At 71.3% G+C, this 455174-nt stretch carries 433 protein-coding genes, 3 tRNA genes, 5 pseudogenes and 1 riboswitch (2 of these 442 only partly in view); of the genes and pseudogenes, 277 read left to right on the top strand and 164 right to left on the bottom strand.

Going from position 1 to position 455174, the window contains the following annotated elements; genetic code table 11:
• Positions 1-3343: the 3' portion of an RHS repeat-associated core domain-containing protein gene (locus tag ACQP2F_RS44745; protein WP_433298897.1), read on the top strand. Its footprint begins 3101 nt before the window's first position; only the last 3343 of its 6444 coding nucleotides appear in the window; its start codon lies beyond the left edge, outside the window; the stop codon is at positions 3341-3343.
• Positions 3344-3823 (top strand): hypothetical protein, encoded by a 480-nt coding sequence (locus tag ACQP2F_RS44740; protein ID WP_433298895.1) that lies wholly within the window; start codon positions 3344-3346, stop codon positions 3821-3823.
• Here ACQP2F_RS44740 and ACQP2F_RS44735 read toward each other — a convergent pair.
• Positions 3820-4776, bottom strand: a complete 957-nt coding sequence (locus tag ACQP2F_RS44735; RefSeq protein WP_433298893.1) for an ArsA-related P-loop ATPase — start codon at positions 4774-4776, stop codon at positions 3820-3822. The genes ACQP2F_RS44740 and ACQP2F_RS44735 overlap by 4 nt on opposite strands.
• Before the next feature lie 23 nt (positions 4777-4799).
• On the bottom strand, positions 4800-5717 hold the full coding sequence (locus ACQP2F_RS44730) for an Rv0361 family membrane protein (protein WP_433298891.1): 918 nt from the start codon (positions 5715-5717) through the stop codon (positions 4800-4802).
• A 157-nt stretch (positions 5718-5874) separates the two neighbouring features.
• On the opposite strand from ACQP2F_RS44730, the gene ACQP2F_RS44725 reads away from it, so the two are divergent.
• From ACQP2F_RS44725 to ACQP2F_RS44705, 5 genes are all read left to right on the top strand, one after another.
• A complete protein-coding gene (locus ACQP2F_RS44725) occupies positions 5875-6030 on the top strand; it encodes a DUF4177 domain-containing protein (protein ID WP_157437327.1) in 156 nt (51 codons plus the stop codon).
• On the top strand, positions 6027-6512 hold the full coding sequence (locus ACQP2F_RS44720) for a RidA family protein (protein WP_433298889.1): 486 nt from the start codon (positions 6027-6029) through the stop codon (positions 6510-6512). The genes ACQP2F_RS44725 and ACQP2F_RS44720 overlap by 4 nt, the downstream gene beginning before the upstream one ends.
• 111 nt (positions 6513-6623) lie before the next feature.
• Complete coding sequence (locus ACQP2F_RS44715; RefSeq protein ID WP_433298887.1) at positions 6624-7421, top strand: MBL fold metallo-hydrolase; 798 nt, start codon at positions 6624-6626, stop codon at positions 7419-7421.
• Positions 7418-11071, top strand: a complete 3654-nt coding sequence (locus tag ACQP2F_RS44710) for an adenylate/guanylate cyclase domain-containing protein (protein WP_433298885.1) — start codon at positions 7418-7420, stop codon at positions 11069-11071. The genes ACQP2F_RS44715 and ACQP2F_RS44710 overlap by 4 nt, the downstream gene beginning before the upstream one ends.
• Before the next feature lie 31 nt (positions 11072-11102).
• Positions 11103-12053 (top strand): serine/threonine-protein kinase, encoded by a 951-nt coding sequence (locus tag ACQP2F_RS44705; protein WP_433298883.1) that lies wholly within the window; start codon positions 11103-11105, stop codon positions 12051-12053.
• Here the strand turns inward: ACQP2F_RS44705 and ACQP2F_RS44700 are convergent.
• The 3 genes from ACQP2F_RS44700 to ACQP2F_RS44690 form a co-directional block, all read right to left on the bottom strand.
• Complete coding sequence (locus ACQP2F_RS44700; protein ID WP_433298881.1) at positions 12030-14036, bottom strand: biotin carboxylase N-terminal domain-containing protein; 2007 nt, start codon at positions 14034-14036, stop codon at positions 12030-12032. The genes ACQP2F_RS44705 and ACQP2F_RS44700 overlap by 24 nt on opposite strands.
• Positions 14033-15388: a carboxyl transferase domain-containing protein gene (locus tag ACQP2F_RS44695; RefSeq protein WP_433298879.1), complete on the bottom strand. Its 1356-nt coding sequence runs from the start codon at positions 15386-15388 to the stop codon at positions 14033-14035. Before ACQP2F_RS44695 ends, ACQP2F_RS44700 begins: the two co-directional genes overlap by 4 nt.
• A gap of 194 nt (positions 15389-15582) precedes the next feature.
• Positions 15583-16260 (bottom strand): Crp/Fnr family transcriptional regulator, encoded by a 678-nt coding sequence (locus tag ACQP2F_RS44690; protein ID WP_020515203.1) that lies wholly within the window; start codon positions 16258-16260, stop codon positions 15583-15585.
• A 206-nt stretch (positions 16261-16466) separates the two neighbouring features.
• On the opposite strand from ACQP2F_RS44690, the gene ACQP2F_RS44685 reads away from it, so the two are divergent.
• From ACQP2F_RS44685 to ACQP2F_RS44665, 5 genes are read left to right on the top strand one after another with little or no spacing between them, the layout of a single operon-like run.
• Complete coding sequence (locus tag ACQP2F_RS44685) at positions 16467-17666, top strand: CapA family protein (RefSeq protein ID WP_433298876.1); 1200 nt, start codon at positions 16467-16469, stop codon at positions 17664-17666.
• 41 nt (positions 17667-17707) lie between these two features.
• Entirely contained in the window at positions 17708-18505 is a 798-nt protein-coding gene (nth, locus tag ACQP2F_RS44680) for an endonuclease III (protein ID WP_433307897.1), read from the top strand.
• Positions 18502-19056: a TlpA family protein disulfide reductase gene (locus ACQP2F_RS44675; protein ID WP_433298874.1), complete on the top strand. Its 555-nt coding sequence runs from the start codon at positions 18502-18504 to the stop codon at positions 19054-19056. The genes nth and ACQP2F_RS44675 overlap by 4 nt, the downstream gene beginning before the upstream one ends.
• Complete coding sequence (locus ACQP2F_RS44670; RefSeq protein ID WP_433298872.1) at positions 19053-19769, top strand: NUDIX hydrolase; 717 nt, start codon at positions 19053-19055, stop codon at positions 19767-19769. Before ACQP2F_RS44675 ends, ACQP2F_RS44670 begins: the two co-directional genes overlap by 4 nt.
• A 34-nt stretch (positions 19770-19803) precedes the next feature.
• Entirely contained in the window at positions 19804-20982 is a 1179-nt protein-coding gene (locus ACQP2F_RS44665; protein ID WP_433298870.1) for a MarP family serine protease, read from the top strand.
• 775 nt (positions 20983-21757) lie between these two features.
• On the opposite strand, the gene mycP is transcribed toward ACQP2F_RS44665, so the two are convergent.
• Both mycP and eccCa read right to left on the bottom strand, forming a co-directional pair.
• Positions 21758-22996: a type VII secretion-associated serine protease mycosin gene (mycP, locus tag ACQP2F_RS44660; RefSeq protein ID WP_433298868.1), complete on the bottom strand. Its 1239-nt coding sequence runs from the start codon at positions 22994-22996 to the stop codon at positions 21758-21760.
• Between the two features lie 156 nt (positions 22997-23152).
• Positions 23153-27127, bottom strand: coding sequence for a type VII secretion protein EccCa (gene eccCa, locus ACQP2F_RS44655; RefSeq protein ID WP_433298866.1), 3975 nt, complete (start codon positions 27125-27127; stop codon positions 23153-23155).
• Between the two features lie 214 nt (positions 27128-27341).
• On the opposite strand from eccCa, the gene eccD reads away from it, so the two are divergent.
• The gene (gene eccD / locus ACQP2F_RS44650; protein WP_433298864.1) at positions 27342-28775 is read left to right on the top strand and encodes a type VII secretion integral membrane protein EccD; all 1434 of its coding nucleotides are present in this window, start codon (positions 27342-27344) and stop codon (positions 28773-28775) included.
• A gap of 183 nt (positions 28776-28958) precedes the next feature.
• Here eccD and ACQP2F_RS44645 read toward each other — a convergent pair whose 3' ends face one another.
• On the bottom strand, positions 28959-29459 hold the full coding sequence (locus ACQP2F_RS44645) for an inorganic diphosphatase (protein ID WP_433298862.1): 501 nt from the start codon (positions 29457-29459) through the stop codon (positions 28959-28961).
• Positions 29460-29771: 312 nt separating this feature from the next.
• On the opposite strand from ACQP2F_RS44645, the gene dacB reads away from it, so the two are divergent.
• The 7 genes from dacB (at position 29772) to ACQP2F_RS44610 (ending at position 37727) form a co-directional block, all read left to right on the top strand.
• Entirely contained in the window at positions 29772-31559 is a 1788-nt protein-coding gene (gene dacB / locus ACQP2F_RS44640; RefSeq protein ID WP_433298860.1) for a D-alanyl-D-alanine carboxypeptidase/D-alanyl-D-alanine endopeptidase, read from the top strand.
• Positions 31560-31611: 52 nt separating this feature from the next.
• The gene (locus ACQP2F_RS44635) at positions 31612-32673 is read left to right on the top strand and encodes a zinc-dependent metalloprotease (protein WP_433298858.1); all 1062 of its coding nucleotides are present in this window, start codon (positions 31612-31614) and stop codon (positions 32671-32673) included.
• Entirely contained in the window at positions 32674-33636 is a 963-nt protein-coding gene (tilS, locus tag ACQP2F_RS44630; protein ID WP_433298856.1) for a tRNA lysidine(34) synthetase TilS, read from the top strand.
• Positions 33637-33775: 139 nt separating this feature from the next.
• Positions 33776-34351: a hypoxanthine phosphoribosyltransferase gene (gene hpt, locus ACQP2F_RS44625; protein WP_433298854.1), complete on the top strand. Its 576-nt coding sequence runs from the start codon at positions 33776-33778 to the stop codon at positions 34349-34351.
• Positions 34352-34599: 248 nt separating this feature from the next.
• Complete coding sequence (gene ftsH, locus ACQP2F_RS44620) at positions 34600-36615, top strand: ATP-dependent zinc metalloprotease FtsH (RefSeq protein WP_433298852.1); 2016 nt, start codon at positions 34600-34602, stop codon at positions 36613-36615.
• Positions 36612-37259: a GTP cyclohydrolase I FolE gene (gene folE / locus ACQP2F_RS44615; RefSeq protein ID WP_433307895.1), complete on the top strand. Its 648-nt coding sequence runs from the start codon at positions 36612-36614 to the stop codon at positions 37257-37259. Before ftsH ends, folE begins: the two co-directional genes overlap by 4 nt.
• A 63-nt stretch (positions 37260-37322) precedes the next feature.
• On the top strand, positions 37323-37727 hold the full coding sequence (locus ACQP2F_RS44610) for a RidA family protein (RefSeq protein WP_433298850.1): 405 nt from the start codon (positions 37323-37325) through the stop codon (positions 37725-37727).
• A 1-nt stretch (position 37728) separates the two neighbouring features.
• Here the strand turns inward: ACQP2F_RS44610 and ACQP2F_RS44605 are convergent, their stop codons facing one another.
• From ACQP2F_RS44605 to ACQP2F_RS44595, 3 genes are read right to left on the bottom strand one after another with little or no spacing between them, the layout of a single operon-like run.
• Entirely contained in the window at positions 37729-37989 is a 261-nt protein-coding gene (locus ACQP2F_RS44605; RefSeq protein ID WP_433298848.1) for a hypothetical protein, read from the bottom strand.
• Positions 37990-38008: 19 nt separating this feature from the next.
• Complete coding sequence (locus ACQP2F_RS44600) at positions 38009-38692, bottom strand: hypothetical protein (protein WP_433298846.1); 684 nt, start codon at positions 38690-38692, stop codon at positions 38009-38011.
• Positions 38689-41280, bottom strand: coding sequence for an FtsK/SpoIIIE domain-containing protein (locus tag ACQP2F_RS44595; protein WP_433298844.1), 2592 nt, complete (start codon positions 41278-41280; stop codon positions 38689-38691). The genes ACQP2F_RS44600 and ACQP2F_RS44595 overlap by 4 nt, the downstream gene beginning before the upstream one ends.
• Positions 41281-41428: 148 nt before the next feature.
• Between ACQP2F_RS44595 and ACQP2F_RS44590 the strand changes: the two genes are divergently transcribed.
• Positions 41429-41965, top strand: coding sequence for a hypothetical protein (locus tag ACQP2F_RS44590; RefSeq protein WP_433298842.1), 537 nt, complete (start codon positions 41429-41431; stop codon positions 41963-41965).
• A 3-nt stretch (positions 41966-41968) separates the two neighbouring features.
• Here ACQP2F_RS44590 and ACQP2F_RS44585 read toward each other — a convergent pair whose 3' ends face one another.
• The 7 genes from ACQP2F_RS44585 to ACQP2F_RS44555 form a co-directional block, all read right to left on the bottom strand.
• Positions 41969-42574 carry a hypothetical protein gene (locus tag ACQP2F_RS44585; RefSeq protein ID WP_433298840.1) on the bottom strand — a complete coding sequence of 202 codons (606 nt, stop codon included), beginning with the start codon at positions 42572-42574 and terminating at the stop codon, positions 41969-41971.
• On the bottom strand, positions 42571-43686 hold the full coding sequence (locus ACQP2F_RS44580; protein WP_433298838.1) for a M23 family metallopeptidase: 1116 nt from the start codon (positions 43684-43686) through the stop codon (positions 42571-42573). Before ACQP2F_RS44580 ends, ACQP2F_RS44585 begins: the two co-directional genes overlap by 4 nt.
• Complete coding sequence (locus ACQP2F_RS44575; RefSeq protein WP_433298836.1) at positions 43683-44231, bottom strand: hypothetical protein; 549 nt, start codon at positions 44229-44231, stop codon at positions 43683-43685. The genes ACQP2F_RS44580 and ACQP2F_RS44575 overlap by 4 nt, the downstream gene beginning before the upstream one ends.
• A 5-nt stretch (positions 44232-44236) precedes the next feature.
• The gene (locus ACQP2F_RS44570) at positions 44237-46219 is read right to left on the bottom strand and encodes an MFS transporter (RefSeq protein WP_433298834.1); all 1983 of its coding nucleotides are present in this window, start codon (positions 46217-46219) and stop codon (positions 44237-44239) included.
• A gap of 1 nt (position 46220) precedes the next feature.
• Complete coding sequence (locus ACQP2F_RS44565) at positions 46221-50018, bottom strand: ATP-binding protein (protein ID WP_433298832.1); 3798 nt, start codon at positions 50016-50018, stop codon at positions 46221-46223.
• Positions 50019-50121: 103 nt separating this feature from the next.
• Positions 50122-50484: a hypothetical protein gene (locus ACQP2F_RS44560; protein ID WP_433298830.1), complete on the bottom strand. Its 363-nt coding sequence runs from the start codon at positions 50482-50484 to the stop codon at positions 50122-50124.
• Between the two features lies 1 nt (position 50485).
• Positions 50486-50779, bottom strand: a complete 294-nt coding sequence (locus ACQP2F_RS44555) for a hypothetical protein (RefSeq protein ID WP_433298828.1) — start codon at positions 50777-50779, stop codon at positions 50486-50488.
• Positions 50780-51141: 362 nt separating this feature from the next.
• Here ACQP2F_RS44555 and folP point away from each other — a divergent pair, with 362 nt between their 5' ends.
• The 7 genes from folP to ACQP2F_RS44520 all read left to right on the top strand — a co-directional run bounded on the left by folP (position 51142) and on the right by ACQP2F_RS44520 (position 55676).
• Positions 51142-51960: a dihydropteroate synthase gene (gene folP, locus ACQP2F_RS44550; protein ID WP_433307893.1), complete on the top strand. Its 819-nt coding sequence runs from the start codon at positions 51142-51144 to the stop codon at positions 51958-51960.
• A gap of 12 nt (positions 51961-51972) precedes the next feature.
• Positions 51973-52380, top strand: coding sequence for a dihydroneopterin aldolase (gene folB / locus ACQP2F_RS44545; protein WP_433298826.1), 408 nt, complete (start codon positions 51973-51975; stop codon positions 52378-52380).
• Entirely contained in the window at positions 52377-52904 is a 528-nt protein-coding gene (folK, locus tag ACQP2F_RS44540; RefSeq protein WP_433298824.1) for a 2-amino-4-hydroxy-6-hydroxymethyldihydropteridine diphosphokinase, read from the top strand. Before folB ends, folK begins: the two co-directional genes overlap by 4 nt.
• A gap of 35 nt (positions 52905-52939) precedes the next feature.
• Positions 52940-53419 carry a DUF3180 domain-containing protein gene (locus tag ACQP2F_RS44535; protein ID WP_433307891.1) on the top strand — a complete coding sequence of 160 codons (480 nt, stop codon included), beginning with the start codon at positions 52940-52942 and terminating at the stop codon, positions 53417-53419.
• A gap of 141 nt (positions 53420-53560) precedes the next feature.
• Positions 53561-54787: an ABC transporter permease gene (locus ACQP2F_RS44530; RefSeq protein ID WP_433298822.1), complete on the top strand. Its 1227-nt coding sequence runs from the start codon at positions 53561-53563 to the stop codon at positions 54785-54787.
• Positions 54788-54815: 28 nt separating this feature from the next.
• Complete coding sequence (locus ACQP2F_RS44525) at positions 54816-55121, top strand: hypothetical protein (RefSeq protein WP_433298820.1); 306 nt, start codon at positions 54816-54818, stop codon at positions 55119-55121.
• A 63-nt stretch (positions 55122-55184) separates the two neighbouring features.
• A complete protein-coding gene (locus tag ACQP2F_RS44520) occupies positions 55185-55676 on the top strand; it encodes a hypothetical protein (RefSeq protein WP_433298818.1) in 492 nt (163 codons plus the stop codon).
• A 58-nt stretch (positions 55677-55734) separates the two neighbouring features.
• On the opposite strand, the gene ACQP2F_RS44515 is transcribed toward ACQP2F_RS44520, so the two are convergent.
• Positions 55735-56748 (bottom strand): ABC transporter ATP-binding protein, encoded by a 1014-nt coding sequence (locus ACQP2F_RS44515; protein ID WP_433298816.1) that lies wholly within the window; start codon positions 56746-56748, stop codon positions 55735-55737.
• A gap of 2 nt (positions 56749-56750) precedes the next feature.
• Between ACQP2F_RS44515 and ACQP2F_RS44510 the strand changes: the two genes are divergently transcribed.
• The 4 genes from ACQP2F_RS44510 (at position 56751) to ACQP2F_RS44495 (ending at position 60727) form a co-directional block, all read left to right on the top strand.
• Positions 56751-57470 (top strand): ABC transporter permease, encoded by a 720-nt coding sequence (locus ACQP2F_RS44510; RefSeq protein ID WP_433298814.1) that lies wholly within the window; start codon positions 56751-56753, stop codon positions 57468-57470.
• Positions 57467-58180, top strand: coding sequence for an ABC transporter permease (locus ACQP2F_RS44505; RefSeq protein ID WP_433298812.1), 714 nt, complete (start codon positions 57467-57469; stop codon positions 58178-58180). The genes ACQP2F_RS44510 and ACQP2F_RS44505 overlap by 4 nt, the downstream gene beginning before the upstream one ends.
• Positions 58181-58319: 139 nt before the next feature.
• Positions 58320-59312 carry a glycine betaine ABC transporter substrate-binding protein gene (locus ACQP2F_RS44500; RefSeq protein WP_433298809.1) on the top strand — a complete coding sequence of 331 codons (993 nt, stop codon included), beginning with the start codon at positions 58320-58322 and terminating at the stop codon, positions 59310-59312.
• 101 nt (positions 59313-59413) lie between these two features.
• Positions 59414-60727: a hypothetical protein gene (locus tag ACQP2F_RS44495; protein ID WP_433298807.1), complete on the top strand. Its 1314-nt coding sequence runs from the start codon at positions 59414-59416 to the stop codon at positions 60725-60727.
• Between the two features lie 6 nt (positions 60728-60733).
• On the opposite strand, the gene ACQP2F_RS44490 is transcribed toward ACQP2F_RS44495, so the two are convergent.
• Entirely contained in the window at positions 60734-61858 is a 1125-nt protein-coding gene (locus tag ACQP2F_RS44490; protein WP_433307889.1) for an NADH-quinone oxidoreductase subunit D, read from the bottom strand.
• Between the two features lie 17 nt (positions 61859-61875).
• On the bottom strand, positions 61876-62832 hold the full coding sequence (locus ACQP2F_RS44485; protein ID WP_433307887.1) for an SAM-dependent methyltransferase: 957 nt from the start codon (positions 62830-62832) through the stop codon (positions 61876-61878).
• A gap of 140 nt (positions 62833-62972) precedes the next feature.
• Here ACQP2F_RS44485 and ACQP2F_RS44480 point away from each other — a divergent pair, with 140 nt between their 5' ends.
• From ACQP2F_RS44480 to ACQP2F_RS44430, 11 genes are all read left to right on the top strand, one after another.
• Positions 62973-63860, top strand: a complete 888-nt coding sequence (locus tag ACQP2F_RS44480) for a Rossmann-like and DUF2520 domain-containing protein (RefSeq protein ID WP_433298805.1) — start codon at positions 62973-62975, stop codon at positions 63858-63860.
• Between the two features lie 136 nt (positions 63861-63996).
• Complete coding sequence (gene panC / locus ACQP2F_RS44475) at positions 63997-64818, top strand: pantoate--beta-alanine ligase (RefSeq protein ID WP_433298803.1); 822 nt, start codon at positions 63997-63999, stop codon at positions 64816-64818.
• Positions 64818-65243, top strand: a complete 426-nt coding sequence (panD, locus tag ACQP2F_RS44470; RefSeq protein ID WP_433298801.1) for an aspartate 1-decarboxylase — start codon at positions 64818-64820, stop codon at positions 65241-65243. The genes panC and panD overlap by 1 nt, the downstream gene beginning before the upstream one ends.
• A gap of 75 nt (positions 65244-65318) precedes the next feature.
• The gene (locus ACQP2F_RS44465; protein WP_433298799.1) at positions 65319-66236 is read left to right on the top strand and encodes a septum formation family protein; all 918 of its coding nucleotides are present in this window, start codon (positions 65319-65321) and stop codon (positions 66234-66236) included.
• A gap of 63 nt (positions 66237-66299) precedes the next feature.
• Positions 66300-67946, top strand: coding sequence for an L-aspartate oxidase (locus tag ACQP2F_RS44460; RefSeq protein ID WP_433298797.1), 1647 nt, complete (start codon positions 66300-66302; stop codon positions 67944-67946).
• Positions 67943-68794 carry a carboxylating nicotinate-nucleotide diphosphorylase gene (gene nadC, locus ACQP2F_RS44455; RefSeq protein ID WP_433298795.1) on the top strand — a complete coding sequence of 284 codons (852 nt, stop codon included), beginning with the start codon at positions 67943-67945 and terminating at the stop codon, positions 68792-68794. The genes ACQP2F_RS44460 and nadC overlap by 4 nt, the downstream gene beginning before the upstream one ends.
• Positions 68795-69553, top strand: a complete 759-nt coding sequence (locus tag ACQP2F_RS44450; protein WP_433298793.1) for a type III pantothenate kinase — start codon at positions 68795-68797, stop codon at positions 69551-69553.
• A 54-nt stretch (positions 69554-69607) separates the two neighbouring features.
• Complete coding sequence (gene lysS / locus ACQP2F_RS44445; RefSeq protein WP_433298791.1) at positions 69608-71116, top strand: lysine--tRNA ligase; 1509 nt, start codon at positions 69608-69610, stop codon at positions 71114-71116.
• 89 nt (positions 71117-71205) lie between these two features.
• A complete protein-coding gene (locus ACQP2F_RS44440) occupies positions 71206-71562 on the top strand; it encodes a histone-like nucleoid-structuring protein Lsr2 (RefSeq protein WP_433298789.1) in 357 nt (118 codons plus the stop codon).
• Between the two features lie 416 nt (positions 71563-71978).
• Positions 71979-74501: an ATP-dependent Clp protease ATP-binding subunit gene (locus ACQP2F_RS44435; protein ID WP_433307885.1), complete on the top strand. Its 2523-nt coding sequence runs from the start codon at positions 71979-71981 to the stop codon at positions 74499-74501.
• Positions 74502-74635: 134 nt separating this feature from the next.
• Complete coding sequence (locus ACQP2F_RS44430) at positions 74636-75259, top strand: class I SAM-dependent methyltransferase (RefSeq protein WP_433307884.1); 624 nt, start codon at positions 74636-74638, stop codon at positions 75257-75259.
• A gap of 95 nt (positions 75260-75354) precedes the next feature.
• Here the strand turns inward: ACQP2F_RS44430 and ACQP2F_RS44425 are convergent, their stop codons facing one another.
• Positions 75355-76269 (bottom strand): A/G-specific adenine glycosylase, encoded by a 915-nt coding sequence (locus ACQP2F_RS44425; RefSeq protein WP_433298787.1) that lies wholly within the window; start codon positions 76267-76269, stop codon positions 75355-75357.
• Between the two features lie 21 nt (positions 76270-76290).
• Here ACQP2F_RS44425 and ACQP2F_RS44420 point away from each other — a divergent pair, with 21 nt between their 5' ends.
• The 4 genes from ACQP2F_RS44420 (at position 76291) to ACQP2F_RS44405 (ending at position 78714) form a co-directional block, all read left to right on the top strand.
• Positions 76291-76794, top strand: a complete 504-nt coding sequence (locus ACQP2F_RS44420; protein WP_433298785.1) for a glycine cleavage system protein R — start codon at positions 76291-76293, stop codon at positions 76792-76794.
• A complete protein-coding gene (gene def, locus ACQP2F_RS44415) occupies positions 76791-77318 on the top strand; it encodes a peptide deformylase (RefSeq protein ID WP_433298783.1) in 528 nt (175 codons plus the stop codon). Before ACQP2F_RS44420 ends, def begins: the two co-directional genes overlap by 4 nt.
• A gap of 82 nt (positions 77319-77400) precedes the next feature.
• Positions 77401-78183, top strand: coding sequence for an adhesin (locus ACQP2F_RS44410; RefSeq protein WP_433298781.1), 783 nt, complete (start codon positions 77401-77403; stop codon positions 78181-78183).
• A gap of 15 nt (positions 78184-78198) precedes the next feature.
• Positions 78199-78714, top strand: coding sequence for a 2'-5' RNA ligase family protein (locus ACQP2F_RS44405; RefSeq protein WP_433298779.1), 516 nt, complete (start codon positions 78199-78201; stop codon positions 78712-78714).
• Here the strand turns inward: ACQP2F_RS44405 and disA are convergent.
• The 4 genes from disA to ACQP2F_RS44385 form a co-directional block, all read right to left on the bottom strand.
• Positions 78711-79901, bottom strand: a complete 1191-nt coding sequence (gene disA, locus ACQP2F_RS44400) for a DNA integrity scanning diadenylate cyclase DisA (protein WP_433298777.1) — start codon at positions 79899-79901, stop codon at positions 78711-78713. The two genes, ACQP2F_RS44405 and disA, sit on opposite strands and share 4 nt — an antisense overlap.
• A gap of 83 nt (positions 79902-79984) precedes the next feature.
• Positions 79985-81403 carry a DNA repair protein RadA gene (radA, locus tag ACQP2F_RS44395; protein ID WP_433298775.1) on the bottom strand — a complete coding sequence of 473 codons (1419 nt, stop codon included), beginning with the start codon at positions 81401-81403 and terminating at the stop codon, positions 79985-79987.
• A 30-nt stretch (positions 81404-81433) separates the two neighbouring features.
• On the bottom strand, positions 81434-82042 hold the full coding sequence (locus ACQP2F_RS44390; RefSeq protein ID WP_433298773.1) for a hypothetical protein: 609 nt from the start codon (positions 82040-82042) through the stop codon (positions 81434-81436).
• A 130-nt stretch (positions 82043-82172) separates the two neighbouring features.
• Positions 82173-83000 (bottom strand): UbiA family prenyltransferase, encoded by an 828-nt coding sequence (locus ACQP2F_RS44385; RefSeq protein WP_433298771.1) that lies wholly within the window; start codon positions 82998-83000, stop codon positions 82173-82175.
• Positions 83001-83046: 46 nt separating this feature from the next.
• On the opposite strand from ACQP2F_RS44385, the gene ACQP2F_RS44380 reads away from it, so the two are divergent.
• Genes ACQP2F_RS44380 through ACQP2F_RS44365 form a run of 4 tightly spaced genes read left to right on the top strand, consistent with a single transcriptional unit; the run spans position 83047 to position 86424 of the window.
• Complete coding sequence (locus ACQP2F_RS44380; RefSeq protein WP_433298769.1) at positions 83047-83760, top strand: methyltransferase domain-containing protein; 714 nt, start codon at positions 83047-83049, stop codon at positions 83758-83760.
• A complete protein-coding gene (locus ACQP2F_RS44375) occupies positions 83757-84911 on the top strand; it encodes an acyl-CoA dehydrogenase family protein (protein ID WP_433298767.1) in 1155 nt (384 codons plus the stop codon). The genes ACQP2F_RS44380 and ACQP2F_RS44375 overlap by 4 nt, the downstream gene beginning before the upstream one ends.
• The gene (locus ACQP2F_RS44370; RefSeq protein WP_433298765.1) at positions 84905-85966 is read left to right on the top strand and encodes a type III polyketide synthase; all 1062 of its coding nucleotides are present in this window, start codon (positions 84905-84907) and stop codon (positions 85964-85966) included. Before ACQP2F_RS44375 ends, ACQP2F_RS44370 begins: the two co-directional genes overlap by 7 nt.
• Entirely contained in the window at positions 85966-86424 is a 459-nt protein-coding gene (locus ACQP2F_RS44365) for a DUF6023 family protein (RefSeq protein ID WP_433307882.1), read from the top strand. Before ACQP2F_RS44370 ends, ACQP2F_RS44365 begins: the two co-directional genes overlap by 1 nt.
• Positions 86425-86432: 8 nt before the next feature.
• On the opposite strand, the gene ACQP2F_RS44360 is transcribed toward ACQP2F_RS44365, so the two are convergent.
• Complete coding sequence (locus ACQP2F_RS44360; RefSeq protein ID WP_433298763.1) at positions 86433-87203, bottom strand: hypothetical protein; 771 nt, start codon at positions 87201-87203, stop codon at positions 86433-86435.
• Positions 87204-87539: 336 nt separating this feature from the next.
• Between ACQP2F_RS44360 and ACQP2F_RS44355 the strand changes: the two genes are divergently transcribed.
• Genes ACQP2F_RS44355 through ACQP2F_RS44335 form a run of 5 tightly spaced genes read left to right on the top strand, consistent with a single transcriptional unit; the run spans position 87540 to position 90820 of the window.
• A complete protein-coding gene (locus tag ACQP2F_RS44355; protein WP_030443670.1) occupies positions 87540-88025 on the top strand; it encodes a CarD family transcriptional regulator in 486 nt (161 codons plus the stop codon).
• A gap of 36 nt (positions 88026-88061) precedes the next feature.
• Complete coding sequence (ispD, locus tag ACQP2F_RS44350; RefSeq protein ID WP_433298760.1) at positions 88062-88754, top strand: 2-C-methyl-D-erythritol 4-phosphate cytidylyltransferase; 693 nt, start codon at positions 88062-88064, stop codon at positions 88752-88754.
• A gap of 5 nt (positions 88755-88759) precedes the next feature.
• The gene (gene ispF, locus ACQP2F_RS44345; protein ID WP_433298758.1) at positions 88760-89239 is read left to right on the top strand and encodes a 2-C-methyl-D-erythritol 2,4-cyclodiphosphate synthase; all 480 of its coding nucleotides are present in this window, start codon (positions 88760-88762) and stop codon (positions 89237-89239) included.
• Positions 89236-89622, top strand: coding sequence for a PPOX class F420-dependent oxidoreductase (locus ACQP2F_RS44340; RefSeq protein WP_433298756.1), 387 nt, complete (start codon positions 89236-89238; stop codon positions 89620-89622). Before ispF ends, ACQP2F_RS44340 begins: the two co-directional genes overlap by 4 nt.
• 34 nt (positions 89623-89656) lie before the next feature.
• Positions 89657-90820 carry a hypothetical protein gene (locus ACQP2F_RS44335; protein WP_433298754.1) on the top strand — a complete coding sequence of 388 codons (1164 nt, stop codon included), beginning with the start codon at positions 89657-89659 and terminating at the stop codon, positions 90818-90820.
• A gap of 616 nt (positions 90821-91436) precedes the next feature.
• Here the strand turns inward: ACQP2F_RS44335 and ACQP2F_RS44330 are convergent.
• The 6 genes from ACQP2F_RS44330 to ACQP2F_RS44305 all read right to left on the bottom strand — a co-directional run bounded on the left by ACQP2F_RS44330 (position 91437) and on the right by ACQP2F_RS44305 (position 98074).
• Positions 91437-92474 (bottom strand): N-acetylglucosamine kinase, encoded by a 1038-nt coding sequence (locus ACQP2F_RS44330; RefSeq protein ID WP_433298752.1) that lies wholly within the window; start codon positions 92472-92474, stop codon positions 91437-91439.
• Positions 92471-93727, bottom strand: a complete 1257-nt coding sequence (locus tag ACQP2F_RS44325) for a 6-phospho-beta-glucosidase (protein ID WP_433298750.1) — start codon at positions 93725-93727, stop codon at positions 92471-92473. Before ACQP2F_RS44325 ends, ACQP2F_RS44330 begins: the two co-directional genes overlap by 4 nt.
• The gene (locus tag ACQP2F_RS44320; RefSeq protein ID WP_433298748.1) at positions 93724-94608 is read right to left on the bottom strand and encodes a carbohydrate ABC transporter permease; all 885 of its coding nucleotides are present in this window, start codon (positions 94606-94608) and stop codon (positions 93724-93726) included. Before ACQP2F_RS44320 ends, ACQP2F_RS44325 begins: the two co-directional genes overlap by 4 nt.
• A complete protein-coding gene (locus tag ACQP2F_RS44315; RefSeq protein WP_433298746.1) occupies positions 94605-95531 on the bottom strand; it encodes a carbohydrate ABC transporter permease in 927 nt (308 codons plus the stop codon). Before ACQP2F_RS44315 ends, ACQP2F_RS44320 begins: the two co-directional genes overlap by 4 nt.
• Positions 95532-95537: 6 nt before the next feature.
• Positions 95538-96809 carry an ABC transporter substrate-binding protein gene (locus ACQP2F_RS44310; protein WP_433298744.1) on the bottom strand — a complete coding sequence of 424 codons (1272 nt, stop codon included), beginning with the start codon at positions 96807-96809 and terminating at the stop codon, positions 95538-95540.
• Positions 96810-96892: 83 nt separating this feature from the next.
• Positions 96893-98074 carry an ROK family transcriptional regulator gene (locus ACQP2F_RS44305; protein WP_433298742.1) on the bottom strand — a complete coding sequence of 394 codons (1182 nt, stop codon included), beginning with the start codon at positions 98072-98074 and terminating at the stop codon, positions 96893-96895.
• A gap of 193 nt (positions 98075-98267) precedes the next feature.
• Between ACQP2F_RS44305 and ACQP2F_RS44300 the strand changes: the two genes are divergently transcribed.
• Positions 98268-99479, top strand: coding sequence for a chitosanase (locus tag ACQP2F_RS44300; RefSeq protein WP_433298740.1), 1212 nt, complete (start codon positions 98268-98270; stop codon positions 99477-99479).
• A 47-nt stretch (positions 99480-99526) separates the two neighbouring features.
• On the top strand, positions 99527-100366 hold the full coding sequence (locus ACQP2F_RS44295; RefSeq protein WP_433298738.1) for a hypothetical protein: 840 nt from the start codon (positions 99527-99529) through the stop codon (positions 100364-100366).
• On the opposite strand, the gene ACQP2F_RS44290 is transcribed toward ACQP2F_RS44295, so the two are convergent.
• Entirely contained in the window at positions 100363-101526 is a 1164-nt protein-coding gene (locus ACQP2F_RS44290; RefSeq protein ID WP_433298736.1) for a homogentisate 1,2-dioxygenase, read from the bottom strand. The genes ACQP2F_RS44295 and ACQP2F_RS44290 overlap by 4 nt on opposite strands.
• A gap of 77 nt (positions 101527-101603) precedes the next feature.
• Here ACQP2F_RS44290 and ACQP2F_RS44285 point away from each other — a divergent pair, with 77 nt between their 5' ends.
• From ACQP2F_RS44285 to ACQP2F_RS44265, 5 genes are read left to right on the top strand one after another with little or no spacing between them, the layout of a single operon-like run.
• Complete coding sequence (locus ACQP2F_RS44285; protein WP_433298734.1) at positions 101604-102449, top strand: hypothetical protein; 846 nt, start codon at positions 101604-101606, stop codon at positions 102447-102449.
• A complete protein-coding gene (locus ACQP2F_RS44280; RefSeq protein ID WP_433298732.1) occupies positions 102446-103543 on the top strand; it encodes a fumarylacetoacetate hydrolase family protein in 1098 nt (365 codons plus the stop codon). The genes ACQP2F_RS44285 and ACQP2F_RS44280 overlap by 4 nt, the downstream gene beginning before the upstream one ends.
• Before the next feature lie 45 nt (positions 103544-103588).
• Positions 103589-104047 (top strand): SRPBCC family protein, encoded by a 459-nt coding sequence (locus ACQP2F_RS44275; RefSeq protein ID WP_433298730.1) that lies wholly within the window; start codon positions 103589-103591, stop codon positions 104045-104047.
• Positions 104048-104061: 14 nt separating this feature from the next.
• The gene (locus ACQP2F_RS44270; RefSeq protein WP_433298728.1) at positions 104062-105324 is read left to right on the top strand and encodes a PQQ-binding-like beta-propeller repeat protein; all 1263 of its coding nucleotides are present in this window, start codon (positions 104062-104064) and stop codon (positions 105322-105324) included.
• A gap of 13 nt (positions 105325-105337) precedes the next feature.
• On the top strand, positions 105338-106138 hold the full coding sequence (locus ACQP2F_RS44265; RefSeq protein ID WP_433298726.1) for an SMP-30/gluconolactonase/LRE family protein: 801 nt from the start codon (positions 105338-105340) through the stop codon (positions 106136-106138).
• A 136-nt stretch (positions 106139-106274) separates the two neighbouring features.
• Here the strand turns inward: ACQP2F_RS44265 and ACQP2F_RS44260 are convergent, their stop codons facing one another.
• Positions 106275-107489 carry an ROK family protein gene (locus tag ACQP2F_RS44260; RefSeq protein WP_433298724.1) on the bottom strand — a complete coding sequence of 405 codons (1215 nt, stop codon included), beginning with the start codon at positions 107487-107489 and terminating at the stop codon, positions 106275-106277.
• Positions 107490-107535: 46 nt separating this feature from the next.
• On the opposite strand from ACQP2F_RS44260, the gene ACQP2F_RS44255 reads away from it, so the two are divergent.
• Positions 107536-108744: an MFS transporter gene (locus tag ACQP2F_RS44255; RefSeq protein WP_433298722.1), complete on the top strand. Its 1209-nt coding sequence runs from the start codon at positions 107536-107538 to the stop codon at positions 108742-108744.
• 5 nt (positions 108745-108749) lie between these two features.
• Here ACQP2F_RS44255 and hisC read toward each other — a convergent pair whose 3' ends face one another.
• From hisC to hppD, 3 genes are read right to left on the bottom strand one after another with little or no spacing between them, the layout of a single operon-like run.
• A complete protein-coding gene (hisC, locus tag ACQP2F_RS44250; RefSeq protein ID WP_433298720.1) occupies positions 108750-109835 on the bottom strand; it encodes a histidinol-phosphate transaminase in 1086 nt (361 codons plus the stop codon).
• Entirely contained in the window at positions 109832-110794 is a 963-nt protein-coding gene (locus tag ACQP2F_RS44245) for an RDD family protein (protein ID WP_433298718.1), read from the bottom strand. Before ACQP2F_RS44245 ends, hisC begins: the two co-directional genes overlap by 4 nt.
• 42 nt (positions 110795-110836) lie before the next feature.
• Positions 110837-111991, bottom strand: a complete 1155-nt coding sequence (gene hppD, locus ACQP2F_RS44240) for a 4-hydroxyphenylpyruvate dioxygenase (protein WP_433298716.1) — start codon at positions 111989-111991, stop codon at positions 110837-110839.
• Between the two features lie 88 nt (positions 111992-112079).
• Here hppD and ACQP2F_RS44235 point away from each other — a divergent pair, with 88 nt between their 5' ends.
• The 5 genes from ACQP2F_RS44235 to ACQP2F_RS44215 all read left to right on the top strand — a co-directional run bounded on the left by ACQP2F_RS44235 (position 112080) and on the right by ACQP2F_RS44215 (position 118128).
• The gene (locus tag ACQP2F_RS44235; protein WP_433298714.1) at positions 112080-112616 is read left to right on the top strand and encodes an Lrp/AsnC family transcriptional regulator; all 537 of its coding nucleotides are present in this window, start codon (positions 112080-112082) and stop codon (positions 112614-112616) included.
• Between the two features lie 567 nt (positions 112617-113183).
• Positions 113184-114485: a PQQ-binding-like beta-propeller repeat protein gene (locus ACQP2F_RS44230; protein WP_433298712.1), complete on the top strand. Its 1302-nt coding sequence runs from the start codon at positions 113184-113186 to the stop codon at positions 114483-114485.
• A gap of 118 nt (positions 114486-114603) precedes the next feature.
• On the top strand, positions 114604-116271 hold the full coding sequence (locus tag ACQP2F_RS44225) for a fumarate hydratase (protein ID WP_433298710.1): 1668 nt from the start codon (positions 114604-114606) through the stop codon (positions 116269-116271).
• Positions 116154-116795 (top strand): GNAT family N-acetyltransferase, encoded by a 642-nt coding sequence (locus ACQP2F_RS44220; protein WP_433307880.1) that lies wholly within the window; start codon positions 116154-116156, stop codon positions 116793-116795. The genes ACQP2F_RS44225 and ACQP2F_RS44220 overlap by 118 nt, the downstream gene beginning before the upstream one ends.
• A gap of 157 nt (positions 116796-116952) precedes the next feature.
• Positions 116953-118128, top strand: coding sequence for a Fic family protein (locus ACQP2F_RS44215; protein ID WP_433298708.1), 1176 nt, complete (start codon positions 116953-116955; stop codon positions 118126-118128).
• Between the two features lie 46 nt (positions 118129-118174).
• Here ACQP2F_RS44215 and ACQP2F_RS44210 read toward each other — a convergent pair whose 3' ends face one another.
• On the bottom strand, positions 118175-118693 hold the full coding sequence (locus tag ACQP2F_RS44210; protein WP_433298706.1) for a hypothetical protein: 519 nt from the start codon (positions 118691-118693) through the stop codon (positions 118175-118177).
• A gap of 419 nt (positions 118694-119112) precedes the next feature.
• Here ACQP2F_RS44210 and ACQP2F_RS44205 point away from each other — a divergent pair, with 419 nt between their 5' ends.
• The 5 genes from ACQP2F_RS44205 (at position 119113) to rlmB (ending at position 126575) form a co-directional block, all read left to right on the top strand.
• A complete protein-coding gene (locus ACQP2F_RS44205) occupies positions 119113-122109 on the top strand; it encodes a BTAD domain-containing putative transcriptional regulator (protein ID WP_433298704.1) in 2997 nt (998 codons plus the stop codon).
• Between the two features lie 38 nt (positions 122110-122147).
• A complete protein-coding gene (locus tag ACQP2F_RS44200) occupies positions 122148-123503 on the top strand; it encodes a class II fumarate hydratase (RefSeq protein WP_433307878.1) in 1356 nt (451 codons plus the stop codon).
• Positions 123504-123634: 131 nt separating this feature from the next.
• On the top strand, positions 123635-123844 hold the full coding sequence (locus ACQP2F_RS44195; protein WP_433298702.1) for a hypothetical protein: 210 nt from the start codon (positions 123635-123637) through the stop codon (positions 123842-123844).
• A 206-nt stretch (positions 123845-124050) separates the two neighbouring features.
• Positions 124051-125463, top strand: coding sequence for a cysteine--tRNA ligase (cysS, locus tag ACQP2F_RS44190; RefSeq protein ID WP_433298700.1), 1413 nt, complete (start codon positions 124051-124053; stop codon positions 125461-125463).
• Positions 125463-126575 (top strand): 23S rRNA (guanosine(2251)-2'-O)-methyltransferase RlmB, encoded by a 1113-nt coding sequence (rlmB, locus tag ACQP2F_RS44185; RefSeq protein WP_433298698.1) that lies wholly within the window; start codon positions 125463-125465, stop codon positions 126573-126575. The genes cysS and rlmB overlap by 1 nt, the downstream gene beginning before the upstream one ends.
• A gap of 170 nt (positions 126576-126745) precedes the next feature.
• On the opposite strand, the gene ACQP2F_RS44180 is transcribed toward rlmB, so the two are convergent.
• Positions 126746-126819 (bottom strand) — tRNA-Thr (locus tag ACQP2F_RS44180).
• Between the two features lie 136 nt (positions 126820-126955).
• Between ACQP2F_RS44180 and ACQP2F_RS44175 the strand changes: the two genes are divergently transcribed.
• Entirely contained in the window at positions 126956-128041 is a 1086-nt protein-coding gene (locus ACQP2F_RS44175) for an ABC transporter ATP-binding protein (protein ID WP_433298696.1), read from the top strand.
• A gap of 46 nt (positions 128042-128087) precedes the next feature.
• On the opposite strand, the gene ACQP2F_RS44170 is transcribed toward ACQP2F_RS44175, so the two are convergent.
• Complete coding sequence (locus ACQP2F_RS44170; protein ID WP_433298694.1) at positions 128088-131027, bottom strand: Hsp70 family protein; 2940 nt, start codon at positions 131025-131027, stop codon at positions 128088-128090.
• 225 nt (positions 131028-131252) lie between these two features.
• Between ACQP2F_RS44170 and ACQP2F_RS44165 the strand changes: the two genes are divergently transcribed.
• Positions 131253-131684, top strand: coding sequence for a GNAT family N-acetyltransferase (locus ACQP2F_RS44165; protein WP_433298692.1), 432 nt, complete (start codon positions 131253-131255; stop codon positions 131682-131684).
• Positions 131677-132864, top strand: a complete 1188-nt coding sequence (locus ACQP2F_RS44160) for a low temperature requirement protein A (protein ID WP_433298690.1) — start codon at positions 131677-131679, stop codon at positions 132862-132864. The genes ACQP2F_RS44165 and ACQP2F_RS44160 overlap by 8 nt, the downstream gene beginning before the upstream one ends.
• A 161-nt stretch (positions 132865-133025) precedes the next feature.
• Here the strand turns inward: ACQP2F_RS44160 and ACQP2F_RS44155 are convergent, their stop codons facing one another.
• Positions 133026-134135: a hypothetical protein gene (locus ACQP2F_RS44155; protein WP_433298688.1), complete on the bottom strand. Its 1110-nt coding sequence runs from the start codon at positions 134133-134135 to the stop codon at positions 133026-133028.
• 99 nt (positions 134136-134234) lie between these two features.
• Between ACQP2F_RS44155 and ACQP2F_RS44150 the strand changes: the two genes are divergently transcribed.
• Positions 134235-136028, top strand: coding sequence for a potassium channel family protein (locus tag ACQP2F_RS44150; protein WP_433298686.1), 1794 nt, complete (start codon positions 134235-134237; stop codon positions 136026-136028).
• A gap of 60 nt (positions 136029-136088) precedes the next feature.
• Here the strand turns inward: ACQP2F_RS44150 and ACQP2F_RS44145 are convergent, their stop codons facing one another.
• The gene (locus ACQP2F_RS44145) at positions 136089-137309 is read right to left on the bottom strand and encodes a DUF4032 domain-containing protein (protein WP_433298684.1); all 1221 of its coding nucleotides are present in this window, start codon (positions 137307-137309) and stop codon (positions 136089-136091) included.
• Positions 137310-137423: 114 nt separating this feature from the next.
• Between ACQP2F_RS44145 and ACQP2F_RS44140 the strand changes: the two genes are divergently transcribed.
• Together ACQP2F_RS44140 and ACQP2F_RS44135 are read left to right on the top strand one after the other, a co-directional pair.
• The gene (locus ACQP2F_RS44140) at positions 137424-138821 is read left to right on the top strand and encodes a trypsin-like serine peptidase (RefSeq protein WP_433298682.1); all 1398 of its coding nucleotides are present in this window, start codon (positions 137424-137426) and stop codon (positions 138819-138821) included.
• Positions 138822-138831: 10 nt separating this feature from the next.
• Entirely contained in the window at positions 138832-139521 is a 690-nt protein-coding gene (locus ACQP2F_RS44135; protein WP_433298680.1) for a phosphatase PAP2 family protein, read from the top strand.
• On the opposite strand, the gene nagA is transcribed toward ACQP2F_RS44135, so the two are convergent.
• From nagA to ACQP2F_RS44120, 3 genes are read right to left on the bottom strand one after another with little or no spacing between them, the layout of a single operon-like run.
• Positions 139487-140578, bottom strand: coding sequence for an N-acetylglucosamine-6-phosphate deacetylase (nagA, locus tag ACQP2F_RS44130; protein ID WP_433298678.1), 1092 nt, complete (start codon positions 140576-140578; stop codon positions 139487-139489). The genes ACQP2F_RS44135 and nagA overlap by 35 nt on opposite strands.
• Positions 140575-141453, bottom strand: coding sequence for an ROK family protein (locus tag ACQP2F_RS44125; protein WP_433307876.1), 879 nt, complete (start codon positions 141451-141453; stop codon positions 140575-140577). The genes nagA and ACQP2F_RS44125 overlap by 4 nt, the downstream gene beginning before the upstream one ends.
• A gap of 44 nt (positions 141454-141497) precedes the next feature.
• Positions 141498-142421 carry an SIS domain-containing protein gene (locus ACQP2F_RS44120; protein WP_433298676.1) on the bottom strand — a complete coding sequence of 308 codons (924 nt, stop codon included), beginning with the start codon at positions 142419-142421 and terminating at the stop codon, positions 141498-141500.
• 194 nt (positions 142422-142615) lie between these two features.
• Between ACQP2F_RS44120 and ACQP2F_RS44115 the strand changes: the two genes are divergently transcribed.
• From ACQP2F_RS44115 to ACQP2F_RS44100, 4 genes are all read left to right on the top strand, one after another.
• Positions 142616-143401 (top strand): DeoR/GlpR family DNA-binding transcription regulator, encoded by a 786-nt coding sequence (locus ACQP2F_RS44115; RefSeq protein WP_433298674.1) that lies wholly within the window; start codon positions 142616-142618, stop codon positions 143399-143401.
• Positions 143402-143454: 53 nt separating this feature from the next.
• A complete protein-coding gene (locus ACQP2F_RS44110) occupies positions 143455-144441 on the top strand; it encodes an ATP-binding cassette domain-containing protein (RefSeq protein ID WP_433298672.1) in 987 nt (328 codons plus the stop codon).
• Positions 144438-145445 carry an ABC transporter permease subunit gene (locus ACQP2F_RS44105; RefSeq protein WP_433298670.1) on the top strand — a complete coding sequence of 336 codons (1008 nt, stop codon included), beginning with the start codon at positions 144438-144440 and terminating at the stop codon, positions 145443-145445. Before ACQP2F_RS44110 ends, ACQP2F_RS44105 begins: the two co-directional genes overlap by 4 nt.
• 84 nt (positions 145446-145529) lie before the next feature.
• Positions 145530-145865: a DUF3263 domain-containing protein gene (locus tag ACQP2F_RS44100; protein WP_433298668.1), complete on the top strand. Its 336-nt coding sequence runs from the start codon at positions 145530-145532 to the stop codon at positions 145863-145865.
• A gap of 2 nt (positions 145866-145867) precedes the next feature.
• On the opposite strand, the gene ACQP2F_RS44095 is transcribed toward ACQP2F_RS44100, so the two are convergent.
• Positions 145868-148078 (bottom strand): AAA family ATPase, encoded by a 2211-nt coding sequence (locus tag ACQP2F_RS44095; RefSeq protein ID WP_433298666.1) that lies wholly within the window; start codon positions 148076-148078, stop codon positions 145868-145870.
• Positions 148079-148154: 76 nt separating this feature from the next.
• Between ACQP2F_RS44095 and ACQP2F_RS44090 the strand changes: the two genes are divergently transcribed.
• The 6 genes and pseudogenes from ACQP2F_RS44090 to ACQP2F_RS44065 all read left to right on the top strand — a co-directional run bounded on the left by ACQP2F_RS44090 (position 148155) and on the right by ACQP2F_RS44065 (position 156077).
• Positions 148155-150956 (top strand): alpha/beta fold hydrolase, encoded by a 2802-nt coding sequence (locus ACQP2F_RS44090; protein WP_433298664.1) that lies wholly within the window; start codon positions 148155-148157, stop codon positions 150954-150956.
• On the top strand, positions 150953-151819 hold the full coding sequence (locus ACQP2F_RS44085; protein WP_433298662.1) for an ABC transporter permease: 867 nt from the start codon (positions 150953-150955) through the stop codon (positions 151817-151819). Before ACQP2F_RS44090 ends, ACQP2F_RS44085 begins: the two co-directional genes overlap by 4 nt.
• Positions 151820-151862: 43 nt before the next feature.
• Positions 151863-152537: pseudogene (locus tag ACQP2F_RS44080) on the top strand (ABC transporter ATP-binding protein); the annotation flags it as partial.
• A 53-nt stretch (positions 152538-152590) separates the two neighbouring features.
• Complete coding sequence (locus tag ACQP2F_RS44075) at positions 152591-153358, top strand: ABC transporter permease (protein ID WP_433298660.1); 768 nt, start codon at positions 152591-152593, stop codon at positions 153356-153358.
• Between the two features lie 83 nt (positions 153359-153441).
• A riboswitch (SAM riboswitch) is annotated at positions 153442-153565 on the top strand.
• Between the two features lie 10 nt (positions 153566-153575).
• On the top strand, positions 153576-154856 hold the full coding sequence (gene thrC / locus ACQP2F_RS44070) for a threonine synthase (protein WP_433298658.1): 1281 nt from the start codon (positions 153576-153578) through the stop codon (positions 154854-154856).
• A 243-nt stretch (positions 154857-155099) separates the two neighbouring features.
• On the top strand, positions 155100-156077 hold the full coding sequence (locus ACQP2F_RS44065; RefSeq protein WP_433298656.1) for an N-acetyltransferase family protein: 978 nt from the start codon (positions 155100-155102) through the stop codon (positions 156075-156077).
• On the opposite strand, the gene ACQP2F_RS44060 is transcribed toward ACQP2F_RS44065, so the two are convergent.
• The gene (locus tag ACQP2F_RS44060) at positions 156016-156504 is read right to left on the bottom strand and encodes a hypothetical protein (protein ID WP_433298654.1); all 489 of its coding nucleotides are present in this window, start codon (positions 156502-156504) and stop codon (positions 156016-156018) included. The two genes, ACQP2F_RS44065 and ACQP2F_RS44060, sit on opposite strands and share 62 nt — an antisense overlap.
• A gap of 30 nt (positions 156505-156534) precedes the next feature.
• On the bottom strand, positions 156535-156996 hold the full coding sequence (locus ACQP2F_RS44055) for a GNAT family N-acetyltransferase (RefSeq protein WP_433307874.1): 462 nt from the start codon (positions 156994-156996) through the stop codon (positions 156535-156537).
• Positions 156997-157140: 144 nt separating this feature from the next.
• On the opposite strand from ACQP2F_RS44055, the gene ACQP2F_RS44050 reads away from it, so the two are divergent.
• Positions 157141-158070, top strand: a complete 930-nt coding sequence (locus tag ACQP2F_RS44050; protein ID WP_433298652.1) for a hypothetical protein — start codon at positions 157141-157143, stop codon at positions 158068-158070.
• 266 nt (positions 158071-158336) lie between these two features.
• Complete coding sequence (gene groL, locus ACQP2F_RS44045) at positions 158337-159959, top strand: chaperonin GroEL (protein WP_433298650.1); 1623 nt, start codon at positions 158337-158339, stop codon at positions 159957-159959.
• 73 nt (positions 159960-160032) lie between these two features.
• Here groL and ACQP2F_RS44040 read toward each other — a convergent pair whose 3' ends face one another.
• Complete coding sequence (locus ACQP2F_RS44040; protein WP_433298648.1) at positions 160033-160968, bottom strand: GNAT family N-acetyltransferase; 936 nt, start codon at positions 160966-160968, stop codon at positions 160033-160035.
• 64 nt (positions 160969-161032) lie between these two features.
• Between ACQP2F_RS44040 and ACQP2F_RS44035 the strand changes: the two genes are divergently transcribed.
• Positions 161033-162832, top strand: coding sequence for a glycerol-3-phosphate dehydrogenase/oxidase (locus ACQP2F_RS44035; RefSeq protein WP_433298646.1), 1800 nt, complete (start codon positions 161033-161035; stop codon positions 162830-162832).
• The gene (locus ACQP2F_RS44030; RefSeq protein ID WP_433298644.1) at positions 162829-163089 is read left to right on the top strand and encodes a DUF4031 domain-containing protein; all 261 of its coding nucleotides are present in this window, start codon (positions 162829-162831) and stop codon (positions 163087-163089) included. The genes ACQP2F_RS44035 and ACQP2F_RS44030 overlap by 4 nt, the downstream gene beginning before the upstream one ends.
• Here ACQP2F_RS44030 and ACQP2F_RS44025 read toward each other — a convergent pair.
• Complete coding sequence (locus tag ACQP2F_RS44025; RefSeq protein ID WP_433298642.1) at positions 163063-163701, bottom strand: HD domain-containing protein; 639 nt, start codon at positions 163699-163701, stop codon at positions 163063-163065. The genes ACQP2F_RS44030 and ACQP2F_RS44025 overlap by 27 nt on opposite strands.
• A 42-nt stretch (positions 163702-163743) precedes the next feature.
• On the opposite strand from ACQP2F_RS44025, the gene ACQP2F_RS44020 reads away from it, so the two are divergent.
• Together ACQP2F_RS44020 and ACQP2F_RS44015 are read left to right on the top strand one after the other, a co-directional pair.
• Positions 163744-164877, top strand: coding sequence for an FUSC family protein (locus ACQP2F_RS44020; protein ID WP_433298640.1), 1134 nt, complete (start codon positions 163744-163746; stop codon positions 164875-164877).
• A 25-nt stretch (positions 164878-164902) separates the two neighbouring features.
• The gene (locus ACQP2F_RS44015) at positions 164903-166333 is read left to right on the top strand and encodes a PrsW family intramembrane metalloprotease (protein ID WP_433298638.1); all 1431 of its coding nucleotides are present in this window, start codon (positions 164903-164905) and stop codon (positions 166331-166333) included.
• Here the strand turns inward: ACQP2F_RS44015 and ACQP2F_RS44010 are convergent.
• Entirely contained in the window at positions 166324-166620 is a 297-nt protein-coding gene (locus ACQP2F_RS44010) for a GroES family chaperonin (protein ID WP_433307872.1), read from the bottom strand. The two genes, ACQP2F_RS44015 and ACQP2F_RS44010, sit on opposite strands and share 10 nt — an antisense overlap.
• A gap of 159 nt (positions 166621-166779) precedes the next feature.
• Between ACQP2F_RS44010 and ACQP2F_RS44005 the strand changes: the two genes are divergently transcribed.
• Entirely contained in the window at positions 166780-168036 is a 1257-nt protein-coding gene (locus tag ACQP2F_RS44005) for an AI-2E family transporter (RefSeq protein WP_433307871.1), read from the top strand.
• Positions 168037-168096: 60 nt separating this feature from the next.
• Here the strand turns inward: ACQP2F_RS44005 and ACQP2F_RS44000 are convergent, their stop codons facing one another.
• From ACQP2F_RS44000 to ACQP2F_RS43980, 5 genes are all read right to left on the bottom strand, one after another.
• The gene (locus ACQP2F_RS44000; RefSeq protein ID WP_433298636.1) at positions 168097-168429 is read right to left on the bottom strand and encodes a DUF1416 domain-containing protein; all 333 of its coding nucleotides are present in this window, start codon (positions 168427-168429) and stop codon (positions 168097-168099) included.
• Between the two features lie 5 nt (positions 168430-168434).
• Entirely contained in the window at positions 168435-169283 is an 849-nt protein-coding gene (locus tag ACQP2F_RS43995; RefSeq protein WP_433298634.1) for a sulfurtransferase, read from the bottom strand.
• A 160-nt stretch (positions 169284-169443) separates the two neighbouring features.
• Complete coding sequence (locus ACQP2F_RS43990) at positions 169444-169521, bottom strand: Ms5788A family Cys-rich leader peptide (protein WP_322112171.1); 78 nt, start codon at positions 169519-169521, stop codon at positions 169444-169446.
• A gap of 70 nt (positions 169522-169591) precedes the next feature.
• Positions 169592-170386 (bottom strand): LmeA family phospholipid-binding protein, encoded by a 795-nt coding sequence (locus tag ACQP2F_RS43985; protein ID WP_433298632.1) that lies wholly within the window; start codon positions 170384-170386, stop codon positions 169592-169594.
• 80 nt (positions 170387-170466) lie between these two features.
• Positions 170467-171459, bottom strand: a complete 993-nt coding sequence (locus tag ACQP2F_RS43980; RefSeq protein WP_433307869.1) for a hypothetical protein — start codon at positions 171457-171459, stop codon at positions 170467-170469.
• Between the two features lie 274 nt (positions 171460-171733).
• Between ACQP2F_RS43980 and ACQP2F_RS43975 the strand changes: the two genes are divergently transcribed.
• Positions 171734-172456, top strand: a complete 723-nt coding sequence (locus ACQP2F_RS43975; protein ID WP_433298630.1) for a winged helix-turn-helix transcriptional regulator — start codon at positions 171734-171736, stop codon at positions 172454-172456.
• 10 nt (positions 172457-172466) lie between these two features.
• Positions 172467-173333: a mycothiol synthase gene (mshD, locus tag ACQP2F_RS43970; protein ID WP_433298628.1), complete on the top strand. Its 867-nt coding sequence runs from the start codon at positions 172467-172469 to the stop codon at positions 173331-173333.
• On the opposite strand, the gene ACQP2F_RS43965 is transcribed toward mshD, so the two are convergent.
• From ACQP2F_RS43965 to ACQP2F_RS43955, 3 genes are read right to left on the bottom strand one after another with little or no spacing between them, the layout of a single operon-like run.
• The gene (locus tag ACQP2F_RS43965; protein WP_433298626.1) at positions 173314-173727 is read right to left on the bottom strand and encodes a hypothetical protein; all 414 of its coding nucleotides are present in this window, start codon (positions 173725-173727) and stop codon (positions 173314-173316) included. The genes mshD and ACQP2F_RS43965 overlap by 20 nt on opposite strands.
• A 28-nt stretch (positions 173728-173755) precedes the next feature.
• Positions 173756-174184 carry a MarR family winged helix-turn-helix transcriptional regulator gene (locus ACQP2F_RS43960; protein ID WP_433298624.1) on the bottom strand — a complete coding sequence of 143 codons (429 nt, stop codon included), beginning with the start codon at positions 174182-174184 and terminating at the stop codon, positions 173756-173758.
• 48 nt (positions 174185-174232) lie between these two features.
• Positions 174233-174676 (bottom strand): universal stress protein, encoded by a 444-nt coding sequence (locus ACQP2F_RS43955; RefSeq protein WP_433298622.1) that lies wholly within the window; start codon positions 174674-174676, stop codon positions 174233-174235.
• A gap of 286 nt (positions 174677-174962) precedes the next feature.
• Here ACQP2F_RS43955 and pstS point away from each other — a divergent pair, with 286 nt between their 5' ends.
• The 4 genes from pstS to pstB are packed head-to-tail and all read left to right on the top strand — an operon-like array spanning position 174963 to position 179080.
• Positions 174963-176057: a phosphate ABC transporter substrate-binding protein PstS gene (gene pstS / locus ACQP2F_RS43950; protein WP_433298620.1), complete on the top strand. Its 1095-nt coding sequence runs from the start codon at positions 174963-174965 to the stop codon at positions 176055-176057.
• 56 nt (positions 176058-176113) lie between these two features.
• Positions 176114-177184, top strand: a complete 1071-nt coding sequence (gene pstC, locus ACQP2F_RS43945) for a phosphate ABC transporter permease subunit PstC (RefSeq protein WP_433298618.1) — start codon at positions 176114-176116, stop codon at positions 177182-177184.
• Positions 177185-177186: 2 nt separating this feature from the next.
• Positions 177187-178281, top strand: coding sequence for a phosphate ABC transporter permease PstA (gene pstA, locus ACQP2F_RS43940; RefSeq protein ID WP_433298616.1), 1095 nt, complete (start codon positions 177187-177189; stop codon positions 178279-178281).
• A gap of 22 nt (positions 178282-178303) precedes the next feature.
• The gene (gene pstB / locus ACQP2F_RS43935) at positions 178304-179080 is read left to right on the top strand and encodes a phosphate ABC transporter ATP-binding protein PstB (RefSeq protein WP_433298614.1); all 777 of its coding nucleotides are present in this window, start codon (positions 178304-178306) and stop codon (positions 179078-179080) included.
• Between the two features lie 26 nt (positions 179081-179106).
• On the opposite strand, the gene ACQP2F_RS43930 is transcribed toward pstB, so the two are convergent.
• A complete protein-coding gene (locus tag ACQP2F_RS43930) occupies positions 179107-179871 on the bottom strand; it encodes an NUDIX hydrolase (protein WP_433307867.1) in 765 nt (254 codons plus the stop codon).
• Positions 179872-179969: 98 nt separating this feature from the next.
• Here ACQP2F_RS43930 and ACQP2F_RS43925 point away from each other — a divergent pair, with 98 nt between their 5' ends.
• Genes ACQP2F_RS43925 through ACQP2F_RS43915 form a run of 3 tightly spaced genes read left to right on the top strand, consistent with a single transcriptional unit; the run spans position 179970 to position 183660 of the window.
• Positions 179970-180947 (top strand): Gfo/Idh/MocA family protein, encoded by a 978-nt coding sequence (locus ACQP2F_RS43925; RefSeq protein ID WP_433298612.1) that lies wholly within the window; start codon positions 179970-179972, stop codon positions 180945-180947.
• A gap of 13 nt (positions 180948-180960) precedes the next feature.
• Positions 180961-182007, top strand: coding sequence for a LacI family DNA-binding transcriptional regulator (locus ACQP2F_RS43920; RefSeq protein WP_433298610.1), 1047 nt, complete (start codon positions 180961-180963; stop codon positions 182005-182007).
• Positions 182008-182037: 30 nt separating this feature from the next.
• Complete coding sequence (locus ACQP2F_RS43915) at positions 182038-183660, top strand: glycoside hydrolase family 13 protein (RefSeq protein WP_433298608.1); 1623 nt, start codon at positions 182038-182040, stop codon at positions 183658-183660.
• Positions 183661-183694: 34 nt separating this feature from the next.
• Here ACQP2F_RS43915 and ACQP2F_RS43910 read toward each other — a convergent pair whose 3' ends face one another.
• The 3 genes from ACQP2F_RS43910 to ACQP2F_RS43900 form a co-directional block, all read right to left on the bottom strand.
• Positions 183695-184696 (bottom strand): anion permease, encoded by a 1002-nt coding sequence (locus ACQP2F_RS43910; protein WP_433298606.1) that lies wholly within the window; start codon positions 184694-184696, stop codon positions 183695-183697.
• 3 nt (positions 184697-184699) lie between these two features.
• The gene (locus ACQP2F_RS43905) at positions 184700-185326 is read right to left on the bottom strand and encodes a DUF47 domain-containing protein (RefSeq protein ID WP_433298604.1); all 627 of its coding nucleotides are present in this window, start codon (positions 185324-185326) and stop codon (positions 184700-184702) included.
• A gap of 106 nt (positions 185327-185432) precedes the next feature.
• Positions 185433-186392: a hypothetical protein gene (locus ACQP2F_RS43900; protein ID WP_433298602.1), complete on the bottom strand. Its 960-nt coding sequence runs from the start codon at positions 186390-186392 to the stop codon at positions 185433-185435.
• A 91-nt stretch (positions 186393-186483) separates the two neighbouring features.
• On the opposite strand from ACQP2F_RS43900, the gene sigJ reads away from it, so the two are divergent.
• Positions 186484-187353: an RNA polymerase sigma factor SigJ gene (gene sigJ / locus ACQP2F_RS43895; protein WP_433298600.1), complete on the top strand. Its 870-nt coding sequence runs from the start codon at positions 186484-186486 to the stop codon at positions 187351-187353.
• Here the strand turns inward: sigJ and ACQP2F_RS43890 are convergent.
• Complete coding sequence (locus tag ACQP2F_RS43890; RefSeq protein ID WP_433298598.1) at positions 187336-187839, bottom strand: DUF402 domain-containing protein; 504 nt, start codon at positions 187837-187839, stop codon at positions 187336-187338. The two genes, sigJ and ACQP2F_RS43890, sit on opposite strands and share 18 nt — an antisense overlap.
• Before the next feature lie 154 nt (positions 187840-187993).
• Between ACQP2F_RS43890 and ACQP2F_RS43885 the strand changes: the two genes are divergently transcribed.
• Positions 187994-189952, top strand: a complete 1959-nt coding sequence (locus tag ACQP2F_RS43885) for an ATP-dependent DNA helicase (RefSeq protein WP_433307865.1) — start codon at positions 187994-187996, stop codon at positions 189950-189952.
• 2 nt (positions 189953-189954) lie between these two features.
• Entirely contained in the window at positions 189955-190386 is a 432-nt protein-coding gene (locus ACQP2F_RS43880; RefSeq protein WP_433298596.1) for an NUDIX hydrolase, read from the top strand.
• Between the two features lie 340 nt (positions 190387-190726).
• Here the strand turns inward: ACQP2F_RS43880 and ACQP2F_RS43875 are convergent, their stop codons facing one another.
• On the bottom strand, positions 190727-190897 hold the full coding sequence (locus ACQP2F_RS43875) for a hypothetical protein (protein ID WP_433298594.1): 171 nt from the start codon (positions 190895-190897) through the stop codon (positions 190727-190729).
• 131 nt (positions 190898-191028) lie between these two features.
• On the opposite strand from ACQP2F_RS43875, the gene ACQP2F_RS43870 reads away from it, so the two are divergent.
• Positions 191029-192018, top strand: a complete 990-nt coding sequence (locus ACQP2F_RS43870) for a hypothetical protein (RefSeq protein WP_433298592.1) — start codon at positions 191029-191031, stop codon at positions 192016-192018.
• Here ACQP2F_RS43870 and ACQP2F_RS43865 read toward each other — a convergent pair.
• On the bottom strand, positions 192015-192389 hold the full coding sequence (locus tag ACQP2F_RS43865; protein ID WP_433298590.1) for a DsrE family protein: 375 nt from the start codon (positions 192387-192389) through the stop codon (positions 192015-192017). The two genes, ACQP2F_RS43870 and ACQP2F_RS43865, sit on opposite strands and share 4 nt — an antisense overlap.
• A 14-nt stretch (positions 192390-192403) precedes the next feature.
• Here ACQP2F_RS43865 and mtfM point away from each other — a divergent pair, with 14 nt between their 5' ends.
• On the top strand, positions 192404-192508 hold the full coding sequence (mtfM, locus tag ACQP2F_RS43860; protein ID WP_433298588.1) for a small membrane protein MtfM: 105 nt from the start codon (positions 192404-192406) through the stop codon (positions 192506-192508).
• Positions 192505-193113 (top strand): FABP family protein, encoded by a 609-nt coding sequence (locus ACQP2F_RS43855; RefSeq protein WP_433298586.1) that lies wholly within the window; start codon positions 192505-192507, stop codon positions 193111-193113. The genes mtfM and ACQP2F_RS43855 overlap by 4 nt, the downstream gene beginning before the upstream one ends.
• Positions 193114-193182: 69 nt before the next feature.
• Here the strand turns inward: ACQP2F_RS43855 and ACQP2F_RS43850 are convergent, their stop codons facing one another.
• Complete coding sequence (locus ACQP2F_RS43850; RefSeq protein WP_433298584.1) at positions 193183-193920, bottom strand: aminotransferase class IV; 738 nt, start codon at positions 193918-193920, stop codon at positions 193183-193185.
• Between the two features lie 62 nt (positions 193921-193982).
• On the opposite strand from ACQP2F_RS43850, the gene ACQP2F_RS43845 reads away from it, so the two are divergent.
• The 8 genes and pseudogenes from ACQP2F_RS43845 (at position 193983) to ACQP2F_RS43810 (ending at position 199349) form a co-directional block, all read left to right on the top strand.
• Positions 193983-194378, top strand: coding sequence for a Fur family transcriptional regulator (locus ACQP2F_RS43845; protein WP_433307863.1), 396 nt, complete (start codon positions 193983-193985; stop codon positions 194376-194378).
• Positions 194379-195419 carry a YgfZ/GcvT domain-containing protein gene (locus ACQP2F_RS43840; protein WP_433298582.1) on the top strand — a complete coding sequence of 347 codons (1041 nt, stop codon included), beginning with the start codon at positions 194379-194381 and terminating at the stop codon, positions 195417-195419.
• 15 nt (positions 195420-195434) lie between these two features.
• Positions 195435-196268 carry a 3-keto-5-aminohexanoate cleavage protein gene (locus ACQP2F_RS43835; protein WP_433298580.1) on the top strand — a complete coding sequence of 278 codons (834 nt, stop codon included), beginning with the start codon at positions 195435-195437 and terminating at the stop codon, positions 196266-196268.
• Positions 196265-197173 (top strand): asparaginase, encoded by a 909-nt coding sequence (locus ACQP2F_RS43830; protein ID WP_433298578.1) that lies wholly within the window; start codon positions 196265-196267, stop codon positions 197171-197173. Before ACQP2F_RS43835 ends, ACQP2F_RS43830 begins: the two co-directional genes overlap by 4 nt.
• A gap of 69 nt (positions 197174-197242) precedes the next feature.
• A pseudogene (locus tag ACQP2F_RS43825) lies at positions 197243-197587 on the top strand (helix-turn-helix domain-containing protein); the annotation flags it as partial.
• 44 nt (positions 197588-197631) lie between these two features.
• The gene (locus ACQP2F_RS43820) at positions 197632-198084 is read left to right on the top strand and encodes a hypothetical protein (RefSeq protein ID WP_433298576.1); all 453 of its coding nucleotides are present in this window, start codon (positions 197632-197634) and stop codon (positions 198082-198084) included.
• 69 nt (positions 198085-198153) lie between these two features.
• On the top strand, positions 198154-198468 hold the full coding sequence (locus tag ACQP2F_RS43815) for a DUF2516 family protein (RefSeq protein WP_433298574.1): 315 nt from the start codon (positions 198154-198156) through the stop codon (positions 198466-198468).
• Complete coding sequence (locus tag ACQP2F_RS43810) at positions 198465-199349, top strand: alpha/beta fold hydrolase (protein WP_433298572.1); 885 nt, start codon at positions 198465-198467, stop codon at positions 199347-199349. Before ACQP2F_RS43815 ends, ACQP2F_RS43810 begins: the two co-directional genes overlap by 4 nt.
• On the opposite strand, the gene ACQP2F_RS43805 is transcribed toward ACQP2F_RS43810, so the two are convergent.
• The gene (locus tag ACQP2F_RS43805) at positions 199339-200319 is read right to left on the bottom strand and encodes a PKD domain-containing protein (protein WP_433298570.1); all 981 of its coding nucleotides are present in this window, start codon (positions 200317-200319) and stop codon (positions 199339-199341) included. The two genes, ACQP2F_RS43810 and ACQP2F_RS43805, sit on opposite strands and share 11 nt — an antisense overlap.
• 111 nt (positions 200320-200430) lie before the next feature.
• Between ACQP2F_RS43805 and ACQP2F_RS43800 the strand changes: the two genes are divergently transcribed.
• Genes ACQP2F_RS43800 through ACQP2F_RS43790 form a run of 3 tightly spaced genes read left to right on the top strand, consistent with a single transcriptional unit; the run spans position 200431 to position 202342 of the window.
• Complete coding sequence (locus ACQP2F_RS43800; RefSeq protein ID WP_433298568.1) at positions 200431-200889, top strand: hypothetical protein; 459 nt, start codon at positions 200431-200433, stop codon at positions 200887-200889.
• 11 nt (positions 200890-200900) lie between these two features.
• A complete protein-coding gene (locus ACQP2F_RS43795; protein ID WP_433298566.1) occupies positions 200901-201683 on the top strand; it encodes an EI24 domain-containing protein in 783 nt (260 codons plus the stop codon).
• A complete protein-coding gene (locus ACQP2F_RS43790; protein WP_433298564.1) occupies positions 201680-202342 on the top strand; it encodes a DUF402 domain-containing protein in 663 nt (220 codons plus the stop codon). Before ACQP2F_RS43795 ends, ACQP2F_RS43790 begins: the two co-directional genes overlap by 4 nt.
• A 378-nt stretch (positions 202343-202720) precedes the next feature.
• On the opposite strand, the gene ACQP2F_RS43785 is transcribed toward ACQP2F_RS43790, so the two are convergent.
• The 3 genes from ACQP2F_RS43785 to ACQP2F_RS43775 all read right to left on the bottom strand — a co-directional run bounded on the left by ACQP2F_RS43785 (position 202721) and on the right by ACQP2F_RS43775 (position 206017).
• Entirely contained in the window at positions 202721-203731 is a 1011-nt protein-coding gene (locus ACQP2F_RS43785) for a LacI family DNA-binding transcriptional regulator (RefSeq protein ID WP_433298562.1), read from the bottom strand.
• Between the two features lie 4 nt (positions 203732-203735).
• On the bottom strand, positions 203736-205160 hold the full coding sequence (locus ACQP2F_RS43780) for a GH1 family beta-glucosidase (RefSeq protein WP_433298560.1): 1425 nt from the start codon (positions 205158-205160) through the stop codon (positions 203736-203738).
• A 92-nt stretch (positions 205161-205252) separates the two neighbouring features.
• Positions 205253-206017 carry a maleylpyruvate isomerase family mycothiol-dependent enzyme gene (locus tag ACQP2F_RS43775; protein ID WP_433298558.1) on the bottom strand — a complete coding sequence of 255 codons (765 nt, stop codon included), beginning with the start codon at positions 206015-206017 and terminating at the stop codon, positions 205253-205255.
• A 57-nt stretch (positions 206018-206074) separates the two neighbouring features.
• On the opposite strand from ACQP2F_RS43775, the gene ACQP2F_RS43770 reads away from it, so the two are divergent.
• On the top strand, positions 206075-207142 hold the full coding sequence (locus tag ACQP2F_RS43770; protein WP_433298556.1) for a UDP-N-acetylmuramate dehydrogenase: 1068 nt from the start codon (positions 206075-206077) through the stop codon (positions 207140-207142).
• 485 nt (positions 207143-207627) lie between these two features.
• Here the strand turns inward: ACQP2F_RS43770 and ACQP2F_RS43765 are convergent, their stop codons facing one another.
• Complete coding sequence (locus tag ACQP2F_RS43765) at positions 207628-208932, bottom strand: carbohydrate-binding protein (protein WP_433298554.1); 1305 nt, start codon at positions 208930-208932, stop codon at positions 207628-207630.
• Positions 208933-208994: 62 nt separating this feature from the next.
• Positions 208995-209495, bottom strand: coding sequence for a CAP domain-containing protein (locus ACQP2F_RS43760; protein ID WP_433298552.1), 501 nt, complete (start codon positions 209493-209495; stop codon positions 208995-208997).
• Positions 209496-209867: 372 nt separating this feature from the next.
• Between ACQP2F_RS43760 and ACQP2F_RS43755 the strand changes: the two genes are divergently transcribed.
• From ACQP2F_RS43755 to ACQP2F_RS43635, 25 genes are all read left to right on the top strand, one after another.
• The gene (locus tag ACQP2F_RS43755; protein ID WP_020513053.1) at positions 209868-210566 is read left to right on the top strand and encodes a response regulator transcription factor; all 699 of its coding nucleotides are present in this window, start codon (positions 209868-209870) and stop codon (positions 210564-210566) included.
• Between the two features lie 71 nt (positions 210567-210637).
• Positions 210638-212992, top strand: coding sequence for a chemotaxis protein CheW (locus ACQP2F_RS43750; protein ID WP_433298549.1), 2355 nt, complete (start codon positions 210638-210640; stop codon positions 212990-212992).
• On the top strand, positions 212992-213429 hold the full coding sequence (locus tag ACQP2F_RS43745; RefSeq protein WP_433298547.1) for a chemotaxis protein CheW: 438 nt from the start codon (positions 212992-212994) through the stop codon (positions 213427-213429). Before ACQP2F_RS43750 ends, ACQP2F_RS43745 begins: the two co-directional genes overlap by 1 nt.
• A complete protein-coding gene (locus ACQP2F_RS43740) occupies positions 213429-214301 on the top strand; it encodes a hypothetical protein (protein ID WP_433298545.1) in 873 nt (290 codons plus the stop codon). Before ACQP2F_RS43745 ends, ACQP2F_RS43740 begins: the two co-directional genes overlap by 1 nt.
• Before the next feature lie 13 nt (positions 214302-214314).
• The gene (locus tag ACQP2F_RS43735) at positions 214315-215517 is read left to right on the top strand and encodes a protein-glutamate methylesterase/protein-glutamine glutaminase (protein WP_433298543.1); all 1203 of its coding nucleotides are present in this window, start codon (positions 214315-214317) and stop codon (positions 215515-215517) included.
• Positions 215514-216359: a CheR family methyltransferase gene (locus ACQP2F_RS43730; RefSeq protein ID WP_433298541.1), complete on the top strand. Its 846-nt coding sequence runs from the start codon at positions 215514-215516 to the stop codon at positions 216357-216359. The genes ACQP2F_RS43735 and ACQP2F_RS43730 overlap by 4 nt, the downstream gene beginning before the upstream one ends.
• A gap of 5 nt (positions 216360-216364) precedes the next feature.
• Complete coding sequence (locus ACQP2F_RS43725) at positions 216365-216748, top strand: response regulator (protein WP_433298539.1); 384 nt, start codon at positions 216365-216367, stop codon at positions 216746-216748.
• The gene (locus ACQP2F_RS43720) at positions 216748-217236 is read left to right on the top strand and encodes a chemotaxis protein CheX (RefSeq protein ID WP_433298537.1); all 489 of its coding nucleotides are present in this window, start codon (positions 216748-216750) and stop codon (positions 217234-217236) included. Before ACQP2F_RS43725 ends, ACQP2F_RS43720 begins: the two co-directional genes overlap by 1 nt.
• 29 nt (positions 217237-217265) lie before the next feature.
• Positions 217266-217595, top strand: coding sequence for a response regulator (locus tag ACQP2F_RS43715; RefSeq protein WP_433298535.1), 330 nt, complete (start codon positions 217266-217268; stop codon positions 217593-217595).
• 7 nt (positions 217596-217602) lie between these two features.
• Complete coding sequence (locus tag ACQP2F_RS43710; protein ID WP_433298533.1) at positions 217603-218091, top strand: hypothetical protein; 489 nt, start codon at positions 217603-217605, stop codon at positions 218089-218091.
• A 130-nt stretch (positions 218092-218221) separates the two neighbouring features.
• Positions 218222-218725 carry a flagellar hook assembly protein FlgD gene (locus ACQP2F_RS43705; RefSeq protein WP_433298531.1) on the top strand — a complete coding sequence of 168 codons (504 nt, stop codon included), beginning with the start codon at positions 218222-218224 and terminating at the stop codon, positions 218723-218725.
• A gap of 29 nt (positions 218726-218754) precedes the next feature.
• Complete coding sequence (locus ACQP2F_RS43700; protein ID WP_433298529.1) at positions 218755-220017, top strand: flagellar hook protein FlgE; 1263 nt, start codon at positions 218755-218757, stop codon at positions 220015-220017.
• A gap of 208 nt (positions 220018-220225) precedes the next feature.
• Positions 220226-220510: a flagellar FlbD family protein gene (locus ACQP2F_RS43695; protein ID WP_433298527.1), complete on the top strand. Its 285-nt coding sequence runs from the start codon at positions 220226-220228 to the stop codon at positions 220508-220510.
• The gene (locus ACQP2F_RS43690; RefSeq protein WP_433298525.1) at positions 220510-221301 is read left to right on the top strand and encodes a motility protein A; all 792 of its coding nucleotides are present in this window, start codon (positions 220510-220512) and stop codon (positions 221299-221301) included. Before ACQP2F_RS43695 ends, ACQP2F_RS43690 begins: the two co-directional genes overlap by 1 nt.
• Positions 221302-221304: 3 nt before the next feature.
• Entirely contained in the window at positions 221305-222333 is a 1029-nt protein-coding gene (locus ACQP2F_RS43685; RefSeq protein ID WP_433298523.1) for a flagellar motor protein MotB, read from the top strand.
• 16 nt (positions 222334-222349) lie between these two features.
• The gene (locus ACQP2F_RS43680; protein WP_433298521.1) at positions 222350-222799 is read left to right on the top strand and encodes a flagellar basal body-associated FliL family protein; all 450 of its coding nucleotides are present in this window, start codon (positions 222350-222352) and stop codon (positions 222797-222799) included.
• Between the two features lie 121 nt (positions 222800-222920).
• The gene (locus tag ACQP2F_RS43675; protein ID WP_433298519.1) at positions 222921-223868 is read left to right on the top strand and encodes a flagellar motor switch protein FliM; all 948 of its coding nucleotides are present in this window, start codon (positions 222921-222923) and stop codon (positions 223866-223868) included.
• On the top strand, positions 223865-224617 hold the full coding sequence (gene fliN / locus ACQP2F_RS43670; RefSeq protein ID WP_433298517.1) for a flagellar motor switch protein FliN: 753 nt from the start codon (positions 223865-223867) through the stop codon (positions 224615-224617). Before ACQP2F_RS43675 ends, fliN begins: the two co-directional genes overlap by 4 nt.
• 5 nt (positions 224618-224622) lie before the next feature.
• Entirely contained in the window at positions 224623-225030 is a 408-nt protein-coding gene (locus ACQP2F_RS43665) for a FliO/MopB family protein (protein WP_433298515.1), read from the top strand.
• A gap of 3 nt (positions 225031-225033) precedes the next feature.
• Positions 225034-225870: a flagellar type III secretion system pore protein FliP gene (gene fliP / locus ACQP2F_RS43660; protein WP_433298513.1), complete on the top strand. Its 837-nt coding sequence runs from the start codon at positions 225034-225036 to the stop codon at positions 225868-225870.
• Positions 225867-226631, top strand: coding sequence for a flagellar biosynthetic protein FliR (locus tag ACQP2F_RS43655; RefSeq protein ID WP_433298511.1), 765 nt, complete (start codon positions 225867-225869; stop codon positions 226629-226631). Before fliP ends, ACQP2F_RS43655 begins: the two co-directional genes overlap by 4 nt.
• 13 nt (positions 226632-226644) lie before the next feature.
• A complete protein-coding gene (locus ACQP2F_RS43650) occupies positions 226645-227736 on the top strand; it encodes an EscU/YscU/HrcU family type III secretion system export apparatus switch protein (protein ID WP_433298509.1) in 1092 nt (363 codons plus the stop codon).
• A gap of 92 nt (positions 227737-227828) precedes the next feature.
• Positions 227829-229871, top strand: a complete 2043-nt coding sequence (flhA, locus tag ACQP2F_RS43645) for a flagellar biosynthesis protein FlhA (protein ID WP_433298507.1) — start codon at positions 227829-227831, stop codon at positions 229869-229871.
• Positions 229861-231438, top strand: a complete 1578-nt coding sequence (locus ACQP2F_RS43640) for a hypothetical protein (RefSeq protein WP_433298505.1) — start codon at positions 229861-229863, stop codon at positions 231436-231438. Before flhA ends, ACQP2F_RS43640 begins: the two co-directional genes overlap by 11 nt.
• Complete coding sequence (locus ACQP2F_RS43635) at positions 231435-231680, top strand: hypothetical protein (RefSeq protein WP_433298503.1); 246 nt, start codon at positions 231435-231437, stop codon at positions 231678-231680. Before ACQP2F_RS43640 ends, ACQP2F_RS43635 begins: the two co-directional genes overlap by 4 nt.
• Before the next feature lie 49 nt (positions 231681-231729).
• Here ACQP2F_RS43635 and ACQP2F_RS43630 read toward each other — a convergent pair whose 3' ends face one another.
• The 14 genes from ACQP2F_RS43630 to ACQP2F_RS43565 all read right to left on the bottom strand — a co-directional run bounded on the left by ACQP2F_RS43630 (position 231730) and on the right by ACQP2F_RS43565 (position 245240).
• The gene (locus tag ACQP2F_RS43630; RefSeq protein WP_433298501.1) at positions 231730-234084 is read right to left on the bottom strand and encodes a flagellar hook-length control protein FliK; all 2355 of its coding nucleotides are present in this window, start codon (positions 234082-234084) and stop codon (positions 231730-231732) included.
• 36 nt (positions 234085-234120) lie between these two features.
• Positions 234121-235131 carry a transglycosylase SLT domain-containing protein gene (locus ACQP2F_RS43625; protein WP_433298499.1) on the bottom strand — a complete coding sequence of 337 codons (1011 nt, stop codon included), beginning with the start codon at positions 235129-235131 and terminating at the stop codon, positions 234121-234123.
• On the bottom strand, positions 235128-235580 hold the full coding sequence (locus ACQP2F_RS43620) for a flagellar export protein FliJ (RefSeq protein ID WP_433298497.1): 453 nt from the start codon (positions 235578-235580) through the stop codon (positions 235128-235130). Before ACQP2F_RS43620 ends, ACQP2F_RS43625 begins: the two co-directional genes overlap by 4 nt.
• A gap of 102 nt (positions 235581-235682) precedes the next feature.
• Complete coding sequence (locus tag ACQP2F_RS43615) at positions 235683-236990, bottom strand: FliI/YscN family ATPase (RefSeq protein WP_433298495.1); 1308 nt, start codon at positions 236988-236990, stop codon at positions 235683-235685.
• Positions 236987-237661 (bottom strand): FliH/SctL family protein, encoded by a 675-nt coding sequence (locus ACQP2F_RS43610; RefSeq protein WP_433298493.1) that lies wholly within the window; start codon positions 237659-237661, stop codon positions 236987-236989. Before ACQP2F_RS43610 ends, ACQP2F_RS43615 begins: the two co-directional genes overlap by 4 nt.
• Positions 237645-238670 carry a flagellar motor switch protein FliG gene (gene fliG / locus ACQP2F_RS43605; protein WP_433298491.1) on the bottom strand — a complete coding sequence of 342 codons (1026 nt, stop codon included), beginning with the start codon at positions 238668-238670 and terminating at the stop codon, positions 237645-237647. The genes ACQP2F_RS43610 and fliG overlap by 17 nt, the downstream gene beginning before the upstream one ends.
• 91 nt (positions 238671-238761) lie before the next feature.
• On the bottom strand, positions 238762-240378 hold the full coding sequence (fliF, locus tag ACQP2F_RS43600) for a flagellar basal-body MS-ring/collar protein FliF (RefSeq protein WP_433298489.1): 1617 nt from the start codon (positions 240376-240378) through the stop codon (positions 238762-238764).
• Position 240379: 1 nt separating this feature from the next.
• A complete protein-coding gene (gene fliE / locus ACQP2F_RS43595) occupies positions 240380-240733 on the bottom strand; it encodes a flagellar hook-basal body complex protein FliE (RefSeq protein ID WP_433298487.1) in 354 nt (117 codons plus the stop codon).
• A gap of 11 nt (positions 240734-240744) precedes the next feature.
• Positions 240745-241137 carry a flagellar basal body rod protein FlgC gene (locus tag ACQP2F_RS43590; protein ID WP_433298485.1) on the bottom strand — a complete coding sequence of 131 codons (393 nt, stop codon included), beginning with the start codon at positions 241135-241137 and terminating at the stop codon, positions 240745-240747.
• A gap of 3 nt (positions 241138-241140) precedes the next feature.
• Positions 241141-241488, bottom strand: coding sequence for a flagellar basal body rod protein FlgB (locus ACQP2F_RS43585; protein ID WP_433298483.1), 348 nt, complete (start codon positions 241486-241488; stop codon positions 241141-241143).
• A gap of 170 nt (positions 241489-241658) precedes the next feature.
• Positions 241659-241979 (bottom strand): hypothetical protein, encoded by a 321-nt coding sequence (locus tag ACQP2F_RS43580; RefSeq protein ID WP_433298481.1) that lies wholly within the window; start codon positions 241977-241979, stop codon positions 241659-241661.
• A gap of 5 nt (positions 241980-241984) precedes the next feature.
• Positions 241985-242365, bottom strand: coding sequence for a flagellar export chaperone FliS (gene fliS / locus ACQP2F_RS43575; protein WP_433298479.1), 381 nt, complete (start codon positions 242363-242365; stop codon positions 241985-241987).
• 54 nt (positions 242366-242419) lie between these two features.
• Positions 242420-243835: a flagellar filament capping protein FliD gene (gene fliD, locus ACQP2F_RS43570; protein WP_433298477.1), complete on the bottom strand. Its 1416-nt coding sequence runs from the start codon at positions 243833-243835 to the stop codon at positions 242420-242422.
• Between the two features lie 118 nt (positions 243836-243953).
• Entirely contained in the window at positions 243954-245240 is a 1287-nt protein-coding gene (locus tag ACQP2F_RS43565; RefSeq protein WP_433298475.1) for a flagellin, read from the bottom strand.
• A gap of 252 nt (positions 245241-245492) precedes the next feature.
• Between ACQP2F_RS43565 and ACQP2F_RS43560 the strand changes: the two genes are divergently transcribed.
• The 8 genes from ACQP2F_RS43560 (at position 245493) to ACQP2F_RS43525 (ending at position 252532) form a co-directional block, all read left to right on the top strand.
• The gene (locus ACQP2F_RS43560; RefSeq protein WP_433298473.1) at positions 245493-245978 is read left to right on the top strand and encodes a flagellar protein FlgN; all 486 of its coding nucleotides are present in this window, start codon (positions 245493-245495) and stop codon (positions 245976-245978) included.
• Positions 245978-247381 (top strand): flagellar hook-associated protein FlgK, encoded by a 1404-nt coding sequence (gene flgK / locus ACQP2F_RS43555; RefSeq protein ID WP_433298471.1) that lies wholly within the window; start codon positions 245978-245980, stop codon positions 247379-247381. The genes ACQP2F_RS43560 and flgK overlap by 1 nt, the downstream gene beginning before the upstream one ends.
• Positions 247382-247396: 15 nt before the next feature.
• Positions 247397-248308: a flagellar hook-associated protein FlgL gene (flgL, locus tag ACQP2F_RS43550; protein WP_433298469.1), complete on the top strand. Its 912-nt coding sequence runs from the start codon at positions 247397-247399 to the stop codon at positions 248306-248308.
• Positions 248309-248349: 41 nt separating this feature from the next.
• Positions 248350-248748 (top strand): flagellar assembly protein FliW, encoded by a 399-nt coding sequence (fliW, locus tag ACQP2F_RS43545; protein ID WP_433298467.1) that lies wholly within the window; start codon positions 248350-248352, stop codon positions 248746-248748.
• 82 nt (positions 248749-248830) lie between these two features.
• A complete protein-coding gene (gene csrA, locus ACQP2F_RS43540) occupies positions 248831-249067 on the top strand; it encodes a carbon storage regulator CsrA (protein WP_433298464.1) in 237 nt (78 codons plus the stop codon).
• 108 nt (positions 249068-249175) lie between these two features.
• Positions 249176-250735: a methyl-accepting chemotaxis protein gene (locus ACQP2F_RS43535; protein ID WP_433298462.1), complete on the top strand. Its 1560-nt coding sequence runs from the start codon at positions 249176-249178 to the stop codon at positions 250733-250735.
• Positions 250736-250865: 130 nt separating this feature from the next.
• Positions 250866-251594, top strand: a complete 729-nt coding sequence (locus tag ACQP2F_RS43530) for a hydrolase (RefSeq protein ID WP_433298460.1) — start codon at positions 250866-250868, stop codon at positions 251592-251594.
• Between the two features lie 74 nt (positions 251595-251668).
• Positions 251669-252532 (top strand): SRPBCC family protein, encoded by an 864-nt coding sequence (locus tag ACQP2F_RS43525; protein WP_433298458.1) that lies wholly within the window; start codon positions 251669-251671, stop codon positions 252530-252532.
• A gap of 3 nt (positions 252533-252535) precedes the next feature.
• Here ACQP2F_RS43525 and ACQP2F_RS43520 read toward each other — a convergent pair whose 3' ends face one another.
• Together ACQP2F_RS43520 and ACQP2F_RS43515 are read right to left on the bottom strand one after the other, a co-directional pair.
• Complete coding sequence (locus ACQP2F_RS43520; protein ID WP_433298456.1) at positions 252536-254311, bottom strand: ATP-binding protein; 1776 nt, start codon at positions 254309-254311, stop codon at positions 252536-252538.
• A 57-nt stretch (positions 254312-254368) separates the two neighbouring features.
• The gene (locus ACQP2F_RS43515; protein WP_433298454.1) at positions 254369-254581 is read right to left on the bottom strand and encodes a DUF7455 domain-containing protein; all 213 of its coding nucleotides are present in this window, start codon (positions 254579-254581) and stop codon (positions 254369-254371) included.
• Between the two features lie 248 nt (positions 254582-254829).
• Here ACQP2F_RS43515 and ACQP2F_RS43510 point away from each other — a divergent pair, with 248 nt between their 5' ends.
• From ACQP2F_RS43510 to ACQP2F_RS43500, 3 genes are all read left to right on the top strand, one after another.
• A complete protein-coding gene (locus ACQP2F_RS43510; RefSeq protein ID WP_433298452.1) occupies positions 254830-256062 on the top strand; it encodes a S8 family peptidase in 1233 nt (410 codons plus the stop codon).
• A 91-nt stretch (positions 256063-256153) separates the two neighbouring features.
• Entirely contained in the window at positions 256154-256558 is a 405-nt protein-coding gene (locus ACQP2F_RS43505; protein WP_433298450.1) for a response regulator, read from the top strand.
• Between the two features lie 172 nt (positions 256559-256730).
• Positions 256731-258347, top strand: a complete 1617-nt coding sequence (locus tag ACQP2F_RS43500) for a CBM96 family carbohydrate-binding protein (RefSeq protein ID WP_433298448.1) — start codon at positions 256731-256733, stop codon at positions 258345-258347.
• A 10-nt stretch (positions 258348-258357) separates the two neighbouring features.
• Here the strand turns inward: ACQP2F_RS43500 and ACQP2F_RS43495 are convergent, their stop codons facing one another.
• Together ACQP2F_RS43495 and ACQP2F_RS43490 are read right to left on the bottom strand one after the other, a co-directional pair.
• Positions 258358-259182 carry a class I SAM-dependent methyltransferase gene (locus ACQP2F_RS43495; RefSeq protein ID WP_433298446.1) on the bottom strand — a complete coding sequence of 275 codons (825 nt, stop codon included), beginning with the start codon at positions 259180-259182 and terminating at the stop codon, positions 258358-258360.
• On the bottom strand, positions 259179-259937 hold the full coding sequence (locus ACQP2F_RS43490) for an SDR family oxidoreductase (RefSeq protein WP_433298444.1): 759 nt from the start codon (positions 259935-259937) through the stop codon (positions 259179-259181). Before ACQP2F_RS43490 ends, ACQP2F_RS43495 begins: the two co-directional genes overlap by 4 nt.
• Positions 259938-260072: 135 nt before the next feature.
• On the opposite strand from ACQP2F_RS43490, the gene mshA reads away from it, so the two are divergent.
• Positions 260073-261341, top strand: coding sequence for a D-inositol-3-phosphate glycosyltransferase (mshA, locus tag ACQP2F_RS43485; RefSeq protein WP_433298442.1), 1269 nt, complete (start codon positions 260073-260075; stop codon positions 261339-261341).
• Positions 261335-261829 carry a YbjN domain-containing protein gene (locus ACQP2F_RS43480; RefSeq protein ID WP_433298440.1) on the top strand — a complete coding sequence of 165 codons (495 nt, stop codon included), beginning with the start codon at positions 261335-261337 and terminating at the stop codon, positions 261827-261829. The genes mshA and ACQP2F_RS43480 overlap by 7 nt, the downstream gene beginning before the upstream one ends.
• Before the next feature lie 963 nt (positions 261830-262792).
• Here the strand turns inward: ACQP2F_RS43480 and ACQP2F_RS43475 are convergent.
• Complete coding sequence (locus ACQP2F_RS43475; protein ID WP_433298438.1) at positions 262793-264028, bottom strand: MFS transporter; 1236 nt, start codon at positions 264026-264028, stop codon at positions 262793-262795.
• Between the two features lie 28 nt (positions 264029-264056).
• A complete protein-coding gene (locus ACQP2F_RS43470) occupies positions 264057-265322 on the bottom strand; it encodes an MDR family MFS transporter (RefSeq protein ID WP_433298436.1) in 1266 nt (421 codons plus the stop codon).
• A gap of 134 nt (positions 265323-265456) precedes the next feature.
• Here ACQP2F_RS43470 and ACQP2F_RS43465 point away from each other — a divergent pair, with 134 nt between their 5' ends.
• Complete coding sequence (locus ACQP2F_RS43465) at positions 265457-266203, top strand: phosphoglyceromutase (RefSeq protein WP_433298434.1); 747 nt, start codon at positions 265457-265459, stop codon at positions 266201-266203.
• Positions 266204-266275: 72 nt separating this feature from the next.
• Here ACQP2F_RS43465 and phoU read toward each other — a convergent pair whose 3' ends face one another.
• Positions 266276-266929 carry a phosphate signaling complex protein PhoU gene (gene phoU / locus ACQP2F_RS43460; RefSeq protein WP_433298432.1) on the bottom strand — a complete coding sequence of 218 codons (654 nt, stop codon included), beginning with the start codon at positions 266927-266929 and terminating at the stop codon, positions 266276-266278.
• A 262-nt stretch (positions 266930-267191) separates the two neighbouring features.
• Here phoU and ACQP2F_RS43455 point away from each other — a divergent pair, with 262 nt between their 5' ends.
• Both ACQP2F_RS43455 and ACQP2F_RS43450 read left to right on the top strand, forming a co-directional pair.
• The gene (locus ACQP2F_RS43455; protein ID WP_433307861.1) at positions 267192-268427 is read left to right on the top strand and encodes a sensor histidine kinase; all 1236 of its coding nucleotides are present in this window, start codon (positions 267192-267194) and stop codon (positions 268425-268427) included.
• Positions 268428-268459: 32 nt separating this feature from the next.
• The gene (locus tag ACQP2F_RS43450; protein ID WP_433298430.1) at positions 268460-269143 is read left to right on the top strand and encodes a response regulator; all 684 of its coding nucleotides are present in this window, start codon (positions 268460-268462) and stop codon (positions 269141-269143) included.
• A 10-nt stretch (positions 269144-269153) separates the two neighbouring features.
• On the opposite strand, the gene ACQP2F_RS43445 is transcribed toward ACQP2F_RS43450, so the two are convergent.
• A complete protein-coding gene (locus tag ACQP2F_RS43445; protein WP_433298428.1) occupies positions 269154-269576 on the bottom strand; it encodes a hypothetical protein in 423 nt (140 codons plus the stop codon).
• A gap of 8 nt (positions 269577-269584) precedes the next feature.
• On the bottom strand, positions 269585-270421 hold the full coding sequence (locus ACQP2F_RS43440; RefSeq protein ID WP_433298426.1) for a hypothetical protein: 837 nt from the start codon (positions 270419-270421) through the stop codon (positions 269585-269587).
• A 111-nt stretch (positions 270422-270532) separates the two neighbouring features.
• Here ACQP2F_RS43440 and ACQP2F_RS43435 point away from each other — a divergent pair, with 111 nt between their 5' ends.
• Complete coding sequence (locus ACQP2F_RS43435) at positions 270533-271354, top strand: sugar phosphate isomerase/epimerase family protein (RefSeq protein WP_433298424.1); 822 nt, start codon at positions 270533-270535, stop codon at positions 271352-271354.
• Here ACQP2F_RS43435 and ACQP2F_RS43430 read toward each other — a convergent pair.
• Entirely contained in the window at positions 271341-271877 is a 537-nt protein-coding gene (locus ACQP2F_RS43430; protein ID WP_433298420.1) for a CGNR zinc finger domain-containing protein, read from the bottom strand. The two genes, ACQP2F_RS43435 and ACQP2F_RS43430, sit on opposite strands and share 14 nt — an antisense overlap.
• A gap of 78 nt (positions 271878-271955) precedes the next feature.
• Between ACQP2F_RS43430 and ACQP2F_RS43425 the strand changes: the two genes are divergently transcribed.
• The 5 genes and pseudogenes from ACQP2F_RS43425 (at position 271956) to ACQP2F_RS43405 (ending at position 275881) form a co-directional block, all read left to right on the top strand.
• Positions 271956-272876: a proline dehydrogenase family protein gene (locus tag ACQP2F_RS43425; RefSeq protein ID WP_433298418.1), complete on the top strand. Its 921-nt coding sequence runs from the start codon at positions 271956-271958 to the stop codon at positions 272874-272876.
• Positions 272877-273060: 184 nt separating this feature from the next.
• Positions 273061-273273 (top strand): helix-turn-helix domain-containing protein, encoded by a 213-nt coding sequence (locus ACQP2F_RS43420; protein ID WP_020512985.1) that lies wholly within the window; start codon positions 273061-273063, stop codon positions 273271-273273.
• A 191-nt stretch (positions 273274-273464) separates the two neighbouring features.
• A complete protein-coding gene (locus ACQP2F_RS43415; protein WP_007465623.1) occupies positions 273465-273566 on the top strand; it encodes a 30S ribosomal protein bS22 in 102 nt (33 codons plus the stop codon).
• Between the two features lie 102 nt (positions 273567-273668).
• A pseudogene (locus ACQP2F_RS43410) lies at positions 273669-274718 on the top strand (NAD-dependent epimerase/dehydratase family protein); the annotation flags it as partial.
• A 125-nt stretch (positions 274719-274843) separates the two neighbouring features.
• A complete protein-coding gene (locus ACQP2F_RS43405) occupies positions 274844-275881 on the top strand; it encodes a lysophospholipid acyltransferase family protein (protein WP_433298415.1) in 1038 nt (345 codons plus the stop codon).
• 402 nt (positions 275882-276283) lie between these two features.
• Here ACQP2F_RS43405 and ACQP2F_RS43400 read toward each other — a convergent pair.
• Together ACQP2F_RS43400 and ACQP2F_RS43395 are read right to left on the bottom strand one after the other, a co-directional pair.
• Positions 276284-277171: pseudogene (locus ACQP2F_RS43400) on the bottom strand (DUF5667 domain-containing protein); the annotation flags it as partial.
• Between the two features lie 181 nt (positions 277172-277352).
• A complete protein-coding gene (locus tag ACQP2F_RS43395) occupies positions 277353-278231 on the bottom strand; it encodes an ECF subfamily RNA polymerase sigma factor, BldN family (protein ID WP_433307859.1) in 879 nt (292 codons plus the stop codon).
• 457 nt (positions 278232-278688) lie between these two features.
• On the opposite strand from ACQP2F_RS43395, the gene ACQP2F_RS43390 reads away from it, so the two are divergent.
• From ACQP2F_RS43390 to hemB, 8 genes are all read left to right on the top strand, one after another.
• Positions 278689-280179 carry an AMP-binding protein gene (locus tag ACQP2F_RS43390; protein WP_433298413.1) on the top strand — a complete coding sequence of 497 codons (1491 nt, stop codon included), beginning with the start codon at positions 278689-278691 and terminating at the stop codon, positions 280177-280179.
• The gene (locus ACQP2F_RS43385; RefSeq protein ID WP_433298411.1) at positions 280176-280433 is read left to right on the top strand and encodes a glutaredoxin family protein; all 258 of its coding nucleotides are present in this window, start codon (positions 280176-280178) and stop codon (positions 280431-280433) included. Before ACQP2F_RS43390 ends, ACQP2F_RS43385 begins: the two co-directional genes overlap by 4 nt.
• Positions 280434-280443: 10 nt before the next feature.
• Positions 280444-281085, top strand: a complete 642-nt coding sequence (locus ACQP2F_RS43380; RefSeq protein WP_433298409.1) for an HAD family hydrolase — start codon at positions 280444-280446, stop codon at positions 281083-281085.
• Between the two features lie 216 nt (positions 281086-281301).
• On the top strand, positions 281302-282048 hold the full coding sequence (locus tag ACQP2F_RS43375; RefSeq protein ID WP_433298407.1) for a redox-sensing transcriptional repressor Rex: 747 nt from the start codon (positions 281302-281304) through the stop codon (positions 282046-282048).
• Positions 282045-283334: a glutamyl-tRNA reductase gene (locus ACQP2F_RS43370; protein WP_433298405.1), complete on the top strand. Its 1290-nt coding sequence runs from the start codon at positions 282045-282047 to the stop codon at positions 283332-283334. The genes ACQP2F_RS43375 and ACQP2F_RS43370 overlap by 4 nt, the downstream gene beginning before the upstream one ends.
• Positions 283331-284257 (top strand): hydroxymethylbilane synthase, encoded by a 927-nt coding sequence (gene hemC, locus ACQP2F_RS43365; protein ID WP_433298403.1) that lies wholly within the window; start codon positions 283331-283333, stop codon positions 284255-284257. The genes ACQP2F_RS43370 and hemC overlap by 4 nt, the downstream gene beginning before the upstream one ends.
• On the top strand, positions 284254-285840 hold the full coding sequence (locus tag ACQP2F_RS43360) for a uroporphyrinogen-III synthase (RefSeq protein ID WP_433298401.1): 1587 nt from the start codon (positions 284254-284256) through the stop codon (positions 285838-285840). Before hemC ends, ACQP2F_RS43360 begins: the two co-directional genes overlap by 4 nt.
• Before the next feature lie 15 nt (positions 285841-285855).
• A complete protein-coding gene (gene hemB, locus ACQP2F_RS43355) occupies positions 285856-286842 on the top strand; it encodes a porphobilinogen synthase (RefSeq protein WP_433298399.1) in 987 nt (328 codons plus the stop codon).
• A 93-nt stretch (positions 286843-286935) separates the two neighbouring features.
• Here hemB and ACQP2F_RS43350 read toward each other — a convergent pair whose 3' ends face one another.
• Complete coding sequence (locus tag ACQP2F_RS43350; RefSeq protein WP_433298397.1) at positions 286936-287139, bottom strand: hypothetical protein; 204 nt, start codon at positions 287137-287139, stop codon at positions 286936-286938.
• Between the two features lie 310 nt (positions 287140-287449).
• Between ACQP2F_RS43350 and ACQP2F_RS43345 the strand changes: the two genes are divergently transcribed.
• Positions 287450-288871: a PfkB family carbohydrate kinase gene (locus ACQP2F_RS43345; protein WP_433298395.1), complete on the top strand. Its 1422-nt coding sequence runs from the start codon at positions 287450-287452 to the stop codon at positions 288869-288871.
• Positions 288872-288880: 9 nt separating this feature from the next.
• On the opposite strand, the gene ACQP2F_RS43340 is transcribed toward ACQP2F_RS43345, so the two are convergent.
• Together ACQP2F_RS43340 and ACQP2F_RS43335 are read right to left on the bottom strand one after the other, a co-directional pair.
• Complete coding sequence (locus tag ACQP2F_RS43340) at positions 288881-289900, bottom strand: GNAT family N-acetyltransferase (protein ID WP_433298393.1); 1020 nt, start codon at positions 289898-289900, stop codon at positions 288881-288883.
• Positions 289901-289970: 70 nt separating this feature from the next.
• Positions 289971-291180: pseudogene (locus tag ACQP2F_RS43335) on the bottom strand (lytic transglycosylase domain-containing protein); the annotation flags it as partial.
• A 528-nt stretch (positions 291181-291708) separates the two neighbouring features.
• Here ACQP2F_RS43335 and ACQP2F_RS43330 point away from each other — a divergent pair.
• Positions 291709-291930, top strand: a complete 222-nt coding sequence (locus ACQP2F_RS43330) for an FmdB family zinc ribbon protein (protein WP_433298391.1) — start codon at positions 291709-291711, stop codon at positions 291928-291930.
• A 979-nt stretch (positions 291931-292909) separates the two neighbouring features.
• On the top strand, positions 292910-295633 hold the full coding sequence (locus ACQP2F_RS43325; protein ID WP_433298389.1) for an adenylate/guanylate cyclase domain-containing protein: 2724 nt from the start codon (positions 292910-292912) through the stop codon (positions 295631-295633).
• Here the strand turns inward: ACQP2F_RS43325 and ACQP2F_RS43320 are convergent.
• Positions 295602-296099, bottom strand: coding sequence for a phospholipase (locus ACQP2F_RS43320; RefSeq protein ID WP_433298387.1), 498 nt, complete (start codon positions 296097-296099; stop codon positions 295602-295604). The two genes, ACQP2F_RS43325 and ACQP2F_RS43320, sit on opposite strands and share 32 nt — an antisense overlap.
• Positions 296100-296262: 163 nt before the next feature.
• Between ACQP2F_RS43320 and ACQP2F_RS43315 the strand changes: the two genes are divergently transcribed.
• Positions 296263-297276 carry a potassium channel family protein gene (locus ACQP2F_RS43315; RefSeq protein ID WP_433298385.1) on the top strand — a complete coding sequence of 338 codons (1014 nt, stop codon included), beginning with the start codon at positions 296263-296265 and terminating at the stop codon, positions 297274-297276.
• A 5-nt stretch (positions 297277-297281) separates the two neighbouring features.
• On the opposite strand, the gene ACQP2F_RS43310 is transcribed toward ACQP2F_RS43315, so the two are convergent.
• The 3 genes from ACQP2F_RS43310 to ACQP2F_RS43300 all read right to left on the bottom strand — a co-directional run bounded on the left by ACQP2F_RS43310 (position 297282) and on the right by ACQP2F_RS43300 (position 300976).
• Complete coding sequence (locus ACQP2F_RS43310; protein ID WP_433298383.1) at positions 297282-298085, bottom strand: SAM-dependent methyltransferase; 804 nt, start codon at positions 298083-298085, stop codon at positions 297282-297284.
• A gap of 82 nt (positions 298086-298167) precedes the next feature.
• Entirely contained in the window at positions 298168-299205 is a 1038-nt protein-coding gene (locus ACQP2F_RS43305) for a 2-oxoacid:ferredoxin oxidoreductase subunit beta (protein ID WP_433298381.1), read from the bottom strand.
• Positions 299198-300976 carry a 2-oxoacid:acceptor oxidoreductase subunit alpha gene (locus ACQP2F_RS43300; protein ID WP_433307857.1) on the bottom strand — a complete coding sequence of 593 codons (1779 nt, stop codon included), beginning with the start codon at positions 300974-300976 and terminating at the stop codon, positions 299198-299200. The genes ACQP2F_RS43305 and ACQP2F_RS43300 overlap by 8 nt, the downstream gene beginning before the upstream one ends.
• 280 nt (positions 300977-301256) lie before the next feature.
• On the opposite strand from ACQP2F_RS43300, the gene ndhC reads away from it, so the two are divergent.
• From ndhC to ACQP2F_RS43275, 5 genes are all read left to right on the top strand, one after another.
• Positions 301257-301634 (top strand): NADH-quinone oxidoreductase subunit A, encoded by a 378-nt coding sequence (gene ndhC, locus ACQP2F_RS43295; RefSeq protein WP_433298379.1) that lies wholly within the window; start codon positions 301257-301259, stop codon positions 301632-301634.
• 69 nt (positions 301635-301703) lie between these two features.
• Positions 301704-302216, top strand: a complete 513-nt coding sequence (locus ACQP2F_RS43290; RefSeq protein ID WP_433298377.1) for a DivIVA domain-containing protein — start codon at positions 301704-301706, stop codon at positions 302214-302216.
• On the top strand, positions 302213-302707 hold the full coding sequence (locus tag ACQP2F_RS43285; RefSeq protein WP_433298375.1) for an SRPBCC family protein: 495 nt from the start codon (positions 302213-302215) through the stop codon (positions 302705-302707). The genes ACQP2F_RS43290 and ACQP2F_RS43285 overlap by 4 nt, the downstream gene beginning before the upstream one ends.
• Positions 302708-302747: 40 nt before the next feature.
• On the top strand, positions 302748-303350 hold the full coding sequence (locus ACQP2F_RS43280) for a DNA-3-methyladenine glycosylase I (RefSeq protein ID WP_433298373.1): 603 nt from the start codon (positions 302748-302750) through the stop codon (positions 303348-303350).
• A 13-nt stretch (positions 303351-303363) separates the two neighbouring features.
• On the top strand, positions 303364-303891 hold the full coding sequence (locus ACQP2F_RS43275) for a hypothetical protein (protein WP_433298371.1): 528 nt from the start codon (positions 303364-303366) through the stop codon (positions 303889-303891).
• A 116-nt stretch (positions 303892-304007) separates the two neighbouring features.
• Here the strand turns inward: ACQP2F_RS43275 and ACQP2F_RS43270 are convergent, their stop codons facing one another.
• The 3 genes from ACQP2F_RS43270 to ACQP2F_RS43260 form a co-directional block, all read right to left on the bottom strand.
• On the bottom strand, positions 304008-304802 hold the full coding sequence (locus ACQP2F_RS43270) for a serine protease (RefSeq protein WP_433298369.1): 795 nt from the start codon (positions 304800-304802) through the stop codon (positions 304008-304010).
• A gap of 101 nt (positions 304803-304903) precedes the next feature.
• Positions 304904-305692 (bottom strand): enoyl-CoA hydratase-related protein, encoded by a 789-nt coding sequence (locus tag ACQP2F_RS43265; protein WP_433298367.1) that lies wholly within the window; start codon positions 305690-305692, stop codon positions 304904-304906.
• Positions 305689-306501, bottom strand: a complete 813-nt coding sequence (locus tag ACQP2F_RS43260) for a PaaX family transcriptional regulator (RefSeq protein ID WP_433298365.1) — start codon at positions 306499-306501, stop codon at positions 305689-305691. The genes ACQP2F_RS43265 and ACQP2F_RS43260 overlap by 4 nt, the downstream gene beginning before the upstream one ends.
• A gap of 258 nt (positions 306502-306759) precedes the next feature.
• Here ACQP2F_RS43260 and ACQP2F_RS43255 point away from each other — a divergent pair, with 258 nt between their 5' ends.
• Positions 306760-306927, top strand: a complete 168-nt coding sequence (locus ACQP2F_RS43255; RefSeq protein WP_014447667.1) for a DUF3117 domain-containing protein — start codon at positions 306760-306762, stop codon at positions 306925-306927.
• Between the two features lie 77 nt (positions 306928-307004).
• The gene (locus tag ACQP2F_RS43250) at positions 307005-308414 is read left to right on the top strand and encodes a leucyl aminopeptidase family protein (protein ID WP_433298363.1); all 1410 of its coding nucleotides are present in this window, start codon (positions 307005-307007) and stop codon (positions 308412-308414) included.
• Here ACQP2F_RS43250 and ACQP2F_RS43245 read toward each other — a convergent pair.
• Positions 308404-309012, bottom strand: coding sequence for an O-methyltransferase (locus tag ACQP2F_RS43245; protein ID WP_433298361.1), 609 nt, complete (start codon positions 309010-309012; stop codon positions 308404-308406). The genes ACQP2F_RS43250 and ACQP2F_RS43245 overlap by 11 nt on opposite strands.
• A gap of 260 nt (positions 309013-309272) precedes the next feature.
• On the opposite strand from ACQP2F_RS43245, the gene ACQP2F_RS43240 reads away from it, so the two are divergent.
• Together ACQP2F_RS43240 and ACQP2F_RS43235 are read left to right on the top strand one after the other, a co-directional pair.
• Positions 309273-310550 (top strand): S1C family serine protease, encoded by a 1278-nt coding sequence (locus ACQP2F_RS43240; protein WP_433298359.1) that lies wholly within the window; start codon positions 309273-309275, stop codon positions 310548-310550.
• A 50-nt stretch (positions 310551-310600) separates the two neighbouring features.
• The gene (locus ACQP2F_RS43235; RefSeq protein WP_433298357.1) at positions 310601-311020 is read left to right on the top strand and encodes a preprotein translocase subunit TatB; all 420 of its coding nucleotides are present in this window, start codon (positions 310601-310603) and stop codon (positions 311018-311020) included.
• Between the two features lie 4 nt (positions 311021-311024).
• Here the strand turns inward: ACQP2F_RS43235 and ACQP2F_RS43230 are convergent, their stop codons facing one another.
• From ACQP2F_RS43230 to ACQP2F_RS43220, 3 genes are read right to left on the bottom strand one after another with little or no spacing between them, the layout of a single operon-like run.
• The gene (locus tag ACQP2F_RS43230) at positions 311025-312173 is read right to left on the bottom strand and encodes an Mrp/NBP35 family ATP-binding protein (protein WP_433298355.1); all 1149 of its coding nucleotides are present in this window, start codon (positions 312171-312173) and stop codon (positions 311025-311027) included.
• 21 nt (positions 312174-312194) lie between these two features.
• On the bottom strand, positions 312195-312722 hold the full coding sequence (locus ACQP2F_RS43225; RefSeq protein ID WP_433298353.1) for a DUF1003 domain-containing protein: 528 nt from the start codon (positions 312720-312722) through the stop codon (positions 312195-312197).
• Positions 312719-314008, bottom strand: coding sequence for a magnesium transporter MgtE N-terminal domain-containing protein (locus ACQP2F_RS43220; RefSeq protein WP_433307855.1), 1290 nt, complete (start codon positions 314006-314008; stop codon positions 312719-312721). The genes ACQP2F_RS43225 and ACQP2F_RS43220 overlap by 4 nt, the downstream gene beginning before the upstream one ends.
• A 33-nt stretch (positions 314009-314041) precedes the next feature.
• On the opposite strand from ACQP2F_RS43220, the gene ACQP2F_RS43215 reads away from it, so the two are divergent.
• Positions 314042-314902: a PhzF family phenazine biosynthesis protein gene (locus ACQP2F_RS43215; protein WP_433298351.1), complete on the top strand. Its 861-nt coding sequence runs from the start codon at positions 314042-314044 to the stop codon at positions 314900-314902.
• A gap of 16 nt (positions 314903-314918) precedes the next feature.
• On the opposite strand, the gene ACQP2F_RS43210 is transcribed toward ACQP2F_RS43215, so the two are convergent.
• Complete coding sequence (locus ACQP2F_RS43210) at positions 314919-315413, bottom strand: hypothetical protein (protein WP_433298349.1); 495 nt, start codon at positions 315411-315413, stop codon at positions 314919-314921.
• A gap of 56 nt (positions 315414-315469) precedes the next feature.
• Positions 315470-316186: an HAD family hydrolase gene (locus tag ACQP2F_RS43205; RefSeq protein WP_433298347.1), complete on the bottom strand. Its 717-nt coding sequence runs from the start codon at positions 316184-316186 to the stop codon at positions 315470-315472.
• A 135-nt stretch (positions 316187-316321) separates the two neighbouring features.
• On the opposite strand from ACQP2F_RS43205, the gene ACQP2F_RS43200 reads away from it, so the two are divergent.
• Both ACQP2F_RS43200 and ACQP2F_RS43195 read left to right on the top strand, forming a co-directional pair.
• Positions 316322-317245 (top strand): DMT family transporter, encoded by a 924-nt coding sequence (locus ACQP2F_RS43200; protein ID WP_433298345.1) that lies wholly within the window; start codon positions 316322-316324, stop codon positions 317243-317245.
• 130 nt (positions 317246-317375) lie between these two features.
• Complete coding sequence (locus ACQP2F_RS43195) at positions 317376-318032, top strand: hypothetical protein (protein WP_433298343.1); 657 nt, start codon at positions 317376-317378, stop codon at positions 318030-318032.
• 2 nt (positions 318033-318034) lie between these two features.
• On the opposite strand, the gene ACQP2F_RS43190 is transcribed toward ACQP2F_RS43195, so the two are convergent.
• Positions 318035-318397 carry a DUF4190 domain-containing protein gene (locus ACQP2F_RS43190; RefSeq protein ID WP_433298341.1) on the bottom strand — a complete coding sequence of 121 codons (363 nt, stop codon included), beginning with the start codon at positions 318395-318397 and terminating at the stop codon, positions 318035-318037.
• Between the two features lie 107 nt (positions 318398-318504).
• On the opposite strand from ACQP2F_RS43190, the gene ACQP2F_RS43185 reads away from it, so the two are divergent.
• A complete protein-coding gene (locus tag ACQP2F_RS43185) occupies positions 318505-319416 on the top strand; it encodes an SDR family NAD(P)-dependent oxidoreductase (RefSeq protein ID WP_433298339.1) in 912 nt (303 codons plus the stop codon).
• A 40-nt stretch (positions 319417-319456) separates the two neighbouring features.
• Here ACQP2F_RS43185 and ACQP2F_RS43180 read toward each other — a convergent pair whose 3' ends face one another.
• From ACQP2F_RS43180 to trxA, 5 genes are all read right to left on the bottom strand, one after another.
• Positions 319457-320020, bottom strand: a complete 564-nt coding sequence (locus ACQP2F_RS43180) for a DUF4190 domain-containing protein (protein WP_433298337.1) — start codon at positions 320018-320020, stop codon at positions 319457-319459.
• Between the two features lie 107 nt (positions 320021-320127).
• A complete protein-coding gene (locus ACQP2F_RS43175) occupies positions 320128-320535 on the bottom strand; it encodes a CoA-binding protein (RefSeq protein ID WP_433298335.1) in 408 nt (135 codons plus the stop codon).
• Positions 320536-320562: 27 nt separating this feature from the next.
• Positions 320563-322332, bottom strand: coding sequence for an intein-containing Rv2578c family radical SAM protein (locus ACQP2F_RS43170; RefSeq protein ID WP_433307853.1), 1770 nt, complete (start codon positions 322330-322332; stop codon positions 320563-320565).
• Positions 322333-322377: 45 nt separating this feature from the next.
• Positions 322378-322527 carry a hypothetical protein gene (locus tag ACQP2F_RS43165; RefSeq protein WP_433298333.1) on the bottom strand — a complete coding sequence of 50 codons (150 nt, stop codon included), beginning with the start codon at positions 322525-322527 and terminating at the stop codon, positions 322378-322380.
• A 94-nt stretch (positions 322528-322621) separates the two neighbouring features.
• Entirely contained in the window at positions 322622-322984 is a 363-nt protein-coding gene (gene trxA / locus ACQP2F_RS43160; protein WP_433298331.1) for a thioredoxin, read from the bottom strand.
• 449 nt (positions 322985-323433) lie between these two features.
• On the opposite strand from trxA, the gene ACQP2F_RS43155 reads away from it, so the two are divergent.
• The 7 genes from ACQP2F_RS43155 to ACQP2F_RS43125 all read left to right on the top strand — a co-directional run bounded on the left by ACQP2F_RS43155 (position 323434) and on the right by ACQP2F_RS43125 (position 328441).
• Positions 323434-324066 carry a TrmH family RNA methyltransferase gene (locus ACQP2F_RS43155; RefSeq protein ID WP_433298329.1) on the top strand — a complete coding sequence of 211 codons (633 nt, stop codon included), beginning with the start codon at positions 323434-323436 and terminating at the stop codon, positions 324064-324066.
• 126 nt (positions 324067-324192) lie between these two features.
• Positions 324193-324810: a DUF6758 family protein gene (locus ACQP2F_RS43150; protein WP_433298327.1), complete on the top strand. Its 618-nt coding sequence runs from the start codon at positions 324193-324195 to the stop codon at positions 324808-324810.
• Between the two features lie 128 nt (positions 324811-324938).
• Positions 324939-325097, top strand: a complete 159-nt coding sequence (locus tag ACQP2F_RS43145; protein ID WP_203725175.1) for a hypothetical protein — start codon at positions 324939-324941, stop codon at positions 325095-325097.
• 9 nt (positions 325098-325106) lie between these two features.
• Positions 325107-325952: a PH domain-containing protein gene (locus ACQP2F_RS43140; protein ID WP_433298324.1), complete on the top strand. Its 846-nt coding sequence runs from the start codon at positions 325107-325109 to the stop codon at positions 325950-325952.
• A gap of 70 nt (positions 325953-326022) precedes the next feature.
• Entirely contained in the window at positions 326023-326877 is an 855-nt protein-coding gene (locus ACQP2F_RS43135; protein ID WP_433298322.1) for a PHP domain-containing protein, read from the top strand.
• 52 nt (positions 326878-326929) lie between these two features.
• On the top strand, positions 326930-327541 hold the full coding sequence (locus tag ACQP2F_RS43130; RefSeq protein ID WP_433298320.1) for a MarC family protein: 612 nt from the start codon (positions 326930-326932) through the stop codon (positions 327539-327541).
• A gap of 87 nt (positions 327542-327628) precedes the next feature.
• Positions 327629-328441 (top strand): RecB family exonuclease, encoded by an 813-nt coding sequence (locus ACQP2F_RS43125; RefSeq protein ID WP_433307851.1) that lies wholly within the window; start codon positions 327629-327631, stop codon positions 328439-328441.
• Positions 328442-328589: 148 nt separating this feature from the next.
• Here the strand turns inward: ACQP2F_RS43125 and ACQP2F_RS43120 are convergent, their stop codons facing one another.
• Together ACQP2F_RS43120 and ACQP2F_RS43115 are read right to left on the bottom strand one after the other, a co-directional pair.
• Positions 328590-329450 carry an oxygenase MpaB family protein gene (locus ACQP2F_RS43120; protein WP_433298318.1) on the bottom strand — a complete coding sequence of 287 codons (861 nt, stop codon included), beginning with the start codon at positions 329448-329450 and terminating at the stop codon, positions 328590-328592.
• Positions 329451-329517: 67 nt separating this feature from the next.
• A complete protein-coding gene (locus tag ACQP2F_RS43115; protein ID WP_433298316.1) occupies positions 329518-329943 on the bottom strand; it encodes a Fur family transcriptional regulator in 426 nt (141 codons plus the stop codon).
• Positions 329944-330137: 194 nt separating this feature from the next.
• On the opposite strand from ACQP2F_RS43115, the gene ACQP2F_RS43110 reads away from it, so the two are divergent.
• Positions 330138-330608: a DUF2231 domain-containing protein gene (locus tag ACQP2F_RS43110; RefSeq protein ID WP_433298314.1), complete on the top strand. Its 471-nt coding sequence runs from the start codon at positions 330138-330140 to the stop codon at positions 330606-330608.
• 112 nt (positions 330609-330720) lie between these two features.
• Here ACQP2F_RS43110 and ACQP2F_RS43105 read toward each other — a convergent pair whose 3' ends face one another.
• Positions 330721-331047, bottom strand: coding sequence for a translation initiation factor 2 (locus ACQP2F_RS43105; RefSeq protein WP_433298312.1), 327 nt, complete (start codon positions 331045-331047; stop codon positions 330721-330723).
• A gap of 64 nt (positions 331048-331111) precedes the next feature.
• Between ACQP2F_RS43105 and ACQP2F_RS43100 the strand changes: the two genes are divergently transcribed.
• The gene (locus tag ACQP2F_RS43100) at positions 331112-331291 is read left to right on the top strand and encodes a hypothetical protein (RefSeq protein ID WP_433298310.1); all 180 of its coding nucleotides are present in this window, start codon (positions 331112-331114) and stop codon (positions 331289-331291) included.
• A gap of 204 nt (positions 331292-331495) precedes the next feature.
• Here ACQP2F_RS43100 and ACQP2F_RS43095 read toward each other — a convergent pair whose 3' ends face one another.
• From ACQP2F_RS43095 to ACQP2F_RS43085, 3 genes are all read right to left on the bottom strand, one after another.
• Positions 331496-331969, bottom strand: coding sequence for a hypothetical protein (locus ACQP2F_RS43095; protein WP_433298308.1), 474 nt, complete (start codon positions 331967-331969; stop codon positions 331496-331498).
• A gap of 633 nt (positions 331970-332602) precedes the next feature.
• Positions 332603-332974: an FmdB family zinc ribbon protein gene (locus ACQP2F_RS43090; RefSeq protein WP_433298306.1), complete on the bottom strand. Its 372-nt coding sequence runs from the start codon at positions 332972-332974 to the stop codon at positions 332603-332605.
• A 68-nt stretch (positions 332975-333042) separates the two neighbouring features.
• On the bottom strand, positions 333043-333666 hold the full coding sequence (locus ACQP2F_RS43085) for a 5-formyltetrahydrofolate cyclo-ligase (RefSeq protein WP_433298304.1): 624 nt from the start codon (positions 333664-333666) through the stop codon (positions 333043-333045).
• Positions 333667-333747: 81 nt separating this feature from the next.
• On the opposite strand from ACQP2F_RS43085, the gene ACQP2F_RS43080 reads away from it, so the two are divergent.
• The 6 genes from ACQP2F_RS43080 to ACQP2F_RS43055 all read left to right on the top strand — a co-directional run bounded on the left by ACQP2F_RS43080 (position 333748) and on the right by ACQP2F_RS43055 (position 339654).
• Positions 333748-335679, top strand: a complete 1932-nt coding sequence (locus ACQP2F_RS43080; protein ID WP_433298302.1) for a diguanylate cyclase — start codon at positions 333748-333750, stop codon at positions 335677-335679.
• Between the two features lie 48 nt (positions 335680-335727).
• Positions 335728-336642, top strand: a complete 915-nt coding sequence (locus ACQP2F_RS43075; protein WP_433298300.1) for a UTP--glucose-1-phosphate uridylyltransferase — start codon at positions 335728-335730, stop codon at positions 336640-336642.
• Positions 336639-337949, top strand: a complete 1311-nt coding sequence (locus ACQP2F_RS43070; protein WP_433298298.1) for a molybdopterin molybdotransferase MoeA — start codon at positions 336639-336641, stop codon at positions 337947-337949. The genes ACQP2F_RS43075 and ACQP2F_RS43070 overlap by 4 nt, the downstream gene beginning before the upstream one ends.
• Positions 337946-338578: a GNAT family N-acetyltransferase gene (locus tag ACQP2F_RS43065; protein ID WP_433298296.1), complete on the top strand. Its 633-nt coding sequence runs from the start codon at positions 337946-337948 to the stop codon at positions 338576-338578. The genes ACQP2F_RS43070 and ACQP2F_RS43065 overlap by 4 nt, the downstream gene beginning before the upstream one ends.
• Positions 338579-338723: 145 nt before the next feature.
• A complete protein-coding gene (sepX, locus tag ACQP2F_RS43060) occupies positions 338724-339500 on the top strand; it encodes a divisome protein SepX/GlpR (protein ID WP_433298294.1) in 777 nt (258 codons plus the stop codon).
• An 80-nt stretch (positions 339501-339580) separates the two neighbouring features.
• A tRNA-Ala gene (locus ACQP2F_RS43055) sits at positions 339581-339654 on the top strand.
• 352 nt (positions 339655-340006) lie between these two features.
• Here the strand turns inward: ACQP2F_RS43055 and ACQP2F_RS43050 are convergent.
• Positions 340007-340879 carry a hypothetical protein gene (locus ACQP2F_RS43050; RefSeq protein ID WP_433298292.1) on the bottom strand — a complete coding sequence of 291 codons (873 nt, stop codon included), beginning with the start codon at positions 340877-340879 and terminating at the stop codon, positions 340007-340009.
• 133 nt (positions 340880-341012) lie between these two features.
• Here ACQP2F_RS43050 and ACQP2F_RS43045 point away from each other — a divergent pair, with 133 nt between their 5' ends.
• Positions 341013-341930 carry an aldo/keto reductase gene (locus ACQP2F_RS43045; protein ID WP_433298290.1) on the top strand — a complete coding sequence of 306 codons (918 nt, stop codon included), beginning with the start codon at positions 341013-341015 and terminating at the stop codon, positions 341928-341930.
• Between the two features lie 38 nt (positions 341931-341968).
• A complete protein-coding gene (locus ACQP2F_RS43040; RefSeq protein ID WP_433298288.1) occupies positions 341969-342754 on the top strand; it encodes an SDR family NAD(P)-dependent oxidoreductase in 786 nt (261 codons plus the stop codon).
• Positions 342755-342770: 16 nt separating this feature from the next.
• Here the strand turns inward: ACQP2F_RS43040 and ACQP2F_RS43035 are convergent, their stop codons facing one another.
• Together ACQP2F_RS43035 and ACQP2F_RS43030 are read right to left on the bottom strand one after the other, a co-directional pair.
• Positions 342771-343514, bottom strand: coding sequence for a hypothetical protein (locus tag ACQP2F_RS43035; protein ID WP_433298286.1), 744 nt, complete (start codon positions 343512-343514; stop codon positions 342771-342773).
• 383 nt (positions 343515-343897) lie between these two features.
• Positions 343898-344227 (bottom strand): winged helix-turn-helix transcriptional regulator, encoded by a 330-nt coding sequence (locus tag ACQP2F_RS43030; RefSeq protein ID WP_433298284.1) that lies wholly within the window; start codon positions 344225-344227, stop codon positions 343898-343900.
• A gap of 67 nt (positions 344228-344294) precedes the next feature.
• Between ACQP2F_RS43030 and ACQP2F_RS43025 the strand changes: the two genes are divergently transcribed.
• A complete protein-coding gene (locus ACQP2F_RS43025) occupies positions 344295-344843 on the top strand; it encodes a carboxymuconolactone decarboxylase family protein (RefSeq protein ID WP_433298282.1) in 549 nt (182 codons plus the stop codon).
• A gap of 71 nt (positions 344844-344914) precedes the next feature.
• Positions 344915-346162, top strand: coding sequence for a GAF domain-containing sensor histidine kinase (locus ACQP2F_RS43020; RefSeq protein ID WP_433298280.1), 1248 nt, complete (start codon positions 344915-344917; stop codon positions 346160-346162).
• 125 nt (positions 346163-346287) lie between these two features.
• On the opposite strand, the gene ACQP2F_RS43015 is transcribed toward ACQP2F_RS43020, so the two are convergent.
• The 3 genes from ACQP2F_RS43015 to ACQP2F_RS43005 form a co-directional block, all read right to left on the bottom strand.
• Entirely contained in the window at positions 346288-348729 is a 2442-nt protein-coding gene (locus ACQP2F_RS43015) for a bifunctional polysaccharide deacetylase/glycosyltransferase family 2 protein (RefSeq protein ID WP_433298278.1), read from the bottom strand.
• Positions 348726-349877, bottom strand: a complete 1152-nt coding sequence (locus ACQP2F_RS43010; protein ID WP_433298276.1) for a hypothetical protein — start codon at positions 349875-349877, stop codon at positions 348726-348728. Before ACQP2F_RS43010 ends, ACQP2F_RS43015 begins: the two co-directional genes overlap by 4 nt.
• Before the next feature lie 1132 nt (positions 349878-351009).
• Positions 351010-352587: a dolichyl-phosphate-mannose--protein mannosyltransferase gene (locus ACQP2F_RS43005; RefSeq protein ID WP_433298274.1), complete on the bottom strand. Its 1578-nt coding sequence runs from the start codon at positions 352585-352587 to the stop codon at positions 351010-351012.
• Positions 352588-352662: 75 nt separating this feature from the next.
• Here ACQP2F_RS43005 and rsmI point away from each other — a divergent pair, with 75 nt between their 5' ends.
• Complete coding sequence (gene rsmI / locus ACQP2F_RS43000) at positions 352663-353520, top strand: 16S rRNA (cytidine(1402)-2'-O)-methyltransferase (protein WP_433298272.1); 858 nt, start codon at positions 352663-352665, stop codon at positions 353518-353520.
• A 16-nt stretch (positions 353521-353536) separates the two neighbouring features.
• On the opposite strand, the gene ACQP2F_RS42995 is transcribed toward rsmI, so the two are convergent.
• Positions 353537-354913: a hypothetical protein gene (locus ACQP2F_RS42995; protein WP_433298270.1), complete on the bottom strand. Its 1377-nt coding sequence runs from the start codon at positions 354911-354913 to the stop codon at positions 353537-353539.
• Between the two features lie 131 nt (positions 354914-355044).
• Here ACQP2F_RS42995 and metG point away from each other — a divergent pair, with 131 nt between their 5' ends.
• Positions 355045-356841 (top strand): methionine--tRNA ligase, encoded by a 1797-nt coding sequence (gene metG / locus ACQP2F_RS42990; RefSeq protein WP_433298268.1) that lies wholly within the window; start codon positions 355045-355047, stop codon positions 356839-356841.
• 6 nt (positions 356842-356847) lie between these two features.
• Here metG and ACQP2F_RS42985 read toward each other — a convergent pair whose 3' ends face one another.
• Positions 356848-357885, bottom strand: coding sequence for a hypothetical protein (locus ACQP2F_RS42985; protein ID WP_433298266.1), 1038 nt, complete (start codon positions 357883-357885; stop codon positions 356848-356850).
• A gap of 69 nt (positions 357886-357954) precedes the next feature.
• Here ACQP2F_RS42985 and ACQP2F_RS42980 point away from each other — a divergent pair, with 69 nt between their 5' ends.
• Entirely contained in the window at positions 357955-358854 is a 900-nt protein-coding gene (locus ACQP2F_RS42980) for a TatD family hydrolase (protein WP_433298264.1), read from the top strand.
• Here the strand turns inward: ACQP2F_RS42980 and ACQP2F_RS42975 are convergent.
• Positions 358851-359276, bottom strand: coding sequence for a hypothetical protein (locus ACQP2F_RS42975; RefSeq protein ID WP_433298262.1), 426 nt, complete (start codon positions 359274-359276; stop codon positions 358851-358853). The genes ACQP2F_RS42980 and ACQP2F_RS42975 overlap by 4 nt on opposite strands.
• A 60-nt stretch (positions 359277-359336) precedes the next feature.
• On the opposite strand from ACQP2F_RS42975, the gene rsmA reads away from it, so the two are divergent.
• From rsmA to ACQP2F_RS42945, 6 genes are all read left to right on the top strand, one after another.
• On the top strand, positions 359337-360227 hold the full coding sequence (rsmA, locus tag ACQP2F_RS42970; protein ID WP_433298260.1) for a 16S rRNA (adenine(1518)-N(6)/adenine(1519)-N(6))-dimethyltransferase RsmA: 891 nt from the start codon (positions 359337-359339) through the stop codon (positions 360225-360227).
• Complete coding sequence (locus ACQP2F_RS42965) at positions 360224-360799, top strand: Uma2 family endonuclease (protein WP_433298258.1); 576 nt, start codon at positions 360224-360226, stop codon at positions 360797-360799. Before rsmA ends, ACQP2F_RS42965 begins: the two co-directional genes overlap by 4 nt.
• Complete coding sequence (locus tag ACQP2F_RS42960) at positions 360796-361743, top strand: 4-(cytidine 5'-diphospho)-2-C-methyl-D-erythritol kinase (protein WP_433298256.1); 948 nt, start codon at positions 360796-360798, stop codon at positions 361741-361743. The genes ACQP2F_RS42965 and ACQP2F_RS42960 overlap by 4 nt, the downstream gene beginning before the upstream one ends.
• Before the next feature lie 101 nt (positions 361744-361844).
• Positions 361845-363641 carry an ABC-F family ATP-binding cassette domain-containing protein gene (locus ACQP2F_RS42955; RefSeq protein ID WP_433298254.1) on the top strand — a complete coding sequence of 599 codons (1797 nt, stop codon included), beginning with the start codon at positions 361845-361847 and terminating at the stop codon, positions 363639-363641.
• 82 nt (positions 363642-363723) lie between these two features.
• Positions 363724-364185 (top strand): DUF4383 domain-containing protein, encoded by a 462-nt coding sequence (locus tag ACQP2F_RS42950; protein ID WP_433298252.1) that lies wholly within the window; start codon positions 363724-363726, stop codon positions 364183-364185.
• Positions 364185-364613 (top strand): DUF4383 domain-containing protein, encoded by a 429-nt coding sequence (locus tag ACQP2F_RS42945; RefSeq protein WP_433298250.1) that lies wholly within the window; start codon positions 364185-364187, stop codon positions 364611-364613. Before ACQP2F_RS42950 ends, ACQP2F_RS42945 begins: the two co-directional genes overlap by 1 nt.
• On the opposite strand, the gene ACQP2F_RS42940 is transcribed toward ACQP2F_RS42945, so the two are convergent.
• Entirely contained in the window at positions 364606-365208 is a 603-nt protein-coding gene (locus ACQP2F_RS42940; RefSeq protein ID WP_433307849.1) for a TetR family transcriptional regulator, read from the bottom strand. The genes ACQP2F_RS42945 and ACQP2F_RS42940 overlap by 8 nt on opposite strands.
• Positions 365209-365336: 128 nt before the next feature.
• Positions 365337-366299, bottom strand: a complete 963-nt coding sequence (locus ACQP2F_RS42935; RefSeq protein ID WP_433298248.1) for an acyl-CoA desaturase — start codon at positions 366297-366299, stop codon at positions 365337-365339.
• 206 nt (positions 366300-366505) lie between these two features.
• On the opposite strand from ACQP2F_RS42935, the gene ACQP2F_RS42930 reads away from it, so the two are divergent.
• From ACQP2F_RS42930 to ACQP2F_RS42885, 10 genes are all read left to right on the top strand, one after another.
• Positions 366506-366985, top strand: coding sequence for a helix-turn-helix domain-containing protein (locus ACQP2F_RS42930; RefSeq protein ID WP_433298246.1), 480 nt, complete (start codon positions 366506-366508; stop codon positions 366983-366985).
• A gap of 140 nt (positions 366986-367125) precedes the next feature.
• Positions 367126-367196, top strand: a tRNA-Gln gene (locus ACQP2F_RS42925).
• A 67-nt stretch (positions 367197-367263) separates the two neighbouring features.
• On the top strand, positions 367264-368715 hold the full coding sequence (glmU, locus tag ACQP2F_RS42920; protein WP_433298244.1) for a bifunctional UDP-N-acetylglucosamine diphosphorylase/glucosamine-1-phosphate N-acetyltransferase GlmU: 1452 nt from the start codon (positions 367264-367266) through the stop codon (positions 368713-368715).
• Between the two features lie 221 nt (positions 368716-368936).
• Positions 368937-369917: a ribose-phosphate diphosphokinase gene (locus ACQP2F_RS42915; RefSeq protein WP_433298242.1), complete on the top strand. Its 981-nt coding sequence runs from the start codon at positions 368937-368939 to the stop codon at positions 369915-369917.
• A 312-nt stretch (positions 369918-370229) separates the two neighbouring features.
• Positions 370230-370865, top strand: coding sequence for a 50S ribosomal protein L25/general stress protein Ctc (locus ACQP2F_RS42910; RefSeq protein ID WP_433298240.1), 636 nt, complete (start codon positions 370230-370232; stop codon positions 370863-370865).
• A 78-nt stretch (positions 370866-370943) separates the two neighbouring features.
• Positions 370944-371528, top strand: a complete 585-nt coding sequence (gene pth / locus ACQP2F_RS42905; RefSeq protein ID WP_433298238.1) for an aminoacyl-tRNA hydrolase — start codon at positions 370944-370946, stop codon at positions 371526-371528.
• A 140-nt stretch (positions 371529-371668) separates the two neighbouring features.
• Positions 371669-373684, top strand: coding sequence for an exopolysaccharide biosynthesis polyprenyl glycosylphosphotransferase (locus tag ACQP2F_RS42900; RefSeq protein WP_433298236.1), 2016 nt, complete (start codon positions 371669-371671; stop codon positions 373682-373684).
• Between the two features lie 16 nt (positions 373685-373700).
• Positions 373701-374585, top strand: coding sequence for a 3'(2'),5'-bisphosphate nucleotidase CysQ (locus tag ACQP2F_RS42895; RefSeq protein ID WP_433298234.1), 885 nt, complete (start codon positions 373701-373703; stop codon positions 374583-374585).
• A 66-nt stretch (positions 374586-374651) separates the two neighbouring features.
• Positions 374652-375563, top strand: a complete 912-nt coding sequence (cysD, locus tag ACQP2F_RS42890; RefSeq protein WP_433298232.1) for a sulfate adenylyltransferase subunit CysD — start codon at positions 374652-374654, stop codon at positions 375561-375563.
• Entirely contained in the window at positions 375563-376861 is a 1299-nt protein-coding gene (locus tag ACQP2F_RS42885; protein ID WP_433298230.1) for a sulfate adenylyltransferase subunit 1, read from the top strand. The genes cysD and ACQP2F_RS42885 overlap by 1 nt, the downstream gene beginning before the upstream one ends.
• Here ACQP2F_RS42885 and ACQP2F_RS42880 read toward each other — a convergent pair.
• Positions 376845-377645 carry an ATP-binding protein gene (locus ACQP2F_RS42880; protein ID WP_433298228.1) on the bottom strand — a complete coding sequence of 267 codons (801 nt, stop codon included), beginning with the start codon at positions 377643-377645 and terminating at the stop codon, positions 376845-376847. The two genes, ACQP2F_RS42885 and ACQP2F_RS42880, sit on opposite strands and share 17 nt — an antisense overlap.
• 94 nt (positions 377646-377739) lie before the next feature.
• Here ACQP2F_RS42880 and ACQP2F_RS42875 point away from each other — a divergent pair, with 94 nt between their 5' ends.
• Positions 377740-378768 carry a LacI family DNA-binding transcriptional regulator gene (locus ACQP2F_RS42875; RefSeq protein WP_433298226.1) on the top strand — a complete coding sequence of 343 codons (1029 nt, stop codon included), beginning with the start codon at positions 377740-377742 and terminating at the stop codon, positions 378766-378768.
• Here ACQP2F_RS42875 and ACQP2F_RS42870 read toward each other — a convergent pair.
• The 3 genes from ACQP2F_RS42870 to galE are packed head-to-tail and all read right to left on the bottom strand — an operon-like array spanning position 378765 to position 381106.
• Positions 378765-378974 (bottom strand): hypothetical protein, encoded by a 210-nt coding sequence (locus ACQP2F_RS42870; RefSeq protein ID WP_433298224.1) that lies wholly within the window; start codon positions 378972-378974, stop codon positions 378765-378767. The genes ACQP2F_RS42875 and ACQP2F_RS42870 overlap by 4 nt on opposite strands.
• Positions 378975-379004: 30 nt before the next feature.
• Positions 379005-380135, bottom strand: coding sequence for a galactokinase (galK, locus tag ACQP2F_RS42865; protein ID WP_433298222.1), 1131 nt, complete (start codon positions 380133-380135; stop codon positions 379005-379007).
• Positions 380132-381106, bottom strand: a complete 975-nt coding sequence (gene galE / locus ACQP2F_RS42860; protein ID WP_433298220.1) for a UDP-glucose 4-epimerase GalE — start codon at positions 381104-381106, stop codon at positions 380132-380134. The genes galK and galE overlap by 4 nt, the downstream gene beginning before the upstream one ends.
• Positions 381107-381275: 169 nt before the next feature.
• Between galE and trpS the strand changes: the two genes are divergently transcribed.
• The 4 genes from trpS to ACQP2F_RS42840 are packed head-to-tail and all read left to right on the top strand — an operon-like array spanning position 381276 to position 384184.
• Positions 381276-382298, top strand: coding sequence for a tryptophan--tRNA ligase (gene trpS / locus ACQP2F_RS42855; RefSeq protein WP_433298218.1), 1023 nt, complete (start codon positions 381276-381278; stop codon positions 382296-382298).
• Positions 382295-382828 (top strand): 2'-5' RNA ligase family protein, encoded by a 534-nt coding sequence (locus ACQP2F_RS42850; RefSeq protein WP_433307847.1) that lies wholly within the window; start codon positions 382295-382297, stop codon positions 382826-382828. The genes trpS and ACQP2F_RS42850 overlap by 4 nt, the downstream gene beginning before the upstream one ends.
• Positions 382829-382863: 35 nt before the next feature.
• Complete coding sequence (locus ACQP2F_RS42845) at positions 382864-383775, top strand: YihY/virulence factor BrkB family protein (RefSeq protein WP_433298216.1); 912 nt, start codon at positions 382864-382866, stop codon at positions 383773-383775.
• A 7-nt stretch (positions 383776-383782) separates the two neighbouring features.
• Positions 383783-384184 carry a hypothetical protein gene (locus ACQP2F_RS42840; RefSeq protein WP_433298214.1) on the top strand — a complete coding sequence of 134 codons (402 nt, stop codon included), beginning with the start codon at positions 383783-383785 and terminating at the stop codon, positions 384182-384184.
• Positions 384185-384193: 9 nt separating this feature from the next.
• Here the strand turns inward: ACQP2F_RS42840 and ACQP2F_RS42835 are convergent, their stop codons facing one another.
• Positions 384194-384781, bottom strand: a complete 588-nt coding sequence (locus ACQP2F_RS42835; RefSeq protein ID WP_433298212.1) for a TetR/AcrR family transcriptional regulator — start codon at positions 384779-384781, stop codon at positions 384194-384196.
• Between the two features lie 101 nt (positions 384782-384882).
• On the opposite strand from ACQP2F_RS42835, the gene ACQP2F_RS42830 reads away from it, so the two are divergent.
• The 9 genes from ACQP2F_RS42830 (at position 384883) to ACQP2F_RS42790 (ending at position 394305) form a co-directional block, all read left to right on the top strand.
• Positions 384883-385857 carry a hypothetical protein gene (locus tag ACQP2F_RS42830; RefSeq protein ID WP_433298210.1) on the top strand — a complete coding sequence of 325 codons (975 nt, stop codon included), beginning with the start codon at positions 384883-384885 and terminating at the stop codon, positions 385855-385857.
• Positions 385858-385869: 12 nt separating this feature from the next.
• Positions 385870-386142 carry an SCO4848 family membrane protein gene (locus tag ACQP2F_RS42825; RefSeq protein ID WP_433298208.1) on the top strand — a complete coding sequence of 91 codons (273 nt, stop codon included), beginning with the start codon at positions 385870-385872 and terminating at the stop codon, positions 386140-386142.
• Positions 386143-386339: 197 nt separating this feature from the next.
• Positions 386340-387437, top strand: coding sequence for a BMP family lipoprotein (locus ACQP2F_RS42820; RefSeq protein WP_433298206.1), 1098 nt, complete (start codon positions 386340-386342; stop codon positions 387435-387437).
• A gap of 108 nt (positions 387438-387545) precedes the next feature.
• Entirely contained in the window at positions 387546-389063 is a 1518-nt protein-coding gene (locus ACQP2F_RS42815; RefSeq protein ID WP_433298204.1) for an ABC transporter ATP-binding protein, read from the top strand.
• Positions 389060-390325: an ABC transporter permease gene (locus tag ACQP2F_RS42810; RefSeq protein ID WP_433298202.1), complete on the top strand. Its 1266-nt coding sequence runs from the start codon at positions 389060-389062 to the stop codon at positions 390323-390325. The genes ACQP2F_RS42815 and ACQP2F_RS42810 overlap by 4 nt, the downstream gene beginning before the upstream one ends.
• 5 nt (positions 390326-390330) lie before the next feature.
• Positions 390331-391599 (top strand): ABC transporter permease, encoded by a 1269-nt coding sequence (locus ACQP2F_RS42805; RefSeq protein ID WP_433298200.1) that lies wholly within the window; start codon positions 390331-390333, stop codon positions 391597-391599.
• 28 nt (positions 391600-391627) lie between these two features.
• On the top strand, positions 391628-392344 hold the full coding sequence (locus ACQP2F_RS42800) for a cytidine deaminase (protein WP_433298198.1): 717 nt from the start codon (positions 391628-391630) through the stop codon (positions 392342-392344).
• Positions 392341-393618 (top strand): thymidine phosphorylase, encoded by a 1278-nt coding sequence (locus ACQP2F_RS42795; RefSeq protein WP_433298196.1) that lies wholly within the window; start codon positions 392341-392343, stop codon positions 393616-393618. Before ACQP2F_RS42800 ends, ACQP2F_RS42795 begins: the two co-directional genes overlap by 4 nt.
• Positions 393619-393624: 6 nt before the next feature.
• Entirely contained in the window at positions 393625-394305 is a 681-nt protein-coding gene (locus ACQP2F_RS42790) for a DUF4272 domain-containing protein (RefSeq protein WP_433298194.1), read from the top strand.
• On the opposite strand, the gene ACQP2F_RS42785 is transcribed toward ACQP2F_RS42790, so the two are convergent.
• Positions 394302-395096, bottom strand: coding sequence for a putative RNA methyltransferase (locus tag ACQP2F_RS42785; protein ID WP_433298192.1), 795 nt, complete (start codon positions 395094-395096; stop codon positions 394302-394304). The two genes, ACQP2F_RS42790 and ACQP2F_RS42785, sit on opposite strands and share 4 nt — an antisense overlap.
• A gap of 26 nt (positions 395097-395122) precedes the next feature.
• Here ACQP2F_RS42785 and ACQP2F_RS42780 point away from each other — a divergent pair, with 26 nt between their 5' ends.
• The 5 genes from ACQP2F_RS42780 to ACQP2F_RS42760 all read left to right on the top strand — a co-directional run bounded on the left by ACQP2F_RS42780 (position 395123) and on the right by ACQP2F_RS42760 (position 401746).
• Positions 395123-396208 (top strand): adenosine deaminase, encoded by a 1086-nt coding sequence (locus ACQP2F_RS42780; protein WP_433298190.1) that lies wholly within the window; start codon positions 395123-395125, stop codon positions 396206-396208.
• 434 nt (positions 396209-396642) lie between these two features.
• Positions 396643-400263 (top strand): sensor histidine kinase, encoded by a 3621-nt coding sequence (locus ACQP2F_RS42775; protein ID WP_433298188.1) that lies wholly within the window; start codon positions 396643-396645, stop codon positions 400261-400263.
• A complete protein-coding gene (locus tag ACQP2F_RS42770) occupies positions 400260-400664 on the top strand; it encodes a roadblock/LC7 domain-containing protein (protein ID WP_014447580.1) in 405 nt (134 codons plus the stop codon). Before ACQP2F_RS42775 ends, ACQP2F_RS42770 begins: the two co-directional genes overlap by 4 nt.
• A gap of 109 nt (positions 400665-400773) precedes the next feature.
• Positions 400774-401154 (top strand): DUF742 domain-containing protein, encoded by a 381-nt coding sequence (locus tag ACQP2F_RS42765; RefSeq protein WP_122982576.1) that lies wholly within the window; start codon positions 400774-400776, stop codon positions 401152-401154.
• Between the two features lies 1 nt (position 401155).
• On the top strand, positions 401156-401746 hold the full coding sequence (locus ACQP2F_RS42760) for a GTP-binding protein (protein WP_433298185.1): 591 nt from the start codon (positions 401156-401158) through the stop codon (positions 401744-401746).
• 50 nt (positions 401747-401796) lie between these two features.
• Here the strand turns inward: ACQP2F_RS42760 and ACQP2F_RS42755 are convergent, their stop codons facing one another.
• The gene (locus ACQP2F_RS42755; RefSeq protein WP_433298183.1) at positions 401797-402486 is read right to left on the bottom strand and encodes an HAD family hydrolase; all 690 of its coding nucleotides are present in this window, start codon (positions 402484-402486) and stop codon (positions 401797-401799) included.
• Between the two features lie 58 nt (positions 402487-402544).
• Between ACQP2F_RS42755 and ACQP2F_RS42750 the strand changes: the two genes are divergently transcribed.
• From ACQP2F_RS42750 to ACQP2F_RS42705, 10 genes are all read left to right on the top strand, one after another.
• Complete coding sequence (locus tag ACQP2F_RS42750; protein ID WP_433298181.1) at positions 402545-403210, top strand: hypothetical protein; 666 nt, start codon at positions 402545-402547, stop codon at positions 403208-403210.
• Positions 403207-403488: a hypothetical protein gene (locus tag ACQP2F_RS42745; protein WP_433298179.1), complete on the top strand. Its 282-nt coding sequence runs from the start codon at positions 403207-403209 to the stop codon at positions 403486-403488. The genes ACQP2F_RS42750 and ACQP2F_RS42745 overlap by 4 nt, the downstream gene beginning before the upstream one ends.
• 26 nt (positions 403489-403514) lie before the next feature.
• The gene (locus ACQP2F_RS42740) at positions 403515-404168 is read left to right on the top strand and encodes a 4a-hydroxytetrahydrobiopterin dehydratase (RefSeq protein WP_433298177.1); all 654 of its coding nucleotides are present in this window, start codon (positions 403515-403517) and stop codon (positions 404166-404168) included.
• A gap of 70 nt (positions 404169-404238) precedes the next feature.
• Complete coding sequence (locus tag ACQP2F_RS42735) at positions 404239-411231, top strand: RHS repeat-associated core domain-containing protein (protein ID WP_433298175.1); 6993 nt, start codon at positions 404239-404241, stop codon at positions 411229-411231.
• On the top strand, positions 411228-411809 hold the full coding sequence (locus tag ACQP2F_RS42730) for a tetratricopeptide repeat protein (protein ID WP_433298173.1): 582 nt from the start codon (positions 411228-411230) through the stop codon (positions 411807-411809). The genes ACQP2F_RS42735 and ACQP2F_RS42730 overlap by 4 nt, the downstream gene beginning before the upstream one ends.
• Before the next feature lie 330 nt (positions 411810-412139).
• Entirely contained in the window at positions 412140-412544 is a 405-nt protein-coding gene (locus ACQP2F_RS42725; RefSeq protein ID WP_433298171.1) for a hypothetical protein, read from the top strand.
• A 67-nt stretch (positions 412545-412611) separates the two neighbouring features.
• A complete protein-coding gene (locus ACQP2F_RS42720) occupies positions 412612-413553 on the top strand; it encodes a hypothetical protein (RefSeq protein WP_433298169.1) in 942 nt (313 codons plus the stop codon).
• Positions 413550-414773: a peptidoglycan-binding protein gene (locus tag ACQP2F_RS42715; RefSeq protein ID WP_433298167.1), complete on the top strand. Its 1224-nt coding sequence runs from the start codon at positions 413550-413552 to the stop codon at positions 414771-414773. Before ACQP2F_RS42720 ends, ACQP2F_RS42715 begins: the two co-directional genes overlap by 4 nt.
• 4 nt (positions 414774-414777) lie before the next feature.
• On the top strand, positions 414778-415440 hold the full coding sequence (locus ACQP2F_RS42710) for an ABC transporter ATP-binding protein (protein WP_433298165.1): 663 nt from the start codon (positions 414778-414780) through the stop codon (positions 415438-415440).
• The gene (locus tag ACQP2F_RS42705; RefSeq protein WP_433298163.1) at positions 415437-416657 is read left to right on the top strand and encodes an ABC transporter permease; all 1221 of its coding nucleotides are present in this window, start codon (positions 415437-415439) and stop codon (positions 416655-416657) included. The genes ACQP2F_RS42710 and ACQP2F_RS42705 overlap by 4 nt, the downstream gene beginning before the upstream one ends.
• A 111-nt stretch (positions 416658-416768) precedes the next feature.
• Here the strand turns inward: ACQP2F_RS42705 and ACQP2F_RS42700 are convergent, their stop codons facing one another.
• From ACQP2F_RS42700 to deoC, 5 genes are all read right to left on the bottom strand, one after another.
• A complete protein-coding gene (locus ACQP2F_RS42700; RefSeq protein ID WP_433298161.1) occupies positions 416769-419240 on the bottom strand; it encodes a transposase in 2472 nt (823 codons plus the stop codon).
• Positions 419241-419315: 75 nt separating this feature from the next.
• The gene (locus ACQP2F_RS42695; protein ID WP_433298159.1) at positions 419316-420188 is read right to left on the bottom strand and encodes a DNA primase; all 873 of its coding nucleotides are present in this window, start codon (positions 420186-420188) and stop codon (positions 419316-419318) included.
• 100 nt (positions 420189-420288) lie between these two features.
• On the bottom strand, positions 420289-421131 hold the full coding sequence (locus ACQP2F_RS42690) for an aldehyde dehydrogenase family protein (RefSeq protein WP_433298157.1): 843 nt from the start codon (positions 421129-421131) through the stop codon (positions 420289-420291).
• Positions 421124-422542, bottom strand: coding sequence for an aldehyde dehydrogenase family protein (locus ACQP2F_RS42685; RefSeq protein ID WP_433298155.1), 1419 nt, complete (start codon positions 422540-422542; stop codon positions 421124-421126). Before ACQP2F_RS42685 ends, ACQP2F_RS42690 begins: the two co-directional genes overlap by 8 nt.
• Before the next feature lie 4 nt (positions 422543-422546).
• Positions 422547-423473, bottom strand: a complete 927-nt coding sequence (gene deoC / locus ACQP2F_RS42680) for a deoxyribose-phosphate aldolase (RefSeq protein WP_433298153.1) — start codon at positions 423471-423473, stop codon at positions 422547-422549.
• A gap of 60 nt (positions 423474-423533) precedes the next feature.
• Here deoC and upp point away from each other — a divergent pair, with 60 nt between their 5' ends.
• Positions 423534-424166 carry a uracil phosphoribosyltransferase gene (gene upp / locus ACQP2F_RS42675; RefSeq protein ID WP_433298151.1) on the top strand — a complete coding sequence of 211 codons (633 nt, stop codon included), beginning with the start codon at positions 423534-423536 and terminating at the stop codon, positions 424164-424166.
• Between the two features lie 12 nt (positions 424167-424178).
• Here upp and ACQP2F_RS42670 read toward each other — a convergent pair whose 3' ends face one another.
• Positions 424179-424667 (bottom strand): NUDIX hydrolase, encoded by a 489-nt coding sequence (locus ACQP2F_RS42670; protein ID WP_433298149.1) that lies wholly within the window; start codon positions 424665-424667, stop codon positions 424179-424181.
• Positions 424668-424796: 129 nt separating this feature from the next.
• Here ACQP2F_RS42670 and ACQP2F_RS42665 point away from each other — a divergent pair, with 129 nt between their 5' ends.
• Positions 424797-426398 carry a stealth family protein gene (locus ACQP2F_RS42665; protein ID WP_433298147.1) on the top strand — a complete coding sequence of 534 codons (1602 nt, stop codon included), beginning with the start codon at positions 424797-424799 and terminating at the stop codon, positions 426396-426398.
• On the opposite strand, the gene ACQP2F_RS42660 is transcribed toward ACQP2F_RS42665, so the two are convergent.
• Positions 426386-429226, bottom strand: a complete 2841-nt coding sequence (locus ACQP2F_RS42660; RefSeq protein ID WP_433298145.1) for a stealth conserved region 3 domain-containing protein — start codon at positions 429224-429226, stop codon at positions 426386-426388. The two genes, ACQP2F_RS42665 and ACQP2F_RS42660, sit on opposite strands and share 13 nt — an antisense overlap.
• A 10-nt stretch (positions 429227-429236) precedes the next feature.
• Positions 429237-430241: a hypothetical protein gene (locus ACQP2F_RS42655; protein ID WP_433298143.1), complete on the bottom strand. Its 1005-nt coding sequence runs from the start codon at positions 430239-430241 to the stop codon at positions 429237-429239.
• 210 nt (positions 430242-430451) lie between these two features.
• Between ACQP2F_RS42655 and ACQP2F_RS42650 the strand changes: the two genes are divergently transcribed.
• Positions 430452-431135, top strand: coding sequence for a GOLPH3/VPS74 family protein (locus ACQP2F_RS42650; RefSeq protein WP_433298141.1), 684 nt, complete (start codon positions 430452-430454; stop codon positions 431133-431135).
• Between the two features lie 6 nt (positions 431136-431141).
• Here ACQP2F_RS42650 and ACQP2F_RS42645 read toward each other — a convergent pair whose 3' ends face one another.
• Positions 431142-432779 carry a phospho-sugar mutase gene (locus tag ACQP2F_RS42645; RefSeq protein ID WP_433298139.1) on the bottom strand — a complete coding sequence of 546 codons (1638 nt, stop codon included), beginning with the start codon at positions 432777-432779 and terminating at the stop codon, positions 431142-431144.
• Positions 432780-432806: 27 nt separating this feature from the next.
• Positions 432807-434705, bottom strand: coding sequence for a protein kinase domain-containing protein (locus ACQP2F_RS42640; RefSeq protein ID WP_433298137.1), 1899 nt, complete (start codon positions 434703-434705; stop codon positions 432807-432809).
• A gap of 204 nt (positions 434706-434909) precedes the next feature.
• Here ACQP2F_RS42640 and ACQP2F_RS42635 point away from each other — a divergent pair, with 204 nt between their 5' ends.
• On the top strand, positions 434910-436475 hold the full coding sequence (locus tag ACQP2F_RS42635) for an acyl-CoA mutase large subunit family protein (protein ID WP_433298135.1): 1566 nt from the start codon (positions 434910-434912) through the stop codon (positions 436473-436475).
• Positions 436476-436692: 217 nt separating this feature from the next.
• Positions 436693-437937, top strand: a complete 1245-nt coding sequence (locus tag ACQP2F_RS42630; RefSeq protein WP_433298133.1) for an amidohydrolase — start codon at positions 436693-436695, stop codon at positions 437935-437937.
• A gap of 367 nt (positions 437938-438304) precedes the next feature.
• Here ACQP2F_RS42630 and ACQP2F_RS42625 read toward each other — a convergent pair whose 3' ends face one another.
• Entirely contained in the window at positions 438305-439603 is a 1299-nt protein-coding gene (locus ACQP2F_RS42625) for a DUF4349 domain-containing protein (RefSeq protein WP_433298131.1), read from the bottom strand.
• Positions 439604-439711: 108 nt separating this feature from the next.
• Between ACQP2F_RS42625 and ACQP2F_RS42620 the strand changes: the two genes are divergently transcribed.
• The 4 genes from ACQP2F_RS42620 (at position 439712) to ACQP2F_RS42605 (ending at position 443619) form a co-directional block, all read left to right on the top strand.
• A complete protein-coding gene (locus tag ACQP2F_RS42620; RefSeq protein ID WP_433298129.1) occupies positions 439712-440341 on the top strand; it encodes an MBL fold metallo-hydrolase in 630 nt (209 codons plus the stop codon).
• A gap of 1 nt (position 440342) precedes the next feature.
• Positions 440343-441272 carry a hypothetical protein gene (locus ACQP2F_RS42615; RefSeq protein WP_433298127.1) on the top strand — a complete coding sequence of 310 codons (930 nt, stop codon included), beginning with the start codon at positions 440343-440345 and terminating at the stop codon, positions 441270-441272.
• A 67-nt stretch (positions 441273-441339) separates the two neighbouring features.
• On the top strand, positions 441340-442077 hold the full coding sequence (locus ACQP2F_RS42610) for an SCO6745 family protein (RefSeq protein ID WP_433298125.1): 738 nt from the start codon (positions 441340-441342) through the stop codon (positions 442075-442077).
• 561 nt (positions 442078-442638) lie between these two features.
• Positions 442639-443619 (top strand): N-acetyltransferase family protein, encoded by a 981-nt coding sequence (locus ACQP2F_RS42605; protein WP_433298123.1) that lies wholly within the window; start codon positions 442639-442641, stop codon positions 443617-443619.
• Positions 443620-443624: 5 nt separating this feature from the next.
• On the opposite strand, the gene ACQP2F_RS42600 is transcribed toward ACQP2F_RS42605, so the two are convergent.
• Positions 443625-444086: a gamma-glutamylcyclotransferase gene (locus ACQP2F_RS42600; RefSeq protein ID WP_433298121.1), complete on the bottom strand. Its 462-nt coding sequence runs from the start codon at positions 444084-444086 to the stop codon at positions 443625-443627.
• A 98-nt stretch (positions 444087-444184) separates the two neighbouring features.
• Here ACQP2F_RS42600 and ACQP2F_RS42595 point away from each other — a divergent pair, with 98 nt between their 5' ends.
• Positions 444185-445585 carry an NAD(P)H-quinone dehydrogenase gene (locus ACQP2F_RS42595; protein WP_433298119.1) on the top strand — a complete coding sequence of 467 codons (1401 nt, stop codon included), beginning with the start codon at positions 444185-444187 and terminating at the stop codon, positions 445583-445585.
• Here ACQP2F_RS42595 and ACQP2F_RS42590 read toward each other — a convergent pair.
• Positions 445515-446372 carry a DedA family protein gene (locus ACQP2F_RS42590; RefSeq protein WP_433298117.1) on the bottom strand — a complete coding sequence of 286 codons (858 nt, stop codon included), beginning with the start codon at positions 446370-446372 and terminating at the stop codon, positions 445515-445517. The two genes, ACQP2F_RS42595 and ACQP2F_RS42590, sit on opposite strands and share 71 nt — an antisense overlap.
• A gap of 368 nt (positions 446373-446740) precedes the next feature.
• Between ACQP2F_RS42590 and ACQP2F_RS42585 the strand changes: the two genes are divergently transcribed.
• The gene (locus ACQP2F_RS42585) at positions 446741-447484 is read left to right on the top strand and encodes a TetR/AcrR family transcriptional regulator (RefSeq protein WP_433298115.1); all 744 of its coding nucleotides are present in this window, start codon (positions 446741-446743) and stop codon (positions 447482-447484) included.
• 4 nt (positions 447485-447488) lie between these two features.
• On the opposite strand, the gene ACQP2F_RS42580 is transcribed toward ACQP2F_RS42585, so the two are convergent.
• Complete coding sequence (locus ACQP2F_RS42580) at positions 447489-449237, bottom strand: acetyl/propionyl/methylcrotonyl-CoA carboxylase subunit alpha (protein ID WP_433298113.1); 1749 nt, start codon at positions 449235-449237, stop codon at positions 447489-447491.
• A 44-nt stretch (positions 449238-449281) separates the two neighbouring features.
• On the opposite strand from ACQP2F_RS42580, the gene ACQP2F_RS42575 reads away from it, so the two are divergent.
• From ACQP2F_RS42575 to ACQP2F_RS42565, 3 genes are read left to right on the top strand one after another with little or no spacing between them, the layout of a single operon-like run.
• Positions 449282-449839, top strand: coding sequence for a PadR family transcriptional regulator (locus tag ACQP2F_RS42575; RefSeq protein ID WP_433298111.1), 558 nt, complete (start codon positions 449282-449284; stop codon positions 449837-449839).
• Positions 449840-449867: 28 nt separating this feature from the next.
• Entirely contained in the window at positions 449868-450812 is a 945-nt protein-coding gene (locus ACQP2F_RS42570; RefSeq protein WP_433298109.1) for an ATP-binding cassette domain-containing protein, read from the top strand.
• 3 nt (positions 450813-450815) lie between these two features.
• Positions 450816-451571, top strand: a complete 756-nt coding sequence (locus ACQP2F_RS42565; protein WP_433298107.1) for an ABC transporter permease — start codon at positions 450816-450818, stop codon at positions 451569-451571.
• A gap of 17 nt (positions 451572-451588) precedes the next feature.
• Here ACQP2F_RS42565 and ACQP2F_RS42560 read toward each other — a convergent pair whose 3' ends face one another.
• The 4 genes from ACQP2F_RS42560 to ACQP2F_RS42545 form a co-directional block, all read right to left on the bottom strand.
• Entirely contained in the window at positions 451589-452203 is a 615-nt protein-coding gene (locus tag ACQP2F_RS42560) for a Maf family protein (protein WP_433298105.1), read from the bottom strand.
• Between the two features lie 71 nt (positions 452204-452274).
• Positions 452275-453426 carry a S8 family serine peptidase gene (locus ACQP2F_RS42555; protein ID WP_433298103.1) on the bottom strand — a complete coding sequence of 384 codons (1152 nt, stop codon included), beginning with the start codon at positions 453424-453426 and terminating at the stop codon, positions 452275-452277.
• 17 nt (positions 453427-453443) lie between these two features.
• A complete protein-coding gene (locus tag ACQP2F_RS42550) occupies positions 453444-454877 on the bottom strand; it encodes a hypothetical protein (RefSeq protein WP_433298101.1) in 1434 nt (477 codons plus the stop codon).
• Positions 454877-455174: the 3' portion of a hypothetical protein gene (locus ACQP2F_RS42545; protein ID WP_433298099.1), read on the bottom strand. The gene runs 131 nt beyond the window's last position; 298 of the gene's 429 nt are visible here — the last part of the coding sequence; the start codon falls outside the window, past its right edge — the gene reads right to left on this strand; it ends in the stop codon at positions 454877-454879. The genes ACQP2F_RS42550 and ACQP2F_RS42545 overlap by 1 nt, the downstream gene beginning before the upstream one ends.

Here is a 455174-nt window from a genome sequence, read left to right as displayed (position 1 = left end):
GGTCCGGCAGGAGGACGGTTCCTCGGTGCCGTTCACCAACACCTCCGGCACGTACGCGCCGGCCGCGCCCCGCTTCGACGCCACGCTGGTGAAGAGCGGCTCGGTCTACACGTACACCCGCCGTAACCAGGAGATCTTCACCTTCGACGCGGCCACCGGCCGGCTCACCGCCGAGACCGACGTGGCCGGCAGCAAGGCGGTGCCGGCGTACAAGACGTCGCTGACCTACGACACGGCCGGGCACCTGACCACGGTCACCGACCCGGCCGCGCGCTCGTACACGCTGACCTGGACCGGCTCGCACATCACCGCCGTCGCCGACCAGACCGGGCGCAAGGTCACCTACTCCTACAACGCGGCCGGCGACCTGACCGACGTCACCTATCCCGACGGCGGCCACGAGCAGTACGCGTACCAGTCCGGCACGCACGTGATGACCTCGATGCGGACCCCGGCCAACGCCGCCGGCCCGGCCTCGGCGGTCACCTCGATGACCTACGACAGCGCCGAGCGGGTCACCGCCCAGACCGACCCGACCGGCCGGACCACGAGCTTCACCTACGCCCCGAACGGCGGGCTGACCACCGGTCAGGTCCTGGTCACCGATCCGTCCGGGCACAAGGACCTGCAGACGTACGAGAACGGGCTGTTGATCTCGGAGACCAAGGGCTACGGCACCGCGGACGCCGGGACGGCCAGTTACACCTACGACCCGGCGACGCTCGGCGTGACCACGCAGACCGACGCCGACGGCAACATGCAGACCTACACGTACGACGACCGCGGCAACGTGACCTCGGCGTCCGACGCGCAGGGCTTCACCACCAACTACATGTACGACGACGCCAACAACCTGATCGAGAAGGTCGACGCGAACGGCGTCGCCACGGTCAACGGCTACGACCAGAACAACCAGCTCACCTCGACGACCGTCACCGAGGCCAACAACGTGGTCGAGTCGGTGACCGGCAACTTCGGGCCCGAGCCGGTGCGCACCGCGAACTTCTACTACGACGACGCCGCGCACCCGGCCGACCGCACCCGCAGTGTCGACTCCCGGGGCAAGACGACCAAGACCACCTATGACGCGTACGGCGACGTGAAGACGGTGACCGACCCGCTCGGCAACGTCACCACGTACGGCTACGACACCGGACGGTCCTGGCTCACCTCGCTCACCGATGCCAACACCAAGACCACCAGCTACCAGTACGACCTCCGGGGCCGCCGCACGAAGGTGACCGACGCGTTGAACAAGTCGGTCACCACCACCTACGACGCCGACGGGAACACGACCGGCACCACCGACGCCAACGGCAACGCCACCACGATCGAGGTGGACGCGGCCGGACGCGTCGTCAAGTCCACCCGGGCCGGCGGCATCAGCACCACGACGCACTACAACCCGGACGGCAGCATCGCCGACACGGTCGACGGCCTCGGCGCGAAGACCACGTACGGCTACGACGGGCAGGGCCGCGGGGTCAGCCGCAAGGACGCCGACAACAAGACCAACACCGTCAAGCTGGACCCGGCCGGGCGGACCGTCTCGCGGGTCGACCCGGCCGGCCGGACCACCACGATCGGCACCGACGTGCTGGGCCGGACCACCTCGGTGACCTACTCGGACGGCAAGACGCCGAAGGTCACCTACGCCTACGACCCGACCGGCCGCATGATCAGCCGTACCGACGGCACCGGCACCTCGACCTGGAAGTACGACGTCTTCGGCGACCTGGTCGCGCAGACCCAGGGTTCCGGCGCCACCGTGACGTACGGCTACGACAACGGCGGCAACCAGACGTCGATCCTCTACCCGGGCCAGACCAAGGCGGTGGCCCGGACGTTCGACGACGACGGGCGGCTCGCGACCGTCACCGACCCGGCCGGCAACAAGACCAGCTTCGGCTACACCAAGACCGGCCTGGTGCAGACCACGGCGTACCCGAACGGCGTGACCGTTACCAACGGCTACGACGACCGGGGCAGCCTCACCTCGACCGCGGCCGGCACGCTGGTCCAGCTCGCCTGGGGACGCGACAACATCGGCCAGGTCTCGTCGCGGAAGGTCGGCACGGCGGCGGCCGAGGCGGCCACCTACAACCCGCGCGAGGAGGTGTCCGCGCTCGGCAGCACCGCCTTCGCCTACGACGCGGCCGACAACCCGACCACGGTGGGCACGGCGACCCAGGCGTTCGACCCGGCCGGGCGGCTCTGCTGGTCGCAGCCGAGCGGCGCGGTCACCAACCCCACGTGCGGCACGGTTCCGTCCGGCGCCACCGCGTACACGTTCGACGACCTCGGCAACCGGCTCACCGCCGGGACGACCAAGACGTTCGCGTACGACCAGGCGTCCCGGCTGACGTCGTACACCGGCCCGGGTGGAAGCGGCACCTACAAGTACGACGGTGACGGCCTGCGCACGAGCAAGACGGTCGGCGGAGTCACCACCACGTTCGTCTGGGACGGCAACGCGACGCCGAACCTGCTCAGCGACGGCTCGACCATCTACCTGTACGGGCCGGACGGCACGCCGATCGAGCAGGTCGGCGCGGCCGGGACGGCGTTCTACGTGCACGACCAGGTCGGCTCGACGATGGCGCTGCTGACCTCGACCGGCACGGTGGGCGCGACGTTCGCGTACACCGCGTACGGGACGGCGACGCGCAGCGGAACGCTGGACACTCCGTTGCGCTACACCGGCCAGTACACCGACGCCGAGTCCGGCCTGGTCTACCTGCGGGCCCGCTACTACGACCCGGCGACGACCGAGTTCCTCACGGTCGACCCGCTGGTGGACACCACCCGCCAGCCGTACCTGTACTCCGGCGACAACCCGCTGAACTACACCGACCCGACCGGCCGGTCGTTCTGGGGCACGCTCGGCACCGGCCTCATGATCGTCGGCGCCGCGGTCGCGGTCGGCGGATGCATCGTCCTGGAACCGTGCGGCGCGGCGGCCCTGGTCGTCGGCGGCGGCGTGGTCATCACCGACGCGGTCGCGCTCGGCGGCATCGCGCTGCTCGGCGCCGCCGGCGGCTGGGCCATCGGCAACAGCGCCATGCACTCGTCGGCCGCGTCCGGCGGCTGGGACCCGTCCTGGGAGGATATGGACTGGGACTCCGGCGACGAGGACGACGACGGGTACCGCACGTCGCACAGCCGGGAGGCTCAGCAGCAGCAGGCGGACGCCGCCTGGGCCGAGATCAAGCGGCGGGCCCGCATGGTCGGCAAGGATCTGACCGAGGCCGACAAGCGCAGGTGGCACGACGCCATCACCAAGAAGGGTGGCGACTACAACGACATCCTCAAAGAGGGTCTCAAGCTGTTCTGTGAGGACTAATTGAGTACCAGGTACGGCGCCGGTGATCTGGACTCCGCCGTCCGCGCTCTCGAGGGAGCGCGGCTGGCGGAGCTCCGCCGGACGCTCAACATCGTCGTGCTCGGTTCGATGCGCGGCGAGGAGGACGTACGCCTGCACGTCGTGTGCCCGTTCCGGGTCCGGGCCGGCGACCGGATCCTCGTCGCCTCGGCCGACATGCGTTATCCCCTCGACCGCAAGGACGAGGACTCGTTCGACAAGTACCGGACGCGGTACGACCGGTCCGCTCGGATGCTCACTTCCCGGTTCGCCGAGCACGAGTTCCGGATCGTCCGGGCCGAGCTGGGGCGCGGCGGGGCGATCACCCTCGAGTCCGACCTCGACCTCACGATCGAGGTGTTTCCCGATGTCGCGGGGCCGATCGAGTGCTGGCGGCTGTTCACCACGAGCTCGGACGAGCACTACGTCTACAACCCCCGGCCGACCGAGGACGAGGACTAGTCCTTGGTCAGCAGCGCGGCCAGCTCGTCGAGGCCGGCCCGGTCCACGCCACCGGGCAGCAGCGGCAGCTCGACGACCGGCCGGCCCGCCTCGGCGAGCTCGCCGCGCAGCGACTCCTCCAGCTCCCGCCGGGTCAGGTAGGCCTTCGCCTCGGCGGCCAGACCGTTCACCGTGCCCGCGTCGGCCGGCAGCCCGGCCTCGGTGAGACCGCGCTTGAGCTCGGCCTTGGTCACCTTGCCCCCGGTCAGCAGGGCCGGGCGGGCGCCGTTCACGATGATCCGGCCGGGCGCGATGTTCAGGGCCTCGAGCTCGGCGATCGCGTCCAGCGTCTCCTGGACGGGCATCTCCTCGAGCAACGTGACCACGTGCACCGCGGTGATCGGCGAGCGCAGCAGCGAAGCGACCCCCTCGCTCTGCGTCTTGATCGGGCCGACCTTGGTGAGCCGCGCGGTCTCGGCGGTCACGTTCAGGAAGCGGCCGATCCGGCCGGTCGGCGGAGCGTCGAGCACCACGGCGTCGTACGCCCGCCGGCCGTCGTGCGACCGGGTGGTGGCCTCCTTGACCTTGCCGGTGAGAAGTACGTCACGCAGACCGGGCGCGATCGTCGTGGCGAAGTCGATGGCGCCCACCTTGCGCAGCGCCCGGCCGGCCGCACCCAGGTGGTAGAACATGTCGAGGTACTCCAGGAGCGCCTCCTCCGGGTCGACCGCGAGCGCGCGCACCTCGCCGCCGCCGGCCACGGAAGCGATCGGCAGCTCCTTGTACGGCAGCGGCTCGACCTCGAAGAGCTGCGCTATCCCTTGCCGGCCCTCGACCTCGACCAGCAGCGTGCGCCGGCCGTCGGCGGCCAGGCCCAGCGCGAGCGCGGCGGCCACCGTGGTCTTCCCGGTGCCGCCCTTGCCGGTCACGACGTGCAGCCGCGCCGGCCATCTGCTGTTGACGTGCTCGCCCATGACTCCAACGGTACGGCGGGCGATCAGCCGGCCACCTCGCAGACCAGCCAGCCGGTCTTGCGGATCACGGTGAACTCGAGGTCCTGCTTCGCCGTCTTCTCGTCCCCGGTGGAGAGCGTGACCTGCACGGAGACCTCGGCCCGGTCCTTCTCGGCGCTGGACACGGCCGGCTCGTCCCAGCGGTAGACCGGGTCCTGGTAGCCGGCCGAGTACGTCTTGATCTCATTGACCCGGTCGGTGAGCTTTGTCTTGTCACGCGCCTCGCGGCAGACCAGGTCGTCGGCGGCGGTCGCGTCCTGCTGGGTGTAGACGGCGGTGAGGAACCGGTTGACCGCGGTCGCCGGGTCGGGCGAGCCCGGGTTGTCGGCGTCGCGGAGCAGGAAATAGGCCGAGACGGCGCCGCCCGCGCACAGCATGAGGGTGGCGGCCAGGGCGAGCGAGACCCAGAGGGCGCCGCGCTTCTTCGCCGGGGCGGCGCTCGGCGGCACCTGCCACGGCTGCTGCGGGCCGCTCCAGATCGGCTCGGGCTGGATCTCGGCCGGCGGCGAGTGCTGCCAGGCCAGGTGCTCGGGCGGTTGGGTCTGCCACTCGCCGGGCGCCTCGTGCTGGGCATACCACGGCCCGGCCGGCGGTACGGCCGGGATGACCTGGGTGTGCTCGACCGGGAAGGGCGGGGCCGACTGGGACGCCGGGAAGGGCGGGGCGGACTGGGACGCCGGGAACGGCGGGGCGGACGCCGGGACCGCGGGCATGGTCGCGGTGGGCCGCTCGTCGGCGAAGGCGCCGGGCGGCGGGAACTCCATGGCCGCCCGGTCCGGCGGAGCGTCGATGAAGTCGGCGGCGTCGTGGGCCGGGGCCGGCCACGCGTGCGGCGGCTCGGGCGCCGGGATCGGGTCACCGGGCGGGATCGGCTGCGGCGGCTCGGGATCGGGCGACGGCACCGGCGCAGGCTCCGGATGACCCGGCCGGCCCCCCTGCGGGTGCGACATTTCGCCCTCCATGATCTATACAGCGAGCCCTGGGCTCAGCCTAGCCATTCGCGGCCGGGCGCGGGTCCTAAGCTGACGCGGTACCCGACGATTAGGGAGTATCCAGGCGATGCAGAAGTGGGAGTACGTGACCGTGCCCCTGCTGGTCCACGCGACCAAGCAGATCCTCGACAACTGGGGCGAGGACGGCTGGGAGCTGGTCCAGGTCGTGCCCGGTCCGAACCCGGAGCAGTTGATCGCATACATGAAGCGGCCGAAGTCGTGACCACGCCGATCGCCGGTGACGGCGGGGTCGACGCCTACGCCCGGCTGGCCGAGCTCGGCATCACGCTGCCCCAGGTGGTGCCCCCGCTGGCCGCCTATCTTCCGGCCGTGCAGACTGGCAATCACGTGTACGTCTCGGGACAGCTCCCGCTGGTCGAGGGCAAGCTGGCGGCGACCGGCAAGGTCGGCGCCGACGTCGACCCGGAGCAGGCGGCCGAACTGGCCCGCACCTGCGCCGTGAACGTGCTGGCCGCGGTCGAGGCGCTGGTCGGCCTGGGCCGGGTCGTCAAGATCGTCAAGCTGACCGGCTTCGTGGCGTCGGCCCCGGGCTTCACCGGCCAGCCCGCGGTCGTGAACGGCGCCTCCAACCTCTTCGGCGACGTCTTCGGTGAGCAGGGCCGGCACGCCCGCAGCGCGGTCGGCGTGGCCGAGCTGCCGCTGGACGCGCCGGTCGAGGTGGAAGCAATCGTCGAGGTCGCCTGAGCGGCACGAGCGGAAATGCCGGAAGGGGTCGCTCTCCGTGACCTGAGCGGCTGCTGAGATCGCACATCCGGTCCTCGGCTCAACCCCCATGCGCGACGTACGATTTCGCGCATGGGGGGTGCGGTGCTCGACGGCCGGTTGGGCTGGGTGACGCTGCTGCGTGCGCCCAACCCCGGCCCGATGACGCTCGACGGCACCAACACCTGGGTGCTGCGGGCGCCGGGCGAAAAGCTCGGCTTCGTGATCGACCCGGGCCCGCTCGACGACGGACACCTCCGCGCGATCGCCGACGCGGGACCGTTCCGTGCCATTCTGATTACCCACGGTCACCACGACCACGTCGAGGGCGCGGCCCGGCTGTCCCGCCTGCTCGGCGGCACCCCGGTGCTGGCCGCCGACCCCGAGCACGGCGCGCCGTTCGACCGCGAGATCACGAGCGACGGCCTCACCATCCGCGTTCTGGACACTCCCGGGCACACCACCGATTCGGTGTGTTTTCTCGCCGAAGACGTGAATGCCTCCGCGATGTTCACCGGCGACACGATCCTCGGCCGCGGCAGCACGGTCGTCGCCGCGCCGGACGGCGACCTCGGGGCGTACCTGGAGAGTCTGGAGCTTCTGCGGGCGCACGCCGGCGTGCCGATGCTTCCCGGGCACGGCCCGGCACAGCCCGACGTGGCCGCGATGGCGCAGTTCTATCTCGACCACCGGCGCGAGCGCCTGGCCCAGGTCGAGGCCGCGCTCAACGAGGGCGCCGACACGCCGGAAAAGGTCGTTGACCTGGTATATCCCGATATTGATCAAGCCGTACGGTTCGCCGCGATCTTCTCGGCCAAGGCGCAGCTGGATTATCTCCGTCACAAAAATCGGGAACAAGGAACAAGGGCCGACGGGTTGGATCGGCTGTGACCTGTCCGGTGTGTGGAACCGTCGCCATCCCCGGCGCCCGCTTCTGCCACAACTGCGGCGCCGCCCTCCCGGCCGCGGCCACGCTGCCCGCTGCCGAGCGGCGCATCGTGACCGTGCTCTTCGGCGACCTCTCCGACTTCACCTCGTGGTCGGAGGACCTCGACCCCGAGCGCGTCGGCGCCGTGACCGACCGGGTGCTGGCCGCTCTGGCCGGCGCCGTGAAGACGTTCGGCGGGCACGTCGACAAGCTGACCGGCGACGGGATCATGGCGGTCTTCGGCGCCCCGGTGGCCCATGAGGACGACGCCGAGCGTGCCGTGCGGGCCGCCTTGAGCATGCAGCGCGCGGTCCGCCGCGTGCTGGACGACGAGCGGGGCGGCGGCGCCCCGCTCGGTCTGCGCATCGGGGTGAACACCGGCGAGGTGGTGGCCGGCATCCAGGCCGGCATCGAGTACACGGTCATCGGCGACACGGTGAACACGGCGGCCCGGTTCGCCGACGCGGCCGCGGTCGGCGCGGTCTATGCGGGCTCCCGTACGAGCGCCGGCACCCGGCACGTCGCATCCTGGCGGCAGCTGCGCCCGCTGCGGCTCAAGGGCAAGCGCGAGCCGGTCCCCGCGTTCGAGCTGCTCGGCCTGCACGACGCCCCCGGCACCCGCTCCGGTCTCGGCGACGAGGCGCCGTTCGTCGGCCGCGAGACCGAGCTCGGCCGGGTCTCGGGCCGGCTGGCCGAGGCGATCGACTCCGGGACGTCCCGGGTCATGGTGATGACGGCCGAGGCCGGCATCGGCAAGTCCCGCTTCGCCGGCGAGGTGAAGCGGCTGGCGGCCGGCTACGACGTCGGGGCCGGCGGCCGGTACGCGGCGCACACCGGCGCCAGGGTGCTGCGGGTGCGCTGCCGGGCGTTCGGCGAGCGTCGCCGCTACGCGCCCCTGGCCGACCTGGTCCGCAAGTCGGTCGGCCTGCCGAAGGACGTCGTGTCGACGGTCGGGCGGACGGTCGTCGAGGAACGGTTACGCAAGCTCGCTCATCGATTGGGCCGCGACGGCGAGGACGTCAAGATAGACATCGACCGGTTGCTGGCGCTGCTCGGTTACGGCGAGGCGCCGGCCAACCCGGTCGGCCCGGCCGCGCCCGCCGACTGGCAGCCGACGACCACCCGGCAGGACGCCGAGGCGGTCTCGACAGCCGTGGCCGAGCTGCTCTCGGCGCTCGCGGCCGAGGCGCCGCTGGTGGTGATCGTCGACGACCTGCATGATGCGACCGCTTCGACCGTGGACGCTCTCGGCCGTACGCTCTCGTTGCTCGATGGCCCGGTCGTGGTTCTCCTGCTCGGCCGGCCCGAGCTGGTCCGCACGGCCGGTGCGCTGACCCGGCTGGCCGACGCGGAGGTGCACACGCTGCCCCCGCTGCGCGGCGCCGACGCGGCCCGGCTGCTCACCTCCTACCTCAACGGCGGCAAGCTGCCCCAGCCGGACACCGACCGGCTGCTGGCCACCGCCCAGGGCAACCCGTTCTACCTGGCCGAGATGGTCACGCTGCTGATGGAACGCGGCGCGCTGACCCCGGCGATCGGCGCCAACGCGGCCGGCAAGTGGCAGCTCGCGGCCGGGTCGCTGGGCAGCCAGCTGCTCTCCCGCGACCTCGCGGCGGTGCTCGCCGCGCGCATCGACGCGCTGCCGGCCGAGCCCCGCGCGGTCCTGCGCGACGCGGCGGTCGTCGGCGACACGGTGCCGACCGGCGTGATCGAGGCGCTGCGCGAGCGGCGGGCGACCAGCGACGCGCGGCCGGGCGCGGTGGCGGCGGTCGAGCTCGAGCGCTCGATCGACGAGCTGTTGCAGCGGCGCATGCTGCACCGGGTGCGCGGCGGCTACGCGTTCACCACGCCGCTGATGCGCGAGGCCGCCTATTCCGGCATCGGCAAGGCCGACCTCGCCGACCGGCACGCCTACCTGGCCACCTGGGCCGCCCCCGAGACGATCGACCGCCTCGGCTACGACGGCGCGTCGCGGCTCAGCCTCACCGAGAACGAGCGGGACGCGTTCGTGGCCACCCACGCCGAGTGCGCGGTGGAACTGGCCGACCAGGTGCGGCTGCGCCCGGAGGCGTCGGTTCGCGACGTGACGCCGCTCGGCGTGGCCGCGCTCGGCCGGATGGCCCGCCGGGCGCTGGCCAACATCGAGCCGGCCGCCTCCATCGAGTACGCGGAACGGGCCGCGTCGCTGTCCCACGACGCGCTGCCGTTGCCCGACCAGCTCGTGCACGCCCGCGCGCTGCTGCGCCTGGGCCGGGCCGAGGAGGCGCTCGTGTACGGCGAGAAGATCTCCAAGGGCTCGGCCGACGAGCCGGTGTGCCGGGCCGAGGCGCTGCTGGTGGTGGGCCGGGCGCACGAGGCGCTGGGCGACACCGGCCGGGCGGTCGCGGCCTGGCAGGAGGCGCTCGACGTGGCGACCGAGGCCGAGCTGCTGCCGGAGCGGGCGAACGCGATGCGCCGGCTCGGCATGGCCGACTTCCTGGCCGGCCGGCTGAGCCAGGCGAGCAGCCGGTTCGCGGCGGCCTACCAGGTCACGCTGGCGGCCGGTGACCGGCACGGGCAGGCCTGGGCGCTGCAGAACCTGGCCTGGGTGACCACCACACGGGGCGACTTCGCCGGCACCGACGCCGTGCTCGGCCGGGCGGCGCGGCTGTTCGCCGAGCTCGGCGACCCGGTGGGCCGGTCCTGGCTGCGTGGCACCACGGCGTTCGCCCGTCTGCTGGCCGGGCGCCTGCAGGAGTCGCGCCGGCTGGCCCGGATCTTCCTGCCGTTCGGCGACCGGGTGGGCGAGGCCTGGGCGGTGGGCACGCTGCGCGCGGTCGAGGCGTACGCGGCGAGCGAGCTGGGCGAGCTGGGCGAGGCCGACGGCGAGGCACGCCGGGCGTTCCGCGACTTCAACGCGGTCGGCGACGACTGGGGGCGGGGGCTGGCACTGGTCGTACGAGGTGCGATCGCCCGCGGCCTGGGCGAGTTCGACCACGCGTTCGACCTGCTCACCGACGCCCTGGGCTTCGCCGACCGCACCGGGCACCCGCTGCTGCTGGGCATGGCCGGCACCATGCGCGGCTTCGTCGACCTGCACCGGGGCGACCTGGCCCGGGCCGAGGCCGACGCCCGCCGGGTGATGATCGCGGTCGAGCCGCACAATCCGCTCGCGCCGGCCCAGGTCGGTCCACGGGTGCTGCTGGCCGAGGCGCGGCTGCGGGCGGGCGACGCGACCACGGCGATCGGGTTGCTGGCGCCGATCGCCAGCGACACCGGCTCACCCTCGCTGCTGTTCTCCCGGCGGCACGCCCTGGCGTCGTACGCGTCCGCGCTGCTCGCCGACGGCCGGATCGACTCGGCGATGACCTGGATCGAGCGGGCCCGGGCCGCGACCAGCGAGGATGTGCGCAGCGGGGTGCTGGCCGCGATGACGTACGCCCGGGTGCTGGCCGCCGCCGACCGCTGCGAGGAGTCGCGGCAGGCGGCCGAGGAAGCGGTCCGGCTCGCGTATTCGACCGAGCAGGCCAGTGAGCGGGTCGCGGCCGAGGAGCTGCGCGCCGCCCTCGCCGCCGAGCCGGTCGAGGCGTCCCCGCCGGAAACTGTCGCGTACGCGTCCGACGTGCCGGGATGACGTTCCCCCCACCTGGCGTAAGTTCTCATCCATGACGGAGACCCCGCCGGGATCGCTGCCCGTGCCCTACGTGCCGGGCATGTCCGGTTTGTCGGTCATGGCCCGCGGGGGATATGCCACCGTCTATCGCGCCATGCAGGACTCGGTCGGGCGCGAGGTGGCCATCAAGGTCGAGAACCGGCGCCTCGAGAGCAACCGTGACCAGGCCCGATTCCTGCGGGAGGCCCGGGCCGCCGGCCGCATGTCGTCGCACCCGCACGTCGTCGATCTCTTCGATGTCGGCGTCACGGTCGACCAGCACCCGTACCTGATCATGGAGCTCTGCGACGGCTCCTATCTGGACCGCATGCGGGTCAAGCCGCTGGACGCGGTCGAGACCCGCGACCTGGGCATCAAGATCGCCGACGCGCTGGTGCACTCGCACGCGAACGGCGTGCTGCACCGCGACGTGAAGCCGGCCAACATCCTCTACTCGCAGTTCAACTCGGCCGTGCTCGCCGACTTCGGCTTGGCCGTGCTGGGCGAGATGCGCGACTCGTCGGTGACCCTCGAGGTGCTGACGCCGGCCTACGCGCCGCCCGAGATGTTCCGGCACGACAACCCGTCCGGCGCGGTCGACGTCTACGCGCTCTGCGCCACGCTGTACGCGGTGATGCGCGGCCGGCCGCCGCGCTGGGACGGCGACCGCAACCCGAGCCTGATCACCCTGATGGACCTGTTCCACCAGCCCATCCCCGACCTGCCCGGGGTGCCACGCGAGCTGACCCAGCTGCTGCGTTACGGCATGGCCAACGACCCGGCCTCCCGGCCGACCGCGGCCCAGCTGCTCGACCTGCTGACCAAGCTCGACCTGCGGCCGGGCGGCCCGCCGGTGCCGCCGCCGCGCTGGGCCGGCAGCGACGACACGCCGACCGTGCGGGCCCAGCTCAAGCGGCCGAAGAAGAAGTGGCTGTTCGGGCTACTCGGGATCCAGGACCGCTAGCAGCTCGCCGGTGTCGACCTCGGCGCCCGGATGCACCGGCAGCGAGGCCACCACGCCCGCGCTCGGCGCGTGCACCGGGTGCTCGAGCTTCATCGCCTCCAGCGTGAGCAGCAGCTCGCCGGCCCGCACCCGCTGACCGGGCACGACCAGCACCCGCCGGACCGCGCCCGGCAGCGGGGCGATCAGCGAGCCCTCGGCCGCCTCGGGCGCGGGGAGCGGGAAGCGGGAGAGCTCACGCAGCGCGACCGAGCCCTCGGGGCTGTCCACATAGGAGACCTCGCCGACCCGGTGCACGTTGAAGGTCAGCCGGATGCCGTTGACGTCGAGCACGACCCGTTCGTCGCCGGCGGTCACCACCACGGTCTGCGGGTGGTCGTCGAGCACCGGCGCCTGCCCGAGCCCGGCCAGGTCGAGCTCCTCGGGGTCGACCGCGCGCACCCACCAGCCGGCCAGCTCGCCGTGCCGGTCCATCCGGTAGCCGACCTCGACCGGGCCGGCCGGACCGTCGTAGACGGCGGTCTGCGATCCGGAGGGGACGTTGCGCCAGCCCGAGGGCAGGGAGGCGAGCACGGTGGCGGCCGAGCGGCGTGCGGCGGCGCCGGCCAGGGCGGCGGCCAGACACGAGATGCGTACGGCGTCGACCGCCGACAGGAGCGGGGCGAAGACCTCGGGACGTCGGTCGAGGAACCCGGTGTCCAGGTCGCCGGTGCGGAACGAGTGATGGCGCAGGACGCGTACCAGCAGATCGCGGTTGGTCGCGACGCCGTGCAGCTGGGTGCGGGTCAGCGCCGAGGCCAGCATCCGCGCCGCCTCCTGCCGGGTCGGCGCCCAGGCGATCAGCTTGGCCAGCGTCGGGTCCGGGTGCACGCCGATCACCGAGCCGTCCTCGACCCCGGCGTCCAGGCGCAGGCCGGGCTGGGGCAGCGGGCGGAACCGCCCGGCGACGTCCGGCACGGCGAACCGGTGCAGCGTGCCGCTGGCGGGCAACCAGGCGTACGCCGGATCCTCCGCGCAGATGCGCACCTCGATCGCGTGCCCGCGGATCGGCGGCGGTCCCGGCATCGGCAGCATGCCGCCCTCGGCCACCAGCAGCTGGAGTCGCACCAGGTCGTAGCCGGAGACGCACTCGGTGACCGCGTGCTCGGCCTGCAGGGTCGGAGTCAGCTCGAGGAACCAGAAGTCGCCCTCGGGATCGAGCAGGAACTCGACCGCGCCGGCGCCGACGTAGCCGATCGCGCGGACCGCCACGATCGCCGCCCGGCACAGTTCCTCGCGCAGCCCGGGATCGACCGCCGGGGACGGGGTCTCCTCGATGATCTGCTGGTAGCGGCGCTGCACCGAGCACTCGCGCTCGCCGAACGGGACGACCGCGCCGTGCTCGTCGGCCAGGATCGGGATCTCGATGTGGCGCACGTCCTCGACGTACGGCTCGCAGAAGACCTCGCAGCCCGCCTCGCGCCGGGTCGACGCGATCGCCTCGGCCAGCGTCGACGCGTCCCGCACCACCCGCATGCCGGCGCCGCCCGAGCCCGCGTCCGGCTTGATCAGCACCGGGTAGCCGGGCACCTTGGCCGGCTCGGTGAAGCTCGGCAGCACCGGCACCCGCGCCTCGGCCACCAGCTCCTTGGTCTCCCGCTTGCTGCGCAGGGTGCCGAGCGTCTTGGCCGGCGCGCCGACCCAGATCATCCCGGCGTCGGCGACCGCGGCCGCGAAGTCGGGATCCTCGGCCAGCAGCCCGTTGCCGGGGTGGATCGCGTTCGCGCCGGTGCGCTGGGCGGCCGTAATTATCAGATCGCCGCGTAGATAGGCAGCGGCCGCGGTTCCGCCGTCGAGGCGTACGGCATAGTCGGCCTCCGCGACGTGCGGCGCGTCGGAATCGGCGTCGGAGTAGACGGCGACCGTCTCGATGCCGACCAGGCGGCAGGTGGAGAACACCCGGCGGGCGATCTCCCCACGGTCTGCCACCAGAAGACGTCGGATCACAGGTCTACCTTTCCGGGTCGGAACACGCCGACGTGCCCGGCGCCCTCGACGACCGCGCTGTGCGCGGCGGAAAGGCAGAGTCCGAGGACGGTACGGGTGTCGCGGGGGTCGATGACACCGTCGTCGTCACCGCCGGCCGGCTCGTCGGCCGGCCAGCTGAACACGAAGCGGGGGTCGCCGGCGCGGCCCGTGCCCACGGCCAGATGCGGCACCGTGGACATGGTCAGCGCCTCGATCTCGGTCGGGCCGAATCGCGCGGCCAGGAACAGCAGCGTGGTGTCGGTCGCGTTGGCGAGCTGGATGAGATGGACGGCCTTCTGGGTCTCGGCCGCGGTGTGCGGCGCGCCGGTGCCGGCCAGGACGGCGACCGGGTAGCCGTGCAGCTCGCCCCAGCCGGCCACCAGGGCCGGGCCGTGGCCGGGCTTGAACTCGTCGAAGTCGCTGCCGTCCAGGATCCGGGCGAGGATCTCGCGCGGGTCGTCGGCCGCTGCCTTCACGCCGCCCGAGATCGCCAGCAGGTCGTCCGCCTCGTACTTGGGCGGGCTCGGCGGGAAGGTGCGGGGGAGCGGGCCGCGCTTGCGCCAGTTGAGCCGGCGGATGCACTGCCGGGCCAGCCGCAGGCCGTCCCGCTCGTCCTCGGCCAGCTGGTCGGCGGGCCCGGTGACCCCGGCCGGCACGGTCGGCGCGCTGCGGACCTTCGGGCCCTTGGCGCTGCCGTTGACCGGCTGCGGGTGGATGGTGAGCATCTTGGCGTGCCCGCGCACCATGATCGTGTAGTCCGAGAGCTGGGGCAGGTAGGCGTCGTCGCCGCGGGTCGGGCCGAAGACGACGCAGACCGTGGGCACCCGCTCGATGGCGAGGCGGCCGAGATCGCGGGCCAGGCCGCCGGCCGGTGGCGGTCCGCCGGTGCCGGCCTCGCCGGCCGACTCGACCAGGTTGACCAGCGGCAGGCGGTTGGCCGAGGCGATCCGGGCGGCCCGGCGGATCTTCTCCAGCGGGTACGGGTCGAGCGGGTTGCGCTCGACGGTCGGGTCGGTCGCGACGATCACGCACTCGACGCCCTCGACCACGCCGATGCCGGTGACCACGCCCGAGCCGATCGGGAACTCGGTGCCGCCGGCGGTGACCGGCGACAGCTCGAGGAACGGGCTGTCCTGGTCGAGCAGCATCTCGACGCGTTCGCGGGGCAGCAGCTTGCCGCGGGCGTGGTGCCGGGTGACCGCCTTCTCGCCGCCGCCGGCCCGCGCCTCGTCCAGCGCCGCCTCGAGCCGGGCCAGGCGTTCCAGGACGACGCCGCGGGCTTCCAGGTAGGCGGGGGTGCGCGGGTCGATCGCCGTGTCGAGCACGGTCATGACGGGACCCCGTTGCGCTGTACGCCCCCCACCATGTTCAAAGCCGCGCCCTCTCCGTATCGCCGGTGCCTCTCGACCACCTCCGTAACGAGCGGCCAAGCGGGTGCGACACGGATCTGAAAGCGGCGGCTTTGTCGCCTTTTCAGGCGTATTTGAGCGGTTTGAGGGATTCGCGCCTATCGGCGCTCAGCCGCTCAGACGCGGGCGCGTCGGGCGAGCCGCTCGGGGTCCAGGATGATCACGCTCTTGCCGTCCAGCCGCAGCCAGGCGCGGGAGGCGAAATCGGCGAGCGCCTTGTTCACTGTCTCGCGCGAGGCGCCGACGAGCTGGGCCAGCTCCTCCTGGGTGAGGTCGTGCGTGACACGCAACACACCGCCGTCGCGGGTGCCGAACCGGCCGGCCATCTGCAGCAGGTTCTTCGCCACCCGGCCGGGCACGTCGGTGAAGATCAGGTCGGCGAGCGCGTCGTTCGTGCGGCGGAGCCGGCGCGCGAGCACCCGGAGCAACTGCTCGGCGATCTCGGGGCGGTTGTTGAGCCACGGGCGGAGCGAGGTCTTCTTGAGCCGGGCGAGCCGCGCGTCGGTCACCGCGGTCGCGGTCGCCGTGCGCGGGCCGGGGTCGAAGAGGGACAGCTCGCCGACCATGTCGGACGGACCCATGATCGAGACCAGGTTCTGCCGGCCGTCGGCGGCGCGGCGACCCAGCTTGATCTTGCCGGACAGCACGATGTACAGGCTGTCACCGGCCTCGCCCTCGTTGAACAGGACGTCGCCCTTGCGGACCTCGACCGTGTCCATCTCCTTGGCGAGCGCCTCGGCGGCCTCCGGGTCAACGCCCTGGAAGATCCCGCTCCGCGCCAGCACCTCGTCCATCTGCGCACCTCCGAACACGCGCAACGCCTGCGCTCGATCAGTCTAGGCGCACGCGGGCGGGAATCGGGCAGGCACCCCTTGATCTAGATACCGCAGGGTAACCAATCCGACCGTCACGGGCTGTGTTTTTCGTCGTCCGGGGGAGGGCGACAACAAGCCATTCGACGGGTCCTCCGCGTCGCTACCCGAAGGTATCGTCGCCGTCGATGAATTCCCACCCCCCGCAGCAAAGCCCCGGCCTTTTCGGGCGTCCTGTCCTGACCATCACGATTGTCCTGGCGGTTCTGGCCGGCGTGGGCGCCGGCGGCGTCGCCTTCGCCAACCGCGGGTCCGGATCGTCGGCGACGTGGCAGGAGCCGGATGCCGCCCCGGCGACGAAGCCCGTCGAGACCAAGCCCGCCGAGACGAAGCCCGTCGAGACGGAGTCGGCCGAGGTTCCGGCGATCACCCTGTCGGCCACCGGCGACATCATGATGAGCAACGCGCCGAACCGCATGCCGCCGGACGACGGCGAGGGCTTCTTCGACTCGGTGGCCGCCGACCTGAAGTCCGATCTCGTCATGGGCAACCTCGAGCAGCCGCTGACCGAGGACACCGGCGCGTCCAAGTGCGGCACGCCGCCGTCGGCGAACTGCTTCGCCTTCCGGTCGCCGCCGTCCTATGCGGCGCATCTGAAGGACGGTGGGTTCCAGCTGATGAACCTGGCCAACAACCACACCCGGGACTTCGGCGCGGCGGGTGCCAAGAACACGCGGGCGGCGCTGGACGACGCCGGCCTCCAGTACACCGGCAACGAGGACGAGATCACCGTCGTCGAGGTCAAGGGGATCAAGGTCGCGGTGGTGGGCTTCTCCGGTTACTCCGGCGCCAACAACCTGAACGACCTCGACCACTCGCGCGCGGTCGTCCAGGAGGCGGCGGAGCAGGCCGACCTGGTCGTGGTGCAGGTGCACATGGGTGCCGAGGGCGCGACCATGCAGCACGTGAAGCCGGGCAGCGAGATCTTCCACGGCGAGAACCGGGGCGACCCGATCAAGTTCAGCCACACCGTGATCGACGCCGGGGCCGATCTGGTCGTCGGGCACAGCCCACATGTCCTGCGGGGCATGGAGTTCTATCGGGGCAAGCTCATCGCGTACAGCCTCGGGAACTTCGCCGGAGGCGGGAAGACCCTCTCCAGTCTGGGGGTGCTCAAATACGGCGGCATCCTGCGGGTGCGGCTCACCAAGGAGGGCACGTACGCGGGCGGGAAGTTCCTCTCCACCTACATGAGCCCGGCCGGGCTCCCGACGCGTGACGCCGATCAGGAGAAGGGCCGCGCCCTCGTGTCCCAGCTCAGCCGGGCCGATTTCGGAGCGACCGCGGCCACGATCGGGGCAGACGGATCGATCCGGGAGCCGGCGTAACCGAACCTGTCGTACCCACGACGTACTCTTTACCGGTGACTCTGGTGGTCCGGTCGGTCAAGCGATTCGCGGGCGAGACGCCGATCGGACGCAAGCGACGTGCCCGCAAGATGGCCAAGGTCCTCGCCGAGACGCATCCGGACGCGCACTGCGAGCTCGACTTCACCACCCCGCTCGAGCTCGCGGTGGCCACCGTGCTGTCCGCGCAGACCACCGACGTGCGGGTCAACCAGGTGACCCCGACGCTCTTCAAGCGGTACGTGACGGCGGCCGACTACGCCGGCGCCGATCGCGCCGAGCTCGAGGAGCTGCTGCGCCCGACCGGCTTCTTCCGGGCCAAGACCGACTCGCTGATCAAGCTCGGCCAGGCCCTGGTCGACAAGCACGACGGCGTGCTGCCGGCGAAGCTGGACCAGCTGGTCGCGCTGCCCGGCATCGGGCGCAAGACGGCCAACGTCATCCTCGGCAACGCGTTCGACGTCCCCGGCATCACCGTCGACACCCACTTCCGCCGGCTGACCAACCGCTTCGGCTGGGTGCACGAGGACGACCCGGTCAAGATCGAGTTTCAGGTCGCCGAGCTGATCGAGAAGCGCGACTGGACGATGCTGTCGCACCGGGTGATCTTCCATGGCCGCCGGGTCTGCCACGCCCGCAAGCCCGCCTGCGGCGCCTGCACGCTGGCCACCATGTGCCCGTCCTACGGCACCGGCCCGACCGACGCGGCCGCCGCGGCCAAGCTGCTCAAGGGCCCGCGCGCCCGCGAGCTGGCGATCGCCGCCGGCGTCGACCCCGACCTGGTGCCGGCCGCCGCGATCACCGCCCCGGAGGCGCCGTGAGGTCGTCGGGCCCGGTGGCCGCCTCCTTGCTCGCTGTTTTGTTCGCCGCCCTGTCCGGGTGCACCGCCTCTGCCTCCGAGACGCCGTCGCCTTTTGCCGGCTGCTCCGGCCTCACCGCGCCGTCGCCGACCGCGACCGGGCTGCCCGACGTGACGCTGCCCTGCTTCACGGGCGACGACAAGGTCTCGCTGCGGTCGCTGCGCGGGCCGGCGGTGGTCAACATCTGGGCGTCCTGGTGCGGCCCGTGCCGGCAGGAGCTGCCCGTAGTGCAGCAACTGGCCGACAAAGCGGGCGACCAGCTCACCGTCGTCGGCGTCGACACCGGGGACCGGCGTTCGGCGGGCGCGTCCTTCGCCGCCGACCGCGGGGTCACCCTGCCGACGCTCTTCGACCAGGACAACAAGCTGATCAACGCGCTGGCCCGCACCAACCTCCCGGTCACCGTCTTCGTGGACGCGACGGGTAAGGCGTACGTCAACATCCTGCCGTTGGACGCGGTCAAGCTGACCCAGCTGGTCAAGGAGCACACCGGCGTGGTGGTGACGCTGTGAGCGAAGGGCGGGTGCTGGCGCGCCCCGACGATCTGCCGTCCTGGTTCGAGCCTCTGCTGTCGCGGGTGGCCACGTGCCGTACGGAGGATTTCACCCCGTTGCGCCCGCCCGCCGGAGGTGGCCGGCCCAGCGCCGTGCTGGTGTTGCTCGGCTCCGCGTCCGCTTCCTCCCCCGAGCCTGACCTTTTGATCCTCCAACGCGCGGCGACCATGCGGAATCACGCCGGGCAGCCCGCCTTTCCGGGCGGCGGCACCGACCCGGAGGACGCCGACGCGGTGGCGACCGCGCTGCGCGAGGCGAAGGAGGAGGTGGGCCTCGACCCGTCCAGTGTCGAGGTGCTCGGCCTGCTGCCCGACCTCTACATACCGGTCAGCTCTTTCGTCGTCACCCCGGTGCTGGCCTGGTGGCGGCACCCGCACCCGGTCAGCCCCCGCCAGCCGGCCGAGGTCGCGCACGTGGCCCGTCTGCCGATCGGTGAACTTGTCGACCCGCAGAACCGTATCCGGGTGCGGCATCCCCGTGGTTGGATCGGGCCGGCTTTTCAGGTGCGCGGTCTGCTGGTCTGGGGGTTCACGGCGGGGGTGATCTCGGAGTTGCTCGACATGGCCGGCTGGTCGCGTCCCTGGGAGCCGGGACGCATCGTGGAGCTGCCGGACGCCTCGGCCCCGGTGCCGGCGACACGCGGCGGTGCGCCGGACGAGGTTCTGCCATGATCCCGGGCTGGCCCGCCGCCTCTACTCTGAGTGAGTGTTCGTGGTCGATGCCATCCTGATCCTGCTCATGCTGGTCTTCGCGATCAGCGGCTACCGCCAGGGCTTCGTCATCGGCGCGCTCTCGTTCGGCGGGTTCTTCAGTGGCGTACTGATCGGCCTGCAGGTCGGCCCGCTGATCGCCGACCGGTTCACCGACCCGACCGCCCGCCTCGTCGTCTCGCTCGCCTCGATCTTCGCGCTCGCCGTGCTCGGGCAGACCCTGGCCGGCTGGCTCGGCACCCACCTGCGCCGCCAGATCTCCAGCAAGCCGCTCCAGCGCGCCGACGACGCCGGCGGCGCCCTCATCTCGCTGGTCGCCGTGCTGCTGGTGGCCTGGCTGATCGCGGTGCCGCTGGGCTCGACCCCGTTCCCCGGCCTCAACAGCGAGGTCCGCAACAGCGCGATCCTGCGCGGCATCAACGGCGTGATGCCCGACCAGGCGCAGGCGCTTTCCTCGGCCCTGCGCGACACGCTGGACACCAACGGCTTCCCCGACGTGTTCGGCGGCCTGACCCCGACCCGGGTCAAGGATGTGGCGGCGCCCGACCCCGCCCTCCGGGGCTCGCAGATCGTGCAGAAGAGCAAGCAGTCGGTGATCAAGGTGCTCGGCACCGCCCCGAGCTGCTCGCGGCGCATCGAGGGTTCCGGCTTCGTCTACTCCAGCGAGCGGGTGATGACGAACGCGCACGTGGTGGCGGGCACCCGCGACGTGTCGGTCGAGGTGAACGGCGACCGCCTGGGCGGCAAGGTCGTCGTCTACGACCCGGAGCGCGATCTGGCGGTGGTCTACGTGCCCGGCCTGCGCGCCCCCGTGATGCCGTTCATCGCCAAGCCGGCCGCGACCGGCGCGAGCGCGATCGTGCTCGGTTACCCGCAGGACGGCCCGTACGACGCGCAGTCGGCCCGGGTCCGCGACGTAGGCAACATCACCGGCCCCGACATCTACGACTCGGGCGACGTGACCCGCGAGATCTACACCATCAAGTCGCTCGTCCGAAGCGGCAACTCGGGCGGCCCCTTGATCACCCCAACCGGCCAGGTGATGGGCGTGATCTTCGCCGCCGCCGCCGACGACAAGTACACGGGCTTCGCCCTGACCGCCGCCGAGGCCGCGCCCGTGGCAAAGGCCGGGGTCGAACGCACGCGCGGCGTCTCCACCGACGATTGCGCTTGAGGTTTCCGCTGGAGGCCGGCGAGGCCTGCGAACTCGTCCTGCGTTCCTGAGCCTTTTGAATCTCGTGGGCAGCACCGGGTAGCGGCAGCGCGCCCGCTGCTCGTTTGCCGCACAGGCTCGTTCGCCGTGCTCGCCGTGTCGCCGTGCTCGCTTGTCTGCCGTGCTCGCTTGTCTGCCGTGTTGCCGCGCCCGCTCGTCAGTCGCGTTGCCGCGTCGGTTCGTTCGACCTGGATCGCGTGAGCGGACCGACTGAGCTCGCGCCGGGAGATGTGGCCGGCCGTCGTCACGCTGGCCGTCGCCGCATCGCATCGTTGCCGGCGAAGCCGGTTGGCAAGCGCGACCCGCAGCCGTCGCGCGGGGGTTCGGCAGCCGCCGTGCGGGCGTTCGGCAGCCTTGCGGGCATTCGACTGCCACCGTGCGGGCGTTCGACTGCAACCGTGCGGGCGTTCGGCAGCCGCCGTGCGGGCGTCGGCGCGCCCTTGCCGGAACGTTGATAAATGGCCGTTCGTTACGAGCGGAAAGTCATCAAGATCGAGGGCTCTAGCGCGGCTCGCATGCGGACGTTGATGACTTCTCGCTCACTCCACGCCGGGAGTCGTCAAGATTCGAAGCGACCGCTCACCTCGGGCCCGGCGACGCCTGTGGACGGCCCGCCGAAATTGTCGTAGCCCAGCCGTAAAGTAGCCCCACCCAGTGAACGGGGTGGGGTAGGACAACGGACAACAGAACGACGGACAACGGCAACTCACCGAGCGACCTCACCGCCGCAAAAGTCTCAAGTCGTGTACGCGAACCGCCGCACCGTAAGCAGCGCCGCCATCCCCGAGATCACCAGCAGCACCGCCCCCGCCCACCAGCCCCGCCGCGCCGGCGGGCCGGCCGCCCGCACCGGCGACGCCGCCTGGCCGGACTCGGCGCGAGGCGACTGGGCGGTCGGGTCGAACGGCGCCGACTGAGCCTGGCCCGGAACCGGCGCCGACCCGAAGCCGGCCACCCCCGGCGACGGCGACGTGTCCAGCGGGTTGTCGAAGACCGCGGGCACCGAAGCGGTCAACGCCCCGGTCGGATCCACCATCCCGAACCCGAACGTGGCGTCGCGCCCGGCCGGACCTCGGTCGTACGCCGTCCGAATGATCCGGTTTATCACCTCGCCCGCCGGCATGGTCGGCCAGCGTGACCGGATCAGCGCCGCCGTGGCCGAGACCATCGGCGCCGCGAAGCTCGTGCCCTGCACCTTCCAGTACCCGCCGCCGGCCTGGGCGCCGACCAGTTGCGTGGCCGGGGCCGTCACGACCGTCTCCCGGCCGGTGATCGAGCCCGGCCAGAGGGCGTTGCCCTCCTTGTCCATACCGGCCACCGCGATCACGCCGGGCTCGCGAGCCGGGTACCACACCTCGGTGTCGGACGAGGCGCTCGTGTTGCCGGTGCAGGCGACCACGACCACGTCCTTGGCGAACGCGTAGTCCAGCGCCGCCGCCAGCGCCGCGCTGCTGCCGTTGCCGCCCAGCGACAGGTTGATCACGCGGGCGCCGTGGTCGACCGCCCAGCGGACGCCCTTGGCCACGATGATGGCGTCGTTGTAGCGGTTCTCCTCGTCGAGCACGCGGACCGGCAGGATCTTGGCTTTCGGGGCGATGCCGATCACGCCGGCCGTGTCGTCGCCGCGGCCGGCGATGATGGCCGAGACCGTGGTGCCGTGGCCGACCAGGTCGGTGTCGCCGTTGCCCTTGGTGTCGACCAGGTCGAGGCCGGGCAGCACCTGGCCCTGCAGGTCGGGGTGGGTGGCGTCGACGCCGGAGTCGATGACCGCGACCGTGATCCCGGCGCCGTTCGCGTACGTCCAGGCGCCGGCCACGTTCAGCGTCTTGAGATACCACTGGTCGTCGCGGAAGGCGTCACCGATCAGCGGGCTGGGCACGTCGGCCGGTGGCGCGGCGATCGCGGGGGCGGCCGGTGCGGCGAGGGCGAAGACCCCGGCGAGAGCGGCCGACGCCAGCCGGCGACCGCTCAGCAACGGTCACCGCCGGAGGGCAGCGCCCGGGCGGGGCGAGACTCCACACTCACGCGCATCGCTGATCCGATCTCGGAGGGTCGATGCAGATTACTCCGAAACCGGCCCTCGTTGCTCGGCTTGGTCAATGGATATCGCACCGGTTGTCTGATAAAGCTGTCACGCATAGGGCGGCAGGTGGGCGAGCTGCACGAGCCGTACGCCCTCACGGCGGGTGAGCAGTCGGCCACGCCCGGGCGGCATGAGCGTCGGCTTCAGCGGGCCGATCAGCGCCCCCTCGTCGGACGGGCCGGACATCACCATGCCCGGCGCCGACAGCTCGCGCAGCCGCTGGATCACCGGCTCGTAGAGCGCCCGGCTCGCGCCGCCGGCCCGCCGGGTGAGCACCAGGTGCAGGCCGACGTCGCGGGCCTGCGGCAGGTACTCGAGCAGCGGCGTCAGCGGGTTGGTCGGGCCGGCCACCACCAGGTCGTAGTCGTCGACCAGCACGAACAGCTCGGGACCGGTCCACCACGACCGCTCGCGCAGCTGCTGGGCGGTGACGTCGGGGCCGGGCAGGCGCCGTTCCATGTAGCCGGCGACCGACTGCATCAGCTCGAACGTCTTCTGGGCCTGGATGCCGTAGCCGATGCGGTGCTCGGACTCGGGCAGGTCCATCAGGCTGCGCCGGTAGTCGACCAGGATGATCCGGGCCTCCTCGGGGGAGAACCGCCGGACCACCGAGGTCGCCAGCGCCCGCAGGAACGAGCTCTTGCCGCACTCGGAGTCGCCGAACAGCAGGAAGTGCGGGTCGGACGCGAAGTCGATCTCGACCTGCTGGAGGTCGGACTCCGAGATGCCGATCGGCAGGCGCAGGCCGGTGCCGCGGTCGAGGTCCATCTCCGCGTACGGCACCGAGGACGGCAGCATGCGCACCCGCGGGGCGAGCGGGCCGTGCCAGTTGGTCGCGACGGCCTTCACCAGGGCGTTCGTGTCGGCCATGGTGCTGAGCTCCGGCCGTACGGTCAGCAGGTGAAGGAATTTGTTCTTGTCGGTCGGGTGCTCGACGATGCCGCGGCCCGGCTTCTCCGGCACGCTCATCGCCGCCCGCCGGTTGATCACCGAGTCGCTCGGGTCGCCGAGGCGCAGCTCGAGCCGGGAGCCGAACAGGTCGCGGATGGCCGGGCGGAAGTCCATCCAGCGTGACGTCGCCGCCACCACGTGGATGCCGTAGGAGAGGCCCCGGGTGGCGATGTCGGTGATGACCGGTTCCAGCTCCTCGTACTCCTTGCGGAGCGTGGCCCACCCGTCGACCACCAGGAACACGTCGCCGAAGGGATCGGTGTCGGCGCCGTTGTTGCCCAGGGCGTTGGCCCGGCGCCGGCGGTACGACGCCATCGAGTCGATGCCCATCTGGGCGAAGCGCGTCTCGCGCTCGGTGAGCAAGGTCGAGATCTCGCCGACCGTACGCCGGACGCCCACCGTGTCGAGCCGGCCCGACACTCCGCCCACATGCGGCAGGTCCCGCACCGTGGTGAGCGAGCCGCCACCGAAGTCGAGGCAGTAGACCTGGACCTCGGCGGGGGTGTGGGTGAGCGCGAGCCCGCAGATCATCGAGCGCAGCGCCGTCGACTTGCCGGAGAGGGTCGAGCCGACCACGGCCACGTGACCGGCGGCGCCACCCAGGTGCAGCCAGAGCACGTCGCGCAGCTGCTCGCGCGGCTTGTCGACCATCGCGATCGGCACCTGCAGGGCGCCGTGCAGCTCGGGGTTGGCGAAGGCCAGGCCGCGGGTCGGGTCGGTGGTCACCGGGCCGAGCAGCTCGTCGAGCGCCGGCGACTGGTTGAGCGGCGGCAGCCAGACCTGGTGCGCGGGCGGGCCCTGGCCGTTGAGCCGGTCGACCATCACGTCGAGCACGCTCTCGCCGGCCGGGGTCTCCTCGAACTTGGGCTCGACCGGCTTCACCGGCTTGGGAGCCGGAACGTAGCGCGTCGAGTACTCGAGGACCTGCGGGACGGCGGCGGCGCCACCGCCGGTGTTGCGGGCGCCGGCCTTGCGCATCGGGCCCGAGACGTAGGCGGCCTTGAAGCGGGTCAGCGGCTCGGTGCCGAACTTCATGTAGCCGTGCCCGGGCGCGCGTGGCAGCTCGTACGCGTCGGGAACGCCCAGCACCGCCCGCGACTCCAGCGCCGAGAAGGTCCGCAGGCCGATCCGGTACGAGAGGTGGGTGTCGAGGCCGCGCAGCCGGCCCTCCTCGAGCCGCTGGCTGGCCAGCAGCAGATGCACGCCGAGCGACCGGCCCAGCCGTCCGATCTGGACGAACAGGTCGATGAAGTCGGGCTTGGCGCTGAGCAGCTCGGAGAACTCGTCGCAGATGACCAGCAGCGAGGGCAGCGGGGGCAGCGCGGCGCCACCGGCCCGGGCCTTCTCGTAGTCGCGGAGGCTGGCGTAGTTGCCGGCCTTGCGCAGCAGCTCCTGGCGCCGGATCATCTCGCCGTCGATGGCGTCCACCATGCGGTCGACCAGCACCAGCTCGTCGGCCAGGTTGGTGATGACGGCGGCGGTGTGCGGCAGCCGGTCGAGCGAGGAGAAGGTCGCGCCGCCCTTGAAGTCGATCAGGACGAAGTTCAGCGACTCCGACGAATGGGTCGCGGCCAGGGCCATGACCAGGGTCCGCAGCAGCTCCGACTTGCCGGAGCCGGTGGCGCCGATCAGCAGGCCGTGCGGGCCCATGCCGTCCTGCGCCGACTCCTTGAGGTCGAGCTCGACCGGGCTGCCGTCGGCGCCGAGCCCGATCGGCACCCGCAGCTTGTCCCGGTTCGGCCGGGGCGCCCAGCTCTGCGCCACGCTGAACGTCTCGGGGTCGCCCAGGCCGAGCAGCTCGGCCAGGCCCATCTCGGTGGCGAGCGGGGTGTCCGACGACTTCGACATCGCGGCCAGGCGCAACGGCGACAACCGGCGGGCCACGGCTTCGGCCTGCTCGACGGTCAACCGGTCCGGCGTACCGACCTCGGCCTCGTGGTCCATCGCGTACGTGTTCAGCACGCGCCGCTCGCGGCCGTGCGCCACCTCGAGCACCAGCAGCGACCGGTCGAGCAGGCGCGGCGGCTGCTCGTCGAGGTCGAGCACCGTGACCCCGTCGATGCCGTCGTCGAGCTGAGTGGCGCCCTTGAGGTTGATGCCGTCCAGCACGATCACGACGTGCGGCGAGTGGCCGGAGATGCCGGCCGGGTTGAACCGGGGCCGGTTGCCGATCACGTCCTCGAGCAGCTTCTCCAGGTCGGGCCCGGTGCTGGCGACCAGACGCACGTGGCCGAGCGCGTCGGTGCGCGACGGGTGCAGGTTGTGCGGGAGCCACTTGACCCACTCCCACTCGGCCCGCCGGTCCGGGCCCGCGCAGATCGCGACGATCATGTCGTCCGGCGCGTGGAACGTGGCGAGCTGGCAGATCACGGCCCGGGCCAGCGCGCGGGCGTCCTGCTCGCCGGCCTGACCGGCGCCGCGCAGGAAGACCCGCGCGAAGCCGCGCATCGAGACGGCGACGGGCAGGTCGGGGACCACCGAGTACGCGTCGAGGAAGCGCCGCAGCGCACCGGCGGTCATCGGCTCGAGCTCGTCGAGCGGCCGGGTCACCGGCGGGATCAGGGGCGTGGCCAAAGTCTGCGGGCCGACCGCGAGCCGCACCACGCCGAAGTCGGGGTCGGCCGGCCGGCGCTCCCACACCCGGTGGCTGGACGCGGTCGACCACAGCTGGACCGGGTCGGGGTGGCGGTAGAGCAGGCCGACGCGCTGCCGGGTGGCGGTCTCCCGGACCCGGCGCCGCAGGCCGGACAGATGCCGCAGGTACTCCCGGCGGGCGGCCATCATCTCCGCCTTCTTCGGCGAGCCGCTGGCGCCCAGGCTGGTGGTGAGCATGGCAATCGAGGAGACCCCGAAGAGACCACCGATGACGTACGCGAAGGGTCCGCGGTTGCCCTGCCCCATCATCATCGCCATGGCCACCGAGCCGCCCAGCATCGGCAGCGCCATCATCGCCTGTTGCCAGCGACCGCCGGCGGCCTGCGGGATCTCCGGAGGCGGCTCGACGGCGATCTCCCCAGTCGGTATCTCCGGCGCCGGGCGGCGGGCCGACCGCTTGATCACCACCGTGCTCATGCCTGGAATATCCCCTTCGTCCACAAGGGTGTGTGGTCACCCCCCGCTGCCGCGCGCCGTCCGCCGGACATCGCGACGGGCCCATGGTAGGTAAAGTGCGCTCAGTCCCGCAGCCTCGTCACCATCGATGGAGAAAAGAAGTCATGAGCCACAGAAATATGCGATTCGCCCGGCTCATGGGCTGCGGTGCCACTATGTCCGAGCGGGTGGTCGCGTGAGCGTCGGTCTGGCCCGGGTCACCATCAGCGCGCCGCACCGTCGCGTCGACGTGGCGCTTCCCGAGCATGTGCCGCTGGCCGAGCTGCTGCCCGAGGTGCTGCGGCACGCCGGCGAGGGCCTCGCCGACGACGGCGAGAAACACGGTGGGTGGGTGCTGCGGCGCACCGACGGGGTCGCGCTCGCGACTTCTCAAGGGCTTTTCCCCCAGGGCGTACGCGACGGTGAGGTCCTCCACCTCGTGCCGGCCCACAACGAATGGCCGGAGCTCGAGTACGACGACGTGGTCGAGGCCATCGCCGAGGGCGCGCGCCGCCGGGGCAGTGCCTGGACGCCCAGCTCGACCCGCACGGCGACGCTGGCCGCGGCCGGGGTGCTGCTGGCGCTCGGCCTGATCGCGATCCTGCTGGCCGGCCCGTCCTGGAACGGCGCGGCCGTCGCCGGGCTCGTCGTCGCGGTCGTGCTGGCGCTGGCCGGCGTCACCGCGTCCCGGGCCTACGGCGACGCGCGTGCGGGTGCGGCGCTCGGGGCGTACGCGATGCCCTATGCCTTCGCCGGAGGCGCCGTCCTGGTCGCCTCGAACGACAAGGTCGGCGTGCTCGCCCCGCTGCCCTGGCTCGGCGACTCGGAGCTGCTCTCCGGCTCGGTCGCCCTGCTGCTGGTGGCGGTGCTCGGTGGGGTCGGCGTCGCGGCCAACCGGCGGCTGTTCACGGCGGGCGTGGTGGTCGGGCTGCTCGGCGCCCTGTCCTCGCTGGTCAGCATGGTCACGACGGCGGCCGGCGCGGCGGCGGTGCTGATCTCGCTGCTGGTCTGCGGCATCGGCGCGCTGCCCCTGCTGGCGATCCGGTTCGGCAAGATGCCGACGCCACCGGTCACGCTGCCCACGGGCATCGACGCATCGGCCGGCTTCACCGCGGCCGGCCCCGCCAACCCGCTGGACGCGGCCCGCGAGCGCCCCGACCGCGCGACCGTCTTCGCCGCCGTCACCCGCACCGAGGAGCTGCTGGCCGGCATGCTGCTCGGCCACGTGGTGCTCGCGGCCGGCGCGTTCCTGGTGCTGGCCGCCTCCGGCAGCCTGTCGTCCCGCATCCTGCTGGCCGTCTCGTCGGCCGCCCTGCTGCTGCGCTCGCGCTTGTTCGTGACCCTGCGCCAGCGCGTGCCGCTCGTCGTCGGCGGCCTGGTCGGCACGTTCTGCCTGGGCGCCGACCTGGTCTGGCGCGGCGACTCGGTGCAGCTGCTGGCGGTGACGGCCGTAGGCCTGCTGCTGGCCATCGTGACCGTCATCTCGGGCGCCACGTATTCGCGCAAGCCCCCGTCGCCGTACCTGGGCCGCGCCGCCGACCTCTTCGACACCTTGGTCGTGGTCTCGGTCATCCCGGTCGCGTGCGCGGTGGTGGGCCTCTACAACGCCGTAGGCAGCATCAGCCTCTGATCCCCGAGCCACGCCGACCACCGATCATCGGCTCGGCCACCGACCACGACATCGCCGCGACCCCCGCAAGCGAAACAGCCCGCCGGCGGCGATCATGGCCGGGCGGCGGGCTGGAAGGCGGGGTGAAAGCGGACTGAAAGATCGGGCCCGGCAGACTGAGCCCGGAAACAAAGCCGGCAGGGGTCAGTGGTGCTCTTCGCCGTCGTCGGTCTCGGCCCGCTTGAACGAGGCGCGGATCTCCTCCTCGGCCTCGACCCGGCCGACCCAGGTCGCGCCCTCGACGGACTTGCCGGGCTCGAGGTCCTTGTAGACCGTGAAGAAGTGCTGGATCTCCATGCGGTCGAACTCGCCGAGGTGGTGGATGTCGCGCAGGTGCTCCTGGCGCGGGTCCTCGTAGGGAACGCAGAGGACCTTGTCGTCTCGGCCCTTCTCGTCGCTCATCCGGAACATCCCGATCGCGCGGGCGCGGATCAGGCAGCCCGGGAACGTCGGCTCCTGCACCAGGACCAGCGCGTCCAGCGGGTCGCCGTCCTGACCGAGGGTGCCCTCGATGAAGCCGTAGTCCGCGGGGTACTGCGTCGCGGTGAAGAGGGTCCGGTCGAGACGGATGCGGCCCGTCTTGTGGTCGACCTCGTACTTGTTTCGCTGGCCCTTGGGGATCTCAACCAGAACGTCGAAATCCATCATTTGCTCCCTTGACTCGCCCACCGAAAAGTGCCGTCACGAGGGCGGGGAACCGAGGCTGAAATTCAGTGCCCACAGGATCCGCGCGCAACAGTGTGCCGGATGTCGCTAGTCTCCCCTAAGTCTGGCGCGGCGGGCGAGGAGGGGCGTGTGGGGAGGCAAGATTCACACAACGGGCCCGTCTATGGCGGCGCGCCCGAGCCGCATCAGGCCTCCGGTTACGGTAACGCATTCACGGCGGCGGCCGGCGTGCCTTCGCGGGAAGAGCCGGAACAACGGCACGGCGGCGTCGGACGGGCGGAAGATCGACCAATGCATTCCCAGTACGGCCGAAGCCCGCACCCCGGCGACGACGAGCGCTCCGGCCAGGGCTGGCACCCCGGCGGGTCCCCGTGGTCGACGGCGCCGGGCAGTCCGCCACCGGTGGCGCCTACCACCGGTGGGACGTACGGGCGGGCGTCGGTTCCGCTGAACACGGTCGGGCCCGACGGTGCGCAGAAGGAGAAGGAGCCGTGGGTCGCCGGCCCCAGCTCGCCGGCGGTGGGCGGCGAGGTTCCGGCCGGTGCCGTGACGCCTCCCCGGATGCCGGCGGTGCGGCCGGTCGCGTCCGGCCACGAGCAGCCCGGCGTCCCGGCCGCGGGTCAGCGGCGGGCCTCGGTCGCGAGCCGGAAGCCGGTCATCGCCTCGGTCGCGGCGGTGCTGGTTCTGGTGCTCGGCGTCGGGGTGGCGGCGCTCGTACGGCCCGGGCCGATCAAGAACCTGCTGGCCGGCGGGAGCACGCCGTCGCCGGCCAGGGCGACCCTGGCGCCCGATCCCGAGCCGACGCCGGTGCTGGTGGCGGCCTCGGGCGGGACGCAGCCCGACCCGGCCCGGATCAAGGTCGCGCTCGACCCGCTGGTGAGCTCGGCGGCGCTGGGCACGACCGTGCACGCGGCGGTGCTCGACGTGGCATCCGGGCAGGTGCTCTACGCCCGCGATGCCGACGTCCCGACCACGCCCGCCTCGACCACGAAGCTGCTCACCGCCGCGACCGTGCTCGCCTCGCGCGGGCCGGGCTACCGGATCGGCACCACGGCGGTGGCCGGCCGCGAGCCGGGCGAGGTCGTGCTGGTCGGCGGGGGCGACCCGACGCTGTCGGTGGACGGTAACCAGCTCTTCCCGGGCGCGGCCCGGCTCGACCGGCTCGCCGGCCAGGTGAAGAAGGCGCTCGGAGCGACCCCGGTGACCAGCGTCGCGATCGACACGTCGCTGTTCAGCGGGCCGGAGACGGGCACCGGCTGGGCGTCCGACGACATCTCGCCGCTCGGGCAGGTGGCCCGGATCCAGCCGCTGATGACCAACGGCGGGCGGATCAAGCCGATCCACAACGAGCACGGCGGCGACCCGCGCTTCGCCGACCCCGCCCTCTCGGCCGGCAAGGCGTTCGCGAAGCTGCTCGGGGCGCCGGCCGCATCGGTGAAGCGGGACAAGGCGCCCGAGGCCCCCGCCGCCTCCGCGCCGGCCTCGGCCGCGGCCGCTCCCATCGCGCCGGGCACGCGCCTCGGCCTGGTGCAGTCGGCGCCGCTGGTGCAGATCACCGACTGGATGCTGGAGCAGAGCGACAACACCCTCGCCGAGGTGATGGCGCGGCAGGTGGCGCTGGCCAACGGCAAGCCGGCCACCTTCGACGGCGCGACCGACGCGATCATCGCGAAGCTGCGGCAGATGGGACTGCCCGGGGACGAGGCCGACCTCTACGACGGCAGCGGCCTCTCCCGGCACAACGGGATCAGCCCGACGCTGCTCACCCAGGTGCTGGCGCTGGCCGCGAGCGGGAAGCTGCCGGAGATCACCGGGATGCTCGGCGGCCTGCCGGTGGCCGGCTGGTCGGGAACGCTGGCCGACCGGTTCGTCTCGCCCCGGCCCAACCAGGTCGGCCAGGGCGTGGTGCGGGCCAAGACCGGGACGCTGAGCGGGGTCAACACGATGGCCGGCCAGCTGGTGACCAAGGACGGCCGGCTGCTGGTCTTCGCGATCATGGCGAGCGGGTCGGCGAACGCGTTCACCGCCAAGGCGGCCCTCGACAAGGTGCCGGCCCGGCTGGTGACCTGCGGCTGCTGAGTCAGGGTTTCACCTGAGTTCAGGGCTGGAATTCCGCGGGTACGGTGGGGTCATGGCGCAGTTCGTTGACTGGGATCTGGCCGCTGCGACCGCCGGGGCCCTCTCCAAATCGGGCCCCGCGGTCTCCTACGAGGACGCGATGCAGGTGGTGTCCGAGCTGCGGGCGCTCACCGATGAGGCCGCCGGCCACGTCGCGGAGTACACGGGCCTGACCCCGCAGGTCGAGGTGCCGCCGGTGCGCGTGGTCGACCGCAAGGACTGGGCCGCCGTCAACATCGAGGGCCTCAAGCAGGTGATCATCCCCCTGGTCACCCGGCTCTCCGGCGAGCGGCAGCCGGGCGGCTTCGCCGACGCGATCGGGTCGCGGGTCACCGGCGTGCAGGCCGGCACGGTCCTGGCCTACCTTTCCGGCCGCGTGCTCGGGCAGTACGAGGTGTTCTCCGGCAACCCGGGCCAGCTGCTGCTGAACGCCCCGAACATCGTCGAGGTGGAGCGCAAGCTCGGCGCCGACCCGCGCGACTTCCGGCTGTGGGTCTGCCTGCACGAGGTGACCCACCGGTCGCAGTTCACGGCCGTGCCCTGGATGCGCGGCTACTTCCTGGGCGAGGTCCAGGCGTTCACCGACGCGTCGCAGAGCGGCGAGCACATCCTCGAGCGCCTGCGCCGGGGCGTCGCCACCATGTCCGACGCGCTGCGCGACCCGGAGAGCCGGGCCTCGGTGATCGACATCGTGCAGACGCCGGCGCAGAAGGCGGTCCTCGACCGGCTGACGGCGTTGATGACGCTGCTCGAGGGCCACGCCGAGTTCGTGATGGACGGCGTCGGTCCCGAGGTCATCCCGAGCGTCGAGTCGATCCGCTCCAAGTTCAACCGGCGGCGCGAGACCGGCAACCCGCTGGAGAAGGCGGTACGCCGCCTGCTCGGCATCGAGGTCAAGATGCGGCAGTACGCCGAGGGCCGCAAGTTCGTGCACGGTGTGGTCGAGCGGGTCGGCATGGAGGGCTTCAACAAGGTCTTCGACTCGCCGCTGACCTTGCCCCGGCTCGAGGAGCTCGGCGACCCGGACGCGTGGGTGTCCCGGGTGCACGGGCCGCAGGCCTCGATCGAGGGGTAGGTGGCACGCATCCCGGCGGCGGTCGCGGCGGTGCGACAGGCGGTCCGCCGGTCGTTGCCGCCGGAGGGCCTCGTGCTCGTCGCCTGCTCGGGCGGCGCCGACTCGCTGGCCCTGGCCGCCGCCGCCCGCTTCGTGACCCGCGAGAGTGGCCTCACGGTCGGGCTCGTGACGGTCGATCACGGCTTGCAGGAGGGCTCCGACCTCCGTGCCCGAAATGTCGGGCAGTGGGCGACAAATGCGGGCTTTGACCCGGTCGAGGTGGCGACCGTTGATGTGACGGGGCTGCCGGGCGGCCCCGAGGCGGCGGCGCGGACGGCCCGATATGCGGCGCTGCGAAGCGTGGCCGAGAAGACCGGCGCGGTGGCCGTGCTGCTCGGACACACCCGGGACGACCAAGCCGAGACCGTGCTGCTGGCACTCGCCCGCGGCGCCGGGCCGCGCGGGATCGCCGGGATGCCGGCCCGCAAGGGTCTCTTCCGGCGGCCGCTGCTCGACGTGGCGCGGGCCGACACCCGCAAGGCGTGCGCGGCCCTCGGGCTGGTGCCGTGGGACGACCCGCACAACGTCGATCCGGCCTTCGCCCGCTCGCGGGTGCGCGGCGGGGCGCTTCCGGCGCTGGTCGCGGCGCTCGGACCGGCGGTGGTGGGCAACCTCGCCCGATCGGCGGCCCAGATCGCGGCGGACAACGCGGCGCTGGACGAGATCGCCACGGCGGCGCTGCTCACGGCGTACGGGGAACGCGGGTTGAAGGTTTTGGCTCTCGAGCCGGAGAAGGACGCCGTGCGGACCCGGGTGCTGCACGCCTGGGCCAAGGAGCTGGGGGCCCCGGGCTCGGCGCTCTCGCACCGGCACGTGCGGGCGCTCGACGCGTTGATCACCGATTGGCATGGTCAGGGGCCGGTGTACCTACCCGGGGGGATTCGGGTGGCCCGCGTGCACGGCGAACTCGTTCGAGTGCCCTGACGCCCTGTGAGAACCGTCACTCACCGTGCCTGATTCGTCGGGCTTGTGCGGCGGAACGGGCAAATTTCCCGCGGTTTCCCGGCGACGGACCACGGCCCCGTGCGACGGACCGCAACCTTCATGCGGCAGTCTTACCGTCATGGCTGACGGCTCCTGGTACGACGCCGACATCGATCACGTGATCATCTCCGAGGAGCAGATCCGGGAAAAGACCGCCGAGCTGGCGAAGCAGGTCTCCGCCGACCACGCCGACGCCGAGGGTGGCGTGCTGCTGGTCTGCGTGCTGAAGGGCGCGGTCATGTTCATGGCCGACTTCGCCCGGGCGCTCGGCCACTACGGCCCGTCCATCGAGATGGAGTTCATGGCGATCTCGTCCTACGGACAGGGCACCACCTCCTCGGGCGTGGTGCGCATCCTCAAGGACCTGGACCGCGACATCACCGGCCGGCACGTGGTGATCGTCGAGGACATCGTCGACTCCGGGCTCACGCTCTCCTGGCTGATGAAGTACCTCCAGTCGCGGTCGCCCGCGAGCGTCGAGGTGGTCGCCCTGTTCCGCAAGCCGGACGCGGTGAAGGTGGAGGTGCCGGTCAAGTACGCCGGCTTCGACATCCCCAACGAGTTCGTGGTCGGCTACGGTCTGGACTTCGCCGAGCGTTACCGGGAGCTTCCGTACGTGGGAGTGCTGAAGCCGGACGTCTACGCCCGTAGCTGAACACTTTCTCAGCCAGCTCTCAGAAACCGTCTTTATGGGTGGATTTGCCACGAAAGACGGATGAACGGACGGGGACCGTTTGCTGTCCGGCCACCGGGCTCACGGGTTCGCGAACGGCACCCACGGTGTACCGTCGAGTGACCGATGGCGCAGTGTCACTAACGCCGTCGGGGCCGCCGGTGGCGGCGACGTTGAAGTGACCAGGACGCCGATCAGGAGGGTCCGGGCGCTCGCCGCCCGACAACAGCATGGAGCGTACGCGTTTCTTCCGCCGCCCGGTGGTCTGGATCATTCTGGTGATCATCGGCGTTATCGCGCTGAGCTCGTTCTTCACCAGTGGTCCGAGCTACCAGCGCGTCGATACCTCGGTTGCGCTGGAGCGCCTCAATCAGCCGGGCATCAAGAAGGTCGTCATCAAGGACAAGGAGCAGACGCTCCAGATGGACTTGGCGACGGCCGAGAAGATCGACGGCAAGACGACTGACAAGATCGAGACTCAGTATCCGTACGAGTCGACCAACTCGATCGTGCAGGACGTCCAGGAGGCGAAGACCGCCGGCCGGATCACCGGGACGATCGACACCAAGGTCTCCGGGGACAACATCCTCTTCAGCCTGCTGATCAACCTGCTGCCGATCGCGATCCTCGTGGTCCTGCTGCTGCTGTTCATGTCGCAGATGCAGGGCGGCGGGTCGCGGGTGCTCAACTTCGGCAAGTCCAAGGCGAAGATGATCACCAAGGACACGCCGAAGACCACGTTCGCGGACGTGGCCGGCGCCGACGAGGCGGTCCAGGAGCTGCACGAGATCAAGGACTTCCTGCAGAACCCGGCGAAGTACCAGGCGCTCGGCGCCAAGATCCCGAAGGGCGTGCTGCTGTTCGGCCCGCCCGGAACCGGTAAGACCCTGCTCGCCCGCGCGGTCGCGGGTGAGGCCGGCGTCCCGTTCTACTCGATCTCCGGCTCCGACTTCGTCGAGATGTTCGTGGGTGTCGGCGCCAGCCGCGTCCGCGACCTGTTCGAGCAGGCCAAGTCGAACGCGCCGGCGATCGTCTTCGTCGACGAGATCGACGCCGTCGGCCGCCACCGCGGCGCCGGCATGGGCGGCGGTCACGACGAGCGCGAGCAGACCCTCAACCAGCTGCTGGTCGAGATGGACGGCTTCGACACCAAGGGCGGCGTCATCCTGATCGCGGCCACCAACCGGCCCGACATCCTCGACCCCGCGCTGCTGCGCCCGGGCCGTTTCGACCGGCAGATCCCGGTCGACAACCCGGACATGGAGGGTCGCAAGATGATCCTCCGGGTGCACGCCAAGGGCAAGCCGTTCACGCCCGACGTCGACCTCGACTCGGTGGCCCGCCGCACGCCCGGCTTCTCCGGCGCCGACCTGGCCAACGTCATCAACGAGGCGGCGCTGCTCACCGCCCGTAACGAGAAGCGGGCGATCTCGAACGAGTTCCTCGAGGAGTCGATCGACCGGGTCATCGCCGGGCCCGAGCGCCGCACCCGGGCGATGAGCGACAACGAGAAGAAGATCACGGCCTACCACGAGGGTGGGCACGCCCTGGTGGCGTACGCGCTGCCGCACTCGGCGCCGGTGCACAAGGTCACGATCCTTCCCCGCGGCCGCTCGCTCGGTCACACGCTGGTTCTGCCGACCGAGGACAAGTACACCCAGACCCGCGCCGAGATGATCGACACCCTGGCGTACGCGCTGGGTGGCCGCGCCGCCGAGGAGCTCGTCTTCCACGAGCCCACCACCGGCGCCGGCAACGACATCGAGAAGGCCTCGGGCCTGGCCCGGGCCATGGTCACGCAGTACGGCATGAGCTCGAAGCTGGGCGCCGTCAAGTACGGCACCAGCGGCGACGAGCCGTTCCTGGGCCGCAACATGGGCCACGAGCGCGACTACTCGGACGCGGTCGCGGCCGACATCGACGCCGAGGTCCGCGCGCTGATCGAGCTCGCGCACGACGAGGCGTGGGAGATCCTGGTCGAGTACCGCGACGTGCTCGACAGCATGGTCCTCGAGCTGATGGAGAAGGAGACCATCACCCGCGAGGACATGGACCGGATCTGCGCCCGCGTGGTCAAGCGTCCGCCGATGTCGCCGTTCAACGGTTTCGGCAAGCGGCTGCCGTCCGAGGCGCCGCCGGTGCTGACCCCGGCCGAGCGCGAGAAGCTGAAGGCGCAGGCCGAGGCCGACGGGCAGTTCGCGGTCGGCGGCTCGAACCCGAACGGCATCGCGGAAGGCAGTAACTGATCAGCGACGACGACGATCTCGACTATCTCGCCGCGCGCCTGGTCGACGGCAAGCTCACCGGCACCCCGGTGGAGCAGGCCGTCGACCTGGCCCGGATCGAGAAGGCGGTCCGGGAGATCCTCATCGCCATCGGTGAGAACCCGGACCGGGACGGCCTGGAGCGGACCCCCGCCCGGGTCGCCCGCGCCTACGCCGAGCTCTTCGCCGGCCTGCGGGTCGACCCCGCGCAGGTCCTCACCACGACGTTCGAGGCCGACCACGAGGAGTTCGTGCTCGTCCGCGACATCGAGGTGATGAGCATGTGCGAGCACCACCTGCTCCCGTTCAAGGGCGCCGCGCACGTCGGGTACATCCCGGGCACGCACGGTCGCATCACCGGCCTCTCCAAGCTGGCCCGCCTGGTCGAGGTCTACGCCCGCCGCCCCCAGGTGCAGGAGCGGCTCACCTCCCAGATCGCCGACCTCCTGCTCGAGAAGCTGGAGGCCCGCGGCGTGATCGTGGTGCTCGAGTGCGAGCACCTGTGCATGGAGATGCGCGGGATCCGCAAGGTCGGCGCCCGCACCGTGACCAGCGCGGTCCGCGGCGCGTTCCAGACCGACGGCAAGGTGCGCGCCGAGGCGATGGCGCTGATCAACGCCCGGTGATCGCGCTGATCAACGCCCGGTAAATCGGTGTCAGCAATCAGCGGCCGCCGCGATACTGGCCCGGTGATCGAGAAGTTCAACCCGCCGACCGTCCACGAGCCGGCCGGCTACAGCCACGTCACCATCACCGCCGCCGGCACCCGGCTCGTGCACCTCGCCGGCCAGTGCCCGCTCGACCTCGACGCCACCGTGGTCGGCGAGCCCGGCGACTTCGCGGCCCAGACCGCCCAGGTCATCGCCAACTGCCTCGCCGTGCTGGCGGCCGCCGGAGCCAGGCCCGAGGACGTGGTCCGGTCGATCATCTACGTCGTGAGCCCGGAGAGCGCGGTGCTCGCCGCCGTGTGGCGCCAGCTCAACGACTCGCCGCTGGGCCCGGCCTTCACGACGGCCAGCACGCTGCTCGGGGTGGCATCGCTCGGCTATCACGGTCAGCTGATCGAGGTGGACCTCACCGCCGCCCTCGCCTGATCTAGATGATCGCCCGGAACGTGTCGGCCGCGTCCATGGCGGCCCTGGTGAGCTGGGCCGCCTCGTCGAGCCGCAGCCGCGCCTGCTCCAGCTGCGAGATCGCGGAGGCCACCGACGGGTGGAACGAGCCGATCGCGGTCATCCGCAGCAGCGCGAGCGCGTCGTCGAGCTGGTTGCCGACCTGCTGAATGCCGTTGACCGCCCGGCCGGCGCCGTCGACCGAGGCGGCCACGTGCGCCTTGACTTCCTCGACGTTGGCCACGGTGTCTCCTATCGCTTCGTCATCGGAAGAAGGCGAGCAGGCCGACCCCCATGCAGGTCAGCAGCACCGGCGTGAGGCAGATGACGGCGCCCAGGATCGGCGTGCGGTCAACCGGCTTGCTGCTGCCGTAGACGAAGCCGATCGTGACCCAGCCCAGCCCGAACGCGAGCACCGGCATGCTCAGGCCGCACAGCAGCGCGTAGGTGGGCACCGAGCCCTGCGGCGCGACCAGGTAGAGCACGATCTGCACCACGAGCACGGCGGCCGCGAACGGGCCGTAGATCAGCAGGTTCCGGGCCCAGGGGCGCAGCGGCCGGGCCGGTCCCGGTCCGATGATGGCGGCGTCCGCGGCGTCGGCGGTCCGCCGGGCCTGCTGCAGCGACGCGAGCACGGCGGGCGAACCCCCGGCCATGGCGAGCGACGCGGACTCCAGCTCGGCGGGGTGCGGCGTCAGATCGGTTTCCGGTACGCCGAAATCGCGTACGAGTCGAGCGTGCTGCGGGGCAAGTCGATCCCGTACGGCCGCAAGCTCCTGACGCGCGGCCGTCGCCGCCGCCTGCTGCTCGCCCGCCGCCTGGCTCGCGGCTCGCCGGACCGCGTCGAGTCGCTGGGCCGCCGCCAGATAGTCGGCCCACGGCCCCGGAGCGGGCGGGATGGACTGAGCCGGAATGCCGGCGGTCGCCTGTTCCTGCTGATCCGTCATAGCTCGTCGCTCTCCGCCTGCACGAACGGCACGACGTTGACCGTGCGGTCGGCCTGGCGGTCGTGCATGAGTGCCCGGTTCGGCCGCGGGTGCCAGTCGACCGGCCGGCCCAGCATCAGGCCCACATCGGACGGCGCGCAGTTGAGGAACAGCAGCCCGGCCACGTCCTCGCGGCCGGCCACGCCGCCGGTCTCCTCGTTGAACCGCCGCATGCCGCGCCACCAGGACAGCAGGTGCACGCCGTGACTCGGGCCCTCGCGCAGCAGGCGGCGCAGGCCGGGCAGGCTGCCGGGGCCGGCCGCGTCCATGCCGAAGACCACGATGTAGCCGGGCCGGTCGAGAAGATCCATGGCGGCGGCCAACCCGGCGGCGTCGACCAGCGCGACCTCCTGCCGGTGGCCGATCTCGGCGGCGAGCGCCTCGGCGAGCCGGTCACCCTCGGCGACCAGCGAGGCGATCACAAACCGGGTGGTACGCGGCGGGTGGAACGCTGCCACGCTGCGAGCGGCCGCGTCGAGGACCTCCGAGCCGGACGCCTGGGAGCCGAAGATGGCCAGATGCCGGCCGGGCGACGAGTCGAGCGGGAACGCCGCCGTCGACAGGTTCACGTCGATCACGCGGCCGACCAGGGCGGCGGGCCGGGCCGCCCGGCCGGCGAGCGCGGCCCGATAGGTCGGGTCGTCGGCCAGATGCTGATGGGCGTAGCCGGCGAAGATGCGCGGGGGCGTCGCCTCCGGGTCGCGGGCGCCCCACAGCTTGTGCCGCAGCGCGCTCAGCACGTCGCGGTCGGCGTGCGGGTCGGGGAAGCGGACCGTCTTCTCGTGCCCGCGGGTCGCGCCGCGCGGGCCGCCGAGACCGCCCGCCGTGTTCACCACGGCGGTGCCCAGCGGCAGGCCGGCGGCCGAGTCGTTGGTCGGCTCCAGCACGTCGCCGCCGCCCGGCAGCGCGATCCGCACCGGGAACTGGCCGAAGATCGAGTCGCGCTTGGCGTAGAGGGCCTCGACGCCGAGCACCGTCTGGCTCGCCAGGATCAGGTGGATGCCGTACGACCGGCCCTTGCGCGCCAGCGACTCGAGCAGGCTCACCGCCTCGGTGGCGATCGTGTCGTTGCCGGCCAGCAGCACCTGGAACTCGTCGATGACGCAGAGGATGCGGGTCAGCTTCTTCGGCGTGCCCTCCTCGGCCGCGGCCTGCCGCAACTCGGCGAACCTGGTCACGCCGGCCCGTTTGTAGGCCACCGAGCGGCGGGTCATCTCGGCGTCGAGCTCGCGCAGCACGGCCAGCCCGTACTCCCGGTCGGACTCGACACCCACCGCGCGGGCGTGCGGCAGCCAGGTGCGGTCGCGCCGGGTCGGCACGAACTCGGCGAACGACACGCCCTCCTTGAAGTCCAGCAGGTAGAGCGCCATCTCGGCCGGGCTGTACCGGGCGCCCAGCCCGTACAGCACATTGATCAGGAAAGCGGTCTTGCCCGCGCCCGACCGCCCACCCACCAGCCAGTGCGGGGTCAGGTCGTTGAAGCGCAGCACGAGCGGGGTTTCGCCGTCGTGGCCGACCACCGTGCCCAGCCCGTCGGCCGCGTCGCCGCCCCACAGCTCCTCGCCCGGCTCCGGCAGCAGATCGCTCAGGCTGACCCGCGAGGCCGCGGCCGAGTGCGTGGCCAGCTCCCGGCAGACGGCGTCGACCAGGTGCGGCGGCGGGTCCTCGTCGAGGAAGACCGGCGCGTTCAGCCAGGTGGCCTCGGGCGCGGAGCCGTAGGTCGCGCCCGGTGGGTCGCCGATCACCGCGTACGGGTTGCGGACCGAGACCGTGGTCGTGCGCGGCAGCGGCGGCTGGGTCGTCTCGGCCGTCAGCGGCGGGGGCGGCCACCCGGCGACGATCAGGTGCAGCCCCGAGTCGGGACCCTGCTGGGCCAGGGCGGCGATGCGGCGCAGCTCCTCGCCCTCGGTCTGCGCGGGCAGGCTGGCGATGACGACCAGCATCATGCGGTCGCGCCGGGTGCGCCGCGGCGGGCCGCCCCGCCCCGGCCGCAGCCACTTGTCGGCCTCGGCGAGCACGTCGAGCAGCCCCTGCCGGTCGGTGGCCGGTGGCGACATCAGCCCGGCGTCGGCCAGGTCGGCGAAGGGCTCGAACACGGCGCCCCCGCCGACGCCGTCGACCGCCCGCACGAGCAGCGACCCGGCCGGCGCCGCGGCCACCAGACGCAGCAGCAGGCAGCGCAGCAGGCCGAAGACGCGGTTGTCGGTGGCGTTGGCGTCGACGGTGAGGTGGCCGGTGCCGAGCAGCGGGATGACGGCCGGGAAGGTGGCGTCGTCGAGCGGCTGTGCGATGCCGAGGCGTACGAACTGCGGCGGATAGACCCCACCGAGCGGCGTGCTGGCCGCCTGAGCGTCCAGCGGCGACCCCAGCCAGCCCGGCGCCAGCACCGCCGCGGCCGCACGCAGCTGCTCGGCCAGCGAGTGCTGCTCGAGCGGATCGGCGGCCGGCGGGGCCTCGCTCTCGAGCGCGACCGAGGCCGCCTCGACGGCGGCGACCGCCTGCCGATGCAGGGCAGCAGCCTGCTGGACCCGCAAACTCGAATCCGCCACCGCCCTCACCTCCTGTGTGCGGATAAAACTTATCCCAGACCGGGGCGTACATCGCGTTCCCGGGGCCGAGCACGTTGCGTGCCGCGACATTCACGATCGTGGGTGGTGTGGGAGGGTTAGGGTGCCGAGAGGCACTACTGTCGTATGTGTGCAGCCGCAAGAGCCCGCTTCCGCCGGAGCGCCGCCCCCCGCGCCCCCGCTCACCACGGCGCCGAAGCGTCGCCCGAACCGCCCGCGGCTGATCCTCGCCATCCTCGCCGGCGTAATGGCAATCCTCTGCCTAGGCGGCGCGGGCGTGGTCTTCCTGGTCTACGACCAAGCCACGAAGGTCGATCGCAGCGAGCCCGATGTCGTCACGGACAGCTTCCTCATCGCCTATCTGGTCAACCGTGACGACAAGGCGGCAGCACTCTTCACCTGCAGAGACCCCGATCTCGCCGAGATCAGTGCCCTTCGCGACCAGCTGGTGGCTCGCGAGAAGCAGTTCAACGTGAAGGTCTCGGTGAGCTGGGGCGCTCTCACCCGTCAGCCTGTCACGACCGGCCAGGAGGACGTCACCACCCAGCTCACCATCTCCGGCTCGGCCAACGGCCAGATCAGCAGCAGCCGGAACGAGGACTGGCGATTCCGCGTCGTTTCCCAGGACGGCAGCTGGCGCCTCTGCTCCGGAACGAAGATCGGCTAGCTGCTACTCGACCCATAGGAGGTGAGCGGGCACCTCCAGCGTCTTCGGTGCCTTTCCGCTCCATGCCCAGCGATACCAGTCCAGCTCGCCGGCCACTCGGGCGCATACGTCGCCGACGTCGTTCGTGTGCAGCTCGGTCACCGCTCGCAAGTTTCGGCGCTCGCCGCCGTCATCGAGCATCCTCACGACCCGCCGCCCGGTCAGCGCGCCCGCGTCCAGGGCGGCTACCGGCTCGCGGCGGGGCGGCTCGTCGAGCGACACCAACCGCGACCCGATGCCTTGGTCCGCGGACAACGACCCGGCGATGCCGAACTCCTCGACCCAGACCCGCTCGATCGGCACCAGCGGCGCGAAGACCTCGGTCTGCTCGGCCTCGGCGCGATACCACTCGGACTCGACCATCACCGGCACGTACGTACGGCTGGCCTGCACCACCTTCTCGTCGGCGCGCAGGTCGGCACGCCAGCCGTGCCCGGGCAGGCCGACCACCACCCGGCGGCCGCGCAGCTGGCCGCTCATGTTGGCGGGGGTGGGCACGATGGGTCGCGGCGGGTTCAGGGCCCACTCGGGATGCGCGGCGAACGGGTCGGGCACAGCTCCTCCGGTCATCCCTCACCTCCCAGCGGTGCGCCCTGCTCCTTCATGAACGGCACCGGGTCGATCGCGCCGGCACTCGACCGGTCATTGTTCAGGTGTACCTCGAAATGCAGGTGTGGCCCGGATGAATTGCCGCTGGTGCCGACCCGTCCGATGATCTCGCCCGCCTTGACCTGCTGGCCCTCCTTGACGAACGGCCGCTGCACCATGTGGCAGTACCGGGTCATGATGTTGCCGGCGTGCTGGATCTCCACCATCCAGCCGCAGCCGCCCTTGCCCGGGTAGCCGTCGACGTCGCAGGTCTGCCGGCCACTGTGGTCCTCGTCGCACTTGACCTTGGAGACGATGCCGCTGGCCACCGCGCCGATCGGGGTGTAGCGGCCGACGATCAGGTCGACGCCCTGGTGGGTGGGGCGATCCGCGGTCCGGAACCCCGAGCCGACGACGGCCTTGAGCGGGATGGTCCAGCCGGAGGCCGCGATCTGCCCGGCCGAGGCGCAGACCATGGTGATCGAGCTGCCTACGGCGCCGGCGGCGCCATCGGCGAGCTCATTGACGATCTGGGTGGCAACCGGTTCGTGTTTCGCGTACGCGTCGGGATAGGCGCTGATTTGCACTCGCTGAGCCGCTTCGGTCAGCGGCATCGTCTCCCAGCCCCGAATTGTCTTGAGCTTCTGGTAGAACTTGGTGCTCGCGTAGACGGGATCGGTGACCTGCGCCGGAGCGCCCCAGCCGGAGCTCGGTCGCTGTTGGAAGAGCCCGAGCGAGTCGTGGTCGTTGCGCGCGCCCAGGTTGCCGAGGTTGGTCAGCCGCGACTCCTGCATGGCGGTGGCCACCGCGATCACCCAGGCCCGGGGCGGCATCTTCAGGTTGTGGCCGACGTTGATGATGATCGCGGCGTTCCGGATCTGCGCGGCCCCGTACTGCCGTACGCGGGGCAGTTTGGCGTCGGGGTCGACCGGCCCGCCCTTGCCGCAGCCGAGGGATGCGTTGAGCTTGCCGTTGTTGTTGTCGGTGAGGCCGCCCAGCAGGATCGCGGTCACGCTGCCGCCGCAGCAGAGCAGGGCGAGCGTCACCACGAGCGCGACCAGCAGGACTATTCTGCGGGGCCGCGGGAGGCTCACGAGTTGTCCCAGTCGATCCCGTCGACGAGCCAGTGGCCGTCCGGCGAGACCAGGCGCAGGGTGAGCTTTCCGGAGTCCATGGTGACGACCGCGGTCACCACGGTGGCGCTGACCGGCACGAGCGACGGCTTGCCGATCACGCGATCGGCCGGGACGCCGGCCGGGTCCACGCCGCTCAGCTCGTCGGCGAGGTTCTTCGTCGAGTTCGGAAGCAGGCGGTCGCGCCACGCCTTGGGCGTAATGCCCTTGTGGTTGGACCACGCCGACGCGAACGCGTAAGCCACCGTCTCGGGCTGGGCCCGGCCCCGGCTGGTGGACGGGCTCGGCGGCGGCGCCGTGTCGATCACGCTGTCCTCATCGCTCGGGTCGATGCTGATCACCGGCGCGGCCGACGCCACGCCGAGATTGGGCGAGGCGGCGTCCTTGCCGTCGGCGAAGATCCGGCCGAGACCGACTACAGCGGCAATGATCGCGACGATGACGATGGCGACGCCGACGCGCGAGCGGAAGATCCCGTTGAGGCCCTGTTCGAGTATCCGAGGCATGCCGATCACTTAGCCTCGGAGCGCACCCGAGGGGTCGCCGGCTCGCGGGTCGTGCTCCCGGTTTCCGGTCGATAGATCGCGTAGGACGCCGGCTGCTCGGACACGTCGGGCTCGGTCCAGCCGGTCGACCGCCTGGTCCGGGCCGGCGTCGGGGCAGGCTCCTGGCGTGGCCGGTCGCCGGTCGTGGGCGGGGCGTCGTGGACCGACTCGCTGCCGTCCGGGCGCGTCTGCGCGGGGACGACCTCGCGACCGCCCGTCCGGGCCGGCTCCAGCTCCCGTCCGGCCGCGTTGTGGGCCGGGTCCTCGAGGCGTGCCTCGGGACGCAGGTTGCTCTGGTCGGCGTAGACCGTACGACCGTTTTTGCCCATGGTGGGCTCGCGGGTTCCGCCGCCCTCGGCAATGTCGAGCTTGGCCGCCTCGCGCATGTCCCGGAAGAACCGCCGATGCCACTGGCCGGCCGAGGCGATGGCCCGCGTGCCGTCCTTGCCGCCGAGCTGCGTGATCCGGCGGTAGGGCCGCAGCAGCAGCCAGCCGACCACGCCGCACAGCCAGACCAGCACGACCTGCAGCCAGCCGGGCAGGCTCGCGGTATTCATGATCAGGTCGACCGCGAAGAGATAGATCGCGGCGCCGGTGCCGAAGATCGCGATGTTGAAGATCGCCGCAACGACGGCGTTACCGAGCCGCCGGATGCCGGCGCTGGCCGGGCGGAGCAACCCCACGGTGCCAAGAATCGGCGCGGCGATGACCGCCCACCGGAAGATCAGGAAGCCGAGGAGGACCAGGACCGACGCGGTCAGATCGAACATCGCGAACATGATCGCCGCGAGGACCGCGATGAAGCCGGCGCCGATGCGATCCATCCCGTTGACGCCCTGCAGGTACTGGTAAGCCTCGGGATCCTCCTGCTTGATCTGCTGGGCGACCTTCTCCCACTGGGTGTTCTTCTGCTTGATCAACGCGTCGCGGGTCTGCGGATTGGCTCGCAGCTTCTCCGCTTCCTGCCAGGAGATCGACTTGGCGTCGTAGAGCGCCAACCCGTACTTCTTCGCGGTCTCGCTGTCCGCCGAGCCGAGGAGACCTCGCAGGAAGTTCCGGTAGAGGATCGTCTCGGTCGCGGTGTCGCTCGCGCGCACGGCCGGCGGGCGGTTGTCGTCACAGGCACCCGGAGTCGGGTCGTCACACTGACCCGGTGGTGTGTTGTGAGCGCGTGGACCGACCGCGTCGTGCACGACACCGAGGCTGGTGACGAGCGTCTGGTCGGCCAGATTCGCGGATCGCACCGGCCATGCCGCGATGGCGGTCACCGCCACCATGACGAGGATCGCCCATCCGGCCGTCGTGGTCGCCGCGCCCATCTCGGCCTGACGTGAACGCCACAGCAGATAGAGACCGACGATGGCGAGGGTAATGACCCCGAAGACGCTGAAGACCTTCTCGTAGACAGCCTTGGTCGCCTGGTCGACCAGAGGGTCGGCCCAACCCCAAAGGGCCTGCGGATCCCAGGCCCGCTCGCGCAGTGCGTTCGAGGCGCCGATCACCGCCGTGGCCATCATGAACTCGCCGTTGGCCACGGTTGTCTCGAACTTGTAGTCCGGATCTATTAAGGTCGATGCACAGCCACTATCCAGGTCATACGTCGTATAGCTGTACCCGGCGTAGCCGTACTTGCTGTAGAGGCCGTCATAACCGAGCCCATCCGCTGACTCCGGCTTCTCGGCGAACCAGCCGGCCAGGCCGGAATCCGGCGTGCTCGGCGTTGGCGGCAGCAGACATCGAGCGCGATCCGCGCCGACGTCGGCCAGCCGGCTCACGCACGACTTGAAGTCCTGCTGCCACTCCTCGGTGCTGCACGCGCCGCCGGGGGCCTTCAGCACGCCGCCGCCGATGGCGGCGTCTGCGGCGCTCGGCGCCGCCACTGCCCAGACGATGGACGCCACCACCGTGACGAACATCGTCATGGCCAGCGCCAGCGCTCGCCGCAGCATCTCAAGCCTCCATGTCCGGCGCGGACAACGGGATCGCCGTCTGCGGCGCCTTCACCGCGGCCGGCGTGGTGTCCAGGTGCTCCAGCAGGCCCTCGACGTACGAGACGTCCACCCGTACCTTCTGCACGCGCCCGTCGACGTCGCGCATCACGAACTCCCGGAAGCCCAGCCGGTTGTGCGAGGACGTGTCGACCTGCGAGAGCGAGGCCAGCGTCGCCTCGTAGCCGTCGTGCACGGGGACGCGCAGGAGGCGCAGCGCCTCGGAGGCGATCTCCTGGTCCTCGGCGATGCGGCCCACGAAGACCGTGGAGACCAGGTTCTGCACGTCCAGGCCGAGGATGTCCCGTGGGTTCTGCGAGGCCACCAGCGCCGCCAGGTTCCACTTGCGGGAGTCGCGGGCGAGCCGCACCAGGAACGACCGGCCGGACCGCCAGCCCTCCATGAAGTGCGCCTCGTCGAGGCCGACCATCTTGCGCGAGCTCATCGAGCCGCCGTAGCAGCGCCGGACCGCGAGCCGGTGCGCGGTATGCAGCATCGGCAGGGCCAGCGACTCCTCGGCCGACCAGTACTCCCGCTCGATCTTCAGGTCGGGCAGTCGCAGGCCGGCCATCGTGATCACGGTGAGGGCCGCGTCGGCGCCGAGCAGGTGCTGCGGTGGCGAGCCGAAGAACAGCAGCGCCAGCGGCATCTCGGCGGTGTCGAGCAGCAGGTTGGCGAGCTCCTTGCCCTCGTCGTCGTCGAGGCCCTGCAGCGTGCGGACCACGTCGTCGAGGGTGGACGACTCCTCGGCCGGCACCTGCCGGACCGCGTGCCGCAGCAGGGTCGCGGTCGAGGCCTCCTTGGCGACCTGCGGCGGCACCAGCATCGAGCAGATGTCCTGCACCAGCATGCGGCGCTCGGCCCGGGCGTTCGAGACGGCGATCTCGAACTCACGGTCCCCGCCGGGACCGGTGGCGAACTCCGAGCGGACCGGCGTCGGGATCAGCGCGTACGGCGCCAGCGTCCCCTGCTCGGAGCCGGTCAAGTTCAAGACGCGGCTGTACGGCCGCAGCTCCGGCATCTGGCACAGCCGGGCGAGCGGCCCCGACGGGTCGAGCAGTGTCACCTGCACCCCGCGCCGGGCGTTGAGGTAGCCCAGCGCGCCCATCAGCGTCGACTTGCCACCGCCCGGCTCGGCCACGAAGACGCCCAGGCCGGACCGCTCGCGCACCTCCATCGGGAAGTGCAGGTCGAGGAAGACCGGGCGGCGACAGGTCCCCGCCGTACGCCCGATGAGGTCGCCCCGCCGGTCGCCGACGGTCGAGGCCGCCTGGGGCAGCGCCGCCGCCAGCAGCTTGACCGGCATGCGCCGGACGTAGCCGGTGTTCGCGATCGGCTCGCCGGGGATGAACTCGCGGGCCAGCTGGTCCTGGTTCTTCGGGTGCTGCAGCGAGATCCGCAGCTCGCGCGAGTAGAGCTGGATGAGCCGGCGGGCCCGCTCGAGGCACTCCTCGCGGGTGGCGCCGCCGACCGCGATCCGGTGCCAGCCGTGCGCGCGGGCCGACTCGACCGGCAGCCCGGTGGTCATCTCGTCGCCGATCACCAGGGCCCGCTTGGCCAGGCGCTCCAGCTCGGGCGGCGCGTCGATGCCGTGCTCGGCGTAGTCCAGCTGCTGCGAGCGGATCATGCGCAGCCGGTGCTCGAGGTTCTTGAACGAGCTGCCCGAGCCGAGGATGTCGAGCCGCGAGGAGAGCTCCATCGGCCACGGCAGGCGCTCGTGGAAGTGCAGCCAGGGCTCGTGCTTCTCGGGGATCTCCAGGGGCTCCATCCGGCCCACGGACAGGACCGCGACGTGCCGCTCCTCGCCGGTCATCCGGTTCACCAGCTTGACCGTCGACCCGTACGGCGTCCGGTAGCGCTCGACCTGCTCGGTGAGCGCCAGCAGATCGCCGGTCTCCCAATGTCCGTTGGTGATCGGCGACAGCAGCGCCGGCGGCGCCATGCACAGCGCCACCGAGCGGTAGAGCAGCCACTCCAGCTCGGCCGGGGTGACCCGGCGGCCGCGCATGCCGAACGCGTTGAGCACCTCGTCGAACTGCTCGACCGTGCGGCCCAGCTTGCGCCGCTCGCCGTCGGTGGTGCCGCGGCCGAAGACCCGCATGACCCGCTCGGCGAAGGTGTCGCCGAGCGAGCGCCGGGCGAACGTCACCCCCAGGTACGTCTGCCCCTCGGCGTGGTTGACCGAGAGCAGGTGCCGCTGGGCCGCGACGAGGTGGTCCGACCAGGAGGTGGCGCCGCGCACGTCGGGCAGGGGCTTGGCGGTGAACGAGTCGACCGTGCGGGCCCACTCGTCGGCCGGGAACGGCCGGTTGGTGCGGCGCAGGTGCAGACGGAAGCCGGCCAGGCCCGCGTACTGCTCGGAGATCGCGGACAGCAGCGCCTCACGCTCGGCGTCCGGCCGGAAGGCCCATCGCACCTCGGGCAGGTAGTACCAGGCCGTCACCGTGCTCTGGGTGAAGGTCAGGTGCCCGGCGATCTCGCTGATCGCCAGCTCCATGGCCGGGTCGCGGTCGCTGAACTTCAGCTTGTGCGGCCGCAGCGGCGCCGGCTTGACGTCCTTCTTGGCCCGGACCGGAAGGTTCTCTTTCTCCTTCTTGCGGCGGGCGGGAGCCTTCTCCTTGCGCTTGGCGGGCGGCTTCGCCGGCGACGGTACGGGCAGAGCCGTCTCGGGCTCGGCCTGTGCGGGCGGGGCATACGGCTCCACCGCCGCCGCGCCGGCGCCGACGGTCTGCCAGAGCGCGGCCGGTGGCGTCGAGACCGCTTCCGGGACGCCGGCCGGCGGCGTGACCCCGGCCGGCGCGATGCCCGTCTGCGGGGTGGCCGGCCAGGCGTCGAAGTCGGGCCACGCCTCGGCCGGTGCCTCGGCGTCGGAGTAGAAGTCGGCCTTGGGCCCGACCGGCGCGCGGCTGAACGGCGACTCCGGCTCGGGCGCGCCCCACCCTCCGACCGGCCCGCCCGTTGTCGGCGCCGGCGGCTGAGCGCCCGAAGCGGGCGGCTGAGCGATCGGCCCGGGCTGAGCGATCGGCCCAGGCTGAGCGATCGGTCCAGGCTGAGCGGTAGGCGCGGACGGCTGAGCGGTCGACCCGAAATGCGGCGAAGCGGCGGCCGGCGGCCCGGACCGAGGAGCGACGGCCGGCGGCCCGGACCGAGGTGCCGCGAGTGGAGGCCCGGACGAAGGAGCGGCAGGCGGCCCGGACCGAGGAGCGGTGGGCGGCGGGAAGTCGGAGGCGGCCGGCGCCACGTCGGAGGCGTCCGGCGGGAAGCCCGGAGCCGGCGGAGCGAAGTCCGGAGCGGCGGGCGGCGCGCTGTGGGGAGCGGCCACCGGCCCGGAGTGTGAGCCGGCAGGCGGCGGGAACCCCGGAGCGGCGGGCGGCGCGCTGTGCGGAGCGGTGGACGGCGCGCTGTGCGGGGCGGCCGGCGGCGCCGACTGTGGAGCGGCCGGCGGCGGGAAATCTGGCGCGGAGCGGGGCGCGGCCGGTGAGGACGGTGCCGCGGTCGGGGAGTCGAAGTCGAACCCGAAGTCGAAGTCGGCGTCGGGGGGCGGCGCGGCGGGGGAGATCTGCGGCTCGGCGACCGGCGTGCCGCCGAAGAGGTCGAGGAACGGCGAGTCGATGTCCAGGGTGGTGTCGACCGTGCCGTTGCGGGGCCGCACCGGCTGCGGCGCCTGGAAGACCCCGACCGCGCCGTGACCCGGCGCGGCGACGAACTCGTCGGCGTTCACATCCGCCGATTCCGACGAAGAGTAGTGGTCCGAGTGCATAGGGTTACTCTGCCTGCCGGGCGTGTCTGCATCCGCGCGGGGACGCCCGTGCGGTAGGGATCCGGTCATGCGCCAACCCCGAGGGAGCGTACGGCAAAACTGGTCATACCAACTCCTCCCGAATGCGGATGCGAGTGGCGACAAGTCTCGGATCCCGCTGCTCCACGGCCGGCTCGCGGGTGCGGCGCCAGTCGGTCAGAGCGGTGCGGATGACGACCCGGGCCGGCCGGTCGGGGTCGACGTGCCGGAACACGTACGACGTGGACACCATCGCCAGCGCGATCTCCCACGCCGGGAACGGGTCGAACCGGAACGTCATCAGGTAATGCAGCACCATGAACAGGGGAACCAGCGCGACGAACATGCCGTACTGCGCGTACGGAAGGTGCATGGGCAGCGTGTAGCCGGGCGGACCCAGATAGACCAAGCGCGCCCGGTAGATGTCGTCGTCGGTACGGAGCCGCATCTCAGTTGAAGATCAGGTTGATGATGTAGTCGCCGACGAAGAAGAGTGTCGCCGCACCGGCGATGAAGGCCAGGCCGACGATGGCGATGGCCGAGCTGGTGAGCACCTTGGAGATCTCGCCGCGGCTGGCTCGTCCGATGAAGATCACGCCAAGCACCGCGAGCAGGATCGGCGCGATGTTGCTGGCGAAGAACTTGACGATGCCTTGTGTGTCGATGCCCTTGGGCTCGGCTGCCGCCAGCGATCCCTGGTGGAGCGCCGTCACCACTTGCGTGGCGAGCTCGGTGGCGATCATTGATAAACCTCCCCGTGTCCGGTTAGGGGGATTCGGACACGCTGCAGTTGTGAAGCCGCACGGCGACGCCCATATCGTGCTACTTCCAGCTCACCGCGTCGAGTGAGCCGTTCGGGCACTGCCATGCTCGTCTGCTCTCTTCGGTTCCTTCATGATGCCCAGATCCGAAGAGTACGGCGCGTACTTCCTGCCTACAAGCGCCTGAAACGTTACGCAACGTAAAGGCGTGAATGAAGATGAGTTACCAACCATCGTACATACGTGCCACAACCCGCCCGTCCTACCCTCGTTCCGTGACCAGTCAGCCGAGAGACGCGCAGCTCACGGGCGTGGCAGCAATCCGCCGAGATCACCCGGTCGTGATGGGAATCGTGAACGTCACGCCCGACTCCTTCTCGGACGGCGGTCGGTACACCGACGTTTCCGCCGCCGTCGAACATGGCATGGCCCTCCACCGGGCCGGCGCTGACATCGTGGACATCGGGGGCGAGTCGACCCGGCCCGGCGCCGAGCGGGTGGACGGCGCGACCGAGATCGCCCGGGTGGTCCCGGTGATCGAGGCCCTGGCCGCGGCCGGCGTCCCGATGAGCATCGACACGACCCGGGCCGCGGTCGCCGCCGCCGCGCTCGAGGCCGGCGCCACGGTGATCAACGACGTCTCCGGCGGGCTGGCCGACCCGGCGATGGCGACCGTGGCCCGCGACGCCGGCTGTCCGTGGATCCTGATGCACTGGCGCGGCCACTCGCGCGAGATGAACCGGCTGGCGGTCTATGCGGACGTGGTGGCCGAGGTGCGGGCCGAGCTGCTCGACCGGGTGGACGCCGCGGTCGGCGCCGGCGTCGACCCGCGACAGATCATTCTCGACCCGGGCCTGGGCTTCGCCAAGACCGCGGAGCACAACTGGGCGCTGACCCGCAACCTCGACGTCCTGATCGACCTCGGCTACCCGGTCCTGTTCGCCGCCAGCCGCAAGACGTACCTGGGCCGGCTGCTCGCCGACGACGAGGGCCACCCGCGGCCGGTCGGCGAACGCGAGGCCGCCACGCTCGCGACCTCACTTCTGGCGGTGGCCGCCGGCGCCTGGGGCGTGCGCGTCCACGACGTACGGGCAACCGCCGATGCCCTCGCGGTCTGGCGCGCCTCCGGGTCGCCTCGCCTGGCGCCTGAGAAGCTCGTCTGAAGAGGTGGGTGAATGAGCGGTCGGATCGCGCTGAGCGGGCTGAGGGCGCGCGGGAACCACGGCGTCTACGACTTCGAGCGCGCGCAGGGGCAGGAGTTCGTGGTCGACGTCGTGCTCGAGCTCGGCGACGACGTCCTGGTCCGGGCCGCGGCCAGCGACGACGTCACGGACACGGTGCACTACGGGGAGCTGGCCGGGCGGCTGGTCGCCGTGGTCACCGGGGAGCCGGTCAACCTGATCGAGACGCTCGCCGACCGGCTGATCGCGGTCTGCCTCGACGACCCCCGGGTGGCCGCGGCGGAGGTCACCGTCCACAAGCCGCAGGCGCCCATCCCGCATGAGTTCGCGGACGTGACCGTCACGCTGCGCCGGAGCCGGCCGGCTCCGGCCCGGCCGGCCGCCGCCGGGGACGGGCCGTGAGCCGGGCCGTGCTGTCGATCGGCAGCAACCTCGGCGACCGCTACCGGAACCTCCGGCTGGCCGTCCGCACGCTCGGCGACTGCGTGGCCGTGGTCTCCGGCGTCTACGAGACCCCGCCCTGGGGCGACCCCGACCAGCCTTCCTATCTGAACGCCGTGGTGCTGGCGGTCGACGACGCGGCGGCGCCGCACGACTGGCTCGACCGGGCGCGCGCGTGCGAGGCGGCGGCCGGCCGGGTGCGCGATCCCGAGCGGCGGTTCGGCCCGCGCACGCTCGACGTCGACGTGATCGCCGTCTGGGACGCCGACGACCAGCCGGTGATCAGCGACGACCCGGAGCTCACGCTGCCGCACCCGCGCGCGCACCAGCGGGCGTTCGTGCTGCGTCCGTGGATCGACATCCAGCCGTACGGGCAGCTGCCCGGCCACGGCTGGCTGACCGACCTGCTGAACGACCCGGCTTTGCAGGGTGACCTCGCCGGGATGACCCCGCGTCCCGATCTGCCGTTAGAGTCGAGGGCGTGAGCAGCAACCCGCAGGCGCCCAGGTCGGACCCGTCGATGCGGCCGACGAGCATCTCGGTGCTGATCGTCGCCGGCCTGGCCGCCGCCGCCCTCGGCTGGCTGCTGCTGAGCTTCTCCTACTCCTCGCTGCCCGACCTGCCGTGGTCCCCGGTGATCGTGCTGGTCGTGCTGGCCATCGCCGAGGCCCTGCTCGCGCAGAACACCAGCGCCCGCATCCAGCGCAAACCCGGCACGCTCCCGGTCGAGCCGCTCCAGGTCGCGCGCTACGTCGCCCTGGCCAAGGCCTCCTCGCTGGTCGGCTCGATCTCGGCCGGGTTCTCGGCCGGCCTGACCGCCTGGCTCGCGATGGAGCCGACCGAGGCCGCGCACGACGACCTGCCCACCGCCGCCGGCGGTCTGGTCGCGGCCCTCCTGCTGGTCGGCGCCGCGCTCTGGCTCGAGCGGTCCTGCCGCATCCCGGAGAAGCCGGACGCCAAGGACGAGGACGACTCCGGCCGGCCCACCGGCCGCCGCTGAGCGCGGAACCGCGAATCCTGCACGAACTCGGTCTTGAACTGAGCCTCACTCGTTTCCGTATGCTCTGGACGCGGGGTGTAATCGCCCAGCGGTCCCGGCGTGCGTCTCGACCGCACGGAGACGCACACGAGGAGGGCGACCATGGCGTACGACGAGACGACCTTCCGTCGGACGGACGAGCAGCCGACCGACCCGGCCGCCTACCGGGCGAACACGCTGGCCGCGGCCGAGCAGCGCCGCCGGGCCGAGGAGGAGGCGGCCGCCGTCACCACCTCGCCCGACCTGATGCGTGCCGTCGACGACGACGGCCGTGACCGCCTCGGCATCCACCTCGGCTGGGAGGTCGTGCTGCTGCTGGCCGCGGCCGCGTTCGGCTTCCTGCTCTGGCGCCTCGACCCGTCCAGCCTCAAGCGCCCCGCCCTCGACGACCTGTTGGTCAACGGCGCCGCCATCGGGCTGCTCACGCTCGGCGCCGGGCTCACCCTGCGGGCCGGCGTGCCCAATCTCGCGCTCGGCCCGATCGCGCTGGCCGCCGCCCTGCACTACGCCGAGCAGGGTGACGAGGGCCTGCTCAAGGCGGCCGTCCCGGCGTTGATCATCGCGGCCGCCGGCGCGGTCGCCATCGGGTTGCTGATCCTGGTGCTGCACGTGCCCGGCTGGGCGGCCACGCTCGCCGCCGCATTCGGCGTGATCGTCTACGACCAGCTGCGCAACGCGCCGGTCGCCGTGCAAGGTCAGTACGACCCCACCGAGCAGGCGTTCTTCCTCTTCGGCGGGTTCGCGCTGCTGGCCGTGCTCGGCGGCGCGCTCGGCACGGTGACGCCGGTGCGGCGCTGGCTGGGTGGGATGCGCCCGTCCGGCGACCCGGCCCGGCGCCGCGGCGGCGTCGTCGCGCTGCCGGTGATCCTGGCCCTGCTGCTGTCCTCGGTCTTCGCGGTGGCGGCCGGCATCCTCATGTCGGCCCAGTCGGCCGGCCCGATCCGGCCCGGCACCGGACTCGAGTGGACCGGCATCGCGCTCGGCCTGGCCATGTTGGCGGGCACCAGCGCGTACGGGCGCCGGGGTGGGATCTTCGGAACGCTCTTCGCGGTCGCCGGGCTCACCCTGTTCCTCGACTGGCAGGCGCGCAAGGGCTTCGACATCGCGCTGTTCGCCACCGCCGCCTGCGTCTTCGGCGGCGGCCTGATCGTGACCCGGCTGGTCGAGACCTACGGCCGTCCGCTCCCGCCGGCCGGCGAGGATTGGAACGCGGCGCCGACCACCAGCACGGCCACCAACTGGACGCCCGATCTGGAGACCTGGACCCCGGCGACCTCGACCGGCCGCACCGACCGCTGGGACGACGGACCGTGGGGATCCGCGAGGTGATCGCCGCGATCACCCTATGCTTGCCGTCATGACCCTTCCGAGCTTCGCCGAGCTGGACGCGCTGCCCACCGAGGAGCTGCGCGAGCGCGCCTTCGCCGTGGCCCGCAAGCACCACGACATCAAGTTCATCTGGTCGGTGGTCAAGCACCTGCCCGACTCCGACGACGTGGCGGAGCTCGACGGCGCGCCCAACTCGATCGGACCCACCATCGACGAGGTGGTGGCGCTCTGGCGGGAGCTGCGCGGCCGCGGCGGCTACGAGGAGCACGGGTACGGCGAGCAGGAACCGTTGCTGCGGGCCGCCTTCATCGACTACCTACAGAAGCACCAATAGTCGACGAAACGCGCATTTACCGCCGTCGTTTGAAAAGAGCTTCGCGTTGGGAATTAGCGGCGCATGGCTCTCGGCTCTCGTTACAAGTCTGCGCCCGGTGCGGGCACGCTCGCCGCACTCATACTGGTCCTCGTCTTCGGCAGCCCGTGGTACTTCGACTGGGTCTTCAAGAACGCCGACGAGAACTCGGCCGGCGGCTGGTTCCTGCGCCTGCTCGCCTGGCCGCACTGGACGTTCAACTCCAACGACTCGCTGCGCGACGTCATCGTCGGTGACCTCAAGGCCATCCTGCTGGTCCTGTTCACCGCGATCTTCCTGTACATGCTGCCCGGCAACCAGCTGGCCCGGGCCCGGGGCACGCTCAGCCAGTTCTTCGCGGGCTGGTCGGCGTACATCTTCGCGGCCGCCGTCGCCGCGCTGCTCACCGGCCTGTTCTTCACCAATCCGTCGCTGCTGAACGCGTTCAAGCTGACCGGCGTGGGCGTCACCTACGGCTTCTTCGTCGGCTGGATCATCGGCCTGGCGACCCTCGGCGGCCGCCGCGGCCGAAGCTGAGCCTGGACCATCACTAGGCGGAGCTGGGGCCGGGTCGCGCTGACCCGGCCCCGGTCGCTCAGCGCGTGGCTTCCGCTTCCGTCTCCGGTACGTCGAAGATCGCCGCCCGGGTGACCAGGCCCGCCGGGCGATCCCCGTCCAGGACCACCACCTCGGTCGCGTCGGCCGCGAGCATGGCCGCCAGGGCGTCGTAGAGCGTGCCGCCGGAGGCCACCGTGGGCCGCCCGTCGGTCGCGGCCCCCGCATCGAGCGCGGTCATCGCCCGGGCTAGCGGGGTCACGGCCAGCCGGCGGATCCCGCGGTCGGCGCCCACGAAGTCGCTGACCGCGGTCGAGTCCGGCCGGCGCAGCAGCTCGGCCGGTGGCGCGTACTGCAGAAGCCGGCCGCCCTCGGCCAGCACCGCGATCTTGTCGCCCAGCCGGACCGCCTCGTCGATGTCGTGGGTGACCAGCACGATCGTCTTGCGCACGGTCGCCTGCAGCCGCAGGAACTCCTCCTGGAGCCGACCGCGGGCGATCGGGTCGACCGCCGAGAACGGCTCGTCCATGAGCAGCACCAGCGGGTCGGCGGCCAGCGCCCGGGCCACGCCGACGCGCTGCCGCTGGCCGCCGGAGAGCTCGTGCGGGTAGCGCTTGGCGTACCGGGACGGGTCGAGGCCGACCAGGTCGAGCAACTCGTCGGCCCGGCTGTTGATCTTCGACTTGGTCCAGCCGAGCAGGCGCGGGACGGTGCCGACGTTGGTGCGGATGTTCTGGTGCGGGAACAGGCCGACGTTCTGGATCACGTACCCGATGTGCCGGCGCAGCTCGACCGGGTCGCGCTCGAGGATGTTCTGCCCGTCGATGAGGATCCGGCCGCGGGTCGGCTCGATCAACCGGTTGATCATCCGGAGGATCGTGGACTTGCCGCAGCCCGACGGTCCGATCAGCACGGCCAGGTCGCCGGCGCTCACCTCGAAGCTGAAGTCGCCGACCGCCACCGTGCCGTCGGGGTAGGTCTTGCCGACGTCCTCCAGCGTGATCGACGCCGCGCTCCGGGCGGGCCCGGATCCGTTGATCGCGGTAGCGTCCACGTATGTCCTTCCTGTCGTGGGCGCCGGCGCACCCACCACTTGCCGCGCCCGCCGGTGACGGGCCGGGAAATCCGTGGTTCTCCTGGCAGTACGTGCAGGACAACGCCGGGACCATCATGTCCAAGCTCGGCTTCCACGTCGGGATCACGCTGGAGACCGTGGTGATCGCGCTGCTGGTCGCCGTGCCGCTCGCCGTCCTCGCGTACTGGATCAGACCGTTGACCGGGCCGATTCTCGCACTCTCCGGCGTGCTCTACACGATTCCGTCGCTCGCACTGTTGGCGCTGCTGGCCCCGGCGCTGGGCGCGACGAACCGGGTGACGGTGTTGATCGCGCTGGTGCTCTACGCCCTGCTGCTCCTGGTCCGCAACGCGCTGACCGGTCTCACGCAGGTCCCGGCCGAGGTCCGGGACGCGGCCGCGGGCATGGGCTACGGCCGGTTCGGGCGGCTCTGGCACGTCGAGCTGCCGCTGGCGCTGCCCGGCATCGTGACCGGGCTGCGGCTGGCCACGGTCTCGACCGTGGCGTTGGTCACGATCGGCGCGATCATCGGACAGGGCGGCCTCGGCGATCTGATCATGGGCGGCTTCTGGAACAACTTCTACAAGGCCGAGATCCTCACCGGTACGGTGTTGTGCGTCGCCCTGGCGCTGATCTTCGACCTGGCTCTGGTCGGTCTCGGCCGCGTGCTCACGCCCTGGAGCCGGAGGCGCGCCGCATGAGCTACTTCCGCGACGGCCTGATCTGGCTCAACGACCCGCTGAACTGGACCAACCCGGGCGGGCTGCTCGACCGGCTCCGGGAGCATCTCGTGATCACGTTCTGGGCCGTGCTGATCGGCTGCCTGGTCGGCCTGCCGCTGGGCATCTGGCTCGGCCACCGCGGCCGGGGCGGCGGCGCCGTGGTCACGGTGGCCAACCTCACCCGCGCGCTGCCCACCCTGGCGCTGCTCACGATCCTGCCGCTCACCCCGCTCGGCTTCGGCAAGCTGCCGGTGATCATCGCGCTCGCCGTCTTCGCCGTGCCGCCGCTGCTGGCCAACGCGTACACCGGCCTGCGCTCGGTCGACGCCGAGACCAAGGAGGCGGCGATCGGCATGGGCCTCTCCGGCGGTCAGTTGTTGCGCCGGGTCGAGCTGCCGCTGTCGGTGCCCTACCTGGCCGCCGGCCTGCGCACCGCGGCCGTCCAGGTCGTCGCGACCGCCACACTTGCCACATTTGTCAATGGCGGCGGTCTCGGGCAGATCATTACGGCAGGATTCGGGCTGGGCATCAACGTCGGCGGCAACCAGATCGTGGCCGGCGGCATCGCTGTGGTGCTCCTCGCACTCCTGGTCGAAGGGCTCTTCGCGCTCGTGGAACGCCTGGTCACGCCCCGTCCGTTGAGGACCGGACGACGTCGTACGGTGGCGGTCGCCGACCCGGCTGGGTAACGGACCAGCATCTTTCCCGGAAGTTGTCATACCCAGCGGGTAGACCTTGCAGGGCATACATACGGGCATCGCACTTCGGCTGCCCGTCGGACACGCGGGCTGACCACGACGGTCATCCCGGGACACAGAAGGCGGCAGTATGCGTCGACACCTGCTCCTGATGGCGGCCAGCGCAACGGCGGCCGTCGTCTCTCTCGCCGGCTGTGGCAGTGCCGGCTCCTCCGGAACCGAGGCGCCACCCTCGTCGGCCGCGGGCGCGGGCTGCGCCCCCGTCGCCGGGAACGACCTGGTGGTGCTGACCGATGACAAGCACCTGCAGAACACCGACAACGTCCTCCCCGCGATCAACAAGAAGGCGTCCTCGCCGCAGCTCGTCGCCGCGCTGGACAAGGTCTCGGCGGCGCTCGACACGACGAAGCTGATCGCGCTGAACAAGGCGGTCGACATCGACCGTAAGTCGTCCAAGGCGGCGGCCACCGAGTTCATCACCGCCAACAACCTGGCCACCGGCCTCGAGAAGGGGTCGGGCAACATCACCGTCGGCGCCGCGAACTTCAGCGAGAGCGCGACGCTGGGCGAGATCTACGGCCAGGTCCTGACCGCGGCCGGCTTCAAGGTCAAGGTGCAGCAGATCGGCAACCGCGAGCTCTACGAGCCCGCGCTGGAGAAGGGCGACATCTCGGTCGTCCCCGAGTACGCGGCGACCCTGGCCACGTTCCTGCAGGGCAAGGTGGACAAGAACGGCAAGGACCCGTCCTCGTCCGACCTGGCCACGACGGTGACCAACCTGACCGCCCTCGGTGAGAAGGTGGGCCTGGTCTTCGGCAAGCCGTCCGAGGCGCAGGACCAGAACGCGTTCGCGGTCACCACGGCGTTCGCCGACAAGTACGGCGTGAAGACGCTGTCCGACCTGGCCGCCAAGTGCTCGGGTGCGGCCACCGTGCTCGGCGGCCCGGCCGAGTGCCCGCAGCGTCCCAAGTGCCAGCAGGGCCTGGTCGAGGTCTACCAGTTCCAGGCGGGCAAGTTCGCCACGCTGGACGCGGGCGGCCCGCTCACCAAGACCGCGCTCAAGCAGGGCACGGCCAGCGTGGGCCTGGTGTTCAGCTCGGACGGCGCCCTGGCCGCCGGCTGATCGGTCGCACCATCCGCACGGCCGGGCGCCGAGTTTCGACTTTTCGAGGCTCGGCGCTCGGCCGTTTGCGCCGTGGCGCACTCTCGGTAGCATCAGCGCCCATGCCGGAGAGGGACCACGAGACTGGGCACAGCTCGCGACTGCTCCGCGGCCTGATCTGGGCGGGCGTCCTGCTCGCCCCGTTGGCCGCGGCGATCGTGCTGCTCGGTCAAAGCTCCAACTCGGTGCGCTTCGCGGTGCTGCTGATAGCGGTGAGTGTCGTCCTGGTCGGCGCCTCGGTGCTGATCCGGGCCGACCCGGTGCTCCAGCGCATGCACGTGGAAGACCGCATAGCCGAGGAGATCGAGGCGTTGCGCGCCGACCTGCGGGCGGAGCTCGCTTCGGCCGCGGTTCCCCAAGGTTTCGTCCCCGCTCCGGGCGGTCCCGGCATGGCTCCTGCTCCGGGCGGTCCCGGCATGGCTCCTGCTCCGGGCGGTCCCGGCATGGCTCCCGTCCCGGGCGCGCCGGGCCGCGCGTCCGTGCCCAGCGGACCTGGCCGAGCCTCGGTGTCGGCCGGTCCAGGGTTGGCTGCGGTGCCCGCCGGGCCAGGGGTGGCTTCCGTGCCTGGAGGACCGGTCGCGGCCTCTGTGCCTGGGGGGCCGGGCCGTGCTTCCGTGCCCGGCGGACCGGGCATGGCTTCCGTGCCCGGTGGGCCCGGCCTGGCTTCCGTGCCGGGAGTGCCGGTCGCCGCCACCGCGTCGGCGGCCATTCCGGTTCAGCGTGGCGCGTCTTCGGTCCCGCCGCCGTCGGCGCCCCCGCGTGCCGTGGCTGCGGTCCGGCCGGGCAACGAGTATGGGCGCGCGGAGCCGCACGATGATGACTTCGGGGCGGGCAGCGGCTATGCCGACCTGCCACCGGCCGCGCCGGGTCGTGGCACCTACGGCTCGGCCCGGGTGAACGGCTTCGACGGCGACTACGGCTACGATGACCAAGGCCACGAGGACTACGGCCACGGCAACGGCGACTACGGCCACGACGACTTCGGCCACGACGACTTCGGCCAGGCCGAACACGGCCGCGGCGAATACGGCCCGGGCGAGCACGGCCGGAACGACTACGGCTCCGGCGATTATGGCCAGGGTCGCACCTACGGCTATGCGAGTGGCGTCGCGGCGGGCTATGACCCGGACGGTGACTACGGCGCCGAGGGCGACTCGGGGAACGTCTACGGCGGCGGCGGGAACGGCTACGGTCTGGCCGGCGGCTACGACGGCCCGTCGCCGGGTGGCGACGCCGGCTACAAGGCGCGGCGGCATCGGCCCTCGGCCAACGACACCAACGTCGGGACGTTCGAGGACTTCGCCTCGTACCCGGGGTGGGACGCGGCGCCCGCCGGGGACGACCGCTATGCCCAGGGCTACGGCCGCCGCCGGTGAGGCGGGCTACTTGTCGATGTCCCCGACCACGAAGAACATCGAACCCAGGATGGCGATCAGGTCGGGGACCAGGCAGCCGGGGATCAGCGTCGCCAGGGCCTGGACGTTCGCGTACGACGCCGTCCGCAGCTTGAGCCGCCACGGGGTCTTCTCGCCGCGGGAGACCAGGTAGTAGCCGTTGATGCCGAGCGGGTTCTCGGTCCAGGCGTAGGTGTGGCCCTCGGGCGCCTTCACGACCTTGGGCAGGCGGACGTTCACCGGGCCGGAGATCCGGTCGACCCGGTCGAGGCACTCGGAAGCCAGGTCGAGCGAGACGTACGCCTGGTCGAGCAGCACCTCGAACCGTGAGTGGCAATCCCCGGCGGTCTTGGTCACCACGGGGACGGTCAGTTGGTCGTACGCCAGATAGGGCTCGTCCCGCCGCAGGTCGAAGTCGAGGCCGCTCGCCCGCGCCACCGGGCCCGAGGCGCCGTAAGCGGCCGCCTGCGCCGCCGTCAGCACCCCGACGCCGACCGTGCGGGCCAGGAAGATGTCGTTCTGCCGGATCACCCGGTCGAGGTCGGGCAGCCTCTTCCGGACCAGCGCGATCGCCTCCCGCGCCCGGCGGGTCCAGCCCGCCGGCACCTCCTCCTTGATGCCGCCGACCCGGTTGAACATGTAGTGCATCCGGCCGCCGGTCGCCTCCTCCATCACCGCCTGCAGCGTCTCGCGCTCGCGGAACGCGTAGAACATCGGCGTGATCGCGCCGATCTCCAGGGGGTACGAGCCGAGGAACATCAGGTGGTTCAGCACGCGGTTGAGCTCGGCCAGCGCCGTACGCAGCCAGACCGCGCGCTCCGGAACCTCGATGCCCATCAACCGCTCGACGGCCAGCACGACGCCCAGCTCGTTGGCGAACGCCGACAGCCAGTCGTGCCGGTTGGCGAGCATGATGATCTGCCGGTAGTCGCGCACCTCGAACAGCTTCTCGGCGCCGCGGTGCATGTAGCCGACGATCGGCTCGCAGGCCACCACCCGCTCGCCGTCGAGGGTGAGCTTGAGCCGCAGCACACCGTGCGTGGACGGGTGCTGGGGGCCGATGTTGAGGACCATGTCGGCCGTCTCGATACCGGCGCCGGTCCCGACCGTCATCTCGCGCAGGGCGTCCGTCACAACAGCATGCTCCCACGTCGCTCGATCCCGACCGTGTGCAGCAGCCACCAGTGTGCGCCGAGTCCGCCCGGCTCGATCAGCTCGGCGGCGGCGCCGGCGGCCGAGAGCGCCCGCACGTAAGCCGCCGGGTCCCGATGGGCAAGATCAAGAGGCGGCCGGGCGCCGTCGATCCCGAGCGCCTTGAGCGCCTCGCGCTGGCGGATCAGCTCGTACGGCGTTCCGGCCGCCGCCGCCACCGCATCCATCGCGACGTGGGCCGTCACGTCGCGGCTCCCGTCCGGCACCGGTGGCACCTGCCGGCCGCCGAGGAACCCGGTGAGCGTGCCGAGCGGGGGCCGGTCCGCGCGCAGATGGCCGTAGTCGACCGCGAGCGCGCAGCCCCGGCGCACGTGGTCGACCGCGTCGGCCCAGGCCGCGTCCCGCGGCCAGCCGATCTCCACCCGTCCGCCCGCCGGCCACCACCGGCTCAGCCAGAACAGGTCGGCCGCGTCCGGCGGCCCGCCGAGCGACTCCTTGCCGGTCGCCGGCTCGACCTCCACCCGGCGCCGGCGGCCGGCGTCGTCGAGGTCGAGCACGTCGAGCGGCACGTTGTCGAGCCACTCGGTCGCCACCAGCAGGCCGACGATCCCGTCCGGGATGTCCCGCCGCCAGCCGACCCCCGGGTCGAGGCCGTCCGGCCGGGGCGCGACCTCGACCGCGGTCAGCCGGGCCCGCCGAGCGAGGTGGTCCGGCAGCATCGCGCGCAGGGTGGCGAGCAGCTCGCCGCCGCCCGCGCCGACATCCACCAGGTCGAAGGCCTTGGGGTGCCCGAGAGCGGCGTCGACCCGCTCGACCAGCGTGAGCAGGGCCCCGGCGAACAGCGGCGACGCGTGCACACTTGTCCGGAAATGCTGGGACGGACCGCCGGCGCGGGCGGTGAAGAACCCGTCCGGCCCGTACAGCCCGGCGGTCATCGCGGCGCGCCACCCCGTCACTCCGACACCATAGGCCCCGGCCCCCGGATGTTGTTCTTCACAGGTCGTTGTCACGAGCCGGTAACCGGTGCGCATACTTGCGCTCGACCGGTACCCCTTCTCGAGGACTGGATCTCGCTATGAGCGCAGTGCCGCGCGCCCGCATCGGCGCGCGTCCTCTGGTCGTGGGCGTCGTCGGCGCCGGCCGGGTGGGCGCCGTCCTGGGCGCCGCCCTGAATGCCGCCGGCCATCACGTGGTCGCCGCCGCGGCCGTCTCCGCCGCCTCCCGTGACCGGGCCGCCCGGCTGCTGCCGGAGGCCGCGATCCTGCCCGCCGACGAGGTTGCCCGGGCCGCCGACGACCTGCTGCTGCTGTCCGTGCCCGACGACGCGCTGGCCGGCGTGGTGGCCGGGCTGGCCGCCACCGGCGCGCTGCGGGCGGGCCAGGTCGTGGCGCACACCTCGGGCGCTCATGGGCTGGCCGTTCTCGGCGATGTGAACGGCATGGCCCTGCACCCGGCGATGACCTTCACCGGCGCCGGCGCCGACCTCGACCGGCTGCCCGGCATCGCCTGGGGCGTCACCACGCCCGACCGCGCCTTCGCCACCCGGCTCGTGGCCGACCTCGGCGGGGTGCCCGAGTGGGTGGCCGAGGACGCCCGCCCGCTCTATCACGCGGCGCTCGCGCACGGCGCGAACCACCTGGTCACGCTGGTCAACGAGGCCGCCGACCTGCTGCGCACGGCCGGCGTCGAGGACCCGGCCCGGGTGCTCGCGCCGCTGCTGCGGGCCGCGCTCGACAACGCGCTGCGCCTCGGCGACGCGGCCCTGACCGGTCCCGTCTCCCGGGGCGACGCCGGCACCGTGCGCAAGCACCTCGACCGCATCCCGGCCGAGTCGGTCCCGGCCTACCTGGCCCTCGCCCGCCGCACCGCCGACCGCGCCATCGCCGCCGGCCGGCTCCGCCCACAGGACGCCGCGCCGCTGATGGACGCCCTCTCCCGCGCCGCCGTGGGGAGCGCCCTGTGAGCGGCCCGCGCCGCTGTGCGGAGCGCCCTGTGAGCGGCCCGCGCCGCCGTGGGGAGCGCCCTGTGAGCGGCCCGTGCTGTCCCCGGGAGCGCGCCCGGACTCTTCCGACCCGCCGCCGCATCGACGGGAGCGCCCGGTGACCCAGCTGATCCACACCCGGGCCGAGCTGGCCGCCGCGGTCGCCGCCGCGCCCGACCGGGTCGCGGTCGTGATGACGATGGGCGCGCTGCACGAGGGGCACCGCACGCTGATGCGGGCGGCCCGCGAGCGCTCGGCCTTCGTGCTGGTCACCATCTTCGTGAACCCGCTGCAGTTCGGGCCGAACGAGGACTTCGACCGGTACCCGCGCACGCTCGAGGCCGACCTCGATGCGTGCCGGGCCGAGGGCGTGAGCGTCGTCTTCGCCCCGAGCCGCGACGAGATGTACCCGGGCGGCGCCCCGTCGATCACGATGAACGCCGGCCCGCTCGGCGACATCCTCGAGGGCGCCAGCCGTCCCGGCCATTTCGCCGGCATGCTCACCGTGGTGGAGAAGCTGCTCCAGCTGACCCGGGCCGACGTGGCGTTCTTCGGCGAGAAGGACTTCCAGCAGCTGGCGCTGATCCGCCGGATGGTCCGTGACCTGGAACTGAACGCCGAGATCGTGGGCGTGCCGACCGTACGGGAACCGGATGGCCTGGCCCTCTCCAGCCGCAACCGGTATCTCTCGGCCGACGAGCGCCGAGCCGCCCTGGCTCTTTCCCGCGCGTTGCGCGAGGGCGCCGAGCACGCCGATCCGCTGGCGGCGGCGACCAAGATCCTCGACGAGGAGCCGGCCGTACGCGTGGACTACCTCGCGCTGACCGGACCCGATCTCGGCCCGGCGCCGTCGGCCGGCCCCGCTCGCCTGCTCGTCGCCGCCCGGGTCGGCAACACCCGCCTCATCGACAACGTCCCGCTCGAGCTGAAGGGCCGCTGATGTTCCGCACCATGCTGAAGTCCAAGATCCACCGGGCCACCGTGACCCAGGCGGACCTGCACTACGTCGGCTCGGTGACGGTGGACCTCGACCTGATGGAGGCGGCCGACCTGCTGGCCGGCGAGCAGGTGGCGATCGTGGACGTCACCAACGGCGCCCGCCTCGAGACCTACGTGATCCCCGGCGAGCGCGGCACCGGCGTGATCGGCATCAACGGCGCGGCCGCCCACCTCGTGCACCCCGGCGACCTGGTCATCCTGATCGCGTACGGCCAGATGGACGACGCCGAGGCCCGGGAGTACTTGCCGCGCGTGGTGCACGTGGACGCCGACAACCGGATCATCGAGCTGGGCGCCGACCCGGCCGCGGCGGTCGACGGCATGGCGGACGGCCTGGTCCGGGGCGATCTCACGCTGACCGTCTGACGGCGGGACTGCTCCTACCGTACGAAATATGCGGTTTGGAATTTTAGACCGTTATTTCGGTTTACCCTCGGCTCAATGGGTAAGGGAGCGCTCGCATGGCGGGGGATCTTCGCGATCCTCGGCGTGCTGCTGCTCGCCTCGGGCTGCGGCATGCCCGGCGGAGTGGACGGCGACCTCACCAACGGCTGGGCCGCGATGGAACCGGCCACCGGCTTCGAGCCCACGGCCGGGACGTGCCACGGCGCCAACTTCAACACCGTTGGGGCGCGGTCCACGTACGAAGAGATCGACTGCAACCTCAAGCACCGCACCGAGACCGTGTACGTCGGAACCTACGAGGCGCCGGCCGCCGACGCCGACGAGCCCCCGGCCGAGGGCTCCGCGGGCGCCAAGGCCGCCTACCGCACGTGCGACGAGAAGACGAGCAGCTATCTCGGCGGCAACTGGCGGACCGCGCGCATCTGGATCGGCGTCACGCATCCGACCACGGCGGCCTGGAGCGGCGGTTCCCGCTGGTTCCGCTGCGAGGCCCTCGAGCTCAGCTCGGTCGAGGACGACGGGCTGCTCGTGCAGCGGGCCGGCAGCCTGCGCAACGAGCTCACCGACGGCACCTCCGGCCTGCTGCTCGGCTGCTACGCGGTGGCGATGGACAGCTCGGGGGCGATCGCCGGGATGCCGGGAGCGGCCTGCTCGGCCAAGCACAACGCCGAGTTCGTGGGCGTCTGGGACGCCAAGGGCCTCGGCTATCCCAAGGACGACGCCGGCTGGGCCAAGTTCCACGACGGCTGCCGCACCCTGATCGCCACCTTCGCGGCCGTGCCCAACGACCAGGACCTGCAGTACCGCACCGGGGTGATCTCGCTGCCGGGCAGCGCCGACGTGTGGCAGCTGGGCGACTACGGTGTGCGCTGTTACCTCTGGCTCGACGGCGCCGAGCTCACCTCGTCGCTGAAGGGCAAGGGCGTCGCGAGCCTGCCCGTCCAGTACAAGTAACGGCCACCACTGGAATGCGGCCCCCGCGTGACGTCCGGCGTGCCGGCAGAGTGTACTGAGCAGATGTCACTTCTCGTCGATCTTCCCGAGCTGCCCCGCCGGCTCGCGGCGGCCGAGCCGGGTTGGAGCGAGACCACCGACGTGCTCGTCGTCGGCTCCGGCGTCGCCGGGCTGACCGCGGCGCTGCACCTGCGCGAGCAGGGCCTGCACGTCACCGTGGTCACCAAGGTGAACATCGACGACGGCTCGACCCGGTGGGCCCAGGGCGGCATCGCGGCCGTGCTCGATCCGCTCGACACCCCGGCGGCGCACGCCAACGACACCGAGATCGCCGGGGTCGGGCTCTGCGACCCGGCGGCGGTACGCGTGCTGGTCGAGGAGGGACCCGCCCGCGTACGGGAGCTGATGCGCATCGGCGCCCAGTTCGACCGCCACCCCGACGGCTCGCTGATGCTGACCCGCGAGGGCGGCCACCGCGCCGACCGGATCGTGCACGCCGGCGGCGACGCGACCGGCGCCGAGGTCCAGCGGGCCCTGCACGAGGCGGTGCGGCGCGACCCCTGGATCCGGCTCGTCGAGCACGCGCTCGTGCTCGACCTGCTGCGCAGCGCCGACGGCCGGGCCTGCGGGCTGACCCTGCACGTGCTCGGCGAGGGCAGCGAGGACGGCGTCGGCGCGATCCTGGCCCGGGCCGTGGTGCTGGCCACCGGCGGCATGGGTCAGGTCTACTCCTCGACCACGAACCCGTCGGTCTCCACCGGCGACGGCGTCGCGCTGGCGATCCGGGCCGGCGCGACCGTGACCGACGTCGAGTTCGTGCAGTTCCACCCGACCTCGTTCGTCAGCGCCGCGGTCACCTCGGTGCAGCGGCCGCTGATCTCCGAGGCGCTGCGCGGCGAGGGCGCCTACCTGGTCGACGAGTCGGGCAAGCGGTTCATGGTCGGTCAGCACGAGCTGGCCGAGCTGGCGCCGCGCGACGTGGTGGCCAAGGGCATCCACCGGGTGCTGCTCGAGACCGGCGCCGACCACGTCTACCTGGACGCCCGGCACCTCGGCGGCGACTTCCTCGAGCACCGGTTCCCGACCATCGTGGCCTCGACCCGGGCCGCCGGCATCGACCCGGCCACCGACCTGATCCCGGTCGCGCCGGCCGCCCACTACGCCTCCGGAGGCGTCCGCACCGACCTCTACGGCCGCACCACCATCCCCGGCCTGTACGCGTGCGGCGAGGTCGCCTGCACCGGTGTGCACGGCGCCAACCGCCTGGCCAGCAACTCCCTGCTCGAGGGCCTGGTCTTCGCCAAGCGGATCGCCGGCGACATCGCCCGTGACCTGCCGCCGCAGGCCGACCCGTCGGCAAACGACACCGAGCCGGCGTGGGTCGCCGACCCGGCGATCCGCGGCGAGCTGCAGCGGGCGATGACCCGCGGCGCCGGCGTGCTGCGCTCGGCCGACTCGCTGGCCGGCACGGCCAAGGAGCTGACCGGGCTGGCCGGCCGGCGCGCCACCCCGCGCAACGCGGCCTGGGAGGCGACGAACCTGCTGACCGTGGCGAGCGCCCTGGTCGCGTCGGCGAGCACCCGGCGTGAGACCCGCGGCTGCCACTGGCGGGAGGATTACCCGGTGGCCGAGGACGAGTGGCGCGGCCACCTGCTGAACGGCCTGTCCGCCACGGGCGCGCTGACCCAGATCTTCGAGGAGATGCCGTGAGTCTTGACCTCGACCTCGACGAGGTGCGCCGGGTGGTCTACACCGCCCTGGGCGAGGACCTCGGCGACCCGCCCCGCGACGTGACCAGCGAGGCGACCATCCCGGCCGACCAGTTCGACACGGCCGAGCTGGTGGCGCGGGCCGACGGCGTGGTGGCCGGGCTGCCGGTGGCGGCCGAGGTCTTCGCCGCGACCTCGGCCGGTGCGACGACCTTCGAGGCGCGGGTCGCCGACGGTGACCGGGTACGCCGCGGGGACGTGCTCGCCGTGGTCACCGGCCGGACCCGGACGCTGCTGATCGCCGAGCGCACCGCGCTGAACCTGCTGTGCCGGATGTCCGGGGTGGCCACGCACACCCGCAAGTGGGCCGACGCGCTGGCCGGCACCAAGGCGACCGTGCTCGACACCCGCAAGACCACGCCGGGCCTGCGGCACCTGGAGAAGTACGCGGTGCGGGCCGGCGGCGGCACGAACAAGCGCATGGGTCTGTACGACGTCGCGATGATCAAGGACAACCACAAGCTGGCCGCCGGGAGCATCACCGCCGCCTTTGAACTGGTCCGTCGTAAGTTTCCGGACATTTCGGTCCAGGTCGAGGTGACCACTCTGGCCGAGGCCGTCGAGGCCGTCGAAGCCGGCGCCGACTTCCTCCTGTGCGACAACATGACGCCCGAGCTGCTGACCGAGGTGGTGGCGGCCGTGGGTGACCGGGCCGAGCTGGAGGCCACCGGTAATCTCACGTTGGCCACAGTGGAGGCCTACGCGGCGACCGGTGTCGACTACCTGTCGGTGGGTGGGCTGACGCACTCGTCGCCGATCCTCGACATCGCCATGGACCTGAGGGTTTAGATGCTCCTCTGTATCGACATCGGTAACACCAACACCGTGCTCGCCACCTTCGACGGCGACAAGCTGGTGCACAACTGGCGGGTCAAGACCGACGCCCGGAACACCGCCGACGAGCTCGGCCTGATGTTCCGCGGGCTGCTCGCCGGCGACAACGTGGAGATCACCGGGGTGGCCGCCTGCTCGACCGTGCCGGCCGCGCTGCGCAGCCTGCGCACGATGCTCGCCCGCTACTACGGCGACCTGCCCAACGTGATCGTCGAGCCGGGCGTGAAGACCGGGGTGCAGCTGGCCATCGACAACCCCAAGGAGGTCGGCTCGGACCGGGTGGTCAACACGCTGGCCGCACACGCCCTCTACGGCGGCCCGTCGATCGTGGTCGACTTCGGCACCACCACCAACTTCGACGTGATCAGCGCCAAGGGCGAGTTCCTCGGCGGCGCGTTCGCCCCCGGCATCGAGATCTCCTTCGACGCGCTCGCCGCCCGCGCCGCCCAGCTGCGCAAGGTCGAGCCGGCCGCGCCGCGCTCGGTGATCGGCAAGAACACGGTGGAGTGCCTGCAGTCCGGCATGTACTACGGCTTCGCCGGCCAGGTCGACCGGATCGTCGAGCGGATGATCGAGGAGATCGGCCCGGTCAAGGCCGTGATCGCCACCGGCGGGCTGGCCGGGCTGGTCAAGGACGAGTGCCGCACGCTGACCGCGCACGAGCCGATGATCACGCTGATCGGCCTGCGGATGGTATATGAGCGGAACGTCTGACGGCCGCTGAGTAGGCTTTCTAGCCGATCCGTCTTCTTCACAGAGAGTCGTGCCGTGACCGAGCAGAATGTGCCGCCCACCGAGCCCACCGAGGATCTTCCCGAGCAGATGCGGGTCCGCCGGGCGAAGCGGGAGCGGTTCCTCGCCGAGGGCGTCCCGCCCTACCCGGTCAACCTGCCCCGCACCGCGACCCTCAAGGAGATCCGCGAGAAGTACGCGGAGCTGCCGACCGACACCGCCACCGGCGACCAGGTCTCGATCACGGGACGGGTCATCTTCATCCGCAACGGCGGCAAGCTGTGCTTCGCGACCCTGCGCGACGGCGACGGCACCGAGCTGCAGGCCATGCTGTCCCTCGACAAGGTCGGCGAGCAGGCGCTGACCGACTGGAAGCACCTGGTCGACCTCGGCGACCTGGTCGGCGTCACCGGCGAGGTGATCACCAGCCGCCGCGGCGAGCTGTCCGTGCTCGCCGACTCGTGGGCGATCAGCGCCAAGGCTCTGCGCCCGCTCCCGGTCGCGCACAAGCCGCTCTCCGAGGAGACCCGGATCCGGCAGCGGTACGTGGATCTGATCGTCCGGCCCCAGGCCCGCGAGGTCGTGCGCACCCGGGCCACGGTCGTCCGCAGCCTGCGCGAGTCGTTGTTCCGGCGCAATTTCCTCGAGGTCGAAACGCCAATGTTGCAGTTGCTGCACGGCGGCGCGGCGGCTCGTCCGTTTGTGACGCACAGCAACGCACTCGACACGGATCTCTATCTGCGGATCGCGCCGGAACTGTTTTTGAAGCGCGCGGTCGTCGGCGGCATCGAGCGGGTCTTCGAGATCAACCGGAACTTCCGCAATGAGGGTATGGACTCGAGTCACTCGCCCGAGTTCGCGATGCTCGAGGCGTACCAGGCGTACGCCGACTACAACGTGATGCAGCAGCAGGTTCAGGAGTGGATTCAGGAAGCGGCGTTCGCGGTCGCCGGTTCGCACGTCGTGACCCACCACGACGGCACCGAGTTGGATCTCGGCGGCCAGTGGGCGTCCACCACCCTGTTCGGTTCGCTGTCGGCCGCCCTCGGCGAAGAAGTCACGGTGACGACCGATCGGGCACAACTCGAGCGTTATGCGGAAAAGCATGACCTTTCCGTCGACCCGAAGTGGAGCAACGGGAAGCTGGCCGAGGAGCTCTTCGAGCACCTGGTCGTGCCCAGCCTGCAGGCGCCCACATTTGTGCGGGATTATCCCGAAGAGACGGCGCCGCTGACCCGTGCCCACCGGGAAACTCCGGGTCTCACCGAGAAGTGGGACCTGTACGTCTCGGGCTTCGAGCTGGCGACCGCCTATTCCGAGTTGGTCGACCCCGTGGTGCAGCGCGAACGGCTGGTGGCGCAGTCGTTGCTGGCCGCCGGCGGCGATCCCGAGGCGATGCAACTGGACGAGGATTTCCTGCGCGCCATGGAGTACGGAATGCCGCCGACCGGCGGGATGGGAATGGGAATCGACCGGCTGTTGATGGCGCTCACCGGCCTCGGCATTCGGGAAACGATCCTGTTCCCGTTGGTCCGGCCCGAGTAATATACGACCCGCCATTGACGGATACTGCCGCCCTGGCGTTATTGTTCTGTCCGTTGCGGGAGAACCTGTGTTCGGGAGGATAGCGGCGCGTGGCCAAGCAGATCATTCACAAGCTGGTCGATGACCTCGACGGCGGTGACGCCGAGGAGACCGTCAAGTTCGCGCTCGACGGCATTCAGTACGAGATCGACCTCTCGGAGAAGAACGCCGCTAAATTGCGGGACGTCTTCGCGCCGTACGTGGGCGCCGGTTCCAAGGTGGCGCGCGGCGGCGTGGTCGTCGGCGGCCGGGCCGCGCGCGGCCGCGGCGGTGCGACCGCCGACCGGGAGCAGAACAAGGCGATCCGGGAGTGGGCCAAGAAGGCCGGCAAGGACATCTCCGACCGGGGCCGCATCCCCCAGGAGATCGTGGACGAGTTCCACGCGAAGGGCCCCGGCAGAGCCTGATTGCTCCGCTCCGCTCCGCGGGGCGACCGCCTCGCTCATCGGCGAGGTGATCGCGGGAGGCCAGTGGTACAGACGAGTCGTCCGGCCCGTCGCGCGTCGAGCGCGGCGGGCCCTCTTGCTTTTGACGCGCCGCTCGCCTGGGGTACGTAGAGTTATCCACAGGTGTGGAGAGAGTTGTCCACAGGTTGTGGACGTACGCTCCGGGGCGTGTTCGCTGTCCGCGTACTCGTTCGAGTGGGGGAACAGCCTCTGAGCGTGCGAAGTTGGCTTAATCAACGTTGCGGACGGTTTCGCGGGGCCACGAGGGCCGGGCAGAACCGCCGGGCGGCGATAGAGTTACAGCACGGGCATCACCGATGCCCGTGCGCTGGCCCCGCCAGTTCAATTGGCGCACGGCACGTGAGGAGCACGAGGGCATGTTCGAGCGGTTCACCGACCGAGCGCGACGGGTTGTCGTCCTGGCCCAAGAAGAGGCCCGGATGCTCAACCACAACTACATCGGGACCGAGCACATCCTGCTCGGCCTGATCCACGAGGGCGAGGGCGTCGCCGCCAAGGCTCTGGAGAGTCTGGGCATCTCGCTCGAGGGCGTCCGGCAGCAGGTCGAGGAGATCATCGGCCAGGGCCAGCAGGCGCCGAGCGGGCACATCCCGTTCACGCCTCGAGCGAAGAAGGTGCTGGAGCTGTCGCTGCGGGAGGCGCTGCAGCTCGGCCACAACTACATCGGCACCGAGCACATCCTGCTCGGCCTGATCCGGGAGGGCGAGGGCGTCGCCGCCCAGGTGCTGGTCAAGCTCGGCGCCGACCTCAACCGGGTCCGCCAGCAGGTCATCCAGCTGCTCTCGGGCTACCAGGGCAAGGAGCCGGCCGCGGCCGGCGCCGCGGCGGGCGAGGCCGCGCCGTCCACGTCGCTGGTGCTCGACCAGTTCGGCCGCAACCTGACCCAGGCCGCCCGCGAGGGCAAGCTCGACCCGGTCATCGGCCGGGAGAAGGAAATCGAGCGGGTCATGCAGGTGCTCTCCCGCCGTACGAAGAACAACCCGGTGCTCATCGGCGAGCCCGGCGTCGGCAAGACCGCGGTCGTCGAGGGCCTGTCCCAGTCGATCGTCAAGGGCGAGGTGCCCGAGACGCTCAAGGACAAGCAGCTCTACACGCTCGACCTCGGTGCGCTGGTGGCCGGCTCCCGGTACCGCGGTGACTTCGAGGAGCGCCTCAAGAAGGTGCTCAAGGAGATCCGCACCCGGGGCGACATCATCCTGTTCATCGATGAGATCCACACGCTGGTCGGCGCGGGTGCGGCCGAGGGCGCGATCGACGCGGCGAGCATCCTCAAGCCGATGCTGGCCCGCGGCGAGCTGCAGACCATCGGCGCGACCACGCTCGACGAGTACCGCAAGCATCTGGAGAAGGACGCCGCTCTCGAGCGCCGCTTCCAGCCCATCCAGGTCGGCGAGCCGTCGCTGGCGCACACCATCGAGATCCTCAAGGGCCTCCGCGACCGCTACGAGGCGCACCACCGGATCAGCATCACCGACGCCGCCCTGGTGGCGGCGGCGACGCTGGCCGACCGGTACATCTCCGACCGCTTCCTGCCGGACAAGGCGATCGACCTGATCGACGAGGCCGGCGCCCGGATGCGCATCCGCCGGATGACCGCGCCGCCGGACCTGCGCGACTTCGACGAGCGCATCGCCCAGGTGCGTCGCGACAAGGAGTCCGCGATCGACGCGCAGGACTTCGAGCGCGCCGCCCAGCTGCGCGACAAGGAGAAGCAGCTGCTCGGCCAGAAGGCCCAGCGGGAGAAGGAGTGGAAGGCCGGCGACCTCGACGTCGTGTCCGAGGTCGACGACGAGCAGATCGCCGAGGTCCTGGGCAACTGGACCGGCATCCCGGTCTACAAGCTCACCGAGGAGGAGACTTCCCGGCTGCTCCGCATGGAGGACGAGCTCCACAAGCGGGTCATCGGCCAGGAGGACGCGGTCAAGGCCGTCTCCAAGGCGATCCGGCGTACGCGGGCGGGCCTCAAGGACCCGAAGCGCCCCTCCGGCTCGTTCATCTTCGCCGGCCCGTCCGGTGTCGGTAAGACCGAGCTCTCCAAGGCGCTGGCCGAGTTCCTGTTCGGCTCCGAGGACGCCCTGATCCAGCTCGACATGTCCGAGTTCCACGACCGGTACACGGTGTCCCGCCTGGTCGGCGCCCCTCCCGGGTACGTCGGCTACGACGAGGGCGGCCAGCTCACCGAGAAGGTGCGCCGCAAGCCGTTCTCCGTGGTCCTCTTCGACGAGATCGAGAAGGCTCACCCGGACGTCTTCAACACGCTGCTGCAGATCCTGGAGGACGGTCGCCTGACCGACGGCCAGGGCCGGATCGTGGACTTCAAGAACACGGTCATCATCCTGACCACCAACCTCGGCACCCGGGACGTGGCGAAGGCGGTGTCGCTGGGCTTCCAGGCCTCGGAGGACACCGAGAGCAACTACGACCGGATGAAGGTCAAGGTCAACGACGAGCTGAAGCAGCACTTCCGCCCGGAGTTCCTGAACCGTATCGACGACACGATCGTCTTCCACCAGCTCCGCCAGGACGAGATCCTGCAGATCGTCGACATCTTCACCTCGCGCATCGAGGGTCAGCTCAAGAACAAGGACATGGGTCTCGAGCTGACCGAGAACGCGAAGAAGTACCTGGCGAAGAAGGGCTTCGACCCGGTGCTGGGCGCCCGGCCGCTGCGCCGCACGATCCAGCGCGACCTGGAGGACACCCTGTCCGAGCAGATCCTCTTCAACGAGCTGCGCCCCGGCCAGATCGTGGTGGTGGACTGCGAGGGCGACCCGGAGAACGTCGAGAAGTCCAAGCTGGTCTTCCGCGGTGCCGACCGGGGAGCCACGGTTCCGGACGCGGTGCCCGCCGACATGGGAGCGGCGACCACCGAGGAGTGACATCTCGCTGAACGAGAACGGCCCGGCTGCGACCAGCAGCCGGGCCTTTTCGTTGCCGCCAGGGCCTGGTCATCGGCGGCCGAGAACTGTCGTACCCGGCTGGTCTAATCGGCCCACCCACGAGGGAGGGCCGACTGAACGTGAGCCACCAGGTAAGAGACGCATACTCCGCCAACGCCGAACTCTACATCGGACTTTTTGGGACAATCGTCGACCGCGGAACCGACGACCTCGCCTTCATCCGGCGGCATCTGTCGATTCGGCCGGGCGTCGTCCTCGACCTCGGCTGCGGGCCCGGCCACCTCACCGACTATCTGCGATCGCTGGGTGTCGACGCGCGGGGGATCGACCTGGTGCCCGAGTTCATCGCGTACGCCAAGGCGGCCCACCCGGAGGGCGACTACCGCCTCGGGTCGATGGCGAGCCTCGATGTCGAGGACGGTTCGATCGCCGGGATCCTGGCCTGGTTCTCGCTGATTCACCTGCCGCCGGCCGAGGTCGACGTCGTCCTGGCCGAGTTCCGCCGCGTGCTGCGGCCGGGCGGCGCGCTGGTGGCCGGGTTCTTCGACGGCGGCGACGAGCTGAGCGCCTTCGACCACAAAGTGGTGACGGCCTATCGATGGCCGGTCGACGAGTTCGCCGGGCGGCTGGCGCGCGCGGGCTTCGCCGAGGTCGAGCGCCGGCTCTGGCCGAGCGACGGCACCCAACGCCCGCACGCCGCGATCGCGACCGTCAGCTCGGCGGCGGCACCGTCATGAAGGGCGGCGGCACGGTCATCGAGGGTGGCGGAACGATCATGGAGGGTGGAGGCACGGTCAGGGAGGGCGGCGCGATGGTCATGAGGGCGGGACGGTCATGAAGGCGGAGTAAGGCCGAGGGGGATCGGTGCGGTCGGTGGGGCGTCGCCGGCCAGGATGAAGTCGTCGGTGCCGAGCAGCTCGACCAAGCCGTCCTCGAGCAGCCCGGCCAGCGCCCGCGCCCGCTGGGTCTCGTCCTGCCAGACCATGTCGAGACGGTGGCGCGGCACGGGGCCGGTGGCATGCCGCAGGACCTCGAGCAGCAGGCCTCGCACCTGGCGGTCGGTTCCGGCGTACCGCTGCGGCTTGCGGCTCGGGCCCTCGGGCAGCGCCTGCCCGGTCGCACGCCAGGCGCAGGTCGACGCGAACGGGCACTGCGGACAGCGCGGCGAGCGGGCCGTGCAGACGATCGCGCCCAGCTCCATGAAGGCGATGCTCGCCCGGGCCGCCCGCTTCACATCCTCGGGCAGCAGCTCGGCCACGGCGACCAGGTCGGCGGGAGTCGTGTTGGGGCCGGCGTCGGGCTTGCCCTCGACGGCCCGGGCCACGACACGCCGCACGTTCGTGTCGACGACCGGGTGGCGCTGGCCGTACGCGAAAGTGGCCACCGCCCGAGCCGTGTAGGTGCCCACCCCGGGAAGCGCCAGCAGCTGGTCGAGATCGTCGGGAACCGTGCCGCCGTGGCGTTCCACGATCGCGGCCGCGCATGCGTGCAGGCGCATCGCCCGGCGCGGGTAGCCGAGGCGGCCCCACATGCGGATGGCTTCCGACGGCGGGTCGGCGGCGAGGTCGGCGGGCGTGGGCCAGCGCGCCATCCAGGCATTCCAGGCGGGCTCCACCCGTACGACCGGAGTCTGTTGCAGCATCACCTCGCTCACCAGCACGGCCCACGGGGTCGTTCCGGGCTGCCGCCAGGGCAGATCACGGGCATTCTGGTCGTACCAGGCGATGGCGTCGTCAGCGAAAGTCATGGCAGGACTTACTGTAAGCGGGTGCATGAGCTCGCCATCACCGTCATCGGTCCGGACCGGACCGGAATCGTCGCCGACGTGGCCGAGGCGCTGGCCGGAGTCGGCGCCAACCTCACCGACTCGACGATGACCCGCCTCCGCGGCCACTTCGCGATGACCCTGATCTGCACCGGCCCCGGGGTCGAGGCCGCGGAGGCGGCGCTCGCCCCGCTCAAGGACGTGACCACCACCGTCCGCCTGGTGGAACCGGAAGGGGACGCGGCGGCCGGCGGCGAGCCGTGGGTGGTGAGCGTGCACGGCGCCGACCGGCTCGGCATCGTCTCGGCGATCACCCGTGAGGTGGCGGCCGAGGGCGGCAACATCACCGACCTCACCACCCGCCTCGGCGGCAGCCTCTATGTGCTGATCGCCGAGGTGGACCTGCCCGCCGGCGCGGCCGACGAGCTGGCCGAGCGCCTGGCCGTGGCCGCCGCCGAGCTCGGCGTCGAGGTGACGCTGCGCCGAGCCGAGTCGGAGATTCTGTGACGCTGCCCGAGCTGCCGGAGGGTCACGTCCGTCCGGTCGTCACCGCTCCCGCCGCCGTCCTCAGCACGGTCGGCGACGAGGTCGACCCCACCGACCCGGCGATCGCGCAGCTCGCCGCCGACCTGGTCGCGACCATGAAAGTCTCGCCCGGCTGCGTGGGCCTGGCCGCTCCGCAGGTCGGCGTCGGCGCCCAGGTCTTCGCCGTCGACGTGGTCGGCCATCCGAAGGCGGCCATCACCCACGGCACCTTCGTTCTGTGCAACGCGAAGATCATCGAGGCCAGCCGCTGGAAGGCCGGCCGCGAGGGCTGCATGTCGGTGCCCGATCTCACCGGCGACGTGAAGCGGGCCGGCCGCATCGTGGTCGAGGCCGTCACCCCCGGCACCGGTGAGCCGGTCACCATCACCACCGACGCGTTCGAGGCGCGGGCGCTGCAACACGAGATCGACCACTGCGCCGGAAAGCTTTTCCTCGATCGGGTGGCCGGCGCGCACGCGATCTACCAGCGGAAGGTCTATCTCTAACGATTGGTAAGGCGAGTCCGTGTCGCATACCCGGCGCGTCGCGGCGTTGGCCGGGGGTGTCCGGGTTTACGGTGACCCCATCATGCGAACGACGGTTGGTTCCCTTCCTCCCGCCGTCTACTGGCGGCGTCGTGCGGTCGTGCTGGGTGCTCTGCTGCTCGGCATCATCGTGCTGTTCGTTTCCTGCTCCGGCGGTGACGACAAGAACGATCAGCGCGGCAAGGGCAGCCCCTCGTCGCAGCTTCCCACGCCGGCCCCCGCATCGAAGAGCGCGCCGGGGGAGACCGAACCGTCCTTCCTGGACAACGTGCCGCCGGGTGGTGGCGGCGGTCCGTCGCTGCCGGCCCTGGGTGACCTCGAGTCGCAGAACCCGGGCGACGGCGATGGCGGGACGGGCTCGAACGGGAGTTTGCCCACCACGACCGCCGCGGGCACCGGGCAGAACACCAACGTCACCGCGCCGGCCGACGGTTCGTGCGCCGACAGCGAGATCCAGGTGACCCCGAGCGTCGCGAGCACGACCATCAAGCGCGGCGCGAGCGTGGACGTCACCCTCACGGTCAAGAACATCAGCAGCCGTACGTGCGGCCGCGACGTGGGTGCCGGCCCGCAGGAGCTGTACCTGGATCAGGCGGCCCGCAAGTACTGGTCCTCGGACACGTGCAGCACGGCCAAGGGCAGCGACGTGCGCCAGTTCGCGCCGGGCGAGGTCCGCTCGTACAAGGTCACCTGGAACGGCCGTCAGTCGAGCACCTGCGCGGGCAACGCGGCCTCGGGGCCGAACCCGCCGCCGGGCCAGTTCGAGCTGCGCGCCCGCCTCGGGACGTATGTCAGCCAGCCGGTGGTCCTGACCATCACCGACTGAGGCACCACCTCCTCAGTGGTCGCCGCGATCGAGCTCTACCTGGACGTCGACGCCACGCGCCGGGTCCGGACGCTGTGGCGTGCCCTGGAGTCCGACGGCATCCCGTCGATGGGGTCGCTGCTGGCGCAGAAGCATCGTCCACACGTGTCGCTGGCGGCGGCCCGCACCCTGGCGCCGGCCGAGGTCGTCGCCGCACTGTCGGGGATGCGGGTGGCCCGGGAGATGACGCTCGACCTCGACTTCGTCGGCCAGTTCCTCGGGCGGGTGCTGTGGCTGGGCGTGGTGCCGACCGCCGAGCTGCTGGAACACCATCGGCGTGTGCATGAGGGCCTGGTCGCGGGCGGCGTCGAAGTCTGGGATCTGTACGGGCCGGGGCGCTGGGTGCCGCACTGCACGATCTCGATGCGGGTGCCGAACCCGAAGATGGGCGCGGCCGTGCGGCGCTGCCTCGAGTTCCTGCCGATCCGCGCGACCGTGGTGGGAGCGTCGGTCACCGACCACGCGAACGGCGTGGCCGAGCCGATCAGCTAGACGTACCGCTCCAGGATCGAGGCCTCGGCCAGGCGGGAGAGGCCCTCACGGACGCCACGGGCTCGTGCGTCGCCGACGCCCTCGACGGCCTGTAGATCTTCCACCGTCGCGCCCAGGAGGCGCTGGAGGCTGCCGAAATGGTCGACCAGGCGGTCGACGATGGGCTGGGGCAGACGCGGGACCTTGGCCAGCAGGCGGAAGCCCCGCGGCGAGACCGCGGCGTCGAGCGCATCCGAGGCGCCGGGGTAACCGATCGCCTTCGCCACGGCGACCAGGTCGATCATCTCGGTGGCCGACAGCAGGTCGAGCTCGACCAGCGCCTCGTCGAGCGTGCGCGCCTTGCGGCCGGTCGGCAGGTAGTCGCGGATGACCAGGGTGCGGTCGGCGTCGACGCCCGCCATCAGCTCGTCGAGCTGCAGGGCCAGCAGGCGGCCGTCGGTGCCGAGCTCGACCACGTAGCCGGAGATCTCGTCGGCGATGCGGCGGACCATCTCGAGGCGCTGGACCACGGCCACCGCGTCGCGGACGGTCACCAGGTCTTCGATCTCCAGCGCGGACAGGGTGCCGGAGACCTCGTCGAGGCGCAGCTTGTAGCGCTCGAGGGTGGCCAGGGCCTGGTTGGCCCGGGAGAGGATCGCGGCCGAGTCGTCGAGGACGTGGCGCTGACCGTTCACGTAGAGCCCGATGATCCGCATCGACTGCGAAACCGAGATGACCGGGAAACCGGACTGCTTGGCGACCCGCTCGGCGGTGCGGTGGCGGGTGCCGGACTCCTCGGACGGGATCGACGGGTCGGGCATCAGGTGGACGGCGGCGCGCACGATGCGGGTGCCGTCGGACGAGAGCACGACGGCGCCGTCCATCTTGCACAGCTCACGCAGGCGGGTGGCCGAGAATTCCACGTCGAGCGGGAACCCGCCGGTGCAGATGCTCTCGACCACGGCGTCGTGGCCGAGCACGATCAGCGCGCCAGTGCGGCCCCGCAGGATGCGCTCGAGACCGTCGCGCAGGGCGGTGCCGGGCGCCATCAGCGCCAGATTGGCGCGCAGCGGATCGGCGCTCACGCCGCCACCGGACAGGCCGGGAGTGGACGAGGCTGCCGCCGAGGGGCGCGCCGAACCATTGACGCCTGGTCGTGGCGTCGGGGTGGCGGCGGCGGGCTTGGAACCATCGCGGTCGAGCGGCACCTGTACATTCTACGGACTGTCATCCAGGCCAACGAGGCGTGGTTCGATGAATGCTCCGTAGCGTGATGAAAACTCACGCTGCGTCACCGCGAACCGTGGTCGGCCGAGGCGCGGGCGGCGGTCTGCAATGCGGAGCGTAGGTCGCTCACCTCGGTCACCCGCATGCCCTTGGGCGCCGAGCCGTCGGGGCCGCAGCCGGGCGGGACCAGCGCCTCGCGGAAGCCGAGCCGGGCCGCCTCGGCCAGCCGCCGGCCCACGGCGCCGACCCGGCGGATCTCGCCGGTCAGGCCGACCTCGCCGATCGCGACCAGCGTCGGCGCCATCGCCAGGTCGAGGCCGCCGGAGGCGACGGCCAGCGCCATGGCGAGGTCGGCCGAGGGCTCGATCAGGCGGATGCCGCCGACCGTGGCCGCGAAGACCTCGCGGTTGTAGAGCTTCAGCTGCTTGGTGCGGCGCTCGAGGACGGCCAGCACCATGGCCAGCCGGGCGCTGTCGAGGCCCGACACCGTACGCCTCGGCGAGCCTTGCACCTCGGCCCCGATCAGCGCCTGCACCTCGGTGACCAGCGCGCGCCGGCCCTCCATCGCGACCGTGACGCAGGTGCCGGGCACCGGCTCCTGATAGCGGGTGAGGAACAGGCCGGACGGGTCGGCCAGGCTGGCGATGCCGCCCTCGTGCATCTCGAAGCAGCCCACCTCGTCGGCCGCGCCGAAGCGGTTCTTCACGCCCCGGACCAGGCGCAGCGACGAGTGCTTGTCGCCCTCGAAGTGCAGCACCACGTCGACCAGGTGCTCGAGCACGCGGGGGCCGGCGACCTGACCGTCCTTGGTGACGTGCCCGACCAGGACGGTGGCGATGCCGCGCTCCTTGGCCACGCCGACCAGCGCCGCGGTGACGGCGCGGACCTGGGTGACGCCGCCGGGCACGCCCTCGGTGCCGGGGGCGGAGATGGTCTGCACCGAGTCGAGCACCAGCAGGCCGGGCTTCACCGCGTCGAGATGGCCGATCACCGCGCCGAGGTCGCTCTCGGACGCCAGGTAGAGCCGGTCGTGCAGGGCGCCGAGCCGCTCGGCCCGCAGCCGGACCTGGCTCACCGACTCCTCACCGCTCACCACCAGTGACGGGGTGCCGGCACCGGCCGCCCACTGCTGGGCGACGTCGAGCAACAGTGTGGACTTGCCCACACCCGGCTCGCCCGCGAGCAGAACCACGGCGCCGGGCACCAGACCGCCGCCGAGCACGCGGTCGAGCTCGCTGACGTTGGTGGGCACCGCCTTGGCCGGGGCGGCGCTGATGGTGGCGATCGGCCGGGCCGGCTCGGCGGGCATGCGCGAGGCCACCACCCGACCGGCGCCGAGCGGGCTGGTCACGGTGGACTCGATGACCGAGCCCCACTCGCCGCACTCCGGGCACCGGCCGAGCCATTTCGGCGGCTGGTGCCCGCAGGCGTCGCAGACGAAGGCGGGCTTGGCGGCCTTCGGGGCCGTGCGGGAGGTCGTCACCCGGACAAGCTAGCCGGACGGTACGACAATTCAGCCCTCGGACTCTTTGCCCTCGTCGTCGACGACGGCCGGACCGCGGGAGGCGGGCGAGGTCGGCACCGCGAACGGCGCGATCACGTCGAACGGCTGGCCACCCGCGACCTGGACGGTCAGGCTCAGCGAGTAGCCCGGCCGGAGATCGTTGCTCAGGCCGGCCGCCTGCAGCGCCGGGTTGGTGGTGGTCAGGAAGATCTGGCTGCCCAGCGGCGCGATCGTGAACTTCGCCGGCTGCAGCGCGGACGCGGGAGCGGCCGGCGCCGAGGCCGACGCGTCGGGGGCCGGGGCGGCCGAGCTCGCGGCGGGCGCCGGGCCGAGGCCGACCTGCTGGGCCGAGACGACGTTGGCCACCACGTCGGTCTGCGGCCGGCTGGTGATCGTCACCGTGATCGGGTCGGTGCCCTGGTTGAAGAAGCTGCCCTCGAGCGGTGCGGCGCCGTTGGCCGGGTAGCCCTTCGGGTTGTTGTAGCTGATCTGGAGGTTGCGGATGAGCAGCTTGCCGTCGGGGCTCTGCGTGTTGAGGCCGGAGATCGGCGACTTGAGCAGGGCGGTCTCGGCGACCTGACCGGCCGAGCAGCCGGCGAGCGCGATCACGGCGATCATCGCGGCACCCGCGGCCTGTGCGACACGGCGGGTTCCCAGCGAGCGCATCACGATCCTCCAAGAAAATGTCGGTGGAGCCCACCGCTCAGCGTAGAGGGCGGTGATCCGGCTCGTGCGCCGACCCGTCCATTCACACCACCCGACCGCTGAAGATCAGCAGTAGGACGTCGATCAAGGCCACCATGATCACCGCCCGGAACATGGCCACCCGCCGCCCCGTGGCCCGCTTCGACGCGTACCAGCCGAGGGGAAGGACCACGACGGAGGCCGCCGCGGCCGCCCAGCCCGCCCACGACGGAGGCCCGTCCGGACCGAAGACCAGCGTGAGCGTCGCGCCGAGGAGGAGAATCGCGGCCGCGAGGGTGGAGCCGGCGGCGCCGAGCCGGTGGGGCAGGCCACGCACGCCGGTCGCCGCGTCGTCCTCGAGATCGGGCAGCACGTTGGCGAAATGAGCGCCGCCACCCAGCAGCGCACCGGCCGCGACCAGCCAGGACGGCGGCGCCGGATGGCCGGGGAGCGCGGTCACCACGAACGCCGGGAGCAGGCCGAAGGCGACCAGGTAGGGCACCACCGAGAACACCGTGGACTTCAGCGGCCAGTCGTAGAGCAGCGCGAAGACGGTGGCCACCGTGAGGATCAGCGCCGGCTCGAGGCCGAACGGCGCGGCGAGCAGGGGAACGGCGAGGGAGGCGATCAGTCCGGCGATTCCCACCGTACGCCGGGAGACCGCACCGGTCGCGATGGGCTTGTCGCCCCGCCCGGCGACGCGGTCGCGCGCCGCGTCGAGCCAGTCGTTCACCCAGCCCACCGCGAGCTGTGTGGCCAGCACCGCCAGGAAGATCCCGGGGATCGCCCAGCCCCGGTGACCGACCCCGGCGGCCAGCAACGTCATCGCGACGGTGACCGCGAGCCCAGGCTCGGGATGGGACGACTTGATCAAGGCGAGCGCGCGGGCCATGGGAGCAGTGTGGTGGTTGTGCCGGATGCGTGCCACGCTCGATCACATGCGGTCGATGCCTCGTAACGACCCGCGTCAGTACGACGAGCTGGCCGCCGAGTGGTGGCGTCCGGGCGGCGGCTTCGAGCTGCTGCACTGGCTCGCGGCGGCGCGGGCGTCCCTCATCCCGCCGGCCGCCCGGCCCGGCGCGGTGCTGGTCGACGCCGGTTGCGGCGGCGGGCTGCTGGCGCCGCATCTGGCCGGCAAGGGCTACCACCACGTGGGCGTCGACCTCCGCGAGTCCGGCCTGCGCACGGCGGCCGATCACGGGGTCCGGCCGGTCAACGGCGACGTGACCGCGCTGCCGCTGGCGACCGGCTCGGCCGACGTGGTGGCGGCCGGCGAGATCCTCGAGCACGTGACCGACCTGCCGGGGACGGTGGCCGAGCTGGCCCGGGTGCTCAAGCCGGGCGGGCTGCTGGTGCTGGACACGGTCAACGACAACCCGCTGAGCCGGTTCGTCACGGTCACCCTCGGCGAGCTGGTGGGTCTGGCCCCCAAGAACCTGCACGACCCGGCGCTGTTCGTCAGGCCACAAAGATTGATCGATGAATGTGCCCGGCACGGGGTACGTCTCCGGGTACGCGGCGCTCGCCCGACCCTGGGCGGCCTGATCCGGTGGGGCCTGCTGCGACGCGAACGAACCGGCGGCCGGATCGTGCCGACCGGCCTGACCGCGGTGCTCTACCAGGGGACCGGTCGCAAGGAGGAGCGTTCATGATCGACGAAGCCCGGCGGCTGGCGCCCCGGTTCGCGGCCCGCGCGGCCGCACACGACCGGGACGGCACGTTTCCGGCCGACGACTTCGCCGACCTGCGCCGGGCCGGCCTGTTCGGGTTGATGACGCCCGAGCGGCTGGGCGGGGCCGGCGCCGGGTTCGCGGACTACGCGGCGATCGCGTACGAGCTGGCCCGCGGCAACGGCGCCACCGCGCTGATCTTCAACATGCACGCCTCGGTCACCGGCGCCCTCAGCGGCGTGACCGACGAGCTGGCCGAGGCGCTGGGACTGCCGCCGGAGGCGATCCGGGCCCGCGACGACTACCTGCGGGCGGCGGCCGAGGGCGCCTGGTACGCGGTGGCGATGAGCGAGCGTGGCGTGGGTTCCCGGCTGTCGCAGATGAAGACCTCCTACGAGGCGGTCGACGGCGGCTTCCACATCCGGGGCGCCAAGACGTTCTGCTCGGGCGCGGGGCACGCGGACGCGTACCTGGTGGCCGCCCGCAGCGCCGCCGACCCGAGCCAGGTGTCGCAGTTCCTGGTGCCGGCCGGCGAGGGCTTGCGGGTCGAGCCGACCTGGGACGCGCTCGGCATGCGCGCCACCTCCTCGCACGATCTGCACGTCGACGTGACCGTGCCGGCCGGCGCGCTGCTCGGCGGGGTCGAGGGACTGGCCCTGGTGGTGGCCCAGCTCGCGCCGCACTGGATGGTGGCCAGCTACGCCGCCGTCTACGTGGGCGTGGCCCGGGCCGCGGTCGACGCGGCGATCGAGCACGTCAACGAGCGCAAGCTCGGCCACCTGCCGGCCGTACGGGCCCGGATCGGCCGGGCCGACGCCGCGGTCGCCGCCGCCCACCTGGCCGTGCTGGAGGCGGCCCGCCGGGTCGACACCGCGCCCGGCGACCCCGAGACCAACCGCTGGGTGTGGCGGGCCAAGCTGCTGGCCGGGACGACCGCGGCCGAGGTGGCGGCGTCGATGCTGGAGGCGGCCGGCACGTCGGCGATGCGCCGCGGGCATCCGCTGGAACGGCTTTACCGCGATGCCCGGGCCGGCTCGCTGCAACCGGCCACCAGCGACGTCTGCGCCGACTGGCTCGGCGTGGACGCACTCGGCGGCGACGCCGACTCCGAGGGGTCCGCGCCCCGATGGTGACCTCGGCGACGATCGCGGGCGTGGGTGTCGCGCTGCCCCCGACGGTCCGGCAGGACGAGGTCTGGTCCGAGTTCTTCGCGAACCGGTACTCGGGCGCCCGCCGTACGCTCGCTCAGCGGATCTTCGCGAACTCCGGGGTGACCACCCGGCAGGCCGCCGTGAGCCCGCTGCTGGAGGACGTCTCGGACTGGTCGACCGAGCGCCGGATGCGCCGGTTCCAGGTCGAGGCCGTGCCGCTCGGCAAGGAGGCGGTCGAGCGGGCGCTGGCCGACGCGGGCGTCACGGCCGACGAGATCGGGCTCTTCGCGGTCTGCTCCTGCACCGGCTACGCGACGCCGGGGCTGGACATCCTGCTCGCCCGCGACCTGGGGATGGCGCCGGAGGTGCGGCGGCTCTTCGTCGGGCACATGGGCTGTTACGCGGCGCTGCCCGGCCTCGGCACCGCCGCCGACTTCGTGGTCGCCCAGGGCCGGCCGGCGTTGCTGCTCTGCGCCGAGCTCACCAGCCTGCATCTGCAGCCGGCCGGCGGGCAGGCCGACGTACAGCAGATCGTCTCCCACGCGCTCTTCTCGGACGCGGCGGCCGCCGTCGTGCTCACGCCGGGCTCTCCCGGGTACGCGGTGCGTGAGGTCGCCGCGATCACCGACAGCACGACCGCCGACCACATGACGTGGGAGGTGACGGATCTGGGCTTCCGGATGGGGCTATCGCCGCGGGTGCCCGACGTGCTCGCCCTGCACGTCCGCAAGATGGTCGTCGACCTGCTGGCCCGGAACGGCCTGCGGATCGGTGACGTGGACGGCTGGGCCGTGCACCCGGGCGGTCCCAAGATCCTCGACGTGGTGCAGGAGCGGCTCGGCGTGGATGACACGGCGCTCACTGCGTCGCGGGACGTGCTTTCCGCGTACGGGAACTGCTCCTCACCCACCGTGTTGCTGGTGCTCGACGCCCTGCGCCGTCGCGCGGCGCCGCCGGAACGCGTCGTGATGCTCGCCTTCGGACCGGGGCTCACGCTCTACGGAACGCTGCTCGAGACCTCTACAGTCACAACGTGATGGACGACCGGGCGCGCGGCATAGTGCTCTATGCGTGCGCCCTCGTGCTGCTGGCCGGCGGCGGTCTCTGGTGGCTGCGGGCGGCGCCGCACGACGATCCCGACCCGCGGCTGGCGCAGTGGCGGCGCAGCGCCCAGGAGCTGCTGCCCGAGGCCGGCGACCAGGAGGCCGGCGACACGGTCGCGCTCTCGGCCGGCCGCGACCACCTGGTGCTCTCCGACGTCGAGTCGGGCGAGTTCCAGGTGTCGGTGGTCTGCGTGGGCCCGGCGGAGAGCCAGGTGCGGGTGAGCCTCGGCGAGGCCGGCTCCGACTCGGGACACGGGCTGAGCTGCGCCGGCGGCGAGCCGGCGGACAGCTTCACGGTGAGCACGTCGGGGCAGTTGCGCCTGCACGTCTCGGTCAACGAGGCCGGGCCGGTGATCTTCCGCTACGCGCTGGTGCGGACCGCGCCCGGATAGAGCTGTTTCTAGAGCCTGGCCAGATCGGGCTGGATCTGGGCGACCTCGGCGACCCGGGGCGCGCGGCGGACGATGGTGCCGCCCCGGTCGACCAGGACCGCCGCCGCCGTGCCGTCGGGCTTGCCGACCTTGAGCTGGCTGCGCACGTTGCCGCTCGGATCTTTCAGCAGGCGTACGGTCTTGCCCTGCGCCTGCGGTGTCGCGCCGGTGGGCGGGGTGACGCCGGTGCTGACGCCGGCCGTGGCGGCCGAGACGGTCACCACGGCGATCTCGGGCCGCACCGCGGCGATCGTGTCGGACACCAGACCGGCGCAGTCGCAGCCGTCGATCATCAGGATCACAGCCGGTAGCCGCCCCCGCAGCGACACGTTCTGCCCGTCGGGGCCGAGCAGCTCGAGCGCGGGGAGCGTCTCGGCGTGCTCCTCGGTCGTGCCGGCGGTGCGCTGGGTCGCGGGCTGGCGGGGCGGGCCGGGCCATGCGGACGCGACCAGGCTGGCGATCGTGACCAGCACCGCCATCGAGATGATCAAGACGGGTGCGCGGACGCCGGCGTTGATGATCTTGCGCAGGCGGCGGGCGGCCGGCCGGTTGACGAAGCGGCGCCAGCGGGACGGCCGGGCGGCGACGCGCAGCTCGGCGCGGATGGCCTCGACCTCGTCGGAGAGCTCGGACAGATCGTCCGGAATGACGATGACGCCCCACTCTTCCGGGAGGTCGGGCAGGTCGTCGGGCGAGCCGTTGTCGGACGACCATCCGCCGTTGTCGCTCGGACCTGCCATGACTCACCTTCCCCCCTGGCCGACCCTGTGAATCTTCGGTCGGGGAACCTGACGTCCAGCCTTCCTTAACCTTCGCTCGACCGCCAGTAGTGCGTGCTTCCGGACCTTAGCGATAAGCTTGACCTCGCAAACGGTGTAGGTGCGAAATATCCGACTCGCTGGGCAAAGCGGTCACTCTTTCGTCACATTCCGTTACTGAGGCAGCTCCGGACGCTCCTGTCAAGCCGTAGAAAGGCCCGTCACAAGGCCCCTGAGCTGCACTAACAGTCACGGCCAGGGTGGGACATAGCTGCCTGAGCGTGTTACCCTAGACACAGCGAAAGGGGCTTCGAACCTATGGTTTTCAGTGTCGGCGAGACCGTTGTTTACCCCCACCACGGGGCCGCACTCATCGAGGCAATCGAAACTCGGGTCATCAAGGGCGAGGAAAAGCAGTATCTCGTTCTGCGTGTCGCCCAGGGTGATCTGACCGTTCGGGTGCCCGCTGAGAACGCCGAGATCGTCGGCGTGCGTGAAGTGGTCGGCGAGGAAGGCCTGGGCAAGGTCTTCGACGTCCTCCGCGCCCCGCACACCGAGGAGCCGACCAACTGGTCGCGGCGTTACAAGGCCAATCTCGAGAAGCTGGCCTCCGGTAACCCCCTCAAGGTTGCCGAGGTTGTTCGTGACCTCTGGCGGCGCGAGCGCGAGCGTGGTCTCTCGGCCGGAGAGAAGCGCATGCTGGCGAAGGCCCGCGACATTCTGGTCGGTGAGGTTGCTCTCGCGGAGAAGAGCACCAAGGACGAGGCCGAGGTTCTGCTCGACAAGGTCCTCACCGAGGCCTGATCTGCACAACCAAAAATCTCTGCACAGGACCGCGACGTGACCGCGCAGCTCAATGCTCGGGGTGACGTCGCGGTCCTTGTTCCGGCCGCGGGCGCCGGCCTGCGGCTCGGCCCGGGCGGTCCCAAGGCGCTGCGACTGCTCGGCGGGGAACCGCTGCTCGTGCACGCGATCCGCCGGGTCGCCGCCGCGAGCTCGGTGCGCCAGATCGTGGTGGCCGCACCGGCCACCGAGGTCGAGGCCGTCCGGGAGCTGCTGGCCCCGGTGGCGCCGGTGATCGTGGTGGCCGGTGGGGCCGAGCGGCAGGAGTCCGTCTCCCTCGCCCTGGCCGCGGTCCCGGCCGAGATCGGCATCGTGCTCGTGCACGACGCGGCGCGCGCGCTCACGCCGCCGCAGCTGATCGAGTCGGTGGCCGCCGCCGTGCGCGAGGGCCACCCGGCGGTGATCCCGGTGCTGCCGGTGGTCGACACGATCAAAGAGGTCGGCCCGGGCGAGGTCGTGCTCGGCACCGTCGACCGATCGGTCCTCCGCAGCGTGCAGACGCCGCAGGGCTTCCGGCACGAGGTGCTGGCGGCCGCGCACGCCGGGGCGGCCGGGGCCCTCACCGACGACGCCGGCCTGGTGGAGAAGGCGGGGCTGCCGGTCACCTGCGTCCCCGGCTCCGAGCTGGCCATGAAGATCACGCGCCCGCTCGACCTGATCCTGGCCGAGGCCCTGCTGCCTCTAGGCTGACGTTCGTGATCAGTCAGCGGGTCGGCATCGGCACCGACGTGCACGCGTTCGCTCCCGGCCGCCCTTGCTGGGTGGCCGGCCTGCTCTGGCCGGACGAGACCGGGCTGGCCGGGCACTCCGACGCCGACGTCGCCGCCCACGCCGCCTGCGACGCCCTCTTCGGCGCGGCCGGGCTCGGCGACCTGGGCAGCAACTTCGGGACGAGCCGGCCGGAGTGGGCCGGTGCGTCGGGCGCGGCGCTGCTGACCGAGACCGCGCGCCTGCTGCGGGCCGCCTCCTTCGAGATCGTCAACGTCTCGATCCAGGTCATCGGCAACCATCCCAAGATCGGCAAGCGGCGGGACGAGGCGCAGCGCGTGCTCTCCGCGGCCGTCGGGGCGCCGGTCACCGTCTCCGGCACGACCTCCGACGGGCTCGGCCTCACCGGGCGCGGGGAGGGGCTGGCCGCGACGGCCGTCGCGCTGGTGTGCAAGATCGAGGCATGACTGTCTCGCTTCCGGACACCGTCCGCCGCCTCCTCGACTCGACCACGTTCGCCGTCATCACCACGATCAACGCGGACGGCAGCCCGCAGTCCACCGTCGTCTGGGTCAAGCGGGACGGCGACGACGTCCTGTTCTCGACGATCCGGGGGCGGCGCAAGACCCGGAACATGGAGCGCGACCCGCGGGTGTCGCTCTGCGCGTACGACCCGGCCGACCCGTACTTCTACTTCACTGTCGAGGGCACGGTCACGTTGGTCGAGGAGGGCGGCGACGAGCTGATCGACGAGCTGAGCCACAAGTACGACGGGAAGCCGTTCACGCCGACGCCGGGCGGCGTGCGAGTGGTCTGCCGGATCACCCCCACCAACGTGATCACCCACTAGCGGCCGGAGTGCGGCGGGCGCATACGCTCGACACGTGGATCCCGACAGCACGCCGGAGGAGTATCGGCAGCGCGCCCTGCTGCTCGCCGACCTCGGCCGCTACGACGAGGCGGCCGGGGAGATCGCGGCCGGCCTCGCAGCGGCGCCGGACGAGCCCAGCCTGCTGGCCACCCTGGCCCGGATCCATCTGGCCGCCGACCAGCCGTCGGAGGCGCTCGCGGCGGCCGAGCGGGCCTTCGCGGCCGCGCCCGAGACGCTGACGACCTTGGTCGTACGCGCGATGGCGCTCGCCGACAGCCGGCGCTACGGCGACGCGGCCCGGGTCGCCACCGACATCCTGCGCCGCTGGCCCGCCGACGCGTACGCCCAGCGCACCGGCGCCGCCCTGCTGAGTGAGTCGCGCAACGGCCAGGAGGCGCTGAACGCCGCGTGGAACGGCGTCCGGGTCGCGCCCGCCGAGCCCGAGGCGCACCTGGTCCTCGCCGTCGTGGCCGCGCGCCTGCGCCTGTTCGAGCTGGCCCAGCGGGCGTACGCGGAAGCCCTCGACCTGGACCCGGCGATCGGTGACGCCCAGAGCGACGTGGGCATCGTCCGCTTCGAACGCCGGCGCTGGGCCCAGGCCCTGGAGGAGCTGGCCGACGAGGCGACGCTGCCGGTCCCACCCGTACCCTCCGACGAGCCGGTCCCCGACGACCCCTACCCGAATCCGTTTCCCCGCCCCTACCAGGCGCCCGACCGTCCCGTCCCCGACGAGCCGCCGTCCCGCACGTCCGCGACCTGGACCGGCGAGCCGGCCGTGAGCCGCCCGCGTGGCCCGGTGCTGGACCTGTCGGCCGAACAGATCGACGCGGTCCGCCGCGGCGTCCGGATCGCCACCAACGCGACCCTGGTCGCCGCCGTGGTCGCGGCCGCGATGACGCTGGCCAGCGACGGCATCTCGCGCATGTGGGCCGGCGTGATCGGCCTGGTGATCCTGGCCGGCGTGACGTTCTGGCTGAACCGCAACGTGCCCGGCTCGCCGGCCGCCGCCCTCACCCACTTGCGGGCGTCGAACCGCCCCTTGGCCGCGGCCGCGTACCTCAGTTTCGCCGCTCCCGTGCTGCTGCCGGTCTACGCGCTGGTCGGCGGGGTGGTCCCGCTGGTGGCCGGTATGGCGCTGGCCGCGGTGGCCGGCTTGTTGGTCCTGCTCCGCCGCTGACGCCGCCCTTCGCTCTGCTCACCCATACGCGCCGCTCGGTCCCGCGCGCCGGCTGCTCCGCGAGTTGCGCAACCTCGACGCGCCTTTGCCCTGCTCGCCGGCGCGCGCCGCTCGCTCCGCACGCCGCTTTGCTCTGCTCACCTATATGCGCCCCTTGCTGCGCTTTGCTCACCAATACGCGCGCCAGTCCCGCTGCGTCCGACCTTCGCGAAGTTGCCGCGCCCCAGCGAGCCCACATTCATCTCCGCCATGCCGCGCGAGCCCCGACTCGTCATCGCCATACCCCGCGAGCGCCGACCCCTTATGGCTGCCCGCGCCGAGCGCCGGCTCATCATCCCGGCGCGGCCCAAACGTCAGCGATCCTGATGACTTCCCGCCGTGACGCTACAGCTACTCATCAAGATCGCCGACCGGGACCGGGAAGCGCACGCCGCGGAGCGGGCGCGTCGCAGCTGGCCGGAGGGCTTACGCACCCCACCCTCGTCACTGGGTGGGGGCAAAATACGGCCTGGGTACGACACTTTCCGCCGACTATCCCCAGCCCGCGCGCCAGAGTGAGCAGAGCTGCACGTCTCACACCCGGCCGCGCGTATTGGTGAGCAGAGCAAAGGGCGCCTCAGTCGGCTATCGGGTCCAGGCGAGCGCCGTCGAGGGTGGCGGGTGGGACGATCATCGGGCGGCGGCCGGCGATGGCCGCTCGCAGCGCCGGCTCGGCGTTCGTGGCGACGCCGAAAGCGTCCAGCGCCAGCAACGCGGCGCCGGCTACCGGTGGGGATTCCAGGACCGAGATCTGCACGTACGGGGCCTGGGCGCGCGCGCCCTCGACGATCTGGTTGTGGAGCTGGGGATGGCGGGCCCGTAACACGCCGCCGCCCAGTACCAGGGCGTGCGGCAGCTGCAGCAGGCCCAGCCGGTCGGCGGCCACCCGGTGCTGGGCCAGGATCTCGGCCGCCTGGCGGTCGACCAGGGCCGACGCCACCTCGTCGCCGGTCGCGGCCACCTCGAACAGGACCGGCGCCAGCTCGAAGATCCGGTCCATCGGCAGGTCGCCGAAGTGCAGGGCGATGCTCACGGCCTCGACCGACGGCAGTCCGAAGTGGTCGGCCACGGCCCGGGACAACGCGGTCGGGCGGCCCCGGCCGTCCTCGCCGCGGGCGGCCGACCGCAGGGCGTGGTCGGCCAGGTCGTGCCCGCCGCCCCAGTCGCCGGTGATCGGGCCCAGGGCCAGGAAACGGGACGTGCGGCCGTCGGCGGCACGGCCCACGCAGTTGTTGCCGGCGCCGCAGACGACCACGACCGCGTCGGACATCGCGGTGCCGGCCCGCAGCATCGCGAAGCAGTCGTTGTCGACGATCGTGGTACGCGCCCAGCTTTCGGCCTCGATCGCCTGGTGCAGCCGGGTCACCTCGATCGGCAGGTCGGCCCCGGCCAGGTAGACGGCGATCGCCTCGATCGGGGCGCCGAGCGGCAGGCCGGCGTCCTCGTGCACGGCCCGGATCAGGCGGCCCAGCACCTCGATCGTGCCGGGCAGGCCGACGTTGTGCGGGGACGACGTGCCGCCCCGGACGAACCCGAGGATTGCGCCGGACTCGTCGCCGAGCAGCACGTCCGTCTTCGAGTTTCCCCCGTCGATCGCCAGATAGAGCGCTCTCATCGGGCCCACGCGAGATGGTCTCGGCCGGCCGCGATGAGCTTGTCCGCGAGCGCGTCGGCGTATTCGTGCTGGCCGATCAGCGGGTGGGCGAGCAGGGCACGGTAGACGCGATCACGGCCGCCCTTGATCGCGGCTTCGACGGCCAGTTCCTCGTACCCCCAGACGTGGGTGATGAGTCCGGCCAGGTCGGGCGCGAGCGGGGTGACCGGCAACGGCGCCGGCCCCTCGAGGCCCGCCCGGGCCGAGACCTCGATGACCGCGTGGTCGGGCAGGAAGGGCAGAACGCCGTTGTTGCGCACGTTCACCGAGTGGACCGCGGAGTCGTCGTGCCCGTACAGGGAGGCGAGCAGCCCGACCGCGGCCTCCGAGTAGTAGGCGCCGCCGCGCTCGCCGAGCAGAGCCGGCTTCTCGGTCAGCGTCACGTCGCGGTACATCTCGAGCAGCGTCGCCTCGATCTCGGCGACGCGCTGCCCGCGGGTCGGGGCGCCGAGCGATTCCCGTACGTGCTTGTCGTGGTTGTAGAAGTACGAGAGGTAATAGGAAGGCACGTTGCCAAGCATCTCGACGATCGACAGCGGCACGTCCACCATGTCCGAAATGTCTTGGCCAAACGACGAGATCAGCCCGGGAAGACGATCAACACCGTCCACAAGGGCACGCCGCTCCCACGTCAAGTGGTTCAGGCCGACGTGGTCGAGCACGACCGCGGACGGGTCGACGCCGAGGTAGGCGGCAAACCGGCGCTGAAAACCGATCGCGACGTTGCACAGCCCGACCGCCTTGTGCCCGGCGTCCAGCAGCGCCCGCGTGACGATGCCGACCGGGTTGGTGAAGTCGATGATCCAGGCGCCCGGCTTGGCCCGCTTGCGGATGCGTTCCGCGACGTCGAGCACGACCGGGACCGTACGCAGTGCCTTGCCGAGCCCGCCGGCGCCGGTCGTCTCCTGGCCGACGCAGCCGCACTCGAGCGGGAACGTCTCGTCGCTGATCCGCGCGTCCTGCCCGCCGACCCGCAGCTGGATCACCGCGGCGTCCACATCGGTCACGCCGGCGTCGAGGTCGGAGGTCCAGGTGATCTTGCCGGGGTGGCCGTAGTGATCGAAGATCCGGGCCGCGAACGCGCCGACGATCTCCAGGCGGGACGAGGCCGGATCGATCAGGACCAGCTCGTCGACCATCGACCCGAGCCGCGCGAAGCCGTCCACCAGCTCCGGCGTGTACGTCGAGCCGCCACCGATAACCGCGATTTTCACCCTTTGAACCCCGTCAAGGTAATGCCCTGCACAAATGCACGCTGAGCGAAGAAGAAAATGATGATCAGAGGAGCCATCGCCAGCACCGTTGCCGCCGTGACCAGGTTCCAGTCGACGTGGTGGACGGTCCGGAACGACGCCAGGCCCAGCGTCAGCGTCCACGCCTTCTCGTTCTCGCTCGTGTAGAGCAGCGGCCCGTAGTAGTCGTTCCAGCAGAAGAAGAACTGGAACAGGCCGGCGGCCGCGATGCCCGGCTTGGCCATCGGCAGCACCACGCGCAGCAGCGTCCGCCACTCGCCACAGCCGTCCACCCGGGCCGCGTCCAGATATTCGGACGGGATGGTGAGCAGGAACTGCCGCAGCAGGAAGATGCAGAACGCATCGCCGAACAGCGCCGGAATGATCAGCGGCCACAGCGATCCGGTCAGGTGGTACCGCGCCCACATCAGGTAGAGCGGGACGGTCACCACCTGCGGCGGCAACATCATCACGCAGATGATGACGAGGAAGAGCACGTTGCGGCCGCGAAACTTCAACTTCGCGAGCGCGTACGCCGCCGGCACGCTCGACGCCAGCGTCAGCACCGTGGCCGAGACCGCGTAGATCACGGTGTTCAGCAGGTAGCGCGGCAACGGCGTGGCCTGGAAGACCTTGACGTAGTTCTCCGGGTGCCACGTGTTCGGCCAGTAGTCGCTGGTGAGCGCCTGGTTGCTGGTCATCAGCGAGAGCAGCAGCAGGTAGACGACCGGCGTCACGAACATGATCGCCAGCACGATCCCGATGCTGTGCTTGGCGATCCACGCCAGCCGGTTCTGCCGCCGGATGCGCCGGGCCGGAGCCGGCTCGAGTACCGGCTCGGTAGGGAGAAGTACGGCCGTCACGATTCCTCCCCGGAGAAGGCCTTGGCCCGGCGCATCAGGATGACGGTCACCGCGAAGGCGACCACGAACAGCGCGATGGCCAGCGCGTTCGCGTAGCCGAGCGCGTTGTAGCGGAACCCGACGGTGTAGAGCCAGAGCGGATAGGTGAAGGTCGAGCCCTCCGGGTAGCCGAAGGACTGGGAGATCCCGGCGCCGGTGGTGGCCTGCCCGCTGGCGATCGAGCCGGCCACCGCCGCCTGGTCGAAGTACTGCAACGTGTAGATCACGCCGGTGACCGCCGCGAACAGGATCACCGGCCGGATCGACGGCAGCGTGATCGACCGGAACCGGTGCCAGGCGTTCGCGCCGTCCAGCGACGCCGCCTCGTAGAGGCTCTCGGGAACGCCCAGCACCGCGGCCAGGAAGATCACCATCAGGTCGCCGATGGCCCACAGGCCGAGCAGGACCAGCGACGGCTTCGCCCAGGTGGGGGAGTTGAACCAGAGCGGGCCGTCGATGCCGATCTTCTCCAGGAAGTGGTTCACCGGACCGGTGCCGGGCTTGAGCAGGTAGACGAACGCGATGGTGGCGGCCACCGGCGGCACCAGCGCGGGCAGGTAGAACACCGTACGGAAGAAGCCCGCACCCCGCCGGAACTGGGTGAGCAACATGGACAGCCCGATCGCCCCGACGATGCGGGCCGGGACGAAGACCACCACCATCCACAGCGTGTTCCGGACGGACTGGAGCAGGAACGGGTCGTCCGCCATCCGCTTGTAGTTGTCCAGCCCGACCCACTCCGGCACGGAGAGCAGGTCGAACTTGGTGAACGAGAAGTACACCGCCGAGATCAGCGGGTAGAGGAAGAACACCGCGATGCCGATCAGCGCGGGTGCCAGGAACGACAGGGTCGTCAGGTTCTTGCGGAGGCGGACGGCCGTCATCGCTGCTCAGCCACCCAGCGTCATGACGCTGTTGATCTGCTGGTCCGCCGTCTTCAGGCCGGCGTCCAGGTCCTTCACCTTGCCCGCCTGGTAGTCGGTGAGGAACTTGCCGAACGTCTCCTGGTAGGCCGGGCCCGAGGCGGACGGCGGCGTGGTCGCCGAGTTCGGGTTGTTGAAGATGTCGATGAACGTCTTGAAGTCGGCGTCCGCGTTCAGCGTTGGGTCGGCGATCGCCTTCTGCGTGGTCGGCACGTTCTTGATCAGGTTCGCCAGCTTCGTGACGGCCTGGTCGTTCGTCGTCAGGTACTTGATCAGTTCCCAGGCCGCCTCGGGGTTCTTGGCGTTCTTGGAGATGCCCAGGATGTTGCCGGTCACGTAGCCGCCGCCGTAGCGCGCCGGGTCCGCGGTCGGTATCGGCGCCACGCCGTACTTGAGCTTGGGTGCCTGGTCCTTCAGGAACGCCAGGCGGTACTCGGCGTCCATGTTGATCGCGACCTGGCCCTTCTGGAACGCGTTGTCGGCGCTGAACTCGTCACCGAGCGAGGCCCGGAACTTGTTGAGGTTCTCGTAGCCGTACCAGTCGACGAGGTTCTTCTGCCAGGTCAGCAGCGTCTTCCAGTTCGGGTCGGTGCCGACCGCCGACTTGCCGTCCTCGGTCAGCCACTTGGCGCCGGTGGCCGGGGCCAGGTGTGCCGCCGCGTTCTCGTAGAAGTCGTACAGCGGAAGGAAGCCGACCGTCTTCAGCGAGCCGTCGGGGTTCTTGACCGTCAGCTTCTTGGCGTCCTCGGTGAGCTCGTCGAGGGTCTTCGGTGGCCCGGCGATGCCCGCCTTGGCGAACATGTCCTTGTTGTAGTACATGCCGTAGGCGTCGGCGAGGAACGGCATGGCGCAGCGCTTGCCGCCGAACTCGGTGTACTGCCGGGTGGTGGCGTTGAGCTGGTTGAGGTCGGTCTTGTCGCGATTGATGTACGGCGTGAGGTCGACCCAAGCGCCCGACGAGCAGAACTTGCCCACGATGTCGGTGGAGTAGGACAGCCCGACGTCGGGCCCGTTGCCGGCGCCGATGGCCTGGGTGACCTTCGAGTCGTCCTGCCCGGGCTTGACCGTCACCTTGATGTTCGGGTGGGTCGACTGGAAGTCCTTGATCACCTGGTCGATGGCGGCGGCCTCGCGCTCGGTGAAGAAGTGCCAGAGCTCGACGGTCCCGGAGACCTGCGTCCCGGGATCAGCGATCTTCGTCTCCTCCTTGGGCGCGGGAGTGCACGCGGTGGTCAGCAAAACGGCGGTACCGAGGGCAAAAAGGGCAGGGGGTATCCGTTTGTTCACTTCGGCCTCTCAACTGGCTCAGTGCAGCGGGGGGATCAGCTGTCGCGAATTGCGGTGATCAGGGCTTCCCGGACGGCGGTGAGCCCGGCGTCGAGGGCGCCGAGCAGAACCGCGTCGTCGTCGATGGTGGTGACCGCGATCGAGCTCTCCAGCGGCGCGGTGCGGCGGGCGGCGGCGGTCACCGCGGTCAGCAGCGTGTCGCCGCCGGCCTGGGCGATCGGGCCGGCGAGCACCACGAGGTAGGGGTCGAGCACGGCGGTGACCGCGGCCAGGCCGACCGCGATGCGATCGGCCAATGCGGTTAGGAACTCGCTCGACGGGGCAGCCGCCGACGCGGCGGCACGCACCACGTCGGCCGGCGTGTCCCCGGTGATGCCGTTGTCGGCGGCCAGCTCGAGGATGGCCGCGCCGCCGAACAGGTCCTGCAGGTCGAGCTTGCGCTGGCTCGACTCGGGTGAGTAGAGCGGCATGTAGCCGATCTCGCCGGCGCCGCCGCGGGCGCCGCGGATCAGCGAGCCGGCGATGTCGATGGCGAGACCGAGGCCGTCCTGGCCGATCCAGAGCAGCGCGAAGCCGTCCGCGTCCCGGCCGGTGCCGCGCCGGCGCTCGGCCACGGCGGCCAGGTTCACGTCGTTGTCGACACCGATGTGCGTGCCGAGCGCCGCGGCGATCTCCGGCACCAGGCCGGTACGGCCGAAGCCGGGCACGTCCACGTGGCGGATGGTCTCGGTGCGCGCGTCGTACGAGCCGGGGACGCCGAGCTGCACGTGCCGGATCCGATCGGCCGGGACGCCGGCCTCGTCGCGCAGCCGGGCAACCACGTCGACCAGCGCGTCGGCCGGCTGGGTGGCCAGGAAGTCGACGCGGGACTCGAAGCGGGCCCGCACCGAGCCGGTCAGGTCGCAGAGCGCGGCGGTGACCGACGGCGTGCCGCTGGTGCCGATGTCGCGCACCGAGACCGCCGCCGCGTACGCCGCGTCGGGGTTGGCCGCGTAGATCTCCGCGTTCGGCCCCGGCCGGCCGCTGTTGTGGCCGACCACGTTGACCAGGCCCGCGTCGGTGAGCCGGCGCAGCACCTCGGAGATCGTCGGAGTTGAGAGCGCGGTCAGCTTGCGCAGGTCGGACCGGGTCAGCATGCCCGGGTCGAGCAGGTGCGCGAGCGCCGCGCTCTCGTTCATGGCGCGGAGCAGCTTGGACGAGCCGGCCAGACGCGTCAACAGGGCTCCCGGTGGTGATTGGCAAACTGACTAACAGTTGCCTCGGACGGTAGGCATGGGCCCCGCCTGTGTCAAGGCCCACCTCGGCAGCCTAGACCTCGTCATTGACAGGGATTGATAAACCTCTTTAACAGTTGTAGCGTCTCGACCCATCGCGCGCGCCATCCCCGTAATCCCCCTCTCGAGGAGCGCTATGAAACGCGTGAGGAGACTCGCGTACGCCTCACTGGGCCTGGTCGTCCCCGCCGCAGCCGTCGTCTACGGTCTGCTCCCGGCCAGCGCCGCCACCGCCGGACCGATCACCGGGCTCGGTGGCAAGTGCATCGACGTCGCCGGCGGTTCGTCCGTCAACGGCGCCGCCGTCCAGCTCTACGACTGCAACGGCAGCTCGGCCCAGCAATGGACGGTCGGGAACGCGGACGGGTCGATTCGTGCGCTGGGCAGATGCCTGGACGTCACGAGCGGCTCGACGACGAACGGAGCCAAGATTCAGCTCTACGACTGCAATGCGACCGGCGCCCAGAAATGGACCGTCTCGAACGGCGCGCTGGTCAACTCCGGGTCGGGCAAATGCCTGGACGTGACCGGCAAGAGCTCGGCGAACGGCACCCGGCTGCAGATCTGGACGTGCACCAACGCGGCCAACCAGACTTGGGCCATGCCCGGCGGAACCCCTCCCACGACCCCGGCCACCTCTGCCCCTTCGGGCAAGAACCTGGACGATCCGGCGAAGAAGGAGGTCGCCATGCAGCTCGTCTCGGCGGCCGAGAACTCGTCGCTCGACTGGCGGGCGCAGTTCGCGTACATCGAGGACATCGGCGACGGACGCGGCTACACCGCCGGGATCATCGGCTTCTGCTCCGGTACGGGCGACATGCTCGAGCTGGTGCAGGCGTATACCGCCACGAAGCCGTCCAATGTGCTCGCCAAGTACCTGCCGGCGCTGCGCAACGTCAACGGCAGCGACTCGCACAGCGGCCTCGACCCGAACTTCACCCGCGACTGGAAGACCGCGGCCGCCGACCCGGTGTTCCAGGCCGCCCAGGAGACCGAGCGCGACCGCGTCTACTTCACGCCGTCGGTGCGGGACGGCAAGGCGGACGGCGTCCGGGCGCTGGGCCAGTTCGCCTACTACGACGCCTCGGTCATGCACGGCTACGAGGGCATGCGTGCCATCCGCAGCCGGGCGCTGGCCAAGGCGAAGCCGCCGTCCCAGGGCGGCGACGAGAAGGCCTGGCTAAACGTGTTCCTGAACGAGCGCGTGGTCGAGATGAAGAAGGAGGAGGCCCACTCGGACACGTCCCGGGTGGACACCGCGCAGCGGGTCTTCCTGAACAACGGCAACTTCGATCTGAACACACCGCTCGACTTCAAGGTGTACGGCGAGAGCTTCCACATCGGCTGAGCGTCGGTGCCCGGGACCGGTCGCCGGTCCCGGGTACCTTGTCGAGCATGGTCGATCTCCTGCTGGCCGGCGCCGCGGTCGTGCTGCTCGTGATCGTCACCGTCGTACTGATGCGACGGGAGCGGCTCGGCCGCGGTTGGCTGGCGGGCGCGATCGCGCTCATCGTGCTGGCGGCGGGGACGTTTGCGGTGGCGCTTTACCGCTCTCAAGCCGATAAATCCGATAAGTCGAACGGCCTGGGGTTGCCGGCAGCATCGGCGCCGAGCGTGGCATCAAGCTGCGGGCCGGCCGCAACGGGCGGTGGCGCGACGGGCGGCGACGCGAGCTGTCAGCCGCCCGCGGGTGACCCGGACGTGGCGGTGAGCGGAGGAGCGACGAGCGGGCCGGCGTCCAGCGCGCCGGCGGCGGCCGGTGGGCCGACATCCGCCGGTGGCGGGGCGACGCCGAGGTCAGGTGCGACGGTTGTCAAGGTGCAGGTGCCGATGGGCACGGGCGACAAACTGCCCCAAGGCGCGCTCTGGCTCGACCCGCCACGGCGCGGCACCGACGCGTACACCGGGGACGTCTCGCTGATGTGCGTGAGCCCGGGCAAGAGCGAGCACGAGCAGAACTGCGCCGGCGCCGACGAGCGGACTTGGGTGATCCAGCCGATCGCGCACCGGGTCACGCTCGGCTTCTCCAACGGCGACCCGTTCATCGCGGCGGCGGCCTGTGAACCGGCCAACGGCGTCAGTTTCGTCGACGACTATTACCAGCTGGAGGCGGACCGGCGGTACTGCCTGCGAAAGAAGGGCGACACCCACACGTACGCGCTGCGGGTGTTGACCTTTCCGAAGGAGAAGCCCGTGCCGGCCCGCCTCACCGTGGAAGTCGCTGTGCTGGATTAGGCGTTGCGGTTCCAGGTCCAGGCGTAACCGGTGTCCTCGACCGCGAGCGCCGCCTCGCACAGGTCCAGCGGGCGGAACGTGTCGACCATGACCGCCAGCTCGTCGAACGCCTCGACGCCCAGGGCCCGCTCGACCGCGCCGGGCTGGGGGCCGTGGGTGAAGCCGCTCGGGTGCAGCGAGATCGACCCCTGCTCGATGCCCGAGCCGCGCCGCGCCTCGTAGTTGCCGCCGGTGTAGAAGAGCACCTCGTCCGAGTCGACGTTGTGGTGGTTGTACGGCACCGGAATGGCCAGCGGGTGGTAGTCGACCTTGCGCGGGACGAACGAGCAGACCACGAAGTTGGGCCCCTCGAACGTCTGGTGCACGGGCGGCGGCTGGTGCACCCGCCCGGTGATCGGCTCGAAGTCGTGGATCGAGAACGCCCACGGGTAGAGGCAGCCGTCCCAGCCGACCACGTCGAACGGGTGATGCGCGTACACGTGCCGGGTCCACCCCGCCCGGTGCTTCACGAAAACCTCGACGTCGGTCCCGTCGACCAGCAGCGGCTCGCCGGGGCCGCGTTGATCGCGCTCGCAGTACGGCGAGTGCTCGAGGAACTGGCCGCGCACCGAGAGATAGCGCCGCGGCGGCCCGATGTGCCCGGTGGCCTCGATCGTCAGCATCCGCACCGGGCCGTTCTGCGGCACGATCCGGTGGATGACCGAGGTGGGAATGATCACGTAGTCGCCGGTGCCGGCCTCGAGCCGGCCGAACGTCGACTCGATGATCGCGGTGCCCTCCTCGATGTAGAGGCACTCGTCGCCGACGGCGTCGCGGTAGAGCGGGGACGGCCGGTCGGCGACCACGTACCCGATCCGGACGTCGTTGTTGGCCAGCAGCGGGCGCCGCCCGAGCACCGCGTCGGCCGGACCGGCGTCGAGCTTGTGCGTGCGCAGGTGACGGGGCTTGAGCGGCAGGTTGGCCGTCTGCGCCGAGGGCGGCGGCGTGAAGGCGTCGGCCGACACGATCGCGGTCGGCGCGTGCCGGTGATAGAGCAGGGACGAATCGGAGGAGAACCCCTCCTGTCCCATCAGTTCCTCGGCGTACAGACCGCCATCGGGGCGCCGGAACTGAGTGTGCCGTTTGTGTGGCACCTCGCCGACGCTGCGGTAGTACGGCATCGTTGCCTCCCACCCGGTGAAACCGACATAGCGGACGTGGTTGTCCGCCTCTCGAAGCGTCTATTAGGTTCAGTTTCGTGTCAACGCTGGTGCCTTCGCTCTTCGCCGGGCTGGTCGATGACGCGTCCCTGCTTCCGCCCAGCTTCGTCAGCCTGCCCGACGCGGTGGCCAAGCACGGCGAGCATCGAGCGGGCTGGTTCGCCGGCCTGCTCGGGCCGCTCCTCGTGCCGGCGTCGCTGATCGGCGGCGACCTGCCGGCCCGGGAGGTGCCGGTCGCGCTGGTCGGCGACGTCCCGGTGAGCGCCTTGCCGGTCGCTGTCGAGAAGCTGCGGACGGCGGGCGCGGTGGTCCTGCACGTGGAGGCGCCGGTGGCCCGGCGCGGCGAAGATCCGCAACCCGGGCTGGGCCAGCTGCGCGCGCTTGCCGGCAACGACAAGGACATCGAGGTGTACGCGGAGATTCCGCTCAGCTGGGGGCTGCTCGGCGCCCTCGACACCGTCGCCGAGTGCCGCGCCGAGGGTCTGCGCATCGCGCCCAAGTTCCGGGTCGGCGGGCTCGCGGCCGAGCTGTTCCCGACGCCCGTCGAGCTGGCCGCGGTGGTCTGCGCCTGCCGCGACCGGGACCTGCCGTTCCGGCTGGCCGCCGGGCTGCGTCATGCGATCCGGCACACCGACCCCGAGACCGGCTTCACCCACCACGGCTTCCTGAACGTGCTCGCGGCCGCCATCCTGGCCGTCGAGGGCGCGGAGGTCGCCGAGGTCGCCGAGCTGCTGGCGGCCACCCATCCGCTGCCCCTGGTTGAGCCGTCCCGCCTGCGTCGTGACGGCCCCCGCCCGCTCTTCGTCGGCTTCGGCGCGGCCAACGTGGTCGAGCCCCTCACCGAGCTGGTCCGGCTCGGCCTGATCAACGGTGGTCCCGAGTGAGCCTCTACGGCATCGAGAACCTGCCCTACGGGGTCTTCAGCCGTCCCCGCGGCGAGCGCCGTCTCGGCGTACGTCTGGGGTCGTCCGTTGTTGATCTTTCGCCCCTCGGCGGGCTGCTGGCCGCACCCACGCTGAACCCGCTGCTCGCCGCCGGCCGGGCACAGTGGACGGCCGCGCGGGCCGCGATCACCGAATTTGTGTCCCGTGGCGCCGACCGCATCCCGCTCAGCGACGTCACCCTGCACCTGCCGTTCGAGGTCGCCGACTACACCGACTTCTACTCGTCCGAGCACCACGCGCGGAACGTCTCCGCGATCCTGCGGCCCGAGGCGCCCGACCTGCCGCCGGCCTGGCGGCACCTGCCGATCGGCTATCACGGCCGGTCGAGCACCGTGGTGGTCTCGGGCACGCCGATCCTGCGCCCGCACGGGCAGCTGGGCGACGGCGAGTTCGGCCCGTGCCGGCGGCTCGACGTCGAGGCCGAGGTGGGCTTCGTGGTCGGCGTGCCCGGCCGGCGCATCGCCACCACCGGCTTCGAGGAGCACGTCTTCGGCATCACGCTGGTCAACGACTGGTCGGCCCGCGACATCCAGGCCTGGGAGTACCGCCCGCTCGGACCGTTCCTGGCCAAGTCGTTCGCCACCTCGGTCTCGCCCTGGGTGGTGCCGCTGGCGGCGCTCGCTTCCCGGGAGCATCAGCCGCAAGATCCGCCGCCGTTGCCCTACCTGCAGCCGCCCGGCCCGGCGTTTGATCTCCGGCTGAGCATCGACTGGAACGACACCCGGGTCTCGTCGCCGCCGTTCGCCTCGATGTACTGGACGGCCGCCCAGCAACTCGCCCACCTGACCAGCAACGGCGCCGACGTCCGCACCGGCGACCTCTTCGCCTCGGGCACCGTCTCCGGTCCCGAGCGCGACCAGGTCGGCTCGTTCCTGGAGCTGACCTGGAACGGCGCCGAGCCGGTCAAGCTCTCGGACGGCAGCCTCCGCGGCTTCCTCGCCGACGGCGACAAGGTCACCATCAGCGGTACGGCGATCGGCGCGGCCGGCGTGGAGATCGGTTTGGGCGAAGTGACCGGAACCATCCTCGCCTAGTCTTTCGCGCCTTACCCTCGTAGCGTGTACGCGGGAGGTCACGCTATGTCGACGGTCGCGGTGACACGCTTGATCGAGGCGCCCGTCGCCGCGGTCTGGCAGGTGTTCACCGACCTGGCCCGCCGCCGCGACCGGCTGTCCGCCGTGACCGCGGTCGAGCTGCTCGGCTCCGGCCCGTTCGGAGTGGGCACGGCCTGGCGCGAGACCCGGCGGATGGCCGACGGCGGCGAGATCACCGAGGAGTTCCACGTGATCGAGTGCGTGATCCCGGAGCGCTTCGTGGTCGCCTCGCCCGGCATCGGCGCCGACTACCGGATGACCTACTCGTTCGTTCCGATCGTGGCCGGTCGTCATCGCGGCGGCACGATGGTCACCGTGGTCCAGGACGGCAACGCCACCGCCCCGGCCGGCCGGTTCCTCGCCCTGATCTTCGGCGGTCTCGCGGCCGGCACCGCCGAGGGCGCCCTGCGCCGCGACCTCGACGATCTGGCCGCGGCCGCCTGACATAGTCTCGCCCTGTGTTCCGGGTGCTGCTGCGGTCGCTGCTGGCGTTGCTCTTGGTCGCCGCCGCCGCGCTCGTCGGCTGGCGTGTGCTCGGGCCGGCCGAGGTGCTGGCCTCGGTCAAGCCGCCCTATCCCGCGACGTTGGCGCACCCGCCGGGCCCGACCGGTCGGCTCGGTCCGGCGCCGCTGATCGTCGGCGACACCATCCGCGTCTACGCCGGCGAGCGGCAGGTGCGGGCCGACGCGCCCGTCGACGCGAAGACCGTCTACACCGCGATCTGGTCGTTGCGCCGCTGGCCGTCGAAGCTCTCCGGCGTGGTGGCGGCCGGTGACACGGTGGTGAGCCGCTGGTCGGACGGCGACCTCATCGCCCTCGACGGTCGCACCGGCAAGATCGTGTGGCGGGCTGCGGGGCCGGCGGCGCCGGATCTCACGGTCACGGTCACGCGCACGTCGTCGGAGGCGGTCTGGGCGCCGCCGGGCCTGCACGTGGCCGGTCCGATCGTGCTGGTCACGCAGGGCAACCGGGCTTACGCGTACGACGTGGGCACGGGCGCCCGCCGCTGGACCGCCGCGGCCTGTGCCGACGCCTTCACGACCGCCGGCGGCCAGGTCGTCTGCCCGTCGGCCGCGTACGACGCCGCCACCGGCGCGCCGGTCGCCGGGTTCCCCGCCGGGCCGTACACCCCGGTCGCCTGCGACGTCGCCGCCTCGGCCTGCGCCGCCTTCCGCGACGGCGCCGGCCACGGCTGGCTCACCGGCGCCGCGACGTCCTCGCCGTCCGCCGCGCCCACGCCTGTCGGCCGCGCCCCCGCTCTCGGCTCCGCTCCCGCTCTCGGCTCCGCTCCCGCGCTCGGCCCGGCCCCCGCTCTCGGCCCCGCCCCCGCTCTCGGCCCCGCCCCCGGGGTCGGCCCCGTTCCCGCTCTCGGCCGCGCGCCCGCGCTCGATCGCCCTGGCAGCACGGTCGCCGGCGGTCTCGTCTTCTACCCGGACGCGGAAGGCCTGCACGCGGTCACCGCAACCGGCAAGGTCGTGGGCTCGTATCCGGTCGGCACCCTCGTCCTCGGCACGTCGGCGGGCCGTCCGGTGCTGCTCGACGCCGCCCGTACGCTGACCGTCGGCTCGCGTCGTTTCCCGCTCGAATACGACGGCGAGGGCTTCGGCTGGACTCCGGGCCGTTGGCAGGTGACCGGCCGGTACGTCGCGGTCGAGCGGCTCTCCTCCGGCGAGTTCCAGCCCTACTTCACCGCGTCGCCGGTGGTCGTCGCTGCGCTCTGACTACTGTGGGCAGATGGCAGAACCGCGGGTGGTGTTGACCGACATCGTGATGGGCGAGTCGGCCCGCTGGCACGACGGACGGCTCTGGTTCTGCGACTGGGGCGCGGGCGAGGTGATCCGTCTCGACGATGAGGGACCGACGGTCGTCGCCACCAACGAGGGCCTGCCCTTCTGCATCGACTGGATCGGCGACGATCTGGTGGTGCTCGACGGCCCCGCCGCTCTTCTTCGGCGCGCCGGTTCCGACTTTTCCGATTTGTCGCCCATAGACGGCGCCCATCCGTGGAACGACATCGCCACCGACTCCCGTGGCAACGTCTTCGTCAACAACATCGGCTACGACTTCCCCGGCGGTACGCCGCGGCCCGGCCTGATCGCCGTGGTGACTCCCGATGGCGAGCCCCGAGTGGTGGCCGACGGCCTCGAGTTCCCGAACGGCATGGCGGTGACCCCCGACGACGCGACGCTGATCGTGGCCGAGTCACACGCGTCCCGCCTGACCGCTTTCGACATCGCGCCCGACGGCGCCCTCACCCGCCGCCGCGTCTGGGCCGCCCTGCCCGGCGCCGCCCCCGACGGCATCTGCCTCGACCCTTCAGGCGCCATCTGGTACGCCGCCGTCCCCAACCGCCACTGCCAACTGATCCACGAGGGCGGCGAGATCGTCACCACGATCCCCCTCCCAGACGGCGCCTTCGACTGCGCGCTGACCCCGGACGGCCGGACGCTGTACGCCTTGACCGCCGACTACACCAACCCGGCCGCCATGTTCTCGAACCGCACGGGCCGCCTTTTCGCCGTCGATCTCGCCTAGCTCGGCGCCGTTGATCGCACACCCTGTGGATGGCGCCCCGAAATTCCCGCCGCGCTCACGGGAGCACGCGGTCGAGGTCACGGCAGCGTTGCCCGGTCCGGAGAACGGCGGAGTCATCCGGAATGGCGCGACTCGTTCAGGCCAGCAGCGGCAGCAGACGTGACCAGGCCTCCTCGGCGGCGCCCGCGATGGGGCCGTCGTCGCCCAGAGCGGCGGCCACTACCGGCGGCGGCGAGGACCGGTGCACCTGCATGAGGCCGGCTCGGTAGGCCGCGTCGATTTCCTCCGGGGCGGCGGCCAGCAGGTCTACGCCTACGCCGCCCAGGGTCACGAGGTCGGCGTCCAAGCCGTTGACCAGGCCCGCGATGCCTCGTCCCAGGGCGGCCGCGACGGTTCGGACGGCCGTGCGCTCCCGGCTGCCGGTGGCGGCTATGACGCGGCGGGCGTAGGTGACCGGGTCGGGCGGGGGGTCGGTCTGGCCGAGCAGGCGGGCCAGGGCCGTTCCGTCGACCGCGGTGCCCCAGCAGCCGTGCGCGCCGCACGGGCAGCCGATGCTGGGGTCGCCGAACGGCATGTGGCCGAACTCGCCGCCGGCGCCGCGGGCGCCGAGCAGGACGTTGCCGTGGTCGACCACCGCGCCGCCGAGGCCGCCCTCGATGCGTAGGTGCAGCGCGACCGTGGCCGACACCGCGGCGCCACGATGGGACTCGGCCGAGGCGGCCAGCGTCGCATCGTTGCCGGCCATGAAGACCGGGGTGGCGCCGGCCATGAAGACCGGGCCATGCCCGATCGCGGCAGCCGCGCTGCCTGCGGAGACCGGGCCGGGCGCGGCGGCGGGGCCGGCGACTACGACCGGGCCCGGCCACAGGGCGGTCAAATCGGCGTCGTGCCAGCCGAGGTTGCTTGCGTCCAGGCGCAGGTCCGGACTGACCGTGCCGGGTACCGAGACGCCCATGGCCCGCAGCCTCCCGGCGTACGTGCGCTGGAACGCCGAGATCGCGGCGGTGACGGCCGCAGTGAGCGCGCCCCATGCCTGGCCCGCGTGTTTCTCCGACACCGACGTCAAGATGGCGCCGCCCAGCTCGACCACGTCGACCCGCCAGGCCTCATGGGTGATCGCCGCCGCCAGCACGAGCGGACCCGCCGGATGCGGCACCAGAACCGTCGTCGGCCGGCCCCGGTTGCCGTTGGGCGCGGCCGGCGCCTCGGCCAGCAGCGACTGCTGGGTGAGCCGGGCGACGATCTCGGTGGCCGCGCCGGTGCCCACGCCGAGCAGCCGGGCGGCGGCGGCCCGGGTAACGCCGGGGCGCGTGTGTGCCACTCGGAGAAGTTCCGTTGAGCGCGTCGTCACATCCGGTTTCTCTCTTTTACTCGGATCTAGAGCTTAACCTGCGGAGGTGACGTTCAACCGCCCGGCGCTGGCCGTTCTCGGCGCCTCCGCCTTCTGCTTCGTGACCGCCGAGACGCTGCCGGTCGGACTGCTCCCGCAGATCGCGAGCGGTCTCCACGTGGCCGAGTCGGACGTCGGACTGCTGCTCACCAGCTATGCGGTGGTGGCGGCGGTGAGCACGATCCCGCTGACCGCGCTGACCATGCGGGCGCCGCGGCACTTGCTGATCACGGTCTGCATGGCGATCTTCGTGCTCTCCCAGGGCGCCGCCGCGTTCGCGCCGAGCTTCCTCGTGCTGGCGCTGACCCGGCTGGTCTGCGCGCTCGCGCACGGCGTCTTCTGGTCGGTGATCGGGCCGATCACCGCGCGCCTCGCCCCGCCGGGACAGGCGGGCCGGGCCACGGCGCTGGTCTTCGTCGGCAACTCGCTGGCGATCGTGGCCGGCGTGCCGGTCGGCACCGCGATCGGCCAGTGGCTGGGCTGGCGGGTGGCGGTCGGCGTGGTCGCCGCGGCCGGCGCGGTCTGCGTGCTGCTGCTGGCCCGGGTGCTGCCCCAACTGCACCCGCTGCCGCACGACCGGAACACCCGGCTCGGGGCGCAGCTGCGCGCGTCGATCACGATCATCCGCGACCCGAAGGTGGCGCTGCTCTGCACGATCACCGGTGTGCTCGTGATCGGCCACTTCGCGGCGTACACCTACATCGCCCCGCTGGTGCGGCGGGACGGTGGGTTGGCGGGCATCGGGCTGAGTGCGTTGCTTCTCGGGTACGGCGCGGCCGCCCTGATCGCGTCCTACACCGTCGGCCGCCTGATCGACCGCCGGCCCGGACCGGCGCTGGCGAGCCTGCTCGCGGTGCTGGCTGTCGCGGTCGGCTCGCTCGCGCCGGTGCTCGGCCCGGTGCCGACGATCGTGGCCACGCTGCTCTGGGGCGGCGCGTTCTGCGCTATCCCGGTCTGCCTGGCCGCCACCGTGCTGCGCATCGCGCCCCGGGCCCGCGACGCGGCGTCGGCCGTCTACGTCGTGGCATTCCAGATCGGCATCGGCGGCGGCGCGCTGGTCGGCGAGCGGGTGACCGGGGCCGGCCACCTGGGCGCCCTTCCGTTGCTCGCGGCCGGGCTCGCCCTGGTGGCCCTGGTCCTGGTCGTCACCGCCCGGCAGGTCTTCCCGAGCCGCCTCGACGAGGCGGTCGAGGCCGAGCTGGCCGCGATCCACTGAAGCCGTCAGATCTGGTCGAGGGCGACCTCGGCGGCGGCCAGGAAGGCGTCGTTCTCCTCCGGCGTGCCGATCGTGACGCGTACGCCATCGCCTTGGAACGGACGCACGATGACGCCGCGGCCCTCGCAGACCGCCCCGAACCTCGCCGCCTTGTCGCCCAGCGGAAGCCAGACGAAGTTGGCCTGGCTCTCCGGCACGTCCACGCTCAGCTTGCGCAGCGCCTCGGTGACCCGGGCCCGCTCGGCGACGACCAGCGAGCAGCGGCGCTTGACCTCGTCCTCCTGGCTCAGCGCGGCCAGCGCGGCGGCCTGGGCCACGAGACTGGTCGAGAACGGGGTGAGCACCTTGCGGATCGCGGCGGCCACCTCGGGCTGCGCGACCAGGAAGCCCATCCGGAGCCCGGCCAGGCCCCACGCCTTCGACATCGTGCGCAAGATCAAAACATTAGGGCGATCCGCGTACGTCTCGATGCCGTCCGGCACGTCGGGGTCGGTGACCATTTCCCGGTACGCCTCGTCGAGCACCACGAGCACATCGGACGGCACGTCGGCGAGGAACCGGTCGAGCTCGGCCTTGCGGACGGCGGTGCCGGTCGGGTTGTTCGGGTTGCAGACGATCACGAGCCTGGTCCGGTCGGTGATCGCGTCGGCCATCGCACCGAGGTCGTGCCCGTGCCCGGCGGTGTTCGGCACCCGCACGCTGGTCGCGCCCGCGCCGGCCGAGATGATCGGGTACGCCTCGAACGAGCGCCACGAGTACACGATCTCGTCGCCCGGCAGGCAGGTCGCCTTGACCAGAATCTCGGCCAGCGCCACCGAGCCGCAGCCGGTGACGATCCGGTCGGCGGCCACGCCGTACCGCCCGGCCAGCGCGTCGCGCAGCGCCACCACGCCCATGTCGGGATAGCGGTGCACCGACGCCATCGCCTCGGTGACCGCCTCGACCACGCCGGGCAGCGGACCGTACGGCACCTCGTTGCTGGCGAGCTTGATCGCCTCGGCGATGCCGAGCTCGCGGGTCAGATCGGCAAGGTTACGGCCCGGGACGTACGCCGGGAGGCTGTCGAGGTCGGCACGGGTCAGGCGAGTCATCGTGGTCCTTCTTCTTTCGCGGAGCCGCCGGTCGAAGCGTCGACGGGTTGCCGGTCGTGGGGCGGCAGCGCGATCACGACCGTGCGTGCCGTCTTGTCGTGCAACGCCTGCCGCAGCTGCTGGTCCAGCGTCGGCGAGAGCGAGTCGATGAACTGGAAGATCAGGCCGACGCCGCAGCAGCCCCAGGCCGGCGTCCACAGGCCGAGCCGGGCCCACCGGCCGAACGCCCGGCCGAAGCCGAGCGGCTCGGTGTTCTCCAGCGCGACGACCTTGATCCGCATGATCCGCTTGCCCAGGGTCTGCCCGCTGCCGGCGATCGCCGGTGCCTCGTAGACCAGCCACAACAGCGTCGCCACGATCAGCATCGCCCAGATCAGGCCGTCGGCCTTGCCGTCCGGCTGCGGTACGTCGAGCGCGTTGCCGCCGCGGGCCATCTGGTCGACGACCGCCCGGTAGAACGGCACGTACTCCTTGATGACCTGGTAGCCGAAGTAGCCGTTCACCACGATGTTCAGCAGCAGCACGACCAGGATGTCGATCAGGCGGGCGACCAGCCGCGGCCCGAGGCCGGCCAGCGCGAAGCCGTGCGGGCGCGCCTCGGCCATCGGATAGACGGCGGCCCGGCTCATGCCCGGCGGCAGTTGCTGCCACGGCGGCGGCTGCTGCCATCCCGACGGCGGCTGCTGCCATCCCGGCGGCGGCTGCCACCCGGGCGGGGGCGGAGGCATCGGGCCCCACCCGGGCGGAGCCGGTTGCGGCTGTTGCGGCCGTTGCGACGCCGGCGGGAGCGGCGCGGCCGGCTCCGGGACCGGCGGCGGCTCCTCCTCGACCGGCGGCGGCCCGTCGGGCGGCACCGCGTCGGCCGGGATGGCCTTACCGACCCAGCCCTCGCCGTCCCAGTAGCGCTGGGTGGAGGTGTCGGCCGGGTCCTTGTACCAGCCGGCGGGCAACGAGCTCATGCGGAAACCTTAACCACCAGGGGCTGTTTACAGGTTCCCGCGTTACAGGTTCCCGCGCAGCTCCTGCTCCCGCTCGATGGCCTCGAACAGCGCCTTGAAGTTGCCCTTGCCGAAGCCCAGCGACCCGTGCCGCTCGATCAGCTCGAAGAAGACGGTCGGGCGGTCCTGCACCGGCTTGGTGAAGATCTGCAGCAGGTAGCCGTCCTCGTCCCGGTCGACCAGGATCTTGCGCTTCTTGAGCTCCTCGATCGGCACCCGCACGGTGCCGATCCGGGCCCGCAGCTCCGGGTCGTCGTAGTACGAGTCCGGCGTGTCCAGGAACTCGCAGCCGGCCGCGGCCATCGCGTCCACGCTGGCCAGGATGTCGTTGGTGGCGATCGCGACGTGCTGGGCGCCGGGGCCGTCGTAGAACTCGAGGTACTCGTCGATCTGCGACTTGCGCTTGGAGACGGCCGGCTCGTTGAGCGGGAACTTCACCTTGCGCGTGCCGTCGGCGACGACCTTGCTCATCAGCGCCGAGTAGTCGGTGGCGATGTCGTCGCCGATGAACTCGGCCATGTTGGTGAAGCCCATGACGCGGCCGTAGAACTCGACCCACTCGTCCATCTTGCCGAGCTCGACGTTGCCGACCACGTGGTCGACGGCCTGGAAGTAGCGCTTGGGCTGGAGGCCGGCTTCGATCGCGGCCGTACGGTCGATGATCGGCTCGTGGGTGACGAAGCCGGGCATGAAGGGTCCGTCGTAGCCGGAGCGGTCGACCAGGGAATGAATGGTGTCGCCGTACGTGGCGATGGCCGCGATCCGGATCGTGCCGTGCTCGTCCTTGACGTCGTGCGGCTCGGTGACCCCGCGAGCGCCGGCGTTGATCGCGTGCAGGTAGGCGGCGTCGACGTCGGGCACTTCGAGCGCGATGTCGTAGATGCCGTCACTGTGCTTGGCGACGTGGTCGGCGCCCGGCGCCCCGGCGTGCACCGCCCCCGTGAGCAGGAACCGGGCCGAGCCGCTGACCAGGACGTATTCGGCGTGATCGCGATAGCCCTGCTCGGGCCCGCGGTAAGCGACACAGGTCATGCCGAACGCGGTCGAGTAGTAGTGGGCCGCCTGCTTCGCGTTGCCCACCAGGAACTGCAGGTAGTCGACGCCCTTGACGGGGAAGACGTCGGCTTGGGTGGTCGAGTGTTCCATCATCTGCGTCATGGGCCGAGGCTGCCCTTGCCTCTCCGGGTGGGCAACAGTTCTGTTTTCCGTTGGTCAGTCTGCGCAACTCGTCCGGTACCTTGCCGGGATGACTATGCAATCTGTTCAGCTTGACGGCCTGGACGCAAAACTCGTCGCGCTGTTGCGGGAGGAGCCGCGGATCGGCGTGCTGGAGCTCTCCCGCCGGCTGGCCGTCGCACGCGGGACGGTGCAGGCCCGGCTGGACAAGCTGATCGCGCGGGGCGCGATCAAGGGCTTCGGACCCGAGGTGAGCCCCGAGGCGATCGGCTTCGGGGTGATGAGCTTCGTGATCCTGGAGCTCAGCCAGCGGTACGGCCACACGGCCGTCGCCGAGCACCTGGCCGACATCCCCGAGGTCCTCGAGGCCCACACGATCACCGGCAGCGGCGACGTGCTGTGCCGGATCGTCGCCCGCTCGAACGCCGACCTCCAGCGGGTGATCGACCAGATCGTCGGCTACGAGGGGATCGTCCGCGCGTCGACGATCATCGCGCTGGCCGAGCTGATCCCGTATCGAACGCTGCCGCTGGTGCGGGCGGCCTCCGCGGCCGGCCCAACCCACCGCGCTGGTAGCGCGACCCATCCCGGCGCCGAGTCGGTCTAGCTAGCCGCCACACGGCCAGGGTGGCGGCGTCCTCGGGCGCGGATCAGTTCCCTTTTCTCGCTCGGCATGACGTCAGCTCCGCCGGTCAAGGTCCGTCGCTCGCTGCCGACCATGGCGCGCCGCCGCCGACGCCGGCCGCCGGCCGCCCACTATGGCCGCCCGCCGCCAACCATGGCCCGCCCGCCCACCAACCATGGCCGGGCGCCGGCCAGCAGGCCGAAAACGAACGCACGTCATTTTCGGCGCGTATCTGTCAGCAGAGCAAAGCGTTCCGTGCGGCGCCATTGCGGCAACGCCGGCGCAGGCCGAGCCGCGACGGCGATTGCAGAGCGGCGCCGAGCGGGGAGGCACCGGGCCGCCGGCAATCGACGGCGTTGGCCAGCGCCTGCAACCCGTCCCCAATGGGTGGGCGCGGCCCACCCCGTTTGGGTGGGGTGCAGTAGAGCAGCCACTGCCGACATTTCTTCGAAGTTATCCACAGGCGGCGCCGCGTATCGGGCGTAAGTGATCGACACGGGCATATCGAGATCCATCGCCTGGGTGATTGACGTCGTTAGCCTCTCGGCCATGGCGTCGGGTGGCAGTGCGTGGCGAGGATACGCGCTGACCATCATCGTGGTGCTGGTCGTGCTGGCCACCACTCACGTCTTCAACCCGTGGCCCAAGGTGTGGGCCTGGATCAACACGAGCGGGCCGATCGCCGAGGGTGCGTCGCAGTGGCAGCAGACCATCGGCGGCAGCCCGCAGAGCGTCACCATCGTCAACGACGCGGTCCTGGTCGAGTACCGGACGTCCGTGGAGGCGTACGGGCTGGGCGCCGCGGTCAAGCTGTGGGGCAGCGACGCCGACTGGGCCGCGGTGGCCGGTGAGGGATCGGACGCGGTGGTCGTGACCGGCCGCCTGCTCAAGCACGGCTACCAGGTGGTCGACCCGCGTAGCGGCGCGGTTCGGCGAGCCGACACCGAGGCCAGCGCGGTCTGGACCTATCGCACCGGCATCCTCGACCTGCGCTGCGGCAAGGGCGGCGACTGCGAGCTGACCTCCTGGGACACCAGGGGCAACACCCGCTGGCGGGTCAGCACCGGCGGGATCGGCTTCGTGCTCGACGCCGCCAACCCGGACCTGCCCGACACCAACCCGTTGACCTCGGGCGGGATCGACGACGACGTGGCCGGCCCGCGGCCGATGCCGGCGCTGGTCGGGCTGCCCGACGACGGTAAGGTGCGGGTGATCGACACCGCCACCGGCAAGCTCGTGCAGACGGCCCAGCCGGGCTCGGGACAGCGGGTCGCGGTGGCCGGCGGCCGGGTGCTCACGGTGACCGCGACGGCGGCCGACGGCACCTGCTACTTCGGCGTGGTCGCCACCGATCCGCCCGGCGGCGGCACGGTCTGGCAGCGGGACGGTCTCAACCTGCGGACGGCCGGCAACGGGTCGAGCTGCAAGCAGGACCGCGACCCGGCCGGCGGCGAGGACGTCGTGCTCGGCGTCGACCCGGTCGGCCGGCAGGAGCTGATCGCGGCCCACGACGGGCGGGTGCTGTGGCACGGCGCCAAGGGGGAGGAGGTGGTCGCGGTCAACGACAGCTTCGCGGTGGTGCGCGGCGCCGACAAGGGGACCCTGCGCGGACTGTCGCTGGCCAATGGGCGGACGACCTGGAGCCGGGCGGCGGGAGCGAACGCTTCGGCGGCTCTCACCCCGTACGCGGTGATCATCGCCACCACCAAGCCGGACCGGGTCGTGGCGCTCTCGCCGTCCACCGGCCGCCTGATGGCCGAAGTGCGCACCAGCGCCAAAATTTTCGCCACCGGGCCGGGCGGAATGATCGCCGTCGACGGCCGCGACATGGCCTACCTGCCCTTTGCTTGACCGAAGCGGTGACCGAAGCGGTGACCGAAGCGGTGACCGAAGCAGTGACCGAACTGGTACCGGGACGCGGTGGGAGCGGTTCGCGCGCCGACCGGCCGCTGTCCTAGGCTTGCCCGTCATGAGCAGAGGCGCCGCTTTCTCGTACTCGCCGCTGTTGCCGACCGGCGACGACCTGACCGAGTACCGTCTGGTCACCGACGAGGGTGTGGACGTCGTGCACGGTCCCGGCGGCCGCCGGTTCCTGACCGTCGACTCGGCCGTGATGACCCAGCTCACCGCCGAGGCGATGCACGACATCGCGCACTTCCTGCGGCCCGCGCACCTCTCCCAGCTGCGTTCGATCATCGACGACCCCAAGGCGTCGGCGAACGACCGGTTCGTGGCGCTCGACCTGCTGCGCAACGCCAACATCGCGGCCGGCGGCGTGCTGCCGATGTGCCAGGACACGGGTACGGCGATCGTCATGGGCAAGCGCGGGCGGCACGTGCTGACCGACGGGCTCGACGAGGAAGCCATCGCCCGGGGCGTCTATCAGGCGTACACCCGGCTCAACCTGCGCTATTCCCAGCTGGCCCCGCTGACCATGTGGGACGAGCGGAACACCGGCTCCAACCTGCCGGCCCAGATCGAGCTCTACGCGGAGGACCCGGGCGGCCAGCCCGACGCGTACAAGTTCCTGTTCATGGCCAAGGGCGGCGGCTCGGCCAACAAGAGCTACCTCTACCAGGAGACCAAGGCGCTGCTGAACCCGGCGCGGATGATGGAGTTCCTGGACGAGAAGCTCCGGCTGATCGGCACGTCGGCCTGCCCGCCGTACCACCTGGCGGTCGTCATCGGCGGCACCAGCGCCGAGTACGCGTTGAAGACGGCCAAGCTGGCCAGCGCGAAGTACCTGGACAACCTGCCCCGGCACGGCACGATGGCGGCACACGGCTTCCGCGACGTCGAGCTCGAGGCCGCGGTGCTCGAGCTGACCCGCGACTTCGGCATCGGCGCGCAGTTCGGCGGGCGTTACTTCTGCCATGACGTACGCGTGATCCGGCTGCCCCGCCACGGCGCATCCTGCCCGGTCGCGATCGCCGTCTCGTGCTCGGCCGACCGCCAGGCGCTCGCGAAGATCACCCCGTCCGGCGTCTGGCTCGAGCGTCTCGAGACCGACCCGGCCCGGTTCTTGCCCGACGTCGAGCTGAACGAGGGCCCGGTCGTCCGGGTCGACCTCAACCGCCCGATGGCCGAGATCCGCGCCGAGCTCTCGCAGTACCCGGTGAAGACCCGCCTGTCCCTCTCCGGCCCGCTGGTGGTCGCCCGCGACATCGCCCACGCGAAGATCGCCGAGCGCCTGGCGGCCGGCGAGCCGATGCCGCAGTACCTGCGCGACCACGCGGTCTACTACGCCGGGCCGGCCAAGACCCCCGAGGGGTACGCGTCGGGCTCGTTCGGCCCGACCACGGCCGGCCGGATGGACGCGTACGTCGAGCAGTTCCAGGCGGCCGGCGGCTCGCTGGTCATGCTGGCCAAGGGCAACCGCTCGGCCCAGGTGACCCGGGCCTGCCAGACCCACGGCGGCTTCTACCTCGGCTCGATCGGCGGCCCGGCCGCGCGGCTGGCCCAGGACTGCATCCGCCACGTCGAGGTCCTGGAGTACCCGGAGCTCGGCATGGAAGCGGTCTGGAAGATCGAGGTCGAGGACTTCCCGGCCTTCATCGTCGTCGACGACAAGGGCAACGACTTCTTCGCCGAGGTGACCAAGCCCAACCCGGTGCTGCGGATCGGCGCCCGACCCTGACCACCTCGGTCCGCACCGCCCGGCTCCGGCTGACCCCGGTCGGCCCGGAGGACATCGAAGACCTTCTGCTGCTGTACGGCGATCCGATCGTCGCCCGATGGACCGGTCCCTGGACGCCGGAGTCGGTGGCGGCCTGGGCCGTGGCCATGGCCCGCCGCTGGTCGACCGCCGGCGTGGCCAAGTGGATGGCGCGCGACGTCGCGGACGGTTCGCTCGTCGGCCGGGGCGGCTTCACCCGGATCGAGCTGGACGGCACGACGGTGCTCGAGTTGGGCTGGGTCGTGCGGGACGCGCTGACCGGCCGCGGCTACGCGACCGAACTCGGCCGGGCGGCGATCGCCTGGGCCGGCGAGCACTTCCCGGAGCTGCCGATCGTGGCCTTCACCGAGGTCCACAACGGCGCGTCCCGGGCGGTGATGGAACGGCTCGGCATGCGCCTGGCCGGCATCATCCGGCGGCCCGGCTTGGTCGAGGGCGAGCCGGGCATCCACCCGGACGCACCGTTCGCGCTGTATCGACTCTGATCCGAGGTCGGTTCCCACGAGCTTACAGAGCGTGGTTGAATTTCACGGCTGTAATTTAAAGCGGGCCCGGAAATACTTGGAATCTTGGGCGCAAGCGATCTCTCGACTTCAAAACTAGGTTCTACTTTTCAAGTTTTTCGTGCTTTACTTCAAAACTATGGATGACGCAACGTTCCGATCGTCTCCTGTGGGCTACCTAGTCCAAATTTCCGGATGGGATCCGCGGTTCAACGAGAACTACGACTGCTCGGCCTTCATCCCGGACCCGCTGCCGACGAAGCTCAGCCTGTCTCAGGAGACCTATCTGGCAGTTACCGAGGCGTCGGTGGCGGTGGCGCGCCTTGACCAAGCCGCCTTTCGGCTGCCCAATCCGGGGCTCCTCGCGCGCCCGGCAATCCGGCAGGAGGCCGTCAGTACGTCCGCGCTCGAAGGCACCTACGCGGCGCTTGACGACGTCCTTGAAGCTGACTTCCTCAAACGCAACCAGCTCACCGCCTCTGTTGCGGAGGTGCACAACTACGTCGAGGCGGCCGAACTGGCGTTCGAATGGATCAAGGACAAGCCCATCACGGTCGGGATGCTCGAGCAGTTGCAGAAGATCGTCGTACGGGGGACTCGCGGCGATTCGCATGACGCGGGGCGCCTTCGAACCGGCCAGGTGTTCATCGGCGCGGGCGGCGGTCGGGTGGATGACGCACGGTTCGTGCCGTCGCCCCCGGGGGATCAGCTACGTGCGGGCGTCGACGCGTGGGCGTCGTGGCTCATGGCCAAAGACACGATCCCTCTGGTGATCAAGATGGCGCTGGGTCACTACCAGTTCGAGACGCTGCACCCGTTCAATGACGGCAATGGCCGGCTTGGCCGTCTGGTTTGCGTCTTGCAACTGGCTCACCAGGGCGAGCTGCGGGTACCGGTACTGAACCTTTCCCCCTGGCTGGAGGCACGGCGGCGCCAGTATCAGGATCATCTACTCGCCGTGAGCGCGACCGGCGATTTTGAGCCCTGGATCCGGTTCTTCTCCGAAGCCGTGCGAGCGCAGGCGGTCCGGGGCGTGGAGAAGATCGACGCGCTCCATGACTGGCGAGACACGACGCTGGCGCAACTCCTGGATGCGGACATTCGCGGCGTAGCCGTCCGGATCGTCGAAGACATGTTCGGTTACCCGCTGATCACAGCCCGGCCCACCGCCGAAAGATACGGAGTGTCGTATCAGGCGGCGAACACCGCAATCGGGCGGCTCGTCCAGTTAGGAATCCTGGAGGAACGCACGGGCCGAAGGTACGGACGAGTCTTTGCCGCCCGAAACGTCCTGAATATCATCAACGCTGCCTGACGACGTGCGCCCTCCGGCCTTCTGCAGGGCGGTGGCGGCGAGAAGGCTACGACCCGCAGTAGCCGGCGACCGGGGTCAACCACTCGGTGAACTGGGCCTCGACGGTCTTGTTCAGGTCGGCGAGCGTCTTGACCTTGTCCATGTACCGGCGGTCGGCGGCGCTGCTCTCCAGCTTCGACGCGGAGACCTTGCCGGCCGCCTGGAAGGTCGGGTCCTCGGCCGCGGCCGTCTCCTTGCGAATCTTCGTGGCCGCCGCCTTCAGCTGGCCGGCCGCGGTGGCCTCGGCCTTCTCGGCGTCGGCGGTCTGCTTGGCCTCCTTGTAGGTGACCATCTTGCCCATCGCCGTGCCGAATGCGCGGAGCTCGACCGTGTAGAGCGTCTTGAGCTTGCCGCAGACCTGGGTGGTGTTGGCCGAATAGTCGGGCGCGGCCGGCGTGCTCACCGCGGCCGTCGGCGCCGTACGGGACGGTGCAGCCGCCTCGGGCGTGGCATCCGCGTCGGAGTCGCAGGCGGAGACGGCCAGGATGGCGCCGCCCGCGATCACGGCCAGGATGGCGCGTCGCATGAGGAGATCCTTCTCGTCGGGGGACGTGCGAACCCCGCCGACGTTACGTTCCGCCGCGCGTCCCGTCCAACCGAGAGTGATCATCGCGATACGAGATACGAACAGCCCGCCCGTGTGCGACCACACGGGCGGGCTGCATGTCCCCCGTACCACGTGCGCGCCCCACCGCGCTGGGGCGATGCCTTGGGAACATCCGCGGTGGAGCGACGCCTGTAAATCGTGCCGTCTCGCACTATCAGATCGCTGTCGATCCGCTATCGCTTGCTCGGCTACCCTCGGAGGGCATATTCACGGATCGGAGTGGCTCCCTTGCGGTATCGCATTTTTGGGCCACTGTCCGTCACCGGCGATGGACAGCAAGTGGCGATCATGGCGGAACGTGACCGGGTGCTACCGGCGGTGGCCGGAGCCTGAGCGGGTTGCGTTACCGGATCCTCGGACCTCTCTCGGTCGGCGCCGACGGCGCGCCGGTCGCGGTGGCGTCCGGCCGGGACCGGGTCGTGCTCGCCATGCTGCTGCTCGACCCGGACGGCGTGGTCAGCCTCGGCGAGCTGGTCGACGCGGTCTGGGGCGAGGATCCGCCGTCGACCGCCCGCTCCCAGCTGCAGGCCTGCGTCTCCCGGCTGCGGCGGGTGCTGCCCCCGGAGGCGATCGCCACCGATCCGGCCGGCTACCGGCTGCGGGTCGGCCCGGACGAGCTCGACTCGCTGGTCTTCGCCCGGCTGACCGCGGAGGCCCGGGCCGGCGGCGACGCCGCGCTGCTGCGCCGGGCCCTCGACCTGTGGCGCGGCCCGGCGCTCGTCGAGATCGACAGCCCGGCCGTGCGGCGCGCGGCGGCCGTGCTCGACGAGCACCGGGCCGCCGCCACCGAGGACTGGGTCGACCTCGAGCTGGGCGCCGGCCGCGAGCGCGAGCTGGTCGGCGAGCTGTCCGGGCTGGTCGAGCGGTTCCCGCTGCGGGAGCGGCTGCGCGGGCAGCTGATGGTCGCCCTCTACCGCTCGGGGCGGCAGGCCGACGCGCTCGCCGAGTACCGCCGGGCCCGCGAGGTGCTGCGCGACGAGCTCGGTATCGAGCCCGGCCGGGAGCTGCGCGACCTGCATCAGCAGATCCTCACCGGGCGGCTGCCGGACGTCGAGAGCACGACCTCCCGGGTGCGCTGCCTTCCCCGTACGGTCGGCGACTTCACCGGACGGGACGACGAGGTGAGCCGGCTGGTCGGTGCGATCGACCACGCCGAGTCCGGGTGCCCGGTGATCGCCGTCATCGACGGGATGGCCGGCAGCGGCAAGACGACGCTGGCGCTGCACGTGGCCGCGCTGGTCGGCGACCGCTACCCGGACGCGCATCTCTTCGTCGACCTCCACGGGCACAGCGCCGAGCAGCCGATCGGGCCGGCCGAGGCGCTGCTCGTCCTGTTGCGGCAGCTCGGCGTCGACCCCGAGCGGATCCCGTCGTCGTTCGTCGACCGGGTCGGGCTGTGGCGGACCGAGCTGTCCCGCCGCCGTGCGCTCGTGCTCTTCGACAACGTGGCGTTCAGCGCCCAGCTCGCCGACCTGCTGCCGACCACGCCCGGCAGCCTCGCGCTGGTCACCAGCCGGCGGCGGCTGGCCGGCCTCGACGGTGTTCACCCCGAGTCGCTGGACGTGCTGGCCGAGCGCGAGGCGGTGGCGCTGCTGGCCCGGATCGCCGGCGACCGCATCGAGGCCGAGCCCGAGGCCGCGCTCGAGGTGGTGCGGCGCTGCGGCGGGCTGCCGCTGGCCCTGCGGCTGGCCGGGGCCCGGCTCGCGCACCGGCCGCGGTGGCGGGTCGCCGACCTGCTGCGCCGGCTCGGCGCCTCGGCACTGCCCGAGCTGGCGGCCGAGGACCGCTCGGTGGCCGACGCGTTCGCGGTCTCGTACAGCCAGCTGCCGCCCGGGCCGCAACGGGTGTTCCGGCTGCTCGGCCTCTACCCGGGCGCCGACTTCGACGCGCCGGCCGTGGCCGGGCTGACCGGGCTGCCGATCGACGACGCCCGGGACGCGCTCGACGACCTGGTCGACGTGCACCTGGTCGAGGAGCCCGAGCCCGAGGTCTACCGGCTGCACGACCTGCTGCGCGAGTTCGCGGCCGCGCTGGCCGCCGAGCTGGGGGAGGAGCAGCGCCACGAGGCCCTGGTCGGCCTGCTCGACCAGCAGCTGCACGCGGCGATCGCGACCACGGCCGGCGGGGTGCGGATGAACCTCGACCGCGACCTGCGCTCGCCGGCGCCGCTGCGGCCCGACCTGGTCGAGGCGCTGGACGATCCGGCGGCCCGGCTCGAGCGCGAGCGGCGCAACCTGCCGTTGTTCCTGGATGCGGCGATCGCGGCCGGCCGGCCCGAGTACGCCTGGCAGATCCCGCGAGCGGCGTGGCGCTATCTCTGGACGCGCGGCTACATCGATGACGTGGCGAGCCTTTACCGTACGGCGCTGGCCGTCACCCAGCAGGCGGGCGACCGGTGGGCCATCGCCACCGTGGCCAACTATCTGGCCTCGGCCCACTACCGCCGGGCCGAGGTCGACGAGGCCATCGCGCTGCTCGAGCTGAGCATCCGGATCCGGGAGGAGATCGGCGACCGGGACGGCGTCTCGATCGGCCTCGGCAACCTGGCCGGCATGCACTACCAGGCCGGGCGCTGGCGCAAGGCGATGGAGCTGGTACTGATCGGCGAGCGGCACGCCTCCAACCGGCGGGGCGGCGCCGAGTCGAACACCCGGCTCAACCTGCTGGCGCTGTGCAGCGTCTGCCTCGGCAACATCGACGACGCGATCCGCTACTACCGGCTGCGGCTGCTCGCACAGTCCGAGCTCAGCGACATGACCCAGCTCGTGGACAGCCTGCTCAACCTGGCCGTGCTCAAGCACCGCATCGGCGTGCTGCACGTCGACAAGGCGCTCCGGCAGATCGAGCTGGCGCTTCGGCTCTACGAGCGGGTGCGGTACTCGTACGGCGCGGCCGACGGGCAGGACGAGGTGGCCCGGATGCTGCGGATCGAGGGCCGGCTCGACGAGGCGGTCGACCGGCACCGGCAGGCCATCGCGCTCGCGCTCAGTAACCACGACCCGCATCAGGAGTCCCGGTTCCGCTGCTCGTTCGGGTTCACGCTGCTGGCCCTGGGCGACCGGTCGGCGGCGCGGGAGATGTTCGAGGAGGCATTCCGGCTCGCGCACCAGATGCGGCTGCCCTACCCGGCGGCGCAGGCGCGGATCGGCCTCGGCGACTGCGCCGACGATCCCGGGGAGGCGCGGCGCTTCTGGGAGCTGGCCCGGGACACCTTCGCCGAGCTGGGCGCGCCGGAGCTGGCCGACGTCGAGCGGCGGCTGGCCGCGCTTCGCGGCGACCAGGGTGGCGCGGATCAACTGCAGCCCGCGACCGAGCGAGGGACGATGGTGTCGTGACTACCGAGCAGAGTGGCTATCGGGTCGAAAAAGACACCATGGGCGAGGTCCGGGTGCCGGCCGACGCCCTGTGGCGGGCGCAGACGCAGCGGGCGGTCGAGAACTTCCCGATCTCGGGGCGCGGGCTGGAGCCGGCCCACATCGCGGCCTTGGCCCGGATCAAGGGTGCCGCCGCGCAGGTCAATGCCGCCCTCGGCGTACTGGATGAGGATCTCGCCAAAGCCATCGCGACCGCCGCGGCGCACGTGGCCGGTGGGGGTTACGAGGACCAGTTCCCGATCGACGTCTTCCAGACCGGCTCGGGCACCTCCTCGAACATGAACGCCAACGAGGTCATCGCCACCCTGGCCGCGCGCGAGCTGGGCCGGCCGGTGCACCCGAACGACCACGTCAACGCCTCGCAGTCGAGCAATGACGTCTTCCCCTCCTCGATCCACCTGGCCGCCACCGAGGCCGTCGTCGCGCACCTGATCCCGGCGCTGCGCCACCTGCATGCCGCGCTGAGCGAGAAGGCCGAGGCCTGGGCCGAGGTGGTCAAGAGCGGGCGGACGCACCTCATGGACGCGACACCGGTCACCCTCGGTCAGGAGTTCTCCGGGTACGCGGCGCAGGTCGCGGCCGGGATCGAGCGCATCGAGGCCACCCTTCCCCGCCTGGCCGAGCTGCCGCTGGGCGGCACCGCCGTGGGGACCGGCGTCAACACCCCGCCCGGGTTCGCCCCCGCGGTGATCGAGCGGCTACGGGAGTCGACCGGCCTGCCCCTGACCGAGGCCCGCAACCACTTCGAGGCCCAGGGTGCGCGGGACGGCCTGGTCGAGGCGTCCGGCCAGCTCCGCACGATCGCGGTGAGCCTCTACAAGATCGTCAACGACATCCGCTGGATGGGCTCGGGACCGCGGGCCGGCCTGCGCGAGCTGCGGCTGCCCGACCTCCAGCCGGGCTCGTCGATCATGCCGGGCAAGGTGAACCCGGTGGTGCCGGAGGCGGTGCGCCAGGTCTGCGCGCAGGTCATCGGCAACGACGCGACCGTGGCGTTCGCCGGCACCCAGGGCGACTTCGAGCTCAACGTGATGCTGCCGGTGATGGCCCGCAACCTGCTCGAGTCGATCCGGCTGCTGACCAACGCCGCCCGGCTGCTCGCCGACCGCTGCGTGGCCGGCCTCGAGGCGAACGTCGACGTCGCCCTCGCGTACGCGGAGGGATCGCCGTCGATCGTCACCCCGCTCAACCGCTTCATCGGCTACGAGGAGGGCGCCGCGATCGCCAAGGCCGCGCTCGCCTCCGGCCGGACCATCCGCGAGCTGGTGATCGAGCGTGGTCACGTCGCCGAGGGACGCCTCACCGAGCAGCAGCTGGACGAGGCCCTGGACGTGCTCCGCATGACGCGCCCGTAACCCGGGAGCCGGCCACTTCCAGGAAGTGGCCGCGTCGCGGGCCCGATTAGCGGCCGCTTCCCGGAAATGGCCGCGTCGTGGGCCGGGCGCGCGGGCGGTGCCAGCCGGCCGAGCTGCTCGGGCGTCACCAGATGAAGCCGCATCAGGCCGTCGACGATCGGGACGGCCTCGAGCGGGGTGAGCCATCTCGCCAGGTCACAAGCCGTCCGAGCCGGGGTGGTGGCGAGCATGGAACCGGGCGTCGTCTCGCCGGCGTCCAGGGCGACGTGGTGCACCCGCAGACCACGCTGGGCGCCTATGCGGGCCGGGGCTGGGCGATGACGTGCACGTCGTCGGTGTAGGTCGCCGCGTGCCGCACGCCGTATCGGACGGCCGCCGACCGCCCGGCCAGGACCGTGCCCGGGGGCAGGCGGGCGAGAGCGGCACGGCATGCCAGCTCATGGTCCGGCGCGAGACGGGCATCGGCGTACACGTCGTGGCGGACTTGACCCAGGGCGGGAGCAAGGCTGTGGATAACTCGATTTCGCCGGGTCGCTACCCTTGTACGGTGACGCTCCGCTTGTACGACACCGCGACCCGATCCGTCCGGGACTTCGTCCCGAAGACGCCCGGTCAGGTCGGGATCTACCTGTGTGGTCTCACCGTGCAGTCGACGCCGCACATCGGCCACCTGCGCTCGGCGGTGAACTATGACGTGCTGCGGCGCTGGCTGCTGCACACCAACCACGACGTCACCTTCGTCCGCAACATCACCGACGTCGACGACAAGATCCTCGACAAGGCCAACGCTTCCGGGCGGCCCTTCTGGGCGATCGCGTACGCGAACAAGCTCGTCCTCGACTCGAACTACCGCGACCTCAACGTGCTGCCGGCGACCTACGAGCCGCTGGCCACCGGGCACATCCCGGAGATGCACGAGCTGATCGGCACGCTCGTCGAGCTCGGGCACGCCTACCCGGCCGCCGGTGGGAACGGCGACGTCTACTTCGACGTGCCGTCGTACCGGGAGTACGGCGCTCTCTCCGGGCAGAACCCGGACGAGATGCGGCCGCCGACCGACGGCGGCGAGCCGGACAAGCGCGACTACCGCGACTTCGCGCTGTGGAAGGGCGTCAAGGCCGACGAGCCGCTCGACGCGTCCTGGCCGTCACCCTGGGGCCGGGGCCGTCCCGGCTGGCACATCGAGTGCTCGGCGATGGCCCGGCGCTACCTCGGCGACGAGTTCGACATCCACGGCGGCGGCCTCGACCTGACCTTCCCGCACCACGAGAACGAGATCGCGCAGTCCCGCTCGGCCGGCCTCGGCTTCGCCCGCTACTGGGTGCACCACGCGCTGCTCAACCTCGGCGAGGCCAAGATGAGCAAGTCGCTGGGCAACGTGATCGACGTGGCCGCGGTGCAGGCGATGGGCATCCGCCTGGTCGAGCTGCGCTACTACCTGGCCAGCCCGCACTACCGCTCGCGCATCGACTACTCGGACGAGTCGCTGCGCGAGGCCGCGGTGGCGTACCGGCGGATGGAGGGCTTCGTGCAGCGGGCCGCCGAGGTCGTGGGCCCGGGCCGTCCCAAGGACGTGCCGCCCTCGTTCGCCGCCGCGCTGAACGACGACCTCAACACGTCGGCCGCGCTGGCCGTCGTGCACGACACGATCCGCGAGGGCAACACCGCATTGGCGTCCGGCGACGAGACCGGCATCCGCGGCTCGCTCACCGCCGTGCGGGCGATGCTGGGCGTGCTCGGCCTCGACCCGCTCGACCCGGCGTGGAGCGGCGGCGAGACCAAGAGCGACCTCAAGCCGGTGGTCGACTCCCTGGTCAAGCTGGCGCTGGAGCAGCGGGCGCAGGCGCGGGCCCGCAAAGACTGGGCGGCGGCCGACGCCGTACGGGATCAATTGAAGAACGCGGGAATTCAGGTGGAGGACACTCCGGCCGGGCCGCGATGGACGGTAGGAGAGCACTGATGCCGGGTAACTCCCGAAATGTAAGTAAGCGGACGGTCGCCAAGAAGGGCGCGGTCAAGGGCTCCGGCGGCAAGAACCGGGACAGCCTCAAGGGCCGCGGCCGCACCCTGCCGGCCGACGAGCGGCCCTGGCACAAGGGCTACTCGGGCACCGAGAAACTGCCCGACAAGACCGCCCGCAAGCAGGACAAGGAACGCCGGGCGGCGGCCGCCGAGGGCCGCGCGCCCAAGGTCGGCATGCCCGGCTCCAAGGACACCACGTGGGGCCGCGGCGGCCGCAACACCGGCCGTCCGGTGCCGCAGCGCGGGTTCCCGGGCCGGGGCGGCCCGCGGGTGGCGCCCGGCCGCCGCTCGAACCCCACCAAGGAGGGGCCGGAGCTGCTGCTCGGCCGTAACCCGGTGGTCGAGGCGCTGCGCGCGGCGGTCCCGGCCACGGCTCTCTACGTGGCGCAGGGCATCGACATCGACGAGCGGGTGGCCGAGATCGTCCGCACCGCCGGCGACCGCGGCATCCCGATCCTGGAGATCGGCCGGCACGAGCTCGACCGGATGACCGGCGGCGTGCTGCACCAGGGCATCGGCCTGCAGGTGCCGCCGTTCGCGTACGAGGACTTCGACGACCTGGTCGCCGCGTCGCTCGAGCAGACGGCCCCGCTGCTGGTCGCCCTGGACGGCGTCACCGACCCCCGCAACGTCGGCGCGGTGATCCGGTCGGTCGCGGCCTTCGGCGGCCACGGCGTCTTCATGACCGAGCGCCGCGCCGCCGGCATCACCGCCACCGCCTGGCGGACGAGCGCCGGCGCCGCCGCCCGCGTGCCGGTCTCCCAGGTGGTCAACCTGACGCGGGCCATCAAGTCGGCCCAGAAGGCCGGCTTCACCGCGATCGGCCTCGACGCCGACGGCGAGACCGACCTCTACCAACTGGAGGCCGCCGTAGGCCCGCTGCTGGTCGTGGTCGGCTCCGAGGGCCGCGGCCTCTCCCGCCTGGTAGGCGAGACCTGCGACCTGCGCGTAAGCATCCCCATGGCCTCAGACGTAGAGTCCCTGAACGCCAGCGTAGCCGCCGCCGTAACCCTGGCCGAGGTAGCCCGCCGCCGCACATACGACCAGTAACGCTCGGCCCTTCACGAAGGCGTACGAACGAACGCGGGCGGGCGCCTTCGATAGCGAGACCACGCACCACCGTAACCATTTGGAACGTGGGGGTCTGGGGGCTCGGCCCCCAGGTAAGCATGCGAGCCGCCCCGGCCTGCGCTTTCCGCAGGCAGGGAAACGCGGCGGCGAGCCCCCGGTCGGGATCGAACCGACGACCTCCCGTTTACAAGACGGGTGCTCTGGCCAGCTGAGCTACAGGGGCGCGGGGGTCAGCATAACGTCTCAGTACTTAGCGGCCACCTTGGCAGGTCGCGGAAAAACATTTACGTTTACAGCACTGTTTCTTCCACTCGGATCGTCCGGCACGTTCCTGCCGGTGGAAAGGAAGTCGCTTCACCATGGCCACCGTCACTTATGACCACGCCTCCCGGATCTACCCGGGGTCAGAGCGTCCGGCCGTCAACGAGCTCAATCTCGAGATCGGCGACGGCGAGTTCCTGGTTCTGGTCGGCCCCTCCGGTTGCGGTAAGTCCACGAGCCTGCGCATGCTCGCCGGCCTCGAGGACGTCGACAAGGGCCGCATCCTGATCGAGGGCAAGGACGTCACCAACCTGCCGCCCAAGTCCCGCGACATCGCGATGGTCTTCCAGAACTACGCCCTCTACCCGCACATGTCGGTGTACGAGAACATGGCTTTCGCCCTCAAGCTGCGCAAGACGTCGAAGGCCGAGATCGACCGGCGGGTCAAGGAGGCGGCGGCCCTCCTGCAGCTGGACGAGTACCTGTCGCGCAAGCCGAAGGCGCTTTCCGGTGGCCAGCGCCAGCGTGTCGCGATGGGCCGCGCGATCGTGCGTGAGCCGCAGGTGTTCCTCATGGACGAGCCGCTGTCGAACCTCGACGCCAAGCTCCGCGTCCAGACTCGTTCGCAGATCGCCACGCTGCAGGCCAAGCTGGGCGTCACCACCGTCTACGTCACCCACGACCAGGTCGAGGCCATGACCATGGGCCACCGGGTCGCGGTCATGCTGGACGGCGTGCTCCAGCAGGTCGACACCCCGCGGGCGCTCTACGACACCCCCGGCAACGTCTTCGTCGCCGGCTTCATGGGCTCCCCGGCCATGAACATCAAGACCGTTCCGCTGACCGAGTCGGGCGCCAAGTTCGCCGCGACGACCATCCCGCTGACCCGCGAGCAGGTCGCGGCGGCGCAGAACAGCGGCGGCAAGGTCACCATCGGCTTCCGTCCCGAGGCGGCCGACCTGGTGTCCGAGGCCGAGGGCGCGCTGCCGATCGTGGTCGACCTGGTCGAGGACCTGGGCTCGGACGCGAACGTCTACGGCCACGCCGACCTCGACGGTGGCTCGGAGCGCTTCGTGGTCCGCACCGACCGCCGGCACATGCCGTCGATGGGTGAGACCGTCTTCGTGCGGCCGCAGGCCAACGGCATCCACGTGTTCAACGCGGAGTCCGGCAAGCGCATCTGAAACTGATCGGCTGAGGTAGGGCGGTCCCCGTCGGGGGCCGCCCTTTTCAGTGGGCGAACCGCTGGAGCACGAAGTCCTTCTCGGCGACGCAGGCCAGCATCGACGTGTCCCACGAGCAGGTGTCGGAGCGGACGTCGGCGAACGACCCCAGCGGCACCGCCTCGGCCCCGAGCCGCCGGCCGTAGAGCGCGGTCTCGCCCGGCGTCCGGTTGAGCTGCTTCGAGAACTCCAGCAGGTTGTTGTCGTTGAGCCGGGCCGCCTCGCCCGCGTGGGTCCAGACCTTGCCGCCGTCGGCGTCGAGCAGCGTCATGTCCGGCGTCGTGGTCGTGACCAGCAGCGCCTCGCCGACGGGCACGATCGTCTCGGTGTTCGCGAGGCGGTAGCGCCACAGCTGCTTCCCCTTGGCGACATCCAGCGCCACCACGGTCGCGGTCTTCCCGTCGTACCCGATCTCCTCGTCGAAGCAGACCCGGTCGTCGCCGCACGGGGTGACGTCCTTCATCTGGCTGTTCTGCTCCTGGGTCGTGTAGAGCACCCGCGGTTCGCCGAACTTCTCCAGGTCGTACGCGACGATCCGCTGGTCGTCGGGCTGCAGCACGATGAGCCGGCCGTTGTGCGCGACCACCTCGTCGTCGGGCTCGGCCACGTTCTGCCGGGAGGTCAGCACCTTGCCGCTGTCGGCGTCGATCACCCGCGCCGACTTGTCCGCCCCGATCTGCACGATGCGCGCGTCGTCGGCGAAGTCGGGTTCGAACGGCCGGCCGAAGACGGTGGCGGGTCCGGCGAGGTCCTTTGGAGTGGTCACGGTGATCACGTGGGTGTCCGCCGCGTACGTGCTCCGCGGGTCGGGAACCGACCAGCGCTCGCGGCCGTCGCTGAGCCCGAGCCCGACAAGCCGGTGCCCGTCGCGGTCGGCGAGCACCGCGCTGTCCCCGGCGAACAGCACCGGATCGTCATTGCCGATGGTCCGCTCCCAGAGCAGGGCCCCGTCCTTCTTGCCGAGCACCGCGACGCGCCGTTTGCTGGTGGTCGAATCGACGTCGGTGAACAGCGCCACTCCCACCGGCAGCGCGATCATCGACTTCCAGCGGGCCGCCTTCCCCGCCGCGGTGCTGGTCCAGGCCGGCTTCGAGTCGCCCACGCCGATCGCCACGACGCCCGCCGACCCGGTCTCGGAGTCCGAGCTGGCGAAATAGGCGCGCCCGTCGAGAATCTCGGCGTCCGACCAATCCGAGCTGACCGGCACAATCGGGGCAATTCGCCGCGGCTCGCTGAGCGGCTGGTAGCTGATCTTCCCGTTCGGCCGGAGGAGAGCCACACCGCCCGCGACCAACCCCAAGATCAAGATCAAACCCATGCCGATGTACGCGCGTTTGCCGAGTCCACGGCGTGCCGGGGCCGCTGCGGGGGTGGTTGCGCCCGGGACCCAGCCGCCGGCGGGAACGTCGTGGCCCCGGACCGGCGGCTGGGTTCCGGGGGCGGCGAAGCCCCTGCCGGGAGGAAGGTCGTGGCCCGGGACTGGCGGCTGGGTTCCGGGCGCGGCGAAGCCTCCGCCGAGGGAGCCGCCTTGTTGCCAATGCGGGGGCGGCGAATGCGGCGTAGATGGCGGCACGGAGGTGGGGGCCACGTGGCCGGCGGCAAGCGCGGCCGCCTCGCCGGTCGCCCAGGGATCGACGGGCTCGGCCTTGAGCCGTTCGTCAGTGACGTCCGAAGCGCGGGCGGGTGAAGCCGGAACAGCGGCCGACTGCGCCCGGGTATCGGTGATCGGCGGCGGATTTCCGTCGACGGTCGAGGGCCTGGGAGTCGGCGTCGCCGTGGTGGCGACCCCCGAGGCGAAGCGCGGCGGCCCGGCGGCGGCGCCGGCGGTAGCGCCGGCGGTGGCGCCGCCGGAAAAGACCGCACCCTCGGTGGCGAGCAAGGCGCCCTCCGCGACCGGAAGCTCGGGCTGCTCGAGGACCGTCGGCGCGACACCGAGCTCCCCGTGCAGCAGGCGGGCCACCAGCGGCACCCGGGACGAGCCGCCGACCAGGAACAATCCGGCCAACTCGGTGGGCTGGAGCCCGGCGGCGGCGATCACGGCGGCCGCCTCGGTGACGCCGCGGCGGACCAGCGGGTCGGCGGCGGCCTCGAGCTCGTCCCGGGTCAGGTGGACGGCGTGCTCGACCCCCGGCACCGGCACCGGTGCGAACGAACTGCGCGACAGCATCTCTTTGGCGCCGCGCACGTCCTCCCAGAACTGTCGCCGCGCCCGCCACTCGGCCAGCGTCACCGGCTCGGTCAAGCGCCGCCACGCTTCGGGCTCGGCGCCGGCCAGCGTCTTGCCCAGGTGATCGACGAGGGCCGCGTCGAGGTCGAGGCCGCCGAGGTCATCCGCCCCGCCCGAGGCCGTGACGGCAAACCGGCCCGGCCCGGCGCCTTCATGACGGACCACGGCCACATCGAGGGTGCCGCCGCCGAAGTCGAAGACGGCCAGCGACGCGCCCACCGGGATCGGGCGCCGCAGCACGTCCGCGAAGTAGCGCGCGGCGGCGACCGGCTCGGGCACCAGCCGGCTGTCGGCCGGCCAGCCGGCCTTGGCCAGCGCGTCGGTGAGCACGGCGCGGCGCGGGGCGCCCCAGGCCGCCGGGTAGGTGAGCACGGCCGGCGGCAGCAGACCGGCGGTCGCGACCGCCTCCCGGGCCACGACGCCGAGCAGGGCCGCGAACAGGTCGGCGACCGGCACGCCGACCCCGCCGAGCAGGACGGTGGCCTCGTCGACGCGCCGCTTCGGATGCGGCTCCAGGCGGCCGGGCTCGGCGTGACCGAGGCGCAGCGCGTCGTTGCCGACGTGCAGGCGGCCGGTGGTGTCGAGGTAGACCGCCGACGGCAGCAACGGCTGGCCGTCGAACAGCAGGGGCCGGGTGCGGCCGTCGGGATGGCGCAGCATGGCGACCGTGTGCGAGGTGCCCAGGTCGACGCCGAGCACGAAGCCGTCGATGTCGGTCACGCTGCCACCCCTTCAGCCACCTCGGCCGTCATGCTACGACCCGTCCACGACACGCCCGCCTCCGCCGTAACGAATCCCCACCCGGAACTGGGTGGGGCGGACTCTAGGAGCCCCCTACGACAATTCCCGCAGGCCATCCACAGCCGGCAAGCACGACCGGCGGCCTTACCTCCTCCGGACAGGAGCATGACCCGGCCGTGACCCTCGGGCAATAAAGTGCTGGCCATGCGCATCGAGCGGATCTTGACGAGTGAGGCGGTCCACGCCGCGGCCGACCTCTTCGATGCGCCGCCGATCGCGGCGGCGACCGAGCACTTCCTCGCCGAGCCGGGGCACCATCTGCTGTTCGCGTACGACGAGGGGGGACGCGCCGTCGGCATGATCTCCGGCGTCGAGATGACCCACCCGGACAAGGGCACCGAGATGTTCGTGTACGAGCTCGGCGTCGCGCCCGCGGCCCGCCTCCAGGGGATCGGGACCAAGCTGGTGGCCGAGCTCGCCCGCATCGCCCGCGGCCGCGGCTGCTACGGCATGTGGGTCGGCACCGAGGTCGACAACGAGGCGGCCCTGGCTACGTACCGCCGGGCCGGCGCCACCGAGGAGACCACGTTCAAGCTGCTCAACTGGGATCTGATCGACGGTGGTGCCGATGTCTGAGACCGAGCGCCGGTTCCTGGTCCCGATGCGGGGCCGGTCGGCCGACGAGCCCTTCCGCGTCTCCACCCCGCTCGAGCTGTTCTTCGACCTTTGCTTCGTGGTCGCGGTCTCGCAGGCCGCCGCGCCACTGCACCACAGCATCGCCGAGGGCCACGTGCTCGACGGCGTGCGCGGCTACCTGATGGTCTTCTTCGCGATCTGGTGGGCCTGGATGAACTTCACCTGGTTCGCCTCCGCCTACGACACCGACGACGACGTCTACCGGATCACCACGTTCGTCCAGATCGCCGGCGCGCTCGTGCTCGCGGCCGGGGTGAGTCCCGCGTTCGAGCACGAAGACTTCAGGATCATCACCATCGGGTACGTGGTAATGCGCCTGGCCCTGGTCACCCAGTGGCTGCGCGCCGCCCGCTCCGACCACCGGCACCGGCACGCGGCCACCCGGTACGCGATCGGCGTCACCGCGGTGCAGGTGCTCTGGCTGCTGCGCCTGGCCCTGCCCGACTCGTGGCCGGTGGTGCCGGTCTTCGTCTTCCTGGTGCTCTGCGAGCTGGCCGTGCCGATCTGGGCCGAGCGCGCGCCCGGCGGCCCGACCAGCTACCACCGGCACCACATCGCCGAGCGCTACGGCCTCTTCACGATCATCGTGCTCGGCGAGTCGGTGGCGGCGGCCACGGTCGCCTTCCGCGGCGCGCTCGACGAGGGCGCCCACACCGGGGCGCTGATCAGGTTGGCGGTGGCCGGTCTCGTGGTGGTCTTCGCACTGTGGTGGCTCTACTTCGACCGGTCGGCGCACAACCTGCTGACCAGCCTGCGGACGTCCATGTTCTGGGGCTACGGCCACTACTTCATCTTCGCGGCGGCGGCCGCGGTGGGCGCCGGCCTGGGCGTCGCGGTCGACCACGCGACCGAGCACGCCGAGATCTCTTCAACCACGAGCGGGTACGCGATAGCAGCGCCCGTGGCGGTCTACCTGTTCGTGGTCTGGCTGTTGCACATCCGGCCGCACCTGAGCGGCCCGCTGCTGGCCGCCTTCCCGGTCGCCGCCGTGCTCGTGCTGCTGACCCCACTGGTCCCGGCGTCGCTGGAAGTCATGGCGGTGATGCTGGTCGCGCTGGTCGCCGTGAACGGCAGCCTCGGCCGCCGCATCCCCGACCGGGTCACCGAGCAGGCCCGCTAGCCGCCGTTCCGCGAAGCGGGCGCGTTCCGGACCGGCGGGTTGGGCGAGCTCGCCACGGTGACGGCCGAGTCGCCGGCCCGCTCAAGCCCGTATGCGAAACCGGCCCGCCCGGGGCAGATCGGGCGGGCCGGTGGAGAAATGCTGCTTAGATGACGTCTGTCCTACTTGTACTGCTGGTCGATCCCGGCTACCGGGCGGCCGTCGGGCGAGAACGCGCGCCGCGGCGAACCCGACTCGCCGTCGATCGGCTCCTCGTGCAGGCGCGGGTCGTCCGGGGTGGCGGCCGGCTTCGGCTTGCCGGGCTTGGTCCGGGCGGGCTTGTCCTGGTCGGGCTTGGCCTGCGGGTCGGCCGCCGTCACCGGCTGACCGGCGACGGGCTGCCCAGCAACGGGCTGCCCAGCAACGGGCTGACCGCCGGCCGGCATGCCGGCAACGGGCTGACCGGCAACGACGGCCGGAGTGTTCGGCAGCCCCGCGGCCGGCTGGGCGGCGGCCTGACCGGCAGCGGCCTGACCGGCAGCGGCCTGACCGGCAGCCGCCTGACCGGCAGCCGCCTGACCGGCAGCCGGCTGGGCGGCCTGGCCGAATCCCGGCGCGGTGGCGGCGGGCAGGATCGCCATCCCGCCGGCCGGCAACGCGTCACCGGTCGTATCGGGGCCGTCCCCGCCGCGCGGCACCTCGTTCGCCGGCAGGAGGCCGCCCAGGCCGCCGAGCAGCGGCACGCCGCCGTCGAAAGCCTCCCGCGGCGCGGCCGAGCGCTGCATCACGCCCGGCGTTCCGCCGTCCGGCAGCAGGCCGCCCAGCAGCGGCAGCCCGCCGCCGAGCAGGTTGCTGATCGGCAGGTTGCGCAGCGGCGCCGGCTGCATGTTGAAGCGCTGCAGCGCCACGCTGTTGCCCTGCTGGTGCAGCGTGCCGCCGACGACGTCGGCGGCGGGCAGGGTCGGCCGCGTGTCCTGACCGGACTCCCGGGCCGCGGCGCCGGTGTCGGTGTCGGCGCCGGGCAGCACCGGGTTCAGGTCGGGAGTGTTCTGGCCGGACTTGAACTGCATCAGCGGCGTCGAGCCGATGGGAGTGGTGCCGAGCGTGCTGTACTGCAGCGGGTTGTCCACATTGACCCCGTTGCTCTGGCCGAGCAGGCCGGCGAGCTGCTCGTCGGCCTGCTGTTCCGCCGTAGCGGTTCCGGGCAGCAGGTCGGCCTGCGCGGGTGCGGCGGCGCCGAACAGGAGGACCCCGCCCGCGACGACCGCTCCGGCATACCAAAACTTGCGCACTGAATCTCCTTTTGGCAAACGTGCAAACTCGGACGAATAGCGTCGGAAGGGGCAACGAGCGGCCCCGTCGGCGGGTTCCGGCTGGCTACGATCGCGAACGTGGCCACCGAACCGATCAAGGAAGCCTCGCGCCGATCGCTGGTGTCGCGGCTGCGCGAGCGAAACGGTGACGACCGGCCACATTTCGTCGTCTGCGGGGCCGACGCGCTGGTATACACGCTCGCCGAAGAGCTGATCACTTCCGGTCGCCGCCTCCGGCTCACCGTGATCGTTCCGCCCGATCTGCGGGCCGACGTGCCCGACTTCGACGATCTCCAGGCCAAGGGCGTGCGCGTGGTGACCGCGGCCCGGCTCGACGAGCGCACCTTCCGGGCGGCCGGTCTGGCCGGGGCCGCGGCCCTGGCGCTGGTGATGCCGGACGACATGGTCAATCTGCATGCCGCGCTGTGTGCCCGGGCGGTCGAGGGCGATCTGCGTCTGGTGATCCGCATGTTCACCACCGGCCTGGCCCAGGGTGTGCGCAAGCTGTTCACCGACTGCGCCGTGCTCTCCGACGCCGGCATGGCCGCGCCCGCGTTCGTGGCCGCGGCCCTCGGCGGCGTCGCGCCCACCCACTTCCGCTACGCCGGCCGCACCCTCTACGTCGCCCGGCGCTGCGAGGTGCCGCCCGGCGCCGTCGTGCTCTCGCTGACCGCCGCGGCCGCCGGCGGCCAGATCGCGTTGCTGCCGTCCGAGCCGGCCGCGGCCGACTGCCGGCCGACCGATCTGGTGCTGGTCAACGCGACCGGCCGGGCCGCCGATCCGACGGTGCCGACCCGGCGCCTGGCCCGGGCCGGGCGGTCGCGCCGCCCCCGTCGCCCGCGGTTGTCGCTGCGCCGGGCCATGCGCGTCGGCATGACCCGCAAGCTGGCCATCGCCGTGCTCATCGCGGTGGTCATCACGGTTGCCGCCGGCGCGGTGCTGGCCGGGCGCACCGGTGTGCACGGCTTCTGGGAGTCGATCTACCTGACCCTGCTGACTGTGGTCGGCTCGTCCGATGTGGAGCCCGATCGCAACCCGGTCGCCCAGGCCGCGCAGGTCGTGCTCACGCTGGCCGGCGTCGCGCTGCTGCCGCTGATCACGGCCGCGATCGTCGACGGCGTGGTCAAGACCCGACTGGCCCGCGACCGCGGCGAGGTGCTCGGCACGCACGCCGGTCACGTGGTGCTGGTCGGTCTCGGCAACGTCGGCACCCGGGTCCTGCGCCAGCTCACCGATCTCGGCATCAGCGTGGTGGCCATCGACCGTACGCCCGAGGCCCGCGGCGCCCGGGTCGCCGAGGAGCTGGGCGTCCCGATGATCGTCGGCGACGCGTCCCGGGAGGAGACGCTGCGCGCGGCCTCGATCGACACCTGCAAGGCGCTGGTCGTGGTCTCCACCGACGACGCGGTGAACCTGCAGGCCGCGCTGCACGCCCGGGCGGCCCGGCCGGACATCCGGGTCGTGCTGCGGCTGTTCGACGACGACTTCGCCCGCCGGGTCCAGGACGCCTTCGGCATCACCATCTCGCGCAGCGTCTCGCGGCTCTGCGCGCCGGTCTTCGCGGCCTCGATGCTCGACCGGGAGGTGCTCGCGACGATCCCGGTCGACCGGCACGCGGTGCTGGTCGCGACCGTGCAGGTGCTGGCCGGGTCGACATTGGACGGTGCTGCGCTGGTCAACGTCGACCGGGCCGAGAGCACCCGGGTGATCAGCATGCGCGCGGCCGGCTCGGAGTGGGTCGACTGGGAGCCCGACCCGCGCCGGGTGCTGACCGCGGGCGACGAAGTGGTGGTGGTCGCCCGCCGGGCCGGCCTGCGGGTGCTGCTCGAGCAGGCGAGCCCACCGATGGCCGAGGTCGACAGCGCCGGCTGAAGGAGATGCGCGGCGCCGGCTGAAAGAGAATCGCAGCGCCGGCTGAGAAGAAGACGCGAGCTAGAGGCCGGCGGCCAGTGAGCTGACCTCGATACCGAGCACGGCCTGCTCGTCGGGCTTCTTGGCCAGCACGTCGGTCAGGTAGGACTGCACGGCCGGGGCCATGCCCACATCGCGCCCGGCGTTCTCGGACAGCAGCCACTTGTGCTGGATGATCTGCGTGAAGATCTCCTGCGGTTCCAGCTTGCGCCGCATCCCGGCCGGCACCGCCCGCACGACCGGCTCGAAGACCTCGGTGAGCCAGCGGTGCGCGGCCTGCTGCTCGTCGGTGAGATCGCTCTCGGCCCGATAGGTGTCCAGGTCGTTGAGCAGCTGCCGGGCCTGGTTCTCCTCGGCGTCGAGGCCGGTCAGGCGCAGCAGCCGGCGGGTGTGGTAGCCGGCGTCGACGACCTTGGGCCGCACCCGGTAACCGCCGTCCACCGTGGACAGCGCGACCTCGGCCACGTCGAAGCCCAGCTCGTTGAGGCGCCGGATGCGGCGCTCGATGTCGTGCCGCGCGTCGCGCTGGGCGACCTCCTGCTCGTACGTGACCTCGTGCCACAGCCGCTCGTAGCGCGTGACGATGTCGTCCACCACCGCCTCGGGGTCGATCGACTCGTGCAGCAGCTCCGCCGCCTCGAGGTCGAGACACTCGCCGAAGATGTTGACCCGCAGGATCTCGATGTCCTCGCTGCGCTGGCCCTCGGACAGCTTCGGGTAGAGGTTGCCGGTCTCGGCGTCGACCAGGTAGGCCGCGAACGCGCCCGCGTCCCGCCGGAACAGCGTGTTCGACAGCGAGCAGTCGCCCCACGAGAAGCCGGTCAGGTGCATCCGGACGATCAGCGCCACGAGGGCGTCGAGCAGCCGGTTCAGCGTCTCGGGCCGCAGCACGTGGGAGAAGAGCGCGCGGTAGGGCAGCGAGAACTGGAGGTGCCGGGTGATCAGCACGGTCTCCAGCGGCTCGCCGTCGGCGTCGGTGCGGTCGGTGACGGTCGCCACCGCCTCGACCGCGGGAAAGTCGATCCGTTCGAGCGCGCGCAGGAGGTCGTACTCCTTTTCGGCGATCCGCTCGCGCGTCTCCTTCAGGGCGTAGACGACGTCGTTGAGCTTGACGAACCGCACGATGTGCCGCGAGATGCCCTGCGGCAGGGCGACCAGGTGGTCGGCGGGCCACTCCTCGAGCGGAATGGACCACGGCAGCTCCAGCAACGCCGGGTCGATGAGGGCGGACGTGATGCGCACCGAACCAGTGTGCCCGCCTCCCCGGCGCGTCGCGGCCGCAGGTGGCTCGTTACACAGGTGCGAGAACGCCGGAATAGCACATATGTCCCTGATATGACTCGAATGGCGGTTGAGATGCGACGTAAGGCGGGCTTGGCCCTCGGCGCCTGCGCGGCCCTGGTCCTGGCCGGTGCGACCGGCGCGGCGGCGTGGAACGTCGGCGGCACCGAGCGGGTCGGCACCTGGCACGACGGGCCGGGCGTCGCGCGTACGCCGGTCGCCGCCGAGCAGATGCAGCCGGCCGACGCCGCGGATCCAGCCGCGCCGCCGGCCGCGCAGCAGAAACCGCAAAGCCCCCGGAGCGCCCCATCGGCCGCCGCGGAGCCGGGTGAGACACGTCGCCCGGGCATCCCCGAGTCCGCGACGGCGACGAACGACGGCCGGCAGCGCGTCGGCGAGCTGCTCCGCGTCGACCGGCTGCTCGGCTACCTGGGCAAGGGCCCGCGCCGCGAGGTGTTCACCTATCCGGGCGCCTCCTACGTGAAGCTGCACTTCAACCGGATGGCGATGCTGCCCGGCGACTACCTGACCGTCTCGAACCCGGACGGCACCGAGTCGTACCGCTACGACGCCCCGGCCGTGCTCGAAACCGGCGCCGCCGACAAGTGGGCGATGTCGGTCACCGGCGACACCGCCGTGCTGGAGATGCACCGGGCCGCCGGCGTGCCGGTGCTCGACAACCTGCTCGGCACTCTCGGCGTCGACGTCGACCGGGTGGCCCGCGGGTTCAGCCGCACCGAGCAGGCCCGTCAGCCCGAGGGGCAGCTGACGCCGCCGCAACAACAGCGGACCGGTCGCGAGGAGTCCGTCTGCGGCGCCGACACCTCGGCCGACGCCGTCTGCTACCGCTCGGCCGACCCGGTCGCGTACACCAAGTCGAAGGCGATCGCCCGGCTGCTGATCAACGGCACCGAGCTGTGCACCGGCTGGCGGGTGGGCCCGAACAACCGCATGCTCACCAACAACCACTGCTTCACCAACTCGAGCGAGGCCTACGACACCGAGGTCTGGTTCAACTACCAGTGCGCGAGCTGCGGCGGGTACGACGTCTTCCAGCCGACCAAGGTCTGGGGCGCGAAGGTCCTGTCGACCGACCACACGTACGACTACACGCTGTTCACGGTCGACAACTTCAACGCCGTGCGGAAGTTCGGCTACCTGCAGCTCGACACCGCGCGCCCGGCCCGGAACCAGGAGCTCTACGTGCCTCAGCACCCGGCCGGGGAGCCCACACGGATCGCCGGCTCGCTGGGCGAGCGAGCCGGCAACTGCTCGGTGGCGGACCCGAACTACACCGGGTACGCCGCGAACTCCGACGTCGCGTACTACTGCGACACCGAGGGCGGCTCGTCCGGCTCGCCGGTGCTGTCCCGGGCGACGAACAAGGTGGTGGCCCTGCACCACTTCGGCGGCTGCCCCAACTCCGGGGTCCGGGGCGACCTGCTTGCCGCGAAGTTGCGCAGCTACCTCTAACTTTGAGGGCGTGACCCCGACGATCGCGCCCGTACGCACCCGCCCCCGGCTCGGCTGGTGGCTCGACGCCGCCTTGGTGGTGGCGTTCGTGGCGTTGACGGTCGCACTGATCAGGGGCCACCTGCTGACGCTCGACCAGCGGGTGGCCGACTGGGCCTTCGCGCACCAGCCGGCCCCGCTCTACTGGGCCGCCCGGGTCTTCAACTACCTCGGCCAGGGCGGTCAGGTGCTGATGCCGGTCGCGCTGATCCTGACCGGGGTGCTCGCCTACCGGACGAGGTCGTGGCGGGCGGCTTTGCCGTTCGCGGCGGCGTTCGTCCTCACGTACATCACCATCGGGCCCTTGAAGATCTGGGCCGATCGCGCCGCGCCGCGCTTCGACGGACCGGAGAAGGCGGTGATGTTCAACCCCTACGCCGAGGGTGCCAAGGCGATGAGCTATCCCTCCGGCCACATGGGCAATGCCCTGGTCTGGTACGGGGTGATCGCCCTGCTGCTGGCGGCGCTGCTGGGCCGCGAGCTGAGCCGCCGGGAGTGGGTCACCGTGCGGGTGCTACCGGTCGCGATCCTGTTCGTCACGACCGTCTACACCGGGTTCCACTGGCTCACCGACTCGATCGCCGGGGTGCTGCTCGGGCTGGTGCTGGTCCGGCTGATCGACCGGTTCATACCCAGGTTCCTGCCCGCATCACGCGCTTGACGGTCAGCTCGGCGTCGAGCACCACGAGATCGGCCCGCAGGCCCGCCTCCAGAGCGCCGACCTCGTCGTCCAGGCCCAGCACCCGAGCCGGCGTGGTCGAGGCCATCGCGACCGCGTCCCGGAGCGTGATGCCGGCCGCCACCGCGTTGCGCAGCGCCACGTCCATGGTCAGCGTGCTGCCGGCGATCGAGCCGTTGCGGGCCAGCCGGGCCACCCGGTCGGCCACGACGACCTCCTGGCCGCCCAGGTCGTAGGTGCCGTCGGGCATGCCGGTGGCGTCCATCGCGTCGGTGATCAGCGCGGCCCGGTCCGGCCCGGCCGAGCGGGCGGCGAAGGCGAGCATCCCCGGGTGCAGGTGGATGTTGTCGGCGATCAGCTCGCAGACCGCGAGCGACTCGAGCAGGCCGATCACCGGACCGGGTTCGCGGTGATGCGGCGGGCGCATGCCGTTGAAGAGGTGGGTGCCGACGCTTCCGCCGGCGGCGACTCCGGCTTCGGTCTGCTCGTACGTGGCGTCGGTGTGCCCGATCGCGGCCAACACCCCGTGGTCGCGCAGGAAGGCGATCGCCTCCCGGGCGCCGGGCAGCTCGGGGGCGACGGTCACCATGCGTACGGCACCCTCGCCCAGCTTGACCAGCGCCGAGAGCTCCTCGATCGACGGGTCGCGGAGGAAGTCGGGGTTCTGCGCGCCGCAGCGCGCGCCGGAGAGGTAAGGGCCCTCGTAGTGCACCCCGGCGATCACCCGCTCGCGGACCAGCGGCAAATAGGCGGCGGTGGCGTCCCGCATGAGCTCGAACGGGGAACTGACCAGGCTCGCCAGCATCGTCGTCGTGCCGTGGCCGAGGTGGAAGGCGGCCGCGGCCCGGGCCGACTCGACGTCGCCGGTGGTGAACGTGTGCCCGCCGCCGCCGTGGCAGTGGATGTCGACGAAGCCCGGCACCACGATGTCGTCGCCGGCCCGGTTGTCCTCGTGGACCTCGATGATCGTCGGGCCGTCGATCTCCAGGTGGCCGGGCACGACCGCGCCCGGCCGGACGATCCGGCCACTGATCCTCATGCGGTCTGCTCCAGGTGGTCGAGGGCCAGCAGGGCGGCGCCGAGGCAGCCGGCCGTGTCGCCGAGCGCGGCCCGGACGATGCCCGGCATCCGGTGGAAGGTGATCCGCTTCTCGATCCCGTCCTTGAGCGGGGCGAGCAGCGCGTCGCCGGCCTCGGCCAGTCCGCCGCCCAGGACGATGACGTCGACGTCGAACAGCGCTTGAGCCGTGACCAGGCCATCGGCGAGGGCGTCGACGCCCTCCTGCCAGACATTTCGGGCGACCTCACTGACCGCGAGATCGTTCACCACATCGAAGGCCGTTACCTCCGGATTGCCCGATAGATCGCGATATCTTTGGCCGATCGCCCGGGCCGACGCGATCGACTCGAGGCAGCCGACCTGGCCGCAGGGGCAGGCGACGCCGCCCGGCCGCACCACGATGTGGCCGAGCTCGCCGGCCGCGCCGTGCGCGCCGTTGTACCCGGCGCCGTCGACCACCAGCGCGGCCGCGATACCGGTGCCGACGGCGACGAAGAGCACGTGCCGCTCGCCGCGGCCGGCGCCGAGCCGCGCCTCGGCGATGCCGCCCACCCGCACGTCGTGGCCGAGTGTGGCGGGCAGGCCGAGCCGCTCCGAGAGCAGCGCGCGCACCGGCACGTCCCGGAAGCCGACGTTCGACGACCAGACCGCGACGCCGTTCTCCTCGTCGACCACGCCCGGCACCGCGATGCCGGCCGCGACCGGCTCTCGGCCGTCGGCCCGGGCCCGATCGGCCAGGCCGGCCGCGACCCGCAGGATGTTCTCGGTGACCGCCTCCGGGCCGCGCTCGGCCAGCGTGGGGTGGCGTTCCTCGTGGCGGACCGTCCCGTCCGGGCTCACCAGCGCGCACTTCATCCCCGTCCCGCCCACGTCGAGGGCGACGACGACGGCGTTCGAGGTCACGCCAGGACTACCGAGCGGGTCAGGTTGCGCGGGTGGTCGGGGTCGAGACCCTGGCTGGTGGCGAGCAGCACGGCGACCCGCTGGGCCAGCACCAGGTCGGCCATCGGGTCGAGCGGCGCGCGCCCGCCGCACCAGCTGCCCAGTGCCGCGTACCCGCCGTGGTGCCGGCTGTGCACGAAGGCCGCGCCGGTCGCCTCGACATCGTCGGCCAGGCCCGCCGGGATCTCGCCGAACGCCCAGACCACCCGCCGCGGCCCGGCCAGCGCGATCGGGCCGTGCCGGTAGTCCATCGCGGGGTACGCCTCGGCCCAGTAGGCCGCCGCCTCCCGGCACTTGAGCGCCGCCTCGTGGGCGAGGCCGATGGTCCAGCCCCGGCCCAGGAAGGTGATCTGCTCGGCCAGCGCCGGGTGCACCGGCAGCGGCAGGCGCACGGCGACCTCGGCGTCGGCGATCACCGGCTCGATGTCCTCGCCGAGGTGGGCGCGCAGCAGGGCGAGCGTGCTGGTGGCGAACCGGGTCTGCACGACCGACTGCTCGTCGGCGAAGTCGAGCACCACGGTGTCGGTGGCCAGGGCCGCGGCCGGCTGCCCGGCGTCGGCCGTCAGCACGGTGGTCGGCGTGCGCCCGTCGAGCGCGTCGAGCAGCTCGATGATCTCGGTGGTGGTGCCGGAGCGGGTGATCGCGACGACCCGGTCGTAGCGCCGGCCGTGCGGGAACTCGCTGGCCTGGAACGCGTCCGTCTCGCCCTCGCTCGCCTGCTCACGCAGGGACGCGTACGCCATGCCCATGAACCACGACGTGCCGCAACCGACCACCGCGACCCGTTCGCCGCGAGCCGGCAGGCCGGCGGAGTCGGCAAGCTTGGCGGCCAGTTGCCAGCAGTCCGGCTGGCTCGCGATCTCCGCCTTGACGTGCGTCATGGGCCACCCTTCACAGCAGTACCTCTGTGCGCGAAAGCGCTCGGATCCCCGCGGTTTCGAGCGCCATTCTGCGCGGAACGTCGCCACGGGCGCAACAGTCATCCCTCGACCGCGCAGCGCGGAGCTTTGCTTCCCGGGCTTTCGCGCACTAATGTGCACACACTTATCACATAACGTGCATCGGAAGTGGTTTGGTGGACCGGTACGCGCGGTGGAATGCCCTGCTCGAGTTACTCGCCGAGAACGGCCGGGTCAGCGTCGAGGACGCGTCCGAGCGTCTCGATGTCTCCCAGGCCACCATCCGGCGCGACTTCGACCAGCTCGCGCAGCAGCAGATGATCACCCGTACCCGCGGCGGCGCGGTGGCGAACGGCGTCTCGTACGACCTGCCGCTGCGCTACAAGAGCGCCAAGCACTCGGCCGAGAAGCAGCGCATCGGCGAGGCCGCGGCCGGCCTGGTCACCCCCGGCACGGTGGTCGGCCTCAACGGCGGCACGACGGTCACCGAGGTGGCCCGCGCCCTGGCCGTGCGGCCGGACCTCAACGCGGGCGGCGAGGGCAGCCAGCTGACGGTCGTCACCAACGCCCTGAACATCGCGAACGAGCTGCTGGTCCGTTCCCGCATGAAGATCGTCGTGGCCGGCGGCGTGGTCCGCCCGCAGTCCTTCGAGGTCGTCGGCCCCCTCGGCGGCGCCCTGCTGAAGGAGGTGACCCTCGACATCGTCCTGCTCGGGGTCGACGCCGTGGACGTCGAGCTCGGCGCCGCCTCCCACCACGAGGGCGAGGCGGCGATGAACAGCCTGATGGTCGCCCGGGCCAAGCGCGTGGTCGTCATCGCCGACTCGTCGAAGCTGGGCGGCCACGCGTTCGCCCGCATCTGCCCGATCACCAAAATCGAGACGCTGGTGACCGACAGCGGCGCCCCGCCGGCGACGGTGGCCGCCTTCCGCGAGGCCGGCGTGCACGTCATCACCGCGTAACCGTGCGTCGCGGGGCTGCTCGATATTGACGGGGGTGCCTAGAGTCTCGCGGCATGAACGCCGTACTCGAGATATCCGGGCTGCAGAAGACGTATCGCAGCCGGAAAGGTGTGCGCCGGGCTCTGGACGGCTTCGACATGGTGGTCGAGGCCGGCCAGGTGCACGGCTTCCTCGGCCCCAACGGCTCCGGGAAGACGACCACCCTGCGTACGCTACTGGGGCTGATCCGGCCCAACGGCGGGCGCATGGCGCTCTTCGGCCAGGAGGTCCCCGCGCATCTGCCGGCCGTCGCCGGGCAGGTCGGGGCGATCGTGGAAAGCCCGCAGTTCTTCGGCAACTTCTCCGCCTTCGACACGCTCGCGCTGCTGGCCGACGCCGGCGGGGTCTCGCGCCGGCGGGTCACCGCGGTGCTGGAGCTGGTCGGGCTGCGTGACCGGGCCAAGGAGCGGGTGCGCACCTACTCCCTCGGCATGAAGCAACGCCTCGCCGTCGCCTCGGCGCTGCTCAAGGAGCCGCGGCTGCTGATCCTCGACGAGCCGGCGAACGGGCTCGACCCGGGCGGCATCCGGGAGATGCGGACGCTCATGCGCAACCTCGCCGAGTCGGGCATGACCGTGCTGCTCTCCAGCCACATCCTCGGCGAGATCCAGCTGATCTGCGACCAGGTCACCATCATCTCGGCGGGCAAGCGGGTGGCGGCCGGCTCGGTCGAGTCGGTGCTGGCCAGCCACGCGTCGAACGCGGTGAAGGTGCGGCTCGAGCCGGGCGTCGACCTGATCGGCGCGGCCGCGGTGCTGCGGGCGAAGGGCGCCGAGGTGACGCTCGAGGGCGAGCACTTCGTGGTCGGCAACGCCCCCAACCCGGCGCAGATCACCCGGATCCTGGCCGAGCAGGAGATCTACGTCAGCGAGCTCACCCCGGTCGCGGCCGACCTGGAGAGCGTCTTCCTCGAGCTCACCGGCACCGCGCCGGTCGAGGGTCAGAACCGCCAGGTCGACCAGACCGCGATGGCGCCGGCGCAGGGCGGGTGGGGTCAGTGAGCCTGTACAAAGCGGAGACGCGCCGGCTGGTCAAGCGGCGGTTCACCAAGCTCTTCGTGGGCTGCGCGCTGCTGGTGCTGGCGGCGATCGCGGCCGGTGTCTTCCTCAGCAACCAGAAGGCCGGGCCGGAGACGATCGCCCAGGCGAAGGCCGACGCGCAGAACAGCTACCAGCAGGCGCTGGCCGACACCAACCGGCTGATCGACGAGTGCCGGGCCGCCCAGGGCACGGCCAAGGCCGGCGACTACCCGCCGAACTGCGAGATCCAGCTGCCGACCCCGTCCGACTTCGACCCCCGCTGGTACATGCCGGCGACGTTCGACTTCAAGGAGTCGTTCCCGGGGATGGTCACCACGCTGGCGGCGGTGCTGGCGGTCGTCGCGTACATCATCGGCGCGTCCTTCGTCGGCGCCGAGTGGAACAGCGGCGGCATGATGAACCTGCTGCTCTGGCGGCCGAAACGGCTCCAGGTGCTGGGCACCAAGCTGGCCACGCTGCTCGTCGCGACCACCGCCCTGACCGTCGTGCTGGCCGCGATCTGGACGGCCGTCTTCTACTTCATCGCGCAGGCCCGTGGCACGACCGCGGGCATGACCGACGGCGCCTGGCAGTCGATCGGGCTCACCGAGCTGCGCGCGCTCGGCCTGGTGCTGGTGACCGCCGCGGTCGGCTTCGGCCTGGCCTCGATCGGCCGGCACACGGCGACGGCGCTGGGCGTGGCGATCGGCGTGATCGTGGTGCTCCAGTTCGGCCTGGGCGCGGTGATCTCACTGGCCAAGGTGAAGTTCCCGGAGCTCTACCTGGCGCCGTTCTGGGTCTACGCCTGGATGAACAAGCAGTACGTCGCCGAGGACTACAACTCGTGCAACTTCTCGGGCACGGACGGCTGCCGGCCGGACACATTGACCATCACCTGGCAGATGGCCGGCGTTGCTCTGACGGTCCTCTTTGCGGTCGTCGTCGGCGTCGCTATGTGGACAATGCGTAGGCGCGACATAACGTGAGGTAACGGAAACCCGGCCATGCGCGGGGGCCTACGGCAACTTATGCTGCTCGCGGCCCCCGCCAGGTCCAGCCCGAGGAGCACCATGCAGCCCGAGGAGTCCACCCAGCACATCCCGGTCCCTCGGGAAGCGGACGAAGCGGTCGAGGCGGTCGAGGCGGATGAAGCGGCCGAGCCCACCGCGCAGAAGCCGGGGCTGACCGACCGCGAGCGCGACATCCTCGGCTTCGAGAGTCGCTGGTGGAAGCACGCCGGCGCCAAGGAGCAGGCCATCCGCGACACCTTCGGCCTCTCTTCGACCCGCTACTACCAGGTGCTCAACGCGCTTCTCGACAAACCCGAGGCGATCGAGCACGATCCGGTACTGGTCGGCCGCCTGCGGCGCCTCCGGGCTACGAGGGCACGTACGCGCCGTCGGTGACCTCAGCCGGGTTGGTGTTCTTGCGCGTACGCGGAGAGCCACGCCACCTGGGCCGGATCGAGCGACGCCCGGACCCGTTCGCGCGCGGTCGCCACGTTCGCCGCGGTGACCGTGGTGGCCTCCAGCGAGTCCCGCATCGCGGCCAGCGCCGCCTCCCGGATCAGGGCCGCGCAGTCGGCCGCCGAGAACCCGTCGAGATCGGCGCCGAGCGCGTCGAGGTCGACCGACTCGTCCAGCGGCACCTGCTTGGACGAGGCCCGCAGGATCGCCGCCCGGGCCGCACCGTCCGGCGGCGGCACGTAGACCAGCCGCTCGAGCCGCCCCGGCCGCAGCAGCGCCGGGTCGATCAGGTCGGGCCGGTTGGTCGCGCCGATCACCACCACGTTGCGCAGCTCCTCCACCCCGTCCAGCTCGGTCAGCAGGGCCGCCACCACCCGGTCGGCGGTGCCGCCGTCGGTGGACTGCCCGCGGGTCGGCGCGAGCGCGTCCACCTCGTCCAGGAAGACCAGCGTCGGCGCCGCCTCCCGGGCCCGGCGGAACAGCTCGCGCACCGCCCGCTCGCTGTCGCCGACCCACTTGCTGAGCAGCTCGGCGCCCTTGACCGAGAGCACGTTCGCCTTGCCGGTGCCGGCGATCGCCTTGACCAGGTAGGTCTTGCCGCAGCCGGGCGGGCCGTAGAGCAGGACGCCGCGCGGCGGGGAGACGCCGAGCCGGGCGAACGTGTCCGGATATGTGAGCGGCCACAGCACCGACTCGGTGAGCACCTGCTTGACGTCGGCGAGGTCGCCCACGTCGTCCAGGGTCACGGCGGCGACCTCGAGCGTGGAGTCGGCCATCGAGGTCGGGCGGACCACGTCGAGCGCGGCCTCGAAGTCGGCCATGGTCACGGTGGGTGACTCGGCGTCCTTCTGGCGGAGGGCGGCGCGCACGCCGGCCTCGCGGGCGAGCGCTCCGAGGTCGGCGGCGACGAATCCGGGCGTACGGCCGGAGACCTCGTCCAGCCGTACGTCCTCGGCCAGCGGCATGCCGCGGGTGAGCACCCCGAGCTGCTCGCGCCGCATGGCCGCGTCCGGCAGCGGCACCGCCAGCTGCACGGCCAGCAGGTCGGGGGCGCGCAGCGACGGGTCGACCGACTCCGGCCGGCTCGTCGTGCAGACCACCGCGACCCCGGCCCGGACCGTCTCCTCGAGGATCTGGTGGAAGACGGTGGACAGGGGGCCGGGCTCGTCGCGGGGCGCGAGCGCGTCGACGTCCGAGAAGAGCAGCACCGACGGGCCGGTGCCGCGGGCGTCCCGGGCCAGCGCCCGCAGCTGCTGGGCGGCGGCGTCGTTGGTGAGCGCGGCCAGCGACGGCGCCCAGGCCGGGAGCACCCGCGCTCCGACCTTGGCGGCCACCGCCCGTACCAGCGCTGACTTGCCCGAGCCCGACGGCCCGGAGATCAGCACGCCGAGCGAGACCTTCGTGCCCAGCCGAGCCAGCACCTCGCCGTGGTGGAAGCCGAGGTCGAGCAGCTCCTCCAGCTCCTTGGCCTGGGAGCGCAGGCCGGGCAGGTCGTCGAGGCTGGGCGGCGGCACCTCGGGATCGGTCGCAGCCGGCGCACTGGCCCGGACGGCCGGGGTCGAGGCGGTGCCGGCGGTCGTGTGGTAGCCGTCCGCCCAGCCGACCACCGTGTCCATGGTGACCAGGGCGCCGTCGGTGTCGTCGACGGCGGTGACGGCGAGCAGCGCGCTGGTCCAGCCGTAGCCGACCCGGTTGGCCAGGCTGCGGCGGGCCGCCTCGACCAGCGACCGGTTGCCGGCGTCGGGCAGCACGTCCTGCGGCAGCAGCGAGACGTCGTCGCCGGCGCTGACCACCTTGCCGAGCAGGGCCAGCCGCAGCATCTCGGGGGAGACCACCGCCACGATCTCGGGCGGGCCGGTGAGCGTGACCCGGCGGGCCTCGACCACCGGCAGCGGCGCGACCGTGACCTGGCCGCCGTCGCGCATCTTGAGGTTGCCGATGGTGAGGTCGTCGGCGTAGAGCAGGGCACGGCTCGCACCCGCCTCGGCCCGCGCGGCCACGCCCGCGGTGGTGCGGGCGCCGGCCAGGCGTACCGGATCGCCGGGGTTGATCTCGAGGGCGGCCATCACCTCGGGGTGCAGCCGGACGATGCCGCGGCGGGCGTCGAGCGCGGCCGGCCGCAGGGTGACGGTCAGCGTGAGTTCGGGAGACACAGTGATACACGCTATCGCCGTCGCGCTGTGATGGTTCACAGCCGAAGCTCAGATCGGGGCGGCTAGCTTTGGCCCCATGTCACTGTCGGGCCGGCTCCGGAAAGCCGCCACACGCCGCCGGGTCGTCGCCGGGTCGGTGGTCCTCGTGCTGGTCGCCGCTCTCGTCGGCTGGGCGGTCCGGCCCGACACGCCGGGCTGGCGCGCCACCGACCAGCGGATCACCGTGCGCTCGGGGCCGGGCGGCGACCAGCCGGTCGTGCTCGACACCCGGTTCTACCTGCCCCGCGACCGCGGCGGCCGGGTTCCGGCGGTGCTGCTGGCACACGGCTTCGGCGGCACGAAGGAGTCGGTCAGCGACGACGCCCAGTCGCTCGCCGACCGGGGCTACGCCGTGCTCACCTGGACCGCGCAGGGCTTCGGGCGCAGCGGCGGGCAGATCCACCTGGACAGCCCCGACTATGAGGTGAAGGACGCGCAGGGACTGCTCGACTGGCTCGCGGCCCGGCCCGAGGTGCGGCTCGACGCGGCCGGCGACCCGCGGGTGGGCGTGGTCGGCGGCTCGTACGGCGGCGGCCTGGCCCTCATGCTCGCCGGGCAGGACCCCCGGGTCGACGCGATCGTCCCGTCGATCACCTGGAACGACCTGACCAAGGTGTTCCTGCCGCAGTCCGCCGACTCGGCCGCGACCGGCGTCTTCAAGAAGGGATGGGCCGGCCTCTACTTCGGCAACGGCGCCGCGATCGGTCAAGGCGGCGCGGCCGGCGCCGGTGCGGCCGATGCGAGCGCGGCGGGAGACGGCGCGGCCGGCGCCGGCGCCGATGCGAGCGCGGCGGGCGACCCGTCGTGCGGCCGCTTCGCGGCCGACCTCTGCGCCGCCTATCTGCAGCTCGCGACCGACGGCACGCCGAGCGCCGCCACGCTCGCGCTGCTGCGCAAGTCGAGCCCGGCGACCGTGCTCGACAAGATCAAGGCGCCGACGCTGCTGATCCAGGGCGAGGTCGACACGCTCTTCCCGTTGTCGGAGGCGGACGCCAACGCCCGCGGCATCGCGGCGACCGGCACCCCGGTCCGGGTCGCCTGGTTCACCGGCGGCCACGACGGCGGCGCCGGGCCGCAGACCGATCAGGACCGGGTGAAGTACCTGACCGTCCAGTGGCTCGACCACTACGTGAAGGGCGAGGGCGCCGCCCCGGAGAACAGCTTCACCTACTCGCGGGTGGCCGGCTTCAGCGCGCTCGACCGGGGGCTGGTCACCAACGGCTACTCCACCGACGTCTACCCCGGTCTCCACGCGGGCGGCACTCAGGTCGCGCTCACCGGCGCGGCGCAGCAGATCGCGAATCCGCCCAACGGCAACCCCGGCGCCCTGTCCTCGCTGCCGGGCGCGGGCAGCCGGCTCAGCGAGCTGCTCGGTGGCATCGCCGGCGACATACCCGGGCAGCACGCGACCTTCCAGTCGGCGCCGGTGACCAGCGCGATCCAGGTGGCGGGCGCGCCGGCGATCCGGCTGCGGGCGGCCTCGCCGACCGGGGAGGCGACGCTCTTCGCCAAGCTCTACGACGTCGACCAGTCGGGCGCCGAGACCCTGAGCGCCGGCCTGGTCGCGCCCGTCCGGCTCACCGGTCTGCCGGCCACGATCGACAAGGCGGCCGAGGTCACGGTCACCCTGCCGGCGATCGTCCGGCAGATCGACGTCGGCCACGTCCTGCGGGTGGTGGTCGCGACCAGCGATCAGGCGTTCCTCACTCCGGCCGAGCCGGCGGTCTACACGGTCGCGGTGGGCTCGACGCTCACGCTTCCCACGGTGGTCGGGACGCCGATCGCCAACCCGCAGACGATCTGGCGGTACGTGCTGGCCGGTCTGCTGGTCGCGATCGTGCTCGGCCTCGCGGTGGTGCAGTTCGTGCGCCGCCGGCGACGGCGTCGCCGGCACGACGAGGTGCTGGCCGAGTTCGCGGACACGCCGCTGGTGGTGCGCGATCTCCGCAAGGCGTACGGCGACGGCTTCGTCGCCGTCGAGAAGATCGGCTTCACGGTCGAGCGCGGCCAGGTCGTGGGCCTGCTCGGGCCCAACGGCGCCGGCAAGACCACCACCCTGCGCGTGCTGATGGGCCTGACCATGCCCTCCGGCGGCGACGCGCTGGTCTTCGGCCACCGCCTCACGCCTGGCGCGCCGATCCTGTCCCGGGTCGGCGCCCTGGTCGAGGGTCCCGGCTTCCTGCCCCACCTCAGCGGTTACGACAACCTCCGGGCGTACTGGCAGGCCACCGGGCGGCCGGAGGCGGACGCCCACTTCGAGGAGGCGCTCGAGATTGCCGGCCTCGGCGACTCGGTGCACCGCAAGACCCGCAAGTACAGCCACGGCATGCGGCAGCGGCTGGCCATCGCCCAGGCCATGCTCGGCCTGCCCGAGCTGCTGGTGCTGGACGAGCCGACGGACGGTCTCGACCCGCCGCAGATCGCCGAGATGCGCCGGGTGCTCAAGCGCTACGCGACCGACGGCCGGGCGGTGCTGGTCTCCAGCCACCTGCTGGCCGAGGTCGAGCAGACCTGCACGCACGCGGTGGTGGTCAACAAGGGCCGGATCGTGGCGTCCGGCCCGGTCGAGGAGATCGTCGGCGAGTCGCCGTCGGTGCTGCTCGACGTCTCGGACGTGCCGGCCGCCGCCCGGGTGCTCGAGGGGCTGGGTGTGCGCTCGGTGACCCCGGACGGGGCGAGCGGCCTGATCGTGGACATGAACGGCACGCCCCGGGCCGAGGTGGTGGCCTCGCTGGTGCGGGCCGGCGTCGACGTCGACCGGGTGGTGCCGCGCCGGCGGCTGGAGGACGCGTTCCTGGCCCTGGTCGGCGACAACTCGCGAGGAAGTGGGGACCGATGAGCGCGGGAGCGGCAGTCCAGGGGTACCGGGCGTCGGCGACGCTCCCGGTGTGGGCCGAGGTCAAGCGGCAGGCGACCCGCCGTCGTACCCAATTGGCCCTGGGTTTCATGGTCTTGCTCCCGCTCATCATCCTGGTCGCCTTCGAGTTCGGCGGCGGGAACGGCAACGACGACAACAACGGCGGCGGGGCGTTCGGCAGCCTGGTCGACCTGGCTACCTCGGGCGGGCTCAACTTCGCGCTGTTTTGCCTGGCGGTCTCGGCCGGCTTCCTGCTGGTCGTGGTGGTGGCGCTGTTCTGCGGCGACCCGGTGGCGAGCGAGGCGAGCTGGGGGAGCCTGCGCTATCTGCTGGCGATCCCGGTGCCGCGGGTGCGGCTGCTCGCGATCAAGCTGGTGGTGGCCTTGGCGTACGCGCTGCTCGCGCTCTTGATCTTGACGGCGACCGGCCTTCTGGTCGGCACGTTGCGCTACGGCTGGCACCCGCTCGGCAGCACCGTGGCCGCCGCCATCCCGCCCGGCCAGGGCGTGCTCCGCCTGCTCGGGATCGTCGCCTACCTCGCCGTGATCATGCTCGTGGTGGCCGGTCTCGCGTTCCTGCTCTCGGTGCTGACCGACGCGGCGCTGGGTGCGGTCGGCGGCGCGGTGCTGCTGTGGATCCTCTCCAGCATCCTGGACCAGATCACCGCCCTGGGGAGCCTGCGCACCGGCCTGCCGACCCACTACAGCGACGCCTGGCTCGGCCTGCTCTCCACCCCGCCGCAGGTGGACGACCTGGTCAAGGGCGCGATCGCGGCGGTCTGCTACGCCACGCTCTTCTGGTCGCTGGCGTTCTGGCGCTTCACCCGGAAGGACATCACCTCGTAGCTCCCGGTTATACGTAGCCTCCACGTATACGCGTATGTATAGTATGCGTATGATAACCGTGCGCGGGCTGCGGAAAGCGTTCGGCAGCCACACCGTCCTCGACGGCATCGATCTCACCGTCGCCCCCGGCACCGTCTTCGCCCTGCTCGGGCCGAACGGCGCCGGCAAGACCACGATGGTCGAGATCCTCACCACGCTGCTGGCGCCCGACGCCGGCGACGTCACCATCGACGGCCACGACCTGCGTCGCCGGCCCGGCAAGATCCGCGAGATCATCGGCGTGACCGGCCAGTTCTCGGCCGTCGACGGCGTGCTCACCGGCCGGGAGAACCTGCGGCTCATCGCCGACCTGCGCCACCTCGGCGCCCGGGCCGGCCGGGCCCGCGTCGACGAGCTGCTCGAGCGGTTCGACCTCACCGAGGCGGCGGGCCGGTCGGTGGCGACCTACTCCGGCGGCATGAAGCGGCGGCTCGACCTGGCGATGACCCTGGTCGGCGAGCCGCGGCTGATCTTCCTGGACGAGCCGACCACCGGTCTCGATCCGCGCAGCCGCCGCACGATGTGGGAGATCATCGAGGACCTGGTGGCCCGGGGCGTGACGATCTTCCTCACCACGCAGTACCTCGACGAGGCTGACCGCCTGGCCGGCCGCATCGCGCTGCTCGACCAGGGCCGGCTCGTCGCCTCCGGCACCGCCGACGAGCTGAAGAGCTCGGTCGGCGCGCAATCCACGCTCGACGACGTCTTCTTTGCACTCACCGGGGGGATCCGATGACCTCGTTCGTCCTGGCCGACTCGGCCACCATGGTCCGGCGCGACCTCACCCGCATGGTCCGGTTCCCGCTCATGACCATCAGCGGCATCGGCACGTCGTGCATCTTCCTGCTGCTTTTCACGTACGTGCTGGGCGGCGCGATCAGCGCGGGCGACCGCGGCGCGTACGTGAACTACATCTCACCGGCGATCCTGGTGATGGCGATCGGGGGCGGCGGGTCGGCCACCGCCATCAACATCAACCAGGACATGACCGAGGGAGTGATCGCCCGGCTGCGGACTATGGCGGTCTCCCGGGTGGCGGTGCTCTCCGGGCAGGTGGGTGGCAGCCTCGTGCGTACGTCGCTGAGCCTGCTCCTGGTCATCGGGGTGCTCTTCGCGGTGGGCTTCCGTCCGGGCGCTCGCGGGCTCGACTGGCTCGCCGTGGCCGGGCTGCTGGTGCTGGTCACGTTCGCGGTCAGCTGGATGACCGCTGCCTTCGGCCTGACCGCCAAGACCGTGGCCGGTGCCAACTCGCTGTCCCTGCTGTTCAGCTTCGGGCCGTTCGTGAGCAGCGCGTTCGTCCCGACCGACACGATGGCGCCGGGTGTGCGGTGGTTCGCCGAGAACCAGCCGTTCACCCCGATCATCGACACCTTGCGGCACCTGCTCGACGGCACCCCGGTCGGCGACACCTGGATCCTGGCCGTCGCCTGGTCGGTCGTGCTCGCGGTGACCGGCATCCTGTGGTCCCGGTCGGCCTTCATGAGGCTGCCGAACCGCTGACGGGCCTGGGTCGTGGCTCACACCTCGGGATGCCCACTCCGTGTCCGCCACGACCCGACGTAAGGTGTGGGAAACAACTGAATACCTCATCCAGAGGGGCAGAGGGAACGGCCCGATGAAGCCCCGGCAACCACCGTGTTTGTCTCACTGAAGAGGCCGCACGCGGCAGGTGCTAATTCCGTCCCCGGCTTCGGGGAAAGATGAGAGGAAGGCCTCGATGACGTCTGCCGTCAGCACACCCTCGGTCACCGACTCCCCGGCCCGTGGCCTCGTCTGCCGCGCGTGCGGCGCCGAATACCCGCTGGTCGCCCAGCACGCCTGTTACGAGTGTTTCGGCCCGCTCGAGGTGGCCTACGACCAGGCCGCTCTCGCGCGGGTGACCCGTGAGCAGATCGAGGCCGGTCCGCAGAACATCTGGCGTTACGCCGGTCTGCTGCCCGCCGGCCAGGACCCGGCCACCCGGGTCACCCTCGACCCCGGCCTGACCCCGCTGGTCAGCGCGCCCGCGCTGGCCGCCGCCGTCGGGCTGCGGGCGCCGCTGTACGTCAAGGACGACTCGGCCAACCCCACCCACTCGTTCAAGGACCGGGTCGTGTCGGTGGCGCTCACCGCCGCCCGCGGCCTCGGCTTCACCCGCTTCGCCTGCGCCTCCACCGGCAACCTGGCCAACTCGGTGGCCGCGCACGCCGCCCGGGCCGGCGCGCCCAGCATCGTCTTCATCCCGTACGACCTGGAGCAGGGCAAGGTCGTCACGACCGCGGTCTACGGCGGCGACCTGGTCGCGATCGAGGGCTCGTACGACGACGTCAACCGCCTCTGCGGCGAGCTGGTCGAGACCGACGAGTTCGAGGACACCGCGTTCGTGAACGTGAACGTCCGCCCGTTCTACGCCGAGGGCTCCAAGACCCTGGGCTACGAGGTCGCCGAGCAGCTCGGCTGGCGGATCCCGGCCCAGGTCGTCATCCCGATGGCCTCCGGCGAGCTGCTCACCAAGGTGGACAAGGCGTTCGCGGAACTGGTCGAGATCGGCCTGGTCGAGGCGCCCGAGGGCGGCTGGGCCGTGTTCGGCGCCCAGTCGGCCGGCTGCAACCCGATCGCGGTCGCGCTGCACAACGACACCGACCACATCGTCCCGGTCAAGCCGACCGGCATCGCCAAGTCGCTGAACATCGGCGACCCGGCGGCCGGCGCGTACGCGATCGAGTCGGTGAAGCGCACCGGCGGCTGGATGGACTACGCCGACGACGACGAGATCCGCGCGGGCATCCGGCTGCTGGCCGAGACGACCGGCATCTTCGCCGAGACCGCCGGTGGCACCACAGTGGCGGTGCTCAAAAAGCTCGTGGCGAGCGGCAAGCTCGACCCCGACAAGGAGACCGTCGTCTACAACACCGGCGAGGGGCTCAAGACCCTCGACGCGGTCGCGGGCCTGGTCGGGCCCACTCACCAGATCAAGCCGTCGCTGCGCGGGGCCCGGGAGGCGGGCCTGCTGGGATGACCGTCGGTAATCGACTGTCTGCCATTAGTTGAAGATTCCATCGCCGGAGGACTTGCGCGGGCCTCTCAGCGTCGGCAAGATGCTCTCTGCGGGAGGGCCGACGCCGTACGAGGCCCCTCACCTTTCGAGCTTGGCGACAATCTCTCGAGGTGCCCAACGACCCAGTGCCGGAGGCGCTGTGCGTCCACCCTCCCGACCAAATTCGCTGGCATACATGGCCGCCGACCCGCCAGGGTGGCGGCCATGGTGCTTTCCATCGGTCCGCTCGCCTCGGCCGCGGACGCCTACGAGATCTACCGCGCCGGCGCCGTCCACGACCGCAGCGACATCGAGCCGCTCTCGCCCGAGGCGTTCGCGACCAGGGTGGCGACGCCGGCCGCGAGCTACGTCGTCGAGCATTACCTCGCCCGCCTCGACGGTGAGCCGGTGGGTCATCTCGAGCTGGCCTTCTCACAAGCCGACAACCTGGGCACCGTGGACGTCGAGCTCGCCGTGCTGCCGTCCGCCCGGCGGCGCGGCGCCGGCCGGGCGCTCTACGACCTGGCCGTCGAGCGGGCCAAGGCCGAGGGCCGCGTGCGGCTGTTCGGGCGCACGATCCAGCGACATCCGGACGGGGCTTCCTTCGCGGCCGCGATGGGCGCGCGGGTCGGTCTCGAGGAGATCCGCAGCCGGCTCGACGTGCGCGCGGCCGACCAGGCCCGGCTCGACGCCGAGCTGGCCGCGGCCTGGGAGCGGGCCGGCGGCTACCACCTGATCCAGTGGACCGGGGTGGCGCCCGACGAGATCATCGATGAGGTCGCGGCCCTCGACAGCACGTTCATGACCGAGGCGCCCACCGGTGACCTCGACTGGGAGCCGGAGCGGATCGACGCCGACCGGCTGCGGGCGGACGAGGCGGCCCGGGCCCGGCGCGGCCGGATGACGTTCCACACTGGTGCGCTGCACGGCGCGCGGCTGGTTGCCTGGACCACGCTGAACTGCCCGGCCGACGAACCCGCGCACGCCTGGCAGAACGCCACGCTGGTCGCTCCGGCGCACCGTGGCCATCGGCTCGGCCTGCTGATCAAACTGGCCAACCTGGCCCAGGCCCGTACTCATCGGCCGGCCATCGAGGTGATCGACACCTTCAACGCGGCCACCAACGAGCACATGATGCGGATCAATCGCGCGATGGGCTTCCGGCCGGTGGAGTCGGTTCTCTTCTGGCAGCGCGACCTCTGAGCCGGGTCAGCCACGGGCGCACCGGCAGGTCGGTGGGATAGCCGCCGGCGGTCAGGCCGGCCCGCCGCTCGAACAGGTTGCGCGCGCCCCACGAGCCGGTCGCCGCGTACGACCACAGGCACGCCGTCCAGTAGGCGGGCCAGAAGAACGGTCCCAGCCACGCGTACTGCCCGGCGTGCCGGCTCTCGTGCCCGAAGAGGTCCGCGCGCTCGTCGGCGAGCAGCCACTCGGCGCTGTGCCGGCACATGATCACCGAGCCGACCGTGAAGCAGGTGGCCGGCGGCGCCTTGCGGCGGTAACCCTCGCCGATCAGGATGCCGTCCCGCCCGCGCCGCACCCGGGCGCCGCCGAGCACGGCGACGAGCAGGCCGACGGCGGTGGTGGCGTTGGCGGCGGTGACCACGGTGCGGACGTGGTGCCGTCTCATGAGCCTGGCCGCCTCATGAACCCGGCCGCATCAGATGCGCCGGCGCATGCGGAGCTCGGTGAGCACGGGGAGGACCGGGTGCGGCACCCGCTCGCCGGTGTCTTCGAAACCCAGTTTCTCGTACGCCCGGACGGCCCGGCCGTTGCCCACCACGACCTCGAGCATCAGGCTCTCCCGGCCGCAGGCGCGGGACCAGCCGGCCACCGCCTCGACCAGCTCGGCCAGCACCTTGCCGCCGCGGTGCCCGGGGGTCACGTAGACCGCGAACACCACCGTCGACTCCGGCTCCTCGGGCAGCACCGTGCCGCCGGCGTGGCCGATGAGCCGGCCGCGGCCGCCCGGGTCGGCCACGAACTGCGCGGTCTGGCAGCCGCTCGCGGCCTGGGCGATGCGCCGCCGGTAGGCCTCGTGCGGGCGGGCCGCGGCCTGGGCGAGCGTCTCGAGGAACGCCATCGGTGCGTCGGCCAGCATCTCCAGCCGCAGGGCACGCATCCGCGCGGCGTCGTCGACGGTCACCCGGTGCACGCGCCAGCTGTTCACGCTGTTCTCACTACCCTGTGCCGGGCCCGGCGGCAACCCGCCTGGCCGGAACCGGACGGGTGGCGGACCGGCGCCGGGTTGGGGCAAGGTGTGTCGATGGACCAGGGCGAGGACCGCTTCACGATGGTCGAGGGCCCGGTGGTGACCGCCGCCGACCCGTGGGACCCGGAGTCGCGTACGGCCGATCTGAGCCGCGCCGCCGAGCTCGCCGTGCCCGCCACCGACGAGGCCGACCCGCTGGTGCCCCCGCTCCGCTCGGGCCTGCCCGGGTTGCTCACGCACACCCGCGGCGCCGTCCGTCGCTGTCTTGCCGGCCTGCTGGGTGCCGGTCTGGTCGCCGCCCTGCCGATGCACTTCTTCGTCGGCCGGGTCGACGACACGGTGATCGCCGCGCCCGCCCTCTCCGACCTGCTCGGCGGCTTCGGCCTGTTGCTGCTCCCGCTGATGTGGCTGGCCTACTTCACGGTCTCGGCGCTGCCCCTGGTGATCTGCCTGGCCGGCGCGACCGCGGTCGCGGTCGCCGAGGCCGCCACCGGCTCACTGCCGTCGCCCCGCGCCGCCGCGCGCCTGGTCGCCTACCGGCTGCGCCCGCTCTGGCTCTGGTTCGCCGCCTTCGGCGTGGTCACCCAGGCGCTGCCGCTGCTGCTCACCACCGACCGCCTCGGCCCGGCGGTGGCGGCGCCGCTCGCGGCCGGCCTGGCCCTGATCTCCACCGCGGTGCTCACCTTCCTCGGCATGCTCGGCTGCGTCGTGCTGATCGAGCGCGACCGGGGCCCGCGCCGGGCCGCCCACCTGTGCTCGCCGGCCACGCTCGGCGGGCCGGTCCTCGCCTCGCTGGCGGTCACCGTGCTGCCCCGGCTCGCCGAGGCGGCCTGGGGCGCCATCGCCTCGACCGTGGTGGCGGTGGTGTCGGTTCTGCTCTGGGCGATCACGGCCATGGTGGCGTACGCCCAGGCTCGCCGGGCCGAGGGACCGGTGACCAGCGCATCCCTGTTCGCCGAGCTCTCCCGGCCGGAGCTGGACTGATGCGCGCAAGATGGCGTTTCCTTGCACTCGCCCCCCGGGAGTGCTAAACAGGTCATTGGCACTCGCGACTGGTGAGTGCCAAGCAGGTCGGGGCGGTGGGGTTCCGGTCGCGGCGCCGCCATCGGCGCCGGGGCACGGAGCCGGTCGTCGCGGGCTATCCGGCTCGACCTGAGGACGTCACATCGCCAGGTGGTGACGTCCGCAGTGTTCCGCAATGTGCGGGCCCATGCGGCCCCCACCGCGAATGTCCAGGAGGACAACGCCGTATGGCCAAGATCATCGCATTCGACGAGGAAGCTCGTCGGGGCCTCGAGCGGGGCATGAACCAGCTCGCCGACGCCGTCAAGGTGACGCTCGGCCCCAAGGGCCGCAACGTCGTGCTCGAGAAGAAGTGGGGCGCCCCCACGATCACCAACGATGGTGTGTCCATCGCCAAGGAGATCGAGCTCGAGGACTCGTACGAGAAGATCGGCGCCGAGCTGGTCAAGGAGGTCGCGAAGAAGACCGACGACGTCGCCGGTGACGGCACGACGACGGCGACCGTCCTGGCCCAGGCGCTGGTCCGTGAGGGCCTGCGCAACGTGGCCGCCGGCGCCAACCCGATGGCCTTGAAGCGGGGCATCGAGGCCGCGGTCGCGAGCGTCTCCGAGGGTCTTCAGCAGCTCGCCAAGGACGTGGAGACCAAGGAGCAGATCGCCTCCACCGCCTCCATCTCCGCCGGTGACTCCACGGTCGGCGAGATCATCGCCGAGGCCATGGACAAGGTCGGCAAGGAAGGCGTCATCACCGTCGAGGAGAGCAACACCTTCGGCCTCGAGCTCGAGCTCACCGAGGGCATGCGCTTCGACAAGGGCTACATCTCGGCGTACTTCATGACCGACGCCGAGCGCATGGAGGCCGTCTTCGACGACCCCTACATCCTGATCGCGAACAGCAAGATCTCCGCGGTCAAGGACCTGCTGCCCGTCCTCGAGAAGGTCATGCAGGGCGGCAAGCCGCTGGTCATCATCGCCGAGGACGTCGAGGGCGAGGCCCTGGCGACCCTGGTGGTCAACAAGGTGCGCGGCACCTTCAAGTCCGTCGCCGTCAAGGCCCCGGGCTTCGGTGACCGCCGCAAGGCCATGCTGGAGGACATCGCCATCCTGACCGGTGGCGCCGTCATCAGCGAGGAGGTCGGCCTCAAGCTCGACAACGCCGACCTCAGCCTGCTGGGCACCGCTCGCAAGGTCGTCATCACCAAGGACGAGACCACGATCGTCGACGGTGGCGGCAACGCCGAGCAGATCCAGGGCCGGGTCAACCAGATCCGCGCCGAGATCGAGAAGTCGGACTCCGACTACGACCGCGAGAAGCTGCAGGAGCGCCTGGCCAAGCTGGCCGGCGGTGTTGCGGTCATCAAGGTCGGCGCGGCCACCGAGGTCGAGCTCAAGGAGCGCAAGCACCGCATCGAGGACGCCGTTCGCAACGCGAAGGCGGCCGTCGAGGAGGGCATCGTGCCCGGTGGTGGCGTCGCCCTGGTGCAGGCCGGCAAGACCGCGTTCGAGAAGCTGGACCTGGTCGGCGACGAGGCGACCGGCGCGACGATCGTGAAGCTCGCGCTCGACGCCCCGCTGCGCCAGATCGCCGTGAACGCCGGCCTCGAGGGCGGCGTCGTGGTGGAGAAGGTGCGCAACCTCGACGCGGGTCACGGCCTCAACGCCGCGACCGGCGAGTACGTCGACCTGCTGGCCGCGGGCATCATCGACCCGGCCAAGGTCACCCGCTCGGCGCTGCAGAACGCCGCGTCGATCGCCGCGCTGTTCCTCACCACCGAGGCCGTCGTGGCCGACAAGCCCGAGAAGACCCCGGCCCCGGCCGGCGCCCCGGGCGGCGGTGACATGGACTTCTAAGTCCATTCGGTTCCACCGAGAGGGCGGGTCGCTGCGGCGGCCCGCCCTTTCGCTTTACCGTTCGTTTCGCGGGTCAGAGCGCCTTGCGGTATCGGAAGAACACCCGCTCGACCCGAGCGCCCACGGCGAGGGAGTAGAACGGCGTCGGGCCGACCCAGCCGATCTGCGCGCTCTCGTAGCCCTCGGCCCGCAGGTCGGCCAGGCAGCGGCGGAGCAGCACCGAGCCGATCCCGCGGCCCCGCGCGGCGGCGGTGGTGCCCATCGGGCCGAACCAGCTGGGGCGGGAGGAGCCGTACGCGGCGAAGCCCAGCGGCGTGCCGTCCGGCTCGAGCGCCAGGTGGCAGCCGGCCCGCTCCCGGCCGATCGAGTGGGTGATCTCGCCGGCCCAGCCCGGCGTCCAGTTGGCCAGGGCGAACGCGGCCAGCGGCGCGGCGTCGGCCGGCCCGGCCCGGCGGACGACCACGCCGTCGGCGGCCAGCCGCTTCTCGTCGGCTTCGGTGGGGGAGAGCAACCGCAGGTCGGCCGTCATGTTCCAGGCCGGCGGCAGCTGCTCGTACCCGAGCGCGGCGGCCCCGCACAGCGCCGCGGTGTAGCGCACGTCGATGCCCGGCCACGCGTAGTAGGGCGCGTTGCCGCCCAGCAGGACCTCGCCGGCGCCCAGCCCGGCCAGCGCGCGCTCCACCCGGGCCAGCAGCGCCCGCCCGACGCCCCGGCGCCGCTCGGCCGGGTCCACCGCGAGCAGGTCGACGTGCCCGGCCGCGGCGTCCCGGTGGGAGAGCGAGCCCAACACCACGCCGATCACCCGGTCGCCGCCGGTCCTGGCCAGGAAGCCGGTCAGCCGGCGCGGCACCGGCGACCACCCGTCGGCGCCGGTGGTGTCCCGCAGCCGGCCGACGATCTCGGCCGCCTCGGCCGCGTCCTCGGGCAGATCCAGGGCGGTGCGGCACAGCGCGATCACCGCCGGCTCATCGTCGGCGGTCAGCTCGGCAACCCGGAACTCACGATCCACAACGCCGAACGTACGTGAGATTTCCCCTGCCTGGGCGGCGGGCACGAGCGCTAACGTGGGACGGGTGCGCGAACCCTCCGTCTCCCGCTTCACGGCCGGCCGTCTGTCCCCGATCCGCCGCGTCGCCGATCTGCGGCGCCTCCGCGACGAGCAGTTCGACGTGTTGGTCATCGGCGGCGGGGTCACCGGCGCCGGTGCGGCCGTCGACGCGGCCTCGCGCGGCCTCAAGGTCGCCCTGGTCGAGGCCCGTGACCTGGCCGCCGGCACGTCCAGCCGGTCGAGCAAGCTGATCCACGGCGGCCTGCGCTACCTCGAGCAGCTCGAGCTGCACCTGGTCCACGAGGCGCTCACCGAGCGGGGGCTGCTCTCCACCCGGCTGGCGCCGCACCTGGTCCGGCCGGTGCCCATCCTGGTGCCGCTGCCGGCCGCGAACCCGCCGGCCCGAGCCTGGCACCGGGCCTACTACGGGCTCGGCGTGGCGGCGTACGACGTCTTCGCCGGCGTCTTCGGCACCGGCCGCGGCATGCCGCTGCACCGCCACCTCACTCGCAACGGCGCCCGCCACCTCTTCCCGAGCCTGCGGGCCGACGCGGTGACCGGCGCGATCCGCTACTACGACGGCCAGGTCGACGACGCCCGCCTGGTGGTGACCCTGGCCCGCACCGCGGCGAGCCTGGGCGCGGCCGTGGTGACCAGCGCCCGCGTGGTCGGGTTCGTCCGTCAGGCGCGCGAGGTGGTCGGCGTGCGGGTGCGCGACCTGGAGTCGCCCGACGCGCCCGAGTTCGAGGTGCGGGCGCGTACGGTCGTGGCCGCCACCGGCGTGTGGAGCGACGACATGTCGCAGATGCTCAGCGACGTCGGGGTCCGCCCCGGCATGCGGGTGCGGGCCTCCAAGGGTGTGCACCTCGTCGTGCCGCGCTCGGCGATCACCGGGGAGGCCGGCCTGATCCTGCGCACGCCGACGTCGGTGCTGTTCGTGATCCCGTGGGGCGGCCACTGGATCATCGGCACCACCGACACCGACTGGAAGCTCGACCGCTCGCATCCGGCGGCGTCCGCGCGCGACATCCGATACCTGCTCGACCAGGTCAACACGGTGCTCGACCGGCCGCTGACCACCGACGACATCGAGGGCGTCTACGCCGGCCTGCGCCCGCTGCTCTCCGGCGAGGCGGAGTCGACCTCCAAGCTCTCCCGCGAGCACGCGGTGATCGAGCCGATGCTCGGGCTGATGCTGGTGGCCGGGGGCAAGTACACGACGTACCGGGTGATGGCGGCCGACGTGATCGACCGGGCGGTGCGCCGGCTGGGCGGTCCGGCGCGGCCGTCGCGCACGGCCGAGCTCCCGCTGCTCGGTGCCGACGGCTATGCCGCGGCGTGGCGCGACCGGCAGGACACGGCCCGGCGGCACGGCGTCACCGGCGGGGTGATCGAGCATCTTCTCGAGCGGTACGGGACCCTGACCGTCCACCTGCTCGCGATGATCGCCGCCGATCCGTCGCTGGCCACCCCGCTGACCGGCGCGCCGGAATATCTGGCCGCCGAGGTGGCCTATGCGGCGCTCGCCGAGGGCGCCCTGCACCTCGACGACGTGCTCACCCGTCGCACCCGCATCTCGATCGAGACCACCCACCGCGGCACCGAGACCGCCGAGCACGCGGCCACGGTGATGGGCGAGGCGCTCGGCTGGGACAGTGAGGTGCGCCAGCGCGAGGTCGAGCATTACCTGGCCCGGGTGGCGGCCGAGCGGCAGTCGCAGACCATGCCCGACGACCTGACCGCCGACGCGGCCCGCATCGGGGTGCCGGATGTCCGCGGCTTCGCCGCCGACCGGGGCATCGACCTCTTAGAGATCGATCTTTGATCCTCGTCGACGAGCCGTTGTGGCCGGCCCGGGGCCGTCTCTGGTCGCACCTGGTCAGCGACCTCTCCTACGCCGAGCTGCACGTCTTCGCCGAGATGCTGGGCGCGCCGCGCCGGGCCTTCGACCGCGACCACTACGACATCCCGGAGCAGCGGTTCCGGTCGGCGCTGTGGCTCGGCGCGACGCTGTTGCCCTCCCGCGAGCTGGCCTCCCGCCTGCGGGCCTCGGGACTACGCCGGCCCAAGCATCTCGCGTGACAGGTTGGCCCGGGCCTTGGCCTCCCAGGCCTCGCGCAGCGGCGGCAGGCGGTAGATCGACGGCAGCTCGAGCAGCGCCTTGAGGACCTGAGCCCGGCCGTCCCGGAACGCGTCGTCGGGCACATGCGCGTACTCCCGCCGGATCGCCGCGGTGTAGGCGTCGTAGGTCTCCTCATCGCTGGCCAGGATGGCCAGATCGGCGTCGCAGAGCAGTTCGCCGTCGGGGTCGTCCTCCCCGGTCGCGTGCCCGGCGGTGAGCCCGACCAGCCGCGCCACCTCGGCCGCCACCTCGTCCGGTACGCCGAGGGTGGTCAGCAGCCCGGCCGCGAACTCGGCGCTGTCCCGCTCGTTCGCGTCCCCGAGCGCCCGCGGGTCGTAGACGGCGTCGTGCATCCACGCGGCCAGGCGGACGCGTTCCGGATGCGAGGCGAGATCGGCATGGCGGTCGATCACGTCGAGTACGGCCGAAAGGTGCGCCGCGGTGTGGTAATGCCGCTGCGGTTCGGACCAGCGGGACAGCAGGTACTCGCCGGCCGCGGTCAGGTCGCCGTCGTCGGCGGTGGCGCCCGCCTGCCGGGCCGCCGCGCGGAAGTCGTCCACGAGAGATGTCACGGCGGCAATCCTGGCACGAGGCCTCGGTAGGGTCTTCAGAGCATGAGGTCCGTACTCGCCGCCGGCCTGCACCGGATTCGTGGCGGCCTGGCGCTGGCCCTGCAGGCCGGTGTGGGCGCGGGGCTGGCGTGGTGGGTGGCGCACGACCTGATCGGCCGCCCGCAGCCGTTCTTCGCCCCGATCGCCGCCGTGATCACCCTGGCCTCCTCGGTCGGGCAGCGCGCCCGGCGCACGGCCGAGCTGGTGGTGGGGGTGGCGATCGGCATCGGCGTCGGCGACGCCCTGATCCTGCTGATCGGCACCGGCCCGTGGCAGATCGGGCTCGTGGTCGTGCTCGCGATCCTGGTCGCCACCGCGGTCGGCGGCCGCACCCCGCTGGTCGTGCAGTCGGCCTCCTCGGCGGTGCTGGTGGCGACCCTCACCTCGGCCACCGGCGTGCCGTGGACCAGGTTCTTCGACGCGCTGGTCGGCGGCGGCATCGGCCTGGCGGTGATGACCGTGCTGCTGCCGCTCAACCCGCTCACGGTCGTGAAGCGGGCGGCCGACCCGGCGCTGCGCACGCTCGCCGACGGCCTGCGGGACGTGGCCGGGGGCATGCGCGCCGGCGACCGGGAAGCGGTCGACGAGGCGCTGGACCGGCTGCGCGCCGCCGAGACGTCGTTCGCCGCCTTCTCCGACGCGGTCAAGGCGGCCCGGGAGAACGTGGCCTTCGCGCCCGCCCGCTGGCGCTCCCGCGGCGCCCTCGCCCAGTACGTGGACGGCGCCGACCAGGTCACCTACGCGCTGCGGAACGTCCGGGTGCTCAGCCGCCGGGTGAGCACCGCGCTCGGCGACGAGGAGAAGATCCCGGCCGTGCTGGCGACCGGGGTCGACCTGCTCGGCGACGCGGTCGACCTGCTGCGTCAGGAGTGGGCGAAGGCGGCCGAGCCGATCGCCGCCCGGCAGCGGGCACTCAGCGCGGTCGCCGAGGCGGCCAAGGCGTACGACGAGGGGGTCGGCTTCTCCGGCGGCGTGGTGGTCGCCCAGGTCCGCTCGATCGCCATCGACCTGCTGCGGGCGAGCGGCATCGAGCTCGCCGACGCGCCCCGCCTGGTCCGCCGGGCCGCGGGCTGGCACGACCGGCCCCGCGCGACGCGTCGTGCGGGCCGCCGCCCTCCGGCCCCGGGCCACGGCTGAGCCGCCGGTGGCTACGCTGGCTGTCATGGCCGACGTATCACCGGGCGGGCCGCCCGGCGCCTTCGCCCCGCCGCCGGTGAACGTCGCGGCCGATGTGCCGGTCCGGTCTCGCGCGATCGGCTGGCGCCGCTGGCTGCCGATGACCGCCGTGATCAGCTTCCTGGTCGCCGGCGCGGTCGGCATGCTGCTGTTCCTCGGCGTCGACATCGGCCTCACCGGCCTGCTGGTCGGCCTGGCCGCCGCGATCCTGCCGGTGCCGTTGCTGGTCGCCAGCTTCCTCTGGCTCGACCGTTACGAGCCGGAACCGATCCGCTACCTGGCCTTCTGCTTCTTCTGGGGCGCCGCGATCGCCACCGCCGCCGCGCTCTTCGTCAACACCGAGGCGTCGATCTGGTTCGACAAGTGGGGGCTGCCCGACGCCCTGGTGGCGGTGCTGGTCGCGCCCTTCATCGAGGAGTCGATGAAGGCACTCGGCCCGATCTTCCTGGCCTGGCGGCGCCGCAGCGAGTGGTCCGGCATCACCGACGGCATCGTCTACTGCGGCATGTCGGCGCTCGGCTTCGCCATGGTGGAGAACGTGCTCTACCTCGGCAAGCACGGCTACGCGACCGGCGTCGAGGAGTACGGACCCGCCACCGGCCTGCAGAACCTCTTCCTGATCTTCATCGTGCGCATCCTGTTCACCGGCTTCGCGCACCCGCTCTTCACCTCGATGACCGGCATCGGCCTCGGCGTCTCGGCCCGCTCGGCCGACCGCCGGGTCCGCTGGCTGGCGCCGATCGCCGGCCTGCTGACCGCGATGATCCTGCACGGCACGTTCAACCTGATCCCGACGCTGGCGGCGAGCCTCTCGCAGCCGCTGATCATGCTGTACGGGTACCTGGGCTTCATGGTTCCGCTGTTCTTCGGCGTGGTCGGGTTCGCCATCGCGCTGCGCGCCTGGGAGGGCCGGCTGACCGAGCGGGTGCTGCCGCTCTACGTCCGCTCCGGCTGGTTCTCGCCGCCCGAGGTGGCGTCGCTGGGCAGCCTCGGCCGCCGGCACTCGGCCCGGCAGTGGGCGCGGCGGGTGGCCGGCGCCACGGGGCACCGGGCGATGCGGGACTTCCAGTTCGCGGCGACCCAGCTGGCGCTCCTGCGCGACGGCATGCAGCGCGGCCTGAACCCGGCGCTGCGCGATCGTTACCGCGACTCGGCCGAGGAGTACCGCCTGCTGCTGGACGTGCAGCGTTACCGCACGGCGTTCACGGCGAAGGACCCGACGGCGCCGCGGGCGTTCTGGAACGGCGAGTCCTACCAGCTCCAGTTCCCCGACGGCTCGACCCACGTGGTCCCGCCGCCGGCCGACCCGGTCGTCCCGGTCGTCCCGGTGCCGGTGCGCCTGGCCCCGGCCTACCCGCCGCCGTACGGCTACCCGGGTTACGGGCCGCCGCCGTACGCGCCGTTCCCTCAGAGGTAGAGGCCGGTACCGTCGGACTCGACCCGGCTGGCCGCCACCGCGTGCACGTCCCGCTCGCGCAGCAGCACGTACTCACGACCGTGCAGCTCGACCTCGGAGCGGTCGTCGGGATCGAAGAGCACCCGGTCGCCGACGACGATCGATCGCACGTTGGGCCCGATGCCCACGGCCGTCGCCCAGGACAGCCGGCGCCCGACCGACGCCGTCGCCGGGATCACGATGCCGGCCGATGATCGCCTCTCGCCCTCGCTGCCGTCCTGGCGGACGAGAACGCGGTCGTGCAACATGCGGATCGGTAGCCCGGCCTCGGTGCGGGTTTCGGCACTCACGATTGCAGACGGTACGCCCCCGCATGCCCCCGTGATCGGCGGGACCGGCCCTACTACGGTGGTACCGCGTGCCGCACCGCGGCGCCGCTAGGCAAGGGGGATGGCCGGTTGAGCCGCTTGCAGCGAGTCCGTGACAACCTGCGCCGCGCCTACGACACCGGCCGCGAGTCGGTGCGGCAGGCGCGCACCGACGAGACACCGGCGACCGGTAGCGAGCCGGACGACGAGTTCGCGCCCCCGCCGCCCGACCCCGAGCCCGTGCACGGCTCGACCAACAGCCTCGACGACGCCGAGGTGCCGCACTCCCTGCGCATCGCCGCCGCCTGGAGCTGGCGGCTGATCGTGGTCGGGGTCGTCGGCTGGGCGCTGCTGCACTTCATCGGGATCGTCAGCATCGTCGTCGTCCCGCTCGCCATCGCCATGCTGCTGTCCGCCCTGCTCGCCCCGGCCGTCAGCTGGCTGCTCAAGCTGCACGTGCCCCGGTCGCTGGCCACCTTCCTGGTGCTCATCTGCGGCCTCGCCGCCGTCGCCGGCACCCTGACCCTGGTCATCTCCCAGTTCATCGACGGCGTCCCGGAGCTGACCCAGAAGACCAGCGACGGTGTGCGGCAGATCCAGGACTGGGCCCGCACCGGCCCGCTGCACCTCTCCGACGCCCAGGTCAACAACGCGATCAACACCGCGCAGGACTGGGTCAACACGCACACCTCGCAGCTGACCTCGACCGGCATCGCCACCGCGGCGACCCTGTTCGAGGTGGTCACCGGCATGCTGCTGGTGCTGTTCTCGACGTTCTTCTTCCTGCGCGACGGCCGCAAGATCTGGCGGTTCGTCGTCCGGCTGTTCCCGGTCAACGCCCGCTGGTCGCTGGCCGACGCCGGCGACGCGTCGTGGGCGACGCTCACCGCCTACGTGCGGGCGACCGTGCTGGTGGCGTTCATCGACGCGGTCGGCATCGGCACCGCTCTGGTGATCCTCAACATCCCGTTCCCGTTCCCGCTGGCCGCGCTGGTCTTCCTGGGCGCGTTCATCCCGATCGTCGGCGCGAGCGTGTCGGGCGCGGTCGCGGTGCTGGTGGCGCTGGTCGACCAGGGCTGGGTGATCGCGCTGATCGTGCTGGGGGCGGTGATCCTGGTGCAGCAGGTCGAGGGCCACGTCCTCCAGCCGCTGATCATGGGCCGGGCGGTGGCCGTGCACCCGCTGGTCGTGATCATCGGCATCGCCTGCGGCGCGACCCTGGCCGGCATCATCGGCGCGCTGGTCGCGGTGCCGCTGATCGCCGTGCTCAACACCGGCATCCGCCGGCTGTCCCGCCGCCGGCCCGAAGTCCCGGCCGACGCGGTCGTGGTCGGGAGCCCGTTACCCGAGGCATGAGAAAGGGCGGGACCTCCGGAGAGGATCCCGCCCTTTCCCGAAACAGAGCGCGGGCTGTGGTCAGGCCGCGGCGACGGTGAGGGAGACCTCGTTGACGCCGCGGGTCACGTCGACCGTCAGCTCACCGTTGCCCAGCCGGCTGAGGGCCCGGAGCGTCCACGACCCGGGGGCCGCGAAGAACCGGAACACGCCCTCGGGCGAGGTGACGACCTCGGCGGTGAACTCGCCGGAGGAGTCGAGCAGACGCACGTACGCGCCGCCGACCGCCTCGCCGTCGGCGGTGCTCACGATGCCGGTGATGACGGTTTCCTTCTCCAGGTCGACGCTCGAGGGGAGGGGCGCCGACTGGTCGGGGGCGGCGCAGCCGGCCGCGGTGTTGGCGGGAGAGGTCATCGTGATCACGCCTTCCCGGGCTCGTCGCCGAGCGCGATCGGCACGCCGATGAGCGAGCCGTACTCGGTCCAGGAGCCGTCGTAGTTCTTCACGTTCTGCTGGCCGAGGAGCTCCTTGAGCACGAACCACGTGTGCGAGGAGCGCTCGCCGATCCGGCAGTACGCGATGGTGTCCTTGCTGCCGTCGAGGCCGGCGTCGCCGTAGATCTTGGCGAGCTCCTCGTCCGACTTGAAGGTGCCGTCCTCGTTCGCGGCCTTGCTCCACGGCACGCTGATCGCGGTCGGGATGTGGCCGGCCCGCTGCGACTGCTCCTGCGGCAGGTGCGCGGGGGCGAGCAGGCGGCCCGCGAACTCGTCGGGGCTGCGCACGTCGACCAGGTTCTTCACGCCGATGGCCTGGACGACCTCGTCGCGGAACGCGCGGATGCTCAGGTCGGGCGCGGACGCCTGGTAGGAGGTCTTCTCGCGGCTCGGCACGTCCTTCGAGTACGGCCGGGCGTCGAGCTCCCACTTCTTGCGGCCGCCGTCGAGCAGCACGACGTCGCCGTGGCCGTAGAGCTTGAAGTACCAGTACGCGTACGCGGCGAACCAGTTGTTGTTGCCGCCGTAGAGCACGACCTTGTCGTCGTTGCTGATGCCCCGCTCGGACAGGAGCGCCGAGAACTGCTCCTGGTTCACGAAGTCGCGGCGGACCGGGTCCTGCAGGTCCTTCTTCCAGTCGATCTTCACGGCGCCCGGGATGTGCCCGCCGTCGTACGCGGTGGTGTCCTCGTCGACCTCGACGAAGACGACGCCCGGAGTTTCGAGGTTCTTCTCGGCCCAGTCGGCCGAGACGAGTGCGGTGTCGCGACTCATCGGTCTACTCCCTGATGGTGAGAGATGGGGGAGAGTCAGCGCACGGGAGTTTTGTCGCACCCCGCGCGGGACCCTGATTACAGATCTCGTGCTTGTGCGACGGCGCCACTGCCGGGCTCTTACGAAGGCGAGCGAAAGGTGCTCAGCGCGAGTGGCCCCGTCAGATGACAGGGCGACACAGGCAGGCGGCCATGCGGCACAGGTCGACCGCACGCCTCTTGGTGAGCAACGGGCTCATGGAAAATGACCCTACCAGCGGTTCCAGACCCCGGAACAGGGTCGACCACCATCCGGGAACGAGTCCGGCGTCACAGGCCGTTCGAGTTGAGTGGCACGTTCGCCGCCTTGGCCGTCACCAACAGGCCGTCCGGGCGGGGCTCGACGCTCTTGACCTTGAGATTCAACGGCAGGGCGGGCACGGTGAGATTGAAAGCGAGCTTCTGCACGTACGTGTTGATCAGTCCCCGCACGATCGCGTTGTCGGGCAGACCCGCCGCCGTTACGTCCGCGAAATGGACCTGGACCACGTTGTCGGCCTGCACGGCGAGGTCGGCGGTGCCGCTCACGGTGACGGTCTGGCCCAGCACCTGGACCGGCGCCGAACCGGTGAGCTTGCCGTCCTTCTCGGCCAGCTTCACGCCGGGCTGGCCGACGAGCTCGACCAGCTGGGCGTAGTCGATGAGGCCGGCGCCGGTCACCGTGCCGGCCACGATGTCGCCGTTGCCGGTGCGCAGGGTCTCCAGCGGCGCGCGTACGTCGTTGGCCGTGATGTCCAGCGACTTCATCTTGATGGTCCGGCCATCGCCGGCCGGTCCCGCGAAGTTGGCCAGCCCGATCTTGATCTCGTGGTACTCGCCGCGCGCGACCTGAGTCAGGAACGGAATGCCCTCGATCTTCACGTCCGGCTTCTCGCTCGTCGCCTTCTGGTTCTCCACCTGCTGGGTCACCCGGTCGCTGATCGTCCGCTCGGCGTAGGAGGCGGCGACCCGGTCGGCCACCGCCGCGATCGCCAGCAGCAGGAGCACCAGCACGATGAACGTGATCAGAAGACGCCGGCCCCACCGCCGCCGTGGCCGGACCCGCTCGCCGTATACGTCGCCCACCGGTCCTCCCGACCATCGACTGTGGTGGACCGTACATGCCCGGTTCCAGCCCGGGCCGAAACCGTCGCTCCGAGAGGAAGCTAGGAGAGGAACCAGTGTGTCAGCGCGTAGGCGAACGGCGCCGTCATCGCGAACGCGCCGAGCGGGCCCTGCATGTGCCGGGCCACCCAGAAGGTCGGCGCGTCGCCGGCCAGCCGCCGGCCCGCCTCGCCGAAGTTGACCGCGAGGTCGACCAGGATCGCCACCACGGCCGTGACCAGGCCGACCACCGCCCCCTTGGCCGGGGTGAACGGCAGCACCAGCACGCTGCCGAGCGCGGCCGAGGCGAGCGTCCCGAGCATGGCGCCCAGCACCACGCCGGTCGCGCCGCGTGGCACCTGCGGCGCGATGCGCGGCTTCGGGAAGACCGCGTCGGTCACCCGGGCGACCAGCAGCGCCACGCCCGCGCCGGCGGTGCTGACCACGAGGGTCTGGGTGCCGATCTCCTGGCGGGTGAGGAGGACCGGGATCGCGTACGCCACGACGCCGGCCACGATGACCAGGGTGGTCCGCCAGGAGTCGGTCACCCGTTTGCGGTCCTCGGCCCGGAAGAGCTGGCCGCCCACCGCCGCGACGAAGCCGATCACGGCCACCAGCAGGAGCGGGAACAGGCCCGGTGGCGTACGCGTGGTGGCGAAGTAGTCGGCGACGACCGCGACCACCGCGCACACCGCCGCGGTCGCGCCCGCGGCCGGCGGGTGCAGCGCCATGATCCAGGCGAGCAGGTAGAGCAGCTGGATGCCGAAGAGAATGATCGTGTAAGGCAGGCGGTTGTCGGGCGCGGACGTCTCGGCGCCCAGCGCCAGGGCGAGCGCGAGCAGACCGGAGAAGCCCCCGATCGCCAGCGACAGCTGCCGCCGGACCGGGACGACCTCGATCTCCTCGAGCTCCTCCTCGTCCTCCTCCGGGTCGTCGACGCCGGTGGCCGCCCCGTCGTCGGGCACGGCGCCGTAGAAGCCGGCCGGCGGCCGGCCCGGGCCCGAGCGCGCGATCTCGCGCGACGCGTCGGCATCCCAGGCGTCGTCCTGCGGCATGGAGGGGAACACGCCTGCGATGGTGCCAGAACGCGTCTCCCCGGCCCAATTCGCGGCGCCTTTTGTAAAAGGCCTGTTACGGGTATGCCGTTTGACCACCTTACGGGCGTTTGATGCGTCACTTGGTCACGCGAACCAGCCGCGGGAGGCGATGCATCGGTTAAGGTAACGCCAGCCCTCCCGTCGGTGACGCCGGGGAAACCATCCTCCGGGCGCGGTGCTCAAAGCGCCGCAAACCGGGTCACCTGAGCGGCTTCGCGCCGCAAGGACGGAGGTGAGTGTGGAAATCCTTCTGTTGGTGACGGCACGTGCCGGCGAGCCATCGGCGGTGCTCCCCGCGCTGGACCTGCTTCCCCACTCCGTACGCACGGCACCGCGCGATGTTCGCACGCTCGTGTCCGGCCCGAGCCCCGACGCGGTTCTGGTCGACGCCCGGTCCGAGCTCTCCGAGGCCCGTGCCACCTGTCGCATGCTGCACGCCACCGGCATCGGTGTCCCGCTGATCGCGGTCGTCACCGAGGCCGGCCTGATCGCGCTCAACGCCGACTGGGGCGTCGACGACGTGATCCTGGCCGCCGCCGGTCCGGCCGAGGTCGAGGCCCGGCTGCGCCTGTGTGTCGGCCGGCTGAGCAACGCGACCGCCGGCGCCGGGGGCTCGATCCGGGCCGGTGAGCTCAACATCGACCCCGACACGTACGCGGCGAAGCTCAAGGGCCGCCCGCTCGACCTCACCTACAAGGAGTTCGAGCTGCTCAAGTTCCTGGCCCAGCACCCCGGCCGGGTGTTCACCCGCGACCAGCTGCTGCGCGAGGTCTGGGGCTACGACTACTTCGGCGGCACCCGCACGGTCGACGTGCACGTGCGGCGGCTGCGGGCCAAGCTCGGCTCCGAGTACGAGGCGATGATCGGCACGGTCCGCCAGGTCGGCTACAAGTTCGTGGTTCCGCCCAGCGGCCGCCAGCTGCCCGACAACGAGCCGGTCTCGCTGCCGGTCTAAGTTCTTCTACATGAGCAAAGTCCGGTCACTGGACCGGTTGGGCGACGCCGAGGTGGCCGACGTTCTCGCGCTGGCCACCGCGGCGGAGCGGGCGGACGGGGTCTATCCGCTCTCCGAGGACGTCGTTCTGCGCGTACGCAACGGCGGCGGCACCCATCTGCTGGCGGAGACCGACGACGGCGCCCTGGCCGGTTACGCCTTCGTCGCGGATTCCGGTGAGCTGGTCGTCGCCCCGGCCTATCGGCGGCACGGCTTCGGTACTGCCTTGTTGGCGGCCGCCGGGGAGGGGCCGCTGGCATTCTGGGCGCACGGAGATCTCGATGCCGCCCGCCTTTTTTCGGAAAAATCCGGATTTGTCCGGGCGCGGGTGCTGTGGCAGATGCGCCGGTCGCTGGTGGGCTTCGACGAGGAAGCGGTGCTGCCCGAGGGCGTGACCGTGCGGCACTTCCGCCCCGGCCACGACGAGCAGGCGTGGCTCGGCGTCAACGCGCGAGCCTTCGCCCACCACCCCGAGCAGGGCCGCTGGACGCTCGACGACCTGCGCCTGCGCGAGGCCGAGCCGTGGTTCGACCCGGCCGGCTTCCTGCTCGCCGTCGACATCGAGGACCGGCTGCTCGGCTTCCACTGGACCAAGGTCCACCCCGCCGCCGGTGATGACCCCGCGCTGGGCGAGATCTACGTGCTCGGCGTCGACCCCGGCGGCCACCGCCGCGGTCTCGGCCGGGCGCTGAGCGTGGCCGGCCTGCGCCACCTCGCGGACGCCGGCCTCACCCAGGCCCTGCTCTACGTCGACGAGTCGAACGCGGCGGCGGTGACCCTCTATCGCCGGCTCGGCTTCGAGATCTACAAGTCGGACGTCAACTACCAGCGGGACTGAGCTCCCCGGCCCGCGCGATCACCTCGGTGAGCACCCGCTGTGCGACGGCCAGCTCTTCCTCGTCCATCGGCCCGTAGAGCTCCGCGGTAACCGCCGCCACCCGCCGCTGCGCCCCGCCGAGCACCTCGACGCCGCGCGGCGTGATCGCGGCGTCGCAGAGGAGCCCCCGCATCTGCAGGCCGTCCACCAGGGCGGCCGCTCCCGCCGGGTCGAGGCCCAGCTGCCGCTGCCCGGCGAGAAATCCCGCCAGGTCGTCGCCCGCCCGGCCGGTGTCGGCCACGCGCAGGGCCACGAACTCGTTGCTGTCCAGCCCGCTGTCCACGAGCGTCCGGTCGAGCAGGGCGCGAACGGCACCCTGCGCCTCGGCGATGGTCTGTCCGGTCAACGCCGCCATGAGCCTTCTCCTTTGCCTACCCGTGTCTCTACGTCAGCCCCAGGAGTGTGCGAAGAACGTCGGCCAGCTCGCGCGAGCGCTCACTCGCGGGCCCGCCGATCGGCGCGGTCAACTCGGCCTGCAGGTCCCGGACGATCGGAATGGCCCGGTTGATGACCTCGACACCGCGCTCGGTGAGGGCGAGCCCGAAGGCCCGCGGATCGGTGGGATGGCGCGCCCGCTCGATCAGGCCGGCCTGCTCGAGACCGCGAGCCACCTTGGAGACGTACATGGGCTCGAAGCCGGCTCGCTCACCCAGCTCGCGCTGGCTCGGCGTGCTGCCCTCGCGCCCCATTCCGTAGAGCGTGGCCAGAAGCGCGTATTGCGCATGCGTGAGCCCGACCGGCGCCAGCCCCCGATCGACGGCGGCCCGCCACCGGTTGGTGACCCGCCACAACAACGCCCCGACCGTCTCCACGGCTAAAGCTAAACATGGCAACCATAAACATGGCAACTGTGGCGTGCATCAGGGCACAACCGTGACCGGCCAGCGACCGCCACGGACGAGACGGATCGCGAGCGACCCCGCGATCCGGTGCCCGACGCTGGCCGACGAGCCCACCACGACAGCATCGGCGCGCGTCTCCTTGGCCACCTCGGAGAGCACCGTGAGCGGATCGCCGACGCGGACGATCAGCTCGACGTCGGCGCCCCATCCGCCGAGCTCCTCGCGCAAGTGGGTCTCGAGCTCCTCCTGGGCCTGCAGCACCGCGTTGATCGCGATGCCGCTGTGGTCGGCCAGGGTGATCAGCGTGGTGGGCGCGGAACGGGCATGCACCGCGTACAGCTTGGTGCGCTGGCGCCGGGCCAGCCCGGCCGCGTACGCCGCCGCCCGCATCGACGTGGGCGTTCCGTCGACCCCGACCACGATCGCGCCGGGACCGTCGGTGCCCAGCTCGAAGGAGCCCATGGCGAACCCTAAGCCCGGCGCTCGGTGGTGGCACGCCGGCGTTCAGTTGGTGCGGGGAACGGCCGGACCCAGGGGCCGGCCACTCCTGCGCATTTTGGCGACATGTCGGACTTCTTGCACGCGGTTCACGGAACGGACAACTCGGGCTCAGGAGAAAGCAAACTCGAGTGGCATACGTGTTCACCGCGCGTTCATTTGCGGCCGGGTAACCGGCTACCTGGCCCTTTTAGCTTTCGGGTGTGCCGATGAGACATCGGCCTGCGCACCTCACCCCGAAGGGAAAATCGTGAAGCTCCAGCGGTCCGGTTACCTCGCCGGTATTGCTTTGACTGCGACGCTCGCGCTTGCCGCGTGCGGGTCGGACAACACCTCCGACACGCCCGCCGGTGGCAGCTCGGCCGCGGCTGGTAGCTGTGGCACCGGCAGCCTTACGGCGCAGGGCTCGACGGCCCAGAAGAACGCCATGGACGAGTGGATCAAGAAATACAACGCCCAGTGCTCCAGCGCCAAGATTGACTACCAGGGCACCGGCTCCGGCGCGGGCATCCAGGCCTTCATCTCCGGCACCGCCGACTTCGCGGGTTCGGACTCGGCCCTGAAGGACGCGGAGCAGAAGCAGGCCGACGCCAAGTGCGCCAGCGGCCCGGCGCTCAACATCCCGATGGTCATCGGCCCGATCGCGGTCGTCTACAACGTCGACGGCGTGGACGGTCTGCAGCTCGACGCCCCGACCATCGCCAAGATCTTCTCCGGCAAGATCTCCAAGTGGGACGACCCGGCGATCGCCGCCCTGAACTCGGGCGCGAAGCTCCCGTCGACCGCCATCCAGGCCGTGCACCGCTCGGACGAGTCGGGCACCACCGACAACTTCACCAAGTACCTGAGCAAGACCGCCGAGGCCGACTGGACCTACGGCAACGCGAAGGCGTGGAAGGCTCCGGGCGGCACCGGCGCGGCCAAGTCGGACGGCGTGGCCAGCCTGGTCAAGAGCACTCCGGGCACCATCGCGTACGTCGAGCTGTCGTTCGCCGAGAACAGCAGCCTCAAGATGGCGAAGGTCAAGAACGGCGCCGGTGAGTTCACCGAGCTGACCGGGGAGAGCGCCGGCAAGACCATCGAGGGCGCCAAGGTCACCGGCACCGGCAACGACCTCAAGATGTCGATCGACTACGCCACCACGACGCCGGGCGCGTACCCGATCGTCCTGGTCACGTACGAGATCGCCTGTGAGAAGGGCTCCCCGAAGGCCGCCGACATCAAGGCGTTCCTGAACTTCACCTCGAGCACCGCCGGTCAGTCGGCGCTCAGCGACCTGGGCTACGCGCCGCTGCCCGCCTCGGTTCAGTCGAAGGTCGCGACCTCGGTCGCCGCCATCAGCTGACGCTGACCCGCCCGTAACGGGAAACGAATCCCTCCGAGACGACAGCGAGCGAGCAGATGGGTGACTACCCCTCCCGCTCGACGGACGCCATCGCCGGTGGCCCGGGTGTGACAGGACGTCACGCCCGGTCCGCCGGCACCGGCGTTTCGCCGAGAAGCTACGAAGAACCCCCACTGGGCGGCGGTGGCGCCCTGCAGAAGAAGAGCAGGCTCTCGATGGAGACCGGCTTCCGCGGCCTGTCCGTCGGCGCCGGCGCGATGGTCCTCGTGATCATCGTGGCCATCGCGGTCTTCCTGATCTCCAAGGCCGTGCCGGCCCTGCAGGCCAACACGGTGAACTTCCTGAGCTACAAGCAGTGGTTCCCGAACGACGCCGAGCCCAAGTTCGGCATCGCGGCGCTGGCCTTCGGCACCGTGCTCAGCTCGGTGATCGCGCTGATCGTCGCGGTTCCCATCGCCCTGGGCATCGCGCTGTTCCTCTCGCACTACGCTCCCCGGCGACTGGCCAACCCCCTGGGCTTCGTCATCGATCTGCTCGCCGCCGTGCCCAGCGTCGTCTTCGGCCTCTGGGGCCGCGACGTCTTCGCCGAGCCGGTGCAGAACTTCTCGATCTGGCTCAACAAGTACTTCAGCTGGATCCCGCTCTTCGGCGGCGACGGCCCGTTCGGCCGCTCGATCCTGCTCGGCTCGCTGGTGCTGGCGATCATGGTGCTGCCGATCGTCACGGCCCTCTCCCGCGAGGTGTTCCAGCAGACCCCGGGCATGAACGAGGAGGCGGCGCTCGCCCTCGGCGCCACCAAGTGGGAGATGATCCGGACGGCCGTTCTGCCGTACGGCAAGCCCGGCGTGATCGCCGCCGTGATGCTCGGCCTCGGCCGCGCGCTCGGCGAGACGATCGCCCTGGCGCTGACTCTCGGCACCGTCTTCAGCATCTCGTTCAACGTGATCCAGACCGGCGGCAACTCGATCGCCGCGAACATCGCCAACACCTTCGGTGAGGCCAACGCCACCGGCCGCGGCGCCCTGATCGCCTCCGGCCTGGTGCTGTTCGCCATCACCCTGGTCGTCAACATGGCGGCCCGGGCGATCATCTACCGCCGCCGCGAGTTCCGGGACAGTGCCGCATGAGCATGACGCAGACCGATTACGCCGGCTCGCGGGCCGGCGCCGTCGCCATGACGCCGGACAACATCCGCACCCGGAAGCTGCCGCTGGTGGTCAACCTCGGCCTCGCGGTGCTCGCGTTCGCCGTGTCCGCCGCGATCGTGCTCGGCGCCGGCATCGGCAACTGGGTCCTGGTCGTCGTGCTCGGCTGGACCCTCTACCTGGTCGCCATCCTGGTCGCGGCCGGCCGGGTCGAGGGCCGTCGCGCGGCGCGCAACCGGGCCTGGCAGTCGCTGATCTACTCGGCCTGCGTCCTGGCGGTCCTGCCGCTGGCCTCGGTCGTCTGGACGCTGATCTCCAAGGGCGCGCAGCGCCTGGACGGCAACTTCTTCGGGACGTCGATGAACAACATCGGCGCCCGCGACCCGAACGGCGGCGCGTACCACGCGATCATCGGCACCCTCCAGCAGGTCGGCATCGCCACCCTGATCGCGGTCCCGCTGGGCGTGCTCGGCGCGATCTACCTGGTCGAGTACGGCCGCGGCCGGTTCGCCGACACCGTCCGCTTCTTCGTGGACGTCATGACCGGCATCCCGTCGATCGTGGCCGGCCTGTTCATCCTGTCGTTCTGGGTGCTGATCGTGAGCCCCTGGTTCAACAACGGGCAGCCGCGCTACTCGGGCTTCGCCGCCGCGCTGGCGCTCTCGGTGCTGATGCTGCCGACGATCGTGCGGTCCACCGAGGAGATGTTGCGCCTGGTGCCCGGCCCGCTGCGGGAAGGCGCCTACGCCCTCGGCGTTCCGCAGTGGAAGACGATCCTCAAGATCGTCCTGCCGACCGCGCTGCCCGGCATCGTCACCGGCGTCATGCTCGCCATCGCCCGCGCGGCCGGCGAGACGGCCCCGGTGCTGCTGGTCGCCGGCGGCGCCGCGGCGATCAACTTCGACCCGTTCAACGGCAACCAGTCCTCGCTGGCGCTCTTCGTCTACCAGCAGGCCGGCGACGCCTCCAAGTACGCCCCGGCGCGGGCCTGGACGGCCGCCCTGACCCTGGTCGCGCTCGTGCTGGTCCTGACGATCGCCGCCAAGATGCTCGCCCGTCGCAACAGTCTGTCCCGGTAAAGAGCGGTAAAGAGGAACCCCCATGGCCAAGCGCATCGAGGCGAGCAACGTCTCTTCCTATTACGGCTCGTTCAAGGCCATCGACAACGTGTCGATGACGGTCGAGCCCAAGACGATCACCGCTCTGATCGGCCCGTCCGGCTGCGGCAAGTCCACGTTCCTCCGGTCGATCAACCGGATGCACGAGGTGCTGCCGAACGCCCGCATCGAGGGCCGGCTGACGATCGACGACCAGAACATCTACGACGCGGACGTCGACGTCACCGCGGTCCGCCGGCTGATCGGCATGGTCTTCCAGCGGCCCAACCCGTTCCCCACGATGTCGATCTACGAGAACGTGGTGGCCGGCCTCAAGCTCAACGGCGTCAAGAAGAAGTCGGTGCTGGACGACGCCGCCGAGCAGTCGCTGAAGTCGGCGAACTTGTGGAACGAGGTCAAGGACCGGCTCAACCGGCCCGGCGCCGGCCTCTCCGGCGGTCAGCAGCAGCGACTCTGCATCGCCCGCACCATCGCGGTCGAGCCGCAGGTCGTGCTGATGGACGAGCCCTGCTCGGCGCTCGACCCGATCTCGACGCTGGCGATCGAGGACCTGATGTTCAAGCTGAAGGACCGGTTCACGATCATCATCGTCACGCACAACATGCAGCAGGCGGCCCGGGTCAGCGACAAGACCGGCTTCTTCTCGATCGACAAGACGGGCGACCCCGGCCGCCTGATCGAGTACGACGACACCCAGAAGATCTTCAGCAACCCGACCGAGAAGAAGACCGAGGACTACATCACCGGCCGCTTCGGTTAGGTCTCGGCAACTCAGGTCTCGGCAACTCAGGACGGGAGCGTCACGTGCAGCACGGCGCTCCCGTCCTCGTGCAGCTCCACGCGCGGCATGACCGGGGTTGCGGCATCACGGCGACTCGCGGCCGCGATCACCTCGGAGATCCGCCCGTACGCCGAGAGCGAGCCCACGGTCGACCGGGTGGGCGGGAGCATGGCCAGTCCGTCCGTCGCGTCCGGATCGACCCAGCGGGCGCCGTCGCTCTCGCCGGAGACGTCCCGTGCGGTCTGGCCCTCGGGCAGCAGGGCGACGAAGAACCAGGTGTCGAAGCGCTTGGGCTCGAACTCCGGCGTGATCCACCGGGCCCACGGCAGCAGCAGGTCGTCGCGCAGGCCGAGCCCTCGCTTCGCCAGCAGCTCGGTCATGGTCAGCTTGCGGGCGGCGAGCGCGACCCGGTCCGCCTCCCAGTCGTCGGTGCTGACGTCGCCGATGGTCTGGTCCAGATGCTCCAGCGGCCCGGCCAGCAGGACGCCGGCCTCCTCGAACAGCTCGCGGGCCGCGGCACCGACGACGGCCCGTGCCCGATCGTCGGGAATGCCCAGGTGATCGGCCCAGTCGGTGCGGATCGTCGCCGGGCGGTCGGAGGGGTCCACGCCACCGCCCGGGAACGCGTAGAGGCCGCCGAACACCATCGAGGCGGCACGCTTCAACACGTACAGCTGGAATTTGTCGCCCTCGGGGCGCAGGAGGACGACGGTGGCCGCGGGTCGGGTGGGTGCCGGATCTCCGCGGAACTCGCGGGCCCGGCGCACCATCGCCTCGGGAACGGGAAAGGTCAGCGAGCTGGTCACCCTTGGATCCTGCCCCATCCGACCGCCCCACCCGCCACCCAAAACTCGATAACCTAGCGATCATGACGGAACAGCACGTTCGCTGGGGAATCCTCGGTCCCGGCGGGATCGCCGCCCAGTTCGCCAAGGATCTCCCGCTCGTGCCCGGCGCCGAGCTCGCCGCCGTGGGATCGCGGTCCGCCGAGAACGCCCGTGCCTTCGCCGAGCGGTACGGCTTCGCCCGCGCACACGGCTCCTACGCCGATCTCGCGGCCGATCCCGAGGTCGACGTCGTCTACGTCGCCACCCCGCACGCGTACCACCTCGACGCCGCCCTGACCTGCGTGGAGGCCGGCAAAGCGGTGCTGGTCGAGAAGCCGATCACGCTCGACCTGACCTCGGCCGCCCGGCTGGTCCAGGCCGCGCACGCCAGCAACGTCTTCCTCATGGAGGCGATGTGGATGCGGCTCAACCCGGCCGTACGACGCGTCGCCGAGCTGGTCGAGGAGGGCGCGATCGGCTGGGTCAGCGCGATCCACGCCGACTTCGGACTGCAGGGCCCGTTCGACGCCGAGCACCGGCTGCGCAACCCGAAGCTCGGCGGCGGCGCGCTGCTCGACCTCGGCGTGTACCCGATCAACCTGGCCCACCTGATCATGGGCGCGCCCAGCTCGGTGCAGGCCTGGGCGCACCTCACCCCGGAGGGCGTCGACGAGAACACCGGCGTGCTGCTCGGCTGGCAGCCGGGCGCGGTCGCGGCCCTGACCTGCAGCATCAACGGCGAGAGCCGCAACGCCGCCTCGATCACCGGCACCGACGGGCGGATCGACCTGCCGCCGGGCTTCTTCGTGCCGCGCGAGTTCACGCTGCACCGGGCGGGCAAGGCACCGGAGACGTTCGAGTTCCCGTTCGAGGGCAACGGCTACCAGTTCGAGGCGGCCGAGGCCCAGCGCTGCATCCTCGCCGGCGAGCTGGAGAGCCCGCTCATGCCGCACGCCACCACATTGGAGGTCATGGGGCTGCTCGACGCCATCCGCGACCAGATCGGCGTCACGTACTGACTAAGGTTGTCGCATGCCGTCGAGGAAGGTCGGCGGCAAGCCGACGTCGAGCGATGTGGCCGCGGCCGCGGGTGTCTCCCGGTCCGCCGTCTCGTTCGCGTTCAACAACCCGCAACGCATCTCGACCGCCACCCGGGAGCGGATCCTCGCGGTGGCCGCCGAGCTCGGGTACGCGCCGAACACGCTGGCCCGGATGCTGCAGGCGGGCACCACCAACTCGATCGGCGTCCTGCTCCCGCAGCGCCTCGCGCAGATCATGGAGAACCCCTACTACGCCCGCTTCCTGATGGGTGTCGGGCAGATCTGCGACCAGGAGGGCTACACCCTTCTGCTCACCCCGCCGCTGCAGGACTCGGTGCTCAAGGCGATCCCGTACGCGGCGGTGGACGGCTTCATCGTCTGCGGGCTCGAGACCGAGGGCGCCGAGGTGGTGGAGCTGACGCGGCGGGAGGTTCCGTTCGTCCTGATCGACTCGGACCGCTACGAGAACGCGCCGAGCGTCGAGGTCGACGACACCGGTGGCGCCCGCGAGGTCATGCGCTACCTGTTGGAGCTCGGCCATCGCCGGCTCGCCGTGCTCTCCATCGACCCCGGCCCCGACGTCGCGACCCGCGGCTATCGTGGCCCGCTCGGGCGGCGGATGGCCGGCATCGCCGAGGCGCTGGCCGGCTCCGGCCTGACCATGGCCGACGTGGCGCTGGCCGAGGTCCCGGTGACCCGGGTCGACGGCTACCGCGCGACCAAGGAGCTGATGGCCCGCGACCCCCGGCCCACGGCCATCATGGCGCTCTCCGACGTGCTCGCCTACGGCGCGGTGGACGCCCTGCAGGAGCTGGGTCTCGCCGTGCCCGGGCAGGTCTCGGTGACCGGTTTCGACGACCTCGCCGAGTCGGCCTGGTTCCGCCCGCGCCTGACGACCGTACGTCAACCGATCGTGACGAAGGGCAGGAGTGCCGCTTCGTTCCTCATCTCCGCCGTCCGGGGCGAGGACCAGCACCCGCACCAGCTGCTCGGCACCACCCTGATCGTCCGGGACTCGGCGGTCAAACCGCTGATGTAACACGAGTTAGTAACCTGCTACCGTCACGCCATGAGCGATCTTGTCCCGGCTTGGTGGCGCGACGCGGTGATCTATCAGATCTATCCGCGCAGCTTCGCCGACGCGAACGGCGACGGCATCGGTGACCTGCCCGGCATCCGCAGCCGCCTGCCCTACCTGCGCGACCTGGGTGTCGACGCGGTCTGGCTGTCTCCCTTCTACCTGTCCCCGCAGGCCGACGCCGGCTACGACGTGGCCGACTACCGCACGGTCGACCCTCTCTTCGGCTCGGTCGAGGACGCCCGCGGCCTGGTCGCCGACGCGCACGACCTCGGCCTCCGGATGATCGTCGACCTGGTGCCCAACCACTCGTCCGACCAGCACGTGTGGTTCCAGCAGGCGCTGGCCGAGGGGCCGGGCTCGCCGCTGCGGGCGCGCTACCACTTCCGCGACGGCCGCGGTCCGCAGGGCGAGTTGCCGCCCAACGACTGGCCGTCGATCTTCGGCGGGCCGGCTTGGACCCGGGTCGCCGACGGCCAGTGGTACCTGCACCTGTTCGCGCCCGAGCAGCCCGACTTCAACTGGGAGCACCCGGCCGTCGCCGACGAGTTCCGCACGATCCTGCGCTTCTGGCTCGACCTCGGTGTCGACGGCTTCCGGATCGACGTGGCGCACGGCCTGGTCAAGGAGAGCGGTCTGCCCGACATCGGCCACGACACCTCGTGGCATCTGCTCGACGTCGGCGAGAGCCCGTGCTTCGACCGGGACGGCGTGCACGACATCTACCGCAGCTGGCGCGCGATCCTCGACGAGTACCCGGGGGAGCGCATCGCCGTGGCCGAGGCCTGGGCGCCGACGTTGTCCCGGGTCGCCGCCTACGTCCGCCCCGACGAGCTGCACCAGGCGTTCAACTTCAGCTACCTCGGCACCGCCTGGGAGGCCGGCGCCCAGCGCGCGATGATCGACGCCTCGCTGGCGGCGATGTCCGCGGTCGGCGCGCCGACCACCTGGACGCTCTCCAACCACGACGTCGTCCGGCACACCAACCGGCTGATGCAGGCGCACGAGGGTGAGGTGGCCGGCAAGCGGCCGGCCGCGGTCGACGAGGCCGCCGGCCTGCGCCGGGCCCGGGCCGCGTCGCTGCTGCTGCTCGCGCTGCCCGGCTCGGCCTACCTCTACCAGGGGGAGGAGCTCGGCCTGCCGGAGGTCGTCGACCTGCCGCCGGAGGTGCGCCAGGACCCGGCCTTCCACCGCGCGACCGGTCAGGACGGCTACCGCGACGGGTGCCGGGTGCCGATTCCGTGGTCGGGCACCCAAGCGCCGTACGGCTTCGGTCCCGAAGGTGGCCCGTCCTGGCTCCCGCAGCCCGACTCGTGGGCCGGGCTGAGCGTGGCCGCCCAGGACGGCGTGCCCGGCTCGACGCTGACGCTGTACCGCGACGCGCTCGCGCTGCGCCGCAAGGTCTTCGCCGGCGACGACCTGACCTGGCTCGACTCGCCGGCCGGGGTGCTCGCCTTCGAGCGCGGCGGCGACTTCCGCTGCACGGTCAACATGTCCGGCGCGCCGGTGACCCTGCCCGTGCCCGGCTCGCAGCTGATCGCCAGCGGCCCGATCACGGTCGAGGACGGCGTCGCCGTGATCCCCGCCGACACGACCGTCTGGTGGTCCCTCTAGCGGCCGGTCGGCCCCGGGCTCCGGCCCGGGGCCGTCAGCTGAACATCGGCCGGGTGATGAAGTAGCAGATCGCGGCGATCAGGCCGGCGCCCGGGAAGGTCAGGATCCAGGCGCCGACGATGTTGCCGGCCACGCCCCAGCGGACGGCCGACAGCTTCTTCGTGGCGCCGACGCCCATGATCGCCGAGGTGATCGTGTGGGTGGTGCTGATCGGGGCGCCGAGGCCGATGCCGAAGACGAAGAGCAGGGTGCTCGCCACCGTCTCGGCCGCGAAGCCCTCGGGCGGGCCGAGGTCGATGATCTTCCGGCCCAGGGTGCGGATGATCCGCCAGCCGCCGGCGTAGGTGCCGAGGGCCAGCACCGTCGCGGACGTCCAGTAGGCCCACGGCGGGATGTGGTCGGTCGTGCTCTGGTAGCCGCCGACGTAGAGGGCCAGCACGATGACGCCGATCGTCTTGGCCGCGTCCTGCAGGCCGTGCCCGATCGACATCGCCGCGGCCGAGACCGTCTGCGCGTGCCGGAAGCCGCGGTTGAGCTTCGCCGGCTTGCCCCGGCGGAAGGTCCACATCAGGGCGACCATGAAGAGGAACCCGGCCACGAAGCCGACGAACGGCGAGGCCACCATCGGGATGACGACCTTCTCCACGATGGCGTTCCAGTGGACCGAGTACCCGGCGATCAGGGCCGCGCCGACCAGCCCGCCGATCAGCGCGTGCGACGACGAGGACGGCAGGCCGAAGTACCAGGTGATGAGGTTCCAGGCGATCGCGCCGAGCACGGCCGCGAAGACCACACCGAGGCCGGCCACCGAGGGCGGCACCGAGATGATGCCGCTGACCGTCTTGGCGACGCTCCCGCCGAAGTGGGTGCCGATGAAGTTGCCGGCGGCGGCCATCAGCAGCGCGATCCGCGGGGTGAGGGCGCGCGTGCTGACGCTGGTCGCGATGGCGTTGGCGGCGTCGTGGAAGCCGTTGGTGTAGTCGAACACCATGGCCGCCATGATCACCGCGAGCACGGCGATGAGCTCGGCGGACAAGGGCTACGACTCCTTGACGGCGATGGTCTCGACCGTGTTCGCCACGTGCTCGAAGGCGTCGCAGGCGGCCTCGAGCTCGTCGGCGACCTCCTTCATCTTCAGCACGGTCAGCGCGTCGTACTCGCCCGAGAAAAGACGGACCAGCAACATCCGGTACGCGCGATCACCGTCGTTCTCGAGCCGGTTGATCTCGATCCAGTACTCCTCGAGGTCCTTCATCGTCCGCAGCCGGGGCATCGCGTCGGCGGTCACCTTGGACTGCTGGTCGAGCACGGTGATCAGCTCGTGCATCTCGCGCGGGAGCGACGGCAGCTCGGTCAACCCGTACAGGTAAAGGAGGTTGCCGACCGCCTCGAGGTGGTCCATGACGTCGTCCAGCTGCGAGCCGAGCGAGTAGATGTCGGCCCGGTCGAACGGGGTGATGAAGGTCGAGTTGATCTTCTTGTAGAGGTCGTGCGTGATCTGGTCGCTGTCGTGCTCCACATCGGTCAGCCGGTCGCTCACCGACTGCACGTCCACACCGGGCAGCGCCAGCTCGTTGAGAAGCGCGGTGCCCTTGACCAGATTCTGGGCAGCGGACGTGAAGAGATCGTAGAAGGCGCCCTCCACGGGGCGGAAAGAGAACTTCACGGCGCGGACCTCGATCGACGGACGTGGGATGGATCTCCGGGAATGCTAGCGGTCCTCGCTTCTCAACCTGCTGTTCGCCTGGCTGGTTGCCCCCGGATGCCGCGTTCTACACCGGTTCGTGACTGCGGTTCGATCTCGGTGCGTTCGGCCGCGGCGACGATCGGCGGACCGCCCGGGTCGGCAGCGGCGCCCGTGGCACCCAGCGCGCGACCGGGTGACGGCGCAGGTGGCGGGCCAGTCCACGCTGGTCGGCGTCCGCGATCACGTCGACGCCGGCGGCGCCCAGCTCGGCCCAGACGGCGCGGCGGGCGCGGCGGGAGCCGTCGGGAAGGCCGGCGATCCGCACCGTACGGCCGTCGTCGTGGGCCTGGCGCACCAGAGCGTGCAGCAGATGCCGTTCCTCGGCCGGGATCGGCTCGCACCCGTCCCAGCCGAAGCGGCGGCCCCACGGCTCGCTGATCATCGGGACCAGGGTGGGCGGCGCCGATCGCGAGCCGATGTCGTCGAAGGTGCCGTCGGCGAACGCGTACCTCTCGGTCTGCTCGGCGAGCAGCTCGCGTACGTCGACGATGCCGGTCACCGAGACGGTGACCGCGCCCGGCACCAGCGTCTCGCCGTCGCAACGGCTGAGCAGCGCGGCGTGGTCGCGCAGCTGCTGGTCGAGCATCCGGTACGCGCGCAGCAGCGTCTCCGCCTCGCGGTTCGCCCCGGTGAACTCGACCACCAGCCGGAACGGCACCTGCTGATCGCGGGCGAGCCGACCGCCCCGGCTCCGGGCCCGGGCGAACAGCGGCGTCAGCACCAGCCGGCGCAGCGTGCGGCCCGGTTGCGGCCCGCCCGGCCCGAGGAACAGCTCGCCGTGCGGCCCGGGCGTGACCGGCACGGTGAGACCGCCGAGGCCGTTCCTGAGGACGGCCGGCAGCGGGTCGGCGTTCTTCGCCGGCGCGAGCGCGTGCCCGGCCGGCAGGTACGGCGCGGGCCGGCGAAGCAGGACGGCAGCGGCCGATGCCGCGCCCGCCACCCCCGCGAGCCCGGCGAGACCACCGGCGATCGTCGTACCGTTCACCGCGTCCCCCACCCGTTTCGTACGAAATGCGTGTTTATTACTGTGTCACATCCGATACCGGCGTCCGGGCAATGTCGCGCAGAATTTCCCCATGCCGGACGAGTTCGAGGCCGAGCGACCGCATCTGCTCGCCGTCGCCTATCGCATGCTGGGCAGCCGGGCCGAGGCCGAGGACGCGGTGCAGGAGGCGTGGCTGCGGTACGCGAAGGCCCGCGACGGCGGCGAGATCCACGACCTGCGCGGCTGGCTCACCACCGTCACCGGGCGGATCTGCCTCGACGTGCTCAAGTCGGCCCGGGTGAGCCGCGCGGCGTACCCCGGCCAGTGGCTGCCGTCGTTCGTGGTCGACCCCGACGCCGGCCCGGCCGCCCGGGCCGAGATCACCGATCAGGTCGGCCTGGCCCTGCTCGTGGTGCTCGAGAAGCTCACCCCCGAGCAGCGCGTCTCGGTGGTGCTGCACGACGCGTTCGGCGTGCCGTTCGAGGACGTGGCGACCGTGCTCGGCACGACCGACAGCGCCGCCCGGCAGCACGCCTCGCGCGGCCGCCGGGCGCTGGCCCGCGACGCCATCCGGCACAACGCCGACCTCGCCGAGCAGCGCCGGGTCCTCGAGGCGTTCCTGGCCGCGGCGGCCAGCGGCGACCTCGAGGCGCTGGCCGCCGTGCTGGCGCCGGACGTGGTGGCGATCGGCGACGGCGGCGGCCGGCCCGGCGTCGGCACCCGGCCGATCCTCGGCGCCGACAAGGTGGCCCGCTTCTACGTCGGCATCGTGGCCGGCCTGGGCGCGGTCGAGATGCGGACAGTGCTGGTCAACGGCTCGCTCGGGCTGCTCGTGCGCGGCGAGCAGGCGAACGGGCGGCCGCTGCGCTCGGTGCTGTCGCTCGCGGTCGCGGACGGCCGGATCACCGGTCTCTTCAACCAGCTGAACCCGGAGAAGCTGGTGCTAAGCGACCTCTTGTAGGTACTTGTGGTACTCGGTGGCGAACGGCTCGGTGCCGTCGCCGAGCGCCACCATCAGCTTGCCGGCCGCGGCCCGGGCCTCGGCCACCAGGTCGTCGGGGTAGCCGAACTGCACCCGGTGCTCGTCGAACTCGTCCTCGTCGCGCAGCTCGACCAGGCCGGTCTCGCGGCGGCGCACCACGTCGAGGTCGAGGTCGATGATGTGCACCGTGTCGCCCTCCCAGCGGGCCGGCGTGGTGATGTCGCAGTAGACCTCGCTGGTCCGCGGCGCCGGGTTGAACATGCCCGTCCACCACGCGTGGTGGGGGATGAGCAGGACGAACGGAATCTGCTCCACGGACGGGCGGCCGTGGTAGACCGACGGCGTCCCGCGGGTCACGCCGACCCAGACGCCCAGGTCGTCGGCGTCGAAGCGGCGGGCCGGATAGTCCCGGTGGGCCGAGCCGTCGTACTTGGTGTAGACGACCCGGACCATGTCGTGCGGCATGCGAGAACCCTAACGGTGGTCGGCTTCTGTCGGTGGTGGCGGGTACCGTCTCTGCGTGCCCAGCGCTACCCGGAAGAAAGCAACCGCCGAGGAGCTCCTGACCGCGGCGGTCGGAGCGGTTCCCGGCGGTGCCGCGCGCCCTGGTCAGCAGGCCATGGCGAGCGCCATCGACAAGGCCGTACGAGATCGGGAGCACCTGCTCGTGCAGGCCGGCACGGGCACCGGCAAGAGCCTGGCCTACCTGACGCCCTCGCTGCTGGTCGACGGCCCGGTGGTGGTGTCGACCGCCACCCTGGCGCTGCAGAACCAACTGGTCGAGCACGATCTTCCCCGGCTCGCCGACGCGGTCGAGCCGGTCCTCGGCCGGCGGCCCACGTTCGCCGTGCTCAAGGGCCGCCACCACTACCTCTGCCTGGCCAAGATGGAGCACGCCGACGAGGAGGCGCCGACCGACACGCTGTTCGACGACGCGCCGCCCCGGGCGACCCAGTGGCTGGGCGAGGCGGGCAAGCTCGGCAAGCAGATCCAGCGACTGCACGCCTGGTCGGAGAAGACGACCACCGGCGACCGCGACGAGCTCGACCCCGGCGTCGACGACACGGCGTGGCGGCAGGTGTCGATGCCGGCTCGCGACTGCGTGGGTGCGGCCAAATGCCCGTACGGCGCGGAGTGTTTCGCCGAGGCCAGCCGGGCGCGCGCCCGCGAGGCCGACATCGTGGTCACCAACCACAGCCTGCTCGCCGTCGACATGCTGGCCGACCGGCACATCGTGCCCCCGCACAAACTGCTGATCATCGACGAGGCGCACGAGCTGGCCGACCGGGTCTCCTCGGCGGCGCAGGCCGAGCTGACCCCCGACGCGATCGAGCGTTCGGCCCGGCGCGCCGGCAAGCTGATCCCGCAGGCGGCGACGGACGCTCTGGCCGAGGCGGCCGACGCGCTCACGGTGGGCCTGGCCGACGCGCCGGCCGGCCGGCTGACGTCGGGGTTGCCCGAGCCGATCCGCCAGGCGGTGACGCTGCTGGAGATGGCGGCCCGCTCGGCGCTGAGCGCGATCGGAGAGATCAAGAGCGACGATCCCGATCCGGTACGCAAGCAGCAGGCCAAGGCGGCGCTGGACGACCTGTTCGAGACCGCCCAGCGGTTGCTGGAGGAGTCCGACTTCGACGTCGCGTGGGTCGAGAAATCCGACATGGGCAGCGGCCGTCGCGCGCTCGTGGTGGCGCCGCTGTCGGTCGCCGGCACCCTCTCCCAGGGGCTCTACGCCGACCGTACGGTGGTGGCCACCTCGGCCACACTGACCCTGGGCGGCCGCTTCGACACCGTGGCCCGCTCGCTCGGCCTGCCGGTCGCCGCCCCGGCCGTGCCATCGGCCCGCGGCGCCGTCGCCGAGACCGCGGCGCCCGGCGCGCTCACCGCCGACGCCCCGCCCGCGTCCGGCGACGGCTGGACGTCGCTCGATGTCGGCTCCCCCTTCGACTACCCCAAGCAGGGGATCCTCTACGTGGCCGCGCACCTGCCCCGCCCGGCCGCGTCGGGACTGCCCGCCGGTGCCGGCGAGGAGCTGGTCAAGCTGGTCGAGGCGCTCGGTGGCCGTACGCTCGGGCTCTTCTCCTCCCGCCGGGCCGCCACCCAGGCCGCCGAGCTGTTGCGCGCCCGCACCGACCTGCCGATCCTGCTGCAGGGCGAGGAGGCGCTGCCGCTGCTGGTCCGCAAGTTCCGGGAAGACCGTGCGAGCTGCCTGTTCGGCGTGATGTCCCTCTGGCAGGGCGTCGACGTCCCCGGCGACGCGTGCCAGCTGGTGGTGATCGACCGCTTGCCGTTCCCCCGCCCCGACGAGCCCCTGGCCGCGGCCCGCTCGGCCGCCGTCGACGCGGCCGGCGGCTCCGGCTTCGCCGCGGTCAGCGTCCCGATCGCCGCGATCCGGCTGGCCCAGGGCGTCGGCCGGCTGATCCGCTCGACCGGCGACAAGGGCGTGGTGGCGGTCCTCGACTCCCGCCTCGAGACGGCCCGCGGCTACGGCGCGTTCCTGCGCAGGTCGCTGCCCCCGTTCTGGTACACGACCCGCACCGACGTGGCGATCGGCGCCCTCCAGCGGCTGGCGAAGGGCTGACGATGCTCGAGATCGCATGCACGTTCCTCCTCGACCGAACCGGCGCCGTGCTGCTCCAGCTGCGCGACGACAAGGCGCCGTACTACCCGAACGTCTGGGGCCTCCCCGGCGGCGCGGTGGAGCCCGGCGAGAGCCCGCACGAGGCCGCGACGCGCGAGCTGTGGGAGGAGTCGGCCCTGCGCCCGGCCGCCCCGCTGCGCCTGTTCCGCCGCCAGGAGCTGCCGGCCGAGCGCCGAGCAAAGAGCTACTTCTACGGCACGACGACCAGCACCCAGGCCGACGTGATCCTGGGCGAGGGCGCCGCGATGCTCTTCGTCCCGGCCGCGGAGCTGCTCGACCGCCCCTTCACGCCGGGCTCGGCCGAGGTGATCGCCGAGTTCCTGCGCTCAGGCGAGTACGCGTCGTTCGCGCCGGGGTCGCCGCCCGCGCGCTGAGTGGCCCGCGCGCCGAGTGCCCGCACGCTGAGTGCCCGCGCGCTGAGTGGCCCGCACGCTGAGTGGCCCGCACGCTGAGTGGCCCGCGCGCTGAGTGGCCCGCGCGCTGCGTCGGCTCCCGCTCTGTAGCGCCTGTCTTCGTCGCACCCACCCGGTCGCCGCACCCACCCGCGACCTCGCGCCGCATCCACCCGCGCGCCCTATCCACCCGCTCGCTGCACCCGCCCGCTCGCGCTGCACCCGCCCGCTCGCGCTGCACCCGCGGGCCAACCAAGCGCTCCCGACCACCGGCCGGCCGTGCCGTCGGCCGCCGCGGCGCCGGCGTGGGGCCGACTCGCGCTTACGCCACGGTGAGCCAGACGCGGCCGACGCGGGCGACGACGTCCACCTCGCCGCCCAGCCCGGTCACGTAGGCGCGCAGCACTTTGAGAGTGACCGGCTGCCCGCACTCGATTCGGCTGATGTTCTCGCGGCTCAGGCCGGTCGCCGCCTGCAGTCGAGTCTGGGTCATCCCGAGACCTTTGCGAATCTCGGCCAACCGGTCGCCATTCACAGGGGTGAGCATCATCGTCTCTTTATACGCGACAAGTGGCCTAGTGACTAGCCGCCGAACTCGTGACCGGACGTGTCACCATGGCTGCCGTGACGGGACCGCTGCTCAGTACGCCACCGGAGGCCGGGTCGGGGCGGCGCCGGCGACGGCGGTGGGTGCTGGGCGCGGTGGTGGTCGCCTGGATCGTCGTGGTGGCGGGGCTGGGGGTCTGGTCGGTTCGGCACAGCCCGGCGACCGTGCCTGAGCAGCGGGACATCGCGCAAGCCGTGCCGGAGCTGCAGCGGGCCGCGGGGGTGGTGTTCGCGGCGGCCGAGGGAGGAGCCGGCGCCGGCGGGGAGAAGGGTGGCGGCCCGGCCGCGTCGGGGGGACCTGCGGCGTCGGGCGGACCTGCGGCGCCGGGGGGTGGGGACGCTGCGGTGGGTGCGGGCAAGCGGGTTGCGGTGCTCGGGGAGCTGGAGTTGATCGCGGGGTGCCGGATCACGCCGGTTCGGCATGGGGTCATGGCTGCTCGGGACGTCACCGTCTATGTCGCGGAAGGGGAAGCCGAGGCGGCCCTCGACGGGATCGCGGCGGGGCTGCCCCGGGGATATCGGGCGGATGTGGCGGTCACGCGGGGAGGTACCCGGCTGGCGTTTCATGCGGACGCCGGGAACTTTGTCGGGATCGACTCCGATGCGGACTCTTCGGCGAAAGTGCTGACGCTGCGGCTCACCAGCGGGTGCCGGCCGGGGAAGGCGGAGGACGCCGACACCGCGGATCCGGCGACGGGGACGATGCCGGGCGAGCTGGGGACGGTGGTGAGCGCGCTGGGCGGTGGGGCCGCGGGCGGTGCTGCGGCGGGGAGTGGGACACCGGTAGTTCGGGCGGTGGCCTGCCCGGATGGTGGGGTTGCGGCCACCTACACGGTGCGCGGGATCGCCACGCCGGGCGACCTGGAGTCGCGGATGCGGGGGCTGAGCGCGGGGACGGTCGTCGTGCGGTCGGATGCGGCCGCCTGGGCGTACCGGAAAGGCAGTTCTTCTGTTGTTGTCGTGCCGGACGACAAGAAGCTCCGGGTCAGCGTGAGCACCGGCTGCTAGTAGACGAGGGCCTGCGCGCCCTCGGTGGTGACCTCCTCGACGAACACCGCGGCGCCGGCTATGCGGATGCCGGGGATCACGTCGTCGGGCGTGATGTCGCGGCGGGCGGCGCACTGGGTGCAGGCCGTCACCCGACCGTTGGTCAGCAGCAGGTCGAGCAGGTCGGGCAGGGGAGCGGCGTGCGGCAGCTCGAACTCGGCGGCCCGGCCGGGCAGGGCGAACCAGGTCGACTCGCCGGTGAGCCAGAACGATACGTCCACCCCGGACGCGGCGGCGGTCGAGGCCACGGTGAAGGCCTGCGAGCAGCGCTCGGGAGCGTCGGCGCCGGCGGTTGCCTTGACGACCAGCAAACGTGCCATGGGCGTCAGCATAGGATGGTCCGGTCATGGTTACCGAGATCGGGTTCGTGAGCCTGCTGGTCGCCGGTTTGGGCGCGCTGGCGGGCGGCTTCGGCTATCTGGCCATTCGGATTGCGAGGGGGCGTTGGTGAGCGGCGAGGCAGAGGCGGACAACCCACTGGGCCCACCCCCGTGGCTGAACGCGCCGCCGGTCGACCCCTACCCGTACGAGGAGACGCACGACCTGCGTCAGGGTGCCGACCTGCACCCGTCGCTGCTCGGGCTGCTGCCGTTCGTCGGGTTGTGGCGCGGGCGGGGGCAGGGTGGCTTCCCGGCCGACGACGACTACAACTTCGCCCAGGAGATCCGGATCAGCCATGACGGGCGGCCGTTCCTGCGCTTCGAGTCGCGGTCCTGGCTGCTCGACGACGAGTCGAAGCCGGCCGGGGAGTGGATCCTCGAGTCGGGCTTCTGGCGGCCGGTGCTGGTCGACGGGCGGCCGGGCGACGAGATGGAGGCCACGATCGTCACGCCCGACGGCACGGCCGAGCTCTATCTGGGCAAGACGATCGGCACGACCCGGCTCGAGATGGAGGCCGACGCGGTCGCCTACACGCCGAGCGGCCTGCACGTGACCGGGGCCCAGCGGCTCTTCGGCATCGTCGAGGGCGCGCTGCTCTACGCCCACGAGATGGCCGTCGACGACAGCGGCCTGCGCCCGCACATGTCGGCCCGGCTGATCCGCATCGGCGGCTGACAAAGGCCGATAAAACGGGAAAGTCGGCGCGCGGGGTGGGATTATGCGGGCGGGCGAGAGGCGTCGGGCTTATGCGTCGCGGGCCGGTGAGTAGCCGAGCAGCGTGAGCAGGCGCGGCGTCCAGCGGGAATGCCGCCGGGGCGCTCCGTCCAGGGACTTCACGAAGGCCAGACCGCGCAGGGCGGAAGCGAGCCAGATCGCGTCCGCCCCACGCAGCTGGTCGATGGTGATCATCCGTTCGGACCCGCGCAGACCGGCCTCGGGCGCGCGCGCCAGCAGCTCGGCGGCGGTGGTGCCGGGCAGGATCGGCGCCTCGGTTGACGGCACCGTGCAGAGCGTGTCGCCGGCCAGCCAGACGACCGACGCGGTCGGGGCCTCGAGGACATGGCCGTCGGCGTCGATCCAGATCATGTCGTCCGCGCCCCGGGAGCGCGCCCAGCGGCGGGCGGCGAAGCTCTCGGCGTACGAAAGCGTCTTGGCCCGGAAGAGGGACCACGGCGGCCGGGAGCCGGCGACGGCGCTGATCACCCGGATGCCCTCCCGCCGCTCGCGCAGCGCGTCGGGCGCGATCGGCGACACCGTGACGTGCTGGGATCGGCGCGTGCGGATGAGCCGCAGCGCCTGCTCGTCGCCCCGCAGGCCGGCGAGATGACCGTCGGGGACGAACGGCGGCAGATCGAGGAGCGCGGCCGAGCGGGCCAGCCGGGCGAGGTGCGCCTCGAGCAGCCAGGGGCCGGACGGGCGCAGATGAACCGTCTCGAAGACCCCGTCGCCGAACAACTCGTCCGGCTCGACCGAGAGCGTCACGACCGGAGCGTAACGGCGCGCCGAACTATGCTCATAAGGTGTCCGCCACATCGCTAGCCGAGATGCTCCGGGAGCGCGGGCTGCGCCTCACGCCGCAGCGCCAGCTCATCCTGGAGGCGGTGCACGAGCTCGGTCACGCCACGCCCGAGCAGGTGCACACCGCGGTGCGTGAGCGCGTCGCCGGGGTCAACATCACCACCGTCTACCGCACCCTCGAGCTGCTGGAAGAGCTGGGTCTGGTCAACCACACGCACCTGTCGCACGGCTCGCCGACCTATCACGCCGCGGGTGAGGATCAGCACGTTCACCTGGTCTGCCGTGGATGCGGGTCGATTTCCGAGGTAAACCCGACGGTGATGCAACCGGTGACCGACCGGCTGCTGGCGGAGCGTGGCTTCCGGGTCGATGTGGGGCACGTGTCGCTCTTCGGTGTGTGCGGCGACTGCAAGGAGTCTTAGATGACCGTCGTGATGGTCGAGGACCTCGATCCCTCGTCCGCCGACGCGGGGGTGGCCGCGCACTACGGCGACCCGATGCGGGAGCAGCGCACCCTGGCTACCGCCGTGGGCCTGGTCGACCGGTCGAACCGCGACGTGATCGCGGTTCCCGGTGACGAGCGCGCGAGTTGGCTGCACACCCTGACAACTCAGCATTTGTCGGACCTGTCGCCGATGACCGGCAGCGAGCTGCTCGTTCTCTCCCCGCACGGGCATGTCGAGCAGCACGCGTACGTGACCGAGGACGGCGCGACGGCCTGGCTCGACACCGAGCCGGGCGCGGGCCCGGGCTTGCTGAAATACCTGGAGATGATGCGCTTCTTCACCCGGGTGGAACCGCGCGACGCCACCGGTGAGATGGCCGTGCTGTCGCTTGTCGGGCCGGGCGCCGCGGATCTCTTCCCGGCGTTGGCGGCGCCCCGGGTGGGTGCGGTGCCGGGCCCGAAGTTCGCCGCCGGGTCCGTCCCCCCGCACGCGACGAGTCTCTACGACGTGCAGGAGTTCGAAGGGGGCCTGGCGCGGCGGGTGCCGCTGGGCGTCGACCTCCTCGTGCCGCGCGCGGCCCGGCACGAAGTGATCGAGAAGCTGGGTGTGCCACTGGCCGGGCTGTGGGCGTACGAGGCGATCCGGGTCGAAAATCGCATCCCGCGCCTGGGGTGGGAGACCGACCACCGGACGATCCCGGCCGAGGCCGACCTGATCGCCAACGCCGTGCATCTCGACAAGGGCTGCTATCGCGGCCAGGAGACGGTCGCCCGCGTACACCATCTGGGTCGTCCTCCGCGCCGCCTGGTGCTGCTGCATCTCGACGGCATCGCCACCGACCAGCCGCCGGCCCAGGGCACCCCGGTGCTGCTGGGCGACCGCGAGGTCGGCTTCGTCGGCACCGCCGTGCGCCACCACGAGCTGGGCCTGGTCGCGCTGGCCGTGCTCAAGCGGAACGTGGCCGACGACGCCGAGCTGCGAGTGGGAGAGTCGGTCGCGTCCGTCGACGCGAGCTGAACTAACGTTCACGTCATGACCGGGACCGTGATCACCGTTGCTCCGACCGGTGCGGAAGTCAGCAAGGCGGAGGTGGCGGCCCTGCCCGTCACCCTCGACGAGCTGGTCCGGACCGCCAAGGAGTGCGAGGCGCTGGGCGCCTCGATCATCCACGTGCACATCCGCGACGACCGGGCGGAGCCGACGCTCGACCAGGGCCGCCTGCGCGCCACCGTGGCGGCGCTGCGCGAGTCGACCGACCTGATCGTGCAGCTCTCCTCGGGCGGCGCGGTGACCGACCCCGAGGCCGACCGGCTGGCCGTGCTCGACGCCGGGCCCGAGATGGCGTCGTGCACGATGGGCACGGTCAACTTCGGCGACGGCGTCTTCCTGAACCGCTGGGAGTTCATCGTCGAGCTGCACACCCGCATGCAGGAGCGCGGCATCGTGCCGGAGTACGAGATCTTCGACCTCGGCCAGCTCACCACGCTGCAGCGGCTGCTCGGCAAGCACGGTCTGCCGGCCGGCGGCCACGTGCACGTCGACCTGGTGATGGGCGTGCCGGGCGGGATGCCGGGCACGACCGCCGCGCTGGCCGCGTGCGAGCAGGCCATCCGCGATCTGCCGGCGGGAACCACCTTCTCGGCCACCGGCATCGGGCGCAGCACCATCCCGGTCATGCTGGCGTCGCTCTCGGCCGGCGGTCACCTGCGGGTGGGCATGGAGGACACGATCACGTACGCGAAGGGCCAGCCGGTCGAGTCGAACATGCAGCTCGTGGCCCGGGCCGCCGGGTTCGCCCAGCTCGCGCAGCGCCCGCCGGTCACGCCCGCGGACGCCCGCTCGCTGCTGGGGGTCCCGGCCCGATGATCATCGCGGAGGTCGTGCGCTCGGGCTTCGTGGAGAGCGTCCACCACGGCTCGGTGGCGGTCATCGGGGGCACCTCGCGGGGCGACGTCACCAGCCCGGTCTTCCCGCGTTCGTCGAACAAGCCGCTGCAGACGGTCGGCATGCTGCGGGCCGGCCTGGTGCCGCGGGACGAGTCGGACCTCGCCCTGATCAGCGGAAGCCACTTCGGCGAGCCGCTGCACGTGCGCCGGGTGCGGGAGATCCTGGCGGCGGCCGGCCTCGAGCCGGGCGCTCTGCGCTGCCCGGCGTCGCTGCCGCTCTCCGAGCAGTCCCGCGACGACTGGCTCCGTAACCAGGGTGGCCCCGAGCGGATCCTGATGAACTGCTCGGGCAAGCACGCGGGCATGCTCGCGACCTGCGTGGCCAACGGGTGGCCGCTCGACTCGTACCTCGACCCCAAGCATCCGCTGCAGGTCGCGCTGGCCGAGGCGGTGTCCGACCTGGCCGGCGAGCCGATCGCGGCGGTGGGCGTGGACGGGTGCGGCGCGCCGGTGCTGGCCCTCTCGCTGACCGCGCTCGCCCGGGCGTTCCGGCGCCTGGTCGAGGCCGCGCCGGGGACGTACGAGCGCCGGGTCGCCGACGCCATGCGCGCCCATCCGGAGCTGGTCGCGGGCACCGGCGCCGACGACACCGTGCTGATGGGCGCGGTACCGGGGCTGCTGGCCAAGGGCGGCGCCGAGGGCGTGGTCGCGGTCGCGGTGCCGGGGGTGGGCGCGGTGGCCATCAAGATCGAGGACGGGGCGATGCGGGCGCGTACGCCCGTGCTCCTGGATGAGCTCCGGCGGCTCGGTGTCGGCGTACCGGTGATCGAGCAGTTGATTTTGGGTGGCGGGGAGCCGGTCGGGGAGGTCCGCGCGGTCCGGTGACGTGGTTCACGCTAGCTGTAGTTAGCGTTTTGCTTGCAACAGCTAGCACCCCGCGCTACCTTCGGATGCATGGCCACGCCCAAGGATCTGCCTCAGGACATCGGGAGCTTCATCCGTGACCTGCGGCAGACCGCGAAGATCTCGCTGCGCCAGCTCGCCGACAAGGCGGGCGTGAGCAATCCCTATCTCAGCCAGATCGAGCGTGGCCTGCGCAAGCCGAGTGCCGAGGTGCTGCAGCAGATCGCCAGCGCGCTGCGGGTATCGACCCCCGCGATGTACCTGCGTGCGGGTTTGCTGGACGGTGAGGGCCAGCAGGGGGTGCTGGCCGCGATCGCGGTCGACCCCGAGCTGACGATCGCCCAGAAACAGTCGCTGTCGCAGATCTACGAGACGTTCCGCAACGAGAACGCGCGGAACGAGCCCTCGCCCGAGACCACGCCCGAACCCGAGGAGACGAAATGACCGACCAGACCAAGACCCGCTTCCCCGCCCCGCTCTACGCCGCCGCCGGCGCCGGTGATCTCGCCTACCAGCAGCTGCGCAAGCTGCCGGCCGTGGTCAACGAGCTGAGCGAGAAGGCCGCCGCCTCGCTGCGCACCTACAACGAGCAGGCCAACGCCAAGGCCGCCCAGCTTCGCGAGAAGGCCCAGACCACCGACTTCGACGCCCTGCGCGGCAACGCCGCCAGCGTCGCGACCTCCCTGGCTCAGCTGGCCCAGGAGCGCGCCGTCACCGCCTACACCACCCTGGTCGCCCGGGGCGAGCGCGTCGTGGGCACCGGCGTCGTCGAGGCCGCCGACGTGGTGAACGCCGACCTCGAGACCACCGAGACCCCGAAGGCCGTCGAGGCCGCCAAGCCCGCTTCCGCCCCGAAGCCGCGCAAGCGCGCCACCAAGCCGGCGGCCGAGTAAGCAACCGAGTCAGCGACATGATCAGCGGGCCCCGGCAGACGCCGGGGCCCGCGGCATAGACTTCCCCTCATGGCCTCTTCCGCGCCGATCTTCTACGACGACGTCCGGTATTACGTCGAGATCCTCATCATGATCCTCTCGCTCGTCGTGCAGGCCGTGGCGCTCATTCACTGCCTCACCCAGCGAGGTGACGGCTTCCAGGCCATCGGCACGCTGCCGAAGGGTGCCTGGGCCGCGATCCTGGCCGTCTGCATCGTGCTGACGTTGCTGGTCAGCGGCGCGGTCGGCATCTTCAGCCTGATCGGCATCGGCGCCGCCATGGTCTACCTGCTCGACGTCCGTCCCGGGCTGAAAGACCTGTCGGACGGTAAAGGGTTCTGGTGAGGCGGTTCGGTCCGCCGCCTCCGGACGGCGGGCCCCGGCTGCATCGGCCCGACCCCACCGGTCCGCGTTCGGGCCGGCCCACGTTGCCCGGCCCGCCCACCGAGCTGATCTCCACCCCCTCCGGCGTACGGCTGGAGCAGCTGATCACCGGCGTCGGTGACCCGGTCACCGTCTTCGCACACGGCCTCGGCGGCGACATCGCCGGCACCCGGCCGCTGGGCAGCGGGGTGACCGGCCGCCGGGTGTTCTTCCACTTCCGTGGCCACGGCCGTTCGGACGCGCCGGTCGGGCCGTGGACGTTCGGCGATCTGGCCGACGACCTGAACGCGGTGGCCGACCTGGCCGGCGCCACCCGGGCGCTCGGCGTCAGCATGGGCGCCGGGGCGCTCGCCCGCCTGCTCAGCGTGACTCCCGACCGCTTCGAGCGGGCCGTCTTCTACCTGCCCGCGCCACTCGACGGCACCCGCCCGGCCGCCGCCGAGGTGCGGGTCGAGCGGCTGCTGGCCGCGGTCGAGTCGGGCGAGGCGGCGTCGATCGCCGCGGCCGCCGAGCTGGAGATGCCGCCGGCCGTGCGCAACACCCCGACCGGCTGGAGCTACCTGCGCCAGCGGGTCGAGCAGTTGCAGCGGGACGGGCTGGCGGCCGAGCTGACCACGCTCTGGCATCAGCCCGCCGTGGCCGACCTCGCGGCGCTGGGCGCCTTCCGGGGACGGGCGCTGGTGCTCGGCTGCCTCGGCGACGAGGTGCACCCGGTGGCCTGGGCCGAGAAGCTGGCCGCCGCGCTGCCGGGGGCCGAGCTGCACATATACGACCGCCCGGCCGTCCTGTGGACGAACCGGGCGGAACTGCGCTCCCGCGTCTCCGCGTTTCTCAACTCGTGAGCGCGTACGTCGCGTTGTACGAGTCGGTGCCGTTGCCGACCTTGTCCCACGCGTAGTACCAGACCTGCAGCGTGTACCCCTTGCCCAGCCCGGCGACCGGGGTCGACCAGGTGCCGGAGCCGTCCACCGTCAGCAGCGCCTGGGCCGCGTCCGGCAGGTCCTGGCCGGTGTACGTCACCCAGGACTTGCTGACGAAGTTGTAGTAGTACGTGGTCGAGGCGTTCCACTTGTACGCCTGCACGCCCACCACGTCGACGCCCGACTGGGTGTCGCTCGCCTTGCCCTTGACCGTGCTCCACGAGGACGCCTTGCTCGGGGTGGACGGCACGGTCAGCGACACCGACGGTGTCGTCACGTCGTTGAGCACGGTCAGCGAGGCGGCCGGCCGCGGAGTGGCCCGGCCCTGGGCGTTCTGCACGGTGATCGAGGGCGTCCACCGGCCGGTGCCGTACCAGTGGGCGACGCTCGTGCCGGCGGCCGAGGCGAGCAGGCTGGTCTCGCCGTCGCCCCAGCCGGTCCAGACCTGGCTCGCGGTCGGCAGGCCGGAGGCGAGCATCGAGCCCTGCTCCATGTAGCCGGGGTAGGTGTAGATCGTGGGGCGCTCCCACGAGTACGTGCCGGGGGAGGTGGTGACGGTGACGGTCGAGCCGGCCGGGAAGACGCCGGTGCCGGTCTCGGTGCCGTCGGTCAGGGTCACCTTGATGCCGTACGAGCCGGGGCTAGCGTACGAGTGCGTGGGTGTCCCCGGGGTCTCGACCGTGCCGTCGCCCCAGTCGATCGTGCGGGTGGTCGTCGCCGGACCGTTGCGGCCGCTCTCGGTGAGGGTGACCCGCTGTCCGGCCCAGATCGCCGCACTGTCCAGCGTGTAGGTCGCGGTCGGCGCCACGGCCGGCGCATCGTCGGCCCGCGCCGGGGTGCCCACCGCCACCAGTCCGGCGGTCAGCGCGAGTGCGAGCAAGGGCAGCTTCATTCGTTCCCCCGTGAATGAGCCCATCGATGGCGAGAGGACATTAGCTTCCGGCCGAATATTGATCAAGCCGGTAGGCCGTAACCTTTTGGCCCCGCCGACCGGTGTTCCAACGTGCGGTTATCCCCTAAATCCATCTTTTTCGGACTCGTCGCGTTCGGCCTGCCGATCTCGGTGGCGATCGGCTGGACGCTGGCCACCCCACCGCGGCGCCCGGCCTCGGTCGGCGCGCCCGCCGGGGTCGGCGGCCTCGGCACCGGCGGCGGCAGCGGCGCGATCGGCACCGCCCCACGCCGGGACGGCGGCGGCGGTGCCGGCGGGTCGCAGCCGCTGACCGAGGTGCAGTACTCACCCCGGCCGGCGATCACCTCCACCGCGGTCCCGCCCGCCGCGACGGCGCCCTCCGCGGCGCCGACGGCCACGACCGTCCCGCCGGTGGTCACCGTCACCGAGTCGTCGTTGCCGCCGCTCGACGAGCCGCCGGTCCCGACGCCGACCGAGATCACCACCGTGCCCAGCTCGTCGGCCGATCCGTCGCCCACCTCGACGCAGACCGTGGCGCCGACGCCCTAAGCTGCGAGGTCGTGACCGCAGTTCGGCAGTTCCTCCTCGGCGTGACCCTGCTCGGCCGGGGCCTGGTCCTCGTTCTCCGCAGTCCCAAGCTGCTCTTCCTCGGCCTGCTGCCCGCCGTGATCGCCGGCATCCTCTACACCGGCGCGCTGGTGGCTCTGATCGACTTCCTGCCGCAGCTCTCCCGGAACGTCACCTGGTTCGCCGACGGCTGGGCCCAGGGCTGGCGCGACGTCATGCAGATCCTCGGCGGTCTCGGGCTGCTCGGCACGTTCGCCCTGCTCGGCATCCTGACCTTCACCGCCGTGACGCTGCTGATCGGCGACCCGTTCTACGAGAAGATCTCGGAGCTGGTCGAGGACCGCTTCGGCGGCGTGCCGGACGAGGTCGAGGTGACGTTCTGGCAGTCGCTGCGGCGGGGGCTGGTCGACTCGGTCCGCCTGATCGGACTGTCCATCCTGGTCGGCATTCCGCTGTTCCTGCTGGGCTTCCTGCCGTTCGTGGGGCAGACCGTGATCCCGGTGCTGGGAGCGTTGGCCGGTGGCTGGCTGCTGGCCGTGGAGCTGACCGGCGTGCCGTTCCAGCGACGGGGGCGGCGGCTGGCCGGGCGGCGGGCGGCGCTGAAGGCCGACCGGGCGCTGACGCTCGGCTTCGGGGTCGCGGTGTTCTGCTGCTTCCTGATCCCGCTCGGCGCCGTGCTGCTGATGCCGGCGGCGGTGGCGGGGGGTACGTTGCTGGCTCGTTCGGTGCTGGGGCAGCCGCTCGCGGAGCGGCGGTCGGCCGGTCTGCCGGCATGACCTTCGATCTCGGCCAGCACATCCTCTACCGGGACTACCGCGGTGACGGCCAACTCGTCCTCGTCATGCCGGAACGTGTCGTCGCCGAGGATGAGCGCGGGCTGCTGACCTGGCGGCCGATCGGCACCCCGTGGCTGTTCCGCCGTACCGCCGATGGCCGCGACCGCCGCGAGATCCCCTTCCACCGGCGGCACACCGTCGCCTGGCAGCTCGCGCCGCTCACCTGGGGTGGCCTGCACGTGCTCCATCTGTTCCGTCCAGGCCGCGCGCACTCGGTGTGGTTGATGTTCGACGCCGGCTTCCGCCTCAACCGGTGGTACGTCAACCTGGAAGCCCCGCTGGTGCCGTGGTCCGACGGCGATCTGGCCGGCGTCGACACCTTCGATCATGCCCTCGACATCGTGGTCGAGCCCGATCGTCGATGGCGCTGGAAGGACGAGCACGAGTACCTGGAACGCGTGGGCCACCCCGACTACTGGACCGCGGAACAGGCGGCCGAGATCCGCGCCGAAGGGGAACGGGTGGTCCGGGACATCGAAGCTGCCGCCTTTCCGTTCGACGGCAGCTGGCTCGGCTTCCGTCCCGATCCGTCGTGGCCGGTGCCGGTTCTGCCCGCTACGGGCTGGGACCGCCCCCAAGCCACCGCCGGACCGGCCTGAGCGATGGCGAGCGTGCTGGTACTCCCGCAAGTGCGGCAGCTTGCCGTCCGGGGCCCGCAGCACCTCGATGAACGGCGCAGAGGCGGCCATGGACGACCACGTGGCGACACTCGCCGAACGTCACCGGGAACGTCGCGCGGCCGGCCTCGGTGAACGCCAGGACCTGGGATTTCCCCTCGATCCGGGTCGGCCGCCCGGTAGCGGCGAACGGCATCTCAATGACCACGTCGTCGGTGAGCGCGTCCGGGTCGTAGGTGGAGTCGTTCGCGAGCCACCGGGCGATCTCTTCGCGTTCCGGATGCCGGACGCGGTCGGTGGGCTCGAGGAGGTGGTGGGTGGGCTGCTGGAACCCGCCCAGGCGGTGGCGACCCGGACCGCTCAGGCCGATTCGCGGATCACCAGGTCGGTCGGCAGGACGACTGCGTCGGCCAGGTGCGGCTCGCCGTTGATCAGGCCGAGCAGCTGGCGGGCCATCGTGCGGCCCATCTCGACGATCGGCTGGCGCACGGTGGTCAGCGGCGGGTCGCTGTAGCGGCTTATCTCGAAGTCGTCGAAGCCGATCACCGCGACGTCGGCGGGCACCCGGCGGCCGGCGTCCTTCAGGGCCAGCAGCGCGCCGTGGGCCATCATGTCGGAGGCGACGAAGACGGCGTCCAGCGCCGGGTCGTCGGCGAGCAGCGAGCGCATCGCGACGATGCCCGACTCGCGGGTGAAGTCGCCGACCGCCACGTGCTGGGCCAGGCCGGCCTCCTCGAGCGTGGCGCGGTAGCCGGCCAGGCGGTCGATGCCGGCCACCATGTCCTGCGGGCCGGCGATGGTGGCGATCCGGCGGCGGCCGGACGAGACCAGATGGCGTACGGCCGAGCAGACGCCCCCGAAGTGATCGACATCCACGTACGGGACCGCCGCCTCGCCGATCGGGCGGCCGCTGCACACGACCGGGATGCCGAGCCGGGCGAGCGTCCCGGGCAGCGGATCGGCGCCGTGCATCGAGGCGAACATGACGCCGTCCACGTGACCGGCAACCGCGTACCTCTCGACGCGGTCGTGGCTCTTGGCCGAACCCGCCATCATCAGCACCAGCTGCTTGTCGGCGGCCTCCAGCTCGCCGCCCACGCCGCGGATGATCGCCGGGAAGAAGAGGTCGTCGGAGAAGACCCGGTTGGCCGTCTCCGGCAGGATCAGCGCGATCGACTCGGTGCGCTGGGTGACCAGGCTCCGGGCCGCCTGGTTGGGCACGTAGCCCAGCTCCTCGACCGCGCGGTTGACCGCCTCGCGGATCGAGGCGGCCACCGAGGTCGAGCCGTTGACGACGCGGGAGACGGTCGCCCTGGATACTCCGGCGCGTCGCGCCACCGCCTCCAGGGTCGGCCGCTCCCGCGTCACCACCAGGTCACCCCTCGCTCTCTCCCGGCTCGGCGATGCCGTTGCGGCGGATCACCTCCCGGTACCACTTCGCGCTGTCCTTGAGCACGCGCTTCTGGGTCGCGTAGTCGACGTGCACGATTCCGAAGCGCTTCGCGTAGCCCTCGGCCCACTCGAAGTTATCCATCAGCGACCACACGAAATAACCACGCAGATCGACGCCGGCCGCCAAGGCATCATGGCAGGCTCGCAGGTGGCCGTCGAGATACTCGATGCGTCGGGTGTCGTGAACGTTGCCGTCCTCGGCCGGTCCCTCCGGGTACGCCGCGCCGTTCTCGGTGATCAGCATCGGGATGCCGTCGTATTCGTCGTGGATCCGCTTGAGCAGGCTGGTGAGGCCGGACGGCTCGATCAGCCAGTTCATGTCGGTCACCGGGCCGTCCGGGTCGCGGAAGGCGATCCCCTCGCTGCCGGGCTGGTCGGGGGCGCCCGGCGATCCGGGCTTCGCCGACACGTACGCGGGCTGATAGAAGTTGATCCCCAGCACATCGATCGGCGCCTTGATCGTCGCCAGGTCGCCGTCCTGGATGTAGGACAGGTCGGTGAACCGGGACATGTGCGCGAGCATGTCCGCCGGGTACTGACCCTTGAGCAGCGGGTCGAGGAACATCCGGTTGGACAGCCCGTCGATGATCCGCACGGCCTCGCGGTCCGCGGCGCTCTCCGGGTCGACCGGGAAGGCGACCGACGGGTTGAGCGTGATGCTGACGCTGCGGGCGCCGGCGTCGCGGAGCGCGCGGGCCGCCAGGCCGTGACCGAGCAGCAGGTGGTGCACGGCCGCGAAGGCCGCCGCCGGGTCCTGCCGGCCGGGCGCGTGCCGGCCGCTGGCGTACCCGAGGTAGGCCGAGCACCACGGCTCGTTGAGCGTCGTCCAGGTGCCGACCCGGTCACCGAGCCGGGCGTGGACGATCTGCGCGTACTCGGCGAAGGCCTCGGCGGTCAGCCGGTTGGTCCAGCCGCCCAGATCCTCGAGCGTCTGCGGCAGGTCCCAGTGGTAGAGCGTGACCACCGGGTCGATGCCCTTGCCGAGGAGCTCGTCGGTGAGCCGGTCGTAGAAGTCCAGCCCCTTGACGTTCACCGGGCCCGTGCCGTCCGGCTGGATCCGCGGCCACGCGACCGAGAACCGGTAGGACGCCAGGCCCAGATCCGCCATCACCGCTACGTCGTCGACGTAACGGTGGTAGTGATCGCAGGCCACGTCACCGGTGTGGCCGGCGTAGACCCTTCCCGGCGTACGGCTGAAGGTGTCCCAGATGGACGGGCCGCGACCGTCCTCCCGCGCCGCGCCCTCGATCTGGTACGACGCGGTGGCCGCGCCCCAGATGAAGCCGTCGGGGAAGGTGATCGCGGCGAGGGCCGGCTGCGCCGACGTGGACGTGACGGTTGCCGTCATGCGTTCCCCGCTTCCTGGTATGTCAACTTAACCGGTTAATCATAGGGGCCGAAACACCCTGCCGATGGACCGGTAAGACGAATTTAAACGTGTCAGCCGGTTCGCAGGGCGCCGATCAGCCGTGGATCACCGGTGACGACCAGACGATCCAGCCGCTGGCGGCCCATCAGCGCGAGCAACAGGTCGCTCGCCGTACCGGTCGCCTGGGCCCTCGCGTGATGGTCGTCGGAGTCGAGGATCGTGCTCGTGTCGAGCAGCGCCACCCCGGCGCCCCGCAGCCGCACGAACCACTCGTGCCCCGAGTCGCCGGCCACCAGGTGCGCGACGCCGTGCAGGTCGGTCGGGCCCTTCCGCTTGCCGGCCGGCAGCCAGGTGTCGAGCACCTCGCTCACCCCGTCGGCCGCGAGCTTGGTCTCGATCGGCGTCGCCCGGCCGGCCGCGGCCTCGGCGTCCCACCGGTGGATGGAGATCTCGTGCGCCATCCGGCGGTGCCAGAAGCCGGCCTGCTTGGCCTGCGGCGCCCAGTTCCACGCCGGGAAGTCGGCCTCGACCGCCTCCAGCGTCTCGATCGTCCCGGTCAGCTCGCGCCGCAGCTCGTCGAGCGCCTGCTCCCATTCGGGCCGGTCACCGTCGCGGTCGGGCCGGCTGGTCGGCGGCCCGGTCGTGCCTCGCGGCACCGTCTCGCGCACCCAGCGCAGCAGCGTGGTGACGTGCTCGACCAGGTCGGCAACCGACCACTCCGGGCACGAGGGAACCTCGGCCGCCGGCCCGGCCTGAGCCACCGCGTCCTGCAGCGCGGGGCTGTCGGCCCGCAGGGCCGCGAGCCAGAAGTCCTTCGTCGCGTGCAGCCTGTTCATCCCGCTTCTCTCCAGTCGGAGGTGCCGATGAGGTGCGCCCGGCTCCCTGAGCCTAGGGTGAACGCCGTGCCTGACGTTAGCGCCGACCGCCAAACCGACACTTCCGCGAGTCGTCTCGCGGCGTACACGACGCTACGCCTCGGCGGCCCGGCCGGCACCTTGACCGTCGCCACCGAAACGGACCAAGCGGTCACTACGGTGCGTAACGCCGCGGCGGCCGGTCGCCGGGTGCTCGTGCTGGCCGGCGGGAGCAACGTGGTGATCGGCGACGACGGCTTCGACGGCGAGGTTCTCCTGCTGCGCACGCGCGGGGTGGAGACGGTCGAGGCGCGGCCCGGGAGCGTGGTGCTGCGGGTTGCCGCGGGCGAGGTCTGGGACGATTTCGTGGCGTACGCGGTGACGAACGGTTACTCCGGCATCGAGTGCCTTTCCGGCATCCCGGGCTCGGCCGGTGCCACGCCGATCCAGAATGTCGGTGCGTACGGGCAAGAGGTTGCCCACACGATCGTGGCGGTGCATGCGTACGACCGTGAGCACGACTCCGTCCGGGTGATGTCCCCGATCGAGTGCGCCTTCGCGTACCGATCGAGCGTCTTCAAGCACAGCGACCGCTATCTGGTGCTGCACGTCGACTTCCGGCTGGCCGTCAGCGACCTGTCGGCGCCGATCCGATATGCCGAGCTTGCCAGGAATCTCGGGGTGGAGGCGGGCGACCGCGTGTCCCTGTCGCAGGCTCGCGACACCGTGCTGAAGCTGCGGGCCGGAAAGGGCATGGTGCTCGACCCGGACGACAAGGACACCTGGTCGGTGGGCTCGTTCTTCACCAATCCGGTGGTGTCCGCTTCGCGATGGGCGTCGCTCGGGCTGGAGGCGCCGCACTGGCCGGGCGAGGACGGCTCGGTCAAGATCCCGGCGGCCTGGCTGATCGAACAGGCGGGTTTCCCGAAGGGCTTCGCCGGCGCCGGCGTGTCGATCTCGACCAAGCACACGCTGGCGCTGACCAACCGCGGATCGGGCAGCACGGCGGCGCTGCTGGAGCTGGCGCGGGTGATCCGGGACGGGGTGCGGGAGCGCTTTGGGGTCGAGCTGCATCCGGAGCCGGTGCTGGTTGATTGTGCGCTCTGAGCAGGCTGCGGGCGTGCGGGCATTCTGAGCGGGGCTGCGGGTGTGCGGGCATTCTGAGCGGGGCTGCGGCTGCGGGCTTCGTCCCCACCCCGTCTGGGTGGGGGTCGACTTAAGCACCCGGGTCTGACACTTTTTCGGCCTCGTCCACACCCGGTGTGGCGCGGTGCGCGGTTCGTCGCGACGCTGCTGGTCAGCCTTCCTTGTGGGTGCGGGTCGCGCCACCACTGAGCTCGGCAGCGACGGCGGAAGCGCGTGGGTACGACTCATCCAACTACGCGCGAGAGGCGCGCTGCGGCCCCGCCGACCGCCCGGGCCGCGCCACGACGAGGCGGGACCCGCTTCCTGCGGTTGGCCGCCCCGAGAATCCCGTATCACCGCATGGTTTTGATCTCGCGCGCGAAAGGCCGGCCCCACCCGAGAACGGGTGGGGCCGACTCAAGCACCTGGGTACGACAATTTTCGCGGCGTCCTCCACAGGCGCCGGCCTACAGCGGCAGCCAGAGAGCGAGCACGTTCGGCGGCTCCCATCCCGGCAGCGACGTGTGCGACTGCCGGCACTGGTACCGCTTGCCGTTGTAGGTGACGATCTGCCCGGCCGTATACGCGGTGTACGGCGCCCACGTGGTCGTCCCCGGCGGGGTGGTCGTCGGCGGCGTCGTGGGGGAGGTCGTAGGCGGAGTGGTCGTAGGCGGAGTGGTCGTAGGCGGAGTGGTCGTGGGCGCGGTGGTCGGCTTGGTCGTAGGGGGCGTCGTCGTCCCGCCGCCCGCGGTGAACGACTGCATGATGTGGCTGAACTGCCACGTGCTCTGCGCGACGCCCGAGCAGTTGTCCGCGGCCGCCCCGCCCGGGCAGCCACCGTTGTCGCGCTGCAGCGCCCAGAACGACAAGGACCGGATGCCCTGCGCCTTGGCCCAGTCGGTGACCGTCTGCGCGTTCGCCAGGGTGAACGTCTCGGCCGGCCCGAAGTCGTCGACGCCGATCATCTCGGTGATGCCGACCATCTGCCACAACTGCGCGGTGGTCTTCGACGGGTAGAGCGACCGCAACTGGTTGACCAGCCCGTTGGCCGAGGTCTGGGTGTCGGTCGCCATGTTGTGCGCCGCGTTGTCGTAGTAGTCGAAGGTCATCATGTTGACGATGTCGATCCGCGCGCCGTTGCTGACCGCGTTGCGCAGCACCGCCAGGCCCGAGTCGGCGAGGCCGGACGTGGTGGTCGGCAGCGTGTAGCTGAACTCGACCAGCCGCCCGTTCGCGGCCGCCCAGTCCTCGACCTTCTTGATCGCCTTGTTCCGCCGGTCGATGCCGGCCGTGTTGGTCAGCGAGTTGTCCTCGATGTCGAGGTCGATCCGGGTGACGTCGTAGGTGGTGACCACCTTCTCCAGCTGGGCCGCGATCGAGTCGACGTTGGTGCAGCTGTCGGCGATCTCGGTGCCGCCGTTGTCGGCCGCGTATCCGCCGAACGAGGGGATGACGTCGCCGCCGGCGGCCCGGATGGCGGCGATGTCCGAGCCGAACGTGCCGGACGCGATCGGCATCGAGGTGTCGCCGTTGAAGTAGACCGTGCACGAGCCGGGCGAGGGCGTCTGCACGAAGGCGAGCGTCAGGAACTTGTCGCCGGACTGGCTGGACAGGCCGGAGAGGCTGTCGCCGTTGTAGGCCTCGAAGTACGGCGCGAAGACGTGGGCGGGGATGCGGGAGGTGGTCGCCGCGTGGGCGGTGGCGGAGCTGACGGCCACGCCGGCGGCGACCAGGGTGGCCGTCGCGAGCGTGGCGATGCGGGCTCGGCGCATGGGGGAACCTTCTTAGCTAGGTGTTAGTTAACCTAACTAATAGAAGGCGATAGTGAGATCTGTCAATCCCACCCGAAGACCTGCGTGTAATACGGCAACCCGTTCATGCCGTACGCGACGCCGGTCCCGATCGAGCGGGCGCCGCAGTTGAGAATGTTCTCCCGGTGGCTCGGGCTGGCCATCCAGGCGCTCATCACCTCGGCCGCGGTCCGGTAGCCCCAGGCGATGTTCTCGCCCGACGGCTGGGCGTACCCGGCCGCGTGCGAGCGCGCCACGAACGTCGTGCCGTCCCGCCACACGTGGGTGAACAGGCCGGTGTGCGCCATGTAGAGGCTCTGCCGGATGGACGCGATGGTCAGCTCCCGATCGACCGCGAGCGGGCGGCAGCCGTTCGCCGACCGGCGCTGGTTGGTCATGGTGACGACCTCGGACATCAGCTCGGCCGGGGAGACCGCCGTCTCCGGCGCGTTCGGCGGCAGTGGCGGCGCCGGCACCCTCGCCTGTGCCGGCGTGCCGACGAACAGCAGCGCGGGCGCCACCAGCAGGGCGAGCAGTCGATTCACCTGGTCCTCCGTAGCGCGGGAGCGGGCCTGATCGCCCACCAGTGACATCGCACCGGTTTCCGGGCCGTACGTCTTTTATTTGGCGGAAACCGGCATTGGCCTACGCAAAGGTGTCAGGCTGAGGGGATGGCCGTGCGCACCGGCCCCATCGGCACCTCCGCCCCCAAACGCAAAGACCGCCCGGAGAACGCGGATAGCCCGCTAAACTGTCACTGTCAGTAAATAGACCGTGACATCACGCTATCGTGGCGTTTGCGCGGTTAATCCGTCGCTCGCGGTCGCGCGAACGACGCTCTGGCGATGTTGTGCCGTCTCGGCGTGTCCGCCGACGGCCGCGGACGCGAGCGAGGGGTGGGGCAGGGTGAGCACACGATGAGTCGCCTTCTCGTCGTCGAGGACGACCCGGACATCGCCCTCGCCCTCCGGCTGCTGTTCAGCCGAGCGGGCTACGAGGTGGCGCACGCCGGGGACGGCCGGACCGGCCTCAAGGAGGCGTACGCCGAACATCCGGACCTGGTCGTGCTGGACGTCGGCCTGCCCGAGATGGACGGCTGGCAGGTGCTCGAGCGGCTGCGCGACGTCTCGGACGTGCCGGTGCTCGTGCTCACCGCGCACGGCCAGGAGGCGGAGAAGGTTCGTGGCCTGCGGGGCGGGGCCGACGACTACCTGACCAAGCCCTTCGCCAACAACGAGCTGCTGGCCCGGGTCGAGGCGCTGCTGCGGCGGTCCTCGAGCGGGCAGAACAGCTGGGCCAGCCAGGTCTATGACGACGGGCTGGTGCACCTCGACCCGACCAAGCGCCGGGTCTACGTCAAGGGCGACGAGAAGCGCCTGACGCCCACCGAGTTCCGCCTGCTCAACGCCCTGGTGCGGCACGCCGGCGCGGTGCTGAGCCCGAACCAGCTCCTGACCCAGGCCTGGGACGACCCGACCGGCATCGGGCAGGAGCGGGTGAAGTTCGCCGTCCTGCGGCTGCGCCGCAAGCTCGGCTGGTCCGACCCCGACGAGTCACCGATCGAGTCCGTCCGCGGATTCGGCTACCGCTACCGCCGCCCCGGCGGGGAGTCCTGAATCACAGCTGTTCTCAGGTGATGCCGGAGCCCGTCGATCAGAGCTGTGGGCCTGAGTTTGGAGGTACGTAGGTGGAAGACCTTGGTGAAATCGTCGGCGAATTCCTCATGGAGAGCCACGAGAACCTCGACCAGATCGACCGTGACCTGGTCTCCCTCGAGCAGGAGCCGAACTCGCGGGATCTGATCTCCCGCATCTTCCGGGCGATCCACACGATTAAGGGCACCAGCGGCTTCCTGGCGTTCAGTCGCCTCGAGAAGCTCGCCCACGCCGGTGAGTCGCTCCTCTCCAAGCTGCGCGACGGCGTCATGCCGGTCACGCCCGCGACGATCACCACGCTGCTCGCCACGATCGACGGCGTCCGCTCGATCCTCTCCTCGATCGAGGAGTCGCAGAGCGAGGGCGACGTCGACATCGACAGCATCATCGCCCAGGTCAACGCCCAGATGAAGGCGGGCGAGCAGGCGGCCGAGGAGGCACCGCCGCCGCCCATGGACAAGGCCGAGGAGGAAGCGCCGGAGCCGCTCGAGGAGAAGCCGGCCCGACCCGCCCCGGAGCCGGTCGAGAACCAGCGCAAGCCGCTCGGCGAGATCCTGGTCGAGCAGGGCGCCGCCCAGCCCGCCGACGTCGGGTCGGCGCTGGCCCAGCAGATCGAGGGCGACGAGCGCAAGCTCGGCACCATCCTGCTCGACGAGGGCAAGGCCAAGCCGGCCGCGGTCAACGAGGCTCTGCAGGCCCAGGCGCCCAAGCGGAGCATCGCCGACAGCGCGATCCGGGTCGACGTCGACCTGCTCGACACCCTGATGAACATGGTCGGCGAGCTCGTCCTCGCCCGGAACCAGCTGGTCCGCGGCGTGATGGAGACCGGCGACTCCGGCCTCGTGCGCAGCGCCCAGCGGCTCGGCATGATCACCAGTGAGCTGCAAGAGGGCATCATGAAGACCCGGATGCAGCCCATCGAGCACATCTGGTCGAAGCTGCCCCGAGTCGTCCGCGACCTGAGCAACTCGCTCGGCAAGCAGGTCCAGCTGGTCATGGAGGGCAAGGAGACCGAGCTCGACCGCAGCCTGCTCGAGGCGGTCAAGGACCCGCTGACCCACCTGGTGCGCAACGCGGTCGACCACGGCATCGAGGAGCCCGACCGGCGTACGGCGTCCGGCAAGAACCCCGAGGGCACGCTCACCCTGCGCGCGTACCACGAGGGCGGGCACGTCGCGGTCGAGGTGGCCGACGACGGCGCGGGCCTCAACGTCGAGCGGATCGCGCAGAAGGCGGTCGAGAACGGGCTGCTCCGCCCCGAGCAGATCCCGAACATGGACAAGCGCGACATCATGGCCATGGTCTTCCAGCCCGGCTTCTCCACCGCTGCCAAGGTCACCAACGTCTCCGGCCGCGGCGTCGGCATGGACGTCGTCAAGACCAACATCGAGAACATCGGCGGCGCGGTGAGTGTCGACTCGACGCCGGGCGAGGGCACGGTGTGGCGGCTCACGATCCCGCTGACCCTCGCGATCATCCAGGCGCTCACCGTCGACTGCGGCGAGCAGCGCTACGTCGTACCCCAGGTCGCGGTGCTCGAGCTGGTCTTCATCGACGGCAACTCGACCAAGATCGAGTACGCCTCGGGCGCGCCCGTCTACCGCCTGCGCGGCAAGCTGCTGCCCCTGGTCCGCCTGGACAAGGCACTCGGCCTCGAGCCCGGCGGCGACCAGGGCGTCTACATCATGGTGCTGCAGGCCGACGGCCGCCGGTTCGGCCTCATCGTCGACCGCGTGCTGAACACCGAGGAAGTCGTGGTCAAGGCCCTCAACAGCAGGTTCAAGGACATCGGCCTGTACGCGGGAGCCACCATCCTCGGCGACGGCAAGGTGGGGCTGATCCTGGACGTGTCGTCGCTGGCCCGGCGCAGCCACCTCGCCGCCGATGCCGAGCGGCAGAACCTCGAGGCATCGGCCCGGGCGTCCGCGGGCAGCGGCACCGGCGAACGTCTCCTGGTCACCGCCGTCGGCGAGCGCCGGGTCGCGATCCCGCTCGACACCGTCACCCGGCTCGAGGAGTTCCCGCGCGACCGGATCGAGCACGCCGGCTCCCGCGAGGTCGTCCAGTACCGCGGCCAGATCCTGCCCCTGGTCCGCCTGTCGCACCTGCTCGGGGCGTACGGCGAGGAGCCGGAGGGCGACACCGTGTCGGTGGTCGTCTACAGCGAGGGCGGCCGGAGCGTGGCGCTGGTCGTGGACCGGATCGTGGACATCGCGGAGAACTCGACGACCGCCCGCCGGGACGCCGAGGAGGACGGCCTGGTCGGCACCGCGGTGATCCAGCAGCGGGTGACCGAGCTGCTCGACGTGCGCCGGGCCATCCTCGCCGCCGACCCGAACTTCTACAACGACATCGAGAGCGACGACATGCTCGTGGAGGCCTTCTGATGGCGAGCCGACAGTTCGCCACCTTCGAGGTGGCCGGCCAGCTCTTCGGGGTCGAGGTGCACACGGTGCAGGAGGTGCTGTCGTACAACGAGTACACGCCGGTGCCGCTCGCGCCGCCGGCCGTGGGCGGGCTGTTCAACCTCCGCGGCCAGGTGATCGCGGCGGTCGACCTGCGGGTCCAGCTCGGCATGGCCCGCAAGGCGCTGCAGGGCCCGGTGATGAACGTGATCCTGCGCGGCGACGGCGAGCCGGTGAGCCTGTTGGTCGACAAGATCGGTGAGGTCGTCGACCTCGACGACGAGCGGTTCGAGCCGCCGCCGGACACGCTCAGCGGCCCCACCCGCGAGCTGGTCGTGGGCACGTTCAAGCTGGACGGACGGCTGATGCTGGCGCTCGACGTCAACGCGGCGGTCGACACGTACCGCGCCACGACCTGATGTACAGCCTCGTCAGCGCCCCGGTCCTCGGGTTCGACCTGACCCGCCTCGCCGGCGGGTCGGCGACGGCCGAGGTGGTGCTGCGCGGCCTCCGGCTGCAGAGTGCCGACCTGCCGGTGCTCGCCGAGAAGCTGCCGGACGAGGGCGTCCGCGGCCCGCTCTGGGTCGAGGTGGAGAGCGCGGCCCGCCGGATGCCGTCGCTGAAGGGCATGTCCAAGGACGACCCGGCCGGCAGCCTCGCGCTGGTCGAGCGGGCGCCGATCGGCTCGGTCGACGCGCTGCTCACCTGCCTGCGCTACGACGTGATGGCCTGGACCTGGAGCGGCACCGGCCGGGACGCCCAGCAGAGCGGCACGGCGGCGGCCGCCACCGCGTTGCTCTGCGACGCCGCGGTCGCCAGCTACCTGCGCGAGGTGCTGGACACCGACACGCGCCGGATGCTCGGCGCCGGCTGGGTGGCGGCGATGCGCCGGCTGCCGGTCGGCGCCCCGATCGACCTCGGTCCGCACCACTACGTGGTGTCGGCCCTGCTGGACCGGCTGCGCTCGTTGCGGTCGTCGGATCTCGCCCGGCTCGCGACCTCGGCGGAGGACGCGCGGCGGAACGCGGGCGGCTGGTCGCCGGCCGTCCACTCGGCCTCCTGGGCCGCGTATCTCTCGGATCGGGTCCGCACCGCCGCCGCGGCGCAGATGCTGTTGGTACAGGCCGTCGACACGGCCGACATCCCGCTGGCCGACCGGGCCGGCGGCGTGTGGAACATGCTCAGCGGTGCCGTGCAGGCGCTGGTGGTACGTGACCTCCTGGACACCTCCACCGCGCATCGGCTGCTCGCACCGGTGGTCGCCGCACTGGGCCCGGCGTGGCTCGGGTGAAGGGGGTGGTCGGATGATTTCGGTCCTCGTCGTCGACGATTCCGTGGTGGTCCGTCGGCTCATCGTCGACGCCCTCGGCGGTGCCGAGAACATCGAGGTCGTGGGCACGGCCTCGAACGGGCTGCTGGCGCAGGCGAAGATCGACCAGCTCAAGCCGGACGTGATCACGATGGACATCGAGATGCCGCAGATGGACGGCATCGCCGCGGTCAAAGAACTGCGGAAGCGGCACAAACAGATTCCCGTGATCATGTTCAGCACGCTCTCCGCGGCCGGCGCCAGCGCCACGCTGGAGGCGCTGGCGGCCGGCGCGACCGACTACGTCACCAAGCCCAGCAACGTCGGCTCGGTGAACGAGTCCATCGCGGCGGTACGGGACGAGCTGGTCCCCAAGATCTACGCACTCGGCGGCCGCCGCCGTCCGGCCACCGCGCCGCCCGCGGGCCCGGCCGCCCGTCCCGGCGCCGCCGCACCGGCCCGCCCGGCCGGCCCCGGTCGTCCCGGCGCCGCGCCGCCCCGGGCCGGTCTGCCGCCGGCCGGCCCCGGCCGTCCCGGCGCCGCGCCGGCCGGAGCGCCCGCGCCCGCTCGCCCGGCGGCGACCCGGCGCGCGCCCGGCGGAAAGATCGACATTCTCTGCATCGGCTCGTCCACCGGCGGCCCGGACGCCCTCACCAAGGTGCTCACCGGCCTGCCCGCCGACCTGCCGGTGCCGATCGTCATCACCCAGCACATGCCGCCCGTCTTCACCCGGATGTTCGCCGAGCGGCTGGACCGCAGTACCCCACTGCGGGTGGTCGAGGCCGGCGACGGGATGGAGCTGACGCCCGGTTGCGCCTACATCGCTCCCGGCGATTTCCACCTGGTGCTGCATCGGCGGGGAACGGCGACGCTGACCCAGCTCAGCAGCGCGCCGCCGGAGAACTCGTGCCGCCCGGCCGTCGACGTGATGTTCCGGTCGGTCGCCGCCCTCTACGGGGCATCCGCTTTTGCCACGGTACTGACCGGAATGGGACAAGACGGACGGAATGGTGCGAAGGTGCTGAGAGACGCGGGAGCCGAGGTGCTGGCCCAGGACGAGGCCACCTCGGTCGTGTGGGGCATGCCCGGCGCGGTCGTCACCGCGGGCCTGGCAGACGAGATCCTTCCGCTGGACCGGATCGCGGCGTTCCTGGTCAACCGGGTCAAGACCGGCCGATCGGCGGCGGTGGCCCGATGACCCTGTCCCAGTCCGAGTTCACCTTCGTCTCGACGCTCGTGCGCAAGGAGGCGTCCATCGTCCTCGCGCCGGGCAAGGAATACCTGGTGGAGGCCCGCCTGATCCCGGTGGCCCGGGCGGTCGGCGCGGCCAATGTCAACGAGTTCCTGGCCGACCTCCAGCGCCGGCCGAACCCCGCGAACCAGCGCCGGATCATCGACGCGTTGACCACCAACGAGACGTCGTGGTTCCGCGACCGGGAGCCGTTCGCGGCGCTCACCGACGTGGTCCTGCCCGAGCTGGTCAAATCGCGCGCCGCCGCCCGCAAGGTGCGCGTGTGGTCGGCCGCGAGCTCCAGCGGCCAGGAGGCGTACAGCCTGGCCATCACCCTGCAGGAGACGCTCCCGCCGGGCTGGAGCTACGAGATCATGGGCACCGACATCTCGACCGAGATGGTCAAGCGGGCCGAGACCGGCGAGTACAGCCAGGTCGAGGTCAACCGCGGGCTGCCGGCCAGCCAGCTGGTGCAGTACTTCGAGCGGGCCGGCGCGCACTGGCGGATCACCCCCCAGCTGCGCAAGAACGTCTCCTTCCGGCTGATGAACCTGACCGCGCCGATGCCGGCCATGCAGCCGTTCGACGTGATCTTCCTGCGCAACGTCCTGATCTATTTCGACGTCGCGACCAAGCGGACCGTGCTGCAGAACGCCGCCAAGCTGCTGCGCCCCGACGGGTGGCTGTTCCTCGGCGCGGCCGAGACCACCATCGGGATCGACGACAACTACGAGCGAGTGGCCGCCGGCCGCACCTCCGCCTACCGAGTCCGAACCGGGGTGCCCGCGGGCGCTTCGAGAAGGGGATGACGCCGATGCGAGCCATGGTGATCGACGATTCCCGCGCGATGCGCATGATCCTCAAGCGCATCGTCACGAAGCTGAACTTCGAGGCGGTGGAGGCGGGCGACGGCAAGGAAGCGCTCGACCTGCTCGCCGGCATGACCGAGGTGCCGGAACTGGCCCTCATCGACTGGAACATGCCCAACATGAACGGGCTCGAGTTCGTCACGAACGTCCGGGCTGACCCACGGCTGCGCGAGATGACGCTGGTCATGGTCACCACCGAGAGCGAACAGAGCCAGATCGTACGAGCGCTCGCCGCCGGCGCGCACGAGTACGTGATCAAGCCCTTCACCGAGGGCGCCATGATCGAAAAATTGGCCCTGCTGGGCCTCGTCCCGTCCGGAGCGAACTAATGAGCGTCGAAGTCGAGGTCAACGAGAGCGACCTCGCCGAGATGGTGGAACAGGTGTGGGAGTCGTACCTGGATCCCGAGGGCGTGAGCCCGCTGATCCCGACGTACGACGAGCACCAGCCGTCCGAGGTGCACTCGTCGGTTTCCATCACCGGTTCCTGGACCGGGTACATCGTGTACGCGTCCTCCACCGACGCGGCCCGTCGTGCGGCCGCCGCCTTCCTCGCCATGGAGATGGACGAGGTCAGCCAGGAGGACATCTCCGACGTACTCGGCGAGCTCGCCAATATCGTCGGCGGCAACGTCAAGGCGATGCTGCCGCCCGGCGCCCTACTTTCCCTGCCGCAGGTCACGCTGGCGCCGGAGTCCACCGCACGGTTCCCGAACACCGAGCGGATCGGCGGCGTGTACGGCGTCTGGGAGGGCGAACCGGTGTCCATTTCCATGTGGCAGAGCCGCGCGGACAACAATCAGGAGGAAGGCGCATGAAAATTCTCATCGCCGACGACAGCCGGGTCATGCGGCAGATCGTGGTTCGCACGCTCCGCCAGGCCGGCTTCGGTGACCACGATCTGATCGAGGCCGCGAACGGCCGCGAGGCGTTCGAGATGACCAAGTCGGAGAACCCGGATCTGGTCCTCTCGGACTGGAACATGCCGGAGATGACCGGCATCGAGGTGTTGCGGCAGCTGCGTGCGGCCGGCAACGACGTCAAGTTCGGTTTCGTGACCTCGGAGAGCACGCCCGAGATGAAAGATCAGGCGGAAGCCGCCGGCGCGCTCTTTTTTATCGTGAAGCCGTTCTCAGCTGAGCGATTCGATGAGGTCTTCGCTCCTATTTTGGGATGATTACGACATGTCCGATGTCTCGGTTCTTCCTGGCACTCTGGCCGTTCGCAACCTCTTCGAGGACCTGCTCGGCCGCGAGGTGACCGTCAGTCCCGGCGATCCGCTCTCCGCGGACGAGATCGCCACGGCAACGGTCGCAATTTTCACCGACACCGCGCAGAACATCTACGCCGTGCTCGGCATGGACCTCCCGCTGGCGGCCAACGCGGGCGCCGCCCTGGGCCTGCTTCCGGCGGGCGCGGCCGAGGACAGCATCGACGAGAAGCAGCTGTTCCCGAACCTCGCCGAGAACGTCTTCGAGCTGTGCAACGTCCTGACCAGCCTGCTCAACCGCGAGGGCGGCCCGCACATCAAGCTCTACCAGGTGATCTACCCCGGCGACCCGCTGCCCGCGGACGCCCGGGCCCACCTGATGGCGCTGGGCCGCCGGGTCGACCTGATGGTCGAGGTCAACCGGTACGGCAAGGGCAAGTTCAGTCTGTCCCTCGCGCCCTGACCGAGCGCATCGCGAACACGCCTGCTTCGCGGGCCTCACCCTCCGGGTGGGGCCCGCGACTTTTTGCGGCTAAGCAAAATCCGCCGCCGGACGAACCTTAGGTCGAGCAAGCAAACGGACAGGAGACGTCATGACCTCGCCGACCTCGGGAATCTCCGGCACTTCGGGGACCACTGGCGCGACGCCCGCCAAGAGCATCGCGGACAAGAGCAAGGAGCTCGGGGACAAGGACACCTTCCTCAAACTGCTCGTGGCGCAGCTGAAGTACCAGGACCCCAGCAACCCGGCCGACTCGACCCAGTTCCTGGCGCAGACCGCGCAGTTCACCCAGGTCGAGAAGCTCGGCGACATCGCCGATCTGCTCAAGTCGCAGCGCCTGGTCGGCGCCAGCGGCCTGGTCGGCCACAGCGTCACCTACATGGACGAGAACGGCGCCCGCCAGACGGGGGTCATATCGGCCGCAAAGCTCAACGGAGACAGCGAACCGATGCTTCGGATCGGGAACACGGACGTGCAGCTGTCCAAGGTCATGGAAGTCCTCACCACGGCACCGACGACCGGTCCCACCGGTCAGACGGCCCCGCAGCCGGCCGACCCCAAGGTCGACCCGGCAACCGGTCCCGCGACCGCCTGACACCGTTCCCGATCCGTAAGGAATCTTCCATGCTGCGTTCCCTCTACTCCGGCATCAGCGGCCTGCACGCGCACCAGCAGATGATGGACGTCACCGGCAACAACATCGCCAACGTCAACACCGTCGGCTTCAAGGCCAACACGGTCCAGTTCCAGGACACGTTGAGCCAGATGCTCGGCGCGGCCGGCGCTCCCCAGAACGGGCAGGGCGGCACGAACCCCGCGCAGGTCGGCCTCGGCGTGAAGAACGCCGGCATCCTGTCGAACTGGGCGCAGGGCTCCCAGGAGACCACCGGCCGGTCCGGCGACATGATGATCCAGGGTGACGGCTTCTTCATCACCCGCAGCGGCAACGAGGACCTCTACACCCGGGCCGGCTCGTTCACCTTCGACGCCAACGGCCTGCTGGTCAACGCGACCGGCCAGCCCGTGCAGGGCTGGACCGCGGTCGACGGCAAGGTCAACACGGCCGGCAAGCCCGGCGACATCAAGATGCCGCTGGGCAGCACGATCGAACCGATCCGGACCTCGAAGATCACGCTCAAGGGCAACCTGAGCAGCGACGACATCCCGAACCCGACGGACCCGACGAACAAGGGCCTGACCTACACCACGACGATCCCGGTCAAGGTGTACGACTCACAGGGCGCCCCGCACACGGTGACGGCGAAGTTCAGCCGGACCGCCAACGACAACGCCGCCGACACGTCGACGTGGGGTGTCGAGCTGTTCGCCGAGGACGGGACGACCAGCCTCGGCACGGACACGCTGAACTTCGAGGGCGGCAAGCCGACCGACGGCTCGGGCACGGCCAAGACCTCGCTGGCGATCGGCACGCCGCCCAACGACTACACGATCGACACCACCGACATCACGTCGTACTCCGGCCTCTCCGACGCCCGGGTGTTCGACACCGACGGCCAGGCGGCCGGCGCGCTGACGTCGCTGTCGTACACGGTCTCCGACACCGGCCAGATCATCGGCGTCTACAGCAACGGCCTCAAGGAGGTCCTCGGCCAGGTGGCGATGGCGACCTTCAAGAACGTCAACGGCCTCGAGAAGGTCGGTGACTCCGGCTACCGCTCGACGGTCAACTCCGGCTATGCCCAGGTGGGCGAGCCGGGCAGCGCCGGCATGGGTCAGGTCATCAGCGGCGCGCTGGAGATGTCGAACGTCGACCTCGCCCAGGAGTTCACCAACCTGGTCATCGCCCAGCGTGGCTTCCAGGCCAACTCCCGGGTCATCACCACCTCCGACGAGCTGCTCCAGGAGCTCGTCAGCATGAAGCGCTAATTGGCGTAGCACCACCAGCTCCGGCGGACGGCCGGGACAGGCATTCACGTGCCTGTCCCGGCCGTCGCTTTGTAGCCGTTCGGCTGCACCCGCAATGCGACCGGCCGGATCTCATGCGCAACCGTCAGATCGCCGATGTTTCCAGTGAAGACGGGCCAAGGACGGCCCACCAGCCCAGGACCACACCACCACCCAAGGACGGATGTAAGTGATCCTCGTAACCCGCATCAACGGTGCCGTGTTCGCCCTGAATCCGGACCTGGTCGAGCGCGCTGACTGCACGCCCGACACGGTCGTGACGCTGGTGGACGGCACCAAGTACGTCATCGCCGAGTCGGTGCCCGAGTTCATCGACTCGGTGCGCCACTACCGCGCCTCGCTGATCGCCCAGGCGAGCCGCCTCGAGGCCGAGCCCACGGCCACCGCCCCGTCGTCCGCGGACGACCAAGACCACGACGCCAAGGTGCTTCCGCTGCACCGGAAGGAACGCTGATGGACATCTCCACCATCGTCGGTGTAGTCGCCTCTCTGGTAATCGTCTTCACCGTCCAGATCCTGGAGGGCGGTTCGCCGGCCTCGATCATCCTGATCCCGTCGATGCTGCTGGTGTTCGGCGGCGCGTTCATGGCCGGTATGGCCGGCGGCGTGCTGAAGGACGCGACCGGCGTCGGCAAGCAGCTCCAGAAGGCGTTCCTCGCCAAGGTCACGCCGCCGACCCAGCTCGTCGACAACGTCGTGAAGCTGGCCGAGCGGGCCCGCCGCGAGGGTCTGCTGGCCCTCGAGGACGCGGTCAAGACCGTCGAGCACCCCTTCCTGAAGCGCGGTCTGCAGCTCGCCATCGACGGCACCGACCCCGAGGAGCTGCACGACATCCTGCACGCCGAGATCGCGGCCAAGAAGAAGGCCGACAAGGCCGGCTCGAAGCTCTTCGAGAACATGGGCGGCTACGCCCCGACGATCGGCATCATCGGCACGGTCATGGGCCTCGTGCACGTGCTCGAGAACCTGAACAAGCCCGAGACGCTCGGTCACTCGATCTCGGCGGCGTTCGTCGCGACCCTCTGGGGCGTGCTCAGCGCCAACCTGATCTGGCTCCCGGTCGCCGCCCGCCTGACCCGGCTCAGCGCCGTCGAGGCGGAGGAGATGGAGCTGGTGGTCGACGGTGTGCTCGCCATCCAGGCCGGCTCGAACCCGCGCCTGGTGGCCCAGAAGCTCCGCAGCCTCCTCCCGCCGGACGAGGCCAAGAAGGCCGAGGCGGCCGCGAACACCAAGAAGGCGGCGTAACGCATGAGCTCAGGTGGTGGCGCCAAGCGCAAGAAGCGCGGCCACGAGGAGCACGAGGAGCACGTCAACCACGAGCGCTGGCTCGTGTCGTACGCCGACATGCTCACCCTGCTGTTCGTACTCTTCGTGGTTCTCTACTCGATGTCCGACGTCAACATGCGGAAGTTCGCCCAGCTGGCTTCCGGTTTCTCCTCGGGGTTCGGCGCGCAGAGCGCGGCGTTCACCGGTCAGGTCTCGACGCTCGACGGGGCCGGCCAGAGCACCCAGATCGTGAAGATCGACCCGGGCACCAACCCGGGTGACGGCTCGTCCGGCACCGGCAACATGACCACCAGCGAGAAGGCCAAGGTCGACGCCGCGGTCAAGGCGGAGGACCGGGCCAAGGCGTCCAAGAACGCTCAGGCGGCGGCCAAGGAAGCCGAAAACCTCAAGAAGGTCGAGAACAAGCTGTCCGACGCGCTGTCGAAGGCGAAGCTGCTCAACGCGGTGCAGTTCACCATCGACCGGCGCGGCCTGGTGGTCACCATCGTCACCAACGAGGTGGTGTTCGCCGGCAACCGGGCCGACCTGAAGCCCGGTGGCAAGAAGATCCTGGACGCGCTGGCGCCGACGCTGGCGAAGTTGCCGAACAACATCGAGGTCGACGGCAACACGAACCAGCTCAAGGCGGCCACCACGTATTACCCCAGCGGCTGGGAGCTCTCCGCGGCCCGCGCCTCGACCACGGTCCGCTACCTGGTCGGGCACGGCCTGGCCAAGAGCCGGATGAGCGCGGTCGGCTTCTCCGACACCCACCCGCTGATCGACCCGAGCGACCCGCGCTCGATCACCATGAACCGCCGGGTGGACGTCGTCGTCCTCACCACGCTTTCGCCCGACCAGGCGGCGCTGCTGCCGGCCGCGTCCGGCGACGACGCGAAGCTGCACACCGGCCAGACCACGGCCCAGGCCGAGGCGATCGAGAAGGCCGCCGCCGCGGCCAACCGCACGACCCCGTCCACCACTTCGACCACCACCACCACGAACGACTGAGGGGAGACCGATTCCGATGGCTGACGAGAAGGAAGGCGCTGCCGAGGCGCCGAAGAAGTCCAGCAAGAAGTTGCTCATCATCATCGTGGCGGCGGTCGTGCTGCTCGGTGGCGGTGGCGGCGCGTTCTTCATGATGAAGAGCGGCTCGAAGGCGGAGGCGGCGCCCAAGAAGGGCACCGTCGTGGCGATCAGCGACCCGCTGACGATCAACCTGGCCGACGCCCACTACCTGAAGCTGCAGTTCTCGCTCCAGCAGACCGCCGACGTCAGCGAGGACGTCGACACCAGCGAGGCCATCAACATCGCGATCGACGAGTACACCGGCAAGACCGTCGCCGAGCTCTCCACCGACAAGGGCCGCGAAGAGGTCAAGAAGGACCTGCTCGCGAAGCTGGTCAAGGCGTACACGACCGACGGCACGCAGGAGATCATGGACATCTACTTCACCCAGTTCGTGACCCAGTGACCGGCTGACCCGGACAAGCGGGACGGGCGGGTTCACTCCGGTGAACCCGCCCATCCGCCGATTTCCGGATAAAAACGCGTCTCCCGCTCAGCGGATCAGGAAATGAGCCGATGGGGACGACGTGACCTCCGCAACTCGCTCCCCGGGCAAGATGTCGCGTCGCGGCCAGGGCGGAGGGCCGGCGCCGTACGACTTCCGTCGCCCGATCAAGCTCTCCCGGGAACATATCCGCACGCTGCAGATCGCCTTCGAGACGTATGCGCGCAGCTGCGGCACCCTGCTGACCACCCGCCTGCGCGTGGTCAGCAACGTCACGCTCGCCTCGATCGAGCAGCTGAACTACGAGGAGTACGTCGCCGCGCTCCCCAACCCCACGGTGATCGCCGTGGTCAACCTCGATCCGCTGCCCGGCACGGCCTTGATGGAGATGGCGTCCTCGGCCGTGATGACGGCGATCGACCACATGCTCGGCGGCCCCGGCGGCCCCCAGCCCGAGCGCCCCCTCACCGAGGTCGAGATGCCGCTGCTGCGCGGCCTGCTCGAGCGGATGCTGGGCGAGCTGCGCTACGGCTTCGAGCAACTGGTCCCCATCTCGCCGAAGCTCAAGGACATCGAGTACAACGCCCAGTTCCTGCGCGCGCACGCGCCGGGCGACGCCTGCGTGGTGGCCACCTTCGACCTCAAGATCGGGGCCGAGGAGTGCCTGTCCACCATCTGCATCCCGTTCAACATGATCCTGCCGGTGCTGTCCCGCACCGAGACGGTCGTGCTCAGCGACAGCGAGCGGGCGAGCCGGGACCTGTCGCTGCGCAACCTCACCGCCGGCCTTTTCTCGGCTCCGATCGACGTTGCGGTGCGATTTCAGCCCATTCGCATGCGTACCGATGACATCGTGGATCTGCGTCCCGGTGACGTCGTGCCGCTGGCTCATCCGACCAGCCGGCCGCTCGAGGTGACCGTCAACGAGACCGTCTTCGCTCACGCAGTTCCCGGTAATCAGGGCGCCCGGCTCGCGTGTCTCGTGGTGCCGTCGCCCAAGGACCCGTCCAAGGAGTCTGGCCGCCCATGACCGCGCCCACCATCACCGCGCCGCAGCTGGCGCTCGCCCGGAACGCCGCCGAGGCCGCCCTCGCCGTTCTGCCCACCAGCCGCACGCTCGCCGTCGCCGCCCCGATGTCCGCGACCGCCGACCTCCTGCCCGAGGGCCAGGCGGTCACGGCGCGGTTCAGCGGCGCGGCCAACGGCGAGGTCGTCGTGGTGGTCGGCCAGGACCTCGCGGACGCGCTCAAGGAGAGCCCGCTCGGCGAGCTCGACCTGACCGCCGCCGTACGGCCCGCCCTCGAGGCGGCGGCCCGGGTCTTCGGACCGGCGGTCCTCGACCCCGGCCAGGTGATGGAGCCCGGCGTCGCGCTGAGCGCGCTGGCGGCCAAGGAGGACTCCGTCGTGGTCCCGCTGGTCGAGGGGGAGGACGTACGCGCGGTGCTCGCGCTCGCCCTCAACCCCTGGCCCACCGAGGAGCCCGGCCAGGTCGACGTCGCCCGCCCGTCGACCGCGGCGGCCGCGTTCGCCCGCGGCGGGCTGGACATGCTGCACGACGTCGAGATGGAGGTGTCGGCCGAGCTCGGCCGCACCCGGATGAGCGTGCGCGAGCTGCTCTCCCTCAACCCGGGCGCGATCGTGGAGCTCGACCGGGCCGCCGGCAGCCCGGCCGATCTGCTGGTCAACGGCCGGCTGATCGCCCGCGGCGAGGTGGTCGTGGTCGACGAGAACTTCGGCATCCGGATCACCGAGATCGTCGCTCCGGGCGCCGAGGGGTAACGGCCTTGTTCGAGCTCGTCCTGCGGATCGGCTTCTCGCTGTTCGTCGTTCTCGGCCTGATGTGGGCCCTGGCGCGGGTGGTACGCCGGCCGCTGGGCGCCCGCCGGCCGCACGGCGAGCTGGCCGTGCTCAACCGCCAGCAGCTCACCCGCAACGCCGAGGTCATCGTCGTGAAGGTGGCCGACCGGGCGATGATCCTCGGCGTGACCGAGGCCCAGGTCAACTCCCTGGGCGAGGCGAACCTGGCCGACTTCGAGCATCCCCACGAGCACCGGGACCATCTGGAGAACGTCGAGCTGCCGGGCGCCCACCCGGCGTCACCGGCCCCGGGCCGGCTCGACAAGTCGCTGCTCTCGCCGAAGACGTGGACCTCGACGATCGACTTTCTCCGCGACCGGACATCGAGGCACTGACTCATGAAAAGGGCGATCTGGCTGCTGTTCGCGAGCGTGGGACTGGCGCTCGTCCTGCTACCGGCCGCGGCCTCGGCGGAGCCCAGACCCGCGCCCGCCGCCGTCGTGGCGCTGCCCGATCGCGTACCGGAGGCTCCCGGCCCGACCGCGCCGGTCGCGCCGACCAAGCCCAGCATCAACCTGAACATCAACGGGACCAACCCGGACGGCAGCCGTCCGGCCACCTCGCTGGTGATCATGATGGGCCTCACCGTGCTCTCGGTGGCGCCGGCCCTGTTGCTGCTCTGCACGTCTTTCACCAAGATCTTCATGGTCCTGGGGATCACCCGCAACGCGCTCGGGCTCACCTCCATGCCGCCGAACCAGGTGATCGCCGGGCTCGCGCTGTTCCTGACCCTGTTCATCATGGGTCCGACGATCTCCTCGATGAACCAGCAGGGCGTGCAGCCCTATCTCAAGGGCGACAAGACCCAGTCGCAGGCCTTCCACGACGGCGTCAAGCCGCTGCGCGACTTCATGTGGAAGACGACCCGCGAGGACGAGGTCGCCCTGATGATCAAGCTGTCCGGCGCCGAGAAGCCGAAGAACAAGGACTCCGTCGAGCTGACCACGCTGATCCCGGCGTTCATCCTGTCCGAGCTGCGGGCCGCCTTCATCATCGGCTTCGTCATCTTCATCCCGTTCCTGCTCATCGACATGGTCGTGTCCGCCTCACTGATGTCGCTGGGCATGATGATGCTGCCGCCGGTCACCGTGTCCCTGCCGTTCAAGCTGTTGTTGTTCGTGCTGGTCAACGGCTGGGGGTTGATCCTCACGGCGCTGGTGGCGTCGTACCGATGAACTGGAACGTCCCGATCGCCGACCTGCTCGCGATCCTGCTCGGGGCGGCCCGCACCGGCGCCTGGCTGATGATCAGTCCACCGTTCAACTCCCGGTTCATCCCGGGGACGGTCAAGGCGCTGCTCTCGATCGGGCTGACGCTGCCGCTCGCCCCGTACCTCCGCGGCACCCTGCCCTCGTTGCAGACGTCGGACATCATCTTCAGCGCCGTGCTCCAGATCTTCGTGGGCGCCGCCCTGGGCTTCGTCACCCTCCTGCTCTTCGCGGCGCTGCAGGCGGCCGGCGACATGCTCGACCTCTTCGGCGGCTTCACCCTCTCCCAGGCCTACGACCCGCTGTCGATGAACCAGAGCTCGGTCTTCGGCCGCTTCTACAACCTGGTGGCGGTCACCATCCTGTTCGCCAGCGACGGGCACCAGGTGATCCTGCGCGGCTTCCTGCAGTCGTTCCGGACCATGCCGCTGAACCTCGGCCTCGACCTGGCCACGTTCAGCCAGCTGCTGCTCAAGGGCCTCGGCGAGATGTTCCTGGCGGCGCTGCAGATCGCCGGGCCGCTGGTGGTCGTGCTGTTTCTCACCGACGTCGCGTTCGGCCTGCTCAACCGCGTCGCGCCCGCGCTCAACGCGTTCCAGCTCGGCTTCCCCGCCAAGATCTTCCTGTTGCTGACGCTCTCCGGGATCGCGGTGACCACGCTCCCGCAGGTGATCGAGTCGCTGGTCGACAAGTCGGTCACCGCGGTCCTGAAGCTCACCGGCGGTTAGTGGGGGAGGTGGGATGGCCGGCGAGAAGACCGAACAACCGACACCGCAACGGCTCAAGAAGGCCAAGCGCGAGGGCCAGATCGGCCGCAGCCAGGACATCGGCGCCTGGTTCGGCATGCTGGCCGCCAGCATCATGCTGCCCCGGACGCTCGGCTCGGCGCTCGACCACGCGCGCGACCTGATGGCGAAGGTCCCCGAGATCATCCGGAACCCGGACACCGCCGTGGCGCTGCACATGCTCAAGGACGCCGGGATGGGCATCGCCTGGGCGGTTCTGCCGCTCTCGGCCACGCTGATGGCGGTCGGCATCGCCGCGGCCGGAGCGCAGGGCGGCATCCGGGTCGCGACCAAGCTGTTCATCCCGAAGTTCAGCCGGCTCAACCCGCTGCCCGGGATCAAGAAGATGTTCGGGCCGCAGGCGCTGTGGGAGGCGACCAAGGCCCTGGTCAAGACGTCGGTGCTGGGCGCGGTGCTGTACACCACGACCAAGGGCGTCATCCCGACCCTGATGACCGCCGGCCACCTGCCCTTCGGCACGCTCCTGGCGGTGCTCAAGGACGCCACGATCGGCCTGGTCCGGGCGGCCGCCGTGGCCGGCATCGTGATGGCCGCGGCCGACTACTTCGTGGTCCGCCGCCGCACCAACAAGCAGCTGCGGATGACCAAGGAAGAGGTCAAGCAGGAGAACAAGAACTCCGAGGGCGACCCGCTGATCAAGGCCCAGATCCGCTCCCGGCAGATGGCGATGGCCCGCAACCGGCAGATGGCCGACATCCCGACCGCCGACGTGGTGCTGGTCAACCCGACGCACGTGGCCGTCGCCCTGCGCTACGAGCCGACCAAGGGGGCGCCGCGGGTGGTGGCCAAGGGCCAGGGACCGATCGCCACCAAGATCCGTGAGCTGGCCACCGAGCACCGGGTGCCGATGGTGCAGGACGTGCCGCTGGCCCGGGCCCTGTACGGCGCCGTCGAGGTGGGCGCCGAGATCCCCGCCGACTTCTACGGTGCGGTGGCCAAGGTGCTGGCGTTCGTGATGAGCCTGAAGGCGCGCGGCTCTGCTGCTGGTCTGCACCGCAACCCATCGTCAGCCTCAGCAGCCGCATAACCGAGTTTTTAGGAGATTTCCTCACATGCGTCCCTCGAACGAGGGAGACTCACCGTGATGGGTGAGCTACCGCCTGTGCTCGGGAAGGTGCCGTGAAGAACCGCAACATCAGCAAACTTGCCGTCCCTATCGGGGTCATCGGCATCATCATCATGATGGTCGTGCCCCTGCCGACCTTCCTGCTGGACACGCTGATCGCGCTCAACATCACGGCCGCCCTGCTCATCCTGCTGACCAGCATGTTCGTACAGCGGCCGCTGGATTTCTCGGTCTTTCCGGCATTGCTCCTGGTCGCCACCCTGTTCCGGCTCGCGCTGAACATCAGCGCCACCCGGCTGGTGCTGCGCGACGGCGACGCCGGCAAGGTGATCCACGCGTTCGGCAGCTTCGTGGTCGGCGGCAACCTCGTCATCGGCCTGGTCATCTTCCTGATCCTGGTGATCGTGCAGATGGTCGTGGTGACCAAGGGCGCCGAGCGGGTCGCCGAGGTCGGCGCCCGCTTCACCCTCGACGCGATGCCCGGCAAGCAGATGGCGATCGACGCCGACCTCAACGCCGGCCTGATCGACGAGGCCGAGGCCAAGAGGCGCCGGGCCGAGGTGGCGGCCGAGGCCGACTTCTACGGTGCGATGGACGGTGGCTCGAAGTTCGTCAAGGGCGACGCGATCGCGGCGATCATCATCACGCTGATCAACCTGATCGGCGGCTTCGCGGTCGGCCTGCTCCAGCAGGGCATGTCGGCCGCGGACGCGATGAACCAGTACAGCCTGCTGAGTGTCGGCGACGGCCTGGTCTCGCAGGTGCCGGCCCTGCTGTTGTCGGTGGCCACCGGTCTGATCGTGACCCGCTCGGCCACCTCCGGCGACATGGGCTCGAGCGTCACCGCCCAGCTCAGCCAGAACAAGCTCGCGCTGCGCATCGGTGGCGGCGCCGCGCTCGCCCTCTGCGTGATCCCGGGCCTGCCCAAGATCCCGTTCCTGCTGGTCGGCGCCACGGTGCTGCTGATCGCGCAGCGGATCAAGGACCCGGAGCCGGAGGCCGAGGCCGCGGTCTCCGAGGCGGTCGAGATGCCGGCGCCGGACTCGCCGGAGCAGCTGCTGGGCGAGATGCGGGTCGACCCGCTCGAGCTCGCGCTGTCGCCGGACCTGGTCGACCTGGTCGACGCCAGCAGTGGAGACCTTCTCGACCGGGTACGCGCGCTGCGCCGCAAGATGGCCATGGAGCTGGGCGTGATCATGCCGCCCGTGCGCACCCGGGACGACCTCGACCTGCCGCTCTCCTCGTACGCGATCCGGATCTCCGGGGTCGACGCCGGCACCGGCGAGGCCCCGCCCGGAACCGTGCTGGCGATCGGCGAGGGTCTGCAGGGGCTGCCCGGCCGCGCCGGCGTCGAACCCGTCTTCGGCCTGCCCGGCAAGTGGGTGCCGGCCGAGCTGCACTACCAGGCCGAGCTCTCCGGAGCCACGGTCGTGGACCGGGCCAGTGTGATCATCACGCACCTGGCCGAGGTGGTCCGCAGCAACGCGAGCCGGCTGCTCGGCCGCGAGGACGTCCGGGCGCTGACCGAGATGGTCAAGCGCACGCATCCGGTCGTCGTGGAGGAACTGACCCCGTCGCTGCTCAGCCTCGGTCAGATCCAGAAGGTGCTGCAGGCCATGCTGGACGAGGGCGTGCCCGTGCGCGACCTGGTCCGCATCTTCGAGTCGCTCTCGCTGAGGGCGAAGGTCTCCGTCGACCCGGACGGCCTGGTCGAGGCGGCACGCGCCGCGCTCGGCCCGGCCATCGCCGCCAACTACGTGCGGGACGGCCGGCTCACGGTGATCACTCTCGAACCCATGCTCGAGCAACAACTGCTCGAATCGTTGCGGCCTAGCGAGACGGGAGCCTTCATGGCGATCGACGGCTTGCGTGCCGAGGCGATCGTCAGCGAGGCCGCCCGCCTGGCCGAGACCGCCGAGCAACAGGGCCTCCAGCCCGTGCTCGCCTGCTCGCCACAGCTGCGGCTGCCACTGATGCGACTGCTGCGCGCCGGCTCCCGCCGGGTGCAGGTGTTGTCGTACGGCGAAATCTCTGGTTCCACAGCACAGATCGAGACGATAGGGGTGGTGAACGGTGCCTACGCGGGTGCTGCTTGAGGGACCGGCCATCGAGCCTTTGCTGGCTCAGGTACGCGATGAGTACGGCTCCGGCGTCCGGATCATCTCCGCCGACAAGGTCCGCAGTGGCGGCGTCGGAGGCTTCTTCGCGAAGCAGCATTACGAGCTTTCCGTGGAGGTGCCGGACCCGAACGAGGACAGGAATGACATGGCTAAACGGACGATGACCCCGGACAACGGGCACACGCTGGAACGGCTGCTCGAACGGGCCGAGTCACAGGATCGGATCGACGAGCCGGTCCGGCCGGCCGCGCACGCGGCGGTCGGCTCGGCGCCGGCCCGCACGGTCACGCCGGCCACCTTCGGTCAGGCCCGGCCCGGCGAGACGACGTTCTCCCGCCCGGCCGCGCACGCCCGGCCGGCCGCACCACGCCCGGCCGAGCCGCCGCGGCTGACCGAGCCGCCACGCCCGGCCGAGCCACCGCGCGCGGCCGAGCCGGCGGCGCCGGACACCGAGCTCAGCCGGGGTGCCGGGGTCAGCGACACCAGCGCGGCCTTCGCCGAGCTGATGGCCGGCCTCGACACCGCCGCCGAGCCCGGCTTCGAGCGGAACCCGGCGCGACCCAAGCCGGCCGTGCCGCTGCGGGGCGAGGACGTGCCGACGGTCCGCCCGTTCCGCCCGGCCGAGACCAATGAGACCCCGGTCAACGTGCCGCACAAGCCGGCCATGCCGAGCCTGGCCGAGCGCATCGGCGGGCTCGCGGCCGAGGTCGAGATCGAGGAGGACGCGCCGATCCGGGCGCCCGAGGAAGAGGTGGCGCCGCCGGTGGCCGCTCCCGTCCAGGTCGCCAAGCCGGTCTCGCCGGCCGCCGCACCGACGCCCGCGCACGCGTCGTCCGCGCCGGACAACGACCCGGTGATCCGCAACCTGGTGTCGGTCGGCATGCCCGAGGCGATGGCGAACCAGATCACCGGGGCCGACACGTACGCGGGGGTGCTCAGCGTGCTCGCCGCGCGGCCGTCGGCGCCCGCCATCCCGGACGGCCCGGGGGAGATCCTGGTGCTGGCCGGGGACATAAACCTCGGCGTGCCGATCGCCCGCCACCTGCTCGAGCAGATCGGCGTGCCGGAGAACCACCTTCTCCTGGCCGCGCAGAGCACGGCCGGCACCGGCCTGCACTCGTCCCGGCTGATCGCCAGTCGCGAGGCGGCCGAGTCCCGGGTCGAGAAGCTGCACAACGCCGAGCAGGCGTGGGTCGTCGTGATGGAGGCCCCGGTCGGCGGCACCGACCCGCTCTGGGTCAACGAGATGTGCGACGCGATCGGGGCGACCGCGGTCTGGGCGATCGTCGACGCCACCCGCAAGACCGCCGACACGGCACGTCACCTGCGGACGCTCGGCGAGGTCGAGGCGCTCGTGGTGCACAGCGTGGAGCTGACCGCCGACCCGGCCTCGGTGCTCGGGCTCGACCTGCCGATCTTCTCGCTGGACGGCAAGCCGGCCACCCCGCACGCATGGGCCGCCATGCTCTGCGCGCGGATCGCGACCGACGTGATGCCGGTGGCGGCGCCACCCCGACGGGTGTCCCGCACGGTGCGCCAGTGATCCGTCCGTCGGTCCTGCTGTTCGCGCTCGTGATCAGCGCACCGGCGTTGTACCGGTACGTGCTCGACCAGCTGGACCTCACCGACGTGCTGATCCGGTTCATCATCGCGGTGCCGATCGCGGCGTTGCTGCTGGCCGCGTTGCGGTTCGTCACGGCGGGGTACGGGCGGAACGACGAGGGTGGGGAAGCCGTCGCCGTAACGCCCACGCCGGTGGAAGTGCACGACGAGAAGCCCGCATGACGAAAGGCCGGTGGACCTGGTGTCCACCGGCCTTCGCCGTGCGCGTCGGTCAGGCCTGCACGTCCAGGCGGCCGCTGCCCGGCGTGCGGCGGGTCGCCGCCCCGGTCTCGGCCGGCGCCGGCGTCGCGGGCCCGGCCGGGCCGTTGTCACGCCGGCCGGCCGAGGCGTAGCTCGCCGAGGCGAACTGCTGCCGCGCCTGCTCCTGCTGGGCGTTGCCCTGCCGCAGGTCGAGCGTGCAGTTGCCGAAGCCGGAATCCTCGAGCTCCCGGCGCAGATCGCCGAGCGCGTCGCGCAGGGCGTCGGTGCCGGCGTCGGTGGTGCCGGTCAGCTGCAGGTTGATGTCGCCGTTGCGGATCTCCGCCACCACCTGGACCGGGCCGAGGTCGACCGGGTGCAGGTGCACGGTGAGCCGGTGCACGCCGTCGGCCTCGAGGCGCAGCGGCGCGATCCGCATCGCCACCTGAGCGGCGGCCGGCGGTGTGGGCGTCGTCGTCGGTGCGGGCGGCGCGGCCGGGGCCGCGGGAGCGGCCGGTGCGGTGGCCTGCGGTCCGGTGACTCCGGCGAGACCGGCCTGCCCGAGTACGCCCGGAGTGGCCGTCCCGTCGGCGGCGATCCCCGGGGTGGTGGCCGGAGCCGGCGGAAGGCCGGCCGCCGACGGTGCCGCCGGGTCCGGCACCGGCCGGTCGGCGCCGGACGGAACCGGGGCCGGCGCGGGCTGGAGCCCGGCGTCCGGACCGGTCGTCGCGGGCGCGGCCGAATCCTGGGGCGAGCCCTGCCCCTGGCCCGGGCTCTGGTGTCCCTGGCCCTGCACCTGCACGCCGGCCAGCGGCCCGGTGGTGGCCGGGTCGACGGCGGCCTGAGGTCCGGTATTCGCGGTCGTGGTGGCCGGAGCTTGGCCGCCGTCGGCGTCGGCGGCGGCGTCGGCTGCGGCCCGGGCCGCGGCGGCGCCGGCTGGATTGCCGGCGGCATTGCCCAGCGCGGCGGTGCCCGGCGTGGGAGCGTTCGCCGTTTGGCCGCCGAGCTGGGCCGTGCCCGGCGTGGCCGTGGCAGTGGCGCCGGGCGTGCCGGCCGCGGCCGAACCGGCCGTGCCGGTCCCGGCGGTTCCGGCCCGGCCGGTCCCGGCGCCGGCGGTTCCGGTTGCTCCGGCTCCGGTCGCTCCGGCTCCGGTGGCTGCGGCTCCGGTGGCTGCGGCTCCGGTGGCTGCGGCTCCGGTGGCTCCGGCTCCGGCTCCGGTGGCTGCGGCTCCGATGTCTCCTGCTCCAGCGGTTCCGGCGGTTCCGGCTCCAGCGGCTGCGGCGCCGGCGGCTCCTGCTCCCGCGGCTCCGACTCCGGTGGCTCCGGCTCCGGCGGCTCCGACTCCGTTGGCTCCGACTCCGGTGGCTCCGGCTCCGGCGGTTCCGGCTCCGTTGGCTCCGGTACCGGCTCCGGTCGCTCCGGTTCCGGCGGTCCCGGTCGTCCCGGCGCCGCCGGCTCCGGTCAGGCCGGTCCCCGCGGTCGTCCCGGCGGGGACACCGGCCGCCGCGACACCGGAGATGGCGGCAGTGCCCTTGGCCTGCTTATCGGCGGGGGATGCGGCCGCGGTGGTCGCGTTCTGCGTGGCGGTGGCGGCCGACGCTACGGACGACATTTGGCCGGCCGGATCGGTCGTCGCGCTTCCGTCGGTCGTGCCGGTCTTGGCCTCGTTCTTGGTGGCGTCGCCGGACTTGTCGGTACCGGCGCGGTCCTTCGCGGAAACACGGTCGCGGTCGCCGGTGCGCTCGGTGGCCGTGCGATCCGAGTCGGAGCCTTCCTCGTCGGCGCGGGCCGTGCTCGCCCGGTCGGCGTCGGCCCGGTCGTCCGCGGCGCGCTTGGCGGCGATGTCGGCGCGGTCGGCGGCGGCGCGCTTGGCGGAGATGTCGGCACGGTCGTCATTCGCACGCTTCGCCGCGTCGGCGCGGGCAGCATCGGCGCGGGCTGCGTCGGCGCGGGCGGCGTCGGCGCGACCGGCTTGCGCCCGGTCGGCCTCAGCGCGGGCTGCGTCAGCGCGGGCAGCTTGGGCCCGGTCGGCGTCGGCCCGGTTTGCGGCGTCGGTTCGGTTGCCGGCGTCGCGGCGCAGGGCGGCGTTGCGGTCGGCCGCGCGGCCGGCTGCCGCCCGCTCCGCCGCGGCTCGGTCGGCGGCCGCTCGGTCGGTGGCCGCTCGGTCGGATCGCTGGGTGGCGGCGCGTTCGGCCGCGGCCCGGTCGGCGTCCGTCCGCTCGGCCCGCTCGGCGGTGGCGGCGCCGTCCTCGTCCCGGTCCGGCCGGCCGAGCTCGGCCGACAGCGCCGACCCGAACTCGTCGCCGCCCTCGCCGCGCCGGGTGGGGCGGCGGGTGGAGTCGGGCGTGCCGGTGCGGTCCGGTCCCGTCACGGAACTCGGCAGCTTCATGCGGATCTCCTAGCTGGGGGTCGGGGCCGGGGGCGGTCAGCCGCCGAGCGAGGCGAGGGCCTTCTGCACCTTCGGCACGTAGGCCTGGGTCTCAGCGAACGGCGGGATGCCGCCGTATTTCTTGACGGCGCCGCCGCCCGCGTTGTAGGCGGCCAGGGCCAGCGGGAGCGACTTGAACTCGCGGAGGTTGTGCGCTAGCAGCTTGGCCCCGCCGAAGATCGCCTGCTCGGGGTCGAACGCGTCGTTCACGCCCAGGCCCCGGGCCGTCGACGGCATGAGCTGCATCAGGCCTCGGGCGCCGACCTTGCTGACCGCCTGCGGGTTGTAGCCCGACTCGACCTTGGCAACCGCCGCGAGCAGCTTGGGCGAGACGCCGTACTTGGCGCCGGCCTTGACGAACAGGTCGCCGTACGGAACGCCGGCGAGCGTGCCCGAGCCCTGCAGCGCGGCCGGCCGGACCGCAGCGAGGTTCTGCGCGGCGACCTGGTCGACGTCGGAGATGACCCGGCGAATGTGGGTCGGCGTCTCGTACACCTTCTGGATCTTGACGTGATCGCCGGGCTTGGGCGCCGCGATCATCTGGTTGTTGCCGAGGTAGATGCCGACGTGGTCGACCGGCGAGTCGAAGGCCAGGATGTCGCCCGGCTTCGCGTCGGCCAGGGTCGCCACCGGCTGACCGGCCTTGGCCTGCTGCCACGAGTTGCGCGGGACCTGGATGCCGAGGTCACCGTACGCGCGCTGGACGAGCGCCGAGCAGTCCAGCCCCTTGTCCGGGTCGGTGCTGCCGAAGGCGTACGGCGTGCCCAGGTATTTCTTCGCGGAGGCGACCACCTCGTCGCCGGAGACGCCGCCGGCGCCGAGCGACGAGCCGCCCCCGGTGGCGTCGGCGAGCATCGCGGCGAACGACGAGTCGCTGCTGGTGGTGCCCTTGGTGGTCGTGACGGTGCCGGCGACGGTGGTGCCGTCCGGGTTGAGCGGGTTGAGGCCGAGCTGGCCCTGGAGCTCCTGGATGCGGGAGAGCACCCCGCTGACGCCCATCATCGTCATGCCGGGCTCCCCTCGGCGAGACCACGAGCCATGTTGCGGGCCTTCGAGGTCACCGCCAGCTCGTCCAGGCTCGCCTGGTCGACCCGCAGGTCGTGGGCGCGCACGAGCTCGGCGTGCCGCTCGGCCATCATCTCGACGGCGCGGCGGCGCTTCGCCGCGTCGGCCAGGACCGCCAGGCGCTCCCGCTCGACCTCCTCGGCGTCGGCGACCATGCGCTGGGCGCCGACCAGGGCGCCGGCCAGCGACTGGCGGGCCACCAGCGAGGCCACCATGGCCCGGGCGGTGCCCTCGGACGGCGCCTCGGCGCCGACCAGGTCCAGGTGACGGCGCTTGACCAGGGCCTGGGCGTCGCGGATCTCGGCGCGTGACTGGTTCACGGCGCCACGGGCGGCGTCCTCCTGCGCCTTGCGGGCGCGGAGCACGGGGCCGAGTCGGAACAGGCGGTTCAAGGTTTTCTGCCTCCTAGCGCGGGCGAGCGTCCCTCACATCTCCGCTTCGGCCCGACCGGAGATTCGCTGAGTGCTGCACCCGACTAGCAACAGATCGAATGGTCAAGCCGACCGGACGATCGCGTGCAGCGCGGCCCAGGCCTGTTCCGGGGTGACGCGCTCATCCAGGTCCTGTCGCAGGAACGCGGTGATGTGCGGCCAGATGGCGTTGGCCCGGTCGGCCTCCGGGTTGGTGCCGGGCACGTACGCGCCGATCTCGACCAGCTCGCGCACCTCCCGATGGGCCGCCATCAGCCGGCGCAGCTCGGTGGCGTCGGCCCGCTGCTCCGGTGTGGTGATCTTGTTGGCCACCCGGGAGATCGAGTCGAGCGCCTGGACGGCGGGGAAGTGACCGGCGGTGGCCAGCTTCCGGTCGAGCACGATGTGCCCGTCCAGGATCGAGCGGGCGGCATCGGCGATCGGCTCGTTGTGGTCGTCGCCCTCGACCAGCACGGTGTAGAGGCCGGTGATGCTGCCCCGCGCGCCCGGCCCGGCCCGCTCGAGCAGCGAGGCCAGCATGGCGAAGACCGAGGGAGGATAGCCCCGGGTGGCCGGCGGCTCGCCGACCGACAGGCCCACCTCGCGCTGGGCCATCGCCGCCCGGGTGACGCTGTCCATCAGCAGCAGGACGTCGGCGCCCTCGTCCCGGTAGTACTCGGCGATCCGGGTGGCGACCGCGCCGGCCCGCAGGCGTACGAGCGGGGCCGCGTCCGAGGTCGCGATCACCACCACGGACCGCGCCAGTCCCTCCGGCCCCAGGTCGTGCTCGATGAACTCGCGTACCTCCCGGCCCCGCTCGCCGACCAGCGCGACCACGTTGAGCTCGGCCGAGGTGCCGCGGGTGATCATGCTCATCAGGCTCGACTTGCCGACGCCGGAGCCGGCGAAGATGCCGATCCGCTGGCCCTTGCCGCACGGCACGAGGGTGTCCAGCACGCGTACGCCCAGGGGCATCGGCGCATCGACCAGTTGGCGCTCCATCGCCGAGGGCGGCGCGGCTTCGATGCTGACCAGTTCCCCGCGCAGGGGCGGACCGCCGTCCATCGGCCGGCCGAGACCGTCCAGGATCCGGCCCCGCAGGTCGGGGCCCACCGGCACCCGCAACGGGCCGCCGGTGCTGGTCACCGGGGTGCCGGAGCCGATGCCGGCGAGCGGGCCGAGGGGCAGGCAGGAGAGCTTGTCGCCGTCGATCGCGGCCACCTCGGCGAAGACCGCGTCCGGCCCGTCGCCCATCTGCACCATGTCGCCGACCCGGGCCTCGAGGCCACTGACCGTCACCCGCAGGCCGACCGCCCCGGTCACCTTGCCCCGGGTGAGCGGGCGGGCCGCGGTCAAGGCCGCGTTCATCCGGTGCCGGAACAGATCGGTCATGAGAGACGAAGAGCCTCCCGGGCGCGGGCCACGGCGGCCGCGATGGTGGCGTCGATGGTCGCCATGCCGGTCTCGGCGATCGCGTCCCCCGGCCGCAGCGAGGCGTCCGGGCGCAGGCTGACGTGCCGGCCCTCGTGGTCGAAGTCGCTCGGCCCGTCCGGGCCGACCAGCGTCTGGTAGTCCTCGGGGCAGAGGTGCACGACCAGCGAGCCGGTCTCCGGCGCCGCCGCCATCGCCCGGCGCAGCGCGTCGGCGGTCCGCCGCTGCGGGTCGTCCAGCGACCGGCCGACGATCGCCTCGGCCAGCTCGAAGGCGTGCGCGAGCAGCACCTCCTGCAGCTCGGTGAAGGTCGGCATGAGCTGGTTCTCGAGCTCGGTGACGGCCCGGCCGAGCGCGTTGACGGCCTGGGCCAGGGCAGCGGCCCGGCGCTGGTCGTGGGCGGCCTCGGCGGCCCGGGCCCGCTCGACGGCACTTTCGGCCGCCTGGGCCGCCTCGCGCCGACCTTGGGCCCAGCCCGCCGCGTACCCGGCGGCGCGCGCCTCGTCGACCGACGTGCCGCCCGGCTCCGAGCCGCTCGTCCGCAGGTCGGCCGCGAACTTGGCGGCGGTGGCGGACTCGGCCACCGTGCCCCGGATCACCGGGTTGCTGCGGGGCTCAGGCGATGAGCTCATCGGCCTCGCCGCCGCGCTGGACCTCGATCTGGCCGGAGTCCTCGAGCGAGCGGATGACCGAGACGATCTTCGCCTGGGCCTCCTCGACCATCTTGACCTTGACCGGGCCGAGCAGGTCGATCTCCTCGATGAGGTTCTCCCGGCCGCGCTCGGAGAGGTTGCGGGTGACCTTGTCGCGGACCGTGTCCGGCACGCCCTTGAGCGCGGTGGCCAGGTCGGCCGGCTCGACCTGCCGGAGCACGAGCTGCACGGCGCGGTCCTCGAGGTTGACGATGTCCTCGAACATGAACATCCGGCGCCGGATCTCCTCGGCCAGCTCGGGACTGCGGGCGTCCAGGGCCTCGAGGATGAGCCGCTCGGTGGTGCGGTCGGCGCGGTTGATGATCTCGACCAACGGCTGCAGGCCGCCGATCGAGGACAGCTCGTCGGGCTGCAGCACGGTGGAGAGCTTCCGCTGGAGGGCGGCCTCGACCTGACGGATGATCTCCGGCGAGGTCCGGTCCATGACCGCGATCCGGTGCGCCACCTCGGTCTGCACCTCGAGCGAGAGGCCGGCCAGGATCGACGAGGCAAGCGCGGCCGGGATGTGCGCGAGGATCAGCGCGATCGTCTGCGGGTGCTCGTATTGCACGTACGAGAGCAGTTGCCGGGGGTCGGCGTGGCTCAGGAAGTTGAACGGGATGTCGTTCATCGAGGCTTCGAGCCGGTCCAGGATCAGCGCGGCGCGCTCCTTGCCCAGCGAGGCCTCGAGCAGCTCCCGGGCGTAGTCCATGCCGCCGGAGCCGGCGTACCGCGTGGTCGCCATGGCGTAGAACTCGTCCATGACGTCGTCGACGACGATCGGGTCGAGCTTGCCCAGCCGGGCGATCTCGGCCGAGATCATCTCGACCTCTTTCTCCGACATGTTGGCCAGAACCTGCGCGGACTGCTCCTTGCCGAACTGCACCAGCATGATCGCTGCCTTGCGCACGCCCGTCATCGACAGCGTGGTGAGCGCCGGTGTGGTCAACGCGTACTCCCTCAGCCCGTCCCTAACCCATCATAAAACGCGAAGCGCAGCAAAACGGGCGGCCGGCGAAATGCCGGTCGCCCGTCTGGCCTCAATGCGTCGAGTCGGCGGCGAGCCAGCCGCGCAGCAGCACGGCCATCTCGTCGGGCTGGTCCTTGACCATCTGCTCGATCTCGCGGACCCGCTCCTCGCGGGCCTCGTTGTTGACGAAGGACTCCGGTGCGGCCTCCAGCATCTGCGCCGGGATGGCCTGGTTGAGCTCCTGCAGGCGCTGGTTCTCGAGCGCGGCCTGCATGTCCTCGAGGTGCTTGCGCTCCTCCGGGGTCAGCGCCTTGCGCTTCTTCGAGCGACGGCTGGCCCGCCAGGCGAGGAAGAGCAGCGCCAGGATCACGGCGGCCAGAGCGCCGGTCTTGATCAGCGACATCTGCTTGGCCGACTGGTCGGCCGCGGTGGCGGCCTTCAGGGCGTTCTGGGCGGCCTGGGCGGCGCTGGTGTCGAATGGCATGGCGCTGACCGCGATGGTGTCGCCGCGGGTCGCGTCGATGCCGGCCGCGGCGGTGACCAGCTGCTGCACCTGCGCCGGGTCGACGGTGCCGGCCGTGGTGCTGTCCAGCAGGACGGCCACGTTCAGCTTCTTGATGCTGCCGGGCGCGCTCTTGCGTACCTCGTTCGTCTCGTTGATGGCGTTGTTCTTGACGGAGTTGCTGTTCTCGTACTGCCCGGTGCCGGTGGTGCCGGTGGTGCAGGCGGGACCGGAGACGTTGTCCGGGCCGAGGACGCCGCCGGCGCAGTTGCCAGCACCGTTGTACGCCTCACGGCTGTTGCTCTCCGAGAGGGCGGGCAGCGAGGGGTCGGCGTTGTACGACTTGCTGGTCGTCTGCGTCTGGTCGAAGTCGAGCTCGGCCGTGGTCGTGACCACCGCGTGCCCGGGGCCGACCACGCTGTCCAGCATGTTCTGCAGCGACTGGCTCATCCGGTTCTGGAACGCGAGGGTCTGTGACTCGTTGCCGCTGTCGCCACCGGTGCCGACGGCCGCGCCGCCCCCGGTGGAGAGGATCTTGCCGTCCGCGCCGGCCACGGTGACCTCGGTCGGGTCGAGGCCCTCGACGCTGGACGCGACGAGGTGCACGATCGCCTGCACCTGCTGGCTGCTGAGCGGCTGGGTCTGGCTGGAGGCGACCAGGACGGACGCCGTGGGCTGGTCCTGGTCGTCGGAGAAGACGTCCTTCTGCGGGATGACGAGGTGCACGGTGGCCGCCTCGACGCCGTCGATCGACTTGATGGTGTTGGAGAGCTCGCCTTCCAGGGCCCGCTGGTAGTTCGTGTGCTGCATGAAGTCGCTGGTCGTGATGCCCTGCTGGTCGAGCAGGGCGTAGCCGGTGCCGGCATCGCCGGGCAGGCCCTCGCCGCTCAGCGACAGACGCAGATCGTTCACCTGGTCCTGCGGGACCAGGACGGTCTGCCCGTCGTTCGCCAGCTCGTAGCTCGTCCCCGACTTCTGCAGCGACTGGACGATCGCGCTGGCGTCCTTGGTCGACAGGTTGTTGAACAGGATCGAGTACGTCGGCTTCGAAGCCCAGGTGGCGAAGAAGTAGCCACCGACGACAAGGGCGATCACCGCCGCGATCGTGACGGCCTTCTGGCCCGGCGTGAAAGACCGGAAGGTGTCCGTGATGCGGCGAACCGGAGCGGGAAGGCGGTCCGTCATGTCAGGCCTGCATCCTCATGATCTCTTGGAAGGCCTCCACGGCCTTGTTCCGGATGGCCAGCGTGAGCTGGAGTCCGAGGGAGGCCTCGGTGGCGGCCATGGTGTACTGGGCCGGGTCCTGGAGCGACCCGTCGGCGACCTTGACCGCGAGGTCGTCGGCCTTGTGCTGGGAGGCCTGCACGCTTTCCAGTCCCTTGGACAGCATGCTGGTGAAGTCCGCGTTCGGGCCCTGCGTGGCGTCCGTGCCGCTCGCGCCGGCGAGGTTGTCCAGGCCGCTGAGGCCGTTGACACCCTGCAGGGCGTCCACCCCGCCGATCGACGAGATCCCGCTGAGCGCACTGATCGGAGAAGTCATCTAGGAGCTCCTCACTTTCCGAGGTTGATCGCCGCGGTGTACGACTCCTTGGCCCGGTCGACCACCGACAGGTTGGCCTGGTAGGCGCGCTGGGCCATCATCATCTGGGCCATCTGGCCGCCGAGGTCGATGTCCGGGCGGCGGACGTAGCCCTTGCTGTCGGCCAGCGGGTTGTCCGGGTCGTAGGTGACGATGCCCTGAGCACTGCCGAAGGCGACCCCGCCGACCTGGGCGCCGTTGCCGTCCGCCGCCTCCTGGGCGACGACGTACCGCGCCTGGAAGGCCTTCTCGGAGGTACGGCTGACGTTGTCGATGTTGGCGATGTTGTCCGACACCGCGTCGAGCCACTTGCGGTAGACCGTGACGCCGGTGCCGGCGACCCCGATCGCGTTGAACGTGCTCATCTATCAGGCCCCCTTGATGGCGTCGCGCAGCATGCCGTACTTGCTGTCCATGGCCCGCATCGTCAGCTGGTAGCGCATCGTGGTGTCGATGTGCGACAGCGTCTCCTCGTCGAGGTTGACGTTGCTGCCGTTGAGCCGCGTCGGCTCCAGCGAGGTCTGCGTGCTCGGGCTGACCGAGGCGGGCGAGTCGCCGTGCGCGATGGCGCCCTGCAGCGCCGACTCGAATTCCACCTTACGGGCCCGGTAGCCGGGGGTTTCGATGTTCGCGATGTTGTTGGCGATGGCGCTTTGCCGGGCGGCGAGGCCGGCCGCGGCGACGCGAAGGGAGGACGAAGAGATGTCGTCGAACACAGCAGCTCCTTGGATACGTGGTCCAGGGCGCCGATCCTTGGCTTTTCATCTGAGCAATCCGTGCTCGTACCATGCAGTTCGGCCTGACCGCCGATCCACTGAGCGCCTGACGGTTGCCACCAGGTTGCACGCAAAAACGTCCCGGAACCCTCGCGGGCTCCGGGACGTTCTCACATCGCGCGGTCGACGTAGACGGGCCGTTTGACCGCCTCGCCGGTCTCGATCCGGGCCGTGATCGCCTGTTGGCGGCGGTTCGAGGTGAGCCGCCGGGCGATCTCCTGCGCGGCCTCCAGCTGCCGGGTCAAGATCTCGTCCGCTCGTGGCTTGAGCTCCAGCGGCAGCGCGCCGAGCTCGGTCGGCGGCTTCCACAGGTCGGCCGGTGGCGTCTCCGCGTGCCGGCGCTCATCGGCCAGCATCGTCTCGATCCGGACGACGTCCAGCTCGAGCTCGTCCAGCGCGGCCGTCCAGGCGCCCCGCCACTGATCGGTCATGAGGATCAGCCGGCGACCGCCGCGGCGGCCGCCTCTCGCCAGGTGTCCCGCAGCGGCTCGACCAGCCCCCGTACGGCGGCGACCCGGCTCGGGTCACGGGCGATGTTCGCCCCGATCAGCTCGGTGAGCATCCAGCCGTACAGGTTCGCCAGCGCCGGCGCGCCGGACCAGGCGTCGACGTCGAGGCTGGTGCGCAGCTCGAGCACGATCTCCTGAGCGTGGGTGAGCCGCTCGTGCGCCTCCTCGCGCTCGTCGGCGGTGAGCGCCTCCTCGGCCTTCATGAGGTCGAGGACGAGCCGGTCGTACAGCATGATCAGCAACTTGGCCGGCGACGCGGTGTTGATCGAGTCCTGAAGGTAGCGGTCACGCAGGTGCGGAGAGGTCATCATGCTCCTCGGTCAGGGGACCCTGGGGCGGCAGGGCGGAAGGGGACGAGCGGGTCAGGAGAGGCCGGCCAGCTGGCCGGAGAGCCAGTTGGACTGGTCCTTGAGCTTGCCCAGCGATACCTCGAGAGCCGAGTACTGCTTCTGCAGTGCCTCCCGCCGGGCGGCGAGCCGGACGTCCCAGTCGTCGATCTGGGAGTTGATGTTGTCGATCTCGGTCTTGCGGTTCGTCATGACCGACTTGAGGTTCTGCGACATCTTGTCGCCGAGCGCCTCGAAGACGTCGCCGATGCCGGTGCCGACCTCCTGGGTCTTGACCGGGTCGGCGGCGTACGCGGACTTGAACGCCTCCGGGTCGAAGGTCAGTTGACCGCTGCGGTCCAGCTGGATGCCGTACTTGGCGTACGAGCCGGCGGCGAGCGTCAGCGGGTTGGTGACCGGGTCGGTGGCCACGTTCTTGTCGTACCGCGGGTTCGCGTAGATCACGCCCTGGCTGAACGTGCTCAGGATCGACTGGCTCATGTTCCGCACCGCGAAGTCACCGGTCAGCGGCGAGCCCTTCTTGGTGTTCGGGTCGTACGCGGTCTGCTTGCCGATCTCGGAGAGCGCCGCGTTGGCCGCGTCCACCAGCGCCTGGAACTTGCCGGCCATGCCGTCGACGTCGCTGGTGGCGCCGACCGTGACGCCGTCCTCGAGCTTCGACACGGTGATCGTGACGCCCGGCATGAGGTTGGTGAACGTGTTGGTGGTGCTGGTGACGACGTAACCATCGGCGAAGCCGTCGCCGTTCGCGTCGGCGTCGCCGCCGCCGATCTCGAGCCGGGCGTCGGCCGCGGTGGCCACCTCGGTCATCGGCGCGCCGTTGCTCAGCTGGTCCAGGCCGGTGATCTGGAAGGCCGCGGCGGCGCCGGTCTTGGCCCCGCTGAGCTGCAGGATGTTCTCGCTGCCGCCGGTGGTGATCACGGCGGCCTTGACCCCGAGCCCGGCCGCGTTGATCGCGTCGGCCACGCCCTTGGGCGACTTGTCGGTGATGGTGAGCGTGGTGCTCTTGTGCTTGGTCGGATCCGGGTCGGCGAGCGGGCCGACGTCGATGGTGAGCTGGTTGCCACTCATGATGTCGCCACCGGCGGCCGGCACCTTGGCCGTGGTGATCTGGCTCTTGGCGAGGCTCTTGACGTCGAACTGCGTGGTTCCGGTGGCGGTGTTCGTGCCGACCAGGGCGGTCGCCGTGACCGACGACGAGCTGGACGTCGCCGAGATCGCGCGCCAAGTGCTCAGCTGGCTGATGGTGTCGCCGGCCGACTTCAGCGCCAGAACCTTGGAGTTGACCGACTGGTACGAGTCCACGGCCGTCTGTGCCGTGCTGGCCTTGGTCTTGAGCCGGGTTTGCGGCGCTGCCTCGACCGTCATCAGCTGCTGGATGAGCGACGAGGTGCTCAGGCCGCTGACGAGACCGTCAACCGAACTGGTCACAGGAGCCTGCCTTTCGGGCGAAAGAAAAGTGAGGGCAGCCGGCGCGTTTGCCGGCTACCCCCACCTATTCGGCCGTGAGTGCCAGGTATTCAGTTCCTGCCCGGTGGTAGTTCGGTTATCAGCGGAGCAGCGACAGGACGTTCTGCGCCGACTGGTTCGCCTGCGACAGCATCGACGTGCCGGCCTGGGTCAGGATCTGCGACCGGGTGTAGGACACCATCTCCTGGGCCATGTCGGTGTCACGGATACGCGACTCCGAGGCGGACAGGTTCTCCACCGCCACGTTGAGGTTGTTGATGGTGTGCTCGAAGCGGTTCTGGTACGCACCGAGCGTCGCCCGCTGGTCGGAGACCGTGCGGAGCGCCTTGTCGATCGTCGAGATCGCGCCGGCGGCGTTGTTCACGAGGTCGATCTGCTTGGTGCCGAGCGTGCCCGAGTCGGAGGCGCCGATCGCGATGTTGATGTTCTCGTTCGCGTTCGCACCGACCTGGAACTTGCCGGTGTTGCCGGTGCCGCCGCCGTTGGCGGTGGTGGCGTTGGTGGTGGTGGCCTGAGCGAGAGTCATGCCGAGCCCGACCGGAGCACCCGCGGTGCTGGCGCCGGTGAGGACCGACCCGGTGCCGTCGGTGATGTTGAACTCGCCCGAGCCGCCGAACTGGTAGGTGACGTTGCCGAACTTGTCGGTCGACGAGGTCAGCTGGATCTCGTTGCCCTGGAAGCCGTTGTCCCGCAGCGAGCTGGAGATCGCGCTGTTGATCGCCCGGGTCAGGTCGGCCGGCGAGTCGGTGCTCTTCAGCGCCGCGACGTTGACGGCGATGTTGTAGTTGTTGCCGGCGGCGTCCTTGGTCTTGCCCGCGACCTCGGTGAGGTTGAACGAGAACGCGGTGGTCGCGGCGGTCGGCATCGGCGGCGTGGTGTTGGTGGTACCGCCGGCCGAGGAGTTCACGGTCGACGAGGCCATCGCGTAGGTCCGGCCGAACGAGCCGTCGAGCAGCTTCGACTTGCCGAACGACGTGGTGCTGCCGATCCGGTCCAGCTCGGCGTTGAGCTGGTCCATCTCCTTGGACGCGGCGGCCTTGGCGTCGTCGTCGTTCGCGCCCGCGTTGGACGACTGGACGGCCAGGTCACGCATGCGCTGCAGGATCGAGGTGACCTCGTTGAGCGAGCCCTCAGCGGTCTGCGCGACGCTGACGCCGTCCTGGGTGTTGCGCACGGCGACCTTGAGACCGCCGATCTGCGCACGCAGGCCCTCGGAGATCGAGAGGCCGGCCGCGTCGTCCGCCGCCCGGTTGATGCGGAAACCACTGGACAGCTTCTCCAGCGACTTCGACATCTGGCTGTCGGTGACCGACAGGTTCCGGTAGGCGTTCTGCGCGGCGATGTTCTGGTTGATGCGGAGACCCATGGGGTTTTCCTCCTTGAGTGGGGTCTGTCCGGCCCATCCGTGAGCCGTGGCGTTACGCCGGGTCCGATCGGCGTGGCGCCGACGGTCATGAGCAGTCTCCGAAATTTCTTCGCCCTTTTCCGGCAAACCGGAAGAAAGACCGGGATGGCCAGTTCGGCGGAAATTCCTCAGTGAAGGGGCGGGCGTGCCGACCTGTCCGAATGAGCGGGCATGTCGTGGGGGCACGCCCGGCACCCGAGACGGAGGACCAGGGTGAGCCTGACCGACCTGGCCAGCGTCCTGTGGCGATCACGTGAGCTGCTGGAGATGCTGCTGTTCAAGCTTGAGGAGGAGCAGCTGCTCCTCGCGTCCAATCGCTCCCGCTGGCTCAGCCACGCCACCCGCGAGGTCGAGGTGGTGCTGGACCAGATCCGGCAGACCGAGGTCATCCGCGCCGCCTACTCGCAGGACGTCGCCGTGGAGCTCGGGCTCAGCCCGGAGGCCTCCCTCGGCGAGCTGGCCGACGCGGCCCCGCCGCCCTGGGCCGACCTGCTTCACCAGCACCGCAAGGCGTTCCTGACGTTGACCTCGGAGATCGGCGCGCTCGCCGACGTGAACCGCGACCTGCTCACGGCCGGCCAGCGCGCTGCACGCGAAACCATGCTCGCGTTCGCCGAAACTGTGGAAACGTACGGACCGCAGGGCCAGACCGTTTCCGGTGGCGTCCGCCGCTCGAACCTGGTTGATGAGGCGATCTGATGGCTAGCACGTTCGGCGGTATCAACACCGCGCTCACTTCGCTCTACGCACAGCGTCGCGGCCTGGACGTCACCGGGCAGAACATCGCGAACGCCAACACCGAGGGCTACACCCGGCAGCGGGTACGGATGCAGGCCCAGAGCGGCAGTCTCAACCCGGGCGTGTACTCCACGACCGAGCAGATCGGCACCGGCGTCTCGATCGCCGAGGTCGAGCGCGGGCGCAACGTCTACCTCGACGAGCGCGGACGCACCGAGCACGCGAACTCCGCGTATCTGGCCAGCCAGAAGGGCTCGTACGACCAGATCGAAAGTGTGCTCGCCGAGCCGAGCGACACCGCGATCCAGGCCCGGCTGCACGACATGTGGGATGCGTGGAACGACGTCGCCAACAACTGGCAGGACCCGTCCACCCGGTCGGCGCTGATCGAGCGCAGCAAGACGGTCGCGATCTCGCTGAACGACACGCACACCGCGCTGGCGAACCAGTTCCAGGCTCAGAACGGTCAGATGTCCGCGTTCGTCGATCAGGTCAACACCGTGGCGAGCTCGATCGCCGACATGAACAACCAGATCGTCATCGCGCAGCAGGCCGGTCTGCCCGCGAACGAGCTGCAGGACCAGCGCGACACCAAGATCATGCAGCTGTCCGAGCTGGTCGGCGCGACCGCGCAGACCACCAAGAACGGCGCGGTCAACGTGTACGTCGGGAGCGCGGCCCTGGTCGAGGGCTTCAACGCTCGCTCGTTGAAGCTGGCGGGGCCACCGACGCTCGATGGCATCGCGGCCACCGACAAGGTCGCTCTCCAGTGGACGGACACCGGCATCAACGCGAGTGCCGGCGGCACGATGGGCGCGATGCTCGACACGATGAACAATGTCATTCCGGGCATCGCGTCCGGCCTCGACAAAGTCGCCAAGAGCATTGCCGACACCGTCAACAACGCGCAGGCCGGCGGCTACACGCAGGACGGGACGCCGGGCGGGGACTTCTTCACCGGCACGACCGCCGGGACGATCGCGGTGCAGCTGACCGACCCGAGCCAGGTCGCGTTCTCCAAGGGCAATCCCCTCGATCCGACCACGCCGGCCCTGGACCATGGCGTCGCCGACGACCTCGTCGACATCGGCGCCTCGGCCGGCGGGCCGGACGCCACCTACCAGGCCATGATCGGCCAGCTCGGCGTCGCCGCCCAGGCGGTGTCGCGGCGCAGCGAGATCCAGGACGCGGTACGCGACCAGGTCGACACCTCGCGCGACGCCGAGTCCGGGGTCAACCTCGACGAGGAGATGACCCATCTGCTGACCTATCAGCGCGGCTACGAGGCGGCCTCACGGGTGCTGACCACGATCGACTCAATGCTCGATCAGCTGATCAACCGCACCGGCATGGTCGGCCGGTAACGGGGAGACGGAACCATGACGATTCCCAGCAGGGTCACCGAGACCAGCATGCACACCAAGGCGCTGGGCGACCTCCAGCGCTCGATGGCGCGCGGTCAGAGGATCCAGTCACAGATCTCCGGCGGCAAGCTGCTGACCAGGCCGTCGGACTCGCCGACCGGCACGGTGACCTCACTTCAGCTTCGCGGCGAGGTGCGGGCCACCCAGCAATACGGCCGGAACGCCGACGACGGCCTGGGCTGGCTCGGCACCATTCAGGACAAGCTCGGCGACGCGTCCACTTCGATCATTCGGGTACGCGACCTGACCCTCCAGGCGCTGAACACGTCTAACAACGATCAGTCCCGCCAGGCGCTGGCCGTCGAGATCGACAACATCCGGGACACTCTGCTCGACGCGGCCAATACCAAGTACATGAACCGCCCGGTCTTCGGTGGCACGACCCCGGGATCCGAGGCGTACGCCAAGGACCCGAACACCGGCGAGATCACGTACCTGGGCAACGACAACCAGACCACCCGGACGGTCGGGCCGAACGCCAAGGTGCGCATCGAGACCACGGGTCAGGAAGCGTTCGGAAAACAGGGCGATCCGACCGAGCTGTTCACGGTGCTCGACAACATCTCGAAGAGCATCCGGAACAACGACGCCGCCGGACTGAACCAAAATCTCCAAAATCTCGATAGCGCCCACGATTTACTAAAATCCGCCCTTTCGGACGTAGGCGCCCGATATAATCGAGTTGAACAGATGAAGCAGTCCGCGGACGACCATCTGTTATCCGTGACGTCGCAGTTGTCGGACATCGAAGATGTCGACCTGCCCAAGGCGATCATGGAACTGCAGATCCAGCAGACCTCGTACCAGGCCGCCCTGGCCGCCACGGCCAAGGTGATCCAGCCCTCGCTCATCGATTTCCTGAGGTGACCATGAGTACTCGCACCGCGTCCCGACCGATTGAGGCCACCATGATCGACCCGTCGCTGGGTCTGCCGACCATCACGATGGCGGTACCGATGCCCGGCTTCCCGGCGCACCGGGAGTTCGTCCTGGTGCGGCTCAACGAAGACGGACTGCTCTACGCCTTCACGTCCGTCCAGGACCCGGAGCTCCGGTTCCTGGTGGCCCCGCCCGAGCCGTTCTTCCCGGACTACGCCCCGGAGATCGAGGACGAGGTCTTCGCGGCACTCAACACGACGGACCCCGACCGGCTGCTGCTCATGACGGTCATCACCGCCGGCGTCGACGAGACCACGGCCAACCTCATGGCGCCGATCGTTCTCGACCGGGACACCATGCGGGCCATGCAGGTCGTGCTCAGCGGCTCCGGGTACCCGGTCCGCGCGATCATGCACCGGGCCTACTGACGTCTCGTCGCCGGCGCGGCCGTGACAGTTGCGACCGCGCCCCTCGCGATGCTGTCCGTCCACGGATGGAGGAGGGCACCGGATGCTTGTGCTGACCCGGCGTGCCGGGGAGAGCGTGATGATCGGCAACGACGTGATCATCACGGTGCTCGAGGCTCGCGGCGATGTCATTCGACTGGGCATCCAGGCTCCGCGCGACGTACAGGTCCATCGTGAGGAAGTGTTCCGGGAATTGCAGGCGGCCAACCGCGAGGCGGCCTCGCCCACCGAGGATGCGGTCAGGGCGGTGTCCGAGATGCTGCAGACGCCGGAGGAGTGAGGACTCGGTTCCTCCCCTCCGGCGCGGCGGCCACCTGACCACGAAACTACCGCGCCCGGCCGGCCGGAACGGGTCCCGCCGCGGCGCAGAACGGTTGCAGGGAGACACATGTCGCGACTGGCGGAGCTCGGCATCGCCAAACGCCTTGCTCTCATCGTGGCGACCGGCGCCGTCGCGCTCGCCGCCCTGGCCATCATCACGGTGGTCAGCCAGAGACAACTCAGCAGACAGAGCGCCACCGTGGCGGCCCTCGAGGCCGGCCTGGCCGCGCTCAACCACCTCGACACCCGGCAGAGCGAGCTCAAGGTCGACGCCTACCGCGCGGCCCTGGGCAAGGACGTCACGCAGGACGTCGCCGACGACGTTCAGTCGTCGATCGACGCCGCCGACGCCGTGGTCGCCGCCGGCCTGCCACCCGCGCTCGCCTCGAAGTTCGCCGGCTATCGCCCGGACTTCGAGTCGTTCAGCGACTTCATCACGTCGTTCGCCGCCGACGCCAAGGCGAACGTGTCCTCGGTGCAGCCCCGGCTCGGGGAGATCGCCGACCGGAACCACGCCACCGACGACGAGCTCGGCGGGCTGGTCGACGAGGTGACCGCGGCCGTCGAGCAGGAACAGGCCGACATGCGCGGCACGGTCAGCTCGACCCGCTGGACCGTCCTGGGCGTGGCCGCGGCCGGTCTGCTTCTGCTCATCGTCCTGGCGGTGCCGATGGCCCGCTCGATCCTCGTGCCGGTGCGCCGGCTCGGCGGCGTGATCGAGCAGCTGGCGGCCGGCGACCTCACCGCGCGCAGCGGCATCGTGAGCCGCGACGAGCTCGGCCGGATGGCGTCGGGCCTGGATTCCGCCCTCGAGTCGATCCACGGGTCGCTGCAGACTATCGGCAAGGACGCGGACGAGCTGGCCGGTGCGGCCGGCGAGCTGTCCGCGGTGGCCGCGCAGATCGCCGCGGCGGCCGGCGACACCGACCGGCAGACCGCGTCGGCGTCGGCCGAGGCCGAGGAGATCTCCCGCAACGTGCAGTCGGTGGCGGCCGGCTCCGAGCAGATGGGCCTGTCGATCCGGGAGATCTCGCGGAACACCAGCGAGGCCGCGCAGATCGCCGCCGTGGCGGTGGCCGAGGCGGCCCGGGCCACCGAGACGATCCGCCAGCTGGGCGCCTCCTCCGAGGAGATCGGCAATGTGATCAAGCTGATCACCTCGATCGCCGAGCAGACCAACCTGCTCGCGCTGAACGCGACGATCGAGGCCGCCCGCGCCGGGGAGGCCGGCAAGGGTTTCGCCGTGGTCGCCTCCGAGGTCAAGGACCTGGCCCAGGAGACGGCGAAGGCGACCGAGGACATCGGCACCCGGGTCAACGCGATCCAGCAGGACACCGGCGGCGCGGTCGAGGTCATCTCCCGCATCTCCGACGTGATCGCGCAGATCAACGACTTCCAGACGACGATCGCCTCGGCCGTCGAGGAGCAGACCGCGACCACCGGCGAGATGAGCCGCAGCATCGCCGAGGTGGCGAGCGGCTCGTCCCGGATCGCCGCCAACATCTCCGACGTCGCCGCCGCCAGCGCCACCGCGGTGCAGGGCGTCGAGCAGACCCGCCAGGCCTCGACCGAGGTCGCCCGAACGGCCGACGACCTGCGCGCACTCGTCGGCGCCTTCCGCCTCTGACCGGACGGGCCCGGTCCACCGGCAGAAGCGGCACCCGGACTGCACCGCCGACGGACCGAGCTGTCAACACCACACCCGCACTCTGTGTCAGGACGGGATGAGCCCGTCGACTTGAGGCCGGGGAGCGATAGTGGGCGCAGAGCTGGAATCGGTGATCGGCGGCGCGCTGGATCTGACGGTCGACGCGCATGTGCACACCGGCTTCGCCGCCGGCCGGGACAGCGTCGGCGTGGTCGTCTCCGCCGCTGACCAGGCCGGGCTCACCGCGGTCACCTTCGCCGACCAGGCCGGCCCCGAGACGACGTGGCTGTCCGCGTACGCCGATGCCGTCCGCCGTGCCCGCCGGCGCACCGAGATGACCCTGCGCGTCGCCGCCGAGGTCGAGGTCGTGCAGCCGGACGGCTGGCTGGCGCTGCCGGCCGACCTCGGCCACCTCGAGGCGATCTCGGTCGCGGTCTCCCGGCTGCCGCTGGGCGGCGAGCTCCACGGCGCCCGCGACCTGCGCGCCATGCTGGGCGCCGGCGAGCTCACCCCCGAGCGGCTCGCCGAGGGTCTCGTCACCGCGACCGTGCGCGGCCTCGAGCGCGCCTCCCGCTACGCCCCCACCCAGCTCGCCCGCCCGCTCAGCCTGCTCGCCCAGGTCGGCCTGGACGACGCCGCGGTCACCCCCGACCTGGTCGACGCCCTGGCCGCGACCTGCCGCGAGACCGGCACCGTGGTCGAGGTCAGCGAGGCGTGGCGCGGCCCGTCGCCCCGGATCGTGGCGATGCTGCGCGCGGCCCGCGTGACGCTGGTGCCCGCGAGTGACGCCCGGTACGCGGCCGAGGTCGGCCGGTGGCAGTACCTGCGGCGCGTCTAACTGAAACCGAACACAGAGGGTAGCCGCCTCCGTACGCTCGATCATGTCATCTGCCGAGGCATGGGAGAGAAGCGATGAGTATGGTTCAGCAGGCCATCGAGGTGAGTGCACCGCTGCACACGGTGTACGAGCAGCTCGCCGCGTTCGAGAACTACCCACGGTTCATGAACGGAGTTCGCGAGGTCACCCCGATCGGCGCCGATCAGACGCACTGGATCATGGATGTCGACGGCAAGCGCCGCGAGTTCGACGCGCAGATCACCGAGCGCTCCCTCGACGAGCGGGTCTCCTGGTCCACCATGGACGGTCCGCTGCTCGCCGAGACGCTCACCCTGCGGCCGCTGGGCGAGACCAAGACGCAGATCGTCGCGCAGCTCGAGGCGGACATCGCCTTCCTGATGCCGAGCGACCGGCACGGCCAGGCGTCGCTGACCAAGCGGCTCAAGGACGACCTGACCACGTTCAAGGGCCTGGTCGAGAGCGGCGTGCTCGGCGGCCACCCGAAGCCGGTCGGCAGCCGCCCGTCGCCGAAGCGCCCGACCGCCGGCGCGAGCTCGAAGCGGCTCGACTCCCTCGCCGGCAACCCGGCCGCCAGCCCGGCCGCGGTGGCCGCCCGCATCCGCAACCGCAACCCGCACCCGGGCGCCGGCTGGGGCACGAGCGCGGCCGAGCAGAGCAACGCCAGCACCGTGAGCCTGCCCCGGCACAACCTGGCGTCGTCGAACATGGGCACCAATGTGGACATCACCACCGCGCCCGGCATCACCAGCGAGCACGACCTGGACGACGTGCTGGCACCGGGACGCCGGGTCGCGAAGTCCGGCCCGATCAGCGGGGGCGCGGCCGGGAGCGCGCCGATGGGTGGCCGCACCGGCGAGGAGGACGGCTGGGGCGACGGCATGATCAACGAAGAGGACCGGGGATCGCACGACCGGTAGAGATCAGAAGGACGCCTCCAGCGTCACGATCATGCGCGCGCCACGCGGCTCGGCCCGCTCGTAGCGGACCGAGCCGCCGTTCGCCTCCATCAGGTGCCGCACGATGAACAGGCCGAGGCCGGCGCCGCGCATGAACCGCCCGAACAGGTTCGGCACCAGCTCCTCGGGGACGCCCGGCCCGCTGTCCTGCACCACCATCTCGACCTGGTCGCCGACCCGCCGGGCGACGATCCGCACCGGCGGGTCGCCGTACGCGAACGCATTGGTCAGCAGGTTCTGCACCACCACCACCAGATGCCCCCGGTCGACCAGGACGGCCAGGTCGCCGACGTTGACCTCGACGTCCTCGCCGAGATCCGCCGGCACCACCTCGATCAGCGGCACCGGCGCCCGCCGCGCGGTGACCGACCCCATGTCCAGCCGGAACAGCAGCTGGAGGTCGTTCATCATCTTGATCAGCCGCTGCGTGTTCTTGTCGATCTTCGTGGCCAGCTCGAGCCGGATGTCCTCGGGCAGGTCGTCCCAGTCGGCCCGGAGCAGCTCGGCGAGGCTGGCGATCGAGCTGATCGGCTGGGCCACGTCGTGGGTGAGCATCGAGGTGAGGTCGTTCTTGAAGGCCAGCGCCGCCTCCAGCCGCGCGTTCGCCTCGCGGAGCGAGGCGTTCTGCGCACCGAGCGAGTCCTCGGCCCGCTTCCGGTCGGCGATGTCGACGTACGTCGCCACGTAGCCCCGCGGTCCGCCGTCCGCATCGGGGATGGCCGCCATGGTCGCGAGCACCGGCACCGACGAGCCGTCGACCCGGGGCATCAGCCAGTCACCCCCGCCGGCCGGCGGCAGCGGCGGCGGGTCGAGCCGGATCGGCTCGTCCGGCCCGTGCCCGGTCAGCTCCCGCCAGCGCCGGTTCACGTCGATCACCCGGTGGTTGGCGTCGAGGACCATGACCGCCTCGTTCATCGACTGCAGCAGGGTGGCGGCGAACTCCTGCCGGTCGTTCAGCTCGTCGACGAGCCGGCGTTGGCCGACGTCGGCGCTGTCCAGCGTGCGGACGAGGTAGCCGACCAGGCCGAGCAGGGTGAGCGCGGCGAGCACCGCCCCGGTGCTGATGGCGGCGGCCGGCCGGCCCAGGCCGGTGCGCGCCGCGAACGCGCTGACCAGGGCGGCGATGGCGGGAACGGCGATCAGCAGGGGCAGCATCCGGCGGACCGTGGTGCCCGGGCCCGCGGTCGTCTCGGCCGTGCGCAGCGGCCCGGCCTCGGGCCGCGCCAGGATCGTGCCGAGCGCGAGGGCGAGCAGCGCGCCGGCCGCGGCCGGGGGCATCACGCCGCCGGGACCGCGCCCGGCCGGGAAGGTCGGGTCGAACATCCGGGGGACGAGCGCCACCAGCGCCACGATGGCGGCCCCGGCGACCAGTGGGTCGGCGACCCGCAGGCGGGTGCGGGCGACGCGAAGGTCGAGGCAGGCCAGGCCGAGCCCGGCGAGCAGGGTGGCGGCGCCGTCGGCGGGGTGCCGGCCGAGCGTGGCGGCGCCGATCGCGGCCGCGGCCAGGGCCGGCAGGAGGGCGAGGAGGCGCACGATCCGGCCGGCGGTCGCCGGCACCGGAAGCACCTGCAGCAGCAGCGCGAGCCCGGCCGGAACGAGCGCGGCCGCCGGCTGGAGAGCCGGCGGCGCGTCGGAAGCCGAAACAGGCACGGTCGCGACGCCGACGACGGCGACCGCGACCCCGGCGCCCCCAGCGATCAGCCGGGAGAGCCTGCCCACGTCATGCGCCGCGATACGCACATATTTCTCCTCTGATAAGAGGAAATGAGCATAACGCGGCGTTTTATGGGAGAGCGGCTACTTCCCGGCCCACTCGAAGCCGTCCTCGAGCACCACCCGCTCGGCGATCCGGACGATGTCGTCGCGGTGCCGGTTGGCGTGGTGGCCACAGAACGCGAGGTCGCCCCCGCTGGTCAGCGTGACGACCAGCTTCGCGGCCGCGCTGCAACGGTCGCAGCGGTCGGTCAGCGACGCAGCAGTGGTGATCTCCGGCGACAGCAGGCTGGTCATATCGCTCTCCTTGCTCGGTGGCGGTGTGCAGCGGTACAGCGGGTAGATCGGCCCTCCATTGCACAGCCTTAGCTCTTTCCCCCCGGTGTTCCGGGCCGTCCGCGCTGGGCGGAAACCTTGCACCCCGGCTACACCTCCATGGATCCCGGACCGTCAGCGCGCCCACTCCACCATTTCCCTCAGCCGCCTTCGGCATGCCTGTCGCCCCAGGTCAACGCGCCGAAGCCAACCGAGAGGAAACATCAGCTTTGCGCATCGACACCGGCCGCCTCGCCACTCGCCTCACGCTGCTCACCGGTGCCGCCGCGGCCACGCTCTGTGGTTTCGCGGGCACCGCCGTGGCCGCTCAGCCCGTGGCGCCGACCGGCGTCATCCTCGACGCCGGCTCCGCCGACGCCATCGCCAACAGCTACATCGTGGTGCTCGAGCCGGGTGCGGAGGGTGTCGGCCCGGCGTCGATCCGCCTGCTTCGGCGGTACGGCGGGCAGGTCGCCACCACGTACGCGGCCGTCCGTGGATTCCACGCCCGGATGACCGCCGGCCAGGCCGCGCACCTGGCCGCCGACCCGTCGGTCCGGTATGTCGAGCAGGACGCCGCCGTCGACGTCGCCGCCACCACCGCCACGCCGACCTGGGGCCTGGACCGGATCGACCAGCGCTCGCTGCCGTTGTCGAAGTCCTACTCCGGTCCCTCGGCCGCGGGCGTCACCGCGTACGTCATCGACAGCGGGATCCGGATCACGCACAAGGAGTTCGGCGGGCGCGCCTCGAGCGGCTGGGACTTCGTCGACGACGACGCCGACGCCGACGACTGCAAGGGGCACGGCACGCACGTCGCCGGCACGATCGGCGGCGCCACCTACGGCGTGGCCAAGAACGTCAAGCTGGTGTCGGTACGCGTGCTCGACTGCAAGGGCAGTGGCTCCTACTCGTCGATCATGGCGGGCGTCGACTGGGTCACCAAGCACGCCGCCAAGCCCGCCGTCGCCAACATGAGCCTCGGCGGCACCAGCAGCAACAGCAAGGCCCTGGACGAGGCGGTCGAGCGGTCGATCGCCGGCGGCGTCACCTACGTGGTGGCGGCCGGCAACGACCACCAGAACGCGTGCAGGCAGACGCCGGCCCACATCGGCAACGCGATCACGGTCGGTGCCACCGACAGCAAGGACACCCGTGCGTCGTTCTCGAACTTCGGGTCCTGCCTCGACATCTTCGCGCCCGGCGTCCGGATCGTCTCGGCCGGCATGTCCTCGAACACGGCCACGCAGACGATGAGCGGCACCTCGATGGCCAGCCCGCACGTCGCCGGCGTCGCGGCGCTGGTGCTGGCCGGGCACCCGGCCTGGACCCCGGCCCAGGTCCGCGACGACCTGGTCGGCCACGCCGGCACGGGTCTGGTGCGCAGCGCCGGCACGGGCTCGCCGAACAAGCTGCTCTACACCGGCCACCTCACCGGAGCCGGCTCCGCGAAGGGTCAGTGACCTGGGACAACGGGATTTCGTGAAGACCGGTCGATGCAACCTTGCGCCGATAGCGTGAGTCGGGAACCTCGACGCGTACCCAGGAGGACCCATGTCGCAGGCGCCCGACGCGGAGAACCGGCCCACCGTCCTCGTCGTCGACGACGAGGAGGACCTGCGCGACATCATGCGCCGCATGCTGGAACGCCGCGGCTTCTCGACCCTGATCGCCGGCGACTCCCAGCAGGCCATCGCGGTCTGCCGGGACCACCCGGGTGAGATCGACATCCTGGTCACCGACCTCGGCCTGCCCGGGGTCTCCGGGGGTGAGCTCTCGCAGGCCGCGACCGAGTTGCGGCCCGGCATGCGGGTCGTCTACATCTCCGGGCTGCCCAAGGAGATGGCCGTCGCCGACGGTCTCATCGAGCCGGACTCCCTGCTGGTCAAGAAGCCGTTCAGCACCGAACTGCTGATCGAGGCGCTGCGTACGGTTCTGGCCGAGCGCGCCGCGCCGTAGTTCTCGTCACCGGGAGCGCCGCCGTCACCTGACGGCGGCGCTCTTTTTTTGCGCGCCGTCACCGTCCACATCGTCCGCTACCCATGTGCACCCCTGCATATACCGATCCGGCACCCGCACCGGCCGACCTTGGAGGCGCAACGGACCGAACGACATATGCGGGGGGAACACAGTGGGGGCCAGAAAGACAGCGATCGGGGCGGCGGCGATCGGGGCGGCGGTGAGCGCCGGCTTCGTGGTGTCGGGTACGGCGGACGCGGCGACCACGCCGTCCATCCGCACTGTCTTCGCCGGGGATGACGCGTACGTCTCGAGCACGCGCACCAAGACCAACTTCGGTGCCGCGACCCAGCTCGTGGTCGGCGCGGCCGGCGGCGAGACCAGCACGTCCTTTGTGAAGTTCGCGACCGGCTCGTTCCCGGCCGGCTCGACCCTCTCCAACGCGCGGCTGATCCTGCCGTACGACGGGACGCCGGTCGAGTCGCGGGTGAGCGTCTTCCCGGTGACCGGGGACTGGAACGAGGGCACGATCACCGCGGCCGGCCAGCCGGCGATCGGCGCCACGGCGGTCGCCTCGGCCGTGCCGCGGGCGGCCGACCAGACGGTGACGATCGACCTGTCCAAGGTGGTCACTCAGGCCGGGACGTACGCGTTCGCGCTGCGGTCGGCGTCGACCACGGCGGTGACCCGGTTCCAGTCGGCCGAGGCCGGCGTGCAGAGCGGTCCGCGGCTGGTCGTGAACTACGCGGCGCCGACGACCGCGCCCACGACGGCGCCCACCACCGCGCCCACCACCGCGCCCACCACCGCGCCCACCACGGCGCCGACGACCGCGAAGCCGGCCACCTGCACCACCGGCGCGCTGCTGGTGCCGAGCTGCGGCGTGCTGTGGGGCGCGGCGGCCGGCGGCTTCACCGACACGCCTCGGGACACCGCGCTCAAGGACTGGGAGGCCATGACCGGCCGTACCGCGACGATCTACCACACGTACCACAAGGGCGACGAGAAGTTCCCGACCAAGGCCGAGATCGCGATGACCCAGGACAAGGCGCACCCACGCGTCCTGCTGCTCAACTGGAAGGTCGCCTACAACACGACCTGGGCCAAGGTCGCGGCCGGCCAGCAGGACGCCCGCATCGACGCCTGGGCCGCCTACGTCAAGGCCAACTACGGCACCCAGAAGTTCTTCCTGGCCCTGCACCACGAGCCGGAGAACGACGTGAACCCCACCGCCGGCTCGGGGATGACGGGCAAGGACTACGCGGCCATGTACCGGCACGTGATCCTGCGCCTGCGCGCCGCCGGCGTGACCAACGCGATCAACGTGCTCGCCTACATGGGCAACGAGAAGTGGATGGCGCAGCCCTGGTGGAAGGACATCTACCCGGGTGACGACGTCGTCGACTGGGTCGGCCTCGACTCGTACGTGAGCGTGGAGAAGAACTACTACCACTTCGGCGACTTCGGCAGCCTGCTCGACCGGCAGCCGACCGGCGGCGGCCTCGGCTTCTACGACTGGTCGGTCAAGAACCACCCGAGCAAGCCGATCATGGTGGCCGAGTGGGGCATGTACCACCGCATCGCGTACCCGACCAGCAAGGCGGCCGCGTTCAGCACGGTGGTGCCGCAGCTCGCGAAGCACCCGCAGGTGAAGGCGATCGTCTACTTCGACACCGCCGCCGACAACTCCGGCGACCGCAACATCGCGGTCAACTCGACCGCCGACAGCCTCACCGCGTTCCGCCAGGTCGCGGCGTCGCCGATCTTCAACGTCGAGCTGAAGAACTAAAGAGCTTTACTCACCCCCCGGGGTCGGGCCGGTCCGCTGCGGAGGACCGGCCCGGCCTTTTATCGCGTTCCGGTTGTCGCGTTCCGGGCCAGGGGAAGGTCAGCTCGCCCAGCCGCCACCGGGACGGCCCGTCCACCAGCGGCAAGCCCTCGTCGCGCAGCCGGCGGCAGGTCGCGATCCAGCGCTGCCGCGGGCCGAACGGGGTGGCCTCGGTCTCCCACGCGCGGCCGATCGCCAGCAGCAGATCGTGGATCGGCTCGCCCTCGACGTTGCGGTGGATCAGCGCCTTGGGCAGCCGCTCGGCGAAGGTCGCCGGATGGTCCAGATCGGACAACCGGGCCGAGAACGTCAGCGTCTCCGGCTCGCCGTCCTGCACCACCGCCCAGGTCGCGATCCGGCCCAGCTCGTCGCAGGTGCCCTCGACCAGCAGCGCGCCGGTCGCCGTCATCTGCCGCCAGGCCGCGGCCACCTCGTCCTCGGCGTACTGCCGCAGCACGTTGAACGCGCGCACCACGACCGGCCGCAGGCCGGCCAGCTCGAAGCCGCCGCGGCGGAAGCCGAGCAGCGGGGGAGCCGCGAACGGCTGGGCTGCTTCCACGCGTACGGGATCGATCTCCAGACCCACCACCGCGACGTCCGCCCGCACGGACGCCGCCAGGCGGCCGCGCAGCTCCACCGCCGTCACCGGCGTCGCCCCATAGCCAAGATCGATCACCAGCGGCCGGGTGGCCTCCTTCAAAAGACCACCGCAGCGGTACGCGATGAAGTTGTCCACGCGACGCAGCCGGTTGGGATTGGTCGTCCCCCGGGTGATCGCGCCGACCGGCCTGGTCACTTTTCCCGGTGCACCTTGTGCTGCGCCGCCTGGGCGATCGGGCGCACCACCAGCCGGTCGATGTTGACGTGGTGCGGCCGGGTCGCCATGAACGTGATCAGGTCGGCGATGTCGTCGGCGGTCAGCGGCTCCTTCACGCCCTCGTAGATCGCATCGGCCCGGGCCTGGTCGCCGCCGAAGCGCTTGAGCGAGAACTCGTCGGTGCGCACCATGCCCGGGTCGATCTCCATGACCCGCACCGGCTTGCCGCTCAGTTCCAGCCGCAACGTCCCGACCAGCGCGTTCTGGGCGTGCTTGGCCGCCGTGTACCCGCCGCCGCCCTCGTAGACGGTGAACGCCGCGGTCGAGCCGACCGTCACGATCGTGCCCGCGCCGCTCGCCTCCAGCGCCGGCAGCAGCGCCTTGGTCACCCGGAGCGTGCCGAGGACGTTCACGTCGTACATCCACTGCCAGTCGTCGACCGCGCCGGTCGCCACCGGGTCGAGGCCCTGTGCGCCGCCCGCGTTGTTGACCAGCAGGGTGAGTTTCCCGTCGATCTCGCCCACGGCGCGGGCCAGGGCCGCCACCGACGCGTCGTCGGTCACGTCGCACTCGACCGCCGTGGCGTTGTCGACTCCGATCTCCTTGACCAGGTCGGCCAGCCGGTCGGCGCGGCGGGCGGCCGCCACCACGTGGAAGCCCTCCCGGGCCAGGTGGCGGGCCGTGGCCGCGCCGATGCCGCTGGACGCGCCGGTAACCACTGCGATGTTCTGCATCGCTCCATCCTCGCGTCGGCGATGACTTCAGTCACCCGGGGGTACCTGCATGGTGGTTGCACGCGCAAGGACGGGGAAGATTGACAAGGACGTAACAAATGCACGTTACGTTTGACCGCTTCGGGAGGAAATATCGTGGTTGACTGGCCGACCCCGCGGCGCATCGCCACCCTTTCGGTCCATACATCCCCCCTGGAACAGCCCGGCACCGGCGACGCCGGCGGCATGAACGTCTACATCGTCGAGGTGTCGAAGCGGCTGGCCCGCCTCGGCGTCGAGGTGGAGATCTTCACCCGGGCCACCCGCAGCGAGCTGCCCCCGGTCGTCGAGATGGCGCCCGGCGTGAGCGTCCGGCACGTCAGCGCCGGCCCGTTCGAGGGCCTCGCCAAGGAGGAGCTGCCCTCGCAGCTGTGTGCGTTCGCCAACGGCGTGCTGCGGGCCGAGGCCGCGCACCCGCCGGGCCGATACGACCTGATCCACTCGCACTACTGGCTCTCCGGGCAGGTGGGCTGGCTGGCGCGCGAGCGCTGGGGCGTGCCGCACGTGCACACCGCGCACACGCTGGCCAAGGTCAAGAACAGGCTGATCGCGGCCGGCGACCGGCCCGAGCCCAAGGCGCGGGTGATCGGCGAGGAGCAGGTGATCGCCGAGTCCGACCGGTTGGTGGCGAACACCCGCTTCGAGGCACAGGACCTGGTGGCGAACTACGACGCGTCGCCGTCCCGGACTGTCGTCGTCCAGCCCGGCGTCGACCTCGATCGCTTCCGGCCCGGCCGGTCGTCGCGGGCCCGGCTCGGGTTGCCCCCACGCGGGCGGATCGTCGCCTTCGTCGGCCGGATCCAGCCGCTGAAGGCGCCGGACGTGCTGATCGCGGCCCTGCCGTTCCTGCGCGACCCCGACACCACGCTGGTGATCTGCGGCGGTCCGAGCGGGAGCGGCCTCGACCGGCCGTCGGCGCTGATCGAGCTGGCCGCCTCGCTCGGGGTCACCGACCGGGTGTTGTTCCTGCCACCGCAGACCGGCGACGACCTGGCCGAGCTCTACCGGTGCGCCGACCTGGTGGCGGTGCCGTCGTACAACGAGTCGTTCGGGCTGGTCGCGCTGGAGGCGCAGGCGTGCGGGACGCCGGTGGTGGCGGCCGCGGTCGGCGGCCTGGTCACGGCGGTGCGGGACGGGGTGAGCGGGGTGCTGGTGGACGGGCATGATCCGCGGGCCTGGGCGCGGGCGCTCGACTCCCTGCTGGCGGCGCCGCGCCTGCGGGCCGCGCTGTCTCAGGGTGCGGTCGCGCACGCCGCGGGCTTCTCCTGGGACCGTACGGCCGAGGGCCTGCTGCGGGTCTACCGTGAGGTCGTGATGGAGCACCGGGCGATGATCACGGCGCGGCTCGAGGCGTACGCGTGGTGACCGCCCTGATCGAAAGGGTCCTGGCCGACCGCGACCTCGAGTGGGACAAAACCGGCGATTCGTCCTATGTGGTGACTCTCCCGGGCAGCCACAAGTTGAAGACGGCGTGCAACTTGATCGTCGGTTCGCACGCGTTGCGCATCGAGGCATTCGTGATGCGCCAGCCCGACGAGAATCGCGAGGAACTGTGGGCCTGGCTCCTGCGGCGCAATGCCCGGATGTACGGCGTCTCGTTCTCGATCGACGCCGCCGGTGACGTCTACCTCACCGGCCGGGTGTCGCTGAACGCCCTCGACGAGGACGAGCTGGACCGCCTCCTCGGCGCCGTCCTCACCTATGCCGACGAGTCCTTCGACACGATGCTGGAGATCGGTTTCGGAACCTCGATCCGCCGCGAGTGGGAGTGGCGGGTGAAGCGAGGCGAGTCGGTCGCCAACCTCCAGGCGTTCAAGCACCTGGCGCCGCCGAGCCCCGAGCCGAATTCCTAGTTGCCCGGAATGCCCCATGGGATTGCCCGATCGACCCGAGATCATCAAGTTGCTAGGGTCACCGGCGTAATCATGCGTCCGCACAAACCGGAGAATCTCCGATGAACGCGCGGTGTATGAGACCTCTCGCCGAGGTGTCGAGGGCCCGGACGTGCTACGGGTCACTCCGCCGATCGGCCATTTGTCGGTGACTGTGACGGTCCAGACAGATGGCAGACAGCCAACTGGCTTGTAAGGCTTGACCGGCCCAACTAGCGTAATCAATGGACGCCGAACCGTTAGTTCGGGGAACTGGTGATCAGCAATGATCACCGCGGTCGGCGTTTGGGGACGGGTGGCATATGCCGTTGGGGGACGGCGCGACCCGAGACCGGCGGTTACTGCGGGCGACGCCTATGGGGATGGGCGTCGTCCGCCGCCGCCGGCGCATTCTTTCCGGGCTTGTCGCCCGCACCGCTTCGCACCGCACCCGCGGCTTTCGCGGTGCTCCCGCGGCTCCCGCGTTCGCGGCCTTCGCGCGTTCGAGCCCTGGCGATCGTCCCGCGCCCGCGTCGCCTGGCGCCGGTCGGCGCTCACGCACCCGCCTCGCCCTGCGCCTGCCCGCGCCCGCATGTCCGGGCCGCGCCCGCACGTCTCCACCCGCGCGCCCGCATGTTCGCGCCCTCGCGCCCGCACGTCTCCGCCCGCGCGCCGCCTGTCCGGGCCCGCATGTCCGCGCCCGCGCCCGGCTCGCCTCTCGCGTCCGCATGCCCGCCCTCGCGCCCACGCACCCGCGTCGCCGCTCGCCAACCTCACCCCTCACGGCCGGCGTGCCCCCGCGCCGCAGCCTGCGCCCCGAAAAGCCAGGAGTCCCGAGCCGCGGCCCCCGCTCTCCCCTGCCAGCAAGCTTGATGTCTCCCCCAAGGGGAGAGTCAAGTCGCGACCCGCATTTCGTCAACGCGGGCGGTCAACCCCTGCCGGGCCTCACCGGCTCGCCGCATCCGGCAACGCCGTAGCCGCCGTCTCCGCGCGAATCGACGCCACGTGCCGCTCTCGGCTCGGTCCCGCCACGAGATGCAAAGCCGACGCAACAACACCAACCCCGGCGACCACCGCCCAGTGCGCGCTGCCCAGATACTGCAACCCGGCCCCGCCCAGGGCCGGCGCCAGGAACGACGCGGCCGGGTACGTCAGGTAGAACACCGCCTGGTAGCGACCGCGGAGGGCGGGCGGCGCCAGCTCGGAGTTGATCTCGGCGTTCGGGGGAGCGGCGAGCATGCTGCCCACGGTCCAGATCGCGGCCGCGGCCAGATATGCCGGCAGCCGGTCGGCCACGATCAGCACCGCGAAGCCGGCCGCCATCGCCGCCTGGGCGACCGCCAGCACGCGAGCCTTGCGGTGGCGGTCGATCAACCGGGGCACGAAGAGCTGCCCGAGCACGATCAGCGCGCCCGCCAACGCCGTCATCGTGCCGTACGCGGAGGGGCTCAGGCCGTCCGCGCGCATGGCCAGCGGCACGATCGTGCTCGTCTGCGTGTACAGCAGCGCCTGCAACAGGGTGAGACCGGCGAAGACGAGGAAGATCCGGTCGCTCAGCACGGTCCGCATGCCCCGCGTCTTAACCGCCACAAAGCCCGGGGCGGGCAGCGTCTCCGGCAGCTTCAGCGCGAACACCAGGCCGGCGATCAGCGACGAGAGGCCGTCCAGAAGGAACAGCCCGACGTAACTCCACTCCGCGAGCAGCCCGGCGACCAGCGAGGCCCCGGCGGTGCCGATGTTGAAGGCCCAGAACTCCAGGTTGAAAGCCCGGGACCGGCGCGCCGCCGGCACCATGTCGGTGATCGCGGCGACGAACGCCGGGCCCGGCATCGACTGGCCCAGCCCGAGAAGCGCGCACAGCACCGCGATCACCCACAGGTCGGTGGCCAGCGCGAGCGATCCCAATACCACGGCGCAGGCCAGGTGGGACCAGACCAGCGTGCGCCGGCGACCCCAGCGGTCGGCCAGCACCCCGCCGGCCAGGGTGCCGATCACCCCGCCGATGCCGTACGTCCCGACGACCAGCCCGGCGAGAGCCGCGCTCGCCCCGCGCTGGGCCGTCAGGTAGAGCGACAGGAACAGCACGGCGAAGCCGCCGACCCGGTTGATCAGCAGCCCGGCCCAGAGGTACCAGTACGTAGCGGGCAGTCCACCGGCCGTGTCCCGTAGCCAGCCGCGCACCCTGCCGTACCTCCGATAAGAAAGCTTCTTAACGATCGGCCTCGACGCTACTAGAAGTCAGCGGACGAGCCGGCACCGAGGGCGTGGCCAGCAGTTGCGCGATCCGGCGCTCCCGCCGCGGCCCGGTGATCAGATAACCGGCCGCGACCAGCGCGCACACCGCGAAACACCCGATCCACAGCGCGGCATCGCCGAGGTGCTCCTGCGTGAAACCGCCCACGATCGGCGCCAGCGCGGTCCCCGCCGACCAGTTCAGCGAGTTCAAGCCCTGATAACGGCCGCGCAGCGACGGCGGCGACAGCGCGGCGACCGTGGCGGCGTTGGACGGCGACTGCAGCATCTCGCCGATCGTCCAGATCACCACGGTCAGCGCGAAGAACCAGGCCGCGTCGGCGAACGCCACCAGCCCGAAGCCCACTCCCATGATCAGCGTGGCCAGCGCCAGCACCCGTGACCGGTCGAAACCCTCGATCAGCCGGGGCACGAACAGCTGGCCGAGCACGATCAGCACGCCGTTGACCGCGATCACCCAGCCATACGTCGCGGCCGGCAAGCCGTCGGCCTGCATCGCGATCGGCAACGTCGAGAGGTGCTGCATCATCACCATCACCGAGCCGAGGCTGATGACGAGATAGATCACGTACGTCCGATCGCGCAACGCCGTCCGCAGGCCACCGGTGGGCGGGCGTGCGGGCGACGAGGGCGGCGAGGACGGCGGCCGGGTCTCGGCCAGGAAGATCAGGCTGATCACCGCGGTGACCAGGGTGCTGCCCGCGTCGACGACGAACAGCAGCAGGTAGTCGGCCTTGGCGGCGAGACCGGCGCCGACGGCCGAGAGCGCGAACCCGAGATTGATCGCCCAGTAGTTGAGCGAGTAGGCCCGGACGCGGTCACGGTCCGGCACGACGTCGACCATCATGGCCGAGAAGGCCGGTCGCACGGCCTCGGTGACCACACCCATCAGGAAGGTCACGATCAAGATCTGCCAATAGGCGTACGCGAAACCGAGCGTGAGCATCAGCGCCGCCGCACCGAACTGGGCCGTCAGCATCGTCGGCCGCCGGCCCCACCGGTCGGCCAGCACCCCGCCGATCGTCGTCCCGATCGCGCCGCCGACGCCGTAGAGGCCGATCACGAGGCCGGCCTGGCTCTGCGTGAAGTGCCGCTCACCGGTCAGGTAGATGGCCAGGAAGATCACCACGAACGAGCCGAGGCGATTGATCAGCGTGCCGGCCCAGAGGAACCAGAACTGCCTGGGCAAACCGCCAGCGGCCTGCTGAAACCATCCCCGCACGTAGTCTCCCCGTAAGTGCTGTTCATGCTCCCTGCACTTACAACCTAAGGGCCGGGGCAAACGAGTTTCCACGTGGTGGTCGCCACTGACACCTCTGCGCCCGCGCCGATCTCGCCTGCGGCAGGATGGAGCGCATGACAGGGACTTTGGTGCTGCTGCGACACGGCAACAGCGAGTGGAACGCCAAGAACCTCTTCACCGGCTGGGTCGACGTCGACCTGGACGCCAAGGGTGAGGACGAGGCCCGGCGCGGCGGCGAGCTGCTGAAGGAGCGCGGTGTCCTGCCGGACGTCGTGCACACCAGCGTCCTGCGCCGCGCGATCCGGACCGCCGAGATCGCGCTGCACATCACCGACCGGCACTGGATCCCGGTGAAGCGGCACTGGCGGCTCAACGAGCGTCACTACGGCGCCCTGCAGGGCAAGGACAAGAAGCAGACCCTCGAGGCGTACGGCGAGGAGCAGTTCATGCTCTGGCGCCGGTCCTACGACGTACCGCCGCCGCCGATCGAGGCCGACTCCGAGTTCGCGCAGTTCGGCGACGCGCGCTACGCGGACCTCCCGCCCGAGCTCATGCCCAAGGCGGAGTGCCTCAAGGACGTGCTCGAGCGCGCGCTGCCGTACTGGTACGACGCGATCGTCCCCGACCTCGCCGCCGGCAAGACGGTGCTGGTGGCGGCGCACGGCAACTCGTTGCGCGCGATCGTGAAGCACCTCGACGGCGTCTCCGACGAGGCCATCGCGAAGCTGAACATCCCGACCGGCTTCCCGCTGCGCTACGACCTCGACGAGAACTTCCGGCCGACCAACCCGGGCGGCACCTACCTCGACCCGGAGGCGGCCAAGGAGGCCGCCGCCGCGGTCGCCAACCAGGGTCGATAAGCCCTTTCGAACACGAAGAAGGCCGGGACGCCCCCGTGGCGTCCCGGCCTTCTGCCCGACCCGGCGAGAAACTCAGCTCAGGTCGGTCGAAAGCTCCCCGGTGATCAGGTAGACCAGCTGCTCGCCCACGTTCACGGCGTGATCGGCGTACCGCTCGTAGAAGCGGCCCAGCAGCGCGCCGTCGATCGCGGTCTCGGCGCCGTACGGCCAGTCGTCGTCGAGCAGCACCTGGAACAGGCGCCGCTCGAGGCCGTCCATCTCGTCGTCCGCGCCCTCGAGCTTCGCCGCCTGCTCGGCATCGGGCTTGCCGAGCAGGGTCGCGATCTTCTCGGCCATCTGGTCGGCGACCTCGGCCATGCCCTGGAAGACCGGGCGCAGCTCGGCCGGCACGGCCGGCGACGGGTGCCGCCGCCGCGCGGTCTTGGCGACGTGCTCGGCCAGGTCGCCCATCCGCTCGAGGTCGGCCGAGATGTGCAGAGCGGTGATCACCATGCGCAGGTCCCCGGCGACCGGCGCCTGCCGCGCGATGGTGTCGGCGACCTTGGCCTCGACCTGCCCGTAGATCGCGTCGACCTCGACGTCCCGCTCGATGACCGACTCGGCGGCCTTGAGGTCGGCGGTGAGCAGCGCCGTGGTCGCCTTGCGCATGGCGGCGCGGACGGCCTCCGCCATGGTCACCAGCAGGCGGCTGACCTCGTTGAGATCTGCCTGGAACTCCTCGCGCATGTCCTCGTCCCGGGGGTGTCGGGGTCGCGCCGTTTGCCTGGTCGCGACCATGGGTGATGCCTAACCTAGGTCGGCCCGACTGCGGCAACGTGAACACCGATGAACGACGCCGGGCGCGGTGGTGAACATTATTCGACGCGCGCCCGGTATGTCCGGATCAACGTAGGAGTCAGGTAAACAATGACCCTACGATCGCAGCGTGGACTTGGCGTACAGCATCCTTCTCGCCCTGGTCGCGCTGGTCGTCGGCGTGGCCGCGGGAATGCTGTCCGCCCGCGCCCGCAGGTCGCCGGAGCAGGCCGGCATCACCGGCCCCCGGTCGGACGAGGGGGGACGCACCATCGAAACGGACGAGGAGTCGCCGGCCGGCAAGCAGGGCATGAAGGGGCTCGGCCGCAAGAGCCTCGACTCGCTGCGCGTCGGCGTGGTGGTCCTCGACCCCGAGGACCATCCGGTGCTGGTCAACCCGGCCGCCCGCGCCATGGGCCTGCTGCGTTCGGGTGGCGCGCCGGGCACGATCGCGGCGCACCCCATACTCCGTACGCTCGCCGGCCAGGTGCGACGCACCGGCGTGCGTCGCGAGGTCGAGCTCGACCTACCGCGCGGTCGCGCCGGTGGCGCCCAGGCCCCGCTCGGCCTGCACCTGCGCGCCGTCGCGCTCAACGCGACCCACGTGGCCATCGAGGCCGCCGACGTCACCGAGGCGCACCGGCTGGCCCGGGTCCGCCGCGACTTCGTGGCCAACGTCAGCCACGAGCTGAAGACCCCGATCGGCGCGCTGCAGCTGCTGGCCGAGGCGCTGCTGGACGCGACCGAGCTGTCCGCCTCGGAGATGAAGCCCGACGACGAGCGAGCGGAAGACCTCGTCGCCGCCCGCCGTTTCGCCGAGCGGATCCACCACGAGTCGGCCCGGATGGGCCGGCTGGTCAACGAGCTGCTCGAGCTCACCCGCCTGCAGGGCGCCGAGCCGCTGCCCACGCCCGAGCCGGTCTCGGTCGACTGGGTGATCGCCGAGGTCATCGACCGCACCCGGACGACGGCGTCGGCGAAGAGCATCGAGGTCACCTACGCCGGTCCCAAGGGCGCGACCGTGTACGGCAGCGACAGCCAGGTCGCGACCGCGGTGACGAACCTCGTCGAGAACGCGATCGCGTACTCGGGCGAGGACACGACCGTGTGCCTCACGCTGCGTCAGGACGAGCACTGGGTCGAGATCGACGTCGCGGACCAGGGCATCGGCATCGCCCCGCACGACGTCGACCGGATCTTCGAGCGGTTCTACCGGGCCGACCAGGCCCGGTCCCGCTCGACCGGCGGCACCGGCCTGGGCCTGGCCATCGTCAAGCACATCGCCACCAACCACGGCGGCCGGGTCGACGTGACCAGCACGCTCGGCGACGGCTCGACGTTCACCCTGCGCCTACCGGCGCGACCCCCCGAAGCCCCATTGCCGTTACCGGCGGCAATTGAGATCGAGTCCGGTGCGGCCGGGCGCTAGCTCCCGGAGTCCGGAAGATGGAAGGAACCACATTGGCCCGCGTGCTCGTGGTCGAGGATGAGGAGTCGTTCTCCGACGCCCTGTCGTACATGCTGCGCAAGGAGGGCTTCGAGGTCTCGGTCGCGCCGACCGGCACCTCGGCGCTCACGCAGTTCGACCGGACCGGCGCCGACATCGTCCTGCTCGACCTCATGCTTCCGGAGATGTCCGGCACCGAGGTCTGCCGTCAGCTGCGTCAGCGCTCCGCCGTCCCGATCATCATGGTCACCGCCCGGGACAGCGAGATCGACAAGGTGGTCGGCCTGGAGATCGGCGCCGACGACTACGTGACCAAGCCGTACTCGCCCCGCGAGCTGGTCGCCCGCATCCGCGCCGTGCTGCGCCGCCAGAGCACCGAGGCGGCCGAGGTGTCGACGCCGACGCTGGCCGCCGGCCCGGTCCGGATGGACGTCGAGCGCCACGTCGTCACCGTCGACGGCTCCGGCGTACAGCTGCCGCTCAAGGAGTTCGAGCTGCTCGAGCTGCTGCTGCGCAACGCCGGCCGGGTGCTGACCCGGGGCCAGCTGATCGACCGAGTCTGGGGCGCCGACTACGTCGGCGACACCAAGACCCTCGACGTCCACGTGAAGCGCCTGCGCTCCAAGGTAGAGCCGGAGCCGTCCGCGCCGCGCTACATCGTCACGGTGCGCGGCCTCGGCTACAAGTTCGAGCCGTAGGCCGGCCGGTTCAGTAGTTCGCCAGATCCCGCACGATCGGCCCGTCCACCGGCACGCGCCGCCACCACCAGGCCCGCCCACTCAGGTCGACATCGGCGATACGGGCCATCTTGCCGTCCGGGTCGTCGGCGGTGAACGAGCTGAAGCGCTCGTCCACCCCGGCGACCCAGTCCGCGAGCCGCTGCCTCAGCGGACCGGGTAGCGCGGTGAGGGCCTGCTCGACGAAGTCGCGGATGTGGAGAGCGGCGGCGAGATCGTGCTCGTTCCCGACGCTGTGGTCCTCCCAGGGAAGAGCCCGGTCCGTATCGATCTTCCGCACGTGGCTCGCCCACGCGGAGATCAGGTCGATGGCGTCCAGCTCTGTGCTCTCGCCGAGCACCACGGGATGTGCGGCGATCTCGGCGACCTCCGCCGCCGAAAGCAGTTCGCGCATGTCCGGCATCAACCGCGTGCGGACCTCGGGGACGCCGGCTCGCGGCCGCCGCGCTGGTTGTGGGTGGTCGCGGCCGCGGTGGCCGGGTGGATCGCGATCAGGCCCGACTTCTGGCGGGCCGCGCACAGCTCGGCCAGCTTGTCGTAGGCCGCCTTGCCGACCAGGGCGGTCAGCTCCGGCCCGTACGTGATGTACATGGGGTCGCTGCCGACGTGGGCCTCGGGGGAGGACGTGCACCACCAGTCGAGGTCGGCGCCGCCCGGGCCCCAGCCGCGGCGGTCGAACTCGGTCAGCGTCGACTGCAGGAGCTTGGTGCCGTCGGGGCGCTTGATCCAATCCTGCTCGCGGCGGACCGGGAGCTGCCAGCACACGTCCGGCTTGTAGACCAGCGGGTGTACGCCGTCGCGCAGAGCCTGGGCGTGCAGGGCGCACCCGCCGCCGCCCGCGAAGTCGGCGTCGTTCAGGAAGACGCAGGGGCCGTCCTCGGTGCGGATCGCGGTGCGGCGGGCCGGGTTCGAGCCGTCGACCGTATCCATCTCCGTGTAGTTCTTGAAGCCCTTGCGGTAGTGCTGCCACGTCGCCGGGGTGAGCTTGGCCGCGGCCGCCTTGACCCGGTTCTCGTCGTCGGCGTCGGTGAAGAAGGCGCCGTGGGTGCAGCAGCCCTCATGCGCGCGCCCGGCCACGATGCCGTGGCAGGCCGACCCGAAGACGCACGTCCATCGGGACAGCAGCCAGGTGAGGTCGGCGCGGATGAGGTGCTGCTCGTCGTCCGGGTCGAGGAACTCGATCCACTCGCGAGGGAAATCGAGGCCGACCTCGGCGGGGATCTGGTCACGGCGGGTCACTTGCGACAGCGTACGCGTGCAGGTGACTAACGCCGCGTCGCCGCCCGGTATGACCGCATATACCCGCCCGTGCGGAGGGCGTGTGCGACAAACGGGTCTACCCTTTACCTCGTGAAGTCCCGCGTCCCCGTGCTTCTGTCCAGTTCCTCGGTCTTCCCCGAACCGACCGCGGCCGCCTTCGAGATGGCCGCCACCGTGGGCTACGACGGCCTCGAAGTCATGGTCTGGACGGACCGTGTCAGCCAGGACGCCGGCGCGCTCACGGGCCTGGCCGAGCACTACGACGTCCCGGTCCTGTCGGTGCACGCGCCGTGCCTGCTGGTGACCCAGCGGGTGTGGAGCTCCGACCCGTGGGAGCGGCTGACCCGGGCCGCCGAGCTGGCCGAGACCCTGGGCGCGCCCACCGTGGTCGTGCACCCGCCGTTCACCTGGCAGCGTGACTACGCGCGCAACTTCGCATCCGGCCTGGTCAAGGTGCAGCAGCGGCATCCCGGCCTGAACTTCGCGATCGAGAACATGTTCCCGGTGAAGATGGCCGGCCGCTGGTTCGTGCCGTACACGCCGGGCTGGGATCCGACCGAGACCGGCTTCGACGCGTACACGCTGGATCTGTCGCATTGCGCGGCGTCCCGGATCGACTCGCTCGCGATGATGCACAAGATGGGCGCCGGCCTCAAGCACGTGCACCTGGGCGACGGCACCGGCGAGGGCCGCGACGAGCACCTGGTGCCGGGCCGGGGCAACCAGCCGTGCGCCGAGGTGCTGCGGTCGCTGGTGGCTAGCGGGTTCACCGGTTCGGTCGCGCTCGAGGTCTCCACCCGGCGAGCGGCGAGCCGGGCCGCGCGCGAGGCCGACCTGCGCGAGTCGCTCGAGTTCGCCCGGCGCCACCTGGCCCCCGCGTCGTCAGCCGCGCCGGCCGTTACGCGGGCGTGAGGTTGGCGGCGCGCTTGCGGGCGCGGTGCGCGGCCACGTGCGAGCGCGTCGCACAGCGCTCCGAGCAGAAGCGCCGGCAGTTGTTGGAGGACGTGTCGAGGTAGACATTCCCGCAGCGTTCGTCGGCGCAGATGCCGAAGCGGGCGCTGCCGTACTCGCAGAGCCAGACGGACAGGCCCCACACCGCGCCGGCCAGGAACTCGGCGCTGACCGAGGCGCCCCGGCTCGTGACGTGCATGTGCCAGTCGCTGGCGTCGTGCCCGGAGATGCGCGGCTGCACCGGGAACGTCTCGAGCAGAGAGTTGAGCTCGTTGACCGCCTCACCGTCGCGGCCCGTGGTGCCGAGCTCGAAGACCTCGCGCAACCGTCGCTGGGCGCGGCGGAACACACCGAGGTCCTTCTCGGTGACCTCCTGCGCCATCCAGGTCTGGTCGTGGGCGAACAGGGCGCGCATCCCGGCCACGTCGCCAAGGTCCGCGTTGACGAGGTCGACCGCGGTGCGTGCGTACGCATCGAAGTTCACCCGACAACGGTAGCCGCACCGCGCGCCGACGGACACGGTTGCCGCGACCGGTGCAGTTTCTGGCGATACCCTCGGCGCATGCTCCGTTCCGTCTTCCTGGCCGCCGCGGGCTCGTCCCGCCTGGGGCGGCTGGTCTCCTCGGCATCTCTCAGCAGGACCGTGGCCCGCCATTTCGTTCCCGGCGACGACGTCGACGGCGCTCTCGCCGCGGCGCGCGAGCTGGCCGACGACGGCCTGTCGATCACGCTGGACCACCTGGCCTCCGAGACACTGACGGCGGACGAGGCAAAAGCCACCCGCGATGAGTACGTCACCCTTCTGGGCCGGTTGGCGGCGGCCGGCCTGACCCCGGCCGCCGAGGTGAGCGTCAAGCTGTCGGCGCTGGGCCAGCGGATCGACGAGAAGATGGCCGCCGAGTACGCGGAAGCGGTGTGCGCGGCCGCGGCCGAGGCCGGCACCTCGGTGACCCTGGACGCCGAGGATCACACGACCACCGACTCGACCCTGGAGATCCTGACGGCGCTCCGGAAGGACTATCCGTCGACGGGGGCGGTGCTGCAGGCGTACCTGCGCCGCACCGAGGGCGACTGCCGGGAGCTCGCGACGCCGGGGTCCCGGGTGCGGCTGTGCAAGGGTGCGTACGCCGAGCCCGAGTCCGTGGCCTTCCAAGATGCCCTGGACATCGACAAATCGTTCGTCCGCTGCCTGAACATCCTGATGTCCGGCGACGGCTACCCGATGGTCGCGACCCACGACCCGCGGCTCATCGCGATCGCCGAGGACCGCGCCCGCTGGTTCGACCGGTCGGCCGAGGAGTTCGAGTTCCAGATGCTCTACGGCATGCGCACCGAGGAGCAGGCCCGGCTCGCGGCCGGCGGCAACATCGTGCGGGTCTACCTGCCGTACGGCACGCAGTGGTACGGCTACCTGATGCGCCGGCTCGCCGAGCGACCATCGACGGCGACCTTGTTCGGCCGGGCACTCGCCGACAGAAAGTAGGCCTTTCGGGCGAAAACCCCACAGATCCGGCGTGTCGGCCTTGACTTTTTATGGCCATTTCACGGAACGCATCGCGTCGGTCACAGCCGTATCGATAACGTTCTGATGACACGCACGTAAGCCGCCGCGTCGCGAAGCCTGTCCGGTCGCGGCGACCGTGCCTGCGAAAGGATCGGTGCGAGGGATGACGGGTCCAGCCCAGACCGAGGAACGGCTCTCGGAGGTGCGGTTCCTGACCGTGGCCGAGGTGGCCGCTCTGATGCGGGTCTCCAAGATGACCGTCTACCGGCTGGTGCACGGCGGCGATCTGACCGCCGTCCGGGTCGGCCGGTCGTTCCGCGTGCCCGAGCACGCGGTGCACGACTACCTGCGGGGCGCCTTCTCACAAACCGCCTGAGGTGTGGGGCCGTTTTGGCTACGCCCCGACCGGGCCGGTACGCTGGTGCGGTTGGTTCCCCGGTCCGCCGTCCGCCGCTGCTTCGCGCGGCGATAAGACGGTGATACGGCCGGGACGCCGTCCAGATCGGATGCGCGCGTGCCGGTGGGCACCGTGGGTCCGAGCCACATGGTTTCGAGAGGCAAATTCGTATGGGCTCCGTGGTCAAGAAGCGCCGCAAGCGTATGGCGAAGAAGAAGCACCGCAAGCTGCTGCGCAAGACCCGCGTCCAGCGTCGCCGTCTCGGCAAGTGATGACCGGCCGGGCCTGATGTCCCGGCCGTTCCGCACTTGCCGCACGAGGTCGGCCGAAACCACCATGCCGGCCTAAACAACGCCGCCTCGAGAGGTGCGCCTGTGGTGACCTCACCGCCCCGTGTCGTCGTGGTGACCGGCGTGAGCCGGCCGCTCGGCGCACGGGTGGCCGCCCGCCTCGCCGCCGATCCGCGCATCGAGCGAGTCGTCGGTCTGGATCCGCATGAGCCGCCGCCGGCGCTGCGTGCCGTGCTGGCCGATGTCGAGTTGATCCGGGCCGACGCCCGTGCCGCGTCCGGCGCGTTCGTCGACCTCGGCGCCGAGGCCGTCGTCCACATGGCCGTCAGCAGCGCGCCCGACGCGCAGCACGGTGGCCGTCAGGCGATGAAAGAGCAGAACGTCATCGGCACGATGCAGCTGCTCGCCGCCGCCCAGGGCGCTCCGGGTCTGCGCAAGCTGGTCGTGCGCTCGTCGACGGCCGCCTACGGCGCCTCGTTCCGCGATCCGGCGGTCTTCACCGAGGACACCGAGCCCCGGGCGGTTCCGCGTGGCTCGTTCGCGCGCGACATTCTCGACATCGAGGGTTACGTACGCGGTTTCCGTCGCCGCCGTCCCGAGGTCTCGGCGACCGTGCTCCGCTTCGCACCCTTCATCGGCTCCGAAGCGCACACGACGCTGACCCGGCTCTTCGCCCAGCCGCTGGTGCCGACCGTCTTCGGCCGCGACGCCCGGTTGCAGTTCGTGCACGTCGACGACGCGCTCGAGGTCCTCTACCGATCGGTCATCGAGGACCACCCGGGCACCTTCAACGTCGCCGGCGCCGGCGTGCTCGCGCTCTCCCAGGCCGTACGCCGGGCCGGTCGCCTCCCGCTGCCGGTGCCCGAGGGCACGCTCTCCACGGTGCTCGCCCTGGCCCGCAATGTCGGGATCGGTGAGATCGGCCTCGACCAGATCGACCTGTTCGTGCACGGCCGCGTGGTCGACACCGGCCGCCTGGTCCGCGAGTTCGGGTTCACCCCGCGCGACACCGCGACCGCCTTCGATGACTTCATCAAGGCCCACGCCAACGGCTCGTCGCTGACCGCCGACCGGCTCGCCGCCGCCGAGCAGGCCATCCTCGACGGCGTCCGCCGCCTCCGCACGGCGATGGCCGAGAGCGCCACCACACGGGCGGGGAAGGTGGACCGGTCCGGCAACGCCGTCCACGCCCAACGGTCGAACAGCGCCGCCCGCACGGTGAAGGCCGCCGAGAAATCGTCCGCCGGGGGCGAGGCTTCGTGAGCCAGCACGAGTACCGTGACATGCTGCCCGGCCACGCCGACTTCACGCTGCCCAAGCCGGCCGAACCGGTCCGGGTCAACGGCCGGCGGCCGATCCCGGAGGTGCCGCAGATGAACGGTCATGCGGAGCCCGCGCCGGACGAGCAGAGCCGGCCCGACGAGACGCCCCTGTTCGAGGAGCGGGTCGACCCGATCGACGTGTGGGACCAGCGGGTCGCCGCCGGTCTGGCCTTCCTGCGGCGCCGGCTGGCCGGGGCGTACGAGGTCGATGACTTCGGTTTTGATCGTGAGCTCACCGACGCCGTCTTCCATCCGCTGCTCCGCGTGCTCTACCGCGACTGGTTCCGCACCGAGGTCTTCGGCATCGACAACGTGCCGGCCGACGGCGGTGGCCTGGTGGTCGGCAACCACTCGGGCACGCTGGCGCTCGACGCGCTGATGCTCTCGGTGGCGATCCGCGACCAGACGCCCAAGGCGCGGCACCTGCGGTTGCTCGGCGCCGATCTGGTGTTCCGCATGCCGTTCGTCAGCGAGCTGGCCCGCAAGTCGGGCGCGACCGTGGCCTGCAACCCCGACGCCGAGCGGCTGATGAGCCAGGGTGACCTGGTCGGCGTCTTCCCCGAGGGCTTCAAGGGCATCGGCAAGCGCTTCGCCGACCGCTACAAGCTGCAGCGATTCGGCCGCGGCGGCTTCGTTTCGGCCGCCCTGCGCACCGGCACCCCGATCGTCCCGGTGGCGATCGTCGGGGCCGAGGAGATCTACCCGATCCTGGCCGACGTCAAGCCGCTGGCCCGTCTGCTCGGCGTTCCGTACTTCCCGGTCACGCCGACCTTCCCGTGGCTCGGGCCGCTCGGTCTGATCCCGTTGCCGAGCAAATGGATGATCCAGTTCTGCCCGCCGATCCCGACCGCGCACCTCACCGACTACGCCGACGACCCGATGGTCGTCTACAACCTCGCCGACCAGGTGCGCGAGACGATCCAGGCCACGCTGCTGGAGCTGCTGGAGAAACGCCCGGACCCGTTCGGCATCTGATGTTGCTGGAGGGGCGGGTGAAATCCGCCTATAGTGACGGATGAGGGGCGGTCCGGTAACTCCCGGCAACCGCCCCTCGCCACGTTCTCAACCCGTACGTCAGCTGCCCTGCCCGAAGAGCTCCCCGAGCAGGCCACCGAGCCCGCCGCTGCTGCTGCCGTCGCCGGTGTCACCCGGGTTGTCGGTCACCGGTGACTCCGAGGTCAGCGGCGTCCCACCGAGCGGGGCCAGCCCGGGCGGGGCCGAGCTCCCGGCGGTGTCCGGCCGGTCGGCGACGTCCGAGGTGGCCGTCGGCTCGGCGGCCGGGTCCGTCCGCTCCGGCTTGACCTTCGACTCGCGCGGGTCACGGGTGGTCACCTTGCCGCTCCGGCCGTTGGGCCGCGCGCTGCCGGTGCCAGAGGCGGTGGTGGTGCAGTCGCGCAGCTTCGGCCCGAGCGCGTCCGAGCCGGCCGACAGCACCGAGGTGCAGTTCAGCCCGGCCCGCAGGTCGTCGGTGCGCCGGTTGACCGCGTCCAGGAGCGACAGCGACGACTGCGCCCGCTCCTGGTTGGCCGGGCCGAGCCGGCCGAGCACCGGCGCCAGCGTCTGACGCTGCCTCGCGACGAAGGCGTCGACGGTGGTGAGCGGCTTGGCGTCGCGGTGGGCGACGGCCGAGGTGTTGAGCAGGCGTACGCCCTTGCGGGTGTCCGCGTCCATGTCATCCAGCACACCACCGAAGCCGGCGTCGTCGCCGGACATGGCGGCGGCCTCGGCCAGGCGCGTCCTGGCGAAGTCCAGCGACAGCTGACCCCGGCTGACGTCGGAGCCGGCCATGGCCAGCTGTGCGCGCTCGGTCGAGCGCTTGACCCCGTACAGCGCGTCGCCCGGCGACGCGTTCTCGCTTGCGGCGGAGATGCCGGACACCGCCATGGCGCCGGCGGCGACCCCGATCACGATCGCCCCCCGTGCCCGGATCCGGCGGCCACCCCGGCCGCTGACCAGGCCGCGCAGGCCGGCCCGGCCCGCTGCGGCCGGTTCGGAGACCGGCTCCGCCGCGACGGCGGTGGCGGTACGGCCGATGCCGTCCCGCTCGGCGGTGGCGACCAGCATGGCTCGCAGGCCCACGCGGAACTCGGGATCGACCTGGATCCCGGGCTTGGCCGCTTTGAGGCTGGAACCGATGGCGACCAGTTCGGCGAGCTGCTCGTCGGCCGGTACGTGGCTGTGGTGCCGCCGTACGCCGGAGGGCTGCTCGTCGAGAAGCTCCGCGAAGCGCTCGGCGCTCCGCCGGTCCAGGAAATCGAAGTTCACCGCGGGCACCTCCCCTCGCTCGTGACTGTCTCGTCGGCAGCGTCGCCGACGGTCGCGACAAAGCCGGGGGCCGCCAGGGCCGCCCGGGGTCGCACCCGGACAAACGCGTGACACTCGCCCCCGGTTACGGGGCCGAACGGCCGGTCATGTGCTACGGAGATCGACATGTGCGGCGCCCGGGTCACCACTGGAACCCTTCGGGCAACAGCCGGGCGAGCGCCCGGACGGCCCGGTACTGGAGGGCCTTGATGGCGCCCTCGTTCTTCCCCATGGTCTGCGCGGTCTCGGCCACCGAGAAGCCCTGGAGGAAGCGCAGCACGATGCACTCCTGCTGCTCCGGGTTGAGCTGCTTGACCGCGGTGAGCAGCGCCACGTTGGTGATGTGGTCGACGACGGCCGACTCCGGGCTGCCCTCGGGACCGCGGTCCTCGCGGTCGGCGTCCAGGACGTCCCCGGTGGTCACCTCGAGGCGGTAGCGGCCGGACTTGAAGTGGTCGGCGACCAGGTTGCGGGCGATCGTGACGAGCCAGGCGCCCAGGTCGCGGCCCTGCCAGGTGAAGCTGCCGATCCGCTTGAGCGCGCGCAGGAACGTGTCCGAGGTCAGGTCCTCGGCCAGCTGGCGGTTGCCGACCCGGAAGTAGACGAACCGGAAGACGGTGTCCACGTACCGGTCGTAGATCAGGCCGAACGCCTCGGCCTCGCCCGCCTGCGCCCGCTCGACCAGCGCCCACACCTCGGCGGCGGCGTCGCCCGGGTCGGGGCGGGCCGGGTACTTCGGCGGTTCGCTCTCGCTCGGCGGCCCGGAGGTGCTCTGCGACGGGACGACCACGGTCAGGTCGTTGGACGGGCTCTCCGGCAGATTGCTGCGCTGCCCGGCGGTCGGCTGGGCGGGCATCGCGGGCCGGCCCGGCACCGCGACCCGGCCGCCGCCCGTCAAACCGCCATTGGGGAGCGGCTTGGCGTTATTGGTCGGGGGGATCCGGACGCCGGGCGACTCGTTGACGTGCCGGCGGTTGCTGGTCCGCTTGGCGCCCTCACCGCGGATCGTGTTCGTGATCATGGAGTCGATGGACTGCCGCAGGGCGCTCAGACCCTTCGGAAAGGCCAGGTGGTACGGGTCCCCGGCGTACACATGACTCACTGCGCCTCCTCAACCCGGCGGGCCCGTTCCGACTGCAGTTCCGTCCCGCCAGACGTGGAAGTGCAGTAATTCCGTGCTTTTTGTGGCACAGCGGCCTCCTCGGGATGAGGGGTGATCACTCATAGCAAAACGGGTGGGGCGACCCGCAAAACGCCGGATCCGCCTCACCCAGGGCTGTGGAGTCCGTTACTCAGACGCGAAGTATCACGGACTCCGAACACACGGAGTCGCACACCGTGTGCGCTGCGCAAAAATAGTACGAAGTGGCGCAGACAAGACACAAGCAACATCTGCCACGATGGTGGACACGTTGGAGCAGGCGACGGACAGACTGTCCGCTGTCCCCTTCACGGCACCTTGTGCCAAACTCGCGGTCGTGGATTCGAAGGTTGCCGCCGCCGCCCGAAACCGCCCGGACCACCCCGCGCTGATCACCGCGAGCACCACGCTGACCTGGGCCGAGCTCGATCGGCGGGTCGACGCGGCGTCCCGGCGGCTGGTGATGCTGGCCCGGCCCGGCGAGCGGGTCGCGATCGTGCTCGGCAACTCGATCGAGTTCGTGGTGACGTACCTGGGCGTGTTGCGGGCCGGGCGGGTCGCCGTGCCGCTCAACCCCGGCTACACCGCCGACGAGCTCGAGTACGTGATCGGCGACGCCCGGGCCGCGGTCGTGGTGGGCGAGCGGGCCACGGCGGCCAAACTTCGGTCGCCGACGCCGCCGTGCGTACCGCCGGATCTCGCCGGACCCACCGGTGACCTGCCGGAAGTCGCCCCCGAAAATCTCGCCGTGCTGCTCTACACCTCGGGCACGAGCGGGCGGCCGAAGGGCGCGATGCTGACCCACGCCGCCCTCGCCGCCAACCACGAGCAGCTGGACGCGATCGAGCCGCCGGTGGTCGGTCCCGACGACGTGGTGCTGCTGGCGATGCCACTTTTTCACGCGTACGGGCTCAACACCGGCCTCGGCACGGTGGTGCACCACGGCTCGACCGGCGTCCTGATCGACCGGTTCGACCCCGCCGCGTCACTCAGCGTCATCGCGGAGCATGCGGTCACCGTGACGGTCGGGGTTCCGCAGATGTACGCGGCGTGGTCGCAACAGCCGTCGGTGCGGTCCGCCCTGGGCAGCGTCCGCACGGCCGTGTGCGGGGCGGCACCGCTCTCGCCGGACGAGGCCGCCCGGTTCACCGCCGCCACCGGGAAGACGATCATCATCGGGTACGGGCTGACCGAGACCGCCCCGGTGCTCACCACCACGGCCGTCAGCGACCGGACCAAGACGGGCTCGATCGGGCGCCCCTTGCCCGGCGTCGCGCTCCGCCTGCGTACGGCCGCGGGTGATGTCCTCTGGGAAGACGGCACCGCATCGCCGGAGGAGGATTTGGCGGAGCTCGACCTGTCGGTCGCCGACTCCGCGGGCACCGACCCGGGCGAGATCGTGGTGCGGGGGGCCAACCTGTTCGCCGGCTACTGGCCCGACGGCGAGGGCGGCCCCGACGTCGACGGCTGGTGGGCCACCGGCGACGTGGCCTACGCGGACGGCGACGGCGACCTGCACCTGGTCGACCGGATCGGCGAGCTGATCCTGGTCAACGGCTTCAACGTCTACCCGGCCGAGATCGAGCGGGTGCTCGACGCGCACCCGGGAGTGGCCGAGTCGGCGGTCGTCGGCGTGCCCGACGACGACTCCGGGCAACGTCCCCACGCGTACGTGGTGAGCGCTCTTGATCCGGCTCCCACGCCGGCCGAGCTCCAGGTCTTCTGCGCCGGGCAGCTCGCCCGTTTCAAGCTGCCGAGCATCGAGCTGGTGCGTGAGCTTCCGCACTCGGTGATCGGCAAGGTCCGCAAGAGGGAGATCACGTCGTGACCGAGCCGAACCGGGTCGTCCTGATCAGCCGGGACGGCTGCCACCTGTGCGAGGACGCCGAGGCGGCGCTCGACCGCATCGTTCCCGGCGCCTGGACCAGGGTCGACGTCGACTCCGACGTCGAGCTCGAGCGCGACTACGGCGACCGGGTGCCGGTGGTGCTGCTGGACGGCGCCGAGCACGGCTACTGGCGGGTCGAGGAGGCCCGGCTGCTGCGGGATTTGGCGCGACAGCCGGGAGAGCCCCGCATATAGGTTGTCTGCCGTGACACGCACTCACCTTGTCTGGGACTGGAACGGCACCCTGCTCGACGACCTCAGCCTGGTCGTCTCCTCGACCAACGAAGCGTTCGCCGCGGTGGGAGGCCGCGCGGTCGACCCCGACGAGCACCGCGCGCGGTTCCGCCGGCCGGTCGCCGAGTTCTACGCCGAGATCCTCGGGCGGGCGGTCGACGAGGAGGAGTTCGGCGAGCTCGACCGGATCTTCCACGACGCGTACCGGCTGGGCCTGACCGACATGACGCTGGCGCACGACGCGATGACCGCGATCAAGTCGTGGCCCGGCTCGCAGTCGCTGCTGTCCATGTGGTTCCACAGTGAGCTGGTGCCGGCCGTCGAGACGTACGGCCTGGGCGGCGTCTTCACCCGGGTGGACGGGCTGCGCACCGAGGTCGGCGGCCACCTCAAGGCCGGTCATCTGGCCCGCCACCTGGCCGAGCTCGGTGTCGACGGATCGCAGGCCGTGCTGATCGGCGACTCGCTCGACGACGCGGCCGCGGCCGACTCGGTGGGCGCCGCGATCGTGCTCTACAGCGGCGGCTTCACCCACCCCGACCGGCTGCGCGCGTCGGGCCGTCCGGTAGCCGACACCCTCGTGGACGCGGTGACGACAGCCCGGTCGTTGTAGCGGGGTGGCCGGTCGGCCGGATCAGCGGGCATACTTTGAGGGCGGGATCCACTAGCACGCATAGTGGATCTTTGTCCATTCGTACGACCAAGATCGCGATTTGTGCACGCCTTCACAAGCGCCTACTCTGTGACTTCAGAGCCCGATATCACAGCCGGTCGAGCCGGGCGTTAGAGGGCTCGCACCAGGTTCGACACCTCGTCGGCACGGAGTCAGATGAGTCAGCAGCGTCACGGAAGCACGCCCGGCAGCGGTTCGGGCCAGGTCCCGGCCTTCCCGGATCTCCCGGAGGCGACGATCGCCCGGCTGCCCGAGTACCTTCGCGCACTGCACAACCTCGGCGAGGGCGGATCGGACACGATCTCCAGCGAGGGTCTGGCCGCGGCCGCCGGGGTGAACTCGGCCAAGCTCCGCAAGGATCTCTCGCACCTCGGGTCGTACGGCACGCGCGGCGTCGGTTACGACGTCGCCCTGCTGATCGAGCAGATCGAGTTCGTGCTCGGCCTCGACCAGCGCCGGGCCGTCTGCCTGGTCGGTGTCGGTAACCTCGGCCACGCGCTGGCCGGTTACGACGGCTTCGCGAGCCGGGGCTTCAAGATCGTCGCGCTGTTCGACGCCGACGAGGCGAAGGTCGGCGAGGTGATACACGGCCTGACCGTGCGGCACATCGACGAGCTGGGCCAGGTCGCGGTCGAGGAGAGCATCGCGATCGGCGTCATCGCCACCCCGGCCGGCGCCGCCCAGGCCGTCGCCGACGAGCTGGTGGCGGCCGGTGTGACCAGCATCCTGAACTTCGCTCCGTGCGTGCTCTCGGTGCCGGCGAACGTCGACGTGCGCAAGGTCGACCTCGCGATCGAGCTGCAGATCCTCTCATTCCACGAGCACCGCAAGGCGTCGCTGACCGCGTTGCCGGGCGGCCGTTCCGCCACGGGGGCGGGCAACCAGGAGGCGGTCGGGTCGTGAACCTGCTCAGCGTCGGTGCGTCCTATCGCACCGCCGACGTCAGCACGCTGGAACGGCTCACCATCGCGGAGGAGTCCGTTCCCGCGCTTCTGCAGAAGCTCGTCAGCCAGCCCTACATCGGCGAGGCCGTGGTGCTGTCCACCTGCAACCGGGTGGAGATCTACGCGGCCGTGACCGGCTTCCACGGCGGACTCGGCGACGTCTGCAACGTGCTCGCCGGGGTCTCCGGCATCCCGGCCACCGAGCTGGCCGGGCACCTTTACGTGCACTACGACGAGGCGGCGGTGCTGCACTCGTTCCGGGTGTCGTCGGGGCTCGACTCGATGGTGGTCGGTGAGGCCCAGATCCTCGGGCAGCTGCGCGACGCGTACCACGCGGCGACCGAGGCCGACACCGCCGGGCGCCTGCTCCACGAGCTCATGCAGCAGGCGCTGCGGGTGGGCAAGCGGGCGCACGCCGAGACCGGCATCGACAAGGCCGGCCAGAGCGTGGTCACGGCCGCGCTCGAGGTGGCGTCGGCCGAGCTGGGCGACCTGGACGGCCGGTCGGCGCTGGTGATCGGGGCGGGCGCGATGGGCGCGCTGACGGTGGCCACGCTGACCCGGGCCGGCATCGGCCCGGTGCGCATCACCAACCGGAGCGCGGCGCGGGCCGATCGCCTGGCCGAGGCGTACGGCGCGGTGGCCGTGCCGTTCGAGCAGCTGGATGCCGCTCTGCGCGACGCCGACCTGGTCATCTCCGCCACCGCGGCGGCCGAGCCGGTCCTGACCCGGGACCGTCTGGTCGCGGCCGGGCCGCTGGTCGTGCTCGACCTGGCCGTCCCGCGCGACGTCGCCCCCGACGCGGCCGGCCTGCCCGGCGTCACCGTGATCGACATCGACAGCCTGGCCGCCTCCCGGCGCGCGATGCCGGCCGCGGCCGACACCGCCGCCGTCGAGCAGATCGTGACCGCGGAGGTCGAGCACTTCCTCGCCTGGCTGCGCGGCGCCGACATCGCGCCGACCGTGGCCGCGCTGCGGACCCGCGCCGAGGACGTGGTGGCGGCGGAGCTGCGCAAGCTCTACGGCAAGCGATCGGAATTCACCGATGAGCAGCGCGCGGACGTTTCCCGTACGCTGCATCGGGTCGTTCAGCAGCTGCTGCACTCGCCGACCGTCCGGGTGCGTCAGCTCGCCGCCGAACCGGGCGGCGATCAGTACGCGGCTCTGCTGCGGGAGCTGTTCGACCTCGACGTTCCCCACGCCACCCAGGCTGACGCCGTACCGGAGATCGGAGGAAAAGCGTGAGCGCGCCACTACGTCTTGGCACGCGGGGCAGCGCACTGGCCATCGCCCAGTCGCAGCTGACCGCCGACGCGCTGACCGCGGCCACCGGTCGGCCGGTCGAGCTGGTCCGGATCGTCACCTCCGGCGACCGCTCCAGCGCCCCGGTCGCTCAGCTCGGCGTGGGTGTCTTCGTCTCGGCCCTGCGTGACGCGCTGCTGGCCGGCGAGATCGACTTCGCCGTCCACTCGTACAAGGACCTGCCCACCGCGGTGCCCGCGGGGCTCTACATCGCGGCCGTCCCGCCCCGGGAGGACCCCCGTGACGTGCTGATCGCCAAGGGCGACCGGACGCTGGCCGAGCTGCCGCCGGGCTCCGTGATCGGCACCGGCGCGGTGCGCCGAATCGCGCAACTGCATGCTTTGGGCCTAGAGTTGCAGGTCACGCCGATCCGCGGGAACGTCGACAGCCGGATCGCCCGGGTCCGCGGGCCCGAGGCCGATCTGGACGCCGTCGTCCTCGCCCGGGCCGGCGTGGCTCGTCTCGGCCGCACCGCCGAGATCACCGAAACGCTCGACCCGATGCTCATGCTGCCCGCCCCGGCTCAGGGCGCGCTGGCGGTGGAGTGCCGGGCCGACTCCGACCTGGTCGAGCTGCTGGCCGCGCTCGACCATGCACCGTCCCGCGCCGCCGTCGTGGCGGAGCGGGCGATGCTGGCCACGCTCGAGGCCGGGTGCTCCGCCCCGGTCGCGGCACATGCCGAGCTCGCCGAGGGCGAGACCGGCGACGAGATCTACCTGCGCGGTGCGGTGATCAGCCCGGATGGGTCCCGAGCCATCCGCCTGTCGCGCACCGGAACGCCCGCCGACGCGGCGGAGATCGGCAAGGCGCTCGCCGCCGATCTCCTCGATGCCGGCGCCGATACCCTGATGGGGAGCACAGAATGACCACCCGCACCGCCCGCAAGCCAGCAGGCCGCATCGCTTTCGTCGGGGCCGGCCCCGGCGACCCGGAGCTGCTGACCCGTCGCGCGCACGCCGCGCTCACCGACGCCGACCAGGTGGTGTACGACCGGGGAGTCCCCGACTCCCTGCTGTCCGCGATCAAGGCGGAGGCCAAGGCGGACGCGCAGTTCAGCCCGGCCGAGGGAGCGCCCGGCGACGTCGCCAAGGTGCTGCTCTCCGCGGCCAAGTCCGGTCTGTCCGCCGTGCACCTGGTGGCCGGCGACCCCTTCGGCCACGACTCCGTGGTCAAGGAGGTGCAGGCCGTCGCCCGTACCGCCGTGCACTTCGAGGTCGTGCCCGGCATCGGCCAGGCCGAGGGCGTCGCGACGTACGCCGGCGTGCCGCTGCCCGCGGTGCGCACCACAGCCGACGTCGGCGACGTGGCCGCGCTCGACTTCGACGCGCTGGCGGCCGCCGCGCGCAAGGGCTCGTTCGCCGTGGCGGTCGACGCCGGTGACCTGGCCGCCGTGCGTGACGGCCTGCTCGCCTCCGGCGTGGAGCCGGGCACCCCGGTCGCGGTGACCGGTGACGGCACCGGCGAGACGCAGTACACGACCGCCTCGACCGTCGACAGCTTCGTCGCCGCGGCGCTCGGCTTCACCGGCCGGGTGGTGCTGACGGTCGGCGCCGACGTGGCCGAGCGCGACGGCCTGAGCTGGTGGGAGAACCGCCCGCTGTACGGCTGGAAGGTGCTCGTGCCGCGGACCAAGGAGCAGGCCGGGGCGATGAGCGCGCGGCTGCGGGCGTACGGCGCGATCCCGTGCGAGGTGCCGACCATCGCGGTCGAGCCGCCGCGCACCCCCGCGCAGATGGAGCGCGCGGTCAAGGGCCTGGTCGACGGCCGGTACGCCTGGGTGGTCTTCACCTCGGTCAACGCCGTCCGCGCGGTCTGGGAGAAGTTCGACGAGCACGGCCTCGACGCCCGGCACTTCGGCGGCGTCAAGATCGCGTGCATCGGCCAGGCCACGGCCGACGCGGTCCGGGCGTTCGGCATCCAGCCCGAGCTGATCCCGGCCGGCGAGCAGTCGAGCGAGGGCCTGCTGGCCGAGTTCTCCCCGCACGACGAGATCCTCGACCCGGTCGGCCGGGTGCTGCTGCCCCGCGCCGACATCGCCACCGAGACCCTCGCGGCCGGGCTCATCGAGCGCGGCTGGGAGGTCGACGATGTGACGGCGTACCGGACCGTCCGCGCGGCCCCGCCGCCGGCCGAGATCCGCGACGCCATCAAGTCGGGTGGCTTCGACGCGGTGCTCTTCACCTCGTCCTCGACCGTACGCAACCTGGTCGGCATCGCCGGCAAGCCGCACGCCCGCACGGTCGTCGCGGTGATCGGCCCGAAGACCGCCGAGACCGCGACCGAGTTCGGCCTGCGCGTCGACGTCCAGCCCCAGCACGCTTCCGTGCCGGACCTGGTCGAGGCGCTCGCGTCGTACGCGATCGAGCTGCGCGAGAAGCTGGCCGCGATGCCGGCCAAGCAGCGCCGCGGCTCCAAGGTTCAGGGACCTACCGCTCTGCGCTTCCGTTAATCGTTTGGAGCCGTGATGTCGTCCTTCCCGGACATCCGCCCTCGCCGCCTCCGTCGCACCCCGGCGATCCGGCGCCTGGTCGAGGAGAACCGGCTCGCGCCGGCCGAGCTCGTGCTGCCCCTCTTCCTGAAGGAGGGGCTGGCCGAGCCGCGGCCGATCTCGTCGATGCCGGGGGTCGTCCAGCACACCCGGGAGTCGCTGCGCAAGGCGGCGCACGAGGCGGTCTCGGCCGGGGTCGGCGGGCTGATGCTCTACGGCGTGCCCACCGACGATCACAAGGACGCGACCGGGTCGTACGGCCTCGACCCGGCGGGCATCCTCAACGTCGGCATCCGGGACCTGGTCGCCGAGGTGGGCGACTCGACGGTCATCATGAGCGACCTGTGCCTCGACGAGTTCACCTCGCACGGGCACTGCGGCGTGCTGGCCGCGGACGGCTCCGTCGACAATGACGCGACATTGGCCATTTATGCCGAGATGGCGGTCGCGCAGGCGTCCGCCGGCGCCCACATGCTGGGTGCCTCCGGGATGATGGACGGCCAGGTCGGGGCCGCCCGCCGCGCCCTGGACAAAGCGGGCTTCCAGGACACGTCGATCCTGGCCTACGCGGCCAAGTACGCGGGCGCCTTCTACGGCCCGTTCCGCGCCGCCGTCGAGTCGTCGCTGCAGGGCGACCGCCGGCAGTACCAGCAGGACCCGCCCAACCTGCGCGAGGCCCTGCGCGAGGTCGACCTGGACGTAGCCGAGGGCGCCGACATCGTCATGGTCAAGCCGGCCCTGCCTTACCTCGACGTGATCGCCGCCGTCCGCGACCGGGTCACGATCCCGGTCGCCGCCTACCAGGTCTCCGGCGAGTACGCGATGGTCGAGGCCGCCGCGGCCAACGGCTGGATCGACCGTGACCGAGCCATCACCGAGTCCCTCACAGCGATCAAACGAGCCGGCGCGCAGATCATCCTGACCTACTGGGCCACCGAGGTGGCCCAGCGCCTGCGCTACTGACGCCGGCCGGCGCCCGGCGACGGCCACCGTTACGGTCCGCGTCCCGCGACCGCCACCGTCACGGTCCGCGTCCCGCGACCGTCACCGTCACCGTCACCGTCCGGCGACGGCCACCGTCAGCAGGGCGAGCGCGGCGCCGAGGACGACGCACGCCAGGACGCCGGCAGCGAGGCTGCGCAGCACTGCGGCCACCGGCGCGACCGCCTTCGCCAGCAGCCAGAACGCGAGCAGCACGGCGAGCGTGGCCACCAGCAGCAGGCCGTTCGGTGCTTCGGGGGAGAGTGCGTAGCTGAGCATCGGTTGCCACCTGCTTTCTCGGGGACCGTCGGATTACGACCGGTGCGGAGTCGTCCGCGACGTGGTTGTCGCGGACGTACCGTGTCGGGACGATGACGATGCGAGTGGATCCGGAAACATCCGGGTACTGGACATGAAATGTCATCGTGTTCGAATGCGGGTGGGATCTGGACGGATCTGGCCGATTCTGGACGCGGGCCGGGAGCGCTGAACGGCGCGGGTCTGACAACGCGGGGTGGGCGTGGTCATCGAAGCTGGGGGATCGGGAACGGCCGGTCCGGACCCACGTCGAGTTCGTGACCTGCCGTCGATGACCCGGGAGCTGGCTCTGCTCGCCGCACGCGCGGCCCGTGGTTCCGGGCGCCGGCACGTCTCGCAGGCCGAGCTGACCCGGCGCCTCAACCTGCCGAGCACGAGCAAATCCACAATCAACAGCTATCTGAGCGGCAAAAGCCTGGCTCCAGCTGACACACTCGACGCCATTGTCATTGCCCTCGGCGCCTCGGCCGAGGAGCAGCGGTGGTGGGGCGAGGCGTGGGAGCGGGTGCATATGCAGAGGTTGGACGAGAGGCGCGGTGCCCGGCCGGCGACGACGTCGGCCGGCCCCGACGGAGTGTTCGCCGAGTTGCACGCACGCCTCCAGCGGACCAGCAGGCGCACCGGCGACGTCCTCGCGATCACCGCGCACAACATGGACACGCTGCTGCGGGTGCCGAAGATCGTTGCGGACGACGAGATCGAGATCGCCCGGCCGATGCGTGCGCCCGGCGGCTCGGGTGCCAACACCGTCGCCGGGCTGGGGCGGCTTGGCGTGCGGGTGAGCGTCGTCGGCGCCGTCGGCGAAGACGAGCAAGGCCGTGAGCTCCGAAGCGCGTTGGTGGCGGACGGCGTCGGCGTGGAGCATCTGTTGAACATCGACGACCCGGAGCTGGGCAGCGGCAGCGCGTACGTGCTGACCGAGCATGCCGGAGCACGCAGCATCTATCCGCACGCCGGGGTGAACAACCGCCTCGCCGCCGTGGTGAAGGACCGCGGACTGTTCCGGGAGCTCATGTCCGCCGTCGCCGGGCATCGCATTCTGCATCTCTCGTCGTTCGTCGGCGCCGACGAGAGGAACCTGCAGGAGCGGCTCGTGGCCGAGCTGGACGACGACACAGTCCTGTCGTTCACGCCCGGTTCCCTGTATTCGAAGCTCGGAGGTGACCGCATAGCGTCGATCCTCGGCCGGGCCAACCTGCTGTTCATGTACGAGCAACAGCTCGACTCGCTGCTCCGGCGCACCAACCTGGGAACGGCCGCCGTCAGCACCCGCATGGAGGATCAGATGCGATCCCTCTTCGCGTGGCGTGCCGCGTCGGCCAGCAAGCAGCCGCTGATCCTCGTCGTCAAGCGGCCGGCCGAGCTCGTGGCCGGTTCCCGGCGCGACTACGTCGTCATGGGCTACGGCTGGACGAGCATGCAGGGGTTCGCTCAGCCCGACGGCGAGTTGTCACACCACGACATCCTCGACGCCACCGGGGCCGGCGACGCGTTGGCCGCCGGCATGCTGTTCGGCCTTCTCCGCGGGGCGCCGCCGGGAGAGGCGGCCAACTTCGCGTACGTCATGGCGCTCTCCGCCTCCAGCGCTGTGGGCGCCCGCCCTGGCCTGCCCGACTCGTCGACGGTGGCGGACCGCTGGCGTCAGCATCTGCCCGCCTCGCCGCTGCCGGGGTGGCTGAGCCCGGTCGCGTGACCGGGCCCGCTACTCGACCGGCTCGAGCAGCTGGACCAGCTGGGCCACGTCGACGCCGTACTCGTACCAGTCCCGGTCGGGTTGGTAGCCCAGCTCGGCGTTGACCTTGAGCATCGACTCGTTGTTGTGGGCGTTCCAGGTCTGGACCTCGCGGGTGCCGGGCTCGGCCGCGCGCAGCTCGAAGAGCATGCGCGACTTGATCGCCCGGTCGATGCCGTAGCCGCGGTGGGAGCGGACGACGATCGTGTCGTACTGGTCGGCGCGCTCCGGGTGCTGGGCGGGCACGACCACCTCGGTGAGGCCGGCCACGACCCCGGTGGCGTCGTGGATGGCGAGCACGATGTAGGGCTTCAGGCCGCGCTTGTGCAGGGTCTCCAGGGAGTCACGCAGGCGCTGGGGATCGGACGAGCGCGGCGCGAGGTCGAGATCATCGTCGTCGTCCTGCGCTTCGAGCTTCGCCTGCGCGTACGCCTCGAGAAGCTTTTCGGGCGGTCCGCCGGGGTGGAACTCGACCCGATAGCCGGCCGCGATGCCGTCGGCCATCTCGGTGAGCGCGGGCCAGTCCACGGTGTCGAGGTTGAGCACGCTGCGGGTCTCGACGTACTCCCGCTCGAAGCCCAGCGATTCGTAGAACGGTATCGCCGGGGTGTCGCCGATCGCCTCGACACCGATCGACGAGAAACCCTCCAGGTAGGCGCGGCGGGCGGCCACCGCGACCAGCTGCCGGCCCAGCCCGCGACGGCGCAGCGACGGCTTGACCAGCACCTCGAGCACGCCGATGTCACCGAGCAGCAGGATGCTGACGTGGGCGAAGATCTCGCTCTCGCCCTCGGGGAGACGGTCGTCCTCGGCCACCCAGCTGATCCGGCGCTCGCCCGGCACGGTCTCCGCCAGATATTCCCTGACCTGGACGTCCTGCCACGGTGGATCGTCCGGGAGATCCGCGGCCAGGACCGCGTTCAACGTCTCCACGAGCGATCGGATCTCCCCTGCCGACGCTGACCGGGGATCCCACTCTCGCACCCTCACCCGTACAGCTTGCCGGTAAGCGGACCTTCAGGGAAGGTCCCCACACGTAAATGTGCGGGTGCCGTCACAGTCAGCGACTGCGTTGTCCGTAGTCATTGGCGGCTTCGAAAACCTTTTGAGCGTACGGCTGAACAGCGTTGTAGGAGAGGATCCCGTCCCACCACGACTCCGCCTTGGACATGTCGCGCCCGCCCTGACACAGGTAGACGGCCGCCGTCAGTGACGCATCGTCGATGTCGTTGGGGTCGGCCACGCCGTTGTTGTCCGCGTCCACCTTGTATTGCTGCCACGTGGACGGGATGAACTGCAGCGGCCCGACCGCCCGGTCATAGGTGGTGTCGCCGTCGATGGTGCCCTGGTCGGTGTCCCGGATCAGCTGGCGCCCGCCCTTGCCGTCCAGCGGCAGCCCGTAGATCGGCGGTTGCACCGACCCGTCCGCCCCCAGCACCGCATGGTTGGCGCTGCCGTGGGCCGACTCGACCTTGCCGATCGCCGCGATCGTGGTCCAGCTCAAGTGACAGGACGGAATCGTCTTGGCGACGACCAGCTCGGCGTAGCCGTAGGCCTGCACGGCAACGACCGGGATGCCAACCTTGGTGCCGACCTGCTGCGCCCATCCGGCGAGCGCGTCGGCCGGCCGAGCGCCGTTCTGCGCGGGCTGGATCGGCGCGGTGGTGGCCGGGTTGGGCAGGCCGGAGGCGCCGACCGGCGCGGAGTCGGTGGGCAGACCGGCCGGGAGACTTCCCGCCGGCGCCGTCGCGGCCCCCGCGCCACCCGGGAACAGAGGCGTTGCGCTGGGCGTGGGTGCGGCTTCGAGAGCTTGCGGTACGAGGTAAGCCCCCGCCGCCACCGCGGCTCCCAGCAGAAGGAGCGCCACGATTCCCGGTAGCACGAGCCGGCCGCTGGGTCGCTTGGCCCAGTCCGAGGTGCTACGCCCCGCCTGCCGAACCACCCGAACCGGATTGGCCCGCCGAAGCGGCGTCACCACCGTCGGCGCGGCCGCTGCGGTCGGTGAGGTTGCCCCTGCGGCGGGTGCTGTTGCGGTCGGTGCGGTTGCCCCTGCGGTGGGTGCCCCTGCCGTGGGTGCCCCTGCCGTGGGTGCCCCTGCCTTGGGTGCCCCTGCGGTCGGTGCCGCTGCCCCTGCCGTCGGGGCGGCTGCTGTCGGTGTGGCCGCGTCTGCCGCCGGTCCGGCTGGCGCTGGGGCCGGTGCTTCTGCCGCCGGTCCTGCTGCCGCTGCTGCCGGTGCTGTCGCTGTGGCCGCTTTGTCGCCGGCCACCAGGGTCTTGTCGCTGTCGGCGTCTCCGAGCTTCGAGGTCTCGGTCGGGCCGACCGTGTCCTTGCCCGCTTCGCCGGTTTTGGCGTCCGCGGTCGTGTTGGTCGCGGTCGTGTCTGTCCCGGCCGCGCTGGGTGTCTCCGTCGGCTTGTCAGCGGTCCCGACGGAAGCGCCGGGCCTGGCCGCGTCACTGGCGCCTGGGGCCGCACCCTTTGCCGCTACCCGGTGCTTGCCCGCCATGTCGGAATTGTCGCCGCTAACCGACACATCCGACGGGCGTTTGGCGTCGGCGTGCGTGGTTTGAGGGCTCGCCAGGTCCGGCGCGGCGCCCGAGCTGCCCAGTGGACCGCCCTGGTGCGGCGCGGCCGCGCGCAGCTCAGGTTGCCCTACCGGTGTCTCCCGCCCGTTCGCCACGGCCCCGACCATACCCGCACGAAGCCCGTAACAAGAGGCCGCGTAGAGGGCCGCGAAACGCATCCGAACAGGCGGGGTTGCCGGCTGCGTTTCTGTCGTACCGGGGGCCTAGTCTTTCCTCATGCCGCGTTACGAGTTCCGGTGCCGCGCCTGTGGCGACACGTTCGAGGTGAGCCGCCCGATGCGGGAGGCGTCCGCGCCCATGCCGTGTCCTCAGGGCCACGACGACACGGTCAAGCTGCTTTCCACGGTCGCCGTGACGGGCCGAGGCGGCGGTGCGGGTTCGGCTGCCGCTCCGAGGCCATCCGGCGGCGGCTGTTGCGGCGGCGCTTGCGGCTGCTGACTGCCCGGCGGCTGGTTGCCGGGCCGGGGAGGCTGGTCGCGGGGGCCGCTCGTGCGGGGCTGAGGGTGTGCGCTGCTCAGGGATGCGTGCGCGGCGCGGGCTGCGAAGGCTCGGAGGTGCGGGGCCCGAGGGCATGGGCCTGAGGCGTGGGCCTGAGGCGTGGGCCTGAGGCGTGGGCCTGAGGCGTGGGCCTGAGGCGTGGGCCTGAGGCGTGGGCCTGAGGCGTGGGCCTGAGGCGTGGGCCTGAGGCGTGGGGCTCAGGATCGGCTGGTGCGGGGTGCGCGGTGCTCAGGGGTGCGCGAGCGCGGGGTTCGAGGGCCTAGGTGAGCGGGCTCGTGGGGCGTGGGCTCAGGATCCGCTAGCGCGGGGTGCGCGGCGGTCAGGGGTGCGCGGGGTTCGAGGGCGCAAGTGAGCGGGGCCCGAGAGGTGTGGGCTCATGGTGCGCTAGCGCGGGGTGCGGGCTCACAAGGGCTGGCTCCGGAGGGCTGTGCGGCTTTGCGCGGCTTCAGATGCGGGCCTGATGGGCAACGCGCTCGGGTCGGCTGCGGCGGTGGGTGATCCCAATGGGTGGGTGGGGCTCCGTGCGGGCGGGCGGCGGGCGTTGCGCGTCGTATGTTCCTGTTCAGTAGGGGTGGTCCTGGGCGCTGGGCGTTCAATATGGTCCCGGCGGTCGATCTTCGGTGGGGTTGTGGCTACGCAGGGTTGTGACTGTGCGACGTGGAGAGAGGGCGCTCGCGCGACTCTTGCGGGTACGGCCGAACGGTCGGCCGGAAGTGGCCGACTGCGGCGTGTCTTGGCTCGATCCATTTCGTTACGTCACGCGTAGTGCATAGAGAACGTCGATGACCTACGGGGGAATGTCCTCCGTCCAGGGTCGGTCGTGGCGGGTAGATCGTTACCGTCCGTTTCTACGATGCACAGTTACGCTGTGATACGGCAGCATGAGACACGACTTCCTAGAAGGAGGCGGAGGTTCACCGTGTCGGGACGGACCGAGCTGCCGAGTGGGCTGGTGACCTTTATGTTCACCGACATCGAAGGCTCGACACGTTTGGCCCGAATGCTGGGTGATGACTACGGCCACGTCTTGGGTGCTCACAGAACGTTACTGCGTGATACGCTGAGTGATTTCGGCGGTGTTGAGCTTTTTACTGAGGGTGATTCTTTCTTCGTGGCGTTTCACGAAGCGGGCGCGGCCCTCGCAGCCTGTGTGGAGGCTCAACGGCGACTGTCCGCACACGAATGGCCGACCCCGGAAGCGATGCCCAAAGTCCGGATGGGCATGCACACGGGACCGGCCAAGCCGATCGGCGACGAGTACGCGAGCGTCGAGGTGCACCGGGCGGCGCGGGTGGCGGCGGCCGCGCACGGTGGTCAGATCCTCTGCTCGGGGGCGACCGTCTTCTCCGTACTCACCGCCGGGGTCTCCGTCCCTTTCGGTCCGCTCCCGGCGGCGCCGATCGCGCTGCCGGGACGGGGGAAAGCCGCCACCATCACGGTGGAGCGACCGCTCGACGACCCGGTCGCCACCTGTCTGGCCGGCGTGGACCTGCTCGACCTCGGCCCGCACCGGCTGCGCGGCTTCGACGACGACGAGCGCCTCTTCCAGGTGGTGGCGGCGGGTCTGGACCGTGACTTCCCGCGCCCGCGTACGCCGGGCGCCGCCCAGCACAATCTGCCCGCCCCGCTCACCTCCTTCGTCGGGCGCCGGGCCGAGGTGGCCGAGATCGCCGACCTGCTGACCCGGCACCGGATCGTGACCGTGGCCGGGCCGGGTGGGGCGGGGAAGACCCGGCTGGCCCTGGCCGTGGGGGAGCAGGTGCTCACCGCGTACCCGCAAGGAATTTGGAACGTCGATGCGGTGAGCGCGGCAACCGGCCTGGCCCCCGCCCTCGCCGCGGCCCTCGGTCTGCGCGCCGAGCCGGGCCGCCCGATGCTCGACACGCTGCTGGAGCACTGCCGTGACCGGCGGATGCTGGTGATCCTGCAGACCTGCGACGTCGCCCCTGCCGCCTGCGCCGGTCTGGTGCGACGGCTGCTGGCCGCCTGCCCGGGCGTGGATGTGCTGGTCACCGGGCGGGAACCGCTCGGGGTGCACGGCGAGGTGGTCTGGCGCATCCCGCCGCTGTCGCCGGCCGACGCGTTCACGCTGCTCACCGAGCGTTCGGAGGCGGCACGCGGCGGACGGCCCGGCCCGGTCGAGGAGAGCACGGACCTGGCGCGGGTGGCGGCGCGGCTGGACGGTTCCCCGCTCGCGATCGAGCTCGCCGCCGCCCGGATGCGGCTGTTCTCGGCGGGGCAGCTCGCGGCGCGGCTGGACGATCCGATTGCGGCGCTCGATCCGGTCGACGCCGAGCCCGGGGAGCGGCACGACAGCATCACCGCCTGCCTCGACTGGTCTTATCGGACGCTCACGGTGCGCGCGGCCGGGCTGCTGCGGCGGCTGTCGGTCTTCGCCGGCCCGGTCGACCTGTCCACGGTCGAGTGGTGCGGGCCGGACGCGCTCGGGTCGCTGTCGGAGCTCACCGAGAAGTCCCTGATCGAGGTCGTTCCCGGGCCGCGTTACCGGATGTCGGAGCAGGTTCGGGCGTACGCGGCCCGGCAGCTCACCGCGGCCGGCGACGAGCGCTCGGCGCGGGACCGCCACGTCGCCTGGTCGATGCACACGCTGGACGCGGTCACCGTGGACACCGACGGCCAGCCGCGTACCGTCTCGCTCACCGGCCTCGCGCCGTTCGTGGGCGAGTGGCGGGCCGCGCTGCGTTGGGCCGCCTCCGAGGGCGCCGTCAGCGCCGGGCTGCGCCTAGCCGTCGCGCTCGACCCGTGGTGGCGTGAGCACGGCGGCGCCCGGGAGGCTCGTGACCTGCTGTTCCGGCTGTACCGGCGGCTCGACGAGGCCGAGGTTGCCCCGGCCGACCTGGCCCGCGCCTACCTCACCCACGCCGGGCTCGCCGACGACGCCGACGAGCGGATCCGCTTCCTCGACCGGGCCGAGCGGATCGCGCGCGCCACCGAGGACCAGGACCTGCTGATCCGGGCGCTGGGCGGGCACCGGCACACGCTGCTGGACCAGCGGCACTACGACGAGGCCGAGCAGTTCTGCCGCGAGGTGATCGTGCTGGCCGAGCGCTCCGGGGCGGCGGGCGCGGCGTTGCCGGCCGTGGTGACGCTGGCCGAGCTGCTGTGGCGTCGGGACGCGATCGACGAGGCGGCCGAGCTGCTCGGCGGCGCCCGTCAGCTGGAGGCCGGCCGCTCCGAGGACCGTGGGCGGCGGACCGTCGACTGGCTGCTCGGCATGGTGGCGCTGCGCCGCGGTGACCTGGTCGCCGCCCACGACCACCTGGTGGTGGCGCTGCGGTCGCGGCTGCGGCACGGCTTCGGCGGCGAGGCGGCCGACGCGGTGGCGGCGATCGCGGTGCGCTGCGCGCTCGGCGGGGACGCGGTGATGGCGGCCGTGCTCTTCGGCGGGGCGGAGGCGGCCCGCGGCGCCCGGCGTACCGAGATGTTCGGACGCTTCTGGTCGGCGCAGCAGGTCGCTCTCCGCACCTCCCTCGGCGACGCGGCCTTCGATGTCGCGTACGCCGATGGCTGGGGTCTCGGTTTTGATCGGATCGTGGCGATGGCCCTGGCGGTCGAGCACCCCGACCTCGAGGACGGCGCCGCTCGGTTCGCTACTTCTTCATCAGGGCTGACGCTCGATTGATGTCGGCCTGCTTCACCGCGGCGAGCGAGCCGAAGTTGTGCACGGCCTCGTAGTACGTCCAGGCCAGGCTGTAGCAGGCCGGGCGGACCACGGCGCTGTACGTGGCGCAGACCCGCTTGAGATCGGCGTAGAACATGCTGTCGACCCGGTCCTTGTTGGCCGGGAACTGACCGATGGCCTTGTAGTTCCGGTAGCCGAAGTCGTGGTGCCAGCAGGACAGGTCGAAGCGGAAGCCGAGGGGATTGTCGGGACTGGCCGAGCAGTAGTCGGTGGACCAGTCGAAGTTGTAGGACTGCCAGGGCGCGCGGTCGAGGCGGGCCGCGTTCCAGGCGTTGGTGCTGGCCGCGGTGGGCTGGGTCCAACCGGCGAGGACGGTCGCCTTGTCGGTGGTGGCCGCGGCGGCCGCGCTCGCGGGGACGAGTACGGCCAGGGTGAGGACCAGAACGAGGAGGATGCGTCGGGTCATGAGGCAGTTTCAGCTTTCCCGCCCGTACGCATATAGGTTTGTCGATTGACTTTGCGGCTCGCGCGTGAAGCTACCGGCGGGTATTCCTTAACGATCGTTTATGTGATGTCCTGGAGGGCGGGTCTGTGGCAGGCCGCTATGGTGTGCGTGTGCGGGACGAGAAATGATCCATCTGCCCCTGGTCCGCCAGGGACCTCTGCGCGCGCTCGCCATCCGGGTCGGGCTGGCCGTCGCGCTGGTCCTGTTCACGGTCGCCGTGATCTATGCCGACCGGACCGGCTACCGCGACGTCAACGGTGATGGCCTCACCCTGCTCGACTGCTTCTACTACGCGGTCGTGTCGCTCTCCACGACCGGCTACGGCGACATCACCCCGGTGACCCCCGAGGCTCGGTTGGTGAACGTCCTGGTGATCACCCCGGCGCGGGTGCTCTTCCTGATCATCCTGGTCGGCACCACCCTCGAGGTGCTCACCGACCAGTACCGCAACAGCCTGCGGGTCGGCCGGTGGAGGCGAAAGTTGAAGGACCACGTCATCGTCTGCGGGTACGGCACCAAGGGCCGGGCCGCGGTCGCCGCGCTCATGGAGAACGGCTACGAGAAGTCACGCATCGTCGTCGTCGAGAACCGCGAGGCGGGCATCCGGCAGGCCACCGCGAACGGGCTGACGGCGATCGAGGGCAACGCGACCCGCTCGTCAGTGCTCAACGAGGCGGACGTCAAGAACTGCAAGGCCGTCATCATCGCGACGGACAGTGACGAGGCGTCGGTGCTGATCACTTTGACCGTACGTCAACTGACCGCCGGCCAGGTCCGCATCATCGCCGCCGTCCGGGAGCAGGAGAACGCCGCGCTCCTGAAGCAGAGCGGCGCCCACCACGTGATCGTCTCGTCGGCGACCGCGGGGCGGCTGCTCGGCCTCACCACGACGGCGCCGCCGCTGATCGATGTGGTGGAGGACCTGCTGACGCCCGGGCAGGGGATGGCGCTGGCCATGCGGAGCGCGGAGCGCAGCGAGGTCGGTCAGAATCCGCGCGAGCTGTCCACGCTGGTGGTGGCCCTGATCCGGCGCGGCAAGGTGCTGCCGCTGGGCGGGGAGCAGGCGATGACCATCGAGACCGGCGACATGCTGGTCTACATCCGGGCCGAGGACAGCGCGGTCGGCGTCAGCGTCTGATCCGACTACGACCGCTTGATCGCTACGCCGGCGAACTCCGACACCTTGTCGGATATTCCGGAATTGTCGGGCCGCCAAGCCGTGCACGTGACGACGCCGGGCTCCAGCAGCTCGAGGCCGTCGAAGAACGCCGCGATCTCGTCACGCGTGCGGGCCTTGATCGGCGCGGCGCCGCTCTCGTTCCACTGGCGCATCGACTCCCGTACGGCCGGCCCGTTGACCTCCTCGGTCGGATGCGAGACGACCAGGTGACTGCCGGGCGCCATGGCCTCGACCAGGCGGGCGACGATCGCGTCGGCCTCGGCGTCGTCCACGATGAAGTTCAGGATCCCGGACAGGATGACCGCCACCGGTTCGGCGAAGTCGAGGGTCGCGGCGGCGCCGTCGAGGATCGCGGTGGTGTCGCGGATGTCGGCGTCGATGTAGTCGGTGGCGCCCGCGGGCGTGCTCACCAGCAGGGCGCGGGCGTGCACGAGCACCATCGGGTCGTTGTCGACGTAGACGATCCGGCTGTCGGAGGCGACGCCCTGCGCGATCTCGTGGGTGTTGCCGGCGGTGGGCAGGCCGGTGCCGATGTCGAGGAACTGCCGGATGCCGGCGTCGGTGGCCAGATAGCGCACGGCGCGGCCGAGGAACTCGCGGTTGGCGCGGGCGGACTGGACGAGCTCGGGCATGAGCTTCAGCGCATACTCGGCCGCCTCCCGATCGGCGGCGAAGTTGTCCTTGCCGCCGAGCAGGTAGTTCCACAACCGTGCAGAGTGGGGCACGCCGGTGTCCAGCAGCGCGCGCAGATCTTTTTCGTCGGTCATCGCGGCGACCCCCGAAGTCGAAGAGGGGGTGAGCTTAGCGCGTTCCGTACCGCCGTGGGAGCGCGCATGCCATCGACGGTCCCTAGAGGATGGTCCAGGTGTCGGCCGCGTTCAGCAGCTCGTCGAGCATCTGGTCGGGCGTTCCCGCGGCCTTCGCCTTCGCGTCGGTCAGCTGCTTCTGCAGCAACTGGTCGTACGTGGGCCGCCGGACGTCGCGGAACACGCCGATCGGAGTGGTCGACAGGTCCGAGCCGGACAGGCGGGACAGGGCGAACGCGTACGCCGGATCGTCCACGGTGGCGTCGTGCACGACCGGGGACTCGCCGCCCAGCGAGCCCGAGTCGCGGACCGACAGGCCGAAGCCGCCGGCCGGGTGCACGACCGAGAACTGGTTCTCCGAGCCGAACGTGATCGGGCGGCCCTGCTCGAGGCGGATCAGGTGGTCGTCGCGGGTGGACGCGTCCTTGATCAGCTCGAAGGCGCCGTCGTTGAAGATGTTGCAGTTCTGGTAGATCTCGACGAACGCGCTGCCCTCGTGCTCGGCCGCCGCGCGCAGCACCGACTGCAGGTGCTTGTTGTCGGAGTCGATCGTGCGGGCCACGAAGGTGGCCTCGGCACCGAGCGCCAGCGACAGCGGGTTGAACGGCGAGTCGGCCGAGCCGGCCGGCGTCGACTTCGTGATCTTGCCGATCTCCGAGGTCGGCGAGTACTGACCCTTGGTGAGGCCGTAGATCCGGTTGTTGAACAGCAGGATCTTCAGGTTCACGTTGCGGCGCAGCGCGTGGATCAGGTGGTTGCCGCCGATCGAGAGCGCGTCGCCGTCGCCGGTCACGACCCAGACCGAGAGGTCGGGGCGGGACGACGAGAGACCGGTGGCGATGGCCGGCGCACGACCGTGGATGGAGTGCATCCCGTACGTGTTCATGTAGTACGGGAACCGCGAGGAGCACCCGATGCCGGAGATGAAGACGATCTTCTCCCGCGGGATGCCGAGCTCGGGCATGAACCGCTGCATGGCCGCGAGGATCGAGTAGTCACCGCAGCCGGGGCACCAGCGGACCTCCTGGTCGGACTTGAAGTCCTTGGCGGTGAGCTTCAACTCAACGGTGGGGCTAGCCATTCTTGACCACGTCCTCGAGCATGCTTTCCAGCGTCGCGGCGGTGAAGGGCAGGCCGCTGATCTGGTTGAACGGAACGACGTCGACCAGGTACTTGGCCCGGATCACATGGGCCAGCTGCCCCAGGTTCATCTCCGGGACGACCACCTTGTCGTACGCCTTGAGCACCTCACCGAGATTGCCCGGCAGCGGAGCGAGGTGCCGCAGGTGAGCCTGGGCGATCGGCAGGCCACGCTGGCGCAGGGCCCGGCAGGCGGCGCCGATCGGGCCGTAGGTCGACCCCCACCCGAGCACCAGCACCCGGGCGTTCTCGTCGGCGTCCTCGACCTCGACGTCGGGCACCTCGATCGCCTCGATGCGGGCCGCGCGCGTACGCACCATGAACTCGTGGTTGGCCGGGTCGTACGAGATGTCGCCGGTCTTGTCGGCCTTCTCGAGGCCGCCGATGCGGTGCTCGAGCCCCGGCGTGCCCGGGATCGCCCACGGCCGGGCCATCGTCGACGGGTCGCGCAGGTAGGGCAGGAACCGGCCGTCCTCGCCGTTCGGCGCGCTCGCGAACTGCACCGACAAGTCGGGCAGCTCCTCCGACGAGGGCAGCAGCCAGGGCTCGGAGCCGTTGGCCACGTAGTTGTCGGAGAGCAGGATGACCGGCGTGCGGTAGGTCAGCGCGATGCGGGCCGCCTCGATCGCGGCGTGGAAGCAGTCCGACGGCGACTTCGGCGCGATCACCGCGAGCGGCGCCTCGCCGTGTCGCCCGTACAGGGCCATGTTGAGGTCGGCCTGCTCGGTCTTGGTCGGCATGCCGGTCGACGGGCCGGCGCGCTGCACGTCGACGATCACCAGCGGCAGCTCGAGCGCGATGGCCAGCGAGATCGTCTCGCCCTTGAGCGCGACGCCGGGACCACTCGTCGTCGTGACTCCGAGCGAGCCGCCGTACGACGCTCCCAGCGCCGCGCCGATCGCCGCGATCTCGTCCTCGGCCTGCATGGTCGTGATGCCGAACTTCTTGTGCTTCGACAGCTCGTGCAGGATGTCGGAGGCCGGCGTGATCGGGTAGGCGCCGAGGAAGACCGGCAGCTTGGCCCGGACCCCGGCCGCGACCAGGCCGAGCGCGAGCGCCTGGTTGCCGGTGATGTTCCGGTACGTGCCCGGGCGCATCTTCGCCGGCTTGACCTCGTAGCGGACCGAGAAGTCCTCGGTCGTCTCGCCGAAGTTCCAGCCGGCCTGGAAGGCGGCCTTGTTGGCGGCGACCAGGTCGGGGCGCTTGGCGAACTTGCGCTCGAGGAACCGCAGCGTCGACTCGAACGGGCGCGAGTACATCCAGCTCAGCAGCCCGAGGGCGAACATGTTCTTGGCCCGCTCGGCGTCCTTCTTCGAGACGCCGTGCTCGCTCAGCGCGCCGACCGTCATCGAGGTCAGCGCGACCGGGTGCACCGCGAACTCGTCGAGCGAGCCGTCCTCGAGTGGGCTGGTCACATATCCGACCTTCGCCAGGTTTCGCTTGGTGAACTCGTCGGTGTTCACGATGATGTCGGCGCCCGACGGCAGGTCGGCGAGGTTGGCCTTGAGCGCGGCCGGGTTCATCGCGACCAGCACGTTCGGCGCGTCGCCGGGCGTGAGGATGTCGTAGTCGGCGAAGTGCACCTGGAAGCTCGACACGCCCGGCAGCGTGCCCGCTGGTGCGCGGATCTCGGCCGGGAAGTTGGGCAGCGTGGAGATGTCGTTACCGAGCTGAGCAGTCTCGGATGTGAACCGGTCACCGGTCAGCTGCATGCCGTCGCCCGAGTCGCCCGCGAACCGGATGACCACCCGGTCCAGCTGCTCGACTCGCTTTGCTCCAGCGGTCACGGTCTCAACCTCCAACAGGCGCCGGCTTTCGGGTTACGCACGTCGATGGGCCGGCCCGCAATAGTCAGTTCCAGCCTACGTCGGCGGTCCTTACCACCGGCCGAAGGCCGTTGACCACAGTACTTAGGCAATGCTTGCTCGATCCACCCGAGTCCACCATGCGGCGGGTCATCCGCCTCACTTCGGTGAACTAAGCTGCCTGATCGTGGACGGCTACCTCGGTTCGTACGCCACGCTCGGCCTGGTGATCGGCGCGGGCGTCGTCGTCTTCGTCGGCGCGTTCTCGGCCAACCGGCTGCTCCGGCCGGGGCGTCCGGCGAACCCGCCCGGCAAGTTCATCTCGTACGAGAGCGGCATCGATCCCGTCGGCGGCGACTGGGCACAGGCGCAGATCCGTTATTACGTGTACGCGTACCTCTATGTGCTTTTCGCCGTAGAAGCCGTTTTTCTCTTCCCGTGGGCGGTGGTCTTCGATCGCCCGGGATTCGGCGCGGCCACCGTGACCGAGATGGCGATCTTCGTGGCGGTGCTCGCGCTGGGCATCCTCTACGCCTGGCGAAAAAAGATCCTGACCTGGACCTGACCCGACTTCGGCGTTCCGTCCGGGGTGGCGGACTCGCCAGGAAAAGGTGGGCATGCCAACATCGTGCGCATGGGTCAGCTTCTCCTCTTCGTCGTGGTCGCCTTGGTGGTCGCCGCGATCGTCTTCGGCGTGACCGTGATGCTGAGCGGAGGCGATTCCGGATTGACCCCGGTCGAGCCCGACGGCCGTGCCGTGCCGCTGCCGAGCGACCGCCCGCTCGGCGAGGACGACATCGCCGAGACGAAGTTCGACACGGCCTGGCGGGGTTATCGCATGGGGCAGGTCGACCAGGCGCTGCAGCGCGCGGCGTACGACATCGGTTACAAGGGTGAGCTGATCAGCGTGCTCGAGGCCGAGGTCGTCGCCCTGCGCGAGGGTCGCGTCGCGGACGCGGACGCGCTGCGCAAGGCCCGCGAGGCCGCGATCGCGCCGAGCGCCGTCCCGCCGGCCAAGGCCGACAGTCCGGTGATCGAGCTCGACGTGGCCGCGCCGCCGGAGGACGAGGCGCCGCCGCCCAAGGCCGCCGCGGCCGCCGAGAGCGCCGACAGCAAGGAGTCCGAGCCGGCGGCGGAGCCGCGGTGAGCGCTACCGGGCCGGTCGACGGCCTCGGCGATGCCGCACGCCCCGGAACCGGCGAGGTGACCGCGACCGTCATCGTCAACGCGCCGGCGGCCAAGGTCTTCGATGCCTTCCTCAACTGGGAGGGCCAGTCCCAGTGGATCCCGTTCACCAAGGTCCGCGTGGTCGAGGGCGACGGCGGCGAGGGCAGCCTGGTCGAGGCGATCACCGCGCTCGGCCCCGCGTCCCTGCGCGACGAACTGCGTGTCGTCAAGGTCAACCCCCCGTTCGAGGTACGGGTGGTGCACTGCGGCAAGATCCTGCGGGGGCCGGGCTCGGTCCGCTGTACGGCGATGTCCGGCGATCGCACGCAGGTGGTCCTGCACGAGTGGTTCCACCTGCCCGCCGGCCCGGTCGGCAAGGTCGCCTGGCCGGTGCTGTGGCCGGGCTCGAAGCTCAGCTTCACCGGCGCGCTGAGGAAGTTCGGCCGCCTGGTCGAGCAGGGCCGCCTCTAGCCGGGCGTTTTTGTCGGACCCTGCCTCTACGGTGGGCGCCATGACAGACACCTCGCCGCTGCTCGACACGGGCCTCGTGGTGGGCGACGACGGCCACGCCCGCTGCTTCTGGGGCGGCAGCACGCCCGACTATCTGGGCTACCACGACCACGAGTGGGGTCAGCCGATCTGCGGCGACGACGCGCTCTTCGAGCGGATGAGCCTCGAGGCGTTCCAGTCCGGCCTCTCCTGGATCACCATCCTGCGCAAACGGCCGGCCTTCCGGGCCGCGTTCGACGGCTTCCGGATCGACCGGGTGGCGGCGTTCTCCGAGGCCGACGCCGCCCGCCTGATGGCCGACCCCGGCATCGTCCGCAACCGGATGAAGGTCGACGCCACCCTGCACAACGCGCGCGTGGCCGCCGACCTCGCCGGTGGGCTCTCCGCGCTGCTCTGGTCGTTCGCGCCGAGCCCGCGGCCGCCGCGCCCGCGCAGCCGGGCCGAGGTGCCGGCCACCACGCCCGAGTCGATCGCGATGGCCAAGGCGCTCAAGAAACAGGGGTTCAAGTTCGTAGGACCCACGACGGCGTACGCGTTGATGCAGGCCACGGGCATGGTCGACGACCATCTGGCGGGCTGCTGGGTTCCGCCGATCGCTGCGTGATGAGATGGAGAGCATGGCTCAGTGGGCGGTGACCATCCCGGCAGATCAGTGGGCGACCGAGCGGCTCTTCCACAACGACACCGTGACGCTGACCGGCGCGGCGGACGCGGTGGCGCCCGATGACGAGGTGCTGCTGATCGCCGACGACCACGTGGTGGCGCTGGCCCGAGCGGCGAAGACCGACGGTGACGACCTGGTCATGACGTATGTGCGGCGTGCCTTCGACGCCCCGGTGCCGGCCACCGGCCTGCCGCTCGCGGCCGTGCCGGTCGAGGTCGAGCCGGAGGTCTTCCGCCGGCTGGCCGCCGCGCTGAGCGGCGAGCCGGGCCCGGCCGCGCCGAGCTGGCTGGTCAGCGTCGCGCTGCCGATCGAGGCCGCGACCCCGGCCGACGCGGTGCGCCAGTTCTGGACCCACATGGTCGAGCTCGGCCCGCGCGAGCTGCCGACCTACGTCTGGCCGTCCGGCGACGAGCTGGCCATGCAGGCCTTCGTGCTGGGCGCCGAGGCCAACCAGGACCCGGAGGAAGACGAGGACGACTGAGCCGCCCGAGCCGGGGAGAGCCTGGCGTGCCGCGGCCCCGCAGCGGGGGCTACGGGGCCGGGAGGGCGACGCCGGCCGACAGGGCGAGGCGCGGCCGGCGTCGCGGTCGGGGCCGGCTAACCGCCCAAGCTGGCGGCGGCCGACTTGATGGCCGACGAAAAGTAGCTGACCTGGGTGTACACGCCGGGCTTGTTGGGCCGGGCGCAACCGTCGCCCCAGCTGACGATGCCGACCTGGACCCACGCGCCGGACGCGTCGGCGCGGAACATCGGGCCGCCCGAGTCGCCCTGGCAGGTGTCGACGCCGCCGGACGTGTAGCCGGCGCAGATCTCGTCGGTGGCGATGATCTCGCCGTTGTACATCGACGGCGAGTTGCAGGTGGTGTCGCTGACGAACGGCACCTGGGCCTTCAGCAGGTAGCGCTGCTGGCCGCCGCCCTCGGTCGCCGCACCCCAGCCGGCGATCGTGAACGTTCCCGAGTCGTACGCCGTGCTCGACGCCAGCGGCAGCGTCGCCAGGCCGGTCACGGGGCTGGCCAGGCGGATCAGGGCCCAGTCCTTGCCGTTGCCGTTGTAGCCGGGCGCCCGGTAGACGTAGTTCGACCTCCGGGCGATCCGGCTGCTCGACTGCAGGTCGACCACGCCGAGCGTCGCCGTGATCGACGTGTTCGTGCCGGTGCGGCCCACGCAGTGCGCGGCGGTCAGCACGATCGTCGGGCTGTAGAGCGCGCCGCCGCAGCCCATCGACAGCCGCACCATGAACGGGAACTCGCCCTGCGCGGCCCGCGACCCGCCGACGACGTTGGCCGTGGGGGCGCCGCCTCCGGTCGGTGCCGCCGCCGCCGGCGACGCGACGGATGCGACGGCGAGCACGGCCACGGCCGTACCCAGGAGAATTCGCCACCTGACCATCTGGGTCCTCCCAATCGGAAAGCGATGGGAGGAGCCTAGATAGACATCTATGGATGCGGTGATCCCAAAACGGTCATAACGCGAGCGGGAGGAACGGGGCCTCAGCGCCCGGCGAAGACCGGCTTCTGCTTGGCCAGGAAGGAGCTCACCGCCGCCTTGTGATCGTCGGTCCCGCCGCAGATCGCCTGGGCCTGCGCCTCGGCCGCGAGCGCGTCGGACAGCGTCCCGGCGTCACCGATCGACAGCTCGCGCTTGATCGCCCCGTACGCCACCGTCGGCCCCGCCGCCAGCCGCGACGCCAGCTCGACCGCCGCCGGCAGCACCTCCTCGTCGGAGTCGGTCAGGCGGGACAGCATGCCGATCCGGTGCGCCTCCGCCGCCGCGACCGGCTCGGCCAGCAGCAGCAGCTCGAGCGCGCGGGCGTGCCCGACGATCCGGGGCAGCGACCACGAGATGCCGCTGTCGCCGGCCAGCCCGACGTTCGCGAACGCCATCAGGAACTTCGTCGACGGGCCACCGATCCGGAAGTCGGCCAGCAGCGCGAACGACGCGCCCGCGCCGGCCGCCATGCCGCGCACGGCGGCGACCACCGGCTTGGGCATGCTGGCGAGCCGTTGCGCGATCGGGTTGTAGTGCGCCCGTACGGTGTCGAGGTCGGTCCGCCCCGATTCCAGCTGCTCGGCGTGCTCACGCAGGTCTTGGCCCACGCAGAAGCCGCGTCCCGCCCCGGCCAGCACGATCGCCCGGCAGCTGCGGTCGGTCTCCAGCGACGCGAGCGTGTCCCGCAGCGCCTCCTTGAGGTCGACGTCCAGGGCGTTCATGGCCTCGGGGCGGTTGAGCGTGAGCGTCACGACCGCGTCATTGCGATCCACGAGCAGGGAGTCCGTCATGAGTCTGAGAATCCCACACGTCCGCTCCTCCCCGCCGCATGCAGGCAGCGTTCGACATAGCGGTCGGCGGCCGGTCGCAGCCGGGCCGCGTGCCGGTCGAAGAAGCCGGCCGCGCTCACCCCGGGCCAGCGCGGCGGCAACAATGAGGGCGGCAGCTGCGGGTCGCGGAACAGGAACGAGCGCCAGGCGTGCACGAGGCGGAACCGCGCCGCGTACGCCTCCTCGTCGCTGCTGCGCGCGTTGACCGAGCTCACCACCGGCCGCAGGTCGGCCACGAAGGTCTCGTAGGACGACGCGAGCGAGGGCAGGTCCCAGGCCTTCCCGACGACCTCGGCCGCCCCCGGCGAGCCGGCCGCGTGGGCAGCGCTGAACCGCTCGTAGGGCACGCCGGCGTCGGCCAGCACGGCGTCGACCTCCTCGGCCGCCCGGGGCGCCACCCAGGCGTGGTCACCCAGCGTGCCGTACCCGAGGAAGGACAACCGGTTGGCATCCTTCTTGGCGAGGGCGCCGTGCAGCAGAATCAGATCGAACCGGCCGTCCCATCCGGAGCGGCCGGTCCGGTAGATCCGGGCGGCGGCCTCGTCGAGCCGGCGCGCGGCCTTCGGGGTCAGCAGATAGCCCGGTCCGGAGACCAGTCGCATCGGGTGCAGCCAGCCCTGACGCACCATCCGGGACACCGCGGTGCGCACCGCCGGCGGCGCTATCCCGAGCGGCGCCAGCAGCCTGACCAGGGCGGCGACCGGCGCGCGACCACCGCGAGGGCGCAGGTAGTCGCCGTACAGGTCGAAGAGTGCCGACCGCGCCTGCATGACCGCACATTGTGACAGCCCAAAAGACGATATGCTAGACGCTGTCACATCCGCCCGGGCTGGGTTTGGGTTCGCCGGTGTTCATCAGGGAAAATGTTTGATCGGCACGGTGGGCTGGGTCGCGTGAAGGCGCGCGATGGCCCTCGGCCGCCGGTCGGATAACGAGATACCGCGCCGCGTGGGGCTGAGCACGCGGCGTCTGGAAGTGGCTGTGGGGCAACCCACCGACACCCTGATGTAGGTCTGAGGGGAGACGAAATGGCGGCGATGAAGCCGCGGACGGGCGATGGTCCGCTGGAGGTCACCAAGGAGGGGCGGGGCATCGTCATGCGCGTCCCGCTGGAAGGTGGTGGCCGTCTCGTCGTTGAGATGACTCCGGACGAGGCCAACGCGCTGGGCGACGCGTTGAAGTCGATCGCCGGCTGACGTTTCGCGCGAGCCCGCCGGTACGGTACCGCCCGTACCGGCGGGCTTTCCACGTCTTCGAGAAAGGTCACGCTCTCGTGTTTCCGATCAGACTGACCGCCCATCTCGACGACGAACGGACCATGGTCGTGCCGATCGCCACCTCGCGTTCACTGTCGCACGTCGAGGGCGAAGTGGCGGCCGAAACCGCGGCGCTGGCGGAGGGAATCGGGCCGGCCGAGGTCCGCCTGCTCCCGCGCCCGCTGCGGCGGCCGGAGAAGGTGGTGCTCGTCGGCGTCGGCTCCGGCGCGGGCGGCTGGCGTGCGGCCGGGGCGGCGGTGAGCCGGGCGGTCGCCGGTGACGAGCCGCTGTGCATCACCCTGGGCGACCTGCCGGCCGACGCGGTGCGCGATCTGGCCGAAGGCCTCTGGCTGGGCGGCTATCGGTATCGCGATGCCCGCGAGGAGCCACGCACGGCCGGGGTCGATCTTCAGATCAACGCCATTCGCCCGTACGCGGAAAGCCTCGCTCGCGCCGAGGTGACGGCGCGCGCCACCTGGCTCGCCCGCGATCTGACCAACGCGCCCTCGTCGCTGAAGAACCCGGATTGGCTGGCCGAGGAGATCGTCGGCGTCTCGGCCAAACGGGCGGGCGTCACGGTCCGCGTCCGCGGCGGCGCCGAGCTCGAGCGGTTCGGCGGCCTGCGGGCGGTCGGCGGCGGCTCGGTGCACCGGCCCTGCCTGGTCTCGCTCACGTGGCAGCCGTCGACGGCGCGCCGGCACGTGGCGCTGGTCGGCAAGGGCATCACGTTCGACTCCGGCGGCATCTCGATCAAGACCCGTCCCGGCATGAAGATCATGAAGATCGACATGGCCGGTGCGGCCGCGGCGGCCGCGGCGACGCTGGCGGCGGCCGACCTCGATTTGCCGGTACGCGTCACCGCCGTCCTGCCGCTGGCCGAGAACGCGATCGGCGCCGACGCCTACCGCCCCGGCGACGTGATCACCCACTACGACGGCTCGACCAGCGAGTCCACCAACTCCGACGCCGAGGGCCGCCTGGTGCTGGCCGACGCCCTCGGCTATTGCGTCGCCGAGCTCGACCCCGACGTGATCATCGACCTCGCCACGCTCACCGGCTCGCAGACGGTGGCGCTCGGCACCCGTACCGCCGCGCTCTTCAGCCACGACGACGAGCTGGCGAAGGCGCTCGCCGAGGCCGGCCGCCGGGCCGGCGAGCAGATGTGGCGGCTGCCGTTGCCCGACGACTACCGCGAGTACCTGCGCAGCGACATCGCCGACCGGCACAGCTCGCCGGCACTGGGCGCGGGCGCGGTGGTCGCCGCCCTCTACCTGCGCGACTTCCTCGGCGAGAAGGCCGACCGCTGGGCGCACATCGACATGGCCGCGCCGGCCTGGGCCGACGACAGCGAGATGGAGCTGACGAAGGGCGCGACCGGCTGGGGAGTCCGCACGCTGGTGCGCTACTTGGAGTCCCTCAGCGCTTGACCGCGGCCAGCAACCCCGCGCCGGAGGGGATGACCGCCGGGATCCACTCCTCGGCCTCGCGCACCGTCCGGACCGTCTCCCGGATCGTCAGCGTGTCCACGTCGCGGGCGGCCGGGTCGCTGATCCGCCCGCCCGCCATCGCGCCGTTCACCACCAGCACGCCGCCCGGGCGCAGCAGCCGCAGGGCCGCCTCCGCGCAGGCGCCGAACTCGGTCGCGTCCGCGTCCACGAAGACCAGGTCGTAGACCCCGTCGGCGAGCCGGGGCAGCACGTCCAGCGCCCGGCCGGTGATGATCCGGGTGCGGGACGGGGCGAACCCGGCCTCCACGAAGATCCGCCGGGCGATCCGCTGGTGCTCGTTCTCCACGTCGATCGTGGTGAGCACCCCGTCGGTCCGCATGCCGCGCAGCAGCCAGGTGCCGCTCACGCCGGTTCCGGTGCCGATCTCGACCACCGCCTTGGCGTTGCCCGCGGCGGCCAGCAGGCGCAGCACCGACCCGGCGGCGGGGGTGACGCTCTCCAGGCCGAGCTCGTGTGCGAGTCCGCGCGCGGTCTGCAGCACGATGTCCTCGCTCGCGTACGCCTCGGCGAACTGCAAGGACTGGGCCGACTGCGGGCCGATCGGACGTGCGGGCGGGACGATGACGACCTCCGGGCGGTTCCGGGCCGGCCCCGCAGTACGGGGGATGCACGTGCGGAACTGGCGTACATCGGATATGAGAGTAGAGCGATGCTCTCGCGGGATGCAGTGGGCCGTCGATGGGATAAACGGGCCGGGGCCGGGCGTGGCCCGAGATCCGTGTCATTCTGGAGGGGGAGCCGGGCTCCTGAGCGAACCACGAGTGGGAGGCAACCGACGTGACCGACGGCTGGAACGCGCACTCCGCTCAGCCGCCCGCCACCGGTCAGCCCATGCCCAGCCAGAGTGGCCCGTCACAAGGCTCGCCCTGGTGGTCGGACGCGCTGACCGACCCGTGGCGTGACCCCTACGCGCCGAGCCACGTGCTGCTGCCGCCGCCTCCGCCCGGTGGCGGTCCGGCGCCGGAGCCGGTCGTCAACCCCGACGAGCCCCGTCGCTCGCTCACCCCGATCCTGCTGATCTGCCTGGTCACGGCCCTGCTGGCGGGTGGGCTGGGCGGCACGCTCGGGTTCGTCTTCGCGGTCCGCGGCGGCCTCGCCACCGGCGGCTCGACCCAGCTCGGCCAGCCGCCGGCGGCCGACCCGTCGGCCCCGGTCAACCGGCCGCCCGACTCGCTCGCGGGCGTCGCCAAGAAGGTGCTGCCGAGCGTCGTGACGGTCCGGGTCACCGGGGCGATCGGCTCCGGTTTCGTGGTCTCGGCCGGCGGTTACGTGATCACCAACGACCACGTCGTCGAGGGCGCCGGCGACACCATGTCGGTCTCGTTCAGCGACGGGTCGACGGCCAAGGCCTCGCTGGTCGGCCGTGACCCGGAGTCCGACATCGCTGTGATCAAGGTCGCGAAGTCCAATCTCACCCCAGTCTCGCTGGGCAACTCCGACGCGATCGCGGTCGGTGACCCGGTGCTCGCGTTCGGCTCGCCGCTGGCGCTGGTCAACACGGTGACCGCCGGCATCGTGAGCGCGCTCGACCGCACCATCCAGGCCGGCGACCCGGGCGGCACCACGCGCTACTACGCGGCCATCCAGACCGACGCCGCGGTCAACCAGGGCAACTCGGGCGGCCCGCTGGTCAACGCGGCCGGCCAGGTCATCGGGGTCAACTCGGTGATCCGGTCGGTCAGCGGCACGGAGACCGAGGCGGGCAACATCGGCCTCGCCTTCGCGATCCCGATCAACCAGGCCAAGCGCATCGCGACCGACATCATCGATCACGGCAAAGCACGCCGTACGGTGATCGGCGCCGAAGTGGCCACCGGAACCGGGACGGTGACCGGCGCCCGGTTGCGCTCGGTCGAGCCGTCCGGCCCGGCCGCGGCCGCCGGCCTCAAGGCCAACGACGTGATCACCAAGCTCGACAACCACCTGCTCGAGGACGGCACCGACCTGATCGCGCTGGTCCGCAAGTACGCGCCCGGCTCGGTGGTCCCGGTCGAGTACCGGCGCGGCAGCAAGACCCAGACCGCGTCGGTGACGCTGGTCGCCGACGCCAATTGACCGCCGAAGCGGGGGTGCGGTTCGGCCGATCGCGTGCGTAGGCTGGGCGCGTGTTCGAAAACCTGAACTGGTGGGAGATCGGGGCGCTGCTGCTGCTCGCGCTGCTGATCTTCGGTGAGCGCCTGCCCAAGGTGATTGGCGACGGCATGCGCATGCTGCGCGGCCTGCGCGCCATGGCGCAGAACGCGACGTCCGACCTCAACAAGGAGCTCGGCACCGACCTCCAGCTGCAAGATCTGCATCCGAAGGCGTTCATCCGGAAGCACATCCTGAGCGAGGAGGAAGAGGACGCGCTGCGCAAGCCGCTGCAGGGCCTCTTCGACGACGTCAAGAACGACCTGAACGGCGTCAAGTCGGATCTGTCGGAAGTCGCCGCCGCCGCCGACATCAAGAACTCGGGCACGAGCACCCCGGGCAGCGCGGTGCAGAAGCGCCCCGCTGCCCAGAGCTTCGACCTCGACGCGACCTGAGCCGCTAGCGCTTGGCGTTCACCATCAGGCCCAGCGGCTTGCCGACCAGCGAGTCGCGCCGCACGGCCAGCCTCGCGGCCACCGCGTCCAGCGCCTTTGCCGCCGGGGCCTCCGGCTCGGCCAGCACCACCGGGGTTCCGGCGTCGCCGGCCTCGCGCACCCGCGTGTCGAGCGGCACCTGGCCGAGCAGCGGCACCGAGGCGCCCACCGTCGTGGTCAGCGAGTCGGCCACGGTCTGGCCGCCGCCGGCGCCGAAGACCTCCATGCGGGAGCCGTCCGGCAGCTCGAGCCACGACATGTTCTCGACCACGCCGATGAGCCGCTGGTGGGTCTGCAACGCGATCGCGCCCGCCCGCTCGGCCACCTCGGCCGCGGCCGCCTGCGGCGTCGTCACGACCAGGATCTCCGCGTTGGGCAGCAGCTGGGCCAGCGAGATCGCCACGTCGCCGGTGCCCGGCGGCAGGTCGAGCAGCAGCACGTCGAGGTCGCCCCAGTAGACGTCGGCCAGGAACTGCTGCAGCGCGCGGTGCAGCATCGGGCCGCGCCAGACGACCGCGGCGTTGCCGGCCGTGAACATGCCGATCGAGATCACCTTCACGCCGTGCGACTGCGGCGGCATGATCATGTCTTCGACCCGGGTCGGGCGGCCCTCGACGCCCAGCATGCGGGGCACCGAGTGACCGTAGATGTCCGCGTCGATGACGCCGACCGAGAGCCCGCGCTTGGCCAGGGCGGCCGCCAGGTTGACGGTCACACTCGATTTACCGACGCCACCTTTGCCGCTGGCCACCGCGTACACCCTGGTCCTCGAACCCGGTTGGGCGAACGGGATGACGGGCTCGGCAGCGGCGGAACCCCCGCGCAGCGTGCTCTGCAGCGCCTTGCGCTGCTCCTCGGACATCACGCCGAAGTCGATGCTCACCGTGGTGATCCCCGGGATCTTGGTGAGCGCGGCGGTGATGTCCGCGTTGAGCTTGTCGCGCAGCGGGCAGCCGGCCACGGTGAGCAGCAGCTCGACCTTGACCTGGCCGTTGGCGACGGTGAAGCCCTTGACCATGCCGAGGTCGGTGATCGGGCGGCGGATCTCGGGATCGTCCACGGTCGCCAGCGCGGCCTGGATCGCTTCCTCGAGGGTGGGGGCAGGAGCGGACATGAGTTCGAGATTACCCGCCGGTCATGACCGGTCCTCGTCCCACTCCGAGCGCGCCCGCTTCTCCCGCCGGTGTGCCGCTTCGTCCAGCTCGTCGGCGAGCCGGGCCAGCTCCGAGCGCAGGAAGTCGCGGGTGGCGACCTCACCCAGCGCGATCCGCAGCGCGGCGATCTCGCGCGCCAGGTACTCGGTGTCGGCCTTCTGCATCGCCGCTCGCCGCCGGTCCTCCTCCATGGCCAGCCGGTCGCGGTCGGCCTGCCGGTTCTGCGCGAGCAGGATCAGCGGCGCCGCGTAGGACGCCTGCAAGGACAAGATCAAGGTCAGGAACGTGAAGGTGTACGGGTCGAAGCGCAGTGACGCCGGCGCCAACGTGTTCCAGGCGAACCACGCCCCGATCACGATCGTCATCCAGACGATGAACTGCGCCGTGCCCATGTACCGCGCGATCGCCTCCGACCAGCGGCCGAACGCCTCCGGATCGAACCGGGGGAGGCGCACGCGGCCGGGCTCGACCGGCTGGTCCAGGCGGTCGCGCCGGGGTTCGCTCGTCACGAGGCGACCTGCTGCTCATCGACGTCCGGTCCGTTCGCCGGGGCGTCCCGGTCGCGCCAGTCGGGAGGCAGCGAGTGGTCCAGCACGTCGTCGACGGTCACGGCGCCGAGCAGCCGGTGCGCGTTGTCGACCACGGGCATGGCCACCAGGTCGTACGTCGCCATCTGCTTGGTGACGTCGGCGAGCGAGGCCTCCGGGCGCAGCGGCTCGAGATCGCTGTCCAGGATGCCGCCCAGGATCGACGCCGGCGGCTCGCGCAGCAGCCGCTGGAAATGGACCATGCCGAGGTACTTGCCGGTCGGTGTGGCCGACGGCGCCCGGGCCACGAACACCTGCGCGGCGACCACCGGCGACAACTCCGGCTCACGGATGCGGGCCAGCGCCTCGGCGACCGTCGCGTCCGGCGTCAGGATCACCGGCTCCGAGGTCATCACGCTGCCCGCGGTGCCCTGCTGGTAGTTCATCAGCTGGCGGACCGGGGCGGCCTCCTCCGGCTCCATCAGGTCGAGCAGCACGGTCTGCTCGGTCTTCGGCAGCTCGTGCAGCAGGTCGGCGGCGTCGTCCGGGTCCATCCGCTCGAGCACGTCGGCGGCCCGTTCCCGGTCGAGGCGTACCAGAATCTCCACCTGGTCGTGCTCGGGCAGCTCCTCGAGCACGTCGGCCAGCGTCCGGTCGCTCAGCGCCGCGGCGACCTCGTTGCGCCGGGCGTCGGGCAGGTCCTGCAACGCGTTCGCCATGTCGGCCGGGCGCATCTGCTCGAGCAGCGCGAGCAGGCTGGCGGTGCCCTGGGTGTCGGTCGGGCCGAACAGGTTGCGGACCCGCTCGTACTCCGCTTGGTAGACGTGCCCCCGCCGCCCCAGCCGTCCGGTGTGCTCACGCACGGCGACGCGGGTGACCAGCCACTCGTTGTTCCGGTTGAGCTCCATGCCGATGTCGACGACCACGCCCTGGGTGCCCGGGCCGTCGCCGCCCTCCGGCATCACCGTGACCCGGCGGTCGAGCAGGTCCTCGACCAGCAGCAGCTCGTTCGGCCGCTTCTCGAACCGGCGCAGGTTGAGCGTGCCGGTGGCGAGCACGACCGCCTCGGCGTCCATCGAGGTGATCCGCCCGATCGGCAGGAAGATGCGCCGGCGCAACGCCATCTCGGCGACCAGGCCGACGATCTGCGGGGGACGGTTCGTGGTGCGCAGCCGCACGACGGCGTCGCGGACCCGGCCCACCCGGTCCCCATTGGGATCGAACACGCCCAGCCCGGCAAGCCGGGCCAGATAAATCCTCGTCCCCATGGTCACGGCTCCAGACTAGGTTAGGGTCCGGACATGTCAGGAGTGGCGTACGAGATCGTCGACGTGTTCACCGACCGTCCCTTCGCCGGCAATCCGCTGGCGGTCGTCTACGGCGCCGAGGACCTGGCCGCCGATCAGATGCATACCCTGGCCCGCGAGTTCAACCTGGCCGAGACGGTCTTCGTGCTCCCGCCGACGGCCGAGGCGACCTACCGCGCCCGCATCTTCACTCCCGAGGGTGAGCTGCCGTTCGCCGGTCACCCCAGCGTCGGCGCGGCGGTGACCTCGATGCGCCGCGGCCTCTTTCCCGCGGGCCGGGTGGTGCAGGAGTGCGGGGCCGGCCTGCTGCCGATCGACGTTCGCGACTCGGGCTCGGCGACGCTGACCGGCGGCACTCCGACGCTGGGCGAGCCGCTCGATCCGGCGCCGCTGCTGGCGATGGCGGGCCTGACGGAGACCGACGCGCTCGCTGCCCCACGTCCCGCTGGGTGCGGCTTGAGCTGGGTGTTCCTGCCCGTACGGCGGGAGGAGCTGGCCGACGTCAGAATCGACCTGCCGGCCGCGGAGAAGCTGGGCGTCACCGAGTTGTGCGTCTTCGCGTGGTCCGGTTCGGAGGCGCACGCCCGCGTCTTCTGCCCCGGCGCCGCCGTCCCCGAGGATCCGGCCACCGGTTCGGCCGCCCTCGGTCTCGGCGTATGGCTGGTCGCCGCGGGGTGGCTCCCACCCGACGGCGATTCGTCCTACCGCGTCCACCAGGGCATCGAGATGAAGCGACCGTCCCTGCTCGAGTGCACGGTCACCGCCGAGGCCGGGATGGCTACCGTGGCGACCGTCAGCGGGCAGGTATGCCCGATCGCCCGGGGCGAGATCGCCGTTCCGCCCTTCATCGGCTGAGGCGCTTTCGCCCGCCTCAATTCTTCCGGACGCGGTGCAGCCGGTACGGGCGGCGGGTCTCGATGCGAGCCGGGGTCTCCCGCGGCGCCGCGGCACCCGAGTCGGCCGGCAGGTCCGGTGCGGTCGTCACATCCTGCTCGGACGGCGTGAGCCGAACCACAGCGCAACCCGTCTCGGCCCAGCGGGCAACCACCTCGTCCGCGGTGCCGGAGGCGTTCAGCCGCTTCTGCGCCAACTGCGGCGCGACGGTGGCCCACTCCTCGGACCCGGGGACCAGGCGGGTCACGGCCACGTCGCTGACCACGATCAGCCCGCCGTTGTCGCCGCGCAGGCGGACGGTGGCCCGGGAGGCGTCGGCCAGGCCCGGCGCGTACTGCTCCCCGGGACCGCTCACCACGATCAGCGAGCCCTCGAGCGGCATGCACCAGATCCCGAGGGCCGGACCGTCCCCGACGGAGACCCAGGCCACGGCCGCCTTCTTGAGCGCCTCATCCAAGACCGCAGACGTCACCGCGACATCCTCGCACGGCCGGACCCGCCGCCATCGGCAGGCGGCGGGAGCCGGCGTCAGCGGGAAGCCACGGCGGTCGGCGCGATCTGGCTGTGGTCGATGAGGCTGACGACCTCGGTGAGCGACCGCACCGTGCGCCCGGCGAAGTTCGTGTCGGCGTCGTAGACGAGGTGATGGGCCAGATCGGGGGCGACCAGCCGCACCGGAGTCATCCCCACGGCGCCCGCGCCGGTCAGCTCGTTGCTGCCGCCGTCACCGACGTAGAGGCACTCGGCCGGCGTGACGCCCAGCTCCTCGCACGCCGCCAGGTAGATGCGGGGATCGGGCTTGCACACACCCAGGCGTACGGAGTAGATCGTCGAATCCAGCAGCGGCGCGACCGGGAGTTGTGGCAGGAAGGCCGGCAGCTCGTGGGTGCAGTCGCTGATCACCGCGGTCCTCAGGCCGCGCCGGCGGAGGGCGGTCAGGGCGCTCACCGCGTCCGCGCGCAGCTTGGTGTCGGCCCTGAGAGCGTTGATCCGGGCCGGCACCAGCGCACGCACCTGGGACGGGCGGGGGCGGCCGCCGGCCTGCTCGATGACCCACCGTAGGGTGGCCTCCGCGGAGCCGTACCGGCCCCGGGCCCGGGCTCGGAAGGTGCGGTCGAGCACGCCGCGCACGGCCTCGGGGTCCGCCCCGAGCGCCCGGGCGATCTCGGCGTGTTGTGGTCCCCGTTGGACCGCGCGGGTCAGGGTGCCAAAAAAGTCAAAGACGACCGCACGGTACGCGGACACGGTAAACCAGCCTCCCGGGCATCGGGTGGTTCAAAAAGGTCAGGATGACGCGACGACTGTAGTCGGGACGTCACTTTCCGTTCAATAGTGATCAATAAACATGCTTTGCAACTCTGCAAGAAGCGACGGCCGGGGATGAATACGCGCTCACCGCACCAACGGCCTGGATTCACGACGGTCATTGCGCTCGCCGTCGCCGTCCTGGCCGTCTCGTCATCGGCCCCGCTGATCGCCTTCGCGGCCGCTCCCGCGCTGGCCATCGCGTTCTGGCGCAACGGTTTGGCCGCCGTGGCGCTCACGCCGGTGACGCTCGGCTGGCGCCGGGGCGAGCTGACCGCGGCCGGCCGCCGGAGCCTGATCTTCTGCGTGCTGGCCGGGGTCGCGCTGGCCGCCCACTTCGCGACCTGGATGCCGAGCGTCCAGCTGGGCTCGGTGGCGACGGCCACGGCGCTGGTCGCGACCCAGCCGGTCTGGCAGGGACTGATCGCGGCCGCGCAGGGGCGACGGCCCTCGGCCGCCGGGTGGTGCGGTATCGGGCTGGCGGTGGCGGGGGCGGCCTGGGCCACGGGCGCGGACGTGGGCGTCTCCGGCCGGGCGGTGCTGGCCGACGTGCTGGCGCTGCTGGGCGCGATGGCGGCCGCCGTCTACACCGCACTCGGCGAGCGGGCGCGGGCCACGCTCAGCACGACGACGTACACCTGGATCTGTTATGGCACCTGCGCCGCGATCCTGCTGGTGGTCTGTCTGGCCGGCCGCATCGATCTGGCCGGCTACGACGGGCGTACGTGGGCCGCGATCTTGGCGTTGGTTGTTGGCGCCCAGCTGCTGGGGCATTCGATGTTCAATTACGCCCTGCAGCACACCTCGGCGACGACGGTCAGCGTGCTGATCCTCCTGGAGGTGCCGGGAGCCGCGCTGCTGGCCTGGGTGTGGCTCGGGCAGCAGCCGCGCACGGCCGCCCTGCCCGGGTTGGTGCTTCTGCTGGCCGGGGTGGCGGTCGTCATCCTCGGCGCGACGCGAGCCAACCGGCCGGTGGTCGATCCCGTCCTCACCGATTGATCCACCTCCGCATTGATCCACCTCCGCTTAGTCGCCCGGTTTGCCCTGTCTTGGCCGGGTGTCGCTCGTTGAGCCGACGGGGCATCGCGTTTGGCGGTCCCCGGGGTGGCGGGTAGAGAGGGGGAATGCGATGTACCGCGATCGATTTCGGATCGGCCCGGCGCTGGCGCTCGGGCTCGGGGTGGTCCTCGTGATCGGTGGATGCCTCGACCCCGGTGACGCCGAGGACGTCGACTCGCCCGCGGTGGCCGGCGGCTGGAGCACCGCCGGTTGCGCCGTGCCCCGCATTCCCGAGCACGTCACGGTCGGTGGCGCCCGGGTGCCGGTCACGCCGCCCAAGCTCGACGCGGTGATGAGCCGCATCGACCAGGCCGGGCGGGCCGAGTTCCGGGACAGCTTCGCCGGCCTCGAGGTCGACCAGGAGCACGTGCTGGCGATCGTCTACCGGGTGCCGTCGACGCCGTTCGACGACTTCATCCGCAAGACCGCCGAGGACATGTGCGTGCAGGTGCGCGACGCCGTCCACTCGACCGCGGAGCTGGCCGTCTGGCACGATCGCGTGCTGGCTGACCTGCCCTATTGGAACCACGAGGGCGTCGGCATCGTGAGCGTCGGCGCCCGCCACGACGGCAGCGGGATCGAGATTGGCGTACGCGATGTGGGCCGGGCCCGCCCGGCGCTGGTGGCGCGGTACGGCGCCCGCGCCCCGCTGATCATCGTCTCGGCCGACCCGGTTCGGCCGCTGCCGGCCGAGACCAGCCGGGTGGCGCCGCCGCCGGGCATCTGAGCTCAGGAGAAATGCGGGTCCATCGCGATCAGGACGATGATTCCGGTGATGGCGATGGCCGCGATGCCGGCCGCGATCCAGCCGACGATGATGCCGGCCAGGGCCATGCCCGCGCCGTCCGAGCCGTTTCGGGCGATGCGCCGGCGGGCCGCGTGACCCAGGCCGGCGCCGACGACGCCGAGCAGGCCGCCAATCCCGTACGCGCAGAGGCCCAGCACCGCGGCGCACGAGACCACCAGCGACGCAATCGCGAGGCCGTCGGTCTGCCGGGGCGCCGCGAAGCCGTACGGGTAAATCGGCTGCTGGTGGTAGTACGCGCCGGGCGGTTGGTCGTCCGGCGGGGGCGGCTGGTACGGGTAGGTCATCTCGCCTCCGGTGGCGTATTCGGCGAAGACACTCTAAACAGCCGGGTCCCGTACGCCACGGGGGTGCGATGTTTGCCCTGGACCATGGGACGCGGCAGGATCGCCGCATGGTCTTCGACGCCCGCTCAGCCAGCGGAAGCCGTTCCCGGCGCGACGCCACCCGACCCGCGGCCGGTCGCCGGCCGCGTGCCACCGCGCCCGAGACTCCCGAACTGACCGATGCGCCGGTGGAGGCGTCGGACCCCGAGGAGGCACCCGTGACTCTCCGTCTCGACGGCAAGGTGGCGCTGGTCACCGGGGCCGGCAGCCCGGACGGCATCGGGTACGCGACCGCCCGTCGCCTGCGTGACCTGGGCGCCCGGGTGGCGATCGTGTCCACCACCCGCCGCATCCACGAGCGGGCCGCCGAGCTCGGCGTCACCGGCTTCGTCGCCGACCTGACCGACGAGGCCGAGGTCGGTGCGCTCGCCGACGCCATCACCGACCAGCTCGGCGACGTCGAGGTGCTGGTCAACAACGCGGGCCTGGCCAGCCGGGCCTCGCCCGAGGTGCTGCGCCCGGTCGCCCAGCTGACCTACGACGAGTGGAAGTCCGAGATCGACCGCAACCTGAGCACGGCGTTCCTCTGCAGCCGGGCGTTCCAGGGTGCGATGGCCGAGGGCGGTTGGGGCCGGATCGTGAACCTGGCCGCGACGGCCGGCCCGGTGAACGCGCTGCCGACCGAGGCGGCCTACGCGGCGGCGAAGGCGGGCGTGGTCGGCCTGACCAGGGCGCTCGCGATGGAGCTGGTCGCCGACGGGGTGAACGTGAACTGCGTGGCGCCGGGGACCATCTACACGGCCGCGTCCACGGTCACCGAGATCAAGCAGGGATTGGGTACGCCGATCGGCCGCCCCGGGACGCCCGACGAGGTCGCCGCGGCGATCGCCTTCCTCTGCTCGCCGGCCGCGTCGTACATCACCGGCCAGATGCTGGTTGTCGACGGCGGCAACAGCGTGCGCGAGGCCGAGTTCCGCTGACCGGCCGGCCGGCCGGTTGTCCCCGGCCGGCCGTTCCCGATCAGTACGTGGTCGAGTTGCCGCTGGTCGCGGCCCAGATGATCACGATCACGTAGAAGGCGCAGACGAGCACGCCGAGGCCGGTGAAGATGTAGCCGAGCCACAGGCCGGCCGTGGCCAGGCCCTCGCCCTGCTCGCCGGTCTGCCGGATCTGCTTCTTGGACAGGTGGCCGAGCACGATCGCGACCGGCGCGAAGATGAACGCGAACACCAGCGCCAGGATCGCCATCGTGTTCGTGGTCGGGACCGGCGTGTAGCCCTGCTGGGGATACGCGCCGTAGGGCTGCTGCCCGTACGCCTGCGGGGGCTGCCCGTACGCCGGCTGGCCGCTCGACGGCGGGCCGTAGGGCTGGCCGCTGGACGGCGCGCCGTAGGGCTGGCCGCTCGAGGGCGCCCCGTAGGCCGGCTGGCCGCTCGACGGCGTGCCGTAGGGCTGGCCGCTCGACGGCTGCGCCGGGTCGGGCGCCGGCGGGTAGGGCGTGGTCGGATCGTACGGCTGCTGCTGCCCGTAAGGCTGCTGGGGCTGATATGGATCCGGCGTTCCGCCGGACGTCGGATACGACATTGGTCCTCCTTGTTTCCCGGCACCGTACTAGCCCCAGCGAACGGGAGAACACGACAGGCGGACCCGATCTCGGTAAGCGACCGGAATCGGACTGAATTTCGCCGTTCTCAAGACAGCTTGGTCAGCCGGCCGACGGCGCGCTCGACGGCGAGGCAGCGGTCTTCCACGTAGTCGATGCCGGCCTCCTCGGCCAGCCGCCGTGCCGGGGCCGAGACGATGCCGCTCTGCAGCCACACGGCGGGCGCCTTGATCGCGATGGCCTGCCGGACCACGTCGAGCGCGTCGCGAGCCGGGCGGAAGATGTCGACCAGGTCGACGGGCTCGTCGATGTCGGCCAGCGTCGGCACCGCTTTGACGCCGAACACCTGGTCGGCGTACGGGTTGACGGGAATGATCCGCCAGCCGTGACGAAGCATCTGGAGCGGGACGGTGTGGGCGGACTTGAACGGATCTCGCGAGGCCCCGACCACGGCGATGACGTTGGCCTCCGCCAGGATCTGCTGTGCGCTCCTCATGACATCGACTCTAGTCACGCGCCGAGGTCACAGGAGTGTGAGCTGCCGCGCTGCCGCCGGCGCCACCTCCCGCTCCTCGCCGCCGTCGCCGCCCACGTCGCGCGCCTGGACCGGGTCGGGCCGGTGCAGGCCGTGCCGCCGGGCGGCCATCCGCACCCGGGCGCCGATCTCCTGCTGGTAGGTCTCCGGAAGGTAGGACCCGTCGCCGTAGAGCTCCCGGTAGCGCGGGGCGAGCGCCGGGTGGGTGCGGGTCAGCCACGACGCGTACCACTCCTTGGCTCCCCGGCGCAGATGCAGCGGTATCGGGCTGACGCTCGCCGCGCCGGCCGCGGCGATGGCGGCGACCGTCTCCTCGATGGATTCGTCGGTGTCGGTGAGGCCGGGCAGGATCGGGGCCATCAGCACGGCCACCGGGAAGCCGGCGTCGGTCAGCCGGCGCACCACGTCGAGCCGGCGCCGAGGGCTGGGCGTGCCGGACTCGACCGAGCGCCAGATCGTCTCGTCGACGAAGCCGACCGAGACCGCCAGCCCGACCCGGGTCACCTCGGCCGCCTGCTTCAGCAGCTCGAGGTCGCGCAGGATCAGCGTGCCCTTGGTCAGGATCGAGAACGGGTTGGCGTGGTCGCGCAGCGCCGAAAGGATCTCGGGCATCAGGCGGTAGCGCCCCTCGGCCCGCTGATAGACGTCGACATTGGTGCCCATCGCGATCGCCGCGCCCGACCACTTGGGCGCGGCCAGCTCGCGGCGGATCAGCTCGCCGGCGTTGACCTTGACGACGACCTTGGTGTCGAAGTCGTGGCCGGAGTCGAGGTCGAGATAGGTGTGGGTGTGGCGGGCGAAGCAGTTGTGGCTCACCACGCCGTCGGCGATGAAGTCGCTCGTGCCGGTCGTGATGTCGAAGAGCGGAAGGGTGAGCCCGAGGTCTTCGATGTCGGCCACGGCGAGCTCACGGCTGCCCCGCACGCCGACCCCGGAGGCGTCGAGCGGCGCGCCGTCGATGCCGGTGAGGTGGCGGAACCGCAGCGCCGCCCACAGGTCGCGGTCGATCTCGACGGTGCCCGCGACGCCGGGCCGGGTGCGCGCCGGCGCACGGCTGGGCAGGCCGAGCCGGGTGAGCGCATCGGTGACCCGGCTCAGGAAGAGCTGGTCGCCGCTGGTGAACGTGATGGCGAGCCGGTCGGCCCGGCCGGTGGCGCCGAACGCGCCGGCCAGGAAGCCCCGGTGCCAGCCGGGGGTGGGCTGCTCGGGCCAGCGCAGCGCCTCGTGCAGCGGCATGTCTTCCAGGTAGCCGTCGGCGCGGATCCAGGCGTCGCCCTCGCGCGCGGTGCGGCCGCCCACGGGGGAGGGGCGGCTCAGCGACGCGTCACCACGGATCAGGCCGCACAGGAAGCCGGCCTGGTAGTCGGGGGACTCCTTGGGCGGCTCGGCGAAGTGGCCGACGCCGAGCATCACGTCGCCCACCGCGAGCGCCGGCTGGTGCGGCTCGGCCGGGCTGACGTGCCGCCAGCCGCGATCGGTGAGGAACCGGTGGTCGCCGCTGGCCACCAGCCGGGTGCCGTCGGCCAGGGTGACCCGGAACGCGGGCTTGGTCGTGCTCCAGTGGTCGAGCACCGTGGTCGGCACGTACCGCCGGCAGGGACCGGCGCCCATCGTGCCCATGATGGCGTCGCCCGGGCGCAGCTCCGCGAGCGGACGGGTGGACCCGTCGGCCATCAGGATCGGGGTGTCGCCGGCCAGGCAGTACGAGCAGGCGTGCGAGCAGCCGCGGTAGGGGTTGATGGTCCACTGGAACGGCACGCGCGACTGGCCGGGCACCCGGTTGATCAGGCTTTTCGCCCGGATCTAGTAGTACGTCATCCCGGCGAAGCCGGGCGTGTCGAAGGTGCGGACGGTAGCCCCGGGCAGCGCCAGCGGCAGGGGTGGAGCCGCCGGCGCCGCCCTGTCCAGGAGCGAGTCGCCGTCGTGGGGAGCCGACAGGTTGGACCATCGCATGGCAGCGATTAGAACACATGTTCGATCGCGGGCGCCAGTGAAACGCCGACGGCCCGCGGGCCGAGTGGTCCGCGGGCCGTGCGAAGGCGGTGGATCAGTGGCTGTGCGCGGCGAGCTGCTTGCGCACGTCGTCCATGTCGAGCTTCTCGACCTGCTCGATCAGGTTCTCGAGCGCCGACTCGGGGAGGGCGCCCGGCTGCGAGAAGACGATGACGCCGTCGCGGACGGCCATGATCGTCGGGATCGACCGGATGTCGAACTTGGCGGCGAGCGCCTGCTCGGCCTCGGTGTCGACCTTGCCGAAGGTGATGTTCGTGTGCTTCTCGGAGGACCGCTCGTAGGTCGGCGCGAAGCGGACACAGGGGCCGCACCAGCTGGCCCAGAAGTCGACCAGGACGATGCCGTCCTTACCGGTGACCTCGTCGAAGTTCTCAGCGGTCAGGGCAACCGTCGCCATGATGTCTCCGTCCACGGGAAAATTGGCTTGCGTGCGTTCAAACCCATCGTCCCCTTGTGCCATTCCCGCTCGCGGGCGGACGACACGTGTCGTGCGGCACGATTTCGGAACTCAATGTTCACCTCAGGCCACCCATCGTAACGATAAGTAGGGAGAGCGCTCTCAGTTCCGCAGCAAGTTGTGACGCCCGTTTTACGGCGAGATACCGCGACATCGCGGCTCTCGTGCGGTCAGACCGCCGCCCGCCAGGCCCAATATCCGAACCGACGGTAATAGGAAACAAAGTTAATTGTGATTTGGCTCACCTTTGAAAGTCCTTCACATCGATACGGACGGTAAGGCAGACTTCTTCCCAACAGAGCGTGGGCGGCGGGTGCCGGGGAGGGCCCCGCCGCTCATTGCGTCTCCGCTTGCCGGCCGGCCGTCGTCGCTCGGTAGCGTAACCGCCCATGATTGCCGGTGAGGACCAGTCCACCGAGGTCGGCGTCGGCCCGTGGCCGGGCGAGTGGCCCACCGAGGCGCATTACGATCCCGAGCTGCTCGCCAACGGCGACCGCCGCAACGTCGTCGACCGCTACCGGTACTGGAGCCGCGAGGCCGTCGTCGCCGATCTCGACCGGCGCCGGCACGACTTCCACGTCGCGATCGAGAACTGGCAGCACGACTTCAACATCGGCACCGTGGTGCGCAACGCCAACGCGTTCCTGGCCGCCGAGGTGCACATCGTCGGGCTGCGGAAGTGGAACCGGCGGGGCGCGATGGTCACCGATCGTTACCAGCACGTCCGGCACCATCCGACCATCGGTGACTTCGTCGCCTGGGCCGACGCGAGCGGCCTGGAGGTGATCGGGATCGACAACCTGCCCGGCTCGCGGCCGATGGAGACCACCACGCTGCCCCGCCGCTGCGTCCTGCTCTTCGGTCAGGAGGGCCCGGGCCTCTCGGCCGAGGCGCGCGCCGCGTGCGGCCAGTTGTTCTCGATCGCCCAGTACGGCTCGACCCGATCGATAAACGCGGGCGTCGCCAGCGGCATCGCGATGCACGCCTGGGTGCGCGCGCACGCGGGACCCCCGCCCGAGTGAATCTTCCGAATACGTCCGGGTTCTTCGGATCCGCTTGACGGGTGCTTCCCGGACCCGCACCGTAGATGCGTGGGTGTCACGGTGAGTTGCCCCAGGTGCGGTGCGCAGGTCCGGAAGCCGGATCTGATGCACAGTGACTGGCGTTGCGACAACTGTGGTGACGTGCCCCCGTTCCACGTGGCCGAGCACATCAACGGCGAGATCGTCGAGAGCATGCTGCGGCACCGCACGCCCCAGTCGGCCAAGGTGCCGTTCTGGTGCCCGTGGCCGCTGCCGGCGGGCTGGATGGTGACCGGTGTCGGCTGGGCGGGTGACGACCGGTTGGGCGTACGCGCGAGTGCCATCTCGTGCAGCGGGCCCGAGCCCCTGGGTGGCGGTCCGGCCGATGTGGTGCTGATCGCCGAGCAGCCGGGGGTCGGGCTGGGCACTCGGTTCGCCGGGATTCCGGGCATCGACCCCGGATATCTGATCGCCGAGGCTCTCGCCGACTCCAGTGGACATCCGGGCCCGCATGCCAAGATCAAGGCGGCCGGGCACCCCACTCCACTGTGGTGCGTCAAGTCCCCGGAGGACAGAAGCGCGTACGTGAGTGAGGCCAAAGGAATGTGGCTCTATGCGGTAGCGTGGCCGGCAAGCGCGGGTTACTTTCTCGCGGAGCACGTCGTTCTGCACGACCTCTCCGAGGGGGTGCCGCCCGAGCTCGTGTACGGAGCGCCGTCGCCGTACCTGCACGGAAGGGCATAGAAGTTGGGCCCTGACCTGCGGATGCGGTATCGGCTTTTCGGTCACATTGTTCACACGGAGCGACGAAGCTGATACCGTCAGTGTTGCCGGCGCTGACCGTCACCCGCACCCACAGGAGAAGGCCCGCCATGATCAAGAAGGTTCTCACCTGGCTTGGTATCGCGTTCTTGATCTTTTTCATCGCCTTCAACCCGAACTCGGCGGCCGATGTGTTCTCCTCCCTCGGAGGAACGATCGCCGATATTGCCCGGGGCTTCGGCCAGTTCTTCACGAACCTCGTCGCTTAGCATCACCACATGGGTGGTCCAGCTGAGCCGCACGAGCCTCGAGGCGAGGGTGCTGGGCGCCCTCGGGACGACGATGACAGCTTCGGGTTCGACGACCCGGCTTACGATCCCGGTCCCGGCTACGCCCGCGGCGCCTATTCGGACGGTCCCGGCTTCTCGCCGGACGCCGGGTTCAACCCCGACGCCGGCTACAGCGGGGACGCGGGCTACGCCACCGACCCCGGTGAGTACGAGCGGCCCGACTTCACCGAGGAGGAGCTGGCCGGCCTGGGGCCCGAGGGCGGCGGCAGCCCGCGCCGGGTGCTGCCCCTCGAGGACGAGCCGACCACCCTCGTCGCGCGCTACCTCTTCCCGACCGAGCGCTACCGCGGCGAGTGGAAGCGGCACTGGATCCACCTGTCGGTCCCGCTGCTGATCGGCGCCGGGGCCACGCTGGTGCTCGGCTACCTCGCCGGGTTCCTGACCCGCCAGCACGTCGACGGCCTGGTCACGGTGGCCGTGCTGGTCTGGCTCGGCGTGATCGGCTGGGTCGCCTGGCGGGTCTTCGACTGGTACTTCGACCGGTTCATCCTGACCAACAAACGGGTGATGGTGGTCAACGGGATCATCACCCGGCGGGTGGCCATGATGCCGCTGCTGCGGGTCACCGACATGAAGTACGAGCAGTCCGCGCTCGGCCGCACCCTCAACTACGGCACGTTCGTGCTCGAGTCGGCCGGTCAGGACCAGGCTCTGCGCGAGGTCAAGCACCTGCCCAACCCGAACGAGCTCTACCTGCGCGTGGTCGAGGAGATGTACGAGCCGCAGGCGGTCGAGGCACGGCTGGGCAAGGACGGCGACGGCGACGACGCCTGATCCTTTCCTGTGACGGAGGGATCTCGGATCCGTGCGGCCGACCGTGGCGGCCGGTGGGTAGCGTTTTCGGGTGACCAGAATCGACCTGCACTGCCATTCGACCGCCAGCGACGGCACCCTCACCCCCGCGCAACTGGTCACCGCGGGGGCGGCCGCCGGTCTCGACATCATGGCGATCACCGATCACGACACCACCGGGGGCTGGGCCGAGGCGGCCGCGGCCCGGCCCGAGGGGCTCAAGCTGGTGCGCGGCGCCGAGCTGTCCTGCCGGTGGTTCGGCGGCGCCGAGTGGCCGATCGCGCTCCACCTGCTGGCCTATCTCTTCGACCCGGCCGAGCCGCGTCTCGCCGGTGACCTGGCCACCCTCCGGATCGACCGGGAACAGCGGGCCGAGAAGATCGTCGGGAAGCTGCGGGCCGACGGGGTGCCGATCACCTGGGACGAGGTACGCGACTACGCCGCCGGCGGCTCGGTCGGCCGGCCGCACATCGCGCAGGCGTTGATCCGGGCCGGCCTGGTCCGGACGACCGATGAGGCGTTCGCATCGCAGTGGCTCGGGGCGCGTTACTTCGTACCCAAGACCGATCTTGATGTTTTCGAGGCCGTGCGAGCCGTGCGTGCCGCCGGTGGGGTGGCGGTCTTCGCGCATCCGCGGGCGACGGTGCGGGGGCGGGTGGTGCCCGATCAGCTGATCGCCGATCTCGCCGACGCCGGCCTGTTCGGACTCGAGGCGGACCACGAGGATCATTCGCCGGCCGAGCGTGCGCATGTCCGGGCACTGGCCGAGGATCTCGGGCTGGTGGTCACCGGATCTTCCGACTTCCACGGTACGCACAAGACCGTCCAGCTCGGTGCGTTCACGACGGCCTTCGAGTCGTACGAGAAAATCGCCGCCGCCGCCTCCGGAGTTCCGGTCCTCGGGTGACCCTTGACGCACCGGCCCGCATGAACGCGGCCGCGCACCCTACCTTGATCGGGTGAATATCAAGTTCCTCGGCGAGGTCTTCGTGACCCTGCTGGTGATCGTGGACCCGCCCGGCATGGTGCCGGTCTTCCTCGCGCTCACCGGCACGATGTCGTCCCGCGCGCGGATGAAGGCCGGCACCCAGGCGGTGCTGCTGGCCCTCGGCGTGATCGTCGGGTTCGCGGTCGCCGGGCAGACGCTGCTCGACTACCTGCACGTCCAGCTGCCGGCCCTGCAGGGCGCCGGCGGCCTGCTGCTCGTGCTGGTCGCGTTGCAGCTGCTCACCGGCAAGGCGGACGAGCCCGAGGAACAGGGTGGCACCAGCAACGTGGCGCTGGTGCCGATCGGCACGCCGCTGCTGGCCGGCCCGGGCGCGATCGTGGCCACCATGCTGTTCGTGCGTAGGGCGGACGGCTTCAGCGACTACGCCGTGATCGCCATCGGCATCGTGCTGGTCATGCTCACCGTCTGGCTGGTGCTGCGCTTCTCCGGCGTGATCGTCAAGCTGCTCCGGCCGGCCGGCATCGAGGTGCTGACCCGCATCGCCGGCCTGTTGCTGGCGGCCATCGCGGTGCAGCTGATCGCCGACGCGATCGACTCGTTCGTGAAGCTCTACACGGCCTGAGTTTTTGTCGGGGGGTGCTGGCAGGATTGTCTCGTGGCCCTCACCAGCTCCCGCAAGGCGGTTCCCGAGCAGCTCGGCTTCGACGGCATGCCCGAGCGGTTGTTCGTCTGCACGCCGAGCAAGCTGGGGACATATCTGGACTGTCCACGGCGCTACCGCTATTCCTACGTCGACCGCCCGACGCCACCCAAGGGCCCGCCCTGGGCGCACAACTCGCTGGGTGCGAGCGTCCACACGGCGCTCAAGAACTGGTACGCGTTGCCCGCCGACCGTCGTGCGCCCGGTGTGCTGCCGAGCCTGTTGCGCCCGACCTGGGTGCGTGAGGGCTACCGCGACGTTGATCAGGAACGGGCCAGCTACCGGTCGGCGCTGGGCTGGCTCGAGACGTACGTGGCGGGGCTCGACCCGGCCGACGAGCCGCTGGGCGTGGAGCGGGTCGTCGCCACCAAGACCTCGGTGCTCGCGTTCAACGGCCGTGCCGACCGCATCGACGGCCGCGACGGCGAGGCCGTGATCGTCGACTACAAGACCGGCCGCTCCGGCCTCGACGCCGACGACGCCCGCGGCTCCCAGGCGCTGGCGCTCTACGCCTGGGCGGCGCAGCGCGTGTTCCGCCGCCCCTGCCACAAGGTCGAGCTGCACCACCTGCCGACCGGCACGGTGGCCGCGCACGAGCACACCGACGAGTCGCTGGCCCGCCAGGTGCGGCGCGCCGAGGAGACGGCGCAGGACATCATGGCCGCCGAGAAGGCGGTCGCAGGCGGGGCCGACGCCGACGCCGAGTTCCCGGTCAATCCGGGGTCGCTCTGCGGTTGGTGCGACTTCCGCAAGGTCTGCCCGGCCGGCCAGGAGACGCCGGCCAAGGAGCCGTGGGCGGCGGTGGCGCACCTGGGTGCTTGACCGCGCCTTCGCTCTGCTTACCCGTGCGCGCGGGGGCTCTGCTTACCCCTGCGCGCGGCCGCTCTGCTTACCCCTGCGCGCGGCCGCGGCCGGCCGCGCCTGTCCGCGCCCCTTTGCTCTGCTCACCTGTGCGCGCGTGGCCGGCCGATCACGCGCGGGCGGCGGCCACCCGGGCCAGGGCGGCCTCGCGGATCGGGGCCACGCGGAGGCTGCGCGGGACCGTCGCCAGCACCGTGGAGAGCAGCAGCCGCAGGCCGCGCGCCGAGAGGTCGGCGGTCAGGTCGGTGGTGGGCCAGCCGGTGCCGCCGTAGAGGCGCCGCGCCCACGGCGGGAGCATCGCGATGGCCGTGGCGGCGATCCCGGTGTATGCCCAGCGCGTCGGGCCGAGGGTGAGGCCCAGGCGCAGCGCCCGGCTTCCCCAGTTCTGCGGGACCGGCGGGACGGTCAGGAACATCGCGGTCTCGACGCTGTCCTTGGTCAGGCTCAGCTGGGGCTGCATCCGCTCGTAGTAGGCTGTCACCTCGGCGGCGCTGGCCGGGACGGTGGCCGGGTCGAGGCCCATCAGCTCGGCCGCCTGCAGTTGCTCGGTGTAGTAGCCGTCGATCTGCTCGGGCGTCAGACGGACCCCGGCGCGTACGGCCGTGGTCAGGAACGACTCGACCTCGGCCACGTGCACCCAGCGCAGCAGCTCCGGCTCGTCGATCCGGAAGGTCTCGCCGGTGCGCGGATCGCGGGCCGTCATGCGGGCGTGCATGCGGCGCACCCGGCGCGCGGCGGCGGCCACCTCGTCGGTGGTCCCGTAGACGACCGTGCCCACGTAGTTCGAGGTGCGGATCAGGCGACCCCACGGATCGTCCCGGTAGTGGGAGTTCTGCGCGACGGCGGCCACGGCCCGCGGGTGCAGGGCCTGAAGGTAGAGCGAGCGCAGTCCGCCCAGCAGGAGAATCGGCTCCGCATGCAGTCGCCAGGTCACCGACTCCGGTCCGAACAGCCCCACGTCCCCACTCATGCGATCCAGGTTGCCACGGAAAACCGGAAAAGTTGAACTCGTTCAGAAAACGTGAACCCTCGGGGTCTCAGTCGGCGCGGCGGCGTGCCTGGCAGTCGGGGCACAGGCCCCAGAACGTGACCTCGGCCTCGTCGACCTCGAACCCGTGCAGATCGCCGGGCGCGAGGCACGGTCGCTCGCCGACCGCGCAGTCGACGTCGGCGATCGCGCCGCAGCCCCGGCAGACGATGTGGTGATGGTTGTCGCCGACCCGGGCCTCGAAGCGGGCGGGACTGCCGGCCGGCTCGATGCGGCGGGCGAGACCGGCCCGGGAGAGCGCGCCGAGCACGTCGTAGACCGCCTGAGTCGAGACCGAGTCGAGCCGGCCGCGGGCGCGACGGGCGATGTCCTCGACCTCGAGGTGGCCACCCTCGGTGAGGATCTCCAGCACGGCAAGCCGCGGCCGGGTGACCCGCAGGCCATGCTCACGCAGAAGATCTTCGCCGGTAGACATCCGTCCATGACAGCACGTGACCGGCCCAAACCCCAACACCCGGCCCTCGTACGCGGCCCGCCGCCCGTGGTTTTCCGGCCGATCGACCGAGCGGTGAACCGGAACAACGTCCCGGGCGTAAGCGCACACAGCGGATGCTTGCGCCGTCAGATACTTCTAAGCTGGCGGTCCTGTTCCATGATCGAGGAGGCGTCTTGTTCGACCAGATCAACGGCCTGCCCGTGCATGCCCTCGTGCTGCACGCCGCGGTCGTCTTCGTACCGCTGCTGGCCTTGGGCGCCATCGTCTACGCGCTCGTCGGCCGGTGGCGGCCGAAGATCGGCTGGGCCGTCCTGCTGCTGGGCATCATCGCCCCCGTCTGCACGTTCGTCGCCAAGGAGTCCGGCGAGAAGCTCTACGACCGCCTGATCGGCCAGGGGCTGAAGGGCAAGGGCAAGGAGATCCTCGACGACCACATGCACTTCGGCACGATGACCTTCTGGTTCACGCTGGTGCTCGGCCTGGTCAGCATCGCGCTCGTGCTCCTGACCCGCCGCCCGGACGCGTCGCCGAAGATCGTCCAATGGGTGCTCGCGGGCGCCGCGGTCGTGCTCGCCCTGATCAGCGGCTACTACGTCTACCGCACCGGCGACTCGGGCGCGACCGCGGTCTGGGGCCAGTACTAGAGACCCCCGCGCCGCGGGCCGGCGCGATCGAGTGCGGCGCGCTGGCCGGGGACAGCGCGCTGTTTTGCTGCCCGGCAGGCGTTCGGAACGACCGTAGGTCAGGCGCCGCAGGTCAGAAGATGGCCCGGGCGCAGAGCAGGCACATCAGGATGACGGCTATCGCGCCCGCGACCAGCCCGATGCCGTAGGTCACCGTGCGCGCCGAGCCCTCGGCGTCGTCGAGGGCGTCCATGTCCTGGGCCGGGAGCGTGCGCGGGGCCGGTGGCTGGGCGATCGTGGGCGGCCGCCAGCTCGGCGGGGGCGGGCTCGTCCGCGGCGGCCCCTGGTAGTCGGGACCGGCGGCCGGCTCGGGCGCGGGGCCGGGCGGCGCGGGTGAGGCCGCCGCGGGGTCGGGGCGCTGCCAGTACGCGTCGTCCGGGACGCCGGTGGGGGAGCTCACGTTCACCGACGGTACAGCCGGAGGGGGAAGACGGCCGCAGCGGCGCGGGCCTACCCTCGTACCCGTGGACATCCTGGATGAGCCTGAGCGCGACAACGACGCCGAACGCGAGGTCGACTTCGAGTCGGAAGAGGCGGCTATCCTGCCCGACCAGACCCGTGACGACACCGAGCGCGGCTGGGGCGAGCGCGGCGACACCAACGACGAGCGGCTCTGGGAGGACCGGCCGCCCCACTGGGGCTGATCCGCCACGCCGGAGCCGCGCCGCCGCGGCCGGGCTGTGCCGCTGGGGCCGGGCTGTGCCGCTGGGGCCGGGCTGTGCCGCTGCGGCCGGGCTGTGCCGCCGGAGCCGGGCCGCGTCGCCGGAGCGGGCTGCGCCGCCGGAGCCGGGCCGCGCCGCCCTACCTGGAGCCGCGCCGCTGAGGCTGGGTGCGTCGGTCGGTGGCCGTCAGTCCGGGCGGATCAGGATTGCGAAACCGTGGCCGGGGATGGCTACGGCGCGGTTGGCCTCGGCCGGGGACAGGGCCAGAAGCAGGGCGCCGGAGGTGGGGTCGGCGGCGCCGGTGACTTGGAGGACCTCGGCGGTCGCGGCTACGGGTGTGGTCTGGCCGGTGGACTCGTCCACTCGGAGAAGGTCCACGTGGTTGCCGGGGCGCACCAACGCCAGGGCGGTCGGGTCGGCCAGGCGGATCGGTACCCCGACGCGGCCGGCTGGCACGGCGGCCGGCATCGGGATCGCCGAGGTGCGTGGCGTGGCGGCGGAGGGTGATGGCTTCGGAGCGTCGGACGCCACGCCGGCCGCTACGCCGGGCTTCTCGCAGGAGCGTGGAGGCGACCACGACGCGAAGGCGGCGAGAGCTAGCAGGGCCAGGACCGCAACCAGGCGAAGCAGCGTGCCGCGGGCCGGACGGCGCCGGCGCACAGGATCGAGGCGTCCGTCATTGCGGTCGCGGCGTGCGGTCCTGCGCGCGGTGTGCGGCGGAAGCGGTGGTGACGGGGCCGGTGGTGACAGGAAAGGCGCGGCCGGTGGCGACCGGAACGGCGCGGCGGGTGGTGAGGGGGACTGCGCCGACCGGAACGGCGCGGCGGGTGGTGAGGGGGACTGCGCCGACCGGAAAGGCGCGGCCGGTGGTGACGGGGCAGGTGGCGACCGGAACGGCGCGGGTGGCGGCGTTGGCGGTGGCGGCACCGAACTGGTGCGGTGGGTGCGGTGGGTGACGTCCATCGTTCGTGCCCTCCCGGTCTGCCGTCGGCGCCGTGGTCGAGGCACCGGGGGCAGAGGTTAGGGCGAGGGGGAGATCGCTCGCTGCGGGTCTGTGGACGGCCGCTGGGCTTGTGGATAACGAGCGGGGCTGCGGAAATGCGAAACGCGCCGGGCCGGTGGCACAGCGCGCCGCGCGTATGGGTGAGCAGAGCTGGGCCACGCCGCGGGGCCGCGCGTATGTGTGAGCAGAGCTGCGTGACGCCGCGGGCCGCGCGTATGGGTCAGCAGAGCTGCGTGACGCCGCGCGGCCGCGCGTATGGGTGAGCAGAGCAAAGGGCCCCGCGTCGCGCCTCAGGAGGTCGCGGCGGCCTTGGCCCCGGAGGATGACGACGACGTCGAGGACGACGACGAAGACGACGGGGACGCGGACGAAGACGACGACGAGGACGACGTGGAAGTCGACGACGAGGAGTCGGACTTCGAGGATGACGCCTCGGACTTCGTGGACGCCTCCGCACCGTTCGACTTCTCGGCGCTCACGGCGCCCGAGCGGGAGTCGTTGCGGTAGAAGCCGGAGCCCTTGAAGACGATGCCTACCGAGTTGAAGACCTTGCGCAGCTTGCCGTGACAGTTCGGGCACTCGGTGAGCGCCGGGTCGGAGAACGACTGAACCGCCTCGAGCTGGTGACCGCACTCGGTGCAGGCGTACTGATAGGTGGGCACGGCTCCTCCGGAATGTGTCGGCTGCTGGCACTCGCCAACTCCGAGTGCCAATGTTGCGCCATCGGAGGTCATTTCGTCCACTCGGCAGCGCGGTTGAGGGTCAAGCCACCACTCGGTGTGATCCAACCGTGCACCGGGCGGTCGTGCGGCTCGGCCGGCACCGCGTCGATCAGCTCGCCGTCGTGCAGGAGCGCGACCGTCAGCGGGGGCTCGGGGAAGGGCAGGCGGGCCAGCACCCGGTCGTAGGAGCCGCCGCCGCGGCCCATGCGCATCCCGCGCCGGTCGACGGCCAGGGCCGGCACCAGCACCAGCGAGGCCGCGGTGACGGCCGTGACGCCCAGCCGGGGGCCGCCGGGCTCGAGCAGGCCTCGAGGCCCGGGGGCGAGCGTCAACGGGAAGTAAACGGCCCAGTCGAGGTCGCCCGAGGGCAGCAGCACGGGAAGCAGCACCTCGGCGTGGGCCGCGAGGAACGAGGGCAGCGTCGACCCGCCGGGTTCGGGCCCGATCGGGACGTAGGCCGCGATCACGGCGGGGTGCTCACGGCGTACGAGCGCAAGAATTTGATCTTGAAGGCGCGCGGCGGCGACCAGGCGGTCCTCGGGCGAGAGGGCGCGTCGTGCGGTGATCAGACGACTGCGCAGCGCGATCTTGGCTGCTCGTGATCGTTCTTCGTCACCGGTTAAATCGGGCATGCAACACCCCCTTTCAAAAAGCGGCAAACGGCGCACACTATGTCAGCATCGCTCCAAAGAGGGCCACTCCCGGGAGGATGCGTGACGCTACGTGGCCGGCTCACCACCGCGTTCCTGGTGGTCGTGTTCGGTCCGGTCTTGCTCGGGTGCATCTTCGTCGCCATGACCGTCTCCACGGTGAGCCGGGACCGGACGGCGGAACGACTCGATCATGCCGCGACCACGGTCCGCACGGGCATCGGGGCGATCTGCCGTCAGTTGCAGGCCGTCGCCGACTCGGTCGCCGTCGTGCCCGGGGAAAGTCGCTCCGCCGTCGGCAACCAGCTGGTCGCGCGAGGCCTGGCCAGCGACGTCCGAATAGCGGACTCGGCCGGATCACAGGGCAAGGCGGATCCCGGCTGGCAGGATTGCGCGGCCCCGACCGGTGGTACCGCCATCGCGATCGCCGCCACCGCCCGCTCCGGATCGATCTCGGTCACCGCCGCCCAGGCCATCGACGACGCCTTCCTCAACCGGCTCGCGGCCACCAGCGGCGCGCGCATCACCCCGGGCGTCCATCCGCGCTCGGGGAGCCGCGAGCTCAGCGCGGAGCCGGGCCAGCCGGTGCCGCTCACGCTCACCGTTCCGCAGAGCAAACCCACGTTCCTGTACGGCGTTCTGCTCGCCGTCGTGCTGGCGGCGGGCCTGGCCGGCGTCGTGGTCGCCCGGTGGCTCGCGAACACGACCACCCGCCCGCTCGGCGACCTGGCCTGGGCGGCCGACCGGGTGGCCGGCGGCGACCTGGACACCCGCGTGCCGATCGTGCGCCCCGACGAGCTCGGCCGGCTGGCGGCCACCTTCAATCGCATGACGCGCGAGCTCCAGGCGTACGTGCAGGCCCTCACCGCCTCGCGCGACCAGCTCCGCGGTCATCTCGCCATCCTCGGCGAGACACTGTCCAGCACCCACGACGTGGACCGGATCCTTCAGGTCATCCTGCGGACCGCGCTGGCCGCGACCGGCGCCCGGGCCGGTCTCGTGCTGCTGCTCGACCCGGCCGGCACCCACCTGGTCGCCCGCTGCGCCGTCGGGCTCACCGGCGCCTGGGACGTGCCCGAGGCCGAGCTGGCGACCATGCGCCTCGAGGTCGGCACGGGCGTGCTCGGCGGGGTCGCGGCCGGCGGCGAGCCCCGCCGGGGGCACGGCCTGGTCGCCACCCAGGAACCGCCGTGCCGCACCTATCTCGCGGTGCCGATCCGGGCGCCGATCGTCGAGGACCCGCTGCTGCTGCCGGGCGAGCCGGCGCCGGCCACGCTCGGCGTGCTCGCCCTCTACGACCGGGTCGGCGGGGACGACTTCGACGACGCCGACCTGCACACGCTGCGCACGTTCGCGGGCCAGGCCGGGGTGGCCGTGCACAACGTGCGGGCGCACGAGGAGGCCCAGCGGTTGTCGCTCACCGACCCGCTCACCGGCCTCTGGAATTACCGTTACCTCCGGGAGTCGTTGCGCCGGGAGGTGGAGCGGGCCAGCCGGTTCGGCCGCATGCTGGCGGTGCTGGTGCTCGACCTCGACCACTTCAAGGAGGTCAACGACACGTACGGGCACGCGGCCGGCGACACGGTGCTGGGCGAGTTCGCCCGGCGGATCCGGGTCGGGCTGCGCGAGGTGGACGTGGCGTTTCGTCAGGGCGGGGAGGAGTTCGTGGTGCTGCTGCCGGAGACCGACGCCTTCGGCGGGGCGATCGTGGCCGAGCGGCTCGGCGCGGCCGTCCGCGACCGGGCGGTGCCGATCGAGAGCCGCGGCGCGGTCCCGATCACGGTCTCGATCGGGGTGGCGGTCTTTCCCGAGCACGGCGCCGACGCCCAGGAGGTGCTGCGGGCGGCCGACGACGCTCTGTACGCGGCCAAGAACGCCGGGCGGGACACCTACCGTCTGGCCGAGCCGGCCCCAGACGTACCTCCGATGAATTTTGATCCCAATGGCACTCCGACCGGTGGGCCGCAGCCGCCGCGCCAAGCACGCGGCCGATAGTCTCGCGGAATATCCGGGCACGATCTGAGCGAAGGTGCGGTGACCTCGATGACCTCGAACGCGCATGCGACCGGCCGCCGGGCGGTCAAGGCCGTCATTCCCGCGGCCGGTCTGGCCACCCGGTTCCTGCCGGCCACCAAGGCGGTGCCGAAGGAGCTTCTGCCGGTCGTCGACCGGCCCGTCCTGCAGTACATCGTGGAGGAGGCCGCGGCCGCCGGCATCACCGACGTGTTGCTGGTGACCGGGCGGGGAAAGACCTCCATGGTGGATCACTTCGACCGCCGTCCCGACGTCGAGCAGCGGCTGGAGGAAAAGGGTGACCAGGAGCGACTCGCCGCGGTGCGCCGCACCAGCGAGCTCGCCGACATCTACACCTGCCGCCAGGGCGAGCCGCTCGGTCTCGGGCACGCGGTCGGCACCGCCGCCTCGCACGTCGGCGACAACCCGTTCGCGGTGCTGCTCGGCGACGAGTTCGTCGAGGAGGACAAGCCGCTGCTGCCGGCGATGCTCGACCTCCAGGCCCGTACGGGCGGGATCGTGCTCGCCTTCATGGAGGTCAAGCCGGAGGAGACCTCCCGCTACGGCATCGCGTCCGTCGCGCCGTCCGACCTCGGCGAGGACGTCGTGCAGGTGACCGGCCTGGTCGAGAAGCCGTCCCCGGAGGAGGCGCCGAGCAACCTGGCCGTCCTCGGCCGCTACATCCTGCCCGCCTCGATCTTCGACGCGATCGAGAGCACCAAGCCCGGCAGCGGTGGCGAGATCCAGCTGACCGACGCGATGGCCCAGCTGCTGGCCGACGGCGTGCCGGTGCACGGCATCGTCTACCGCGGCTTCCGTTACGACACCGGCATGCCGCTGGGATACCTTCAAGCGGTGGTGATGCTGGCCAGCAAGCGTGCCGACATCGGCAGCGAGTTCCGCGGCTGGCTCGAGGAGTTCGTCGCCGGCGGTGCGAAGGGATGACCGCAACGGCCGATGCCGAGGCGGCCGCCAACGAGCTGATGCCTCTCGCCGAGTACCTGGGCAGCGTGCTGCGCAGGTTGCGGCCGCTGCCTCCGCTCGACCTCGACCTGACCCAGGCGCACGGCAACGTGCTCGCGGGCGACGTGCTCGCCCCGCATCCGTACCCCGCCTTCGACCAGGCCGCGATCGACGGATACGCGGCCCGGTGGGAGGACCTGTCGTCGGCCGGCCGGGTCGGCTCGCACCCCTCCTTCGGCAAGTTCGAAGGAGGGCCGCGGCCGGTCCGGCTCAACGTGGTCGGCGACCTCGGCGCGGCCAGCTGGCGGCCGGTGCGGCTCACGCCGGGCACGTGCTTCTCGGTGGCGGCCGGCGCGCCTCTGCCGATCGGCGCCGACGTCGTGGTCCCGGTGCACTGGACCGACCAGGGCATGGCGGCGGTCGAGATCCTGCACGCGCCGAAACGAGGATCAGGAGTCCGGCGTACGGGCGAGGAGCTCGCCGTCGGCCAGGTGCTCGCCTCGGCCGGCACCTACGTGACGCCCGCGATGGTGGCCACCTTCGCCGCCTCCGGCATCGGCCACGTCGTCGTCCGGCCCAGCCCCCGCGTCGTCGTCGTGGCGACCGGGGACGAGCTCGTCGACGTCGGCCGGCCCAGTCAGCCCGGCCAGGTCGTCGACGCGAACTCGCACGCGTTGACGGCCGCCGCGGTCGAGGCCGGCGCGCTCGCGTACCGGATCGGCATCTGCGACGACGACCCGGAGGGCCTGCGCGGCCTGCTCGAGGACCAGACCCTGCGGGCCGACCTGATCATCACGACCGGCGGCACCGGCACCGGGCCCGGCGACATGCTCCGCCGGGTGCTGTCCCGCCGCGACCCCGGGCGCGGCGTGGTCGAGTTCACCGACGTCGCCCTCTGCCCCGGCGCCACCCTCGGCTTCGGCACCGTCGGCGGCGAGGAGGTGCCGGTGGTCTGCCTGCCCGGCGAGCCCGGCGCCGCGCTGATCGGCTTTGAGGTGCTGGCCCGCCCGGTCATCCAGCTGCTGGCCGGGGCCGAGCCGGTCTTCCGCCGCAGCGTCAAGGCGCATCTGCTGGAGACCGTCTCGTCCCCCGGTGGCCTGCGCGAGTTCCGCCCCGCCCACGTCGCCGAGCGGCGCGGTGGCGGGCACACGGTGCAGCCGCTGGCCGGGGGGCCGTACACTCTCTCCGGCCTGGCCGAGGCCAACGGGTTGCTGGTGCTCGGCGAGCGGGTCACCACGGCGGCCGCCGGCTCGACCGTGGATGTGTTGCTCCTCGACCGGAGGCGATGATGCTGGGGTCCACGCCCGGATGGCCTGCCGTCCTGGCGGACGGCCCCGTCGTGCTGCGCCCCTACAAGCGCAGTGACGCCCGGGCCTGGTCCGAGGTACGGATCGCCAACCAGCGCTGGCTCGCGCCCTGGGAGTCCTCGCCGCCCGGCCCATGGTCCGAGATGAACTCGACCCGGGCCTTCGGCTACGTCTACGCCGACATGAAGCGTTCGGCCCGGCGCGGCGACAGCATGCCGTTCGCCGTCTGCCTGCGCGAGGACGGCGACGAGCGCCTGGTCGGGCACATCAACCTCGGCAACATCGTGCGGCGGGCGTTCAGCTCGGCGTACGCGGGTTACTGGGTCGACTCCCGGGTAGCCGGCCGTGGTGTGATCCCCACCGCGCTCGCGCTCGCCGTCGACCACGCCTTCGGCCCCGGTGGCCTGCACCGCATCGAGGTCAACATCCGCCCCGAGAACGGGCCGTCCCGCCGCGTCGTGGAGAAGCTCGGCTTCCGCGAGGAGGCCTACCACCAGCGCTACATGCACATCGACGGCGGCTGGCGCGATCATCTTGGATATGCCCTGACCAGCGAGGAGGTGGCCGCCGAGGGCGGTCTGCTGGCCCGCTGGCGACGCGTACGCGCCTGATTCAATGATCTTCGCTGCGTGACGCGCCCGGCGCGGCGCGCGCATTTCCGCAGCTCGCGCCCGTAGCCTCGGGGAGATTGGGTCTTGCGGTCCGCCTTGTCAATGGGTAATGCGGACCGCCCGTTAGCTGACGGGAGGGGTGAGGGTGCCGACCTCGGTGCTCCTCGCCGTCCTCGCCGCGGCCGGACTGCTCGCCCTCGCACCGGCGCTCGTGCGCCGGTACGACGCCACCGAGCGCCTGGCCGCGGAGCGGGCGTCGTCGACGGCGCGGGTGCTGCAGCGCCGCCGCCGTCGCCGCACCGTGCCCGGACGCCGACCGATCAACCCCGGCCGGGCCGTGACGGTTACGGTCCCCGCCCCGTCGTCCTCGTCGTCCTCGTCGTCCTCGTCTTCCGCGTCTTCCTCGTCGCCGAAGGCGCCGCAGCGCCGGCTCCGGCTGGTGACGAACGGCAGGCGCCCGGTCCGCCGCGTCCCGCAGCAGAGGCACACACCCGCGGTCATCCGCCGGCGCCGGGTCTTCGCGGCGTTGCTGCTGCTCAACGTCATCGAGCTGGTCGGTGTGCTGACCGTCGGCCCCGGCTTCTGGATCGGGTTCGCGGTCACCGGGTCGCTGCTCGGCCTCTACCTGGTGCACCTGCGCAACCGCGCGCTGGCCGACCGCCGGCGCCGCCGGATCGAGGCGCGCGAGGCCGCGTGGCTGGCCGCGCGCCAGGCCGAGGTCCGCCGCGAGCAGGCACGGCGGGCGGCGGCGCGGCGCGAGACCCAGCGGCGGCTGGCGGCGCAGCGGGAAGCCGTGCGGCGGGCGGCCATGGGGCTGGACCGGGACCCGTCCGAGCTGCCCGCGGCGTCGGTCTCCTATCGGCGGGCCGGCGGCTTGCGGGGGCGCGCCTATGAAGCGGGCGGCCGGCACCACACGGCGTGAGTGGGGGCCGGTTCGCAAGCCGGGCGGGCAACCTGTTAGCCTTGCTGCGGTCCACGGGAACAGCGTTCCCGCGGCTGTAAGGGGCTGTGGCGCAGACTGGTAGCGCACCTCGTTCGCATCGAGGGGGTCAGGGGTTCAAATCCCCTCAGCTCCACGAGTGGCTGGGGCTCTGTGTCCGCGGAAAGCGCGGACCGGGGCCCCTCGTCATGTCTGCCGGGGGGCCGAGCCCCCCGAACCCCCCACGGTGTGACGGTTGCGCTTGGCGGTGTGAGACGTCCGAGCCGCTGACCCTCGCGGGGTGTGACGGTTGCGCCTGGCGGTGTGAGACGTCTGAGGCCCCCGAATCCCCGCGCGGTGTGACGGTTGCGGTTGGCGGGTGTGAGACGTCCGAGCCGCCGACCCTCGCGGGGCGTGACGGTTGCGGTTGGCGGTGTGAGACGTCCGAGCCACCGACCCCCCGAGCCGCCGACCCCGCGCGGTGGGACGGTTGCGGTTGGCGGGGAGGCTCAGGCTCGGAGTGACGCGGGCTGGGGCGGCCAAGGGGCGAGCGGCTCGGTGGCGGTCGGCCAGCCCAGGTGGACGCGCAGCTCCTCGGGCGTGCACAGGATGTCGGCGCCGAGCTGGACCGTGGCGATCTCGCGGGCCACCGCCGGGTCGGGGTCGTAGCCGTAGACCTCGGGCCACTGCCGGTGCAGGCGCGGCTCGCCGCCGAACGTCATGTCGCCGTCCTCGAGGACCATCGGGTCGCCGTAGACCGCGCTCTGGCACCCGGCCAGCAGGCCGTACCAGATCGCGCTGCACAGGCGGTTGGAGACGACGCGCTTGTGCCGCCGCAGCTCGCCCAGCTGGCGGACCAGGAACTCGCGGTCGTGGTCGCGCCACCAGAAGCCGCGGTAGCCGTGGCAGATGACCCGGAAGCCGGCCTTCTCGTAGAGCCGGCGGATCTTGCGTACCCGGAACTCGTTCCAGTAGAGGCACGTCGTGATCGGGCCGGTCTCGTGCGCCTTGAGCTCGTCGATCAACCGCTGGTGGTCGCCCATCACCTCCTGCCCCTCCCAGCCGTGGAAGGGGTAGAAGATCGTGCCCTCGCGCTCGCTCTCGGCGGCCGGGGTCTCCTGCATCGCCATCAGGTACGCGAACGGGGAGCCGACGGCGATGACATTGCGCCGCCCCTGCGACCACGCCCGCCGCCGCACCTCCTCGGACCAGACGAACAGCTTGCTGCCCTCGACGAACGGGACGCCGGGGGCGAGACCGTCGCCGATGTTCCACCCGTGCTGGAGGTAGCCCTGCATGCGCGGCGGGTGCAGCGGCTCGGCCAGCCGGGCGTAGTGGGCGAGCACGTGCGCGTGGCCGTAGTAGTAGTTGGCGTGGTGCATACCCTCATCCAGACGTGGCGATGGTGGGCGACTCGGCGACCCGGCGACCCGCAGCGGCGCGGCGGAGCATAGCATCGCGGCATAAACCGGCAGCTCGGCCGCAATTCTACCGGCGACGGAAGGGCACGCTTCAATGAAGGACCACGCGACGCCGGTCGTGCCGGTCCGGGCCCGGGGCGACTATCGCCAATCGGCCCTGGTCCTCGGCACGGCACAGCTCGGCGGGGCGTACGGGATAGCGAACCGCACCGGCATGCCGGACGATGACGCCACCGTCCGCATGCTGACCGCGGCCCGCGATCTCGGAGTCACCCACCTCGACACCGCCCGCGCCTACGGGGACAGCGAGCACCGCATCGGAGCCGCCCTCGGCGACCTCGGCCTGGCCGTCATCACGAAGGTGGCGCCCGGCGGCGACGTCCGGGCGAGCATCGCCGCCAGCCGGGCCGCCCTCGGCGTGACCGGGCCGCTGACGATCCTGCTGCACCGCGCGGCCGACGCCGACGCCGGCTGGGCCGACCTGCGCGGCTGCCTGGTGACGGGCGAGGCCGACCGGGTCGGCGTCTCGGTGCAGTCCCCCGACGAGCTGCGCCGGGTGCTGACGCTGCCCGATCTCGGGTACGTCCAGCTGCCCTGCAACATCCTCGACCGGCGCTGGCTGGCCGGCGACCTGACGGACGCGCTCGCCGCCCGCCCCGACCTGGTGGTGACGGTGCGCAGCGCGTACCTCCAAGGTCTGCTCGCCGCCGGAACCGGCGTGCGCTGGCCGCACCTCTCCGATGATCGCCGGGACGCGGTGGTGGCCACCCTCGATCGGCTCGCCGCCGAGCTGGGCCGGGCCGACCGCGCCGACCTCTGCCTCGCCTACCTGCTGTCGCTGCCGTGGGTCACCTCGCTCGTGGTCGGCGCCGAGACCGAGGAGCAGCTACGCCGCAACGCCGAGCTGATCGGCCGCGAGCCGCTGACCGTGGCCGAGCGGGAGCGGACGGTGGCGGCGCTGCCCGAGATGCCGGTGGAGCTGCTCGACCCGAGCCGGTGGCCGGCACGATGACGATCTCTTGGGCCTGCGGGCCGGGTGGCGGTGCTGAGATGACCCCTGACGATCTCTTCGGCCTGCGCGGCCGGGTGGCGGTGCTGACCGGCGCGACCGGGCGGCTCGGCCGGACCATGGCCGAGGCGCTGGCCGGGGCGGGCGCGACGACCTGGCTGGTGGGCCGCGACCAGGGCCGGCTCGACGAGCTGGCCGGGAAGCTGTCCCCCCTCGACTGCCGGCCCTTCCGATGCGACGTCACGGTCGACGAAGACGTCGAGGCGCTCGGTTCCGCCTTGCGCGAGGCCGGCGGGCGGGTCGACGTCCTCGTGCACAACGCACATGTGGGGCGCGGGGGCTCCTTGCGTACGGCGACACCGGCCGACTACCTGGAGGCGGCCGACCTGGCGCTGGCCGCCTTCCAGCGGTTGCTCGGCGCGACTCGCGACCTGCTCGTGGCGGCGGCCGCCGACGGGTCACCCTCGGTGATCACGGTGGCTTCCATGTACGGCCTGGTCAGCCCCAAGCCGCACCTGTACGACTCGCCCGAGGCCGGCAACCCGCCCTACTACGGCGCGGTCAAGGCGGCCCTGGTGCAGTTGACCCGGTACGCCGCGGTGGAGCTGGGCCCCTCGGGCGTACGGGTGAACTGTGTGACGCCCGGGCCGTTCCCGGGCGACGGCGGTGACCCGGCGCTGATCGCCCGCCTCGGCCAGCAGACGCCCCTCGGCCGGGTGGGTGATCCGGCCGAGATCGCCACGTCGCTTCTCTATCTGGCCTCGCCGCGGTCCAGCTACGTCACCGGCTCCAACGTGGTCGTCGACGGCGGCTGGACCGCCTGGTAACCGGTTCGCCGGATCATCAGCCGACGGCGGTGACCAGGCAGGTCAGCTTGGTGCCGTCGTCGACGTCGAGGATCGTGCTCTCCTCGGTGCGGGTCGTGTCGCCGCCGCCGATGTCCCGGACGGTCACCGTGCCGACGTCCAGCCGCTTGCCCGCGGCGTCGCGGTACTCGACGTTGACGGTCGCGGTCTGCGTGCTGGACCCGCGGTTGTGCACCTCGAGCCCGACGGTGGCCATGCTGCCCGCCGCCGCGCACTTGGTCACCTGCACGTCGAAGCCGCTGCCCGACGAGGGCATGAAGAAGTAGTAGCCGAGCCCGCCGACGAGCAGGACGACGGCCGCGAGCAGCACCCACTTGCCGGCGCCGCCGGACCGCTGCGGCACGGGCGGTGGCGGTGGCGCCTCGCCGCCGCCCGGGAGGTGCCGCACGGGCAGCTGGTCACGCCCCGCCGGCTCGAGTCCGCCACCGGTCGGCAGCGGCACCGCCGGCTGCCATCCGGTGCGATCCGTCTGCGGCAGTGCGCGGGACCACCCGGTGTCGGAGTCCCAGCCCGCGCCCGCGCGCTGCTGAGGCACCGGCTCATATCCCGCCCGGCCCGGCAGCGAGCCGGTCCCGTAGCCGGGTTCGGCCCGCCACGGCGGCGCGGGCGGTTGCTGTTGCTGCTGTTGCTGAGGTCGTGAGTGCCGCGGGCCGGGCTCGCCGGCCGGCGGCCAGCGATCGGAGGGCGGCTCGTAGTCTTGGGGAGGATTCGCGTAAGACATCGGGCGTCCTTGCACGATGGTGTGGGGGCGATCACAGAGTGGCCCCAGATCCCACCAAGGTCGAGCGTCCGATCAGAGACTCGGATGATCGTCAAGAGAAACTAGACGATGGGATGACATTACCCAGCGCAACGCCGGTTTGGACCGGTAGCCGCGCGCATCCAGGTCGTCGCTCCCCGTGCCGTCGCGCGCTTTCTTAACTTCCTTAAAGGCCGCAGATACCCCGAATCACACCTCAAACATGCATCGTTCGCTATGTGCGGAGAGCAACTATCACACCGCGACCCGTCGAAGCGCCTCGACTCGCGCGGTGCACTCAGCGTTCGCCCCCTGGATACGGCCAGCAGATCCCGGCGGGAGCGGGCCAACCTCTTGAGCGGATGTCAATCGCGGATGGTTGCCGCCCACTCGTTCGCCCACGCGTCGAGCGGGGCCAGCGCGCGACCGAGCTGCGCACCCAGCGGCGTGAGCTGGTAGCCGGTGTCGGTGGCGGTCGCCAGTCCGGTCGAGGTGAGCTCGCCGAGCCGCTCATAGAGCACGCTCGACGACAGCCCCTCGCACCGGGCGAGCAACGCGCGCGCCCCGACCGGCCCGTCGCGCAACTCCCAGATGACCCGCAGCGCCCATCGGCGCCCGAGCAGATCCATCGCCGCCATGATCGGACGGCCGGTGGCCGAGCCGCGAACGGGCTTGCCGGGGCGAGGTGTCGTCATGCCACTCCTTGTGTTTCTTTTTCCGAAACACTAGCATCGTTTCGGAAAACGAAACGGAGGTGGCCGGATGTCGCGCATCGGTGCGCTGCGCCCGCCGTACGGGAAAGAGGTCGCCGCCCAGCTGAAGAGCATGATGCCGCCGGGCGCACCGCCGATCGGGCTGTTCCGGATGTTCGCGCGGAACCTGCCGATGACCCGGGCCATGCACGGCTGGGGACGCTACGAGCTGGGCCGTGACCTGACGCTGAGCATGCGCGAGCGGGAGATCGTCATCGACCGCACCTGCGCACGCTGCGGTTGTGAGTACGAGTGGGGTGTGCACGTCCTGACCTTCGGCGACCGGGTCGGCCTCACCGCCGAGCAGATCGCCTCCACCGTCCATGGTGGAGCCTCCGACCCGTGCTGGACCGTCGAGCGCGAGCGTCTCCTCCTGCTGGCCGTCGATGCGCTGCACGATGACAACGACATCGCCGACGACCTGTGGTCGCGGCTGGCGGCCGCCTTCGACGAGCGGCAACTGATCGATCTGCTCCTGCTGTGCGGCTGGTACCACGCGATCAGCTTCGCCGCCCGCGCCGCGCGGCTGCCCCTCGAGCCGCGGGCGCCCCGGTTCTGAGTCAGACCTTTCGTTTCGCGAGAAACGCTACTTTTGGGTGGTATCTCTGGAGCGAGCCTTCGGAGGTCACCATGCAAGCACCCACGCCCGACAACGAAACCGACCGCCTCGCCGCCCTGTACGCGCTCAATATCCTCGACAGCGAGCCCGAGCAGGACTTCGACGACATCGTGGCGCTCGCGTCGAACGTGTGCGGCACCCCGATGTCGCTGGTCACCCTGGTCGACACCGACCGGCAGTGGTTCAAGGCGCGGGTCGGCACCGACCTCACCGAGACCTCGCGCGACCTGTCCTTCTGCGCCCACGCGATCCTCGGCCGCGACCTGCTGGTGGTGCCGGACGCCACCCAGGACCCGCGGTTCGCCGACAACCCGTCGGTGGAAGTGGACGGCGGCATCCGGTTCTACGCCGGAGCGCCGCTCGTCACCACCGAGGGGCACGCGCTCGGCACGCTCTGCGTCATCGACAACACGCCGCGGCAGCTCGACGTCGAGCAGCTGCAGGCGTTGCGGGCGCTGGCCCGGCAGGTCACCTCGCAGATGGAGCTGCGCCGGCACGCGATCGCGCTGGCCAACACCACGGCCCGGCTGCAGGAGCTGGAGCGGCGCAAGGACGATCTGGCCGGGCTCGTGGGCGGGGAGCTGCGGGCGCCACTGCGGCTGATCTCGGCGTACCTGGAAAAGCTCGGAAACACCGGTTTTCACGACGCCGAGATGGCCGAGCTGGTGGGCCGGGCGACGGCCGGGCACATTCGCGGCTTCCTCGATCTGCTGGCGCATCTGACCTCGATGGCCGACGCCGGTTTCGGCAGCGAGAGCCTGCACATGCGGCAGATCGACCTGACCCGGGTGACCCAGCGGGCGGTGGAGGCGGTGCGGCCGATCGCCGCGAGCAAGCAGATCTGGATCCTCAACCAGGCGGGTGGTCCGGCTTTGCCGATCATTGCCGATCCGGTACGCCTGGAGCAGGTCCTCACCCATCTCCTGTTCGCCGCGGTGAAGTACACCCCGGCCGGCGGACGGGTGCGGGTGGGCACCGAGATCGAGTCCGGGCCGACGGTGCGCCTGGATGACATGGACCTGCCCGACGGCATGCGCCCGGATTTGTTCCCGCATCTGTACTACGGCGCCATCGCGAACCCGTCGGACGTCCCCGGCCCGGATCGCGGGCTGGCCGTGGCCAAGAAGATCCTGGACGCGCACCACGCGACCGTGGCGCTCTCCGACCGTCCCGGCGACGGCACCTCGCTGCACGTGGTCTTCCCGTTCGCGCAGGCCACGCCGGCCGATCGGATCGCCGAGCTGCTGACCGCCGCCTAGTTCCCGTCTTTGGTTCCGTCGCGCTGGTTCTCGTCTTTGATTCGTCGCGCTAGTTCTCGTCTTTGGTTTCGTCGCGGACGGCCCGCACCCGACCGGCTGCAGTTCGGGCGGGTGCGGGCCGACGCTCACCCGGTGTAGACCGGGCCGGAGCCGCCACCCGGGGGCGAGCCGGCTGACGGTAGGTCCTCGGGGCCGAGCCCGGGATAGGCCCGGTCGGCTCCGGAATAGGTCCGGTCAGCGCCGGACTGGGTCTGCACCGGCACCACCGGGGGCCGGGCCACGGCACGCCCGGAGGCGGGATGGCCGGAGCCGGTCCGCGGCAGGCCGAGCGTGCTCGGCCAGGTGTCGACGGCCGGTGCGACCGACTGCTGGGGCAGGTCCGGCAGCGGCGGCAGCTCCGCGCGCGGGGTCAGGCCGGCCCGGTGCAGCTTGTGCCAGCGCAGCCGGCCGCCGGTCAGGGCGGTCGTCGCCGACTGCATCAGCACCAGGTACATCAGCTGCCGGTAGGCGAACTGCTGCAACGGAAGCCGCCACAGCGGGCGCAGCGACTCACGGTCGAACCGGAACGCCACCGCGGCCGTGAACAGCTGCAGCGCCAGCATGCCGAGCCAGGCGACCAGCGTCTCCTGGAGCTCCCAGAAGACCAGGCCGTAGACGAGCATGATGTCGACGACCGGCGCGAGCATCGGCAGCGCCACCCCGAACAGCGCCAGGAACGGCAGGCCGACGCGGCCGAAGCGCCCCGACGGGCCGTGGTCGAACAGCGCCCGGCGGTGCTTCCACATCGCCTGCATGGTGCCGTAGCTCCAGCGGTAGCGCTGCCGGTAGAGCTGCTCGAGGGTGGTCGGCGCCTCGGTCCAGGCCTTGGCCCGCTCCTCGTAGACCACGCGCCAGCCGGCCCGGCACAGCGCCATGGTGACGTCGGTGTCCTCGGCCAGCGTCTCGTCGCTGACGCCGCCGACCTGGGCGAGCGCCTCGCGGCGGAACGCGCCGATCGCGCCGGGCACGGTCGGCATGCAGTTGAGCACCTCGTAGAGGCGACGGTCGAGGTTGAAGCCGATCACGTACTCGATGTGCTGCCAGGCGGCGACCATCTTCTCCCGGTTGCCGACCTTGACGTTGCCCGCGACTGCGCCGACGGACGGGTCGGCGAACGGCTGGACCAGCATCCGGATCGAGTCGGCCTCGAAGATCGTGTCACCGTCGACCGTGACGATGAGGTCGTGACGGGCCAGGGCGATGCCGGTGTTGAGGGCGTTCGCCTTACCGCCGTTGGGTACCCGCACCACGCGTACGTTGGGAAGCGCCATCCGCTCGACGATCGCGGCCGTCCCGTCGGTCGAGCCGTCGTCGACGACCACCACCTCGATCGCCGGGTAGTCGCCGCCGGCCAGCGACCGGACCGCCGCCTCGATGCCCTCCTTCTCGTTGTAGGCGGGCACGATGACGGAGACCGGCTGGGTCACCGGCCCACCCCAGCTCCAGCCGGGCTTGCGGCGCTGCCGGGCGTGCCGGGTGGCGAGCAACAGCAAGAGGCCGGTACGCCCGACGGTCAGCAGCCCGACGATCAGGAACAGCGCCGCCACCGCCCAGACGAGCCAATCGGTCACGCGTACGGTGTCGATCACCGCCTTGCCTCGCCAGGCGTCCGCCTTGCGCGCCGCCGGGTTCTCGGGCAGCAGAGGAACCTGCTTGGCGCCCTTGACCTTGTTCTGCGCCGCGATGCGCTGGTTGAGCCCCTCGGTGACCGTGGTGAAGCGGTAGCCGCGCGCCTTCATCAGCGGGATGAACTTGTTCAGCGCCTGCACGGTCTGCGACCGGTCGCCGCCGGCGTCGTGGAACAGGATGACGGCCGGGGTGTCGCCGGGCGGGGTGGCGTTGCGGATGATCTGGTCGACGCCGGGCCGCTGCCAGTCCTCGCTGTCCATGTCGTTGACCACGACCAGGTAGCCCTGCTTGCCGGCCTCCTTGACCAGCTGCCAGTTCGTGTCGTCGATCGCGTTCGCCTTCGACGAGTACGGGAAGCGGGCCAGGTTGGTGCGCACGCCGGTGGCCTTGGCGATGACGTTCTGCGTCTGCGACAGCTCGAGCGTCCGCCGCCACGGCGCGATCCGCTGCAGGTTGGGGTGCGTGAACGTGTGCAGGCCCAGCTCGTTGCCGTCGTCGGTGATCCGCTTGGTGAGCGCCGGATGCCGGGCCACCTCGGAGCCGACCACGAAGAAGGTGCCGTGCGCGCCGTTCTCGCGGAGCACGTCGAGAACCTTGGGAGTCCACTTCGGATCGGGACCGTCGTCGAAGGTGAGCGCGATGGTCCGGTCCGGCATCCGGCTGCTGCTCTCCTGGCCGCCGGTGGTGTTGATGACCGGGCCGCCGCCGCGGATCGCCACCGGGACGCCGTCCTGGTCGCCGACCTCGGAGTCGACGTGGTCGCTGGTGAACTCGGAGTTCACGTAGGCCTGCACGACGAGCACGCCTACGAACAGTCCGATCAGCAGGGTGCCGAGGATGACGCGCGGCTTGGGTAGCAGGCGGCGGCGTACCTTGCCGCGGGGGCGGCCGGTGCTCACGCCGCCGCCTCGGACGCCGGGATGCCGGCCGCGGTGGGGGTGGTGGTGGGCTCGGTGGTCTTGCTGATGGCGTCGGTCTTGTCGCTGGTGTTGCTGCTTCCGCTCCCGCTGCTTCCGCTGCTCCCGCCGCCGGTGCTGCTTCCGCCGCTCCCGCTGCCGGTGCCGCTCCCGGCGCCGGTGCCGCTGGCGCTGCCGCCGCCCCCACCGCTGCCGCTGCTGCTGCCGCTTGTGTTGCCGCGGCTGCTGTTGCTGCTGCCGCCGCTTGTGTTGCCGCCGCCGCTGCTGCTATTGCTGCTGCCGCCGCTTGTGTTGCCGCCGCCGCTGCTACCGCTGCTTGTGTTGCCGCCGCCGCTGCTACCGCTGCTTGTGTTGCCGCCGCCGCTGCTACCGCTGCTTGTGTTGCCGCCGCCGCTGTTGCTGCCGCCGGCGGCCGCGTTGCTCCCGCCGGTCGGGGTGCCCGAGCCGCCGCCCTGGCCGCCCGTTCCCGTGCCGGTGCTCGTTCCGCTTCCCGCGCTGCCGCCGGTGCCGCCGCTGGTTCCCCCACCGGTGCCGCCGGTGCCGGCCGCCGGCGGCTCGGGAGCGGCCGGAGTCGTCGGCGTGGGAGTGGTCGGTGGCGTCGTGGTCGGCGTGGTCGCCGGGGTCGTCGTGGTCGACTCCGTCGGCTTGGTCGTGGTGGCGCTCGGCTTCGGCCCGGCCGGGCTCGTGGCCGTCGTCCTCGTCCGCGTCGTGGCGGCCGGCTTCGGGGTCACGTGGGTCGACTCGAGCCGCGGGCCGGCGGCGCGGGTGGTGCTCCCGCGGCGCGGCAGGGCCTCGGTGACGAACAGGGCCGTCGCCGCCTGGCTCGGAGTGGGTGCCGGCGTCGGGCTGGGCTTGGCCGGCGCTTTGTCGTTGTCGTCGGACGGCTGGTCGAGGCCCGGTAGCGGCAGCACGGCGCTGGACCGCACCGGGCCGCCGGCCAGGCTGACGCTGATCAGTCCGCCGTAGAGCATGACCAGCGCGCCGAACGCGTACGCCAGGCGACGCAGCAGCCGCCCCCGGCGGCCCGTGCTGTCCACGAACACCGGCGCCGGCGCCGACACCGAGATCACTTCGGTGTCGGGGATGTCGGGTCCGTCGAATTGCGGGTTTTCAGGCTCCTGCAAAGTCACGCGGCGAGCTTAAGAACATCCAAGCCGATCTTGGGCCTACTCACTCCATGGGATGACGGATGATCGCGACCGCTAAATCAACCGAAATGATGAGGCCGGGCGTTTGACCAGATGGGCGGCCCTGTGCGCGGTCAGACAATTGATCGCGCTGAGCTGCGGCACAATGGCGAGCACAAGGAGGTTACGCCAATTAGCCAAGAAATTTGCTGTCACATAAGCGACACCAAACCGCCGCTTTACACGAAACCATTTCACGACCCGATTAATCTATCTTATAGGCATAAGGACGAAATGTCCGATGTGGCAGGCAGCCTTGATCGAAATTTGAAACTTCCCGGTCGAGCCGTTGTGCACGTCATCAGAGGTAGTTAAGCTTGTTCTTGCGCGCCCCTATCGCCCGCTTCCCCCGTGGCAGGCGATCGGGGCGCGCCCTTATGTGCAGCCCTTGTGCTCACTGATAGAGCTCCCTCTCCTCGCGCGGTAGTGGTCACTCCACCGCAGGCGACGCCAGTTCTTCGAGCTCCGCATCAACGCTCCGCATTCGGCGTCAGGTTCTTCGCCCTTGCCGTCTCTCTTCTCGCGCTCGGCGTCAGTTCTCCGCAGTCAGACCCGCCGCGCGCCTGACGAGCGACGATGACGGCCCGTCTTCCGCACGGCCAACCGAAGCCCCGTCTTCCACGGCAGTGCTCGTCTCGCGGCCGAGCCCGTTCCGAGCGCGCAACTCGCAGCGCGCCCGTGCGAAACGCGCAGTGCGCAGCGCGCAGTGCGCCACAGCCTTGCCCATTCGCTCCCGGCAGCCAGCCCACGCGGTCGAAGCGGCCTCAAAGTGGAGGAGGGGCGGCGCAGAGCCGCGCGTCGGCCGACGGCTGGCCATTGGCGGCCCTGTGGCTGCGGCCCAGGCGGCGGTGCTCGCCGGCGGCTGACGGCTGGCGCTGACGCTGATGCTGAGAACGGCGCTGACGACTGACCTCGACGGCGGCGCTCGCGGTCACCCGCTGGCGGTTGCGGCTATCGGCTGGCGGTTGCGGCTATCGGCTGGCGGTTGCGGCTACCGACCGGCGGCCTGCCGACCGCAGACCACAGACCACCGCCAAAGGCGTCGAGCCTCGCCAGCTCACCGCCCCTAGCTCCTTCAAATCCAGCGTCCGCCCAGCCACATCCGGGACGACCAGCTGTCGTACGAGATGAGCTGAGCCACGAATATCGGATGGAAGTAGGCGAAGCACAACGCCACCAGGACGACGTATGCACCGGCCACCACGGTTCCTATCAGTTGGCGGTCGGTTCTGGCCTTGCCGGAGGCTACGCCGGTCGTGGGGGTCATGATGGCGCCGAGGACGTAGACGATCGCCAGGATCAGGAACGGCAGCGCGGGCAGCAGGTAGAACGAGAACATGGTGCGGCCGTCTTTGACCGCGTAATAGAACCAGGGCAGCATGCCGCCCAGCACCGGCACCAGGATCGCCCAGGCCCGCCAGTCGCGGCGGGCTATGCCGAACCAGACCATGGCGGCCAGCGCGGGGCCGAACGACCACCACAGGATCGGGGTGCCCAGCAGCAGGATCTCGCGGGCGCAGCTGGGGGCGCCGCAGTTGCCGGTGTTGTTCCAGTAGAAGGCGACCGGGCGGCCCAGCAGCAGCCACTGCCACGGCCACGACTGGTAGACGTGCCGCTCGGTCAGGCCGCTGTGGAAGTTGAACGCCTCGACGTGGTAGTGCCACAGGTTGCGCAGGGCGCCGATCACGGGGGGCTCGCTCAGGCCGTTGGCCTCGCGGTAGTGCCGGAAGTAGCCGGTGTTGGTGACGAACCAGCCGGTCCAGGTGGACAGGTACGTGATGAGCGACAGCACCACGCTGAGCACGCCCCAGCCGATGTCCCCGAAGATGCCGGCGATGATCGGGCCCTGGATGCCGGCCGATCGGCGGGCCTGCCAGCGCCAGACGAGGATCAGCGCGCCGAAGAACGGCAGGAAGAACAGGGCGCTCCACTTCACGCCGCAGGCCATGCCGAACAGCACGGCCGAGACGAGCAGCCACCACGGGACTATGTGCGGGACGGTGGCGGTCTTGGCCGGGTCGTAGCCGTTCTCGAGGGCGCGCAGCAGGCGGCGGCGGTAGTGGTCGCGGTCGAGCACCAGGGCGGCGAAGCTGGCCAGCACGAACAGGCCGACGAAGATGTCGAGCAGCGACGTGCGGGACAGGACGAGCTGGAAGCCGTCGAGCGCCATCAGCAGGCCCGCGGTGCCGGCCAGCAGCACCGAGTGGAACATGCGGTAGGCGACCCGGACCAGGATGAGGATCATCAAGGTGCCGGCGACCGCGGCCGGGAAGCGCCAGCCGAGCTCCTTGTTGCCGAAGACCAGCTCGCCGAGGGCGATCAGCCACTTGCCCAGGGGCGGGTGCACCACGTACGCCGGGCCGTTGGTCTTCTCGTCCCACTCGACGCCGTGGTGGATCATGTCCCAGGCGTCGGTCGGGTAGTAGACCTCGTCGAAGATGTAGCCCTTGGGCTTGGCGAGATCCTGGAACCGCAGGATCGCGGCGATCACCACGATGAGCCCGGTGACCATCCACGAGTGTGGATTGAGCCAGTTGTCGAGCGTGGCCAGGCGACGCCGGACGACGTCGGGAACGCCGCGGACCCCGGCCGGAGGCGGTGCGGCCGCGGGCGGTTCCGGAGTGAGCTCAGTCTCAGCTGTCGCCGTCGTCACCCCGCGATCCTAGGACGTACGCCTGGGAAGCGGTGCCCGACGTCGGCGCGTCGGTTGATGTGGTGGACTTTCCCGATGACCCATGAGACCGGGACGGGCCGGGTGGTGCTGGCCGGCGCGCCGCTGGGCAACATCGGCGACGCCTCGGCCCGGCTGCGCGAGGTGCTGGCCTCGGCCGATGTCGTCGCGGCCGAGGACACCCGCCGGCTGGCGCGGCTCGCCCGGGACCTGGGCGTGACGGTCTCCGGGCGGGTGGTCTCGTATTTCGAGGGCAACGACGAGCGGCGTACGCCGGAATTGCTCGAAGCCTTGACGGACGGCGCGACGGTCGCGGTGGTCACCGACGGGGGTATGCCGAGCGTCTCGGACCCGGGTTATCGGCTGGTCAAGGCCGCGCTCGAGGCCGGCTTCCCGGTCACCGCGGCGCCCGGGCCGAGTGCCGTGACGACCGCGCTGGCGTTGTCCGGCCTGCCCAGCGACCGGTTCGTGTTCGAGGGCTTCCTGCCGCGTACCGGATCGCATCGCCGCTCCCGCCTGCGCGAGCTCGCCGCCGAGCCTCGCACGCTGGTGTTCTTCGAGGCGCCGCACCGCATCGCGGGGGCGTTGGGCGATCTGGCGGCGGCGTTCGGCGATCAGCGGCCGGCCGCGGTCTGCCGGGAGCTGACCAAGACGTACGAGGAAATCCGTCGCGGAACGCTGCGGGAGCTCGCCTCGTGGGCCGCCGAGAGCGAGCCGCGCGGCGAGATAACCCTGGTCATCGGTGGTGCGCCGGCCGGTCCGCCGCCCCGCCCGTCGGACGAGGAGCTGCGCGCGGCGGTCGCCGAGCGGGAAGCGGCCGGCTCGACCCGGCGCGACGCGATCCAGGCCGTGGCCGAGGACTTCGGCCTCAAGAAGCGCGAGGTGTACGGGCTGGTGGTCAGCGCGCCCCGGTAGCCGGCGGCGAAACCACTCAGTAGGCGGCGATCAGGAAGCCGGCCAGCAGCAGCAGCGGCCCGGCCAGGCTCGCCAGCACCGCGCCGCGCCGGGCCCGCGCGGTCTCGAGCCGGCGTGCCCCGGTGACGCCCGCTATCGCGTACCCGCAGAAGAGCACCAGCGTGAAGCCGAGCAGCCAGCGCGCCTGCAGCAGCGGTCCGGTGTCGCCGAGGTACGCGCGATAGCTGTCCGGGCTCACCATGCGCGCCGGGCTCACCGTGCCCGGCACCCGGTGACCGGGCCCGACCCCGAGCAGCGTGACCCGGCTGATCGTGAAGCTCCCGTCGGCGGCCGCGAACCCGCCGGTGCAGTGCTGGGTGACGCCCGAGCCGGTGCAGCTGCTGACGGTCGCGTAACCGCGGTCGCCGTGGCCCATGGCCAGCCAGAACGGCTCGGCGCTGACCCACGCGAAGAACGCGGCGAGCAGGCCGAGCGCGATCAGCGAGAGGAACGCGGCGACCGGGGTGCGGTGGCTGGGGCGGCGGCCGGCCCGGCGGGTGCCGGCGTGGGCCGGCCGCTCGGCCGGCAGCGGCTCGGTGACCGTCTCGGGGTCGCTGTGCCAGAACGGGGAGTTCTCGAGGCGTTCCAGGCGCGCGTCGGTCTCCGGATCGCCGGTCGCGCGCGGCAGCGGCTCGGTCGGACGCTCGAGGGCGCGCTCCGGCGGGACGCGGCGGTTCTGCCGGGTGAGGCCGGGCACCGGGCCCGCGGCCGGCTCGAGCGGCACCGTGGGGCGGTTGCGGGTGTTCGGCTCGGGCAGCACCATCACGTCCGGCTCGGGCGCCGGCGGCTGTTCCGTCTTCTCGGCTTCCTCCGCGGGCGGAAGCGCCGCCTTCTCCGGGGAGAAGTCGGCGGCGACCGACTTGGCGGCCTTCTCCGGGGAGAAGTCGGCGGCGACCGACTTGGCGGCCTTCTCCGGGGAGAAGTCGGCGGCGACCGACTTGGCGGCGTGGAGGGGCACGTGCCCGGCCGGCGGGCGCAGCGGGTCGTACCGGTGCCGGTCGGCCAGGTCATGGTCGCGCTCGACGATCTGCTCGGCCCGGGACCGCACCTCGGGGTCGAGCTGCCGGGTGGTGTCCTGGACCGCGGCCGCGTGCGCCTCGGCCTCCTCCGGGCTGCGGCGGGGCACCTCGGACGGCGGCAGCAGCGTGCCGGTGCCACCGGGGGCGGCCTGGTGCTGCGGCGCGCGCCGGCGCGGGTGCCGGGGTCGCCCGGTGGGTGGATCGGTGGCCGCGCGGTCGCCCTCGGCCGAGCGGTGCGGCTCCGGGCGCCACCAGCCGGCGCCCGGATCGGAGAACGACCACGGGTTGCCCTCGTGGGAGGGCTTCTCCCCAGGTTGCGGCGTCTCTCCGATCATCAGTCCATTGGACTACGCGGCGGGGCGGCGATCACGCACAATCCGGGCGTGTCGGGATAAATGACTATCTCGCCGAGGGCGGAAGCAATCCGTTCGCGGAGCCCGATGGCCGCTCACTACTCTTAGGAACCATGAGTCACGTTCTCGCCGCGGTTGCCTGGCCCTACGCCAACGGCCCGCGCCACATCGGTCACGTCTCCGGCTTCGGGGTGCCCTCCGACGTTTTCAGCCGGTACATGCGGATGGCCGGTCACGACGTGCTCATGGTCTCGGGCACCGACGAGCACGGCACGCCCATCCAGGTGCAGGCCGACGCGGACGGCGTGACCCCGCGTGAGCTCGCCGACCGCTACAACCGGGTGATCGTCGAGGACCTGCACGGCCTCGGCCTGACCTACGACCTGTTCACCCGCACCACGACGCGTAACCACTACGCGGTCGTGCAGGAGCTGTTCACGGTGCTGAGCCGGAACGGCTACATCGTGGCGCGTACGACGCTGGGCGCCATCTCGCCGTCGACCGGGCGCACGCTGCCCGACCGCTACATCGAGGGCACCTGCCCGATCTGCGGCTACGAGAGCGCCCGCGGCGACCAGTGCGACAACTGCGGCAACCAGCTCGACCCCGAGCAGCTGATCAACCCGCGCTCCAAGATCAACGGTGAGACCCCGGAGTTCGTCGAGACCGAGCACTTCTTCCTCGACCTGCCGGCCTTCGCCGAGGCGATCGGGCGCTGGCTCGACCAGCGCGAGAACTGGCGGCCCAACGTGCTCAAGTTCTCCCGCAACCTGCTCGACGACCTGCAGCCCCGGGCGATCACCCGCGACCTCGAGTGGGGCGTGCCGATCCCGCTCGACGGCTGGCGCGACCGCACCGACAAGCGCATCTACGTGTGGTTCGACGCGGTGATCGGCTACCTGTCGGCCTCGATCGAGTGGGCCCGCCGCACCGGCGACCCCGAGGCGTGGCGGCAGTGGTGGTCGGCGGACGGCCTCGGCAAGGACGCCCAGTCGTACTACTTCATGGGCAAGGACAACATCGTCTTCCACTCGGTGATCTGGCCGGCGCTGCTGCTCGGCTACTCCGGCGAGGGCGACAAGGGCGGCGAGCCCGGCGACCTCGGCCGGCTGAATCTGCCGACCGAGGTGGTCAGCAGCGAGTACCTGACGATGGAGGGCAAGAAGTTCTCCTCGTCCCGGCGGGTCGTCATCTACGTGCGCGACTTCCTCGAGCGCTACGACGCCGACGCGCTGCGCTACTTCATCGCGGCGGCCGGGCCGGAGTCGACCGACACCGATTTCACCTGGTCCGAGTTCGTCCGGCGCAACAACGACGAGCTCGTCGCCGGCTGGGGCAACCTGGTCAACCGCTCGGTCTCGATGGCCGCCAAGAACTTCGGCGCCATTCCCGAGGCCGGCGAGCTGACGCCGGCGGACGAGGCGCTGCTCGCGGTGGCCAAGGCGGGCTTCGGCACGGTCGGCGAGCTGATCGGCAAGCACCGGCAGAAGGCGGCGATCGGCGAGGCGATGAAGGTGGTCGCCGAGGCCAACAAGTACCTGTCCGAGCAGGCCCCGTGGAAGCTCAAGGCCGAGGAGGACAAGCCGCGCCAGGCGACCGTGCTGCACGTGGCGCTGCAGGTGGTCAGCGACGCGAACACGCTGCTGACCCCGTTCCTGCCGCACTCCGCCCAGAAGGTGTTCGAGCTGCTGGGCGGCCAGGGCGTGCACGCGCCGATGCCGGAGATCGTGGAGGTCGACGACCTCGACGGCGGCCCGTCCTACCCGGTGCTGATGGGCGACTACTCGGTGGGCGCGCGGTGGGAGTCGGTCCCGCTCGTCGCCGGTACGCCGCTGGCCGCCCCGAAGCCGGTGTTCCGCAAGCTCGAGCCTTCGGTCGTAGACGAGGAACTGGCCCGCCTCGAGAGCTAGTTGCTCTCAGAGCTGGTAGGGGATGTCCGCGATGTGGTGGTCCATCAGCTCGCCGAGCGGGGCCCAGGTCTCGTAGACGCCGCGCTCGTAGCACCGGGCGCCGGTCGCGTTCAGCGTGTCGGCGTCCGGGCGGACCAGGCGCAGCCGGGCCCAGCTGTCGTCGCGTTGCAGCACCCAGCACGGGACGCCGCGCCACCGGGCCTGCTCGGCGCGGCGGCTCAACGTGCTCACCGGGTACCGGGCGGCCCGGGTCAGGGCGCGCACCCGGAACTCCTCGGGCGGGTCGGCGACCGCCTCGTACTCCTTGTCGTTGATCCGGCCGACCAGCTTCGACGAGCCGGGAGTGGTGCAGGGCAGGTACTCCCGGTCGGGGCTGACGCCGGGCAGGTTGTCCAGCAGCGACCGCCAGCGCGGGCCGGCCAGGCGCAGCCAGCCGTGCTGCTCCGGCTGGTACGTGTACAGGATGATCTCCTCGCCGCCGGGCACGTACGCGATGATCTGCGCGTTGGCCGGCATCGGCAGGTCGGCGAACCCGGCCGTGACGTACTCGGGGACGAGGTCGTCGGTGCTCGGGCTGAAGCCGGTGCCCAGCACCAGCGCGCCGACCCGGGAGTGCGCCGGCAGCAGGGCGAGGCCGGGCTGGGCCGGGCCGCCCGGCACCTCGTAGTCCGACGGGTCGACCGCGCGCCAGCGCAACGCGTACGCGAACTCGGCGCCATCGGCCGCACCGTCGGTTCCCAGCAGCGCCAGCTCCCGCGGTTCGTGCAGGTGGGCGATGTCGCAGGAGCGGTAGCAGAAGCCGTACGGCATCCAGCCGCCCAGATGTCCCGCCACCTGAGCGGGTGACAGCACCTTGGTCATCCGCGTGCCGCGGCGGATCGCCGCGGTGGCCCGGATCCGGCGCAGCAGCGCGTCGTCCCGGTACGCCACGGACTGGCTCATCCGCTGCACCTGGTTCCAGCCGAGGTCGCGGCGCAGCGGCGCCGACAGGGGCGGCTCGAGTGGGTCAGCGCCGACCGCGCTGTCCTCGCCGGTCAAGGTCACCCGGCGCAACTTAAGCGACGTCCATGGATATCAGGTGAACAATCGGTTGCCCCGAGGGGTAAGTGCAGAATGTCTCACATGCCATCGACACCGTCCCAGTCGCGACAGGACAAGGAAGCCCGCCGCCGCGGGGAGTTCCCGGCCGCGCCCGAGCCCCTGTCCGTTCCGGTCTTCGACAGCCACACCCATCTGGATCTGACGATTCAGGAGGCTGGGGTGCCCGGCGGTGGGGACGGCGACCCGGTCGACGCGCTCATCGGCGCCGCCGCCAAGTCCGGTATCGATCGGCTGGTGCAGGTGGGCGTGGACGTGCCGTCGTCGCGCTGGAGTGCCGCCCTGGCCGCCCGCAACGACGCCGTGCTGGCCGCCGTCGCGATTCACCCGAACGAGGCGCCGCACCTGTCCGACCTGGACGAGCAGCTGCGCGCGATCGAGGAGCTGGCCGGCGAGCCGCGGGTACGGGGGATCGGCGAGACCGGGCTCGACACGTTCCGGACCGGCGAGGACGGCCGGCGCGCGCAGGAGGACAGCTTCCGGGCGCACATCGCGATCGCCAAGCGGCACGGCAAGGCGCTGGTCATCCACGACCGGGAGGCGCACGCGGACGTGCTGCGGGTGCTCGACTCCGAAGGCGCCCCCGACACGGTGGTGATGCACTGCTTCTCCGGCGACGCCGACTTCGCCGCCGAGTGCGTGCGGCGCGGCTTCTACCTGAGCTTCGCCGGGACGGTCACCTTCGCCAGCGCCGGCGCGTTGCGGGCGGCGGCCGAGGTCACGCCGGCCGCGCAGATCATGGTGGAGACCGACGCCCCCTATCTGACGCCGGTGCCGCACCGGGGGCGGCCGAACGCCTCGTACCTCATCCCGCTGACCGTCCGGGCCCTGGCCGAGACGCGCGGCGAGGACCTGGACGCGTTGTGCGCCGCGATCTCCGAGAACGGCGAGCGGGTCTTCGGCCCCTGGCGCTAGTCGTCCACCACCCAGGCCGCGACGCCGAGGTGCTCGCCGAGGCGGTGCACGGTCTCGGCGAACGAGCGCGGCGCCGCGTTGAGCGGGCCGCGGGAGACGAACCGCACCGCCCAGCCGTTGCCCCGCGCCACGTTGAAGATCCGGTGGATCACCCGGGAGCCGCGCGGGTCGGGCTCGACCGAGGTCACCCCGCGGTACCACCACTCGCCCTGCAGCGCGACCGAGCGGGCCGCCCGGTCGACGCTCACCGTCATCCGGCTGCCGTCCTTGACCACCACGAACTCGTCGCCCTCGTCGGCCTCGTCCACCTCGCCGCCCGCGGCCAGCGGCGACCGGCCGCCCGGGCGCACGTCGAGCAGCAGCTCGGCGACCCGGTCGGGCGGCGCCTCGACGACCGCGCGCAGCTCCAGCAACTCGGTCATTCCTGCTTTCTACCCTGTCGCGTCCAGCCCGGCGGACCCCCGGCCGTAGGCTCTGACCTCATGGCTGACGCTCTTCTCGGCCCGGCGGAGATCCGGGAGCTCGCGGCGCGCCTCGGCGTGTCCCCGACCAAGAAGCTCGGCCAGAACTTCCTGCACGACCCGAACACGATCCGGCGCATCGTCGCGGCGGCCGGGCTGCGCCCCGACGACGTGGCCCTCGAGGTGGGTCCCGGCCTCGGCTCGCTGACGCTCGGCCTGGTCGGTGCGGTCCGGCACGTACACGCGGTGGAGATCGACCCGAAGCTGGCCGAGGCGCTCCCGGCCACCGTGACCGCCGCCCACCTGAGCGTGCATCCGGCCGACGCGATGCGGGTGCGCGCCGCCGACTTCGACCCGGCGCCGACGATGCTGGTGGCGAACCTGCCCTACAACGTGGCCGTGCCGGTGGTGCTGCATCTGCTGGCCGAGCTGCCGACCCTGCGCGGCGGCCTGGTGATGGTGCAGAAGGAGGTCGCCGACCGGCTCACCGCGGGTCCGGGTTCCAAGGTGTACGGGGTTCCGTCCGTGAAACTGGCCTGGTATGCGGACGCGCGTCCGGCCGGCAAGGTGCCACCCGCCGTGTTCTGGCCGGTGCCCAACGTGGATTCCGGCCTGGTCGCGTTCACCCGGCGTACACCACCGCCGGGGGACGCCGACCGGGCCTCGGTCTTCGCCGTGGTCGACGCCGCCTTCGCCCAGCGCCGCAAGACCCTGCGGGCCGCCCTCGCCGGGTGGGCGGGCGGCGCCGACCGGGCCGAGAAGGTGCTGGTGGCGGCCGGGATCAGCCCGCAGGCGCGGGGCGAGTCGCTGACCGTGGGCGAGTTCGCCGCGATAGCCGCCGCGGCCAAACTGTCAGGCGTCGGCGGTAAGCTCAGCGCGACCGACGCGGAGCCCGAGGAGGTGGACTCATGACCGCAGAACCGACCGGTCATGTCATGTGGTCGCCCGACCCCATCCGGCAGCGCCTGGCGAACTTCTCTCTCGAAGACGTCCTCAATCTGCCTGATGACGCTCCCCGCGTCGAGCTTCGCGATGGAGTCATGATCGTGGTTCCCTCCCCCACGCTTGGTCATCAGGACATCGGAAACCTGCTGTGGCTGTGGTTCCGGCGGAACGCTCCGGACGGCTTCCAGCCCGGCACCGCACTGGGCGTCGCGCTCGGGTCACAGGACAGCTTCGAGCCGGACGTGCTGCTGCTTCACGCGCCAGTCGAGAAGTCGAACCACTTCTTCCTGCCGTCGCAGGCGGCGATCGCGGTAGAGGTGGTCTCGCCAGGCACCAAGCGGAGGGATCGCTTCGAGAAGCCGGTGGAATACGGCTTGGCAGGCATCCCGCATTTCTGGCGAATCGAGCAGGACCCGGTTCATGTCTTCGCCTATGACCTGGTGGACGGTCGCTACGAGTTGGCGGCGGATTCGGACACCGAGCTGGTGCTGAGCGCGCCGTTCGAGATTCGGCTCCCGATTTCGGAGATCACTCCGTGACGGAGGCGTGGGGACCGGACGACGACGAGCCGCGCAAGCTGGCGGGTCCGGTGCGGGTGCGCGTGCCGGCGAAGATCAACCTGCATCTCGGGGTCGGCCCGCTGCGGCCCGACGGCTTCCACGAGCTCAACACGGTCTATCACGCGATCAGCCTGTTCGACGAGCTCACCGCCCGGCAGGGCGACACGCTCGCGCTGACCATGGAGGGCGAGGGCGCCGGGACGCTCGCGCTCGACGAGAGCAACCTGATCATCCGGGCCGCGCGGGCGCTCGCGGCGCAGACCCGGGTGCCGGCCCACGCGCGGCTGCACCTGCGCAAGTCGATCCCGCTCGCGGCCGGGCTGGCCGGCGGCAGCGCCGACGCGGCGGCCACGCTGATCGCCTGCGACCTGCTGTGGGGCACCGGGCTGTCCCGTGACGAGCTGGCCGAGATCGGGGCCGAGCTCGGGTCGGACGTGCCGTTCCTGCTGCACGGCGGCACCGCGCTGGGCACCGGCCACGGCGAGGCGATCAGCCCGATCCTGGCCCGGCCCACCACCTGGCACTGGGTGCTCGCGCTGGCCGGCGGCGGCCTGTCGACGCCCGAGGTCTACGCCAAGCTCGACGCGCTGCGCGACAGCCCGTTCCCGCCGAAGGCAGTGGCCGGCGCCGACGAGCTGATGTCCGCGCTGCGCCAGCGCGACCCGGCGGTGCTCGGCGCCGCCCTCGGCAACGACCTCCAGCCGGCCGCGATCGCCCTGCGGCCGGAGCTGACCGCGGTGCTCGAGGCGGGCGCGGCCGCGGGCGCGGTGACCGGGCTGGTCTCCGGCTCGGGGCCGACGTGCGTGTTCCTGGCCACCGACGCCAATCACGCCGAGCGGGTGGCCGCGGCCCTCAACGAGGCCGGCGTCTGCCGCGAGGCCGTGACCGCCCGGGGCCCGATGCCCGGCGCGCGCATGACGTAGCGCCACCGCTCCTGTGGGTGGCCGCGCTCGCATGGGCCGTTCGGGCGCAGCGGTGACCGGCGCGGGGGCACGGTGGGCGCGCGGGTAGCCTTGGTCGCATCGTGGCCAACATCATCAACCTGGACCGGGTCAGCAAGGGATACGGCGCTGCCGGGCGGCTTCTCACCGACGTTTCGATCGGGCTCGACGACGATGCTCGGGTGGGCATCGTCGGGCTCAACGGCGCCGGTAAGTCGACGCTCCTGCGGATGCTCGCGAAGTCGGAGGATCCCGACGACGGGCGCGTCACCCACCGCCGTGACCTGCGTGTCGCCAGCCTTCCGCAGACCTTGTCGCTTGCCGCCGACGCCACCGTCCGGGACGTCGTGCTCGGCACCGCCTGGCTCGCCGTGGGCATGGGGGCCGAGCACGAGTGGGCGGGCGACGCCGGCGTCCGCGCGATCCTCGACGGGCTCGGCATGGGACACCTCGGGCTCGACACCCCGGTCGGGCCGATGTCGGGTGGCGAACGCCGCCGGGTGGCGCTGGCGGCGCTGCTCGTGCGCGACAGCGACCTGCTGATCCTCGACGAGCCGACCAACCACCTCGACGTGGCCGGCGTCGACTGGCTCGCCCGCTATCTGCTCACCCGCCGCGGGGCGCTGTGCGTGGTCACCCACGACCGGTGGTTCCTCGACGCCGTCTGCACGGCCACCTGGGAGGTCGTCGACGAGAAGGTGTACGCGTACGAGGGCGGCTATGCGGCCTGGATCCTGGCCCGCGCCGAGCGTCAGCGGGTCGCCGCCGCCATCGAGGCCCGCCGGCAGAACCTGCTCCGTAAGGAGATCGCCTGGCTGCGGCGCGGGCCGCCGGCCCGGACGTCGAAGCCGCAATTCCGGATCGACGCCGCTAACGCGCTCATCGCCGACGTGCCGCCTGTCCGCGACACCGTCAGCCTGCAGCGGCTGGCCGTCACCCGGCTCGGCAAGCAGGTCTACGACCTCCAGGACGTGACGCTCACGGCCGGCGCCAAGCCGATCCTGAACGGGCTCACCTGGCAGGTCGGACCGGGCGACCGGATCGCGATCCTGGGCGCCAACGGGGCCGGCAAGACGACCCTGCTGCGGTTGCTGGCGGGCCTCAGCAGCCCGGCCGGCGGGCGCCTGGTCACCGGCTCGACCGTGCGCGCGGCCTTCCTCTCCCAGGAGCTCAAGGAGCTGCCGGGGGAGTTGCGCCTGCTCGAAGCCGTGGAGGAGGTCGCCAAGCGGGTCAAGCTCGGCGACCGGGAGCTGTCGGCCGGTCAGCTCGCCGAGGTCTTCGGCTTCACCGACAAGCGGATCTGGACCCCGGTCGGCGACCTCTCCGGCGGCGAGCGGCGGCGGCTGCAGCTGCTGCGCCTGCTGGCGACCGAGCCCAACGTGCTCCTGCTCGACGAGCCCACCAACGACCTCGACACGGACACGCTGGCGGCGCTCGAGGACCTGCTCGACTCGTGGCCGGGCACGATGATCGTGGCGAGCCACGACCGGTATCTGGTCGAGCGGGTCACGGACACCGCGTACGGGATGTTCGGGGATGGTCGTCTCGTGCACCTGCCCGGTGGCGTCGATGAATATCTCGCCCGGGCGGCGGCGCGGCTGACGGTAGGCGTACCGGAAACGCGGTCGCAAGCGACGCCGAGCGCGACCGGCCTGTCCGCGGGTGAGGTCCGCCAGGCTCGCAAAGATCTTGCCCGGCTGGAGCGGCAGCTCGGCAAGCTCGAGGAGCGCATCCTCAAGATCAATGAGCAGCTGGCCGAGCACGGCGCCGACTATCAGAAGCTGATCGAGCTGGAGGCACAGCTCAAGGCGGCGCAGGAGGAGCGCGGTCAGGTCGAGGAGGCCTGGCTGGAGCTCGCGGATCAGGTGCCCGACAGCTGATCGAGGGGGTGTGCCTGCGCCGGTGAACGGGATACGCGAGAATCGGCGGGGAACACCACCTGAGCTTGGAGACGGACACACCATGGCGCACAATCCCGTCAACCACCACCTGCGGCCGCTCTACCGCGTCGTCGGGTTCCTCGCCGGCGCGTACCTGGTCGTGTTCGGGATCGTCGGTCTGATCCAGACCTCCGGCGACGACCCCACCGGGCCCAACGACCACCTCGTGCTCGGCCAGGGCGCCAACCTGCTGCTGTCGATCATCATGCTGGCCGTCGGCGCGATCGTGCTGGTGGCCACCGCCATCGGCCGCAACCTGGACACCGCGGCCGACAAGTACCTGGGCTGGGGGCTGCTCGTCCTCGGCACCTACGGGCTGGCGTTCAGCCGGACCGACGCCAACGTCTTCGGCCAGGACATCCACACCGTGATCGTCACCTACCTCGTCGGGCTCGCTCTGATCACGGTGAGCCTCTACAGCAAGGTCGCGCCCGCCTCCGAGGCCGGCGCCCCGCGGCAGGTGAGGGAGGGCCGCACGGCCTGATGGCGCACTACCCCCTCAACCACCATCTGCGTCAGACGTACCGCTTCCTGGCCGGGCTCGCCGCGGTGTACCTGACCCTGGTCGGGGTCATCGGCATCGCGCGGACCTGGGGCGACGCGTTCTTCTACCGCGACGGCGGCGACTGGGTGCTCGGGCTTCGGGTCAACCCCGCCGCCTCCTGGCTCTACGCGATCGTCGGCGTGGTGCTGCTCGCCTCGGTGCTGCTCGGCGGCAACCTGCTGCACCACGTCGCGCTGGTGCTCGGCTGGGGGCTCTGCGGCCTCGGGGTGCTGATGATGGCGTTTTTGCAGACGGACGCGAACGTCCTCAACGCGTCGATGGCCAACGTGATCGTGACGATCGTGCTCGGCCTCGTGACCCTCACCGCGGGCTTGTACGGCAAGATCGGGAACGTCGCCTTCACTTGATCTTGCGGGTCAGCAACGTCGGCTTCGGCTCGAGGTGGGACAGGCCGTTCCACGCCAGGTTCACCAGGTGGGCGGCCACCATCTCCTTCTTCGGCTTGCGGGCCTCGCGCCACCACTGGCCCACCAGCGCCACCATCCCGACCAGCGCCTGCGAATAGAGCTCGGCGAACTTCGGGTCGAGGCCGCGGCGCTTGAACTCGTCGCCCAGGATGTGCTCGACCTGGTGGGCCACGTCGTTCATCACGCTGGAGAAGTTGCCCGCCGGCGACAGCACCGGCGACTCGCGCACCAGCACCCGGAAGCCGTGCGGCTCGTCCTCGATGTAGTCCAGCAACGCCAGCGCCGCCTGCTCCAGCAGCTCCCGCGGATGACCCGCGGTCAGCGCGGCCGCGATCCGGTCGAGCAGGGCGCGCACCTCGCGGTCGACGACCACCGCGTAGAGGCCCTCCTTGCCGCCGAAGTGCTCGTAGACCACCGGCTTCGACACCTTGGCCCGCGCCGCGACCTCCTCCACACTGGTCGCGTCGAAGCCGCGCTCGGCGAACAACTGCCGCCCGATCGCGATCAGCTGCTCCCGCCGCTGAGCGGCCGACATGCGTACCCGTGGGGTCGCCGCCGGCCGCTGCCGCCGAACGCGATGCTGCTCGTCGCTGCTGCCGCCCGTCTCGGTCACCTGGCCATCCTGCCAGTTGTGCCCTTTGTCCATCTCCCCCGTGGACTCGGTCACGCCTTCGTCATCTTCGTGGACAGTCGTTCCATGTTCGGCCACTTGACCGCCCACGCGGCGCCCATCTTCTCGAACACCCAGATCACCCGGGCCGAGATGTCGACCTGGCCGCGCAGCACGCCGTGCCGGGCGCAGGTCGGGTCGGCGTGGTGCAGGTTGTGCCAGCTCTCCCCGAACGACACGATCGCCAGCGGCCAGAAGTTGGACGCCTTGTCGCCGTTGCGCACCTCGAACGGCCGCTCGCCGTACACGTGGCACACCGAGTTGATCGACCAGGTGATGTGGTGCAGCAGGCCGATCCGCACGATGCCGGCCCAGAAGAACGCCGTCAGCGCGCCCTGCCACGACCAGGTCACCAGGCCGCCGATCGCGGCCGGCCCGAGGGTCGAGAAGATCACGATCGCCGGGAAGAGCCGGTCGACCCGGTGGATGTCGCGGTCGGCCAGCAGGTCGGGGGCGAAACGCTCCCGGTTGGACAGCTCGCGGCTGAACATCCAGCCCATGTGCGCGAACCAGAGGCCCTTGGCCAGCGCCCAGTAGCCGCTGCCGTAGCGCCACGGCGAGTGCGGGTCGCCCTCCTGGTCGCTGAACATGTGGTGCCGTCGATGATCCGCCACCCACTGGATGATCTCGCCCTCGATCGCCAGTGAGCCGGCCAGCGCCAGGGTCACCCGCAGCCAGCGCTTCGCCTTGAACGACCCGTGCGTGAAGTACCGGTGGAAGCCGACCGTGATGCCGAGACCGGACACCAGGTAGAAGGCGGCGCCGATGGCGATGTCCGTCCACGAGAGCCAGCCGCCCCAGGCGACCGGGATCGCGGCGAGGACGGCCAGGAACGGGACGAGCACGAACGCGTACAGGGCGATGAGGACGCCGCGGGACTGCGGGCCCTCGGTGAGCGGCTTGGGGCCGGCCTTGGGGGCGGCGGCCTCTACGGATTCGACGGCGGTGGGAGTCATGGCACCTCGCTGGGCTGGGGGAAGGGGGAAAGACGCGGCGGCGAGATCAAGTACTTACGCCTACGTCACCGTAACTTACGCCACCGTAGCTGGCGGCGGGCCGCGTCTTCAAGAGTCCCGAATGTGGCACGTTATAGGCTTACAACACTTCGTCTTACGGTACTAACGTAGGTACATAAAGCGTTAGGCGACGGAGGGATTGAGTCATGAAGGCGAAGAACGACGAGCGGCGGGTGGCGCTCGAGATGCGGATAGACGGGTATTCGGTGCCGCAGATCGCGGTTGAGCTGGGAGTCTCCAAGTCGACGGCGTACTTGTGGACGAGGCATCTGCCGCTGGATCGGACGCCCGCTGAGCGTGAGGAGCGGCAGCGGCGGCACATGGAGCACATGCGGGAAGCGCGCTGGGAGCCGCATCGCAGGGCTCGGGACGCCGATCGCGCCGCCACCCACGAGCGGCTGGTCGAGTGGGTCGGCGAGGTGACCGATCGCGAGGTGCTGCTGGCCGGCGCGATCGCCTACTGGTGTGAAGGAGCGAAGCAGAAGCCGCGGACGTCGAGGCCGCCACCCGTTGGTGGGCCGACATGGTCGGCGTGCCCGCGGGGAAGTTCCGCCGGGCGATTCTCAAGCGGCACAAGCCGTCCACCGTTCGGCGGAACGTCGGGGATTCCTACCGGGGGTGCCTGATCGTCTACGTGCCCAAGTCGAGCCGCCTCTACTGGGAGGTGGAAGGGGTGGTCGACGGGATTGCCGCGAGTGGCCATCGTCGGCGTGCCGCTAATATGTGACCGGTGGCCATGGCCCGAGAGGGAAATGCCCGAAATAGGTCCCGGATCGTCTAATGGTAGGACCGCGGCTTTTGGTGCCGTTTATAGGGGTTCGAATCCTCTTCCGGGAGCACATCGTCTTGCGGCTGAGTCGGTCGCCGCGTCGTCAGTGCCTACTGCGAACAATGGAGTTATCGCGTGAGCCAGGCCCCTCGTCGAACTGTTGTCGTGCTTGCCGCCGGTGAGGGCAAGCGGATGAAGTCCGCCCTGCCCAAGGTGCTGCACCCGCTGCTCGGGCGCACGCTGCTCGGGCACGTGCTGGTGGCGGCCGAGGCGGTCGAGGCGGAGCAGACGGTCGTGGTGGTGGGGCACAAGGCCGAGCAGGTGCGGGCGCACCTCGCCGAGGTGGCGCCGGCGGCGATGCCGGTGCTGCAGGCCGAGCAGAACGGGACCGGGCACGCGGTGCGGATCGCGCTGGAGGCGGTGGCCGATGTGGCCGGCACCGTGGTCGTGCTGTCGGGGGATGCGCCTCTGCTGCGGGCCGAGACGCTGGCGGGGCTGATCGAGGCCCACGAGTCGGGCAAGCGGGCCGCCACGGTGATGGCGGCGGTGGTGGACGACCCGACCGGGCTGGGGCGGATCGTGCGGGACGCCGGCGGTGGGCTGGCGCGGATCGTGGAGCACCGGGACGCGTCGGACGAGGTGCGGGCGATCAAGGAGATCAACGGCGGGATCTACGCGTTCGACGCGGGGGCGCTGCGCGAGGCGCTCGGGAAGATCTCGACCGACAACGATCAGGGCGAGGAGTACCTGACCGACGTGTTCGCGCTGCTGGTCGAGGTGGGCAGCCCGGTCGGCGTGTTCGTGGCGCCGGGGGCGGAGGAGACGCTCGGTGCCAACGACCGGGCGCAGCTGGCCGAGCTGCGGGCGCTGCTGCGCGATCGGGTGAACACGGCGTGGATGCGCTCGGGGGTGTCGATCCTCGATCCGGCCACGACGTGGATCGACGTGACCGTGACGCTCGAGCCGGACGCGGTGATCGACCAGAACTCGCAGCTGCAGGGGACCTCGTCGGTGGCGGCGGGCGCGGTGGTGGGGCCGGACACGACCTTGGTCGACACGTCGGTGGCGGCGGGGGCGACGGTTCTGCGTACGCATGCGATCGGCGCCGAGATCGGGCCGGAGGCGACGGTGGGTCCGTTCTCGTTCCTGCGTCCCGGCACGAAGCTGGCGCGCAAGTCGAAGATCGGTGGGTTCGTCGAGGCCAAGAACGCCGAGCTGGGCGAGGGTGCGAAGGTGCCGCATCTGTCGTATGTGGGTGATGCGTCGATCGGGGCCAAGGCGAACATCGGCGCGGGGACGATCTTCGCGAACTACGACGGGGTCAACAAGAGCCGGACGACGGTGGGCGAGGCCGCGTTCGTGGGGTCCGACACGGTGCTGATCGCGCCGGTCGAGGTCGGGCCGGGGGCGTATGTGGCGGCCGGCAGCGCGATCGCCAAGGACGTGCCGTCGGGGAGCCTGGGCGTGACCCGGGCGCCGCAGCGCAACGTGGAAGGCTGGACGGCGCGGCGCCGGGCGGGGACGGTCTCGGCCGAGGCCGCCGAGCGGGCCGCGCGGGAGACGGGCGAGGTCTCCGAGGCGGAGTAACCGCGAGCCCGGTAACCGCGGGCCTGCGAGCGAGGTGGCGCGCCGGGCGTAGGCCGGGCGTGGGCGGTGCGACAAGTGCGCGCGAAGGGGCCGGCGGTAGGGAAAGCTGGGGTAACCGGGTGAGGCATCTCATCCGGTGGGCTCGGGGGCATGGCAAGTCGGTGGCCTCGGGGGATACTTCAGGTGACTAACCCCCTCGATCCAACGGGAGCAGCGAGCCGATGGGCAGCATCGTCGCGGAGAACCGTAAGAGCCTGATGCTTTTCTCCGGCCGGGGTTTCCCGGAGCTGGCGGAGGAGATCGGCCAGGTGCTGGGCGTGGCGCCGACACCGTCGGACTCGTACGAGTTCGCGAACGGCGAGATCTTCGTACGTTTCAAGGATTCGGTTCGTGGTTCGGACGCCTTCGTGGTGCAGTCGATGACCGAGGGCGTCAACCGGTGGGTCATGGAGACGCTCATCATGGTCGACGCGCTCAAGCGTGGGTCGGCCAAGCGGATCACCGTGGTGCTGCCGTTCTATCCGTATTCGCGGCAGGACAAGAAGCACCGCGGCCGGGAGCCGATCTCGGCCCGGCTGGTGGCCGACCTGCTGAAGACGGCGGGCGCCAACCGCATCCTCACCGTCGACCTGCACACCGCGCAGATCCAGGGCTTCTTCGACGGGCCGGTGGACCACCTGTTCGCGATGGACATCCTGGCCGAGCACGTGGAGAAGAAGTTCGCGGGCCGGCCGCTGACGGTGGTGGCGCCGGACTCGGGCCGGGTGCGGGTGGCGGAGCGCTGGACGGACCGGCTGGGGGGCTGTCCGCTCGCGTTCATCCACAAGACCCGTGACCCGCTGAAGCCCAACCAGGTGGTGGCGAACCGGGTGGTCGGCGAGGTCGAGGGCCGGGTGTGCCTGATCGTCGACGACATGATCGACACCGGCGGCACGATCGCCAAGGCCGCCGACATCCTCTTCGACGAGGGCGCCGCCGACGTGATCGTGGCCTCGACCCACGCGCTGCTGTCCGACCCGGCGACCGAGCGGCTGAAGAACAGCCGGATCAGCGAGCTGGTGGTGACGAACACGCTGCCGCTGCCGCCGGAGAAGCGGCTCGACAAGATCACCGTGCTGTCGATCGCCCCGCTGCTGGCCCGGGCCATCCGCGAGGTCTTCGACGACGGCTCGGTGACCACGCTCTTCGGCGGATTGAGCTAGAACGTCCGGTTGGCAGCGTGCAAGTTGCACGACCGGCCACCCGCTGAGGAGTCGCCGCGGGTGGCAGGTAAGATAGTGCGGTTGCCACGGCGAGGGTGCCCCGCGGTCTGCTGAGGTTCGCAGCCGCTCGGGGGCACCGTGATCGACGCGGTGCTCCGGGCCTGTGCCCAGCGCGCCTCCCTCTGCCCGGCAGCGCCGACGACGGCCTCCAGCACCTTGGCGGCCGATTACCACCGCCGGTCACCACTGCCGGACCCTCGCAGCCCGCCGACTTACGACGCAGCCCGATCGAAGAGTTTCAGGAGTTTCCCCGTGTCCGAGGTAAAGATCAGCGCCGAGCCCCGCACCGAGTTCGGCAAGGGTGGTGCCCGCCGCACGCGCCGGGCCGGTTTGGTGCCCGCCGTGCTTTACGGCCACGGCGAGAAGCCGCAGCACATCGCGCTGCCGGCCCGTGAGTTCGCGGCCGCCATCCGGCACGGCGGCCTCAACCAGGTTTTCACCATCGACATCAACGGCGCGTCGGGCACCACGCTCGCGCTGCCCAAGGCCATCCAGCGTGACCCGATCAAGGACACGTACGAGCACGTGGACCTGCTGATCGTCCGGCGCGGCGAGAAGGTCCAGGTCGACGTCCCGGTGACGCTGACCGGCGAGGCCGCCCGCAACACCCTCGTGGTGAACGAGTCGACGACCCTGGCGATCGTGGCCGAGGCCATGCACCTGCCGTCCGGCTTCGAGGTCTCGATCGAGGGCCTGGAGGCAGGCTCGCAGGTCACCGCCGGCGACGTGACGCTGCCGCGCGGTGTCGAGCTCGCGGTCGAGCCCGACTTCGTGCTGGCGATCGTCTCCCAGGCGCAGACCGCCGAGCAGCTCGAGGGCGCCGAGGCGACCGAGGGTGGCGAGGAGTCGGCCGAGGGCGAGTCCGCCGAGGGCGCGTCCGAGGAGTAAGTCCGCCGCGGCGGTGCAGGCAGTCATCAGGGAAAGCGCCCGGGCGGGCGCTTTCCCTGACGTGTATCTGGAGGGTCAGTGAGCGACTCGACGTGGCTGGTGGTCGGCCTGGGCAACCCGGGCAAGGAGTACGCCGGCAACCGGCACAACGTGGGCTTCATGGTGGCCGACCTGCTGGCGTCCCGGGTGGGCGCGAAGTTCGGGCGGTCGAAGCGCGCGCACGCCGAGGTGGCCGAGGGCCGGCTCGGCTTCGGGGGTCCCAAGCTCGTGCTGGTCAAGCCGCTGACCTACATGAACTTGTCCGGCGCGCCGGTGGTGTCGCTGTCCCAGTTCTTCAAGGTGCCGGTGGCGAACGTGATTGCCGTGCATGATGAGCTGGACGTGCCGTACGGGCAGGTGCGAGCCAAGCGGGGCGGGGGCGAGGGCGGCCACAACGGGTTGCGGTCGATGTCCAAGTCGCTGTCGAGCAAGGAGTACGCGCGGGTCCGTTTCGGGATCGGGCGGCCGCCCGGCCGGCAGGACCCGGCCGACTACGTGCTGTCCGACTTCTCCGGCGCGGAGCGAAAGGAGTTGGAGTTCCTCGTCGACCGGGCCGCGGACGTCGTTGAGGCGATCGTGCTCGAGGGCGTCGAGTGGGCGCAGAACAAATACCACGGTGGCTGATCCGGCGGGGTCGAAACCGATAGATCGTATGGGCGGTTTTGTCCGTCTCGCGATCCCGTGACGCTCGCCGCCGTCCGTGCGTTGGTCACACGTACGCACCGCGCGGTGCGGCGGGCCGGCGTGGCGGGGGGAGGTTCGGGGTGAAGCAGGACCTGTCGGCAGAGCAGGAGTCGGTGCTGACCGAGCCGACCGTTCTGTTACCGGAGGTCCCGCCGGTGAAGAGCCCGGCGAAAAGCACGGTGACGAGCCCGGCGAAGAGCACGGTGACGAGCCCGGCGAAAGGCGCCGAGGCGTGGGCCGCCAAGAACGTCGACGCGCCGCCGGAGGGATTCGGCTCGGCGAACCATCCGCCGGCCAACCACGGACCGCGGCCGCGGCCCAGCCGGCCCGCCGGGCGCACGCGCAACGCGAAGATCCCGGCGCCGGTGGTGCCGCTGAGCCCGGCGCCGGCCGGCTCGCCGTCGGTTCCGGCCTGGCCGCAGTCGGGCAACGAGACGGCGGTTCCGGCCTGGCCGCGGTCGGACCACGAGACGGCGGTTCCGCCCTGGGCGCAGTCGGGCAACGAGACGGCGGTTCCGCCCCGCCCTAAGCCGGACAACGCGCCGCCGCGGGCGGTGACCGCCGCGCCGGACCGGGAACGGAACCAGGCCGGCGACCGCCATCGGACCGCCGAGGGCCGGCGCAACCGGTCGGCGGCGGCCCGTCCGGCGACCCGGCCCTTCGTGCGGGTGCGCGGCCGGCACGCGGCGATGTCGCGGCGCCAGCGCTGGGAGCGCCGCTATGTACGGGCGCTGGTGCTGTGCGACCTGGTGGCGGGCAGCGCGGCCGGCGCGGCGACGTTCGGGGTGCGCTTCGGCGACGAGGTCACCGTCTACAACCTGGGCTATCTGATCATCACGGCGCTGCTTCCGGTGCTGCTGCTGGCGGTGCTGGCGGTCTCCCGGGCGTACGAACGGAGGTTCCTGTTCGTCGGCACCGACGAGTACCAGCGGGTGTTCCGCGGCGGGGTCGGGCTGATCGCGGGGGCGGCGCTCGTCTCGTACGCGCTCGATCTTGATTTGGCGCGGGGTTACGTCCTGGCCGCCCTGCCGACGGCGATGGTCACCGCCGTGGTCCTGCGCTTCGCCCTGCGCAAGCGGCTGCACTGGGCGCGGGCGCGGGGGGAGAACCTGCGCCGGGTGATCCTGGTCGGCCACGAGCTGTCGGTGATCGGCATGACCCGCCAGCTGCGCCGCGAGCGCTATCACGGGCTCGAGGTGGTGGGCGCCTGCCTGCCGCCGGGACACGACGGCGCCGGGATGGGCGTGCTGCCGATCTACGGCACGTTCGAGGACGTGGCGAACGCGGTCGACCTGGCCGACGCCGACACGGTGGTGGTGCTGAGCTGCCCGGAGCTGGACGGCGCGCAGCTGCGGCGGCTGGCCTGGCGGCTCGAGCGCGACGAGGTCGACCTGGTGGTGGCGAGCGCGCTGGTCGACGTGGCGGGCGCGCGCACGACGATCCGGCCGTTCGACGGGCTGCCCATGCTGCACGTCGAGCACCCCCGGTTGCACGGCGGATCGCGCCTGGTCAAGGACGCCTTCGACCGGATCGGCGCGCTGGCGCTGCTGGCCGTCTTCGGGCCGCTGCTGCTGGCGGTCGCACTGTGTGTGCGGATGACCTCCCGCGGGCCGGTACTCTTTCGTCAGGTACGGGTCGGGCGCGACGGCCGCCTGTTCCGCATCTTCAAGTTCCGGAGTATGTACGTCGACGCCGAGGCCCGGCTGGCCGAGCTTCGGCATCTCAACGAGCACGACGGTGTGCTCTTCAAAATCCGCGACGACCCGCGGGTCACCCCGGTTGGCCGATGGTTGCGCCGGTTCTCGCTGGACGAGCTTCCGCAGTTGCTGAACGTGGCGCTCGGCCAGATGTCGTTGGTCGGCCCGCGGCCGCCGCTGCCGTCGGAGGTGGCCGTGTACGCCGACGACGTACGGCGCCGTCTAGCCGTGAAACCCGGCATGACGGGCCTTTGGCAGGTTTCCGGACGATCCGACCTGCCATGGGAGGAAGCCGTCCGGTTGGACCTGCGCTATGTGGAGAACTGGTCGCTCAGTTTGGACCTGGTGATCCTTTTGCGGACGATGACGGCCGTGGTGCGCTCGTCGGGCGCGTACTAGGTGAGGAGCGGTCCCTATGACCAGCGAGCGGACAGAGACGTCCACGCGCATCATCAGCCAGCGTGACGACGCCGGCGGCACGCCACCGGTGATCGACGCCGCCTTCGCGCGCTGGCTCGCCGACCGGGCCGGGCAGCTGCTGCTGCGGGTCCGCGAGGAGATGGGCCACGCGGACGGCAAGGCGCTCAAGACCGCGGGCGACCGGGCCGCGCACGACCTGCTGCGGGCCGAGCTGGCCCGCTGGCGACCGGCCGACGCGGTGCTCTCCGAGGAGGACGACCACTCGCGCCTGGCCTGGCAGGACGGCGAGCACACGACCGTACGCCCGGAGCGGCTCGGCGCCGGCCGGGTCTGGATCATCGACCCGCTCGACGGCACCCGGGAGTTCTCCGAGGAGGGGCGCACCGACTGGGCCGTGCACGTGGCCCTCTGGACCGCCGACTCGGCCAGCCCGAGCTGTCTCGCGGCCGGCGCCGTCGCGATGCCGGCCCAGCACCGGACGATCGCCACGGATCACCCTCCGGCGTACCCGCCGATGCCGGTGAACGACAACGGCCGGATCCGGATCGCCGCGAGCCGCACCCGCCCGCCCGCCTTCGTGACCGCGCTCGCCGAGGACATCGATGCCGAGCTGGTGCCCATGGGATCGGCCGGCGTGAAGATCGCCGCGGTGATAAACGGCGAGGCCGACGCCTATGTGCACGCCGGCGGCCAGTACGAGTGGGACTCGGCGGCGCCGGTCGCTGTGGCGCTGGCCACCGGGCTGCACGCTAGCCGTATCGACGGTTCTGCGCTGAAATATAACGAGGCCGACCCTAAGTTGCCGGACCTCGTGGTGTGCCGTAAGGATCTCGCTCCTCGGTTGCTTGCAGCGTTGCAGCGTCACCTCCCGTCAGAATGACGGTTCACACACTTGCAACTTGACATGCAGCACGGCCGTATACCCCCGGAAAGGTCGGGAAACCGGATGAGCCAGGCAGGGCACTACCGCGTCTCGCATCTCGATGCGCTCGAGGCCGAGAGCATCTTCGTCATGCGCGAGGTGATGGCCGAGTTCGAGCGACCCGTCCTGCTGTTCTCGGGCGGCAAGGACTCGATCGTGATGCTGCATCTGGCCGAGAAGGCGTTCGCGCCGGCCCGCATCCCGTTCCCGGTCATGCACGTCGACACCGGCCACAACTTCGCCGAGGTTCTCGAGTACCGCGACACCCGGGTGGCGACGCTGGGGCTCAACCTGGTGGTCGCCAGCGTGCAGGAGGCGATCGACACCGGCCTCGTCCGCGAGCTGCCGGACGGCACGCGCAACCGGATCCAGACGCCGGTGCTGCTGAACGCGGTCGAGAAGTACCGGTTCGACGCGCTGTTCGGCGGCGCCCGCCGGGACGAGGAGAAGGCCCGGGCCAAGGAGCGGATGTTCAGCTTCCGCGACGAGTTCGGCCAGTGGGACCCGAAGAACCAGCGGCCCGAGCTGTGGGCGCTGTACAACGGGCGGCATCACGCGGGCGAGTCGATCCGGGTGTTCCCGCTGTCGAACTGGACCGAGCTCGACGTCTGGCACTACATCGCCCGGGAGAACATCCCGCTGCCGTCGATCTACTACGCGCACGACCGCGAGGTCGTCGAGCGCGACGGCATGTTCTACGCGGTGAACGAGTTCATCCGGCTGCGCGACGGCGAGACCTCCCAGGTGCGGCGGGTGCGCTACCGGACGGTCGGCGACGCCTCGCAGACCGCGGCCGTGCTGTCCGAGGCCGACACGGTGGAGAAGGTCGTCGAGGAGGTGGCGGCCACCCGGATCACCGAGCGCGGCGCCACCCGGGGCGACGACAAGGTCAGCGAGGCCGCGATGGAAGACCGTAAGCGAGAGGGTTACTTCTGATGAGTCAGGCCGTCCTGGAGAACGAGACGGCGCCGCCGGCGCGCATGGACCTGCTGCGGTTCGCGACCGCGGGCAGCGTCGACGACGGCAAGTCGACCCTGATCGGGCGGCTCCTGTACGACACGAAGACGATCTTCGCCGACCAGCTCGAGGCGGTCGAGGCGGTCAGCGCCGCGCGCGGCGACGAGTACACGAACCTGGCGCTGCTCACCGACGGCCTGCGGGCCGAGCGGGAGCAGGGCATCACGATCGATGTCGCGTACCGCTACTTCGCCACCCCGCGGCGAAAGTTCATCATCGCCGACACCCCCGGGCACATCCAGTACACCCGGAACATGGTCACCGGCGCCTCCACCGCCGACCTCGCGCTGATCCTGGTCGACGCCCGCAAGGGCCTGGTCGAGCAGTCCCGCCGGCACGCGTTCCTGACGTCGCTGCTGCGGGTGCCGCACCTGGTGCTGTGCGTGAACAAGATGGACCTGGTCGGCTGGGACAAGGCGGTCTACGACAAGATCGCCGACGAGTTCACCTCGTTCGCCGCCAAGCTCGAGATCACCGATCTCACGATCATCCCGATCTCGGCCCTCAACGGCGACAACATCGCCTCCCGCTCGGAGAACAGCCCCTGGTACGAGGGCCCGTCGCTGCTGCACCACCTGGAGCACGTGCACATCGCCTCCGACCGCAACCTGGTCGACGTGCGGTTCCCGGTGCAGTACGTGATCCGGCCGCAGTCGACCACGGTCACCGACTACCGCGGCTACGCCGGCCAGGTCGCCTCGGGCGTGCTCAAGCCCGGCGACGAGGTGATGGTCCTGCCGTCCGGCCTGCACAGCACCATCGCGTCGATCGACACCGCGGACGGCCCGGTCGCCGAGGCGTTCCCGCCGATGTCGGTCACCGTGCGGCTGGCCGACGAGATCGACATCTCCCGGGGCGACCTGATCTGCCGGCCGCACAACGCGCCGGCCGTCGCTCAGGACATCGAGGCGATGGTCTGCTGGATGGACGAGACGGCCCCGCTGCGGGTCGGCGCCAAGTACGCCATCAAGCACACCACCCGGTCGGCCCGTACGGTCGTCCGCGGCCTGCAGTACCGCCTCGACGTGAACACCCTGCACCGCGACGACACGGCCGGCGAGCTGCAGCTCAACGAGATCGGCCGGGTCAAGCTGCGCACCACCGTGCCGCTGCTGGCCGATGAGTACCGCCGCAACCGCACCACGGGCGGCTTCATCCTCATCGACGAGGGCACCAACCGTACGGTCGGCGCGGGAATGATCATCGAGGCTCAGTAGGCCGCGGGCGGCGCTCCTGCAGCGTCGCCCAGACCACCTTTCCGGTACGCGTGGGGAGCCACCCCCACGCGGCCGCGGTGGCCGCCACCACCCGCATGCCCCGGCCGCGCTCGTCGAGCGGACGGCCCCGCAGCGGGCGGGCCGGCTTGATCAGCCGCGGCGGCGCCGCCGCCCGGTCCGAGACGGTCAGGTGGATGCCGAAGCCGCGCCGGCTCGCCACCGCGGTGATCTCCCCACCGGCGTGCTCGATCGCGTTGGTCACCAGCTCCGACATCACCTGCCGGCTCGGGTGCAGCAGCTCGGTCATGCCCCAGGCCAGGCAGGCGTCGCTGACCAGGTTGCGGGCCAAACTCGGCGACTCCGGCTCGGATGGCAGCGTCAGCATCACCCGCTCGGTCAGCGGCAGCCGGCCCGCGATCGCGACCCGGGCCTGGCGCACCCGCGCGTAGACCGGCAGGAAGCGCGGGGCGCCCAAGCGCTGGAGGCGGTCGGCGAGCGGGAGCCGCGGCGGCACGCACAGGGCGAGCTCCACGGCCGGCTCCCGGGAGATCGCGTTGGTGCGGGCGACCATCCACATCGGCGCGCTCATGCTGAGCGGATCGTCCAGGTCGGAGAGGTCGATGATGATCGCCTCCGGGTGCTCGGCGAGGCACTTCTCGAGCTTGGTGGAGACCAGGTGCCGCAGCTGCCGATCCCAGCGGCCCTGCACGGTGATCAGGGCCACCGCGGCATCGAGGTCGCCCTCGATGAGGACCGCGGGCGGATACGCTGCGCTTCCGGACATGACGTCACGGTAACCGTGCGAAGGCCATCTCCTGGGTGACGGTAGCTCTGCCGGGTGATCGGACTTAAGTCCTGCAACGTTGTAAAGTGCTGCCGTGCCGCCCGGCCTCAAGGATGTCGCCGCCCGGGCCGGTGTGTCGATCAAGACGGCGTCCAACGTCGTCAACGGCTACGTGCACGTCGCGCCGGCGACCCGCGCCCGGGTCCAGGCCGCGATCGACGCTCTCGGTTACGTGCCCAACTCCGCCGCCCGCCGCCTGCGCGGCGGGCGGTCCGGCGTGGTCGCCCTGGCGGTACCCGAGCTGCGCTCGCCCTATTTCGCCGAGCTGGCCGGGCAGGTCGTGGCGGCGGCCGAGCCACGCGGCTGGACCGTGCTGATCGATCAGACCGGCGGCCGCGGCGACCGGGAGCACGACATCGTCGCGGGCCTGCGCCGGCATGCGATCGACGGCCTCATTCTGAGCCCGGTCGAGATCCCGGCCGGCGACGTGATCCTCCGGCACGGGGTGCCGGCCGTGCTGCTCGGCGAGCGGATCAAGGACGAGCGGGCCGACCACGTCGCGATCGACGCCGCCGCGGCGGCGGCCGCGGCCACCCGGCACCTGCTGCGCCTCGGGCGGCGCCGGATCGCCGCGATCGGCGCGCCGGACCGGCCGTCGGCGGTCGCACCCGGGCTGCGGCTGGCCGGCTACCGGACGGCGCTGGCCGAAGCGGGCATCGCGCCCGACCCGCGGATGGAGATCCCGGCCGACGGCCTCGGGCGGCCCGACGGCGCGGCCGCGATGGCGTGGCTGCTCGACTCGGGCGTGCGGCCGGACGCCGCGTTCTGCTTCACCGACCTGCTCGCCCTCGGGGCGATACGCGCGCTGCTGGAGCGCGGGGTCGCGGTGCCCGCCGACATCGCCGTGATCGGCATCGGCGGCATCGAGGAGGGCCGGTTCAGCACGCCGTCGCTGAGCACGGTCGACCCCGACCTCGAGCGGACCGCCCAGCTCGCCGTCGACCTGCTGGCCGAGCGACTGGGCGGCACCGGCGGCCCGGCCACGGCCGCGCCGCCCCGCCAGATCTGCGTCGAGCACCGGCTGATCGCCCGGGAGAGCACCCTCGGACGGCCGGCTCCCTAGCTCTCCGCGGTGTTGTCGTCGTCGTGCTCGGTGGCTTCCTCGATCGCGTGGGTGATCGCGCCGGTGAGGTCGCCGGCCGGCACCGCGATGCTCTCGCCGTCGACCTCTTCGGCCGGGCGGCGGTCGGGCTCCGGCTGGGGCGCGGTGGCCCCGCCGGAGAACTCGAACTCGTTGGGCTGGTCGGTTTCCCGCTGGTCGCTCGTCATGGCTTCATGGTTACCCGGCGGGGGGCCGTTTCAAAGCCGCCCGGCGCCGGGCCCGGCCGTGGCGATCCAGCAGGTGGGGGCCGTGAACCCGGCGTCCGCGTAGGCGGCTTCGACGGCCTCGGTCGTGGGCCGTTCCCGATCCGAGTCGATCAGCGCCAGGACGCAGCCGCCGAACCCGCCGCCGGTCATCCGGGCCCCGTACGCCCCGGCCGACAGCGCCGCCCCGACCGCGAGATCGATCGGCGGGACCGTGATCTCGAAGTCGTCCCGCATCGAGGCGTGCGACGCGGTCAGCAGCGGGCCGATGTCGCGCACCCGGCCGTCCTGCAGCAGCGCCACCGTGTCGAGCACGCGCTGGTTCTCGGTGACGATGTGCCGGACCCGGCGGCGCGTCACGTCGTCGTCGATCTTCTCCAGCGCCGCGGCCAGGCCGTCGAGCGGCACGTCGCGCAGCGCCGGGACGCCCAGAATGCGGGCCGCCTCCTCGCACGACTTGCGGCGGGCACCGTACTCCCCGTCGACGTGCTGGTGCGGGGCGTTGCTGTTGATCACCAGGATGCCCAGGCCCTCGGCCGCCAGGTCGAACGGAATCTGCTCGACCTCGTACGTCCGGCAGTCGAGGAACAGCGCGCGGCCCTCGAGGCACCGGATCGACGCGGACTGGTCGAGGATGCCGGTGGGCGCGCCGACGTAGACGTTCTCGGCCCGCTGGGCCAGCGCCGGGCGCCGCTCGACCGGCAGATCGAGGCCGCCCAGGTCGACCAGGGCGGTCAGCACCGACGACTCCAGCGCGGCCGAGGAGGACAGGCCGGAGCCGACCGGCACCTCGGAGTCGAGCGCGATGCGGGCGCCCGGCACGTCGAAGCCCGCGTCCCGCAGCGCCCAGACGACGCCGGCCACGTAGGCGGCCCAGCCGGTCACGTCGCCCGGCTCGGTGTCGCCGAAGCGGACCGTGCCCTCCTCGAACGTCGAACAGACCGTCCACTCGCCGGCCGGTGCCGGGCCGACCGCGGCGACCGTGCGCTGGGGCAGGGCGAACGGGAGCACGAAGCCCTCGTTGTAGTCGGTGTGCTCGCCGATCAGGTTGACCCGGCCGGGCGCGAACCACCGGCCGGCCGGGTCGGCCCCGAACTCGGTGCGGAAGAGATCCGCGGCGCTCATGCGACGTGCGAGCGATAGAACGTCCAGGCGTCGCCGATCATCGCCTGGAGCGTGTTCTTCCGCGGCACCCAGCCGAGCTCGTCGCGGGCCTTGGCCGAGGACGCCACCAGGGTCGCCGGGTCGCCCTCGCGACGCGGGGCGACCTCGGCCGGCAGCTCGGCCCCGGTGACCTCACGGGCCACGTCGACGACCTGCTTGTTGGAGAAGCCGTTGCCGTTGCCCAGGTTGTAGATGCGGTGCTCGCCGGCGGTGGCCGCGTCCAGCGCCAGCAGGTGCGCGCGGGCCAGGTCTTCCACGTGGATGTAGTCGCGCACGCAGGTGCCGTCGACGGTGGGATAGTCGTCGCCGAAGAGCTGCAGCTTGGCCCGCTTGCCCGCCGCGACCTGAAGCGCGATCGGGATCAGATGTGTCTCGGGGTCGTGCCGCTCGCCGATCTCGTAGCCGTCGTGGATGTACGCCCCCGCGACGTTGAAGTAGCGCAGCGAGACCGCGGCCAGCTTGTGCGCGAACGCCTCCGACGTCAGCGCGTGGTCGAAGGTCAGCTTGGTGGCGCCGTAGGTGTTGGTCGGCGCCTTCACCGCCGACTCGGTGATCGGCAGCTCGACCGGGTTGCCGTAGACGGCCGCCGTCGAGGAGAAGATGAACCGCGGCACCCGGGCCGCGCGCACCGCGTCGAGCAGGGCCAGCGACTTGGCCACGTTGTCGTGCCAGTAGAGCTCCGGTCTGACCATCGACTCGCCCGCCGCGATCAGGCCCGCGAAGTGCAGCACCGCGTCGAACCCGGCACCCGGCGTGAGCACGTCGGCGGCGTCGCGGATGTCCTTCTCGACGAAGGTGGCATCGGGCGCGACGGCCTCGCGGAAACCGGTCCTGAGATTATCGATCACGACGACCTCGTGACCGGCGTCGAGCAGCAGCCGGCTGGTGACGCTGCCGATGTAGCCGGCGCCCCCGGTGACGAGCAGTTTCACGGCGGTTTCGCACCTCTCGGTAGGCTTATGGATTCAAGTCTCGCGCCAAACCGATCACAAGTCAACAGAAATGAACATAGACTCTCATGTGATCTTGCCGCGGTCCCGTCACGGTAGCGGCGCCGGGGGCGTTGGCCATCTAGTAACCACGACTGACAGAATGGCCCTCATGTCCGACGCCGCCCGCCGACCCCGCGTGCTCTCCGGCATTCAGCCGACCGCCGACTCGTTCCACCTCGGCAACTATCTGGGCGCGGTGCGCAACTGGGTGTCGTTGCAGGACACGCACGACGCGTTCTACTGCGTGGTCGACCTGCACGCGATCACGATGGGGCACGACCCGATCGCGCTGCGGAACCGCACCCGCATCTCGGCCGCTCAGCTGCTCGCCCTCGGGCTCGACCCCGAGCGCTGCACGCTGTTCGTCCAGTCGCACGTGCCCGAGCACGCGCAGCTGGCCTGGGTGCTCAGCTGCATCACCGGCTTCGGCGAGGCCGGCCGCATGGTCCAGTTCAAGGACAAGTCGGCCAAGGCCGCCGACACGACCACGGTCGGGCTGTTCACGTACCCGATCCTGCAGGCCGCCGACATCCTGCTCTACCAGGCCGACCAGGTCCCGGTGGGCGAGGACCAGCGGCAGCACCTCGAGCTGACCCGCGACCTGGCGCAGCGGTTCAACACGCGCTTCGGCCGGACGTTCACGGTGCCCTCGGCGTACATCGTCCGCGACACCGCGAAGATCACCGACCTGCAGGACCCGACGGCGAAGATGTCCAAGTCGGCGTCCTCGCCGAACGGCATCATCGAGCTGCTCGAGGAGCCCTCCCGCTCGGCCAAGAAGATCAAGTCGGCGGTCACCGACACCGGGCGCGAGATCCTCTACGACGAGGAGAACAAGCCGGGCGTCAGCAACCTGCTGACGATCTACGCGGCGCTCACCAACCGGGCGATCGACGAGCTTCTCGAGATGTACGAGGGGCGCGGTTACGGCGACCTGAAGAAGGACCTGGCCGAGATCGTCGTCGATTTCGTGCGGCCGATCCAGGAGCGCACCCGGGCCTACCTGGAGGACCCCGGCTACCTCGACAAGGTGCTCGCCGTCGGGGCCGAGAAGGCGCGGGCCGTCTCGGCGCCCACGCTCGCGGCGGCGTACCAGAACGTGGGTTTCCTCAGCCCGGCCCGCGAGGCCTGACCGCGGTGGCCGCGACCACGCGGATCGGCGTCGCGATCGACATCCCGGAGCCGTGGGGCGAGCAGCTCACCCGCCGGCGGGCCGAGGCCGGCGACCCGCAGGCCGCCTACACCCCCGCCCACGTCACGCTGCTCGGCCCGACCGAGGTGGAGAGCGGGGCGCTGCCGGCGATCGAACGGCACCTGGAGAAGGTGGCGGCCGCCCAGCCGCCGTTCACCATCCACCTGCGCGGCACCGGCACGTTCCGGCCGATCACCGAGGTGGTCTTCGTGACGCTCGCGGTCGGCATCAGCGAGTGCGAGCTGATGGCCGAGGCGATCACCGCGGCCGAGGACATCGACCGGGATTCGCGCTTTCCCTACCACCCGCACGTGACGGTCGCCCAGGACGTGCCGCCCGAGCAGCTGGACGCGGTCTTCGAGGATCTCGCGACCTTCTCGGCCAAGTTCCACGTCACCTCGTTCACGCTCTTCTCGCACGGCGGCGAGGGCCCGTGGCGGCCGCGCCGCGACTTCCCCTTGGGAGCCTAAGTTTCCCCGCGGGTGATTTCGGTTACGGTCCTGCCGTGAACCCGATCGATCGCGCCTACGAGGCTGCCGAGGCGCGCATCATGCGGTTGCGGATCAGGTCGCGCTACTTCGACCACTTCAGCCGGGCGCTCATCCGCTTCTGGGACGTGCAGGGCGGCCGGCTCGCCGCTGCGATCGCGTACTACGGCTTCTTCGCCATCTTCGCGCTGCTGCTGATCGGGTACTCGATCTTCGGGATCCTGCTGACCAACAACAAAGAGCTGTTCGACATCGTCCGCGACTTCCTGGCCGAGAACCTGCCGTTCCTCGACCCCGAGGCGATCCTGTCCAGTGGCAAGACTGTCGGCATCGTCGGCATCGTCGGCCTGACCTTCACCGGCATCGGCTGGGTGGAGGCGATCCGCTCCTCGCAGCGGCTCATCTGGCGGGTTCCCGAACAACCGGGCTACATCGGCGTACGGCAGGCGCTCGATCTCGTGGTGTTGATCGGCATCCTGCTGCTGCTCGCCCTCTCCCAGCTCGCCGTCTACGGCCTGGAGAAGGTCTTCGACTGGCTGGCCGGCGGGGTCGTGCAATCGATCATCAGCCTGCTGCTCACGGTCGGCGTCAACATGCTGCTCGCGGCGGCGCTGCTGGCGGCCGTGCCCCGGCTGCGGATGACCGTGCGCCGGATCGCCCCGCCGGTGCTCCAGGTCGGCATCGGCATCACCCTGCTGAACACCGTCGGCAAGTCCTTCGTCGGGCTGGTGCAGCGCAATCCGGCATATGGGCTCGTCGGCTCGGCCGTCGGCGTACTGGTCTACCTCTATGTCTTCAACCAGTTGTTGCTGTTCGGGGCGGCCTGGGCGGCGACCAGCCCGCACGGCCGGGTCGTCGACCTGTCAGCTGACGATAAAACTGCTCCCGTGGGGCAAAATACCTGGATTCGGCACAGCCGCCCGGAATGATATGCCCGTGGGCACTCTGGTGACACTTGATCTGCCGGCGAACTCGCCGGTGGCCGACCTTCCCTGGGTCATCACGATCGGGTCGCTGGGCGACGGGGAAGACTGGGAACCCGTCGTCTGCGGTCCCTACGAGCGGGCGCACGCGCTCGCCCTCGCGCAGGCGGTGGTGGCCGACGAGGAGCTGATGGCGGTCGTCGAGCCGCTGCTGCCGCGCCCGGACGCCGAGGCCATCCGGGAGGAGATCGAGCTGGCCCGGGCCGCGGCCGAGGCGCCCGAGGGCGACGATCCGGGCGAGGACGACTACGAGACCCGGCGGGTACGCCCGGGGCGCGCACCCACCGAGGCCGAGGTGCGCGCGGGCTGGGGCCGCATCGCCGCCCGCCTGGCCGCGCCCGCCAACGCCGGCTGAGGGCGCCCGCTACGGCCGGTTGAGCAGGCCGCGGATGCCGGCGATGTAGGTGTCCCGGTCCGGCGTGCCGGTGAGCAGGCGCTGCAGGGCGTAGCCGGGCAGGAGGCCGTAGAACGCGGCCGTCGTGGCGTCGACGTCGGTGCCGGGCGGCAGCTCGCCGCTCTCGACCGCGTGCACGATCAGCACCCGCATGCTCGATCGCAGCGACTCGTAGCGCTCCTTGACGATCACCCCGATCGTCGGGTCGAGCGTCGCCTCGCTCCAGACCTGCAGCGCGATCGGCAGGAAGCCGCCCGGTCCGAGCTGCGCCTCGACCTGCTCGAGGCACAGCGCCATCGAGTCGATCAGCGGCAGCCGGCGGGCGGCGACCTCGTCGATGTTCTGCTGGATGCCGCCGACCACGGTCGACGCGATGGCGGCGATGATCTCGTTCTTCGACCGGAAGTAGCGGTAGACCGCGCCCACCGACAGGCCGGCCTCCTGGATCAGGTCCTGCATCGAGGTGTTGTGCAGGCCCTTGCTCAGGAAGCAGACGCGGGCCGCGGCCAGGATCTGCTCCCGGCGGGCGGTCAGATGCTCCTCGGAGACGCGTGGCACGTCGCACAGTCTAAAACGAACGTTCGTTCTTGACTCGATCCGGTGTCCGGTCCCATGCTGGACGCATAAAAGAGAACGAGCATTCGTTTTAGGAGACCGAGATGCGCCGCAATCCGCTGGCCTTCGGTGTGCTCATCGCGATCGCGGTGGTCGTCGCGCAGGCCCTGCTCATCCCGCTGTTCGCCGCCCCGGCCGCGAACCTGGCGCCGCGCGACCTGCCGCTGGCGGTGGCCGGTCCGCCGCCGGTCGCGCAGAAGCTGGCCGCCGAGCACCCGGGCGCCTTCGAGATCACTTCCGTGCCCGACGCGGCGTCCGCCGACCGGAAGATCAAGGACCGCGAGGTGTACGGGGCGATCGTCGTCACCGCGGCCGGCCCGGAGGTGCACGTGGCCTCGGCCGCGAGCCCGGCCGTGGCCCAGCTGCTCACCCAGGCCGCGGCCGGCCTCGGATCCGACGTTCCCGTCCGTGACGTGGTGCCGGTCGACCCCGACGACCCGCGCGGCGCGGGCTTCGGCGCCGGGTTCCTGCCGCTGGCCATCACCAGCCTGCTCGCCGGCGTGCTGGTCTTCTTCCTGGTGCCCCGCCGTGCGGCCCGCCTGGTCACGCTGCTGACCTTCGCCGCGCTGGCCGGCCTCGTGGGCGCCGCCGTGCAGATCGGCTGGCTCGGCATCCTGCCCGGCGCCTACTGGGCCGTCGCCGGCGTCTTCGCGCTCGTGACGCTGGCGATCTCGGCGGCCGTCGCCGGCATCGCCGCGCTGATCGGGCGGGAGGGGCTCGGGCTCGGTGCCGTGGTGCTGTTCCTGATCGGCAACGCCCTCTCCGGCATCGCCTCGGCGCCCGAGCTGCTGCCGCAGCCGTGGGGCGAGGTGGGCCAGTGGCTGCCGATCGGGGCCGGCGGCACGCTGCTGCGATCGGTGGCGTACTTCGGCGGGAGTGGTGCCGGCTTCCCGGCGACGGTGCTCACCGCGTACGCCGCCGGGGGTCTGCTCTTGATCTTGATCGGTCGCAGGGGGCTGGTCCGGAAGCCGGCGAGCGCGCCGGTCGAGTCCGCGCCCGAGCTGGTCGGCGCGCACTGAGATAGTGGAGCGATGGTGCTTTCGCGGCGATGGGCGGTCTTCCTGATCCTGGTCGGGGTGTGGACCTGGCTGATCTGGCCCCGGTTCGGCCTGGCGATCTATCGGGACGACCGCTCGTTCGCCGACGGACGGCCCACGTCGTTCCTGGTGGTGCACGCCCTGCTGATCGCGGCGTCGCTGGTCATCGGCTCGGCGGTCGGCCTGCTGGGCATCCGCGGCTGGCGCGCGACCCGGCCGCGGACCGAAGATTCAGTGGGCGCAACCCCGTCCCGGCCGCAAGATTAATGGCATGTTACGTCATTGACCGGCTAATTGTCGGTCACATCGACCTAAACCGGCGTTCAAAGCGGTCTGCGATTGCGGCGAGATAACGGTGCGCCAACAGTCCGGACCAAACCTCGGCCGCCGCCCTGGCCTGCGGCTACGCTCCCCAACTTGAAGACTCACCGACGGGTGTCGGTGTGCGTTGGAAGGAGGGCGTCTTGCGCCCAGTACGTGGGAAGCGGATCCTTGCGGTTCTCGCGGCAGGTGGGCTGACGCTCGCCGCCGCCGCTTGTGGTGACGCCCCGGCAGAGACTCCCAGCGGCAGCAGCAGCAGCGCCGCCACCGCAGCCGCATACAAGGCCTGCATGGTCACCGACACCGGTGGCATCGACGACAAGTCCTTCAACGCGTCGGCCTGGGCCGGCATGCAGGCCGCCCAGGCGCAGGCCTCGAACGTGGACCCGAAGTACGTCGCCTCGACGGCGGAGGCCGACTACGAGCCCAACCTGCAGGGCTTCGTGACGCAGAAGTGCAGCTTCATCCTCTCGGTCGGCGGTCTCATGGGCGACGCCACCAAGAAGGTGTCGGACCAGAACAAGAGCGCGCAGTTCGCGATCGTGGACAGCGGCAGCACCGGGTCGAACGTGTACCCGATGCAGTTCGCCACCCACCAGGCCGCGTTCCTCGCCGGTTACCTGGCCGCGGGCTACTCCAAGTCGCAGAAGGTCGCGACCTTCGGCGGCAAGCAGATCCCGCCGGTGACGATCTTCATGGACGGCTTCGCCGACGGCGTCGCCTACTACAACCAGAAGAAGAGCAAGAACGTCCAGGTGCTCGGCTGGGACAAGGGCAAGCAGGCGGGCAGCTTCGCCGACGACTTCGCCAACCCGGCCAAGGGCAAGGCGCTGGCCAACACGTTCGTCGCGCAGGGCGCCGACGTGATCCTGCCGGTCGCCGGCGGCACCGGCCTCGGCGCGGCCGAGGTCGCGCAGGGCTCCAGCGGCAAGGTCTCGATCATCTGGGTCGACCAGGACGGCTGCAAGAGCGCGGCGCAGTACTGCAGCGTCTTCCTGACCACGGTCGTCAAGAACATCACCGACGCGGTGGAGAAGGCGGTCGTGGCCGGCGCCACCGGCCAGCCGCTCGCCGCCTCCCCGGGCTACCTGGGCACGCTGGAGAACAACGGCGTCGAGCTCGCGCCGTACAACCAGTTCGACAGCAAGATCGACTCGGGTCTCAAGTCCGAGGTCGACCAGCTGAAGAAGGACGTCATCTCGGGAACCGTGAAGGTCGAGTCGGCCAACGCCCCCAAGTGATCCAGCAGTAGTAACATTCCGGCCGCCGCCCGGCTGCGAGTCCTTCTCGCAGCTGTGCGGCGGCTCCCTGCATGCGGCCGAGGTCAGGAGATTCCGCTGAGACTCGAATTGCGCGGCATCACCAAGCGCTTCGGCGACCTGGTGGCCAACGACCACATCGACATCACGGTCGAGCCCGGCGAGGTGCACGCCCTGCTCGGCGAGAACGGCGCCGGCAAGTCGACGCTGATGAACCAGCTCTACGGCCTCCTGCAGCCGGACGAGGGCGAGATCCTGGTGGACGGCGAGGCCAAGGTCTTCCGCAGCCCGCGGGACGCCATCGCGGCCGGCATCGGCATGGTCCACCAGCACTTCATGCTGGTGCCCGTCTTCACCGTCGCGGAGAACATCGCGCTCGGCGCCGAGGACGTGCGTGGCGGTCCGCTCGGCATCCTCGACCGGCGGCGCAACCGCCGCGAGGTGCTGGAGACCTCCAGGAAGTACGGTCTGCCGGTCGACCCCGACGCGGTGGTGGAGAACCTGCCGGTCGGCGCCCAGCAGCGGGTCGAGATCGTCAAGGCCCTCACCCGCGACGTCGACCTGCTGATCCTCGACGAGCCGACCGCGGTGCTCACCCCGCAGGAGACCGACGAGCTGCTCGCGGTCATGCGCTCGCTGGCCGAGTCGGGCAAGTCGATCGTCTTCATCACCCACAAGCTGCGCGAGGTCAAGGCCGTCGCCGACCGCATCACGGTGATCCGCCGTGGCCGCACCGTCGGGACCGCCAGCCCGGACACCTCCGAGGACGAGCTGGCCGCGCTGATGGTCGGCCGCGACGTCAGCCTGGAGGTCACCAAGACCCCGGCCGAGCCCGGCCGCGAGGTGCTCAAGGTCTCCGGCCTGGTGGTCGACGACGACCGGGGCGTCCGCGCCGTCGACGGCGTCGACCTCGAGGTGCGGGCGGGCGAGGTGCTGGGCATCGCCGGCGTGCAGGGCAACGGGCAGACCGAGCTGGTCGAGGCGATCATGGGCCTGCGCCCGATCCGGGCCGGCGCGATGGAGCTCGACAACGAGAGCCTGGCCGGCATGAGCACCAAGAAGATCCTGCGCTCGGGCGTCGGCTACGTCCCCGAGGACCGCAGCCTCGACGGCGTGGTCAAGGAGTTCTCGGTCGCGGAGAACCTGGTGCTCGACATGTACGACCGGGAGCCGTTCGGCAACTCGTTCAAGCTCAACCCGAAGGCGATCGCCGAGTCGGCGCGCGAGCGGGTCGACCAGTTCGACATCCGCACGTCATCGCCCGAGCATGCGGTCAGCACGCTGTCCGGCGGCAACCAGCAGAAGGTCGTGGTGGCCCGGGAGATGTCCCGCCCGTTACGCCTGATGATCGCGAGCCAGCCGACCCGCGGCGTGGACGTCGGCTCGATCGAGTTCATCCACAACCAGATCATCCACGAGCGGGACAACGGGACCGCGGTGCTGGTGGTCTCGAGCGAGCTGGACGAGGTGGTCGGCCTGGCCGACCGGGTCGCGGTCATGTACCGCGGCCGGATCCTGGCGACGGTCTCGCCCGACATGCCCCGCGAGGAGCTCGGGCTGCTGATGGCCGGCGTCACTGAAGCAACACAGGAAGAGGCAGCGGAGTGACCACCGACGTCGAAGAGAAGCCGGCCGCCCCGGCGCCACCGGAGAAGCGCGACTCGTTCCTGAGTGTCTTCCTGCGCAACCTCTGGTCGGCCAACACGGTCACCGTCACGGTCCTGTCGATCTTCCTGGCGCTGGTCATCGGCGCGGTGCTGATGGTCGTCTCCGACTCCGAGGTGCTGTCGAAGTTCTCGTACTTCACCGCCCGGCCCGGTGACGCGCTCAACGCCAGCTGGGACCTGATCAGCCACGCCTACGCCGACCTGTGGAAGGGCGCGGTCTTCGACCCGGCCGCGTTCCAGGCCTGGTTCAACGGCACCGGCACCTGGCAGGCCGCGTTCGGCCCGATCTCCGAGACCCTCACCTACGCCACGCCGCTGGTCTTCACCGGCCTGTCGGTGGCGATCGCGTTCCGCGGCGGCCTGTTCAACATCGGCGGCCAGGGCCAGGCGATCATCGGCTGCGTGCTCGGCGCGGTGGCCGGCTTCGCGTTCAGCCTGCCGGCCGGCCTGCACCTGATCGTGGCGCTGCTGTTCGGCGCGATCGGCGGCGCCCTCTGGGGCTTCCTGCCGGGCCTGCTCAAGGCCCGCACCGGCGCCCACGAGGTGATCACCACGATCATGCTCAACTACACGGCCGCGCTGTTCCTGGGCTGGCTGATCCTGCAGAACGGCATCCGGGACCCGCAGCGCTCGGACGCGATCAGCAAGACCATCAAGAGCACGGCCGAGCTGCCGGCGCTGCCCGCGCCGCTGCGCGTCCACCTCGGCATCGTGCTCGCGGTGCTGGTCACGGCCGGCGTCGCGTGGTTGATCAACCGGTCGTCGTTCGGCTTCGAGCTGCGCGCGGTGGGTGTCAACCCGCCGGCCGCCAAGACCGCCGGCATGAGCGTCGCCAAGACGTACACGCTGCTGATGGTCGTCGCCGGTGCGCTGGCCGGCCTCGGCGGCGCGATCCAGGTGCTCGGCACCGCCGACAAGCTGACCGGGCAGGTGGCCGGCAACATCGGTTTCGACGGCCTGCTGGTCGCGCTGCTCGGCCGCAACAAGCCGTGGGGCACGCTGTTCGCCGCGATCCTCTACGGCGCGCTGCGGGCCGGCGGCAACCTCATGCAGGTCGACGTGGGCGTCTCGCTCGAGCTGGTCACCGTCCTGCAGGCCCTGATCGTCATCTTCATCGCCGCCCCCGCCCTGGTGAAGGCGATCTTCCACCTTCGCGCCGCCCGCTCCGCGCGGCTCGGCGCCTCGATGGCGAAGGGCTGGTGAGCCACGTGTCGACGGCGACTGTGGAGAACCTGACCGAGGTCAGCGCCCCCGACCCGTTCTGGAACCGGGAACGCCGGCTCGGCGCCGGCATCACCATCATCGGCCTGGTCGCGACCTTCGTCTTCGGCGCGCTGGCCGAGTCGAAGACGGCGCGCTTCACGCTCAGCACCGACGCCAGCGGCGCCGCCCTGTCGATCAATGGGCAGGTCGGCACGATCGCGTTCGGCCTGTTCACCGTGGCGATCGGCGTGATCATGCTGGTCGGCAAGGCGCGCCGCTTCCAGACCCTGCTGCTGAGCCTCGGCATCCTGGCGTTCGTGCTGTCGTTCCTGTGCTGGCAGGTGGCGGGCAAGTTCCTGCCGCTGGTCGACACCCTCGACGGCAGCCTCGAGTACGCGCTGCCGCTGATCCTGGGCGCGCTGGCGGGCGTGCTCGGCGAGCGGTCCGGCGTGGTGAACGTGGCGATCGAGGGCCAGTTCCTGATGGGCGCGTTCGGCGCCGCCCTGATCGGCACGCTCGCCACCAGCGTGTGGGCCGGCCTGATCAGCGCCATGATCGGCGGTCTCATCATCGCCGCCATGCTGGCCGTGCTGGCCATCCGCTTCCTGGTCGACCAGGTCGTGGTCGGCATCGTGCTCAACCTCTTCGCGCTCGGCATCACCGGCTTCCTCTACGAGCGCCTGATGCAGCCGAACGCGCTGAAGTACAACCAGCCGCCGAAGCTGCCGGACTGGAAGATCCCCGGCCTCGGCGACATCCCGGTGATCGGCCCGGTGCTGTTCGACACCAACCTGCTGGTCTGGCTCGCGCTGATCCTGGTCGTCGTCATCCACTTCGCGCTCAAGAGCACGCGGTGGGGCCTGCGCACCCGGGCGGTCGGCGAGCACCCCACGGCGGCCGACACGGTCGGCGTGCGGGTCCTCGGCCTGCGCTACCTCAACGTGCTCCTCGGCGGCCTGATCGCCGGGGCCGGCGGCGCGTACTTCACGATGGTTTCGACCGGCGCCTTCAACAAGAACATGACCGCGGGCGCGGGCTTCATCGCCCTGGCCGCGCTGATCTTCGGCCGGTGGACGCCGTTCGGCGCGCTCGGGGCGGCGCTGTTCTTCGGCTTCTCGCAGAAGCTCGCCTACTACCTGAGCGTGGCCGGCAGCCCGGTGCCCAACCAGTTCCTGAACATGTTGCCGTACATCGCGACGATCGTGGCGGTGGCGGGCCTGGTCGGCCGGGTGCGCGCGCCGGCCGCCGACGGTGTGCCATACGTGAAGAGCTGACGCCTTTCAATACGGCAGAATCGGCCCTATGGAGATCGACTGGGCAGGGCTCAGGGCCGCCGCCATCGAGGCCATGCGCCACGCGTACGCCCCCTACTCCGACTTCCCGGTCGGGGTGGCGGGGCTGGTGGACGACGGCCGGGTGGTGGTCGGCTGCAACGTGGAGAACGCGTCCTACGGCGTCGGGCTGTGCGCGGAGTGCGGGCTGGTCAGCTCGCTGCACGCGACCGGCGGCGGCCGGCTGGTGGCGATCTCGTGCGTGGACGCCAACGGTGAGCCGCTGATGCCGTGCGGGCGCTGCCGTCAGCTGCTCTACGAGCACGGCGGCCCGGAGTGCCTGGTCGAGGCGGTGCCGGCGCCGCTGCGGGTGCACGACCTGCTGCCGTACGCGTTCGGCCCGGCCGACCTCGACAAGGTCAACGGGCCGGCGAGCGGCCACGAGGTCCCGACCGCCCTGGCCAAGTGGCGCGGCCGGGGCACCGTCTTCGTGCACCCCGACCTCTCCGGCGGGGCTACCGTCTGGACCGGGTACTGGGAACGGTCCGGGGGCAGCCCGGCCGAGAGCGACGCCGCGAAGGGCGTGCTCGAGGAGGGGCCGAACTTCCCGACCGCGGCCGAGGCGGTGGCCTGGGGCCGGGTGCGTACGCCGCGGATCGTGGTCGTGGACGCCGAGGGCGCCCTGGCCTGGGCCGGCGAGGGCGAGGTGCCGGAGGGCATCCCGGTCCGCTGGGAGGAGGAGGCATGAGCGAGTTCGCAGCCGTCGACATCATCCGGGCCAAGCGCGACGGGCACGTGCTGTCCGACGCGCAGATCGACTGGGTGGTCGACGCGTACACCCGGGGCGTGGTCGCCGACGAGCAGATGTCGGCGCTGGCCATGGCGATCCTGCTGCGCGGCATGACGCCGGCCGAGATCGCCCGGTGGACCGCCGCGATGATCGCCAGCGGCGAGCGGCTCGATCTCTCCGCGGTCACCCGGCCCACTGCCGACAAGCACTCCACCGGCGGCGTCGGCGACAAGATCACGCTGCCGCTCACGCCGCTGGTGGCCGCCTGCGGCGCGGCCGTGCCCCAGCTCTCCGGCCGCGGCCTCGGCCACACCGGCGGCACCCTGGACAAGCTGGAGTCGATCGCGGGCTGGCAGGCCTCGATCTCGAACGAGGCGTTCAAGCGGCAGCTGGAGGACGTGGGCGCGGTCATCTGCGCGGCCGGCGAGGGCCTCGCGCCCGCCGACCGCAAGCTGTACGCCCTGCGCGACGTCACCGGCACGGTCGAGGCCATCCCGCTGATCGCCAGCTCGATCATGAGCAAGAAGATCGCCGAGGGCACCGGGGCGCTGGTGCTGGACGTCAAGGTCGGCTCCGGCGCGTTCATGAAGGACCTGGCGACCGCCCGCGAGCTGGCGAGCACCATGGTCCGGCTCGGCCAGGACAGCGGGGTCAACACCATCGCGCTGCTCACCGACATGAACACGCCGCTCGGCCTGGCCGTCGGCAACGCGGTCGAGGTGGCCGAGTCGCTCGAGGTGCTGGCCGGCGGCGGCCCGGCCGACGTGGTCGAGCTGACCCTGGCGCTGGCCCGGGAGATGCTGGCGGCGGCCGGGGTCGACGCCGACCCGGCCAAGGTGCTCGAGTCGGGCGCGGCCATGGACACCTGGCGGCGGATGATCGAGGCGCAGGGCGGTGACCCGTCGGCGGCGCTGCCGGTCGCCCGGGAGAACGAGGTGTTGCGGGCGGCTTCGGACGGGGTGGTGACGACCGTCGACGCGTACGGGATCGGATTGGCCGCCTGGCGTCTCGGCGCCGGCCGCGCCCGCAAGGAGGACCCGGTCAGCTTCGGCGCCGGAGTCCTGCTCAAGGTCAAGCCCGGTGACCGGGTGCGGGCCGGCGACGTGCTGCTCGAGCTGCGGACGGATGAACAAACGCGCATCCCCGCCGCCCGTCAGGTGGCCGCCGAGGCCGTGATCGTCTCGGAGGCCGCGCCCACCCTTACCCCGCTGGTGCTCGACCGCATAGCCTGACGCACCATGACGAAGGCCGCACCCGACCCGCGCGCGGTCCGCGATGCCAGCCTCGACGAGATCGAGCGGCTCGGGCTGCCGCTGCCGCCGCCGGGCTTCCCGCTGATCTGGGAGCCCGGCGACACCGTCGAGCTGCGGCCGACGGCCGAGATCGAGGCGCGGGCGGCGGTGCTGCACGTGGTGGTGGCGCGGTGCTTCGGCATGCCGACCGAGGTCGCCATGAGCTGGCTGCTCGGGTCGCACCTGGTCGACCTGGTCACCCCGCCCGAGTGGCAGTTCGTGATCGGGGCCAAGGGCGACCATCGCTCGTTCGTGCTGCACCACGACGCGGTCTTCGCGCTGGCCTGGCTGCTCGGCCTGAGCCGGCACCTCGACCCGACCGCGCCGCCCGAGGACCGGCTGATGTCGCAGATGCCCGACCTGCCGGCGGGGGAGTCCTTCGGCCGGTGGCGCTCGCGGTCGCTGATGTCGCCGCGCGACCCGGTCGACGCCGCCGTGCTGCTCGACCTCTACTACTGCCTCGACTGGTCGTTTCAAGAAGTGGAGCGACTCGGCGAAACGTTGCCGGGCGACATCAACGCCAACGCGATCGGGCAGCGGCGGTGGGCTCTGGAATGGGCCGTGGTCTTTCACGGTCCCTATCACGACAAGCCGCCCGAATGGGAAGAGGTTGACTTGTCAGTTTAAACCGGGTTGTAAAGCCTTATCTCTACCTCGGCGCCCGTGGTGATCGCCGCGGTGTCACCATCCTCGCGATGACGCGCGCTCGGCGTCATGCCGATCAGCGTGCGGACCTCCTCGGCGGTCAGGTCGAGCTCTCGCCGGCGGGTTTCCACATCCTCGAGCTCGAAGTACTCCCCGAGCGCCTCGCGCACGCGCTCGTCCTTCTCCGGATCAACCCCGATCAGCCGGTACGCGTCGACCAGCTCCGCGAGATGGCCGGCGGCCGGGGTGACGACCAGCAGGCGGCCGCCCGGGCGCAGGATGCGGCGGAACTCGGCGCCGTTGCGCGGTGCGAAGACGTTCAGGACCGCGTCGGCCGCCTCGTCCACGATCGGCAGCGGGCGCCACACGTCGGCCAGCACCGCCGCCGCCCGCGGATGGGCCCGGGCCGCCCGGCGCAGCGCCGGCTTGGAGACGTCCAGGCCGAGGCCGGTCGCGGCCGGCGCCCGGTCGAGCACCCGGGCCAGGTAGCGGCCGGTCCCCACGCCGGCGTCGACGACGAGACCGCCCGGGACGAAGGTGGCCAGCGCCTCGGCGATGAAGTCGTAGTGGCCCCGAGTAAGAAAGGTGTCACGGTCGGCGATCATCGCGGCGGTGTCGCCCACGTGCGGGAGCCGGCCGGCGGTCAGGTCCGCGTACCCCTGCCGGGCCAGGTCGAAGCTGTGCCCGCGGGCGCAGCGCAACACCCGATCGTCCCGGCGCAGCGCCCGTTCGCAATTGGGGCACCGCAGGTACGGCAATGCTCCGTCGATCATTCGTCACCGACCTCTAGGCTCGCCTGATGGCGGCCATCACGCATTCCGACATCGTCAAGGCGCCGAAGGCGCTGCTCCACGACCACCTCGACGGCGGCCTGCGCCCCGCGACCATCCTCGAGCTGGCCGGCGCCATCGGGCACCCGCTGCCCGTGGACGACCCCGAGGCGCTGGGCAACTGGTTCGTCGCCGCGGCCGACTCCGGCTCGCTCGAACGCTACCTGGAGACCTTCGCCCACACGGTGGCGGTCATGCAGACCGAGGAGGGCCTGCACCGGGTGGCCAAGGAGTGCGCCCTCGACCTGGCCGCCGACGGCGTCGTCTACGCCGAGGTGCGCTACGCGCCGGAGCAGCACCTGGAGCGGGGACTCTCGCTCGACGCGGTGGTCGACGCCGTGAACGCGGGCTTCGCCGACGGCGCCGCCGAGGCCGCCGCGCTCGGCCGGCCGATCCGGGTCGGGGTGCTGCTGACCGCCATGCGGCACGCGGCCCGCTCGCAGGAGATCGCCGAGCTCTCCGTGCGCTACCGGGACGCCGGCGTGGTCGGCTTCGACATCGCCGGGGCCGAGGCCGGCTTCCCGCCCACCCGGCACCTGGACGCGTTCGAGTACCTGCAGCGGGAGAACTTCCACTTCACCATCCATGCCGGCGAGGCGTTCGGCCTGCCCTCGATCTGGCAGGCGATCCAGTGGTGCGGCGCCGACCGGCTCGGCCACGGCGTACGGCTGGTCGACGACATCACCGGCGCGCCGGCCGACGGTGGCGCGGTGCTCGGTCGCCTGGCCGCTTATGTGCGGGACAAGCGCATTCCGCTGGAATTGTGCCCTTCGTCCAATGTGCAGACCGGCGCCGCGCCCTCGATCGCCGAACATCCGATCGGGTTGCTGCACGACCTGCGCTTCCGTGTCACGGTCAACACCGACAACCGGTTGATGAGCGGCACCTCGATGTCGCGGGAGATGGCCCTGCTCAGCGAGGCTTTCGGCTGGGGCTGGGCGGAGCTGCAGTGGCTCACGATCAATGCCATGAAGTCGGCCTTCATCCCGTACGACGAGCGGCTCGCCATCATCACCGAGATCATCAAGCCGGCGTACGCCAAGTTGCTCGGTTGAGTGACGTCCGGCAAATACCACCCCACCTACGGTTCGCGACGCTGCCGATTCGGTGAGTCCTCTCATCCGTTCGGTCAGAATGGTCCCTACAAACACTGCAAAAACCGGCATCTCACCTTGCTCTGCGGGCGGGACCGCGCCATCGTCTCTCCTGCCGCGATCCACTACGATCGGGCCCGGTCGACCCGCGCCACCCCCACGCCGAGTCGACCGGCGCGAGTGACTCTGAGAGACGCACACAAATACAAGCAGTCATATCGAACCGGCTATGTCCAACTCCGACGGAGCGACATCGCATCACACAACCGGTCCGTGCCCGGCTGCTCTTTCTCTTTGACACTCGTCGTGATGGAATCTCGGGGGCCCGACGCGGTAGTCGGCCGTGTGCGGCGTCCGGCGACCCGATGCCGGGCCCGAATCAGGAGGACGGTGACGTGAGCAAGCGCCCCAAGACGGCGACCGGCGTCATGTCGCGTCTCCGTCGGCCGGCCGATCGGCTGCGAGATCTGCCGATCTGGTCGAAGCTTGGCCTGATCATGCTGGTTCCCACCCTGGCGACGATCATCGTCGGCGTCAGCGGCCTGGTGGACCACATCAATACGGCCAGCAACGCGGAGCGTGCACGGAACCTTTCGGTGTTGTCGCAGGCCGCCGGTGGCCTCGTCGACCGCCTGCAGAACGAACGCGCCTACGGCGTCATGATCACGACCAACGACGCGAAGAGCCCCGTCGGTCAGGCCGCGCTCAAGGCCTACAACGGCGAGCACGCCGCGGTCGACCAGGCCAAGGTTCCCTACTCCCAGCAGAAGGCGGGCCTCGACGACGTCCCGCCCAAGGTCGCCACGCTGCTCCTGCGCCTCGACCGCAACCTCGAGGACCTGCCCTCCAAGCGCAGTCAGATCGCCAACGGCACGATCGACGCCAAGGGTGTCGAGGAGACCTACAACAAGCTGATCGCGGACCTGCTGTCGGTGCGTGACGTCTCGGCCCAGCTGGCCAGCGACACCGAGCTGAGCGACCACCTGCGTACCGTCGCCGCGGTGGCCAGCGCCAAGGAGTACATCTCCCAGCAGCGCGACGTCGGTCACGAGGTGCTCGGCCAGGGCGACTTCAACGCCGGCCTGCGCCGCAAGTTCCTGCTCACCGACACCGGCTTCGCGCTCGCCGAGACGTCCGTCCACGCCGTCGGCACCGATGCCGAGGTCGCGCTGTTCGACCGCGTGCAGAACGTTCCGGACGGTCGCGCCGCGACCAACCTGACCGGCCAGCTGAGCGCGCTGAACGGCACGAACACCAAGAACATCCCCTTCGACGCCCAGGCGTGGGAGAAGGCGATGATCGGCTACAACAACCTGTTCCGGCAGGTGGAGCAGAAGCTCGACGCCGACATCGTGGTGCAGGCGACCGACCTGCGAAACAACGTGAACCGGCGGGTCTTCATCGAGACCAGCGTGCTGCTCGCGATGCTGCTGCTCGCGATCCTGTTCGCCTGGCTCGTGGCCCGGTCGATGGCCCGCTCGCTGCGCGAGCTGCGTCAGGGCGCCCTGTCGGTGGCCCAGTTCGGCCTGCCGCACGCGGTCTCCCGGCTGCGTGATCCGGCGCTCGCCACTTCACTGACGCCGGCCCAGGTCGCCGACCAGATCGCCGAGCCGCTACCGGTGCGCAGCCGGGACGAGTTCGGCCAGGTGACCGAGGCGTTCAACGCGGTTCACCTCGAGGCCGTGCGCACCGCGGCCGAGCAGGCCGCACTGCGCGCCTCCGTCGCGACCATGTTCGTCAACCTCGCCCGCCGTTCGCAGATCCTGGTCGACCGGCTCATCGGCCACCTCGACCGGCTGGAGCGCGGCGAGGAGGACCCGGACCGCCTGGCCGAGCTGTTCCAGCTCGACCACCTGGCCACCCGGATGCGCCGTAACGACGAGAACCTCCTGGTTCTCGCGGGCGCCGACTCGACCCGCGTGCAGCGCGAGCCGGCCGCTCTGATCGACGTGCTTCGCGCGGCCCAGTCCGAGGTCGAGCACTACACCCGCATCGAGTTCGGCATGATCGACCGGGACATCGAGGTGGCGGCGCACGCCGTCAACGACATGGTCCACCTGGTCGCCGAGCTGTTCGACAACGCGACCGCCTCCTCCCCGCCCAACTCGACGGTCACCGTCGAGGCCCGGCGGCTGGGCGACGGCGCGCTGCTCTCCGTCGAGGACCGCGGCATCGGCATCAGCCGGGAGCAGCTGCGCGACCTCAACGACCGGCTCGCCAACCCGCCCATGGTGGACGTGGCCGTCTCCCGGATGATGGGCCTGGTCGTGGTCGCCCGGCTGGCGAACCGGCACGCCGTCAAGGTCGAGCTGCGGCCGGCCGACGCCGAGCGCGGCACGGTGGCCGAGGTCAGCCTGCCGGTGCAGGTGCTCATCGCGGGCGCCATGGCCGGTCGCGGCCTGCAGGCTCCCGGTGGCTACGACAACGGGCAGACGGGCGGCCGTCCGGGCATGCCCGAACCGCTGGCGCTGGAGAGCGGCCGCGGCGGCTACCCCGGTGGCCGTCCCTTCGACCCGAACCCGCCGATGCCCAACGGCGGCATGCTCGGCACCGGCGGCCGGTCGGTCCCGGCCTGGTCCGACCTCACCGGCGCGCCGGCCAACGGCAGCAACGGATTCGGGTCCAACGGCTTCGGCGGCGCGAACGGCTTCGGCGGCGCGAACGGGTCCAACGGCTCGTCGGCCAACGGCACCAACGGCAACGGCTTCTACGGCCCGCGCAGCAACGAGATGATCCCGCCGCTGCCGTCCGGCCCCGGTTCGGCCCCGTCCGGCCCGCAGGGCTTCGCCGGTCCCGACGGGCTGCCGCAGCGCCGCAACGGCGAGCAGCTTCGGCCCGAGGGCGACAGCGGCTTCGGCGCCACCATCCCGCGCCAGCTGCCGTCCAACCCGGAGAGCCAGGGCCGGGGCGGATTCGTCCCGCCGGTCTCGGCCCCGCCGGTGCCGCCGGTCTCCGCGCCGCCGGTGCCCTCCGGCCCGCCGTACGGCGCCCGCCCGACCTCGGTGCCGCCGGCCAACGAGCCGCAGGCTCCGGCCCAGCCCACCGCCGGCGCGCCGGTCGCGCCGCCGGCCTGGCCGCCGGCCCCCGAGCGGGACCCGAACGCCGCTCCGCACGTGCCGGAGAGCCTCGCGGCCGCGCTCGACATGACCGCCGAGATCCCGCGCTACCGTCCCGCCGACCAGCAGCCGCAGGTCGAGCGCCCGACGAACCCGCAGACCGCGCCGATCCCGTCGTCCGCGCCGCCGGCCCGTCCGGTGTCGGGCACCCCGGTCTCCGGGACGCCCACCTCGGGCGCCGGCCCGGCCGACGCGCAGCGGGCGGCCGCCGCGGCCAAGGCGGCGCACGAGCTGGCCGCGCAGCAGGCCGCGGAGGCGCAGGCCACCGCCGCCCAGCAGATCGCCGCGGCGCAGGCCGCGGCCCGGCAGCGCGACAGCAACCAGGGTCAGTTCGCGGACGAGACCATGGAGCTGCCGATCTTCCGGGAGCTGGAGTCGGCGTGGTTCACCACCGGCCACCCGGCCGACCGGTCGTCCAACGGCGACGAGTCGAGCCCGCAGCGCATCCCGACGGGCGAGCCGAGTCGTTCGGTCGGCGTGCCGCAGCAGGCCGGATCGCCCGAATCGCGTGACCAGGAACCGGCTCCGGTGGGCGTCGGGGCCGCGAACGGCTACGGTTCATCGAATGGCAACAGCCCGAACGGCAGCGCGGCGTCGAACCCGTGGCACACTGCTGCCGACGAAGGCTGGAGCGCGGCCCGTGCGGCTGCCGAGCAGACCATCGACACCACCACCAACGCCGGGCTGCCCAAGCGCACACCGATGGCGCAGCTGGTACCCGGTGGCGTCGATCGGGGCGGAAACTCCGTCCAGAAACGTACTCCCGAGGGTGTTCGCGGTCTGCTTTCCGCGTACCACCGAGGTGTTCAGCGCGGTCGCACCAAGGAACAATCGACCAACCCGGAGGGAACTCCGGGAGGGCAGCAGTCCTCGCAGGCTGGCAAGGAGCATGAGGCATGACATCTACGCAGGATCTCGGTTGGCTTCTGGCCAACTTCGCCGACCGCGTTCCCGGAGTCGCGCATGCGATCGCGGTCTCCGCCGACGGTCTGCTCCTGGCGGCCTCGCGGGACCTTCCGCGTGACCGTGCGGACCAGCTGGCGGCGATCGCCTCCGGCCTGGTCAGCCTCACTCAGGGCGCCGCTCGGTGCTTCGAGGGTGGTGCGGTGCTGCAGACGGTCGTCGAGATGGACAACGGGTTCCTCTTCCTGATGTCGATCTCCGACGGTTCGTCGTTCGCGGTGCTCGCGGCGCGCAGCTGCGACGTGGGCCAGGTCGGCTACGAGATGGCCCTCCTCGTCGACCGCGTCGGCGAGGCGCTGACCCCCGCACCGCGTTCCGCGGCCGGGGTGCTCGGCTGAACGGGCAGTATGCCGTCGCCGGCCCGAAGTGGGTTGGCGCGGCCGACTGTTCAAAACATTGACAACAAGAGACACTTCTAAGGGCCCGAGGAAGGGGTGAGCGGTGACGATGCCCGAGCGTGATGAGCCGACCGGCGCGCTGGTCAGACCGTACGCCGTGACCCGTGGTCGGACCCGGCCGAAGCTTGAGATAGCGCTGGAAGCGCTGGTCGAGACAACCGTGCGCGGCCGATCTGGAATGATCCGCGGCGGGCAGGGTGGAAGCGAGCATCAGTACATCGCGGCTATGTGCGACGGCGGCCGTGTGCAGTCGCTCGCCGAGATCGCCGCACGCATGCAACTGCCGCTCGGTGTGGCTCGTGTGATCGTCGCCGACATGGCCTCCGATGGCTTGGTCGCGGTGTACGAGCCCACCTCGCTGGAAGACGAGACCGACGCGGTAGGCACGGAACTGCTGGAAAGGGTGCTGAGTGGACTTCGCAGGCTCTGACATGTCGCACCGTCCCGCTGCTGGGGGGCGCGTTACATCGGCGAAGATCGTCATCGCCGGTGGGTTCGGCGTCGGTAAGACGACGCTCGTCGGGTCGGTCTCGGAGATTACCCCGCTGACCACCGAGGCCATCATGACCTCGGCCGGTGTGGGCGTCGACGACAACCGGCAGGTGCCGGGCAAGATGACGACCACCGTCGCCATGGACTTCGGCCGTATCAGCATCGACCGTGACCTGATCCTCTACCTGTTCGGCACGCCCGGCCAGACCCGGTTCTGGTTCATGTGGGACGAGCTGGTGCGGGGCGCGATCGGTGCCGTGGTCATGGTGGACACCCGTCGTCTCGCCGACTGCTTCGCCGCCATCGACTTCTTCGAGCACCGTCGCCTGCCGTACCTGGTGGCGATCAACTGCTTCGACGGCATGCAGTACCACAACGCGCAGGACGTGCGGGACGCGCTGGCGATCTCGAACGACGTGCCCGTGGTGAGCTGCGACGCCCGCAACCGCGAGTCCACCAAGAACGTCCTCATCTCGCTCGTCGAGTATGTGCTGACGATGCGCCGCTCGCGCGCCGTAGCACCGGCCTGACAGACGGTGGCAGCCCCGCTCCGATGGGTCGGAGCGGGGCTTCTGCGTGCTCAGGAACGGATGACGGCCGGCAACTCGTCGAGGTCGGCGATCACCACGTCCGGCGTGTAGGTGTCGGGGTCGCTGCGGAAGGCGGCCGCGTCCGGGTGGGCGGCGTTCGTGACCAGGACCGGGCGCATGCCGGCGCGCCGGGCGCCGTCGTGTTCGCGGCTGCCGCCGTCGCCGACGTACCAGCACTCGGCCGGCGCGACGCCGAGACGGGCGCTCGCGGTGGCGTAGAGCCGCGGATCGGGCTTCCGGCATCCCTCCCGCCACGAGAACACCGCCGCGTCGATCCGGGGCGCGTAGGGCGTCTGCGGCCAGGCCTCGTACAGCTCGCTCGAACAGTCGCTGATCAGTCCCAGCCGGAAGCCGTCGGCCCGCAGCCGGTCGAGCAGCTCCAGCACGCCGGGCCGGGGCGGGCGCACGAGCTCGGCGCCGGCCCGCTGGGCGACCACGGCCGCGTCCAGGTCGGCCTCGGCCGGGTCGGCGCCGCATTGCTTGGCAATCGCGCGCAGGGTCTCGCGGGTGTCGCCGTACCGGCCCACGATCCGCTCGGGGAAGCTGGCCGCCATCTCGCGCCAGAAGTCGTCGGCCGGGACGCCGAGCGCGGCCGCGGTGGCGGCGAAGGACGCGCGCCGGCCCGCCTCGGCGGCCGGGTCGGTCAGGGTTCCGAAGAAGTCGAAGATGATCGCCCGCACCGCGTCATGATGCCAAATCGGTTGTCGATCACCGCCGCGCTGGGCAGGATCGGCGACCATGCGGGCTTTTCTCGGCGTGGACGATCTCGGCGGTCTGGTGCGCGAGGTCTTCGGGAGCGATCGGCGGCCGGTCGCCCTCGATCGGCTGACCGGCGGGACCAAGAAGGGCGTCTACCGGCTGCGGCTCGACGACGCGACCAAGGTGATCCTCTACTACTGGGCGGACGAGGAGAACTACTGGCCCGAGGCCGAGGCGCGGGTGCCCGACGACCCGTTCGGTGATCCGGGTGGCGCCGAGCGGTTCCTGGTCAATCACCAGGCCCTGGCGGGCGCTGGGGTTCACGTACCGGAAATGGTGGTGTGGAAGCCGAATCTCGCGCTGGTCGAGGATGCCGGTGGGGTGACGCTCGAGCGGTTGATGGAGGCCGATCCGGCGTCGGCCGCCGAGCCGCTGGCCGCGCTCGGGGCCGCGATGCGCCGGATGCACACCACCTCGGTGCCGCATTACGGCCCGCTCACCTGGACGACGCCGCCGATCCGTCCGGCCGAGGACGTGATCCTGGCCGGGCGCTCGCCGACCTGGGCGCGGTGGCCACTCAGGACACTCGCCTCGCCGCTGCGCGACATCGGATCGCCGACCATCTGCTCGCGCTGCGTGGGCGGATCTCTCCCCGTCAGACGTACGCGCTGGTCCATGGCGAGCTCGGACCCGATCACGTATTGATCAACTCGACGGGCGAACCGGTGATCATCGACTTCGAGGGGCTGATCGCGTTCGACGTCGAGTGGGACCACGCGTGGACCGAGATGCGCTTCGAGGAGGCGTACCCGCGGCTCGACCCGGTCCCGCTCGACCGGGCGCGGCTCGACTTCTACCGGTACGCGCAGGTGTTGAGCCTGATCGAGGGGCCGCTCCGGATCGCCGGCACCGACTTCCCGGACCGGCAGTGGATGCTCGATCTGGCCGAGTGGAACATCGGGAAGGCGCTGGCCCCCCTCTGACCCCCCAAGAGCGCGAGGATGGGTGCATGACGAAGCTGACGGGACGGCAGATCGCCGACGAGGGGCTGACCGGGTGGGTGCTGCTCGCCAACAGCCTGAACACGCGCATCCACAGCCGGGACTTCGCGACCGGGCTCGCGCTGGTCGACGCGATCGGGGCGGCGGCCGAGGAGGCGAACCATCACCCCGACATCGACCTGCGTTATCCGTACGTCGACATCCGGCTGGTCAGCCACGACACCGGCGGCGTCACCGAGCGCGACGTCCGGATGGCGCGCACGATCTCGGCGCTGGCCGCCGAGGCCGGGCTGACCCAGACGGTGAGCGGGGTCAGCGAGCTCGAACTGGCGCTGGACACTCCGGCGCTTAAGGACGTGCTGCCGTTCTGGGCGGCGGTGATGGCGATGGAACGGGCCCCGGGCCCGGACATCGGCGATGAGGTACGGGATCCGTCCGGCCGGCTGCCGCTGATCTGGTTCCAGGAGTCCGGTCGCGAGGAGCCCCGCCAGCGCTGGCACCCCGACGTCTGGGTCGACCCGGCCGAGGTCCAGCCCCGCATCGAGGCCGCGATCGCCGCCGGTGGCGCACTGGTCAGCGACGCCGCGGCGCCGAGCTTCTGGGTGCTGGCCGACCCCGAGGGCAACAAGGTCTGTCTCTGCACGTGGCAATCGCGAGAATAGATATTGGTCTAATCAAAAAGTGCCCGGAACGTTTATCTAAATAAGGGGGCGTATAAAGTCCCGTCGATTCGTGAGTGATCGACGGGGGATGGCCGCATTGTTGTTCGATCGTTTCTGGGTGCGTGGGTCGGCGGTCGTGTCCGCGGCCCTCACCCTCAGCCTGACCGCGGTGACCGGCGCCTACGCCGCGCCGGCCGCCCGGGCCGAATCCGCGCCGGCTGTTTCGGCCGTGTCGGCCAAGACGCCGCCTCGTGAGGAGTTCGGCGCCGGCGCGAGCGGCTCCGACGACGTCGCGGTGACCGGCCGCGGTGACGGCGCCGGCTACCACCTCGAGGTCGCGACCGCCCGGTCCGGCTTCACCTGGCACGAGATCGCGGTCATCCGACCGGCCGGGATGGACGACGCGTCCTGGCTCGGCTACCAGTGCGTCTCCGGCGACGGCAAGTTCGCCGCGGTCGCGGTGCTGCCCCGGTCGGCCGTCAACATCTCGGCGGCCCGTGACCACGGCGCCTTCGCCTACAGCGTCAACCTGACCAGCGGCCAGGTCCGCCCGCTCTCGGCCGGTGTCGGGCTGAAGTACCACTCGCCCGGCTGCGGCACCGGCGACATCGCCGAGTTCACCGCGAACCCCGGCGTCGACGAGGCCACCACCACCGTGCGTACGGTCGATCTCGCCACCGGACGGGTCACCGCCCAGGTCACGGTTCCCGGGCAGGTGACGTCGGTGGTGCCGACCGCCGCCGGTGCGGTCGGGGCGATGGGTTCCCACCTGGTGCGGGTGGACCCGGACCGGACGGTCGCGATCCAAGCCGTGCCGGGCGCGGGAACGGCCGCCGACCTGCGGCCCACGACCGACGGCGGCGTCGACTTCGTGGCGCCGACCGCGGCCGGCGCGCTGACCGCCGAGGCGTGGCACACGCGTGGCGGCCAGCTCACGAAGATCGCCTCGGGCCGGCTCGGCCACCTGCGCCTCTTCCCGGGCCGCGCCGGAAAGCCGGTGCTGACCGGCGCCACCCACGTCGACGCCCCGGCGGCCGTGGTCGCCCGCACCGACGCCAAGCTGCCGAACGGCGCCGCCGCCTCGTCGCTCGACGGCCGCGCGCTGCTCGGCGCCGCCGCCGACCCGAAGGCGACCGACCCGGCGATCCTGGCCACCGCGACCGGCAAGCTGGTAGTTCGCAAGCAGGCCGCCGCCACCGCGCCGATCACGACCGCCGCCCCGGCCGTGGCCACCGCCGGGACCGCCGCGACCCCTGCCGTGGCCGCCGCCGGGACCGCCGCCGCCGGGACCGCCGCCACCGGGACCACCGCCGCCGCTGCGACTGCCACCAACGCCACCCCACCCCGTTCAGTGGGTGGGGCGACGATACGGCCCGGGTATGACACTTCCGCAGGCGCTGTCCACAGTGCCGGGGCCGCCGCGGGCAAAGCGGCCCCTCAGGCGCTCGCCGCTACCGCCGCGCAGTCGCCGACCTGTGGGGTGCCGCGGCTCGAGCCGACCCGGCAGGCGCTGCAGCCGACCTCGGCCCAGGCCGACTGGGCCGCGCAGATGGCCGCGCAGGGCCTGCTCAACGGCTCGTTCAGCCGGCCGGCCAACTACGCGAGCATGGGCCTGGCCGCCTACTCCCCGAGCAACGACTTCTCCCGCCACGTGCTCAGCCACCCGGCCAACGACACCTGGAGCACGGTGCCGCGCTCGGTGATCGAGGCGATCATGGCGCAGGAGAGCAACTGGAACCAGGCCTCCTGGCACGAGCTGCCGGGCGTCGCCGGCGACCCGCTGATCTCCAGCTACTACGGCGTCGTCAACTCGATCGACCGGATCGACTACGCGAACGCCGACTGCGGCTACGGCATCGCCCAGGTCACCAGCGGCATGGCGCTTGCCGACACGTCGATCACCGCGAACGGCAAGGCGAAGGTCGCCGTCGACTACGCCGAGAACATCTCGGCCGGCCTGCAGATCCTGCAGGACAAGTGGAACCAGCTGTACGCGGCCGGGATCACCGCCAACGGCGGCAACCCGCGGTACCTGGAGAACTGGTACTTCGCGGCCTGGGCCTACAACACCGGCGTCCAGCCGAGCGCCAAGTTCGGCAACACGACCGGGTGCACGCCGTCGCCGACGTGTGTCGGTCCGGACGGCACCTGGGGACTGGGGTGGTCGAACAACCCGGCCAACCCGGACTACCCGGCCGGCCGCGAGCCGTACCTGAAGAACACGTACGCCGACGCCGCCCACCCGTCGGACTGGCCCTACCAGGAGCGGATCCTCGGCTGGATGGGCAGCCCGCTGATCCGGATGGGCTCGCGGGCCTACGCGACGCCGACCTACCACGGCGGCGCGACGTGGCTGAACGTGCCGAAGCCGACGCTGTTCTGCACCATGGCCGACAACAAATGCGACCCCACCGGCGCGACCAACGCCAACCTTTGCACGCTGACCGACTTCGAGTGCTGGTGGCACACCCCGGTCAGCTGGGTCGACTGCGCGACCGCCTGCGCCACCAGCGACTTCAGCGTCGGCAGCGGCGCGGCCGAGCCGGCCACGGTGAACCCGCACCCGCCGACGTGCAGCCTCGACACGAGCAAGGTGCCGACCACCTCGAGCGGCGCCCCGATCATCGTGGACGACCAGCCCAGCCCGCCGGTCAACCGGGCCGGCTGCGGATCGTCGAACTGGTCCAGCAACGGCACGTTCAGCTACGCGTACGGCACCAACGCCAACGGTGACCCGATCGGCCAGATCGACACCCACCAGGCCGGGGTCGGGTTCGGCGGGCACATCCGCTTCACCCACACCGAGGACGGCAGCAACCCGGACCTGATCAACACCGGCACCTGGACGCCGAACCTGCCGAAACTCCAGTACTACAAAATCAAGATCCATATCCCGGCGACCGGCGCGTCGGCGACAAGCGTCGTCTACGTGATCAACCCGGGCGGCGGGGTGAGCCCGTGGAAGATCCGGGTCAACCAGCACTGGAACTCCGAGCAGTGGGTCACCATCGGCACCTTCGCCATGCAGAACGGGGCCACGGTCCAGCTGTCCAACCGCAGCGAGGTGATCGGGCGCGGCAACGTCGACTACAGCAACTTCGACGTGGCGTTCGACGCGATCGCGTTCGTGCCGATGGGCGGCACCCCGGGCAAGCCGATCGGCGGCCCGCCGCACGTGATCGACGCGCCCAAGGGCAGCAACCCGGCCTGGGTCCAGTGTGGATGCGTGCGCCGCACGGCCGGTGACCCGGTCGACACCAGCACCGGCTACTACGGCGACACCTTCAAGGACCTCGACATCCCGGGCCGGGGGATGCCGCTGAACTTCACCCGTACCTACCTGTCGGCGCTGGCCGACCCGGCGGGCCCGAACGCGGCCGGCGCGATCAACGGCGCTTTCGGGTACGGCTGGACCTACTCCTACGACCTGTCGGCGGTCACCGACTCCGGCACCGGGGCGGTCACCATCAAGCAGGAGGACGGCTCCCAGGTGCCGTTCGTGGTGGACGGGACCGGCTACGCCCCGGCCGCGCCCCGCTATGCGGCCACCCTCGTGAAAAGTGGCTCGACCTACACGTACACCCGCCGCGGAATTGCGATCTTCAAGTTCGATGTGGCGACCGGCCGGCTGATCGCCGAGACCGACCCGGTGGGCGCCCTGGCCAGCCCGGCCTACCAGACCACGCTGACCTACGACGCGAACGGTCATCTGAGCACGATCACCGACCCGGCGAACCGGCGCTTCACGCTCACCTGGACCGGCTCGCACATCACCGGGCTGACCGACACCGCCGGGCGCACGGTGAGCTACGCCTACGACAGCGCGGGCAACCTGACCGACGTCTTCGGTGCCGGCACGACGCGCACTCCGTCCGTGCTCAACGACGACCGTACGCAGTTCGGCTACACGAGCGCGCATCTGCTCAACTTCGTACGCCTGCCGGCCGCCTTCGGGGTGACCGCGACGCCGGCGCCGGTGATGAGCATGGTCTACGACGGCTCGGAGCGGGTGACCAGCCAGATCGACCAGCTCGGGCACACGACGGCCTTCGCCTACGGGCCGGACGCCGGGCTCGCGGCCGGGCAGACGCAGGTCACCGATCCGGCCGGGCGCAAGACCGTCTACACGTACGCGGACGGGTTGCTGACCGCCGAGACGCACGGCGCGGGCTCGGCGAACGAGGGCACCACGCAGTACACGTACGACCCGGTGACGCTCGGCATCACGACCATCACCAACCCGGACGGCAACACCCAGTCGTACACGTACGACGACAACGGCCAGAAGATCTCCGAGACCGACGGCGCCGGGCGCACCACGGCGTACGAGTACAACGCGCTCGGCGAGCTCGTGCGGAGCATCAGCCCCAAGGGCCTGGAGACGCGGTACGGCTACGACGAGGCCGGGCACATCAAGACCAGCTCGGGCACCAACGACGGCACCCTCCAGTACGGCCTGCTGACCAGCACCACGCAGCAGTCGCTGAGCCAGGACGAGGAGGTGCCGGACAGCAACCCGCCGACCGTCACCACCCGTACGTCCGCCGTCTTCTACGACGACGCCGCGCACCCGGGCGATGTGACCCGCACGGTCGACCCGCGCGGCTACACGTCGACGGCTACCTTCGACGCCTTCGGTGACCGGGTCAGCGCCACCGACGCCGCCGGCAGCACGGTCGCCTACGGCTACGACACCGCCCGCGGCCTGGTCACCTCGACCGTCTCGCCGGTCGGCACCGCGGCCGGGGTGAAGCCCGGCTGCACGCCGCCGGCCACCGGCTGCGCCACGTTCGGCTACGACGCCTTCGGCAACCTGATCAAGACGACCGACCCGCTCGGCCACGTCTCGAGCAACACGTTCGACGCCGATGGCAACAAGCTCTCCAGCACCGACGGCAACCACCAGACCACCACGTACGCCTACGACCGCGCCGACCGACTCACCACCACGACGCGGCCGGACGGCACCAAGCTGATCGTCGACTACAACGCCGACAACACGGTCGCGGACACCGTCGACGGCGCCGGCAACAAGACCACGTACGGCTATGACGGTCAGGGCCGGCAGGCCACCCGGACCGACCCGAAGGGCCGCACGACGGCCGCCGCCTACGACGCGGCCGGGCTCGTCAGCGCGGTCACCGACCCGGCCGGGCGGGTCAGCCGCTACACGTACGACCCGACCGGCGCGATGACGGCGGTGACCAACTCCGACGGGGTCACCCCGAACGTCACGGTCGGCTACGACGGCGGCGGCCGGCGGGCCACGATGACCGACGGCACCGGCACGACGAGCTGGACCTACGACGCCTTCGACGAGGTGGTCGACGAGACGAACGGGGCCGGTTCGACCACCGCCTACGGCTACGACGCCCAGGGTCACCAGACCACCGCCGTCTACCCGGGCGGGACCGGGCACACGGTCAAGCGGACCTTCGACAAGGCCGGCCGGCTCGACTCGGTGACCGACTGGAACGGGGCCAAGACGAGCTTCGGGTACGACGCGGACGGCGACCTCAAGTCGATCACGTACCCGAACGGCACCGCGACGAGCACCACCTTCGACGGGGCCGACCAGCTCACGGCGACCACCCTCAAGGCGGGCACGACCACGCTGGCGTCGATCACCTATCCGCGCGACAACGCCGGGCAGGTGGCGGGGGAGACGCCCACCGGGGTGCCGGGCAGCGCGCAGACCTACGGTTACACCAGCCTGGAGCAGGTCAAGAGCACCACCAGCGGCACGTACGCGTACGACGCCGCCGACAACCCGACCACGCTGGCCGGGACGGCACAGACCTTCGACGGCGCCGGCCAGTTGTGCTGGAGTGCCAAGACCGGCATTCCGGCCAGTCCGGCGTGTGCCGCGCCGCCGTCCACGGCCACCACCTACGAGTACGACACCTCCGGCGAGCGGACCAGCGCCAAGACCGGCACCGACACCACGACGTACACCTACAACCAGTCCGGCCGGCTCACCGCGTTCGCCAAGGCCGGCACCAGCTCCACCTACGCCTACGACGGCAACGGCCGGCGGACGAGCAAGACGGTCAACGGCGTCACCACCCGCTACACCTGGGACAACGGCGGCGACCTGCTCTTCGACGGCACGACCAGCTTCCTGTACGGCCCGGGCGGCCGGCCGATCGAGCAGATCGACGGGAGCGGCAGCCAGTGGTACTTCACCGACAGCCTGGGGTCCACCCGCGCGCTGACCAACTCGGCCGGCGCGATCGTGGGCGCGTACGCCTACACGCCGTACGGCACGGTCAGCGCCCACACCGGGACGGCCACCACCCCGTTGCAGTTCGACGGGGAGTACAGCGACGCCGAGTCCGGCCTGATCTACCTGCGGGCCCGGTACTACGACCCGGCCACCGCGCAGTTCCTGACCGTCGACCCGGCGGTCCGGTCCACGCTCAGCCCGTACGGCTTCGTCAACGGCAACCCGCTGAACGACGTCGACCCGAGCGGTCTCTGCGGCCTCTGGTGCAAGATCGGCGTCGGGGCGCTGGCCGGTGCGGTCGTGGTCGGCACGATCGCGTGCGTCATCGCCGAGCCCTGCGGGGCGATCGAGGCCGGCGGGCTGGCGCTGGCCGGGGGCGCCGGCGCGTTCGGTGCGCTCTCGTTCTCGGTCTCGTCCACGGTGGTCACCGCCACCGTCGCCGGGGCGGCCGCGGGCGCGGCCGGCGGCGCGGTCTACTCCTCGACCAGCGGCGACGGGTCGTCCTCGAGCGGCTCGTCGTCGGGCAGCGGCTCCAGCGGCGGGCACACCGCCAAGACGGCCGCCCAGTGCGAGCAGGAGGCGAACGACTACGCTCTCAAACCGGATCAACTCGACCACGTCTTCGGCCCGGCCAAGCACAAGCTGGAAGGCTTCGTCGAGCAGGAAGGCGGCGAGGAGAACGCGATGCGGGCCCTGATCAGGAGCGTCGGCCGTGAGCCGGACGGCATCTACGGCAAGACCAACCCGCTGGTGCGGACGATCGGCGACTACACGATCACCATTCGCGGGCGGGTCATCGACGGCGTCTTCAAGATCTCGACGGCCTTCATCCCATGACCGACCCGTACGGCCACGCGGACGCGGCCGCCCTCGAGGCGGCCGCCCGGCGTGAGATGTCGCTGCTGGAGCTGGCCCAGCTCTGGATCGAGCCGATGCACCGGGAGGACGACGCGGCCGAGCTGGTGGAGACCTTCCTGCGGGTCTCGCCGGGCAACCCGCGTGCGGTGGTGCTCTCCGCCTATCTGGCGCTGCATTACTGGATGGACGACGAGCACCTCGACGCCGCCGCCGACGGGCTGCGCGACGTGCTGGACCGTGGCGCCGAGGTCGGCGCCGCGGCGATGCTGCTCGACGAGATCCTGCGTCAGCGGGGGCCGGACCCGGCCGACGCCACCGTCGAGCTGTTGCGCCGGTCGGTGGCGGCCGAGCCGTCGTGGTCGCTCAACCACGTCCGGCTCGCCCGGGCGTACGCGGCCCGGGGCGACATCGCGGCCGCCCGCTCGGAGTTCGACGCGGCGATCGCCAATATTCTCGACACCGTTCCCGACCCGGTCGCCGAATCGTTCCACACGCTGTTCACCGGGTGCCTCAACGACCGGAGCCGGGTGGTCGCCGAGCGCGCCCGACTGGGCTGACCAGGGCCTATTTCCGCGATTGTCGAATCAAATGCCCGACTCCGGTGATCAAAATCATAGACATATTTGCATCCTTGCGTGCCCATGATCGCGTGGCTAGGGTGACGTCGCCGGAGCGCGGGATCCACATCCGCCATTCCGGCCCACGGGGGAACTAGCAGGAGCGTACGGCCTTCGGTGCATGGTGAGTCGGCTCTTTCATGTCCGGCGCCGGGCCGATCGCGATGAAGCCGAATGGCCATGCCTCGGCGTTTTCCACCTAGCTCGTGGTGTCTTGCATGCACGGAATCACCCCTGCATGAGCGCAAGCGAGGAAGAGGGAACTGCCCGATGAAACTCAGGAACGCCATTGTCGCCGCCGCGCTCGGCGTGACCGGTCTGCTCGTCGCGCCGACCGCGGCTCAGGCCGCCGACCACGGCGACGGCAAGGCCGCCTGTAACAGCACCGAGATCTGCTTCCAGTGGATCTGGGACGGCTTCACCACCCAGCAGTACCAGCGGCACTTCTGGAACAGCGACTCGGACCACACCAACGACTACTTCGGCAACCTGCCGGACCTGCCGAACCCGCCGGTCAAGCTGGCCGCCAACGCCGAGGGCATCTTCAACCGGGACAGCACCTGCACGGTCACGCTCTACATGTCGACCGGCTACAAGACCGCGTACGCCAGCGTGCCGCGCGGCACCAAGCAGTCCATCTCGGCCTGGAACGCGTCGCACAAGCGCTGCGCCTAGCAGGTGATCCGCGTGGGTGGCTCGCTCGATGGCGGGCCGCCCGCGCGGTTCCGGAGAAAGAGGGAAAATGCGGACCCATCCGGTCTCCGGCGGAACCGGCCGGCGCGTGGCCCTGGCCGCGCTGGCCGTCCTGCTGCTGCCGCTCGCGGCCTGCTCGAAGACGCCGGCCGGGGCGACGCCCGGCGCCGCCGGACAGAAGAACGCGCAGCCGTTCTCGGCCTTTCTCGGTGATGCGCTCGGAGTCGTCGACTACGCGCAGCTGAAGGCGCTGGGGCAATGCATGGCGGATGCGGGCTATCCGCAGAACCTGCGGGTGATGGGGCCGGCCCCGAGGAACCCGTTCCCGCAGTTGGTGCTCACCGACGCGACGTTCGGGCCGCCGACCGAGCAGGTGGCGAAGGAGCACGGTTTCGGGCAGGACGAGGCGCCCGTTCCGCCGGCCATCGCGAGCTTCGACCCCAACTACGACCACGCTTCCGACCAGTGCACGAGCAATGCCTGGAAAAAGCTCCCGCCGAACGCGGAAAAGGTCTACTACAGCTATTTCGACCTCGGGAACGCGCTCAGCCGGCCGTTTCTCATGACGGTCTATCAGCGGGTCGGCCAGCCCAAGTGGAAGACGCTTCTGACGTGTCTGGCCGGCAAGGGATATCACACGTCGCAAGAGGACAGCTTCTTCCGCGTTCCCGATCCGGGCCTGTTCGGCGTGCCACTCGGCGACTCCGCCCCGGACCCGGCCGAGACGTGGAAGCCCAAGGAGGTCCCGGGCACGGTCGAGGTCGGGCCGGCCACGCCCGCGAAGCGGTACGTGCCCAGCGGACGCGAGTCCGACTTCGCCGTCGCGTGGTTCACCTGCGAGCGCGACACCGGCATCGCGAAGCTGCAGATGGACACGGCCATGCAGGTGCAGCAGGAGCTGGTCGCGAAGAACGAGGCCAAGCTGACCGAGCTGAACCCGCAGATTCAGGCGATCGCCAAGCAGGCCGCCGCGCTGATCGGGCAGCAGTGAGCGCAGCCGACACCCTCATCCTCCGGCGGCGGCGCTTCCTGACCCTGATCGCGGTGCTGCTCGCGGTGGTCGTGCTGGTGGGCGTGGCGGCGGTCCTCGTCGGGTCGCGGCTGCGGTCGCCGGAGCAGGTCGCCGCGGACGCCGCCCCGCCCTCGGCCTCCCTGGTGACGGCCGAGGCCGGGCTCCGGCAGCTGAGCGAGCCGGTGGTGTTGCGCGGTCAGCTGCAGGCGAGCCAGAGCGTGAAGGTGCGGCCGCCGTCGGCCGCCGTCGGCCCGAACAGTGTCGTGACGAGGGTGCTGGTCAAGAAGGGTGACCGGCTGCGGGAGGGCCGGGTGCTGCTCGAGCGCATGGGCCAGCCGATGGTCGTGCTCGACCTGGCGTTCCCGCTCTATCGCGACATCTCGGCCGGGATGACCGGACCGGACGTGGCCGAGATCCAGCGCGCTCTGCGCCGGCTGGGATACCGGGTCAGCGTCTCCAAGGTGTTCGACAGCGCCACGCAGAAGCAGGTCACCCGCTTCTTCCACGACCGCGGGTACGACATCGGCGTGACCGGCGACGACCCGGTCGGGGAGTCACCGGCCGATGTGGACAAGGGCGCGACCGATCCCGGTCCGGCCAAGGGCACGGCCCGGATCCCGCAGGCCTCGGTCCCGGTCGTGGCCGGCCGCAACCAGGTCGTCACCAAGGTCCATGCCCGGGTCGGCCAGGTGCTGACCGACCCCGGCGACACGCTGCTCGAGCTCGACGGCAAGGCCCCGGTGATCATGGCCGTCGCCGACCGGGAACAGTCGTCGCTGCTGCGGGCCGGCCTCGCCGCCACCGCCGTCGACGACCTCACCGGGGACAAGGCGGCGACGACCATCACCTCGGTCGGGAACCAGCCGGTCACCGGAGCGGACGGGCAGAACGGCTTCCAGGTGCGGTTCGAGTTCACCGGCAAGGCGATCGGCGGCGGCGTCAACCGGTCGCTGCGACTCGACGTGCAGGTGGCCTCGGGCGCGACCAAGGTGCTGGCGGTGCCGGTGACCGCGCTCTACTCGCGGGCGGACGGCTCGACGTTCGTCACCACCGTCTCGGATCACGGCGACACCGCCGACGTCACGGTGACGACCGGGCAGATCGCCGGCGGCTGGGTCGAGATCCGGGAGCCGTACGACCCGGCACTGGCCGACGGCGTACGGGTCGTGGTCGGCGAGCAGCAGCAGCCGGCCGGTTGAGCCGATGCTGACCATGCACCAGGTGGCGCGCACCTACGACGACGGTCAGCCGGTGCACGCCCTGCTGCCCACCGACCTGCACATCGCGGCCGGCGACCACGTCTCGATCACCGGGCCGTCCGGATCCGGCAAGTCGACGCTGCTCAACATCTTCGGCCTGCTCGACGCGCCGTCGGCCGGCGCCTACCACGTCGCCGGCGTCGACACGGTGACCTGTGGGCCGGCGCTGCGTACCGCGATCCGGGGTCAGGTCTTCGGCTTCGTCTTCCAGTCCTTCCACCTGCTGCCCGGACGGACCGCCCTGGAAAACGTCGAGATCGGCCTGCTCTACGGGCCGCACCGCCGCCGGAAGCGCCGGCAGATGGCGGCCGAGGCCCTGGAACGCATGGGCCTCGGTCACCGGATGCGGGCCGACCCCCGGCAGCTCTCCGGCGGCGAGAGGCAGCGCGTGGCCATCGCCCGCGCCGTCGCCGCCCGGCCCCAGGTGCTGTTCTGCGACGAGCCGACCGGCAACCTCGACAGCGCTAACACGCAGGGCGTGCTGGCCCTGTTGCGGCAACTCAACCGCGACGGCCTGACCGTCGTCGTGGTCACCCACGATCCGACCGTGGCCGAGACGGCCGGGCGGCGGCTGCGGGTGACCGATGGCGTGGTGCGGGAGATATGACGAAACTCGATCACGGCGGCCTGCGGCTGCGCACCGCCCGCCTGCGCTGGGACGACCTGGTGTGGGAGGCCGCGCTGTCGGTGCTGCGCAATCCCGGCCGCTCGCTGGCGACCGTCATCGGGACCGTGGTGGGCGCCGCGGCGTTCGTGGCCAGCCTCGGGCTCGGCACCACGCTCGATCACCAGGTGTCGTCCAGCTTCGACGTACGGCGGGCGACCGAGGTGCTGGTGCAGCCGGAGAGCGACGGAACCGCGCCGACCTGGCTGACGACGGAAGCGCTGGACCGCCTGACCCGGCTGCACGGCGTGGTCGCGGCCGGGCGCCGGGTGCAGCTCAGCGAGCACACGATCCGCCGGACCGTTGACTTCAGCGACGACGGGGCCGCCGTCCCGATCATCGGCGCCGACCCGGCCGCGGTCCGGGTGATGGCTCCGGACCTGACCGTCGGCCGCACCTATGACGACTTCCAGGAGCGCAACGCCACCCCCGTGGTGCTGCTGTCCGAGCCGATCGCGCGGCGGCTGCACATCGGGCGTACCGGCGTCGCGGTCTTCCTCGGCGGCCGCGCCTATACCGTCATGGGCATCTACCACGACGTCGGTCGCCGGCCCGAGGCCATGACCGGCGTGATCGTGCCCTACTCCGTGGCGACGACGCTGCCGGGGGCCGAGACCGCGGGCACCGCCCATCCCGACGTCTTGATCGAGACCTCGCCCGGCGCCGCCCAGCTGATCGGCCGCCAGGCCCCGCTCGCGCTGCGGCCCGAGGCCCCCACCGAGCTGCGCGCGATCGCCCCGCCGGACCCGGCCACCCTCCGCCAGGAGATCGAGTCCAACGTCACCCGCTCGACCGCGCTGCTCAGCGCGGCCGCCCTGCTGATCGGCACCATCTCGATCGGCAACGCGGCCACCGCGGGCATCGCCGCCCGCACCCAGGAGATCGGCCTGCGCCGCGCCGTCGGCGCCGGCGGCAAGCACATCTTCCTGCAGCTGATCCTCGAGACCGCGGCGCTCGGCGCCCTCGGCGGCACCGTCGGCGTCGGCCTCGGCATCCTCACCACCTGCGTTGTCTCGCTGGCGAACGCCTGGACGCCGGTGATCGGCCTGTCGTCGGCCTTCGCCGCCTGCGGGGTCAGCGCGCTGGCGGGCCTGCTCGCCGGCTTGATTCCGGCCACCCGCGCCGCCCGCATACCCCCGGTGCGCGCGCTGCAACGCTGACCGCCCTCGCCGGCGTCAGCCACCGCGGCGATCCGCTCACCGTCACCGCGGATCGCCGCCGCACGGCAAAGCGGCCGCGACGTGCGTGTCGCGGCCGCCTCGGTGTCTCCGTCAGCGAGAGCTGTAGTTCGCGTTGTTGTTGCGGAAATCGTCCGCGCCCTCGCGGTCGCGGGTGAAGTCCCATCCGCCGGCCGACTCGCGGCCCGGGCGGCCGCCCATCGCGAAGCCGCCGATCTCCTGGCCGCGACGCCAGCCGCGGAAGTAGCCGGTGGTGTGGGCCGCGATGCTGGCCGCGTCCCGGACGATGCGCAGCGGGCGCTCGTCGCGCAGCGGGGAACCGGGCACCAGGTTGGCCTGCGGCACGCGCTTGGGCAGGCCGGCCGGCGTCTCGGCGGCGATCTCGGGGGTGGCCGCCCGCTCGGCCGCGCGCCAGCCGCTGTCGTTCGGGTTCGCCCAGTCGAGGTCGGCCGAGGTGTCACTGTGGCCGGTGAACCAGGCGGAACGGGCCGCCGCGAAGATCAGCAGGTCGCCGTCGTTGCCGTCGGCCGGGACCGGCGGCGTGGTGCTGCGGTCGAGCGCCGTGAGGGTCGTGCTGCTGGTCACCATGCCCGGGCTCATCGCGGCCGAACCGATCGATCCGGAGCTGATCGAGCCGGAACCCGCGGGGCCGGCGACGCTGCCGTTGCGCCGGGCGCCGTTGCGGCGGCCCTCGCCGTCGACCAGGCGCAGCGGCGGCGGGTCGGTGATCGCCGGCAGGTCGGTGACGGTCGCGTCGAGGCTGTTGCCGCCGGCCAGCTGGGAATCGACCAGGCGCAGGGCCGGCGGCTCCTTCGGCATGTCCTGCCACGGCGGCTTGACCCGGCCGGTGTCGGCCGGCGGCGCGCTGATCGAGGCGGCGGGGGCCTCGTCGCCGCCCTGGTTGATCAGCGGCCAGTTGGCCCGGGAGCCGGGCTCGGCCTGCTCGGGGCGCTGCGTCGGCATCGGCAGCGAGTAGTCGGTGGCGCTGCCGGCCGCGGGCGTCCGGGTGGACGGGCGCGGCGGGATGACCGAACGCTGGCGCTCGGCGCGGGCGCTGTTGATCGCCGCGTTCGTCAGCGTGGCCCGGAACGGCTGGCCGCTGTCGGCCGGCGAGACCGAGGCCGGCGGCAATGAACCGGACGAGAACGACGTCGGGGGGGCCGGCGGAAGCGAGCTGCCCGAGAACGAGGGCGGCGCGGTCGGCCCGGGCGGCACAGCCGGGGCCGGGGGCAGCGACGACCCCGCCGGGGGCAGTGACGACGCGGCCGGGGGCAGTGACGACGCGGCCGGGGGCAGTGACGACGCGGCCGGGAGGCCCGAGGCCGGACGGGCGGCCGGCGACGACGGCGCGGGCGCCGGGTTGCGCGAGCCGGGAACCGGGCGCGAACCGGGCGTGATCGGCGTCATGCCGGGCGGGGGCGGCGGCACCGAGACCGGCCGGTTGCCGGGCACGGGCGCGCGGTTGGGGAACGCGGCAGCGGCCGCCGGGGCGGCGGGCGGCGGGGTGACCGGGCGCGGCGCGAGCGGCGGCGGGGCCACCGGGTCGGGCGCGGCCGGCGGCGCGTTCATCGGCTGGGGCACGACCGGGCCGTTGCCGGTGCTCAGCGGCTCGCGGCGGCTGCGGCGGCCGGCGGTGCCGGGCACGGCCTGGAGCGCGGCCGGCGCGGTGGCCCGGCGGCCGGCCGAAGCCGGGGCGCTGCGGTCGCTGATCGTGCCGATCAGGGCGAGGCAGGCGGCGTCGCAGGCGCGGACGGCGGCGATGGACTTGCGGACGGTCTCGGCGGCGGCCGGGGCCAGCGACTTGTTGACCCCACCGCGGCGGGGCGACTCGCTGATCGCGACGTGCAGCGCGGTGACCGCGGCGATGATCTCGTCGTCGCCGCCGGCGCCGGAGCGGATCAGCTCGGTCGCGACCCGCTCGGCAACCTGCTCGGGCTCGGCGCCCTGAGCGGTGAGCCGGCCCGGCTCGGGCAGCGCGTCGAGCACGGCGAGCGCGAGCGGGTGGGCCGGGTCGGGGTAGGCGCGCAGCGCCGCCGGGTAGAGCTCGCGAAGGACCTCGCGCAGCGCGACGGCGGCGGCGTTCCGGCCACCGAGCATGGCGACGTGGGCGGCCAGCACCGGCTTGTAGCTCACCAGCTCGCGCGGGGTCGGCTGGTTGGCGGCGGCGATGGCGCCGGCCTGCAGGGCCCGGGCGAGGCCGACGGCACGGCGGGCGGCGGGCGGGGCCTGCATCTCCTCGACCGAGTCGTCGTCGGCGAAGCGCTCGGCGAAGTCGTCGGTCGTGTCGTCGTCGGCGACCACGAGCGGCCGGCCGGCGGCGGTGAGCAGCGAGGTGACCAGGTGGTCGTCGCTGTCGGCGGCGACCGCGGCGTCGGTGAATCCACTGGTCCGCTCCACGAGCAGCATGCCGAGCTCGGCGTAGCCGCCGGGGTCGTCGCTGATCTCGTGGACGCCGAGCAGCCGGCCTGCGTCATCCACCACGGCGATGGTCAGCTGCGCGGCCTGGGCCGCGCGTACCGATTCATCAGCCGACGCCAGACCGCAGTACACGCGCACGAGCGCCACGGCGTCGTCCTCCTCCCCGGTGAGACTTCAGTTCGCCTCACTTTTGGCCAAGCACTGATGGTCCCTGGTGAAGGGTCAGTCGCGCCAGTCCACAGCGGCAGAGATCTTGCCGATTACCGAACGCCAACCGAGGCTCGCCTGTTGTGCCCCGATTTTCTTCAATCGACGCCGACCGAAGAATCCGCCCATGCCACCGCTCTCCGCGGACCGGAGGGACTCGTCGAGATCATCGAGCGGCGAGCCGGGCGACAGGGCCAGGATCACCGGCTTGAGCCGGAGAGCGTACCCGAGGTCGCGGGCGATCTCGCCGGCCGCGATGAGCAGCGGCAGGTCCCACGTGTCATGCCCGCCGCGCAGGTTTTCCACCACGAGGTCGAGCTCGTAACGGTCGTCCGGCTGCGGGTCGATGTCGGTCGACTGTACCCGGTCGGCGAGGGTGGCCCAGCTGTCCAATTGTGCGAGGTCGTTCGGAGCACCCGAACGAATGAAGGACACCAGGGACTCCGGGGTCTTGAAGGCGAGCAGGCGGCCCTTGTGGCTGAGGAACATGGGCACTTCCTCATCGGCCGCCTTCTCCTCGGCCTCGTCCGTCTCGTCCTCGAAGTCGGCCGGATCGGGCTCCTCGGCCTCGGCCTTCTCCTTGGCGTCGCCGTCCTCGCCCTCGGCGAGCAGCGCCTGGAACTCCTCGTCGACGATGACCTCTTCGTCGTCCTCGACGGCCGCGCCGCGCTTGCGGGCGTCGAAGATGTCCTCCTCCTCGGCCTCGATCTCGGTCGGCGTCAGCTCGGACGCCAACCGGAAGGCGCGCAGGGTGAGGCCGACGCCGCCGGGCAGGGCGATCTCGACCGGCTCGATCCGGACCTCATCCCAGAGCTGCTGCCCGGAGAGTCCGGCAGACGACTTCTCGTCCACGGGCGCGGGCGCCTCTTCGTCGGACTGGCTGGCCACGGTGACCTCCGGGATGCGGATAAGTGCGGATGGGACGTTTGGACGGTGATTCTGCCGACACACCCTAGTGTGCGTGCCTGAGCGACGCCGACCGTCCCCCTCAGAATCCCTTCGGATGCCAGACCGTCTTGGTCTCCAGGAAGGCGGTCATCGGTCGCAGGCCCGGGTCGGCGGCGAAGTCGGCGCCGCCGGCCGGGGCGCGCAGCACCCGCTTGAGCGTGCCCGACGCCGAGCGCTCCAGCTCGGTGGCGAGCTCCGGGTCGTCGACGCCGGTGAGGTCGAGCCCGTTGACGTCGTCGTGCGAGGCGAGCCAGGGCGCGGTCTCGGCGGCCCGGCCGGTGAGGATGTTCACCACCCCGCCCGGTACGTCGGAGGTCGCCAGCACCTCGGCCAGCGTGATCGCCACCTGCGGGCCGGACGCCAGGACCACCACGGTGTTACCGGTGACGATCGCCGGCGCGACGACGCTGACCAGGCCGAGCAGCGAGGCCGGGGAGACCACGCCGACGACGCCGGTGGGCTCGGGGGCCGACAGGTTGAAGAACGGGCCGGCCACCGGGTTGGCGTTGCCCGCCACCTGGGCAATCTTGTCGGACCAGCCCGCGTACCAGACCAGGCGGTCGACGGCCGCGTCCACCTCGGCGGCCGGGACGCCGAGCGCCACGAACTCGCCGCGGCGGCCCTCGACCATCTCGGCGATCCGGTAGAGGACCTGACCACGGTTGTACGCGGTGGCGGCCGCCCATTTCGGCTGGGCCTTGCGGGCCGCGACGACCGCGTCCCGGGCGTCCTTGCGGGAGGCGAGAGCCACGTTGTCGCCGTCCACGAGATAGGTCCGTCCTGACTCGCTGCGGGGGAAGGCCCCGCCGACATAGAGCTTGTATGTCTTGCGCACCGAGAGCCGGGACGGCGAAGGCGCCTTGGTGGGTGCTGACTTAGGCAAGGTACGCCTCCAGGCCGTGCCGGCCGCCCTCGCGACCGTAACCGGACTCCTTGTAACCGCCGAACGGCGACGTCGGGTCGAACTTGTTGAACGTGTTGGCCCAGACCACCCCGGCTCGCAGCTTGTCGGCGACGGCCAGGATGCGGGAGCCCTTCTCGCTCCAGATGCCGGCCGACAACCCGTACGGCGTGTTGTTGGCCTTCTCGATCGCTTCCTCCGGTGTCCGGAACGTCAGCACCGACAGCACCGGCCCGAAGATCTCCTCGCGGGCGATCCGGTGCGCCTGGGTCACGCCGGTGAAGATCGTCGGCGCGAACCAGAAGCCGCGCTCGGGCAGCGAACACGGCGGCGACCAGCGCTCGGCGCCCTCAGATGCGCCAATTTCCGACAATTCGGTAATCTTGTCCAGCTGTGCGCGGGAGTTGATCGCGCCGATGTCGGTGTTCTTGTCGAGCGGGTCGCCCACCCGCAGCGTTGCCATCCGCCTCTTCAATGACTCGAGCAACTCCGAAGCGACCGACTCCTGGACGAGCAGGCGGGAACCGGCGCAGCAGACGTGCCCCTGGTTGAAGAAGATGCCGTTGACGATGCCCTCGACGGCCTGGTCGATCGGGGCGTCGTCGAAGACGATGTTCGCCGCCTTACCGCCCAGCTCGAGCGTCAGGCGCTTGCCGGTGCCGGCCACCGAGCGGGCGATCTGCCGGCCGACCTCGGTCGAGCCGGTGAAGGCGACCTTGTCGACGTCGGGGTGCTCGACCAGGTAGCGGCCGGTGTCGCCGGCGCCGGTGATGATGTTGACGACGCCCGGCGGCAGGCCGGCCTGGCGGCAGACGTCGGCGAAGAACAGCGCCGAGAGCGGGGTCGTCTCGGCCGGCTTGAGCACCACCGTGTTGCCCGCGGCCAGCGCCGGCGCGATCTTCCAGGCGAGCATGAGCAGCGGGAAGTTCCACGGGATGACCTGGCCGGCCACGCCCAGCGGCTGGGGGTCGGGCCCGAAGCCCGCGTACCGCAGCTTGTCGGCCCAGCCCGCGTAGTAGAAGAAGTGCGCGGCGACCAGCGGCAGGTCGACGTCGCGCGACTCCTTGATCGGCTTGCCGTTGTCGAGCGACTCGAGGACGGCCAGCTCACGGGAGCGCTCCTGGATGATGCGGGCGATCCGGAACAGGTACTTGGCCCGCTCGGCGCCGGGCAGGGCCGACCACGGGCCGAACGCGCGGCGGGCGGCGGCGACCGCCCGGTCGACGTCCTCGGGGGCGGCCATGGCCACCTCGGCCAGGACCTCTTCGCTGGCCGGGCTCACCGTCTTGAAGGTGTTCTTGCCCTCGACGAACTCGCCGTCGATGAACAGGCCGTAGGTGGGCTCGATCGTGACGATGGAGCGGGACTCCGGGGCGGGGGCGTATTCGAACATGACCTCAGTCCAGCGTGAAGTAGTCCGGACCGGCGTAGTGGCCGGTGGTGAGCTTGGTGCGCTGCATCAGCAGGTCGTTCAGCAACGACGAGGCGCCGAACCGGAACCAGTCGGGGGACAGCCAGTCGTCGCCGACCGTCTCGTTAATCAGCACCAGGTACTTGATGGCGTCCTTGGTCGTGCGGATGCCGCCGGCCGGCTTGACCCCGACCTGACGCCCGGTCTGCGCCCGGAAGTCGCGCACCGCCTCGAGCATGATCAGCGTGACCGGCAGGGTGGCGGCGACCGGCACCTTGCCGGTGGAGGTCTTGATGAAGTCGGCCCCGGCCATCATGGCCAGCCACGAGGCGCGGCGGACATTGTCGTACGTGCCGAGCTCCCCCGTCTCGAGGATGACCTTGAGATGGGCGTCGCCGCACGCCTCCTTGACCGCGACGATCTCGTCGTAGACCTTGGCGTAGTCGCCGGCCAGGAACGCGCCCCGGCTGATCACCATGTCGATCTCGTCGGCGCCGCCGGCCACCGCGTCGCGGGTGTCGGCCAGCTTCACGTCCAGCGGCGCCTGGCCGGACGGGAACGCGGTGGCCACGCTGGCCAGGTGGACGCCGCTGCCGGCCAGCACCGACGCGGCGACCGGGACCATCGCGGGGTAGACGCAGACCGCGGCGACCGCCGGGCAGGACGGGTCGGCGGGGTCGGGCCGCAGCGCCTTGGCCGAGAGGGCGCGCACCTTGCCCGGGGTGTCGGCGCCCTCGAGGGTGGTGAGGTCGACCATGCGGATGGCCAGGTCGATCGCCTGGGCCTTGGCGGTGGTCTTCACCGAACGGGTGCCGAGCGCCGCCGCCCGGGCCTCGACGCCCACCTTGTCGACCCCTGGCAGCCCGTGCAGCAGGGCTCGCAGGGTGGCGGCCGACGTCATTGTCGCAGTCATGAAAACGATTCTACGCAGGGTGCCGACAGTTGATCTTGGTTGACCGGTAGGTTGTGGCCCGTGGACGTACTCGTCGTAGATCACCCTCTGGCCCAGACCCGGCTCACCGCGATGCGCAACGCGGAGACCGACTCGGGCGTCTTCCGCGCGTCTCTGCACGAGCTCACCACGATGGTCGTGTACGAGGCGGCCCGCTCCTTCGCCACCGAGCAGTACCCGATCACCACGCCGGTCGCGCCCACCCAGGGCACCCGCCTGGCCAACCCGCCGCTGATCGTCCCGGTGCTGCGGGCCGGCCTCGGCATGGCCGACTCGGCGCTGGCCCTGCTGCCGGAGTCGTCGATGGGCTTCGTCGGCCTCGCCCGCGACGAGCACACCTTCGAGCCGCGCGCCTACATGGAGTCGCTGCCGGCCGACCTCGCCGGCCAGCCGGTGCTGGTGCTCGACCCGATGCTGGCCACCGGCGGCTCGCTGCTGCACTGCTGCCGGCTGCTGGTCGACCGCGGCTGCACCGACGTGATCATCTGCTGCGTGCTGGCGGCGCCCGAGGGCATCGAGCGGCTGGAGCAGTCGGGGCTGCCGTTGCGCCTGGTCACGGCCTCGATCGACCAGGGTCTGAACGACAAGGCGTACATCGTGCCCGGCCTCGGCGACGCCGGCGACCGCCAGTTCGGCGGCATGCGCCGATTTTAAGCCGGCTCGAGCCTAGAGCTCGGTGTAATCCCAGCTCACGGCCTTGCCACCGGCGAACGGCATGATGCCGTGGAAGACCCGCGGTGAGTCGGCGAACACCAGCGGCAGGAAATGCCGGTCCGACTCCCACATCGGCACCACCCCGGCCAGCACGTCGGCGACCGGGACCCAGTGCAGGCTGCCCTCCTCATTGCCGGAGACCGGTTCGCCGGTCCAGGCGGGCACGCGGAACAGGAACCCGAACCAGTTCTGCCCGTCGCGGCCGAAGCCGGGCCAGGAGATCGTGCCGGCGAAGTCGACCGCCGTGCAGGCGATGCCGGCCTCCTCGCGGATCTCCCGGCGCAATCCCGCCACCACGTCCTCGTCCGGCTCCAGCTTTCCGCCGAGGCCGTTGTAGTAGCCGTAGTGGATGTCGTCGGGCCGGGTGTCGCGCCGGACCATCAGGATCCGCCGGCGGTCGGGGGAGAGGACGTAGCCGAGCGTGGCCAGGACGGCCTGCATCCGGAAGCTCCTGTCGGTGCGGGGCGCGGTGCTAGGGTGTGCGCCGGCCGAACGGGACGGAAAGGGCGGGTAAACACGGTGCCGCTGCTGCGCGTGGTGCGAAACGCCGTGCCCCGACCGGTTCGCACCTTGATTTATAAGGCACTGCCGGCGGGCGTACGCAAGAAGGCCGTCCGCCAGGTCCGCGAACCCGACCCGATCGAGCTCGAGCTCGAGGCCGCGCCCACCGATCCGTACGCGTCGCCGTTCTCGGTGCGCACCGCCAACCTGGACCGGGTCGTCGACGCCCTCGCCGCCGCCGGCGTGCCCTGTTTCCGGGTCCCGGCCCAGAGCCTCGTGCACACCGTGGTGGCCGTCCCCGAGGAGCACCGGGCGCGGGCCGAGGCCGTGCTCGCCGAGCTGGCCGGCGCCGGCCAGGCCGGGGCCAGGCTGCAGCCGGTGCCGCTCGCGGAGGGTGAGGTGACGCCGCGCGAGCCGGTGGCGCCGGCCGGGGACGAGGCGGCGCCGGCGGCGGCCGATCCGGTCGCCATCGCCGTCTACTGGCCGGTCACCGACCCCGGCCGCCGCTTGCTGATGGGCGTCGAGTACGCGTGCCAGGTCGAGTTCTGGGCCGAGCGCGACGGCCGGCTCGAGGGGCCCCGCTACCACGCGTCGGTCGAGGCGGTGCTGCCCGGCGACGCCGAGGTGGAAGCGGAGGAGAGCGTCTTCGGCGACTTCCGTCCGTACGGGACGGGCCGTCTTTATCGCACCCGGGAGCCGTTCCTGCTCCCGCCGCTCGAGCACGTCGATTTCCCGATCGATGTCGTCTACACCTGGGTCGACGGCGGTGACCCGGCCTGGCTGGCCCGCAAGAACGCGGCGCTGGCCGAGAACGGCTGGGCCACCGGCAACCAGGTGGCCGCCAACAACTCGCGCTACCTCTCCCGCGACGAGCTGCGCTACTCGCTGCGCTCGCTGCACCTCTACGCGCCCTGGGTCCGGCGGATCTTCCTGGTCACCGACGACCAGGTGCCGGAGTGGCTGAACACCGAGCACCCGCAGCTGACCGTGGTGAGCCACAAGGAGATCTTCGGCGACGCCGGGAAGCTGCCGACCTTCAACTCGCACGCGATCGAGACCCGGCTGCACCACATCGAGGGCCTGGCCGAGCACTTCATCTACACCAACGACGACGTGTTCCTCGGCCGGCCGACCCCGCCCGGGCTCTTCTTCACCCCGAGCGGGCAGACCCGGGTCTATCTCTCCCGCCGCCGGATCGACGCCGGGCCGCCGACCGCGGGCGAGCCGCCGGTGCAGTCGGCCGGCAAGAACAACCGCGCCATCATCGAGCGCGAGTTCGGCCGGTTCCTCGCCTTCAAGATCAAGCACATCCCGCACGCGGCCCGGCGCAGCGTGCTCCGGGAGATCGAGGAGCGCTGCCCGACCGAGATCGCGGCGACGGCGTCGCACCAGTTCCGGCATCCCGGCGACGTCTCGCTGCTCTCGTCGCTTCAGCAGCACTGGTCGTACGCGAGCGGCCGGGCCGTGGTCGGCGAGGTGCAGTCGATGTATCGCGACCTGGCCGACCCGCTGCTGCCGAAGCGGCTGGCCAACGCCCTGCGCAAGCGCCATCACCAGATCTTCTGCCTCAATGACACGGACACCGATCCGGCGCAGGCCGAGGCGCAGCTGGCGGCGCTGGCCGAGTTCCTGCCGGCGTACTTCCCGTTCGCGTCGCCCTACGAGCGGTAGCCGCGGGCGGCCGCGGCCTCGTTGCGCGCGCTCCCGGTCTCGAACTGGCTCGGGATCGGGAAGTAGGCGCTCAGGAACGCCTCGATGATGCGGTACTGGTTCTCCGGCGCCACGTCGCCGTCGTGGTAGTCGTTCAGGCAGAACACCTCGTGGTGGCGCCGCTGGAGCATCCACTGCAGCTTGGGCAGCTGGCTCTCGAGGCTGACGTTGACGAAGCCGCACCGGATCGTGCCGGGCACGCTGCGCCCGGTCATCAGCCCGTAGTGGTGCGCGAACGAGGACAGCGGCGAGATGTCGTCGCGGGTGCGGAAGCGGGCCGCGGCGGTGGCCTGCCAGGCGTCGGCGAACTCCCGCTCGATCGCGTCCAGCGTGCTGCGGCGGTGCGGGTACGGCGCGTGCAGGAAGGCGTGGGTCAGGGACCGGCCGTACGCCCGCTCGAGCAGTTCGCGGTTGTTCTTGGCGGCGGCCGCGAAGATCTCGTCGTCGTCGGCGATCGGCGTGAACGGAATCGCGGTCGGGCTGGCGAAGGTGCGGGTCAGCCCGCCCTCGGCGAAGAACCGGTCGGGCCCGATCAGGCGGCCGAAGAACATGTCGTCGTTGAGGTAGAGGAAGTGCTCGGCCAGGCCCTCGATGTGGTGCAGCTGCGTCTCGATCGAGTGCGAGTTGTACGAGGGCAGCACCGACCGGTCGGCGAAGATCTCGGCGTGGTCGACGACCTGCACCCGGGGGTGGGAGAGGTCGAGCCAGTCCGGGGTCTGCCGGTCGGTGACGATCCAGATCTTGTTGACCCACGGCACGAACGTGTCGATCGAGCGCAGCGAGTACATCAGCTCGTTGCGCGACCGGAACCGCCCGTCGCCGTGCACGGCGTCCTCGGCCTCGAAGGCGATGCCCTGGGAGGCGGCCTTGCGCCGTTGCCAGTCCGGGTCCTCGCCGTCGACCCAGGTGTAGACCACGTCGACCGGGTCGGTGAACTCGCCGCCGAGCGTGCGGGTGAACGGCTCGATGGTGCGGTACCGCCGGTCGCGGACCTCGAACGTGGCCGGCGTCATCGAGGCCGGCGGGACGCGTACGCCGAGCACGCTGCCGCCGGGCACGACCAGGTCCTCGCTGTCCTCCGCCTTGGCCCAGAAACCGACGTGACAGCCGTACGCGGCGCCGGTGCGCAGCGTCCGCGAGGTGGTCAGCACCGGCGCGAAGACGCGGATCGCCGGCGCCTGCCGGACCTCGTCGACGGTGGTGGCGATGGCGGCCGGCCAGGCGCCCTTGGGCCGGCCGGCCGGGTCGAGCGCCTCGACGTAGACGGGCCGGTCGGGGAAGGCCGCGGCCAGGGCGGCCAGCGCGTTGTCCCGCTCCTCGACCGGCACCGCGACCCGGAACGTCGGCGTCGGCTGCCGGACGAAGAAGTACGGCAGGCCGGCCCGCTCGAACGCCTCGGACACCAGGTCGGCGTTGTCCTGCGCGACCTCGGCCGGGGTCAGGTCGTCGTCCAGCCGGGTCAGCTGGTACCCGGTCCAGACCAGCCGGGGGTGGGCGGCGTGCACGCGGGCGGCCCACTCCTCGGCCGTGCCGGTGGCCGGCGGCGCGTCGCCGACCAGCGCGACCGCGGTCGACTCCTGCGCGAGCTGGAGGGCCTGCGCGGCGCTGCGCCGCTCGACCCAGCCCGGCCGCCCGCGCCCGGCGAGCAGCTCGGTGTAGAGCGCCTCCCACTGCGGCATCACGGCGTCGACCGAGTAGCGCTCGACCGCGGCCAGACCGCGCTCGCCCAGCTCGTGGCGCAGCTCGACGTTCTCGATCAGCTTGCGGATCGCGGACGCCAGCTCGTCGATGTTGTCGGGCGGGACGAGCAGGCCGGTGACGCCGTCCTCGATGACCTCGCGCGGCCCGTTCGGGCAGTCGTAGGACACCGCCGGGACACCCGCGCCCATCGCCTCGATCAGCGTCAGCCCGAACGACTCCACCTTGGACGTGACCAGGCACATCGAAGCCTTCGACCATTCCTGGTCGAGCACGAAGCTGGGGCCCATCAGCTCGACGTTCTCGCCGAGGCGCAGCGCGTTGATGTGCTTCTGCACGATCCTGCGGTCGCCGTCGCCGAAGATGCGCAGCCGCCAGTCGGGGTGGTCGGTCACGACCTGGGCGAACGCGTTGACGGCGTGGTCGAACTGCTTCTCGACGGCGAACCGGCCGGCCATCATGACGGTCTTGTTCAGCCGGCTCGACCGCGGCCGGTAGCCGCCCTCGATCGCGTTCGGGATGACCGGCAGCCGCGGGGCGGCCTCGCCCAGCCGGTTGGCGAACCACTCCCGGGTGCGCTCGGAGAGCACGGCGATCGCGTCCATCCGGGCCGCGTAGATCGCGTACGGCTCGCCCGAGGACGCGCGCACCTCGGCCACCCGGTGCTCCTGGTGCACGAGCACGACCCGCCGCGGCGCGAGCGTGGCGGCCACGGCCATCAGCGCCGGCGTCGTGGAGACCAGGACGTCGGTGTCGGTCTCGCGCAGGGCGCTCTCCAGCTCGAGGTCGGTCAGCGCGTTGAACGCGCCCTCCCACTCGGGCCGGACCAGCTGGCTGGTCGAGGCGCTGAGCACACGGCACACCTCGTCGTCGAGCTTGCGCCGGACCGGGCGCTGGGTGCCGCCGCGGGAGTCGACGAGGAAGCGCATGCGCACCTTGCCGGAGAACTCGAAGGGCGGCTTGCTGCGGGTGCGGAACACGCCGATCACCTCGACCTCGTGCCGCTCCGCGAGCCAGCTGGCCTGCCGCAGGATGGTGCGCTCGGTGCCGCCCATCGCATCGCCCCAGGTGAGCAGATACGTGATCTTCATGCAGCCGTCCTTACAGCGGGCGACAGGCGAGCGTCAGCGCGCCGGCCGGGGAGAACGTGGCCTCGACCCGGACGACCTTGCCCGGCCCGGTCCAGACGATGGCCGGCGTGGGCCGGATGACCTTTCCGGCGTTCGCGAGGTCGTGCAGCTCGCGGCCGACGCGCAGGCGCCGGCCGCCGGTGCGCAGGAAGAGGCGCGCGCCGCCGCCGAGCTGGGCGATCTTGGCGAGTGGGAGGTCGCAGCGGACCCGGTCGGGCGCCGTCCGCTCGGTGGGCACGCTGACCTGGGCGGCGCCGCCACGCTTGACGATCTCGATCGTCGCCGGGGTCGCCGGCGGCCGCCCGACCAGGCGCACCTCGAGCGAGGCCGTCAGCCAGTCGAGGTCGAGCCGGCTCACCTCGGCCACCGGCGCCGGCGCGGCGACCGTGATGGCGAGCCGGCCGGACAGGCGCACCCGCACCCGGTATCGGCGACCGGTCTCGGGGTGCGGCGGGGACGGGACGGTGAGGCCGCGGGTGCCCGCGTCCTGCCGGCCGCCGAGGACCCTGAGCACCTGCTGACCGCCCGACCTGGTGGACAGGGCGACCTCCAGCAGCCACTGGGTGCCCGGGCGCAGCGCGAAGCCGCCGGGGTTGTCGTCGAGCAGCGCGGTGGCCTCGACCCAGAGGGCGCCGCCGGGCCCGGACCGGACCCGCGCCGGTGCGACCCGGCGGGTGTGGCCGCGGACCGCGCGCAGCTCGGCCGAGAGCACATCGTCGAACGGGACCCCGGGCACGTGCATATCGATGTTGAGCGTGCGGCCGTCGAGCACGGCGGCCAGGCGGGCCTCGGCGACGGCGTCGCCGGCGATCGCCTTCGTTACTTTGCGTAGAGGTGCGCGCTGCTGCCGGAGCTCGTGGCGCAGGCGGTCGACGCGGGGGGTGAGCTTGCGGTCGAGGCGGCGGGCGACGAGCGTGGCCTGGGGAAGACGGCGCAGGGAGCGGGCGGCGAGCTTGCGTGCGGAGTCGACCGACATCGACGCCTACTCCTCCTCCGGGAAGCCTGCTGGTGCAAGCCGGAAACCATAGTGCAGCCTCCGGTACGCGTCAATTTAACCTTCTGTCGATCTGGAGACGGCCGATCTGATCACGTACGGTGACGATGGTCTCGATCAGCCGAACGTCGCCACCGTTCTGAGCGACTGCCCTCTCGGCGACTGTGACTTGGGAAACTATCGTGTGTTTCCATGACCACCATTCCGCTCGCCGAGGAACTGCTCCTTCTCGCCTACGACGACCAGACCGGCAAGGCGACAGGTTCCCGCATCGGCCTCGACCTCGGCATGGCCGCGGGCGTGCTGGTCGACCTGGCTCTCGCGGGACGGGTCGCGTACGTCGACGGCTACCTCAAGGTTCTCGATCCGACCCCGACCGGTGAGCCGATCGCGGACGCGGTGCTGGCCAAGGCGGCCGGGGACGAGCCGCACACGCCGGCGCAGTGGCTGCAGCGCCTGCGGCACCGGCTGCGCATCCGGGTGCTGGACGACCTGATCGCCCGGGGCGTGGTCAAGGACGTGGACGAGACGCAGATGGAGTACATCCACGTCCATCGTTATCCGACCACCGATCCCGCCTACGAGGCCGAGATCCGGCGCCGGCTGGCCGACGCGCTGACCGGCGACAGCATCTGCGACGAGCGGACGGCGGCGCTGGCCACCCTGCTCAGCGTCTGCCGGATGGAGCCGGCCCTGCGGCTGCCGGCCGACGAGACGGCGCGCGCGCACCAGCGGCTCGAGCAGATCGCCACCGGCGCCGGCTTCTCCGGCACCGTCAACCTCGAGGACTCGATCGTCCGGCCGGCGGTGGCCCTGGTCGTGGCCACCCTCGGCCGCGCGATCACCGCCGCGCTCGGCGCGCCCAAGCCCGCCTGACCTTCTTCAGACGCCCAGCGCCGCCGCGACCTCCTTGCGCAACGTCTGCAGGGCGGCCGCGGCGCGGGTGCGGGCGGCGGGAACGTCACCCTCGGCCGGTTCGACCACTTCGAGGTACGCCTTGAGCTTCGGCTCGGTGCCCGACGGCCGGATGACCACGCGGGTCGACGCGGTCCGGAACGTGAGCACGTCGTTCTCCGGCAGCAGATCGTCGATGGCGGTCACCGGCTCGCCGAGCAGGCTCGCCGGCGGCGTCTGACGGGCCCGGCCCATCGCGGCGCCGATCTCGGCCAGGTCGTCGACCCGAACCGACAGCTGGTCGGTGGCGTGGACGCCGAACTCGGCCGCCAACTCGTCGAGCCGGTCGGCGAGCGTGCGGCCCTCGGCCTTGAGCCCGGCCGCGAGCTCGGCGGCGGTCAGCGCGGCGGTGATGCCGTCCTTGTCGCGTACCAGCGCCGGGGCGACGCAGTAGCCGAGGGCCTCCTCGTAGCCGAACGCCAGATGCTCGGCGGCCCGGACGATCCACTTGAACCCGGTCAGCGTCTCGGCGTAGGGCACGCCGCGCGCGGCGCAGAGGCGGCCGAGCAACTGCGACGAGACGATCGTGGTCGCGTACGTTCCGGGAACGCCCCGCCGGATGAGGTGATCGGCGAGCAGCACCCCCAGCTCGTCCCCGCGCAGCGGCCGCCACCCGTCCCCGGCCGGTATGGCCAGCGCGCACCGGTCGGCGTCCGGGTCGTTGGCGATCGCCAGGTCGGCGCCGGTCGCGCCGGCCAGCGCGAGCAGCCGGTCCATGGCGCCCGGCTCCTCCGGGTTGGGGAAGGCGACGGTCGGGAACTCGGGGTCGGGCGTGGCCTGCTCGGCCACCGCCGCCGGCGCCGCGAACCCGGCCTCGGCGAACGCGGCGTCGAGGGTGCCACCGCCGACGCCGTGCATGGGCGTGTAGGCCACCACGAGGTCGCGCGGGCCGCCAGGAGTCATCACGGCGGCGGCGCTCCGGACGTACCCCCGGAGAATCTCCTCGCCCAGGACCGTGCCCGGACCGCCCAGCTCGACCCCGGCGATCGGGCCGACCGCCCGGATCGCCGCCTCGATGCCCGCGTCGGCCGGCGGGACGATCTGCGCACCGTCCCCGCCCGGGCCGCCCAGCTGCTTGCCCAGGTAGACCTTGTAGCCGTTGTCCTGCGGCGGGTTGTGGCTGGCCGTGACCATGACGCCGGCCACCGCGTCCAGGGCCCGCACCGCGTAGGCGAGCACCGGCGTCGGCAGGGTCGAGGGCATGACCAGCGCCTCGCGGCCGGCGCCGGTGGCGACCCGGGCGGTGCGCTCGGCGAACTCGCGGGAGCCGTGCCGGGCGTCGTAGCCGATCACCAGCGGGCCCTCGCCGCCCTGCTCGGCCAGCCACGCGATCAGGCCGGCCGCCGCCCGGGTGACCACCGCGAGGTTCATCCCGTTCGGCCCGGCCCGCAGCCGGCCGCGCAGCCCGGCGGTGCCGAAGGTCAGCGGTCCGGCGAACCGGTCCCGCAGCTCCTCGGCCGTGCCGGGCAGCCCGTCGATCAGGTCGCGCAGCTCGGCCCGGGTCGCCGGGTCCGGATCGTCGGCGAGCCAGGCCTCGGCCGTTGCCCGGAGTTCGTCAGGTGCCATCTGGGATTGATAGCACGTGGCGAGCGGTCAGGCGGCGGAGAGGGTGTAAGTCTTGATCATCTCGTCGAAGATCGGCTTGCTGGCGGCGAACTGGGCCTCGGTCGAGGTCAGGTAGAACGAGTACGCCTTGCCGCCGGTCACCACCGCGCCCCACAGACCGTGCCGGCCGTCGTCGCCGCTGCCGCAGGTGTACTCGAGGACCGCGCCCTCCTTGCCGGAGATCGTGGCCTTGTCCAGGTTGACCCGGGTGTACGGCTTCGGGCAGTTGGTCGACTTGGTCTTCAGCGTGTTCTCGGCGATGCCCAGGAACGCCGTGGGCGTGGCCTTCGAGTTCTCGACCAGGATGCGGACCTTGTGCTTGGCGTCCTGCGGGTCGGCGTAGTCGACCCAGGAGCCGGCCGCCTTGCGGGTCCAGCCCTTGGGCACGTTGACCGTGATGCCGCGGTCGTTGTACTGCTGGGTCTCGAAGGAGGGCGCCGTATCCTGCCCGGCCGGGGGCAGCGCGTCCGGCGGCGGGGTGTTCTTGGCGCCGCCCCCGCCGGCCAGCGCGAAGACCAGCACCAGCACCAGCACGACGGCGAGCGCGCCGCCGCCGGCGATCAGCTGCTTGTTGCGGGGCCAGCCCTGGACGGTGGCGACCGCCTTGGCCGTCGCCTCCTTGACCGGGCCGAGCGCCTTGTCGAGCGCCTGCTTGCGGCCGGTGGCGGGGCCGTACGGCTCGCGGGCCGCCCGGGCGCCGTTCCAGGCCTGGCGCGGCGGCAGCACGCTCGTCGTGTCGCCGCCGGCGGCCGGCGGCATGGCCGGCATGAGACCGGTCGCGGTGCCCTCGGGCTCGGCCGCGCGCCGCCGCCCGCCGGCCGGCGCGGCGTTGTCCTGCTGAAGCTTGGCCAGGTGGTCGGTCAGCGACGCGCCCGGCGGCAGCATCGCCCGGCCGCCGATCTGGCCGGTCGGCTGCGGCGGCAGCGGCTGGGTCTCGACGGGGGCGGCCGGCGGGCGCTGCGCCGGGACCACCGAGTACGGGTCGGTCATCATGTGCGGCGGGGCCTTGCTGGCCAGCGGGCCGGCCAGCTGCTGCCGCAGCATCGTGCGCGCGGTCTGCACGTCCATCCGCCGGGCCGGATCCTTCTCGAGCAGACCCATCAGCACCGGGGTGAGCGAGCCGGCCCGCACGGCCGGGGCCGGCGGGTCCTCGACCACGGCGTGCATCGTCTCGATCGGGTCGCCCTTGTCGAACGGCGGACGGCCCTCGACCGCGGTGAAGAGCGTGACGCCGAGCGAGAACAGGTCGCTGGGCGGGCCGAAGTCGCTGCCCATGGCCCGCTCGGGCGAGATGAAGTGGGGCGAGCCCAGCACCATGCCCGGCGTCGTGAGCTGCACGTCGGTGGGCATCCGGGCGACGCCGAAGTCGGTCAGCACGCAGCGGCCGTCGGAGCAGATCAGCACGTTGGCCGGCTTGACGTCGCGGTGCAGCACGCCGTGCGCGTGGGCGACCTCGAGCGCGCCGAGCAGCGCGATGCCGATCTTGGCGACGACCCGGGGCGCGACCGGCCCGTCCTCGATCACCATGTCGGCGAGGCTGCGGGCGTCGAGCAGCTCCATCACGATCCACGGACGGCCGTTCTCGTGCACGACGTCGTAGACCTGGACCACGGCGGGGTGCTGCAGCGCGGCCGCGGCACGGGCCTCGCGCATGGTCCGCTCGTACATCGAGTCGCGATCGCTCGGGGCGAGGCCGGGCGGGAGGACGACCTCCTTGATCGCCACGTCCCGGCGCAGCAGCGTGTCGGCCGCGCGCCAGACCGTGCCCATGCCGCCGTGCCCCACCGCCGCGCGCAGTGTGTAGCGCCCGCCGATGAGCGTGCCCGGAGCTGCGCGTCCGCTGGTGGGAGCGTTGTTGCCGCCGCTCCACGTCGGAATCTGAGTCACTGAGGATGCCACCGAGGGGGTGTAGGGGCCGTCGACCAACCCCGCTATCTTGCCGGTAAGGCACCCCGGTTTGAAAGTCACGACGCGGTTGTTCCGCCGATCTCGACCGACCGTGACTATCGGATGTCAGTCGGTGCCCAATACCGGACTCTCTGTGCCAAAGACCTCACGCTTCCGGGCTGAACGAAGCCTTAGGATCAACGGGTGAACGCAGAGTCGGGTTTCGAGATCAAACCGGTCTACCGTCCCGAGGACGTGCCCGCCGGCGTGCCGATCGGCGACCCGGGTGAGTTCCCGTACACCCGCGGCGTTTATCCGACGATGTACACCAAGCGCCCCTGGACCATGCGGCAGTACGCGGGCTTCGGCACCGCGGCCGAGTCCAACGCCCGCTACCACCAGCTGCTCGCGGCCGGGACGATGGGCCTCTCGGTGGCCTTCGACCTGCCGACCCAGATGGGCTACGACTCCGACGACCCGATCGCGCACGGCGAGGTGGGCAAGGTCGGCGTCGCCATCGACTCGATCGAGGACATGCGGCAGCTGTTCCACGACATCCCGCTCGACCAGGTCTCGACCTCGATGACGATCAACGCGCCGGGCTCGGTGCTGTTGCTGCTCTACCAGCTGGTGGCGGAGGAGCAGGGGGTGCCCGGGTCGGCGCTGCAGGGCACGATCCAGAACGACATCCTCAAGGAGTACATCGCCCGCGGCACGTACATCTTCCCGCCCAAGCCCTCGCTGCGGCTGGTGGCGGACACGTTCGCGTACTGCCGCGCCGAGGTGCCGAAGTGGAACACGATCTCGATCTCCGGCTACCACATGGCGGAGGCGGGTGCGTCCCCGGCGCAGGAGATCGCGTTCACGCTGGCCAACGGCATGGAGTACGTACGCGCGGCGCTCGCGGCCGGGCTGGCGGTCGACGACTTCGCGCCCCGGCTGTCCTTCTTCTTCGTGGCCCGCACGACCCTGCTCGAGGAGATCGCGAAGTTCCGCGCGGCCCGCCGGATGTGGGCCCGGATCATGCGGGACGAGTTCGGCGCCCAGGACCCCAAGTCGCTGATGCTGCGATTCCACACGCAGACCGCCGGCGTCCAGCTCACCGCCCAGCAGCCCGAGGTCAACCTGGTGCGGGTGGCGATCCAGGCGCTCGGCGCGGTGGCCGGCGGCACCCAGTCGCTGCACACCAACGCGTACGACGAGGCGATCGCCCTGCCCACCGAGAAGTCGGCCCGGCTGGCGCTGCGCACCCAGCAGGTCCTCGCCTACGAGAGCGGCCTGACCGGCACCGTCGACCCGTTCGCCGGCTCGTACGCGATCGAGGCGATGACCGACGAGGTCGAGCGGGAGGCCACCGCGCTGATCGAGCGGGTCTTCTCGTACGGCTCGGCCGTGGACGCCATCGAGCAGGGCTTCCAGAAGGAGGAGATCGAGACCTCGGCGTACCGGATCGCCAACGAGATCGACTCCGGCGAGCGGGTCGTCGTGGGAGTAAACCGGTTCACGATCGAGGGCGAGGAGCGGTACGAGCCGTTGCGGGTGGACCCGGCGATCGAGGCCGCCCAGGTCCAGCGTCTCGTCGCATTACGGGCGAATCGCGACAACGGTGCCGTCGAGGCCGCCCTGGCGGATTTGGCGAAGGCCGCCGAGGGCACAGAGAACGTCCTACCGTTGATGAAAGAGGCATTGCGGCTGCGTGCCACCGTGGGCGAGGTATGCCACACGCTGCGCGGGGTGTGGGGTGTCTACCACCCGGTCGAGCGTTTCTGAGACGGACTCGATCCGTTACCGGTTGTAGGAGGTGATGGGCCAAGTGCTACACCGGGACGACCTCCCGAGCACTACCTCGCCCCTTCAGCAGGGAATTCGTGACCTAGCGCAACCTGGCGCGTACGGGAATGACGTTGCACAGCGTCACCAATATGGGTCTAAGCTGTCGCGCGTTGCGGGAACCCGACAAACCTTCGAAGACGATACGGAAACCGACGTGACTACTGCTCTGACGGCGCCCGTGGGCGCCCAGCCGGAGTGGCCCGGGCTGCTGCCCGGTGCCGAGCCCCTGCCCGGCCAGCTCGACCGCTGGCTCGCCACCCGTGGCGCGGAGCTCGTAGCGATTCGTCGGCACATTCACGCCCACCCGGAGCCCTCCTTCCACGAGTTCGAGACCGCCGCCCTGATCGCCCGCGAGCTGGCCGTCGCCGGCCTGTCGCCGCGCCTGCTGCCCAAGGGCAACGGCGTCATCTGCGACATCGGCGAGGGCGACCGGGTGATCGCCTTCCGGGCCGACCTCGACGCGCTGCCGCTGCCCGACCTCAAGGACGTGCCCTACCGCTCGACCGTCGACGGGGTGGCCCACGCCTGCGGGCACGACGTGCACACGACCGTACTGCTCGGCCTCGGCCTCGCCCTGGCCCAGCTCGACCTCCCCGGCCGGGTCCGGCTGATCTTCCAGCCCGGCGAGGAGCAGATCCCGTCCGGCGCGCCCGAGGTGATCGCGACCGGCGCGCTGAAGGACGTCGCGGCGATCTACGCGCTGCACTGCTACCCGCAGCTGCCGGCCGGCCTGGTCGGTGTCCGCTCGGGCCCGTTCACGGCCGCCGCCGACACGGTCAAGGTCAAGCTCACCGGTCCCGGCGGCCACACCGCCCGGCCGCACCTGACCGCCGACCTGGTGCACGCGCTGGGCCGGGTCATCGTCGACGTGCCGGCCCTGCTCGACCGCCGCATCGACCCGCGCGCGGGCGTCTCGATGGTCTGGGGCTCGGTGCATTCCGGCCAGGCGTTCAACGCGATCCCCGGCGAGGGCGAGGCGTCCGGCACGGTCCGCATCCTCAGCCGCGAGGCCTGGCGGGAGGCGCCCGAGCTGATCACCAAGCTGATCCGCGACGTGGTCGCGACAACCGGGGCCGAGGCCGAGGTGACGTACCAGCGAGGCGTCCCGCCGGTGATCAACGACCGCATGGCCGCGGCCGTGATCGCCGGCGCGGCCGGCGCCGCGCTGGGCGCCGACCGGGTGGTAGAGGCCGAGATCAGCATGGGCGGCGAGGACTTCGCTTTCTACCTCGACCAGGTCCCCGGCGCGATGATCCGGCTGGGCACCGGGGTGCCCGGCTCATCCGCCCGGCACGACCTCCACCAGGGCGACTTCGACGTGGACGAGAGCGCCATCGGGTACGGCTTGCGCGTCTTCGTGCACACGGCCTTGGCGGCCCTTTCGACGGGCGCTTTCTAGCAGTCGCGGATATCCGCAGCGGTTGCGGATATCCGCGCTCAGTTGCGGGCGGTAGGCCGCAGCGCCGTTCGGTGTTCGGCCCGCTCGCCTGCTCTGCCGCCCGCTTGTCCCGCCCGCTTACTCTGTCCCGCCGGTCGCGTTGCTCGGCTGTGCTGTCCGCGCGACCTTGATGACCTGGAGCCACCGTGGCACCGCACATCATCAGGGCAGCAGGTTGCCCGGCCAGCTGCCCGGCGCGGCTACCCCCAACACCTGGCCCAAGCGGCGCCGGTGTTCGTGATGGGCCTGTGGATTGCCGCGCGAAATTGTCGTATGCGGGCCGTATCGTGCGGCCCACCCAGTGTTGAGGGTGGGCCGCGACGTCGTTTCAGCCCTTCGGCTGTTCCCCCGGCTTCTCCGGCGCTGACGGATGTGCCGCGGGCGACCCGGAAGCAGGCGACTCAGCAGCGCCCTGCGTGGAACCAGACGGCCCAGAGGCAGACCGTCCGGAGGCAGAGGGCCCGGAGGCAGAGGGCCCGGAGGCAGAGGGCCCAGAGGCAGAGGGCCCAGAGGCGGAGGGCCCAGAGGCAGACGGCCCAGACGCAGACGGCCCAGACGCAGACGACCCAGAGGCGGAGGACCCCGATGCAGGCGACCCTGACGCAGGCGACCCCGACGCAGGCGGTGCCGACGTCGGCAGACCTGTCTGCGACCCACCCGACCGTGGCGCATACGCCGGCAGCGGCGCCCCCGCAGTGGCCAGCGCCACCGCCCGCGGCCGCCCCCGCCAGTACTTCCGGTACGCGTAAACCAGACCCCACGCCGGCAGCCCGAGCGCGATCACCCACGGCAGCAGCGCGCCCAGCACGGTCAGCAGCACCTTCAGCGAGCCGAGCAGCGCGTGCCACCCGGCCGACAGTCCACCGAGGAATCCCGGCGGCTGGTCATCGGCCGGCTTCGGGCCGGGCGCGACCGGTCCGAGGAATGTCACGGTGATCGTGGACAGCGCCGTCAGGTCGGCCAGCCGGCGCTTCTTGGCCTGCAGCGACGCCAGGTCGGACTCCCGGGACGCCACCTCTTTCTCCAGCATCACCAGGTCGTTCAGCGATTTTGCCTGGGCGAGCAGCTTGCGGCCGCTGTCCACCCGGGCCTGCTGCACCTGGATCCGGGCGTCGAGGTCGACGGTCTGCTCGGTGACGTCCTCGGTGTTGATCTCCCGGTGTTCCTCGGTGCCCAACTTGGACAGCTGATCGACGACCGTGGTGAACTTGTCGGCCGGCACCCGCAGCGTCATGGTGGCCGTCCCCGAGCCCTCGCTGCCGCTGGTGCGGTTGTCGGAGCCGATGAAGCCACCGGCCGTGTTCGCGATGCCGGTCGCCTGGCCGGCCACGGCGTTCACGTCGTCCTTGACGCGCACCGAGATGCTGCCGCGATAGATGATCGAGCGCTGGTCGACCGAGAGGTCCGGCGCCTGGGCGGGCGTGTCCGCCCCGGTGGCGGCCCCGCCCTCGGCGTTGACCGCGTTGCCGCCTTCGGCCACGGGTGCGGCGGCTTTGTTGGCGGCCTGGTCGGCGGCGCCGCTGCTGGACGAGCTGTCGCCCGACTTGGCGCCGCAACCGGTCAGAACTATGCCCGCGACGGCCGCGGATACTACGAGAAATGTCGTTCTCTTCAGGGTGACGCGCACGTTTTTCTCCCATCCCCGTTGGGCGTGCACCTGGGACGTGCGGCATGCACTTCCCGGTTCCGGCAGACTGCGGGGTGAGCGGTTACGAATCGGCAGCGGAGGAGTCCCGTGCGCATCACGAAGTTCACGCATTCGTGCCTCCGGATCGAGGGCGGCGGAGTGCTCGTCGTCGATCCTGGCGAGTTCAGCGAGCGTGCCGCGCTGGACGGCGCGGACGCGGTTCTCATCACCCATGAGCACCCGGATCATCTCGATCTGGCGGCGGTGGCCGAGACCGCGTCCCGGCGGCCGGGCCTGCGCGTCTTCGCCCACGCCGACGTTTTGCCCAAGCTCGCCGCCGTCGGCGACATCACCGCGGTGGCGCCCGGCGAGGATTTCGAGGCGGCGGGTTTCCGCGTACGCGCGTACGGCGGTCAGCACGCCCTGATTCACTCGGACATCCCGCGCATCGCCAACCTGGCCTATCTCGTCGCCGACAACGAGACGAACGTCTATCACCCCGGTGACTCGTTCACCGTTCCGGCGGACACCGACGTGGACACGCTCTTCGCGCCGTTGAATGCTCCGTGGATGAAACTCATGGAGTCCATCGACTTCGTCCGAGCGGTCAAACCCGGTCGGGCGTACGCGTTGCACGACGCGCTCCTGAACGAGACCGGCGCCAAGATCTCCGACGGCCATCTCGCCCGGCTCTCCGGCACGAGCTACGCGCACGTCGCGCCCGGGACCACGATCTAAGGTGCCGAGCAGCGCTACCGACGAACTGATCCAGCGGCTGTACGAGGAGCCGCCGGACGGCTTCGTGGCGGCCCGCACCGCGGCCGTCGACGAGGCCCGCAAGGCCGGCGACCGGGAGACCGCGAAGCGCCTGGCCGCCCTGAAGAAGCCGACCGTGGCCGCGTGGGTGGTCAACCTGCTGGCCCGGCGCCGTCCCGAGCTGATCGACCAGCTGGTCGAGCTCTCCTCGGCGCTGCGCGACGCCCAGCGCGGCCTCGACGGCGGGCAGTTGCGCGAGCTGACCGCCCAGCGGCGCCAGGTCGTCACCGCCCTGGTCGACGCCGCCCGCCGGCTGGCACTGGCGGCCGAGCCGGGCGCGAAGCTGCCTCTGGGCGAGGTGGAGTCGACGCTCACCGCGGCGCTGGCCGAGCCCGAGATCGCCGCCCAGGTGCGCACCGGCCGGCTGATCCGGGCCGCGGCGTACGCGGGCTTCGGCGAGGTCCCCCGCCCTCGCCTGCGGCTGGTCACCGACGACACCCCGGTCGACGACGATGCCGACGTCGAGACCGAGGAGGACAACGGGACCGGCGAGGTCGTCGAGTTCCCGCAGCAGTCCGCCCGGGAGCGGGCCGCGGCCGAGCGCCGCCGCCGCGAGTTCGAGCACAAGCAGCGGACGTTGCGCCGCGAGCTGGCCGCCGCCCAGGCCGCCGAGCGCCGCGCCGACGAGCAGCTGGAGCGGGCGGAAGCCGCCGAGCGGGACGCCGAGCACCTGGTCGAGGACCTGGACGCCGAGCTCGCCGAGCTGGAACGGCGCCGCACCGAGGCACAGGCCGACGTGGCCCGGCGCAAGCAGGCCCGGCGGTCCGCCGAACGGGAGACGGCGGCCGCCCGGCGACAGGTCGGCGACGTACAGGCCGCTCTGGAAGATCTTGAATCGGACGAACCGGATTGATCGGTTTCGCCGACCGTAACGGAAAGAATATTTTCCAGATCGGGCGTTGGAGAGCACAATCGGGCGCGTGACCCCCGAACAGGCTGCCGCCAACGCCAGAACGGGACTCGCCACGATCGTCGGTGCCTTCGCCGAGTCACCGCAGACGCTGCGCCGCGCACGCCTGCTGGGACTCTCCGGATGGGCGTACCACGTGTCTGCGCGAGCCGGTGCGCTCGGTGAAGTACGACCGGAGACCGTCGCCGCGGCGATCGGCTTCATCGCCCCCGAGGCCGTGATCGACGGCTGGGAGGCGACCGCCAAGACCTCGGCGCCGGTCGAGGTGGCCACCTGGCACCAGCACGAGCTCTGCAAATGGGGCATCGAGCAGATCGGTGGCTTCCCCCGCCTGGGCCGGTTGCTGGAGCTGTCCGGCCGCGTGGTCGACGCCGTCGAGCACGCCGGGCTCCCGCTGTTCGCGGCGTGGCGGGCGATGCCGGTGCCCGACCAGACCCCGGGCGCGCGGGCCGCGGTGATCCTGCACCTGCTGCACGAGCACCGGCTCGGCGTGCACCTGGTCGCCGTACGGGCCAGCGGGCTCACCCCGCTGCAGGCCATCATCGCTGGCCCCGAGGGCGAGACGGGCGCGGTCGCCTTCGGCTGGCAGCCGCCGTACCCACCGGCGGGCCCGATCGTCCGCCGCCTGATGTGGGCGGACTCGGTCGCGGACGCGATAGCAGGCCAGGCCTACGCGGCGCTGGACATGGGGGAGCGGATCGAGTTCGTCGGGCTGCTGGAGTCGCTCAGCCAGCGTCTCGCCCGCTGACGCTCGTCCGCCCGTGCTCCGCCCGGCCGGCGTCTCGTCCCCGCTTCGCCTGCGCCCCGGCCCCGCGTGCGCCCCCGCCCCGCCCGCGTCTCGCCCCGCCAGCGCCCCGCCTGCGCTCCGGTCAGCCTGCGCTCCGGGCCGCCGGCGCTCCGCCCTCTCGCCTGCGCCCCGCCCCGCCCCGCCCGCGTCTCACCCCGCCAGAGCCCCGCGTGCGCTCCGGTCCGCCTGCGCTCCGGTCAGTCTGCGCTCCGGGCCGCCGGCGCTCCGCCCTCTCGCCTGCGCCCTGCGCCGCCCGCGCCCCGCCTCGCCCCGCCCGCTGACGCTCGCCCCGCGCGCGGTGTGGACAACGGCCGGAAAGTGTCAGACCCGAGCCGTAATCTCACCCCACCCAGTGACGGGGTGGGGGTGCGTAGGGGCCTGATTGGGGCGGAGAAGGGCGCATGCGGCAGGCAGCGGCGTACATCAGCGTGCCGCAAACCCCCGAAGCGCGTATCAGTAAGCAGAGCAAAGCCCCGAAAAACTGACTCGACCAAGCCACCCCCGCCATGGTCCGATGCTGCGATGACCGCCGCCACCACCGCGCTGCCCGAGGGCTGGACCACCCGCCGCCCGACCCTCGATGACGTGCCCGAGCTTCTCGCCCTGGTGCACGCCAGCGACATCGCGGCGATCGGCGAGCCTGACTTCACCGCCGACGAGGTGCGTGAGGTGCTCACCGAGCCGCACACCGACATGGCCCGCGACAGCTGGCTCGCGCTCGACGCGTCCGGCGCGATCGTCGGCTGGACCTATCCGCGCAACGCGACCGGCGGCGACCGCGACTTCCTGGAGGTCTTCGTCTGGCCCGAGCGCGGCCTTCCGGCCCTGCGGCCTCTGCTCGCGCTCATGCTCGACCGGATGGCCGAGCGGGCGGCCGAGCTCGGCCACGACCCCTATGAGGTACGCGCCGGGGCCATCCCGACCGAGCAGCCCTACATCGATGCGCTGACCGAGGCCGGGCTCGTCTTCCTCAAGCAGCACGCCCGCATGCAGATCTCGCTCGCCGGCGTCGACCCGACCCCGCCGGTGCCGCCGGCCGGCATCACGGTGCGGCCGGTGCGCGGCGATGACGAGGCCGATCTGCGGGCCCTGCACGCGGTGATCGAGGAAGCGTTCCGCGACACCGACCACCTCAGCGTCGACTACGAGACGTGGCGCGCCCAGGTCGGCCAGGAGCCCTCGGTCTCCTACGACGAGTGGTTCGTGGCCGAGGTCGACGGCCGGGTGGTCGGCTCGCTGCAGTCGTCGGACGCGGGGCTGGATGACAACGAGGGCTGGGTCAAACGGCTGGCGGTGCTTCGCGCGTACCGGCAAAGGGGTGTGGGTGAGGCGCTCCTGCGCCGGGCGTTCGCGGTCTACGCCGGCAAGGGCCGGTCGAAAGCGGGGCTCGGCGTCGATCTGGAGAACCCGACCCAGGCCGTGCGGCTCTACCTCGCGGTGGGCATGACGCCGCTCTACCGCGCGAACGTCTACCGCACCTTCGTGAGCGCGCGGCCGGCCTGAACGGTCTAGACCTCGGGCGTCGACGTGCGGCTCGGCCGGCGCCGCAGGTTCTCGACGTAGTCGTCGGGCGCGCCCGCCTTCTCCGCGGCGTTGGCGATCTCCGAGAGGTACCACGCGGTCGGCAGGCCACCCTCGTAACCGTCGTAGACGTACACCCAGGCGCTGAACTCACCCTCGAGCGTCGATACACGCACGGTGAGCTTCTGGTACGCCCCCGCGGTCACGCCCTCGACTTCATCCAACTGTGACGCGTCCCACGGATGCACGTCGTAGAGCGACACGAAGACGCGCTCGCCGGGGGCTTCGACGATCGTGGTGACCGCGCCCTCCCAGCCCATTTCCCCCTCACCGGCAAAGGTCAGGCGCCAGCCTTCTATCCACCCGACGCCGACCATCGGCGAGTGCGGACAGTAGGCCCGCATGCGGGCCGGGTCGAGGTTTGAGCCATACGCGGCGTAATGACGCACGGCGATGACGATAGCCGCACTCGGCGGTCGTGGAGAATACAAGCAGTGCGTGTCGGCACAAGCCACCGGTTTTGCGCCGGAATACAGAGGGGAACGTCGTGAGTCGGATCGTCATCATCGGTGGGGGACCGGGCGGCTACGAGGCGGCCCTGGTCGCGGCGCAGCTCGACGCGGAAGTCACGCTGGTCGAGGCCGACGGTCCGGGCGGCGCCTGCGTGCTGACCGACTGTGTGCCGTCCAAGACCTTCATCGCCAGCTCCGAGGTCATGACGGGCTACCGGCACAACGACCGCTTCGGCATCCGGTCCGCCGGCCTCGAGGGCGTGACGGTCGACGCGGTGGCCGTCAACAGGCGGGTCAAGAAGCTGGCGCTCGCCCAGTCCGGCGACATCCAGGCCAAGCTGATCAAGGCGGGCGTCGAGGTCATCCACGGCCGGGCGCTGCTCGGCGAGGACACGCTCGGCCACACCCATCAGGTGCTGGTCATGCCGGACGGCGGCGACATGTACGCGATCGAGGCCTCGACCGTGCTGATCGCGACCGGCGCCACCCCGCGCGTGCTGGCCACGGCCCGGCCCGACGGCGAGCGCATCCTCGACTGGCGGCAGGTCTACGACCTCACCGAGCTTCCCGAGCACCTGATCGTGGTCGGCTCCGGTGTGACCGGCGCCGAGTTCGCCAGCGCCTACCTGGCGATGGGCACGAAGGTCACGCTGGTCTCCAGCCGCGAGCGAGTCATGCCGCACGAGGACGCGGACGCGGCCATGGCGATCGAGCGGGTCTTCCGCGAGCGCGGCATGACGATCCTCAACCAGTCCCGCGCCGAGTCGGTGGTGAACACGGGCGACGGCGTTCTGGTCACCCTTTCCGACGGTCGTACGGTCGAGGGCTCTCACGCACTCATGGCGGTCGGCGCGATCCCCAACACCGACAAGCTGGGTCTCCGGGAGTACGGGGTGGACGTCGGCCCCGGGGGCTACCTGACCGTCGACCGGGTCTCGCGTACCAACGTGCCGGGCATCTACGGCGCCGGCGACTGCACCGGCGTCCTCCCGCTGGCCAGCGTGGCCGCCATGCAGGGCCGCATCGCGATCTGGCACGCCATGGGTGAGGCGGTGGCGCCGCTGCGGCTGCGCACGGTCTCGGCCAACGTCTTCACCGACCCGGAGCTGGCCACCGTCGGCGTCTCGCAGAACGAGGTGGACTCCGGCCGCACCCCGGCCCGCCAGGTGATGCTCCCGCTGACCGGCAACGCCCGGGCCAAGATGGCCGACCTGCACGACGGCTTCGTGAAGCTCTTCTGCCGGCCGGCGACCGGTCAGATCGTGGGCGGCGTGGTGGTGGCGCCGAAGGCGAGCGAGCTGATCCTGCCCATCACGATGGCGATCGAGAACAACCTGACCGTGGACCAGCTGGCCCACACGATCACTATCTACCCGTCGCTGTCGGGGTCGATCGCGGAAGCTGCCCGTCAGCTGATGCAGCACGAGCTGCAATGACGTCGGCCTCGGCCGCCGCCGCGGCGGCCGCGATGTCGACCTGAAGCTGGGCCGCGGCCTGCAGCTCGGCCTCCGCCTGGAGCCCCGCCTCGGCCTCCAGTTCGGCCTCCAGCTCGGCCTCCAGCTCCGACTCGGCCCCCAGCTCCGCGTCGGCGTCTTTGCGGCCGCCGAAGAGCGCCAGGATCCAGCCCGCGGTGCCGAAGACGACCGCGGCCGTGGCGGCGATCGCGAAGAGCCGCCACGCCGACTGGGTGATGGCGGTGCCGCCGACGTGCCCGACCAGGCCGCCGTAGGACGCCCAGCAGAGCGCGGCGGCCCCGTCGTACAGGGCGAAGAGCTTTATCGGGTAGCCGGTGCGACCGGCATGAAAACCGGCGGCCATCCGGCCGCCGGGAACGAACCGGCACAGGAGCAGCACCAGAGGTCCCGGCTTGCGCAGCCCCCGGGTGAACCGGGCCGCGGCCTTGCGGGTCTTGGACACCTCGCGCGGGGCGACGTCGTCGTGCTTGGGGGCGCAGCGGGCGCGCAGGCCGGCGAGCCAGCCGCGGCCGACCCGCCCGGTGGACCGGCCCAGGAAGTAGGCGATCGAGTCGCCCGCGAACATGCCGGCCGCCCCGATGAGAATCACCGGAGCAAGATCGAGGTTCCCGTAGACGGTCAGCGCTCCCGATGTGATCATGATCGCCTGGATCGGCACCACCGGCACCATCGCATCGACGGTCAGAAACCCGAACAGCGCCAGGTACGCCCACACGGGAGTAGCCATCATGGTCAGCAGTTCGGTCATCGGCTCGCCTCCCCCCATGGCTTCCCGGCTCGCCACATTGTCGACCGGCGTAGCTGAGAATGTGCTGTGTTACAGCATGCGCCCTGATCAGCGCCGACTGACGGTGATAACTGACACGGTATTGTCTCGGTCTCGACTGCGGACCCCGGCCGACCCGCGCCGGTTATTTCCCCGGATTTCATCCCAGGGCGCCCAGCGGATTTTTCGCTCGCCTCCCGTCGGCGTACCGTGAGATTGCCGGAGACGCCGGGTCCCCCGTTCTCGGTGTGCCGGCCCGGGCCGTCGGTAGGTCCCGTACCGACGGCCCGCCCTTTCCCTGGTCACGCCCGGCGGCCGCATCTTGTCAGCGGCTAGTTAGAATGCCGTCCATGCCGAAGGCGACCTATCATCACGGTGACCTTCGCCGGGCCCTCCTGCGGGCGGCCGAGGAAGCGATCACCGAGACCGGCGTGGCCACGCTGAGCATGCGCGACCTGTCGCGCCGGGCGGGCGTCTCGCACGCCGCGCCCACCCACCATTTCGGCGACAAGGCGGGCCTGCTCACCGCCCTGGCCACCGAGGGCTTCGAGCAGCTGGCCAAGGCCCTCGCCACGTCGCGGCTGGCCAGCAACAGCTTCGTCGAGCTGGGCGTCACCTACATCCGCTTCGCGGTGACCAAGCGGCCGCTCTTCGAGGTGATGTTCCGCACCGACCTCTACCACGCGGCCGACCCGGCATTGCTCGCGGCGCGGGCCAAGGCCGCCGACGCCCTCTACGCCGCCGTCTCCGACCTGCCCGACGGCTTCCTGGCCCCGATCCAGTCCCGCGCCGCCAGCGAGTCCGCGCCGGGAGGGACCGCCCCGATCCGGTCGCGCGCCGCCCTCAGCGCGTCCGCGCCGGGAGGGACCGCAACCTTCCCGCCGCACTCGGCCGACGCCGCCGCGCGGCCGGCCAAACCGGGCACCGCCGAGACCGCCCCGCCCGACGTGCGCACTGCCGGGCTGGCCGCCTGGTCGATGGCGCACGGCTTCGCCACGCTCTGGCTCAGCGGCGCCTTCCCCGACCGCGACCTCGACCCCGCCGAGACCGCCCGCCACCTCTTCTCCGAGCTCAACCGCCACTACGCGCCGTAGAGGCTCAGTCGATCGCGCAGATCACCGTGCCCGCCGTGACCGTGGCGCCCACCTCGACCGCCAGGCCCGACACCGTGCCGGCCTTGTGGGCCGGCAAGGGCTGCTCCATCTTCATCGCCTCGACCACGACGATGGTGTCGCCCTCCTGCACCTGGTCGCCGTCGGAGACGGCCACCTTCACGATCGTGCCCTGCATCGGGGCGGTCAGCGCCGCGGCGCCGCCGGCACCCGCGGCCGCGGCCGCGCCCCCGGATCGACGTGCTGTCGGACGGGCGGTCGCGCCGGTGGGCGTACCGCCGAAAAGGTTTTTGGGCAGGCTCACCTCGAGTCGCCGGCCGCCCACCTCGACCACGACGGTCTCGCGCTCGGCCGGCGGGCCGGAAGGCGCCGCCGCGCCGAACGGCTCCACGCCGCCCGCCCACTCGGTCTCGATCCAGCGCGTGTGGACGGTGAACGGCTCGGACGTGAACGCCTCGTCGCGCACCACCGCGCGGTGGAAGGGCAGCACCGTCGCGATGCCCTCGACCACGGTCTCGTCGAGCACCCGGCGGGCCCGCTCGAGCGCCTCCTCCCGGGTCGCGCCGACCACGATGATCTTGGCCAGCAGGGAGTCGAAGTTGCCGCCGATCACGCTGCCCGACTCGACGCCCGCGTCGACCCGCACGCCCGGACCGGACGGCCAGGCCAGCGCCGAGACCGTGCCCGGCGCCGGCAGGAACCCGCGGCCCGGGTCCTCGCCGTTGATGCGGAACTCGATCGCGTGCCCGCGCGGCACCGGATCTTCGGTGATGGCGAGCACGGCGCCGTCGGCGATGCGGAACTGCTCGCGCACCAGGTCGAGCCCGGCCGTCTCCTCGCTGACCGGATGCTCGACCTGCAGTCGCGTGTTGACCTCGAGGAACGAGATCGTGCCGTCCTGCCCGACGAGGTATTCGACCGTACCGGCGCCGTGATAACCGGCCTCGCGGCAGATCGCCTTGGCGCTCGAGTGGATCTGGGCCCGCTGCGCCTCGCTGAGGAACGGCGCCGGAGCCTCCTCGACCAGCTTCTGGTGGCGGCGCTGCAGCGAGCAGTCGCGGGTGCCCACGACCACGACGTTGCCGTGCGTGTCGGCGAGCACCTGGGCCTCGACGTGCCGGGGGCGGTCGAGATAGCGCTCGACGAAGCACTCGCCCCGCCCGAAGGCCGCCACCGCCTCGCGGGTCGCGCTCTCGAACAGCGCCGGGATCTCCTCGATCGTGCGCGCCACCTTGAGTCCCCGGCCGCCGCCGCCGAAGGCCGCCTTGATCGCGACCGGCAGGCCGTGCTCCTCGGCGAACGCCACGATCTCGGCCGCGTCGGCCACCGGCTCGGCGGTGCCGGCGACCAGCGGCGCACCCGCCCGCTGGGCGATGTGCCGGGCGGTGACCTTGTCGCCGAGGTCGCGGATCGCCTGCGGGGTGGGACCGATCCAGGTGAGCCCGGCGTCGATCACGGCCTGGGCGAACTCGGCGTTCTCGGAGAGGAAGCCGTAGCCCGGATGCACCGCGTCGGCGCCGCTGCGGGCCGCGACGTCGAGCAGCTTGTCGATGCGCAGATAGCTGTCGCCCGGGGTGTCGCCACCCAGGGCGTAAGCCTCGTCGGCGAGCCGGGCCGGCAGACCGTCGCGGTCGCTGTCGGCGTAGACGGCGACGCTGGCGAGGCCCGCGTCCTGACAGGCCCGGATGACCCGGACGGCGATCTCGCCTCGGTTGGCGATCAATACCTTGCGCACGGCCTGAGCTTAGTGCCAGCGTCGCGCAGTTCTACTCTGAAGTAGTGTCCGCTACGCGCATGATGATCCTCGGGCTGGTGCAGTGGATGCAGCCCGTCCACGGCTACGACGTGCGGCGCGAGCTGCTCAGCTGGAGCGCGGACAAATGGGCCAACGTGCAACCGGGGTCGATCTATCACGCGCTGCGCAAGCTGGCCGAGGAGGGCCTGATTCGGGAGGTCGGCACCGAGCAGGTCGGCGGGCGGCCGGCGCGTACGTCGTACGTGATCACCGAGAAGGGCTCGATCGAATTCCAGTCGCTCCTGCGCGGCAACTGGTGGAACATGGCTCCGGCCCCCGACCCGTTCCTGGCGGCGTTCGCGTTCCTGCCGGCGCTTCCGGCGTCCGAGGCCGCGGCCGCGCTGCGCAACCGGGCGGTGCAGCTGCGGGCCGGCGTGCAGCAGCTCGAGGCGGCGACGGCGGCCGAGTGGGCCGATCAGAAGCCGGTCTACGTCAACTGGATGTGGGAACTGCAGATCAACCGGGCCGAAGCCGAGATCGCCTGGTGCGAGCGTACCGCCGGAAAGATCGAGTCCGGTGAGCCGTTAATCAAGTTTGACTAGTAAAAGTTGAACATCGTACGCTTCCGGGATGATAGAGACTCGCGGGTTGCGCAAGTCGTTCACGTCGCGCCAGGGGCGCGAGAAAAAGATCGTCGAGGCCGTACGCGGCGTGGACCTCGACGTTTCCGAGGGCGAGATCTTCGGCTTCCTCGGGCCGAACGGCGCCGGAAAGACCACCACGCTGCGCATGCTCGCCACGCTGATCGAGCCGGACGGGGGCACGGCCACGATCGCCGGCGCCGATCTGCGCACCGATCCCGGCCAGGTGCGCCGGCGCATCGGCTATGTGGCGCAGGGCGGCAGCACCTGGGACGACTCCACCGCGCGTGAGGAGCTCGTCCTCCAGGCGCGCCTCTACGGCGCGAGCAAGGCGACGGCCCAGCAGCGTGCGGCGGCGGTCCTCGAGAGCTTTCAACTGAGCGAGTACGCGGACCGGAAGTGCAAGACGTACTCCGGGGGCCAGCGGCGTCGGGTCGACATCGCGCTCGGCATCATCCACGAGCCCCGGGTCGTCTTCCTGGACGAGCCGACCACCGGCCTCGACCCGCAGAGCCGCGCGCACATGTGGGACGAGGTGCGCCGCCTCCGCGAGGAGGGCATGACCGTCTTCATCACCACGCACTACCTCGACGAGGCCGACGCCCTGTGCGACCGGATCTCCATCATGGACCACGGCGAGATCGTCGCGTCCGGCACGCCGGCTTCGCTGAAACGCGAGATCTCCGGCGACGTGGTGCGGGTCGGCCTGCCCCTCGGAGCTGTCGACGCGGCGGCGGCAGCTCTGGCGGAGTACAAGATCGAGAAGCACGACGACAGCGTGCGGCTCTACGTGGAGGACGGCGCGGTGGCGATCCCGCAGATCCTGCGCGCGCTGGACGCCGCCGACGTGCCGCTGGGCACCATCGAGCTGCACCGGCCCAGCCTCGACGACGTCTTCCTGACCAAGACCGGCCGATCCCTGCGGGAGAGCTGAGCCATGAAACTGTTCCGCGACACGTCACTGATCTTCCAGCGTCAGATGCAGCTGCTCCTGCGCAACCCCGTGTGGATCTTCGTAGGCGTCTTCCAGCCGGTGATGTACCTGCTGCTGTTCGCGCCGCTGCTCAAACCCGCACTTCAGGTGAGCACCAACGCCCAGGCGTACGAGATATTCGTGCCCGGTCTTCTGGTCTTGCTCGCGATCTTCGGGGGCCTGTTCCAGGGTTTCGGCCTGATCGCCGAGTTGCGCGCCGGCGTGATCGAGCGCTCCCGCGTGACCCCGGTCAGCCGCCTGGCACTGCTGCTCGGCCGCTCGCTGCGCGACGTCGTCTCGCTGATCGCCCAGGCCGTGATCATCACCCTGCTGGCCCTGCTCTTCGACCTGCGGGTGTTCCTCGGGAACCTGCTGCTCGCCTACCTGATGCTGGCCCTGATCTCGCTGATGACCTCGGCGCTGAGCTACGGGATCGCCCTCAAGGTGAAGAGCGAGGACGCGCTGGCGCCGCTGATGAACACGGTGGCCCAGCCGGTGCTGCTGCTGTCCGGCATCTTGCTGCCTTTGACGTACGCGCCGGGCTGGCTCCAGGGAATAGCCGACTGGAACCCGTTCTCGTGGGCCGTAGACGGAACGCGCGCCTTGTTCCGCGGCGACCTCGGATCGTCGGCGGTGTGGCAGGGCCTGCTCATCATGGCCGTGCTGGCCGCCGCCGCCGTGGGTTGGGCGGCGCGGGAGTTCGCCCGAAGCGTTCGCTGATCCTTCTACGCTTCCTTCTACGCTCTCCAGAGATCGGTGATCGAGACACCCATCTCGATGAGCAGCTTGCGCAGCAGCGGAAGCGACAGCCCGATGACGTTGCCCGGGTCGCCCTCGATGCGCTCGACGAACGCCCCACCGCGCCCGTCGATCGTGAACGACCCGGCAACGTTGAGCGGCTCATCGGTGGCCACGTAGGCCGCGATCTCCTCGTCGGTCACGTCCGCGAAGTGCACCACGGTCGTCCCGACCGCCTCGGCCTGCTTGCCGCTGACCAGCCCCGTGAGGTGATGCCCGGTGTGCAGCACACCGGAGCGCCCGCGCATCATCGTCCACCGCTTGGCCGCCTCGTTCGCATCGGCCGGCTTCCCGAAGATCTCCCCTTCGAAGGCCAGCACCGAGTCACACCCGAGCACCAGAATCCCCGGATCGGCCGGCAAATCGGCGGCAACCGTCCGAGCCTTCATCCGCGCGAGCGCCAGGCAGAGCTCAAACGCGTCCTCGGCCTCCACGGTCGACTCGTCAACCCCACTGACCATGACCTCAGCGTCAATCCCCGCCGCGCTGAGGAGCCCCCGCCGTGCCGGGCTGGCCGAGGCAAGGACCAATCGGTACGCGATGTCGTTTCCCACCTCTAGAAGGCTACAGACCCCAGCCAGGCGAAAGGGGTGCAGAACGCGCGTTTCAACCAGCTTTTCCCATGCTAGAAGCCCCGCCGCCGCCGAACGACAAGGAAGGCGACGAGGCCGCCGGCCGCAAGAAGCCCAGCAACGACCCCCAGAACAAGGGGGAGAGCACCGGAGGAAGACGAAGATTCCTCAGCTCTGGGTTCTTGGGCAGCAGTGGTAGCCCCAGGATCGATATACCCGGGGGGCGCCCCACCGCTGGCGGCTGCGGACGGGGTAGCCGAGGTTGGGGGATTCGCTTTCCCAAGCGGAGGTACGTCAGCAGTCAACGCCCGAACGATGTTGAGCCGCCCATACCCGCATTCGTCGTCCCGCCCAGGCGGCCCAATATCGTCGGCTGTGGCGGTCAATCGGTTAATAACTTCAGGTGCTGAGAGGTGAGGGAACTTGGCTCTAACTAGTGCCGCGGCTCCAGAAACAATCGCGGTTGATGCGGATGTTCCGTCAACGTCAACGTACCTGCGCTCTGGTTCCGCCGTCGTAATATCAACGCCCGGAGCGCAAATCTGCACCTTCGCGCCCTTGACCGAAAGTGATGCGTGCTTTCCATCTCGGCCAGTCGCTCCGACGGCTAGAACGCCGTCAATCGCCGCAGGATAACCGACGAGCGCGGAGCTTGACGCGTTGCCCACGCCGGCCACGACAACTATGTTGGCCTTGATTGCTGCAGCGACGGCGTCTTCGATCTCAAAGGCGGGCCCGGCGACGGCGGATACATTTATGACTGAAGCCTTGTTGGCGACGGCCCAGTCTATACCATCTCCGATAACCTTCGCTGACGGTATCGACTTTTCGTCGTTAGAGATCTTGATTGGTAGCACCTTGGCTGCGGGTGCTATTCCTAGAATGCCGTCGTTTGGCCCTCGTCCGTGAGCGGCAATTAGGGCCGCCATGTTTGTCCCGTGGCCGCCTTTGTCGCTGCGGCCGTCACCATTCTCGCCTGGAATCAACGTCGTTCCCGGCAGGAGATTCCTCGTGATGTCTGGATGTGGATACGCCCCGGTATCTACCAGGCCGACTACTACGCCAGCACCCCTACTGATTGCGTGAGCGCGCGAGATACTCAAGCTTTTTAAGTACCACTGGTCGTCTCGGAAGCTGTCTGCAACAGCAGGGGAGGATGGAAGCGTGACTACGACCGCAAGGGCGATTACCTCCGCGGCCGCCATGGCCTTGAGTCGCATACTTAGCCGAGCCCGATCGCCGGTCCAGGATCGATTCGCTGTTCTCGTGGAGGAAGGACAACCGGCTCAACGCCCTCAGCGGTCTCCCACGGATTGTCCGGATCCCAATGCGAGCCTGCAGATTCTTCCCGATGCCCGGACCGTCGGCCGGCGCCCTGCCCATAAATGGTGGCGTGTTCGGCTGGCGTCCCGCCGCTGGGGCCTGCGCCCACACTGCGCCGGGCGCCCAGAGGTCCTTCGCCTTCCCCGATCACACCACCAACGGGATTGATGCGACGCGCGCCGACGCGTCCAGTACCAGGCTGACCCGTTCCGGCCCGGCCACCGCCAGGTTGACCGATACCAACCGTCGGAGCACCGCCGATGACGCCGCCCGGTGCCATCACGCGCATGCCCCCTTCGGGGAGTCGCATGCCCGGACGCACAACCCCTTCGCGTGGCACGACGACTCCGCGCCCGACGTTGGGTGACGCCGCTTTCGAAGTAGCGCCCTCACTCGGGAGGAGGCCGGTGCTCGGAGAGAGGAGCCCTGGATTGGGAAGGTGGCCGCCGGTGCCGCCCGGAAGAGCTGGTGCAATCGGGTTAAAGCCGCTGGTGGGTGCAGCCGGTTGCAGGGGCTGAACCCCGCCGAGGATCAAGCCCGGCTGAGTGCTTAGGCCTGGCTGCGTGACCGGCGGATTGACGTTGTTCGGCGGCGTCGGAAAAGGGGCTGAAGGGCGATTCAACGCCGAGGACGAAGATGAGCCAGTATCAACTGGAACCGGCGTAATCGGAGGAATTGGCGGGGCGACATAACCACCACCATCATTCGGCTTCGACTTTTCTTCAACCAGCTCCGGCTCGTAAGGTCTCGGCTTAACGATCCGAACCTGAGCCTGCGCCAAATCAGAACTCACGCCGCTCAACAATGTGACTGCTTGCAGCCTCAACTCTTCCTGGCGCCCAGGGGCTACGGGCGGTTCTTCTCCGCTGGGGCTGGGGCTGGGGCTGGGGCGCGGCTGCGGATCGGAACTTTCTTGTTTCGCCTGCATCTTTGCGTTATACGCGGTTAGCGCGGTCTCATTGCTCTTATACTCCTGATATATCTTGTCCATCTGTACTTGAGCTTGATAGATCGAGCCTGTTACCGATGAGAAGGCGTCGTGGTTAGCCAGTGATGCCTCATAAGTATCGGTTAGGTTCTTAATTAAGTCATCAAGGCGGGCGATGTATGCGGCCGCGGCTGAACTTTTCTGTGGGGGCCAAGCCGCTGCAAGGTTGTCTCTATAGCTTTGGACTTGGAACCGGTGCTCATTGAGCAACTCGGCTGATTTATTCCAGCCGTCAACGAGGTTCCATTGCGCACCAGTATCGGGATTCTGAATTAGCGACTGCATCTTGTCGATCGTCATCGATTCCCAAGGAGTGCCGCCGCCTCCGCCGGCTGCTTCGAGCATCAGGCCGCTCCCCCTTCGTCAGGTGCAGGCGGGATGCCTACTTTGTCAAACGCCTTATCCACATCCCGGACCTTGGCATGCGAGAATGCGTCGGAGCCTCGGTATTCCTTTGAGATGTCTTCAGCGGCGGTTGCGAAACCCTGCGTCTTGTTTGCGTAGCTGTATACATTCTGGTGAGCAACGTTCTGCGCGTCATTGTGAACGAACAAGAACGTCAGCAACTCGATGAACTCGCTCGGGGGATCCGGTAGGCGGGTCGACATCGCGTCGGTCACGGTGGTCAAGTGCGGGGCGTAG

Origin of the sequence: Actinoplanes sp. CA-030573, assembly GCF_050951115.1 — a bacterium.
GTDB lineage: Bacteria > Actinomycetota > Actinomycetes > Mycobacteriales > Micromonosporaceae > Actinoplanes.
The sequence above is the reverse complement of the archived record's forward strand: the minus strand, read 5'-3'. Positions and strand labels throughout refer to the sequence as shown.

Coding starts and splice junctions, on each gene's coding strand:
- ACQP2F_RS44735 (WP_433298893.1), bottom strand. CDS start 4,776: ATGGGCGAGCACGTCAACAGCAGATGGCCGGCGCGGCTGCACGTCGTG.
- ACQP2F_RS44090 (WP_433298664.1), top strand. CDS start 148,155: ATGTCACTGTCGGGCCGGCTCCGGAAAGCCGCCACACGCCGCCGGGTC.
- ACQP2F_RS43875 (WP_433298594.1), bottom strand. CDS start 190,897: ATGACCCAGACTCGACTGCAGGCGGCGACCGGCCTGAGCCGCGAGAAC.
- ACQP2F_RS44340 (WP_433298756.1), top strand. CDS start 89,236: ATGACTGTCTCGCTTCCGGACACCGTCCGCCGCCTCCTCGACTCGACC.
- ACQP2F_RS44275 (WP_433298730.1), top strand. CDS start 103,589: ATGTCGACGGTCGCGGTGACACGCTTGATCGAGGCGCCCGTCGCCGCG.
- ACQP2F_RS43375 (WP_433298407.1), top strand. CDS start 281,302: ATGAGTCAGCAGCGTCACGGAAGCACGCCCGGCAGCGGTTCGGGCCAG.
- ACQP2F_RS43590 (WP_433298485.1), bottom strand. CDS start 241,137: ATGAGCACGTTCAACGCGATCGGGGTCGCCGGCACCGGCGTCACGGTC.
- ACQP2F_RS42585 (WP_433298115.1), top strand. CDS start 446,741: ATGCCGAAGGCGACCTATCATCACGGTGACCTTCGCCGGGCCCTCCTG.
- ACQP2F_RS44555 (WP_433298828.1), bottom strand. CDS start 50,779: ATGATCGCCACCGAGCTCGCCACGCAAGTGGTGACGGCGCTCCACCAG.
- ACQP2F_RS42790 (WP_433298194.1), top strand. CDS start 393,625: ATGACGAAGGCCGCACCCGACCCGCGCGCGGTCCGCGATGCCAGCCTC.
- ACQP2F_RS44055 (WP_433307874.1), bottom strand. CDS start 156,996: ATGCGTGCCCTGCGGCTGGAGATGCTGGCCGACGCACCGATGGCGTTC.
- hemB (WP_433298399.1), top strand. CDS start 285,856: ATGTCGTCCTTCCCGGACATCCGCCCTCGCCGCCTCCGTCGCACCCCG.
- ACQP2F_RS43930 (WP_433307867.1), bottom strand. CDS start 179,871: ATGGTGCGCCGGGCCCGCGAGTTCCGCGGAGATCCGGCACCCACCCGA.
- mshD (WP_433298628.1), top strand. CDS start 172,467: ATGAGCAAAGTCCGGTCACTGGACCGGTTGGGCGACGCCGAGGTGGCC.
- ACQP2F_RS44100 (WP_433298668.1), top strand. CDS start 145,530: ATGCAGCCCGAGGAGTCCACCCAGCACATCCCGGTCCCTCGGGAAGCG.
- ACQP2F_RS44245 (WP_433298718.1), bottom strand. CDS start 110,794: ATGAGCTCGTTGCCCGCCGGCTGGTACAAGGACCCGGCCGACACCTCC.
- ACQP2F_RS43820 (WP_433298576.1), top strand. CDS start 197,632: ATGACCGACCAGACCAAGACCCGCTTCCCCGCCCCGCTCTACGCCGCC.
- ACQP2F_RS42705 (WP_433298163.1), top strand. CDS start 415,437: ATGACGAAACTCGATCACGGCGGCCTGCGGCTGCGCACCGCCCGCCTG.
- mtfM (WP_433298588.1), top strand. CDS start 192,404: ATGGTTACCGAGATCGGGTTCGTGAGCCTGCTGGTCGCCGGTTTGGGC.
- ACQP2F_RS43830 (WP_433298578.1), top strand. CDS start 196,265: ATGATCATCGCGGAGGTCGTGCGCTCGGGCTTCGTGGAGAGCGTCCAC.
- ACQP2F_RS42935 (WP_433298248.1), bottom strand. CDS start 366,299: ATGACTCCCACCGCCGTCGAATCCGTAGAGGCCGCCGCCCCCAAGGCC.
- ACQP2F_RS44690 (WP_020515203.1), bottom strand. CDS start 16,260: ATGGACGAGGTGCTGGCGCGGAGCGGGATCTTCCAGGGCGTTGACCCG.
- ACQP2F_RS42795 (WP_433298196.1), top strand. CDS start 392,341: ATGAGCGAGTTCGCAGCCGTCGACATCATCCGGGCCAAGCGCGACGGG.
- ACQP2F_RS43650 (WP_433298509.1), top strand. CDS start 226,645: ATGGCCGGCGAGAAGACCGAACAACCGACACCGCAACGGCTCAAGAAG.
- ACQP2F_RS43915 (WP_433298608.1), top strand. CDS start 182,038: ATGAGCGATCTTGTCCCGGCTTGGTGGCGCGACGCGGTGATCTATCAG.
- ACQP2F_RS43990 (WP_322112171.1), bottom strand. CDS start 169,521: ATGAGCCCGTTGCTCACCAAGAGGCGTGCGGTCGACCTGTGCCGCATG.
- ACQP2F_RS43690 (WP_433298525.1), top strand. CDS start 220,510: ATGGACATCTCCACCATCGTCGGTGTAGTCGCCTCTCTGGTAATCGTC.
- cysD (WP_433298232.1), top strand. CDS start 374,652: ATGAGCCAGGCAGGGCACTACCGCGTCTCGCATCTCGATGCGCTCGAG.
- ACQP2F_RS43745 (WP_433298547.1), top strand. CDS start 212,992: ATGGCGAGCCGACAGTTCGCCACCTTCGAGGTGGCCGGCCAGCTCTTC.
- ACQP2F_RS43270 (WP_433298369.1), bottom strand. CDS start 304,802: ATGGTCAGGTGGCGAATTCTCCTGGGTACGGCCGTGGCCGTGCTCGCC.
- ACQP2F_RS44020 (WP_433298640.1), top strand. CDS start 163,744: ATGAGGTCCGTACTCGCCGCCGGCCTGCACCGGATTCGTGGCGGCCTG.
- ACQP2F_RS44370 (WP_433298765.1), top strand. CDS start 84,905: ATGGTGACCTCGGCGACGATCGCGGGCGTGGGTGTCGCGCTGCCCCCG.
- ACQP2F_RS43280 (WP_433298373.1), top strand. CDS start 302,748: ATGACAGACACCTCGCCGCTGCTCGACACGGGCCTCGTGGTGGGCGAC.
- ACQP2F_RS43425 (WP_433298418.1), top strand. CDS start 271,956: ATGCTCCGTTCCGTCTTCCTGGCCGCCGCGGGCTCGTCCCGCCTGGGG.
- phoU (WP_433298432.1), bottom strand. CDS start 266,929: ATGCGCGAGGAGTTCCAGGCAGATCTCAACGAGGTCAGCCGCCTGCTG.
- ACQP2F_RS44210 (WP_433298706.1), bottom strand. CDS start 118,693: ATGCGACGCGCCATCCTGGCCGTGATCGCGGGCGGCGCCATCCTGGCC.
- ACQP2F_RS43865 (WP_433298590.1), bottom strand. CDS start 192,389: ATGCTGACGCCCATGGCACGTTTGCTGGTCGTCAAGGCAACCGCCGGC.
- ACQP2F_RS43025 (WP_433298282.1), top strand. CDS start 344,295: ATGTCGCGCATCGGTGCGCTGCGCCCGCCGTACGGGAAAGAGGTCGCC.
- ACQP2F_RS43725 (WP_433298539.1), top strand. CDS start 216,365: ATGCGAGCCATGGTGATCGACGATTCCCGCGCGATGCGCATGATCCTC.
- ACQP2F_RS44065 (WP_433298656.1), top strand. CDS start 155,100: ATGGTGCTTTCCATCGGTCCGCTCGCCTCGGCCGCGGACGCCTACGAG.
- ACQP2F_RS43890 (WP_433298598.1), bottom strand. CDS start 187,839: ATGCCGCACGACATGGTCCGGGTCGTCTACACCAAGTACGACGGCTCG.
- ACQP2F_RS42885 (WP_433298230.1), top strand. CDS start 375,563: ATGAGTCAGGCCGTCCTGGAGAACGAGACGGCGCCGCCGGCGCGCATG.
- ACQP2F_RS44355 (WP_030443670.1), top strand. CDS start 87,540: ATGGTTTTCAGTGTCGGCGAGACCGTTGTTTACCCCCACCACGGGGCC.
- ACQP2F_RS43805 (WP_433298570.1), bottom strand. CDS start 200,319: ATGAAGCTGCCCTTGCTCGCACTCGCGCTGACCGCCGGACTGGTGGCG.
- ACQP2F_RS44315 (WP_433298746.1), bottom strand. CDS start 95,531: ATGACGGCCGTCCGCCTCCGCAAGAACCTGACGACCCTGTCGTTCCTG.
- ACQP2F_RS43195 (WP_433298343.1), top strand. CDS start 317,376: ATGTACCGCGATCGATTTCGGATCGGCCCGGCGCTGGCGCTCGGGCTC.
- ACQP2F_RS43720 (WP_433298537.1), top strand. CDS start 216,748: ATGAGCGTCGAAGTCGAGGTCAACGAGAGCGACCTCGCCGAGATGGTG.
- ACQP2F_RS44565 (WP_433298832.1), bottom strand. CDS start 50,018: ATGCACTCGGACCACTACTCTTCGTCGGAATCGGCGGATGTGAACGCC.
- ACQP2F_RS42895 (WP_433298234.1), top strand. CDS start 373,701: ATGACCAGCGAGCGGACAGAGACGTCCACGCGCATCATCAGCCAGCGT.
- ACQP2F_RS42590 (WP_433298117.1), bottom strand. CDS start 446,372: ATGACCGAACTGCTGACCATGATGGCTACTCCCGTGTGGGCGTACCTG.
- ACQP2F_RS44385 (WP_433298771.1), bottom strand. CDS start 83,000: ATGGCCCGCGCGCTCGCCTTGATCAAGTCGTCCCATCCCGAGCCTGGG.
- ACQP2F_RS43150 (WP_433298327.1), top strand. CDS start 324,193: ATGCACAGTGACTGGCGTTGCGACAACTGTGGTGACGTGCCCCCGTTC.
- ACQP2F_RS43445 (WP_433298428.1), bottom strand. CDS start 269,576: ATGCGCGAACTGCTTTCGGCGGCGGAGGTCGCCGAGATCGCCGCACAT.
- ACQP2F_RS43655 (WP_433298511.1), top strand. CDS start 225,867: ATGAACTGGAACGTCCCGATCGCCGACCTGCTCGCGATCCTGCTCGGG.
- ACQP2F_RS43125 (WP_433307851.1), top strand. CDS start 327,629: ATGCCCGAGCGGTTGTTCGTCTGCACGCCGAGCAAGCTGGGGACATAT.
- ACQP2F_RS42945 (WP_433298250.1), top strand. CDS start 364,185: ATGGCGCACTACCCCCTCAACCACCATCTGCGTCAGACGTACCGCTTC.
- ACQP2F_RS42565 (WP_433298107.1), top strand. CDS start 450,816: ATGAAACTGTTCCGCGACACGTCACTGATCTTCCAGCGTCAGATGCAG.
- ACQP2F_RS43175 (WP_433298335.1), bottom strand. CDS start 320,535: ATGAGGAGCGCACAGCAGATCCTGGCGGAGGCCAACGTCATCGCCGTG.
- fliF (WP_433298489.1), bottom strand. CDS start 240,378: ATGACGGACCGCCTTCCCGCTCCGGTTCGCCGCATCACGGACACCTTC.
- ACQP2F_RS44560 (WP_433298830.1), bottom strand. CDS start 50,484: ATGCGGCTCCGTACCGACGACGACATCTACCGGGCGCGCTTGGTCTAT.
- ACQP2F_RS42710 (WP_433298165.1), top strand. CDS start 414,778: ATGCTGACCATGCACCAGGTGGCGCGCACCTACGACGACGGTCAGCCG.
- ACQP2F_RS43955 (WP_433298622.1), bottom strand. CDS start 174,676: ATGGGCTCCTTCGAGCTGGGCACCGACGGTCCCGGCGCGATCGTGGTC.
- ACQP2F_RS44300 (WP_433298740.1), top strand. CDS start 98,268: ATGAAACGCGTGAGGAGACTCGCGTACGCCTCACTGGGCCTGGTCGTC.
- ACQP2F_RS44465 (WP_433298799.1), top strand. CDS start 65,319: ATGGGTAAGGGAGCGCTCGCATGGCGGGGGATCTTCGCGATCCTCGGC.
- ACQP2F_RS43350 (WP_433298397.1), bottom strand. CDS start 287,139: ATGCTCAGCTACGCACTCTCCCCCGAAGCACCGAACGGCCTGCTGCTG.
- ACQP2F_RS44050 (WP_433298652.1), top strand. CDS start 157,141: ATGGACCAGGGCGAGGACCGCTTCACGATGGTCGAGGGCCCGGTGGTG.
- ACQP2F_RS44235 (WP_433298714.1), top strand. CDS start 112,080: ATGACTATGCAATCTGTTCAGCTTGACGGCCTGGACGCAAAACTCGTC.
- ACQP2F_RS43020 (WP_433298280.1), top strand. CDS start 344,915: ATGCAAGCACCCACGCCCGACAACGAAACCGACCGCCTCGCCGCCCTG.
- ACQP2F_RS44505 (WP_433298812.1), top strand. CDS start 57,467: ATGAGCTACTTCCGCGACGGCCTGATCTGGCTCAACGACCCGCTGAAC.
- ACQP2F_RS42740 (WP_433298177.1), top strand. CDS start 403,515: ATGACGAAGCTGACGGGACGGCAGATCGCCGACGAGGGGCTGACCGGG.
- ACQP2F_RS42720 (WP_433298169.1), top strand. CDS start 412,612: ATGCGGACCCATCCGGTCTCCGGCGGAACCGGCCGGCGCGTGGCCCTG.
- ACQP2F_RS43310 (WP_433298383.1), bottom strand. CDS start 298,085: ATGACCGACGAAAAAGATCTGCGCGCGCTGCTGGACACCGGCGTGCCC.
- ACQP2F_RS43140 (WP_433298324.1), top strand. CDS start 325,107: ATGGGTGGTCCAGCTGAGCCGCACGAGCCTCGAGGCGAGGGTGCTGGG.
- ACQP2F_RS44060 (WP_433298654.1), bottom strand. CDS start 156,504: ATGAGACGGCACCACGTCCGCACCGTGGTCACCGCCGCCAACGCCACC.
- ACQP2F_RS42980 (WP_433298264.1), top strand. CDS start 357,955: ATGTCTCACATGCCATCGACACCGTCCCAGTCGCGACAGGACAAGGAA.
- ACQP2F_RS43505 (WP_433298450.1), top strand. CDS start 256,154: ATGTCGCAGGCGCCCGACGCGGAGAACCGGCCCACCGTCCTCGTCGTC.
- ACQP2F_RS43625 (WP_433298499.1), bottom strand. CDS start 235,131: ATGACGATGATGGGCGTCAGCGGGGTGCTCTCCCGCATCCAGGAGCTC.
- ACQP2F_RS43490 (WP_433298444.1), bottom strand. CDS start 259,937: ATGCAGAACATCGCAGTGGTTACCGGCGCGTCCAGCGGCATCGGCGCG.
- ACQP2F_RS43775 (WP_433298558.1), bottom strand. CDS start 206,017: ATGAACAGGCTGCACGCGACGAAGGACTTCTGGCTCGCGGCCCTGCGG.
- thrC (WP_433298658.1), top strand. CDS start 153,576: ATGACGTCTGCCGTCAGCACACCCTCGGTCACCGACTCCCCGGCCCGT.
- ACQP2F_RS43230 (WP_433298355.1), bottom strand. CDS start 312,173: ATGTCCGCTCCTGCCCCCACCCTCGAGGAAGCGATCCAGGCCGCGCTG.
- ACQP2F_RS43040 (WP_433298288.1), top strand. CDS start 341,969: ATGACCCCTGACGATCTCTTCGGCCTGCGCGGCCGGGTGGCGGTGCTG.
- ACQP2F_RS44575 (WP_433298836.1), bottom strand. CDS start 44,231: ATGCCTCGGATACTCGAACAGGGCCTCAACGGGATCTTCCGCTCGCGC.
- ACQP2F_RS44645 (WP_433298862.1), bottom strand. CDS start 29,459: ATGGATTTCGACGTTCTGGTTGAGATCCCCAAGGGCCAGCGAAACAAG.
- ACQP2F_RS43565 (WP_433298475.1), bottom strand. CDS start 245,240: ATGGGTCTCCGCATCAACCAGAACATCGCCGCGCAGAACGCCTACCGG.
- ACQP2F_RS44585 (WP_433298840.1), bottom strand. CDS start 42,574: ATGACCGGAGGAGCTGTGCCCGACCCGTTCGCCGCGCATCCCGAGTGG.
- ACQP2F_RS42965 (WP_433298258.1), top strand. CDS start 360,224: ATGACCGCAGAACCGACCGGTCATGTCATGTGGTCGCCCGACCCCATC.
- ACQP2F_RS42825 (WP_433298208.1), top strand. CDS start 385,870: ATGGTGCTTTCGCGGCGATGGGCGGTCTTCCTGATCCTGGTCGGGGTG.
- ACQP2F_RS42800 (WP_433298198.1), top strand. CDS start 391,628: ATGGAGATCGACTGGGCAGGGCTCAGGGCCGCCGCCATCGAGGCCATG.
- ACQP2F_RS44685 (WP_433298876.1), top strand. CDS start 16,467: ATGAATTCCCACCCCCCGCAGCAAAGCCCCGGCCTTTTCGGGCGTCCT.
- ACQP2F_RS43835 (WP_433298580.1), top strand. CDS start 195,435: ATGACCGGGACCGTGATCACCGTTGCTCCGACCGGTGCGGAAGTCAGC.
- ACQP2F_RS42660 (WP_433298145.1), bottom strand. CDS start 429,226: ATGAAGATCACGTATCTGCTCACCTGGGGCGATGCGATGGGCGGCACC.
- ACQP2F_RS43290 (WP_433298377.1), top strand. CDS start 301,704: ATGGGTCAGCTTCTCCTCTTCGTCGTGGTCGCCTTGGTGGTCGCCGCG.
- ACQP2F_RS43320 (WP_433298387.1), bottom strand. CDS start 296,099: ATGACCCGACGCATCCTCCTCGTTCTGGTCCTCACCCTGGCCGTACTC.
- ACQP2F_RS42770 (WP_014447580.1), top strand. CDS start 400,260: ATGACATCTACGCAGGATCTCGGTTGGCTTCTGGCCAACTTCGCCGAC.
- ACQP2F_RS44265 (WP_433298726.1), top strand. CDS start 105,338: ATGGCAGAACCGCGGGTGGTGTTGACCGACATCGTGATGGGCGAGTCG.
- ACQP2F_RS43705 (WP_433298531.1), top strand. CDS start 218,222: ATGACCTCGCCGACCTCGGGAATCTCCGGCACTTCGGGGACCACTGGC.
- ACQP2F_RS43580 (WP_433298481.1), bottom strand. CDS start 241,979: ATGACCGATCAGTGGCGGGGCGCCTGGACGGCCGCGCTGGACGAGCTC.
- ACQP2F_RS43185 (WP_433298339.1), top strand. CDS start 318,505: ATGGTCTTCGACGCCCGCTCAGCCAGCGGAAGCCGTTCCCGGCGCGAC.
- ACQP2F_RS44085 (WP_433298662.1), top strand. CDS start 150,953: ATGAGCGCGGGAGCGGCAGTCCAGGGGTACCGGGCGTCGGCGACGCTC.
- ACQP2F_RS43790 (WP_433298564.1), top strand. CDS start 201,680: ATGACCTTCGATCTCGGCCAGCACATCCTCTACCGGGACTACCGCGGT.
- ACQP2F_RS43035 (WP_433298286.1), bottom strand. CDS start 343,514: ATGTCTTACGCGAATCCTCCCCAAGACTACGAGCCGCCCTCCGATCGC.
- ACQP2F_RS43030 (WP_433298284.1), bottom strand. CDS start 344,227: ATGACGACACCTCGCCCCGGCAAGCCCGTTCGCGGCTCGGCCACCGGC.
- rlmB (WP_433298698.1), top strand. CDS start 125,463: ATGCCGGGTAACTCCCGAAATGTAAGTAAGCGGACGGTCGCCAAGAAG.
- ACQP2F_RS43765 (WP_433298554.1), bottom strand. CDS start 208,932: ATGCGCCGAGCCCGCATCGCCACGCTCGCGACGGCCACCCTGGTCGCC.
- ACQP2F_RS42830 (WP_433298210.1), top strand. CDS start 384,883: ATGCGCCGCAATCCGCTGGCCTTCGGTGTGCTCATCGCGATCGCGGTG.
- ACQP2F_RS43075 (WP_433298300.1), top strand. CDS start 335,728: ATGACCTCGAACGCGCATGCGACCGGCCGCCGGGCGGTCAAGGCCGTC.
- ACQP2F_RS43265 (WP_433298367.1), bottom strand. CDS start 305,692: ATGACGGACTCCCTGCTCGTGGATCGCAATGACGCGGTCGTGACGCTC.
- ACQP2F_RS44480 (WP_433298805.1), top strand. CDS start 62,973: ATGAGCGCAGTGCCGCGCGCCCGCATCGGCGCGCGTCCTCTGGTCGTG.
- ACQP2F_RS43260 (WP_433298365.1), bottom strand. CDS start 306,501: ATGCAGGCGCGGTCGGCACTCTTCGACCTGTACGGCGACTACCTGCGC.
- dacB (WP_433298860.1), top strand. CDS start 29,772: ATGCATTCCCAGTACGGCCGAAGCCCGCACCCCGGCGACGACGAGCGC.
- ACQP2F_RS44000 (WP_433298636.1), bottom strand. CDS start 168,429: ATGACCTCTCCCGCCAACACCGCGGCCGGCTGCGCCGCCCCCGACCAG.
- eccCa (WP_433298866.1), bottom strand. CDS start 27,127: ATGAGCACGGTGGTGATCAAGCGGTCGGCCCGCCGCCCGGCGCCGGAG.
- ACQP2F_RS42650 (WP_433298141.1), top strand. CDS start 430,452: ATGACCACCATTCCGCTCGCCGAGGAACTGCTCCTTCTCGCCTACGAC.
- ACQP2F_RS43815 (WP_433298574.1), top strand. CDS start 198,154: ATGGCCTCTTCCGCGCCGATCTTCTACGACGACGTCCGGTATTACGTC.
- ACQP2F_RS44600 (WP_433298846.1), bottom strand. CDS start 38,692: ATGACGGATCAGCAGGAACAGGCGACCGCCGGCATTCCGGCTCAGTCC.
- ACQP2F_RS42870 (WP_433298224.1), bottom strand. CDS start 378,974: ATGACGAGCGACCAGCGGGAAACCGACCAGCCCAACGAGTTCGAGTTC.
- ACQP2F_RS44230 (WP_433298712.1), top strand. CDS start 113,184: ATGGCGTCGGGTGGCAGTGCGTGGCGAGGATACGCGCTGACCATCATC.
- ACQP2F_RS43630 (WP_433298501.1), bottom strand. CDS start 234,084: ATGAAGCTGCCGAGTTCCGTGACGGGACCGGACCGCACCGGCACGCCC.
- ACQP2F_RS44120 (WP_433298676.1), bottom strand. CDS start 142,421: ATGACGCACGTCAAGGCGGAGATCGCGAGCCAGCCGGACTGCTGGCAA.
- ACQP2F_RS44535 (WP_433307891.1), top strand. CDS start 52,940: ATGCGGCCGACGAGCATCTCGGTGCTGATCGTCGCCGGCCTGGCCGCC.
- ACQP2F_RS43330 (WP_433298391.1), top strand. CDS start 291,709: ATGCCGCGTTACGAGTTCCGGTGCCGCGCCTGTGGCGACACGTTCGAG.
- ACQP2F_RS42645 (WP_433298139.1), bottom strand. CDS start 432,779: ATGGCACCTGACGAACTCCGGGCAACGGCCGAGGCCTGGCTCGCCGAC.
- ACQP2F_RS44500 (WP_433298809.1), top strand. CDS start 58,320: ATGCGTCGACACCTGCTCCTGATGGCGGCCAGCGCAACGGCGGCCGTC.
- ACQP2F_RS43180 (WP_433298337.1), bottom strand. CDS start 320,020: ATGTCGTATCCGACGTCCGGCGGAACGCCGGATCCATATCAGCCCCAG.
- ACQP2F_RS44725 (WP_157437327.1), top strand. CDS start 5,875: ATGCAGAAGTGGGAGTACGTGACCGTGCCCCTGCTGGTCCACGCGACC.
- ACQP2F_RS44525 (WP_433298820.1), top strand. CDS start 54,816: ATGACCCTTCCGAGCTTCGCCGAGCTGGACGCGCTGCCCACCGAGGAG.
- ACQP2F_RS42570 (WP_433298109.1), top strand. CDS start 449,868: ATGATAGAGACTCGCGGGTTGCGCAAGTCGTTCACGTCGCGCCAGGGG.
- ACQP2F_RS42670 (WP_433298149.1), bottom strand. CDS start 424,667: ATGCAGGCCGTCCTGGCCACGCTCGGCTACGTCCTCTCCCCCGACCGC.
- ACQP2F_RS43615 (WP_433298495.1), bottom strand. CDS start 236,990: ATGACCGATCTGTTCCGGCACCGGATGAACGCGGCCTTGACCGCGGCC.
- ACQP2F_RS44695 (WP_433298879.1), bottom strand. CDS start 15,388: ATGACCGTGCTCGACACGGCGATCGACCCGCGCACCCCCGCCTACCTG.
- ACQP2F_RS44075 (WP_433298660.1), top strand. CDS start 152,591: ATGACCTCGTTCGTCCTGGCCGACTCGGCCACCATGGTCCGGCGCGAC.
- ACQP2F_RS43165 (WP_433298333.1), bottom strand. CDS start 322,527: ATGCGATGGTCCAACCTGTCGGCTCCCCACGACGGCGACTCGCTCCTG.
- ACQP2F_RS44215 (WP_433298708.1), top strand. CDS start 116,953: ATGGATGACGCAACGTTCCGATCGTCTCCTGTGGGCTACCTAGTCCAA.
- ACQP2F_RS43215 (WP_433298351.1), top strand. CDS start 314,042: ATGTCAGGAGTGGCGTACGAGATCGTCGACGTGTTCACCGACCGTCCC.
- ACQP2F_RS43980 (WP_433307869.1), bottom strand. CDS start 171,459: ATGCCGCAGGACGACGCCTGGGATGCCGACGCGTCGCGCGAGATCGCG.
- ACQP2F_RS44490 (WP_433307889.1), bottom strand. CDS start 61,858: ATGACGGTCGGGACCGGCGCCGGTATCGAGACGGCCGACATGGTCCTC.
- ACQP2F_RS44425 (WP_433298787.1), bottom strand. CDS start 76,269: ATGACTTTCGCTGACGACGCCATCGCCTGGTACGACCAGAATGCCCGT.
- ACQP2F_RS44390 (WP_433298773.1), bottom strand. CDS start 82,042: ATGATCGCCGTGATCGCGCTCGCCGGCTGCTCGGCCGGTCAGGTCGCC.
- csrA (WP_433298464.1), top strand. CDS start 248,831: ATGCTTGTGCTGACCCGGCGTGCCGGGGAGAGCGTGATGATCGGCAAC.
- ACQP2F_RS43455 (WP_433307861.1), top strand. CDS start 267,192: ATGCTGTCCGCCCGCGCCCGCAGGTCGCCGGAGCAGGCCGGCATCACC.
- ACQP2F_RS43220 (WP_433307855.1), bottom strand. CDS start 314,008: ATGGGGACGAGGATTTATCTGGCCCGGCTTGCCGGGCTGGGCGTGTTC.
- ACQP2F_RS44715 (WP_433298887.1), top strand. CDS start 6,624: ATGGGGGGTGCGGTGCTCGACGGCCGGTTGGGCTGGGTGACGCTGCTG.
- flgL (WP_433298469.1), top strand. CDS start 247,397: ATGACGATTCCCAGCAGGGTCACCGAGACCAGCATGCACACCAAGGCG.
- sigJ (WP_433298600.1), top strand. CDS start 186,484: ATGCCGGACGAGTTCGAGGCCGAGCGACCGCATCTGCTCGCCGTCGCC.
- folP (WP_433307893.1), top strand. CDS start 51,142: ATGGGAATCGTGAACGTCACGCCCGACTCCTTCTCGGACGGCGGTCGG.
- ACQP2F_RS42555 (WP_433298103.1), bottom strand. CDS start 453,426: ATGGCGGCCGCGGAGGTAATCGCCCTTGCGGTCGTAGTCACGCTTCCA.
- ACQP2F_RS43525 (WP_433298458.1), top strand. CDS start 251,669: ATGAGTATGGTTCAGCAGGCCATCGAGGTGAGTGCACCGCTGCACACG.
- ACQP2F_RS43885 (WP_433307865.1), top strand. CDS start 187,994: ATGGCGAGCGCCATCGACAAGGCCGTACGAGATCGGGAGCACCTGCTC.
- galK (WP_433298222.1), bottom strand. CDS start 380,135: ATGAGCGCCGCGGATCTCTTCCGCACCGAGTTCGGGGCCGACCCGGCC.
- ACQP2F_RS44705 (WP_433298883.1), top strand. CDS start 11,103: ATGACGGAGACCCCGCCGGGATCGCTGCCCGTGCCCTACGTGCCGGGC.
- ACQP2F_RS44290 (WP_433298736.1), bottom strand. CDS start 101,526: ATGCCGTACTACCGCAGCGTCGGCGAGGTGCCACACAAACGGCACACT.
- ACQP2F_RS43715 (WP_433298535.1), top strand. CDS start 217,266: ATGCGGCAGATCGTGGTTCGCACGCTCCGCCAGGCCGGCTTCGGTGAC.
- flgK (WP_433298471.1), top strand. CDS start 245,978: ATGGCTAGCACGTTCGGCGGTATCAACACCGCGCTCACTTCGCTCTAC.
- ACQP2F_RS42765 (WP_122982576.1), top strand. CDS start 400,774: ATGCCCGAGCGTGATGAGCCGACCGGCGCGCTGGTCAGACCGTACGCC.
- rsmA (WP_433298260.1), top strand. CDS start 359,337: ATGGCTGACGCTCTTCTCGGCCCGGCGGAGATCCGGGAGCTCGCGGCG.
- ACQP2F_RS42730 (WP_433298173.1), top strand. CDS start 411,228: ATGACCGACCCGTACGGCCACGCGGACGCGGCCGCCCTCGAGGCGGCC.
- hpt (WP_433298854.1), top strand. CDS start 33,776: ATGGCTGACGGCTCCTGGTACGACGCCGACATCGATCACGTGATCATC.
- ACQP2F_RS44330 (WP_433298752.1), bottom strand. CDS start 92,474: ATGAGAGCGCTCTATCTGGCGATCGACGGGGGAAACTCGAAGACGGAC.
- ACQP2F_RS43780 (WP_433298560.1), bottom strand. CDS start 205,160: ATGACGGCAACCGTCACGTCCACGTCGGCGCAGCCGGCCCTCGCCGCG.
- groL (WP_433298650.1), top strand. CDS start 158,337: ATGGCCAAGATCATCGCATTCGACGAGGAAGCTCGTCGGGGCCTCGAG.
- ACQP2F_RS44410 (WP_433298781.1), top strand. CDS start 77,401: ATGCGAACGACGGTTGGTTCCCTTCCTCCCGCCGTCTACTGGCGGCGT.
- ACQP2F_RS44530 (WP_433298822.1), top strand. CDS start 53,561: ATGGCGTACGACGAGACGACCTTCCGTCGGACGGACGAGCAGCCGACC.
- ACQP2F_RS43515 (WP_433298454.1), bottom strand. CDS start 254,581: ATGACCAGCCTGCTGTCGCCGGAGATCACCACTGCTGCGTCGCTGACC.
- ACQP2F_RS43840 (WP_433298582.1), top strand. CDS start 194,379: ATGACCGTCGTGATGGTCGAGGACCTCGATCCCTCGTCCGCCGACGCG.
- ACQP2F_RS44365 (WP_433307882.1), top strand. CDS start 85,966: ATGGACGACCGGGCGCGCGGCATAGTGCTCTATGCGTGCGCCCTCGTG.
- ACQP2F_RS44485 (WP_433307887.1), bottom strand. CDS start 62,832: ATGACCGCCGGGCTGTACGGGCCGGACGGGTTCTTCACCGCCCGCGCC.
- ACQP2F_RS43085 (WP_433298304.1), bottom strand. CDS start 333,666: ATGCCCGATTTAACCGGTGACGAAGAACGATCACGAGCAGCCAAGATC.
- ACQP2F_RS42915 (WP_433298242.1), top strand. CDS start 368,937: ATGGGCAGCATCGTCGCGGAGAACCGTAAGAGCCTGATGCTTTTCTCC.
- ACQP2F_RS44635 (WP_433298858.1), top strand. CDS start 31,612: ATGGCGCAGTTCGTTGACTGGGATCTGGCCGCTGCGACCGCCGGGGCC.
- ACQP2F_RS44200 (WP_433307878.1), top strand. CDS start 122,148: ATGGGCGAGGTCCGGGTGCCGGCCGACGCCCTGTGGCGGGCGCAGACG.
- ACQP2F_RS43200 (WP_433298345.1), top strand. CDS start 316,322: ATGAATACGCGCTCACCGCACCAACGGCCTGGATTCACGACGGTCATT.
- ACQP2F_RS43535 (WP_433298462.1), top strand. CDS start 249,176: ATGTCGCGACTGGCGGAGCTCGGCATCGCCAAACGCCTTGCTCTCATC.
- hppD (WP_433298716.1), bottom strand. CDS start 111,991: ATGACGCAGATGATGGAACACTCGACCACCCAAGCCGACGTCTTCCCC.
- ACQP2F_RS42605 (WP_433298123.1), top strand. CDS start 442,639: ATGACCGCCGCCACCACCGCGCTGCCCGAGGGCTGGACCACCCGCCGC.
- ACQP2F_RS43070 (WP_433298298.1), top strand. CDS start 336,639: ATGACCGCAACGGCCGATGCCGAGGCGGCCGCCAACGAGCTGATGCCT.
- ACQP2F_RS43730 (WP_433298541.1), top strand. CDS start 215,514: ATGACCCTGTCCCAGTCCGAGTTCACCTTCGTCTCGACGCTCGTGCGC.
- ACQP2F_RS44010 (WP_433307872.1), bottom strand. CDS start 166,620: ATGTTGCACGACCGCGTTCTCGTCCGCCAGGACGGCAGCGAGGGCGAG.
- folB (WP_433298826.1), top strand. CDS start 51,973: ATGAGCGGTCGGATCGCGCTGAGCGGGCTGAGGGCGCGCGGGAACCAC.
- ACQP2F_RS44375 (WP_433298767.1), top strand. CDS start 83,757: ATGATCGACGAAGCCCGGCGGCTGGCGCCCCGGTTCGCGGCCCGCGCG.
- ACQP2F_RS43880 (WP_433298596.1), top strand. CDS start 189,955: ATGCTCGAGATCGCATGCACGTTCCTCCTCGACCGAACCGGCGCCGTG.
- pstA (WP_433298616.1), top strand. CDS start 177,187: ATGACGCAGACCGATTACGCCGGCTCGCGGGCCGGCGCCGTCGCCATG.
- ACQP2F_RS43120 (WP_433298318.1), bottom strand. CDS start 329,450: ATGAGTGGGGACGTGGGGCTGTTCGGACCGGAGTCGGTGACCTGGCGA.
- ACQP2F_RS43190 (WP_433298341.1), bottom strand. CDS start 318,397: ATGACCTACCCGTACCAGCCGCCCCCGCCGGACGACCAACCGCCCGGC.
- ACQP2F_RS44360 (WP_433298763.1), bottom strand. CDS start 87,203: ATGGCAGGTCCGAGCGACAACGGCGGATGGTCGTCCGACAACGGCTCG.
- fliP (WP_433298513.1), top strand. CDS start 225,034: ATGAAAAGGGCGATCTGGCTGCTGTTCGCGAGCGTGGGACTGGCGCTC.
- ACQP2F_RS42975 (WP_433298262.1), bottom strand. CDS start 359,276: ATGACCGAGTTGCTGGAGCTGCGCGCGGTCGTCGAGGCGCCGCCCGAC.
- ACQP2F_RS44295 (WP_433298738.1), top strand. CDS start 99,527: ATGGTCGATCTCCTGCTGGCCGGCGCCGCGGTCGTGCTGCTCGTGATC.
- ACQP2F_RS44570 (WP_433298834.1), bottom strand. CDS start 46,219: ATGCTGCGGCGAGCGCTGGCGCTGGCCATGACGATGTTCGTCACGGTG.
- ACQP2F_RS43740 (WP_433298545.1), top strand. CDS start 213,429: ATGTACAGCCTCGTCAGCGCCCCGGTCCTCGGGTTCGACCTGACCCGC.
- ACQP2F_RS42655 (WP_433298143.1), bottom strand. CDS start 430,241: ATGTCGGTCGACTCCGCACGCAAGCTCGCCGCCCGCTCCCTGCGCCGT.
- ACQP2F_RS44140 (WP_433298682.1), top strand. CDS start 137,424: ATGCGACGTAAGGCGGGCTTGGCCCTCGGCGCCTGCGCGGCCCTGGTC.
- ACQP2F_RS44160 (WP_433298690.1), top strand. CDS start 131,677: ATGTCTGAGACCGAGCGCCGGTTCCTGGTCCCGATGCGGGGCCGGTCG.
- ACQP2F_RS43345 (WP_433298395.1), top strand. CDS start 287,450: ATGACCCGGGAGCTGGCTCTGCTCGCCGCACGCGCGGCCCGTGGTTCC.
- ACQP2F_RS42760 (WP_433298185.1), top strand. CDS start 401,156: ATGTCGCACCGTCCCGCTGCTGGGGGGCGCGTTACATCGGCGAAGATC.
- pstB (WP_433298614.1), top strand. CDS start 178,304: ATGGCCAAGCGCATCGAGGCGAGCAACGTCTCTTCCTATTACGGCTCG.
- ACQP2F_RS42785 (WP_433298192.1), bottom strand. CDS start 395,096: ATGATCGACGGAGCATTGCCGTACCTGCGGTGCCCCAATTGCGAACGG.
- trxA (WP_433298331.1), bottom strand. CDS start 322,984: ATGGCGACGGTTGCCCTGACCGCTGAGAACTTCGACGAGGTCACCGGT.
- ACQP2F_RS43700 (WP_433298529.1), top strand. CDS start 218,755: ATGCTGCGTTCCCTCTACTCCGGCATCAGCGGCCTGCACGCGCACCAG.
- ACQP2F_RS42550 (WP_433298101.1), bottom strand. CDS start 454,877: ATGCTCGAAGCAGCCGGCGGAGGCGGCGGCACTCCTTGGGAATCGATG.
- ACQP2F_RS43045 (WP_433298290.1), top strand. CDS start 341,013: ATGAAGGACCACGCGACGCCGGTCGTGCCGGTCCGGGCCCGGGGCGAC.
- ACQP2F_RS43735 (WP_433298543.1), top strand. CDS start 214,315: ATGATTTCGGTCCTCGTCGTCGACGATTCCGTGGTGGTCCGTCGGCTC.
- ACQP2F_RS43925 (WP_433298612.1), top strand. CDS start 179,970: ATGACGGAACAGCACGTTCGCTGGGGAATCCTCGGTCCCGGCGGGATC.
- ACQP2F_RS44165 (WP_433298692.1), top strand. CDS start 131,253: ATGCGCATCGAGCGGATCTTGACGAGTGAGGCGGTCCACGCCGCGGCC.
- nagA (WP_433298678.1), bottom strand. CDS start 140,578: ATGAGGATCAGTGGCCGGATCGTCCGGCCGGGCGCGGTCGTGCCCGGC.
- ACQP2F_RS44225 (WP_433298710.1), top strand. CDS start 114,604: ATGAGCAGAGGCGCCGCTTTCTCGTACTCGCCGCTGTTGCCGACCGGC.
- ACQP2F_RS43360 (WP_433298401.1), top strand. CDS start 284,254: ATGACCACCCGCACCGCCCGCAAGCCAGCAGGCCGCATCGCTTTCGTC.
- ACQP2F_RS42995 (WP_433298270.1), bottom strand. CDS start 354,913: ATGATCGGAGAGACGCCGCAACCTGGGGAGAAGCCCTCCCACGAGGGC.
- rsmI (WP_433298272.1), top strand. CDS start 352,663: ATGACCCATGAGACCGGGACGGGCCGGGTGGTGCTGGCCGGCGCGCCG.
- ACQP2F_RS43415 (WP_007465623.1), top strand. CDS start 273,465: ATGGGCTCCGTGGTCAAGAAGCGCCGCAAGCGTATGGCGAAGAAGAAG.
- ACQP2F_RS42880 (WP_433298228.1), bottom strand. CDS start 377,645: ATGTCCGGAAGCGCAGCGTATCCGCCCGCGGTCCTCATCGAGGGCGAC.
- ACQP2F_RS43995 (WP_433298634.1), bottom strand. CDS start 169,283: ATGAGTCGCGACACCGCACTCGTCTCGGCCGACTGGGCCGAGAAGAAC.
- ACQP2F_RS43710 (WP_433298533.1), top strand. CDS start 217,603: ATGTCCGATGTCTCGGTTCTTCCTGGCACTCTGGCCGTTCGCAACCTC.
- fliE (WP_433298487.1), bottom strand. CDS start 240,733: ATGACTTCTCCGATCAGTGCGCTCAGCGGGATCTCGTCGATCGGCGGG.
- ACQP2F_RS43680 (WP_433298521.1), top strand. CDS start 222,350: ATGGCTGACGAGAAGGAAGGCGCTGCCGAGGCGCCGAAGAAGTCCAGC.
- ACQP2F_RS44495 (WP_433298807.1), top strand. CDS start 59,414: ATGCCGGAGAGGGACCACGAGACTGGGCACAGCTCGCGACTGCTCCGC.
- ACQP2F_RS43755 (WP_020513053.1), top strand. CDS start 209,868: ATGAGTCGCCTTCTCGTCGTCGAGGACGACCCGGACATCGCCCTCGCC.
- ACQP2F_RS44460 (WP_433298797.1), top strand. CDS start 66,300: ATGTCACTTCTCGTCGATCTTCCCGAGCTGCCCCGCCGGCTCGCGGCG.
- ACQP2F_RS44435 (WP_433307885.1), top strand. CDS start 71,979: ATGTTCGAGCGGTTCACCGACCGAGCGCGACGGGTTGTCGTCCTGGCC.
- hisC (WP_433298720.1), bottom strand. CDS start 109,835: ATGACTCGCCTGACCCGTGCCGACCTCGACAGCCTCCCGGCGTACGTC.
- fliW (WP_433298467.1), top strand. CDS start 248,350: ATGATCGACCCGTCGCTGGGTCTGCCGACCATCACGATGGCGGTACCG.
- metG (WP_433298268.1), top strand. CDS start 355,045: ATGAGTCACGTTCTCGCCGCGGTTGCCTGGCCCTACGCCAACGGCCCG.
- trpS (WP_433298218.1), top strand. CDS start 381,276: ATGTCCGACGCCGCCCGCCGACCCCGCGTGCTCTCCGGCATTCAGCCG.
- ACQP2F_RS43255 (WP_014447667.1), top strand. CDS start 306,760: ATGGCGGCGATGAAGCCGCGGACGGGCGATGGTCCGCTGGAGGTCACC.
- fliN (WP_433298517.1), top strand. CDS start 223,865: ATGACCGCGCCCACCATCACCGCGCCGCAGCTGGCGCTCGCCCGGAAC.
- ACQP2F_RS43315 (WP_433298385.1), top strand. CDS start 296,263: ATGATCCATCTGCCCCTGGTCCGCCAGGGACCTCTGCGCGCGCTCGCC.
- ACQP2F_RS43115 (WP_433298316.1), bottom strand. CDS start 329,943: ATGTCTACCGGCGAAGATCTTCTGCGTGAGCATGGCCTGCGGGTCACC.
- ACQP2F_RS43155 (WP_433298329.1), top strand. CDS start 323,434: ATGATTGCCGGTGAGGACCAGTCCACCGAGGTCGGCGTCGGCCCGTGG.
- ACQP2F_RS43685 (WP_433298523.1), top strand. CDS start 221,305: ATGAGCTCAGGTGGTGGCGCCAAGCGCAAGAAGCGCGGCCACGAGGAG.
- ftsH (WP_433298852.1), top strand. CDS start 34,600: ATGGAGCGTACGCGTTTCTTCCGCCGCCCGGTGGTCTGGATCATTCTG.
- ACQP2F_RS43845 (WP_433307863.1), top strand. CDS start 193,983: ATGCTCCGGGAGCGCGGGCTGCGCCTCACGCCGCAGCGCCAGCTCATC.
- ACQP2F_RS44015 (WP_433298638.1), top strand. CDS start 164,903: ATGGCCGACGTATCACCGGGCGGGCCGCCCGGCGCCTTCGCCCCGCCG.
- pstC (WP_433298618.1), top strand. CDS start 176,114: ATGGGTGACTACCCCTCCCGCTCGACGGACGCCATCGCCGGTGGCCCG.
- ACQP2F_RS43395 (WP_433307859.1), bottom strand. CDS start 278,231: ATGATCACGAACACGATCCGCGGTGAGGGCGCCAAGCGGACCAGCAAC.
- ACQP2F_RS43920 (WP_433298610.1), top strand. CDS start 180,961: ATGCCGTCGAGGAAGGTCGGCGGCAAGCCGACGTCGAGCGATGTGGCC.
- ACQP2F_RS44110 (WP_433298672.1), top strand. CDS start 143,455: ATGAACGCCGTACTCGAGATATCCGGGCTGCAGAAGACGTATCGCAGC.
- ACQP2F_RS44510 (WP_433298814.1), top strand. CDS start 56,751: ATGTCCTTCCTGTCGTGGGCGCCGGCGCACCCACCACTTGCCGCGCCC.
- ACQP2F_RS43300 (WP_433307857.1), bottom strand. CDS start 300,976: ATGCAGCTGACCGGTGACCGGTTCACATCCGAGACTGCTCAGCTCGGT.
- ACQP2F_RS42685 (WP_433298155.1), bottom strand. CDS start 422,542: ATGTTCGAATACGCCCCCGCCCCGGAGTCCCGCTCCATCGTCACGATC.
- ACQP2F_RS44125 (WP_433307876.1), bottom strand. CDS start 141,453: ATGAAGTGCGCGCTGGTGAGCCCGGACGGGACGGTCCGCCACGAGGAA.
- deoC (WP_433298153.1), bottom strand. CDS start 423,473: ATGACTGCGACAATGACGTCGGCCGCCACCCTGCGAGCCCTGCTGCAC.
- fliS (WP_433298479.1), bottom strand. CDS start 242,365: ATGACCTCTCCGCACCTGCGTGACCGCTACCTTCAGGACTCGATCAAC.
- ACQP2F_RS42950 (WP_433298252.1), top strand. CDS start 363,724: ATGGCGCACAATCCCGTCAACCACCACCTGCGGCCGCTCTACCGCGTC.
- ACQP2F_RS43275 (WP_433298371.1), top strand. CDS start 303,364: ATGGCTCAGTGGGCGGTGACCATCCCGGCAGATCAGTGGGCGACCGAG.
- panD (WP_433298801.1), top strand. CDS start 64,818: ATGTTCCGCACCATGCTGAAGTCCAAGATCCACCGGGCCACCGTGACC.
- ACQP2F_RS43065 (WP_433298296.1), top strand. CDS start 337,946: ATGATGCTGGGGTCCACGCCCGGATGGCCTGCCGTCCTGGCGGACGGC.
- ACQP2F_RS44175 (WP_433298696.1), top strand. CDS start 126,956: ATGGCCACCGTCACTTATGACCACGCCTCCCGGATCTACCCGGGGTCA.
- ACQP2F_RS44520 (WP_433298818.1), top strand. CDS start 55,185: ATGGCTCTCGGCTCTCGTTACAAGTCTGCGCCCGGTGCGGGCACGCTC.
- ACQP2F_RS43145 (WP_203725175.1), top strand. CDS start 324,939: ATGATCAAGAAGGTTCTCACCTGGCTTGGTATCGCGTTCTTGATCTTT.
- ACQP2F_RS44195 (WP_433298702.1), top strand. CDS start 123,635: ATGAAGCCGCATCAGGCCGTCGACGATCGGGACGGCCTCGAGCGGGGT.
- ACQP2F_RS43305 (WP_433298381.1), bottom strand. CDS start 299,205: ATGGCTAGCCCCACCGTTGAGTTGAAGCTCACCGCCAAGGACTTCAAG.
- ACQP2F_RS42940 (WP_433307849.1), bottom strand. CDS start 365,208: ATGTCGGCCGCTCAGCGGCGGGAGCAGCTGATCGCGATCGGGCGGCAG.
- ACQP2F_RS44380 (WP_433298769.1), top strand. CDS start 83,047: ATGCGGTCGATGCCTCGTAACGACCCGCGTCAGTACGACGAGCTGGCC.
- ACQP2F_RS42930 (WP_433298246.1), top strand. CDS start 366,506: ATGAAGGCGAAGAACGACGAGCGGCGGGTGGCGCTCGAGATGCGGATA.
- ACQP2F_RS43465 (WP_433298434.1), top strand. CDS start 265,457: ATGACAGGGACTTTGGTGCTGCTGCGACACGGCAACAGCGAGTGGAAC.
- ACQP2F_RS42725 (WP_433298171.1), top strand. CDS start 412,140: ATGAAACTCAGGAACGCCATTGTCGCCGCCGCGCTCGGCGTGACCGGT.
- ACQP2F_RS43965 (WP_433298626.1), bottom strand. CDS start 173,727: ATGGCGGCGTTGACCGGACAGACCATCGCCGAGGCGCAGGGTGCCGTT.
- ACQP2F_RS43420 (WP_020512985.1), top strand. CDS start 273,061: ATGACGGGTCCAGCCCAGACCGAGGAACGGCTCTCGGAGGTGCGGTTC.
- ACQP2F_RS42780 (WP_433298190.1), top strand. CDS start 395,123: ATGGCGGCCATCACGCATTCCGACATCGTCAAGGCGCCGAAGGCGCTG.
- ACQP2F_RS43610 (WP_433298493.1), bottom strand. CDS start 237,661: ATGAGCTCATCGCCTGAGCCCCGCAGCAACCCGGTGATCCGGGGCACG.
- ACQP2F_RS44450 (WP_433298793.1), top strand. CDS start 68,795: ATGCTCCTCTGTATCGACATCGGTAACACCAACACCGTGCTCGCCACC.
- ACQP2F_RS43050 (WP_433298292.1), bottom strand. CDS start 340,879: ATGCACCACGCCAACTACTACTACGGCCACGCGCACGTGCTCGCCCAC.
- ACQP2F_RS42750 (WP_433298181.1), top strand. CDS start 402,545: ATGCGGGCTTTTCTCGGCGTGGACGATCTCGGCGGTCTGGTGCGCGAG.